The 461,373-nt window shown below is 51.5% G+C and carries 426 protein-coding genes, 4 tRNA genes, 3 rRNA genes, 1 other RNA gene, 7 pseudogenes and 2 riboswitches (1 of these 443 cut by a window edge); of the genes and pseudogenes, 195 read left to right on the forward strand and 246 right to left on the reverse strand.

All coding sequences use genetic code 11. The features are described 5' to 3' along the window. The first annotated feature begins 1 nt into the window (after position 1). Positions 2 to 262 (forward strand): transposase, encoded by a 261-nt coding sequence (locus tag JL719_RS18180; protein WP_033155660.1) that lies wholly within the window; start codon positions 2 to 4, stop codon positions 260 to 262. Between the two features lie 68 nt (positions 263 to 330). On the opposite strand, the gene JL719_RS24420 is transcribed toward JL719_RS18180, so the two are convergent. The 9 genes and pseudogenes from JL719_RS24420 to cysC form a co-directional block, all read right to left on the reverse strand. Further along, positions 331 to 570, reverse strand: a complete 240-nt coding sequence (locus JL719_RS24420) for an integrase core domain-containing protein (protein ID WP_225892890.1) — start codon at positions 568 to 570, stop codon at positions 331 to 333. Next, complete coding sequence (locus tag JL719_RS24425; RefSeq protein WP_084153221.1) at positions 567 to 797, reverse strand: DDE-type integrase/transposase/recombinase; 231 nt, start codon at positions 795 to 797, stop codon at positions 567 to 569. The genes JL719_RS24420 and JL719_RS24425 overlap by 4 nt, the downstream gene beginning before the upstream one ends. Positions 798 to 800: 3 nt before the next feature. Further along, positions 801 to 1,250, reverse strand: a complete 450-nt coding sequence (locus JL719_RS18195) for an IS3 family transposase (protein ID WP_165385983.1) — start codon at positions 1,248 to 1,250, stop codon at positions 801 to 803. Between the two features lie 93 nt (positions 1,251 to 1,343). Then, the gene (locus JL719_RS18200) at positions 1,344 to 1,544 is read right to left on the reverse strand and encodes a transposase (RefSeq protein WP_051669700.1); all 201 of its coding nucleotides are present in this window, start codon (positions 1,542 to 1,544) and stop codon (positions 1,344 to 1,346) included. A gap of 62 nt (positions 1,545 to 1,606) precedes the next feature. Continuing rightward, positions 1,607 to 1,831 (reverse strand): annotated as a pseudogene (locus tag JL719_RS18205) (transposase); the annotation flags it as partial. 97 nt (positions 1,832 to 1,928) lie between these two features. Further along, positions 1,929 to 2,771, reverse strand: coding sequence for a hypothetical protein (locus tag JL719_RS18210; protein ID WP_133120722.1), 843 nt, complete (start codon positions 2,769 to 2,771; stop codon positions 1,929 to 1,931). A gap of 133 nt (positions 2,772 to 2,904) precedes the next feature. After that, positions 2,905 to 5,286 (reverse strand): VanZ family protein, encoded by a 2,382-nt coding sequence (locus JL719_RS18215; RefSeq protein ID WP_084153222.1) that lies wholly within the window; start codon positions 5,284 to 5,286, stop codon positions 2,905 to 2,907. 12 nt (positions 5,287 to 5,298) lie between these two features. Beyond that, complete coding sequence (locus tag JL719_RS18220; RefSeq protein ID WP_033155663.1) at positions 5,299 to 6,252, reverse strand: single-stranded-DNA-specific exonuclease RecJ family protein; 954 nt, start codon at positions 6,250 to 6,252, stop codon at positions 5,299 to 5,301. 1 nt (position 6,253) lies between these two features. After that, positions 6,254 to 6,877 carry an adenylyl-sulfate kinase gene (gene cysC / locus JL719_RS18225; RefSeq protein ID WP_033155664.1) on the reverse strand — a complete coding sequence of 208 codons (624 nt, stop codon included), beginning with the start codon at positions 6,875 to 6,877 and terminating at the stop codon, positions 6,254 to 6,256. Between the two features lie 282 nt (positions 6,878 to 7,159). Here cysC and dusB point away from each other — a divergent pair, with 282 nt between their 5' ends. The 4 genes from dusB to purD are packed head-to-tail and all read left to right on the forward strand — an operon-like array spanning position 7,160 to position 11,322. After that, the gene (gene dusB, locus JL719_RS18230) at positions 7,160 to 8,137 is read left to right on the forward strand and encodes a tRNA dihydrouridine synthase DusB (RefSeq protein WP_084153223.1); all 978 of its coding nucleotides are present in this window, start codon (positions 7,160 to 7,162) and stop codon (positions 8,135 to 8,137) included. Beyond that, positions 8,138 to 8,401, forward strand: a complete 264-nt coding sequence (locus JL719_RS18235; RefSeq protein WP_020485063.1) for a helix-turn-helix domain-containing protein — start codon at positions 8,138 to 8,140, stop codon at positions 8,399 to 8,401. 37 nt (positions 8,402 to 8,438) lie between these two features. Continuing rightward, complete coding sequence (gene purH, locus JL719_RS18240) at positions 8,439 to 10,019, forward strand: bifunctional phosphoribosylaminoimidazolecarboxamide formyltransferase/IMP cyclohydrolase (protein WP_033155666.1); 1,581 nt, start codon at positions 8,439 to 8,441, stop codon at positions 10,017 to 10,019. 16 nt (positions 10,020 to 10,035) lie between these two features. Next, entirely contained in the window at positions 10,036 to 11,322 is a 1,287-nt protein-coding gene (purD, locus tag JL719_RS18245) for a phosphoribosylamine--glycine ligase (protein ID WP_033155667.1), read from the forward strand. A gap of 80 nt (positions 11,323 to 11,402) precedes the next feature. On the opposite strand, the gene JL719_RS18250 is transcribed toward purD, so the two are convergent. Both JL719_RS18250 and JL719_RS18255 read right to left on the reverse strand, forming a co-directional pair. Next, positions 11,403 to 11,807, reverse strand: coding sequence for a septal ring lytic transglycosylase RlpA family protein (locus JL719_RS18250; RefSeq protein WP_033155668.1), 405 nt, complete (start codon positions 11,805 to 11,807; stop codon positions 11,403 to 11,405). 187 nt (positions 11,808 to 11,994) lie between these two features. Next, on the reverse strand, positions 11,995 to 12,357 hold the full coding sequence (locus tag JL719_RS18255; protein WP_033155669.1) for a SirB2 family protein: 363 nt from the start codon (positions 12,355 to 12,357) through the stop codon (positions 11,995 to 11,997). A gap of 521 nt (positions 12,358 to 12,878) precedes the next feature. Here JL719_RS18255 and JL719_RS18260 point away from each other — a divergent pair. The 3 genes from JL719_RS18260 (at position 12,879) to JL719_RS18270 (ending at position 15,989) form a co-directional block, all read left to right on the forward strand. Continuing rightward, positions 12,879 to 13,076 carry a hypothetical protein gene (locus JL719_RS18260; protein ID WP_033155670.1) on the forward strand — a complete coding sequence of 66 codons (198 nt, stop codon included), beginning with the start codon at positions 12,879 to 12,881 and terminating at the stop codon, positions 13,074 to 13,076. A gap of 152 nt (positions 13,077 to 13,228) precedes the next feature. After that, entirely contained in the window at positions 13,229 to 15,505 is a 2,277-nt protein-coding gene (locus JL719_RS18265) for a Tex family protein (RefSeq protein ID WP_033155671.1), read from the forward strand. A 103-nt stretch (positions 15,506 to 15,608) separates the two neighbouring features. Beyond that, positions 15,609 to 15,989, forward strand: a complete 381-nt coding sequence (locus JL719_RS18270) for an exosortase system-associated protein, TIGR04073 family (protein WP_033155672.1) — start codon at positions 15,609 to 15,611, stop codon at positions 15,987 to 15,989. A 44-nt stretch (positions 15,990 to 16,033) separates the two neighbouring features. Here JL719_RS18270 and JL719_RS18275 read toward each other — a convergent pair whose 3' ends face one another. The 24 genes from JL719_RS18275 to JL719_RS18390 form a co-directional block, all read right to left on the reverse strand. Then, positions 16,034 to 19,480 carry an SbcC/MukB-like Walker B domain-containing protein gene (locus JL719_RS18275; RefSeq protein WP_033155673.1) on the reverse strand — a complete coding sequence of 1,149 codons (3,447 nt, stop codon included), beginning with the start codon at positions 19,478 to 19,480 and terminating at the stop codon, positions 16,034 to 16,036. Between the two features lie 111 nt (positions 19,481 to 19,591). Then, entirely contained in the window at positions 19,592 to 21,640 is a 2,049-nt protein-coding gene (locus JL719_RS18280) for a hypothetical protein (RefSeq protein ID WP_051669742.1), read from the reverse strand. Positions 21,641 to 21,728: 88 nt separating this feature from the next. Beyond that, on the reverse strand, positions 21,729 to 22,202 hold the full coding sequence (locus JL719_RS18285) for a pilin (RefSeq protein ID WP_051669704.1): 474 nt from the start codon (positions 22,200 to 22,202) through the stop codon (positions 21,729 to 21,731). Positions 22,203 to 22,461: 259 nt separating this feature from the next. Next, on the reverse strand, positions 22,462 to 24,105 hold the full coding sequence (locus JL719_RS18290; RefSeq protein ID WP_225892891.1) for an asparagine synthetase B family protein: 1,644 nt from the start codon (positions 24,103 to 24,105) through the stop codon (positions 22,462 to 22,464). Positions 24,106 to 24,260: 155 nt separating this feature from the next. Continuing rightward, positions 24,261 to 25,610: a phenylacetate--CoA ligase family protein gene (locus tag JL719_RS18295; RefSeq protein WP_033155675.1), complete on the reverse strand. Its 1,350-nt coding sequence runs from the start codon at positions 25,608 to 25,610 to the stop codon at positions 24,261 to 24,263. Beyond that, complete coding sequence (locus JL719_RS18300) at positions 25,607 to 26,815, reverse strand: glycosyltransferase (RefSeq protein ID WP_225892892.1); 1,209 nt, start codon at positions 26,813 to 26,815, stop codon at positions 25,607 to 25,609. The genes JL719_RS18295 and JL719_RS18300 overlap by 4 nt, the downstream gene beginning before the upstream one ends. Next, on the reverse strand, positions 26,802 to 28,019 hold the full coding sequence (locus JL719_RS18305; RefSeq protein ID WP_033155677.1) for a TIGR04063 family PEP-CTERM/XrtA system glycosyltransferase: 1,218 nt from the start codon (positions 28,017 to 28,019) through the stop codon (positions 26,802 to 26,804). Before JL719_RS18305 ends, JL719_RS18300 begins: the two co-directional genes overlap by 14 nt. 64 nt (positions 28,020 to 28,083) lie before the next feature. Continuing rightward, positions 28,084 to 29,163 (reverse strand): nucleotidyltransferase domain-containing protein, encoded by a 1,080-nt coding sequence (locus JL719_RS18310; protein ID WP_033155678.1) that lies wholly within the window; start codon positions 29,161 to 29,163, stop codon positions 28,084 to 28,086. A gap of 8 nt (positions 29,164 to 29,171) precedes the next feature. Further along, entirely contained in the window at positions 29,172 to 30,077 is a 906-nt protein-coding gene (locus tag JL719_RS18315) for an HprK-related kinase A (RefSeq protein ID WP_225892893.1), read from the reverse strand. A 283-nt stretch (positions 30,078 to 30,360) separates the two neighbouring features. Beyond that, positions 30,361 to 31,125 carry a hypothetical protein gene (locus tag JL719_RS18320; protein ID WP_129871430.1) on the reverse strand — a complete coding sequence of 255 codons (765 nt, stop codon included), beginning with the start codon at positions 31,123 to 31,125 and terminating at the stop codon, positions 30,361 to 30,363. 106 nt (positions 31,126 to 31,231) lie between these two features. Beyond that, positions 31,232 to 33,115 (reverse strand): XrtA/PEP-CTERM system amidotransferase, encoded by a 1,884-nt coding sequence (locus JL719_RS18325; RefSeq protein ID WP_033155681.1) that lies wholly within the window; start codon positions 33,113 to 33,115, stop codon positions 31,232 to 31,234. Positions 33,116 to 33,135: 20 nt separating this feature from the next. Then, positions 33,136 to 34,272 (reverse strand): TIGR03088 family PEP-CTERM/XrtA system glycosyltransferase, encoded by a 1,137-nt coding sequence (locus JL719_RS18330; RefSeq protein WP_033155682.1) that lies wholly within the window; start codon positions 34,270 to 34,272, stop codon positions 33,136 to 33,138. Beyond that, positions 34,273 to 35,478 (reverse strand): TIGR03087 family PEP-CTERM/XrtA system glycosyltransferase, encoded by a 1,206-nt coding sequence (locus JL719_RS18335; RefSeq protein WP_033155683.1) that lies wholly within the window; start codon positions 35,476 to 35,478, stop codon positions 34,273 to 34,275. Continuing rightward, positions 35,478 to 36,497, reverse strand: coding sequence for a FemAB family XrtA/PEP-CTERM system-associated protein (locus tag JL719_RS18340; RefSeq protein WP_033155684.1), 1,020 nt, complete (start codon positions 36,495 to 36,497; stop codon positions 35,478 to 35,480). The genes JL719_RS18335 and JL719_RS18340 overlap by 1 nt, the downstream gene beginning before the upstream one ends. Before the next feature lie 6 nt (positions 36,498 to 36,503). Continuing rightward, positions 36,504 to 37,367 carry an XrtA system polysaccharide deacetylase gene (locus JL719_RS18345; protein ID WP_033155685.1) on the reverse strand — a complete coding sequence of 288 codons (864 nt, stop codon included), beginning with the start codon at positions 37,365 to 37,367 and terminating at the stop codon, positions 36,504 to 36,506. Positions 37,368 to 37,373: 6 nt separating this feature from the next. Then, a complete protein-coding gene (gene wecB / locus JL719_RS18350) occupies positions 37,374 to 38,501 on the reverse strand; it encodes a non-hydrolyzing UDP-N-acetylglucosamine 2-epimerase (RefSeq protein WP_033155686.1) in 1,128 nt (375 codons plus the stop codon). A gap of 3 nt (positions 38,502 to 38,504) precedes the next feature. Continuing rightward, entirely contained in the window at positions 38,505 to 39,539 is a 1,035-nt protein-coding gene (locus tag JL719_RS18355; protein WP_033155687.1) for an XrtA/PEP-CTERM system-associated ATPase, read from the reverse strand. An 11-nt stretch (positions 39,540 to 39,550) separates the two neighbouring features. Further along, a complete protein-coding gene (locus tag JL719_RS18360) occupies positions 39,551 to 41,230 on the reverse strand; it encodes a TIGR03016 family PEP-CTERM system-associated outer membrane protein (RefSeq protein ID WP_225892895.1) in 1,680 nt (559 codons plus the stop codon). Continuing rightward, the gene (locus JL719_RS18365) at positions 41,208 to 42,107 is read right to left on the reverse strand and encodes an XrtA-associated tyrosine autokinase (RefSeq protein WP_033155689.1); all 900 of its coding nucleotides are present in this window, start codon (positions 42,105 to 42,107) and stop codon (positions 41,208 to 41,210) included. Before JL719_RS18365 ends, JL719_RS18360 begins: the two co-directional genes overlap by 23 nt. A 23-nt stretch (positions 42,108 to 42,130) precedes the next feature. Beyond that, entirely contained in the window at positions 42,131 to 43,678 is a 1,548-nt protein-coding gene (locus JL719_RS18370) for an XrtA system polysaccharide chain length determinant (RefSeq protein ID WP_033155690.1), read from the reverse strand. Between the two features lie 76 nt (positions 43,679 to 43,754). Continuing rightward, positions 43,755 to 44,426, reverse strand: coding sequence for a polysaccharide biosynthesis/export family protein (locus JL719_RS18375; RefSeq protein ID WP_225892897.1), 672 nt, complete (start codon positions 44,424 to 44,426; stop codon positions 43,755 to 43,757). Positions 44,427 to 44,459: 33 nt separating this feature from the next. Further along, complete coding sequence (locus JL719_RS18380) at positions 44,460 to 46,859, reverse strand: tetratricopeptide repeat protein (RefSeq protein WP_033155692.1); 2,400 nt, start codon at positions 46,857 to 46,859, stop codon at positions 44,460 to 44,462. 80 nt (positions 46,860 to 46,939) lie between these two features. Further along, the gene (locus JL719_RS18385; RefSeq protein WP_033155693.1) at positions 46,940 to 47,677 is read right to left on the reverse strand and encodes a PEP-CTERM/exosortase system-associated acyltransferase; all 738 of its coding nucleotides are present in this window, start codon (positions 47,675 to 47,677) and stop codon (positions 46,940 to 46,942) included. A 32-nt stretch (positions 47,678 to 47,709) separates the two neighbouring features. Continuing rightward, positions 47,710 to 48,183 carry a Crp/Fnr family transcriptional regulator gene (locus JL719_RS18390; protein ID WP_033155694.1) on the reverse strand — a complete coding sequence of 158 codons (474 nt, stop codon included), beginning with the start codon at positions 48,181 to 48,183 and terminating at the stop codon, positions 47,710 to 47,712. Between the two features lie 96 nt (positions 48,184 to 48,279). Here JL719_RS18390 and prsK point away from each other — a divergent pair, with 96 nt between their 5' ends. Beyond that, a complete protein-coding gene (prsK, locus tag JL719_RS18395) occupies positions 48,280 to 50,379 on the forward strand; it encodes an XrtA/PEP-CTERM system histidine kinase PrsK (protein ID WP_033155695.1) in 2,100 nt (699 codons plus the stop codon). After that, on the forward strand, positions 50,366 to 51,742 hold the full coding sequence (gene prsR, locus JL719_RS18400; protein ID WP_033155696.1) for a PEP-CTERM-box response regulator transcription factor: 1,377 nt from the start codon (positions 50,366 to 50,368) through the stop codon (positions 51,740 to 51,742). The genes prsK and prsR overlap by 14 nt, the downstream gene beginning before the upstream one ends. Before the next feature lie 74 nt (positions 51,743 to 51,816). On the opposite strand, the gene JL719_RS18405 is transcribed toward prsR, so the two are convergent. From JL719_RS18405 to JL719_RS18425, 5 genes are all read right to left on the reverse strand, one after another. Further along, positions 51,817 to 52,587 carry a PEP-CTERM/exosortase system-associated acyltransferase gene (locus tag JL719_RS18405; RefSeq protein ID WP_033155697.1) on the reverse strand — a complete coding sequence of 257 codons (771 nt, stop codon included), beginning with the start codon at positions 52,585 to 52,587 and terminating at the stop codon, positions 51,817 to 51,819. 166 nt (positions 52,588 to 52,753) lie between these two features. Then, positions 52,754 to 56,065, reverse strand: a complete 3,312-nt coding sequence (locus tag JL719_RS18410) for a transglutaminase family protein (RefSeq protein WP_033155698.1) — start codon at positions 56,063 to 56,065, stop codon at positions 52,754 to 52,756. Further along, positions 56,062 to 57,315 (reverse strand): hypothetical protein, encoded by a 1,254-nt coding sequence (locus JL719_RS18415; protein WP_033155699.1) that lies wholly within the window; start codon positions 57,313 to 57,315, stop codon positions 56,062 to 56,064. The genes JL719_RS18410 and JL719_RS18415 overlap by 4 nt, the downstream gene beginning before the upstream one ends. A 92-nt stretch (positions 57,316 to 57,407) precedes the next feature. Beyond that, positions 57,408 to 58,352, reverse strand: coding sequence for an alpha-E domain-containing protein (locus JL719_RS18420; protein WP_033155700.1), 945 nt, complete (start codon positions 58,350 to 58,352; stop codon positions 57,408 to 57,410). After that, on the reverse strand, positions 58,346 to 59,779 hold the full coding sequence (locus JL719_RS18425; protein WP_033155701.1) for a circularly permuted type 2 ATP-grasp protein: 1,434 nt from the start codon (positions 59,777 to 59,779) through the stop codon (positions 58,346 to 58,348). Before JL719_RS18425 ends, JL719_RS18420 begins: the two co-directional genes overlap by 7 nt. Before the next feature lie 215 nt (positions 59,780 to 59,994). Here JL719_RS18425 and JL719_RS18430 point away from each other — a divergent pair, with 215 nt between their 5' ends. Continuing rightward, positions 59,995 to 60,876, forward strand: a complete 882-nt coding sequence (locus JL719_RS18430) for a PfkB family carbohydrate kinase (RefSeq protein WP_033155702.1) — start codon at positions 59,995 to 59,997, stop codon at positions 60,874 to 60,876. Positions 60,877 to 60,911: 35 nt separating this feature from the next. Here the strand turns inward: JL719_RS18430 and JL719_RS18435 are convergent, their stop codons facing one another. The 5 genes from JL719_RS18435 to JL719_RS18455 all read right to left on the reverse strand — a co-directional run bounded on the left by JL719_RS18435 (position 60,912) and on the right by JL719_RS18455 (position 66,890). Continuing rightward, complete coding sequence (locus JL719_RS18435; RefSeq protein ID WP_033155703.1) at positions 60,912 to 61,646, reverse strand: DUF5765 domain-containing protein; 735 nt, start codon at positions 61,644 to 61,646, stop codon at positions 60,912 to 60,914. A 167-nt stretch (positions 61,647 to 61,813) separates the two neighbouring features. Next, complete coding sequence (locus tag JL719_RS18440) at positions 61,814 to 62,974, reverse strand: HlyD family secretion protein (protein ID WP_225892902.1); 1,161 nt, start codon at positions 62,972 to 62,974, stop codon at positions 61,814 to 61,816. A gap of 8 nt (positions 62,975 to 62,982) precedes the next feature. Then, a complete protein-coding gene (locus JL719_RS18445; RefSeq protein WP_033155705.1) occupies positions 62,983 to 64,428 on the reverse strand; it encodes an efflux transporter outer membrane subunit in 1,446 nt (481 codons plus the stop codon). Beyond that, positions 64,428 to 66,008: a DHA2 family efflux MFS transporter permease subunit gene (locus JL719_RS18450; RefSeq protein ID WP_033155706.1), complete on the reverse strand. Its 1,581-nt coding sequence runs from the start codon at positions 66,006 to 66,008 to the stop codon at positions 64,428 to 64,430. The genes JL719_RS18445 and JL719_RS18450 overlap by 1 nt, the downstream gene beginning before the upstream one ends. A 24-nt stretch (positions 66,009 to 66,032) precedes the next feature. Continuing rightward, complete coding sequence (locus tag JL719_RS18455) at positions 66,033 to 66,890, reverse strand: hypothetical protein (RefSeq protein WP_033155707.1); 858 nt, start codon at positions 66,888 to 66,890, stop codon at positions 66,033 to 66,035. A gap of 127 nt (positions 66,891 to 67,017) precedes the next feature. Here JL719_RS18455 and JL719_RS18460 point away from each other — a divergent pair, with 127 nt between their 5' ends. Further along, the gene (locus JL719_RS18460; RefSeq protein ID WP_051669746.1) at positions 67,018 to 67,914 is read left to right on the forward strand and encodes a LysR family transcriptional regulator; all 897 of its coding nucleotides are present in this window, start codon (positions 67,018 to 67,020) and stop codon (positions 67,912 to 67,914) included. On the opposite strand, the gene JL719_RS18465 is transcribed toward JL719_RS18460, so the two are convergent. Then, a complete protein-coding gene (locus JL719_RS18465) occupies positions 67,887 to 68,873 on the reverse strand; it encodes a 2Fe-2S iron-sulfur cluster-binding protein (RefSeq protein WP_033155708.1) in 987 nt (328 codons plus the stop codon). The genes JL719_RS18460 and JL719_RS18465 overlap by 28 nt on opposite strands. Positions 68,874 to 68,888: 15 nt before the next feature. Beyond that, on the reverse strand, positions 68,889 to 69,269 hold the full coding sequence (locus JL719_RS18470) for a group I truncated hemoglobin (protein WP_033155819.1): 381 nt from the start codon (positions 69,267 to 69,269) through the stop codon (positions 68,889 to 68,891). Between the two features lie 159 nt (positions 69,270 to 69,428). Between JL719_RS18470 and JL719_RS18475 the strand changes: the two genes are divergently transcribed. The 12 genes from JL719_RS18475 to JL719_RS18530 all read left to right on the forward strand — a co-directional run bounded on the left by JL719_RS18475 (position 69,429) and on the right by JL719_RS18530 (position 82,717). Further along, the gene (locus JL719_RS18475) at positions 69,429 to 70,097 is read left to right on the forward strand and encodes a helix-turn-helix transcriptional regulator (protein ID WP_308441609.1); all 669 of its coding nucleotides are present in this window, start codon (positions 69,429 to 69,431) and stop codon (positions 70,095 to 70,097) included. Positions 70,098 to 70,240: 143 nt separating this feature from the next. Next, complete coding sequence (locus JL719_RS18480; RefSeq protein ID WP_033155709.1) at positions 70,241 to 71,404, forward strand: D-alanyl-D-alanine carboxypeptidase family protein; 1,164 nt, start codon at positions 70,241 to 70,243, stop codon at positions 71,402 to 71,404. Next, positions 71,401 to 72,240 (forward strand): D-amino acid aminotransferase, encoded by an 840-nt coding sequence (locus JL719_RS18485; protein WP_033155710.1) that lies wholly within the window; start codon positions 71,401 to 71,403, stop codon positions 72,238 to 72,240. The genes JL719_RS18480 and JL719_RS18485 overlap by 4 nt, the downstream gene beginning before the upstream one ends. Continuing rightward, the gene (locus JL719_RS18490) at positions 72,237 to 72,503 is read left to right on the forward strand and encodes a YbeD family protein (RefSeq protein WP_020485010.1); all 267 of its coding nucleotides are present in this window, start codon (positions 72,237 to 72,239) and stop codon (positions 72,501 to 72,503) included. Before JL719_RS18485 ends, JL719_RS18490 begins: the two co-directional genes overlap by 4 nt. Positions 72,504 to 72,512: 9 nt before the next feature. After that, entirely contained in the window at positions 72,513 to 73,133 is a 621-nt protein-coding gene (gene lipB / locus JL719_RS18495) for a lipoyl(octanoyl) transferase LipB (protein WP_033155711.1), read from the forward strand. Positions 73,134 to 73,212: 79 nt separating this feature from the next. Next, positions 73,213 to 74,172 (forward strand): lipoyl synthase, encoded by a 960-nt coding sequence (gene lipA / locus JL719_RS18500; RefSeq protein WP_033155712.1) that lies wholly within the window; start codon positions 73,213 to 73,215, stop codon positions 74,170 to 74,172. 441 nt (positions 74,173 to 74,613) lie between these two features. Continuing rightward, entirely contained in the window at positions 74,614 to 77,763 is a 3,150-nt protein-coding gene (locus JL719_RS18505; RefSeq protein WP_033155714.1) for an AfsR/SARP family transcriptional regulator, read from the forward strand. A 161-nt stretch (positions 77,764 to 77,924) separates the two neighbouring features. Continuing rightward, complete coding sequence (locus JL719_RS18510; protein WP_033155715.1) at positions 77,925 to 78,857, forward strand: hypothetical protein; 933 nt, start codon at positions 77,925 to 77,927, stop codon at positions 78,855 to 78,857. Continuing rightward, entirely contained in the window at positions 78,854 to 79,072 is a 219-nt protein-coding gene (locus JL719_RS18515; protein ID WP_033155716.1) for a hypothetical protein, read from the forward strand. Before JL719_RS18510 ends, JL719_RS18515 begins: the two co-directional genes overlap by 4 nt. A 125-nt stretch (positions 79,073 to 79,197) precedes the next feature. Continuing rightward, the gene (locus tag JL719_RS18520; protein ID WP_033155717.1) at positions 79,198 to 80,031 is read left to right on the forward strand and encodes a hypothetical protein; all 834 of its coding nucleotides are present in this window, start codon (positions 79,198 to 79,200) and stop codon (positions 80,029 to 80,031) included. A 275-nt stretch (positions 80,032 to 80,306) separates the two neighbouring features. Beyond that, on the forward strand, positions 80,307 to 80,771 hold the full coding sequence (locus tag JL719_RS18525; protein WP_051669707.1) for a putative lipoprotein: 465 nt from the start codon (positions 80,307 to 80,309) through the stop codon (positions 80,769 to 80,771). A gap of 26 nt (positions 80,772 to 80,797) precedes the next feature. Next, the gene (locus tag JL719_RS18530; protein WP_033155718.1) at positions 80,798 to 82,717 is read left to right on the forward strand and encodes a hypothetical protein; all 1,920 of its coding nucleotides are present in this window, start codon (positions 80,798 to 80,800) and stop codon (positions 82,715 to 82,717) included. A 581-nt stretch (positions 82,718 to 83,298) separates the two neighbouring features. Here JL719_RS18530 and JL719_RS18535 read toward each other — a convergent pair. The 6 genes from JL719_RS18535 to JL719_RS18560 all read right to left on the reverse strand — a co-directional run bounded on the left by JL719_RS18535 (position 83,299) and on the right by JL719_RS18560 (position 91,919). After that, the gene (locus tag JL719_RS18535; RefSeq protein ID WP_051669709.1) at positions 83,299 to 84,186 is read right to left on the reverse strand and encodes an efflux RND transporter periplasmic adaptor subunit; all 888 of its coding nucleotides are present in this window, start codon (positions 84,184 to 84,186) and stop codon (positions 83,299 to 83,301) included. 77 nt (positions 84,187 to 84,263) lie between these two features. Next, positions 84,264 to 86,261, reverse strand: coding sequence for a preprotein translocase subunit SecA (locus tag JL719_RS18540; protein WP_051669711.1), 1,998 nt, complete (start codon positions 86,259 to 86,261; stop codon positions 84,264 to 84,266). Beyond that, positions 86,254 to 88,398, reverse strand: coding sequence for a biotin/lipoyl-binding protein (locus tag JL719_RS18545; protein ID WP_033155720.1), 2,145 nt, complete (start codon positions 88,396 to 88,398; stop codon positions 86,254 to 86,256). Before JL719_RS18545 ends, JL719_RS18540 begins: the two co-directional genes overlap by 8 nt. 21 nt (positions 88,399 to 88,419) lie before the next feature. Beyond that, complete coding sequence (locus tag JL719_RS18550; protein WP_051669713.1) at positions 88,420 to 90,168, reverse strand: GAF domain-containing protein; 1,749 nt, start codon at positions 90,166 to 90,168, stop codon at positions 88,420 to 88,422. Then, the gene (locus tag JL719_RS18555) at positions 90,165 to 91,046 is read right to left on the reverse strand and encodes an HDOD domain-containing protein (protein ID WP_033155721.1); all 882 of its coding nucleotides are present in this window, start codon (positions 91,044 to 91,046) and stop codon (positions 90,165 to 90,167) included. Before JL719_RS18555 ends, JL719_RS18550 begins: the two co-directional genes overlap by 4 nt. A 6-nt stretch (positions 91,047 to 91,052) precedes the next feature. Beyond that, on the reverse strand, positions 91,053 to 91,919 hold the full coding sequence (locus JL719_RS18560; protein ID WP_051669714.1) for an HDOD domain-containing protein: 867 nt from the start codon (positions 91,917 to 91,919) through the stop codon (positions 91,053 to 91,055). Positions 91,920 to 92,289: 370 nt separating this feature from the next. On the opposite strand from JL719_RS18560, the gene JL719_RS18565 reads away from it, so the two are divergent. Further along, entirely contained in the window at positions 92,290 to 102,261 is a 9,972-nt protein-coding gene (locus JL719_RS18565) for a cadherin-like domain-containing protein (protein WP_033155722.1), read from the forward strand. 61 nt (positions 102,262 to 102,322) lie between these two features. Continuing rightward, entirely contained in the window at positions 102,323 to 104,017 is a 1,695-nt protein-coding gene (locus JL719_RS24245; RefSeq protein WP_051669716.1) for a sensor domain-containing diguanylate cyclase, read from the forward strand. 41 nt (positions 104,018 to 104,058) lie between these two features. On the opposite strand, the pseudogene JL719_RS24145 reads toward JL719_RS24245, so the two are convergent. Both JL719_RS24145 and JL719_RS18580 read right to left on the reverse strand, forming a co-directional pair. Then, positions 104,059 to 104,685, reverse strand: a pseudogene (locus tag JL719_RS24145) (HipA N-terminal domain-containing protein); the annotation flags it as partial. After that, positions 104,682 to 104,921: a helix-turn-helix transcriptional regulator gene (locus JL719_RS18580; protein ID WP_033155724.1), complete on the reverse strand. Its 240-nt coding sequence runs from the start codon at positions 104,919 to 104,921 to the stop codon at positions 104,682 to 104,684. The gene JL719_RS18580 and the pseudogene JL719_RS24145, both read right to left, overlap by 4 nt. A 93-nt stretch (positions 104,922 to 105,014) precedes the next feature. On the opposite strand from JL719_RS18580, the gene JL719_RS18585 reads away from it, so the two are divergent. Further along, complete coding sequence (locus tag JL719_RS18585; RefSeq protein ID WP_033155725.1) at positions 105,015 to 107,456, forward strand: TOTE conflict system archaeo-eukaryotic primase domain-containing protein; 2,442 nt, start codon at positions 105,015 to 105,017, stop codon at positions 107,454 to 107,456. A gap of 83 nt (positions 107,457 to 107,539) precedes the next feature. Here the strand turns inward: JL719_RS18585 and JL719_RS18590 are convergent, their stop codons facing one another. Then, a complete protein-coding gene (locus JL719_RS18590; protein WP_033155726.1) occupies positions 107,540 to 108,736 on the reverse strand; it encodes a Fic family protein in 1,197 nt (398 codons plus the stop codon). A gap of 204 nt (positions 108,737 to 108,940) precedes the next feature. Beyond that, positions 108,941 to 109,162 (reverse strand): UPF0175 family protein, encoded by a 222-nt coding sequence (locus JL719_RS18595; protein ID WP_033155727.1) that lies wholly within the window; start codon positions 109,160 to 109,162, stop codon positions 108,941 to 108,943. Here JL719_RS18595 and JL719_RS24150 point away from each other — a divergent pair. Continuing rightward, positions 109,162 to 109,414 (forward strand): annotated as a pseudogene (locus JL719_RS24150) (IS701 family transposase); the annotation flags it as partial. The gene JL719_RS18595 and the pseudogene JL719_RS24150 overlap by 1 nt on opposite strands. 9 nt (positions 109,415 to 109,423) lie before the next feature. Here JL719_RS24150 and JL719_RS18600 read toward each other — a convergent pair. From JL719_RS18600 to JL719_RS18650, 11 genes and pseudogenes are all read right to left on the reverse strand, one after another. Beyond that, positions 109,424 to 109,648 (reverse strand): annotated as a pseudogene (locus tag JL719_RS18600) (transposase); the annotation flags it as partial. 247 nt (positions 109,649 to 109,895) lie between these two features. Next, positions 109,896 to 111,047, reverse strand: a complete 1,152-nt coding sequence (ltrA, locus tag JL719_RS18605; RefSeq protein WP_084153227.1) for a group II intron reverse transcriptase/maturase — start codon at positions 111,045 to 111,047, stop codon at positions 109,896 to 109,898. Further along, positions 111,023 to 111,202, reverse strand: a complete 180-nt coding sequence (locus tag JL719_RS18610; protein WP_051669720.1) for a hypothetical protein — start codon at positions 111,200 to 111,202, stop codon at positions 111,023 to 111,025. Before JL719_RS18610 ends, ltrA begins: the two co-directional genes overlap by 25 nt. A gap of 543 nt (positions 111,203 to 111,745) precedes the next feature. Beyond that, positions 111,746 to 112,843, reverse strand: a complete 1,098-nt coding sequence (locus tag JL719_RS18615) for an IS5 family transposase (protein ID WP_101054688.1) — start codon at positions 112,841 to 112,843, stop codon at positions 111,746 to 111,748. A 346-nt stretch (positions 112,844 to 113,189) separates the two neighbouring features. Then, positions 113,190 to 114,197, reverse strand: coding sequence for an STAS-like domain-containing protein (locus tag JL719_RS18620; protein ID WP_033159536.1), 1,008 nt, complete (start codon positions 114,195 to 114,197; stop codon positions 113,190 to 113,192). Positions 114,198 to 114,335: 138 nt separating this feature from the next. Beyond that, positions 114,336 to 115,103 (reverse strand): tyrosine-type recombinase/integrase, encoded by a 768-nt coding sequence (locus tag JL719_RS18625; protein ID WP_051670556.1) that lies wholly within the window; start codon positions 115,101 to 115,103, stop codon positions 114,336 to 114,338. A 66-nt stretch (positions 115,104 to 115,169) separates the two neighbouring features. After that, positions 115,170 to 116,830 (reverse strand): annotated as a pseudogene (gene tnpC / locus JL719_RS18630) (IS66 family transposase). A gap of 85 nt (positions 116,831 to 116,915) precedes the next feature. After that, positions 116,916 to 117,266: an IS66 family insertion sequence element accessory protein TnpB gene (gene tnpB, locus JL719_RS18635; RefSeq protein ID WP_033159537.1), complete on the reverse strand. Its 351-nt coding sequence runs from the start codon at positions 117,264 to 117,266 to the stop codon at positions 116,916 to 116,918. Next, positions 117,254 to 117,565 (reverse strand): IS66 family insertion sequence element accessory protein TnpA, encoded by a 312-nt coding sequence (gene tnpA, locus JL719_RS18640; RefSeq protein ID WP_033159538.1) that lies wholly within the window; start codon positions 117,563 to 117,565, stop codon positions 117,254 to 117,256. Before tnpA ends, tnpB begins: the two co-directional genes overlap by 13 nt. Positions 117,566 to 117,613: 48 nt before the next feature. Beyond that, the gene (locus JL719_RS18645) at positions 117,614 to 118,114 is read right to left on the reverse strand and encodes a hypothetical protein (protein ID WP_033159539.1); all 501 of its coding nucleotides are present in this window, start codon (positions 118,112 to 118,114) and stop codon (positions 117,614 to 117,616) included. After that, positions 118,114 to 118,386: a hypothetical protein gene (locus JL719_RS18650; RefSeq protein ID WP_033159540.1), complete on the reverse strand. Its 273-nt coding sequence runs from the start codon at positions 118,384 to 118,386 to the stop codon at positions 118,114 to 118,116. The genes JL719_RS18645 and JL719_RS18650 overlap by 1 nt, the downstream gene beginning before the upstream one ends. 510 nt (positions 118,387 to 118,896) lie before the next feature. On the opposite strand from JL719_RS18650, the gene JL719_RS18655 reads away from it, so the two are divergent. From JL719_RS18655 to JL719_RS18665, 3 genes are all read left to right on the forward strand, one after another. Beyond that, a complete protein-coding gene (locus JL719_RS18655; RefSeq protein ID WP_033159541.1) occupies positions 118,897 to 119,157 on the forward strand; it encodes a hypothetical protein in 261 nt (86 codons plus the stop codon). Then, positions 119,147 to 119,533: a type II toxin-antitoxin system VapC family toxin gene (locus tag JL719_RS18660; RefSeq protein ID WP_033159542.1), complete on the forward strand. Its 387-nt coding sequence runs from the start codon at positions 119,147 to 119,149 to the stop codon at positions 119,531 to 119,533. Before JL719_RS18655 ends, JL719_RS18660 begins: the two co-directional genes overlap by 11 nt. Before the next feature lie 382 nt (positions 119,534 to 119,915). Continuing rightward, positions 119,916 to 120,386, forward strand: a complete 471-nt coding sequence (locus JL719_RS18665; RefSeq protein WP_051670558.1) for a hypothetical protein — start codon at positions 119,916 to 119,918, stop codon at positions 120,384 to 120,386. A 216-nt stretch (positions 120,387 to 120,602) separates the two neighbouring features. Here JL719_RS18665 and JL719_RS18670 read toward each other — a convergent pair whose 3' ends face one another. Continuing rightward, positions 120,603 to 121,133, reverse strand: a complete 531-nt coding sequence (locus JL719_RS18670; protein WP_225892904.1) for a DUF1993 domain-containing protein — start codon at positions 121,131 to 121,133, stop codon at positions 120,603 to 120,605. 170 nt (positions 121,134 to 121,303) lie between these two features. On the opposite strand from JL719_RS18670, the gene JL719_RS18675 reads away from it, so the two are divergent. Next, a complete protein-coding gene (locus JL719_RS18675; RefSeq protein WP_033159544.1) occupies positions 121,304 to 121,555 on the forward strand; it encodes a type II toxin-antitoxin system ParD family antitoxin in 252 nt (83 codons plus the stop codon). Continuing rightward, entirely contained in the window at positions 121,545 to 121,832 is a 288-nt protein-coding gene (locus tag JL719_RS18680; RefSeq protein ID WP_033159545.1) for a type II toxin-antitoxin system RelE/ParE family toxin, read from the forward strand. The genes JL719_RS18675 and JL719_RS18680 overlap by 11 nt, the downstream gene beginning before the upstream one ends. Positions 121,833 to 122,206: 374 nt before the next feature. Here the strand turns inward: JL719_RS18680 and JL719_RS18685 are convergent, their stop codons facing one another. The 10 genes from JL719_RS18685 to JL719_RS18730 all read right to left on the reverse strand — a co-directional run bounded on the left by JL719_RS18685 (position 122,207) and on the right by JL719_RS18730 (position 136,250). Further along, positions 122,207 to 123,481, reverse strand: a complete 1,275-nt coding sequence (locus JL719_RS18685; RefSeq protein ID WP_033159546.1) for a three-Cys-motif partner protein TcmP — start codon at positions 123,479 to 123,481, stop codon at positions 122,207 to 122,209. A 26-nt stretch (positions 123,482 to 123,507) separates the two neighbouring features. Then, the gene (locus JL719_RS18690) at positions 123,508 to 124,257 is read right to left on the reverse strand and encodes an IS5 family transposase (protein ID WP_033159547.1); all 750 of its coding nucleotides are present in this window, start codon (positions 124,255 to 124,257) and stop codon (positions 123,508 to 123,510) included. 86 nt (positions 124,258 to 124,343) lie between these two features. Further along, complete coding sequence (locus JL719_RS18695) at positions 124,344 to 125,081, reverse strand: DUF5131 family protein (protein WP_033159559.1); 738 nt, start codon at positions 125,079 to 125,081, stop codon at positions 124,344 to 124,346. 317 nt (positions 125,082 to 125,398) lie between these two features. Next, positions 125,399 to 128,134 carry a DEAD/DEAH box helicase gene (locus JL719_RS18700; protein ID WP_033159548.1) on the reverse strand — a complete coding sequence of 912 codons (2,736 nt, stop codon included), beginning with the start codon at positions 128,132 to 128,134 and terminating at the stop codon, positions 125,399 to 125,401. Beyond that, entirely contained in the window at positions 128,131 to 128,484 is a 354-nt protein-coding gene (locus JL719_RS18705) for a HepT-like ribonuclease domain-containing protein (protein ID WP_033159549.1), read from the reverse strand. The genes JL719_RS18700 and JL719_RS18705 overlap by 4 nt, the downstream gene beginning before the upstream one ends. Continuing rightward, positions 128,477 to 128,767 (reverse strand): nucleotidyltransferase family protein, encoded by a 291-nt coding sequence (locus tag JL719_RS18710; RefSeq protein WP_033159550.1) that lies wholly within the window; start codon positions 128,765 to 128,767, stop codon positions 128,477 to 128,479. The genes JL719_RS18705 and JL719_RS18710 overlap by 8 nt, the downstream gene beginning before the upstream one ends. Before the next feature lie 136 nt (positions 128,768 to 128,903). Beyond that, the gene (locus JL719_RS18715; RefSeq protein ID WP_033159551.1) at positions 128,904 to 130,610 is read right to left on the reverse strand and encodes a site-specific DNA-methyltransferase; all 1,707 of its coding nucleotides are present in this window, start codon (positions 130,608 to 130,610) and stop codon (positions 128,904 to 128,906) included. Between the two features lie 4 nt (positions 130,611 to 130,614). Continuing rightward, positions 130,615 to 132,936: an AAA family ATPase gene (locus JL719_RS18720; protein WP_033159552.1), complete on the reverse strand. Its 2,322-nt coding sequence runs from the start codon at positions 132,934 to 132,936 to the stop codon at positions 130,615 to 130,617. Then, positions 132,933 to 133,133 carry a hypothetical protein gene (locus JL719_RS18725; protein ID WP_129871432.1) on the reverse strand — a complete coding sequence of 67 codons (201 nt, stop codon included), beginning with the start codon at positions 133,131 to 133,133 and terminating at the stop codon, positions 132,933 to 132,935. The genes JL719_RS18720 and JL719_RS18725 overlap by 4 nt, the downstream gene beginning before the upstream one ends. A 210-nt stretch (positions 133,134 to 133,343) precedes the next feature. Further along, positions 133,344 to 136,250 (reverse strand): SNF2-related protein, encoded by a 2,907-nt coding sequence (locus tag JL719_RS18730; RefSeq protein WP_084153570.1) that lies wholly within the window; start codon positions 136,248 to 136,250, stop codon positions 133,344 to 133,346. Positions 136,251 to 136,441: 191 nt separating this feature from the next. Between JL719_RS18730 and JL719_RS18735 the strand changes: the two genes are divergently transcribed. Further along, entirely contained in the window at positions 136,442 to 136,744 is a 303-nt protein-coding gene (locus JL719_RS18735) for a hypothetical protein (protein ID WP_033159555.1), read from the forward strand. A 218-nt stretch (positions 136,745 to 136,962) separates the two neighbouring features. Here JL719_RS18735 and JL719_RS18740 read toward each other — a convergent pair whose 3' ends face one another. After that, positions 136,963 to 138,189 carry an IS256 family transposase gene (locus JL719_RS18740; RefSeq protein WP_033158460.1) on the reverse strand — a complete coding sequence of 409 codons (1,227 nt, stop codon included), beginning with the start codon at positions 138,187 to 138,189 and terminating at the stop codon, positions 136,963 to 136,965. A 298-nt stretch (positions 138,190 to 138,487) separates the two neighbouring features. Between JL719_RS18740 and JL719_RS24310 the strand changes: the two genes are divergently transcribed. The 4 genes from JL719_RS24310 to JL719_RS18755 all read left to right on the forward strand — a co-directional run bounded on the left by JL719_RS24310 (position 138,488) and on the right by JL719_RS18755 (position 140,347). Beyond that, positions 138,488 to 138,619, forward strand: coding sequence for a hypothetical protein (locus JL719_RS24310; RefSeq protein ID WP_256438903.1), 132 nt, complete (start codon positions 138,488 to 138,490; stop codon positions 138,617 to 138,619). Positions 138,620 to 138,714: 95 nt separating this feature from the next. Further along, entirely contained in the window at positions 138,715 to 139,065 is a 351-nt protein-coding gene (locus JL719_RS18745) for a hypothetical protein (protein ID WP_051670323.1), read from the forward strand. A gap of 78 nt (positions 139,066 to 139,143) precedes the next feature. Beyond that, positions 139,144 to 139,716, forward strand: a complete 573-nt coding sequence (locus tag JL719_RS18750) for a hypothetical protein (RefSeq protein ID WP_033158459.1) — start codon at positions 139,144 to 139,146, stop codon at positions 139,714 to 139,716. 136 nt (positions 139,717 to 139,852) lie between these two features. Further along, complete coding sequence (locus tag JL719_RS18755; protein WP_033158458.1) at positions 139,853 to 140,347, forward strand: JAB domain-containing protein; 495 nt, start codon at positions 139,853 to 139,855, stop codon at positions 140,345 to 140,347. Positions 140,348 to 140,574: 227 nt separating this feature from the next. Here the strand turns inward: JL719_RS18755 and JL719_RS18760 are convergent, their stop codons facing one another. Continuing rightward, the gene (locus tag JL719_RS18760) at positions 140,575 to 140,823 is read right to left on the reverse strand and encodes a hypothetical protein (RefSeq protein ID WP_129871433.1); all 249 of its coding nucleotides are present in this window, start codon (positions 140,821 to 140,823) and stop codon (positions 140,575 to 140,577) included. Positions 140,824 to 140,855: 32 nt separating this feature from the next. On the opposite strand from JL719_RS18760, the gene JL719_RS18765 reads away from it, so the two are divergent. The 7 genes and pseudogenes from JL719_RS18765 (at position 140,856) to JL719_RS18785 (ending at position 145,522) form a co-directional block, all read left to right on the forward strand. Further along, positions 140,856 to 141,842, forward strand: coding sequence for a tyrosine-type recombinase/integrase (locus JL719_RS18765; RefSeq protein WP_033158456.1), 987 nt, complete (start codon positions 140,856 to 140,858; stop codon positions 141,840 to 141,842). A gap of 153 nt (positions 141,843 to 141,995) precedes the next feature. Beyond that, a complete protein-coding gene (locus tag JL719_RS18770) occupies positions 141,996 to 142,412 on the forward strand; it encodes a hypothetical protein (RefSeq protein WP_033158455.1) in 417 nt (138 codons plus the stop codon). Positions 142,413 to 142,684: 272 nt separating this feature from the next. Beyond that, the gene (locus JL719_RS24155; protein ID WP_051670320.1) at positions 142,685 to 143,050 is read left to right on the forward strand and encodes a hypothetical protein; all 366 of its coding nucleotides are present in this window, start codon (positions 142,685 to 142,687) and stop codon (positions 143,048 to 143,050) included. A gap of 128 nt (positions 143,051 to 143,178) precedes the next feature. Beyond that, a complete protein-coding gene (locus JL719_RS18775) occupies positions 143,179 to 143,937 on the forward strand; it encodes a tyrosine-type recombinase/integrase (protein WP_225893121.1) in 759 nt (252 codons plus the stop codon). Positions 143,938 to 144,082: 145 nt separating this feature from the next. Continuing rightward, on the forward strand, positions 144,083 to 144,205 hold the full coding sequence (locus JL719_RS24315; RefSeq protein ID WP_256438904.1) for a Sir2 family NAD-dependent protein deacetylase: 123 nt from the start codon (positions 144,083 to 144,085) through the stop codon (positions 144,203 to 144,205). A 15-nt stretch (positions 144,206 to 144,220) separates the two neighbouring features. Continuing rightward, a pseudogene (locus tag JL719_RS18780) lies at positions 144,221 to 144,838 on the forward strand (Sir2 family NAD-dependent protein deacetylase); the annotation flags it as partial. Positions 144,839 to 144,883: 45 nt separating this feature from the next. Next, positions 144,884 to 145,522: a hypothetical protein gene (locus tag JL719_RS18785; RefSeq protein WP_033158453.1), complete on the forward strand. Its 639-nt coding sequence runs from the start codon at positions 144,884 to 144,886 to the stop codon at positions 145,520 to 145,522. A gap of 1,893 nt (positions 145,523 to 147,415) precedes the next feature. On the opposite strand, the gene JL719_RS18790 is transcribed toward JL719_RS18785, so the two are convergent. Then, positions 147,416 to 147,601: a hypothetical protein gene (locus tag JL719_RS18790; RefSeq protein WP_033158452.1), complete on the reverse strand. Its 186-nt coding sequence runs from the start codon at positions 147,599 to 147,601 to the stop codon at positions 147,416 to 147,418. Beyond that, positions 147,598 to 147,855: a helix-turn-helix transcriptional regulator gene (locus JL719_RS18795; protein WP_225892906.1), complete on the reverse strand. Its 258-nt coding sequence runs from the start codon at positions 147,853 to 147,855 to the stop codon at positions 147,598 to 147,600. The genes JL719_RS18790 and JL719_RS18795 overlap by 4 nt, the downstream gene beginning before the upstream one ends. A gap of 172 nt (positions 147,856 to 148,027) precedes the next feature. Here JL719_RS18795 and JL719_RS18800 point away from each other — a divergent pair, with 172 nt between their 5' ends. Together JL719_RS18800 and JL719_RS18805 are read left to right on the forward strand one after the other, a co-directional pair. Beyond that, positions 148,028 to 148,426, forward strand: coding sequence for a lysozyme inhibitor LprI family protein (locus tag JL719_RS18800; RefSeq protein WP_051670315.1), 399 nt, complete (start codon positions 148,028 to 148,030; stop codon positions 148,424 to 148,426). Then, positions 148,423 to 149,217, forward strand: a complete 795-nt coding sequence (locus JL719_RS18805; protein WP_033158450.1) for a hypothetical protein — start codon at positions 148,423 to 148,425, stop codon at positions 149,215 to 149,217. Before JL719_RS18800 ends, JL719_RS18805 begins: the two co-directional genes overlap by 4 nt. Positions 149,218 to 149,363: 146 nt before the next feature. On the opposite strand, the gene JL719_RS18810 is transcribed toward JL719_RS18805, so the two are convergent. The 7 genes from JL719_RS18810 to JL719_RS18840 form a co-directional block, all read right to left on the reverse strand. Next, on the reverse strand, positions 149,364 to 149,693 hold the full coding sequence (locus tag JL719_RS18810; RefSeq protein ID WP_129871434.1) for a hypothetical protein: 330 nt from the start codon (positions 149,691 to 149,693) through the stop codon (positions 149,364 to 149,366). 511 nt (positions 149,694 to 150,204) lie between these two features. After that, positions 150,205 to 150,360 (reverse strand): hypothetical protein, encoded by a 156-nt coding sequence (locus tag JL719_RS18815; protein WP_165385984.1) that lies wholly within the window; start codon positions 150,358 to 150,360, stop codon positions 150,205 to 150,207. A 6-nt stretch (positions 150,361 to 150,366) separates the two neighbouring features. Further along, positions 150,367 to 151,932 carry a hypothetical protein gene (locus JL719_RS18820; RefSeq protein WP_033158448.1) on the reverse strand — a complete coding sequence of 522 codons (1,566 nt, stop codon included), beginning with the start codon at positions 151,930 to 151,932 and terminating at the stop codon, positions 150,367 to 150,369. A gap of 8 nt (positions 151,933 to 151,940) precedes the next feature. Next, complete coding sequence (locus JL719_RS18825) at positions 151,941 to 152,465, reverse strand: hypothetical protein (protein WP_033158447.1); 525 nt, start codon at positions 152,463 to 152,465, stop codon at positions 151,941 to 151,943. Positions 152,466 to 152,493: 28 nt separating this feature from the next. Next, the gene (locus tag JL719_RS18830; RefSeq protein ID WP_033158446.1) at positions 152,494 to 153,063 is read right to left on the reverse strand and encodes a hypothetical protein; all 570 of its coding nucleotides are present in this window, start codon (positions 153,061 to 153,063) and stop codon (positions 152,494 to 152,496) included. Between the two features lie 87 nt (positions 153,064 to 153,150). Beyond that, a complete protein-coding gene (locus tag JL719_RS18835; RefSeq protein ID WP_033158445.1) occupies positions 153,151 to 154,446 on the reverse strand; it encodes a Y-family DNA polymerase in 1,296 nt (431 codons plus the stop codon). A 2-nt stretch (positions 154,447 to 154,448) separates the two neighbouring features. After that, the gene (locus JL719_RS18840) at positions 154,449 to 154,919 is read right to left on the reverse strand and encodes a LexA family protein (RefSeq protein ID WP_225892907.1); all 471 of its coding nucleotides are present in this window, start codon (positions 154,917 to 154,919) and stop codon (positions 154,449 to 154,451) included. Positions 154,920 to 155,071: 152 nt separating this feature from the next. Here JL719_RS18840 and JL719_RS18845 point away from each other — a divergent pair, with 152 nt between their 5' ends. Together JL719_RS18845 and JL719_RS18850 are read left to right on the forward strand one after the other, a co-directional pair. After that, positions 155,072 to 155,728, forward strand: a complete 657-nt coding sequence (locus JL719_RS18845; protein ID WP_033158444.1) for an SOS response-associated peptidase — start codon at positions 155,072 to 155,074, stop codon at positions 155,726 to 155,728. Between the two features lie 73 nt (positions 155,729 to 155,801). Beyond that, positions 155,802 to 156,221 (forward strand): hypothetical protein, encoded by a 420-nt coding sequence (locus tag JL719_RS18850; RefSeq protein ID WP_033158443.1) that lies wholly within the window; start codon positions 155,802 to 155,804, stop codon positions 156,219 to 156,221. A gap of 25 nt (positions 156,222 to 156,246) precedes the next feature. Here the strand turns inward: JL719_RS18850 and JL719_RS18855 are convergent, their stop codons facing one another. The 21 genes from JL719_RS18855 to JL719_RS18955 form a co-directional block, all read right to left on the reverse strand. Then, positions 156,247 to 157,011: a hypothetical protein gene (locus JL719_RS18855; protein ID WP_084153398.1), complete on the reverse strand. Its 765-nt coding sequence runs from the start codon at positions 157,009 to 157,011 to the stop codon at positions 156,247 to 156,249. 18 nt (positions 157,012 to 157,029) lie between these two features. Continuing rightward, positions 157,030 to 157,794 (reverse strand): helix-turn-helix domain-containing protein, encoded by a 765-nt coding sequence (locus JL719_RS18860; protein WP_033158442.1) that lies wholly within the window; start codon positions 157,792 to 157,794, stop codon positions 157,030 to 157,032. Between the two features lie 26 nt (positions 157,795 to 157,820). Then, positions 157,821 to 159,836: a hypothetical protein gene (locus tag JL719_RS18865; protein ID WP_203531400.1), complete on the reverse strand. Its 2,016-nt coding sequence runs from the start codon at positions 159,834 to 159,836 to the stop codon at positions 157,821 to 157,823. A gap of 15 nt (positions 159,837 to 159,851) precedes the next feature. Beyond that, the gene (locus JL719_RS18870; RefSeq protein WP_033158440.1) at positions 159,852 to 160,376 is read right to left on the reverse strand and encodes a hypothetical protein; all 525 of its coding nucleotides are present in this window, start codon (positions 160,374 to 160,376) and stop codon (positions 159,852 to 159,854) included. 27 nt (positions 160,377 to 160,403) lie between these two features. Further along, complete coding sequence (locus JL719_RS18875; RefSeq protein ID WP_033158439.1) at positions 160,404 to 160,925, reverse strand: hypothetical protein; 522 nt, start codon at positions 160,923 to 160,925, stop codon at positions 160,404 to 160,406. Further along, positions 160,926 to 161,477: a hypothetical protein gene (locus tag JL719_RS18880; RefSeq protein ID WP_033158438.1), complete on the reverse strand. Its 552-nt coding sequence runs from the start codon at positions 161,475 to 161,477 to the stop codon at positions 160,926 to 160,928. Between the two features lie 130 nt (positions 161,478 to 161,607). Continuing rightward, positions 161,608 to 162,126 (reverse strand): hypothetical protein, encoded by a 519-nt coding sequence (locus tag JL719_RS18885; protein ID WP_033158437.1) that lies wholly within the window; start codon positions 162,124 to 162,126, stop codon positions 161,608 to 161,610. A gap of 44 nt (positions 162,127 to 162,170) precedes the next feature. Then, the gene (locus tag JL719_RS18890; RefSeq protein WP_033158436.1) at positions 162,171 to 162,467 is read right to left on the reverse strand and encodes a hypothetical protein; all 297 of its coding nucleotides are present in this window, start codon (positions 162,465 to 162,467) and stop codon (positions 162,171 to 162,173) included. Next, complete coding sequence (locus JL719_RS18895) at positions 162,467 to 164,311, reverse strand: toprim domain-containing protein (RefSeq protein WP_033158435.1); 1,845 nt, start codon at positions 164,309 to 164,311, stop codon at positions 162,467 to 162,469. The genes JL719_RS18890 and JL719_RS18895 overlap by 1 nt, the downstream gene beginning before the upstream one ends. Beyond that, positions 164,308 to 165,108, reverse strand: coding sequence for a helix-turn-helix domain-containing protein (locus tag JL719_RS18900; protein ID WP_051670310.1), 801 nt, complete (start codon positions 165,106 to 165,108; stop codon positions 164,308 to 164,310). The genes JL719_RS18895 and JL719_RS18900 overlap by 4 nt, the downstream gene beginning before the upstream one ends. A 9-nt stretch (positions 165,109 to 165,117) precedes the next feature. Next, positions 165,118 to 165,300 carry a hypothetical protein gene (locus tag JL719_RS18905; RefSeq protein ID WP_033158434.1) on the reverse strand — a complete coding sequence of 61 codons (183 nt, stop codon included), beginning with the start codon at positions 165,298 to 165,300 and terminating at the stop codon, positions 165,118 to 165,120. Between the two features lie 192 nt (positions 165,301 to 165,492). Continuing rightward, positions 165,493 to 165,711, reverse strand: a complete 219-nt coding sequence (locus tag JL719_RS18910) for a hypothetical protein (protein ID WP_033158433.1) — start codon at positions 165,709 to 165,711, stop codon at positions 165,493 to 165,495. A gap of 102 nt (positions 165,712 to 165,813) precedes the next feature. Further along, positions 165,814 to 166,986, reverse strand: a complete 1,173-nt coding sequence (locus JL719_RS18915) for a hypothetical protein (RefSeq protein WP_033158432.1) — start codon at positions 166,984 to 166,986, stop codon at positions 165,814 to 165,816. Between the two features lie 108 nt (positions 166,987 to 167,094). After that, complete coding sequence (locus JL719_RS18920; RefSeq protein ID WP_033158431.1) at positions 167,095 to 167,391, reverse strand: HigA family addiction module antitoxin; 297 nt, start codon at positions 167,389 to 167,391, stop codon at positions 167,095 to 167,097. 13 nt (positions 167,392 to 167,404) lie between these two features. Beyond that, entirely contained in the window at positions 167,405 to 167,683 is a 279-nt protein-coding gene (locus tag JL719_RS18925; protein ID WP_033158430.1) for a type II toxin-antitoxin system RelE/ParE family toxin, read from the reverse strand. A 121-nt stretch (positions 167,684 to 167,804) separates the two neighbouring features. Beyond that, positions 167,805 to 169,058 carry a tyrosine-type recombinase/integrase gene (locus JL719_RS18930; protein ID WP_033158429.1) on the reverse strand — a complete coding sequence of 418 codons (1,254 nt, stop codon included), beginning with the start codon at positions 169,056 to 169,058 and terminating at the stop codon, positions 167,805 to 167,807. Next, complete coding sequence (locus JL719_RS18935) at positions 169,058 to 169,450, reverse strand: hypothetical protein (protein WP_129871435.1); 393 nt, start codon at positions 169,448 to 169,450, stop codon at positions 169,058 to 169,060. Before JL719_RS18935 ends, JL719_RS18930 begins: the two co-directional genes overlap by 1 nt. A gap of 122 nt (positions 169,451 to 169,572) precedes the next feature. Continuing rightward, positions 169,573 to 169,648: transfer RNA gene (locus JL719_RS18940), tRNA-Lys, on the reverse strand. A 101-nt stretch (positions 169,649 to 169,749) separates the two neighbouring features. Then, a complete protein-coding gene (locus tag JL719_RS18945; RefSeq protein WP_026603562.1) occupies positions 169,750 to 170,298 on the reverse strand; it encodes a response regulator transcription factor in 549 nt (182 codons plus the stop codon). After that, positions 170,276 to 171,649, reverse strand: coding sequence for an ATP-binding protein (locus tag JL719_RS18950; RefSeq protein ID WP_033158427.1), 1,374 nt, complete (start codon positions 171,647 to 171,649; stop codon positions 170,276 to 170,278). Before JL719_RS18950 ends, JL719_RS18945 begins: the two co-directional genes overlap by 23 nt. Before the next feature lie 269 nt (positions 171,650 to 171,918). Further along, positions 171,919 to 172,194 carry a hypothetical protein gene (locus JL719_RS18955; RefSeq protein ID WP_020483075.1) on the reverse strand — a complete coding sequence of 92 codons (276 nt, stop codon included), beginning with the start codon at positions 172,192 to 172,194 and terminating at the stop codon, positions 171,919 to 171,921. A 377-nt stretch (positions 172,195 to 172,571) separates the two neighbouring features. Beyond that, positions 172,572 to 172,656: riboswitch (cyclic di-GMP riboswitch) on the forward strand. A gap of 100 nt (positions 172,657 to 172,756) precedes the next feature. Here JL719_RS18955 and JL719_RS24160 point away from each other — a divergent pair. Both JL719_RS24160 and JL719_RS18965 read left to right on the forward strand, forming a co-directional pair. Then, positions 172,757 to 173,869, forward strand: a complete 1,113-nt coding sequence (locus JL719_RS24160; protein ID WP_033158424.1) for a hypothetical protein — start codon at positions 172,757 to 172,759, stop codon at positions 173,867 to 173,869. A 99-nt stretch (positions 173,870 to 173,968) separates the two neighbouring features. Next, positions 173,969 to 174,736 carry a hypothetical protein gene (locus tag JL719_RS18965; protein WP_033158423.1) on the forward strand — a complete coding sequence of 256 codons (768 nt, stop codon included), beginning with the start codon at positions 173,969 to 173,971 and terminating at the stop codon, positions 174,734 to 174,736. Between the two features lie 195 nt (positions 174,737 to 174,931). Here the strand turns inward: JL719_RS18965 and JL719_RS24165 are convergent, their stop codons facing one another. The 5 genes from JL719_RS24165 to JL719_RS18990 form a co-directional block, all read right to left on the reverse strand. Continuing rightward, positions 174,932 to 176,584, reverse strand: a complete 1,653-nt coding sequence (locus JL719_RS24165; protein ID WP_051670308.1) for a tetratricopeptide repeat-containing sulfotransferase family protein — start codon at positions 176,582 to 176,584, stop codon at positions 174,932 to 174,934. 41 nt (positions 176,585 to 176,625) lie between these two features. Then, positions 176,626 to 177,993: a DNA repair protein RadA gene (gene radA, locus JL719_RS18975; protein ID WP_033158422.1), complete on the reverse strand. Its 1,368-nt coding sequence runs from the start codon at positions 177,991 to 177,993 to the stop codon at positions 176,626 to 176,628. Between the two features lie 12 nt (positions 177,994 to 178,005). Then, positions 178,006 to 178,362, reverse strand: a complete 357-nt coding sequence (locus tag JL719_RS18980; protein WP_033158421.1) for a type II toxin-antitoxin system RelE/ParE family toxin — start codon at positions 178,360 to 178,362, stop codon at positions 178,006 to 178,008. A gap of 3 nt (positions 178,363 to 178,365) precedes the next feature. Continuing rightward, on the reverse strand, positions 178,366 to 178,668 hold the full coding sequence (locus JL719_RS18985; protein WP_033158420.1) for a type II toxin-antitoxin system Phd/YefM family antitoxin: 303 nt from the start codon (positions 178,666 to 178,668) through the stop codon (positions 178,366 to 178,368). Between the two features lie 208 nt (positions 178,669 to 178,876). Further along, positions 178,877 to 179,071, reverse strand: coding sequence for a hypothetical protein (locus tag JL719_RS18990; RefSeq protein WP_033158419.1), 195 nt, complete (start codon positions 179,069 to 179,071; stop codon positions 178,877 to 178,879). Positions 179,072 to 179,201: 130 nt separating this feature from the next. Here JL719_RS18990 and JL719_RS18995 point away from each other — a divergent pair, with 130 nt between their 5' ends. Then, positions 179,202 to 180,155: a hypothetical protein gene (locus JL719_RS18995; RefSeq protein WP_129871436.1), complete on the forward strand. Its 954-nt coding sequence runs from the start codon at positions 179,202 to 179,204 to the stop codon at positions 180,153 to 180,155. Positions 180,156 to 180,321: 166 nt separating this feature from the next. Here the strand turns inward: JL719_RS18995 and JL719_RS19000 are convergent, their stop codons facing one another. The 4 genes from JL719_RS19000 to JL719_RS19015 form a co-directional block, all read right to left on the reverse strand. Then, on the reverse strand, positions 180,322 to 181,914 hold the full coding sequence (locus JL719_RS19000; RefSeq protein ID WP_033158417.1) for a phospholipase D-like domain-containing protein: 1,593 nt from the start codon (positions 181,912 to 181,914) through the stop codon (positions 180,322 to 180,324). A gap of 194 nt (positions 181,915 to 182,108) precedes the next feature. Further along, the gene (locus JL719_RS19005; protein ID WP_033158416.1) at positions 182,109 to 183,605 is read right to left on the reverse strand and encodes an endonuclease/exonuclease/phosphatase family protein; all 1,497 of its coding nucleotides are present in this window, start codon (positions 183,603 to 183,605) and stop codon (positions 182,109 to 182,111) included. 48 nt (positions 183,606 to 183,653) lie between these two features. After that, positions 183,654 to 185,243, reverse strand: a complete 1,590-nt coding sequence (locus JL719_RS19010) for a glycoside hydrolase family 57 protein (RefSeq protein ID WP_033158415.1) — start codon at positions 185,241 to 185,243, stop codon at positions 183,654 to 183,656. Between the two features lie 7 nt (positions 185,244 to 185,250). Continuing rightward, a complete protein-coding gene (locus JL719_RS19015) occupies positions 185,251 to 185,937 on the reverse strand; it encodes a DUF4912 domain-containing protein (protein WP_084153397.1) in 687 nt (228 codons plus the stop codon). A gap of 184 nt (positions 185,938 to 186,121) precedes the next feature. On the opposite strand from JL719_RS19015, the gene glgX reads away from it, so the two are divergent. Further along, a complete protein-coding gene (gene glgX / locus JL719_RS19020) occupies positions 186,122 to 188,320 on the forward strand; it encodes a glycogen debranching protein GlgX (protein WP_033158413.1) in 2,199 nt (732 codons plus the stop codon). Between the two features lie 60 nt (positions 188,321 to 188,380). Here the strand turns inward: glgX and JL719_RS19025 are convergent, their stop codons facing one another. The 3 genes from JL719_RS19025 to JL719_RS19035 are packed head-to-tail and all read right to left on the reverse strand — an operon-like array spanning position 188,381 to position 191,330. After that, positions 188,381 to 188,893 (reverse strand): hypothetical protein, encoded by a 513-nt coding sequence (locus JL719_RS19025; protein WP_033158412.1) that lies wholly within the window; start codon positions 188,891 to 188,893, stop codon positions 188,381 to 188,383. Beyond that, positions 188,890 to 189,525, reverse strand: a complete 636-nt coding sequence (locus JL719_RS19030) for a hypothetical protein (RefSeq protein ID WP_033158411.1) — start codon at positions 189,523 to 189,525, stop codon at positions 188,890 to 188,892. The genes JL719_RS19025 and JL719_RS19030 overlap by 4 nt, the downstream gene beginning before the upstream one ends. Continuing rightward, positions 189,522 to 191,330: a VWA domain-containing protein gene (locus JL719_RS19035; RefSeq protein ID WP_033158410.1), complete on the reverse strand. Its 1,809-nt coding sequence runs from the start codon at positions 191,328 to 191,330 to the stop codon at positions 189,522 to 189,524. Before JL719_RS19035 ends, JL719_RS19030 begins: the two co-directional genes overlap by 4 nt. A gap of 136 nt (positions 191,331 to 191,466) precedes the next feature. Here JL719_RS19035 and JL719_RS19040 point away from each other — a divergent pair, with 136 nt between their 5' ends. The 3 genes from JL719_RS19040 to JL719_RS19050 all read left to right on the forward strand — a co-directional run bounded on the left by JL719_RS19040 (position 191,467) and on the right by JL719_RS19050 (position 194,212). After that, complete coding sequence (locus JL719_RS19040) at positions 191,467 to 192,639, forward strand: phosphoglycerate kinase (RefSeq protein ID WP_033158409.1); 1,173 nt, start codon at positions 191,467 to 191,469, stop codon at positions 192,637 to 192,639. A gap of 75 nt (positions 192,640 to 192,714) precedes the next feature. Next, positions 192,715 to 193,479, forward strand: coding sequence for a hypothetical protein (locus JL719_RS19045; RefSeq protein ID WP_033158408.1), 765 nt, complete (start codon positions 192,715 to 192,717; stop codon positions 193,477 to 193,479). 205 nt (positions 193,480 to 193,684) lie between these two features. Next, positions 193,685 to 194,212 (forward strand): REP-associated tyrosine transposase, encoded by a 528-nt coding sequence (locus JL719_RS19050; protein WP_033158474.1) that lies wholly within the window; start codon positions 193,685 to 193,687, stop codon positions 194,210 to 194,212. Positions 194,213 to 194,373: 161 nt separating this feature from the next. On the opposite strand, the gene JL719_RS19055 is transcribed toward JL719_RS19050, so the two are convergent. From JL719_RS19055 to JL719_RS19070, 4 genes are read right to left on the reverse strand one after another with little or no spacing between them, the layout of a single operon-like run. Continuing rightward, complete coding sequence (locus tag JL719_RS19055; RefSeq protein ID WP_033158407.1) at positions 194,374 to 197,475, reverse strand: efflux RND transporter permease subunit; 3,102 nt, start codon at positions 197,473 to 197,475, stop codon at positions 194,374 to 194,376. Next, entirely contained in the window at positions 197,472 to 198,584 is a 1,113-nt protein-coding gene (locus JL719_RS19060) for an efflux RND transporter periplasmic adaptor subunit (RefSeq protein ID WP_033158406.1), read from the reverse strand. The genes JL719_RS19055 and JL719_RS19060 overlap by 4 nt, the downstream gene beginning before the upstream one ends. Continuing rightward, a complete protein-coding gene (locus JL719_RS19065; protein ID WP_033158405.1) occupies positions 198,581 to 200,143 on the reverse strand; it encodes an efflux transporter outer membrane subunit in 1,563 nt (520 codons plus the stop codon). The genes JL719_RS19060 and JL719_RS19065 overlap by 4 nt, the downstream gene beginning before the upstream one ends. After that, on the reverse strand, positions 200,133 to 200,801 hold the full coding sequence (locus tag JL719_RS19070) for a CerR family C-terminal domain-containing protein (RefSeq protein ID WP_033158404.1): 669 nt from the start codon (positions 200,799 to 200,801) through the stop codon (positions 200,133 to 200,135). Before JL719_RS19070 ends, JL719_RS19065 begins: the two co-directional genes overlap by 11 nt. A gap of 344 nt (positions 200,802 to 201,145) precedes the next feature. On the opposite strand from JL719_RS19070, the gene JL719_RS19075 reads away from it, so the two are divergent. From JL719_RS19075 to JL719_RS19100, 6 genes are all read left to right on the forward strand, one after another. Beyond that, a complete protein-coding gene (locus JL719_RS19075; RefSeq protein WP_033158403.1) occupies positions 201,146 to 201,661 on the forward strand; it encodes an RNA polymerase sigma factor in 516 nt (171 codons plus the stop codon). A gap of 12 nt (positions 201,662 to 201,673) precedes the next feature. Further along, complete coding sequence (locus JL719_RS19080; RefSeq protein ID WP_033158402.1) at positions 201,674 to 202,630, forward strand: FecR family protein; 957 nt, start codon at positions 201,674 to 201,676, stop codon at positions 202,628 to 202,630. 126 nt (positions 202,631 to 202,756) lie between these two features. Continuing rightward, positions 202,757 to 205,102, forward strand: coding sequence for a TonB-dependent receptor (locus JL719_RS19085; protein ID WP_033158401.1), 2,346 nt, complete (start codon positions 202,757 to 202,759; stop codon positions 205,100 to 205,102). Positions 205,103 to 205,114: 12 nt separating this feature from the next. Next, positions 205,115 to 206,311, forward strand: coding sequence for a PepSY-associated TM helix domain-containing protein (locus JL719_RS19090; RefSeq protein ID WP_033158400.1), 1,197 nt, complete (start codon positions 205,115 to 205,117; stop codon positions 206,309 to 206,311). 171 nt (positions 206,312 to 206,482) lie between these two features. Continuing rightward, positions 206,483 to 207,385, forward strand: coding sequence for a cation diffusion facilitator family transporter (locus tag JL719_RS19095; protein WP_033158399.1), 903 nt, complete (start codon positions 206,483 to 206,485; stop codon positions 207,383 to 207,385). Positions 207,386 to 207,433: 48 nt separating this feature from the next. Beyond that, complete coding sequence (locus tag JL719_RS19100) at positions 207,434 to 208,762, forward strand: D-alanyl-D-alanine carboxypeptidase family protein (protein WP_225892908.1); 1,329 nt, start codon at positions 207,434 to 207,436, stop codon at positions 208,760 to 208,762. Between the two features lie 8 nt (positions 208,763 to 208,770). On the opposite strand, the gene JL719_RS19105 is transcribed toward JL719_RS19100, so the two are convergent. Further along, on the reverse strand, positions 208,771 to 208,977 hold the full coding sequence (locus JL719_RS19105; protein WP_033158397.1) for a SlyX family protein: 207 nt from the start codon (positions 208,975 to 208,977) through the stop codon (positions 208,771 to 208,773). Between the two features lie 129 nt (positions 208,978 to 209,106). Here JL719_RS19105 and JL719_RS19110 point away from each other — a divergent pair, with 129 nt between their 5' ends. From JL719_RS19110 to JL719_RS19125, 4 genes are read left to right on the forward strand one after another with little or no spacing between them, the layout of a single operon-like run. After that, positions 209,107 to 209,409: a DUF6763 family protein gene (locus JL719_RS19110; RefSeq protein ID WP_033158396.1), complete on the forward strand. Its 303-nt coding sequence runs from the start codon at positions 209,107 to 209,109 to the stop codon at positions 209,407 to 209,409. 8 nt (positions 209,410 to 209,417) lie between these two features. Continuing rightward, positions 209,418 to 210,266: an ATPase gene (locus JL719_RS19115; RefSeq protein ID WP_033158395.1), complete on the forward strand. Its 849-nt coding sequence runs from the start codon at positions 209,418 to 209,420 to the stop codon at positions 210,264 to 210,266. A 13-nt stretch (positions 210,267 to 210,279) separates the two neighbouring features. Beyond that, on the forward strand, positions 210,280 to 211,344 hold the full coding sequence (metA, locus tag JL719_RS19120; RefSeq protein ID WP_033158394.1) for a homoserine O-succinyltransferase MetA: 1,065 nt from the start codon (positions 210,280 to 210,282) through the stop codon (positions 211,342 to 211,344). Further along, positions 211,344 to 211,808: a nucleoside deaminase gene (locus tag JL719_RS19125; protein ID WP_033158393.1), complete on the forward strand. Its 465-nt coding sequence runs from the start codon at positions 211,344 to 211,346 to the stop codon at positions 211,806 to 211,808. Before metA ends, JL719_RS19125 begins: the two co-directional genes overlap by 1 nt. Here JL719_RS19125 and JL719_RS19130 read toward each other — a convergent pair. Next, positions 211,802 to 212,248: a hypothetical protein gene (locus JL719_RS19130; protein WP_129871437.1), complete on the reverse strand. Its 447-nt coding sequence runs from the start codon at positions 212,246 to 212,248 to the stop codon at positions 211,802 to 211,804. The two genes, JL719_RS19125 and JL719_RS19130, sit on opposite strands and share 7 nt — an antisense overlap. A 210-nt stretch (positions 212,249 to 212,458) precedes the next feature. Here JL719_RS19130 and hslV point away from each other — a divergent pair, with 210 nt between their 5' ends. The 11 genes from hslV (at position 212,459) to JL719_RS19185 (ending at position 223,517) form a co-directional block, all read left to right on the forward strand. After that, a complete protein-coding gene (hslV, locus tag JL719_RS19135; protein ID WP_020483114.1) occupies positions 212,459 to 213,019 on the forward strand; it encodes an ATP-dependent protease subunit HslV in 561 nt (186 codons plus the stop codon). Between the two features lie 4 nt (positions 213,020 to 213,023). Continuing rightward, positions 213,024 to 214,343 (forward strand): ATP-dependent protease ATPase subunit HslU, encoded by a 1,320-nt coding sequence (gene hslU / locus JL719_RS19140; protein ID WP_033158391.1) that lies wholly within the window; start codon positions 213,024 to 213,026, stop codon positions 214,341 to 214,343. Between the two features lie 2 nt (positions 214,344 to 214,345). Continuing rightward, positions 214,346 to 214,735, forward strand: a complete 390-nt coding sequence (locus JL719_RS19145; RefSeq protein ID WP_171694362.1) for a gamma-butyrobetaine hydroxylase family protein — start codon at positions 214,346 to 214,348, stop codon at positions 214,733 to 214,735. An 8-nt stretch (positions 214,736 to 214,743) separates the two neighbouring features. Then, positions 214,744 to 215,493 (forward strand): bifunctional demethylmenaquinone methyltransferase/2-methoxy-6-polyprenyl-1,4-benzoquinol methylase UbiE, encoded by a 750-nt coding sequence (ubiE, locus tag JL719_RS19150; protein ID WP_033158390.1) that lies wholly within the window; start codon positions 214,744 to 214,746, stop codon positions 215,491 to 215,493. Between the two features lie 37 nt (positions 215,494 to 215,530). Continuing rightward, positions 215,531 to 216,139 (forward strand): Uma2 family endonuclease, encoded by a 609-nt coding sequence (locus JL719_RS19155; protein ID WP_033158389.1) that lies wholly within the window; start codon positions 215,531 to 215,533, stop codon positions 216,137 to 216,139. Continuing rightward, the gene (locus tag JL719_RS19160) at positions 216,123 to 216,758 is read left to right on the forward strand and encodes a ubiquinone biosynthesis accessory factor UbiJ (protein ID WP_033158388.1); all 636 of its coding nucleotides are present in this window, start codon (positions 216,123 to 216,125) and stop codon (positions 216,756 to 216,758) included. Before JL719_RS19155 ends, JL719_RS19160 begins: the two co-directional genes overlap by 17 nt. Positions 216,759 to 216,772: 14 nt before the next feature. Next, positions 216,773 to 218,341: a ubiquinone biosynthesis regulatory protein kinase UbiB gene (gene ubiB / locus JL719_RS19165; protein WP_033158387.1), complete on the forward strand. Its 1,569-nt coding sequence runs from the start codon at positions 216,773 to 216,775 to the stop codon at positions 218,339 to 218,341. 164 nt (positions 218,342 to 218,505) lie between these two features. Continuing rightward, entirely contained in the window at positions 218,506 to 219,255 is a 750-nt protein-coding gene (locus JL719_RS19170; RefSeq protein WP_033158386.1) for a hypothetical protein, read from the forward strand. A gap of 1,018 nt (positions 219,256 to 220,273) precedes the next feature. Continuing rightward, positions 220,274 to 220,621 carry a TrmO family methyltransferase domain-containing protein gene (locus JL719_RS24430; protein ID WP_201799002.1) on the forward strand — a complete coding sequence of 116 codons (348 nt, stop codon included), beginning with the start codon at positions 220,274 to 220,276 and terminating at the stop codon, positions 220,619 to 220,621. 555 nt (positions 220,622 to 221,176) lie between these two features. Continuing rightward, positions 221,177 to 222,694 carry an ExeA family protein gene (locus JL719_RS19180; RefSeq protein ID WP_308441612.1) on the forward strand — a complete coding sequence of 506 codons (1,518 nt, stop codon included), beginning with the start codon at positions 221,177 to 221,179 and terminating at the stop codon, positions 222,692 to 222,694. Positions 222,695 to 222,704: 10 nt separating this feature from the next. Next, the gene (locus JL719_RS19185) at positions 222,705 to 223,517 is read left to right on the forward strand and encodes a general secretion pathway protein GspB (protein ID WP_033158383.1); all 813 of its coding nucleotides are present in this window, start codon (positions 222,705 to 222,707) and stop codon (positions 223,515 to 223,517) included. Positions 223,518 to 223,579: 62 nt separating this feature from the next. Here JL719_RS19185 and JL719_RS19190 read toward each other — a convergent pair whose 3' ends face one another. Together JL719_RS19190 and JL719_RS19195 are read right to left on the reverse strand one after the other, a co-directional pair. After that, positions 223,580 to 225,070: a DcaP family trimeric outer membrane transporter gene (locus JL719_RS19190; RefSeq protein ID WP_033158382.1), complete on the reverse strand. Its 1,491-nt coding sequence runs from the start codon at positions 225,068 to 225,070 to the stop codon at positions 223,580 to 223,582. 3 nt (positions 225,071 to 225,073) lie between these two features. Beyond that, positions 225,074 to 225,652: a cytochrome c gene (locus tag JL719_RS19195; protein WP_033158381.1), complete on the reverse strand. Its 579-nt coding sequence runs from the start codon at positions 225,650 to 225,652 to the stop codon at positions 225,074 to 225,076. A gap of 62 nt (positions 225,653 to 225,714) precedes the next feature. On the opposite strand from JL719_RS19195, the gene glnE reads away from it, so the two are divergent. The 9 genes from glnE to JL719_RS19240 all read left to right on the forward strand — a co-directional run bounded on the left by glnE (position 225,715) and on the right by JL719_RS19240 (position 239,217). Continuing rightward, complete coding sequence (glnE, locus tag JL719_RS19200) at positions 225,715 to 228,588, forward strand: bifunctional [glutamate--ammonia ligase]-adenylyl-L-tyrosine phosphorylase/[glutamate--ammonia-ligase] adenylyltransferase (RefSeq protein WP_033158380.1); 2,874 nt, start codon at positions 225,715 to 225,717, stop codon at positions 228,586 to 228,588. Between the two features lie 63 nt (positions 228,589 to 228,651). After that, positions 228,652 to 229,284 carry a ribonuclease T2 family protein gene (locus JL719_RS19205; protein ID WP_051670306.1) on the forward strand — a complete coding sequence of 211 codons (633 nt, stop codon included), beginning with the start codon at positions 228,652 to 228,654 and terminating at the stop codon, positions 229,282 to 229,284. 100 nt (positions 229,285 to 229,384) lie between these two features. Next, positions 229,385 to 231,031, forward strand: coding sequence for a phospholipase D-like domain-containing protein (locus JL719_RS19210; protein ID WP_033158378.1), 1,647 nt, complete (start codon positions 229,385 to 229,387; stop codon positions 231,029 to 231,031). Between the two features lie 177 nt (positions 231,032 to 231,208). Beyond that, positions 231,209 to 232,000, forward strand: a complete 792-nt coding sequence (locus JL719_RS19215; RefSeq protein WP_033158377.1) for a hypothetical protein — start codon at positions 231,209 to 231,211, stop codon at positions 231,998 to 232,000. Next, on the forward strand, positions 231,993 to 233,225 hold the full coding sequence (locus JL719_RS19220) for a DNA adenine methylase (protein ID WP_033158376.1): 1,233 nt from the start codon (positions 231,993 to 231,995) through the stop codon (positions 233,223 to 233,225). The genes JL719_RS19215 and JL719_RS19220 overlap by 8 nt, the downstream gene beginning before the upstream one ends. Before the next feature lie 583 nt (positions 233,226 to 233,808). Further along, positions 233,809 to 235,017: an efflux RND transporter periplasmic adaptor subunit gene (locus tag JL719_RS19225; protein WP_033158375.1), complete on the forward strand. Its 1,209-nt coding sequence runs from the start codon at positions 233,809 to 233,811 to the stop codon at positions 235,015 to 235,017. After that, a complete protein-coding gene (locus JL719_RS19230; RefSeq protein ID WP_033158374.1) occupies positions 235,014 to 236,951 on the forward strand; it encodes a MacB family efflux pump subunit in 1,938 nt (645 codons plus the stop codon). The genes JL719_RS19225 and JL719_RS19230 overlap by 4 nt, the downstream gene beginning before the upstream one ends. Further along, the gene (locus JL719_RS19235) at positions 236,948 to 238,456 is read left to right on the forward strand and encodes an efflux transporter outer membrane subunit (RefSeq protein ID WP_084153395.1); all 1,509 of its coding nucleotides are present in this window, start codon (positions 236,948 to 236,950) and stop codon (positions 238,454 to 238,456) included. The genes JL719_RS19230 and JL719_RS19235 overlap by 4 nt, the downstream gene beginning before the upstream one ends. Before the next feature lie 383 nt (positions 238,457 to 238,839). Beyond that, positions 238,840 to 239,217 (forward strand): hypothetical protein, encoded by a 378-nt coding sequence (locus JL719_RS19240; RefSeq protein WP_033158373.1) that lies wholly within the window; start codon positions 238,840 to 238,842, stop codon positions 239,215 to 239,217. 229 nt (positions 239,218 to 239,446) lie between these two features. On the opposite strand, the gene JL719_RS19245 is transcribed toward JL719_RS19240, so the two are convergent. The 3 genes from JL719_RS19245 to JL719_RS19255 form a co-directional block, all read right to left on the reverse strand. Next, the gene (locus tag JL719_RS19245) at positions 239,447 to 239,971 is read right to left on the reverse strand and encodes an REP-associated tyrosine transposase (RefSeq protein ID WP_033158471.1); all 525 of its coding nucleotides are present in this window, start codon (positions 239,969 to 239,971) and stop codon (positions 239,447 to 239,449) included. 60 nt (positions 239,972 to 240,031) lie between these two features. Next, a complete protein-coding gene (locus JL719_RS19250) occupies positions 240,032 to 240,649 on the reverse strand; it encodes a uracil-DNA glycosylase family protein (RefSeq protein WP_174843461.1) in 618 nt (205 codons plus the stop codon). A gap of 98 nt (positions 240,650 to 240,747) precedes the next feature. After that, on the reverse strand, positions 240,748 to 241,512 hold the full coding sequence (locus JL719_RS19255; protein ID WP_033158372.1) for an exodeoxyribonuclease III: 765 nt from the start codon (positions 241,510 to 241,512) through the stop codon (positions 240,748 to 240,750). Between the two features lie 72 nt (positions 241,513 to 241,584). Here JL719_RS19255 and JL719_RS19260 point away from each other — a divergent pair, with 72 nt between their 5' ends. After that, a complete protein-coding gene (locus tag JL719_RS19260) occupies positions 241,585 to 242,988 on the forward strand; it encodes an amino acid permease (protein WP_033158371.1) in 1,404 nt (467 codons plus the stop codon). Positions 242,989 to 243,007: 19 nt separating this feature from the next. Here the strand turns inward: JL719_RS19260 and JL719_RS19265 are convergent, their stop codons facing one another. After that, positions 243,008 to 243,496, reverse strand: coding sequence for a TlpA family protein disulfide reductase (locus JL719_RS19265; protein WP_033158370.1), 489 nt, complete (start codon positions 243,494 to 243,496; stop codon positions 243,008 to 243,010). 596 nt (positions 243,497 to 244,092) lie between these two features. Here JL719_RS19265 and JL719_RS19270 point away from each other — a divergent pair. The 4 genes from JL719_RS19270 to JL719_RS19285 all read left to right on the forward strand — a co-directional run bounded on the left by JL719_RS19270 (position 244,093) and on the right by JL719_RS19285 (position 248,820). After that, on the forward strand, positions 244,093 to 246,615 hold the full coding sequence (locus tag JL719_RS19270) for a TonB-dependent receptor (RefSeq protein WP_225892909.1): 2,523 nt from the start codon (positions 244,093 to 244,095) through the stop codon (positions 246,613 to 246,615). 253 nt (positions 246,616 to 246,868) lie between these two features. Beyond that, on the forward strand, positions 246,869 to 248,110 hold the full coding sequence (locus tag JL719_RS19275) for an amidohydrolase family protein (protein WP_051670304.1): 1,242 nt from the start codon (positions 246,869 to 246,871) through the stop codon (positions 248,108 to 248,110). A gap of 67 nt (positions 248,111 to 248,177) precedes the next feature. Beyond that, the gene (locus JL719_RS19280) at positions 248,178 to 248,414 is read left to right on the forward strand and encodes a FitA-like ribbon-helix-helix domain-containing protein (RefSeq protein WP_033158369.1); all 237 of its coding nucleotides are present in this window, start codon (positions 248,178 to 248,180) and stop codon (positions 248,412 to 248,414) included. After that, entirely contained in the window at positions 248,401 to 248,820 is a 420-nt protein-coding gene (locus JL719_RS19285) for a type II toxin-antitoxin system VapC family toxin (RefSeq protein WP_033158368.1), read from the forward strand. The genes JL719_RS19280 and JL719_RS19285 overlap by 14 nt, the downstream gene beginning before the upstream one ends. Here JL719_RS19285 and JL719_RS19290 read toward each other — a convergent pair. Genes JL719_RS19290 through JL719_RS19305 form a run of 4 tightly spaced genes read right to left on the reverse strand, consistent with a single transcriptional unit; the run spans position 248,817 to position 252,175 of the window. Next, a complete protein-coding gene (locus tag JL719_RS19290; RefSeq protein ID WP_225892910.1) occupies positions 248,817 to 249,818 on the reverse strand; it encodes a class I SAM-dependent methyltransferase in 1,002 nt (333 codons plus the stop codon). The two genes, JL719_RS19285 and JL719_RS19290, sit on opposite strands and share 4 nt — an antisense overlap. A 37-nt stretch (positions 249,819 to 249,855) precedes the next feature. Beyond that, positions 249,856 to 250,644 (reverse strand): 4,5-DOPA-extradiol-dioxygenase, encoded by a 789-nt coding sequence (ygiD, locus tag JL719_RS19295; RefSeq protein WP_051670302.1) that lies wholly within the window; start codon positions 250,642 to 250,644, stop codon positions 249,856 to 249,858. A 26-nt stretch (positions 250,645 to 250,670) separates the two neighbouring features. Then, a complete protein-coding gene (locus JL719_RS19300; RefSeq protein ID WP_033158366.1) occupies positions 250,671 to 251,549 on the reverse strand; it encodes a pirin family protein in 879 nt (292 codons plus the stop codon). A gap of 26 nt (positions 251,550 to 251,575) precedes the next feature. Next, the gene (locus JL719_RS19305; protein ID WP_033158365.1) at positions 251,576 to 252,175 is read right to left on the reverse strand and encodes an FMN-dependent NADH-azoreductase; all 600 of its coding nucleotides are present in this window, start codon (positions 252,173 to 252,175) and stop codon (positions 251,576 to 251,578) included. A gap of 102 nt (positions 252,176 to 252,277) precedes the next feature. Between JL719_RS19305 and JL719_RS19310 the strand changes: the two genes are divergently transcribed. Further along, entirely contained in the window at positions 252,278 to 253,177 is a 900-nt protein-coding gene (locus JL719_RS19310) for a LysR family transcriptional regulator (RefSeq protein ID WP_033158364.1), read from the forward strand. A 144-nt stretch (positions 253,178 to 253,321) separates the two neighbouring features. Continuing rightward, positions 253,322 to 253,996 carry a hypothetical protein gene (locus tag JL719_RS19315; protein ID WP_033158363.1) on the forward strand — a complete coding sequence of 225 codons (675 nt, stop codon included), beginning with the start codon at positions 253,322 to 253,324 and terminating at the stop codon, positions 253,994 to 253,996. Positions 253,997 to 254,091: 95 nt separating this feature from the next. Here the strand turns inward: JL719_RS19315 and JL719_RS19320 are convergent, their stop codons facing one another. The 3 genes from JL719_RS19320 to JL719_RS19330 form a co-directional block, all read right to left on the reverse strand. After that, on the reverse strand, positions 254,092 to 255,684 hold the full coding sequence (locus tag JL719_RS19320) for a SulP family inorganic anion transporter (protein WP_033158362.1): 1,593 nt from the start codon (positions 255,682 to 255,684) through the stop codon (positions 254,092 to 254,094). Positions 255,685 to 255,714: 30 nt separating this feature from the next. Continuing rightward, entirely contained in the window at positions 255,715 to 256,347 is a 633-nt protein-coding gene (locus tag JL719_RS19325) for a carbonic anhydrase (protein WP_033158361.1), read from the reverse strand. 263 nt (positions 256,348 to 256,610) lie between these two features. After that, positions 256,611 to 257,306 (reverse strand): SDR family oxidoreductase, encoded by a 696-nt coding sequence (locus JL719_RS19330; protein WP_033158360.1) that lies wholly within the window; start codon positions 257,304 to 257,306, stop codon positions 256,611 to 256,613. Between the two features lie 141 nt (positions 257,307 to 257,447). Between JL719_RS19330 and JL719_RS19335 the strand changes: the two genes are divergently transcribed. After that, the gene (locus tag JL719_RS19335; protein ID WP_033158359.1) at positions 257,448 to 257,648 is read left to right on the forward strand and encodes a KTSC domain-containing protein; all 201 of its coding nucleotides are present in this window, start codon (positions 257,448 to 257,450) and stop codon (positions 257,646 to 257,648) included. A gap of 97 nt (positions 257,649 to 257,745) precedes the next feature. Here the strand turns inward: JL719_RS19335 and JL719_RS19340 are convergent, their stop codons facing one another. Continuing rightward, positions 257,746 to 258,630, reverse strand: a complete 885-nt coding sequence (locus JL719_RS19340; protein WP_033158358.1) for a 3'(2'),5'-bisphosphate nucleotidase CysQ family protein — start codon at positions 258,628 to 258,630, stop codon at positions 257,746 to 257,748. Positions 258,631 to 258,647: 17 nt separating this feature from the next. Beyond that, positions 258,648 to 259,619: an oxidoreductase family protein gene (locus tag JL719_RS19345; protein WP_033158357.1), complete on the reverse strand. Its 972-nt coding sequence runs from the start codon at positions 259,617 to 259,619 to the stop codon at positions 258,648 to 258,650. Between the two features lie 144 nt (positions 259,620 to 259,763). Here JL719_RS19345 and JL719_RS19350 point away from each other — a divergent pair, with 144 nt between their 5' ends. The 4 genes from JL719_RS19350 to JL719_RS19365 all read left to right on the forward strand — a co-directional run bounded on the left by JL719_RS19350 (position 259,764) and on the right by JL719_RS19365 (position 263,318). After that, positions 259,764 to 260,813 (forward strand): threonine aldolase family protein, encoded by a 1,050-nt coding sequence (locus JL719_RS19350; protein WP_033158356.1) that lies wholly within the window; start codon positions 259,764 to 259,766, stop codon positions 260,811 to 260,813. Positions 260,814 to 260,905: 92 nt separating this feature from the next. Further along, on the forward strand, positions 260,906 to 262,771 hold the full coding sequence (locus JL719_RS19355; protein WP_165385985.1) for an intermembrane phospholipid transport protein YdbH family protein: 1,866 nt from the start codon (positions 260,906 to 260,908) through the stop codon (positions 262,769 to 262,771). Then, positions 262,768 to 262,965 (forward strand): YnbE family lipoprotein, encoded by a 198-nt coding sequence (locus tag JL719_RS19360; RefSeq protein WP_033158354.1) that lies wholly within the window; start codon positions 262,768 to 262,770, stop codon positions 262,963 to 262,965. The genes JL719_RS19355 and JL719_RS19360 overlap by 4 nt, the downstream gene beginning before the upstream one ends. 11 nt (positions 262,966 to 262,976) lie before the next feature. Continuing rightward, a complete protein-coding gene (locus JL719_RS19365) occupies positions 262,977 to 263,318 on the forward strand; it encodes a YdbL family probable chaperone protein (protein WP_051670300.1) in 342 nt (113 codons plus the stop codon). A gap of 576 nt (positions 263,319 to 263,894) precedes the next feature. Here JL719_RS19365 and JL719_RS19370 read toward each other — a convergent pair. After that, entirely contained in the window at positions 263,895 to 264,668 is a 774-nt protein-coding gene (locus JL719_RS19370; protein ID WP_033158353.1) for a hypothetical protein, read from the reverse strand. 7 nt (positions 264,669 to 264,675) lie between these two features. Then, the gene (gene hslO, locus JL719_RS19375; RefSeq protein WP_033158352.1) at positions 264,676 to 265,557 is read right to left on the reverse strand and encodes an Hsp33 family molecular chaperone HslO; all 882 of its coding nucleotides are present in this window, start codon (positions 265,555 to 265,557) and stop codon (positions 264,676 to 264,678) included. 75 nt (positions 265,558 to 265,632) lie between these two features. On the opposite strand from hslO, the gene msrA reads away from it, so the two are divergent. From msrA to JL719_RS19390, 3 genes are all read left to right on the forward strand, one after another. After that, complete coding sequence (gene msrA / locus JL719_RS19380; protein ID WP_033158351.1) at positions 265,633 to 266,265, forward strand: peptide-methionine (S)-S-oxide reductase MsrA; 633 nt, start codon at positions 265,633 to 265,635, stop codon at positions 266,263 to 266,265. Positions 266,266 to 266,521: 256 nt separating this feature from the next. Beyond that, complete coding sequence (locus tag JL719_RS19385; RefSeq protein WP_033158350.1) at positions 266,522 to 268,375, forward strand: methanol/ethanol family PQQ-dependent dehydrogenase; 1,854 nt, start codon at positions 266,522 to 266,524, stop codon at positions 268,373 to 268,375. A 93-nt stretch (positions 268,376 to 268,468) separates the two neighbouring features. Beyond that, entirely contained in the window at positions 268,469 to 269,326 is an 858-nt protein-coding gene (locus tag JL719_RS19390) for a quinoprotein dehydrogenase-associated putative ABC transporter substrate-binding protein (RefSeq protein ID WP_033158349.1), read from the forward strand. A gap of 15 nt (positions 269,327 to 269,341) precedes the next feature. On the opposite strand, the gene malQ is transcribed toward JL719_RS19390, so the two are convergent. The 3 genes from malQ to glgC are packed head-to-tail and all read right to left on the reverse strand — an operon-like array spanning position 269,342 to position 273,794. Beyond that, on the reverse strand, positions 269,342 to 270,814 hold the full coding sequence (gene malQ, locus JL719_RS19395; RefSeq protein ID WP_033158348.1) for a 4-alpha-glucanotransferase: 1,473 nt from the start codon (positions 270,812 to 270,814) through the stop codon (positions 269,342 to 269,344). Positions 270,815 to 270,832: 18 nt separating this feature from the next. Continuing rightward, complete coding sequence (locus tag JL719_RS19400) at positions 270,833 to 272,524, reverse strand: glycoside hydrolase family 57 protein (protein WP_033158347.1); 1,692 nt, start codon at positions 272,522 to 272,524, stop codon at positions 270,833 to 270,835. Next, positions 272,514 to 273,794: a glucose-1-phosphate adenylyltransferase gene (glgC, locus tag JL719_RS19405; RefSeq protein ID WP_033158346.1), complete on the reverse strand. Its 1,281-nt coding sequence runs from the start codon at positions 273,792 to 273,794 to the stop codon at positions 272,514 to 272,516. Before glgC ends, JL719_RS19400 begins: the two co-directional genes overlap by 11 nt. Positions 273,795 to 274,009: 215 nt before the next feature. Between glgC and glgB the strand changes: the two genes are divergently transcribed. From glgB to JL719_RS19430, 5 genes are read left to right on the forward strand one after another with little or no spacing between them, the layout of a single operon-like run. Next, entirely contained in the window at positions 274,010 to 276,190 is a 2,181-nt protein-coding gene (gene glgB / locus JL719_RS19410; protein WP_033158345.1) for a 1,4-alpha-glucan branching protein GlgB, read from the forward strand. Positions 276,191 to 276,200: 10 nt separating this feature from the next. Then, the gene (gene glgA, locus JL719_RS19415; RefSeq protein WP_033158344.1) at positions 276,201 to 277,634 is read left to right on the forward strand and encodes a glycogen synthase GlgA; all 1,434 of its coding nucleotides are present in this window, start codon (positions 276,201 to 276,203) and stop codon (positions 277,632 to 277,634) included. Beyond that, positions 277,624 to 278,415 (forward strand): secretin GspD/PilQ domain-containing protein, encoded by a 792-nt coding sequence (locus tag JL719_RS19420; RefSeq protein WP_033158343.1) that lies wholly within the window; start codon positions 277,624 to 277,626, stop codon positions 278,413 to 278,415. The genes glgA and JL719_RS19420 overlap by 11 nt, the downstream gene beginning before the upstream one ends. Before the next feature lie 40 nt (positions 278,416 to 278,455). Continuing rightward, a complete protein-coding gene (locus JL719_RS19425; RefSeq protein ID WP_225892911.1) occupies positions 278,456 to 279,613 on the forward strand; it encodes an extracellular solute-binding protein in 1,158 nt (385 codons plus the stop codon). Further along, a complete protein-coding gene (locus JL719_RS19430; RefSeq protein WP_051670298.1) occupies positions 279,614 to 283,375 on the forward strand; it encodes an EAL domain-containing protein in 3,762 nt (1,253 codons plus the stop codon). Here the strand turns inward: JL719_RS19430 and JL719_RS19435 are convergent. The 21 genes from JL719_RS19435 to serA all read right to left on the reverse strand — a co-directional run bounded on the left by JL719_RS19435 (position 283,368) and on the right by serA (position 301,018). Continuing rightward, the gene (locus JL719_RS19435; RefSeq protein WP_033158342.1) at positions 283,368 to 284,204 is read right to left on the reverse strand and encodes a CorC family transporter; all 837 of its coding nucleotides are present in this window, start codon (positions 284,202 to 284,204) and stop codon (positions 283,368 to 283,370) included. The two genes, JL719_RS19430 and JL719_RS19435, sit on opposite strands and share 8 nt — an antisense overlap. Further along, positions 284,201 to 284,665, reverse strand: coding sequence for an rRNA maturation RNase YbeY (gene ybeY, locus JL719_RS19440; RefSeq protein ID WP_033158341.1), 465 nt, complete (start codon positions 284,663 to 284,665; stop codon positions 284,201 to 284,203). Before ybeY ends, JL719_RS19435 begins: the two co-directional genes overlap by 4 nt. 3 nt (positions 284,666 to 284,668) lie before the next feature. Beyond that, positions 284,669 to 285,658, reverse strand: a complete 990-nt coding sequence (locus tag JL719_RS19445; protein ID WP_033158340.1) for a PhoH family protein — start codon at positions 285,656 to 285,658, stop codon at positions 284,669 to 284,671. Beyond that, positions 285,658 to 287,013, reverse strand: coding sequence for a tRNA (N6-isopentenyl adenosine(37)-C2)-methylthiotransferase MiaB (gene miaB / locus JL719_RS19450; protein ID WP_051670296.1), 1,356 nt, complete (start codon positions 287,011 to 287,013; stop codon positions 285,658 to 285,660). The genes JL719_RS19445 and miaB overlap by 1 nt, the downstream gene beginning before the upstream one ends. A gap of 105 nt (positions 287,014 to 287,118) precedes the next feature. After that, entirely contained in the window at positions 287,119 to 287,847 is a 729-nt protein-coding gene (locus JL719_RS19455) for an oxygen-binding di-iron domain-containing protein (RefSeq protein ID WP_033158339.1), read from the reverse strand. 41 nt (positions 287,848 to 287,888) lie between these two features. Beyond that, positions 287,889 to 288,503, reverse strand: a complete 615-nt coding sequence (locus tag JL719_RS19460) for a hypothetical protein (protein WP_033158338.1) — start codon at positions 288,501 to 288,503, stop codon at positions 287,889 to 287,891. Between the two features lie 100 nt (positions 288,504 to 288,603). Further along, positions 288,604 to 289,296, reverse strand: coding sequence for a 7-cyano-7-deazaguanine synthase QueC (gene queC / locus JL719_RS19465; RefSeq protein WP_033158337.1), 693 nt, complete (start codon positions 289,294 to 289,296; stop codon positions 288,604 to 288,606). Continuing rightward, a complete protein-coding gene (gene queE, locus JL719_RS19470) occupies positions 289,286 to 289,930 on the reverse strand; it encodes a 7-carboxy-7-deazaguanine synthase QueE (RefSeq protein ID WP_033158336.1) in 645 nt (214 codons plus the stop codon). Before queE ends, queC begins: the two co-directional genes overlap by 11 nt. A gap of 12 nt (positions 289,931 to 289,942) precedes the next feature. Continuing rightward, positions 289,943 to 290,803 (reverse strand): tol-pal system protein YbgF, encoded by an 861-nt coding sequence (ybgF, locus tag JL719_RS19475; protein WP_033158335.1) that lies wholly within the window; start codon positions 290,801 to 290,803, stop codon positions 289,943 to 289,945. After that, positions 290,800 to 291,366 (reverse strand): peptidoglycan-associated lipoprotein Pal, encoded by a 567-nt coding sequence (gene pal / locus JL719_RS19480; RefSeq protein WP_033158334.1) that lies wholly within the window; start codon positions 291,364 to 291,366, stop codon positions 290,800 to 290,802. Before pal ends, ybgF begins: the two co-directional genes overlap by 4 nt. A 64-nt stretch (positions 291,367 to 291,430) precedes the next feature. Further along, positions 291,431 to 292,696, reverse strand: coding sequence for a Tol-Pal system beta propeller repeat protein TolB (gene tolB, locus JL719_RS19485; RefSeq protein WP_225893123.1), 1,266 nt, complete (start codon positions 292,694 to 292,696; stop codon positions 291,431 to 291,433). 40 nt (positions 292,697 to 292,736) lie between these two features. Beyond that, the gene (tolA, locus tag JL719_RS19490) at positions 292,737 to 294,257 is read right to left on the reverse strand and encodes a cell envelope integrity protein TolA (protein ID WP_033158333.1); all 1,521 of its coding nucleotides are present in this window, start codon (positions 294,255 to 294,257) and stop codon (positions 292,737 to 292,739) included. Positions 294,258 to 294,265: 8 nt separating this feature from the next. After that, positions 294,266 to 294,676: a protein TolR gene (gene tolR, locus JL719_RS19495; protein ID WP_225587463.1), complete on the reverse strand. Its 411-nt coding sequence runs from the start codon at positions 294,674 to 294,676 to the stop codon at positions 294,266 to 294,268. A 44-nt stretch (positions 294,677 to 294,720) separates the two neighbouring features. Then, a complete protein-coding gene (tolQ, locus tag JL719_RS19500) occupies positions 294,721 to 295,398 on the reverse strand; it encodes a protein TolQ (RefSeq protein WP_020483188.1) in 678 nt (225 codons plus the stop codon). Further along, the gene (gene ybgC / locus JL719_RS19505; RefSeq protein ID WP_033158331.1) at positions 295,398 to 295,793 is read right to left on the reverse strand and encodes a tol-pal system-associated acyl-CoA thioesterase; all 396 of its coding nucleotides are present in this window, start codon (positions 295,791 to 295,793) and stop codon (positions 295,398 to 295,400) included. Before ybgC ends, tolQ begins: the two co-directional genes overlap by 1 nt. An 18-nt stretch (positions 295,794 to 295,811) precedes the next feature. After that, positions 295,812 to 296,846: a Holliday junction branch migration DNA helicase RuvB gene (ruvB, locus tag JL719_RS19510; protein ID WP_201799056.1), complete on the reverse strand. Its 1,035-nt coding sequence runs from the start codon at positions 296,844 to 296,846 to the stop codon at positions 295,812 to 295,814. Beyond that, positions 296,846 to 297,448 carry a Holliday junction branch migration protein RuvA gene (gene ruvA / locus JL719_RS19515; RefSeq protein ID WP_033158329.1) on the reverse strand — a complete coding sequence of 201 codons (603 nt, stop codon included), beginning with the start codon at positions 297,446 to 297,448 and terminating at the stop codon, positions 296,846 to 296,848. The genes ruvB and ruvA overlap by 1 nt, the downstream gene beginning before the upstream one ends. After that, positions 297,445 to 297,942, reverse strand: coding sequence for a crossover junction endodeoxyribonuclease RuvC (gene ruvC, locus JL719_RS19520; RefSeq protein ID WP_033158328.1), 498 nt, complete (start codon positions 297,940 to 297,942; stop codon positions 297,445 to 297,447). Before ruvC ends, ruvA begins: the two co-directional genes overlap by 4 nt. 33 nt (positions 297,943 to 297,975) lie before the next feature. Further along, positions 297,976 to 298,728, reverse strand: coding sequence for a YebC/PmpR family DNA-binding transcriptional regulator (locus tag JL719_RS19525; RefSeq protein ID WP_033158327.1), 753 nt, complete (start codon positions 298,726 to 298,728; stop codon positions 297,976 to 297,978). 68 nt (positions 298,729 to 298,796) lie between these two features. Further along, positions 298,797 to 299,438: an HAD-IB family phosphatase gene (locus JL719_RS19530; protein WP_033158326.1), complete on the reverse strand. Its 642-nt coding sequence runs from the start codon at positions 299,436 to 299,438 to the stop codon at positions 298,797 to 298,799. Then, entirely contained in the window at positions 299,435 to 301,018 is a 1,584-nt protein-coding gene (gene serA / locus JL719_RS19535; protein WP_033158461.1) for a phosphoglycerate dehydrogenase, read from the reverse strand. Before serA ends, JL719_RS19530 begins: the two co-directional genes overlap by 4 nt. Before the next feature lie 97 nt (positions 301,019 to 301,115). On the opposite strand from serA, the gene JL719_RS19540 reads away from it, so the two are divergent. After that, positions 301,116 to 301,592 (forward strand): TlpA family protein disulfide reductase, encoded by a 477-nt coding sequence (locus JL719_RS19540; RefSeq protein ID WP_033158325.1) that lies wholly within the window; start codon positions 301,116 to 301,118, stop codon positions 301,590 to 301,592. Between the two features lie 134 nt (positions 301,593 to 301,726). On the opposite strand, the gene rrf is transcribed toward JL719_RS19540, so the two are convergent. From rrf to tyrS, 6 genes are all read right to left on the reverse strand, one after another. Next, positions 301,727 to 301,842: ribosomal RNA gene (rrf, locus tag JL719_RS19545) — 5S ribosomal RNA — on the reverse strand. A gap of 201 nt (positions 301,843 to 302,043) precedes the next feature. Continuing rightward, positions 302,044 to 304,938: ribosomal RNA gene (locus JL719_RS19550) — 23S ribosomal RNA — on the reverse strand. Positions 304,939 to 305,261: 323 nt separating this feature from the next. Continuing rightward, positions 305,262 to 305,337: transfer RNA gene (locus JL719_RS19555), tRNA-Ala, on the reverse strand. A 116-nt stretch (positions 305,338 to 305,453) separates the two neighbouring features. Then, positions 305,454 to 305,530 (reverse strand) — tRNA-Ile (locus JL719_RS19560). A gap of 60 nt (positions 305,531 to 305,590) precedes the next feature. Further along, a 16S ribosomal RNA gene (locus tag JL719_RS19565) occupies positions 305,591 to 307,124 on the reverse strand. The 16S, 23S and 5S rRNA genes sit together here with 2 tRNA genes alongside, the layout of an rRNA operon. 374 nt (positions 307,125 to 307,498) lie before the next feature. Further along, complete coding sequence (gene tyrS / locus JL719_RS19570; protein WP_033159311.1) at positions 307,499 to 308,692, reverse strand: tyrosine--tRNA ligase; 1,194 nt, start codon at positions 308,690 to 308,692, stop codon at positions 307,499 to 307,501. A 147-nt stretch (positions 308,693 to 308,839) separates the two neighbouring features. Here tyrS and JL719_RS19575 point away from each other — a divergent pair, with 147 nt between their 5' ends. Together JL719_RS19575 and JL719_RS19580 are read left to right on the forward strand one after the other, a co-directional pair. Further along, positions 308,840 to 310,132: a peptidoglycan DD-metalloendopeptidase family protein gene (locus JL719_RS19575; RefSeq protein WP_033159310.1), complete on the forward strand. Its 1,293-nt coding sequence runs from the start codon at positions 308,840 to 308,842 to the stop codon at positions 310,130 to 310,132. 4 nt (positions 310,133 to 310,136) lie between these two features. Continuing rightward, the gene (locus tag JL719_RS19580; RefSeq protein WP_033159304.1) at positions 310,137 to 311,252 is read left to right on the forward strand and encodes an anhydro-N-acetylmuramic acid kinase; all 1,116 of its coding nucleotides are present in this window, start codon (positions 310,137 to 310,139) and stop codon (positions 311,250 to 311,252) included. Here the strand turns inward: JL719_RS19580 and erpA are convergent. Further along, positions 311,244 to 311,576 carry an iron-sulfur cluster insertion protein ErpA gene (erpA, locus tag JL719_RS19585; RefSeq protein ID WP_033159303.1) on the reverse strand — a complete coding sequence of 111 codons (333 nt, stop codon included), beginning with the start codon at positions 311,574 to 311,576 and terminating at the stop codon, positions 311,244 to 311,246. The genes JL719_RS19580 and erpA overlap by 9 nt on opposite strands. A 237-nt stretch (positions 311,577 to 311,813) precedes the next feature. Here erpA and JL719_RS19590 point away from each other — a divergent pair, with 237 nt between their 5' ends. Beyond that, the gene (locus JL719_RS19590; RefSeq protein WP_033159302.1) at positions 311,814 to 312,311 is read left to right on the forward strand and encodes a SixA phosphatase family protein; all 498 of its coding nucleotides are present in this window, start codon (positions 311,814 to 311,816) and stop codon (positions 312,309 to 312,311) included. A 16-nt stretch (positions 312,312 to 312,327) separates the two neighbouring features. Here JL719_RS19590 and nirJ read toward each other — a convergent pair whose 3' ends face one another. The 10 genes from nirJ to JL719_RS19640 all read right to left on the reverse strand — a co-directional run bounded on the left by nirJ (position 312,328) and on the right by JL719_RS19640 (position 319,321). Beyond that, the gene (nirJ, locus tag JL719_RS19595) at positions 312,328 to 313,467 is read right to left on the reverse strand and encodes a heme d1 biosynthesis radical SAM protein NirJ (RefSeq protein ID WP_033159301.1); all 1,140 of its coding nucleotides are present in this window, start codon (positions 313,465 to 313,467) and stop codon (positions 312,328 to 312,330) included. A 3-nt stretch (positions 313,468 to 313,470) separates the two neighbouring features. After that, on the reverse strand, positions 313,471 to 313,950 hold the full coding sequence (gene ahbB / locus JL719_RS19600) for a siroheme decarboxylase subunit beta (protein WP_033159300.1): 480 nt from the start codon (positions 313,948 to 313,950) through the stop codon (positions 313,471 to 313,473). After that, positions 313,950 to 314,393: an Lrp/AsnC family transcriptional regulator gene (locus JL719_RS19605; protein WP_033159299.1), complete on the reverse strand. Its 444-nt coding sequence runs from the start codon at positions 314,391 to 314,393 to the stop codon at positions 313,950 to 313,952. Before JL719_RS19605 ends, ahbB (JL719_RS19600) begins: the two co-directional genes overlap by 1 nt. 2 nt (positions 314,394 to 314,395) lie before the next feature. Next, positions 314,396 to 314,962 (reverse strand): siroheme decarboxylase subunit beta, encoded by a 567-nt coding sequence (ahbB, locus tag JL719_RS19610; protein ID WP_033159298.1) that lies wholly within the window; start codon positions 314,960 to 314,962, stop codon positions 314,396 to 314,398. Continuing rightward, positions 314,955 to 315,410, reverse strand: a complete 456-nt coding sequence (locus tag JL719_RS19615; RefSeq protein ID WP_033159297.1) for an Lrp/AsnC family transcriptional regulator — start codon at positions 315,408 to 315,410, stop codon at positions 314,955 to 314,957. The genes ahbB (JL719_RS19610) and JL719_RS19615 overlap by 8 nt, the downstream gene beginning before the upstream one ends. A 1-nt stretch (position 315,411) precedes the next feature. Then, entirely contained in the window at positions 315,412 to 316,590 is a 1,179-nt protein-coding gene (locus tag JL719_RS19620) for a cytochrome D1 domain-containing protein (RefSeq protein WP_033159296.1), read from the reverse strand. 84 nt (positions 316,591 to 316,674) lie between these two features. After that, complete coding sequence (locus tag JL719_RS19625) at positions 316,675 to 316,953, reverse strand: c-type cytochrome (protein ID WP_225892912.1); 279 nt, start codon at positions 316,951 to 316,953, stop codon at positions 316,675 to 316,677. Positions 316,954 to 317,039: 86 nt separating this feature from the next. Next, on the reverse strand, positions 317,040 to 317,417 hold the full coding sequence (locus tag JL719_RS19630) for a lysozyme inhibitor LprI family protein (RefSeq protein WP_033159294.1): 378 nt from the start codon (positions 317,415 to 317,417) through the stop codon (positions 317,040 to 317,042). 15 nt (positions 317,418 to 317,432) lie between these two features. Further along, positions 317,433 to 317,744 carry a c-type cytochrome gene (locus JL719_RS19635; protein WP_033159293.1) on the reverse strand — a complete coding sequence of 104 codons (312 nt, stop codon included), beginning with the start codon at positions 317,742 to 317,744 and terminating at the stop codon, positions 317,433 to 317,435. Next, positions 317,741 to 319,321, reverse strand: a complete 1,581-nt coding sequence (locus JL719_RS19640; RefSeq protein ID WP_084153546.1) for a nitrite reductase — start codon at positions 319,319 to 319,321, stop codon at positions 317,741 to 317,743. The genes JL719_RS19635 and JL719_RS19640 overlap by 4 nt, the downstream gene beginning before the upstream one ends. Positions 319,322 to 319,526: 205 nt before the next feature. On the opposite strand from JL719_RS19640, the gene JL719_RS19645 reads away from it, so the two are divergent. The 10 genes from JL719_RS19645 to JL719_RS19690 all read left to right on the forward strand — a co-directional run bounded on the left by JL719_RS19645 (position 319,527) and on the right by JL719_RS19690 (position 331,948). Next, positions 319,527 to 320,099 (forward strand): MarR family winged helix-turn-helix transcriptional regulator, encoded by a 573-nt coding sequence (locus JL719_RS19645; protein ID WP_084153544.1) that lies wholly within the window; start codon positions 319,527 to 319,529, stop codon positions 320,097 to 320,099. Between the two features lie 86 nt (positions 320,100 to 320,185). After that, positions 320,186 to 321,166, forward strand: a complete 981-nt coding sequence (gene pdxA, locus JL719_RS19650; protein WP_033159292.1) for a 4-hydroxythreonine-4-phosphate dehydrogenase PdxA — start codon at positions 320,186 to 320,188, stop codon at positions 321,164 to 321,166. An 8-nt stretch (positions 321,167 to 321,174) separates the two neighbouring features. After that, positions 321,175 to 321,966, forward strand: a complete 792-nt coding sequence (gene rsmA / locus JL719_RS19655) for a 16S rRNA (adenine(1518)-N(6)/adenine(1519)-N(6))-dimethyltransferase RsmA (RefSeq protein ID WP_033159291.1) — start codon at positions 321,175 to 321,177, stop codon at positions 321,964 to 321,966. Between the two features lie 163 nt (positions 321,967 to 322,129). Beyond that, positions 322,130 to 322,768, forward strand: coding sequence for an adenylate kinase (gene adk / locus JL719_RS19660; RefSeq protein WP_033159290.1), 639 nt, complete (start codon positions 322,130 to 322,132; stop codon positions 322,766 to 322,768). A gap of 96 nt (positions 322,769 to 322,864) precedes the next feature. Continuing rightward, positions 322,865 to 324,271, forward strand: a complete 1,407-nt coding sequence (gene leuC, locus JL719_RS19665) for a 3-isopropylmalate dehydratase large subunit (protein WP_033159289.1) — start codon at positions 322,865 to 322,867, stop codon at positions 324,269 to 324,271. Between the two features lie 3 nt (positions 324,272 to 324,274). Next, on the forward strand, positions 324,275 to 324,913 hold the full coding sequence (gene leuD / locus JL719_RS19670) for a 3-isopropylmalate dehydratase small subunit (RefSeq protein WP_033159288.1): 639 nt from the start codon (positions 324,275 to 324,277) through the stop codon (positions 324,911 to 324,913). 21 nt (positions 324,914 to 324,934) lie between these two features. Beyond that, on the forward strand, positions 324,935 to 326,014 hold the full coding sequence (gene leuB / locus JL719_RS19675; RefSeq protein WP_033159287.1) for a 3-isopropylmalate dehydrogenase: 1,080 nt from the start codon (positions 324,935 to 324,937) through the stop codon (positions 326,012 to 326,014). A 5-nt stretch (positions 326,015 to 326,019) separates the two neighbouring features. After that, positions 326,020 to 327,042: an aspartate-semialdehyde dehydrogenase gene (locus tag JL719_RS19680; RefSeq protein ID WP_033159286.1), complete on the forward strand. Its 1,023-nt coding sequence runs from the start codon at positions 326,020 to 326,022 to the stop codon at positions 327,040 to 327,042. 69 nt (positions 327,043 to 327,111) lie between these two features. Then, on the forward strand, positions 327,112 to 330,126 hold the full coding sequence (locus tag JL719_RS24335) for a FimV/HubP family polar landmark protein (protein ID WP_051670505.1): 3,015 nt from the start codon (positions 327,112 to 327,114) through the stop codon (positions 330,124 to 330,126). A gap of 319 nt (positions 330,127 to 330,445) precedes the next feature. Beyond that, complete coding sequence (locus JL719_RS19690; RefSeq protein ID WP_033159284.1) at positions 330,446 to 331,948, forward strand: B12-binding domain-containing radical SAM protein; 1,503 nt, start codon at positions 330,446 to 330,448, stop codon at positions 331,946 to 331,948. Positions 331,949 to 331,994: 46 nt separating this feature from the next. Here the strand turns inward: JL719_RS19690 and JL719_RS19695 are convergent, their stop codons facing one another. Together JL719_RS19695 and JL719_RS19700 are read right to left on the reverse strand one after the other, a co-directional pair. Beyond that, positions 331,995 to 332,852, reverse strand: coding sequence for an SDR family oxidoreductase (locus tag JL719_RS19695; RefSeq protein ID WP_033159283.1), 858 nt, complete (start codon positions 332,850 to 332,852; stop codon positions 331,995 to 331,997). A 241-nt stretch (positions 332,853 to 333,093) separates the two neighbouring features. Then, a complete protein-coding gene (locus tag JL719_RS19700) occupies positions 333,094 to 333,600 on the reverse strand; it encodes a hypothetical protein (RefSeq protein ID WP_033159282.1) in 507 nt (168 codons plus the stop codon). Between the two features lie 1,217 nt (positions 333,601 to 334,817). On the opposite strand from JL719_RS19700, the gene JL719_RS19705 reads away from it, so the two are divergent. The 12 genes from JL719_RS19705 to JL719_RS19755 all read left to right on the forward strand — a co-directional run bounded on the left by JL719_RS19705 (position 334,818) and on the right by JL719_RS19755 (position 341,753). After that, positions 334,818 to 335,936 carry a tyrosine-type recombinase/integrase gene (locus JL719_RS19705; RefSeq protein ID WP_033159281.1) on the forward strand — a complete coding sequence of 373 codons (1,119 nt, stop codon included), beginning with the start codon at positions 334,818 to 334,820 and terminating at the stop codon, positions 335,934 to 335,936. Between the two features lie 15 nt (positions 335,937 to 335,951). Further along, on the forward strand, positions 335,952 to 336,314 hold the full coding sequence (locus JL719_RS19710; protein WP_020483227.1) for a CCDC90 family protein: 363 nt from the start codon (positions 335,952 to 335,954) through the stop codon (positions 336,312 to 336,314). Positions 336,315 to 336,332: 18 nt separating this feature from the next. Continuing rightward, a complete protein-coding gene (locus JL719_RS19715; protein WP_033159280.1) occupies positions 336,333 to 336,557 on the forward strand; it encodes a DUF6290 family protein in 225 nt (74 codons plus the stop codon). Further along, positions 336,541 to 336,807, forward strand: a complete 267-nt coding sequence (locus JL719_RS19720; protein ID WP_033159279.1) for a type II toxin-antitoxin system RelE family toxin — start codon at positions 336,541 to 336,543, stop codon at positions 336,805 to 336,807. Before JL719_RS19715 ends, JL719_RS19720 begins: the two co-directional genes overlap by 17 nt. Before the next feature lie 25 nt (positions 336,808 to 336,832). Next, positions 336,833 to 337,438 (forward strand): hypothetical protein, encoded by a 606-nt coding sequence (locus tag JL719_RS19725; RefSeq protein WP_033159278.1) that lies wholly within the window; start codon positions 336,833 to 336,835, stop codon positions 337,436 to 337,438. A 132-nt stretch (positions 337,439 to 337,570) separates the two neighbouring features. After that, positions 337,571 to 337,792 (forward strand): hypothetical protein, encoded by a 222-nt coding sequence (locus JL719_RS19730; protein ID WP_084153541.1) that lies wholly within the window; start codon positions 337,571 to 337,573, stop codon positions 337,790 to 337,792. Next, positions 337,789 to 338,034 carry a hypothetical protein gene (locus JL719_RS19735; RefSeq protein ID WP_051670503.1) on the forward strand — a complete coding sequence of 82 codons (246 nt, stop codon included), beginning with the start codon at positions 337,789 to 337,791 and terminating at the stop codon, positions 338,032 to 338,034. Before JL719_RS19730 ends, JL719_RS19735 begins: the two co-directional genes overlap by 4 nt. Positions 338,035 to 338,362: 328 nt before the next feature. Further along, positions 338,363 to 340,294, forward strand: coding sequence for a phage/plasmid primase, P4 family (locus tag JL719_RS19740; protein ID WP_165385986.1), 1,932 nt, complete (start codon positions 338,363 to 338,365; stop codon positions 340,292 to 340,294). A 147-nt stretch (positions 340,295 to 340,441) separates the two neighbouring features. Further along, positions 340,442 to 340,567: a DUF5681 domain-containing protein gene (locus JL719_RS24185; protein ID WP_225892913.1), complete on the forward strand. Its 126-nt coding sequence runs from the start codon at positions 340,442 to 340,444 to the stop codon at positions 340,565 to 340,567. A 186-nt stretch (positions 340,568 to 340,753) separates the two neighbouring features. After that, positions 340,754 to 341,155 carry a DUF5681 domain-containing protein gene (locus JL719_RS19745; protein ID WP_033159276.1) on the forward strand — a complete coding sequence of 134 codons (402 nt, stop codon included), beginning with the start codon at positions 340,754 to 340,756 and terminating at the stop codon, positions 341,153 to 341,155. Further along, a complete protein-coding gene (locus JL719_RS19750) occupies positions 341,152 to 341,346 on the forward strand; it encodes a hypothetical protein (protein ID WP_033159275.1) in 195 nt (64 codons plus the stop codon). Before JL719_RS19745 ends, JL719_RS19750 begins: the two co-directional genes overlap by 4 nt. Then, positions 341,343 to 341,753 (forward strand): hypothetical protein, encoded by a 411-nt coding sequence (locus tag JL719_RS19755; protein ID WP_033159274.1) that lies wholly within the window; start codon positions 341,343 to 341,345, stop codon positions 341,751 to 341,753. Before JL719_RS19750 ends, JL719_RS19755 begins: the two co-directional genes overlap by 4 nt. Before the next feature lie 113 nt (positions 341,754 to 341,866). Here the strand turns inward: JL719_RS19755 and JL719_RS19760 are convergent, their stop codons facing one another. After that, positions 341,867 to 342,277 carry a hypothetical protein gene (locus JL719_RS19760; protein WP_201799003.1) on the reverse strand — a complete coding sequence of 137 codons (411 nt, stop codon included), beginning with the start codon at positions 342,275 to 342,277 and terminating at the stop codon, positions 341,867 to 341,869. Between the two features lie 89 nt (positions 342,278 to 342,366). Beyond that, a complete protein-coding gene (locus JL719_RS19765; protein ID WP_033159273.1) occupies positions 342,367 to 343,116 on the reverse strand; it encodes an Lcl domain-containing protein in 750 nt (249 codons plus the stop codon). Between the two features lie 108 nt (positions 343,117 to 343,224). On the opposite strand from JL719_RS19765, the gene JL719_RS19770 reads away from it, so the two are divergent. After that, positions 343,225 to 344,001, forward strand: a complete 777-nt coding sequence (locus tag JL719_RS19770; RefSeq protein WP_033159272.1) for an SIR2 family NAD-dependent protein deacylase — start codon at positions 343,225 to 343,227, stop codon at positions 343,999 to 344,001. Positions 344,002 to 344,118: 117 nt separating this feature from the next. On the opposite strand, the gene JL719_RS19775 is transcribed toward JL719_RS19770, so the two are convergent. The 5 genes from JL719_RS19775 to flgA all read right to left on the reverse strand — a co-directional run bounded on the left by JL719_RS19775 (position 344,119) and on the right by flgA (position 346,604). Beyond that, positions 344,119 to 344,195, reverse strand: a tRNA-Arg gene (locus JL719_RS19775). Between the two features lie 32 nt (positions 344,196 to 344,227). Further along, positions 344,228 to 345,007 carry a flagellar brake protein gene (locus tag JL719_RS19780; protein ID WP_033159271.1) on the reverse strand — a complete coding sequence of 260 codons (780 nt, stop codon included), beginning with the start codon at positions 345,005 to 345,007 and terminating at the stop codon, positions 344,228 to 344,230. A 33-nt stretch (positions 345,008 to 345,040) separates the two neighbouring features. Beyond that, positions 345,041 to 345,535, reverse strand: coding sequence for a flagellar protein FlgN (locus tag JL719_RS19785; RefSeq protein WP_033159270.1), 495 nt, complete (start codon positions 345,533 to 345,535; stop codon positions 345,041 to 345,043). 4 nt (positions 345,536 to 345,539) lie between these two features. Beyond that, entirely contained in the window at positions 345,540 to 345,845 is a 306-nt protein-coding gene (flgM, locus tag JL719_RS19790; RefSeq protein WP_033159269.1) for a flagellar biosynthesis anti-sigma factor FlgM, read from the reverse strand. Positions 345,846 to 345,914: 69 nt separating this feature from the next. After that, on the reverse strand, positions 345,915 to 346,604 hold the full coding sequence (flgA, locus tag JL719_RS19795; RefSeq protein WP_033159268.1) for a flagellar basal body P-ring formation chaperone FlgA: 690 nt from the start codon (positions 346,602 to 346,604) through the stop codon (positions 345,915 to 345,917). Positions 346,605 to 346,721: 117 nt separating this feature from the next. Between flgA and JL719_RS19800 the strand changes: the two genes are divergently transcribed. From JL719_RS19800 to JL719_RS19865, 14 genes are all read left to right on the forward strand, one after another. Then, positions 346,722 to 347,654, forward strand: a complete 933-nt coding sequence (locus JL719_RS19800) for a chemotaxis protein CheV (RefSeq protein ID WP_020483236.1) — start codon at positions 346,722 to 346,724, stop codon at positions 347,652 to 347,654. 38 nt (positions 347,655 to 347,692) lie between these two features. Then, a complete protein-coding gene (locus tag JL719_RS19805) occupies positions 347,693 to 348,559 on the forward strand; it encodes a CheR family methyltransferase (RefSeq protein WP_051670501.1) in 867 nt (288 codons plus the stop codon). A gap of 178 nt (positions 348,560 to 348,737) precedes the next feature. Next, positions 348,738 to 349,133, forward strand: coding sequence for a flagellar basal body rod protein FlgB (gene flgB / locus JL719_RS19810; protein WP_033159267.1), 396 nt, complete (start codon positions 348,738 to 348,740; stop codon positions 349,131 to 349,133). 2 nt (positions 349,134 to 349,135) lie between these two features. Continuing rightward, the gene (gene flgC / locus JL719_RS19815; RefSeq protein WP_033159266.1) at positions 349,136 to 349,552 is read left to right on the forward strand and encodes a flagellar basal body rod protein FlgC; all 417 of its coding nucleotides are present in this window, start codon (positions 349,136 to 349,138) and stop codon (positions 349,550 to 349,552) included. 7 nt (positions 349,553 to 349,559) lie between these two features. Beyond that, positions 349,560 to 350,240 (forward strand): flagellar hook assembly protein FlgD, encoded by a 681-nt coding sequence (locus tag JL719_RS19820; RefSeq protein ID WP_033159265.1) that lies wholly within the window; start codon positions 349,560 to 349,562, stop codon positions 350,238 to 350,240. Positions 350,241 to 350,253: 13 nt separating this feature from the next. Then, positions 350,254 to 351,585 (forward strand): flagellar hook protein FlgE, encoded by a 1,332-nt coding sequence (gene flgE / locus JL719_RS19825; protein ID WP_033159264.1) that lies wholly within the window; start codon positions 350,254 to 350,256, stop codon positions 351,583 to 351,585. Between the two features lie 16 nt (positions 351,586 to 351,601). Continuing rightward, complete coding sequence (flgF, locus tag JL719_RS19830; RefSeq protein WP_033159263.1) at positions 351,602 to 352,345, forward strand: flagellar basal-body rod protein FlgF; 744 nt, start codon at positions 351,602 to 351,604, stop codon at positions 352,343 to 352,345. A 51-nt stretch (positions 352,346 to 352,396) separates the two neighbouring features. Further along, entirely contained in the window at positions 352,397 to 353,185 is a 789-nt protein-coding gene (gene flgG, locus JL719_RS19835; RefSeq protein ID WP_033159262.1) for a flagellar basal-body rod protein FlgG, read from the forward strand. 15 nt (positions 353,186 to 353,200) lie between these two features. Further along, positions 353,201 to 353,905, forward strand: a complete 705-nt coding sequence (gene flgH / locus JL719_RS19840; RefSeq protein ID WP_051670499.1) for a flagellar basal body L-ring protein FlgH — start codon at positions 353,201 to 353,203, stop codon at positions 353,903 to 353,905. 22 nt (positions 353,906 to 353,927) lie between these two features. After that, complete coding sequence (locus JL719_RS19845) at positions 353,928 to 355,016, forward strand: flagellar basal body P-ring protein FlgI (RefSeq protein ID WP_033159261.1); 1,089 nt, start codon at positions 353,928 to 353,930, stop codon at positions 355,014 to 355,016. 45 nt (positions 355,017 to 355,061) lie between these two features. Then, positions 355,062 to 356,108 (forward strand): flagellar assembly peptidoglycan hydrolase FlgJ, encoded by a 1,047-nt coding sequence (flgJ, locus tag JL719_RS19850; RefSeq protein ID WP_033159260.1) that lies wholly within the window; start codon positions 355,062 to 355,064, stop codon positions 356,106 to 356,108. Between the two features lie 9 nt (positions 356,109 to 356,117). Continuing rightward, positions 356,118 to 357,785 carry a flagellar hook-associated protein FlgK gene (flgK, locus tag JL719_RS19855; protein ID WP_033159259.1) on the forward strand — a complete coding sequence of 556 codons (1,668 nt, stop codon included), beginning with the start codon at positions 356,118 to 356,120 and terminating at the stop codon, positions 357,783 to 357,785. A gap of 9 nt (positions 357,786 to 357,794) precedes the next feature. Next, positions 357,795 to 358,703, forward strand: coding sequence for a flagellar hook-associated protein FlgL (gene flgL, locus JL719_RS19860; protein ID WP_051670497.1), 909 nt, complete (start codon positions 357,795 to 357,797; stop codon positions 358,701 to 358,703). A gap of 157 nt (positions 358,704 to 358,860) precedes the next feature. Further along, the gene (locus JL719_RS19865; protein WP_033159257.1) at positions 358,861 to 359,169 is read left to right on the forward strand and encodes a hypothetical protein; all 309 of its coding nucleotides are present in this window, start codon (positions 358,861 to 358,863) and stop codon (positions 359,167 to 359,169) included. A 400-nt stretch (positions 359,170 to 359,569) separates the two neighbouring features. Here JL719_RS19865 and JL719_RS19870 read toward each other — a convergent pair whose 3' ends face one another. The 4 genes from JL719_RS19870 to JL719_RS19885 are packed head-to-tail and all read right to left on the reverse strand — an operon-like array spanning position 359,570 to position 362,697. Next, a complete protein-coding gene (locus tag JL719_RS19870) occupies positions 359,570 to 360,541 on the reverse strand; it encodes an AIR synthase-related protein (protein WP_084153539.1) in 972 nt (323 codons plus the stop codon). A gap of 22 nt (positions 360,542 to 360,563) precedes the next feature. Then, entirely contained in the window at positions 360,564 to 361,133 is a 570-nt protein-coding gene (locus JL719_RS19875; protein ID WP_033159256.1) for an adenylyltransferase/cytidyltransferase family protein, read from the reverse strand. Further along, positions 361,106 to 362,038, reverse strand: coding sequence for a hypothetical protein (locus tag JL719_RS19880; protein WP_033159255.1), 933 nt, complete (start codon positions 362,036 to 362,038; stop codon positions 361,106 to 361,108). The genes JL719_RS19875 and JL719_RS19880 overlap by 28 nt, the downstream gene beginning before the upstream one ends. Then, positions 362,035 to 362,697 (reverse strand): hypothetical protein, encoded by a 663-nt coding sequence (locus JL719_RS19885; RefSeq protein WP_129871439.1) that lies wholly within the window; start codon positions 362,695 to 362,697, stop codon positions 362,035 to 362,037. The genes JL719_RS19880 and JL719_RS19885 overlap by 4 nt, the downstream gene beginning before the upstream one ends. Positions 362,698 to 363,210: 513 nt before the next feature. Here JL719_RS19885 and JL719_RS19890 point away from each other — a divergent pair. The 15 genes and pseudogenes from JL719_RS19890 (at position 363,211) to JL719_RS19960 (ending at position 377,133) form a co-directional block, all read left to right on the forward strand. Further along, entirely contained in the window at positions 363,211 to 363,528 is a 318-nt protein-coding gene (locus JL719_RS19890; protein WP_033159253.1) for a hypothetical protein, read from the forward strand. A gap of 178 nt (positions 363,529 to 363,706) precedes the next feature. Next, positions 363,707 to 364,183, forward strand: a complete 477-nt coding sequence (locus JL719_RS19895; RefSeq protein WP_033159252.1) for a NifB/NifX family molybdenum-iron cluster-binding protein — start codon at positions 363,707 to 363,709, stop codon at positions 364,181 to 364,183. A 327-nt stretch (positions 364,184 to 364,510) separates the two neighbouring features. Beyond that, on the forward strand, positions 364,511 to 365,962 hold the full coding sequence (locus JL719_RS19900; protein WP_033159251.1) for a sensor histidine kinase: 1,452 nt from the start codon (positions 364,511 to 364,513) through the stop codon (positions 365,960 to 365,962). A gap of 5 nt (positions 365,963 to 365,967) precedes the next feature. Beyond that, positions 365,968 to 366,543 (forward strand): hypothetical protein, encoded by a 576-nt coding sequence (locus JL719_RS19905; RefSeq protein ID WP_033159250.1) that lies wholly within the window; start codon positions 365,968 to 365,970, stop codon positions 366,541 to 366,543. 5 nt (positions 366,544 to 366,548) lie between these two features. Continuing rightward, a complete protein-coding gene (locus tag JL719_RS19910; RefSeq protein WP_033159249.1) occupies positions 366,549 to 368,135 on the forward strand; it encodes a sensor histidine kinase in 1,587 nt (528 codons plus the stop codon). Between the two features lie 13 nt (positions 368,136 to 368,148). Further along, positions 368,149 to 368,877 carry a response regulator transcription factor gene (locus JL719_RS19915; protein ID WP_225892914.1) on the forward strand — a complete coding sequence of 243 codons (729 nt, stop codon included), beginning with the start codon at positions 368,149 to 368,151 and terminating at the stop codon, positions 368,875 to 368,877. A gap of 121 nt (positions 368,878 to 368,998) precedes the next feature. Beyond that, positions 368,999 to 369,691, forward strand: coding sequence for a leucyl/phenylalanyl-tRNA--protein transferase (aat, locus tag JL719_RS19920; RefSeq protein WP_033159247.1), 693 nt, complete (start codon positions 368,999 to 369,001; stop codon positions 369,689 to 369,691). Further along, the gene (locus tag JL719_RS19925) at positions 369,688 to 370,410 is read left to right on the forward strand and encodes an arginyltransferase (protein ID WP_033159246.1); all 723 of its coding nucleotides are present in this window, start codon (positions 369,688 to 369,690) and stop codon (positions 370,408 to 370,410) included. The genes aat and JL719_RS19925 overlap by 4 nt, the downstream gene beginning before the upstream one ends. Before the next feature lie 3 nt (positions 370,411 to 370,413). Beyond that, complete coding sequence (gene efpL / locus JL719_RS19930) at positions 370,414 to 370,980, forward strand: elongation factor P-like protein EfpL (RefSeq protein ID WP_033159245.1); 567 nt, start codon at positions 370,414 to 370,416, stop codon at positions 370,978 to 370,980. A gap of 560 nt (positions 370,981 to 371,540) precedes the next feature. Continuing rightward, a complete protein-coding gene (locus JL719_RS19935) occupies positions 371,541 to 371,684 on the forward strand; it encodes a hypothetical protein (protein ID WP_165385987.1) in 144 nt (47 codons plus the stop codon). A 251-nt stretch (positions 371,685 to 371,935) separates the two neighbouring features. Then, positions 371,936 to 373,041: pseudogene (locus tag JL719_RS19940) on the forward strand (IS5 family transposase). Between the two features lie 170 nt (positions 373,042 to 373,211). Continuing rightward, positions 373,212 to 373,535 (forward strand): IS3 family transposase, encoded by a 324-nt coding sequence (locus JL719_RS19945; RefSeq protein ID WP_051670446.1) that lies wholly within the window; start codon positions 373,212 to 373,214, stop codon positions 373,533 to 373,535. A gap of 369 nt (positions 373,536 to 373,904) precedes the next feature. After that, complete coding sequence (locus JL719_RS19950) at positions 373,905 to 375,479, forward strand: hypothetical protein (RefSeq protein WP_033159043.1); 1,575 nt, start codon at positions 373,905 to 373,907, stop codon at positions 375,477 to 375,479. After that, entirely contained in the window at positions 375,479 to 376,162 is a 684-nt protein-coding gene (locus JL719_RS19955) for a hypothetical protein (protein ID WP_033159044.1), read from the forward strand. The genes JL719_RS19950 and JL719_RS19955 overlap by 1 nt, the downstream gene beginning before the upstream one ends. Positions 376,163 to 376,164: 2 nt before the next feature. Further along, positions 376,165 to 377,133: a peptidoglycan-binding domain-containing protein gene (locus JL719_RS19960; RefSeq protein ID WP_051670449.1), complete on the forward strand. Its 969-nt coding sequence runs from the start codon at positions 376,165 to 376,167 to the stop codon at positions 377,131 to 377,133. 78 nt (positions 377,134 to 377,211) lie between these two features. On the opposite strand, the gene JL719_RS19965 is transcribed toward JL719_RS19960, so the two are convergent. Further along, positions 377,212 to 377,904, reverse strand: a complete 693-nt coding sequence (locus tag JL719_RS19965) for a hypothetical protein (RefSeq protein ID WP_033159045.1) — start codon at positions 377,902 to 377,904, stop codon at positions 377,212 to 377,214. Between the two features lie 443 nt (positions 377,905 to 378,347). Here JL719_RS19965 and JL719_RS19970 point away from each other — a divergent pair, with 443 nt between their 5' ends. Genes JL719_RS19970 through JL719_RS19980 form a run of 3 tightly spaced genes read left to right on the forward strand, consistent with a single transcriptional unit; the run spans position 378,348 to position 381,864 of the window. Continuing rightward, complete coding sequence (locus tag JL719_RS19970) at positions 378,348 to 379,073, forward strand: ABC transporter ATP-binding protein (RefSeq protein WP_033159098.1); 726 nt, start codon at positions 378,348 to 378,350, stop codon at positions 379,071 to 379,073. Continuing rightward, positions 379,070 to 380,482, forward strand: coding sequence for a DUF3526 domain-containing protein (locus tag JL719_RS19975; protein ID WP_033159047.1), 1,413 nt, complete (start codon positions 379,070 to 379,072; stop codon positions 380,480 to 380,482). Before JL719_RS19970 ends, JL719_RS19975 begins: the two co-directional genes overlap by 4 nt. After that, entirely contained in the window at positions 380,479 to 381,864 is a 1,386-nt protein-coding gene (locus JL719_RS19980; RefSeq protein ID WP_033159048.1) for a DUF3526 domain-containing protein, read from the forward strand. Before JL719_RS19975 ends, JL719_RS19980 begins: the two co-directional genes overlap by 4 nt. Before the next feature lie 62 nt (positions 381,865 to 381,926). Here the strand turns inward: JL719_RS19980 and JL719_RS19985 are convergent, their stop codons facing one another. Beyond that, positions 381,927 to 382,136: a hypothetical protein gene (locus JL719_RS19985; RefSeq protein WP_033159049.1), complete on the reverse strand. Its 210-nt coding sequence runs from the start codon at positions 382,134 to 382,136 to the stop codon at positions 381,927 to 381,929. A 360-nt stretch (positions 382,137 to 382,496) separates the two neighbouring features. On the opposite strand from JL719_RS19985, the gene JL719_RS19990 reads away from it, so the two are divergent. The 3 genes from JL719_RS19990 to waaC are packed head-to-tail and all read left to right on the forward strand — an operon-like array spanning position 382,497 to position 385,517. Then, positions 382,497 to 383,423 carry a branched-chain amino acid transaminase gene (locus JL719_RS19990; protein ID WP_033159050.1) on the forward strand — a complete coding sequence of 309 codons (927 nt, stop codon included), beginning with the start codon at positions 382,497 to 382,499 and terminating at the stop codon, positions 383,421 to 383,423. 54 nt (positions 383,424 to 383,477) lie between these two features. Next, on the forward strand, positions 383,478 to 384,503 hold the full coding sequence (gene waaF, locus JL719_RS19995) for a lipopolysaccharide heptosyltransferase II (RefSeq protein WP_033159099.1): 1,026 nt from the start codon (positions 383,478 to 383,480) through the stop codon (positions 384,501 to 384,503). Between the two features lie 3 nt (positions 384,504 to 384,506). Beyond that, positions 384,507 to 385,517 carry a lipopolysaccharide heptosyltransferase I gene (gene waaC / locus JL719_RS20000; RefSeq protein WP_033159051.1) on the forward strand — a complete coding sequence of 337 codons (1,011 nt, stop codon included), beginning with the start codon at positions 384,507 to 384,509 and terminating at the stop codon, positions 385,515 to 385,517. 12 nt (positions 385,518 to 385,529) lie between these two features. On the opposite strand, the gene JL719_RS20005 is transcribed toward waaC, so the two are convergent. Together JL719_RS20005 and JL719_RS20010 are read right to left on the reverse strand one after the other, a co-directional pair. After that, the gene (locus JL719_RS20005; protein ID WP_033159052.1) at positions 385,530 to 386,048 is read right to left on the reverse strand and encodes a DUF3391 domain-containing protein; all 519 of its coding nucleotides are present in this window, start codon (positions 386,046 to 386,048) and stop codon (positions 385,530 to 385,532) included. A 45-nt stretch (positions 386,049 to 386,093) separates the two neighbouring features. Beyond that, a complete protein-coding gene (locus JL719_RS20010; protein WP_033159100.1) occupies positions 386,094 to 387,317 on the reverse strand; it encodes an HD-GYP domain-containing protein in 1,224 nt (407 codons plus the stop codon). A 690-nt stretch (positions 387,318 to 388,007) separates the two neighbouring features. On the opposite strand from JL719_RS20010, the gene JL719_RS20015 reads away from it, so the two are divergent. The 5 genes from JL719_RS20015 to JL719_RS20035 all read left to right on the forward strand — a co-directional run bounded on the left by JL719_RS20015 (position 388,008) and on the right by JL719_RS20035 (position 397,331). After that, positions 388,008 to 389,474, forward strand: a complete 1,467-nt coding sequence (locus JL719_RS20015; RefSeq protein ID WP_129871440.1) for a GumC family protein — start codon at positions 388,008 to 388,010, stop codon at positions 389,472 to 389,474. Positions 389,475 to 389,536: 62 nt separating this feature from the next. Next, positions 389,537 to 389,812 carry a cupin domain-containing protein gene (locus JL719_RS20020; protein WP_033159054.1) on the forward strand — a complete coding sequence of 92 codons (276 nt, stop codon included), beginning with the start codon at positions 389,537 to 389,539 and terminating at the stop codon, positions 389,810 to 389,812. A 114-nt stretch (positions 389,813 to 389,926) separates the two neighbouring features. After that, positions 389,927 to 391,135, forward strand: a complete 1,209-nt coding sequence (locus JL719_RS20025; RefSeq protein ID WP_373276515.1) for an MdtA/MuxA family multidrug efflux RND transporter periplasmic adaptor subunit — start codon at positions 389,927 to 389,929, stop codon at positions 391,133 to 391,135. Between the two features lie 2 nt (positions 391,136 to 391,137). Continuing rightward, the gene (locus JL719_RS20030) at positions 391,138 to 394,260 is read left to right on the forward strand and encodes an MdtB/MuxB family multidrug efflux RND transporter permease subunit (protein WP_033159056.1); all 3,123 of its coding nucleotides are present in this window, start codon (positions 391,138 to 391,140) and stop codon (positions 394,258 to 394,260) included. Continuing rightward, positions 394,257 to 397,331, forward strand: a complete 3,075-nt coding sequence (locus JL719_RS20035) for a multidrug efflux RND transporter permease subunit (protein ID WP_033159057.1) — start codon at positions 394,257 to 394,259, stop codon at positions 397,329 to 397,331. Before JL719_RS20030 ends, JL719_RS20035 begins: the two co-directional genes overlap by 4 nt. Here JL719_RS20035 and JL719_RS20040 read toward each other — a convergent pair. From JL719_RS20040 to JL719_RS20050, 3 genes are all read right to left on the reverse strand, one after another. Beyond that, positions 397,318 to 400,197, reverse strand: coding sequence for an EAL domain-containing protein (locus JL719_RS20040; RefSeq protein ID WP_051670452.1), 2,880 nt, complete (start codon positions 400,195 to 400,197; stop codon positions 397,318 to 397,320). The genes JL719_RS20035 and JL719_RS20040 overlap by 14 nt on opposite strands. A 15-nt stretch (positions 400,198 to 400,212) precedes the next feature. After that, on the reverse strand, positions 400,213 to 400,689 hold the full coding sequence (locus JL719_RS20045; protein ID WP_033159058.1) for a type IV pilin protein: 477 nt from the start codon (positions 400,687 to 400,689) through the stop codon (positions 400,213 to 400,215). A 156-nt stretch (positions 400,690 to 400,845) separates the two neighbouring features. After that, positions 400,846 to 402,171: a cyclic di-GMP phosphodiesterase gene (locus tag JL719_RS20050; RefSeq protein ID WP_033159059.1), complete on the reverse strand. Its 1,326-nt coding sequence runs from the start codon at positions 402,169 to 402,171 to the stop codon at positions 400,846 to 400,848. Between the two features lie 477 nt (positions 402,172 to 402,648). On the opposite strand from JL719_RS20050, the gene nifH reads away from it, so the two are divergent. The 9 genes from nifH to JL719_RS20095 all read left to right on the forward strand — a co-directional run bounded on the left by nifH (position 402,649) and on the right by JL719_RS20095 (position 410,066). After that, entirely contained in the window at positions 402,649 to 403,527 is an 879-nt protein-coding gene (gene nifH, locus JL719_RS20055) for a nitrogenase iron protein (protein WP_033159060.1), read from the forward strand. A 103-nt stretch (positions 403,528 to 403,630) separates the two neighbouring features. Further along, on the forward strand, positions 403,631 to 405,112 hold the full coding sequence (nifD, locus tag JL719_RS20060) for a nitrogenase molybdenum-iron protein alpha chain (RefSeq protein WP_033159061.1): 1,482 nt from the start codon (positions 403,631 to 403,633) through the stop codon (positions 405,110 to 405,112). A 149-nt stretch (positions 405,113 to 405,261) separates the two neighbouring features. Then, positions 405,262 to 406,845 carry a nitrogenase molybdenum-iron protein subunit beta gene (gene nifK, locus JL719_RS20065; protein ID WP_033159062.1) on the forward strand — a complete coding sequence of 528 codons (1,584 nt, stop codon included), beginning with the start codon at positions 405,262 to 405,264 and terminating at the stop codon, positions 406,843 to 406,845. Positions 406,846 to 406,944: 99 nt separating this feature from the next. Continuing rightward, the gene (gene nifT, locus JL719_RS20070) at positions 406,945 to 407,166 is read left to right on the forward strand and encodes a putative nitrogen fixation protein NifT (protein ID WP_033159063.1); all 222 of its coding nucleotides are present in this window, start codon (positions 406,945 to 406,947) and stop codon (positions 407,164 to 407,166) included. Between the two features lie 4 nt (positions 407,167 to 407,170). Then, entirely contained in the window at positions 407,171 to 407,371 is a 201-nt protein-coding gene (locus JL719_RS20075; protein ID WP_020483289.1) for a 4Fe-4S binding protein, read from the forward strand. 4 nt (positions 407,372 to 407,375) lie between these two features. Further along, entirely contained in the window at positions 407,376 to 408,068 is a 693-nt protein-coding gene (gene nifX / locus JL719_RS20080) for a nitrogen fixation protein NifX (RefSeq protein ID WP_033159064.1), read from the forward strand. Between the two features lie 2 nt (positions 408,069 to 408,070). Beyond that, positions 408,071 to 408,337 carry a DUF6129 family protein gene (locus JL719_RS20085; RefSeq protein ID WP_026603355.1) on the forward strand — a complete coding sequence of 89 codons (267 nt, stop codon included), beginning with the start codon at positions 408,071 to 408,073 and terminating at the stop codon, positions 408,335 to 408,337. 9 nt (positions 408,338 to 408,346) lie between these two features. Beyond that, positions 408,347 to 409,111, forward strand: coding sequence for a 4Fe4S-binding leucine-rich repeat protein (locus JL719_RS20090; RefSeq protein ID WP_033159065.1), 765 nt, complete (start codon positions 408,347 to 408,349; stop codon positions 409,109 to 409,111). Next, positions 409,104 to 410,066, forward strand: coding sequence for a hypothetical protein (locus JL719_RS20095; RefSeq protein ID WP_033159066.1), 963 nt, complete (start codon positions 409,104 to 409,106; stop codon positions 410,064 to 410,066). Before JL719_RS20090 ends, JL719_RS20095 begins: the two co-directional genes overlap by 8 nt. Positions 410,067 to 410,452: 386 nt before the next feature. Here JL719_RS20095 and JL719_RS20100 read toward each other — a convergent pair whose 3' ends face one another. The 7 genes from JL719_RS20100 to JL719_RS20130 all read right to left on the reverse strand — a co-directional run bounded on the left by JL719_RS20100 (position 410,453) and on the right by JL719_RS20130 (position 417,257). Further along, positions 410,453 to 411,394: a DUF1152 domain-containing protein gene (locus JL719_RS20100; RefSeq protein ID WP_033159067.1), complete on the reverse strand. Its 942-nt coding sequence runs from the start codon at positions 411,392 to 411,394 to the stop codon at positions 410,453 to 410,455. 460 nt (positions 411,395 to 411,854) lie between these two features. Further along, positions 411,855 to 413,384, reverse strand: coding sequence for a hypothetical protein (locus JL719_RS20105; RefSeq protein ID WP_033159068.1), 1,530 nt, complete (start codon positions 413,382 to 413,384; stop codon positions 411,855 to 411,857). Between the two features lie 162 nt (positions 413,385 to 413,546). Then, a complete protein-coding gene (locus tag JL719_RS20110) occupies positions 413,547 to 414,383 on the reverse strand; it encodes an HDOD domain-containing protein (RefSeq protein ID WP_033159069.1) in 837 nt (278 codons plus the stop codon). 22 nt (positions 414,384 to 414,405) lie between these two features. Then, entirely contained in the window at positions 414,406 to 416,304 is a 1,899-nt protein-coding gene (locus tag JL719_RS20115; protein WP_033159070.1) for a GspE/PulE family protein, read from the reverse strand. Positions 416,305 to 416,530: 226 nt separating this feature from the next. Next, positions 416,531 to 416,710, reverse strand: a non-coding RNA gene (gene ssrS / locus JL719_RS20120) — 6S RNA. Between the two features lie 23 nt (positions 416,711 to 416,733). Further along, the gene (locus tag JL719_RS20125; RefSeq protein ID WP_033159071.1) at positions 416,734 to 417,033 is read right to left on the reverse strand and encodes a cell division protein ZapA; all 300 of its coding nucleotides are present in this window, start codon (positions 417,031 to 417,033) and stop codon (positions 416,734 to 416,736) included. Continuing rightward, positions 417,030 to 417,257 (reverse strand): TIGR02449 family protein, encoded by a 228-nt coding sequence (locus tag JL719_RS20130; RefSeq protein WP_033159102.1) that lies wholly within the window; start codon positions 417,255 to 417,257, stop codon positions 417,030 to 417,032. Before JL719_RS20130 ends, JL719_RS20125 begins: the two co-directional genes overlap by 4 nt. Before the next feature lie 103 nt (positions 417,258 to 417,360). Between JL719_RS20130 and JL719_RS20135 the strand changes: the two genes are divergently transcribed. From JL719_RS20135 to ubiH, 3 genes are read left to right on the forward strand one after another with little or no spacing between them, the layout of a single operon-like run. Beyond that, a complete protein-coding gene (locus JL719_RS20135) occupies positions 417,361 to 417,888 on the forward strand; it encodes a UPF0149 family protein (RefSeq protein ID WP_033159072.1) in 528 nt (175 codons plus the stop codon). Between the two features lie 16 nt (positions 417,889 to 417,904). Further along, complete coding sequence (gene pepP, locus JL719_RS20140; protein ID WP_033159073.1) at positions 417,905 to 419,212, forward strand: Xaa-Pro aminopeptidase; 1,308 nt, start codon at positions 417,905 to 417,907, stop codon at positions 419,210 to 419,212. Positions 419,213 to 419,215: 3 nt separating this feature from the next. Then, positions 419,216 to 420,430, forward strand: a complete 1,215-nt coding sequence (gene ubiH / locus JL719_RS20145; RefSeq protein ID WP_033159074.1) for a 2-octaprenyl-6-methoxyphenyl hydroxylase — start codon at positions 419,216 to 419,218, stop codon at positions 420,428 to 420,430. Between the two features lie 469 nt (positions 420,431 to 420,899). On the opposite strand, the gene JL719_RS20150 is transcribed toward ubiH, so the two are convergent. The 10 genes from JL719_RS20150 to JL719_RS20195 form a co-directional block, all read right to left on the reverse strand. Further along, on the reverse strand, positions 420,900 to 421,835 hold the full coding sequence (locus tag JL719_RS20150) for a hypothetical protein (protein WP_033159075.1): 936 nt from the start codon (positions 421,833 to 421,835) through the stop codon (positions 420,900 to 420,902). 54 nt (positions 421,836 to 421,889) lie between these two features. After that, positions 421,890 to 422,426, reverse strand: coding sequence for a GNAT family N-acetyltransferase (locus JL719_RS20155; protein ID WP_033159076.1), 537 nt, complete (start codon positions 422,424 to 422,426; stop codon positions 421,890 to 421,892). Positions 422,427 to 422,567: 141 nt separating this feature from the next. Further along, the gene (locus JL719_RS20160) at positions 422,568 to 423,149 is read right to left on the reverse strand and encodes a cohesin domain-containing protein (RefSeq protein ID WP_165385988.1); all 582 of its coding nucleotides are present in this window, start codon (positions 423,147 to 423,149) and stop codon (positions 422,568 to 422,570) included. A 118-nt stretch (positions 423,150 to 423,267) separates the two neighbouring features. Beyond that, entirely contained in the window at positions 423,268 to 425,058 is a 1,791-nt protein-coding gene (locus tag JL719_RS20165; protein ID WP_033159078.1) for a hypothetical protein, read from the reverse strand. After that, a complete protein-coding gene (locus tag JL719_RS20170) occupies positions 425,058 to 425,918 on the reverse strand; it encodes a PEP-CTERM domain protein (protein ID WP_033159079.1) in 861 nt (286 codons plus the stop codon). Before JL719_RS20170 ends, JL719_RS20165 begins: the two co-directional genes overlap by 1 nt. Further along, positions 425,915 to 426,748 (reverse strand): hypothetical protein, encoded by an 834-nt coding sequence (locus JL719_RS20175; protein ID WP_033159080.1) that lies wholly within the window; start codon positions 426,746 to 426,748, stop codon positions 425,915 to 425,917. Before JL719_RS20175 ends, JL719_RS20170 begins: the two co-directional genes overlap by 4 nt. Positions 426,749 to 426,903: 155 nt before the next feature. Next, positions 426,904 to 427,692, reverse strand: coding sequence for a PEP-CTERM sorting domain-containing protein (locus JL719_RS20180; RefSeq protein WP_033159081.1), 789 nt, complete (start codon positions 427,690 to 427,692; stop codon positions 426,904 to 426,906). 72 nt (positions 427,693 to 427,764) lie between these two features. Continuing rightward, positions 427,765 to 427,843: riboswitch (cyclic di-GMP riboswitch) on the reverse strand. 78 nt (positions 427,844 to 427,921) lie between these two features. Further along, positions 427,922 to 430,456, reverse strand: a complete 2,535-nt coding sequence (locus JL719_RS20185) for a TonB-dependent siderophore receptor (RefSeq protein WP_225892916.1) — start codon at positions 430,454 to 430,456, stop codon at positions 427,922 to 427,924. A gap of 301 nt (positions 430,457 to 430,757) precedes the next feature. Beyond that, a complete protein-coding gene (locus tag JL719_RS20190; protein ID WP_051670456.1) occupies positions 430,758 to 431,909 on the reverse strand; it encodes a FecR family protein in 1,152 nt (383 codons plus the stop codon). A gap of 137 nt (positions 431,910 to 432,046) precedes the next feature. Beyond that, on the reverse strand, positions 432,047 to 432,565 hold the full coding sequence (locus JL719_RS20195) for a sigma-70 family RNA polymerase sigma factor (protein WP_033159083.1): 519 nt from the start codon (positions 432,563 to 432,565) through the stop codon (positions 432,047 to 432,049). A 332-nt stretch (positions 432,566 to 432,897) separates the two neighbouring features. On the opposite strand from JL719_RS20195, the gene JL719_RS20200 reads away from it, so the two are divergent. The 4 genes from JL719_RS20200 to JL719_RS20215 all read left to right on the forward strand — a co-directional run bounded on the left by JL719_RS20200 (position 432,898) and on the right by JL719_RS20215 (position 438,053). Then, on the forward strand, positions 432,898 to 434,598 hold the full coding sequence (locus JL719_RS20200; RefSeq protein ID WP_033159085.1) for a glycoside hydrolase family 17 protein: 1,701 nt from the start codon (positions 432,898 to 432,900) through the stop codon (positions 434,596 to 434,598). A 99-nt stretch (positions 434,599 to 434,697) separates the two neighbouring features. Next, positions 434,698 to 435,495: a transglutaminase domain-containing protein gene (locus tag JL719_RS20205; RefSeq protein WP_033159086.1), complete on the forward strand. Its 798-nt coding sequence runs from the start codon at positions 434,698 to 434,700 to the stop codon at positions 435,493 to 435,495. A gap of 89 nt (positions 435,496 to 435,584) precedes the next feature. Then, on the forward strand, positions 435,585 to 436,895 hold the full coding sequence (locus tag JL719_RS20210; RefSeq protein ID WP_033159087.1) for a hemolysin family protein: 1,311 nt from the start codon (positions 435,585 to 435,587) through the stop codon (positions 436,893 to 436,895). 228 nt (positions 436,896 to 437,123) lie between these two features. Further along, positions 437,124 to 438,053: a 2OG-Fe(II) oxygenase gene (locus tag JL719_RS20215; RefSeq protein ID WP_225892917.1), complete on the forward strand. Its 930-nt coding sequence runs from the start codon at positions 437,124 to 437,126 to the stop codon at positions 438,051 to 438,053. A 57-nt stretch (positions 438,054 to 438,110) separates the two neighbouring features. Here JL719_RS20215 and JL719_RS20220 read toward each other — a convergent pair whose 3' ends face one another. The 12 genes from JL719_RS20220 to nifV form a co-directional block, all read right to left on the reverse strand. After that, the gene (locus JL719_RS20220; RefSeq protein ID WP_033159088.1) at positions 438,111 to 438,551 is read right to left on the reverse strand and encodes a SoxR reducing system RseC family protein; all 441 of its coding nucleotides are present in this window, start codon (positions 438,549 to 438,551) and stop codon (positions 438,111 to 438,113) included. A gap of 10 nt (positions 438,552 to 438,561) precedes the next feature. Continuing rightward, positions 438,562 to 439,092, reverse strand: coding sequence for a flavodoxin (locus tag JL719_RS20225; RefSeq protein WP_020483339.1), 531 nt, complete (start codon positions 439,090 to 439,092; stop codon positions 438,562 to 438,564). A gap of 24 nt (positions 439,093 to 439,116) precedes the next feature. Then, a complete protein-coding gene (gene grxD / locus JL719_RS20230) occupies positions 439,117 to 439,734 on the reverse strand; it encodes a Grx4 family monothiol glutaredoxin (RefSeq protein ID WP_033159089.1) in 618 nt (205 codons plus the stop codon). Between the two features lie 74 nt (positions 439,735 to 439,808). Further along, positions 439,809 to 441,110, reverse strand: a complete 1,302-nt coding sequence (gene clpX, locus JL719_RS20235) for an ATP-dependent Clp protease ATP-binding subunit ClpX (RefSeq protein WP_051670457.1) — start codon at positions 441,108 to 441,110, stop codon at positions 439,809 to 439,811. Position 441,111: 1 nt separating this feature from the next. Further along, positions 441,112 to 441,963, reverse strand: a complete 852-nt coding sequence (nifM, locus tag JL719_RS20240; protein ID WP_308441614.1) for a nitrogen fixation protein NifM — start codon at positions 441,961 to 441,963, stop codon at positions 441,112 to 441,114. 2 nt (positions 441,964 to 441,965) lie between these two features. Beyond that, positions 441,966 to 442,442 (reverse strand): nitrogen fixation protein NifZ, encoded by a 477-nt coding sequence (locus JL719_RS20245; protein ID WP_033159092.1) that lies wholly within the window; start codon positions 442,440 to 442,442, stop codon positions 441,966 to 441,968. Further along, positions 442,439 to 442,753 (reverse strand): nitrogenase-stabilizing/protective protein NifW, encoded by a 315-nt coding sequence (locus JL719_RS20250; protein ID WP_033159105.1) that lies wholly within the window; start codon positions 442,751 to 442,753, stop codon positions 442,439 to 442,441. The genes JL719_RS20245 and JL719_RS20250 overlap by 4 nt, the downstream gene beginning before the upstream one ends. A gap of 5 nt (positions 442,754 to 442,758) precedes the next feature. Beyond that, positions 442,759 to 442,881, reverse strand: a complete 123-nt coding sequence (locus JL719_RS24325) for a hypothetical protein (RefSeq protein WP_256438917.1) — start codon at positions 442,879 to 442,881, stop codon at positions 442,759 to 442,761. 74 nt (positions 442,882 to 442,955) lie between these two features. Then, positions 442,956 to 443,495 carry a hypothetical protein gene (locus JL719_RS20255; RefSeq protein ID WP_084153507.1) on the reverse strand — a complete coding sequence of 180 codons (540 nt, stop codon included), beginning with the start codon at positions 443,493 to 443,495 and terminating at the stop codon, positions 442,956 to 442,958. Beyond that, positions 443,495 to 444,268 (reverse strand): serine O-acetyltransferase, encoded by a 774-nt coding sequence (gene cysE, locus JL719_RS20260; RefSeq protein ID WP_505187732.1) that lies wholly within the window; start codon positions 444,266 to 444,268, stop codon positions 443,495 to 443,497. The genes JL719_RS20255 and cysE overlap by 1 nt, the downstream gene beginning before the upstream one ends. After that, positions 444,268 to 444,435 (reverse strand): hypothetical protein, encoded by a 168-nt coding sequence (locus JL719_RS20265; protein WP_165385990.1) that lies wholly within the window; start codon positions 444,433 to 444,435, stop codon positions 444,268 to 444,270. The genes cysE and JL719_RS20265 overlap by 1 nt, the downstream gene beginning before the upstream one ends. Positions 444,436 to 444,446: 11 nt before the next feature. Then, complete coding sequence (nifV, locus tag JL719_RS20270; protein ID WP_033159094.1) at positions 444,447 to 445,568, reverse strand: homocitrate synthase; 1,122 nt, start codon at positions 445,566 to 445,568, stop codon at positions 444,447 to 444,449. A gap of 463 nt (positions 445,569 to 446,031) precedes the next feature. On the opposite strand from nifV, the gene JL719_RS20275 reads away from it, so the two are divergent. The 3 genes from JL719_RS20275 (at position 446,032) to JL719_RS20285 (ending at position 448,488) form a co-directional block, all read left to right on the forward strand. Continuing rightward, the gene (locus JL719_RS20275; RefSeq protein ID WP_051670459.1) at positions 446,032 to 447,009 is read left to right on the forward strand and encodes an SGNH/GDSL hydrolase family protein; all 978 of its coding nucleotides are present in this window, start codon (positions 446,032 to 446,034) and stop codon (positions 447,007 to 447,009) included. A 24-nt stretch (positions 447,010 to 447,033) separates the two neighbouring features. Further along, positions 447,034 to 447,330 (forward strand): hypothetical protein, encoded by a 297-nt coding sequence (locus JL719_RS20280; protein ID WP_033159095.1) that lies wholly within the window; start codon positions 447,034 to 447,036, stop codon positions 447,328 to 447,330. Positions 447,331 to 447,861: 531 nt separating this feature from the next. Then, entirely contained in the window at positions 447,862 to 448,488 is a 627-nt protein-coding gene (locus JL719_RS20285; protein ID WP_033159172.1) for a hypothetical protein, read from the forward strand. Between the two features lie 184 nt (positions 448,489 to 448,672). On the opposite strand, the gene JL719_RS20290 is transcribed toward JL719_RS20285, so the two are convergent. The 4 genes from JL719_RS20290 to JL719_RS20305 form a co-directional block, all read right to left on the reverse strand. Further along, the gene (locus tag JL719_RS20290; RefSeq protein WP_033159171.1) at positions 448,673 to 448,933 is read right to left on the reverse strand and encodes a hypothetical protein; all 261 of its coding nucleotides are present in this window, start codon (positions 448,931 to 448,933) and stop codon (positions 448,673 to 448,675) included. A 126-nt stretch (positions 448,934 to 449,059) separates the two neighbouring features. Continuing rightward, a complete protein-coding gene (gene nifS / locus JL719_RS20295; RefSeq protein ID WP_033159170.1) occupies positions 449,060 to 450,274 on the reverse strand; it encodes a cysteine desulfurase NifS in 1,215 nt (404 codons plus the stop codon). After that, complete coding sequence (nifU, locus tag JL719_RS20300; RefSeq protein WP_020483356.1) at positions 450,267 to 451,178, reverse strand: Fe-S cluster assembly protein NifU; 912 nt, start codon at positions 451,176 to 451,178, stop codon at positions 450,267 to 450,269. The genes nifS and nifU overlap by 8 nt, the downstream gene beginning before the upstream one ends. 18 nt (positions 451,179 to 451,196) lie before the next feature. Next, positions 451,197 to 451,553, reverse strand: a complete 357-nt coding sequence (locus tag JL719_RS20305) for a HesB/IscA family protein (protein ID WP_033159169.1) — start codon at positions 451,551 to 451,553, stop codon at positions 451,197 to 451,199. A 195-nt stretch (positions 451,554 to 451,748) separates the two neighbouring features. Here JL719_RS20305 and JL719_RS20310 point away from each other — a divergent pair, with 195 nt between their 5' ends. Next, positions 451,749 to 452,018: a nitrogen fixation protein NifZ gene (locus JL719_RS20310; RefSeq protein ID WP_033159168.1), complete on the forward strand. Its 270-nt coding sequence runs from the start codon at positions 451,749 to 451,751 to the stop codon at positions 452,016 to 452,018. A gap of 53 nt (positions 452,019 to 452,071) precedes the next feature. On the opposite strand, the gene JL719_RS20315 is transcribed toward JL719_RS20310, so the two are convergent. Both JL719_RS20315 and JL719_RS20320 read right to left on the reverse strand, forming a co-directional pair. Beyond that, entirely contained in the window at positions 452,072 to 454,153 is a 2,082-nt protein-coding gene (locus JL719_RS20315; RefSeq protein ID WP_033159167.1) for a TonB-dependent receptor, read from the reverse strand. A 115-nt stretch (positions 454,154 to 454,268) separates the two neighbouring features. Continuing rightward, the gene (locus tag JL719_RS20320; protein ID WP_033159166.1) at positions 454,269 to 455,507 is read right to left on the reverse strand and encodes a PepSY-associated TM helix domain-containing protein; all 1,239 of its coding nucleotides are present in this window, start codon (positions 455,505 to 455,507) and stop codon (positions 454,269 to 454,271) included. 313 nt (positions 455,508 to 455,820) lie between these two features. On the opposite strand from JL719_RS20320, the gene JL719_RS20325 reads away from it, so the two are divergent. Further along, positions 455,821 to 457,428 carry a SagB/ThcOx family dehydrogenase gene (locus JL719_RS20325; protein WP_033159165.1) on the forward strand — a complete coding sequence of 536 codons (1,608 nt, stop codon included), beginning with the start codon at positions 455,821 to 455,823 and terminating at the stop codon, positions 457,426 to 457,428. Positions 457,429 to 457,538: 110 nt separating this feature from the next. Beyond that, complete coding sequence (locus tag JL719_RS20330; protein WP_033159164.1) at positions 457,539 to 457,934, forward strand: hypothetical protein; 396 nt, start codon at positions 457,539 to 457,541, stop codon at positions 457,932 to 457,934. 18 nt (positions 457,935 to 457,952) lie between these two features. Here the strand turns inward: JL719_RS20330 and mnmE are convergent, their stop codons facing one another. The 4 genes in view from mnmE to rnpA are tightly spaced (at most 2 nt apart) and all read right to left on the reverse strand, a layout consistent with a single transcriptional unit that may run on beyond the window. Then, positions 457,953 to 459,293, reverse strand: a complete 1,341-nt coding sequence (gene mnmE / locus JL719_RS20335; RefSeq protein WP_033159163.1) for a tRNA uridine-5-carboxymethylaminomethyl(34) synthesis GTPase MnmE — start codon at positions 459,291 to 459,293, stop codon at positions 457,953 to 457,955. Next, a complete protein-coding gene (gene yidC / locus JL719_RS20340; RefSeq protein WP_033159162.1) occupies positions 459,293 to 461,023 on the reverse strand; it encodes a membrane protein insertase YidC in 1,731 nt (576 codons plus the stop codon). Before yidC ends, mnmE begins: the two co-directional genes overlap by 1 nt. A 2-nt stretch (positions 461,024 to 461,025) precedes the next feature. Beyond that, positions 461,026 to 461,250 (reverse strand): membrane protein insertion efficiency factor YidD, encoded by a 225-nt coding sequence (gene yidD / locus JL719_RS20345; protein WP_082769240.1) that lies wholly within the window; start codon positions 461,248 to 461,250, stop codon positions 461,026 to 461,028. After that, on the reverse strand, positions 461,232 to 461,373 hold the 3' portion of the coding sequence (gene rnpA, locus JL719_RS20350) for a ribonuclease P protein component (protein ID WP_033159161.1). Its footprint extends 227 nt past the window's final position; the window shows 142 of its 369 coding nt (coding positions 228-369); its start codon lies beyond the right edge, outside the window; its stop codon occupies positions 461,232 to 461,234. The genes yidD and rnpA overlap by 19 nt, the downstream gene beginning before the upstream one ends.

Below are 461,373 nucleotides of genomic sequence, written 5' to 3' on the forward strand. Positions count from 1 at the left end.
TATGAAAACCAACGAACAGCCATCAGTCGTTGCCGGAAAACCGAAACGCACCCAATATTCACCGCAGTTTAAGAAGCGAGCCAAGCAAGACGGTGTTCCAAAGGTCGCCAAGCATTTGGGCATTGCTCAGGCCATGCTGTACAACTGGCAAGCCAAAAGCCGTCAAACCGGCCAACCGTTTGAAGAGCAAAAACTCCAGCAAGCCGAAATCGCGCGGCTGAAACGGGAAAATGCTCGTCTGGAAGAAGAAGTGGAGAAATAGTCAAATCTGGTGTACAGACGAACTGAATCAGGCGGCGATGTAATGGTCAACAAAACCCGGACACCAAATCAGGCAGATTTTTTATAGAATTCCCGCTCAAATTCGATTGGGGATTGGTAACCCAATGTTGAGTGCGATCGCCGGCCATTGTAAAAAGCCAAATAATCGATCACGCTCAGTTTCGCCGCTTCTTGGGTTTTGAATTTTTCGTAGTTGAGCTGTTCGTGCTTTAAACTGCGAAAAAAGCGTTCGGTTGGGGAATTATCCCAGCAATTGCCTTTTCGGCTCATACTCTGCTCCATCTTCATGACGGCCAAATGGTGACGATATTCTCGGCTCGCATCTTGGCTACCTTGATCGGAATGATGCAATAAGCCGGGCGGAGGCTTACGCCGCCACTTGTGCCCTGTGGGTAGAAGGCCATTTGCAAGGCATTGGAGCAAAGCGATGTGCGCATGTGATCGTCAATCGCCCAGCCAACGACTTGGCGGGAAAAGAGATCAATGATCACCGCAACGTAAAGCCAGCCCTGCAGCGTCTACACATAGGTGATATCGGTCGTCCACACCTGATTAGGCTTGGCTACTTGAAATTGCCGATCCAATCGATTGGGTGAAATAGCCTCATTGTGGTTGCTGTCGGTCGTCGCTTTAAATCGCTTGGGATAACGTACCTGCAATCTCAAGTCTCGCATGAGTCGCCGGGTTTTAAAACGACCCGCAGCAAATCCCTGTTTTTGCAAGCGATCGGCTAGGCGACGCGAACCAAAGCACTGCTTATTGTCGACAAAAATCTGCCTGGCTGTTTCGGCCATTTTTCGATCTTGTTGCTCTTTTTCAACGTCTTTCGGGGCTTTTAACCAATCGTAATAGGCGCTGGTACTCACCTGCATCACTCGACACAGTACGGTCACTGGATACGTCTTCTCTTGCTCTCGAATAAACCCGTACTTTACTTGTGCCCTGTGGGTATTCGGCTTCTTTCGCAAAGAAGACGGCCGCCTTTTTTAATATTTCGCGCTCCATCCGTAACTGTTCATTTTCCTTGCGCAAGCGAATCAATTCGTCATGCTCTCCCAAGTTTACGCTGTTTTTTTCATCGTCGCGTCAGTCGCCGAGGGCTTGCGTTCCGCCCGAACCCAGCGTCCCATCGCACTTAACGATACGCCCAAATGATCGGCTGCTTGTTGCTGACTATAGCCTTTCTCCAAAACTAGCTTGGCGGCATCTTGCCTGAATTCCAAACTATATTTGGGTCGGTTGTGTTGTTTTTCGTTTGTCATGCTTACCTCTAATAACAGTATAAAGTCTGCTTTTAGAAGTGTCCGGCTTCATTAAACCATTTCAGTGTCCCGCTAGTCAGCGACGTTTGATGATGACAGGTCGTACATTGATAGAGATGACGGGTCTTGACCGCGCTATAACGACCGCCACCACAACGTAGACATTGAAAACCCGAGGGCCATCGCGCCTGAAATAGGGCTTCGGCGCATTGGCTTTCGGTACCGTAGCGCTTCAGGAAATCCATCAAACTGAAGCCCTTTTGAAATTGGACCGGGTTCTTTTTCATGGCACGATCTCCAGTCAGGTTGGGGCTTTCATTGGACTTGCAGGAGGCCTCAAAGTTGCTGAGGTTTATGGGTAATCAGGATGTTTTTTAGGAGCAGTTATCTTAAATCTTGTTTAACAAAAAACCTAAACATCCGCCAAACCGAACCAAACCCCATTAATGCCAATAAGCTGTATACAAAATTCTTTATCGTCAAGTATTTTAAAATATATTGAAGTCGCCCAGTATCAACCTCTTCTTTTCTGGCGAAATTACGTTGAGAGAAGTCAAGTATAACCTTAGAATTTCTGCCAGAATCTTGATTTATCCTATCACCAGCACCCTCAGGTTTAGGAGTTATTCCAATACTGCTCTTGAAAACTATCATAGCATTCAAATTCTCATCCACCCCGATAAACTGTTGTAACTTTCCCAACAAATTACTGCCACTTAAATCATACCCCACCATGCTCGCATATATTCTGCTGTCAAGGTCTTTAAGATCGTAATAGGTCCAAACTAATTTGCTATATATTCCTTCCCCAAGACTATCCCGTAGTTCGTCCAGGAGTTTTTTAGAGGAAAATACATCATCGGAGTAATTATAGCCACCCCTCCCCCTAACCAAATCGGCATCAGAAAAATCTGGAACAAAGAAGGAAAACTGCGCAGGTTTATTAATGTTTTCCTGCTGTCGAAATATAGGTCGTGAGATCGAAGAATCATCAACAGCCAATTCGTCTGGAGAAACCTTGGCTCTGATATTTTGCACAGCTATTTCATGACTATGAATTTTAGCAATATCTTTTTTAAGATCAACCGAACTTAGAATGTCTTTAACGCCATCTGGAGCTGTTTGAGTCTTCTCTTTGTCGTCTTTCACGTTAACGCCATCTACGACAAGCTCAGCCTGAATACCCATCGCAACTACATTCGTAAAGAATATGCTCAATAATGCCATCAGAATAAGTGCGAATGGAAAACTTCTAAATATCATGCAAGACTACCCAAGCACATAAATACGTATCAATTTAAAAAAAATAATAAAAACTAAAATAGCCATCTGAAAAACTAAAACACCACTAAGCACTTCGTTACATGGGCTTCGCTGAATATTTCGACGTAACCACATTACGAAAAATCATACACAGCGGGGCTTGAGCCGTAAAAACCAATAAAACCAGTCCAAAGTGCGCCACAAAAAAACGCGCCATTAATATATCGCCTGAAACTAAATGACTTCTATCAGCACTTAACAAAAATTGCATAGCCGAAAAAACAGCATCATACTTTAGAATAAACTGCTCCGTTCCCCAACTTAACAACTGATAGCCTAATGGAAAAGAAATTATAAATAAAAATCCGATAACAATAATGTGCCGATTATTATTAAAAACTGTTAAAAATAAAATTGACGAACCTAGCCAGCCGACCAGAAAAAAATAAATACCAATACAGATGACCGCGAAAGAATAGCCACTATTGATCATTAACTCTGTTAGATTGTCCGTCGCAGCTTCAATAACCACGACCCAATACCCAAACGGCAGTAACGATAATATCCAAAAGAAGCCTAAAACGAAAAGCCGCACCAACTGCCGAGTTGAAACCACCCAAAAAAGCGCCGCATGAGTGGCTGTCAATGCGATTAATGAATATACACCAAACAAACCTAAAAACCGAAACGCTAGCTCTAGCTCTGCGGGGATACTCAAAATTGGAGAGCCCAACACATCATGTATACTTTCAAGGGGAACAATAACCCTTACCAACATCCACGCTATCAGAGTATGTACCGCTAAAAAACGAGCATAAAAAAAAACTTCTCCCCTACCGTTTTTCAAAATATTCATCAAAGAGAATAGCGGATATGCAAAGCACCAATAAATCAATACAGCTATGCCTAAAGCACTGATGATTCGGTATTCTTTCGAAAATAACTCCCTCACATTGTAAGGCATAGCCTCAGAGCCACTGACAAATATCAGCACACCCAAAGTCACAAATACAGACCCCACTGCCAGCAAAAATAGGGGTATCCCACTTGTATAGCTCGTAATATTTCTTGGACGACTCACGGAAGCCGAGCCTTCAGCAAAATTAGCCTGCCCCCTTGAAATCGCAAACAAAACCTCATTTCCCAGCTTGTTTTTAGGCTCCGGCAAAGCAGGTCTATTAAGTTGCAGCAGCTTGACCACCGAATAACCGAGATACCCTCCAAAAGATTCTAAAATAACATCTGTTATATCAACATTTTTATTTGGCAAAAACAATTGTGCAAATTCAATACTCAGAGCCGTCATCACTATTACAGCCAAAATAATGATACTTGCTTGATTACGGCTATTAAAATACTGAAAAGAATACCCTATCAAACCAAAAGGCATAAAAAATAAAATTTTATGAAAAACCTCTGTAATAGCCCTATATTCGGTACCATAATAATATGCATAAAAAGGCACTCTAAGAAACTTATCACTCCAAGTTGAAAGTCTTATATAACCCCACTCAAAATCATAAGGGTACAAAAATACAAATCCTACAACCAATACCCATAAAAAATACGCTAAACACACATACAAAACAGTGAACCTATGATAACTTTTCAACTCACTAGCACTTCCGACCAAAGCAAGCCTATTTGAACCTAACTTTATTAATTGCACGCCAATAAAACCGCCCACCAACGCAAGCAAAATATCCGTAACATCGGTAACCCTGCTATATACAAACAGCTGAAAAAACTCAATTATAGTTGCCGAGAAAAAAACTCTTTTTAATAGATCAACTTTACTCAAAGGTTTCAGCTTATACCATAGCCAAGGAATTGGTATCCATAATATGACGTCAGACAAGCAGTCATATATATCTCGAAAAGCTTCTCCCTTTAACCCATAAAATGGCAGTAGAATAACGCGCCCTTCATGCCATTTATGATAAAACTCAACAGGACTTAGGGTTAAATCCAGCGGGATGACACTGTAAAAAAACATACACCCCAAATAGATTTGCAAATAGGGAACTGAATTGTTTTTATTTATTTGCCAATTTTCAAACCAATTGGCAAATCTTCCACCAAAAACCCACCACGCAAAAACACCAATGGCGGCTCCCAAAGTTTCGGCTATTATGTCGTTTAACGACACCGTTCTGGGAGGAAAAAATAACTGAGTAAATTCGATAGTCGAACAAAGCAAAAAACTGACTATCAATACAAAAACTGACGATACACACCTACCAACAAATTGTTGCTTTAGGGAAAGCGTGCCCAGCCAAAGAAAGGCAAGCGGTATAAATAGCAGAATATTGGCAACCCAATCTGCTCTTGACGCAATACCTAGGGTCAAATATTCAATATTCTGAAAACGAAACCAAGCATCGCTTAACGAAATACTATTAAATTGCCATGGCACCAAACTGCCGTAAACGACAAAAATCGTATAAACAACACAAGCAATTAATAAGCTATTTTTCACAAAAAACTTGGCTCATTGATATTGGCTTTGAAAAGCCGCTACAAAATTGGTCAACTGCTGGTATGGAATATGATTAATACCTGCCGCAGCCTTACGGCCGCCACCCGAAAATAAGGCACATAACACATCGGCACCAACTTTATTATTTATCGGGGCTCTAACGCTAATTTGATAGCCTCCTCTTTGATTGTTGCTAACGATTGCATGAGCCCTATTCGGATATTGATTAGCCAGTTGATTTCCCCATACACCAGATACCCGCCTTGCCCACTTTTCATCAGGCAAAATAACTACCGAGATACTGTCGGTCTGATATTCAGCATCAACTTGCGCCGCTAGACTCATATCCTCGTTATAACCATTAAATAATTGCTGACAAATTTCCGCCTTATCCCGGATAAAGTCAAACGGCGATATAAAACCTTCCAGCTGCCTATAGAGCTCATCCGGAGCAAAATATAGATCATCGATACTCGCACCGTAAGCGTTGTAATTGATAGCGATTCCCAGTTGCTGTAGCTTAAGCAATTCTTGGGCCGTTAAATTAAGTAACTTAGCGGCTTCTCTTGCCGAAGCATCCAAATTATCGCCAAAAGCCCCTGTCACAGCCCATTCGGCAAAGCGTTGCTTCAAATAAATATTCATCAATAAACTTGTGCAAACGTTGGCATCAGTGCTTATTAAAGAGGCCAGACCTTGGTGAACGGGAATTTCACCTGAATAATGGTGATCCATGTAAAAAACACTGACACCTTTATTAAGAAACTCGCATAGATGTAAGCGATTCTTGTCAAGAGAGATGTCGAGCACAACTATCTGATCCCCTGCCTCGGCGGAAACTCGACTTAATAAACCAATGTCGCGCTTGACCCCGGTAATAAGTTTAGACGCCATGGGAAAAGCCAATCGCAACTGTAGCAGTGCACAAATACCATCCGCATCGCCATTAAATACGTCGATATTCACTTTACATTTCTCCTTTAACAGGAGAGATAACGCCGCGCAACTCGAGCATGCTCATCACTTGGTCGACACAGGTTTCCAATTCATACAGCCCGGTATCTACTATCATGTCGGGGTTTTCCGGCACTTCATAAGGCGAAGATATACCGGTGAATTGTTTGATATCGCCTTGTCGCGCTTTTTTATAAAGACCTTTTACATCCCGCTGTTCGCACACAGACAACTCGCAGTTGCAGTAAATTTCAATAAAATCGCCGTGCGGTACCAAATTTCGCGCATATTGCCGTTCGGCCCGGAAGGGCGAAATAAAGGCAGTTAAGGTTATGTTACCGGCTTCCAGCATCAATTTGGCAACTTCGGCAATTCTACGAATATTCTCCTGCCGGTCTTGATGACTAAACCCTAGGTCACCACATAAGCCCTGGCGCACATTATCGCCATCCAATACAAATGTCCGACATTTTAATTGATGCAAACGCTCTTCCACGGCGTGGGCCAATGTTGACTTACCCGCTCCGGACAAACCGGTAAACCATAGAATGGCAGATTTGTGCCCGTTTAAAATCTCTCGGCGGCTACGCGTTACCGTGGCGTGATGCCAAACAGTATTTGAGCTTTGTTTATCCATTTAATCTGACTCCAAAATTGTTCAACCAAGACTACTTCATCGCGGACAAAGGATGCAATCCTCTTCCACAAATCCTTAAATCTCGAGGATTGCGCAAGCTTATTCTTCATCCCCCGATTTCGCGGCAAGGATATTCACAGAAGATCTAAAAGCCAAATTAATACTCAGGACTTGCTCCCAAATCAACGCCATCAACAATTTTCAAGAACTTTCTTGCAGCCATCGTTAATCAGCGCTTTTTCAGGTATCATTTGCCGCCTTTTTCGACTAGCTTGGCTTTTCATGCGAATTGGCCCTTACGAACTTCCCAACCCAGTATTACTAGCGCCTATGGCGGGCATTACAGACGCGCCGTTTCGGCAAATCTGCAGCGAATTTGGAGCGGGCCTCACGGTGTCGGAAATGGTGATTTCAAATCGCAGCTTGCAGCACCACCCGCGCACCCTGAAAAAGCTCGATTACAACGGCGACATTAGCCTGCGCTCGGTGCAAATTTTGGGTACCGACCCTCGGCAAATGGCTGAAGCGGCCAAATTGAATCAGGACCGAGGCGCCCAGATTATCGACATTAACATGGGCTGCCCGGCAAAAAAAGTGTGCTCGGTGGCGGCGGGTTCAGCGCTAATGAAAAATGAGTCATTAGTGGCTAAAATTTTAGACGCGGTAATCAATGCCGTGGAAATCCCGGTAACCCTCAAGATTCGTACGGGCTGGGACTTAGCTAATAGAAACGCGCCAAGCATCGCCAAAATTGCTGAGAACTGCGGCATTCAAGCGCTCACCATCCACGGGCGCAGCCGAGCCTGTAAATTTTCCGGACATGCTGAGTACGACACCATCAAACAGGTCAAACAAAGTATCAGTATTCCGATTATCGCAAACGGCGATATCGATAGCCCCGCTAAAGCCAGTGAGGTATTGGCATATACGGGAGCCGACGCGGTGATGATAGGGCGAGCGGCGCAAGGCAAACCCTGGATATTTAATGACCTAGTCGCCCATCTAAGCAACACGACATATTCACCACTTAGCTTGACCGACATCAAAGCCGTTATCAACCGGCACCTGGAAAATTTATACAGTTTTTATGGCAACGACAGTGGTGTTAGAATCGCCCGCAAGCACATCGGCTGGTATTTCGATCATCTCGGCACTCTGCCTGCCGACCAAAAGACTGCAATTAACCAAGCCCAACACGCTGCGCGGCAACTCGCGCTCGTCAACGCCTCTTTCAATTTGCTGACACCACGAGCCGCCTAGATGGGAAAACATCTTACTCATAAAGTCACCGGCAGCGAGCAAACGCTGTCTGACCATGTCCGTCATTGCGTCGAAGACTATTTCGCCCACCTAAACGGGCACGATTCCAGCGGTTTATACCATTTGGTTTTAGCAGAAGTGGAAAGACCCCTACTGGAAACCACGCTGAAACACTGCGATTACAATCAAAGCAAAGCCGCGATTATCCTCGGCCTCAGCCGCAGCACCTTACGCAAAAAGCTTGAACATTACGGCATAGGTTAATTTCCAACCCTTCTTTTTACCCTTTCTTGAGGTTTGCATGAATCCCACTTTGGGCATAAATAAAAAAGTGACCCGCGCCTTGGTCAGCGTTTCCGACAAAACCGGTATTCTGGAGTTTTGCCGAGAACTCAGCCACCTGGGCGTCGAACTACTATCCACCGGCGGCACGGCTAAACTGCTGGCCGACAATGATATTGCCGTTACCGAAGTCTCCGACTACACCGGCTTCCCGGAAATGATGGACGGCCGCGTTAAAACCCTACATCCCAAAGTTCACGGAGGCATTCTGGGTCGACGCGGCATTGATGACACCGTGATGGCCGAGAACGGCATCAAAGCTATCGATATGGTGGTGGTCAACCTGTATCCGTTCGAACAAACCGTGGCGAAACCCGATTGCGATCTGGAAACCGCGATAGAAAATATCGATATTGGCGGCCCAAGCATGATCCGGGGCGCAGCCAAGAACCATAATGACGTGGCTATCGTTGTCGATCCGGTCGATTACCCGAAAATTTTGGCCGAGTTACAAGCTAATGCCGGCGCCCTAAGCCACGACACCCGTTTTAAATTGGCACTAAAGAGCTTCGAGCATACTGCGCGTTACGACACGATGATTGCCGCTTATCTCAGTAAAGTCGTCGATAGCGGCGATTTTCCAGAAACCCTAAATCTACAATTCCACCGCCTGCAGAGCATGCGTTACGGTGAAAATCCCCATCAAAACGCGGCTTTTTATGGTGAAAAAAATCCACCCGCCGGCAGCATAGCCGCTGCCAAACAGTTACAAGGCAAGGAATTGTCTTACAACAATATTGCCGACGCCGATGCGGCATTGGAATGTGTCAAAGCGTTTAACGACCAACCGGCCTGCGTGATCGTCAAACACGCCAATCCTTGCGGCGTTGCGGTAAGCGGTGACATTTTCGACGCATACAATCTGGCGTACGCGACCGACCCGACTTCCGCTTTTGGCGGCATCATCGCTTTCAACCGCGAACTGGACGAAAAGACTGCGGCGGAAATCGCAGGACGCCAGTTCGTCGAAGTGATCATCGCACCGGCCGTATCAGCGGGTGCGCAAGCGGCGTTGGCAAAAAAGCAGAACGTCCGGGTGCTGGAAACCGGCTATTGGACAAATACCCATGAATCAGCCTTAGATTTTAAACGCATCACAGGCGGCTTATTAGTTCAGGACAAGGATACCGGGAAGATCAGCGCTGCCGATTTGAAAGTAGTCAGCAAACGCGCACCGACCGAACAAGAATTGGCGGACTTACTGTTTGTCTGGAAAGTTGCCAAATTCGTCAAATCCAATGCGATTGTCTACGGCAAAGATGGCCAAACCATCGGCATTGGTGCCGGACAAATGAGTCGAGTCTATTCGGCAAAAATCGCCAGCATCAAGGCAGCCGACGAAGGCTTAACCGTGCCCGGCTCGGTCATGGCCTCCGACGCCTTTTTTCCGTTCCGCGACGGCATCGACGCAGCAGCGGCGGCCGGCATAACCGCAGTTATTCATCCCGGCGGCTCGATGCGCGATGCAGAAGTGATTGCCGCCGCCGACGAACACAATATCGCAATGGTATTGACCGGCATGCGGCATTTCAGACATTAATACGGGACAACCTTATATGAACATTTTGATCGTAGGTAGTGGCGGCCGAGAACACGCCTTGGCCTGGAAAGTCAGGCAATCCGCAAAAGCCGGCAACGTCTACGTTGCGCCTGGTAACGCTGGCACTGCCCTGGAAAACGGCATAAACAATGTAGATATTCAGGCCGACGATATCGAAGGTTTATTGAGTTTCGCTCAAGCCCGAGACATAGAGCTCACCATTATTGGACCGGAGGTACCCTTAGTCAAAGGCATAGTCGACCGATTTTCCGCCGCAGGTTTAAAGTGCTTCGGACCGACAGCTCAAGCCGCGCAGTTGGAAGGCTCCAAATCCTTCTGTAAGGATTTTATGATCCGCCACGGCATCCCCACAGCCGCGTACAACAGTTTTACAGAAGTTGAACCGGCAACCGCGTATATCCGAGAAAATGGCGCACCCATCGTTGTTAAAGCCGATGGTTTGGCAGCCGGTAAAGGTGTAGTCGTCGCCCAATCCGAACAAGAGGCAATTGCCGCGGTTCAAGACATGTTAGCCGGCAATACGTTTGGCACAGCCGGACACCGGGTGGTAATTGAAGAATTTTTGGATGGCGAAGAAGCCAGTTTTATCGTTATCGCCGACGGCTTGCATGCCTTGGCCATGGCTACCTCTCAAGATCACAAGGCCCGCGACAACGGCGATCAAGGCCCCAACACCGGCGGCATGGGGGCCTATTCTCCCGCACCTGTGGTGACGCCGGAGATTCACCAACGTGTCATGAATGAGGTAATTTTGCCCACTCTGCAAGGTATGCGTGAAGACGGTAACGAATATACCGGCTTTCTCTACGCCGGCCTAATGATAGGCAAGAACGGTAGTATCAAAGTGTTGGAATACAACTGCCGCTTTGGCGATCCGGAAACCCAACCGATCATGATGCGTTTAAAAAGCGATTTGGTTGAACTTTGTCTGGCGGCCATAGATAAACAACTTGATCATACGACTACGGAGTGGGACGAACGCCCTTCATTGGGTGTCGTACTCGCAGCCGGCGGCTATCCCGACGACTATGCCAAAGGCCATCCAATCAGCGGATTACCGGGCAGCAATATTGGTGAAGATTTTAAGGTGTTTCACGCCGGCACCAAACAAGTTGCAGGCCAAGTAGTCACAGCTGGAGGCCGAGTATTATGCGCGTGCGCATTGGGCGACAGCATCGCCCAAGCCCAAGAAAAAGCCTACGAGCTATGCCGACAAATCAACTGGCAGGACGTGTATTTCCGAACAGACATCGGCTTTAAAGCGATTAAAGAAACCGCTTAACAAGTAAGTTTGAGAGATTTCAGAATAAGCGAGGACGATGTAATCCGGCCCGTAGACCGAATTACATCACTACAGGCAACTTAGGCGTCGCCTACACGCAGAACTTCAAGTTTGACTTTCGCCAAGCCTGCTTGGATAAAACCAAGCTCGCTGGCAGCCCTTTTGGACACATCAAGCAGCCGCTTATTGGCTTTATGAGCGCGGCTATTTATCCGCAACTCGACACTACGATTATTACTAAGATTAACGACACGCACCAAAGAACCAAACGGCAAGCTCGCGTGAGCCGCAGTTAATGCGTTTTTATCATAAAATTCACCGTTTGCTGTCCGCTGACCATGCAATTTGTCGCTGTAATACGATGCGACGCCGCTTTGTTCAAGGGAAAGAAAACCGTTCCTTTCTGTTTTCGCTAAACCTACAGAGCTAAAAGACGCTAGACTCGCTGAAAGCAATAATATTGCCGTCAATTTCGTTTTTCGCATCCTACCCTCCTTACGTTGAGTATTGACAGGAGGTTTGAGGTTATCCGAATAAAAACGCTTTGACAAGCTTTTTTCGTTAGTATACAAATTTCACCATCTGTCAATAACTATTTTTCGCAAGCCAAATTTATCTACTCTCTAAGAAACACAAGGCCTCGCGGGCAAACTCCAACGCATAGAACAACACTTAAAAAAAGAAAAAAACCTGCTTAGTCACAGCAACCTTGGAGATGTAATACAAACAAATCAATGCGCCACCAAAAGCCAACCATCGCGAACGTCCCGATTGGCGAATCGCCACAATCCCCAAGCCAATGTAAACTAACAACATCAATAGCTTGGCTACGATCCAAGCAAATTCTGCTGATAACCAACCTCCTTGAAAAACCAAGACAAATCCGGTCAACAAGACCAAACTCGCAATAACATGCGGACCAATTTTTAGCCATTTCTGCTCCAACAGGGCTGGCTTTAGCTCGGCAAGCACCACTCGCCCAATAAAGCTGACCACCAAAACTACCACGAAAAGAAGATGTATGTGTTTAAGCATGAGTACCCCAAATTTAGCTAAAGATTATTTTCGAGCCGCCTCCATTCGAACAACACAACGCCGTAAGAACAAACAGACTGCCAGATTCAAATTCCAATCCTATCATGCAACCTGCACGATGACCGAGGTTAACCATACCTCCTTTCCCTTCATCGCCCCTTAGAACACTCGACAAACGATAGGAATTTCCCGCAATATTTCTCGACTTGCCGCCGTAATGCAGGCTTCGGGCTACGGCATAAATGCATAGCAAACCACGCCGAAACAGATACGCAGCAACAGCATCGCATCAAAACCGGGTACTTTTCAGCCCAAAGAAAAGCCCATAATAAGTTGATTTTATTAGAAAAATAAAATACCTATCAGTCAAAACGAATAATCGCAAAAATATTGTTTTGACACAAAACAGTTTTGAGTGTAAAAAATGCACCGTCGACCAACAATAATACTAATTTCGACATACAACTCGAGTTGCCCCGTTTAGGGCTAATTATTACAACAACAAGATGAGGATTATAAAAATGGCTGAACAAGAAAAAGACAATACCTTTACTGTAGTTGCTGTTGTTACTGCAATTGCTATTGCTGGCGTCGTTTTGCTGAAAGCGGATGAAACCAAACATCTCAAATACAGCGGCGAAACTTCTGCCCAAGCTGAAGCCCAAGTTTTGGCAAAGCATAAAGATTTTAATAACGACGTTTTAAGCCAAGCAAAATAATTTTTGCTTAGCAATTTAGGCGCCAGCTGAAAATTCAGCTGGCGCCTTTTTTGTGCCCGCAAGTTTCTCACTCCATTTCTGATAGTTCGCTTTTTCAAGAACCCACGCTAATGTAGAATTGGGCCTTTATACCAATTTCATTTTAGCTACAGATGGACGTTATCCAACGCATTGCCGAAGAACTTTCAGTTAAGCCGCAACAAGTCGCCGCCGCAGCCGCCCTATTGGACGATGGCGCCACGGTGCCCTTCATAGCCCGCTATCGCAAAGAAGTAACCGGTGGCCTGGACGATACGCAACTGCGAAATCTTGAGGAAAGATTGATTTATTTGCGGGAACTTAACAGCCGCCGCGACTCAATTCTCGACACCATTCGCTCGCAAGGAAAGCTCACCCCGGAACTGGAACTAGCAATACTCGACGCCGACACCAAAACGCTTCTGGAAGACCTATACCTACCCTACAAGCCTAAACGCCGCACCAAAGCGCAAATTGCTCGAGAAGCCGGTCTTGAACCATTAGCCGACGCCATCCTGGATAATCACGACCTAATCCCCGAACAAATCGCAGCTAGCTATATCGACGCTGAAAAAGATATCGCGGATGTCGCGGCAGCCCTGGAGGGCGCCCGTCAGATCATCATGGAGCGTATTTCCGAAGATGCCGAACTACTTGCTGAATTGCGCGAACGTGTTTGGAACAAGGGCATCCTGCACGCCAGCGTCGTGACCGGCAAGGAAGCAGAGGCAGCAAAATTCAAGGATTATTTCGACTACAGTGAAGCGATCAATAAGATTCCGTCGCACCGTGCCTTGGCCTTGTTCCGCGGTCGTAACGAGGATTTACTATCCTTAACCCTAAAACCGGCGGAACTGGATCAAGAAGAACATCAGCTATGTTCACAATTCGTTAGTCAACGCCTGCAAGTTAAAGACACAGAAAAACCCGCCGATGCCTGGTTGGCCGAAACCGCCCGCTTTGCCTGGAAAATCAAACTATTTACCCGTATCGATATGGATCTAAAGCTAAGACTGCGCGAGGCCGCCGAGCAAGAAGCCATTAGAGTGTTTGCCAGCAATTTGCGCGACTTGATGCTGGCGGCGCCAGCCGGTCCCAAAGCGACCATGGGCCTGGACCCCGGCATTCGCACAGGCGTCAAAGTTGCTGTGGTTGACGCAACCGGCAAGCTGTTGACCACAGAAACCATTTACCCGCATCAACCTAAGAACCAATGGGATCAATCGATAGCAGTTCTGGCTAAATTGATCAAGCAGCACCAAGTACAACTGGTGAGTATCGGTAACGGCACCGCTTCTCGGGAAACTGATCAATTGGTTGCAGACTTGATGAAGCAACATAAAGACCTTAATTTTCAAAAAATCACAGTTTCCGAAGCCGGCGCGTCGGTATATTCGGCATCGGAACTGGCTGCCAAGGAGTTTCCAGACCTCGACGTCTCATTACGCGGCGCAGTATCGATAGCCCGCCGACTACAAGACCCACTGGCGGAACTAGTGAAAATCGATCCAAAATCGATAGGCGTTGGTCAATATCAACATGACGTCAACCAAGTGCAATTGGCTCGTATGCTCGATACCGTGGTAGAGGATTGCGTGAACGCGGTCGGCGTAGACGTAAACACAGCTTCGGTAGCTTTGCTGAAACAGGTATCCGGACTAAGCAGCAGCATCAGCGAAAACATCGTTGCGTTTCGCGATGCGAATGGCCCCTTTGCAAACCGCAATCAGCTGAAAAAAGTGCCGCGCCTAGGCGATAAAGCGTTCGAACAAGCAGCCGGCTTTCTCAGGGTCATGAACGGCGACAACCCGCTAGACGCATCTGCCGTACATCCAGAAGCCTACCCCGTGGTCAATGCAATCCTAGATGATACGGGCAAATCAATCCGCGACTTGATCGGCCAAAGCCAGTTTTTACGAGGCCTGAATCCGGCAAACTATGCCAACGCCAATTTTGGCGTTCCCACCGTTTCGGATATTTTGCAGGAACTGGAAAAACCAGGCCGCGACCCGCGTCCGGAGTTTAAAAGCGTACAATTCAAGGATGGCGTGGAGAAAATTACCGATCTTGAACCCGGTATGACTTTAGACGGCGTCGTGACCAACGTCGCCAATTTCGGTGCTTTTGTTGATATTGGCGTACATCAAGACGGTTTGGTGCATATTTCACACCTGGCGGACGACTTTGTTAAAGATCCACGTAGCATCGTAAAAACCGGTGATATGGTAAAAGTGCGCATACTGGAAGTGGATGTGGCACGCCAACGTATCTCTCTAAGCATGAGAAAAAACGTGGATGCCGGTGAGATTATTCCAAAAGAAAAACCGCAAAGAACCGCTCACAAACCTAAACAGCAGCCCGCGCTACAGAACAGCATGAGCAGCGCATTTGCCAAGGCGTTGAAAAAGTAAACAGTTCACGGCTCTGCTATACTTTCGAGCGATTGTCGGTCGAAGCGGTAAATCCGACTCGACCAACAGATACTCAAATCCGTTTTAATATACAGGATCAGTTATGAATCGAAATACTCGCGCCCTGACCACTGTTTTATTCGCAGCTTTTCTAATGACCAGCTTGCCCAGCCTAGCGGAAGAGGCCGAAACCTATGGCGAAACCTTCGGGCGAAAACTGACTACCGGCCTCGCCAACATCACCACATCTTCCCTGGAAATACCGAAAAACATTATTTTAATCAATAATCAAAGCAATGTTATTTACGGCTTTATCGGCGGTACTTTTAAAGGGTTATTGAATATGGGAGGAAGAATCGGCGTCGGCGTGCTGGATTTGGTTTCCTCGCCAATCCCTACGCAGCCCATCGTCTATCCTTTATATGTTTGGGACAATTTCAACGCGGAAACCACCTACGGCAAAGCCTTCCGCCCCAGCAATTAATTACTTAATTTTGTGGTGGAGCGTTCACCTACTCCACCGTCAGATCAAGCAACCATCTTCAACTCGCTCATACCGTTGGCTTTTTTTACCAATTCAATCTGCGTTTTGATGCGCTTTTTTACCCCTTCGACGTGGGAAATTACACCGACCGTTTTCCCTTGAGTCTTCAAGCCTTCTAAGGCACTCATTGCCAAATACAGGGCTTCCGCATCTAAATTACCAAAGCCCTCATCCAGAAACAGTGAATCGATCGCCTTACCGTTGTTGGCAATCTCGGCTAGCGCCAAAGCCAAGGCCAAACTCACCACAAAGCTCTCGCCACCAGACAAGGTTTTCGGCAATCGCCGTAGATTTTTTTGTTTGGTATCTTCAACCTCTAGCGCCAAGCCATTATCACTGGCCAAACTGCGGATATAGTAACGTCCGCTTAGTTTTTCCAAAATCCGGTTGGCTTGCGACAACAAATTATCCACCAACAACTGTTGAATACGCCGCCGGAAACCACCCTGCTCGTCGTTAATCAACTTCATTTCCGCTTCGGCTTGTGCATGTATCACCCTTTGCTCAGCCAAAAGCGCCTGAAGGCTCTGATATTTTTCTTGATAAGCTGACTGTTTATCCAGCTTAGTTTCCAACGTAGCCACTTCTTGTTCGGCAATATCGATTTTCTGGGATAGCTGGCGTTGGATTGCCAAAAGGTCGGCTTCGTTTAAATCGGACGGCATAACCGCCAATTCCTTTTGTAAATCGGCTGACAGTTTAGCCAGTTCTTCGTCGATTGCTGCCAATTGCGTATTTTGCTGTTCCAGCTTTTGCTCAATTTCAGCCCGCCTATCGATCAGCTCTAAAGCCGACCGCAAACTATCGACATCAGTAAAAACGCCACCCGCAATTTTATAAGCTAATACTCGCCGCATTGCATCTAGTTCAAGTTGCTGGGTGGCTATTTGCCGCTCCAATTCGACGATGAGTTTTTGCTTCTCCAGGATAACTAGATGCAAACCCAGCGATTCTTCCGTTTGCAAGCTAGTCAAAGCGTCTGCCATCTGCTCCTGATAACTGGCTATTTTTGCCTGACTAGCGTACAGTCTATCTTGCAAGCTAGCAACTTCCTCCAGCAAGCCCTTCTGACGTAACTCGCGGATTTGGTAATCCTGGCGTCGAGTATTGAGCTTATCGAAGACTATATTTTCTTTGCCTTTTCCTGGTAACTTCTCACCCAATAAAGCCAACTGCTTTTCCAGTTTATCAACAAGCGCCTTTTGCTCCGCCGTACGACTAGCGAAAAGCTGTTCGGATTCGATGTATTCCTGAGGCCGATTACGCCAAGTGGCATCAAGTTGCTCCACCGACGCCGTTAATTTTTCTACCAAAGCCTGCTTGGCTTCTAGCTCGGCCGTCCACTTAGCCACATTACGCTGTAACTGCGCGTGATCATTGACCAGGTTTTTGATTTTCTCCAACTCCTGGGCTTCTGTGTCCCACAAGCGTTTTTGCAAAGACAAATTATTGATGTCCAGCTCCGCACTGACGACATTTAAACGGTTGCTCAAAACCAACCATTGCGAGCGCATTTGCTGCAATCTTTGCTGCCGAGCAGACAATTGAGTACCTTGCTTTTTTGCCACTGCCAACTGCCCGGAGACACTATCGATAGCTGCTTTTAAGGCCTGCATCTTGCCGCGCTGATCGATTAAGGCTTTTTTAGAGTTGGTTTGGATTGGCGGTTTAGAAACATAGGGATGATCTAAGGAGCCACATAAAAAACACGGTTTACCATCAACCAACTTGCCGCGATCACCGCTAAATTTTTTCAGCAATGCCTCATTCAGCACAGCTTGCTCCAAGGCTTTGCCGATATTTTCTTCACGGTCCATCTCGTCTCGCAGGGCATCCAGCCTGGCTTGCAAGCGGGTCTCATCGGGCAGTTCCGGCGCTTTATTACGAGAGAACCAACTAAAAAAACTTTTTTTGGTAAATTTGGCATTAACCGCAGCCAGCGAGTGCAGCTCCTGAAAATCATTGACCCGTGTTTGCTGCTCTACCAGTAACTCCTTCAACTCCTCGAAACTTTTACCTTGCGCCAACTCCAGTAGGGTTTTACGTGCAGCTTCAATACGCTCATTCAAATCGGCAACCGCCGTTTTAGTATCGCGCAAAGCAGTTTGGTTTTTTTTCAGCGCCGCAGTCGTGTTTTTAGTCCAATTGGCTTGTGTCTTCTGCTTACCGGCCAACTCCGCCAATTCTGTCCGGAGATTACGTAACTGCACGACATCGGGAAAGTCAGACTGCAAACTAGCATCCACCTGATGATCTTGTAACCAGCCGTCTATTTCCGCAAGACTTGCCTTTCTTTCCTCCAATTGCTGTTGCAGCGTCTGCACCAGTTCGGCTTCACGCGGCAACTCCAGCTTCAGATCACCCACTTTCAATTTCAGCGCATCAATAGCCTGTTTTTGCTCCTCTACGCTTTTACCATTCAGGCTTGGGACGATTGCGTTACTGACATCTTCACCAAGTTGGCGCTGTAGCGCATTCAGCTCCTGACGATAAGCATCCAAGGTCGCCTGACTTTGGACAATCTGTCCCTGCTTACCGTCCAATAAAATTACTTCTTCGCGAAACTGTGTCGCTTGCTGACAATCGGCAATTTTCTGTAAATCGTCTTGTAAAAGCTTAATTTGCGCTTCAACTTTCTCTGACTGTTCGAGAAGTTGTCTTTGGCGTCCTTCTAATGAATGAATGTTTTTTATTGTCAGTAGTTGCTGTTGCAACTGTTTTTGTTGGTTTTTTAACTCCGCAACTTGGTCCTTGAAATCCTGTAAGTCTTGCTCACCGGCTTGCAAGGCTTCCGGACTGAGTAAAGGAATCAGATCAATATCCTGTTGTAGTTGCGTTAAACGACTGAGCGATGTATGAAAGTTACCTTCAGTCCGCTGCCGATACTCAACATAGATCTGGGTACCGCTGATTTTTTCCAGAATGTCCATGCGCTCGCTATCCAGCGCATTTAGAAAAGCCGCAAAGTCGCCCTGCGGCAAAACCATGGATTTGCTGAATTTATGAAAGTCCATGCCCGTCAACTCGGCAATTTTGGTCCGTACTGTATTTGGTGTCCTGGCGAGTAACTCCGAATCATCGTTTAACTTAGTCAAGCTCATTTCCGGCTGTAAAACCTGATCTTGATTTGCGTCAGCAGGCCGTTTTACCTGCCATGAGGAACGAAACCTCTCGCCATCTAAAGCAAATTCAACCTGTGCGAAGCTATCGTTTGCCTGCTTGGTGATTACATGCTCGGCAGGCTTGTCGAAACGAAAAGTCTCACCGTATAGGCCTAGCGTGATGACATCAAGGATACTGGTCTTGCCGGAACCGTTGGGACCAGTGATAGCAAACACACCGCTGTCGGCGATAGGTCCTTGCTCGAAATCGACTCGGCCTTCGCCTTCCAGTGAATTGATATTTTTGAAGACTATATTGAGTATCCGCATAATCCCAGGCTTTGAGGGCTGTTGGTGGCAATTTGCTCAAACTCGAATAGCATTAAGCTAATGCAAGCAAATCAGATTGAAAATCTATGCGTGTATTTTAGTGAATTTGACCTAGGGATGCTGAATAATATCGGAGGGCGAAATTATGGCTTTTGGAGTCTGAGCGATAGCTTTTTTATAAACAATCGCATCTCTGAGTTTTTGAAATTCCTTCGCATCAAAACCATTTGCCACACCCAGCAATTCAGCTTCACGGATTACATCCTCCGCCTTGTCGTATTCCTTTAACTCGATAAACAAGTAGGCTTTTTCGGCACGGAAATACATTCTATTTGGATCCAGCGCAATAGCTCTATCCATTTCCTCAAATGTGCTTTCTGTTTGCCCCTGAGTGAAATAGACCTTTGCTTTGATAAGATGCATCATCGGTTTATCGGTGAAGTTTGGCTGCATCAACGCAGCGTCTGACCATTCCAAAACATTTGCTGCAATCGTTTTGCATTCATAATCCCCATTGATCAAACAAGTAGCAGCAGTCCGTATCGAATCCATGGTACGCAACGGATGAGACTTATCCGATATTCTATGCAGGACTTCCTTGTGCACCAAATCTCTCAACGTTTCCATATACTTAACATCAAGAACCAAGGGTTCATCGTATCGCACAGGTAACGCAGCGTATTTTTGATCTTTAGCTACACCTTGAAAATTTATCAATCTGTTGAGTTCCATAAACATCTCAATCAAGGTTGACACTTCAAAAATGTTTAGTTTGGAGGCTGTCAGATAATACTGATAGGTTTCTGCGTTGGGACCGCGTTTGAGTTCGAGATTGTTGGCATAAGCGCTATTGGCCCGCACGGAGCCGGGATGATTACGCACCTCAAAGTAACTAAAACTGTCGAGATTTGACCAGATTGCGGCACGGGTATGCGTAGCCAAAGCCAGACTGCCAATGATACAGACATACAATCCATTGAGTAGCCTACTGCTGATTTGCTTCGTTAGTAGCTCGTACAACAAAGCCACTAGCGCTAAAACAATCCCGATACTGGGCAGATAATTGCGATGCTCGTATATCAATTCCAAAGGAAATATAGTGGACTCCATAGCGTGTCCGACAAAAAACCAAAGAACCGCAAAATTCAAAAAACGAGTTTTGTTTTGACAAGTGCTATAGATTGCTACCACTATCAACACTACAATACCGGCAATCGACAGCACTGTACCAAAAGGCTGAAACGGGCCCTTGCTCAAAACAAAATCATCGTGCGCCAAACTGAGCTGGGTATTATCCGGATAGAACAGCAATCCCAGATAGTAAAACAGTATTCTGGCTTCGGACATTAAACGCTCTGCCAGCGTAAATTCGCGCGTCAAATAACCGCCCAGCACATATTCCGGATGAGTCAGCAAGTACGCCAAGCCAAACAATACCGGCAATATGACGGTGACAAGGTAATAGCTGTACACTTTAAAGCGGGACGCTATTGGGATCGGCGGTAACAAGGTTACTTCACTGACAAAAATCAATAGCGGCAAAAGCAACGCATTTTCCTTGGATAAAACCCCTAAGCCTGTACCAAGCACACAGCCCAGCACCATAAACAGCAGGCCAGCAGGCTTTTCTAGCTGTAACCTACCTTTTAAAAACACTAAAAATCCGCTCAACATAAACATGCAGGCCATGCTGTTCATACGCTGGACGACATACAGCACAGAAGTCAGTTGTAACGGGTGTACCGCCCAAATTAGCGCGGAAAGAAAAGCTAGTTTTCGAACAGGAGAATTAGGTGAGGCAATCTGAAACAGTTGGCAACTTAGCAAGAAAACTAAAAAGCTATTGATGACGTGGATCCCAATATTGGCCAACTTGAATGGGACTGGGTCAAATTGCTGTCCCGCGTAAAAATAATTTAGCGCAAAACTTAGACTGGCAAGAGGTCGCTTGGCTGGACCGCTTGTATTGGCACTCCAAGCCGCCGCCAGCTCCTGGACAGAGAGTGTGTTAAGCGAAACACCAGCGTTGTCAACGATGTTAGGGTAATCGTCAGCTAAGAAAGGCCCGTGGCTCCCAGGGAAATAAACAATAAATATTGCTATCGCTAGAAGTCCTATAGAAAGGTACAAATGCCAAGATGTTTCCTTCGGGCTTCTCATCAAAATCATAGGAGTAGTTAAGACACATAAAGACGCTTAAAAACAAAAGGGGCCTAAGCCCCTTTTGCAATCCATTTGAATAAAGTTTCTACTGTTTAGGCAGATATTTTTGGGGTAATGAGCTTCCTGCGCCACTAGCCAATACAGCCCACTTCATACCCACACCAACGGTGCAGGTACCCTGAAACGTCATGGTTTGATCAGCATTAACCGATGTACCAATGGTTTTATAGGCAATGGTCACCCTGGCAGTTGAGGGACTAGCTGAGGTAATCTCAACGGACTTAACATAGTTACCGACGATTTGAGCTTTTGGGAGGATGCCAAAATACCCATTCGTTAGTGTTGCCCCACTGACCCACAAACTCTGCTCACTGCAAGATACGCCACCAGCGGTCATAGCAGGAGAGGCCAAACTTGGACCTTCCGATACTTTGGATTTAACGGTGTAATCTTGATATGCCGGAATCGCGATGGCAGCCAAGATACCGATAATGGCTACCACAATCATTAACTCGATCAAGGTAAAACCTTGTTGTACTTTTTGCATTTGCTTATTCATAACCACCTTCTTTTTTATGATGAACGGAACTTAAAACTCTCAGGCTTATTAGCAATTAGAATGCCAATTATCTTTCGAACAAAATAAAACGATAAAATTAAGCTTGTTCCACATACATTTCAAAGCCTTACACAACGCTCTTACAAATAAAATTAGGCAATATTCCTGTAGCCACAACCTTATCAAAAAAGTAGTTTTTGTTCATAACTGACGTTTTTTGTCACCCCTATAAATCGCTAAATAATTCAGGGATGGTTGACTACAAACTCTTACCGACAAACCAAAGCTCCAGCATCATCAACATCCACACTAAATCACCGTAATAGGCGGCATGCACACTTTGATGCATCTCGATAGCATGATCCAAAAAATCCGGTTTAAAAAACTCGCGCCGCTTCAAATCATTTATTGCTCCATAAGCCAGTTGCTTAAGCGGCTGATGGTCCTTCAGCCAAACGCCGAAAGGCAACCCAAAGCCATGCTTGGGCTTGTTGATAATCCGCTCCGGAAGGAAATCCGTCATAGCCTGCTTGTAAAACCAGCGCAGCTTTTGCCCTCGCAACTTGTCATTCGAAGGAATTCGGCAAGACAAGTCGAGAATGCGTCTATCCAACAAGGGGTAGCTGACTTCAACGCCTGCCATTTCGCACATTCTATTGACTTTGACCAAATCGTTATCGTGGAGCGTATTTTTCCAATCCAGATACAACATACGGTTCAAGGTACTAGCAGACTCCGGCCGCCAATAGTCTTCCCTAAACTGGCGTAAGGGCGCAGAAGCATCAATTTCCACTAAAAAATCAGCTTGAAAAATGTCTGCCGCAGCATGCCTATGCAAAAAATTGTAATCCTGGAGGCGGTCTGGCATCGCTGCGTTCGCTTGATCGATATAGCGTTTTGCCTTAAACGGTAGTTTCTGTTTGGCTATTACATCCGGCAAGTTATTTAATGTTGCTTCGAGGCCAGCGCTTAGGAATTTTGGCAGGCGATGATAACTCTCGAATAACATTTGCTTGGCATAGCGCTCGTTACCCGCAAAAATCTCGTCCCCCCCATCTCCCGCGAGCAAACGGTCAACACCATGATCCTTAGCCAACTTGGCGCAATAATACGCTGCCAAGGCCGACGCATTCCCAAACGGCTCATCGTAGTAAGCCGCTATTGCCGGCACGGCATTAACAGTATCCTCGGGAGTGACGTAATACTGGTGTTGCCGCGTATTGAAACGTTGCACTGCAATATTGGCGTACTCGATTTCATCATAGCCGTCAGCGTCAAAACCCATCGAAAAGGTTTTCGCCTTACCTGGAAATACCCTAGCTAAGGCTCCCGCCACACTGGAACTATCCAGCCCACCGCTCAGAAACGCGCCGGTATTATCTTCGGTATCGGCCATACTTCTGACCGCTTCGATCAACTGTTGCTGCAATTCCAAGCCGGCTTGCTGCAGATCGCAGGATTGCTCACGAAATACCGGTAGCCAATAGCGTTTTAAGCTGATTCGTCCGTTGTGATAAACCAAGCACTGCCCACCTTCCAGCTTTTTAACTTGCCGATAAATCGTTGTAGGGCTGGGACAATGGTTGAGATAGATGTAATCAAATACCGCTTGCGGCGCAATGCCGTTACTGACCTGAGGATGGCGCACTATAAAATCGGCACTTGAACCGAATATTAGGCCACCGGCAACTTCTGCGTAATAGATGTTACTGAGACCAATCGGATCGGTAGCCAACATCAGCAGCTGCTGATTGGTATCGATAAGCAGCAAGGTATCAGCTTCCGGCAAACCGACTAAAAAATCGACACCGCGACTTAAATAGGCATCCCACAAACTCTGTGAGCGACCTGATCGCGAACCGGACTGCGGGACGAGCAACAACACCCCATTACTGTCCGTCATATCGGTCGCAGCGGTTGAAAAAGCGAAGTTCTGACCATGCCGAACATTAAATATTGAATCTGCCGCCGTCATTTGCCCCAGCAAAGCGATAGATTCATCTTTCTGGAGACCGCTCCCCATCCATCCTGCAAATTTTGTCATAGTGATCGATATAGTTATGCCTTGACGTGACTGATCACATAACGGAACTTTCCTGAACGCTCCTTGGGAATGTAATCGGTGTATTCGATATTGATAGTAACGGCTTGTCCTAAACGTTTTTTAAATTCGTCGACGATTTTTTGTTCGTAAGCCGCTTGATATTTTAGGGTTTTAACAATTTGCACAGTGGTTTTATCCAAACTGTCTTGGGTAATTTTAAAGGAATCAACGCCTTCTAAATCTCGCAAGACATAAATCAATGCCAAGCCATGCAATACTGTTCCATCCTGAGCAACTACAAAATCGGTGGTTCGACCTTGAATCTCCTCCAGCACGGGTAATCCTCGCCCGCAGGCACAGACTTTATCCGACAATATTCCCATATCGCCGGTACGATACCGAATAAACGGAAAATCTCTGGTTGCCATATGCGTAACCACAATTTCACCGAGCTCTCCGTTAGGTAAAGGCTGGCCTTGTTTGTCTACAATCTCGACGACAATGTCCTCAGCGGTAATATGCATACTGCCTTCGGGACACTGATGCGCGATAAAACCGGCATCACGCCCGCCGTAACCATTCGCAACCGGACAAGCAAACACGTTTTCTATTTTTGTCCGCTGGTGATCGTAAAGCCGTTCCGATGTCACGAAAGCCACTTTAATCCCCAAATTATGCAATGCTACGCCCCGCTTCTCAGCATGACTGGCAATGTGGGCCAACGCAGAAGGATAACCAAATAACATTTTCGGGCGAATCTGCTGGATTTGTCGAACAAAGCCATCCAACTTTTCCGACGACATTTCGAACGCCGGAATCAAATGTGTACGCAACAATTTATCGCGCAACAGCCGAATTTTATCCTGCGCCCCTAGTTCGATTGGAGACCCCCAGATTACTGCTTCTGGATCGCCTATATCCACACCCCACCAACGGGTAGCCCGCCACTTTGCCGCGACATCATGGCTAACTCGGCGGCTACCGATGTAAAAAATCAATGGTTCTCCACTGGAACCGCCAGTGTTGAAACGTGCGAGTCTTTTAGCATCGTCCGCTTTCATTTCATCAAGATGCTGCCTGATTTCCGGCTTACTTAACAACGGTAGCTCGGCTAATTTTTTCACACTATCAAGGTCCGCCGGCTCAAATCCCAAAGTAGCGAACAACTGCCTGTAGTAAGGCACATGAATTTGTACGTCTTGCAGAAACGCGCGTAAATGTTGCAATTGCAACTGCCTAATCTCGTCGGGTTTTAGCCACTGACTGCGCTCCATGCCGCGTCTAACTTTGACGGTACTATGCTTTTTTAAGGCTTCGTGAAGCGGAAAGATTACCGTTGAACAAAAAGACGTATAAAAGCTCATGACTCCACCAGTTTTTTAAATTCCGCCAACAAAATATCCACCCGCTTATCCCAAGAGTTATCAGCTGCATAATTTACAAGCGCTTGCCGGTCCCACTGCCGTTGCAAAGCATGATCAAGCGCCATTAACAATGCGTCAGCATCCCCAAACGGCACGATAGTACCCAATGTTTCATCAGCAACCACCTCGCGATTGCCGCCAACATCGGTGCTAATCACCGGCAAGCCGCAAGCCATAGCCTCCAAAAACACGTTAGCCCAGCCCTCGTTGGCAGTAGCCAGCACAAACAAATCGGCTGCCGATAATGGGCCGTGCAATTGTTCTGCAGGCAAAGCCCCAAGAAAACGCACATGTTGGCCAATATTCAGCGTTTCAACTTGTTGCTCCAAGCGACTGCGAATATTGCCTTCCGGACTAGCGCCTCCGACGATCAAGTATAGCAATCGCGGGTATTTTTCGATTAATGCCGGCAAAACTTCGATCACCCGGTGAAAGCCTTTTCTATCGACCAATCCGCCGACCGAAATCAGTACTTGGGCGTCTTCAGGAATTTGCCGATGTTGCCTTGCCTGTTTTTTATCAATAGGAAAAAATTTCGCGGTATCGATGCCGTTGCCCACCACCTGGATTTTCTGAGGGTCGGCGCCTAAATCCACTACGTGCCGCCTTAAAGAATCCGATACCGAAAATACTCGGGAGGCATCATTAAGAGCCTTTAATAATCGTTGGCGGCGACTGGGAGTTTTAGACAACGGCACTTCTGTGCCGCGTAAAGTGATGGTGACCGGCACCTTAAACCATTTCCCGAGTAACGTGGCCGCATAACCGTCAGGGTATGCGAAGTGCGCATCGATCACATTAAAAACGAAGCTCTTTTTTAATTGACGACAAATCAAAAAACTACAGATTGCCATAAAAAAGCCGTCCCAAGAACGTCCGATTCCGGGTATCGATAAAAAGCGCGGGAAATAGACAGAAATACCGTCTTGATTTTCGTATTTATCCGGTTGCGGCCGGTAATTCGGTTTAAACCATTGAATTAGGCTTTGCAGTGGGAACCAAGGCACCGGGGAAATGACAACTAAAGAACAATGACCGGCCACTTTGGACATACGCTCGCGAATAAAAACGCCAGCGTTAGGTCTGACACGACTGGGATACAAAGAACTGAAAACAATCAGCCTTGGCGAGTTATCGGCCATCATTACCCGCCATTATCCTGCCGTAAACAGCCTGATAATGACTGACACTGCGCTGCCAATTACGCTCTTCTTCGACATAGCGCCTACCGGCTCGCCGCACTTGCTCCCATTGATCTTGCTGATCGAGGACCGCCAACACCGTTTGCGCCAACGCTGTCTTATCCCCAGCTTTGAAGATATAGCCAGTTTCCCTGTCTCGAATTAACTCATGATGCCCACCGACATCCGAAGCCACCAACAAGCGGCCTTGCGCCATGGCTTCCAGCGGTTTTAAAGGTGTCACCAAATCGGTTAAGCGCATCGCCAAGCGCGGATAAACAAAGATATCGACCAGATTGTAATAGCGCTGCACTTGATCGTGAGCGACACGTCCGGGCAGAATGACGCAATCCTGTAAGCTCAGCGCCTCAATTTTCTGCAGGATTTGTTGCTGTTGCGGCCCACCGCCCACTAACAACAAACGCACATCAGGCTGCTGCTGGATAATCGCCGGCAATGCATCCAGCAATAGCAATAACCCCTCATAAGCATAAAAAGACCCGATAAAACCGAGCACAATTTTGCCGCTCAATCCCAGCTCTGCTTGCAAGTTTGGCTCGGCGGCCTCGCCGTAGGTAAATTTATCGATATCGACGGCGTTGGGAATCACGGTAATTTTTTCCGCCGCGACTCCGCGGCCTATGATATCCCGGCGCAGACCTTCGCAAATAGTCGTCACCGCATCGGCACGCTTAAAAACATGTGTTTCCAATGCCTTAGTCAATCGGTAACGTAAACTACCTTCATGGGTGGTGCCGTGATCGACGGCCGCATCTTCCCAAAATGCCCGGCATTCGTAGACCAACGGCAATCCGTATTTTTTTGCTACTTTTAAGGCCGCAAGCCCGTTCAACGCGGGCGAATGGGCGTGCAGAATGTCCGGTTTGATCTGCGGAATAATTTCATCCAGCCGTTCCGCCAACGACTGTACGATGGCCCATTGATTTAAAACCGGCAATTTCGCCGCCAAACCTCGCGGAATAACAGATCGATAAAAGGTCAGCCCGTCAACGGTTTCAATGGGAGCTTCCGCGACTTGATGTTTGGCGGATGTGACATGAAACGTCTCCCAACCCAGTTTGCGTTGTTGCTCGAGAATCGCACGAGTACGAAAGGTGTATCCGCTGTGCAACGGAATGGAGTGATCCAATATGTGTAATATCTTCATGTCAAGAACGGGTTAAGGAATATTCCTATTGGCAACTTGCCGGGTTCGACATGATTGCCATGATTTATGTGGTTTTAGTATTGTCAGTCAGCCGAAACCAGGCCTTTCTGATTAAATGCGGCACTAGTATATGCAAGGGCATTTTTAACCAATGCGAGCGAAGAAACAACAGCCAACGAGCAAAGCCGGTCAGGCTATCCATGCAGCTAGAATGGTGTGGTTTTAGGGCTTGCGAGAAAAGATAGTCCATAACTCGGTTTTTTCCGCCTCCCGCGTAGACGGTAGAAGCCTCAATGACACTATCAGGAACCGGTGTTGCCAATATTTTGGTGGTATAACGGAGAGCGTAAAACAAGGGCTTACCCAATCCCAACATTTCCGCTCGATGATGCAGGTTTTCCCAAAAACTTGGATCGTTACCACTAAATTCGCGTAGGAGCAAATCGATGTCGCTCAAATCGCGCAAACCATTTTCAAACTCTCCACCCCAGAACAAATGGCTGGCACTATGGAGAACCATATCCTCGGGGGCCAAAACCCAATAATCGGTATCTGTTATCTTGACAGCGGCTTTTAGCAACAACTCGGCATCAGGGTATAAATTGCAGGTTTGCGGAAGTATATTGTGGTGAATATCCAGCGAAGTCCCACGCTTGATATGCCTAAGCGGCGGCAATTCATGCATCCACTGCTCATAATAGCGCTGATCGTAATTATCCATCGGTTCAGGAAGCCATCCATGCCATTTCAACGCATCTTTGACCTGCTTCAACTGAGTCTTCGGCACCAGTATATCAATATCGCTGAATACGCGCCCCAAACCAGCATTCAATCCGGATGCCGAATAAGCGGTGCCTTTCAACAAAATCAACCGAATATTCAAAAGCTCAAAGACCTGCAACAGGTTATGCAGCTCCCACTTGACGATGCGCTTTTGAGACAACCAATAAGTCTCGGCTGAATCGAGGTGATATGCAAAATGCTGTGGCGGGTTGAATAGTAGAAATTTTTTCTGGAAAAATGTCAGTCTGGCCAATACTCCGGCGCTCCTTGCTTGCCTTAACAACAGCTCCCAATCGGAATTCGAGTCAATACTATCTTTCGCCTTGAGCATCAAGTATTCATTCAACAAATCAGGCATCATGCGACTCTCTAGCGTACATCATCCAATAATTGCACAAATAAATCAGACGCATGGTTAAAATCGCCATCGTAAATGAAATCATACGCCTGACAGCTGTTTACCAGACCCAACATGGTCTCAAAACCCTGCGCACCTAGTACACTGTAATTGAATGAAAGGTCCGCCAGCCGCATGAACGCCTCAGCCTTTGGCACCGCAGATAAACTCAAGGATGATTCCGCTCGATACTTCGGAAATACAACCAAGCATGGCAGGGCGGTTTGGTCAGCTTTTGACACCGATTCGGAGGGCGGCTTCATCAGACAAACCGATCCTTTCAAAGTATCGTGAACAACTGGACTGAATTGGCAAAATGGAAAAGTATCCGCGATCACCGATATTGATTCGTTTTTCAAACTAACTGGACGCGGTACCGGAACAACATGCCCAGTTGCTCGATCCATCAAAGTTAATTCATCAGATAATAGTCGCCAACCGTTGTTGATTAATGCTGCGCACAATGTGCTCTTACCTGACCCCGGCGCACCAGGTAAAATTAACGCTTTACCGTTTCGTTCCACCACGGCGGCGTGAATAATTAGAAACCGGTGTGAGTAGCCGGATATACACCAGTTCAACCCCCACTCAAAGAATGGAAATGCCTGCACATAAGGCAAAGGCTTGAAAGGAATAAATTGATCAAAGGCAAATAGCACCTGTTTGCGAAAGAAACGTCTTACGCCCGCAGGCTGAATTAAGCGGACATAAAAGTCGCAAAAAGTATCTGGGGGTAATATCGGATAGGCAGAGTAAAGCTCAATGATACCCTGCTGAACTGACGGTATAGCAGAATGAATTCTAATTGAAAAAGGGCCAATCCTGATAACAAACTGCCCAGACGCTATCAAAGATGAAGTGGAATTAGGTCCGCGCAAAATAACTATATACTTTCAATAATCTTAAGCTTGCACAACTGGTCAAGTACGCTATTCAACGATTGCTTATCCAAATTACCCTCAGAATCGATAAAAATACTCAGTAATTCCGGCTCACTAATTGCGAATTCGGAACCGCTGATTATCGATAAAACCAAACTTGTATCTTTATCCAAATAATGAGTTTCACCGCTACCATGATGAAAAGCAACAGATTCATAACCAAAAGATACGAACTGAATAGGGAAGCTTCGATAAATTTTCCACTTCACAACATTAATGGCTATTGATGAAGATTAGCTAATAATTCAGCAGCACCGACTTCATTCGTTACCGCTAAGCTACCGTCATAGAAGGGCTCATGAAAAGCGCATAACCGATAAAGCTTTATCACCTCTGCGGGACTAACATCCTGAATGGACCCAGCACTGGCATTCAAATAGGCTACGCATGCATCCCGCTTGACTCCAGTTCCGGATAGGGCATCCCAAAAGGTAGTCGTATCTGATAGGCTAGTTGGATCAAATATCGACGCAAAAGTAGTTGCATTCTTGTAAGTATAGCTGCCGGAGATTCCACATTGGCTACCCGTGCTTGATGTCCCACCTGAAAAACTACTTTCAGCTAAAATGGCAGTACACATCGAAGCGGCCGGACTAGGTGGGACGGGATTTATGGGCGTATTTGTACCTTTTTTATAATATAGCGCCCCGTTGGATTTTCTCTCCACCCTGAAAGGACAGACGCGCGCCGCAATCCACTTCAAGTAATTTGGGTCCGTAGCAGTATCTACATTGCTTAGCCAGACGCTAGGAGACGTTCCTGCCCTACAAACCGACATATCCTCGGAATGACTCGACACATTGCCTGATTGCACTCCTGAGATGGTACATTGATAAACACTGCCTAAAGCGGTCTTACTGGTGAGTGTCATTAAAACCGGCGCGATCACACCTGCTTTCGCAAAAGACCTTCTGGATTTATCAAGTGACCTACCAACGTTCTGGGATTCTTCTGCAGTACGTTTCTGTTCATCTATTCTGTTCATCTGGAACCCTCTTAAATTAAACTTTGAATTGGTTCGCACTCTAGCAAAATACCTTGTATCTGTCTATTGCACACAGGTACAGATCCAGAATTTGAAAGTCGATCATTTAACTATTTCGAAGAAACGCTTCAAACATCAGCAATGACCAAATCGACGCGCTGTAATCGCGCAACCCGGACTGGTGTTGACTAACCAAATGATGCAAATAAGCGTCATCGAACCACCCAGTGCTTTTCAGAGTTTCCCCCAGTAAGGCCTGCTGAACACGCAGCTTTAACGGCCCTCTAAACCAACTACTCAATGGCACTGCAAACCCCATTTTGGGCCTGTAAAGAATATCACTGGGCAAATAAGGTTCCAACGCTTTCTTAAAAAGATATTTACCTTCTCGCCCATGTAGCTTTAAATCGGGCGGCAAGGTCGCCATCCATTCGACTAGTTTATGATCCAACAGAGGTACTCGCACTTCCAGGGCATGAGCCATACTTGCCCGATCAACTTTAGTCAGAATATCGCCAGCCAGATAAGTTTTTAAATCCAAATATTGCACCATTGACAATGGATGATCAGGGGCTTGCTGACTATACCGACGGAATACTTCAATAGCTTGATAACCCTGCAACTCGCTCTTTAGACTATCGCTAAATAATTGGCTGCGCATGCCGTTGGAGAGTACCGACACACTATGAAAATAACCCGCCATCGAGTCTCTACCGATAGACTCGAGCGTGGTCTTCGCCCTCAATACCTTTGGCGCCCAATCCAGCTTCGGATATACCTTGCCTAAGGTAGAGAACAAAGGCATCCGCAACGCATCAGGCAATAATGCCCTCATCCTCTCTTCATAGGTATGCCAGCGATAGCGCCGGTAGCCAGCCAGATTTTCGTCGCCGCCATCGCCGGACAACACCACCGTCACCTGTTTCTTGGCCAATTCGCAAACCCGGTAAGTAGGTAACGCAGAACTGTCGGCATATGGCTCGTCATACAAACCGGACAATTGATCAATCAAACTAAAGTCTTCGGGATCGACTTGTTCGACTCGGTGTGCGGTGTGGTAACGGTCCGCAATCTGAGCAGCAAATTGCGCTTCGTTAAATTTAGGATCACCGAAGGAAATAGAACACGTATTGACCGGATCTTTGGATAGTCCCGCCATCAATGCCACTACGCCACTGGAGTCAACGCCGCCAGACAGAAAGGCCCCCAACGGCACGTCAGCGACCATTCGAATTTTCACGGCTTCTCGCAAGCGCTCGATTAACTCTTCACCGGCTTCGGCTACGTTGCCCGCAGAAGCTGTCTGAAATTTAACGTCCCAATATTGTTTAGGTCGAAAGCCTTTCTGCCCTCGTTTAATCGTTAGACAATATCCGGGCTCAAGCTTATAAACACCTTTATATATGGTTTTTGGATCGGGAATATACCCAAAGCCGAAATAGTCTTCTACCGCAGTAGGGTCAACATTTTTAGGCAGTAAAGGGTGTTGTTTCAATGCTTTCAGTTCGGAACCGAAAATGAACTGACCGTTACTTAATTCGGCATAAAACAGCGGTTTTACACCGAGACGATCTCTGGCCAAAAATAATGTTTGCCGCGGCCTATCCCAAATCCCAAATGCAAACATGCCGCGCAAGCGTTCCACGCAAGACTCACCCCAAGCTTGCCAAGCATAGAGAATGACTTCTGTATCGCAATGAGTCCTGAAGCTAAAGCCCAATGCCTCCAATTCTTCTCGCAATTCCGGAAAATTATAGACTTCGCCGTTATAGGTCAGCACCACATTGCCATCCTGACTATGCATGGGTTGCTGACCGCTGGACAAGTCAATAATGGACAGTCTGCGATGCCCAAACCCCAAACCAGGCTCAGTATGCAAACCGCCTTCGTCTGGCCCCCGGTGAAACTGGGATTCGTTCATCCGCGACAACAAATTGCGGTCTATTTCACTAGCACCTGTAATATCGAAAATACCGACTATGCCGCACATATGAGTTCTCTCTGAATCATTTACTGCTTGTCATAAACTTGCCGATAGCGGTTCACCATGCTATCGATTGAAAATTCCGCCTGAATCCGCTGAAGCGAAGCTTCGCCTAAATGTCGCCGTTTGCCGTCATCCAGCACCAACTCGCGCATTGCAGATGACATGCCCTTTACATCCTCTTTTTCTACCAGACACCCGGTTTTTCCGTCCAGCACCAGCTCGGGGTTGCCGCCGACTCGAGTGGCGATAACCGGCAAACCGCTAGCCATCGCCTCCAATATAGTATTGGAAATACCTTCCGCCTTTGAAGGCAATACGAAAATATCAAGGCTGCGCAAAATTTGGGGAATGTCGTCACGCTCGCCGGGTAACCAGGCTTTATCGATCAGGCTGGCGGCACTCAATAGGTCAAGCGCTTCGGCTCGCAAAGGCCCGTCACCAATCAAAAGCAATCGGGCAATTTGGGCAAATTCCGGGGATTGTTGACAAGCATCGATAAACGCCCTAACCAGCGTCAATTGATCTTTCACGCCGTGCATGCGCCCGACCGTACCGATCACCAGCTTTTCATGCAAATTCAGTGAGCAACCGTCCGGTATTGGTCTACTTCCGGCACGAGGATAAAACGTTTTGGTATCGACACCGTTACAGATTCGCGTGATTTTATCTGAAGAAATGCCCACTCGATTCAGCAGATAATTCTGTAAATGCTGCGACAAAGGAATGAAGCGATGGATGATTAAACCTAAACCCCGCCTTAGCCATTGATATTTGACATTACTGCCATCCGGATCGAAGACATCCCAACCATGCTCGCCATGCACCCGATAAGGCACGCCGGCTAACAATGCGCAAATCTGATATTCGATAGCCGCTAAATTACGGGTATGCACGATAGCCGGCTGCCATTGTTTCAACAAGCGATAGACTGCATAAAACGAAGCCCAGTCCTGACCTGGCCGTTTATGCAACTGGTGAACGATCACATCTTGCCGTTTGATACGTTGGCTGAATTCGGTACTATCCGCCAAACAGATAATGGCATGCCGGTAACTGTCTTCCGGTAGATTGTTGATGATATTGACCAGGCCGTTCTCCAGACCGCCAATTCCTAACCGATAAATGATGTGCACGATTAACGGCGGTAACGGCTTGGACATTTATGCAGACTCGCCCGCTATCAATCGGCACAAGCGTTGGCCGTTCTGCTCCCAACTGAAATCGCTTTCCACATAGCGGCGATTGATGTTAGCCGATTCGACCGGCTGACTCAAAAACCGTAAAACTTGGCAGGCAAAGTCTTCGGGAGCGTCGGTTATCGCCACCTGCAGATCCGCCCCACCAGATATACCTTCCATAGCCGCCGTAGTAGCCACTATCGGCTTCGCCATCGCCATCGCTTCCAACACCTTGTTTTGAATCCCTCTGGCAATTCGCAAGGGTGCGACGACAACGTCAGCAAAAGCTACATAGGGCCTGACATCGTCAACCCGACCGGTCACAATGACGCCTGAGTCTTTATCCGCCAGTTGCAACACCTCTTTGGCAGGCTTGGAACCCACTATATAAAAATGTACTTTAGGCAGGCGGCTTTTAATAACTGGCAATACCTGCTCGGCAAACCATTTGACCGCATCAACATTGGCCCAATAATCCATCGCTCCCGTGAAAACTATAGCGTGCTGCTTGGCCGGAAAGGGCGTTTGCCAAGACAAATCCGGATCGAAACTATCCGTATCCACACCGTTGTTCACAAAACCAATTTTGCTTGCCCATTCAGGCGCCAAAGCTTTGAACAAACCTGCTTCTTGTTCGGATACGAATATTGTCGCATCAGCCCATGCTGCGATACGTCGCTCATAGGCCAAAAGCTTTTCGGCTTCACGCCGGTAAACCCAATTGGCTGGCCAGCGCTTGCTGAAGGCATATTGCTGCCATTTGTCGGAATCGACATCGACAAAATCGGCTACACAATACAAGTTGGTATATTTCTCCACGTATTGCGCCATCGGCGATGAAAAAATCATCGCCCGCTCAATACCCTGTTCGTTAATAGTCTTATCCACCCACTCTTGCAACCCACGGTTTCGGTAATAAGGCAAACTCAAGGCTTCGCCACTCAACAAGCCTGCCAAACTTTTGATTTTGCCGATCTTGGGATTTAATTCGATACAGCAAGTATCCGCACAGAAAGACTTTAAGGCGTCGAGATGCCGCTTGTCATCAGGATCATCAATAAAGGTACCGAGGAATATCCGGTATTCGGCGGCTAACGCCTGCAAAAAATGAAATGAACGAATCTTATCGCCCTTGTTGGGCGGATAAGGAATACGATGGACCAAGTAAAGTAATTTAGGCTTTTCCATTAGCCTAAGTCCTTGGCAAGCCAAGGGCCAATTAGCTGACTAAGCGGCAAAGGCAAACGCTTCCAAGCCGCAATAAACAAGCGGTATTTAGGATTTAGCGGATTGATTTCGGGTATTTGTTTGGCTTTAACCAGATCAACCTCGTAATAGAGCGGTTCCGGTTCAAAACCCCAGTGCTTTTTAAAGCGATAAGAGCCCGTGCCAACTTTACTGCGACCATAATCGAAAATCTTGCAGCCCTTTTCCACCGCACGCCGCATCACTTCCCAATACATGAAATCGTTGCCTTTCAAATCACGGGCTGCGTCGGTGCCGCCGCCGTAATACGGCAAAACCTCGTCCTTGAAATAAAAACTCATTACGCTGGCCACTAATTGACCTTCGTGCTCTATCGTGAGCACCTCGCAACTCTCACCAAATACATCCTGCAAAATTTGAAAATATCTTTTCGGAAATACCGGGGTGCCTAAATTCCGGACACTTTCGGAATAGGCGCGATACAAACGTTCGACATTATCGTCTATGACACTGGTAAGACCGGCTTTAATGCCGGCCCGCACCATTGCCCGCTGTTTACGCGGAATCGCATTCAGATTTTTTTCGACATCTGGATCGAGTTCTTTTCTAAACGTGACATAGAGTTCTTTGTGCGGCCAATCCGGGTGATGCTGTTGTCGACTTCTCATCTCCAGACTATCCACGCCCAATTCCCTAGCAAGTTGTTGTGCTTTGCTTTGTAAGCCTGCGAAGGCTTCATCATTGCTTGCGACAATTCCCCCATAAACACAAAATGCGTTTGAAACCAAAGAATTACCAAACAACAAGCTATTGACATGAGTCAAGGGCAAAATACCGGTAATTTCGCCATCTTGCTCTGTGTAGTAATAATAGGTGTTATGTCCGAAAGCCTGCTTTATCACTTGCTGCCAAGCCGATAAATGAAAAAAGCTGCCATCGGCCGAAGCCATGACATAGTGATCCCAACGCTCTCTTTGGGAAGGCTCAAGTAATTTGATCATGACTGACTATGATGATGTGTCTGTTTGTTTGCTTAGAAACACGCTCTGCATGGTATCCCAAGCAAAATCAGCAAGTAAGCTGTTAAGGCGATTTTCCATTCGACCCAGATTCAGATAATGTCTAAAGCGGGTTTTAAATGACAGGTCATGCTGCCGCGGTTGCTCTGGATCTATTTCCCAAGGGTGAAAATAAAAAATACCTGACTGGTTTTCGCATTTGTTGAGGTGGCGATAAGCCCATTTCGAAAATTGGTACGGATACAATCTAAAAAATCCGCCGCCGCCACAGGGAACATTACGATTCAGAATTTTCAATGTAGTAATCGGAATTTCCAACAGTTTCGGCGCGTTGCCCGGCCGATAGGCGAAGCGAGGAGCTCCCGGCATACCGTATAAATCATGCTTGACCGGGTAAATACTGGAACTGTACTGAAAGCCTTCATCCTCAAGGACTTCTAAGGCCCAAAGATTTTTGGCGCCAATTGAATAACTAGCCGCCCGATAACCCACAATTGGCTGATCACCAATATCTTCAAGAATCTGCCGGCTAATTCTAATGTCTTCCCGGAACTGATCCGGTGTTTGTTCGGTTACGCGGGTGTGTTGATAACCATGCGACGCGAGTTCATGCCCTTCATCGACAATCCGCTTAACCAACTGCGGGTAACGCTCAGCCACCCAGCCCAAGGTAAAAAACGTTGCTTTTACTTGATGTTGAGCAAACAAATCCAAAATCTTCTGGGTGTTCCGCTCTACCCGGTGAGGTAAAGCATCCCACTGATTACGCTGAATATTCGTCTCAAAAGCCGAGACCTGAAAATAATCCTCGACATCGACCGTCATGGCATTAACCCGCACAGGCAAATTCATACAGTTTTACCTTGCCAACTCATAACGACGCACAATTTCATCGACGATGCGATCAGCCGCTTTACCGTCCCAATATTCCGGGACTCGACCACTCTTACCGCCAGTGTGCAAAATATCATCAACACATTGCATGATTTTGGCCGGATCGGTTCCCACAATAGTATTCGTTCCCTCGGTGATCGTGATCGGCCTTTCGGTATTTTCCCGCAAAGTCACACAAGGTACACCCAATGCGGTGGTTTCTTCCTGTAAACCACCGGAATCAGTCAAAACCAATTGGGCTGATTGCATCAAACCGAGCATTTCCAAATATGCCACCGGCGGCAACATAATCACTCGCTGTTGCGGCAATAATTGCAGCAAACCCGCTTCCGCAATTTTTTGCTGAGTGCGAGGGTGAACCGGGAATATCACAGGGAGTTTTTCACTAATATCACCCACTACCCGAACCAAGCGCTCCAGTGTTTCGGGGTCGTCAACATTAGAAGGTCGGTGTAATGTTAATAAGGCGTAAGCTTTTTCCGAAACAACCTGCTTAGAACCGTATCGCTGCAATGTTTCCGCCAAAGAAGAGGCTTGCTGGCAGTTAGCCAAAAGCGTGTCGATCATCACGTTCCCAGTAAAGTATATCCGCTGTTCTGCAATCCCCTCCCTTGTCAAATTATCCGCCGCCGCACGTTCCGTAGTGAATAGCAAGTCAGATAGCTGGTCGGTCAAAATCCGGTTAATCTCTTCCGGCATTTGCCGATCATAACTTCTTAAACCGGCTTCAACATGAATCAGTGGAATGTTCTTTTTCACTGCGACCAACCCGCAGGCGATGGTGGAATTGACGTCGCCGACAACCAATACCGCAAAAGGCTTAACATCATCCAAAACCGGCTCAAAGCGCAACATGACATTTGCAGTCTGCACGGCGTGACTGCCAGATCCGACCCCCAAATCTTTGTCCGGCTCCGGAATACCGAGCTGTTGGAAAAAAGTATCTTTCATGGCCTGGTCGTAATGCTGCCCGGTATGCACCAAATAAGGAGTGATCAAATGGCTAACAGCTTGCAACTGTCTAATAATGGGCGCCATTTTCATGAAATTAGGTCGCGCGCCAACCACGCAAACCAAGACTTTAGGGAACATTTTTTAATCCAGGGAGGTTGTTGTATCGCTATATACGGCATCCATATCCAATTGCAGCAGAATAGCTTTTCTAAGTAACGCTTTTTCTTTATTCAGACTGTTTCGAAGATTGGTGACAACTTCTTCTAGTCTGGCAATCCGATGCTCAAGAGATTCTGAGTCAACACCACTGAAACGATGTAAAGGCGGCATGGAATTCTCATACTCCTCGTCAGCGGCTTCGAGTAACATTTCTTCCTTAACCTCGACAATCACTTTGGTGACCGCCTGCTCATCCAGCAGCTTCAACTCCTCCAAATAACCGAACAATAGCAGACGATCACACAAGGAATTAATGCGCCTAGGAATACCGCCGCTAAACTCATGAATCACCTCGAAAACACTGGGCGTAAACTCGGGAGTTCCCGTCCAGCCGGCAGTTTGCAACCTAAAAAGTATATATTCTTTAGTCTCTTCCAAATCCAATGGATCAAGTTGAAATGTGGATACAATCCGTTGTTTCAGCTGCTCCATATCCGCGGAGTATATAGTACGTTTCAATTCGGTTTGCCCAACCAGAAACACCTGAAAAACGGGATTGCCGTTAACATCCAAATTGGTAAGCATGCGCAACTCTTCCAAGGACTGTTTAGGCAAATTTTGTGCTTCATCTACGATTAACAATAATCGCCTTCCCTCTCTGGCTTTTTCAGCGATAAATTTTTCGAATCCCGATAATAAACTAGCTTTATCCGTTAGGGAAAATGAAAAACCAAATGTCGATGCAGCCATCCGCAAGGTGTCTTCGGGACCCACTTGAGAAGTCATCATCACACCAATTAACAATTTCTCCTTATTCAAATTTTTTATCAAACTCTTTACCAGCATAGTTTTACCTGTGCCAGGTGAGCCGATAACGAGCACAAAGCCTTCACCTTGCGTCAAGCCGTAATGCATATAAGCTAAAGCACGCTTATGCACGGAGCTCTGGAAAAAGAAATCTGGGTCTGCGCTTAACTGAAAAGGCTTTTGGGTGAGATTATAAAATCCGTCGTACATGTAGTTTCTATTTAGAATCGTACGTTAAAATTGGCTGTCGCCCTGTTTTCAACATAACCGTTAAATTGAGACGAATCAGATATTTGATTGATATGTCGAAACTCGAGCCGAGTATCCATTAATAAGGGCCTCCCAAGATTAATCGGAATCCCCCTACTAACCCCCAAAGCAACATCATATCGAGAATTGCTGGTCAACTCTCCGTCGGTGTGCTGCCAAGACGGCCGCAAATAAAGATCCATTCTAGAAGCAAATTGCCATTGCCAACTACCCGTAACACCATATGACATGTCTTCTCCAGAACGAACCTCATATGTTCTACGTTCGTTAAATACCGAAGCGGTATAACTGCTCTTGCCCGTTTGGTACGAGAAAGAAAGATTTCCACGTTTTCTAATAATCACGTCGTTGACCAAATCAAACGGATTGAAAACTAATTGAGTATTGTTAAAATTGGGGCCTCGAATTAAAGATGATCTTCCAGTCACGGGATCAGTAGGGCCCGGCGTGAGAAATCCCTGAGCAATTAAATCTTGAGTATTAACCACCTGAGTCAAACTACCCGATGCATCCCGAAGAAAAAAACCCTGCTCGGCAAACAATTGCTGCTGTGTAGTTGTCTCCTGGGAATAATTGAATGCAATAGTGGCCTGCTTAGCTCGATAATTAAAGTTTGCATCCCAGGAATCGCCAGTATTTAACCCAACATCTTTATTACGATACGTAATAGTCGAACTGAGATTTTCCGATGGATTAAATTGCAACGTAGCATGCTTGTTATTACCAATACCGACCTCAAGCGAATACCACTTGCTTGGCGTCCATTGACCACCTACAGTATAAAAAAAACCATTACTTATGCTGTTGGCCGAGGTCTGAAAATCGTTATTTTCAAACCCTGCTTGCCCGAAAAGGTTAAATTTGTTATTGATATAATACCGAGCATTACCTTGATATTGTTCAAATCGAACATCTTGACCGACAACCCTACTCTGTTCTTGCGACGAATAATTTAATCCCCAATTAATTCTATTAAAATAACTGCCGCTGGACAATCTAGCCTGGCGCGTAATAGTATCTGAATCAGACACTAAACTTGACAACTGCGGAGTGACCGCAGATCCATTTAAATTCTCAAAGGAAGACTTACTATAACCGACTTTAGCTAAACCCGTTGCAAACTGGCCAAAACGAGGCGTCCAATAGGGTGAAATACTAAATGTCTTTACTTCAGTCCGCCCTCCGTTCCCAGAAATATTATCAGTCGTAACAAACGAATTACTAATATTTTGCTGACTAATTGAGCTTGCAGTTTCCAGAAAAAGGGTGTTACGAACAGCTTGATACAAAGAATTCATATTAAGCTGATGATTTATATCTATAGCATCTCTACCACCCGCATTATAGAGACCTTGCATACGATAATTTAAATTGAAATTACTCCACGGAGAATTCCCATACAACGAAACTCCAGGACTAATCTCGGTTACAAAACCGCTCTTTTTGTTATTTTCAGAAAGCGCCAAATTATCAGAAAATATTTCACTCGCCGATAAACTCGGACTAAATCTCCAATCTAGCGCCATTGCGACGCTAGAATGTAAAACCATGCCAACACTTAAACCAGAAAGCAAGGTAGCTAGAGATAAACCGGAAAGACGATTACTGTCACAAATGTCCATATTTCCCATAACTATAATTGTGACCGTATATATCTATCTCTTTTCTTGTTTTGTTCAGAAGAGTCATAACAACATCGCAATTACTAAGCTTCGCAACCGACTCATTAACCACGCTCTGAGGGGTTACTTCCGCCGCAATCACCAGCACTACTTGCCCTACAAGTTCCGCAAGTATTTGGGCTTGAGTAGCAACTAACAACGGAGGTGAATCAAAAATCACAATTCGATCTTTGTATCGCCGACTCACTTCTTCCGCGAACAAATACATCCGTTGACTTGATAACAACTCTGTTGAGTATTTATGTCTTTTACCCGCTGTAATTAAACTAAGATTTGGAAGATCTGTTTTTAACAAAATATCTGAAAAAGTTACTTTATCATCTTCTAAATACTCTATTAAGCCTCGAGGGCTATTAATCCCTAATTGTTTTGATATACTTGGCTTTTCCACATCAGCATCTATAAGCAAAACTTTTTTATCTCTTTCGTTAGCAATACTCAAAGCCAAATTAATTGAAACAAATGTCTTACCTTCCCCAGGCAAACTACTGCAAATAAGAATTAAATTAGAACGATTAATTCCATTATTTTCTGCGCCCTGTATATTGTTTACCAAAGGCCTCTTAATAACTCTAAATTCTTCAGCTAGCTGAGATTTTGCGTTATTATTATCTATAAAACCGTTTTCCGCCAAACTAGCCCAATCAACAACAACCTGTTGTTCGGGCGAAAATGCCCCGGAAGATTCCCGCAACCCAGTCGATTCTAAATTGGCTTCACTGAAACCCCTATCAGGTTTAGCTGTGGTAGCCGACTCTTGACTATTATTTTCCACAACTAACCCTTGGCTCCCTGCCTTTTTCAGCGCATTCTCTATAATGCTCATATGTTTACCTGTTTAATACGACTTTACTTGAGTATCTCAAATATCATGATACCGATATAACCACTTAGCAATATTGCAAAAGTCGAAATAAGTAACCAGTCAATATTATTAGTCTGACTTATGCCTTGTGAGGTAAGAGACACACTACCTAAGGATGGTAGGCCGGTCACAATCCTTACTTGTCTCGTTGACATGAACACTGGACGTATAAAATAAACCAAAAACGCGACACCAAATCCCAAAATAACCCCAACCAAAAGCGCGAAAGAATAAAATAATTTTCTATTAGGTGAGCTAGGCTTGTTGGGCTTACTAGGGGGATCAGCAATTTTAAATTTCAAACGAGATGTCTGGTCATCAACGCGTTCGGTAATATGAGCCTGTTCACGCCGATCCAGCAACTCGGCGTACTTGCCGCTTATCGTTTCATAGTCCCGGTTAAGATTTTTCATTTCCGTTTCTATGGTCAATCTTTCATTCAAACCTTCTTCAAGCTTTGCTATCCTGTTTCGAATTGACTCAACCAAAGTTTGACTAGAAGCAACTTCAGCCTGAGCATTGTCAAACCCCATTTTTAACGCCTGAACATAGGGATTTGCCATTTTCTCTGCACCAATACTTTCGGAAAGCCCTGCCTGTATATCTCCATTGACTTGCGACTGACTCGTCTTAGCTTGGTTCTCTTGAGTTTTCAGCGTGTCAATCAACTTATCGATTTCAATTATTTCCGGATGGCGTTCGGTATATTTAAGCAACAATTCAGTGCGCTTATCTTTCAGAGATTCTATCCTTGCATTATCCGCAGATACTTCCTGAGTGGATGTCGGTAGACCCCAGTCTTCCTCAGACTCTTGGATTTCAGCAACCTGCTCCGCTAAAACATTTCGTCGAGAAATAGCTTGCTCTAGAGCCGTGTTGGCATCTAGATACTGCTCCTTCATTTTCTGCAAACTCTGAAATTGATCTGAGCCGTTAAGTAAATCAATGTTTGCGCGTTTAAATTCTTCTTTCGCTTTTTCAGCATCTTGCAGCCTAATCTCGTATTCTCGTATCTGCTGTTCGATGAAACGTTGCGCATCACTCGCGTCAGCCAATGCTTTGCCCTCTGTTTGTTCAGAAAACACTGTAAGAACAGCCTGGACCACACTCTTCGCAACTTCAGGATCTTGTGAGGTATAAGCAATATCGAATATATCTCCTCTGCCTCCTGCAATTGTTATGTCCTTCTTAAGTTTCTCAATCAATTCCGTAGCAGATCCTGAGCTATCCTGCGATCTACTTAGCTGAGATAGCGAAATAATTTTTTCAAGATTAGGTCTCGTAAACATTAGCTGCTGGATTATTCTGATCAGCGCAGATATATCAGGCTCTATAACCATACCTCTCATGAGAGGCCTAATCACTGTAGCTGAATCAATATGAACTTTGGCTTTCGATTCAAATTTATCAGGCATCATAAAAATGTACGCCCAAGCAGCTGAACAAACAACCAAAGCGAAAACGATGGCAAGGCGCTTGTACTTTAAAGTACCTTTCAAATAAAAATAAACTTCGGAAAGATCTTGCTGCATATTAACTAGCCGTTGTTTTCAATCTAGAATTAATGGACATACTACCTACAGAAAAAGTCTACCTTCTTACAAACACTTAAAAATACGCATCGGGAATAATCAAAATGTCCCCAGGCATCATCAAGACATTAGCTGACAAATCTGTATCATCAATAAGGTCGTCAATCCTTACGCCAAACGGCTTCAATTCTCCATTCACATCCCTGATAACACTGGCTCTATTACCATCAGCATATTGGTTCAGACCAATTTGAATAATAACATCCAATAGCGTCATTCCCCTCTCGTATGGAATGGATTTACCCTGGTAACGTCCTACGCCACCACCACCAGTTCCACCACTGACTCCACCACCGCCACCGCCACCGCCAATTCTCCCAATGACCCTGATTTGCTGAGTGCTAATCCCTTTGAATCCGCTAACCATAACAACTACCTGTGGACTTTTTATATAAGTCGAAAGCACCTTCTCAATGTCCCGAGCAAGTTCAAATGGCGTTTTACCACTGGCCAACAATTCTTCTACTAAAGGAACAGTTATCTTTCCATCCGGACGCACTGGCGCTGATGTAGATAACTCTGGGTTGCCCCAAACAAAAATATTGACACTATCGCCAGGCCCTATCTGATAAGTATAGTCAGCAGTCTGTTGCATATCCTCAAGTAAAGGCTGGGAACACCCAACAATACTAGAAATAAGGGCAAATGCTATCAAACAATACAACAACTTTTTTTTAAATATCCGCATAATCATAATCTAAGTAGTTACCCAATTACCTGCTCAATTCTCTATTTCTTCAAGGATCTTTTTTGCGTTATCTTTACCGGAAAAATTTCGCTTCTGTTTTTCAGACAAACTAATAGATTGTTTAAGCTCACTTATCGCAGTCGCTTTATTACCAGCATTCATGTGCGCAACTCCTAAGTGATATCTAAACTCAGGCAGTTTAGGCTCTTTTAGAATCAAGGACTGTAATAACTTCAGCCCCTCCTCATTACTACCAGCTTTAATTAATGCCCAAGCGTATGTGTCTTGAAAATACGAATTCTCGGAATCTTTAAATACTTTTGCTAACTCCATTCCTTGACTAATCTCATCGTGACTGTTTGACTCTATCAATAACGAGGCCAAATTGTTAATAGCTAAGTTATTATCGGGATTCTTATCGAGTACTGCTTTATACACCCTGATTGCATTTTCCTTTTCGTTTAATTGTTCATACAAAGCAGCTAGAGCCATAGCTAACTGAGGATCATTTGGATTGACTTCCAATCCTCGCAAATACACATCTTTGGCTGAAGAAATATTTTTATTCATCATTGCCTCAACCCTTGCTAGAGCGAGATAAATCGATGCTGCTTTTGGAGTATGTTTAACCTGATCCGTCAGCAGCTTTTTGGTTTTTACATAATCATTATTTGCAATGTATATATCACTCAGCACGCCAACAGTATTTAATTGATCAGGATACTTTACATGGTGCTTTTCCAAATACGCAACAGCATTCTCTCTTTGCCCAAGAGCCTCGTAAGATCTGACTAAATTAATCAAAGAATTTAAATGATTAGGATACTGTTGTATCAACTTGTCATACAAGCTAATTGCCTCAGCATACTTACCTTTACCCTGTAAAACATTGGCTTGAAGATATATAGGCATCGCCTTATCTTTAGAAAAAAGTGCTAGCCGTTGAATAGACTCTTGGGCGCCATCCCACTTTTTCTCTAAAATATCCAACTCAGCCTTACTAGTAAGTAATAAAATGTCGTTTTGTTTTAGCGATAACGCCTTTTCAAGATATTGCCTAGCATTTTCATTTTGCCCGGCCTGTACGTAGTTACTATATACACGAGAAAAGGCAGCCAAATTTGCTGGATTAACTTCTAACGCCTGTTTAAAACTTTTCTCAGCCTGTTTCCGATCCTGTTTTATTAAATAAGCATCACCTAGCAAAGAATAAACGTCGTCTGCATTAGTTTTGTTCCATACAAGTTTATTAAGGAACTCAATAGCTTCATCCGTTTTATTTTGAGCCAGCAAAAAACGACCTTTAAGCAAATTTGCCTGAATCAATTCCGAATTAATACTAAAAATATCTTTTAAAGAGCTTTCTACAGCACTAAACTGCTTTTCCGTTAGCGCAATTTCCGCAAGAATGACTTGGGCTGACAAGCCTGCTTCGTTATTCTTTTCTAGCTGAACAACTTGTTCTAACCCTTCCTTACCAGTTTCAGCATATCCTGACGCAACCATCCATTTCGAGAGCTCTAACAACACCTTAGGTTGCCCTTGATGGCGGTTAAGCATAGCCTTGTACTCCGAAATCACTCGATCTTTAGCACGAGCATTTAAAAATTCGATCAAAACTATTTCAGGCTCGACTTTATCATTTGATTTTTCGACCATTTCCCTCAATAGTCTCTCCGCCTCCTCAAGCTTATCAGTCATCGAGTAAATGGAAGCCAAGCTCAGCTTAAAGTTACCGGCATCTGGGTATAACTGAATAAGCTCCTGATAACCCTTTATTACGCTATCTATGTTATTCAGCCCTGCATCCAGTTTTATCTTAAATAAGCGCAAAGGAAGGTTTGCGGGCTGTACTCCCAATGCCTTATTTACTGCCCCCAAAGCTTGATCTATTTCATTTTTTTCAGCAAATAAAGCAGCTTGCAATGACAAAGCCTCAACATTATCCGGGCTATCTTTTAAAACAAAATCAACTATTTCTGCTGCTTGATCTTTTTTCAACTGCTTAATATAAACCGATGCCTTGATCATTTTTGCATCAATATTGCTTGAGTCACTTGTCAAAACTGACTCCGCTTGCTCCAATGCTTTCTCCAGATCTCCAAAAACAATATCGAGCTTGCCTAGTTTTATTTTTGCGGAAGTCAAACTTGGCTCTAATTCTAAGGCCCTAATCAGGTTTTGCCGCATCGACTTGAAATTATTATTTTTTTCGTCCAATAGGGCCATATAGAAATAGGTCTCACCAAACTTATCGCTGCTTTGACTGGCTGTCTTCAACTCAAGCAATGCCTTATCAAATTCCCCTTTTTCAAAAAGCTCCTTACCTTTTTGCAAATGACTCCGAGCAGATTCCTCCGGCGAGGAACATGCCGCTGTTTGCAATAAAAACGTACATGCGAGAACTACGGAACTGATTATTTTTCTTTTCATCCTATTACCAAAACCCCAATATTTTATTTGACTACTTACTAATCGCCTAGAAATATATAATTACATTCGATCCCGCCATATTAATTAACAATATTTTCTTTTATCCAGGAATATAACTCTAGCAAATCGGGATGCATATTTTCTAAAACAGCCTGAGTAGTAATGAAATAAGGTGCTCGTATACCATGATAGTCAATATCCTTACCAACTCGTTGAAAATCTATACCTGACCGATGCATCAGCCGCGGCAAGAACGGCTCCATCATCGCAAACACATTTGTACGTCCATCAACCTCTGTTAGGACTGTGGCGGCAAAAAAACAAGCAACTGCTATTGACGAAAAAGTCCTCTGCTCTTGAGGCGAAAACTGTAAGCCGTTAATTTCACCGAAGCGGGTTAGAGTCTCGCCGGTACGTCTACGAAACGCCCCATCCACAGCTAATCTTGATATTTCGCATACTGTATTTCTTTGTAGCTTTAAATCATCTATAAGCTTGCTGTCTAAACTAGCTCCACAGTATTTTTCTAACGGCAATGGCTTATTCTGTCGTTCCCCGATAGCAGGAACCATTCTCACACAACCAGCAGGGATACCAGTTTGCAAATGCGTAATCAAACAGTGGCGTGAATATTGATCGTATTCGTCTACTTCAAGGCGATTAGCAAAATGTTCAACAGGTTCATATTTAAACTCTTCACAATAAACACGGTACCTTACTTGAAAAACAAATTCCTTCTGAGCGTCACTTTCAGCGAGCCCCACCTTGAAGTAACGGCTAAAACTTTCTGCCAGTGATAACTTAGGCCCCACATCCATCTTGCCCTCTCATTTTCACAAGCATCATCCAGCTACAAATATTTATCGATGTCATGCGCTTTAATTCCCCACGCCAGTAAATGCTCTATTCGATCATTTGCCAATCCCAAACGATTAGACATAGCTTGAAACAAGCCCTTCAAAAATAAATAACCCTGCACCGGATGATCGTCCAAATAAACACTCAACATATCACTACGAACTTCAAGTAGACACACATCAGTCAATGAAACAACAGAGGCCGTTCTCTCCCTGGGTTCGTACAAACAGACATCCCCAAATACCGCCCCAGCATCTAAATCACAGAGACCTGGACTTATTCTACGATTCCCATCCAGCTCTGCACCGCCCAACACTCTAACAACACCTTCTTCTATGAGAAATAATGTATTTCCTTGCTGGCCTTTTTTTACGATGGTCTCACCCGCATTTAGGCGATATCGTTTCCAGCCGGAACCGTCCGAGAATTGCGCATTAGCTAGTACGTCACTAAATAATTCTTTCATGTCAGCCTGAATCTGCAAAGTAATGATCCTGCCTACTGCTTATAAGGTCGTATAATGATTATACGTATTGAAAAAACACTTAAACATCGACGCTAAATGCAAAGCTACATTTATTACAGCTACTTGAGCGCAGCCATCGCTTATGGTTTTTTACTTTTATACGCTTGCTTTAGGAAAAACTGGCATCTGCCTTTCATAATAGCAGTTTTGTGCTCGTTAGCATGGTGCACAAGCGTGATAATCGCCACAAAAAATAGCCATTTCTTCTTCGCTGACACGCTACCGTACGAAACTCTCCGGAATGCATCTTGGTTTCTTCAACTTGGAACACTGCTGTCCAAACAGATATACAACGATCACAAGCAAATATTTAAGTCGAATGTTAGCGTGGCCGCTACCCTAACTATCGCGCTAGTTTTAGGTATTGAGATCTTTCCCGCCTACCTAACCCTAATCCGAGAACATCTAAACGTCGATCCTCGTTTCGCATCGCACGTTGTATCCGCTGTATTTGGCCTCATCCTGGTTGAGCAGCTTTATCGCAGCACCCCCCTGAAGCAAAGGTGGAATCTCAAATTTCTGTGTATAAGCCTTGGCTCGCTATTCGCATTCGATTTGCTCGTTTACAGCAAATCACTGCTATTCAGCAGCCTGGACTTCGAGCTCTGGCAGTCACGCGGCGTAATTAACGCACTCATGACACCACTTTTAGCAGTCACATTGACCCGACTAAAGCTTAACAGCCAAAGTACGGAACTGACAACACCTCGCAAAACTATTTTTTACTCAACGATTCTCCTCGGTTGCGGCATCTATTTAATCCTTATGTCGTTTGCCGGTTTTTATATCAAACGCGCAAATACCGAATGGGGTGAGGCTGCACAAACTCTGTTTATTTTCCTCGCCATTCTCCTGCTGATTATCCCGTTTACATCTGGAAAAATACGAGCGATCTCCAAGGTGTATTTTAGTAAGCACTTTTTCCACTACAGCTACGATTACCGCGAAGAGTGGCTCAAAATCAGCAAATCATTGGCAAAACTTGAGTCGCTTGAGGAACTGAAAGGATTCATCATAACTACTTTAACGGACCTAGTAGAAAGCGCAGGAGGCGGTTTGTGGTTAAAAAACGATCAAGGCCAATTTTTTCTAGCTGCAGAACAAAACCTCAAACTCACTCCACAAGAAATTGAATATCTCCACAACATCGGCGACCTGCCTCAATATTTAGCGAACAAGCAATGGGTCATCGATTTTTTCGAACTAGCTCATGCTCCGGAAGTATACGACGACATAGATCTATCGCCGTGGTGCTACGAAGATAGCCAAGTGTGGCTGATAGTGCCGCTATTTCACCTAAACAAACTTGAAGCTTTTGTGGTGTTAACGCAGGCGCGCGCACCACGAAAACTTGACTGGGAAGACCACGATCTTTTAAAAACAGTGGGAATGCAACTTGCCAACGCCCTCGCTTTGAACCGGACAAGTGAAGAACTCGCCAATAATCGTCAATTTGAAACTTATCACCGCCTTTCAGCATATTTGGTACATGACCTCAAAAATCTGGTAGCCCAGATCTCCTTGATAGTAAAAAACGCGGAAAAGCACAAACATAACCCGGACTTCTTCGACGATACCATAGACACGCTAAATAATGTGGTCAAAAAAATGCACCATATTGTCGAACAGTTAAAACAAGGTGAGACCAACACAACTACAGCCAATACCTTCATCAATCTGGTGGAATTGGTTAAAAACATCGAGCAACAACATCTCGGCACTCCGCCGTTGCAGATGGACACAACACTCAGCGAGTGCTTCGTGACGGCCGACAAAATCAAACTGACCAATATCTTGACGAATTTAGTGCAAAACGCCCAAGACGCCATAGCGACAAGCGATGGATGGGTTAAGCTTGAATTAACAAAAAACCAAGACTATGCTGTCATCAGAATTATCGATAACGGTATAGGTATGGACCAACAGTTCATTGCGGAACGCCTATTCAAGCCGTTCGATACGACAAAAGGCAATGCCGGAATGGGCATCGGCGCCTACGAAGCCCGCGATTACATTCTAAAGCAGTCTGGAAATATCCGGGTCGATAGCAATCCAGGCCGCGGCACTGCTTTCACCATCCAATTACCATTAGCTCAGCGAGTTTCCGCAAATCAAGGAAATAATGATCACTTCTAAAGTACTGTTAGTTATCGAGGACGACCTAGGCTTACAAAAACAACTGAAATGGGCCTTCGAGCAATACGAAGTAGTAATAGCAAGTAATAGAGACGAAGCAATAGCTGCACTTAGACGATATACGCCAAGCGTCGTTACCTTGGATCTTGGTTTACCGCCCGACCCCACCAACGCCACTGAAGGACTCGCCACTCTCAAGGAAATTCTCGCATTAGCACCTGCCACCAAGATAATCGTGGTAACCGGCAATGATGATCGCGCAAATGCGATTCATGCAGTAGCCTTAGGTGCTTATGACTTTTATCAAAAGCCGGTAGACCCGGACGTCTTGGGCCTGATTATAGAAAGAGCGTTTCAACTTGACGCATTGGAGCGCGACTACCAAATATTGCAGCAACAAAAGCCCCTGACCGGCGTGATCGCCACCAGTCCGCAAATGCAGGCGGTCATGCGGATGATTGAAAAAATTGCACCGACTCAAGCAACCGTTTTACTAATCGGCGAAAGCGGCACCGGTAAAGAGCTATTGGCAAAAGCCTTACATCGCCTGAGCACACGCGCCTCACAACCGTTTGTAGCGGTAAACTGCGCGGCCATACCAGAAACATTGTTAGAGAGTGAATTATTTGGCTACGAGAAAGGTGCATTCACCGGCGCAGTCGCGCAAACCAAAGGCAAAATCGAATATGCGCAGGGCGGCACATTCTTTTTAGACGAAATCGGCGACCTCCCTTTTGCCTTGCAAGCAAAATTGCTGCGATTTATCCAGGAACGGGTCATAGAACGGTTAGGGGGTAGAAAGGAAATTGCCGTGGATGTGCGCATTATATGTGCAACACATCGCCATTTACCCGACCTCATTGCGCAAGGTAATTTCCGGGGCGACTTATATTACAGGCTCAGTGAGATTGTCGTTGACATTCCCCCACTACGCGAACGCGAAGGCGATATTATTACGATAGCTAATGCTTTGCTACAGCGCTATTGCCGCGAAAACAACTCCAAAGAAAAACATTTTTCCCACGACGCCGCTCGTGCTCTTGAAGCTTATAACTGGCCTGGCAACATTCGGGAGATGGAGAACAAAATCAAACGTGCGGTCATTTTATCCGACAACAATTTCGTCACCGCCGAAGAGCTGGAAATTGGTACCGATAGCGACAAGTCCATGCCGCTGAATCTCAAGTCGGTACGAGAAGCGGCAGAAACCATCGCCATCAAACGCGCACTGACCTACGCAGACAATAACATATCAGAAGCAGCTAAATTATTGGGTGTTACCAGGCCAACCTTGTACGGTTTATTTGAAAAATACGGACTGCAAGCTTTGCTGCGTAATCATACTGATGAACACCAGAATTGACATAGAAGGCCTACCAGCGAGAACGGTTGATAATTGCAGGCTAGGGTTTTACGCGGCGGATTTAAACAGATAAATCAGATTCTCGACACATAAGAAATAACGCCGATTTGCTTTACCTGGCGCCCCCTCATATCGACAGGAACGTCAGTTGCAATATCCGAATATAAGCGAAAATCGTGTCGGTAACCCTCAAACCATAAAGAGTTTTCCAGCACTTGCTTTGTATTCAAATAATACAGCAGACGTGCACTTTGACGACTAGCATCGCCCAGTTGCTGTATATCTAAGCCTTGTTTCTTAATACTGTACGCCAGTGCCGGATCGGCTAACATATACCAATGTTTAATGCCCTGCTGGACGGAATAAACCGCCGCGGCTCGATACAGCCCCCACATTATGTCTCTATTGATATTGCGGTAATCGTGCAGAAAACTAATTTTGCGATTTTCTTCAGCTACCTCTACAGCCGAGTTTCTAAAAGCAAAGCGCCTTGCTTCCTTAATAACGCATAGCCTGGAAATTTCAACGGAATTTTTGTATCTGCCGTTTGGTAGCCGTTGATGTGAACTACTGCTTTCTTGAAACGGAAAAACGTGACCTTTGGGCATGACCATCCTCAGCCCGCCCAACCACTGCTGAGTATATTTATGCCTGACTAAAAAATGAACTGCGCTTTTATCCCATTCATCGATTTCTTGCTGCGCCGGAAACTGCTCCGTATCGTCAAAGCCCATTTCATCGCAATAAACCCGGTATCTGAGTTGATAATGAATTTTTTTACTTTCCGGCGTATCAGCTAAAAATACCTCGAAACAATGATCGAAAGACTGCTTCTGTCGATTCAAGATACACCCCACCCTATAAACAAATATTCATAACAAGTTCAAATAGCTATAGCCACTTTGTCTCGTTCCGCAGGTAAGGATGGTATAGCAAATCGAGTCAATTTCAAGCTAAATTGTAAAAAAAACCGACACTCGCTGATTAGGTTTTTTAATTTCCTCGTTCTATCTAGCTCGCATTCCAACGTAAATCCAGCGTAAACGGATAATCTTTATTGAACTCCTCACTCGGTAATTCCAACACGGTTTCGGTCGGCGTATGCCCGTGCTGCCAAAAACGACTAACCCTGCGTCCTTCAGCCTCGTAAGCATTAACTGGCAGCGTGTCGTAGTTGCGGCCGCCGGGGTGAGAAACATGATACGTACAACCGCCGATAGACCGACCGTTCCAGGTATCAACCAAATCGAATACCAGCGGCGCCTGGACACCGATAGAGGGATGCAAAGCCGACGGCGGGTTCCAAGCCCGATAACGGATACCCGCCACCAGCTCTCCTTGCTTGCCGGTGGCCTTTAACGGCACCCTGCGACCATTACAGGTTAAGGCATAGCGTTCACCCATCGCTCCAGTCAGCGACACCTGCAAGCGCTCCACCGAGGAGTCGACATAACGGGCGGTGCCGCTGCTGGTGATTTCTTCGCCTAACACGTGCCACGGCTCAATAGCCTGATACAGATCCAATTGCAGATCGTTAACCCGCAGACTACCGATTCTAGGAAACCGGAATTCCAAAAACGGCGCGAACCATTCCGTCTTGAATTCATAACCCGCAGCTTGCAGATCGCGCGCCACATCGTAAATATCGCTGGCAATGAAATGCGGCAACATAAACCGGTCATGCAATTGCGTCCCCCAGCGCACCAAAGGCTTCTTGTAGGGCTCGCGCCAAAACCAAGCTACCAGGGTTCGCAGCAACAGCATTTGCATCAAACTCATTCGTGCGTGCGGCGGCATTTCGAACGCACGCAACTCCAGGAGCCCAAGCCGTCCAGCATCGGTACCCGGCGCATACAGTTTGTCGATACAAAACTCGCTACGATGCGTATTGCCGGTCATATCCACCAACAAATTGCGGAACAGCCTATCGACCAGCCACGGCGCGGCCACTTCGCCCTCCGGCATCTGTTGAAAGGCAATTTCCAGCTCGTACAGGCTGTCATTGCGCGCTTCATCGACGCGCGGCGCCTGGCTGGTTGGACCAATAAACAAGCCGGAAAACAAATAGGACAAGGCTGGGTGATGCTGCCAATACGTGACCAAGCTGCGCAACAAATCCGGTCGCCGCAAAATCGGACTATCGGCGGGCGTAATGCCGCCCAAGGTCACATGATTACCGCCACCGGTCCCGGTATGCCGGCCATCCAGCATGAATTTCTCGGTGCCGAGCCGGGTCAACCGGGCCAGCTCGTACAAAGTGGTGGTGTTGTGCACCAGCTCTTTCCAACTGGCGGCAGGATGAATATTCACCTCTATCACGCCAGGATCGGGCGTCACCGGCAAACGGGTCAGACGCAAATCGTGGGGCGGCTGATACCCCTCTATTACCACCGGCATTTTCAAAGCCGCTGCCGTAGCTTCCACCGACGCGATAATGTCCAGGTAGTGTTCCAACTCGGTCGTGGGCGGCACAAATACAAATAAACGACCTTCACGGGCCTGAACCGACAAAGCGGTATGCGGCACCCATTCCGGATCGTGCGGCCTCTCATCATCGGCTGCGTCCATTTCGGTCGGATGTAGTCCCTGCTTGGCCATTTGACTGTAACGACGGCTAACTTCCGAATCAATATCGCCCAGAGGCTCCACCGGTTCATACAGGCTACGTTCATGGGGGTGATCGCGCTTTTCGAACGGCACCCAAGGCAAACAGTTCAGAGGTAAACGCAAACCCATCGCCGAATCGCCCGGCACCAGGAACATCGCCCCGCGGCGGAATTCCCAAGCACTGCTGTTCCAAGAACCGGCCTGATAGCTCCAATGCAGCGGCAACACATAGCCGACCGGCGCGCCGAGATCCGCGCTGAGCAATTTGGCCAAGCGCTGACGCTCTAAGTCGTCTTTCAAATCGACTTGCAAAGGATCCAGGTTTTTCGGTACCAATCCCTCCTGTAACAGGTAGTAAAGAGGATCCTCGAAACCAGGCAGAATGAACTCGCCAGCCACGCCCAGCCGTTTCACCAAATCACGGATAAATGCATCCGCATGCTTGAGATCGAATCCATAATCACGGGTCTCATCCGCCAATAGGGCCGGATTTTTCCAAATCGGTTTGCCGTCCTTGCGCCAGAAACACGCCAACTGCCAGCGCGGCAACGGCTCGCCCGGATACCATTTGCCCTGCCCGAAATACAACAGCCCGCCCGGCGCAAAGCTGTCGCGCAAACGTCTGACCAATTTTCCGGCCAACTTGCGCTTTTCCTCGCCGTCAGCATCGGTGTTCCATTCCGGCGCATCCATGTTATCGATGGACACAAAAGTGGGCTCGCCGCCCATGGTTAAGCGCACATCCCCGGCTTTCAGCTCGGCATCGACCTTTTCGCCCAGACGCTCAATGTCGGTCCATTGCTTATCGGTGTATGGTTTGGTAACCCGTGGGTCTTCATGGATACGGCTGACACGATTGGAAAAATCGAAGGTAGTCTCGGCCTTACCGATAAAGCCGCCGCTGACCGGCGCCGCACTGACATAATCCGCGGTACAGGCTAAGGGAATATGGCCCTCTCCGGCAAACAGTCCGGACGTCGGATCCATACCTATCCAGCCAGCGCCGGGAATATACACCTCGGCCCAGGCGTGCAGATCGGTGAAATCGTGGTCGGTGCCCGACGGGCCGTCCAGCGATTTCACATCCGCCACCAACTGCACCAAATACCCCGATACAAAGCGCGCGGCCAAACCCATGTGCCGCAATACCTGCACCAGTAACCAACCGGAATCTCGACAGGAACCCAACTTTTTTTCCAGGGTTTCCTCGCAACTTTGCACGCCCGGTTCCATCCGGATCGCATAGTTGACGACCTGATTCACGGCTTGATTGATACTCACCAGAAAATCGACGATGCCTTGCTTATCCCGCTTCAAGCCGGCCAGAAAACCTTTGAGCAAAGGCCCCTGCTCGCGAATTTCCAGGTAAGGCGCCAGCTCCTTGGCCAATTGCTCCGGATAGGAAAACGGATAATGTTCGGCGTACTCTTCCAGAAAAAAATCGAAGGGGTTGATCACCGTCATATCGGCAATCAGATCCACTTCTATCGAAAATTCGGTGGTTTTTTCCGGAAACACCAAGCGCGCCAGATAATTGCCAAACGGGTCCTGCTGCCAGTTAATGAAGTGCTTATCCGGCTTAATGGTCAATGAATAGGCACTGACCGCCGTCCGCGAGTGCGAAGCCGGCCTTAGCCGCAATACGTGCGGACCCAATTGGACCGGATGATCGTAGTGGTAACTGGTTTTGTGATTAATCGCTACTCTGATACTCATGCTGACACCGGACTGGCTGCTTCACTCTCTGCCTGTAACAAACGTAGATTTTCCTCTACCCCAGCGGCATGCGTTAATTCAGCAACATTCTGCTTTGTAAAGAAACCATCAAAATTACCAAAACGCTGCACGTACTCCACAATCAACGACGAATGCTCGGAAGCGCTGGAAAATATTTGCTTCAAGCCTTCTTCGCGTGAACCGATGACATCCAGCAGAAAGTCCTTACCTCTGGCCCGGATAGCCTGCACTACATAATCGATATTGGCCTGGCCGTTGATCTCACCGTCCGCTACTTCCAAAGCCACATGATGCAAGCGCGGTCCATAGTTGCGCACGAAACTCTCGGTCGGTGACGGCAAGCCCACCAGATGATTGACAAAATACGGATGATTGGCAGCGGTAAACACTTTGGCCGGACTAATGCGTTCCTCGGGATAATGAATGCTTTTGGTGACGTTGGTCGAAGAATTCTGATTGGCAATATCGTAGGACCCCCAATAGTAATAACTGGAGAGCGTCAAATATTCCAAAATCGCCACTTCCCGATTCTGGCTGTAAACCCGGGTAGCTAAATGATCGATGGGGCGGATCAGTTTATCCAGCCCTAATTCTTCCTGAATCTCCTTGGCTTGCAGGTAGCCGCGATTCACTTCGTCAAGGATAATGCTATTTCCCAAGGCATATACTCTGATGTCCTCCGGCGGCCTTTCCCAGTAAGCCACGATGTTGTGAGTATACGGCGACGGTTTGACGATGGCCATATTGCCGGGCAATTCCAGTTTGCGAATTTGATCCTGGTTAAAAAAGCGGATTTCCCTGGCTTTTTGCTGCTCGACCACTTCGTGCAAATTGCTGACCCGGAAAATTTCGCCCATATAGCGCGAGTTAGGCTTGTGGGCACCAATCGGATACACCTCGTTCAGACTGCGGAAAATGTCAGCCCGACCGGGTGCACGCACTTCCCGCACCAACAAGTCCGGCGAATTCATATCAATCCGCAGCACGTGAGTCCAATGGCTCTCGGACTGTAAAGTGACCAGATAGTGGTAAGGCGTCATCAAGGCCAATTCGCTGACATAGGCCGCCGAACAGCCTGGCTCCACCGTCAACATTAACGCATCGATTTCGCGGATCATTTCGGTCAGGCCGGTTCGATCCCGGTTTTCCAGCAACTTGACCAGAAACTCGTCAAACCAGGGCGAATTGGCCTTGTCGCCCTGCTTGGGGTGGATCAGTGAATTTATCATCCGTTTTCCTCTAACTCTATTTGTCCGCTAGGCTGAATCGCCAAAATTTTGCTTAAACAGTCGGTGCAGCAATACACTGTTTACACAAGGACTTATTCCGGTCCATTAAGAAAGGCCCGCTGAATTTCAACGCCGAGCGCGTTGTTACGCAAAATGAAATCCTGCAAAAACTGATGCAAGCCCGTCTTAAAAATGTCGGCCATCCGCCCGTAATGCAGCCGCGCATGATTTTCGCCGGCCAAGCGCAGACACTCCCGGCCCCGCTGCCGACACAGTTGCTCCAGGATAGGCGCTAGTTCGTCGTAGCAGGCATGCAAAGAGCGCGGCATGTCGTCGCGTAACACCAATAGCTCGGCCACTTTCCAGGGCTCGATGGTATCTCGAAATACTTTTTGATAGGCCTCGAATGCCGATACCGAACGCAGCAAGGAACTCCATTCGTAATAATCGACCTGACCCTCGGGAGCTTCCACGGCCGGCAACAGCAATTGATACTTGGCATCCAGCAGCCGGGCGGTATTGTCGGCCCGTTCGACAAAGCTGCCCAAACGCACAAACTTGTAACTGTCATCGCGCAACATGGTGCCGAAGGTAACACCGCGAAACAGGTGCGAACGCGATTTCACCCAATCGCAAAATTCGCTGATCTCTGCTTCTCGTAAACCTTGTCGAATCCGTTGCCTAAGTTCCAACCATAAGGCATTGACGGTCTCCCACATTTCCGAAGACATCGCCACTCGGACGGCACGCGCGTTTTCGCGCGCCGAGTTAAGAGCACTGACGATGCTGGAAGGGTTACGCTCATCCAAAGCCATGAACTGAATCACATTGACAGCAGTGTAGCCGGAGTAGTTTTTCTCGAAAGCCTCGATATCGTCGGCAATCTGCACCGGGGGTTTCCAGCGTGCGGCTTCGTCGTAGGCGCTATTGGCGACCAGTGACATCCGATAAGTCACGTCCAGCACCCGCGCCATATTCTCGGCGCGCTCGATATAACGGGCCATCCAGTAAAGATGGTCGGCGGTGCGGCTTAGCATGTTGAGTCTCCGTGCAATACCCAAGTGTCCTTAGTGCCGCCGCCCTGCGAGGAGTTCACCACCAGTGAACCTTCCCGCATCGCTACTCGGCATAAGCCTCCCGGCACCAGCGTGGTGGTTTTGCCGGACAACACAAACGGTCGCAAGTCCACATGGCGCGGCGCCACCCCTTGTTCAACCAAAGTCGGACAAGTCGACAAAGCCAGAGTCGGTTGGGCGATGTAATTGTCAGGTTCGGCCAAAATCCGCGCCCGAAAATCCTCGATCTGCTGTTTGGAGGACGTTGGTCCCACCAACATGCCATAACCGCCGGAACCCTGCACTTCCTTGACCACCAGTTCCTCCAGATGCGCCAACACATATTTCAAATCGTCGGGATTTTCCAGTTTATACGTGGGCACATTGGACAAAATAGGCTCCTCGCCCAGATAAAAACGCACCATCTCCGGTACATAGGTGTAGGTAGCTTTGTCGTCTGCCACTCCCGTGCCAATCGCGTTAGCCAGCGTGACGCCCCCATTGCGATACACCGAGACCAAGCCCGGCACACCGAGCATCGAATCTTCGCGAAACGCCAGCGGATCGAGAAAATCGTCGTCGATGCGCCGATAAATCACGTCAATGCGCTTTGGGCCTTCCGTGGTGCGCATGAACACTCCATTGTCCTTGCAAAACAAGTCCTGGCCCTCTACCAGCTCTATACCCATTTGCTGCGCCAGAAACGCATGTTCGAAATACGCACTGTTATAGGCGCCAGGAGTCAACAACACCACAGTCGGATCGTAAACACCGGGCTGCGCCACCGCCCGCAAATTGTTCAATAGCACCTGCGGATAATGCTCGACCGGCGCTACCGCATAACGGCGAAACAGTTCCGGGAACAGACGCATCATCATCTTGCGGTCTTCCAGCATGTAGGAAACCCCGGACGGTGTGCGCAGATTGTCTTCCAGCACATAAAATTCGTTCTCGGCGGTACGTACGATGTCGACGCCGGCGATATGTGCATAAATCCCACCGGGCACGTCCACGCCCTGCATTTCCGGCCGATACATCTCGTTTTCCAGAATGCTGGCGGGGACGATACCGGCTTTGATGATTTCCTGATCGTGATACAGATCGTTCAAAAACGCATTCAGCGCCGTGACTCGCTGAATCACGCCCGCCGACAACACCCGCCATTCCGTCGCGGCCAGAATCCGCGGCACCACATCAAATGGAATTAAGCGCTCAGCGCCGGCCTCGTCGCCGTAGACATTAAAAGTAATACCCACCCGCCGAAACAGCATTTCCGCTTCGCGGGACTTTTGCATCAACTGGGCATGATCGGTACTGCTCAACCACTCCGCGAAGGGTTGATACAGCCGCCGGACGCTACCGGTTGAGGTACGCATTTCATCGAAAAAAGTATTTATATTCATGATCATCTTTCAGCAATCCACATGCCAATCTTATTAATGTCTATTTATCAAAAAGTTAAATCGCCGCCACATCACCCAAACCGCTTTACGCACCACATCAGTGCAGCACACATCGGTAAGCGCCCTGAAAACGACCATAGCCGTTCACACGCCATTGTCATTTCCGCAGGCGTTGATTATTGTGATCGCTCTAAACCAGCAATTGCGGCGAGGCGAGACAGATGCAGACAGCTTTTTTCACGATATTCGGTGAAGTACTATTCGACAATTTTCCGGACGGCAGCCGAATCCTCGGTGGCGCGCCATTTAATGTCGCCTGGCATCTGCAAGCTTTGGGCCGGCCAGCCCTGTTTATCAGCCGTGTGGGGGAAGATGACGCCGGCCGCGAGATCCTCGCGGCCATGCAAAGTACCGGTATGACGCGATCTGCCATGCAGATAGACGCTGCTCACCCAACAGGCAGCGTAGCGGTCAGCATAACAGACGGGCAACCCAGCTACCGGATTCTGGACCGGCAAGCTTACGACTACATTGATGCCGAGGCGTTCCATCATTCCCCCAAACAGGGCTTGCTCTATCATGGCAGTCTGGCTTTACGAAACCCGGTTTCCAGACAAACATTGCTTAATATGCAACAGAACTGGAGTGGCCCGGTGTTTCTGGATGTCAATCTGCGCGCGCCCTGGTGGCAAGCGAATGAGGTCTTGGAATGGATAGCCGGCGCGGATTGGTTAAAACTGAACGATGAAGAATTGGAATTATTGCTGCCTGACCAGCAGAGCATAGACACCAAGATGCGCCTATTGCAGCAGACGTATCATTTACAAGGCGTGGTGCTTACGCGCGGCAGCCAAGGTGCTCTGGCGCTGAATTCATCGGGGAAGTTGTTCGGTATCGCCCCCGAAAGCCATATTGAAATAGTCGATACGGTCGGTGCCGGCGATGCGTTTGCAGCAGTTTTGTTATTGGGGATTGCCGAACACTGGCCTATGCCCGTGATGCTAAAACGGGCGCAGGAGTTTGCGTCGGCGTTGGTAGGTCAGCGCGGCGCTACCGTCGCCGACCCAGCGTTTTATCAAGGGTTTATTGAAGCCTGGCAATAGCAGAGGCGTAATGTCTTGTGCCTCTGCCACACTGATCAAGATTGTTGTCTGGCGGGCACGCCGTCTGACCAATCGTCAGACTGGGCGGAGAAAAACTTTTTAAATGTCGGCATGAAGCTGGCGGTGATCGGGATCGAATAAAAACAATACATCGCCGCCGCCTCGCCGGTACTGACGCCAAACAGCCATTGCGGCATGAACAAGGTCATCAACGCGCCGAAGCAATGGTAGATGCCGATTCGCCAATTGTTTTTCCAGACAAACGCGCTGAAGGCCAGGGCAAACAAAGAGCCATGGGTCACCAGCAAACCAAAGGCGCTGGAGATCGCATAACCGATGTGGTAGATGCCCATGAACAGACAGGAGTTCATCCGGCCGATGAAATTAGGGTCAATATCAAACAGCTGCCAGTCGTTCGGCAAGCGGGTCAAAATCAAAAACAAACCGCTCAAAGAGCTGCCGACAATAAAAGCTTTCTTCAAGGCCTTAGGGTCCGACGAATACGTCGCCAAAGCCGGCATGATCGCAAAGGCTTGCAGGCTGATATGCACCGACGACAATTCGCTTAGAAAAAGATTGCTGCCGTAGCCGCACTGATCGGCTACCGGATACGCAAAATACTGAATAAATTCCATCAACGAGAAGTGAAAAATGGCGTAAGCCCTCGCCAGTTTCACCCAAAAGGTTTCGTCCTTATCCAGGAAGGTTACCGTGGAGGCAACGAGCCCCGCCACTCCCAGGCCCAAAGACATATTGGCACTAAAACACATGGTTAATCCGTCATTTAAATTTTTAGAAGCGGCGCGTACCTTGTCGCAGTCGCCGGTTTGATTTATGAGTGCCGGCCATTTTTGCCGGAAGGCAAAGATACACGTAGCGGCGTTTTATTGCAGCAATTTTGTGGGAATTAATCGCTAGCCGCCTGAATACGGCCGAACTAGTGCGGCCGATTGGCCAACTCAATCTGTTCTATCAACTGTTCGGCACCCTCCAACTCTCGATCATAAACATCGGTGCGATAAGCCTCGCCATTCAGCGTAACCGCGGATGCCGATACCAAACCGTCGGCTTTTTCTATGTTGATACGGGTTAATGTAGACAAGCCTGGCTGCAAGGGATTGGCCTTGAGTTCCGCGGCATCCAGCGCGATACGCACCTGCAAACGCTCGGCGATATGAATGAAATTACCGGTAGCATTATCGGTCGGCAACACTGCAAAGATGCTGCCGGTACCTGGATTGATGCCTTGCACCCGGCCGTGATACATCCGTTCGTCGCCATACGCCGCCACGCGCACTTCGGCCGCTTGCCCCGGCCTGACCCCGGCGATCTGACTTTCCAGAAAGTTGGCTTCTATCCATAGATCGTCGAGCGGCACGATAGCCAGTAAGGGCGCACCAGCCTTCAGCGTATCGCCGACTTGCACCTTGCGTTTGGCCACGCAACCGGACACCGGCGCCACCAGATTTCGGCGCTGAAAATCCAGAAACGCTTGGCGCAAGCGGCTCTTAGCTTTTTCCACCGCAGGATGATTATCGATACCCGAATCCAGCAATTGCGCCTCAATACTGCTTTGTTCGGCGCGAATTTCTTTAATCGCCGCCTGCAGTTCGTGGCTTTTATCTTGGGCATTTTGTAGCTGTTGATCGGAAACCGCCCCATCCTTAGCCGCTGCGTTAAAGCGCGCCAAGTCATGATCAACCTGTGCCAGCAAAGCTTGTTTCACCAAGGCCCGCTGCTTCAGCGTCTCGGCTTTGGCCTGCAAACTGACGATATTCCGCACCGCTTCCGCCAATTCGGCTTGCGTCTGCTGCAAGGCAATGCCGGCATGCACACCATCCAGCCGAACCAAGACCTGGCCTTTTTCCACGCACTGGGTGTTTTCCGCCAATACTTCGATCACGGTACCGTCAGTCTGGGTTTTCAACGTAATTAAATGCCCGGCCACGAAGGCGTCGTCGGTGGCGATCCAGTCGCGATGCTCCAGCCACCAATAAGCCAGATAAGCCAAACCGGCCAGCAGCAAAGCCAAGGTGACGCCTTGCAAGCGGCGCCGGCGTTGGCGCAGAATTTCTCGAGGACGAATTTTTTTTGGCATGTTTGCGGTCATGGCTTTGCGGGTTTAGTGTCGCTGTAGCCGCCGCCCAGCGCTTTGATGATATTAATCTCGGCTTTGTGTCGCTCGCCCACCAGAGCCGCCAAGCGAAACTGTTGTTGATAGACCTCCAATTTAGCCAAACTCGGCGCGGCGCGATCAGACAAGCCATGAATGCGTAAACTGTCGGCCAGCTTGTCAGCGGCTAATGCGTCGGCCAAGCTTTGCCTCTGTGCCGCCAGGCGCTCATCCAGCTCGCGCCAACGGCTCAGCGCATCGGCCACTTCCTGCACCGCATGCACCAAGCTGCGGTTATAGCGCTCGACAGCGGCTTCGTAAGCAGACTCTTGATACGCCAAATTGGCGCGCAGGCGGCCGCCTTCGAAGATCGGAAACTCGATGGACGGCCCGACCGCGTAAGCCAGACTGGAACCTTGCAACAACACGTCGCTCAAGCTGACGCTGTGCAAGCCGGTGAAGGCCACCAGATTGACGTCCGGATAAAACGCCGTCTCGGCCACCTTGATTTCCTCGGCCGCCGCCTCGGCATGCAGCCGCGCCGCGCTAATATCGGGACGATGCGCCAGTAAATGCAGCGGCAAATCCACCGGCAGGGTTAACGCTTGCTCAAACTGATCGGATTCGATAACGATGCCAGCCCCCCAATCAGGCCCCTTCCCAGCCAGCGCCGCTAACAAATTTTTACTTAACGCCACGTCGGCGCGCGCCGCAGCCAAACCTTGTTCGGCGTTAGCAAGGGCTATTCTGGCCTGCAATAGCGGTGCGTCGGGGGCCAAACCGGTCGCCAAACGTGTCTGTTCAAATTGCAACAAGGCCCGCCGCTCGGCGACGATGTTCTCGGCGATGCCTTGCTTTTCGCTGACAGCCAGCAGCTCGAAATATGCCTTGGCCACGGCAGACGCCAGTAACAGCCGCGCATCGGCCAACTCCGCCGCGGCCGCCAGCGAGCGGCCAACCGCGCCTTGCAGGGCCGCCGCGTCGCGTCCCCAAAAGTCCAGGTGATAACGCAAGATCAAGGGGTTAATCAGCATCTGCCGAAAGTTCTCGCCGGCCAGTTTGGCTTGCACGCTGTTCGCCGAGAAGCGCTGCGCCGAGAAGCTAACATTGGCATCTACCGTCGGATAAAGCTCGGCCGCCTGCGCATCGACCATCGCCTGTGACTGCCGCAACCGGGCCGCTGTGGCCTTCAAATCCGGATTATCGGCCAGCACCGCGCTTATCAAGCGCTGCAATTCCGGGCTGGCGAAACCAGTCCACCAATCCGGCGCCGGCCAGGCATCGCTGCTTGCGAAACTGCCGCGCGCATCAGCAACGGTGTTGGTCATGTCAGGCATGGGTAACAGACTGGCGCGCGTAGTTTCTTCTCCACCGAACCGGGCGCAACTTGACGAAATACCCAACATTAACGCCAGTGCAATGAATCGGCGTACAGACATTAGGCCTCCTCCGCGAGTAATTCCTGAGTTTCCCGGCGCAGTTCCTGCTCGACACTGACTTTCACCGGGGTGCGAGTCGGGTGCGCAAACCAGACCAACGCCGCCATGCCGACAAACACGCAACCGGCCATCCAGAACGCATCGTTCATGGCGTGTAACACCGCATCACGTCCGGCCAGCTTGGCATATTTGGTCAACGCCGCCGGCTCTGCAAATCCCAAGGCATTTAGCGTTGCCAAGGCAGGATGATCTGACAATTCAAACGCGCCGTGATTTTCGGCAAAGCGGGTCAGATGCTGCGGCGCCCGCCGGTACAGCACGATGCCTTGCACGGCAATGCCGATTGCCCCGGCCGCTATCCGCAACAGATTAGCCAATTCCAGCGCCCGCCATTGCCGTTCGGCTGGCAAGCCGTGCAGCAGCAAAGCGGTCATCGGCACGAAAAAGCTGCCCAGGCAGGCGCCCTCCAGCAACTTCGGCCAGAACAATTGGGCAAACGAGTCCGGATCGTCGAAGCGACTCAGCCAAAAATAGGTGGCGGCGAATCCGAGCAAATTCGCACTCGCCAACAGCCGGGCATCACAGCGTTTGACGATCTCGTGCAAGACGCTGGCCATCGGCTTGGCGCAGATAGCCATCGGCAGAAATACCAAACCGGCTTCCCACGACGAATAGCCGAACGCCAGTTGTAACTGTACGATGAGCAAGGACAGCAAGCCTTGAAAATACAGAAAGCCGGTGAATAAAATGAATACGCCAATGCTGAAATTGCGGTGGGCAAACAGGCGAATATCCAAAAATGGCCGGCGCACGTGCAATTCCCACACCACCCAATACATCAGCAAAGCGCCTATCAACGCGATTAAGCCTTTGATGTAAGCCGAATTGGTCCAGTCCCAATCGTTGCCCTGGTTCAACAAAGTCTGCAAAGCAAACACCAGCATTACCGATAAGATAAAACCCACGCTATCGAAGCGCTGCCAGGATCGCCGGTGACCGCGCCGATACAACAGCGCGCCGACGATACCGGCAATCGCCAATGCCGCCGGGATGTTGAGCCAAAACAGCCAGCGCCAACCCAAGTTATCGGCTATCCAACCACCCAAAGGCGGGCCAAAAGTGAACGGCGTCAACGTGAATAGGCTCCAGATACCGATACCTAGCGATTTGCGTCTATCGGGATATTCCTTCAACAACAAGGCCTGACCCAAGGGCAGCGTCAAGCCGCCGGCAAATCCCAGCACAATGCGGCCAGCCAGATAGCCGTAAAAGGCAGTGCAATAGGCGCAGAGGAAAGAGGCCAAGGCAAACGCCAGGAAAGCCGCAACGAAGGGCCGGTATTCACCGAAGCGCCGCGCCAACCAGCCGCCCACCGGAAACGCCATCGCCAGCGCTATCATGTAATCAGTCTGGGTCCAGGTCGCAAAACTGGGCGGCACACCCAAGCCGCCGGCCACTCTGGGCAGCATGGCGATGTACGCGCCGGCATTGAAGATCACCAGCGCATGCCCAAAACCCAGGCACAGATTAAACAGCTTAAAACGCCAGCCGCGCAGACGCTTTTGATAGACGAGGCTCATCCGCTTATCGGCCCGGTCAACACGCTAAGATTCGTCGGCTTGAGGGGGTAGGCGCAGACCAATGTCACCCAAACTTTGCCGCAACAGTGGCACCGCCATATCGCTGATCAATCGTTTAAACGCGCCACCGCCATTATCCAGAGAGGCGAACGCCTGATCGTCAACCCTGAAACTTTCCGATAGTGTCCGAGCGATGACGTGGCGCGAGACGGGATCAATGAGCTTGATCATTAGCTGCAAAGACGTTTGCCCTTCAAAAATCCGATACCTGCCGATCCCAACCTCTATCACCGCGTCGTAGCGGCCCATCGCCGCATAATCGACCGGCGTGGTGTTCTGGCCGTACCAGGCTTGAATGGCCTGATGCCAATGTTGCAAACTGGCATCACCCGCCGCCGGTAATTGATAATACTCGCGGCTCAATTCCCCTTTGCGATTTTCCGCAGCTAGTAGACCAGGCAGCTTCTGCGCCGCCGCCTTGGCGGGCGTCCAACCCAAATCGGTATTTACAGGACTACCGGCAGCGCTTGGCGCTGCCTTGGTCATCGCTTCCACATCAGCCGTTCGGCTGTCACTAACCATGCCCGCAATTTCGATACCGCCAGGGATTTGATAAAGCTCAGTAGGCAGCGCATAACCCAAGGCCATGTTTTCGAAATGTCGATAAGCCGGATCGCGCCGCTCGATCAAATCCGGTATCACTTCCAGCGGCGGCGCTTGCACCGGCACAATCAAAAAACTGTGCAATCGGTCGATCTGCGACGCGGAGGGCTTAATGCTCTGCGCCGTGCATGCCGCCAGCAAACACGGCAAAGCCAATCCCAGCAGCATGTTTTTGTGGTTACCCCAAAGCCTGGTAAATAAACATATTGAAGTTTTCATGATTTCCTCCGCACCCAACAATGCCATCGAATCGATACATTACTCAGGAGGTACTATAAAAACCACGTTGATATAAGACAAGCGATATTTATTGGACTTTAATATCGATAAATGCAATATTAAACTGATGGACATCGACCAAATCAGAACCTTTTTAAGCGTCGCGGCCAACGGCAGTTTCCTGGAAGCGGCCAATCGTTTGTATGTAACGCAATCGACCGTTAGCACCCGTATCCAGCGCCTGGAAGCTTATTTGGGCGTGACGCTGTTTGTCCGCAATCGCTCCGGCGCCAGCCTGACTTTGCCGGGCCGGCGTTTTTTACCGCACGCCAAATCCTTGCTATTAACCCTGGAACAAGCCCGGCACGATATTGGTTTGCCCAGCCGGTTTCGCGGCAGCATCAGCATTGGCGCGCGGATTGCCTTGTGCGAAACCTTGTTGCCGGAATGGATCAGTGAGATACGGCAGGCTATGCCCGATATTTCCATCCGTAGCGACATCGGCTTTGAGGAAGACTTGATGCGCAGCTTGGTGGCGGGCGCACTGGATATAGGCTTGATGTACACCCCCCAACACAGCCCCAGCCTGCAAATAGAACCTTTGTTCGATGAAACCCTGGTGCTGCTGACCACCGACCCCAGCCAGCCCTGGCCGAACGACGATTACATTTATGTCGATTGGGCGCCCGGATTTTATGCTCAGCACAGTAATAGCTACCCCAACCTGGAACGGCCGGCGCAGGTGGTCAATATCGGCTGGATGGCGGTACAACTGATTCTGGCGCAAGGCCGCGGCTCCAGCTTCCTGCCGGTACGCCTGGCCGAACCATTGCTACAAGCCGGCAAACTATTTCCGGTCGCCGACAGCCCGCAATTCAAATTACCGGCCTACATGGTGTCGCAGCGCGATAACGATTCGGCGGTTTTACAGCAGGTGCTGGCGCAGATCCGCATCTTGGCGGCGCTGGAGCGGCAAAAGGTTTATGTGCTGCCCGATCAATCCAAGGTGGCCGACGCGACATGAAATGCATCGGCATGGATGTCCTGCAAGGCCGCGCCATGCAAAAACGCTTGGCGTTTGGTCTGATGCACCATGTCCGGATGGCCGCATAAATACAGCCGCCAACCTTTCAGACTAGGCAAACTCGCCATCGCCACGTCGTTGGCCCGGCCCCTGGCCACGCCATCAGGCGCATCGCCGCGCGAGATACAGGCGGTGTAATGGAAATTTGAGTATTGGTCGGCAAGCGCCTGCATTTCCTCGATCCAATACAAACCATCCATCTCGCGGCTGCCATGGAATAGATGAATATCGCCACTGTGGCCGTGGTGCAAAGCCTCACTGACTATGCCCGCCAACGGCGCCAAACCACTGCCGGTGCCAATCAGCAACAGATTTTTTTCCGGGGTAGTCGGCAGGTAATAACACAGCCCCTGCGGATCGGATACCTCGAGTTTGTCGCCTACCTGAAGTTCCCGGTGCGCCCATTCGCTGAAGCGGCCGCCGGCCAAGCGGCGGATATGAAAACTTAATTTGTTGGCATGCAAGCGATTGTTGGCAATCGAATAACTACGGGTCAATCCGTCGGCGCGTTTCAGATTCACGAACTGGCCGGCGTAATAATCCATGGTTTCCCGGCACCGCAAAGTGAGTTGCAGCGTCTCCGCATTCAACAAACTTTTTTCAATTACCGTCGCTTCGGTGAAAAAATCGGCGGGCGGATTAATGCTGATAGACATATCCTGCTGCGGATAACACAGGCAGGCCAGGAAATGATTTTGATGCCGCAACACTTCTTTTAAACCGTCTTGCGCCGCCGGCGGCGGCGGGCCCTGCAAGCTGCGCACCATACAGCTTTGACAAGCGCCCTGCCGACAACCGTAGGGGATGTCGATGTTTTCGCGCAGACAGGCGTCCAGCACGGTTTCGCCAGACTCGCAAACAATTTCGCGGTCGTTCACGCTGAGTTTATGCAAGCTCATCCCCTACTCCGGCGCCTAGCGGTCCAACACGTCGTTACGGGTGCTTTCAGCAATCGCCGCGACTTGATTGATCAGCTCTTGCGGCACGTTCAGCTCTTGCAAGGTAGCCGCCAGATTCTCGACCACCGCATCAAAATGTGAATCATCCAAACCCAGTTTTTTAACCAGATGCGCATGCGCTTGACGCATATCGGCGCCGGAATAGTTGTTCGGACCGCCGAAGGCCATGGTCAAAAAGGATTTTTGTTTGGCTGCCTGTTTGTCCATATCGGTGTTATCGAAAAAGCGGTTGATGCGGTGATCGCTCAAGACTTTGCGATAAAAAATATCGACAGCCGCGTTAACGGCCGCTTCGCCACCCAATTGTTCGTAAAGAGTTGCCTTGGTTTCGCTCATGTTGGTCTGCCTTTCGTTGCAAATAAAAAAATGCGGCTGTTTAAAGCCAGGCACAGAGTAAGCGAATAAAATTACTTTTGCAATATTTTTATTATAAAAGTAATTTATATGTCAAAAATAGACTTACAGCGCTTTGCGTGATAGCTGATCCGGCGTAGAATGCCGCATCACTTATTTCCGACCACCCCACACGCCATGGTCAAACTTACCGGCTCGCGCCAAGAGCAAATCTTAAAATTGCTGCTATCCACCACGTCCGGCATGAGCATCGACGAGCTGGCCGCACAGCTGGAGATTTCCAGAAACGCCGTCAAGCAACACCTCACCGGCCTGGAAAAAGATCAGCTGGTTCAGGAAGCGGCACTGAACAGCACCGGCGGCCGGCCTTCGCGCAATTACACGCTGACCGAACAAGGCCGCAACCGCCTGCCCAAGCAATATCCCTGGTTTTGTAATTTGTTGCTGGGCGAGCTAAAAACCGAACTGGGCGAAACGGCCTTAAGGCAAATGCTGTGGCGCATGGGCGTTAACCTGGCACAGTCGCTGGCCCCGCAGTTTAGCGGTAAGGACCCGGCACAAAAGCAAAGCGCGCTGCTGGAATTGATGCAATCGCTGGGTTATCACGCCGAAATGGACGCCGAACAAACACAGCCGACCATTAAAGCCGTTAACTGTGTTTATCACGATTTAGCTCAGCAACACCCGGAATTGTGCGAATTTGACCGCGCGCTGATTACCACCTTATTGGATAGGCCCGTCGAACAAACCGCGTGCATGGCCTTACAGGATTGCGCCTGCAAATTCAAAATCTGCAATACCAGCGCTTAGGCCAACTTTCCAACTATTCCAAACAGTTGCCAAAATTTCCAGCTTTGGGCTTAAGCGCCTTAGCACAATACGCGGGTTTTTCTACGCGGCGGCTCTCGGTGTTACAATGGCCCTTTCCAGAATGACTATTTTGAATTGCGATCATGAGCCAACCTTACCGTAGGACACTCAGCCTGTTTAGCGGGCTGCTGTTATTGTTAACCGCCTTCTCGCTGCAAGCCGCCAGCCCGATTTTCACCCCCGCCGCTCCCAGCGTCGCGGCCTCCAGTTACTTTTTGATGGACTTCGACAGCGGCCGGGTATTGGCCGAAAAAGACGCCGACAAGCGCGTATCTCCCGCCAGCTTGACCAAAATCATGACCGCCTACGTGGTGTTCCGCGAGCTGAAAGCTGGGCATTTGACGCTGGACGAGAAAGTCACGATCAGCCAGAACGCCTGGGAAACCGGCGGCTCAAAAATGTTCGTTGAGGTAAACAAACAAGTGGCAGTCGAAGACTTGTTGCAAGGCATGATCATTCAATCGGGCAACGATGCCAGCGTCGCCTTGGCTGAACACGTCGCCGGTAGCGAACAAACCTTCGCGACGATGATGAACGAACAAGCCAGCCGCTTGGGCATGGCCAACAGCAATTTCGAAAACGCCACCGGCCTGCCCAGCCCCAACCATTACAGCTCGGCACATGACCTGGCGACCTTAGCCCGCGCGGTGATCAAAGAGTTCCCGGAATACTATCGCTGGGACAAGCAAAAAGAATTTACCTACAACGGCATCACCCAACAAAACCGCAACCTGTTGCTGTGGCGCGATCCTTCCGTTGACGGTTTGAAAACCGGTTTTACCGACGATGCCGGCTATTGCATGGTGGCTTCCGCCAAACGCGAAGATATGCGTTTGATTTCGGTGGTCATGGGTACAGCCAGCGCCGGCGCGCGTTCCAACGAGAGCCAATCGCTGCTGAATTACGGTTTCCGCTTCTTCGAAACCCATCGTCTGTACGAAGGCAATAAACCCTTGGGCGACGCGCGGGTTAGAAAAGGCGTAACCTCCAAAGTCGCGGTTGGTTTGCCGGAAGACCTGTACGTCACCGCCCCACGTAAACACTTTAACGAGTTAAAAGCCGAAACGCAGATCGACAAAGGCGTATTCGCGCCGCTGAACAAGGGCGACACGGTCGGCAACCTGAACATTTCGTTGGCCGGCGAATCCATCCTCAGCAAACCGCTGGTGGCTTTGGATGCTGTCGCCGAGGGCGGCATTTTCCGCCGTCTCTACGACGCAGCCATTGGCTTACTGGAAAAAGAATGACCGAGCAAGTCTATCTGAACGGCGCTTATCTGCCATTAGCCGACGCCAAAGTGTCGGTGCTGGATCGCGGTTTTTTATTCGGCGATGGCGTCTACGAAGTGATTCCGGCTTATAACGGCCGGCTGTTCAGACTGGAAGACCATATCGCCCGGCTCAACAACAGCCTGAACGGCATCCGTTTACCGTTGCCTCACAGCGTCGCGGACTGGGAAGCGATTTTCCGGCCGCTGCTGGCAGATGACCGCGATCAATACATTTACCTGCAAGTCACCCGCGGCTATGCGCCGAAACGCGATCACGGTTTCCCCGAACAAATCGTACCGACCATATTTGCAATGTCTGCGGACATCAAGCCGTTCGCCGGCCGAGTCGACGGCATCAAGGCGATTACGCTGGACGACATCCGTTGGCAGCTCTGCAACATCAAAGCCATTACATTGCTGGGCAACATTCTGCTTAGGCAGGAGGCGCTGGATCAAGGCTGCGCGGAAGCGATACTGGTACGCAATGGTTACGTCGTGGAAGGCGCGGCCAGCAATCTGTTTGCGGTGCTGGACGGCGAATTGATCACGCCGCCGAAAAGCCATGAAATCCTGCCCGGCATTACCCGCGACGTGATTCTTGAATTGGCGGCCGCGCACAACATCCCTTATCAAGAAGACATCATTGCACTGGAAGCGCTAAACAACGCCAGCGAAATCTGGGTCGCCAGTTCCACCCGCGAGATCGTGCCGGTGATCGAACTGGACGGCCAGCAAGTCGGTGACGGCAAGCCCGGCCCCATCTGGAAACACATGGACGACTTATTGCAAGCCTACAAAAAATCACTGTCATGAGCGAAACCGAAAGCTTACTGGAATTTCCCTGCCAATTCCCTATCAAGGTGATGGGCAAGCATCGCGACGATTTTGACGCCATCGTCGTGGAAATCGTCCGCCGCCATGTCCCGGACATCCTGGAAGGCGCGGTCACCACCCGGCCCAGCAAAGGCGGCAATTATCTGGCGGTAACGGTCATGATCGAAGCCCATAGCCGCGAACAGCTGGACGCCATCTACCTGGGCTTGACGGCCTGCCCAGATGTATTGATGGCGCTGTAAGCCGGACTGATGCCCAGTAAGGCGACCACCGTCCTCCGCGATCTGGGGACGCAAGACTATCTCGGCGTCTGGCAGGCCATGCAGCAATTCACTACCGAACGCGATGACAACACTGCTAATCAAATCTGGATCGTCGAGCATCCGCCGGTTTATACGCTGGGTTTAAACGGCAAGCGCGAACATTTTCTTAAAGCCAACAACATCGAAATTGTCGAAAGCGACCGCGGCGGCCAAGTGACCTATCACGGCCCCGGCCAATTAGTGATTTATCTGTTGGCCGATTTACGCCGCCTGAACAAAGGCCCGCGGCAGATGGTGACCATCCTGGAAAACGCGGTGATAAACACCTTGCGGCAATACGGCATCGCCGCCCAAGCCGAGCCCAAGGCACCGGGCGTCTACGTCAATCAGCAAAAAATTGCTTCGCTGGGTCTGCGTATCAAGCGCGGTTGCTGTTACCATGGCCTGAGCATCAATAACGATATGGATTTGGCGCCGTTTGCAGACATCAATCCCTGCGGCTATGCCGGCTTGCAAGTCACGCAACTGGCCGATTTGGGGGTTAAGATCACTAATCAGGAACTCGCGGTGCCGGTTGTGCATCAGTTACTGCAAGCAATAGAAATCTGAAATAAGCAAACTCGACGAGCTTCGCTAAAAAGCAAAGCTTGCAGAGACTCAAAAATCAACCCAAGTGCCCGGTGGCAATATGACCCTCAACGCCCCTTCCCGCTCCACGCCAGAAACGCATCAACGTAATGCCGACAAGCTGTCGCGGATTCCAGTAAAAGTGGAAAAGCCCGAACAAATCTTGCGTAAGCCTGACTGGATCCGCATCAAATTGCCCAGCGGCGACCAAGTCAATCGCATCAAGCAATCATTACGCGAACACCGCCTGCACACCGTCTGCGAAGAAGCCGCCTGCCCCAACTTGAGCGAATGCTTCAGCCACGGCACCGCCACATTCATGATCATGGGAGACTTATGCACCCGCCGCTGCCCGTTCTGCGACGTCGCCCACGGCAAACCGCAGCCTTTGGATGCCGAAGAACCGGCCAATCTGGCCGCGACCATCGCCGCAATGGCCTTGAAATACGTGGTGATCACATCCGTGAACCGCGACGACTTACGAGACGGCGGCGCCAGCCATTTTGCCGCTTGTATCGCGGCAGTGCGCAGCGAGTCGCCGAATACCACCATCGAAGTGCTGGTGCCAGATTTTCGCGGCCGTATGGACACCGCACTGGATATTCTGCAACAGCAGCCTTGCGATGTGTTCAATCACAATCTGGAAACCGTGCCGCGCCTGTATCTGCAAGCCCGCCCCGGCGCCGATTATCACGTCTCGCTAAAACTGCTGCAACAACACGGCCAGCTTCTGCCTGAAGTACCGACCAAATCCGGCTTGATGCTAGGCATAGGCGAGACAGAAGCGGAAGTGATAGACGTGATGAAAGACTTGCTGGCCCACGGCGTCAGCATGCTAACTTTGGGCCAGTATTTGCAACCCAGCAAGGACCATTTGGCGGTACAGGAATACATTCATCCCGACCAATTTCAGCGCTATGCCGAGGTCGCTCGGGAATTGGGCTTTCACCAGGTCGCCAGCGCGCCCTTGGTACGGTCTTCCTATCACGCCGATTTGCAGGCAGCGGGTGTTGGCAAATAGCAACACATCCCAAGCTATACAAACATCCCGATAGCGTTTGAGCTTTGTCGCATCATAGCCGTCAATCGCGCATGGATAAAGAATACGCAAGCAAGCAAATCCGGCCCGTAACTGATTCGCGGAGTGGTATCAATTGCCAACCCGCAAGGGGCGACGTCGAACATTATATTTACTTCGGTACTCAGTGAAATCGGCTGAGCCGGTTCTTGATTTCCTCTAGCGCGTAAGCCGGCTGATTTAAGGTCATCGGTTTGTGGCTGAATAGCCGGCATCGAGCACATGGATATTAAGAGCCTAACTGCTTTTGCGTGAATAGAATACTATTTATAGGACTCTTCCCAGCCGATTACTAAAGACCGGATTAATAACAGTTGCTGCCGGACGCTGGTTTGTGCTGAACTACCGACGCGATTCGTGTGGATAAATTGCTTGGGGGGGTGGATGATCGACAAACCGGTGCGCGCGCAACTTCCCGCTAAATTGGTCGCGCCGACCTTACCCGCTGTGGTTTGCCGCCGACGCCTGTTCGAACAAATAGACCGCAGCTATTCCGACTACGGTTCGGCAGTCTGGCTGTTCGGGCCGGCCGGTTACGGTAAAACCACGTTAGCGGCTGATTATGCCGCCGCAAACACTCAACCCGTACTTTGGTACCGTTTCGACAGCGATGACCTGGACCCGGCCGTTTTTTTGGGGCATTTCCGCACTGCGGCAACCCGTTTGGGCCTGGTCTCCGCGACACCGGCGTTCGGCCCGGAATATTTGCCCGGCCTTGAAGCCTATGTCGGCGAGTTATTGCGCACGCTGTTGCCGCCCGAAGCCGCGCCAATGCTGCTGGTATTCGACGATTGCCACCAGGTGGTCGCTTCGCCGTTACTGGTGCGGATATTGGCCGCATTGGGCCGCATCGTCGGCGTGCAGCACCGAATACTGTGTCTGAGCCGCCACGAACCACCACCCGGACTGGCTATTGCATTGCAGCCGCTCGGCATGCTCACGCCGGCGCAATTGGCGTTTGACCGCGACGAAGCCGGCCGACTGGCCGATCTGGCCGGATTCGACGGCGGCAGCGACAGGCTCGACAAGTTGTTCGGCCAAAGCCGCGGCTGGCCAGCCGCTTTAGCCGTGGAATTACGGCAACGGCCACCCGAACATCCGACTCCGGCCAACGAGCAAGCAGATTTAGCGCAACGGGTGCAGGACGGTTTGGATGCCACCGTCTTGCAACAGTTGCTGGCCGTTGCCTGCGCAGAAACCGCAACCGAGCCGCTGGCGCACGATTTAGCAGACGACCCGGCCGTGTTGGCGACGTTGGCCCGACTGGCGGCCAACCATTATTTGGTCAACCGCATCGACACTGCCATCCCCAGTTACCAACTTCACCCTTTGCTGCGGGAATTTCTGCTGGCCCGCCACCGGGCCAACCTCGGACAGGACGGTTACGCGGCATTTTTAAAACGCAGTGCCGGAGTGCTGGAACGCCACGGCGAGATTGGCCAGGCCTTCGAACTGTACCGCCAAGCCGACGCCGGACTGGACCTGCAACGCCTGATTCTGGTCCATGCCAAAACCGAGTTGGGCGCCGGCAGAAGCCTGCAACTGCAGTCTTGGTTGCAGAGTTTACCGGACGACTTACCGGCTAACCCGTGGCTGGAGTTCTGGCGGGCCGCGGCCCAGTTGGCGTTAAATCCGCCGTTGGCCCAAACCTTGTTCGAACGGGCTCACGCCAGTTTCGGCGACGACCCCTTGGGCAAAGCGCTGAGCGCCGCCGGGGTACTGAGCGCGATGTTTTTCGTGATGGACGACTTTCGCGACGCGGCACGCTGGCTGAACGAACTGGCTGTGCTGGATTCAGTAATCGAAGCAGCCGACGATCCGGAGTTGGACGCCTGGATCCTGGGCTGCGGCAATATTCTGGTCCACTTCCCCGATTACCTAGAATTGGCCCGACGCTGGGCGCAGCGAGCATTAGCGCGCCTGCCGCACTGTCCACCGGGGCGCCAGGTGTTTTTGACCTCCTTCCTGTTGCAATACCACGTCTGGCGCGGCGATACGGAAGGTTCGCGCGCCTTTTTTGCCTTACTGGATCAGCAGATAGCCAACGACGAACCGCTGTACCGGATCAATCTATTGAATTGGCAAGCAGTGAACGCTTACCTATGCGCCGAGCACGGCGCCGCTTACGCAGCCACCGAGGCTGCTGCGCAATTGGCTACCGCTTACGGCTTGGCTTTTTATTTGCCGAACATTTACGGACAAGAAGCCTACACCGCGCTGTCGGCCCGTGATTGGGAGCGCTTTCGCTCGGCGTTGGCGCGCATGGAAGCGTGTTTGCCGGCGAATCGGCGGGTAGACCAATCGTTCATCTTGCATTTGCGCTCCGGCCTGTCGCTGGCGGAACAGCGTTTTAGTCAAGCGCGCCAGGAAGCGGAACTGGCGTTGTCGATTTGCCGCGAAATCAACTTACCGTCGGTGGCGGCCCTGGTTCAGCATGGGCTGGCGCAAGTGTTAGCGGCGTCCGGTGACCGGGCCGAAGCCGCCCGGCATTTACTGCAATTGCAAAGCTATGCCGTTCGCGCGGACAAGCCCTTCATTCTATTCATGGCCTTGCTGACCGAAGCCCAAGTCCTATTGGCCGGCGGCGACGAAGCCGGCGGCCTGGCCTCGCTGGCCCGGGCGTTGGCATTGGGCAAGCGCCAGCGCTATCTGAACGTGCACCCGTTCTGGCAGCCAGCGGTGATCGGCAGATTATGTACCGTGGCGCTGGAGCGCGGTATCGAAGCCGACTATGTGCGTTGGTGGATAGTGCAACGCCAACTGCAACCGGACGGTAACGCCTGCGAAGAATGGCCGTGGCCGGTGAAAATCCGAACGCTGGGCCAGTTCAGGATCGACAGCCTCGAACCGGCGGCCCGTCGCAGGCAAAAAGACAACAAGCCATTGCAGTTGCTGCAGTGGTTGCTGGCGACGAATCCGGACGGCGTGCCTCAACAAACCCTGGCCGATGCGCTGTGGCCGGACTCGGACGCCGATGCCGCCCAGCATGCGCTGGAAGTAGCCTTGCAGCGCCTGCGCAAACTGCTGGGACGGAATGAGGCGGTGTTGTTGCAGGGCGGCACCCTGTCTTTGAATCGGGAATTGTGCTGGCTGGACATTTGGGTTGTCGACGAAGTCGCCAGACGATTTGCCGCCGACCCGAATCAAGCCGCAACCTTGGCGGAGCGCCTGTTAAAAGTCTGGCGCGGCCCGTTTCTGCCCGGCCTGGAAGCGCCATTAGCGGCATCGAAACGGGAAAATCTCGCTGCCAAATTCATCCAAACTTTGGAAAAGCTTGGTTCCGAGCTGGAAGCCGCAGGCCGGAGAGCCGTGGCCATCGCCTGCTATACGCAAGCCGTCTCAATTGAACCGTTGGCGGAAAATCTGCAATACCGGCTGATCGATTGCCTGCTCGCCGAAGATAGGCGCGCCGAGGCCTTGCTAGCTTACCGCCGCTGTCGGCGCCACTATGCCGGCCACTATGGCATCGAACCCTCTCCCCGCTTAAAGTCCCTGGCCGCACGGATCACGGCACCAAACGTCGGTAAAGGCTAAACACTGTTCATAGCCTTAATGGACGGCATCGAGCTAATACTAAATAACTTCCGGTCACGCATTCGCCGATCATCCGCAAACAAATTCGGTCGATGTTGTGAGTTTTTTGTGAGGCCTGTTGCTTTAGGGTATCGACACGACCGTCGATAGGAGACCTAAACATGAACTTTCCCGCTAAGCCGATCACCTTGTTTTTATGCGTCAATCCGTTTTCGACGTTTGCCGCAGTAGTTTCGCCACCGCCTGTGCTGTCGTTGATCGCTTCCGACGTTTATGTCCAGTACGGCGGCCCCGGGGTCGCGAATACCTTGCAGCATCATCCCAGCGTATTGTCGATTGCAGTCGGCGGCTCTATGGCTTCCGCCGATTTCGGCAGCGGCGTCTTTAAGGCCAGTTCTGCAGCTGCGGATACAGGCTCACAAACCACTTATGCCTACACCGGCATGACTGCAACATTCAAAAATACCGGCGCCGTCAATATCAGTTTTGCTACCGGAGCGATTGATGCCGACATCGACGCGGTGTTCAGCCGCACAATCGGCAGCGAAGCGAGCGGCCAAGCCGCCACGGTACTGAGTTCCGCGTTGGCAGGAACTTACCCGGGCAATAATGTTCCCGGCGTTAGCGTGCTGTATCAATATGGTGCTTCCAATAGCCCGTCATCGCCGTTTTTCGACTTTCATTTCAACCCCAATGCCGGTTTCACCGGCAGCGGTACGGCAGATGCGGACAAGTTGTCGGCCAATCTGGCCTTCCCGGCTTTCACGCTGAAACCGAACGACATTCTAACCGTGAATTATTCGCTGAATACCTGGGTCGTGGCCGGCGTCGGCTTGGGCACTCCCGGCAGTGGCTGGAGCGCTACCAGCGATGCAACGCACACCGCGTCGATCAGCCTGCAATTGCCGGCGGGAACTTTACTGAACTCGCCGATTGCGCTCGATTGGGTGAAAACAGCGCCTGTCCCGCTCCCGCCAGCCATCGGCTTGATGCTTACCGGATTGGCGGGCATATTCGGCTTCACCCGCCAACGTTCGCACCAAGCCATGATTTTCCCGCTGGTCGAATCCATTAACCCAGGAATCCAATCATGAATCTAAACAAAGGTTATGCGCTATTCGGCATCGCGTTATTCGGCCTTACCACCGCTGTTCGCGCGGACCAGGCCATTTTGCAATATGGCGGCAACGATTACGGCAATCAGCGTCTTTTCGATCCCAATCCAGCTGCTTTCGACGACGCCAACATTTATGATGGCGTCATGTCGCCACGGCGGAATTCAGGGTTTCCGGTTATTCCGATTCGGTAACCAACTCGAACAACCGTTTCAGCCAAGGCTCCTTGCAATATCACTATCTAAGTTACTTAAGACCATTCAGATTAAACACCAGTCAGAGATACTTTAAAGCACGTCATAACATTTGGAGGATTATTATGTTGAAATTAGCACGATATATTGGCATATGCGCGCTTGCGACCAGCCAACTTTCAACAGCGGCGACAGTGTTCGTTCAATACCCTGACCCCAGCGGTTCTGGGATCACGTCTGATCCTGCATTTGCCACGCAGACCGGCGCCGGCTTCTTTGCAGAGGCGGATCTGCTGAGTGCCGTATTCAAGGCAAGATCGGAATCCCCGGACGCTTCCTTTGCTTATGCTGGACTACAAGGTTTGACCTTTACCAATCCGCTGGGCAACGCGCCAATACTGCTGCCGGCCGGAGCGCTTGGTGTCAACATTACCGGCCAGTATACACTTGGCCCGCTGGTACCAAACTCTGGCGCCAGCGCGGGCATAACCGGTGTCCTTAGCATCAATGACGGCAGCTTGCCAAGAGTAGCCAGAGGCGATCATTTCGTCAATGTTGGTCAGGCTAGTAATGGTTTCTCCTACCCTCCCACCAATACAACAACCCCAATTACGCAAAACGGGGGGACCGTCTTGTTTAATACGGCAACCTTGACCAACCTTGACATGACATTATTAATGCCAGCCATGACAATAGACCCTGGCGAAACCCTGGAAATCACGTTTTTGCTGCAAACGATACAAGGGGCCAATGGTGCCGGCGTCAAATCACTAGCCGATGCGTCGAACAGCGCAAAGTTGTTTTTCAATTTACCGGTTGGCGTCAGTTTGGTCGACAATGCTGGTGGTACTTTGACCTGGGTTAAGCCTGTGCCGTTACCGGGAGCTTTTTCGCTGTTCGGCATTGCACTGGCATCTGCGGCAGTACGTCTGCGGCGTGCCGCCCCCCATTCGCACTAGCAGATTTTTCGCTCGTTCCCACGCTAGCGCGTGGGACGGCACTTGTGTATAACGCTAAGCACCCGAGCTTGGAACTACCCATTAAAAACGTATAAACACGGGATGTAAGCCTCTTCATCCCTGACCTTCTTCTCCCTTTTTATCATGCGGCTTCGGAGGCCGCGAGCGTTGACAATTCGCCATCCTACCTCCCCCAAAACACTGTAGAGGCGTAAAACCTTGCGTCTTCACGCATAAGCAGTAACACTACTTGTTTTTTAAAGCCATCCAAGCATATGAACCGATTCAGAACCTTTACTTTGGCAACTACTATCGCGTTGGGAACTACACTGATAAGCGGCTGCTCGTTTTCCACCAGCTCCGAGAGCTCGTCCGACAGCATCGGCAGCTTATCTGACAGCTCCGGCGGCATCTTCAAAAGCGCCTCCAGTCCGTTTACTTCCAGCTCTGATTCGTCGCGTAACAAGCGCGATAAATACGAAACTGATGTGGCCGACTATACCGCTACCTTCGTGGTGTCCAGCAGCGGCACGCTGGATAGTTTTCGCGGACATCTCAGCGAATTGGCCGAAAGTCATGAGATCACCAATTGGGAAACCGACCGCAACACTTACGTCGGCATCGGCCGTGGACTTGCTAAAGCCAAGCTCGGTAAACCGCAAATCTCGGCATTTACTGAAAGTTTGAGCGATAACGAGCCCTGGAAGAAACAGGCCATTGAAGAAGGTTTGAAAAAATAATCCCGCAGGCAGTCGCCCACTTGGTCATGCCAGTTGCTGGCTTGAAATTCGCAAAGTGGGCGCTGACGCTGGGCTGTTTACTTTGGGTAGCCGTTGCCGAAGCAGACCAAAGTCATCATTTCGAATTCCTGTACATAGAAGCCAACGAAGGCAGCGCCAGCGGCGGCCATGCCGCCATTAAATTCGACCGGCAAGTCTTTCATTTTCAGCACATCGAACCTGGCCTGCTGCGCCTGTATCGCAACGATGCGGCCGCCTTTGAGTTTGCCTACGGCTTTCAGGAGAACCGTAACATATACGGTCACCGCATCGAAGTGTCTGAGGATTTTTTTCAAGCACTACGGGATACCTTTAGTCGCCGCCTGTTCATTCAACACCAGCAATTGTCGCTGTTACAAGCCCTGCACGACGACCAGACGCTGGTTTCAGGCTTGCAAAATCCTGGCTCTGCGCCGCCTTTAGCCATAAAGGGATTGGGTTATTTTTTGAGGCAATACCGAGCGACGGAAGCGTTCCCTGTCGAGGCAGACAAACCCAGCAACAACAGCCAAGCACTACAACAATTGCACGAAGCCATCGTTAACGAGTATGGCGAAGATTTTTTGCCGGCCAAGCGCCAGCAAGCTTGGCAAACCTTGCAAACTCTGAAACCTGAGTTAGCAGTTAACCCCGCTGAACCCACGGATACACGGTTTACCGCCACGAACAGCTCATTTGCCGAACGCTACCGCAATCAGTTGCTGAATCTGGCCGCGCTGGATGTGCTGCACGCCAGGCTATCCCCGCTTAGCGAAAGTTTGTTACAAATTCCCGAGGCGACATACAAACTCAACACGGCCCAACGTACCAAGCTGCAAGATTTTCGGCAGCGTTTGTTTGCCGATTTAATGACCCTGATGCGCAGCCAGCGCAGCGACTGGGGTTATCCGCTGTTGGTGGGAATGGCCCGTTTGCATGTGCTGGACCATGCCGTCGCCTCGGGCTATCTGAGCGTGCTGGACCGCAGTCGCCCCGACAGTGCGGATCCACAAGCCACTATTATCGACAATGACAACTTGCCGGCAGCGCTGCAATACAGTCAAGAGCTATTTGCCGCGGCGTCCAAACAACTCGACAGCCCCATAGCGCTGGATGAGCTTGCTTACTCGGAACTGGAGCTAAGCGCGACGGCGCTAATGCAGTTGCATAAGCCGCGCCATGATAAGCAGTCTTTGCAGCTGTTGCCGTTGACAGCCACTCCATCGCGACCGGCAGCGGCAGAATTGATTGGGTTACCGCTGCCTACCAGCGAACTGGCAGATTTCCAAAACAGCGTCACACAGCAACTCGAAACATATCAAAGCCAATTGCAATCCTTATATGGCTATAACTTGCTTAGCCGCAATTGCGCCACCGAAATCTTTCGGCTCCTTAACCAGACGGTTGCGGAAATCTCGTCTACAGCCGAGGAAAGCACAAGCCAGGCTTCCCAGCGACTGCTGGGCGGTTACGTTGACGAAGACGGCTTGAACATGATTCCGTTTATCGCGTATGAACAGATAGGAAGCACATATCGACTAAGCACCAGCTTCCAGCGCCAGCCCTACAGAGAACGACAGCGTCAACGGCATTACCGGCAGATGCCGCAATGGCTGGTGGATTTACAGGAATCCAATACCCTGAGTTCGAGGATTTATCAATGGAACGAGGATGACGCGGCGTTTTTATTCTTTACTCAAGATCAGCTATGGCCTCGGCCATTGCAGGGCGGCCTCAATCTGGCGGTAGCCGGCGGCCAGGGCCTTTATGGTTTGTTCAGTTGGCCTTGGGATGACGGCGACAATCTACGCAAAGGCTTGAAAGGTTTTGTGGTCAGCCTGCCTGAACTGTTGTTTTTTAACATCCGTAAAGGCTCGTTTCCAGGATTGCTGCCGGAAGCAGGTCTATATTGGCCTGAGGCTTTTTAACTAGGCTAGCTTGCGGGTATAGCGACGGTGAGAGGGGGAGAGGAATAATTCGTTGGCGCTTTACCGGACTGCCCTCAGACCCTAGGCAATTTGCGGTGAAATACTCGGGCATCAGGCTCGAACATCAATAAATCTGCCTTTACCACCTTCGTTATTTTGATCGGAGGCGTCTTTAGCAACCGGTTGGACTTGCTGAAACGCTTGTATGGGGCTGTTTGGCTGCGCCTTTTTGACTGTCGGAACATTGGCCCCGGCAGCACTATAAATTTGCGACGCGCCTGAATTAATTGACATGTATGACATTGGCTACCTCTTGTTCACGGATTTAATGGCTATAACTCTACTTGAGAGCAGCCAATTTTATTCCAAGCCCTTTGTATGAGTTGCCTGTTGCCTCGCAGTTTTCGAGATAATTGCTATACCAGCTTCGAAGCATATACCTGAATTGCGCTAATTTGCCCGATATGCCGCATCAAACCGTTCTCGCGAGGCTTCAGACAGGAAAAACACCGGTAGGCGTTCGCTTGTCAATCCACCCTATTTGTTAGTATCAATGCAGCGGGTAAGCGCTGTTGCTTGGCTCAACGCTTGATGACCGGACTCACCGGCGCCGCGTTCTGCGGTACAAAAGGCGGGGGAGTCGGCGTCGTGGTTGGGGCTGGCGTGGCAAAATCGAAGGTAGCGATACAGTTGACGCCGCCGATCAGTTCGTCGCTGGGATTAGGCAAGGTCATGCGCACCGTAAAGCTGCCACTGGCCGGATCGATCAATTGGTCCACTTTGGTGACAGTAGCTCTCACGACTTTTTTGGCCGGCAGTTCAGGGCGTACTTCCACTTCCATACCAGGCTGAATCAGACCAAAATATTCAGTCGGCGCGATCAGCTCAACGCGCAACGGATTGACTTGCGCCAGCTTCATAATCGCGCGATCACTAACGGACTCGCCGGGCATCGCATAGCGGTCTATCACAATACCGTCTATCGGACTTTTGATGGTTTTAACCTCCAGTTGCGCCTTGGCCATTTCCAATGCCAACATCGCCGACTTTTTGCGTTCCTCTGCCTTTCTCAACTCGATTCCAGCCAACACCACTTCGGTCTCGACTTTGTCTTTCTCTATTTGTGAAATAACACTGGTCGTGGCTAAGCTGCGATAGCGGGTGCGGTTGCGCGTGGCGTATTCCAGTTTCACTTTCTGATTGCATACCTCGCTATTGGTCTCGGCATCGGCCTTGGCCTGGTTAAACTTGGCCAATTCCACCGACGCTTCCAATTGGGCAAGCGGTTGGCCTTTGGCAACGTGATCACCCTTATCGACCAATAGCGCTGCGACAGTCCCCGCCACCGGGCTACTCAACTCGACGTACATTTCCGGCTTGACCATGCAATCCAGATTGGCGGCAAACACGGTGCCACTGAACAGGCCAGGACCGATTAATGCGCAAAAAAAATGGTGGCGTATGGGCATGTAAAAATCACTAATCGATTAGTTTGATTTGAAACGGTCTGATTTTTAACAAAATAGTAAATTTAAGGCCACAGCGTTTATTCAAACTTGCCGGAAAACGCCAAAATACGCGACAAATGCTTATCCTGTTTGCTGAGTTGCCTTCTGACGTTGCGCTGTTGCCGCTCGTTATAAATTTGCGGCAGACGTAATATCAGGTTTCCCAAAAAACCCGGCAAAGCTTGCTGATCTTTAGCCAGGCCGGCCATAGTCTTGAGAATAGCAGACGAATAAAACTCCCGTAGCGCCGTATCCTCCAGCGACAGTATCGCTTCGCAGCTACCCGGATCGCCTTGCCGGGCAGAGCGCCCGTATAGTTGCCGGTCAATACGGCGGGATTCGTTGCAGTTCAAAGCAATCACGTGCAAACCGCCCAACTCCGCCACGCCCAATCCCAGGGCTATATCGGTGCCACGGCCGGCCATATTGGTCGCTACCGTAATAGCGTGCAACTGCCCGGCTTGCGCGATGATCTCAGCCTCGTGTTGATCTTGTTCCGCATTCAACACCCGGTGAACCAAACCCGCCGCTTCCAGCCAGACACTGACCTCCAACGATTCGGCTACCGAACCGGTGCCTACCAAAATTGGCCGGCCTTGCGCATGTATTTCCGCGACCCGTTGTAAAAATGCCCGTTGCTTGGCGGCTTGCGTGGCATAAACCCGCTCGCTGAGCATTTTTCGTTTCGAAACTCTATGGGTAGGCACTTTTACACTATGCAAACCATAAACACGCTGCATTTCCATCGCCACTTCCCGTACCGTGCCCGAAGTACCGGCCAGTTTGAGATAGCGGCTGAAAAAGCGCTGGTAACTGATCCGGGCCAGCGGCTCGCGTTGTTCGGAAATCAAGCAACCTTCCTTAGCTTCTATCATTTGTTGCAAGCCCTGCTCCCAAGACCGATCCTCCATCACCCGGCCGGTAAACTCGTCGATGATTTGCACCTTGTTATCTTTCAGGATGTATTGCTTGTTGCGCTTGAAGCAATACTCGGCGATTAGCGCCTGTTTGACCATGGCTTCCCGCCAGCGCTTGTTTTTCCAACTCGGTCCCAAGCCGATAATCATATCCGCAATGGTATTTTCGCCTTGCGGGGTCAGTTCCACGTCGCGAGTTTTGGGATCCATGACAAAGTCGTCGTTGATGAACAATGACGAGGCCAGATACAAGGCGTCACCGTAGGTTTCCGGAGACGCCTCGCTCGGCCGGGCCTGGGTGATGATCAGCGGCGTTTTGGCTTCGTCGATCAATACACTATCGGCTTCATCGATGATGGCAAAGCATAAGCCACGCATGATCAGAGGGTTGCTTTGCGGCTGTTTGATTTGCTGTTGAATCTGCTTGAATTGAAATTTTAACAAGCCCACATCCTCGCCCATCTCGATGCGGTCACGCAGATAATCAAAGGCAATTTGTTTATTCGTCGTATGGACGATGGGTTGTTGATACAGTTTTCGGCGCAGTTCAAGGTCCATACCGTCAACCACCGCGCCGGACTTCAAGCCCAGACGCAGATAAAGCGGTTTCAGTATCTCCGCATCGCGAGCCGCCAAGTAATCGTTGGCAGTAATCACATGCACCGGGATGCCTGCCAAGGCGGCGGTGCAGGCCGGTAAGGTCGCTGTCAGCGTTTTGCCTTCGCCGGTTTCCATTTCCGCCAGCATGCCGTTAATCATTAACCAGCCGCCAAACAATTGCACGTCAAAATGCCGTTTATGCAGCGTCCGACCGGCGGTTTCGCGAATCAGCGCGAAGGCTCTGATCATCAGCTCTTCGGTCAGACCATACCGATATAGATTTTCCCGCAGTTCCAGAATGGCAATGGTCAACTGTTGCTCGTTGTAGTGGCTTAACGGGGCGGCAACTTTTTCAACTCGACTGACGATATAAGCCTGGCTGAAACGCTGGCGGTTCAGGCGTTTGTGGAGTTTGTCGAAAAATGCCGCGGCGCCTTGCTCGAAATCGCTTAGTCGACTTTCCGGCTTTTGCGGGTAGCTGCCGAAATGTACCCCTGGACGCAACACCAACTCAGACATTGAACTGCCTCAAAAATACCTGACGTACCCGGCGGTACAGCTGAGTCATAATCGATTCGCCGCCATGGTTGATCCTCACATAAGCGCGCATACCTATCGGCAGATTTTTCGGCGGCGAGAAGTCCAGATCAACCAAAAAGATTTTTTGCAGGGTTTGCATGTCTTGTTCGTTTTCCGTATTCACCCGGATTTTGCCACCGCCGGTGGTCGCCAGGGCCGGGCTGGGCAGCGTATTGGTCGCTTCCGGCGCCAGGCGGATGATGTTGGCCGGGTATTCGCGATACGGGTCGCTAACCAGACGTACGCTGATTTCCGGACTGCCTTGCCGCAGCAGGCCAATATTGTCTTGCGTTACCACCATGCGGATGGTCGGTGGCTGTTCATCCAGAATGTAACCAATCAACTCACCCTGGCGCAAATAGCTACCGGTTAGATCGTCGGCATCCGGCAACAGGATATAACCGGATTTGGCGGCGCTTATGATCATCGCGCTGGATTTATGATTCAAATGATCCAGTTCGGATTCCGCAACGCGCAGCGATTCTTTCAAAATTTCCGCCTTCACTAAATCAGACTCTTTCTCCGCCCGATATTGGCTTTGCAACTCGGCCACTTTGGCGCGGGCGATTTTGGCTTTGGCTTCCAATGCGTCGTCATGCATGGTCAGCAACACATCACCCTGATTCACGAATTGGTTCGATTTCACCAGCAATTCGCCGATGAAACCCTCTTGCTCCACCTTGATCAACGCCTCATCGGGCAGCCACACCACGCCTTCTGCCAGCGTGTAATTGGGAATCGGCAAAGCACCAAAAACCAGAACCACAAACAAGGTTACGCCTGCCGTGGTCAGCAGCGCCTTATCTCTTTTCCGACTCAGACTGGGGCTGGTAAACACAAAACGTATGGCTTTATACAGCGGAAACACGACCTGTAATGACACCATCAACAACGCAACGACGATGCCCAGTGAGAAAAATTTTTCGGTCAGATAAATACAGACAAACCACAACATCATCAGGCGGTAAGTCAGCGACGCCAAACTATAAATGACAAACCAAGCCGTTTCGCCCGGCGCAGAGGCCGGGGACACCGCCTGTTTCAAATCAAACAAATATCGCTGGGCCAAATAAGCCCAGATTTGGCTTGAACGCTGATACAAATTGGGAATGCTCAAGGCATCGGCCAGAATGTAATAGCCGTCGTACTTCAATAGCGGGTTGCCGTTAAAAAACAGCGACGAGACACCGCCGGTCAGCAGGATGTCGAAACCAATATCCTGAACAATCCCGGTTTCTGTGCTCAAAAACAGGAACAAGCCCAGGGCGGCCAGAAATCCCTCCACCAAAATGCCGGCGGCGCTGATCAACATCCGGTCGTACTTGTTACGCAGATGGTTGGCGGCGGAGACATTGACGTAAGGCACCGGCATGAACAATAAAAAATTGACGCCCATTTCATGCACTTCGCCGCCTTTCAACTTCATGGCAAAGCCATGCCCCAATTCATGCAGAATTTTGATCAAGGGGTACAACAAGAACACGATCAAAAAATTGTAGGGAGCCAAAGCGTTCAATTCGAAATGATGGCTGATTTCCGGCCAATTAGCCCCTGCTTGCAGCAAAGCAATTGCAATGACTAGCAGCCAGACCACGCCGAACTTGACGCTGAACAGACCCGCCACTTTAGGCGCATGTTTGCTGAGAAACTCATCCGGATCCCACAACGGCAATTTCAGCGAGAGCGGGTTCAACAATCGCTGATTGCTTTTCGCGCTGCTTAGCCGCGCCTGACGCTCGAACAATTCTTCGGTGTTGACCAAGGCTTCGGTTTGAATCAAATCGGCCTGATGTAATTGCCCCAGTAGTTGAATAAGGTCTTGTTGGCTGGGGGCATAGTCGCCCAACTGCCGATTCAGGATGTCGGCAATCTCTTGTACACTCAACTTGCCGTCCAACAGCCCGATGAACTGATAGGCCAGACTGTTAAAGCGCTGATGGCGGGCGGTATTGGGGTCTTCGAGGATGTACCAGATCAGGCCGCGGTACTCGTGGCGATGAATCTCGATATGGCTATGCAACTTGGGTTTGAGCTTGGCGACTCGGTACCAGTGCGGACTGAACAGTTCGTTAGCCATGAGCAAACCTCAGCATCCGATTCACCAGGACCAAATCCACAAACGCAGCCAAGCCAGCATGTCGTGGCTCCATATCCACAATAAACTGGCGCGCCCGGCCGCGATTTTGCCAACACCCTCCATGCCCGGCCGTAATAGTTCAGGCGCATTTTCCAGACTGGCTTCGACGCGGAAGATATTCTTGCCGCTATCGGTTTTGGCCACTGCGGTAATTTTTTGCACCTGTAGCGGAAAGGTCCGGCTGGGCATACTGGCCAACACCAAAGAGCCTTTTTGACCTGCCTGCACATAGGAAATCAGGCTTTCATCCACCTTCAGGATGATGCGGTAACCTTCCAAAGGGGCAATTTTGAACAGGATTTCACCGCGTTCGACCGGTGAACCGAGCTTCTGACTCAAATCGCCTTCAATCACCACTCCATCGAATGGCGCCGCCAGATTGATTTTCTGTAACTGCTGGCGGGTCAGCTCCATCTCCGCATCGGCCTGGTCGATTTGCGCGCTAATGACCCTGACTTTCACGAGATCACCACCAGACAGGGCTTCGCGGTATTCGCGACGGAATTTTTGCAACTGCCCGTCCAGCTTGCTTAATTCCAGTTGTAATTCCGCATCGTCCAGACTAGCCATCAGTTCGCCTTGCCGCACCGTATCACCGGCCCTTACCGCCGCGGATTGCAAAAATCCGGAAATGGGCGCAGCGACCACCCGCTGAATTTTGCCTTCCAACACCGCGTTGGCGGTCACCCGAAAATCACTGCGCCACACAGAGCTGATCAACAAGAACAACACCAAGCCCAGGGCGGTCAATTTCACTTTGAAGTGTTTGACGCCCATCAGTTCGGCCAGCCGCTGTTTAAGCTTGATGCCGATTTTTACCGACAACGCTTGTTCGTCGAGTTTTTTTAAAGTCAGATACGGGGAGATCAGTGCCAGGGCTTGTTGGCAAAGTAGTACGGTTTCCTTGGCAAAGGATTGTTCTTCGCTGCGTAACAGGGTAACCGCGCCGATAAACTTACCGGCATGCAGCATAGGTACGGTCAGCAATGAACCATAACCATACTTGCGGACGATTTCCTGATGGGCGCGCTGGATGCTGACCGATTTGACATCCGGAACCACCACCACACTATCCTGCTCGATGGCTTCGTCCATCGCATCGGCGATTTTTTGCAACAGATTGGCTTGCTGGTCGAATTGCGCGTTGTTGGAAATCGCCACTACCGTGCTGTAGTTGTCTTTGAATTCGCCGATGGCAACCCGATCGCAACTCAGCATGCGCGTCAATTCCGTACCCAGGCTAATCAAAACCTCGCGGTAACTATTTTGCTCGAAACAAGCCGCCAGCAAACCGACTACGGAGCTGTAAAAATCGTCGTTCTGCTGCAAACGGTCTTGCGCCAAACGCCACCACTCCACGCTCTGCTCCAGCGTGGCAAAAACAGCCGCGCGCCGATCAGCAACAGCATGCTCCAGTTTGAGCGCAATCACACCTAATAGTACCGAACCGTCAAATACCGGCAGACCGAAGAAGTCATATTGCCGTTGATCCAGCTTTGCCACATTAGGCATGTAACTGGGTTGATTTTTATCCAGTGCAAGTTTGCAAATAGCCGATAACTCGGCAGCATCGGCGAGGTTCTCCGGCCATTTCGCCAACAGCCGCAGCGTTTTGCCATCCGCATCGCTCACCATCAATGCCGCAGCCTCAGTTTGCGGCACAATGCGGCAGACTATCTCCAGCCATTGTTGGGCAAATCTAACGCTCATAGCGGAAAACCTCCCGGACAGGCATTACTCTGAACCACACTCTGCGGGCACAACATCAGAAATATGTCATCGAGATGGTTGGCTATTTCCTGACTGACCAGGTCTTTCAAATTACTGGGGATGGCGGCAAATTGTTGCTGGCTATCCTTTAAGCCACTGAGCGCCTGGTTAAATTGTTCCGGCTCCGCAAACACTTGCTGCGCCAGATAAACCAGATAGGTTTCGTTGCGATAATGCGGATCGGTAAGTTCAGGATGCAGTTGGTGACCAATGATGTGCGAATATACCTCGGGTAAATGCCATAAACGCATCAGTTCAGAGCCCAACTGACAATAATCAAAGCCAAACAACAGCCGTTCCTGCTCGTCAATCGGCAAGCCCTGCTCCCGGCTTGCCAGCAATGCGTCCAGCGCCTGTTCCGGGGCTTTGACAAACATCGCCGCGTGGCCGATTTCCAATAACAACCCCAGTGCAAAAAAACGATGTCCAGCGGGTAGTCCGGCCATTTTAGCCAGCGTGCGGCAGGCGATGCCGCATTCGATGCCATGCAACCAGAACTCTTTCAAGTCCATCACCGCGTCGGGAATATTGCAAAACGTCCGCATGCACAAACTGCTCAACAGCAAATCATGCAACTGAATGGTACCAATCAAGCTGATTGCATCGTAAAGGTCATACGCTTTGCGGTTAAAACCAAAGAAGCGGCTGTTGGCCATGCGGATTATGCGGACGGTCAACATAGAATCGGTTTGCAGCACCGCGACATAGTCGCGGATTCTGGCATCCGGCTTTTCTAATAACAGCCTGATTTTCAGATACACCTCAGGCATCGAAATTTTTTCGGCCAAATCGCAAAGGAATTGTTGTTCAGCTCTCATAGCGGCTTAATTGAACATGAGCTTTTCCATCTCAGTCGCGGCTTTTAAAGCTTGTTCGACAGCCTCTGCCAACTGTTCGGCATTGAGTTGCAAAATATCCCAAATGTCCGCGGATACGCTCTCCTCGATTGCGCGCATATGCCCGGATATGTATTTTTCGGCACAGGCCCGCACCAGATGCAGTAGTGCGGTTTCCCTGCGCTGATCCGGGGCAAGGTCAGGGGTGGGCTGATAATGCACAATGTCTTGAAAATGCGCCGGCAAACACCATTGCGCCATCAGTTTGGCACCGATCTCGCCATAATGCATACCCAACAGTTTTTGTTCAGCGATGTGCAGTAATTCCTGGTTATTCCGGGACAGTTCCATCGCGCGTTTCGCCAACTCAGGGTGCTTTGCGTAAAGCACCAGATGCCCTATTTCATACAACAAACCAATCACAAACAGGCGTTCGCTCTTGGGGAATTTTAGCTGGCTTGCCAACAACCGGGTCAACACCGCCGAGAACAAGCTGAACCGCCAAAAGGTTTTCAGCGGCATGATGTCATTGGGCAATTTTAACGAGGCAATCGCCGAGGTAGCCAGCACCAAGTCATGTAACTGCCCGATGCCCAGCATATTGACGGCGCGACTCAAGCTGTCGATCTTTCCCGGAAAACCAAAGAAAGCGCTGTTGGCAACTCTTAACACGGCGACGCTTAAGTTGGGATCGCTGGCCACAACTTCGACAAAGTGCTCGATATCCGAACGGGGATCGTCGATCAAATTTCTAACTTTCTGATATACCTCGGGCAAGGAAACCAAACCTTTGATTTCTTGCAAGGTATGTTCGATCAAATCAGCTTGCGAATTGATCTCGACAGGATCAAGCAAGGGCGTCCCTCCAAATTAGACAGTGTTTAAATCAAGCGGAAGTATAGAACGGAAACCGGAGCTGTAGTAGGGAAACTACCGGTATTCCGTTCGGGCTGAGGTCGTCGAAACTCAAGCTGGTTTGCTCTTTGAGGGGTGATCGGTATTTAAGAGTGGGGTTAATAAAAGCCACAAGCGCTCCATTTTTTCCATATACCCTCCGACACTTAACCACTGCACATTTTGAGCAGGCTTATCTGTGTTCTATTACGGATTATTTGCTGCAATCACAGAATAATTAAAACGAAGTCGCTAAACTCTAGCAGCATCTCTGGCATCCGATGCCAACGGCGTTCCATGCTCATCGGTCAAACTGCAACTTTCAACGCCCATGAATTCAAAGTCACATCTCAAGCACTACCACTCAAAACCGATTCTGGAAGAGTTGGAATCTCGACAGCTGTTCTCCGGCGGCATCGAGGGGCTTTTGACCGAACAGCTCATGGATCCCAACGCAACCTACACCAATGCCACGCCGCCCGCCGACACCCAACAGCCCCCCGCGCAAACCAGCACCAGCGAGACCAGCCGCAATGAAATCGTGTTTGTCGATACCCGCGTCCAGGGCTACGAATCGCTAATAAACGATATCAAAAGCAGCGACGTTTCCAACCGTAATCTGGAAATCATTACGCTGGACAGCAGCAACGACGGCATTCAACAAATCACGCAGATTCTGGCCGAGCGCGACAATCTGGACGCGGTGCATATCATCTCGCACGGCAGCGACGGCAGCCTGGATTTAGGCAACAGTCAACTCAATTTCGATACCTTGATTCAAAACCAGACCGACATCAGCGCCTGGGGAGATGCCTTCAATGCCAACGGCGATATTCTGATTTACGGCTGCAATGTCGCGGAAACGCAATTTGGGCAGAGTTTTGTCGAGTATCTGTCCGGGATCACCAATATCGACGTCGCGGCGTCGGAAGATACCACCGGCAGTGCGGATTTGGGAGGGGACTGGCTACTTGAATACCAAACCGGCGACGTCGAAACCGAAGTTGTAGTCAACGCGGCGGGTCAAAGCGAATGGACTGGCTTGATGGCGGTGACTGCCAATGGCACAGTGACATCCACCAGCAGCACCAGCACCAACCAACTGACGTGGTCGCATACGGTCAGTGCCGGCTTCGACCGGGTACTATTTGTCGAGATTGCCATTGATGACGGCAGCGCTGGGGTCAACAGCGTTAAATACGGTACCGCCGATCTCACCCGCGTAGGGCGCACAGCAGCCAATCACGCCGTCGAAATTTGGGCGTTGGTCAACCCCACAGCGGGAACCGATAACGTCGTTATATCATTTACCGGAAATACGGAAGCTGCTGCGGGTGCATCGACCTTTAACGGTGTTAACCAATCGATGCCCTACGGTACTTATGCTGGCAACACCGGCACCACCGGTTTGTTGGGGGGATCAGGCACGGTGAATGTCGCCAGTGCGACTGGCGATTTAGTTATCGACGTGCAGTATTGGAAAGCTATTTCAGCTGATACTTCGGGTACCGGGCAAACTTCGCAATGGAGCAGTTCTCCCCTATTGTCTACGGCAAAGGCAGGCTCTTCCGTGGCGGAAGGCGCGAGCTCAGTAACGATGAGCGGTTCAGCGTTACTTGCTGCCGATTGGTCGATAGGTGCGGTATCTATCAAAGCAAGTATAAACACCGCGCCTGTGAATACAGTACCCGCAGCACAAACAACGAATGAGGACACGGCCAAAGTGTTCTCATCGGCCAATGGCAATGCGATTACGATAACCGACGCTGATGCCGGCGGCGCAAACAACGAAATCACTCTGACGGTCACCAACGGCACGCTGACCTTGGGCGGCACCACCGGCTTGACCTTTGTAGCCGGCGACGGCACCGCCGACAACACGATGAGGTTTCGTGGCACGGCCAGCGCCATCAACACGGCGCTGAATGGCTTGAGTTTCATGCCCACTGCCGAATACAGCGGCAGCGCGACGCTGACGTTAGCCACCAAAGACTCGGTACTCCTGAGTTTGGATATCGATACCGGCCTCTTGGGCCGTTACGCTTTCGATAACACTAGCGCACTGGAGACCGATAGCAGTCCGGCGGCCGGTTCCACGGCCTCGGTCGTCAACGGCACGTCCGTCAATGACACTACCCGCGGCAATGTGCTGAGCTTGGCTGGCGACGGTTATGTGCAAACTACTGGGGTTTATGGCCAGCCATCCAGTGTCACCCTGGCGGCCTGGGTAAACTTGGCGTCCGCCGACACGGGGGGTGCAGAAGTCATTTCGCTGGGCGACAACGTGATATTACGCCTGGATGCCGGCGGCAAAATCAAAGGTAGTTATGTCGATAGCGGCACGTTCAGATTTACCGAAACGGCTACGACATTGGCCGGTACCGGCTGGCACCACGTTGCATACACCATCGACAGCGTAGCCCATACCCAAGCGGTTTATATAGACGGCGTTGCCGTGGTCTCTACCGCTTACACCACATCCATCGCTTACAGTCAGGGAACCAATAGTTTTATCGGCAAGCACGGAAACGGTGGTACTACCTACGATTTCAATGGCAAGATCGACGAAGCACGGATTTATAACCGCGCTTTAACTGGGGCGGAAATTGCCGCACTCGCCGGAGACCTGACCTTAACAGACACCGATACGGTGGCTATCACAGTAACGGCAAACAACGATGCGCCGCTCATTTCCGCCATCGAAGCCACGACCCTGGCTTACACCGAGAACGGCGCTGCGACAGCGATTACCTCAGGCCTGGTACTTACTGACGTCGATAACGCTAATCTGAGCAGCGCCACGGTGCAGATCACCGGCAACTACGCCAGCGGGCAGGACGTACTGGCGTTTACCGATCAAAACGGCATCACCGGCAGTTGGAATGCGAGCACCGGCACACTGACCTTAACCGGCACGGCCAGCGTCGCCCAGTATCAAACTGCGCTGCGTTCTGTTACCTATCAAAACACCAGCGATGCGCCGTCCACCGCCAGCCGCACCGTGAGTTTCAGCGTGACCGACGGCACGACGGCAAGTAACATTGGAACGCGCAGCATCTCGGTCGCGGCGGTCAATGACGCGCCGGTCAACAGTCTACCCGCCAACAGTTACACCGCCGTCAATACCAGCAAAACCTTCTCCAGCGCGAATGGCAATGCCCTACAAATTGCCGACGCCGATGCAGCCTCCAGCAGTGTGCAAGTGACGCTAAGCATCAGCCACGGTAGCTTGACGCTGGCCAATACTGCGGGTCTGAACTTGGTCAGCGGCAGCAACGGCAGCAGTAGCATGACTTATTCCGGCACAGTGTCGGCAATCAACACCGCACTGAATAATGGCCTGACCTTTACGCCCGATAGCAATTACCGTGGCTTGGCGCAACTGACCATTACCACCAGCGATCAAGGCAATACCGGTTCCGGTGGCACTTTAACCGATACCGACATTCTGGATGTGCACGTCGGCGCCATCGTTGTCACCAACACCTCGGATACCATCAGCGCTTCGGCTGATACCAGTTCGATCAGCGCATTGATCGCCAGCGATGGCGGCGATGGCATCTCGCTGCGGGAGGCGATTGCCGCCGCCAACAATACCGCCGGCACGGATTACATTTACTTCGGCATCAGCGGTTCGTCGGTGCATACTATCAATCTGACGGCACCCTTGACGATTACGAGTCAAGTCGTGCTGGATGCGACCAGCGACGACAGCTTCAGCGCCAACAAACCCGCAATTGTTTTGAACGGCGCCGGTAGTATTCAAGATGGCATACAGCTCCACGGCGGCAGCGATGGCAGTATCATCCGCGGCCTGGTGATTCAAAACTTTACCGGCAGCGGTATCAATATCGCCGGCAGTAACGGCAACACCATTGCCGGTAACTGGATAGGCCTTAACGCTACAGGCACCGGCGCTGCCGGCAACGCAGTGGGTATCAGCATCTGGAATTCCGCCAATAACATCATCGGCGGCAGCTCGGCAGCGGATCGCAACGTAATCTCCGGCAATACCAGTCTTGGTATCGGCTTGAATACCGACAACGGCTCGACCACAGGCAACGTAATCAAGGGTAACTACATCGGCACCGATGCCTCCGGTGCGAATGCAGTCGGCAATGCCAATCAGGGTGTTTGGGTTAGTGCCGCCGGTAACAGCATCGGCGGAACGGTCGCCGGCGAAGGCAACGTCATCAGTGGCACCACGGCCTGGGTGGGCATTCAGTTGGAAGCACCTGCCAGCAACACCCTTGTCGCTGGCAACCTGATCGGTCTCAACGCCACCGGCAACGCCGCGCTGGCCAATGCCGGCGGCGGTATTTATGTGCAGTCGGCTAACAACACCATCGGCGGCACAACAGTCGCAGCACGTAACGTCATTTCCGGTAATAGCAGTTCGGGTATTACCTTGACCGGCGGCTCGGCAACCGGCAACGTCATTTCCGGTAACTATATTGGTACCGATATTTCCGGCATGATCGACTTGGGCAATGCCAATTCCGGTATTACTATCGAATCGTCCGGAAACACCATTGGCGGCACGGCAACCGGCGCCGGCAACCTGATCTCGGGCAACAATTACTCCGGCGTTTTTATCAATGGCGAAAGCGCCGACAACAATATTGTCCAAGGCAACACCATCGGTACCGACGTATCCGGCAATGCCAGTTTGGCAAACAGCTGGGACGGTGTTTCAGTAATCGACGGTGCAGACAATACCCTAATCGGCGGTACCACGGCAGCGACCCGCAACATCATCGCCGGAAATACCGAGGCGGGCGTCTATATCAGCGATAGCGGCACCACCGGCACTGTCGTCCAAGGCAACTACATTGGGGTTGGCACGGATGGCGTCACGGCGTTGGGCAACGGTATGCAAGGGGTTGCTATTGAAAATTCCGCCACCAGCAGTTTGATCGGCAGCACAACGGCCGGCGCCGGCAATATCATCGCCAACAACGACGTGGGCATAACGGCTGTGGGCACTGGCTCCAGCAACGTGTTTTTAGAGAACAGCATTTACGGCAACACCCGCCTAGGAATTGATTTGGGCGACAACGGCGCGACCGCCAACGACGCCGGCGATGTCGATAGCGGTCCCAATAGTCTGTTAAACACGATGGTGTTGACCCGGGCGGTCGTGAATGGTACGAATCTGACGTTTAGCGGCACCTACAACGGCGCGACTAACAGTTATTACCGCATCGAAGTTTTTTCGGATGCCACGGCCAGCGGCGAGGGACGAACCTTTCTGAATGCGTTGAACATGGCGGTCGGCAGTTCAGGCAGCGTCAACATGTCATTTAATTTTTCCGACGTCCGCTTGGCAACTGGTCAGTACATCACCGTCACTGCGACCCGCACCGATTCCAGTTACTCGACCTTTTACGAAACCTCGGAATTTTCCAATACTATTGTCACGGCAACGCCGGATAGCGCGCCGGTGGGCCAAGACCACACCATCATGGTTACCGAGGATACGGCTTACACCTTTAGCACCGCCGATTTTCCGTTCACCGACGCCGATGGCAACAATCTCAGCCAAGTCTGGATCGAATCGCTGCCCGGCGCTGGCACCCTGTATTTAAACGGTGTTGCCGCGCAGGAGTTGGACGCCATCAGCGCCGCGGACATTCAATCCGGAAAATTGACCTACACACCGGCCGCCAATGGCACGGACGCAACCAGCTTTTTATTCAGTATCGTCGATAGCGGCAGTAACTATGGCGGCGGCCAAACCCTGGATAGTACGGCCAATACACTGACCATCAATATCAGCGCCGTTAATGATGCGCCGGTCCTGTCGGCCACTGAAGGCACGACGCTGGCTTACACCGAAAATGGCAGCGCCACGGCGATAACCGCGACGCTGGCATTGAGTGATGCCGACAACACCAACCTAAGCGGGGCAACAGTACAAATCACCGGCAACTACGCCAGCGGGCAGGACGTATTGGCGTTCACCAACCAAAACGGTATCACCGGCAGTTGGAATAGTAGCACCGGCACACTGACCTTAACCGGCACAGCCACCGTTTCTCAATACCAAACCGCGCTGCGTTCCGTTACCTATCAAAACACCAGCGATGCACCGTCCACCGCCAGCCGCGCTGTGAGTTTTAGTGTTACCGACGGCACGACGGCAAGTAACATTGGAACGCGCAGCATCTCGGTCGCGGCGGTCAATGATGCGCCGGTGTTGAGTTTTGCCACCGGCAGCGTCAGTTATCCGGAAAATGCCGGCGCCGTGATATTGGCACCCACTGCGACCGTGACCGATGCTGACTCGACAGATTTTAACGGCGGCCAGTTGGTAGTTTCGTTTAGCGCCAACGGCCAAGCAGAAGATCGTCTGGCGATCCGTAATCAAGGCACGGCCAGTGGACAAATCGGCGTGTCGGGTAGCAATGTCAGCTACGGTGGGGTCGTAATGGGTACTTTCACCGGCGGTACCAACGGCACGACACCTTTGGTCATCAGTTTTAACAGCAACGCCAGCGTGGCCGCTGCGCAGGCCTTGGGGCGTAACATTACTTATCAGAATGTCTCGGACGCCCCGTCAAATTTGGTGCGTACCTTACAAGGGTATCTGACTGATGGCGATGGCGGCACCAGCAATGTGGTGTCCGGCACACTCAGTATTATTGCCAGCAACGACGCGCCGGTTGTGACCAGTGCCAGTCTGACCTTGACCGAGGGCCAAACCGTCACCCTTTCGGCGGCGAACTTCGGCGTAACCGATCCGGATAACAACAGTTTCACCTACACGGTCAGCAATGTGTCCGGCGGTATTTTCCAGCTTACGACCAACCCCGGCTTCAACATCAACAGTTTTACCAGCACGCAACTGTCTAACAATCAAGTGCAATTTGTTGACGATGGCAATGAAGTCGCGCCTAGCTTTAGCGTTACCGTAAGTGATGGCTCGGCGAATTCGAATACTCTGGCAGCAACAATCAACTATACCGCCGCCAACGAAGCGCCAACGGACATTGCCGCGACCCGCTATCTGTCTGAGCAGAGCTATTTGACAAAATCGATGTATGACTTAACCCTCGATACCGGACATAGTGGCTACGGCATTGTCCTGGACGGGGTCAGCTACACCCGTGGCTTGGGAACTCATCCCGCCGCTAGCGGCAATGGCTACGGTTATGTCGACTATGCGGTCAATGGCGCCACATCGTTCAAGGCCACAATCGGCATCAACGATTACCAAACCGGCTCGTATGGCAAGGTGCAGTTTTATGTATATGTCGATGGTGTACAGACTTATAGCAGCCCTATTTTAAACTCCACCAGCACACCTATCGACCTGAACATCGACGTGACCGGAGCCAGTACGTTAAGGCTTGCTATCGACAACGCCAATAACGGCAACGCTTTTGATCATGGTGTTTGGGCCAATGCGCGCCTGGAAGGCGGCACTGTTGCCTTGGCAAGTATCGCCGAGAATACCGCCATTGGCACGGTCGTAGGCTCGGTTGTGGGGGTTGATAACGATCTGCGGGAAAATTGGAGTTATGCGCTGATCAATGATGCAGACGGACGTTTTGCGATAAACGCCAACACCGGCCAAATCACGGTCGCTAACGACAGTCTACTTAATTATGAAGCCGCGACCAGCCAAGACATCATCATTCGTGCGACCGACACTGGCGGGCTCAGCGTCGATAAAACATTTACCATCTCGCTGGCTGATGTTAACGAGGCGCCGGTCATCAGCAGTGCGTCGCTGACCTTGAATGAAGGTGATACCGTTACTTTGTCATCGGCCAACTTCGGCGTCAGCGATCCCGACAATACCAGCTTCACCTACACGGTCAGCAGCGTCAGCGGCGGTTACTTCCAATTGAGCAGCGCGGCGGGTAACTCGATCACGCAATTCACCAGTGCCGATTTGAGTGGCGGTCTGGTGCAGTTCGTCGATGACGGCAACGAAGTGGCGCCGAGTTTCAGTATGACTGTTAATGACGGTGCGTTGAATTCCAACACGTTGGCCGCGACGATCCATTATACGGCCGTCAACGACAACACCCCGGTGATCAGCTCCGGTAGCAGCGCCAGCGTCAATGAGAACAGTCCGATTAACACCGTGGTCTACACCGCCACCGGCAGCGATGCCGACGGCAACCCGCTGACCTGGAGTCTGAGCGGCGCCGATGCCGCCTTATTGAACATCGACGCCAACAGCGGTGCCGTCACCCTCAACGCCTTCGCCGATTACGAAAGCAAAGCCAGCTACAGTTTCAATGTCGTCGCCAGCGACGGCACGCTTAGCAGCAGCCAAGCCGTGACCTTGGCGGTCGTCAATCTCAACGACAATCCGGTCTCGGCGGTCAGTGACAACAATGCCACCGCCAACAGTGTCGCTGAGAATGCCGCCAACGGCAGCGTGGTGGGCATCACGGCGCTGGCGACCGACGCGGACACCGGCGCGACGATCAGCTACAGCCTGACGGACAACGCCAACGGCCGCTTCGCTATCGACAGCAGCACCGGTGTGGTCACCGTCGCCGACGGCAGCCTGCTCGATTACGAGGCCGCCACCAGCCACAGCATCACCGTGTTGGCGACCAGTTCGGACGGCTCGACTAACAGCCAAAGCTTTACAATCAATATAACCAACCTCAACGACAATGCCCCTGTGCTCAGTGCAACCAATTTGACCCAGAGCGAAGGCCAGACGGTGACTCTGAGCGCCACAGATTTTGTCGTCAGCGATGCGGACAGTAGTGATTTCACTTTTACCATCAGCGCGCTGACCGGGGGTTACTTTCAACTAACAACGACCCCCGGCATTGCTATTACCAGCTTCACCGGCGCACAACTCGTCGCCAATCAAGTGCAATTTGTCGACGACGCCAACGAGGCTCCGCCAAACTTCAACGCTACAGCCAGCGATGGCACACTTAATTCCAATACGCTGGCCGCGACCATCAACTACAGCTCGCTCAACGATGTGCCAGTCCTGACCAGTGCCAGCCTAACGTTGAATGAAGGCGAGACCGTCACCCTTTCGGCCGCCAACTTCGGCGTCACGGACCCCGACAACGCCAGCGTCACCTATGCGCTCAGCAGCGTGAGTGGCGGGTATTTCCAACTCACCACCAATCCCGGTGTCAGCGTCACCAGTTTCAACAGCACCCAGCTGGCCGCCGGCCAGGTGCAGTTTGTCGATGACAGCAATGAAGTGGCGCCGCGTTTTGATGTCACGGTCAGCGACGGTAGCCTCAGTTCCAATACCTTATCCGCGACGATCTACTACACCGGTATCAATGATGCACCGATCATCAATAATCTGGGCTTGACGGTAAGCGAGGGGGAAACGGTCACGCTTAGCGCGGCCCATTTTGGGATAACCGATCCGGATAGTGACAGTTTTACTTACACGGTCGGCGATGTAACGGGGGGGTATTTCCAATTGGCATCCCGTGCAGGATTACCGATCACCGGCTTTACCAGCGCCCAGCTGACCGCCAACCAAGTGCAATTCATCGACGACGGCAACAATGAATCGGCGCCGAGTTTTAGCCTCTCCGTCAACGACGGATTAGCGGGCTCCACCGCAATGGCCGCCAAGATTAACTATATTGCATCTAACGATACGACGAATACTTTGCACGACATCATTAGGTATAATCCAAAAAATGGTTTGAATGATAAAAATCAGGGAGACGACGCTCAAACACATATTTCAGCAAGTCAGCACGTATCCACCGATCAATTTGCGGTCATTGTTGATTTAACCCCCCATGCCGATCAATTAACGCATGAATCACCACCAGATAAGCAGGCAACTGACAATCGATTTATCTTAGAATCCAACGCATGGATTGATAATGGAAATAGCCCACGCTTATCCGGACTGATGGACACTAATAAGAACGAAGAACCACGCAGGAACGAAACTAGCCGAAAATACCACTTTGAATCCAGAATTCCATCTGTCGATGAATACAGAATTGATAGCCAGACGACTTTAAGCGAGCAAGAAGAAGTGGAGTTTTGGAACAGATTGGAAAACATTCACAAGCAAATGAGCGACCCTACGGTCGTAGAGGACGCCAATCCGGTAAACATTAAAATCATTCTGGGGACCAGCACCGGTCTGACGGCCGGATTTGTCAGCTGGATCTTGCGGGCTGGGTCGTTAATGGCCAGCTTTATGTCCACGGTACCCTTACTGAAACGCTTTGATCCATTGCCTATAATGCGATCAGTCAAAAAATCAAGGCTGGCAAAAGACCATGAAGCCAAAGAGCTTGACTCAGTATCCTCCTGCTCTGAAGACACCCCGTGATGATCAGAAACTGTTTGCTTGAGTTTCGGTTTAATATTCCGGCATCGCATCATTTAAGATCATGGACGCCCTAAAAAAAGCGGTTGGAGTTTTATTGCCGGCAATGCGCATCAGCCTGGCTTTAGTAATGCTGAGTATCTGCTTACTGTTTGCAGCGGAAATGTTGGGTTTCATGCCGGATAAATCCAGTTTTATGCTGGAGTCGCGCAAACAAATCAGCGAAGCGCTAGCCATTCAATTTTCCACCATCGCCTCCGATCAAGACCCACACCGCATTGAGCGAATGCTCAATGCCTTAATCAAGAGAAACCCGGACATTCTCTCCGCCGGCATCCGCTTGCAAAACAATCAATTAATTTTTCAAGTCAACGATCACGTTAAAGAATGGGCCGATTACGATAGCCAAAAATCCACGTCCACGCATTTGGTGGTGCCTATTTTTCGCGACTCGGAAAAATGGGGGGATATTGAATTTAAATTCGCGCCGATAGCCGGAGAATCGGCCTCAGATTTTCTTGAACACCCCAGTTTTAAAATGGCGATATTCTTTTTGGTTGTCGGCTTTTTTATTTACTTGGCGTTCATGCTCAGAACCTTGAAAGTACTCGACCCCAGCGCCGTGATTCCCGAACGGGTCAACGCGGCTTTCGATACGCTGGCCGAGGGTGTCATCATCATTGATGAGTACGAGCAAATTGTCTTGGCCAATAATGCCTTTCTGAAAAAGATCACCAGCCCTATGGCCGCTTTACTAGGGAAAAAGGCCTCGCAACTAAAATGGAAAAGCGCGGACGATTCAACCACCGACGTCTACCTGCCCTGGCAAACTGTTTTAAAAACCGGCAAAAGTTCGATTGGCGCGCATCTTAAACTGACTAGTCCTGACAATGACACATTTAAATTTGTGATCAACGCATCGCCCATTCTTGCTGGCAACGACGCCCCTCAAGGAGTGTTGATCACGCTGGATGACATCACCGAAATAGAAGAACGCAATACCAAGTTGCAAACCATGGTCAGCATGTTGGAGGAAAGTCAGGCGCAAGTTAAAGAACAAAACAAGGAATTGCACTTTCTGGCCACCAGGGACTCTCTGACCGGCTGTTTGAATCGGCGAGCATTTAACGAACTGTTTGAAAAGGCGTTTGCCGATGCCCTGCAAAACAATTTGGAGCTGTGCTGCATTATGGTCGACATCGACCATTTCAAACGGGTTAACGATAATTACGGTCATGCCACCGGTGACGTCATCATCAAATTGCTCGCCGAAATCTTAACCACCAACACTCGTAAAATTGATTTGGTTGGCCGCTACGGCGGCGAAGAATTTTGCCTCGTGCTACCGGGTTTAAGCGTAGACGAAGCCATTACAGTGGCGGAGCGTATTCGGTTACGCATCAAATCCGAATCAGTCGCCCGTTACGAAACCGGACCCTGGGTGACCGCGAGTTTGGGTGTCGCCAGCATCCTAGACAAACCGGAAGACCCGAGCGAATTGAACAAATTTGCCGATGAAGCGTTATATGTTGCCAAGGAATCGGGCCGAAACCGCGTCGTGCGCTGGCAACTGCAAAACGAATTTGCGGAAAAAGTTAAAACCGCTCCGGAGCCCGCCGAAAAAAATCTACCTGCACCTCAACCAGAGGCGGCTAAGGAAGACAGTAAAGTCTCAAAATTGCAGATGAGAGTTGATGAACTTGAACAAATAGCCTCGCAAATCTCTACAGAGCTGGAATCGCCGATGGTTCGATCATAACGGGCAATCATCGCCGCTTCTAATTCTGGTGCGTAGCGAACCTTGGCGACCTGCATGCCAATACGTTCGGCCAAGGTCATCACCAAGGCTTCGTTGATCGCGGTATGAGGAATATCCTGCCGATGTTGGATGGATGGCTTGATGATGTGGCTGGACGGCGCGGCACCCAGTGGAATCGACAGATTGCCTTGATCATCGATAAACACCGTCATTTTGTCCTGAGCGCCGGACAGCGACATGCGCGCCTGTTCGCCGGAAATATCCAGTGGAATACCTCTGGAACGCTCGAACCAAGCTTTGATGGCTTCCGGCGTAACGGGCAAATAATGTGGCTCACCCGTGGGCGCCATGCCTTCCGGCAAAATCGAAAAAGCGCCTGCCGTATCGCCACCAAATCGTTCCAGTAAGCCAAAGATATTACCCTGAGAAATCTGCGCAGCTCGGCTGATGAAATTCAGCACATCGCCTTCCGGTAACAGGTTTTCGAAAAAAGCGGTTACAGCATCGTCACTGAACGTTTGTTCGGTGAGTTGTAGACTGGGAGAAAGAGCGAAAGCATCGGATTTAGCTATCCAATCAGGTGTGTAGCTGAATTCCAATTCGTACTGTTTGCATTCCTGTAAAGAACCAACTAATTGGTCGCCTGCGAATACGGCCAAGCGTTTCATGATTGCCGATCCATGATCACAACATCCAAGCCCAGCAAATTCAGAATATGCATGACTTTATCGAACTGCAACGTGCCTTTGCCGTTTTCCAGATCACTAATGAAGCGTGTGCCGGTCTGAGCTAATCCGGCTAAATCCGATTGCCTTAATCCTTGAGCTTTACGTTGGCTGGCAACGATTTTCCCTAATTCCATGGCATTCTGAATATTACCGAGCGGTGGTTTTGGGTTTGTCATGGCATCGTGTTGTCGTTATATTACCGATCAGGAATTTTAGATTATGTGCCATCTCTTTGCCAAGCAAACGTTACCGAACGGTATTTTTCACGCATGAATAGCCTCGAACAAGAGATATCAGAGTTAGAGCAAAAGCTCCATGCCTTGGATGCCGAGCGCGTGACGGTAGCTCAAACTTTGGCAACACTTAGGCAACGGCGGCAGGAACAAATTGAAAGCTTTTCGCAACGTGTCGCCAATGCAACGGTTACACATCAGTCCTCTCGCCAAGACAAGATCAAACTGTTTCGCGACTTGTTCAAAGGTCGCGAGGATGTTTATCCCAAACGTTTCGAAAGCAGTAAAACCGGAAAAACGGGTTATTCGCCGGTATGTTTGAATGAATGGCATCCGACTCTCTGTCATAAACCGCGCATCAAATGCGGCGACTGCCAGTATCGCGCGTATCAGTCCTTAACCGATGCTGTGATTACCAATCATTTGATGGGTGCAGGCAATCCAGCTAAACCCCATGAAGATTATGTGATTGGCGTTTATCCCTTGTTGCAAGATGAACGCTGTTGGTTTTTGGCAGTGGATTTCGATAAAGCATCCTGGCAGCAGGATGTTTCGGCATTCAGCGCGGTTTGTAAGGTGGAAAAAGTTCACTTCAGTATCGAGCGTTCGCGCTCCGGCAAAGGTGCGCATGTTTGGGTATTTTTCAGCACGCCGGTTCCGGCCATCGAAGCCAGAAAATTAGGCTCCTATTTGTTAACACTAGCCATGGATCAATATCCTGAGTTGGGATTCGAGTCCTACGATCGGTTATTCCCCAACCAAGATACGATGCCCAAAGGCGGTCTTGGCAATCTAATTGCCTTACCGTTGCAGAAAAAGGCGCGTGAGCGTGGCAATAGCGAATTTATCGATGAACACTTTGTGACTTATCCCGATCAGTGGGCATATCTCTCCACTATCAAGCGCATTTCACTCTTCGAATTACGCTTCTGGCTCGACAAAGCCGAGCAGCAGAACAAAATTCTTGGCGTGAAACTACCGATGGAAGAGGACGATAGTCAACCCTGGAATTTGACTCCTTCGCGAAAATTAAAAGAGGTCGCTATCGATGCCAGTTTGCTCCCCAAACAACTGGAAATCGTATTGGGCAATCAGTTGTTCATCGATAAGCTAACGCTGCCTGCCGCCTTGCAAACGCGGCTACTACGATTGGCTGCGTTCCAGAATCCTGAGTTTTACAAAGCGCAGGCCATGCGTTTATCGACCCATGATAAGCCAAGAATCATTTCCTGCGCCGAACTGTTTTCCCAGCATATTGCCTTGCCGCGCGGCTGTCTGGAAGATTTGTTATCGCTGATGAAAGAACTGAATATCCAAGCGGTTCTGCGGGATGATCGTTATTCAGGGGAGCTATTACCGGATGTTCAATTCCAAGGCGCATTGACCGAAGAACAGATTCCTGCCACCATTCAGTTGCTCCAATACGATATCGGCACCTTGTCGGCGACGACGGCCTTTGGCAAAACCGTGGTGGCTTTGTACGTTTTGGCGCAACGCCAAGTTAATACGCTGATTATCGTCCACCGTCGGCAATTGCTGGACCAGTGGCTGGAGCGCATTGCGATGTTTCTGAATGTGCCGAAAAAACAGGTTGGCAAAATCGGCGGCGGTCGAAACAAACCCACCGGCGTGATTGATGTTGCCATCATGCAAAGCTTAACCAAAAATCATGAAGTCGATGATTTGGTGGCCAACTATGGACTGGTGATTTTTGACGAATGTCACCACTTATCCGCCAAAAGTTTTGAAAAGGTAGCGAATGCCTGCAAAGCCAAATGTGTGCTGGGTTTGTCGGCGACATTGACCCGAAAAGACGGTCACCATCCGATTGTGTTTATGCAATGCGGACCGATTCGCTACCAAGTCAGCGCCAAGCAACAAGCTTTGGCAAGACCGTTTGATCATGTCGTAATCCAGCGCTTTACGGAATTTACAGTGTCTAAAATACCAGAAAGCCAAGGTCAAATCGCCATCCACGCGATCTATCAGGCGCTGATGGAAGACGAGGCGCGCAATCAGTTAATTCTTGCCGATATTCAACAGGCGCTGTCCGGTGGCCGTTCGCCGATCGTATTAACCGAACGGAAAGAGCATGTGTCGTTATTGGTTGAGCGTATCAGAGCTTTTACACCCAACGTGTTTGAAATGCAGGGTGGCATGGGCGCCAAACTGCGGAAACAACTGTTGTCCGAAATAGATGCTGTACCCGATAACCAACCGCGTGTCATTGTGGCAACCGGTCGTTATCTCGGTGAAGGTTTCGATGATGCTCGACTGGACACCTTGTTTTTAGCGATACCGATTTCTTGGAAAGGCACATTAGCCCAATACGTTGGCAGGCTCCACCGGCTACATCACGCCAAAACGGAAGTCAGAATTTACGATTATGTCGATGCCCAAGTGCCGATGTTAAGCAAAATGAGTGAGCGACGAAAAGTGGGTTACCGCAGTTTGGGTTATAAAATGATCGATAGTTGATTGAAAAATCATCAACGGTGCGTGAGCTCAAGCTTCAGAATTAATTGAGAACCAAGTGAACTCAATCTATTGGACAGACTGCATCAGCTTTCGGCAAATAACTTGGGAAAGAGCAGGTCGATGGATTGACTGGTAAATCGTAGCGATATGGGGCCTTTGGGGGTCTGAGAATTGACGATGCCATCCTTGACCAAATCGGCTAACACCATGCGGGCGCTGCGTTCTTTCAGGCCGGTCACTCGCTCCGCTTCGCCGCGTGGCATTTCCCCTTGCAATAGAATCCGATGCAAAATGAAAAAGGCTTCGGGTCGCAGACCCTGCTTTTCGGTGTAGATTTTCAATCGGTTGGCAAACTGATCGAACTCAAACAATGAGGTCATGAATTTCGCCTGATCGATACACGCCGACAGGAACCATCTGACAAATTCGGTTAATGCTTTTTGCGACAGATTACCGCGACCATCCAGATCGCCTTGTCTTGGGCTGTCGGCGTAATCCATCATCTGCTTGTATTCTTGCCTGCTATTCAGCCCGCGCGCTAATCCCCTGGAAATAGACCATAACCCGAATGCGCCGATTCCGGCCTTAAGACCCATGGCGTGACTCATTAATCGGCTGACGCGGCCATTGCCATCGGGGAACGGATGAATATAGGCCAAACGGTGATGCGCGGCGGCCATCGCTAAAATACGGCTGCCTTTGCCCACGGATTCAAGCCGGTAACGTTGTTCGAAGTGCCGCATGAAATCCGTCACCGTTTCACTGCTGGGTGGCAGATGGCGGCCGACAGCCACATCATGAACGGCTAACGATCTAAATTCGCCTGGCACCATTTTGAAGTCTTGTTGACCTTGCTTGATAACCAGCATTTCATCACTGGCATCCCGATAAAATTCGGTATGTAGCCACTGTAAAAAATCGGAAGACGCCGGTTCCGGTAAAGCATGCTGGGTATGCATCTCGTCGATCAGCTTTTGTACGCGAATATGCGCTCTGGCTTCGATCTGCAAATTGCGTCTGGATTGATCATTATCGAGTTCGTTGGCTAATGCGCGTTCAATATCGCGGGGGATGGTGTTATGGCCTTCAATCAAATTCGAGTAATAGCAATTCATGATCCGCACCGTGTCGGCCAAGCTCGCGGCGGCATCGGGATGTAACCGGGCGCCTAACTGTTCGGTCAGCGAAGTTAATTCCGCTACCAAATCGACCACATCCAGCGGCGGATTTTCCAGCAAACATGGCTCGATGCGATAAGGCGTTTCGGTTGATATTGGCATGCCGATCTTTAATTAATCTAATAATCTGTTTTTATTAGACTAATTATACAGATAACAAAAATTGTTGCCGATTTTGTTGCCGATGCAATAAAAGCCGATAGTTGACTGATTTTATTGATATTTAATGATCTGTCGAAGGGCGCGAATGCCGATTTTGTAAGAGAACGAGGTTATTGGATGAATTGCGTGTCATTAGGCGTACAATCATAGTAATGCAGTTTCACGCATAAGATCGTCGGCTGTATCTTCCAATAGGATAGCGCCTGCCTCAAACGCCAATCTTAGAAATGCCAATCGCCGAATACCCAGCCATGCGGCAGCCATACCTGAAGACAATTTGCCCTCTTGAAAAAGGTTGATGGTCGCCTGTTTTTTTAAATAGTCTGCAAAGCTTTCGGCATTCATACCAAGACCAAGCAATATCATTTACAAACAAGGACGGTAGTACAGGCTGTTTGAATCTGGTGTGCAGTGATTTGACCTGCGATGGCGACACTGTCACGACAATCTACCAAAAACGGTGGCAAGTCGAAGTGTTTCATTTATGCCCTATGGGTACAAATCCTTGAAATCCAACGCCGCTTTGGCCAAATCGCGACTCGGGGCGTGACGACGCAAAACAACCATGTGTTTATGTCGATCTACGCCGTCTTCAAGTTGGAATGCCTGAAGCTAAAACACACCTGATTACCCATAAGCCTCAGCCAATTTGAGCAAACGCGCAGGCATGGGCGGAGTATTGGCCGCGACGAGAAACCTGGGCATCATGGCTTGCAGATCGAACTGGCGATTAAAGCGATAACAAAACTCGGCTAGATAACGTGGCAAGTGTTTGGGATTGATGGCATGGTACGTACCGTTAATCGAGCGCTTCACATTACCGATCATGGTGTTGACCCACGCGAACTCTTCTTTAGCGGGCTGGTGAAAAACCCGCCGATATTTCCCCTTACCCACGATGTTCGTGATTTTTTCGAGTTGAAATCGGTCATGACATCGAGTTTCAAGCGTTTTGCCCCGGTTTCAAGGGCTTTTTATTCGCCTGAAGCCGTCTGTGGACGGTTTTCAGGATCGACTCGGGGTGACGGGATTGCGCCCGCCACCTCTGCCACACCACCGGACGTGCGGTTTTCCGCATCCGGCGGTTGAATCCAACAGCCTAAGCTGTTGAGAGTTCTGACGGCACAACTAAACCATAACGCCGCAACGTGCCATTGCCCAGGACTTTGTGTAGGACTATGCTTTTCGCAATACCCCACGCTCCACCTGTACGATTTGCGAACCCTTGCTGCTTAACCGTCGCGCCTAATCGGCGCATGGCATTCAGTCGCCCCTTCTTGTTATGCCAGCGTAACCAGAAACATTTACGCATATGGCGGCGGGTCCACCCCTCCCATGTCAGAAGGTTCCGACGATCACCGGCTAGCTTAAAATAACTCCACCAGCCTATGATGTATCGCCGCCATTGCTCAACCAATTCCTGACTGGTTTTACTTTGCCGGGCATCCCAGAGTTCGCGCACTTTCGCTTTATAACGGTCGACACTTTTGGGGCTAATCGCGATTTCCTGTGCTTCGGTGATTCTAAAACCCAGAAACTGACTGTCCCACGGCCTCCCTGTGCCACTTTTGGCCTGATTGACGACCAGATTTAGATGCTTTTCTATCCATAACGTTAGACTATCCAAGACTCGTCGCGCACTGCGTTCGCTACTCACATAGATGGCAATATCGTCTGCGTAGCGGCAAAAACTCAGTTCTCGCTTTTCCAGCTCTTTGTCCAATTGATCCAGGTAAATATTTGAAAGCAAAGGGCCCAACGGGCTTCCCTGCGGCACCCCTTGATGCCGTCGCTCTACTTTTCCGTCTTTCACGACTCCCGCTTTCAGGTACGTTCTTATCAACCCCAACACTTGGCGGTCTGATATTTTCCGGCTGATTTGATGCAGTAATCTGTCGTGATTGACTTCGTCGAAGAACGCCTTAATGTCGATGTCCACTACCCAACTTTTACCCTGCCGGACAAAGTTTTGAGCTTGTTTCACGGCATCCTGCGCACTGCGATAAGGGCGATAAGGGCGATAGCCATAGCTAAACTGACTAAACCCGCTATCAAACTTTATCGTCAAGATTTGTTGCATCGCTTGCTGTATCACGCGGTCTTGCACCGTCGGTATCCCCAGCACACGTTCGCCTCCGTTCGGTTTCGGAATAGTCACCGCTTTCACGGGACTTGGGACATAACTTCCCGCTCTTAACTTGGCTTCAATGGTTTCCCAGTGCTGCTTTAAATGCTGCTCAGTCTCGGTAATTGCTCCTGCATTACCCTACCTCCTGCATCCATGCAGTCGTCTACAATGCTTTGTCCGTCTATTCCCGCCGCGCCTTTGTTGCGCTTTACCGCATCAAGCGCTTCTTGCAGGTTTAGCCAGTTGAACATGGCATCCATCAGTAACTCTTCCGTCATTTTCCTTTCGCCTTTTACCGCTAATCTTAGCTTGCATCTCCCGAGATTTCGTTCACAAAGCATCCACTTTGCTCTTTGATTTCCCGCCAAGGGGGTGGTGGCCGCAGTTGCCGCGCCCGCTTGTTTCGAAATACTCTGCGCGTCCGATTAACCTCGTTTGGTTTAATGAACTTGATTCTTCGGCCCTTTGCTCCATGCCCATTACAGGCACTTCTTCGCTACTACGGCCTCTGCTGACTTCTCCCGCATTCTCATGCCGGAGATCTCCCCAGGTAAGGTGCCAAAACTTTCCGCCCGTGCCGCCAAGCTCTACTTGATGTGTCTTTCGGTAACGGTTGGATTTTGTGTTACACGGCACACTCATCGCCCACATCCAGCCTCACTGCTTGTTCGTGTTCCTGCGGTCGTGCGTTTGCTACGCGCTTCTTTCAGGCTGGCCTCGCGGATTCCCCCTTGCGTTTCGCTACAGTTGTCGTTACTTCTTCCGATTACCTCTTTCCAGGTAATAAGTTTTGGCCCATGCTGGGCACACCGCACTTCACCCTAGGCGGGTGCACTCCACGCCGGTTTCGGCGTGAACACCAATAGGTTGAGCATGCGCGTCAGGTTGTATGCGGCAAAGCAAAACAAGGCCTGACCCGCGACTTTGGCTAAGCCGATGTGACGGGTTTTGCGCAGGCCGCCGACCGTTTTGACCCAGCCAAAGGCTTCTTCGACGATTTTGCGGCGCTTGAGGCTTTGGGCATAGCCTTTGCCGCGCGCGGTCCGGCCATCGACGGCACTGCCGGTCTTTTTGCGGGCCACATGGGCTTTGATGTCACGGGACTCGAGTCCGTTGACGAACGCCGCTTGGTCATAGCCTTTGTCGGCACCGACGCTGCCGCCTTTGGGCACGCGGCGTTTGATCATTTTTTGCGCGGCTTCGATTTCGGCGGTGCCGGTGGCTTGAGTGGTTTCGACATCGACAATCAGGCCGTTGCGATTCTCGGACAAGGCATGGGTGATGTAACGCAGTTTGGCCTCGGTGTATTCGCCTTTCTTGTAAAGCCGGGCTTCGGGATCGGTCGTACTGTGGTGGGTGGCGTTGCTGCGCTTTTCGCCGCTGAAGTCGACCTCGGGATTGCGGCCGGCGGGTTTGTCCGGGCCGCTGCCGTCTTTCTTGACGAAGCTTTTGTGCGAGGCCCAGGCTTCGATCAGGCTGCCATCGACACTGAAGTGTTCGTCGGACACCAGGTTTTGCCATTCGGCTATGGCCAGTACCCGCTCAAAAAATTCGCGACTCAGGGCTTCGGACAGCAGGCGTTCGCGGTTGGCGCTGAACACCGTGCGTTCCCATACGGCATCGTCGACGCCCAAACCGACAAACCAGCGAAACAGCAGGTTGTAGTCCAGTTGTTCCATCAAATGACGCTCACTGCGAACGGTGTACAGCACTTGCAACAGCAAGGCGCGCAGCAGTTTTTCGGGAGCAATCGACGGACGGCCAGTGTGCGAGTAACGCTCAGCAAAGACGGCATCCATAGAGCCCAATACGCTATCGGTGAGTAGCCGTAAACGACGCAACGGATGCTGTTTGGGAATTCGGTCTTCCAGGTTGATGTAGCTGAACCAGTTGTTTTGGATGGCATCGTGTCCGCGCATTGAAAGGCTCCAAATTTAGGTAGCCTATTTTAACAGTTGGCGGCTCATCTATGCCTTAGCTTACTTGGCTTTTCGAGTTTTTCACCAGCCTGATAACCCTCTTGACTTCTTCAGTTTCAACATACTCATATTCCTTACGAGACGAGATATTTAGCGGTGGATCATCAATAAGTGATTTAATTAAATTTCTGTAAATCTGCTTTGTTTTTTCTTCTAGTACCTTTTAAATAAGTGTTCATTTACACACTCCATTCAAGTGCAATTCATTAAAAATGGATAACCAGCCCGGCGGTTAATGACGCCGCTTTTCTCCCCGTCGGGATAGGCTGGTTAGTTCGGATATTCGTTATTTAGCCGACAATGCCCGCTTAACCATATTCTCGACGGCAGGGGTTAAGTTGATCGGCAATAATTGGGTATTGGGGTGGGCGTTGCCGAACACCCGGAAGACTTCGTCGGCAAACGCCTGGCCGATTTCCTCAACGCCGGCAAAATCCAATACAACCGACTGGAATCGCTCAAAGCGCATGGTCAAACGCTTGGCTTGCGACCGGGAAACCAGTTTTTCGCCTTCATGCTGTGCCAGTCGCACCGGGACAATGGTCTTGGCAAAGGTATATTCCCCTGGCGCTGCAAACTGATCGAACACGTCTTGCAAAATGCGCGGGCTATCGTTGGCCAGGCGCATCAATACCAAGGTGCCCGGCGCATTGGCGGGGCGCTCAAGCAGAATATCGGCGCCCCATTCGTCGTGCATGAAGTGCAATAGGCCGGATCGGATGTCGAAGGCGTCCATCACCTTGGACGAAAAGAAAATGCCTTCGCCGGTATGGTTGGCGGGATCGGTGGTCAGCTTGCCCTTGGCCAACTCCAGGATCGCTTCGCGCGGATCATACAAATTCATGGCCCGCTGAATTTTCAGAAATATTCCTTCCCCTTCGTCAGCAATGTAAACGGTGGTATTGAGTGCGTCTCGCACCAACTCCACGGCGACGTTTTCGGATCCGGAATGGTCGATGGCATTGTTTACCATCTCGGTGACGGCGTAATGCCAGATGTCGCGGACATTGCCGGGTAAATCGCTTAACAACGGCGACATGGTTTCAGCCCAGACAATATCCTCGCGCAAGCCTGCACGGGGATAAACCCGCTGTACCTGTGCCATTGTTGCCAATTGATAACGCACACCCCGGCCTATACCGGATGATGTGATGGCACCTTCTTTTTTCAGTTTGGTTAGCCAAGCGCTGGTGGCCTGTCGGGATACGCCATGTTGATTCGCGAGGCGGGCGGCAACATTGCTGCCGTCTTCGGCGATGGCGACTAGGATGGAATGACGTAGATCAATACTCATAGTGAATAAACGTAAAGTGATTTTAAAATAATTGTAAAGTCAAAATATGCTAAACGTAAAGTACCGATTTACTCGGCTATTCGATTCATGAACAGAAAAGCCAGCCAACCCAATCAAGGATTGGCCGGCGAATAGCCGCTACAGGTTAAAGGCCTGAGCCAGTTCGTTGACGATCTGCCGCTTTTGGTCGCGTCCCTGATGGATATAGCGCATGGTGGTTTGAATGCTCTTGTGGCCGGCCAGTTTGGCTATATGATTAATCTCCTTGCCTTGGTCGGACAGCGCCGAGCAGAAGCCATGCCGTAGGCAATGGAAGGTAAATTTCTCCAGTTTGACACTGCCATCCGGGTTCAGGATGTCCCGGTCGGCAATATTGGCCGCTTTCAATACGTTTCGCCAGGCTTTACGAAAGTCCATCGGTTGCCCGGGAAGTTCGACCGACGGGAAGATCAATCCGGTACCGACTTCCTGATGGCGTTTCAGCTCGGTCATGACGACCGGCGCTAAATACAGCTCCCGACTGGTACCGTTCTTGGTGTCACCCAGAAAGGTGCTGTTGTCCTTGAAGTTAACATCACTCCAGCGCAGGTTCATCAGCTCGCCTTTCCGGGCACCGGTTGTCATTGCCATCACAACCAACAAATACAACTTATCCCAATGCGATTCCCGGCAGGCTTTCAGTAGTCGTTTGCGTTCGGCCTCGCTTAATACCCGGTCCCGCCGCTTGGTGTCGTCGTCGACCACCACGCTCCGAACTAGGTTTTCATCGACATAGCCAAGGCTCAAGGCAAATTTGTAGACGCTGGACAAGACCGCCTTCTTGCGATTAATAGTCGTGGCGCGCAGGCCCTCGTCGATCAAGTCATCAACGTGTTCGCGCAAGTCGAAGATGTCGATGTCGGTCATGATCCGGTCCCCGAAGTATTGTAAGCAACTAGCCCTACCACATCGTCAGCCTGTTGCCGCTTTGATCTAATCCCTGTGACTAAACGGTAGTAACTCGTCGATGCGGCTGTTGGGCCAGGTGGGGAGTTTTCCCAGGGTGTCTTTTAGCCAGGCAGCCGGATCGAGACCATTGAGTTTGGCGGTGCCTAGCAGAGTCTGAATGACGGCGGCTCGTTGGCCTGCCCGCTCCGATCCGGCAAACAACCAGTTCTTCTTGCCCAAGGCAATGGGGCGAATGCTGTTTTCGACCGGATTATTGTCGATAGGCAGATCGCCGGTTTCGGCGTAACGGCTGAGCGCCGTCCAGCGTTTCAAGCTGTAGTCGATGGCTTTGGCGGTTGCCGTGCCGGGTGCGGTGCGCAAACGGGTTTGCTGTAGCCAGTCGTGTAGCTCGACCAGGAGCGGCAGACTGGTTTCGGCGCGCCACTGTTTGCGCTCAGCAATGCTTAAATCACGGGCTGCGGCTTCGACCGCATACAGCTTGGCGATACGATTCAGTGCGTCTTGCGCGATAAGGCTTTGACTGGCCTGGAACAGGTCGAAGAATTTGCGCCGCGCATGCGCTAGGCAGGCCAGTTCGATACACGGCTCTAGCGGGTGTTGCGATGCGGGATGGGCACGGGTCGTAGCAAACAGGGCCTTATACCCCGCATAGTCATCCACCACTAAATGGCCGTGCCAATCGCCCAGAAATTGTTGCACATGCCGGCCGCCGCGACCGGCTTGATAATCGAAGACGATAAGCTTCGGTCCCGGTTGCAGATCATTGCTGCGATAGGCCCACAGATAGGCTTTCTTGGTTTTACCACTGCCGGGATCCAGTTGCGGTACCGGCGTCTCGTCGGCATGTAAGCTATCCCTTTGCAACAAATGCCAAGCCATGCGGTCGGCTAAGGGCGCTAAAGCGACACCGAGTCGTCCGACCCAGTCCGCCAGCGTGGAGCGGGACAGGATCACCCCGTCACGGGCGGCGATTTGTTCCAACCGGTACAGCGGCAAATGATCGAGGTACTTGCCGATCAGCACCCAGGTGAGCAAACCGACGGCAGCCATACCGCCATCGATCACCGCCGGTGGAATCGGTGCTGCGGTGATGGTTTCGCAGGCCCGACAGGCGTATTGCGGACGAATGTGTCGATGCACAAAGAACTTGGCCGGTTCGACGTCCAGTTGCTCGCTGATGTCTTCGGCAACTGCTCCTGCGTTGCTCTATCTCCTGCATCCCTGCAGTCGTCGCCGACTTTGACCAGGTCTTTACCGCAGTGGCCACAAGCGCAGGATTCCGGTTCATGGCGATGCTCAATGCGCGGCAGATGCTCAGGCAACGGTTGGCGACCAGCACGTGGGCGTTTGGGACGGGCCACGGTATCGCAGGGCTGATCATCCCGGAGTTGTTCGACTTCCTCATCAATCGCCGAGATATCGGAATTCCAGGTTTCCTCGAACACATCCCGCTGCAACGGGGCCAGACTTTCGTTCTTGCGACTGAAGCGGATGCGTTTGTAATACGCCAGCTCATGGGTCAGCGCGCCGATTTTGAGGTCTTTGGCGTGAATCGTGGCGTCTTTGGTTTGGATGACTTGGGCATCCTGGGCTGCCTGATCCATCAGTGCCTGAAGCAGGGCCGCCACCTCGGTTTTGGCAGTCGGCTCCAGGTTCAATTGGTCGAGTTTGGCCAGCGGATTCATGGGTGAATTATACCGCAATGTCCCATCCAATGCCTTGATATTAGGACATTTTAGGACTTTTTTACCGCCGCGTTTTACCTCTGATTCACACCTGCCAGTCTGCTTGGGGCTGGGCGGATAAGCGTTGCCAATCGACTCCAGCAATTAACCAGTGCCATTGCGCCTGCGTCAGCGCAAACACCGCATCGCCCACCCTGGGCCAGACAAAACTGCCTTGGTGCAAACGGCGCTGACACAGCCAAACCCCATTGCCATCCCACACCAACAACCGTAGCCGGTTGCCCGCACGATTACGAAAGATAAACGCCGATCCGGCACACGGGGCATGCCCCAGACTCTGTTGAACAATCGCTGACAAGCCATCCAAACCACGCCGCATGTCCACCGGCGCCACCGCCAACCAAATCTGCGCGGGATAATCGATCAAGCCAGACATCGTAACAACTCGGCTACCCAGCCCGCCGATACTGAAGACGAAATCTCCAGCCTATAACCGTGGGCATCGGTCAAGACCATAGCCGCAGCTGCGGGTGTCACCACAGAAGCAGGCTCAGGCTGTTCAATCTGCACCGGCACCAAAGCGACCGACTCTACCGCAGGCCGTTTGCGATAGTCGCACAGTCTGGCAGTAAATGTCCGTACATTGATGCCTTCCTGCACGCAATACTCAACCTGCGACAAACCACTGCCTTGCCATTCTTCAATATGCTGACGCCATTTCGATGCAACGGTCATCGCTACTCCTGATCAAAAAGTCACAGGATGACAAAGACAACAGGATTATTAAATGTGGGCGGAATGGAGGCTTACGAAGTATTGGCACCAATAATCGATCCGTTGCATCTGGCCTTTGTAATCCTTCTTGTTCCAGCGAGACAGATATTCATCGCAGACGTCTCGAAAGGTTTTGTAGCGGATGCGTTTGCCGGCCTTGATGAATAGCTCAGCGCCACCCATGCGCTCGATTTCTTGCACGGTAAGCTGTAACAGTTCTTTTTTGGATAGGGCGTTAATCGCTTCCAGTTTGGCCTGATGGCGGATTGCAAACAGATCGATACCCAACTGCTTGAAAAGATCCTCGCCACCCAAGGCGCAAATTTCATCCTCTGAAAGCGCCATTAATTGCGCCTGATCCAGGTTCAAAATAGTCTTGATGCCTTTCTCGATGTTATCGGCCCAAGCTAGTGCGAGACTTTCCGTTGGGAAGGTTTTGTTTTTAACGATGCCTTTTAAGCGGACATCGGCGCGGAAGTTGCCGTTGGCTAGAGGTCGGATATATGCCATTACACGCCCTCGCCGTTTTGATTGAGTTGGATAGCGACGTCAGGCGCATTCCGTCGCCTTAGCAGCTCAAGCAGCTGGTCATATTCCGGGCCGGCACCCATGATTTCAGACAATAATTCTTGTCGGCCAGCATCTTGTTCAGATCGGAAATAGGATTTTCGGTGTTCGCCGTGGGCGTTCGGAAAGGTTTGGCAGATATGTAGTAAGACAACATCGTTTTGCGCCTTGGTGGCAAATAACGGGCTGTGATACTTGCTCTCGGGATCGAACACGCAAAAATATTCGACGTGATAATTCGCGGAAGTTTCTTTGGACTTTTGAGATTCTTGAAAATGTTGCTAGGACAAAACATCGTTTTGTGAGCTTTGAAGGGATAGATTTTGCTGGTTCATTACGCCACCTCATTGGAGCAAATAATGCAGAGTGCGCCTAAATTTGCGCCTTACTGCGGTTATGTTGCTTCAACTCGACGGCAATCCAGTTGATAAGCTATTGATTAGCTTAAATTATTCAGTGGTGGGTCGTGTGCGATTCGAACGCACGACCATCGCATTAAAAGTGCAATTACGGAATCATAACCAATTGATTTTATTGTAATTTCAATTATCAAATGTCGCGTAATATCCGTACAGCTCACAACGAGTCAGAACTAAGTCGCGTAAATCTCGCGTAAGATTTTTGCATATTCCTCTATCAAAATTGCAGCAGCACAGCCTGTAGTGCTCGTTCTCATCATGAAAATCGTGATATAATATCAATTTTAAAATATATATTTTGTCGACATGCAACTAACAGCCTCACAACTTCAGTCGAAGCATAAAGTGCTCATTGATGCGCTCAAACGTGGAGAAACCGTTGAGATCACTTACCACGGCCAAACCCTGGGTATCGTTCATCCCGCTACTCTTACTGTCAATTCACAAGAGCAAGAAGCGGCAATGAATGAGTTTTTTGGTATGCACCAAGGTTTAGGTATTGCCGATGTGGAAGATGAATTACGCCTTATTCGCAAAGGTCGGCGGAGCCTTTTGAGTGATCTTTGATACCAACATTTTGATTTATGCGGACCGAGGCGTGGCATCAGCCAAAGAGCTGATTATGAGCACACAGCATCGATCAATTTCAGCCGTCACCTACATGGAATATGTGCCGTTTTGCCGAAACAAAAAGGAATTGGCAACGTTTGAAAAAATGCTTCAGGCTCTACAGTTCACCATCCGTGAAATTGATCATGGAATTTCTTACCATGCTCGGCAATTGGTTCGACAATTTGCACTAAGCCATAGCATGGAGATGGGCGATGCTTTAATTGCCGCAACTGCTATGGCGCACAATGAATTGTTATGCACCGGCAACATTAAGCACTTCTCGCAAATCACTGGCTTGTTGCTTGACCACTTTCAACCAAACGAGCCCTAAATCGCTCATTTTCAGCTGTTTCTCTGCCTTTCCGATAGCTCCTTTGTTTTCCACGCATCAGCTATTGCTCATCATGCCGCAGGTCTAACCAGACGCGACGGCCAATTCCAAACAGGCATCCGGAGACTGGCCGATAAATCCTGCAGCACGTTAACAGCCAAAGATTCCTAATCCACTATCACCGGCCCAATAAGGTCATTAGTGTCAAGGACGTAAAATCAGGGGCTCTCATTGAGCCTGAAACTGATTGAGCCACCTAGAATCAGCAAAATTGCATCAAATTATGAGTAACTGCAAAAAAAGCATTCAGTCTTTTAATCGATCAGCCGATAACAACGGCTATATCGCTTTCATTACTTCATAGCCCATCAGAGAGAAACCAATGACCTTTGTACACGCTTTACATACCCTGCTGACGTTGACCTTGATTGGCTGTAGTTCCACCCACATGCTCCAGCCGAGCGCACCAATTGATTATCGCGCTGATGCCAGCGTGACAGCTGACCTTGATGTCGGAAGCAAAATTCAAGGTGAGGCGCAATCAACGCAAATTCTCTGGTTCATTACCTTGGGGCCCAATAAATTCGCAGATGGGGTCAATTTCACCGCTAATGGCACTGACCCAATCAGTCAGGTGTTCCGATTCGATCCATTTTTCGCCGTCAAATCTGCCGCAGCCTACGATGCTGTCTCACAAGCCAATGCCGATGTGATTGTGGGTCCACGCTATATTATTGAAATCGAGGATTACTTCATCTTCAGCAAGACCAAAGCCACGGTAAATGGATACAAAGGTACGATCAAAAAATTTAACAACTCATTTCATTTTGATCCATCTAAGCTCGTACGCTGAACGCTTTGAAAACAATTACGCAAGGCCTCTACCGGCTTCTTGGATACAGCGTTTCACAAAAGCCGACGTATCAAAAAAACACGCATGAACTTACCCGGTTATGCGTTTGACTCGCGCTCTTGCAGGATCAATTGGCTGACCACCACTCCATCCTGCACTAAAGGTTGAGCCTTTCGTCGTTTCCATGAAGGCACATCCACCATCACCGGAACGATGTCAGCGATGGGTTTGCCATTGCGAATAAGCCAGACCTTTAAATTCCACCGTTTTATCGTGCATCAGCAGAACAATGATCTTCCCTTCAGTCTCGTCAATTTGCTCGGCTTTAAAGGATTTAAGGAGGGCAATTGTCTTATCGATTCGGGCCAACAACTCAGCAAAGGTTGATTCATTATCGTCGTACTTGGGCGGTTCTAAACCGGCCAGACGCGACACCGCCCCCTTGGCTACATCGGTGGGTATTTGCACCTGCCGTGATAGTGGAAACATATCCGAGTAAAGCCTGGCATGGACCAACACGGACGGATCAATTTTCTTGGCTTCTGCATGGCTCGCCGCTTTTTCGAGGATGACTCGTAAATTGGTCAAGCTGTGAATAATGGGCGGAACAGTCACTGCATACATTGAGTTGGACATGATCATTTCTCCTGAAAGCATTGTTCCAACCAGAGTAACCGAAGAGACGACAGGCGATCTGGATTTGGCATTTTGCGAAGCGTTCAGCTGTTTTTTCAACAACCAATACATAGTGAATTACCGGAATGCAACAGAGCATGACGAAGCACCACCAAAACGCGTTAATTTCACGCAAGAACTCCAGGTCATACTGCCAAAAATGCCTGGTCAAATTCATGGCGTTGACAATAATTGGCAAATATTGTCATGATGTCCTGTCAGATTTTTATTGAGACCGCGTCATGGCAACTATGAATATTTCACTACCCGACCCTATGCGTGATTGGGTTCAAACTCAGATTCAAGACGGCAAATACTCTAGCAGCAGTGATTATGTGCGAGACCTGATACGCCGAGACCAAGAGACACGCCAACAACAACAAGTCCTACAAGCCGCCATCACCGAAGGCTTAAAAAGCGGTATCAGCAACCGCTCAATGGATGATGTATTGAGAGAGGCCCAAGCGAGACTGGCTGCTCTGAATGCAAATTAAAAAAACTGTTCTTGCCGATGAAGACCTCATCGACATCTACTTGTATGGCAGTCAAAACTTTGGACAATCTCAAGCAGAAAGTTACTTTGCTGAACTCAATCAAGCATTTTCATTCTTAGCTGACAATCCCTGGGTAGCAAACGAGCGTCCGGAATTCGTACCACCTGTTCGCATTCATCCTCATGGCAAACATCTAATTGTTTACACTGTCGAAGACGACTTTCTATTGATTGTTCGCGTTTTACACCAACGTATGGATATTAAACAGCACATCTAGCTGACTAGACTTGGTTAGCTCCCTCAGTTAATCTGGATTTCAGCCGAAATAACTGCTTCTTGATTACAGCGAATCGCACCGACATTGGCACCAACCCTGGATCGTTATATTGTCGTTATAGATTTCGCCCATAATCCATACGCTCGTGGAGCATGCGGGAAACGAGGATGGCATTTACAGCAATTCGGTAAATAATGATGTGCCGTCCAGCCGGAAATATTCGATGCTCTTGCGAAAGCTCAACCATGCTATGCCCATCTGCGGATTTTGTTGGAGGTCGGCAAGGCTTCATCGATTACAGCCCTATACGCGTACAGCATTTTCTCGATGAGTATCATTGATGATGAGTCGAAGGAAAAATAGCTCAGCCAATTTTATTTGAAAATGGAGGTTTGCTTTGATGGCTCAATTATATCCGAAAGCTTATAAACTTTATTTGTTCGCTTTTTAACACCGTCTTTGGACTGGATAATGACATCTTTTGAAGAATGTAACTGCCGTACAGCCTCCATTAAATGGTATTCTGCAGCTGTAGAATTTGTAACGCAGCTTTGAAACAACTCAGCTAACTGTATTGGCTTGTCTTGTTGAAATACAATTTGACCAAAATGCTCACTTACACCTTCAATGCAGGCTTCTTTTGATCCTGCCCCTGAAAATTCAAAAGTCTGTTGCCCAGTATAATTACTATCATTGTTCGCGTCATAACCTAGGACAAATACTCCAGGCTCTAATTCATGTCCGAATTCTGTAGCGTGTGCCCAGTGCAAGGATTTCATAACTGCATGAGCTCGATATGTATTTGAAAGATGGATTAGCCAATAACCCCAAGTATTTTCTCCAAACGGCTTTACGAAAAATAGCGTCATAAATTTCGCGCCAGTCTCGTGTTTGATTCCGTTAGCAAGATACTTCTGAAGAATCCTCCGCCATTCGCGACGATGAGTGGCTTTAAGCGATTTCAAATCTTCCCAAGGAATATATTTATCAAGACCAATATTCATCAGTGCTTTACGGTTGGATGAATGGTCTGACAAATACGTGGTCAAGTTATCGACATTAAAAGTCATGACAACTTCAGCCCCTTTAACACTAGTTAGGATGTTAGATACATCAGTTAAAGGAACGTCCTTATAACTATATTGATCTAGTATAAAGAGCGCCCGCTCTCCTCTTTTTTGTTCCTTAATATTTTGAACAATAGATGGAAGCGATTTTAGGAATTCATTTGTGATAATTTTAGTTTTTTGATAATCTTCCGAATCAATTTTATTTTCTTCGCACTTTGCCTTCAGCCAATGCTGCAAATGATTGGTTGTATCAGGCAAAATATCAACGAAGTAATAATTAACATTGACATGACGTGGATTCCGTCTTCCTAGATTAAGTTGCATACGAGCTTCACGAACTGCTCGCATCACCAATACTGGCGAACCATCTGCCAACATTTCGCCTTCAGTCCGGTAACATCCTCCACCACAAAAGCCATCAATAATGGATAGCCTCAATTCGGGTATATTTGCCTGAGCCATGAGTGTCAAAATATATTGTTTGACATACTCTTCGACAATTAAATGTTTTGTTTGGCTATGCCTATCAAGCAATGGTGGTGGAGAGCCAATTTGCCAAAAATATTTTTCGTCTGTCATTACACTGACTAGGGGCTGTTGCCGTTTTACATGGGTAACCAAATAAAAGCGCAGGCCAAAGCGACAACGCCTTCAAAATTGCGTTTCAATTTGTCATATCGCGTCGCGATGGCTCTGAAATGTTTCAATCGCGCAAAGACATTTTCAACGAGGTGGCGATATTGGTAGAGGCACCAATCCATTCCGTCATTCCCGACGATTGAATTTTGTTTTCTAGGAATGATAGGGACACTCCCTTTCTCTCGAATTTGAATCCGTAGAGGTTCACTGTCATAGCCTTTGTCAGCGACCGTGTAGTCAGCCAAAGGCAGTTTAGCCACTAATTCCGGCGCTTCTTTGCAGTCATGGACTTCACCACCGGTGATCGAGAAATGAATAGGCAGCCCACAGGCATCAACGGCCATATGGATTTTCGTGGTGTTACCCGCAACGGATTTCCCAATCGCGGCATCCTGTTCATGAGCCGCACCACTACTATGCTGATGCGCTTTCACGATACTGCCGTCAATAAAGGTCCATTCCAAATCCGGTGCCACAACCAGGCCTCGAAAGATGCCCATCAGTTTTTCTTGCAGTGACCACGCATTAAACCGTTTGTAGACTGCATTCCACTTACCAAACGTGGCAGGCAGGTCTCGCCAGGGGCAGCCGACTCGCATGCGATAAAAAATCCCTTCTACCGTTTGCCTGAGCGAAGGCTTGTCATAAATCCCCAGGCTTAACAGGATGGCTTTGAATTTATTCCAGTATGCGTCCGTAAACATTTGTCGCGGCATAGCTCACTTGTCTTCTGATTGAAAAATCAATCAATGAGGCAGAGCCGTTCGATTTCAAGGCTATCGTTTCAAAATGGCAACAGCCCCTATTGGATTACTGGCATAGCATCCCATGTGCGGCCATTTAGCTCTCGGCCATTCTCTTTTTTGGCTCTTTTTTTTCCATCGACGCCCCATCCACCCCATTGTTTAAAAAAGAAGGCAACATTTTCCGCTTCACATTTCACTCTGATTTCATCAACCCATTCTTTTTTCATAGGGCGAGCTTTCGGCCCGGATTCACCACCTACAATTACCCAATGAATCCCTCTAAGGTCAATATCACTTACACTTTCAAGTAATGGTTCGACGGATAAAAAACGTATATTAGCATCCACTTGGCGCAAACTATCAATTCTAGGGAGGCCAAAAGAGCGATCTTCAACGGAAACACCTAGCCATACATTTTCAGGACATAACCTGTCAGAAAAATATCTTGGTAGCCTGTCTGCTCTTTTGGTCAAGATTTGAAAAGTATGTTGAGGTGATTTACGTATGACCGAAAATACTTCATCGAGAAAATCATCTGAAATATCCTCGTGAAAAAGATCGCTCATAGAATTAACAAAGTAGACAGTTGGTTTTTTTCTTTTTAGTGGCTGCGATAATCTATAAGGGTGAGTTGTAAGCTGAAAGCCGTTCGCATACCCCTGAGCTCCCATTGCTTTTAATCTACCGGCCATAAGTTCTGCATAACAGTGCTTGCAACCGGGCGATATTTTTGTGCACCCGGAAGTTGGGTTCCAAGTTTGTTCTGTCCATTCTATGCGTGATTTAGCACTCATTCTCTTTGTCAAAAACCAATCAATGCGATAAAGTATAACAGCGTCAGGTACTGAGTTTAGCAATTGCCTTCTGCCAAGTCGAAATCGAACCAACGTTAACACCTAGTTTTCGGCTTTCAAAAAGCCAATACAACACATAACAGCTATCGACAGTCCACCAGATCGCCACCAGCATCAACGGGAACTATTTCCACCTACGTTCGACCATGAAATGCATCAACCAACTGGCGGTTAAATAAGCAAACAGCGCGATAATCAGGCTGATTGCAATCAGCCTAATCACTCTCTAACTGCTAAGGTATCCGTTGTTTTTCGTCTTATTGATTCAAGTTAACTTTTGTCGATTGAAATCTTTGAAAATCTACCAATCTTTTGGATTCCACAACTTCATCGTGTGGCAAAAGCAAGTAAGTCCAGGGCTTGGTACCGGTTTCAATTGCGTGTTCTGATGCGTTTTGACACCAACGCGCCGCTGCCGCTGCTTTTGCTTGCACTTCCTGAGAATCGATATCGCCGCGAGCTTTGGTCTCAACCATGTAAATTTGCCTATCGGTTTCCGCGACGAAATCCGGCACGTATTCGGGTTGCTCAGCACCTAGTTTGTAGTAAATCTGGAATTGGCCTTTAGCGGGTTTAAACCACTTTAGCGCATCTCTTTCCAAGATGATGGCAAAACGACGTTCGGTGTCGGAATCGAACTTTTGCAACGGATATAAACAGCGCGCAAACCCGCCAAACAACATTTGTTTGATTCGGCTGGTTTCGGTTACCGTTTCGCGATAATGTTGTGAAGTTTGACCAGCTGTCGCCGTATAGTTACACGGTTTCAATTCGGTAAAGCCACGACTGACCTTAACTTCATATTCTGTGGCTTCCTCCCAGAAATGTGCCATCATCTGGGCATGGATTTCGCGGGCAATCAGCCGTCGGTCACGATCCAATACACTCAGCACTTCCGCTTCCGATAAATAGCTGGAAAAGTGTCGCACCATCTGACCAGCAAGGTCATACAGTAACTCGGCGTGAGTAAAGTAATCGATGTCGTCAAAGTCCACCAACGCATGCACAATGTAATCCTCTAAACGCTGTTCAGTCAGTCCTATTTCCGCCGCCAGCGTGAACTGTTCGTTGGTGCGTAACATCTGTCCAACTATTTCACGTTCACCGGGTTGAAGGTGTAATTGATCGACATCAAGTTTGAAAGGATGAAAACCGGTAGTGACCTCGCCATTCGGCACCACAGTAATACGAGGTATGTCGATGGTTTGCTGGACAACTACTTCAGTTGTCTTTGCTACCACGTCGGCCAAGTTAAAGCTTTCGTCGGCAAATAATTCCGATTGCATAGGCTTCAGCCGCTCGGCCACTTCCCGCAAGATTTCTTGTTGCACGTCTGGCTTAAGCAACGCAGCAATATTCGGAACCAAATCGCGATTGACCTCATATTTCCCAATGACTTCCATCACCATGCGTGCAGCTTGCAGTTCGGGTTCACGGGTAAACAAAGGTGCTGGATTGGTAGTTTCAACATTACCACTGTTAGAACTTCCCCCAAGGCCAATTTGAGTTCTGATTGTCGACGTCGGACCCAAGCCCAGTCGAGACATTGCCCCCGAGAGCACTTGCACGCTGACCATTTTATCGTCGCTATTGGGCGCTTCCAGAATTAACTGCTTCAGCCTGATCGGCGAATCACCGCGATTGGCTTCATCGATTATCTCCTGAAACTTGTCGTGTGCGACGATGTTCAGGCGGTCCACCGCCGCCACGCCGGTACGTTTACCATACGGCAAGCGCAAACCACGCCCAATCGATTGTTCAATCAACGTTCTCGCATTGGCGGCGCGAAGCGGCACGATCGTATATAGGTTGGTTACGTCCCAGCCTTCTTTAAGCATATTGACGTGAATCACGATTTCCGTCGGCTCCTCCACGCTCTCGACCGCCAATAACCGAGTGATCATCGCTTCCTCTTCGGCGCCGGAACGGCTGGAATCGACCTGAATCACCTTGCCGTGATAACGCCCTTCGAAAAGCACTTCCTCAAGCATTGTCTTAAGGGATGCTGCATGTGTGGTATCCCTCGCAATCACCAACATAAACGGCTTAACTACTTTCACACCGTTCTCGCGGGCATAGGTCAATAGTTCCACTTTGGTCGATTCGTGTAAACGGACACCGTCTTCCAGCTTAATCTTTTCCAGCTCTTCGGGCGTGTGCGCTTTGGGGTCGAAATTGCGTTGTGTGACGACAGCAGGCTCCTTCACAAAGCCATCTTCCATCGCCCGTGCCAAAGGATAATCCATCACCACGTTCTTAAATGCCACTGGCCCGCGTGTCGATTCCACAAACGGCGTTGCAGTCAGTTCCAAGCCAAACAAGGGTTTTAACTCATTGATCGAACGTACCCCTGCACTGGCTCGGTAACGGTGCGACTCGTCCATCAACAACACCAAGTCGGGCAGATCAGCCAGATAGTTGAAATAACTGTCACCCAACACTTCACGCATACGCTTGATGCGCGGTTCCTTGCCGCCACGCACTTCAGAATTGATTTTCGAGATATTGAAAATGTTGATCCGAATTTCCGTGAATACGTCACTGGTCACATCAAACCCGGTCTGATCGTAGTTATCGCCGGTAATAATGCGTGGCGCATTGATAGCAAAATCGCCAATACCTTTAAACACATACTTCGATGTATTCGGTGTAAAGTCCGCGATCAGCTTGTTATAAATCGTTAGATTCGGTGCCAGTACAAAGAAATTATTGATGCCATGCGCTAAATGCAGATAGGCGATAAACGCCCCCATCAAACGGGTTTTACCTACGCCCGTTGCCAAGGCGAAACACAGGGAAGGGAAGTCGCGCTCGAAATCTTCCAGCGTCGGAAACAACGACTTCAAGCTGGACAATATCGCAGACACATCTTTTTCATGTTGCAGCATCTCAGGCGTAATTTCCAAAGCTCGTACTAAGCGCGCCAGTGATTCGGCTTGTGGTGGACGCAACGACAAACGTCCAGTGACGGCATTCAATACCCTTTGACTCATGAACAATGATCCTTCAATACAGTAAGCTGCTGAATTAAGCCCGGCACGTCATCATGGATAATGCTCCACAAGGTATCGTTATCAATACCCAGATAACCATGAATGAGCCGATTGCGGGTGGCGATCACTTGTCGCCAGGGAATGTGGGCATGCGCTTGCCTTACGGCCTCTGGAATATGCGTTGCTGCCTCGCCAATCAGCTCCAGATTACGCACCGTCGCATCATAATTAAGCCCGCTATCGATAAACGCCTGCTGGTCCAGACCGTCGGAATACACCATGACCTTTTCGGCAAAAACAATCATATCGTCCAGATAAAACCGCCATTCGCGTTGACCGGTTTCAGACATAGTAGGCCTCCTGCTCGATAAACGGCCGCAACTCAGCTCGAAGCGCCTTTTCGGTCACCAAATCAACCGAACAACCCAGCACATCCTCCAAATAAAACTGCACGCCAAAATAACGTGCCGAGGTAGCCGGGCCGTCGAACTCAACCAAAATATCGACATCGCTATCGTCTCTTGCCGCGTCACGTACCGTAGAGCCAAATAACGCCAAGCGGGTCACGCCGAAACGCTCCACCAGTGCCGATTTATTGCCAGCCAGTAATCGTAAAGCTTGATCGCGCTTCATACTGCTACCTCTCTTGCCTGAGCTGTTCCAACGCTTAATGAATTATTTGTTAATCGCGCAACACGACAGTAGTAGTTCCTATTTGAATTGCCTACGGACATACCAAGGCAACGACCAATACCAAAAGCTATGATGATCATGCTTCTTCATCCTCAGCAAACAAGCTTTGCTGAGCGGGATTGGACGCGCGGCTTTTGGCTCGGACAGGTTTAGTGTTGTCTGGTACCGGCTCGACCTCTGCCATCGGCAGATTCGCCACGTTTAAACTGTAATCGTCATGCCCCCATTCGCAACGTGCCAACACCATTTTGGGTATTTTCTTCAGCGTTAGATTCGGCCAGCGTTCGTTAGCTTGCGCCGCCGTAATGCCGTGGAATGCCGAACAGCACAGCAGCAGACTGAATTCAACACCTACTTCATTAGCCAACGCCTGCAACTGTTCAGAGGACAGGTTTTGCGTGGTGACGTAGATAAAATCGCGTTCGCTGGAGTGGCCGTGCTGCCACCAGCGACTTTCCGACGGTGCATAGACAAAGCCTTCCAGCTTGCACAAGGCTTCCGCCAGCATCGCTGCATTGTATTCGGGGTTGACCACCGGATTGCCCCAGCGGTCGTTGATGATCAAGCTGGGAGCCAGTTTGTAATAACGAAAACCGCCGCCGCCCTGCCAGTTGACGGCTTTGCTGATACCGCCCTGATCTTCACCTTCGATCACTTTTTGCAGGCGCGGGATAACGTGGGTCTGGCAGTGCTCGCCCAGCTCGATCATGATCCAGCGGCGGCCCAATTTATGAGCAACCGCGCCGGTGGTGCCAGAACCAGCGAAGGAATCGAGGACGAGGTCGTTGGGGTGGGTGGCGATTTCAATAACTCGTTGTATTAGACTTTCTGGTTTTGGCGTTGCAAAAGGATCGTTATTATTAAAAGCAATAACTTCTCTTTTGGCTGCTTGGTTGTTTCCAACATCTTCATGTCCCCAAACTGTTGTGGGAACGGTACCTTCTCTAACTTTATCAGCAAATTTTTTTAGTCTTGGAACTGGATTTTTTCCACTCTTTCCCCACCAGATTAGATTATTTGAAACATTTCTCTCATGCGATTGTTTATCAAAAGCCCAAACACGAATAGGATTTGGCCATACTTCTTCACCGGTATTAGGGTTTAATATCGGGTAATATAGATTAGGTCTTTCATCTTTAGATTTCGCGCATGTGTAATCTGCTGATGACCAAGGCCCACGAGGATCGTCATCAGGATTTTTAAAGTTCTTCTCTTGTTTCTGACTTCTGGCTAATAAATTTGGTCGCCATATATCCTTATTTCTCGCAAATACCAAAATATGGTCATGGTTTTGGCTGAGCCACTTTGCGTCATTTTGGGGAGAAAACTTTTTTTCCCACATAACATTTGCAACAAAATTTCCTCTGCCAAACACCTCATCACATAACACCTTCAAATAATGGCATTCGTTGTCGTCGATGGTGATCCACAACGAACCATCTTCCGCCAACAAGCGACGGATGATTTCCAGCCGGTCACGCATCAAACTCAGCCAAATCGAATGCTCCAGCCCGTCGTCATAATGGGTAAACGCGCTGCCGGTGTTGTACGGCGGATCGATAAACACGCATTTAACCTTGCCGCTAAACTCCTGCTCTAGCGCCTTCAATGCCAACAGGTTGTCGCCGAAAATCAGCCGATTATCAAAAATATCGCTGTCCGTCACCCGTTGCTTGGCGTGATACGACTTTTCCTCATCCTCCAACAAAATCCGCGGCTCCAACCGAGGCCGCTTGTCTTTACCAATCCAGGTTAGTTCTAGTTTTTGTTTATTTACCGGCATATCTTCAACTTGGCTTTTTCAACGGATGAAGACGACGAGTGTCTCCGCCATTCTTCCAATAACTGCCTGTATCCTTCGTAGGCCAGCCGTGATCAGGACACACCAGTGTGTCGGACAGCTGCTCGATAAGTCGGGCAAATCTAATACCATCGTTAGGATAGAGATCGAAAGCCAACGCATTGAAATGCGCACCCAAAACATTTCTAGCTTGGGCTATATCCTTGATGTCATCAATAATTTGTTTTATCACTATTGTCGTGACAGTCTCTAGTCCTGACGTATCTCTTTTTACCAACTCGACTTTCAAAGCATTTAATAACGATCCATTTACGGCGCTAAGCAAATCATTCAATACATACGTATTACTTGGCCGACGCGGCACTGCACAACCATATTTCAGGGTCAAAAAGTCTAGGAGAGCCTCCAAAATGACACCAGCTTTACCAGTGATTGCTTGCACATCAGGATCAGACTCCGCCAACAGTTTTTTTAATCGAACAATTTCCGGCGTAGACCCCGTCAAAGCCATGCCATCACTAAGTGACCATTGTTTCAATTCAACGAACTGACAAACCTGATCCGGTTTCAAGATTCCCCAGCGGAACTTCTCTCGCCATGGGCGGTAGTGTGTGGTAACGATGGCATGTTGGAAATTCTGGCTAATGTCATAAATCAACCCAATCACTCTCTCGACATGAGGCTCATCTACGCTGCCGAGTACGTCATCAAGCACAAGAATTTTTTGTTCTGGCGACTCTCGCTCCGCAAGAGCCAGGAATACACACAAGCCCAGTGTATCCAGATGTGAATCGCTGAAGTATGCCTGTGGAGGTGTGTCCTGCCTTCCTGCAAATTCGGTAGCAATTTCCAATGATCCACGTTTTGCGGCATCCAGTGCTAAGACAATCTTGTTTAAGCCTTCACCAGGGTGAATGGCTTCATAAAACTCCCCAATACGAGTAGAAATATCGCAAAGAATCGAATCCGTGTACTTTTTCCGCTCGCCTTCTACTACATGCAAGACCTTATCAAGTTTAGGGAGAACCGCCTCCAAGTCTTTCGCAGCAGCATCGCTATCTTCGTAATCACTCAATGAGTGACGCAGGGTTTCTACAAAGTTCTTGCTGTCAACACAAGCATCGGCTGCCTTTTTCCAGCCATCTCGCTTATCTTTGGTTTCCTCAATCCAATTGGCCCAATGCTCTGGCTCAATAGATATAGGAAACTCCGGAAGTTCTAACCCGATAAGCTCTTCGCAGTTATCGCAGTATGCTTTCAACGCTGAAAAATCATTTTTAGCTCTCGTTAGAAAATCATCCACTCGCTGATTTTCTCTCTGAACATTAGCTTCTTGGTTTGCGACAGAATTTTTAGCCGCGTCCAATTTTGCGTGAAGCCCATGGGCTTGAATACGCCGATTGACTTCCGCAACCAACCCTTCTGTCTTCTCGCTACTTTCACAAAGCGGGCAGAATGTTGGATGTGGATGCTTAATGAAATGCTGCTGCGCGGCCCTAAGAATTTCCAAGACTTCCAAATAGTCATCGGCAGCATCTTTGGTTATGGTTTCCAAATGTGTAGTGGCCCTTTCCAAGGCGTCTTCGGCTACCTTTAGTTCACTTACATGTTCATTCCACTTTTTGGGGTGCGGAACAATTTTGTCCCAATACGAAATCAGCTCGTCAATTATTGCTTTCCTTTGATCAAAGGCTTGCTGGTCCTTTTGGGTTTCTGCCTTTGCCCAAGAAAATGCATCCGATCCAGGACTTCCGGCTTGTTTCCAGAAATGTTCGATCGTGGTTCTGTTTGTACCGAGGCGAGTTACTGCTGTTTCGTATTCTCTTTTCTTGTCACTGATTAACCTCCGCAGGGCCGCCTCAGAAGTTTCGACACCAGAGACGTCAACGAATTTGCTGATCTCCTTATAGCGTTCTGCTGGTTGAGCCGCAATCATGTTTAATATCTGGCTGCGGCGCAAGATGGCGACCTGAGGTTTTAAATGCTCAAAATCAACCACTACATTTGTCTTATTCAACGACAAAGTGCATGTGCCTGCCGAGGTTTTAAGTGCGACGTTGACATCACCGTGTACTTTCCCGACAGACGGCCAAAAAGATCTAGTGACTCCACCAACTCCACGTTTTTCCAGAGAACCAACGTTGCCATTACCTAGAAGATCAAACGCATCTGAAATTGTAGACTTCCCGGTTCCATTTTCGCCGTAAACAATTGTTAGCTTTCGCCCCTTCTCGAATACCAGGTTAAATGGTGTCACTGCTCCCCTAAGATTCTCGATTTGCAAGCTCGTGAGTGGGGGTGCTGTCATTGACTTTCTCCTTTACCAAATGCTTTATCAGCTAAAACAGACCAATCTTCAGCCTTCATCGTGCCAGCAGCAATCTTGGCTTTGGACTTTTCTACATCCTCTGGTAACAGCAAACCATCCTTTACCAGCATGGGAGCAATCAATTCGACTAATTCTTCAGAAGGCGTTTTCATAAATGTTTCACCATTTCTTTGCATATCTATCCTTCACCTCTAAAGAAATGTAAGAGTTCAGACCGTATCCTTGAACCGCAAGAGATTTCATTCTCTCAACGACAGCAATACCGGGACGTACAGAGTTGTAGAGATAATTTCGATACTTCCCAGACTTAAAGATGACTTGAATCGAATCTTCATTAGCCTCATAAGCAACGACATTGGAATTGCCTCCTAGATTACGATACGGTGTCATTTCAGTTTCCACTCAATAACAAACAAAATACGATCTTGAACATGCTGTTGAAGCTGTTGTTCCAATTGCTCAATCAAGTCATTCCGTTCCAATTCGATTTCATCCTGCCGATCAAACAATTCTCGCCGCAGCTTATTGCGCTTGGTTTCCAGTTCGCGCTGGCGTTTTTGCCATTGCAGTTTTTCTTCCAGTGTTGCTGAGGTTGCGGCAGTCCGGCGAATCTCCTTAACTTCTCGGTCGATTTCTTTGATTTCCTGTTCCAGTCCAAGTTTTAGATCGTCTGCCCAGGCATCGAGCTTTTCGACTTCTTGTTGGAAGTAGCCGAGGTTGCGTTGGTTGATTTCGCGGAGTAGAGCCTGCTTGCGGCTTTCCAGGTCTTCGCTCAGTACTGTAGGCAAATGGCCTTGAGTTTCGGAGGTCTCTGGAGCGACGAGCGCAGGAAAACGCAATAACTTTTCAGGATCGTCTTCGATCAAAACTTGGCTATCCGCTGTGCTGGCCGCAACAATCAGATACTGCTCCAGACTACCCAAAGCCTCAACACTGAGCAGCTTGACCACCAAAAAGCCGCTCTGTCCTCGATAGGCTTTGAGTGTACTAACTTGGGTACCGTAGGCGTCGTAATCGAAGCTCAAGCGGGCAGTTGGCAATACCCGGCTTTTTGCCAGCGTGGTCACCCATTCGGCTAATGGATGGCCGACTCGATACAGATGAGCATCACCGCTGCGCCTGGGTAATTCGTAGCGCCCTAGTGAAATATGCCCATCTCCCCCGGCCCCTCTCCCTGATGGCGAGAGGAGTAGATCGGCGGGGATGCGTAGTAATTTAAAGCCGCCGTCATCGAATTCGGCGTAGTCGCTCAGTTCAGCCCGGCTAATATCGAGCAACATTTTTTCGTAGCGATTACGTGTTGCGACGCTGTCTTCAGCGCGAACTCGCAGCTTTTCCTGAACTTCTTCGTCAAAGTTTTCCAACAGCAGTTGTCGAGTCTTGACCATTGCTTCGTTGATCTCATTGGAGAGATCGTTTTGTAATTGCTGGAAACTGGCCTGAATGGTTTCCGTTTCACGGCAGTTTTGGTAAATGTCGGCAATACGGCGTTCAAAGTCTACACCGGAACCAATGGCGCCAAGCACTTCGTCGCTAGCGCCAAAGACACCTTCAAAGAGTTGAAATTTCTGCGCCAATAGTTCGTAAACGCGGGCGTCTGCTTCATTACTGCGATCCACAAAGTTAACCACCACGACATCGAATTTTTGACCGTAACGATGGCAGCGGCCAATGCGCTGTTCGATGCGTTGCGGGTTCCACGGCAGATCGTAGTTGATCACTAACGAACAGAACTGTAAATTGATACCTTCGGCCCCAGCTTCGGTAGCAATCATGATGGTGCCGTGCTCTTTGAACTGTTCAACCAAGGCAGCACGAGTATCGGCGGTTTTGGAGCCGGTAATTCGGTCGGTACCTTGGTGGCGGCTGAGCCATTCTTTATAAGTGGTTTGCGCGCGCGCATCTCTGTTGGTACCGTTAAATAACACGATGCCATGGCCGTAGTCAGTTTCGGTCAATAGCGAGAGTAGATAATCCTGGGTGCGTTTGGATTCGGTAAAAATGATGGCTTTTTTCGGCGCGCCTAGTCTGTCCAATTCAGCGAAAGCGCGTTCCAATGCGGTTAGCAAAGCCTTGCCTTTGGCGTTGTCACGAATGTTGGTTGCCAGCTTTTTGAAGTGGCGGAGCTCTTCGATTTCTCTAGCAATCGCAGTCTGCTCGTCAGTATGTGAATGCTCATTTACCGCTCCTGATTCGTCCCATTCGTCGGCGGTTTCTTCCAGCGACTCGTAATCGGCATCCAATTCGTCAGCCAGCTCAGTTAACTCTTGAGCGGGTTCTAGTAAGCGTTGAAGACGATTGGCCATGGTATCCAGCGCCCCGGCAATCGCATGTGTAGATGACGCAAGCAGTTTCCACAGAACTAGGGAAATCAACTGGCGTTGGCCGTCTGGCAGCGCTTTTAAATTGGGGCGGCGCAAATAATCTGCCACCAGTGCCGATAATTCGCGCTCTTCGGTTGAGGGGGTGAATTCCTGAACGATGGCCCGTCGAGCGGTGTACGAAACATAAGGCTGTACTTGCCGTCGCAGGGTGCGTTTGCAGATAGGAGCCAATCGAGCGCGTAAGCCAGCAAACGCGGTGTCACGGGCCTGGCTACTGAATTGCGCTCTAAAGCTATCCAGATCACCGAACACGCGGTCATCAATGATGCTGACCAAACCGTACAATTCCAGTAATGAATTCTGCAACGGCGTTGCGGTTAGTAATACCTTCGAGTGTACCCGCTCGAACGCTTCTTTCAGCGCCTTGCCGATTACGTTGCTGGGTTTGTAGACATTGCGTAAACGGTGCGCTTCGTCGAGCACCACCAAATCCCAATTGACCCGCCGCACATCATCTACCTTGGCTTTGGCAAATTGGTAAGAACAAAGTACTGGCCCTTGGTCGTATTCAAATGGATTGCGGGTGCCTTGTTTGCGTAATGCGTTGTAATTATTGGCCTCCAAGATAATTCCTTGTAAACCGAATTTGTCTTGTAACTCTTGATGCCATTGCTTACGCAGGTTTGCGGGAACGGTAATTAGAATGCGCCGGCGGCGTTCGGCCCAGTGCTGGGAAATCACCAAACCGGCTTCGATGGTTTTCCCCAAGCCAACTTCATCGGCCAGAATCACGCCACGAGAAAGTGGGTTCTTGCAAGCAAACAACGCAGCCTCGACCTGATGCGGATTGAGGTCTACTTGTGCATCTACCAATGTAGACGCTAACGACTCCACGCTGTCGCCCGCTGAGCGACGAGTCAGCAGCCATGCGTAGTATTGAGATTGATAGACAGTGAGGCCTTGGAACACAGCCGGTATTTCCTTATTTTTTAATGTGTACAGCTACTAATTATTGGCGTTGAGTCCGGTTAATTCACTGCGCCGCTGGTGATGAAGGCCGATTGTAACAGCAACGTTGAAATTAGTTTGCTATCGGAAAGGTTGTCAGCATTAGAGCTCCCGATCTGAAAATCCGATCAACATGGACACCGGAGTTATTCATGGTTGTTGGAGAAGTTTTATTTACGACCCTATTGCTGTTTGCAACAACAGGCCTTGCAGCCATAGGGGATGGTGACAAATTTGATTTTCTTCCGGTCCCAGGCGAATTCTGCAATTCAACGAGTGACCAAAAGCAGCGTGACCTTTTTAAACACTACCCCGATGACGAGGGTATCATCAACCTTTACGCGCATTATTTAGGCTTATGCCAATTGGTACATAACGGCAGCATTGCCGAACAGGCGGCAAGCGTTTTATGGTTAGAGCAACGTAACAGCCTGATTGAAAAGCGCAAGAAATAAGTGGTTACAAATCGTTAGCATCGATTAGGCGAAGCCCGATAGCAGACACCTACAGGCTAAATGCTTCACCTCGTCTGGCAGAGCAACTACGGCCAATAAGAGACGATCAGATAATTGACGTATATGGAAAGTGAAAGCCTCAGAGCAGACGATCACAGACAAGTTTAAACAATGAGAGAGCGGAGGGTGTCCTGAATTTTGTGTAAACGGGTTTTGGTTTAGTGGCTTGGCATCCTTTCTTGGAATTGAATGCTAAACCGATTTAAAGCGGCTTTCCAGTCATGCAAGGGCATGGTCCATTTTTTACTAATATTAATCAGTGCCAGATAAAACAGTTTCGATAGTGCCTCGTCATTGGGGAAAGAGCCGCGATTCTTGGTGATTTTCCTCAGGCTCATATTGACCGACTCGATGGCGTTGGTGGTGTAGATGATACGGCGTATTTCGGGCGGATAGTCGAAAAATGGGATGATGCGGCTCCAATTACGCCGCCATATTTGGGCAATCGAGGGATAATCGCCGTTCCATTGCGCCTCGAACGCAGCCAATTGTTGCTCAGCCTCCGCCACGGTAGCCGCTTGATAAATCCGCTTGAGGTCAGCGGCGATCTGTTTGCGCATTTTCCAACCGACATAGTTCAGACTGTTACGCACCAGGTGGACGATGCATAACTGAACGGTGGCTTGCGGAAACACGGCTTCGATGGCTTCCGGAAAGCCTTTCAGCCCATCGACACAGGCGATGAAAATATCCTGCACGCCGCGATTTTTCAGTTCGGTGACCACCTGTAGCCAAAACTTGGCCCCTTCGGTTTGGGCGATCCACAGCCCCAGGACTTCCTTTTCGCCATTCAGATTGATGCCAATCGCCAAATAGACGGCCTTGACCCGCACGGCGCCAGTGTCGCGCACTTTGACGTGTATACAATCGAGATAGACAATGGGATAAATCGGTTCCAGCGGCCGTGATTGCCAAGCTTTGACTTCATCGGCTACCGCATCGGTGACCGAGGAAATCAACGAAGGCGACACCTCGGCGCCATACATCTCTTCCAGATGGCTCTGGATTTCCCGTACCGTCATACCACGGGCATACAGCGAAATGATCTTGTCGTCGAAACCTGTCCACCGCGTTTGATGTTTTGCGACGATTTGCGGCTCGAAACTGCCGTGCCGGTCTCGCGGAATCTCAAGCTGCAATTCGCCGAAGTCACCTTTGAGATTTTTTCGGCTCTTGCCATTACGTGCATTGCCGCTGGGATTAGTGACGGCTTCATGCTTGGCGTGGCCCAGATGTTCAGTCATTTCTGCCTCTAAAGCACGCTCAACCAAAGCCTTGGTCAATTGCTTCAGCAGGCCATTTTCGCCAATCAGGTCTTCGGGTTTCTGATAACCGGACAACAAGGAATCGAGCAACTCGGTAGGGATGGATTTTGATACGGTCATTTTTTCTCCTCTAAGGAACGGCAGTTTCCTGCCTAATGGCCGTTTACACAAAAATTCTTACACCCTCGTGTTCGTGCGCCTGTCGTTTTGTGTGGGTTAGTCTGAGGTCCGGCGGGATTTGCTTGTTTATTGTTGTTTACTTCATAACAGGAGACATCTGATGTCAATTACCACCCTTGATAACGCCAGTCCGTCGCTACAGGTGTTAGCCGATGGTTTAAAAGCCGCTTGCCGCGATTACACGCAGACGGTGTAACAGCCCGCGTCTTATGCTCTCACCCTGGAACTGGGTCATACCGTGCGCTATTTAGCCCGCTGTGTCACGTTGGTGTTATACGCGGCACTGGGTGAGCACGATCCCGATTTAGACGAGTTGGACAATCTGAGTCTGACTGACCTCAGCGGTGAAGACGATGACGAACAGGAATAAGCGCAATCGCTTAGGTCTCGTTATTCTCTTGGCTTTAAGGCGGATTACTTTAAGAGCTAGTCCGTTTTTTCGCGTCGCCGAGGGAGGACACAACTATGTCCAGTGAGGCTGAGCGCGAAGGCACTGGCGTTCAATTGTGTCTGCCGCAGCCGCGATTCGAGTCTGGGGAGTTGGTCGCGACGCCGGGCGCTTTGGATGTACTGGAACGCTTAGGCCTAAGCCCGTTCGATTTACTGCACCGTCATATCCGCGGGGATTGGGGCGATGTCTGTGCCGAGGATGCCAAGGCCAATGAAGACGCCTTACGCAGTGGCTCACGACTCCTGTCAGCCTATTACATTCCCACCCCAGCAGCGGATAGCTCCGCAACAGGGTCAGTCAAGCTCTGGTTGATAACCGAGGCAGACCGTAGCGTGACCACCATTCTGTTGCCTGAGGACTATTGAACAGCATCTGCCTGTTCGTTATCTCGTGCCATTTTTTTTAACACTGATTGATTTCGTAAATACTTTGGAGAACTTCTCATGACACAAAAAACTACCCAACCCGCATTAGAGTCTAATACTCCCGCTAAAGCCGCTGCAGAGACTGGCACAACCGATAGTGCAACTACCGGCACGGCCACTGCTAAAGGCGCGACAACCACTGCTGGTAAAACCGTGTCGGTCAAACCTGCGAAAAATCAACCGCTGGCAGAGCAAGTCAAGGCATCGGCTATGACTTCCGATGACCTCACTAGCCAAGATAACGGCGCTGGCGGTGGTACTGGCACGGATGCTAATGGTGACGGTGATGGTGATACTGATCAGGCTGGAGTGGACGGTGTGGGTGTTAGTGCCCATGCAACGCTTACTACAGATGCTGATGCAGAAACCAACATTGGGCGCACACGTACACCGGGAGGCAAAAACACCGGCAAAGCCTCTGACACCAAAGGTGAACTCTCGCCGGAAATCGTGGAACTGGTGACGGAGTTGCGCGATACGGTCAAGCAACTTGCCCCCAACCGGCATACGCCTAAGACCTTGAAACGAGCGTTGTCTAATGTCGCCGCGATTCTGCAGGACATCGACAGCCTCTATCAACAAGCCGAATAATCGCTATTCGCCGTGACAAGCGCTTGTCAGTTTTACTAGTTCTGAACTGACACCTTTTTTTTAGATCCCGACGTGACTTTTCCGAATGGGCTTCACCGCTCAGGCTAAGTCACGTCTATTGATCGGAGAACACATCATGAATAACCCTTTTCAAGTACACGAACTGCCTGGCCATTTCCTGATAGTACGTCCCGTTACTGAAGCGGAAATAGTGGCGATGGCCAAGCATTTAATCGCGCAGCAGTTCATCCGTGGTCAGGCGTTAACCTCACCTGACGATGCGCGTGAGTTTCTGATGCTGGAATTAGCCCACTTAGAGCATGAGGTGTTCTATTGCATTTTCCTCGATAACCAATACCGCATTATTGAGGCTGAGGCCTGTTTCCAGGGCACGATAGATAGCGCCAATGTCTATCCGCGTGAACTGGTGAAACGAACCTTGCAATTGAATGCCCGCGCGGTGATTTTGGCGCATAACCATCCCTCGGGATTGGCGGAACCCAGCGAAGCAGACCGTGCGATTACGCGTAAATTAATCGACGCCCTCAATCTGGTCGAAGTAAGAGTGTTGGATCATTTCATTATTGCCGGCATCGAGCAATTTTCCTTCGCGGAACGGGGCTTGTTATGAGCGGGAATGCACTATTGGCCGACAGAAAGTTTCGCGTTGTGGTGTTGACCTGTTTGACGTTTATCCGCTTGCCATGGATCGGCGTGAACACCCGTGTTGGTAACAGCCGTGCCGGCAACCCTGAACCAGTCGCCAATTGGCGACAAACCTCACCCGTGTATCCACGATGGGGCTTACGGCGTCTATTGCCATCATACCTTCGGAACGCTGCACATCGTTTAGGCATGTTAATGCACATTAACATGCCTATGCGGGCATTTATGATCAGCGATGTAGCAATGAATGCGGACATTAGCGACGTGAGCGACATGGCTGTCGCGGACCGGATCGACTTCACTAGCATCGGTGTCCTTGATGTCCTTATCAACGTCTTTTGTGACGTCGATGTACTTGCTACCGTTGCGGCCTTTTTTGCCCCTGATGTCCTCAATGATGTTGATGTGATTGATGTCGTTAATGACATCAATGCGATTCATCGAGGCGCGGTAGATCACGAGGAGGCTGCGGTATGACCAACGACTCGTCATTACCCATGACACATGATCATGCAGTCCGCAGTCGTGTCGCGCTGATGGTGTATCTCGATAATCTGGCACCCAGCGGTCGCCGTTCGATGCGGTCCTTGTTACAACGCGCGGGTCGGTTGTTGGCTTGGTCAGGGACAGTGGAGGACATGCCCTGGCTGTCGTTACGTTATCAGCAGCTGATGCAGTTGCGGGCGGCGTTACGCCAAGCGGATTTGTCGATCAATACCGTGAATACCTGTCTCGCGGCGATACGCGGAGTGTTGAAAGCCGGCTTTTTGCTGGGTGACTATCCCGCAGAGGACTGGCAACGGATTCAGGCGCTAAACAGTGTGCGCGATAAAGTGCTGCCAGCCGGTCGCCAGTTGGCGACACGGGAAATCCACCGGCTGTTGGCGGTGTGCGAACAAGACCAAGCCGCCCTGATCGGCCAACGCGATGCTGCCATTCTAGCCTTGTTGGTGTTTGCCGGCCTGCGGCGCAGTGAAGTCGCTAGTCTCCGTGTCAACGATTATGCGCCCCGCAACGGCTTGCTGCTAATTTGTGAAGGTAAAGGGCAGAAGCCGCGTGAGTTGCAGTTGCCGGCCCAGGCCAGGCAGGCATTAAAGCGCTGGCTGCATCAACGCGGCTGTGTGCCGGGGCCGTTGTTTTGCCAATTGGCGAAAACCCAGCGCTGTTCTGATCAAGAGCATGTCGAGCGAAACCGAAGCAGTCAGGGTTGTTTACCGACCGAATCGATCAACGCCCACCAGGTGTATGCGCTGCTCAGGCGGCGTTGCCGACAGGCGAAGCTCAAGCCCTGTACACCGCACGATTTACGTCGCACGTTTATCAGCAAGCTGTTGGAACAAGGTGTGGACTTTAACACCACCCGGCAATTGGCCGGCCATGAGCACTTGCAAACCACGACCTTGTATGACCGCCGTACAGTGAAAACGCAACGACAAGCTATGGCGAATTTTCGCTTGTAACAAGCTAACAGCACGCTGCTGGTTGGCACAGCCCAACCGCGTTATTCACAAAACTGTCAATCAACGATGCCGGTATGCCGCTCCCAATTTGGGCGGGATGCTGTGCGTTTAAATCACCCCACCGAATTATCTCTGTTATCTGGAGGATTTTTTATGCCTGCACTAATTGAACACATCGATACCATTGCTCGCCAAAAACAACGGGCGGTGTTGTATCTGGAATTTCATCCGCAATCGGCCTCCGCAGACTCGTCCGCTTACGACTATGAAGCCGATAACAAACGCCAAGCATTTTTAGACTGGCTGCAACAACACGGCATCGCCTGGCAGCCTAGCGCGCCGATAGCCTCAGGCAGTGGTTTCGGCGCCTATCTCGGCCAGATCTATATCGATTTGCGGATGGACGATGACGATCCACTGTATTGCCGTTTACGTGATCACTTGGAATATCCCGATGGCTCGATGCGCGATCCTAACCAACGTTTTTTCTATCTGCCGTTGGAGATTGCTATGCGTAATGCTCATCACGACGAGCCGGGATTTTGGGAGAAATGGGCCGAGGATTTTTAGTCACGTTGCAAGTCATGCCTTCGCGATTTTTTCGGGAAGGTTCATGCACAAAACTATTTTGCAAAGATAACAAAGTCGGCAATACCGATGCCGTTTTTTCAAATTATTTTTTAACCAAAAAGGACACCCAAAACTAACGAATATCACGCAGTGAAAAATGCGCGAATTTTTGCGAAAAAAACACACTGCAAAAAACACCGCAAAAACGCGGGAAAAACCGCGATTTTCAAAACTGTAAATGAGTTGCACCTCAACAAACCGTGGTGCCAATCATGTCCGAAAAAAACCATTCACAACTGCCATTTGTACCGAGATTTATCCGCATTCGCGATGCGCCGTTTTATCTCGGTATGGACAAAAACCGCTTTAACGCAGAGGTCAGACCGGCGCTCACCGAAATCAAAATCGGTACGCAAGGTATTGCCTTTGATCGCAACGAACTTGATGCCTGGGCCGACGATTACGTGCGTCGTGTCGGTACGCCGGGTAACCAAAAACTGGAGAAAGAAACATGGCAAAAAAATCAACAGGGCTTACCAAAAGGAACGGTGTCTGGCACATCAATAAAGTTATCAAAGGAAAAAGACTTTATGAAAGCACTGGCACAAGTGACCTCGAAGAAGCGGAGCGCTACTTAACGCAACGCATCACTGAATATCGGGGACAACTGATCTATGGCGAAAGAAAGTCCTATACCTTTATTGAGGCGGCAACGAAATACCTGAAAGAAGTCGAGAAGAAAAGTCTGGATCGGGATGCCGTCACGTTGAAGGCGGCGATACCTTTTATCGGTGATACGCCATTGGAAAAACTCCACATGGGCACGCTGGATAAGTTTATCGCCGCGAGGAAAAAGTCCGGCCTGAAAAATGCCACCATAAATCGTGATTTGGCGATTATTCGCCGGATCTTAACCTTGGCGGCACGACTATGGCGGGATGAGTTCGGTAATTCATGGCTCAGTGAACCGCCGCTTCTTCAGCCTTTAAAATCCGATTTACGCAAACCGTATCCTATCGATAGCGAAGAAGAGCAGCGCTTATTGACTGAATTACCGGAACATCTACAAGCGATGGTGACATTCGCCTTACATACCGGGCTACGCGAACAAGAACTGACTCAACTGCAATGGTCTGAAGAAAATCGCAAACTGGGGGTGTTTGTGTTGCCTGGCGACAGGACTAAAAATAATGAGGATCGAATTGTGCCGTTAAATAGCAAGGCGCTGGCAATTATCAATGCACAACGCGGTAAGCATGATGACTATGTCTTTACCTTTAAAGGCGAGCCCGTGCAACGCATCAACGGTCACGCCTGGCGTAAAGCCAGAAAACGAGCAGGCCTGGAGCAATGCCGCGTACACGATCTGCGCCATACGTTTGGTCGACGGCTACGTGCAGCTGGCGTCAGCTTTGAAAATAGGCAAGATTTGTTGGGTCACAAGTCCAATCGAATTACGGATCACTATTGTAAGGCGGAACTGGAAGAGCTGCAGGCTGCCGTTGAACGATTATGTAGCCTTTAGACCGTTACGCCCATGAAGGATTGTCTGCATTCATGGGCACTACTCTCCCCATTCAATACAGAGCCAACCAGCCGCAGGCTCAAAGCTGTGAAATCGAATGACCCCATTTCAATCCCAAAACAAAACCATAGAGAGGAATACCCTAATGTTCAATGACCGCTTAATCCAAACCCTACGCGATGCCCGGCATCTGGTTATTTTGACCGGCGCCGGGGTGTCCGCTGAATCGGGCATTCCGACGTTTCGCGATGCCATGACCGGACTGTGAGCGCGATACGATCCCCAGCAATTAGCCAGTGAGGCCGGTTTTCGTGCTGATCCAGCCTTAGTCTGGGGTTGGTATGAATGGCGTCACGCCAAGGTCATGCACTCGTCACCGAATCCGGCACATCGGGCAATTGCACAGCTTCAGCAAATGGTCCCGAAGCTAACGCTGATTACCCAAAATGTCGATGACTTGCATGAACGCGCCGGTAGTAAGTTCGTCATCCATCTGCACGGCAGTTTACATACCGCGCAGTGTATTGCCTGTGCCACGCCGTTTGAGCTAATCGCAGTCCCAACAAGCTTATCTGAATCAAAGCGGGTTGAACCGCCTCGCTGTCCGGCTTGCGGTGATTACATTCGTCCCGGCGTGGTGTGGTTCGGTGAATCGTTGCCCTTAGACAGCTGGCATGCTGCCGAAGATGCCGCTCAGCATTGCGACGTATTGATGAGCATCGGCACATCGGCGTTGGTTTATCCCGCGGCCAGTTTGCCGCTCGTTGCCCTCAATGCAGGTGCCAAGGTGATTCAACTCAATCCAGATAAAACCAACCTGGATGCCAAAGCCCACTTTAATCTACACGGTAAGGCGGGTGATCTATTGCCCGCACTGCTGCAAGCCGCGTATACCCAGTAAAGCGATGGGTGCCGACAAAAACCCAGAGAACGGACAGGCGGAACGATGAACCTAAAACAACGCGAACAGCTTGCCAGTCTGCAACATTCAATTGACGAGTTGGAACAGCATCTGAATCAAATACAACGCAAGATGCGTCGACTGGCGAGATTGGCGTCTCCCTCCGATGTAAAAAACGACGCCGAGTATAGCGAAGCCGAAATCGAGGGCTTATTGCGCTTTAACCAGCGGTTGATGACTGTTGAAGACCATTTAAGGACTTTTGCGGAAACCCAAAACCAGTGGATGAGCGCACAAGTCGCCGATAGCCGCACGGTGTTGGACGATTACGAAATTGACGTTAAGCTGTGTTTTGTGCTGTGCTCGGACGATCCTGAATTTGACGAGGACTCGGATAATTTCTTAGCCACCCGCGAGATCAGTCTCAAGGGGCTGGATGTCGATAATCGGCATGCCGACGGCCAAGACCACCGTAATCCCCTGCGATCCTTTCCCGAGCCACTACGCCAAGTTATTCTGTGCCGGTTATTTTATGACTTGATCAGTTATAACTACAGTTTTGCACAACCCGAGCTGAGCCTGCGGGACTGCTTACGCATAGACAACATCTGGGTCAATGTGGCCGTAAGGCATCAGGCGACTTTGGATATTGAAACCGGTGAGTGGGAAAAGCCGACTGCTTGAGAGATTCATGAAGTGACGAGTTGAAGGGCAAAAACGGGGCTTGGGGGTTTGCCTCTGGATAACACAAAATCCAGTGGGCTTGCTCGCAGGCAAGTATCGACCGCGCCTGTGATACAAGTTGGATTTTTGGCTGGCAGCTAGTCCGCAGAAGATCGAACGTGCTCTATCAGAATTGAAGGGGCGACAATCCGTCACTACGAAGCTGGACGAAGCATAACGCCAAGTCGCGTAAATCTCGCGTACTCAAATTTCAGGCATAAAAAAAGCAGGTATCGAATTAACGATAACAGCTTGATTTTTATAGTCATTCGATGGTGGGTCGTGTGCGATTCGAACGCACGACCATCGCATTAAAAGTGCATCACCAACGAATTGAAACAACGTGAAACTGTAGTGTATTCCTTATATAGCGGTAGTTTCAAGTTGTTTCAATCTGAGTCGATTTTGTATCAGTTTGTTTGACCAGTGCGCCTAAATTTACGCCTTGCAGTGCAAGTGCGCTCGATAAAATCATATAGCCAAATTATTATCATGATTTTGCCTAACTTCTGAAAGCCACTCTGCAAAAATGGTAAACACAAAATTAAGACCTACGATCAAAACTGACGTGACGAAAAAAATTAAAGCAACCAGATCCGCGACATATTTCATAGGAGTTCCCCATTAATTTAATTTCCTTGAGTTCGATTATCCAGTTATCAGAGAATCATGCCGTGCAGGGCTTCGCAGTTTTGACCGCACCGACGCCGGTTAATTGCGGATATGTAGCGCAATTCACACTTCCTAAATTGCTAACAATAAACACCGAAAACCTGCCGGGTTATTAACGGAATTGCGTCCATCCATCGTATAAATTTGGTCGGCAAAATACATTACATGGAGAGGGAATATGCACGATCACCGGCCAAGCAAAACAAACATTAAACCCGCGATTGATCGCTGTGGTCACGATTCATTTTTGACAGAATTTAAGCATGGCGAGCCGACCGGCAATTATATTTGTGCGGGATGTGGGCGTCATCTTTCGGAGATTTTGCAAACGTCAGATTCACAAATGTCATATCCCCCCGTTCATTCGTTGAAATAAACCAGCGGTCGCGGAACACCTAAATACCAATCGGTAACAGTTACCGACTGCTCGTGATCGGTTGCACTTGAAAAGATAGACGAATCGCTAAGAACGAACTTCGGAAACCGCAACACTAATGCCATTTTCCCCTCGATATACTTACCTTGCGTTCAATGGCGATTGATCGCAGCCGGCCCGAGTTACCCAAATGCCCGGGTCGGCATCTTGTCAGTTCATGAGATTGCAAGGATGCATCAGCCGGCAAGCCTTATACGGGGGCTTTGCCGGCTTTTTTATGGGTGATGAATTTTTGATGGTACAATTTTTTCAAGTTGGCAACTGGCTAAACCGGAAGGATTAGTTCCCCGGTCGTTGGAAGTAGTTGCAAGAAAAGGCTGCGATTCGTCGTGGCCTTTTCTTTTTGTGGCCGATTGTATCGATTGGGCTTTTGGGCTATATTCAAACCGTCGGCAACCCCAGCTTTGGCTGCTGGGATCGATGTCGGCGCAAGCAAAGGATGCGATTATTATTCGTGTCCTTTGTTTTTTGCGCGACATTTCATTATCGACGCGGCCTAGATTCAATCTATGGTTATTTCCACCGATGCCGAGAAATTCCTAAGGCCTTGCAAAATAAAGGTAACGCAAAATTTGCGTTACTGATGTGGTGCAGCTTTTGCACCCCATCGGCAGTGATACTTTATCCGCTTAAAACGGTTTGCTTGCTCCCCGATATTGGGGAGCGATCACAATTCCGACTAATTATCGGAATTCATTGGCGCTGAACCATCTTTCAAGACCGATAGCGGATTTACGCTATCGCGTTCAGATGTGAAAGGATCGGATTTCAAATCCGACCCTTCCGACGTCTTCCAGGTCGGATTTGAATTTTCTAGCAAGCTTGATTGTACTCTCGTGTTTTACTTTGCACTGTTCAGCAATAATCAAGGTGGTAGTTGTCAATTTCTGTCCATGAACTTCGACCAGCTTCAATTTTGCATCGGTGCTCATGCTGCCTCCACGTCGATAGCTAAGTCGAAACTTTCAAGCAGAGCCAGAATGTCCGATTTTCGCCAGGCAGTTGTCCGCTTACCAAGCTTGATCGGTTGCGGGTATTCGCCCGATGCTACGCGGGCCAGGAACGTTGATCGACCAATCGGCAGCAATGGATCAATGCCGCGCTTTTCGTCGCCTGTGATATGCCAGACGCGCAAATAGCCTAACGCTACTGCCGCCATTCTGTGTGGGCTTGGTTTGCTTGCCATCGTGACCTCCTAAATAGGTCTAGTGAACGATGGTGATATGTTGATGGATGATTTCGGGCCTATTTGCGCCGTTTTCCGAATTTGAAATAGGGCCACACGAACCACTGCGCATTGACCGTCGCAGTGCTATCGGCTACTTTTGGGCTGACTTTTACTGTTGGAGGAAATGGGTATGTGTAAGGGAATGATGTTTTTGGTTTTCGTTTTGGCGGCTTTTCCGGTTGTTGTATTAGCGGATGATGTTAATTTATCTGATCAGTACAAAAAATGCGTGGCTGATTCTGGTGGCGTCACCAACGAATTACTCGGTTGCATTTCAACGGAAACCGAAATTCAAGATGCACGACTGAATAAAGCCTACAAGTCAGCAATGACCGGAATCGAAAAGCAGAGAGTTAAAGCGCTACAAGAAGCCCAAAGAGCATGGTTGAAATATCGGGACGCAAATTGCGGATTTTATGCAGATCCAGACGGCGGCACATCGGCGGCTATCAATTCTAACGAATGTATTGTTTCTGAAACAGGGAATAGAGCAAAAGAGCTTGAAATTATTGCGGGAAGCAGACCATGATCAGAAAAATTATATTTTACCCGATTCTATTTTTATCAACATGCGCAACTATTGATGATTCTGTTTATTCACCATTCTATTTTGGGCCAGACAATATTTCAATCGGAGACGCCAGATTAAAGGTAAGGCAATTCGTAAGAGAAAATCCAAATAATTTTTCAGTATCAAGAATGGCTTGCGATTCTTTGGGTATTTATGCTCAGAATTCTAAGCCTATCAATTATCCTTTGAGTACGTGTGAAAAAGAGGCTCAAGAATATTACGCCGAAATTAGGTCTGAAATTAAAGCAAAGTCCTATTCGGCAAACAAAGATAATTTAGCGCGTCAGCAAGAAAGAATTGATGAGGAAATACGCCAAATAGCGGCAAAAAAAACAGCGGAAGAAGAGGATAAAAAGCGAAAGAAAGATGAGTTAAAAATATTACTAAAAACAGGAAAAAAGCAACCAGAATCAGTCGAGGAAGCATCAATTTTTTATGATGCAAAGCAAGGAGAAGCATTAGCAAACTCGCCAAAAATAAAACCTGATAACCAATTTTATTCAATGGTTGGAATGATTAATCGTATGGATGGCGACAATATTTTTGTTGCGCAGCTACTAACTAGCAGAAGTTATTTTAAGGTTCGCATACCTGAAAAATTAAAAGATGAATTCGAGAAAACAGCAAAAGTAAATGGATGGTTTGGCATTGTTGGGAAATACACCGAAAACAGCGAAGTGCTATTGGTGCTACTTCAATCGGTGCCTGTTCCTATTTTTGATGCAGTTTATTTTCAATCTTTAAATTGAAATTGGAGAAAAAAGGGCAATACAAAACTAAGTCGTTCGCCTATCGTTTTCCGGTGGGTTAATAGGTCATTAACCGCTAATAACGTCCAATAAATAGCAAAAAGCCGCGACGGTGTGCGGCCTTCAAAAATGTCACCAGCAATGACTTAACGCCACTCGCCCGTTACCGGGTCTTGGATGAATAAATTAAGGACAAATGGCTCGTCTCGCTCAAAGCGACCGGATTCAACGTAATCGAAGGCCATATCAACGGTATAGTCGCCTTCCCAGCTTTCAATCCATTGGCATTCCAGGTCGGCTGAGCCTTCGGGTGGTAGTACCAAAAAACGATCTGTCGCATTCGCATGCCAAGCCAGCCAGTAACCGTTGCTGGTTTTAGCGTAAGTAGCGGTACCAAGCCACCTTGATAGCTCCTTGTCACCGTTTGCCATCTGCATCGCGATACGTGGGCGGTAGCCCTTGAATAACATTGCCATGACGTCAAACACCGCGTAATGATTGAGTTGATAAAAGGCCAGGATTGTTAGCGAGTGGTCAAGAGCCGCTCGAACCTGCTTAACCAGATTGAGAAACCAGCTAACCCGCTACCGTGGTCAAGAGCCACGGACGAATTAGCCGGTAAACTTCTTTTTTGGGATGCTGCGCTATCACATCTCGCTGATACTGGCATACAGCCTGCCTTGCAATCCGATCACCATAAAGCCAGTGATGAAAGAACGAGCGCCGATCAGAACTTCAATTTACCATAATCCAGAGACATATCAACACAAAGGGAGCCCTGGATTGGTCGATTGCTGGTTTCTTCTTTATGCATTCCGGCTGTAAAAAGCGGCTCAGTCAACAATCTCCTGGCTATCGCCCTGTTACAGCCTTAATGCGTCGTGGGTGCGACGGTGGTGTGAGCTGTATCTTGACTGTTGTATTCATTGGGGCCTATTCTTACGATGCCTTGATGCCAAGAATGGTTGTCTTGGGAACGTCAAGGCGTTAATAAGGCTCATCCTCGCCGAGCAGTCCACGCTCAACCAGGACTTTCCGCTGTCTCTCCCTCGCCATAGCCATTCGATCAACGAAATCGGTTTTTAGTCGCTCAATCAATTCTTTGTCCATTTTGCCGATCACCCTACCGACATCTCCATTCAAAAATCCTCACTCCACATCCGAAAACATATCCTCAGCCTCGGCTATCGCTTTAGCCACCGCTGAATTAACGCCGCTGCCGGCGTTATCCGACACCATATAAATCGCATCTTCCAGCCACGCGAACGACTTGGCATCAAATATGTCGGGCGACTTGATGCCGTTCTTACGCATGACCTCTTTCTTTTCCATCACGTACCGCAGTCCGCCCGCCTCGGCGAAGTGGTAAGGCAACCGCGCCCCCTGTAGCAGTATCTTTTCCTTCATCTTGCGGTCGATGTTCATTCGAAACGACACCCGGCCCGACTTGATGCCGTCACGCATCCGCACCATAGCGCATGCCCGCTGGTTGTAGAATCGGTCCTGGTATTCTTTCTTGAAACATGGCTTGCCCCAATTCACCTTGACGACCGGAACCCCCATGGCCTCGATCAGTTTGTTCACCGTCGCGCCAACGCCGCCGTTATCGACCATCAGCGTGGCGTTTGATAGCTTGCCAACCAGATTAGCCAGATCCCCGGCGAAAATGATTTCGTTTTTTCTATTGGTGCAGTACGGGATTTCGATGTACTCGACTCGCCGCGCATCCGGGCCAAAGTCACCATAGCCAATCACTTTGGCAATAATGGCGACCGATTCGTCGCGGTATTCGCCCAAGCCAACGTCCGACAGCACCAACAAACCATACGGTTCGTCATCGCGGATAATTTGCCCGCGCTCGAACGCTCTTTCCAGTTCGACCCGGGTAAGCAGGTTGCTGCCGGAATCCTCAGCGAACAGACCGAGAACCCGGATTCGGTACTCAATCGATTCTCGCCCGCCCGTTTCGTCGTCACGATCCTTGAGCCATTGCATCGTGACAAATGGCGACCGCTCCGAGCTGAAGCGTAACGAGATCCACGATCCACCACCGTTACGGGATAAATTGTGGTGCGACTCGTAAAACCTGCCGGCGTTGCGCACCCCCTGGGATGCCATCAACGTGCGGTTTCCAGGCTGGGTTTGGGTGCCGTCAATTACATCGAAATGCTCATCCGAGACACCAGCCGCTTCGTCAATGATGATCAGCTGCCAATACCTGTGTTTGCCGGCCACACCGATGGCTTGTCCTTGTTGCATGGCAACCTGGGTGATAAACCACTGGTCTTCAAAGCCCTTGACCGCTACTCGGGTTTTGGTAATCTCGTAGTAGTCATTGATCCAGCCATACGGCCCGTTGGCGATGGCAAGATAAACGTCGTTCATCTCTTTCCAAACACCGTCGGCTACCTGATTTATCCTTGGGGCTCCGATGTAGGTGTTCGAGCCGATTTCGACCTTGCCCTCATACACCGCGACCGGATGACAAAGCAGGTGCCACAAGGCTATCCGTCCGAATGCCGCCGTCTTGCCGGTTGACGTGCCGGACACCACCGACACCTTGGCATTGGGCGGGGAAATAGCGAAAAGCAGGTCTTCCTGGTCGAACGATGGCGACATGCCGCACACGCTGACCGCAAAACGTAGCGGGTCAGCGTGGAAGCGTTCAACGAATTCGAGGTACCTGGGATCTTGGAAGATCGAAGCCTTCGCCATAAGCCTTATTACTCCGCTTCGGGCCTTGCCTCACGTTCAGCCAACACCGCTTTTTGGCGTTCATGTGCGGCTGCCATTTTGGTGACAAACTGGGTTTCGATCATATCCAGTGTTTCTTTGTCCAGTTTCAACGATCCATTGACCTCGATCTTATCGCGCCATTTATCAGGCTGACGGTTTTTCATCCAGAATATCGCCGCAGTCGTTTCGGGCGGGTAGTGCTTGGTTACATCGGTCAAAATGACCTGACCATCTGCAATGTTTACTTTGGTTTCAGGGCAGCTGTAACCGGTCGCGCGCTGGAACAATGAATTGGCAACTTTAGCGTCGGCAAGCGTTTTGCCGCGCTTGAGGGAATCGGCAAACTCCGGGGCCTGCTTTTTCCATGTGTTGATCGTCTTCTCGCTCACACCGAAAAATCCGGCCAGCTGCGCATCGGTGGCGCCAAGCAGGCAATAGTTGTAAGCCTGGTCAATGAACTCCGGCTTTAACGCGGTGGGCCGACCACCAGCGTGTTTTTTGGTATTTGGCATAGGGTTTACCCTTTAGGGGCTGAAGAAACTACGTTTTGGATTGGGTTGATGCATGATACCCCGCCAATTTTCGCCCAATTGCCGCGACTTCCGAACTCGCTTCATCGACCACTCTGAGCAGTTTTGCCCCCAGTTTCAGCTCATCGAATTCCGGATTGATTTCGCGGAAGCGGTTGACGATCTTCTTGATTTCGCCGAATCGGTTGAAGGCGACCTCTGCCGCCTGTTCGACCACCGACAGCTGATCAAACAGATTCCGGATAGCGTTGTTCTCTTCGGCGCTGACTTGTTCGAGAGCCCTTTGAATTTGGCATTGTTGGGAAATTAGTGGGTCGCGCTGCCAGTCGTCCGACAAGGCAAAAAGAAAATCAAGGCTGACCTGATACACAATAGACGCTTTGTATGGTAGAAAAGCAGGAATTGCCAGCGGATCGCTGGCATGCTCTATCTTGCTCAACTTGGAGGAATTGGCGTATCCCAGCCGCTCAGCCGCTTCCAGACCGCTCAGTCCGCACATTTCGCGCGCAATTATCATGCGCTGACCGAATGTTTTAACGATTTTTTGCTTTTCTTCTGTGTCGATGATTACCGGCTGCATGTTTTCCCCGCGTCTTGGAAGTTGGGAAATTTAAGCACGTTGAAAAGTTGATTTTGATTGAGGTTTCCGAGTTGATATACGCTAGGTTTATTTGCAGCTGACGCAGACCAGCTCGCGCCAGTCGGTGGTGTAGCGCTGAGACATTTTCTCTGCTTTAGGTTTCCAGGTTTGATCGATACGAGCCGTGGCGATGGCAATGCCCTTAGGGAAACGTTGGTTGATGTGATCTACCGTTTTCATCAAGGCGCGGTTTTCTGCCGGTAAACCCGAGTTGTTAAAGTCGAATAGCTCAGTTTGTCCCGGTGCGGTTTCCGACTGAATATGACTGAGTTGTACGCCGCATTTGTAATACCCGTAGCCAGTTTGGTAAATGGCACGGAGTAAGCGATCCACAACAGCCAGAATCACCCGAGTATCTTGGCTGTGTTGATCCAGCTTAGCACTGGCACTGCGCTGGTATTGCGGTTCGCGTTCGGCAAAGCCATTGGTCCGAATGAAGATTGTCACGCTGCCGGCTACCGACTGTTGTTGCCTGAGTTTCTCGGTGGCTCGACTGGTGAACTCGGCCAGCGCAGCAGATAACTCGTGGTAGTGGGTTAAGCGTCGGCTGAAACTGCGGGAACAGACAATTTGCTGTTTATTCGGGGCAATTTCTTCCAGGTCCAAGCAGGCAATACCGTTCAATTCCATCACCGTCCGAGCTACCACGATACTGAATTGCTGCTGGATTTTCTCCGGCGGTTGGCAGGCCAACTCCCAGATGGTCTTAATCCCAAGTTGATCCAGTTTGCGCGAGATTTGCGGGCCAATACCCCAAACCTCGTTGACAGGGACGAGACGCATCAGCTTTTCCCGGCGTAGCGGGTCCGACAGATCCAATACGCCGTTGGTTTGTTTCCACTTCTTCGCGGCAAAGTTTGCCAGTTTAGCCAAGGTCTTGGTGGGCCCCATACCGACACAGACCGGAATACCCGTCGCGCGGAACACGGCATGCTTGATTTGCTGTCCGTAAGCAATCGGGTCGGATTGACACGGATAGACGCCGGTCAAATCAAGAAACGCCTCGTCAATCGAATACACCTCCATGCATGGGGAAAAGGCTTCCAAAGTCGCCATGACCCTGGCTGACATTTCGGCATAATGCGAATAATTGGATGAAAAAACGTGAATGTTGTGCTGCTCAACAAGGTGCCGAACCTGAAACAGTGGGACGCCCATTTTGATGCCAAACGCTTTCACTTCGGCACTTCTGGCCACCACACAGCCATCGTTGTTACTCAAGACAATCACCGGTTTGCCGTTCAGATCGGGTCTGAATACCCGCTCACAACTAACGTAAAAATTGTTGGCGTCCACCAAGGCGATGCGAGCCTGTTCCTGCATAATTAAACAGCATGAATAACATTGGTCACGACGCCCCACACCACCAGATCCAAATCATCAGTGAGAACAATGTCAGGATAATCCGGGTTTTCTGCTTTTAGTGTCCACTGTTCGTTTTCACACGTAAGGCGCTTAACCGTCAGTTCGCCGTTGAGTGCACAAATCACTACCTTACCCGCGACCGGCTCCAGGGATCTATCGACGACTAAGATGTCGTTGGGGTGAATGCCGGCCCCAAGCATCGATTCACCTTGTGCCCTAACAAAGTACGTCGCGGCAGGTTTTTGGATCAGCAATTCATTTAAGTCCAGGTTTTTTTCGATGTGGTCGGCTGCTGGCGAAGGGAAACCCGCAGAGACTTTGCCAGCGAACAACGGTAGGCGAAGTCGTTGTAGCCATTGAGACGGCTTGGACACGGCGAGTCGATCTGCCAAAATCACTACATCTTCGACGACATTACGTTTAAAAGGCATTACAGGCATGGCATGACAATTAGTCTGATGAACGGGTGGCATAGCCTACCATCGAAAAGGCCATTGTTCTATATTTGTTCTTAGTGACGGTATTGTGCAACTCCTGGACATTCGGGTTTAATGCATCCCAGTAATCAGCGTGAGGCAAGGGTATGTGTGGCCGCTACAGTTTGACGACAAAGCCGGACATCATCATTGAGCATTTTCAGTTACTTCGCCAGGTAAAGTTTCAACCGAGCTACAACATCACACCCGGCAGAAAAATACTGAACATCGTTGAACTCGATGACGGATCACTAAAGCCGGTAAATCTGTATTGGGGCTTGGTGCCATCCTGGGCCAAAGACACCAAAAACAGCGGGCACCTGATCAACGCCAGAGCAGAAACGGTGAAGGAAAAGCCGTCGTTCCGGTCTGCATTCAAACACCGCCGCTGCCTGATCCCGGCCACCGGTTTTTATGAGTGGGAGCGGAAAAACGGCAAACAGCCTTTTCACATTCACCGTCCGGACAACAGCCTGTTCGCCTTCGCCGGCCTTTGGGAACAATGGCAACATGAAACAGAAACTCTGTATTCCTGCACGATTATTACCACATCTGCATCTGAGCTAATGCAACCCATCCACGACCGAATGCCGGTCATCATAACGCCGGGCTACTACCGGCAATGGCTGAATAAAGCCGCTGGCGCCGACGAGGCCCTTGAATTACTGGATAACCACGCCTATGCCGAAATGACCGCTACACCAGTAGGCGATTGGGTGAACAATCCAAAGCACGATGATGAGCGTTGTGTTGCCCCTGTTTAAATAAATTGCAGTCGATTAAGGAACGTCGGAGGATAATCGTCTGCAACAGAGAAATCCAACAACAGGAGGATTTATGCGCGGACCAGTAACGATTTTGGTACTTAGCCTGTTTCTATCGGGTACGGCTTTCGGCGATCAGGATGATTGGGTCTACATGCCTCGTCAACAGCAACAGAAACAAAGGCAATACGAACAGCAGCAGCGTGCCCAACAACAGCAATTCCAGCGCCGGGATGATTACCGGGATGACTATAACCAGAGCGAGGGTAACCAAGGCTATCAAGGTTACCAGGGCTATCAAGGTTACCAGGGCTATCAGGGCTATCAGGGCTATCAAGGCGGCTATAGGGGATATAATCAGCAGCCTCCGACCGGTTATCAGGCCCCGGCCGATTATTACGGGTTGCCACCGGTTAGAGGCTTTGTTTATCCTCAGCAGCAGCAACCGCAACAAATGCCAAGGATCGAGCAACGTCACCGGGGGCGCTGGTAAGCATCAACAATACCGTGCCCGCGTATTACCGTCTTTGGCCTGAATTTACACCGATATTGTTATCCAGGTACCGACTCCAGTCTGCTCGGTCAATCGCAGCAAGCGTGGTCAATTTCATGGGAACTGTCAGCTCGACAAATTTGCCATGTTTATCAACCGGGGAATTTGTATCCTTGCTGATCGATTCGATGACCAGTGGCCAGTAGGTGGCATCCTTGTACTTCACTGCCAGAAGAACCGGAGCGATTGACGGGAAAGTTGTGGCGTACTTAAATCCGTCTTGTAATAGCCTGGCCGCGAGGCTACCTTCTTCGGATAGCTCGACTGGCAGCACCCACTTCATTAGCTGATCGAAGGGTTTATGCACCTCTTCGACCGGATTTTTCCAGGCGCGGAATAGTGCCGTGACATTAAACGTGGCCGGCGCAGCACCGACAAATACTTGGGTGCTATTGAGCTTTGTTATTGCGGTTCGGCCTTCAAGGCCGTGAGCGAGGCGCTGTAGGTCGCTTCCGAACACGCTGTCGGCTTTGCCAACTAAACCTTCAATGCTGCCGCTTTGTACCATTTGCTGGAGAGTGGGCGTGATGTTTTGCGCGCCCTGGTTTTCGAACGGGCTTGACCAGTTTAATGACATTTCCAGATTGGATTCCGTAATAGCCGCTTTAACCGTAATATCCTCAATGCGCTTGCCTTTGCGATCCACCGGCCAGAAAGATGCTATTAGGTGGGGGGACAAGTTGCCCCAGTCTGAGCTTAATACAACGGGTTTATCTGGTGCTGTTGCCATTTTTATTCCTGTTTTGGGCTATGATGCGAGTGCAGCCGGGGTTAATGAGGCGTGATTGCGTTGGCTGGTGGCGCGCGGATTACTTTCGGCTATCGGTAAGACTGGTTGCGGCAACTGCGCTGGTGCAGGTCTCTTCCAGACTTTCATCGTTGGCTTTGGCTGCGGTAACGCGGCTAGCGCGTGAATCGGCAAGATTTTTGCTCGAACAAGGCTTAACGTTGCGGCGCGCGCTGCGGCTTGTCCTTGGTCGATTCGGCCAAGGACGGATGAACCACCAGCCATGTCTGTGAACTCTTCGTTTTTTGCCCAGAACGCCATAAATGAATCATCAATCGCCTGGACAGCCTGTGAAAGCAAGGTGACAGCTTCCGACAGGGCGGCAAGCTTGTTGTCCTGTTCGACCTGCTTGGCGACTTGCTGGGCCCGGCTTTCAAGGTGCAATTTCTCCAAGGCGACGAGAAAGTCACGCTCTCGCCTTGTTTCTATATCCAGTTCCCAGTCATCAGCGACCAAACCTAGAATCCAACAGGCACTAATAGCAAAGGCTTCTGCCGCCTTTTTGATCAGGCTGAGAGGCACAAGCGAAAGCCCTTCCTCCATAGCCCGGAGTTGATCAGGATGTATGCCGAGCAATTCAGCAGCTTGTTGCTGCGACAATTTACAGAACTCTTTTCGGGCCTCAGCCAACCGCAACCCAACTTGCTTTGATAGCAAAACCTCGTCCTTATCGATCATTCTATGGCCCTCTTTGTCAAAAATTAGTTGCGGAATGGGGTTCAGCATAAGGCGGAACCCACTCGACTACTTACCTACCATTGCCTCCACCCAATGCCGCCCGTAGCCAGGTGCGACGACGCCCTGTCTGATAGGTTTTGGCCGACGTCGCTGTTATCTTCAATTCGAACCACTTGCACCTTGTCGTTCTGCGCATTTAGCGGCTCGATTACCGTTGGTGCGTCCGCTACCTTAGGCGTGGATGGCATAGGTGGTGTTTTTAATGATGGTGCGTTAACCGACACCGCCCGGACAGCCGCAGCGCCTTGTTTGGCATATGTTGACATGAAGGTATTGCCGTCCGATTTGTCGATGCCGCGCAAAAAATAATCACTGGCACCAGTGGCGCCGCCAAGGTGTGCGGCTTTCAAGTAGGCGGCGACTTGCTCTGGGCTTGCGGCCATGCTGATTGCCCCGGACTTCACACCTTGAGTGAAGTTGAGTTTTTGCATGTCGGAAAAGGATTTGTCTTGCAACGCTGAATCACTGAGATAGGCATCTTTGCCGCCGGCGATAGTCCAGTTTGCGGGATCGGCAAGGAACGATTTTTGATCGTATCGACCGGATTTCTGGGCTGATTTAAGTTTGGCGAGATTGACTAGACCTGTATCGGCCAGCGTTTCCGCGCCCATTTGGTACTTGCCGATGAATCCTTTCGGATTTTCGGCGCGCGGGTCTCCACCGGAGGATTCGGTCCGCATGACCTCCGCAGCATACGCAGCGGCCTGAGCATCAGACAGGCCCGGTATTGATCCACCGAACGAGCCGAACGCTTTTTTACCGGCCTTGCCGAAGGTGGTGTTATCGAGTAACCACGATGGTGTACCCTTAATCGTGTCCCATGCGCCAGAAAGGTTGTTTTGGGTACGATCAAGCCACAGACCGCCTAATTCTTTCAGGTTAACGCCGGTATTCTTGTCGACGAATGTGTTGAAATCGTTGAGCTGCTCACCAACAACATTGCCGGCTTGGGTGAAATTGTTTTTTGTGCGCTCAAGCCACAGCTCGAAACCTTTTTGGAAATCAAAGCCGCCGGTCCAGCTTTCAAACGCGCTTACGAGCTTGCCGGGCACATCGGCTTGTCTGAGATCGGCCACCCAGGTTCCGAACTTCTCCCCAATAATTTGCCCAGCCTGGTCGCCAACCACGCCGCCAACCACGCCGCCTACGATAGTGCCGACCGGGCCAGCCGCCGAACCTGCCAATGCGCCGGCACCGATACCGGCTAGACTGCCAGTCCATCCACCGATTGACTTTCCCGCCGCCGCATCTTTCTGCGCGCGGGACAGATTAGGATCTGACTCACTGCCAAACACATCAACAGCAGCGCCACCAGCGGCAAACAGTGTGCCCAGAATAGGGATGCGTCTCAGGAGGCCTTTAGCACCTCGGCCCACCTTAGAAAGCAATCCGCCGAGCATTCCGCCGCCCAACATCCCACGTAGCAAGCCACCAATACCACCGCCACCGGCGGCGATCGTAGTGTTGCTACCGCCATTAGTGCCGTTTGGCTTTTCCTCAATAGCCTTGAGACTTTTCTTTGCGGCCTTGTTGTAAACGCTTTCTTCGCGGTGGAAAACATCAAGTTTCCTGAAAATCTTGCGAAGTAATCCTTCCTGCTTGCTATCAGCGCGATTGAACAGGCTTAAACCTCGCCGCATGGGCTCAGCCACTTCCTGGAATGCTTTTGCAGCCGGATCGACATCGCCGGCAGCACTAAGACCACCTCGAGAGGCATTGGCAAGGCGCGCCGCTAAGGCTGCAATTTCCGCCGACGCCGCTTTGGTTTTGGGTGGCTCGGCAGCTTTGCCATTAAATGACGACGGCAAAAATTGTCCATTGGAACCGCGTAACGGGCTTGCCACCTGCCGGCGGTTGGCCACTGGCGCCAACTGAGCAGGCTTAGCTGCTTGCCGGGTACTGTTCGGTCCGGCGCCGATAGCTGCTTTCCTGATCGCTGCCACATCGTTTTTAATGTCGCGCAAATATCCCGGCATGCGGCCAAGGTCAATGGGGTCGCCGATTAGGAACCCCTGGCTATCACTTTGCAAAGCCATGGTTGCCGCCTATGGATAGCTGATGGCGGTATTTACCAGCCAGTCGACATCGTACATTCTCGGATAATCGGGGTATGGCCCTGATTTGAGAAAGCTGCGCAACTTATCGGCTTCTGTCTGAGCGGTGGCAATGGCAGCGGTTTCTATGTCGAAATTTGGCTCAGGGTACAGTGTGGAAAACTCCGCCTCAGTTAACGATCTTTCAGGCTTTGCGGCATTACGGAAATAGTTGTCAAGTTCCAGAAAATCGGCTGCAATTTCCGGGCTTTCGTTTGCTGGCGAAAGTTGGTCGGCACCGGTTTTTACTGCGTTATACAGCGTCAAATTTGTTCCTGAAACTGGCGGATTTGGAAATAATTCGACAAATTCTGCCGGCGTCATTCGATTTTTCATTGCCGCATTAAACCGATTTGCGAGCTGCATGCGCTCGTAACCTATTTTGTCATCTTGGTTGAACCGAACAATCTCTTGAAGCGCCTGGATTCTGGCTTTTACTTCGCCTAATTTTTCGCCGGTTACTATCTGCATATTCATGATTATTTATTCCCTATCTGTTTGAGTTTAATGTGAAACTGGCTCGGCTTGCTCGAACTCTGTGCCGACGAGCAGTCGCACGTCATAGCCGGGTGACGCCAAAAACGCCTCCAACTTTCCGCGCTCAGCAGCTAGGTCGGCGATATTTGCGGAAAAGGCGTCTACATTGGCTTGCGGAAATGGCATCAGGCTTACAGCCTCATCGCTGGTGTAACCTTGCCGGATAAGCTCGGTAACTTTTTCTGTGTGGGTGCTGATAAACAACTGACCGAGGCGTTGCTCGCGTTCGATCTCAGCACCGAGCGAGAAAGCCCGTAAGGCAACCCTCCCGACCAAGCCTTGATCCATCATGGCGATTTCGGCGGCGTTGACCGGCTTGGTAACACCGTTGACTTCATCCAGAATTGCTTCGGCCCAACACAACGATTGTGCAAAGTGCTCCACAGCGTCCCTATCGTATTCCAGGGCCTGGGCGGATAACCCGCGCAAGGCGGCGATTGTGGCTTCCAACTGCTGCCGTGCTTGCGGCTTATTGAACGGGGGCAACATTTAAGCGGCCTCGACTTGATTCAAGCCGCCGTCGAATTGGGTGCCAGCAAGGTGGTGCATCTCATAAACCGGCGCGCTTTCAAGGAATTGATTTAGTTTGCTCTGCTCGATTTTCAGTGCTTCGACGGCTTCTGCATGGCCGGCCAATTCTTCTGCGGGATATGGCTCGATAGTGGCTATCTGTTTCTCGCTAAAGCCGGAATGTTTCAGCTCGCCAACTCGGTAATCATGCGCTTGGCGCAAAAGCTCTGCCGTGCGCTGACGCAGGGTGATTTCGCCTGGAATTGCCAACGTGCGACCGGCCACTCGTTTAAGCAGTTCATTTCCCCCGGCCGCCTCAAAATCATCAGCAGCTTTTTTAAAAACTCGGTCAGCATCTTTGATGTGGGCCTCTAAACAACTAACGGCTCTACCAATTACCTTGGCGGTGTAGCTGTTGTTGGAGATCTCACGGTTTCCTATTCTCTTTAGCTCGCGTATGGCCGGCAGAATGGTTTGCTTGGCGTGAGCCGCCTCCAAGAAATCAGTTTTCGTGATGGTTTTGGTTTTCATGAAATTTTTCCTGTTTTGATGCAATGGCGATTTGGTGTAATAAGAGTAACGCCGCCCAGACAGGCGGAGCGGCGAACTTTCCGAATCCGGATTTTCTACTCGGCGGACTCAGGTACAGGGACGAAACGGGCTAATTTGGTGCCGGATGGCACGCCGAGATCATTTGAGTCGCGGCGATAAACCTCTCGATTTTTTCAAGCTCGGGCTTTAACACCCTTAACGCATCGAAATGGGGCGTGTACTGAATACCCTCGTCCGGCAAAATCCCTTCGATTTCGAATAAGGAGAATCCCTTGTGCATCAGCAGTTCAACGTTTGTGCCATGTATTTTCGCTAAATTTTCCAACGCCCAATCGTGTAAAAATATTTCGTTTTTCAGCTTTTCAATCTTAGCGACAGCGGCGGAAATGGCGTCGGGTTGATAGGTGTGTGGACGAGACACGCTGTCTAGAATGGATTGATGTCTTTCAACTTCAGACTCAAGCCATTTTTGGAACTCGTTAATTTTCAGCGTTGAGTCATCGTCGTCGAAGTCGAGCTCCAATTCTTCCGTAATGCCTTTCAAGGCAGAAATGACAGGACCAATGTGGCAAACAAAGCGTTGCGCCACATTCAAGTCATCACGATCTAGCGTTTTTTCTTCTTTCATGGTTTTTCCCCTTTTGGGTTTTAAAAAAATGGTTTTGAACTCGTTTATTCCGGAGCCGGGTTCCAACGCCCTAAGTTGGTGGCATGCTCCGCCGAGTTAGCCTTGACAAAAAAACTTTTGCCGAGCGGCGTCCAGACTTCAATTGATTGAGGATATTCATCGACTAACTGTCGAGGTGAATTTCCGGCGATGCAGGCCAATATCTCCGGCTTGTGTTGCCGGATGTAGTCACGCTCATCGCCGGAAAGCTGGGACGCGGGATTGATCACAAGCGAATCGCCTTGGGCGGCGAAAGTGAATCCCGATGACTGAAGGCTGGTAACGAAGTGCAAGACGCTCACTAGAACACCTCCGCGTCAATGCCAGCTAAGTCGGTGTTGGGTTGTTCAGCGGTCGAGTAGTGAACGTACTTGCGCGGTGCAATACCGGGGGCGCCGAGGAACTGGTGAGAGGGTTTGTGGAACCAGAGCGCAATTCGAGGCTCGTCTTCGCCGTTGCGTTGCTTTTCGCACAGGCAAAGTGCGTCTGGCTCTTTCTGGATTTGGGCGACTTCAATATCGTCAAGGTTTGGCTGTTTCAGTTTTTCCTCTTTCTTTCGGTTTCGCCACCAAATGAGCACAGTATCGGCCAGATTGGTAGTAGAGCCGCCGCCTAACACATCGAACTTGCCGCCGGGCTTTTCATCGTTGTCGCCTTTGCGCAAGTGCGCGACCAGGATAATGTGAACATCATGGTCCTTAGCAAAGTCAGTCAATTTGTCAACAAAATCCCGCTGCCTGTTGAAATCGTCAGGATTGATGTCGAGCTTTGACATATTATCGATGACGAATAAATTGATACCGTAGCGCTGGCGGGCGTAGCCGAACACCTCCAGCATCCGCTCTCCCTTGGCTGTTTTGGATATATCAAAAACCCACAGGCTATTGCCTAGCCACTCCATGATTTTACCGATGTACTGGTCGGCGGGTTGCTCAACACAGGAGGCTTGCCTGACCAATCGTTGCAGCCACCGCTGAGGTTTGAACTCCATGGATGCGACACAGGCGCGTCGGCCCTGAGCGATGGCGTCGAGGGTAATGTGTCCAACCCCTTCGCTTTTACCATGGCCGTTCACGCCCGCCACAATCGTGAGTTCGCCCGGACGGAACTGGAGGGTTTTGCACTTACCCCAAGGAGTGCTGAACCCGATTTCGGTCTGAGTGGGGTTGAATGCCGCGATAACGCCATCTACATATTCGGCGGCGTTGCGCAGTTCTGACGGGTCGAGGGTTTTAGCTTTGCTCAACAACTCTTGCATCTGGGCCAGCGACAAACCGGCCCGCAGGCAGTCATTGGCATCCTTGTGCGGCAACTCGACAACTCGACACCGGTGCCGCCCCAGTCTGTCGATAATCTCGGCTGCGGCTTGTCGGCCCACATCATCGTTATCCATCGCGATGTAGATGACATCGCACCGTTCCAGGTTGTCGAATTCGTGCTCGATCCAATCGTGCTTTGCGCCGGTGCCGCCGCCGAACGGTACCGACAAGGCCGGTATTTGATATTCGAACAGCGACATGGCGTCGATTTCACCCTCGGTGATGGCGACGAATCGCGCTTCCGGCGGGATCGCCTGCCAACCGAACAAGGCCGGACGCATGTCGGCTTCGGTCACACCGAATTTTTTGCCGGCGACATGGCGCCATTTAGTCATGACCAGTTCGCCAGTTGGGTTATAACAGGGAAACAATACCGATTTTGGCGTTTGGCCCACGCGGTACGCCTTGAGTGTGGCTTCGGAAAGCTTTCGCTCTTGCGTCAAGTATTGCCATACCGGCGAACCGGCAACAGCCTCAGCAGGCTTGATTGACGGTTTTTTGAAAGCCTTCTGCTGGCGAACGAATGTCGGTTTCTTGGCGCCAGGATTTAAGCCCAACCAAGTTGCGGCTTGGGCCATAGCTTCCGGCATGGAGATATTGCGCACCTCGCGCCATAAGTCCAGCAAGTCACCGGTTTGACCCGTTGCAAAATCAGACCAGATGCCGGCTTTATCCCCGTGGAGGCGAACACCAAGGCTTTTACCGGCTTCTCCCGAGATTGAACCGCAGCGCCACTCCCGACTATCCAACTTGCCATTGGGCAGCAGGTGTTTAGCAACTTCCCCGGCGCTACGGGATAACAAGTCCGCTATCTCGTTTGGCCTCATATCATCCCCGCGATGCCAAGGAAGCAGTTTGTGGTTGGTCCGCTGGCATCAGTTGCCGATGGCGACGAATTGATTTCGTCTTCCCAACAACGACCATTTAGCCAAGTTGCTGGATAGGGGATGTACTGGCCGTCATCTTTCAACCAATCCCGCGATTTTTTCGCTAGATCCAGGCCGGACATAATTTCCGCCAACAGCATTTCGTCTGGGTTGATCTTCTTCCAGGCAGATTCAGCCTTCTGGCGACTCTTCTTTCTCGGATATGCCGAATAAAACTCTGAAAACGCATTTGGCGCTGATGAAGATTTTTTGTCTTTGCGCTTAATGGTTTTATTTACTGGTTCTATTTCCTGGTTAGTGTCGGTGTTTACCGACTGGTTGGGGTCGGTAATTGTCGACTGGTTTGGGTCGGCGTTTACCGACTGGTCGATATTTGTCGACTGGTTTTCAGGGCTCAAGTGGTCGGCATCTGCCGACTGCTTCCTGTCGGTATCTATCGACTGGTCTGCATTATCCGACTGGTTTTTATAGTTAAATCCAATAAACTTGTACGATGACCCGGCGCCGCACTTTCGGGTAACAGAAATAATATTGCTCGCTTCAAGCTGCTTTATTGCCTCCATTACAGTTTCCCTGTGCATGCCGGTATCGTTACTGAGACAGGCGATACCTGGATTGCACCGTTTATAGTCATCGTTATAGCGGTCAGTTAGCGTCAGCAATACGAGCCTTGCTCGAAACGGCAAACTGCCGGCTCGAATTTGAGCCCATGCCCATTTGGTGGCATCAAAACTCATCTTGCTGCCTTATTCCTTCGGCCAACGCAAAATTGCTATGCGGTTGCCATTCTTATCTTTACAAACAGCAGTGCCATGTTTACGATTCGGGATTATTCGACCGATTATCGAGGCGGCAATATAATCACCGCTAATCGTTTGAAATAAACCATTTTCAAGTAAAATATCTTTGATTTTCTTTGGATCGCTCACAGTAACCTCCCAACAATACCGCCCAAAAAGACGGAATAAATCCACATCGCACGTTGGGCGCATTTCCGGTGTTTCTTCTATTGATTTGCCGTCGAGTTGAAGACTTTGATACCGGGAATTTGCGCCTTTTTCTGCGCCTAATTAAATGCAAGCCTCAAAACACAAGGCATTGCACCGCATTTAATATGCGGTTCAGGTTTCGACTTGTTCGTTAATGCACTCGGCCAAAACAGGGATAATCACAAAAAGTTTTTTGTTAACTTTGCGAAATGCTTTAGCCAGGCCGTTATGCTGGCGTTGCTTTACCGCCCAGTTCCAGCTTTTTTTGGAATATAAATGGGGGAATTTATCAGGGACGTCCTGATAAGGGATGATGTCGTCTAGTGACGTTGTTGATTGTTGTGTTTGCATTGCCTCACCTTTTTTCAGGTTGTTTGGAGTGGTGAGGCCACAATACAAGATGATGATGACTTATTTTGCCAATTGACAAATTGAATTGCCAATCGGCAAAAACTATTCAGATTCAGTTATGAGCTTGATTCCTTTGCTAATACTTTCTCTAATATTTGTTTTACCTAGCCCATATTTGTTTGCATTTGGAAGCAAATCAATTATTTCAATAACTGATTCAGCAACGGCGTTTGCACTCACTGAATCACCTTTTTTATAACGACTATTTTTTTCCGCTAATACTAAGGCTATTCCTGCGACTTGTTTTAGCAGGTTGTTACGTTCAGTTTCTGAGATAACGTTGTTATTTTTTGTTATGTCTTCATTAAGAATATTTTCAAATTCGAGCAAGGCTTGAGTACGAACAAGTAACTCGCTATCCTTTGGTAAGGTGCTAGCCAGTTTATATACTGGCAATATAGGCATTGACTCAAGCCTTTCTGATATTTCATTTCTTTTTAAAATTCCATCAATCATATGTTTTGCATTCCCAAGCACATAAACATGATCCTTAAAAAGTTTTTCAATGTCCATCAGGTCATTTCTTGATGGATTATCACCAAGCATTTCTGCGTTTTCTTTAACTTTACGATTACTTTCACTAATACTTTTTTGGATATTTATTATGTAATCATCTGGATAGGGAGTAAGGCTAGTTTTATCAACAATATCAACAAGCTTAAATAGAAATCCTTCATCATCTTTGACAAAAACGCCATCACAAGGCGGTAGAGTTACGTCAATTCCGTTTTCAAGCTTTTGATACCTGCGATCTATATCTACCCTTTCCCCATCGATCATTGGTAAATCATATATGCCTGGTAGCATTACAACCTTGTCATCAAATTCATAATAAGTGTCATTTTGAGTAAGAAGAGTATCATGACGAAAAGGAGGGTTTTTAGATTCATCAAGTAGATCTTTTATTCTTTCTAATGTTTCACTTTTTTCAGATTCTGAAGAATCCGGCAGCGGACATATCTCCATATCAAGCTTTTGTATTTCCCTCGCAAGAAAACCGTAAATCCTATCTCGATCATCCCCAAAATGTCCCTGCACAGCAGTGGCTACATTCACAAAGTTAACGGATAAAATCAAATGACCATCTAATGCAAATTTCAGAATATCTGTTTCTTTAACCTCTTCACCTAAACTAACGCTAAGGCGTTGAGCGGCTTCTGGCAAGGTCAGAAATTTTTTTAGTTTAAATAATTTTGATGACTTTAATTTTTCCACTACAACCACCCCATTAAGTGCAAATCATTAAAAATGGATAACCAGCCAGGCGGTTAATGACGCCGCTTTTCTCCCCGTCGGGATAGGCTGGTTAATTCGGATAATCGTTTATGCCGCGCGTGGCCGACCAATCGGTGTGACGTTGGGCTTGGGTTTCTGCCGGGCCTGCCATAAGTCGTATTCGGCTTGCATACGCACCCAGGTATCGGCGGTCGGGCCGTTCAGCCAGGCTTCGAGGCGAATTGCCATATCGGCGCTGATCGCCGCCCGGCCATTGACGACGCGCGATAATGCGACACGGGAGACGCCAAGCTGAGCAGCGGCTTCGGTGACGCCGATACCCAGCTCGGGTAACACGTCCTCTTTCAAAATGCTGCCGGGGTGTGGGGGATTGAACATAGTCATGGGTATTTACCTGTCAGTGATAATCTTGATAATCGACCAATACGACGTCTTCACCTTCGAACATGAAGGTAAGGCGCCAGTTTCCGCTGACTTTGACGGTCCAATGCTCAACCAAGTCGCCTTTTAGCGGATGGAGCTTCCAGCCGGCGACATCCATTTCTTGCGGCGTTTTGGCGGCGTTGAGCAATAGTAATTGCCTGGACAACTTCAGGGCATGTTCGGCATTGATGCCCGATTTGGATCCGGCTTCAAAAAATTGCTGAATACCTTTATGGCGGAAACTTTTGATCATGATTAAGTGTATCTCGACGCTTTACGCTTTACAATAAAAGACCCAAAAATATAGGAAGTAAGCCAACCCAGCAGCCAATAGCGCCGCCTGTCCCCGACCGGGTAAGGTTGGCTCAACGGATCTACAAGTTAAAGGCCTGAGCCAGTTCGTTGACGATCTGCCGCTTTTGGTCGCGTCCCTGATGTATATAGCGCATGGTGGTTTGAATACTCTTGTGGCCGGCCAGTTTGGCGATTTGATTGATCTCCTTGCCGGAGTCGGACAGCGCCGAGCAGAAGCCATGCCGTAGGCAATGGAAGGTAAATTTCTCCAGTTTGACACTGCCATCCGGGTTCAGGATGTCCCGGTCAGCGATATTGGCGGCTTTCAATACGTTTCGCCACGCCTTGCGAAAATCCATCGGTTGTTCGGGAAGTTCAACCGATGGGAAGATCAAACCGGTGCCGACTTCCTGATGGCGTTTCAGCTCGGTCATGACGACCGGCGCTAAATACAGCTCCCGACTGGTACCGTTCTTGGTGTCACCCAGAAAGGCACTGCTGTCCTTGAAGTTAACATCACTCCAGCGCAAGTTCATCAGCTCACCTTTACGGGCACCGGTAGTCATTGCCATCACAACCAACAAATACAGCTTATCCCAATGCGATTCCCGGCAGGCTTTCAGTAGTCGTTTGCGTTCGGCCTCGCTTAATACCCGGTCCCGGCGCTTAGTGTCATCATCGACCACCACGCTCCGAACTAGGTTTTCATCGACATAGCCGCGACTCAGGGCAAATTTGTAGACGCTGGACAAGACCGCCTTCTTGCGATTGATGGTCGTGGCGCGTTGACCCTCGTCGATCAAGTCGTCGATGTGTTCGCGAATGTCGAAAATATCGATGTCGGTCATGATGCGGTCACCGAAAAACTGGCACCAGTAATCAACCCGCTGCATCTGGCCTTGATAGTCCTTCTTACCCCAGCGAGACAGGTATTCGTCGCAGACGTCGCGAAAAGTTTTGTAGCGGATGCGTTTGCCTGCTTTGATGAATAGTTCGGCGCCACCCATGCGCTCGATTTCTTGCACGGAAAGCTGTAACAGTTCTTTTTTGGATAGGGCGTTAATCGCTTCCAGTTTGGCCTGATGGTGGATTGCAAACAGATCGATACCCAACTGCTTGAAAAGATCCTCGCCCCCCAAGGCGCAAATTTCATCCTCTGAAAGGGCTATCAATTGCGCCTGATCCAGGTTCAAAATAGTCTTGATGCCGTTCTCGATGTTATCGGCCCAAGCTTGTGCGAGGCTTTCCGTTGGGAAGGTTTTGTTTTTGACAATGCCTTTCAGGCGGACATCGGCGCGGAAGTTGCCGTTGGCTAAAGGTCGGATGTATGCCATTACACGCCCTCGCCGATTTGATTAGTTTGGATAGCGACATCAGGCGCAAACCGTTGCCTTAGCAGCTCAAGCAGCTGGTCATATTCCGGGCCGGCACCCATGATTTCAGACAATAATTCTTGTCGGCCAGCATCTTGTTCAGATCGGAAATAGGATTTTCGGTGTTCGCCGTGGGCGTTCGGAAAGGTTTGGCGGATATGTAGTAAGACAACATCGTTTTGCGCCTTGGTGGCAAATAACGGGCTGTGATACTTGCTCTCGGGATCGGACACGCAAAAATATTCGACGTGAAAATCTGTGAGCGTTTCTTGCGAGTTTTGAGGTTCTTGAAAAGATTGCTCGGACAAAACATCGTTTTGTGAGCTTTTAAGGGATAGATTTTGCTGGTTCATTACGCCACCTCATTGGAGCAAATAATGCAGAGTGCGCCTAAATTTGCGCCTTACTGCGGTTATGTTGCTTCAACTCGACGGCAATCCAGTTGATAAGCTATTGATTAGCTTAAAGTATTCAGTGGTGGGTCGTGTGCGATTCGAACGCACGACCATCGCATTAAAAGTGCGGTGCTCTACCGGCTGAGCTAACGACCCCCTGAATGAGCCGCCCATTATACTCAGAAATATTAGTTTTGCAACGATTAGTTGTAATAAATACGAAATAATATCTTCACTTCCTAAATAGTGCTGGTCGCCTACTCTTTTACCGGCCGTTTTTCCAGCTTTCTTTGCAAGGTCCTTCTGTGCATATTCAATGCTCTGGCGGCGGCTGAGATGTTACCGTCGTGCTGCATCAGCACCTTTTGCAAGTGCTCCCACTCCAAGCGCTTTACCGATAGCGGATTGTCACTGATGGCTACCGAGGCATCGCCTTCGTTCTTGTACAAAGCACTGACAATCTCATCAGCGTTGGCCGGCTTGGTCAGATAATGAATCGCGCCCAATTTGATAGCCTCCACAGCGGTGGCGATACTGGCGAAACCGGTCAGCATGACGATTTGGGTATTGTCATCTAAAGAAATCAATTTCTTGACCATTTCCAAACCGGAGTCAAAACCGATCCGCAAGTCGATTACCGCGTATTCAGGCTCGGTTTGTTCCGCCAGTTTCATCGCCGTATCAACATCATTGGCGACAGTCACTTGAAAATTGCGCTTTTCCAACGCCGGCTTCAACACCGAACAAAAGGTGACGTCATCATCGACCAGCAATAAATTGGGCTTATCCATAGGTAATTGGTTCATGCATACTCTCCTTAGCTAAAAGCGGCAAACTGATTTCAACGCAAGCACCGCCCGACTCTAAATTACTGAACTGTATTTTACCGCCGAGTCGCTTGATAGTGGTATAAGTCAAAAACAAGCCAACTCCCATACCTTGCTTATTGCTCTTGACCGGTTGGTGCCCGGCAAACTCGATAAATTCAGCCGGCAAGCCTGGACCGAAATCCCGGATTTTCAAGTTTAGCGTTGCTTCATCCCATTCCACATGAAACTCAATGCCCGCATCGACCGGCGATGCCTCGGCAGCGTTATTTAGGATATTAATGATGGAGTGAGTCACCGTACGTTCCGCAATCACACGCGCTTCCATATCCACATTCGGCGAAATAAATAGCTTGAGCCGGGTAGCGGCTTTATGCGTGCGCCACTGGCCTAATACTTCATCGATATATTCGCTCACCAGCATCACCTTGCCGGATTCCGCCCGCATCTCGCCGGCGGAGGCCGACATCACCGACAAAGCTTGTTTGCAGCGATCAATCTGCTGCTGCACAATCATCAGTTTCTGATGCAGATCCGGATAGCGATGCGCCGACAGCTCTTCCGCCATCTCATGCGTCAAAATGGCGATCGTGCCCAGCGGCGTACCCATATCATGCGCGGCGCTGGCCGCCAAGGTGCCTAGGGACACCACGCGCTCGTCGCGTAGCGCACTCTCGCGGGCATCCGCCAAATTGCGCTCCCGCTCTTTCAAGGTCTTGGACAGTTCGACCACAAAAAAAGCGACTAAGCCGGCGCTAAACACAAAACCAAACCACATACCGAATACATGCAGATTGAAATAACGCCGGTCGTTCATCAAATGCATTTGCAGGCTCATTTCCGGCGTCATCTCCGTCATCGCCGGATGGGCCATGTGCGGCTCGACAGCCGGCAAGGGTACGTTGTAGGCAATCAGCACTGTATAAACACAGGATGTAATAATCACCATATTCCAGGCATAAGCCTGCGGCAGCATGATGGCAGTTACAATCAAAGGCAGCAGAAACACCCAAATGATCGGGTTTGACGCGCCGCCGGTCAAATAAAGTAAATAGGCCAACGCCAGTACATCCATGCATATTTGCGAAAAAATCTCGTGCTCGGTAACTTCTTCCGGCGTCCTCAGCCGTAGCCAGGTGTAAAGATTAAGTATGGAAATCGCAAAAATCGCCAGCCACAGCTGGTTTTGCGGCAAATTAATACCCAGGCCGTTTACCGCAATAAACACCGCCACCGTAACGGCAAACAGCATCAAATTTCTAAGAATGTATAACCAACGCAGGTTTTCGCGAATGGATATTTCGGCTTTAGGCAGAATGTGTGAAAGCATAGAAACAACACTAAATTGAAGAAAGCATCGCCGCTAGATACTACCGCCGCTTGCTTAAGAAGGTGGAAAGCCGACCAAACCTGGAAGGCGGCCACCCAAGTATTTAATCGACTTTTGATAGCAACCTTCACTCCAACCACTAGGTGCCAGAGCAAATACGGAATCAAGCTCGCCGCTTACAAGATCGAAAGATAATCTACGAGCTGATCTTTTAGGAACAAGCGTCACGATCTGACAAATCATGCCCTCCCAAAAAATAGTGCGGCATATCACGCACCAGCCAAACGCCAGCCGCCGTTTTTATCCACCCATCTCATGCTCAGCCAGTACCAAAACGTCATAGGCAGCATCATCGCAAACCATTCCCAATCGTCGATCAAAAATAATTTGGCAACCCAGCCATTGCCATCGAAATAGAGCGGCCAAGGCACACAGTAAAGAGTAAAAACAATACTACTCCAGATCAACAGTAACGCGCCTTTGCGGGTTTCTATACTGGACAGGGCCAGGAACACCCACAGCGGGGTTTTATCGGTTTTTTGCATACATCTCTCCACTGAAAAATCTCGTGCCAACCCAATGAGCGGCGCAACAACCTAACAATAAACGACTAGAAAAGAAAGAAATTCCTGATCAAATCCACCAAAACAAACTTCACCACCAAGCGGGGATTATTTCCCAGCAATTGAACTGTGTTATTTAAAATAAGCGTATGAGCTATTTCGCTGAATTTCGCCCGCAGCTCACTCATGCCATCCCAGGAAAAATAAGCAGCAATACAATGATATTTATATATTTTATTAAGTTGGCCCACTATTCGCTGTAACTAGTGTACTTGCTTCGTGGTTTGCTTTCCGAAAGGCGGTTAGTAGGTCTCTATCCCTGCCATGTCTGCCGCCGGCGGAATGAGTAAATCTCTGAAAGCAAGCATTGCCACACCCGTCGTGAGGCGGGGCCGGAAAATCACGGTTCTTAAAAAACGATTTAAAGAAGGCCGGATTGCCCCCATGCGCGCCATGGGCGAGGGCAAAGTTTGGCTCGCTGCTGTTGGTCAAGTTTTGTCAGTTTCGCTGTTACCTTTAATTCCAATAACAAAAGAGGACGATCATGATCTTTCATAAAACGGCTATAGCAGCTATTTTGACAACTGGCCTGGCGGCTGTTTCCAGCCAAGCGTTCGCGCACTCTTACTACAACCTGACCGGCGCGGGCACAGTAGCCTCCGGTAACTCCGCTATCGGCTTCGGCATAGCCAACAGCATCAACGGCACAGACGGTGTATCTGCAAACTCCAACGGCACCAATAGAGTCGCTAACGGTACCAACGTTTATACGGTCGGCGACTTAAACGCTAACACCTTAATTCCGGGCACAGGTACCGCGGCTGAGACAGCCACAGAAGTAGCAGGCAACCTGCCCTATATGTGGTATTCAGGTCAGCATACAACAGCTACAGGTTTCACCAAACGCGAATTACATACGGGCTCCAGCGCTACAGACAACGATGGCGCACTGACAGCAAATCTTATTAACTCAAACCCTAGTTTCGGCACCAATACTATCGGTAGCTTGTGGAAAGCTTACTCGGACAAAAACGGCGGCACCAACGCCGCCACCTGGGGCACCATCATGGCCGATCTGCCAGCTGATGGCGACCATCCTTACTTAGCGGTAGCAGGCAATTCGGCATCAACCGGCCTGGGACTGGACTACGGCTTGATTCATATTAGCTGCGGCGCAAACACAGCAAGCGCTAACTGCGCCAGCGCGGGCAATATCAAAACCACCATTACCGTGAAAAACGACGCCGATTACAGCCAATTTAACGGCTTATTGGACGTGGCCCTGTATCGCAATGTGGACAGCAGTTCCACATCTGACCGTAACGCAGCTGCCACAATCGGCGAAACGGGCCTGCAAGGCTCAAGCTTGGGCGAAGCTATCTGGACAGCCAGCATGAGCAGCACTTCCGACACCTTGTTCTACTCGTTTGTGTTCGACCAAGCCGAGTGGAATGCCACAGGCACACCCGGGCTGCACACCAATGGCTTTTATACCTTGGTGGTCGGCGCGCACGGTGGCGGCGCGCTCGATGGCGTAACCTACGACGTACTGGTTACCACTTCGGCAGTGCCTGTTCCAGGCGCAGTCTGGCTGTTCGGCAGCGCGATGGCCGGCTTGATCGGTTTCGGCCGCCGCAAACAAGCACTAGCGGCTTAATTACCCAGCGGGGTTGCCGCCAAACAACGGCAATCCCCTCACCAAGCGCTGTTTAACAACAGGCTTTAGCTCATATATTTAATTCGATAGAGATCCAAAATGACTGCAAACTTAACCTTTAAGAAACTAGCATTAGCCGGCGCCATGGGCGCGTTAATGTCAATCAGCGGCATGGCTAGCGCTCACGTAACCTACAATTTAGCTTCCGGAGATCCCTTACCAGACGGTTCTGCCGCAGGCCCATGGTCGGCCGGCGATCCAGGCTATATTGGCAATTTGCCCGCCACCTGGGTAGCGATGATCCACAATGACGGCGGCGTTGCCAACTCGCAAACCGCCAGCGGCCACGGCATAGGCATGGGCGCCAAAGCTTATAAAGACGGCGCGACAAACTGGGGGCATACCGCCGATTACGGTTTGTTTGAACTGCATGCCGACGCAGAAGTGACTATCACCGTATCGTCGGACGGCTCCAATCTGCGCCCGGCTTTTGGTTTGTGGAGCGGCTGGGATACCGCGGGTAGCAGCAGTCGTCATCAAGAATACCTGAACAACGGTGCTCTGAATCCCATGGCTGCCAGCCCACTTGGCACAACGCTGGCTTTGGTTGACGCAAACGCCTGGGCCTTCGCAGCCACTCAAGGCACCACCGCCAGCGCGACGCTGACCCGTTTCCTGACTGCCGGTACTTACACACTGATTTTGGGTGGTTACGACGGCACGGTAGGCGGCGCCAATCTGGCCTATACCGCTACCATCTCCGCCGCCGCATCACCAGTACCCGTGCCGGGTGCGGTTTGGCTGTTCGGTAGCGCGATGGCGGGCTTAGTCGGTTTCGGCAAACGCAAAACCACAGAAAACGTCTGAGACGTATCTATGTCACTTAAAGCTGATTTTTAACCCGGCGCCCTTAATTACCAGTGTGATCAAGGGCCGGGTTAATCAGCAAGAAATTGGATCGGTTTCGGTCAAGGATGACCGGGGGCACGGAAGCTCCATTTTTACATCCGTTTGATCGTAGTCTACTTGATCAAAAAGCTTGAACAACCCTGCCCATTCGCTTCATTCGTAACCGAACGCATCGATATACGACGCTAAAATCGGTAATACGGGTTCGTAAAACTTTTCATAGTGCTGCCAACGCGCCACCGAGCGCGAATAAATCGGCTGAGCGACAGCGGCAAAACTCGGCGTGGCAATGTAACGGCCCTTAGCCTTCTCATGAAACGCGCTAACTTCGGCCACCCATTCCAAATCCAATAAGGTAAACACCCGGCGAAAACTGGTTTCGAAATCGTTGACCGTGTCCTCGTAACGCAATTCCATATAACGCGGCTGCATCATCGGTTTAATGTAAAGCCACAGATCCATTACGGCCGCATATTGCTTGGCCACACCTTCCCAGCTCAGTAGATTGACTGTCACGCTAGACGGCTTAAACGCCTGCTGGAAGCAACTCAAACACACATCGCGCGGATCGCGTAGCGCAAAGATAATCCTGGCCTCCGGAAATAGGCTGCTAATCAGGCCAATATCGATACTGTTCAGCGCTACTTTATCGATAAAACATTTATTCAAGGCACCCGCGCCATATTCTTCGCTAACCCGCCGCCAATAGTAAGCGCGCAACTTTCGGACATCATCCAGACCAAGCTGGCGGAGGGCGGCCGGGATGTCTTCTCGCACACCGCTCAACCTTTGCAGCTCTTGGATCAAACCATGAATCAGATCATTTTCATCGGAGGTAAACACCTCGGGATGCGCCGCCAGCACTTGCTCGGTCAACGTCGTGCCGGACCTCAAAAAGCCCAGCAGAAACGTCGGGGCCGGCAAGTTATCGGCAAAGTCGCTGAGAGCCCATCGATGCAGTAACGCCTGATCAAAGCCCTGCTTGTTACGTTGAATCGCACGAAATACCTGTCCGGCGTCAAGTGAGCTGAGTTCAGGTAATTGCTTATACAAAGCCTTAGCTTGCTGGCAAGCCGCAAACGATGCATCGTATTCTTCCAATTTATCCAGCACGCCAACCAACTCCTGCCAGGCGCGTGCGGTCTGCTGCATATTGCGATTGGCGGCTATCACAGCCTGAAAGCGCTGCTTGGCTGCCGGCAAACGGTTTAAATGCGCTTCCAGCACCGCCAGCATATTATTGCAGGCCGGATCATCCGGACGTAACTCGCAAACCTTGCTGGCAAAAGGCAAAGCCTCTTCGAATCGATTAACCCTTGTCAAATACAGGGCGCGATTATTCAGCGCGGCAGGGTTCTCAGGTTCCAGTTTGACCGCCAATTCGGTTAATTTCAGCGCGGTATCCAGATCGCCCCAGTGATGCAATTGCTCGGCCAGTTCCAGCATAAAACGGATATTGCAGGTTTGCTGAGCGTCGATTTCCAGTTGAAGAGCGGCCTGCTGTAGATAGGCTAAGCCTTCCCGGCGCTGCTGCTGCCAACACAAAGCCTGTCCCAATCCGGCCAGTGCTTCTGCATGATTGGGTTGGATCGCTAACACTTGCCGAAACCCATGCAACGTACCCGCCATATCGCGCCGCGCCACGGCTTGCCAGGCTTGTTTTAAGGCGTCGTCCACACTGGGTTGAACCGGCCTCGCCGCCGCCTCGGCTTGCTTTAAACAACAGGCTTTGTATTTCTTGCCGCTGCCGCATGGGCACGGATCGTTACGGCCAAATTTACCGTTGACGGCTGCTGTATTTTTCATATCGTTCCCTGACGAAGTTTGGCATTGATTATGGGCAGCAATTATAAATCCGCCAGCACGGCCAGCGCTTCTTGAATGTTACTGACTGCATGGATTTGCAAGTTTTTCACCGGATCCTTGGGTTTGTTGCTCTTAGGAATAATCGCCTTTTTGAAACCATGCTTGGCCGCCTCGTTGAGCCGAGCATGGCCGTTGGCGACCGGGCGTATCTCGCCGTTCAAGCCCACCTCGCCGAAAAACACCGTGTCGTAGGGAATGATCCGATCTCGTAAGCTGGACACCACCCCGACCAGAATCGCCAAATCGGTGCTGGTTTCGCTGACCTTGATGCCGCCGACCACGTTGGCGTAAATCTCGTCGTTGCCGGTGAAGATGCCGCCGTGGCGCGACAGCACCGCCAACAGCATTGCCAGCCGGTTTTGATCCAAACCCACCGCCAAGCGGCGCGGATTGCCGTACTGGCTTTCGGTGACCAAGGCCTGAATTTCCACCAGCAACGGCCGGGTGCCTTCCCACAGCACCGTCACCACGCTGCCCGGCGACGGCTTTTCGGCGCGCGACAAAAACATTGCCGACGGATTTTTCACTTCCTTCAAGCCGCTGCTTTCCATCGCGAAAAATCCCAGTTCGCCGACGCTGCCGAAGCGGTTTTTATCCGCGCGCAATACTCTAAAGCGCGAATCGTCGGTGGACGACAACACCACCTGAGCATCGACGATATGGCTCAAGGTCATCGGCCCGGCCAGAGACTGGTCCTTGGTCACGTGGCCGACCATGAAAAACGACACACCGCTGCGCTTGGCGTATTGGGTCAGATAGCTGGCGGATTCGCGCACCTGCGATACTGAGCCCGGCGCCGAATCGGAGTCGGCGGTGTACATGACTTGAATCGAATCGATGATGACCACCTTGGGCTGTTCCTCGTCCAAGACCTGGCAAATCTGCTGCACCGAGGTCTCCGCCAGCATCTTGATGCCGGCCGTGTTCAATTGCAGACGGTGGGCGCGCTCGGCGATCTGCTGCAACGATTCCTCGCCGGACACGTACAACACCGGTAAATGCCGGGCGATATGGGCGATGGCCTGCAGCAAAATCGTGCTCTTGCCGGCCCCCGGCGCACCGCCGATCAACACCACGCTACCGGTGACGATACCGCCGCCCAGCACCCGGTCGAACTCGGCCAGGCCGCTGGAAATCCGCTCGGCCTGCGCCAAATTGACCTCGGACAACAAACGCACCTCGCTACGCGCCCCGGCATAGCCGGATTTGTCGCGAGCGGTCTTGCCGCCACCCAACTGCACCTCCTTGATGCTGTTCCACGCCCCGCACTGATTGCACTGCCCGGACCAGCCGGGATAATCGGCGCCGCACTCGGTGCAGACGTAGGCGGATTTGGTTTTTTTAGCCATAGCGATAAAGGTTTAACGATTTAGCCACAAGCCAGCCAAATCATAGCTGAGTTGTTGGTAGTGTTTGATGGCGAGCAGATATACGGCGTCAGTCGGTAAGTACAACAGCAAATAGTCCTCTAAAACATATTCACGGACCGCCGGATAATGGTCGGCAATTCGCCCGGTCGCGCTCAGCGCTTCCACCGAGTCTGGGTTATGGCGAGCAAATAACCGACCCATTTCCGGATAACGCTCGAGATTAGGGATAACGGAGTCCTCCAAACTATCAAGCAGCCGATCATAAGCCTGCGGAAAATTGTTTACTTGCCAATAGCCTTCTATGTCTTGCAAATTGGCGAGAAAGTTATCGGTAAAACGTACCTGCATGGGTCAGGTGGATACGGATTTAGCCCGGTCTTGCTTGATTTGCTTTAACGCTTCGCGGGCATCCTGGTGACGCCCTGCATCGAGATCAGCCAATCCGCGTTCGATTTCATGCAATAACAGTAAGTGGATATGCGCACGCTCCAGGCGATGGTAGTGATCTAAGCGTTCCGCGCCGATCAACGCGGCTACGCCTTCACCGTTTTTGGTAATGATTTTTTCCTTACCGGTTTGCACCTCGCTCACCAAAGCGGATAACTGGGTCCTGGCCTCGGAAAACGGCACTATATCGGCCACGGCAATACTCATAACAACTCCTGAATAGTTTGCTCAAAATTTCGCTCAATATTATGAGCTTTTTGCTGATTTGCATAGCGATACCTCCCGGTTTATCTCATCTTCGGCTGCCTATCTTTGACGCGCCAGCTTGACCACACATTTGGCGCTGTAGTGATTGGTTATGTGCCGGAGCTTACGAGTGGTTAATTCTGCCTTGTCAGATTCTCGGTAGTGCTCGTCATTTCGGCAGGGATAGCCGAAATCCAGACACCACGGACGGATCGAAGCTTGCCATCCAGGCGGGCATGACGGCGTTGCTTAAATCTGACAAAGTAGAATTAATGGCCGGGCTTTTTGAATCTGTTTCTATCGAGCCGTTGCGGACTATGGCTCGATCTGATTCAATGGCAACAGTCTGGCCGTTACCGGTCATTATTTCTCCGCCGGATGATATACAGAAAGGAAGATCATATGCAGATCAATAAATTATCGTGCCAAAGATCATTTTTCGGTAGATATGCCGAGCCTCAGAACCACCTCCCAGACGCTCTACTGCACTCCTGATGACCTCAATACACATGCTATTTCTGGCCGCATTCACGGCGGCCGCATCCATTGGATTTGTCTACTACCAGTCCCCTCGCTGGAACTACGTTGACCTTGTGTACTACCCTCTAGCTGCGATCGGTGTGATCTTGCTATTCTCGTCAAACGAAGTTCAGCGCAAGCTCTTTGCCCTAAATTCAGTGGCAGAGAACAGTCGAACGGCGCTTGAGACAATGCAGCGTGAGCGGCCGAACATTGAGATAGGAGAAACGGAAGCCGCATTCGACTCAAGTTTGCAGAGCATAAAGGTCATTCGTGACTCTGCCTCCGTCTGCGCGCAGCCACCTTCGAGCGCAACCGGTCAGTGCCTAGCAGCCGTCAGATTCGCCGAGCCTACTGCTGCATTTCTGTCGACCGCGCAAGCGGCGTACCCAAACTTTGAGGACAGACTGCTGGCCTCCTGCGCAGCAGCCGACAAGTTGATTGAGAGCCTCACTAAGGGCGACAGGATGTCGTCACTTGTTGCGGGTCCTATGGCTTCCCTTTACCTGTCCGCTGTCTCTTCACGCACTTCGCTAGTATCCGACGCACTTTCGTTCAAGGAGAATATGCAGGTCGAGATCGACAAGTTGCATCAGCAAGCGTTCAAACCAACCCATCCCGGCAGCGCTCTACTTCACGAGATTCAATACGAAGAGGCGTCCCTGGCTCAATTGATTCTTTTCGGCATCTCCAAGTGCACGACTGCCCCCAGACAGCAACTAGAGCACCTCGGAAAATGGAAGGTTTCGACACGAACCAAACAGCAAGAACTTGTGGAGATTGAGAATCAGCGGTTGGCCTTGCGAGAGCAAACGGTCAGCGCCTCGACGTTTTCTTGGATCCAGTTGAACCTCTGGCCCTACGTGCTCATAGCAGCCCTGTCGCTGAAGTTTGGTAAGGGGGTAGCAGCAGTTCGCAAAGCAAGCTGAGGCCTAACATGTTGGTCAAACGGTCCCGCCACGGCCAGGGCGCCTCGCCTCCGCGGGTCAGTTACCTCTACGCTAATCGTTCATTCAAAAATCCACCACGATAGACAGCGTTAGGTCGAAAACGTTATTCAGGAAGATCTGAGTCGTCGTATACCTGAAATGTTTGTCAGTAAAACACCCTAAACAAACGCTGAATCTGCCCAAACTCGTAGAGATAGGGCTGGGCCACGTCGCGGTTGGCGGCGACGACGATCAAGTCGTGGGAGAACACCGAGGTGTTGTACCAGTTGAAACTACCATCAATGACGATGTAATCGTCAATCACGCAATATTTGCTATGGATGGGCGAATACGGCACCGGCAAGTCGTCTTGGCCATAGACCAATCCCACTCGAATCCCAGCATCGCGCAGACGTTGCACGGCCGGTAACAGTGGTCGTGCCAATTCGTCGGCCATACTGCGCTCGACGCCGATTTTGCCTTGACGGGCCAAGTGGCCGTTGAACAGCAGCTGCACATCAACACCACGGTCGCGGGCCTGGATCAAGGCGTTGACGACGCTATCGTGGTGATCGCCCAGCAAATCGCCGATCAAAAACAAACACAACTTCAAGGAGCGGCGCGCTCTATGAATTTCCGCCAATATCGCGTGATGCGGCCGGTAAACCCTGCCATTGGCCATGGTGTGGCGGCCAAAGGTGTATAGCAGATTGAACGGACTGAGCGGATCGACGCCATACTTTTGAATCACGCCGCCGCGCTGGCTCTGGAAGATGTTATCCAGCAAGCGGCACACACCCTTGGAATGAAAACTCATCCCGGATTCCCAATTGGCCCACCAACGATCAAAGGTGATGTTAAACGAGCCGATAATGCAATCCTCGTCGTTGAAGATCACGAACTTGGTGTGCATGTCCGGCTCGACTTCGATCAAGTGGTGTTTGGGCGTGCAAAACACCCCCACTAGTTCAATACCGGAGCGCTTCAAGCGCGCGTAATTCTGGCTATTGGTCAGCGTCATCTTCCGCCAATCGACAATGCATTGCACCCAAACACCCTGCTGGCTGGCATGAATCAAGTGATTAATAAAATCGCCGTCGTCTATGCAATCCACGCTGACTTTGATGGTGCATAAGCGGTCTGGCTGACTGTGTTTGGCCGCGATGACTTTATCGATATGATCGTGAATAAAACGCTTGGGGTGATACGGGTGAAATTGCTGGCCCTTGGTAAATTTGGGGGTCAGTTGCAGGGAATCGAAATGATGGTTGTACCAATCCACATCACTCTGCAATTGACCTGGGTCCAGCTCATAACTGCGGAAATGGTTGGGCGTGGCCCAATGCTCGTTGATATGGCGCTGCTGCGGGTGGTTATCCCTTAACTGGTCGCCGTCCATGAAAATATACTCATGGCGCGAGGCGATGGAATGCTCACCCAAATGCACGATAAACGAGAACTTGATGCAGCTGATCTTGCCGAACTGCCCGGAATACGGCATCACGTAAAAATCCCGCGTCGAGCGTTTGTGCTTGTCCCATTCCACGTCATAAGCATCGGTGTCGACGATATAGGTCTCGCAAATCGACTCCCGATACACCTTCAGCACCACCTTCAAGTTAGCGGCTATGCCGTGCGACAGATGAAAGTCTATCTTGCCCCAGCGAACGTCGAAGGTTTCCCTGAAATCGTTACCTCGTTGGAAACAACCGCCCAATTTGCCAAATACCGGTTTGGCGTAATGTTCTGCTACTTGCATATGGTGCTGCCTAATTAAACAAGCTTTATCTTAATTGTAAAATCGCCTACGGGGACCTCAAAACATTAAAAACCTCCTTCTCCCTCAGGGAGAAGCTTGGGATGAGGGGATTAAAATCCATTGTTTACATCCCTCACCCCAGCCCTCTCCCTGAGGGAAGGGGATTTTTAGAGGTTGCCCCTTTGCAATTCAGTTTATAGCGGCTCAAAGGTTAACAGATAGCCGCAATGATCCGATACCGGCCCGTAATCCTGCTCGGTGAACACGGTTCGCGCCGAGCTGGCCCGCAAGCCGCTATTCCTGTCCATGAAAATGTAATCGATTCGATAATCGTCGGCCAGATAATCCCGCCAATGCGCATCGTTAACCCGAAAAATTTGTTCGAACAACGCCGGGGCGTTGGCGGCGAGATATTGATCTTCGTATTGATGGCCGTCGACCACCAGTTGATAGCCCGTCGAACCGGCGGCGATATTGAAATCACCGCATAGCAAGGTGGCATCCACCTCGGCGCTGCGTTTATCGTTCGCCCACGCGGATAGTCGTTGAAATTGTTGCTGGAAACCGTCTTCCCACCAACTTAAATGCGCGGAAAACACATCGACGGTACCGACATACGGCACCTTGATCCGCGCCGATACCACTTTGCGGGAATGAATGCTATAGGCATCGTGGCTATCGGATACGTAGCGGGCTTCTTGCTCTATAAAGGGATAGCGGCTAAGAATGGCCACGCCCTCGCGGAATTTGTCGAACCCCAGGTGCGACCAATCCGTGTACAGATGAAACGGTTGCGGCAAGCGCTGGTTGATGATATTAGCAGAATTGGACGGCCAATCGCCGCGCCCGTCATTCCAATACTCGGCCACTTCCTGCAGGCAAACCACATCCGCGCCCAACTCGTCGATAGCGTTAGCAATTTGCCAAAATTTCCGGTCTTGGTCTTCCTCTTGGTAACAGTGCAGATTCAAAATCAACAGCCGTAGCGGCGTGCGGCTTAGCGCGTAATTTTGCCCGGCATTGTTATCCCACAGCCGTTGCTGCTTGTTTTCACAGCAGATGCTGTATTGCAAACGAAAAGCGTCCCCTACCCTGATCCGCCCGTTCCACACTTGCGCAAGATGCAAGCCGGCATAGAGGGCTTTATGGGCAGACTTCCTTTGCGCCTGGCGGCGGCAGCTGGTGGTGTGACTGTGTTGCCAATCGTCGATAGTCCAATGGATCGTGACATGGTCTATTTCCAGCGCAGCGTCCACCGCCAGTTTGACCGGCACGGAATGTTGCCCGTCCTGAAGTTGTTCGGCGTGGCTCAATTGCAGCATGGCCGCGGCACTGGTCAATCTAGCCCCACTACCCGCGCCGCTAAAATAGTCGCCACCTTCGTTGTTGTCCCAATATTCGCTGCCGGCTGCTTGCAGACGCAAAGCAAAACGAATATCGCCGGGTATGTCGGCATGCGGCTGCGGCGGAAATAGGATGTCGGCCTGCCAATACTCCTGCCTGTCTTCCGCCTTACGGTTGAATAAGGCCGGCAAAACATGCCAGACGCCATCTTCGCCGGCCCAGAGCACGTCAACTTGCTTGTGATAATCCAGGTCGGCCACCCGCATCAAAAACTGCAAGGATTGCTGACAGGCGGCGGCTTTGCCGGTGACGTTATTGGCTACATACAACAATTGGATGTTATCCATAGCTCCCCCTGGAGGTTGGGTTAAGCAGTGCCCAAAACGGGCCTTTGTCTAGGCGGCATAATGGCGAAAATCGATGTCAGGAAAAATATCGTCCATGATTTCCAGCGCGGTCAGGTAGCGTTCATCGATACGGTTTTTGCGAATCGCATCGTGCAGATAATTAAAACGAGCCAAATGGTCGGTGATGCGTTTGCGCGCATAATCGATAGTGGTACCGGCCTTCATGATAAACGGCCAATCCGAAGACTGCGCCAGCAACAATGACCGGGCAGCCTGATTTAACGCCCGTTGTTGTAAATCACTCACAGTAAAACCGCGTAAATCGTTGGCCAGCTTTTCCATTTCGGCGGCGGCCTTGTGTAACAGGGGATAAATCCAGTCATTGCTTTCGTTCAGCCAATAACTGGAATAACCGTGTTCGCCCCAACTGGAAGCGGCCGGCGTAGCCTGCACATGCTGCAACGGCAATTGCAAATAATCGCCGCAACTGACGGTCTGGATACCGTTTTCGCTGCTCGCCGCCAAGCGTAACACTTGTTCAAGCCATAAAGGCCCTTCGAACCACCAATGTCCGAATAGTTCAGCATCGTAAGGCGCGACGATAAGCGGCGCTTGCGGCATTTCCGCAGTCAGCGCGTCAATTTGCTGCTGACGGCGCACGATAAAATCCTCGGCATGTTGGCGCGCCTTCTGCTTGGCCCGCTCCGGTTGGTACACCTGCTTGGTTTGCTTGGCGCCGGTAATCCGGTAGTACTTGATGCCGGTGTTGATCCGGGTTTCGCCGTCCAGAATATAAGGCGCGATATATTCCAAGGGCAAGTCAAAGCCGATGTCGCGATAATACTCGCGATAATCCCCATCCCCCGGATAGCCTTCCTCGGCGCTCCACACCTGCCGCGACGAAGCCGGATCGCGGCCGAACGCCGCCACGCCATTGCCGCAATCCAACGGCGCATACACACCATGGCGCGGCGGTTGGTCGGCATCCATGACTGCATGGCTATCGACGAAAAAATAAGTGATGCCTTCGGCTTTTAGCGCCTGTTCCAGGCCCGGATAGTAACCGCATTCCGGCAACCAAAATCCGCTGGGTGCAAAGCCGAATTGGCTCTTAAAACTGGCGATACCCACGCCGATTTGATTACGCACCGACACCGGACTGACATTTAACAAGGGTAAAAAGCCATGGGTGGCTGCGGTGGTAATCAACTCCAGGCAGCCCGCGCTGTGATGCCGTTGAAACTCCGTCAGCAAATCGCATTCATAGCGGTGCTGGTAGCGATGCAAGGCGTCCTGAAACCACTGCATATACATCTGCGCCAGCGGCTCGAACTGCGGTAGCCCGCGCGTGCGCTCCAACTCCCGCTCCGCCAGTTCCAGCCGGCCTTGCAGATAATGCAGATAACGGTTTTGCAGCAAGGGATCGCGCAACATCGTCATCAACGTCGGCGACAAGGACAAGGTCAGCCGGTACGGCACTTGATCGACATGCAAACGTTCCAGCATCGCCAACAAGGGCAAATAGCATTCGGTAATGGCTTCGAACAACCAGTTTTCTTCAAAAAAACTGTCGTGTTCGGGATGATGCACATAGGGCAAATGGGCATGCAAAACGATGCTGAGATAGCCTTTGTTCATCGCGGAATTAGTTTTGTTGGCCGGACGCGGTTACGGCAAGCGCCGAAGACGCCTGGGAAGGCAGCATTATAAACTGCGCCATCGCCGGCGACAGCCTTTCCGTCATCGGCGACACTTGCGGCGCGACTGCGGCAGCCTGCGAATACGCCAAGGGATTGAATTCCTGCTGAGCATTGAGCCGACCAATCGCCACCTGATAAATCCCGGCGATGCAGGTGTCGCCGCTGGGCAGCGTAATCTGCTGTTGGCTGCGTTCGGCGGCAACCGGCACATCGAACCAGGTTTTGGCCGATTCAGCCGGCAACGGGACCGCTTCGGGCGGCGCAGGATGACTGTATACGCGCAAGGTCAAAGGCTGGACATCTGCCGGTGGCTCGGTAAGCGGCACAGACGCCTGAGCGGCTTCATCCAGCTGCCAATAGACATGAATATGTTCCGGATCGACCGGCAACGCCACCAGCTTGGCGCTTTCAGCTTGGGCGGCAGCGCGTTGCTGGGGTGGGGCAAATTCGCGATTAATCTGCTGACTAATGCTTAACAACTCTTGCGGCGAGAAGCCAGTACTCGTTAACCGCGCCGCGCCGGCTCTAAACCGGCGCGGGGCAAAACCCCGGCTAATCTCCAGACTGATAGCCCGCATTTCCTCCGCAGAAAGCGGCATGCGGACTTGAGACGGTGAGGAGGAAAAGGCCATCGGCAATGTTAACGGGTCGGGTGACTAGGTTTTATCCTGTGGGTAGCGGACACTCCGCGACGTATCGCCGCAGCGACCAGGCTTTATAGACTCTAACCGTTGTCGATTATTTACGCAAGGCGTAGGCCCGCAGCCCTTATATGCAGTAAAATCAGGACTAATTCACAGTTTCTCGGTAAAGGGCATGCACAAACCATACAGTTTAAAGTCAGGGAGTCCCTATCCTCACGGCGCCCGGGTCAGCGAGGGCGGCGTCAACTTCTCCATCTCCAGCCGCCACGCGACGGACGTGGAACTGCTGTTATTTGCCGAATCCGACAGCATAAAACCTTTACAAGTCATACCCTTACAAAAAGAGAAAAACCATACGTTTTTCTCCTGGCACGTGTTTGTCGAAGAACTGCCGGTCGGCACCTGGTATGCGTGGCGCATCGACGGCCCCGCCAACACGCGCGAATCGGGCTTGCGGTTTGATCGCGAAAAATTATTGCTGGACCCTTGGGCGCGCGCAATCAGCGACAAATTATGGAACCGCGCCGCCGCCTGCAAGCCCGGTGATAATAGCCAACATGCCATGCGCGCGGTGGTGGTAGATGACCGTTACGACTGGGAAGGCGACACACCGCTGGCTATTCGCAGCGAAAAAGCCATTATTTACGAATTGCATGTCGGCGGCTTTACCCGTCACACCTCCGCCAAGGTTAAACACCCCGGCACCTTTATCGGCCTGATCGAAAAAATCCCTTACCTGAAAAAGCTGGGCATTACCCATGTCGAACTGCTGCCTATCATGGCCTTCGACGAGCAAGACGTGCCGCCGCATACCGCCGATCTGGGCTTGAAAAACTATTGGGGCTACAGCACGCACAGCTTCTTTAGCCCGCATCCCGGATACTGCGTCACGCCGGAACAAGGCACGCATATCCGCGAATTCCGCGATCTGGTGAAAGCCTTGCACAAGGCCGGCATCGGCGTGATCATGGACGTGGTGTTCAATCACACCTCCGAAGCCGGCGCCGACGGTCCGGTGATCAATTTCAAAGGCATTACCGGCAACAGCTTTTATTTGACCGACAAGCACGACAAACGCATCTTTCACGACTATACCGGCTGCGGCAACACCGTGAACGCCAACCACCCGCTGGTCACCAACTTCATCATCAGCTGCCTGGAATACTGGGTGCGGGAAATGCATGTGGATGGCTTTAGATTCGACCTGGCCAGCGCGTTGGCGCGCGGCGAAGACGGCAGCGTACTGCAGGATCCGCCGCTGGTCTGGGGCATAGAACTATCCGAACAACTGGCCAAAACCAAGCTAATTGCGGAGGCCTGGGATGCCTCGGGACTATACCAAGTCGGCAACTTTCCCGGCTACCGCTGGGGCGAATGGAACGGCCGCTACCGCGACGTAATTCGCCGCTTCCTGCGCGGCGACACCGGCATCATCGCCGAAGTGGCCACCCGAATTTGCGGCAGTAGCGATCTCTATCAACATCAGCACCGCTTGCCGATCAGCGGCATTAACTTTGTCACCTGCCACGACGGTTTTACGTTAAAAGACTTGTTCAGCTACAACGAAAAACACAATACCGCCAACGGCGAAAACAATCGAGACGGTTGCAGTAATAATCTCAGCAGCAACTGCGGCGTGGAAGGCCCAACCCCCGACCCGGCCATAGTCAAACTGCGGCGGCAACAGGTGAAAAACGCCTTTACGGTTTTGCTGCTTAGCCATGGCGTACCGATGTTGCTGGCTGGCGACGAATTTCTGCACACCCAGCAAGGCAATAACAACTGTTATTGTCAGGATAACGAATTGAGCTGGCTGAATTGGGATAAAGCCAAGGACAATGCCGACGTGCTGCACTTTGTGCAGCAGATGATCCGTTTGCGCAAACGCCATCCGGCCTTGATGCGCCGAAACTTCCTCACCGGCCGAAAAATGGAAGATAAGGATATGGCCGACATCAGCTGGCATGGCCTGGAAGTAGATCAACCGCCGCGTTGGGACGACCCGAACACGCGGATTCTGGCCTTTACGCTGGCGGCATTAGGCAAAGATGAACCCGACCTGCACGCAATAATGAACATGTCCGACAGCAAACACAACCTGCAGCTACCGGAGGTTGAGGGCAAGAGCTGGTGTCTGGCCGTGGATACCGCGCAAACATCGCCCAAAGACATTATCGAGCCGGCCGAGCAAAAAGCACTGAGCAGACCCTGGTATACCGTGGAGCCGCACTCCATTGTGGTGTTTGAAAACACCCATCAAACCGGTATCGATGGAGGCGATAGCGTGGCCAAACGGTCCGCCAGTTTTTTCAGCAAATTGACCGGCATCAAGTTGCTCGACCAGCCGGCGACGGAAATACCGACAAGTTAATGAAACAGCCTGTTGTCAGGGTACGCTATGGTGCGCCCTGACAACAAGCTGCCAAAATCATCAATCAAACACATCCCCCCAATCCGGTGGTGGTGGAGCCTCTTCGGGAGGGGGTTCATCAGAGCTCTGCGACTTTGGCTGCTCGGAATCGGTGTCGGCAAATTGTTCTTCGGTCTCCGCAGGCGGCTCGTCGGCAACCGGTTTTTCAGCCACTTTGGGTAAGCCGTCCAGATAACTATCCAGCAAAAGGCACAGGTTTTCGTAAAAACCGGCCACGGTCTGCTGCTGCATTTGCTGCTCAACAAACCCATACAAAAACTGCTTTTCCGCCGCAATCAGGGTGTCGCTGACTGCTTGCGCGGCTTGTTCGTCTAAGTGATGCTTACCGGCCAAGGCCAAGGCCAACCTGTCGCCGCGCCGCTCCTGCCGGTCCTTAATGTCTTCCAGCAACTCTTCGATGCCGGCCAGCCGCCGACGTTTATGCCGCCGATTAACGACTAACACCGCGATCAAGCCGGTCAACAACACCAGCGATAGCTCTCCTAAGCCGATAAGCAGCAGAGATTGCATCATTTCCCCAGCTCCGTAATGCTTTCACGCACACCGCGTTCGGCATCATGAAAAATTTGCAGCATCTTTTTACTGCTGTTTTCCAACTCTAAGGCGGTCTGATTGCCGCTAAACACTCGGGTATATTCGGCGGACATTTCGTCTATGGTTTTCATCGCGTTATCCAGTTGCCGCACCAGTTGTTGGTTAATCCGCTCCAAGCCGGCCAATTGGTTCGCTTGGGGCGAATCCTGCGCCGCAGCAACCGGCGCAAGCGTGCCCCGATTCGCCAGCAAATTCTGATATGGCTCGGTTAGCCGACCGATACGTTGCTCAATCTCACTCAACAACACCAATTCGCGTTTTAAAAACAAGCGAATAACCCCTTCAAACACAGCGCGTTCTGATGCATTGACTTCTTGCAACAATGGCTCAATCTCCGCTGTAGCCAACCCGCAGTTTTCTTCCAGAAATTGCTCCAACCAGCGAGTCTTCACGATGGACTGCTCTTCAAGCTCGGTAATGAAATGTTCAATTTCGGCCATCTCCTTCCCTCGCCGGTTTCTCGAGATAAAAAACAGCACGATAACCAACAGCGTCAAAACCCCCAACGCCTCCGCCGCTAATATCACTACCACGGAATCGAATGGATTCATGACAATCTCTCCAGTAACTGCTGATGTTTATCTGCTTGGCTTTTTTTCAGGTATCGATAGGTAAAAAATCCACCCACACCCAATATCAGATTGATGGCCAACATGATGCCGCCAACCAACAACCAATTGGTTTCCGGGGCGTCCGGCGGCGGATGTAGCTCATGCTCAGCCTGCTCATGCTGCCCGGCATCGGCTTCGTGATCGGTTTTTTCAGGATCAGCTGATTCGTGATGCGCATCCGTATATGCCGCCGGTGCGGCAGCCTCGACTTTCTCGGCAGGAACGAACCAACTGTCATCGATACTCAGCGGTTTGATCGCCGGCGCCAACGGCTTGCCGGCATGATCTTTAGCCATCACATTAAAATTGACATGCGTGGTGGTCTGCGCCGGCAAACCGGCCAAATCCAGCAGCCAAACCCCGTCTTTATTTGTCAATGCGCGGGTTTCCGGCTCATGCCCGGTTTGGTTAATCACTGCATTGACCACCAAACCGGCGGGATCGATCAGTTTGGTATCCGGTAACAGTTTTAGGGTGACTTGGCGTTGTGCTGCATCGACGTGCTTCTCGACCGTAATCGGCGTGGCAACCACTTCGATCTCATGAATAATTTCCCGCTTGAAGGTCTTGCCGTCGGCAACGATTTTCAGCAAATGCTTGCCCAAACTTAAATGCTCAGTCTTGTGCTGGTAAAAACCGGGTTCTGCAACCACGACCAGCATTTTTGCCGGTGCTTGCTGATCCTGGATCACTTCCAGGGTCAGCATGCCCAGGAAATCGGCGCGGGTTATCAGCTTATCCTTGTCGGTGAAATGCGCCTTAATCGGCAAGGCTTCATTCTCGCCCAGAAAATTAGGTATCTCACTGAGTTGCAATTTCAGGTCGGTGACGATCATGACTTGGTTATCGGGATCGACTTCCGCCACCAAACGCCATTCGCCGATCAAGGGTTGCTTGACGGTGATCAGGTCGTAAGCCTGGCTTTCCAGCCAGGACACGTTGGCGACCATGCTTTGTTTACTGATACTTTTGCCGTCCGGCGCAACCAATTGGGTTGGCGCGGCATGCGGTTTTTTGAACACCAACACCGAAAACTCGTGGATGCCGCTATCGACCTGGAATTTATTATCGGTCAGCGGCAAAGTCTCTTTCGGCGCGGCTTTTTGGGCCATTTTCAAAAACACCCGTTGCAATTGCTCCGCCGATTGCGCGGTTTCCGCCCAGCCGCCGGTCTCGAAAGCCAGTTTTTCCAACAATTCTTTATCGGCTTGCTCGGACAATGCCACGGTTTGTACGTTGATGTTTTGCTGCTGGAGTTTGGGGATCCACTCGCTGAGGATGCGCTCGCGGGAATCCGCGCTTTGCATGATGTCCTTGGAAATGTCCACAAAACCGTCGGTCAATAAAATCAGATGTTTCTTGCCGCCGCCCTTAAAGCCCTGGCTCAGCACCGTCTGAATCGCGTCCTCGATGTGGGTATACAAACCGCGAGAATGAATATTGCCGATGGTTTTGCCGGCTTGCTGTTTCCAGGTTGCATTGACAGCATCGGTAGCGGACAGCGGCGCGGTTTTTTCGGCGAATAACCAAAACGCGGCCTTGGCACCGTCCGGCAACAAATTGACTAACAAACGGCTGGCCTCGACGCGCAGATTGTCCGGATCGTTCTGTTTCATGCTGCCGGATACGTCTATCAACACTTGAATTTCGTCGGCGCCGGCAGCGGCAGGCAAGGGTTGGCAGCGCGCAGAATCAACAGTAACCACCAACACACAGAACACCGTAAAAATAAACGCCTTGAACATAAGTCCGCCGGTAAAAGTTTAGGCAACGGATAGCAAATATAGTCCAAGCGCCTGACTATTCTGTTATTTTTTAATTCAGGCTGCGGCCGGCGTTACACTTTATAATGTTTTCACTATTTCAACCAAAGGAGAACTTATGTCTATCAAACGAATGGTCGATCTGGATTTGGCCGGCAAGCGCGTACTAATCCGCCAAGATTTGAATGTGCCGGTTAAAGACGGCAAAGTCACCAGCGACTTGCGTATCCAGGCCAGCGTCCCGACCGTGGAAGCCGCATTGGCCGGCGGCGCGGCAGTGATTTTGATGTCGCACTTGGGCCGTCCCACCGAAGGCGAGTACGACGAAGCATCAAGCCTTAAACCCGTCGCCGAGCGTTTTTCAAAATTGCTGGGTCAACCGGTACGTTTGGTGAAAGATTGGCTGGAAGGCGTGGAAGTTAGACGCGGCGAAGTAGTGCTTTGCGAGAACGTGCGTTTCAATAAGGGCGAAAAGAAAAACAGCGCCGAACTGGGCCAAAAAATGGCCGCGCTGTGCGACATATTCGTGATGGACGCCTTTGGTACCGCGCACCGCGCCGAAGCCTCGACTCATGCGGTAGCCGAACACGCCGCCGTCGCATGCGCCGGCCCACTATTGGCTGCCGAACTGGACGCGCTGGGCAAAGCCCTGGAAACCCCGGCCCGGCCGTTAGTTGCCATCGTTGGCGGCTCCAAAGTGTCTACCAAACTGACCGTGCTGGAGTCCTTGTCGTCAAAAGTCGATCAATTGATTGTCGGCGGCGGCATCGCCAACACCTTTATCGCGGCTGCCGGTTACTCTGTTGGTAAATCCTTATACGAAGCGGATTTAATTCCGGAAGCCAAACGCTTGATCGCGTCGGCAAAAGAACGCGGCGCGGATATTCCGGTACCTGTGGATGTGGTCTGCGCAAAAGAGTTTTCCGAAAGCGCTGCGGCTACCGTGAAAAACGTCGCCGACGTGGAAGCCGACGACCTGATCCTGGACATTGGACCGGAAACCAGCAAGCAATATGCCAAGATTCTGAAAACCGCCGGCACCATCGTCTGGAACGGCCCAGTCGGCGTATTCGAAATCGACCAATTCGGCGAAGGCACCAAATCTCTGTCGTTAGCGATTGCCGAAAGCCCTGCCTTCTCCATCGCGGGCGGCGGCGACACATTAGCGGCGATAGACAAATACGGCATCGCCGATAAAGTGTCTTACACCTCGACTGGCGGCGGCGCGTTCCTGGAGTTCCTGGAAGGTAAGGAATTGCCGGCGGTAGCGATATTGCAAACTCGCGGCTAAGCGCGCTGGTCTTGACGGGGCTTAAAGTCTCGTAATCTCTAAAATGTCGTACTAGTCGATCTACATGGAGAATTGTTGATCGACTGGTTGCGCCCCCTCAGCAACAACGGCCCTTTTATGTTCGGTTTCACCATGAATATTACGCTGCTAATGGCTCTGTCATTGTTGCCCAAACCTTTAGTTGCGAATTCCGAGAATCCTACCCTCCCAAAGACGGATATCGCCACACCTTCTTTAGGTGAAAATGATTCCTGCGTGTCAGGTCCCTTTGAGACAGATATCGAAAGACTGAAGAATGCAGCCCCCTTGCAAGACATTACGATTGCTGAGCGGAAGGCTGCAAACCTTAGAATCCCAATTGAGATTGAAAAAATTCGTGAGGGTGGCTACTCACTATTTGTTGGCAGTTATATCAACAATGGCCTCATAACGTGGTATGGGTTTGACGTAGAGCGTCGTCTCTTTATCGCTGTCCTTGGGCATATTGGACCGTTGCTAGATAAGGTGCCAAGCGAAGAAAAATTAAGTGACGCGCAATTGCTTCGCTACACAGACGCTGCTGGATATCGTCGAAGTGAATTTGTAACTGTGTCGGATGCGACTCCGGAGCAAGTAAGAGAGTTTTCGTGCTTGGCTAACGAATTATCAGCGACTCACAGGGATCCACAACCTACGTTTCGTAGGATGACGGATACTCTAAAGAAGGAGTTCGTGCTTATCCATAATGGGAATCGGCTGCCTAGCGGTGGAGGCGATGCAAGGCGGAAATCTGAAGGCATGCTTGAAAAATTTGTGGCCAAGCCACTCCGAGAACCAATTATGCAAACATACCGAAAATGACGCGAAACCTCGCGTTGAATGGTTGCCTTTGGGCACTTTCACCTCTCATTAGCAAGCAAGTAGCCTCGATGTAATCGAGGTTTCGAAGACCAACCCCCTTCAATTGCCGATGTGGGTTTGGTGGTCTGTAAGCCGACGCCCTCGATTCCGCTATCGCTGCATCGAGGCTACAATGGCCTGACTTCAATCGACGTAAGGAATGGCGATGGTCGCGTATCGGCGTAATTTCGTGGCGGGTGGCACTTATTTTTTTACGGTGACGTTGCGTGATCGTCGGGCGCGTTTCCTGGTCGAACATGTCGGCGATTTACGCCGAGCATTTGCGCAAACCCGCGCCCGAAAACCCTTCGTGATTGAGGCTATGGTGGTATTGCCCGATCATTTGCATGCCATCTGGCGTTTGCCGGAACACGATACCGATTATCCCGGACGCTGGAAGTCAATCAAGTCGCTGTTCACTCAAGCGCTGAACAGCCATGGTATCGATGTCGGCAAACGGCATGACGGCAGCGCATCCATCTGGCAACGCCGTTATTGGGAACACACCATTCGCGACGAACAGGATGGGTTGCATCACATCGATTACATTCACTTCAACCCGGTGAAGCACGGTTGGGCGCACCGCGTGCAAGATTGGCCGTTTTCATCGTTTCACCGTTATGTCCATCGCGGTTGGCTCCCTCTGAACTGGGCTGGCGAGAATGTTGCCGATCAGAGTTTCGGCGAACCGTAGCCTCGATGAAATCAATGCTCCGAACGCCAACACCCTTCAATTGCCGGTATAAGCTTGATGGCCGGCAGGATAGTTCGAACATCGCCTGACGCCCTACCCTAGCCCGACCGCTTCTGTTTCATCTTTCCGAATGCGCTATGGATGATGCCGTGTTTCGAAAATCACGATTCGACAGCAACAGCTTTGGGCCCCGTAAAGCGTTTCCAAACTGCCAAACCCAGATTTTTGAAATCGTCCAGATAGGTATAAGCCACCGGAATCACCAATAAACTCAGCAAGGTGGACGTCACCAAACCGCCGATTACGGCGACGGCCATCGGGCTGCGGAAGGAGGAATCGGCGTTGCCCATGCCTATCGCAATCGGCAACATACCGGCACCCATTGCAATCGTGGTCATCACAATCGGCCTGGCCCGTTTGTGGCACGCATCCAATAGTGCATCCACGCGGCTCAAGCCCTGTTCGCGGCGAGCAATGATGGCGTAATCAACCAACAATATCGAGTTTTTGGTGGCTATCCCCATCAGCATCACCAAACCAATCAAAGACGGCATCGAAAAGGCCTTGCCAGTCAACAGCAGCGCGACGAAGCCGCCGCCGAAGGACAAAGGTAGCGCCGCCAAAATGGTGATGGGTTGCAGGAAGTCTTTAAACAACAACACCAGCACGATGAAGATGCACAACACGCCGGTCAGCATGGCCAAACCAAAACTGGCGAACAGCTCCCCCATCATTTCCGCATCGCCAATGTTGATGCGTTTGACGCCGGCCGGCAGGTTTTTAATGCTGTCCAGATTTTCCACCGCAGCGGCAACGTCACCCAGCGGCTGGCCGGATAATTCGATTTCGAAATTGATATTCCGCGACCTGTCGTATCTATCGATCACGGCCGGTCCGCTGGACAGTTCCAGTTTCGCCACCTGGCCGACCATCACCGCGCCGATGCCCGGTTTGGCGGACGGCACGGCCAAGCGTTCCAATACGCTCAAATCTTGCCGGCCTTCATCGGCCAGTTTGACGACCATCGGCACCTGGCGTTGCGCCAGATTGAGCTTGGATAAAGACCAATCGTAATCGCCCAAAGTGGCGATGCGCAGGGTTTCCGCTAGTGCCGTGGTGGTCACGCCCAGATCGGCGGCGCGGGCGAAGTCCGGCCTTACCGCTATTTCCGGCCGCACCAGCGCGGCGCTGGAGGCGATGCTGCCCAGGCCGGGAATGGTTCTGAGGTCGCGTTCCAGATTGCGGGCGGCGGCGCTCAAGGCTTGCGGATCGTCGCCGCTCAATACCAACACGTATTTTTCGCCGGAAGCGCCCAATCCCACCTTGGTGCGCACGCCGGGTAGTTTTTGCAGGGCCAGGCGGATATTTTGTTCAATGGCCTGTTTACGCACCGGGCGATCCTGGCGATTGGCCAAGGTAATCGTCAGCGTGGCCTTGCGTACCTCGCCGGCGCCCTGGTTGCCGGCCATCGGATCGCTACCCGCCGAACCGCTGCCGATGGTGGTATAAATCGTTTTTACGTAGTCGATCCTGGCAATCAATTGTCTAGCCGCTTCGGCGGAAGCGCGGGTTTGTGCCAGACTGGAACCGGGCGGCAGTTCCACGAATACCTGGGTTTGCGGATTATCGTCCGCCGGGATAAAGCCGGTCGGCAACAGCGGAATCAAAAACAGCGAGCCGATAAAAAACGCTGCCGCGCCGCCCATCGTAGCCAGACGATGATGCAGACACCAGCCCGCCAACTTCATATACGTGCGCATCACCGCACCTTCCTTGGGCTCAGAATGGTCGAGATTTTTCAGCATATACGCCGCCATCATCGGCGTCAGCATCCTGGCGACCACCAAAGACGCCATTATCGCCAGCGCCGCCGTCCAGCCGAATTGCTTGAAAAACCGCCCAGCCACACCGCTCATAAACGCAGTCGGCAGAAATACCGCGACCAGCGCAAACGTGGTCGCCACCACGGCCAAGCCGATTTCATCGGCAGCCTGCATCGCGGCTTGGTAAGGCGTTTTGCCCATCCGCAGGTGGCGGACGATGTTTTCTACTTCGACGATGGCGTCGTCCACCAGAATGCCGATTACTAACGATAAGGCCAACAAGGTAATCACGTTGAGCGAAAAGCCCAAATAATCCATACCCAGGAAGGCCGGAATCACCGACAGCGGTAATGCGACAGCCGAAATAAAAGTGGCCCGCCAATCGCGCAAGAACAGCCAGACCACCAAAACCGCCAACAACGCACCTTCGTAAAGCATGGTCATTGAGCCTTGAAATTCTTCCTCGACCGGCGTGACAAAGTTAAACGCTTCGGTGAATTCGATATCCGGGTTGGCGACACGCAATTCGGCCAAGGCTTTTTGTACGCCGGCGCCGACCTCCACTTCACTGGCACCCCGGCTACGGGTCACTTCAAAGCCCACTACCGGTTTACCGTTCAGCAGCGCCAACGCGCGCGGTTCCGCTACCGAGTCGTCCACCTTGGCGACTTGATCGAGCCGAATATGGCGGCCATCGGCCAGTGAAAGCTGCAAGGGCCGTATTTCCTCGACCGAGGCCACGTTGGCCAAGGTCCGCACCGGTTGCTCGCCGCTACCCAAATCGATCCGGCCGCCGGCGCTCTCACGCTGGATTTGCCGCAATTGCCGGGAAATGTCCGACGCCGTGGCACCCAAGGCTTGCAGCTTGACCGGGTCCAGCGCAATAGTCACTTCGCGGCTGACGCCGCCCACCCGATTGACCGCACCGACGCCGCGTACCGCCAGCAGGCGTTTGGCGACCGTGTCTTCCACAAACCAGGACAGCGCTTCTTCGTCGCGCTGCGCGGAGCTGACGGTTAAGGCCAAAATCGGCGAACCGGCCAAATCCAGTTTGGTGACAACCGGATCGCGCAGGTCGCCCGGCAAATCGGCGCGGACTTTGGACACCGCTGAACGCACATCGTCCAAGGCTTCCTGCACCGGTTTTTCCAGACGAAATTCGGCGGTAATCGTGGCGCTGCCGTCCTGGACCTTGGAGGTGATGTGTTTCAAACCCTGCAAGGTGGCGATGGCGTTTTCGATTTTCCGTGCCACCTCAGTTTCCAGTTGCGACGGCGAAGCGCCGGGCAGCGAGGTCGAGACCGTGATGGTGGGCAAATCCAGATCGGGGAAGTTCTGGATTTTCATCGATTTAAAGCTGAGCAAACCGGCGAAGCTGAGCAGCACGAACAACATCATGGCCGGAATGGGGTTGCGGATACACCAGGCTGAAACGTTCATTGTGTCACCACCCGCACGCTGTCACCGTCGGCCAAAAACGAGGCACCGCCAGCCACCAACCGATCTTCGGCGGCCACGCCGGCTAAAATTTCCACCTGGTCGCCGTTTCTGCGGCCCAACTGCACTTTGACCTGCTTGACGCGGGCCCGGTCTTCGGTTTGTTCGGTCAACAAAAATACATAACTAAAGCCATCCCGCAGCGACAGCGCCTCTTGCGGCACCGTTAGCGCCGCGGAACTGCCCAATTCAAATTCGCCGCGGGCGAACATACCGGCACGCAAACCGGTCTGCGCGGCACGAGGTAAGTCAACATAAACCAGGCCATTGCGGTTTTGCACATCCAGGGTAGGCGCCAGGAAACGCACTTCACCGTCGATACTGCCAACATTCGGGACCTCTACCCTCACCTTATTGCCTGGTTTCAGTTGCGTCATTTCCGCGGCGGTAAGCTCGCCGCGCCACTCCAAGCGGTTTTGCCGAATCAAACGAAACAATTCCTGGCCTTTGGTGGCGACGGCGCCCAAAGTGGCGCTACGCGCGGAAATCACGCCGTCGTCGCTGGCCAATACTTTGGTGTATTTCAGGCGTAACAATTGCGCATCCAACTGCGCTTTGGCGGATTGCAGTTTGGCCTCTGCGGTTTTCGCGCCGGTCAGGTACTGGTCCACTTGTTGCGCGCTCAATGCGCCGGATACCGAGACCTTGCGCGCCCGCTCGGCGTTAAGCCGGGCTTCGGCCAGATTGGCTTCGGCTTCGGCCACTACACCTCGGGCTTGCGCGACATCGGCCAATACGCTTTCGTCGGAAAAGGTGGCCAACACCTGGCCTTTTTTAACGGCTTCGCCGATTTGCACGTTAACCGCGCTCAGACGCAGATCGCCGATTTCGGCGCCGATCACGGCTTCCTGCCAAGCCGCAATCGAACCGTTAGCCGTGAGACTGAGCGGAATATCATGCGTCTGCGGACGGATCGCGGACACGCTGAGCGCCGGATTGGCAGCCGGTGCTTCGCTAGATGGCGCGGGCTGGCTGACGCGGCCGATCGCTACGCCAATGCCGATTAATAACAGTAAGGCGGCGAATAGCACGCCTATTTTTCCCTTGGTCATGAGTTTCCTCCGTTGAGCATGTCGTTTTGATTCGGATATAAATGCGTGTTGCCGATGGCTCTGAGTTTGGCTGGGCCTGCCGCCGCCGTGTCCGGATTCGGCGACTCGCCAGCATCGGTCCAGCCTCCGCCCGCCGCGCGATACAGCGCGATCCAAGCCCCGACCTGTTCCTGCTCCAGCTCTTCGAGCGCCAGTTCAGAGGCCAGCACGTTGCGGCGGGCAGTTTCCACATCCAGCAAATTACCCAGTCCGCTTTGGTAGAGCGTTTGCAGCGCCTGAAAGTTTGCCCGGTAACCGCTGACCGCCTCGCGGCCTTGCGGCAAGCGTTGGCGGGTGCTATCCAAACGTACCAGGGCATCTTCGACTTCCTTGACCGCCGTGCGCACCTTGGCGCGGAAGCGGCTTTCCGCCGCTTGGTATTGCACCTTGGCGACTTCCACGTCGGCTGCGCGCTTGCCGGCGTCGAACAGCGGCAAGCTCAGCGTCGGCCCTATCGCCCAAGTCTGCGCCAGCATCAGCGCCGCGCCGTTGATGTTTTGCAGGGTCGGGGTGATGTTGCCCGACAGGCTCAATTTCGGAAATTGTTTGGCCCGTTGCACGCCGATATTGGCGCTGGCCTCGGCGAGGTCGCGTTCGGCGGCCGCCACATCGGGCCGTTGCAATAACACCTTGGCCGGTAAGGACGCGATTTCGAACGCTGGCGGAGTGGGCAGTTTCGCCGTCTGATCGGCCGAACCGTTCAGTAACGACCGCAAGTCGGCTTCCGCGAGGCCGGTCATCGCCACCAGGCTTTTGATGGAACGTTCGCACTGGGCTTGTTGTTGCAGCAAGGTTCTGTTGCCTTCGGCGGCGCTGGCGGTAGCCAAGGCTACATCGCCCGGTGAGCGGAACCCGCTCTGGCCGGCAACCGCCGCTACCCGCGCCGACTCGCGGCGCGAATCGCTGTCGGTACGCAATAGTTGCACTTGCGCTTCGCAATAGCGGTAAGACAGGTAGGCATCGGCCACTTCCACCGCTACCGCGACCCTGGCGTCGTGCCAGGAGGCGTTGCGCGATTCCAGTTGGCTTTGGGCCGCTTCCTGCTGCCGGGCCAAACCGCCGAACAAGTCTATTTCCCAGCTGGATTGCAGTCCGGCCGAGAATTGGTTCCAGATGAACGGCGTGCCGCCAAACGAAGACGAGGAGCGTTTGGAGGCGAACTCTGAATCCAGTTTCGGCAGGATGGCCGCATCGGCGCCCACGAGATTTGCTCTAGCTTCTTCGATGCGCGCTCTGGCGTCGGCGACCGAGGCGCTCACCTGTTCGGCGGCGCTTAACAGGCGAGTCAGAGCCGGGTCTTGAAAACGCTCCCACCAGCGCATCAGCTCGGCGGGGTCGCCTTGATGCGCCTGTTGGCGCTTGGCCGCATCGGCTTGCGGCGCTTGCCAGCTCGCAGGCGCCGGCAATGGTTCTGTTTGATAATCAGGGCCGACGGTCGTCAATAAACCGCCGGACCCGCAAGCCGAAAGCAGCAAGGGGATCAGACTCAAACCCAGCGGCCGCGAGATATTATTGTTCATGGTCGCCATCCCGAGCCCGGCGCGCGGCTTCGCCTTCGATCATGGCCAGTGCGTAGCCGGCCAGACGTTCCGCTAGTACGTCGATGTTTTGTGGAGAATTTAAAATTTGCGGGGAAATCATCGAGATGACGTCTTGTCCCACATAGAAATGCACCGCCATGCCTATCATCGCGAAAACCAGCCGATGCAAGTCGTCGTCGATGCCGCTCAATCCCAAATGTTCCTTGAGCAGCAACACCAGGGATTCATGCTGCGGTTTGATTTCCGCATCGATTTCCTGCTGCCAGGCGCCCGTCGGCTCGATCATCTCCCGGAAGTGCAGCTTCATCACAAGCCCAAAGTCCTCGCCTTCTTTCAGCGGCTCCAGGAATTCGCTGAAAAACCGGGTCAATACTTCGGGCAACGGTAAGTCGGCATAGGCCGCGACATCGGAACCGCAACGTGCGTCGCCCATCGGTTCGAAGAATGCGGCGCGATATAGACCGGCCTTATCGCCGAAGTAGTAGCGAATGGCCGAAATATTGGCGCCAGCCGCCTCGCAGATTTCCCGCGTGGAGGCCGCCTTGTAGCCTTTTTCGGCAAACAGCCGCAACGCTGCCATGACCAGCCGGCTGCGTGCGTCGTGAGTTTCGGTTTCGGAGTTTTCAGGTGCGACCATGCTGCCTCTGCGGAAGTGCTTGTTAGAAAAAATCAATCGATCGATTTAAACAATATCAATCAATCGATTGATTGTCAATTTTTGGATTGTGTTTAAAGGACAACTTTTCCTCGATTCCTACCGAAGAATGACTTCCATTGCAGCTGATTTGCACAGAAAAATCAGGTCATATGCCACAGGTAATTGCGTTAAATGACATAGTTTTAAACGTAAGTCTCCCCCTACACCTCCCCTCAACAACCTTACAGCCGAGCACTATTGGAATTGGACGGCTTTATGCGTTTATTGGCACACAGCTTGCGGCAGTTTCCGTCTTTCGTTCACAAAAATCCGGAGCTAGTCGCTTGTCCGTCATCGCCATTAAGCACGATCAGATAGCCGAATTATTTCTGACTCATAAAGAAGCCATCGTCGATTTTTTGCTGCGCAAGGTAAAGTGCCCCGATGCGGCACAAGATCTGAGTCAGGAAACTTATTTGCGTTTGCTGGGCAAGGACAGTCTGACACACACCGACAATCTACCCGGTTATCTGTTTCGTACCGCCGAACGCCTGTCGATAGACTTTATTCGCCACCATCAGCGCAGCGGTGCAAAAACCCAAGAATTGAACGACGAGCTGACTTGCCCGCTGATGCAACCGGAAGACTTTGCCATTCTTAGCCAACAATGCGAACGCCTGTTGCAGGCTATCGCCAGCCTGCCGCGGCAATGCCGGCATATTTTACTGCTGCGCAAGATCGACGAACTCACTTATGCCCAAATCGCCGGAAAACTGGGTATTTCCGAGAAAACGGTGCAACGCCAGTTGGTCAAGGCCATGTTGCACTGCCATCACATGCTAATCGGCACGCAGCACTAAACCGGCCAATCGATGACGGCGCCCAAGCTTTCGCAATCGCCAAAAATTCTTCAGCAAGCTGCGACGTGGTTCGTGGAGTTACAGTCTGAATCCTGTGATGAGCAGCGGCGTCAAGCATTCGCGCAATGGCTTCTGCAAAATCCAGCGCATCAGACCGCTTACGACGACATCGCCAGCCTTTGGGGCAATCTGGACGAGCTAAAAACCGCTGAGGTCGCCGGCTTGAATACCGCGCGCTCCGCAAGGCCCCGCGTCTGGCGAAACGGCAAAATGTTAACCGTTAGCCTGCTGCTTGCCACCGTGTTGACCGGCGCATGGCTGGACTTCAAGGCGCCTAGTAGAGTTTACCAAACAGGCATAGGCGAACGGCAAACCGTGCAACTGGCCGACGGTTCCCAACTGCAATTGAATACCGATACACAACTGCGCGTACGTCTGTCCTGGTGGCGCCGCGAGATCGAGTTGCAGCAAGGCGAAGCCATGTTCAACGTCGCCCATCAGGCCTGGCACCCGTTTACCGTTCATACCGGCAATCTACAAATTAAAGACATCGGCACCGTGTTTAACGTGCGGCATGATAATCACGGCACCGCCGTATCGGTCTTGGAAGGCGAAGTTGCCCTACATGCCGGCCGCAGCTGGTTTGGCGAAAATTTACCCGCCGGCTTCAGCCGCAAAATAGATGCGGGCGGCCACTGGCAAAAACCCGAAAAAACCAATACCAAGCAAGTGGCGGCATGGCTCAACGGCCAACTGTTGTTCGACCACACGCCGCTGACCGAAGTCGTCGCGGAATTGGAGCGTTATCACGCCGTGCGTTTTGCGTTTGCCGATCCTGCCTTGGCCAAGCAAACCCTGAGCGGCAGTTTCAATAGCGCCGATCTCAAGCCGTTTCTGCAGGCCCTGGAAAAAATCCTGCCTATCCGCGTGCAGCGCCAAAAACAAACCGTCGTGCTTTACAGCCGCTAACAAACAGGTGTTCGTGTTTGGGTTAAAAAAATATTCCCCAAACCTGTCCAGTTTGACCAGTCTGCTTCGTTAATGGGGTATGGCGAGTCAAAAAATATTGCCACCCACGACTAACAGGAGACGATCATGGATTGCAAACTTAACACCACACCCGCGAAAAAACCGCGCCGACAGGCGCCCCTGCTGGCGTTGGCCCTAGCCGCTTCAATCGACGCAAGCGCGGCAGGCAGCACCAGCGCAAGCATAGACCTTCCCGCGCAACCGCTGGCAGCGACGCTGGAAAACTTGGCAAAGTCCACCAATACCAAATTGATCTATGCCGACTCGATGGTGCAAGGCTTGCAAGCCCAGCCGTTGAAGGGCCAATACACCGTACAACAGGCGCTAGAAAAAGTGTTAAGTCAGAATGGCTTACAGTACGAGCAAGTAGGCGAAGGCGTCATTGCGGTTAAAAAAGTCCCCGCGCCAAAACCACCAGCCGTTAAGGACGATTCGACTTTCGAACTGGGTGCGGTCACAGTGAGTGATCAAACCGAGAGCATGAAATTAACCAGCAAGGACATTGCCACTTCGGTGGACATCATGTACGCCGATAAAATTGCCGACCAAAACGTATTAACGGCCTACGATTTGTTCCACCGCATGCCCGGCGTTCAAGTGACCCAATTCGGCCAAGGCATCACCACCGGCAAAATGTCGTTTCGCGGTTTCAATGGCGAAGGCCGGGTCAACGCGGTGAAATTGCTGATCGACGGCGTGCCTAGCAACACCAACAGCGGCGACACCTATTTTATCGACTCGCTGTTTCCGCTCGACATCGAGTCCATCGAAGTGGTGCGGGGTACCAACGACGCCCGCTACGGCCTGCACTCCTTCGCCGGCAACATCAGCATGAACACCACCACCGGCGGCAACTACGCTAAGGCCCGGGCCAGTTTTGGCAGTTTCAATACCCACGACATCCAATCCGGTCTGGGCTATGAAAAAGACGGTTTCTCGCAGAACTATCAAATTTCCTACCGCGCCAGCGACGGCTACCGCGACCATAGCGACACCGACAAAAACAGCTTTTCCGGCAAGTGGTTTTACACCCCGGACAACCAAAAATACAAAATAGGTTTGATCGCCCGCTGGAGCGAAGCCGGCGCCCAAGAACCCGGCTATATGACATACCAGGAACAGTTACTCAATCAAACCCAAACCTTCACCCGAAATGCCACTGACGGCGGCAAACGCACGGTTGGTCAGGTCAGCACCCACTTGGACGTCAACCTCAGCCCGACCTTATTCTGGTCGTCCAAGGTCTACGGCACTTTATTCGACGACCAGCGTTATGTCACCTATGGCCCTGGCGCAGCACAGCAAGAACGCGACCGCGACGAAATTCAGTACGGCGCGATGACCTCGCTGACCTACCATCCGGTGGTCAGTTGGCTGGACGACTTTTCGCTGGAAACCGGCTTCGACTTCCAGCAACAGGAAAACAAATATCTGCGTTATCTAACCGATAGCAGGGTTCGCCGAAGCAGCGGTTTGCGTAACGACGAGAAGTGGGACTTCCTGAACTACGGCGGCTACATCCAGGCGATCATCAAGCCTTTCAAATGGTTGAAACTGACACCGGGTTACCGCGCCGACATCGTCGACGGCAGCTTCTTCAGCTATCGCCCCGGCTCAGCGTTCGGCTCCTACCCCCTTAACGACTACGGCACGATTTCGCAACCCAAAATAGGCGCGGTGATTACGCCGATCGAAGGCTACAGCCTTTATGGCAACTGGGGCCGCACCTTCCAGGTCGGCCTGGGCCAAGCCACCTTCATCGGCCGCAACCAAGCGAATATCGGCCCCTCGTTGAACGATGGCTGGGAAGTGGGTGTCAAGCTGAAACCGGTCAATTGGGCCGAGGGCCGGGTCGCCTATTGGTCGCAAAAAGCCAGCAACGAAATTAGCCGCGACCTGGCCAGCGTGGAGTCGAGCCAAATAGGCCCCACACTGCGTCAAGGCGTGGACATTGAAGTCAAAGTTTATCCAACCGATAAAGTCGGGGTTTGGGCGGCGTACTCGTTGCAGGAAGCTAAAGTCACCAATCCGCCGGCGGTTTCGGCTGGCACTATGGAATACGTCTCGGGTAATCAGGTCGTCAATACCCCGAATTATTTGTTCTCGGCCGGCATCGACTACCAAATCCTGCCGCAATTGCGTTCTTCACTGTGGACCAGCGGCCAAGGCGACTACTTTGTCGATCAAGCCAATCAGCGCGGCCAATACGGCGAATACGCCCTGCTCAACCTGGATTTAGGCTACCAGGTGACCAAGGAAGTGGAATTGCAATTTCAAGCTAAAAACCTGACCGACGTTCGCCGGGAATACGTTTGGTACTCCGAATCATTCGGCGCCACCGCCCAACCTTTCTTCTCGCCGGGCGACGGCGTTGCCTTCTACGGCGCCGTCAACGTCAAGTTCGACTACTAAGCTCGTATCACCATGAAATCGACGGCCAACAAGAAGCAGGCTAGACGCCAATTCTGGCTGGCCGTACATTTATACCTCGGGCTGTCGTTGGGCTTGATCATCGCCCTGGTCGGCCTGACCGGCAGCCTTTTGGTGTTTTATATCGATCTGGACGAGTGGCTGAATCCACAGTTGATCATTTCCGAATCCAGCGCCCAGCGGCAAAGCTACGAGGATATTTTTCAAGCCCTACGTCGCGCGGAGCCTACGCGGCAACGCGGCTGGCGGCTGGAAATTCCCGACGATCCGCGGCGCGCCATCACCGCCCGCTACTATAAGCCGCAAGAAACCGAGCATCACGGCTTTGCCCCGCTGATGCTGTCGGTCGATCCTTATACCGGCACGGTCCTCGCCAATCGTTTCTGGGGCGAATTTGCGATGACCTGGCTTTACGATTTGCATTACAAGCTGCTACTGGATAATCCCGGCAAAATTTTGATGGCCATCGTCGGCGGCTTGTTGTTGATGTCCGTGATCAGCGGCGTCTATCTGTGGTGGCCTCCACTACACAAATTAAAGAGCGCTTTGAGCCTAAAGCGCCATGCCAGCCGCGAACGCCTAAATTACGATTTACATAAACTGGCGGGCGTCTACAGCCTGATTGTGATGCTGGTATTGGCAGTCACCGGAGTAGCCTTGGAGATTCCGCAATACGTCAATCCGATACTGGGCTATTTCTCGCCCTTGCAGGCATCGCCCGCGCCAAAATCCGCCATCACCGAAAACAAGCCGGCGCGCATCAGCCTGGATCAAGCCGTCGCGGTCGGCCAAGCCCGGTTTCCGCAGGCGCGCCTGTGTTGGATAGAGACACCGCACGATGCTAATGGCAGCTACCGCATCAATCTGCGCCAGGCTGGCGAGCCTAGTCAGCGCTTTCCCAAAACCAATGTCTGGGTCGATCAATATTCCGGCCAGGTGTTGGCGGTCAGCAGTCCCGACGAACTGGGCGGCTCGGACACCGTCATCAACTGGCTGCATCCGCTGCATACCGGAGAGGCGTTTGGCTTGACCGGGCAATTGCTGGTGTTGGTTGCCGGCTTGCTCTGCCCGCTGCTGTTCCTCACCGGCGTGATACGCTGGCTGCAAAAACGCCGCGGCCGGCAACTGCATCCTCGGCACCAGCAATCGGCAAAAAACCCACCTCTACCGCCCGCCTTACAGAATCGATAAGCTCTCTATTGCCTAGTTGACAGTCAATGACTCAAGTTGTCTGTCAACACCTAAGTATTTGCAGCAAATCCGCTCGACTCATCTAAAATCTGCATAATTACTTGATTTGTTTCGGTGCTGTCTGCTGCAAACAATCGCCGCCTAATTCTTAATTTTTTTGGCCCATAGCTCATGTCTCATAGCAATTCCGCCTCAGCCATCATTTATGCGTTCGCCGCTAATCTGGGTATCGCTTTGATCAAAACCGGCGCAGCAGTCTGGACCGGTTCCGGCTCGCTGCTGGCGGAAGCCATTCATTCCTTTGCCGATTGCGGCAATCAGGTCTTGCTGTTTATCGGCATGAAACGCTCCGCGCGGGCGGCAACCCAACACCACCCGATGGGCTATGGCCGGGAAGCGTATATCTGGTCGATGATGGTAGCGATTACGCTATTCTCGGTTGGCGGCTTGTTCTCTATCCACGAAGGCTGGTTGCGTTTTCAAGAATCGCACACCGTGGAAAACGCCAGCATGGCTCTGGCGATACTGGCTATCGCCGTGGTTTTGGAAGGCTTTTCATTGCGCGCGGCCTTGGGGGCCATGGCAAGCGAACGCGGCGAACGAGGCATGTGGCAATGGTTTAAAGAAACGCAATCCAGCGAATTGATGGTGGTCATCGGCGAGGACTTGGCGGCGCTGATTGGTCTGGTGATAGCCGCGGCGATGCTGGGCTTGACTATGCTTACCGGTAATTCAATGTACGACGCGGTGGGCTCGATGTTGATTGGCGCCTTATTGGTCGTCGTAGCGGTGTTAGTCGGCCGGGAAGTGCATTCTTTGCTGCTCGGTGAAGCCGATACTGAGATTCGCGATGCCGTTCGCGGCTATCTGGAAAAGCAAGGCTGCGTCAATCGCGTACTGAATATTTGGGCTATTAGCCACGGCAGCCAAGTGATGCTGGCCATTAAAGCCGAACTGCTGGCGGATTTAAGCGTGGGGGAAGCTGTTGAATTAATTAACGGAATGGAAAAACAGATCAAAACCGACCATCCCCGCATTAATTGGGTCTTTTTCGAAATCGATAATTCTGATTAAATAATATAGTCAAATGTTTAGGCCACATATCTGGAGCAAAGTAATAACTTGAGCACCCTACCCAAAACCCGTTTAGCGTTACTTTCTCTAGCTTGCCTAATGCTGCAAAGCGCTCCTGCGTCCGCCAGATATGCGGCGATTGTGATCGACGCCGACACCGGCCGCGTGGTTCACGAAACCGAATCCACTCAACGCTGGTATCCCGCGTCATTGACCAAAGTCATGACTATCTACTTAACGCTGTCGGCATTGGAAAATGGTCGCCTGCGACTGACCGACACCGTGTTCGCATCAAAACACGCCGCCTCGCAACCGCCTTCCAAACTAGGTTTGCGCACTGGCCAAAGTTTGACGGTGGAACAAGCCATCATGGCGGTCACCACCCGGTCCGCGAACGACGCGGCGGTCGTGCTGGCGGAAAAGCTGGGCGGTACGGAAAGCAATTTTGCGGCGATGATGACCCAGCAAGCGCGCACGCTGGGGATGTACAACAGCTCGTTCGAAAACGCCAGCGGCTTGCCGGACGACGGGCAAATCAGTAGCGCCCGCGACCTGGCCTTGTTATCTGCTGCTTTGATTCGCGATTTTCCGCAACATTATCATTATTTTTCGGCAACGGAATTTAACTACAAAGGCCGGGTAATGCCCAATACCAACCGCATCCTGAAAAGCTATCCGGATGCCGACGGGCTGAAAACCGGTTTTACCTGCGGCTCCGGCTACAACCTGATCGCCTCGGCCAAACGCAACGGCCACCGCTTGATTGGGGTGTTATTGGGCGCGCACAGTAGCGGCGAGCGTTTCGAGCAAATGGGCAACCTGTTGGACATGGGCTTTGCCAATAGCGAAAAAGGCCTGTTCGGCGAGCATATCTCGCAATTGAAGGATTACAGCGCCCTGCCGCCACCGTTTCAATTGTCGTCCAACCGTTGTGCCGGCAGTGCGGAACAAATGGGTGCCGACTCCGGCAGTAGCCGTTATGAGCCGATTCGCATTAATGCGCCATACAACAGCCGCCGCGAAAAGCTCACGCAATTAGCCCAAGCCAAACCGCAAAGCCGCGGCAATGTTTGGACCGTCAGCATGGGAAGTTTCCCCAGAAAAATCGACGCCGATGTGAATCTGCAGCGTGCGCGTAATGCTCTCGGCCCGTTAGCTAAAACCGGGCGGGCCGGCATTGTCAAAACCAAAGTCAAAAACGCCACATCTTGGCGGGCGCAATGGACCGGCTTACAGCAAGACGACAGTCAGGATTTTTGTCGGCGCTTGCGCGCCAAACATATGGATTGCAGCGCCTCGCCGCAACCTCGAACCAGCTTGGCAACAGCATCCAACCCGACGAAGCAGCTTCGCCGCGTTAGCCATCGCAAATCGTAATTGATAAGTCAGTAATGGGGCGGACGCTCATCGACCGCCCCCGCTTGGCGCTCATCCAGCGCCAGGCTTTTGATCTTGTCGTGCAGCAACTTACAGGTTTCTTCCAGTTTGCCGATTTGCTTTTGCTGGTCTGCCACCACTTGGTTCAACGCCTGAATCAAATCTTCCTGATACGCTTGTTTAATCTCCAATTCGATGAATCTTTCTTCGCTCATGGCTCCCGCCGCTGACTGTGTAAATTTGCCATTCTAATCGAAAATCCCGACAGTTTTGCCGCATGCACTCGCACAGCTTCTATAAACTCGCTATCATTGATAAGTCATCAACATAGCGAGGATGCAACTATGGCAACTATTACAGATCCGGTCATTGGCCGCTGGTATAAAGACCTGGAAAGTAATCTTACCTTCAAGGTCGTAGCGATTGAGGGTAACGACGAATCGGTGGAAGTTCAGTTCGCCAATGGCGATTTGGGCGAATACGACAACGAATCCTGGTACGGCTCCACTATCGATTACATCGAAGATCCGGAAGACTGGAGCGCGCCGTTCGACGAGTTGGAAGCCGACGATCTGGGCTACACAGACCCCGATAGACACGCCCGCCCGGATGCGGAAGATTTGGACATTAGCGATTTGTTGGATTGAGATAATTTATGAGAATGACCCCGCAACAATTTCTGGACTGGGAATCCAAGAGTATCACCCTGCTGGCCATGTCCGGCGCCGGCAAAACCACCCTCTCCGCCAAGTTACCCAGGGATAAATGGTTTCATTATTCCGGCGACTACCGCATCGGTACCAAATACCTGGAAGAGCCGATTCTGGATAACATCAAGCAGCAAGCGATGGGCGTGCCGTTTTTGCGCGATCTGCTCAAATCCGACTCGATCTATATTTGCAGCAATATCACTGTGGAAAACCTGGCCCCCGTATCCAGCTTTCTGGGCAAAATCGGCGACCCGGCCAAAGGTGGCCTGTCGCAAGCCGAATTCAAACGCAGGCAAGCGCTGCATCATCAAGCCGAAATCGCGGCGATGAACGACGTGCCGGACTTTATCCATAAGGCCGAAGACATCTACGGCTACAAGCATTTCATCAACGACGCCGGCGGTAGCGTTTGCGAACTGGATTGTCCGGAAGTCCTGGAAAATCTGGCTAAACACACGCTGATCGTCTACATCAAAATTCCGCCGGCTTTGGAACAGACCATCATCGACCGCGCCAAAAAAGATCCCAAACCCCTGTATTACCGCCCTGAATTCGTCGATGAAAAATTGGACCAATTCATGAGTGAGCGCGGTTACAGTTCGACCGACCAAATTCCACCGGACGAATTCGTCAGCTGGGTATTTCCGGAGCTGTTCAAAGCCAGGGTACCGCGCTACGAAGCGATTGCCGCCCAGTACGGCTACACCATCAGTGCCGACGAAACCGCTAAAGTCAATAACGAAGACGACTTTATCCGTCTGATTGCCGAGGCGATTGCCCGGCAACAATCTTGAGACCGTTCTTGTAATGCCGCTAGTTGCCCATACTGCTTTACCCACTTTTCAGCGTCTGCACGAAGAAGGCGAAGAAATTCTCAGCCCGGACCGCGCCAGCCATCAATCGATTAGAGAGTTGCACATCGGCTTGTTGAATATCATGCCGGACGCGGCGCTGGAAGCCACGGAACGCCAGTTTTTCCGCTTGGTCGGCGCTTGCAATCAGATTGCCCAGTTTCATGTGCATCCGTTTACGATTGCGGGCCTGGAAAGAAGCCCGCAAGCCCTGGCGCATATCCAGCAATATTACGAATCCTTCGAACAAATCAAGCAAGACGGGCTGGATGCCTTGATTATCAGCGGTGCCAATGTCACCCACGACCATTTGCAGGAGGAAGATTTTTGGCGGCCGTTAACCGAAGTGTTCGAATGGGCCACGCAAAACGTCACCTCGGTACTGTGTTCGTGCCTGGCCACCCATGCCTTTATTCAGCATTGTTACGGTGTGGAGCGCACGCGCCTGCCGGCCAAGCGTTGGGGCGTGTTTTCCCATAAAGTGGTCGATAGGCAGCATCCCCTGGTGGCGGAAATCAACACCCGCTTCGATGTGCCGCATTCGCGTTTTAACGAAGTGTTTCGGCGCGACATGGAAACACACGGACTGAAAGTCCTGGTGGCCAGCGAATCCGCCGGTGTGCATCTGGCCGTTAGTCCGGACGGATTTCGCGTCGTCTTCTTCCAGGGTCATCCGGAGTACGACGATATTAGCCTGCTCAAAGAATACAAGCGCGAAGTACTGCGTTATTACAACGGCGAGCGCGACGACTACCCACCCTACCCCGAGCATTATTTCGATAACGAAGTGCAACAGCTACTGGCCGAGTACACAGAACACGTGAAAGAAGCCAAGCTTGGTAACTGCCCACTGCAAGCCATGCCTGAGCAACAAATCATCGAGCACTTGGACATCACCTGGCGGGATTCCGCTAAAGCCGTGTTTAATAACTGGCTGGGGAAGGTTTATCAGATCACCAACGAAGACCGCCGATTGCCGTTCATGGACGGTATTAATCCTGATAATCCGCTGGATTTGTAATGCACGAAGGCTTTCTAAACCAAGCCATCGCACTAGCCTGCGATAACATCGACCAAGGTGGCGGGCCGTTCGGCGCGATTGTCGTTAGAGACGGCGAAATTATTGCCGCCAGCGGGAATCGGGTGACGCCGGATCTGGACCCGACTGCTCACGCCGAAATCGTCGCCATTCGGCTGGCTTGTCAAAAACTAGGCGATTTTCAATTAACCGATTGCACCCTCTACACGAGTTGCGAGCCTTGCCCGATGTGCTTGGGTGCCATCTATTGGGCAAGACTGCAAGCCGTTTACTTTGCTTGCGACCGTTTCGACGCCGCTAAAGCCGGGTTCGACGACGGTTTTATTTACACCGAAATCGACAAACCCGCCCTGCAACGCCGGATCGTCATGCAGCAACTCTCGCTCGACTCGGCCAATCGCCCCTTCCAAATGTGGCGGATCAAAACAGATAAAATTCGCTACTGAGCCGCCGCCGGCTGTTCCGCCGGTTTAGCGGTTGCCTCACCTTTAATTTTAAGCAACCAGCCATCCTGACCCAAACAGCCGCTCTCCAATTTGCTTTCTGCGGATTTAGCGGTGACATGCACACGGGCAAATCCCGGCGTCAATGGCGGCAATTTCGCGGTCACAAAGTAAAAGTTCTTTTTATCCACCACATTGACTTTCATTTTTTCGCCACGCGCTTCGGCGGTCACGGTCAATGGATCGGCATTGTGGGAGATATGAAAAGAGATTTCCGTGCCCGCATCGACCTCGGCTTTTTGCTCGGGCACAAAATCCCGGAATTTAGGCCTTTTACACTCTTTCAAGCGCTCTTCTTCTTCCGGCGATAAAGCCAGGGCTGCCGTTGAAAACACCATAGCACCCAGCAAGCACGCACCTCTCCAGCGATTTGACAATTTCATGACTAGCTACCCTCTTGTTGTTATTGTAATGTTGGAAACGCCGGTCAATGCGGCGCATCCTTAAAATACCAGCACTTTGAACTTTAATCAGTTTTCTTGCTTTGTTCAATCTTTGCGCCTTTTACCCACCGGGCTTACGGTTTTAAACTTCTACCCTATCGCCGTCGAGAACATGTAAAATCGCCGCCTTTCCCTTTCTCATTCACAGACATGACGAACTTCAGAGGCACCACCATTCTTTCCGTCAGACGCGGCGATAAAGTCGTGATCGGCGGCGATGGCCAAGTCACCCTGGGCAACACCGTGATGAAGGGCAATGCCCGTAAAGTCAGACGCCTGTACCACGACAAAGTGATTGCCGGTTTCGCCGGCGCGACGGCCGATGCGTTTACCTTATTCGAACATTTCGAAGGCAAGCTGGAAAAACATCGCGGCAATCTGACCCGTGCCGCCGTGGAAATGGCCAAAGACTGGCGCACCGACCGCGCCCTGCGCAAACTGGAAGCGTTATTGATCATTGCCGACAGTAAAACCTCGCTGGTCATTTCCGGCACCGGCGACGTCATCGAACCGGAATACGACTTTATCGCCATCGGCTCCGGCGGCGCGTTTGCGCAAAGTGCTGCGCGCGCCTTACTGGAAAACACCGAACTCAGCGCCCGCGAAATCGTCGAGAAATCGCTAGGCATTGCCGCCGATATTTGCATTTACACCAACCACAATCTGCGCATCGAAGAATTAGACGCCGAACCCCAACCGGCACAAGAGTAAAACCATGAGTCAAATGACCCCGAGAGAAATCGTCAGCGAACTGGACAAACACATCGTCGGCCAAGCCGCCGCCAAACGCTCCGTCGCAATAGCCCTGCGTAACCGCTGGCGCCGCAGCCAGGTTACCGCCGAGCTGCGCGATGAAATCACCCCGAAAAACATTCTAATGATAGGCCCCACCGGCGTCGGTAAAACCGAAATCGCCCGCCGTCTGGCTCGCTTAGCTAACGCGCCTTTCATCAAAATCGAAGCCACCAAATTTACCGAAGTGGGTTATGTCGGCCGCGACGTGGAATCGATTATTCGCGACTTGATCGATAGCGCCGTGAAAACCACCCGCATTTCGGCGATGGAACGTGTGCAAAACCGCGCCGCCGATGCCGCCGAAGAAAAAGTGCTGGATATATTACTGCCACGCGCCGAAGGCGGCATGCTCTCGGAATCCGAGGAATCCACCCGGCAGAAAATGCGCAAAAAACTGCGCGAAGGCGATTTGAACGATAAGGAAATTCAAGTAGACGTTGCCGCACCGGCAGTGGGTGTGGAAATCATGGCCCCACCGGGCATGGAAGAAATGACCAGCCAGTTGCAAGGCATGTTCCAAAATCTGGGCAGTGGCCGCACCAAAACCCGCAAACTAAAAATTAAAGATGCCTTGAAACAGTTGCAGGAAGAAGAAGCCGGCAAACTGGTCAACGAAGAAGAAATCAAGCAAGCCGCGCTGGAAGCGGTTGAGCAACATGGCATCGTGTTTCTGGACGAGATCGACAAGATCTGCAAACGCGCGGAAATGGGCGGCGGCGAAGTGTCCCGCGAAGGCGTGCAGCGCGATTTATTGCCGTTAGTGGAAGGCAGCACCGTCACCACCAAATACGGCATGATCAAGACCGATCATATTCTGTTTATCGCCTCCGGTGCGTTTCATTTGACCAAGCCGTCGGATTTGATTCCGGAATTGCAAGGCCGCTTTCCAATCAGGGTCGAGCTGAACGCCTTGAGCGCGGACGATTTCGTGCGGATTTTGACCGAGCCGGACGCCTCGCTGACCGAGCAATATCAGGCACTCTTGAAAACCGAAGGCGTAGACGTACAATTTACCGCCGACGGTATTCAGCGCATTGCCGAACTGGGCTGGCAAGTCAACGAAAAAACCGAAAACATTGGCGCGCGCAGATTACATACGATTCTGGAAAAATTGCTGGAAGACATTTCCTTCAACGCGCCGGACATGGCCGAAAAATCCATTACCATCGATGCCGCTTACGTGGATTCACATTTGATGGAACTGGCCGATGATGAAGACCTTAGCCGCTACATTTTGTAATTATGCGCGTCAAAATCACCCCCACTCAGCGTGTGCCGACCGAAATCAAGCTGCATAAGGTTTCGGCGATCCTGGAAATCCATTTCGACGACGAGAGCATTTACGAGCTGCCCAGCGAATATCTGCGCGTGTTCACCCAATCGGCAGAAGCGGTTGGCCACGGCCCCGGCCAGGAAACCCTGCAAATCGGCAAGGAAGACGTGACGATTACCGACATCCAGCCGGTGGGCAATTACGCCATCAAACTGGTGTTCAGCGACGGCCACGACACCGGCATTTACAGCTGGGATTTACTGTATAAATTGGGTTCGGAATTTCCGCTGCTTTGGTCGCAGTATCTTGAAACCCTGAAAGCCGCCGGCCTCAGCCGCCGCTCGCCCATCCATAATTAAACGACATCATGACAAACGACAATACCACCCATTTTGGTTTCAAACAGGTTCCTAAACAGGAAAAAGTGGCGCTGGTGCGCGGCGTGTTCGACTCGGTCGCCAGCCAGTACGACGTCATGAACGATCTCATGTCGATGGGTATCCACCGCATCTGGAAACGAGTGGCCGTGCAACTGGCGAATGTTCGTGAAGGCGACAGCGTGCTGGACCTGGCGGGCGGCACCGGCGATTTGACCAAACTCTACGAAAAGCGCGTCGGCAAATCCGGCCAGGTGATACTGGCGGACATCAACGCCGCCATGCTGCGCACCGGCCGCGACCGGCTGATCGACCACGGTTTGAGCGGCAATATCCGCTACGCCCAAGTCAACGCCGAATGCCTGCCTTTTGCCGACAACACTTTTGATTGCGTGACCATCGGCTTTGGCTTGCGCAACGTCACCGACAAGGACGCCGCCTTACGCTCCATGTACCGCGTGTTAAAACCCGGTGGCCGCGTCATCGTCCTGGAATTTTCCCACCCTATCGACCCGATCACCGAAAAAGTCTACGACTTTTATTCCTTCAAACTACTGCCCAAAATCGGCGCCGTAGTAGCGAAGGACGAAGACAGCTACCGTTATCTGGCCGAATCGATCCGCATGCATCCCAAGCAGGACGAACTCAAGCAAATGATGGAAAACGCCGGCCTGGAGCGTTGCGAGTATTTCAACATGACGCAAGGTATCGTTGCCGTACACCGGGGCTATAAATTTTAAGCTCCCGTTCGCCGGTCGTGAAAGCGGAGAATTGCCAATGGCACTAAAACCAGCTCAGCATTACATCAGTGAAGCCGAATACTTGGCCGGCGAAATGATCAGCGACACCAAGCATGAATTGATCGACGGCGAAGTTTACGCAATGGCGGGCGCCAGCCGTAACCATCAAAGATTAGCCGGGAATGTTTTCACGACTTTCGCCCAACATCTGCGAGGCACGCCGTGCGAGACGTTCATGGCTGACATAAAAGTCAAAGCCGAAAACAACTTTTTCTATCCCGATGTGATGGTAGTCTGCGCCGACGAAAACGGCGACGAGTACTACACCGAAAAGCCAACCATTATCGTCGAAGTGCTATCCAAAGCCACCCGACGCATGGACAAATCCACCAAACTGGCGGCCTATAAGGCCTTGCCGAGCTTGCAAGAATATGTACTGATCGAACAGGATTTTGTCGACGTCGAAATCTTACGCCGCTCGACCCACTGGCTATCGGAACATTACTTCCTTGGCGACAGCCTCACCCTGGAATCAATAGACTTAACCGTGACAGTCAGCGATTTATACCAACGAGTCAATAACGAAGACATGCAAGAGTTTCTGCAACAACAGCAAGCACAGGCGAGTGATGTCGAGCAGCGTTAAGTCCCTATTAATCTCCGCGCTGGAAACCGCACTGAATCGTTATTTAGCGCTGGACGATCACATCGAACAGTATTTAACGCCCATGACCGGCAAAGTCATCGCCCTGCATGTGACGTCTTTCGACAGCAGCCTGTATCTTTGCCCTACCGCGCAAAGCATACAAATTCTGGAGAGCTATCCGGGCAGCGTGGACGCCACGCTCAGCGGTTCATTGTCGGCTTTGGGCTTGATGGGTTTAAGCGCTACACCGATGCGCTCATTGTTCAAAGGCGAAGTCCGCATCGACGGCGACACCCAAGTCGCGCGCCGCCTGCAACGTCTGTTTGAAAAACTGGACATCAACCTGGAAAGCAAAATCGCCCGTTATACCGGCGACGCCTTTGCTCAACGCTTGGGCCAGTTGTTCCGCGGCAGCCGCGACTGGACGCAGCACACTCTGACCACCTTTCGCTTAAACCTAGAAGAATTCCTGCAAGAAGAAACTCGCGAGCTGCCGGCCAAATCGGAAGCCGAGTTATTTTTCCGCGACATCGACGCTTGCCGCAGCGACTGCGACCGCCTTGATGCCCGCCTCGCCCGCCTGGAAGCCGCAATCCAAACTACATCCGCGCCTCAATAACAAGGACCTGCCCCGTGATTCGCCCGAAAATTCTGATGCGCCTCATCCATATCAACTGGGTGATGATGTTCCATGGCTTGGATGAAATTGTTTTAAAAACCCATTTATTTCGCCCCATCCGTTATATCGCGTTTTTATCGCCCAACTATTGGACCAGCAACTCCCGCGAACCGCGCGGCGCCCGCATCCGTAAAACCCTGGAAGACCTGGGGCCGATTTACGTCAAATTCGGCCAAACCCTGTCCACCCGCAAGGATTTACTGCCGGAAGACATCGCCGAAGAACTGGTCAAACTGCAAGATAAGGTGCCGCCGTTTTCCGCTGACACGGCCCGCAAAATCATCGAACAACAACTGGGGCAATCGATAGAAGAGGCCTTCGCAGAGTTCGATCCGCAACCGCTAGCCTCGGCGTCGGTTGCGCAAGTACACACCGCCACGCTGCACACCGGCGAAAAAGTCATCGTTAAAGTCTTGCGGCCGGACATCGAAGACAAAATTCATTCCGACGTCGGCTTGCTCTACGAACTGGCGCGCCTAGCGGAACGCTTCTGGAGCGATGCCCGCCGCCTGCGGGCGATGGAAATCGTTGCCGAGTTCGAAAAAACCATTCTCGACGAACTGGATCTGGTGCGGGAAGCCTCCAACGCCAGCGCCATCCGCGCCAATTTCAAGAATTCCGAGATGCTCTACATCCCGGAAATTCACTGGCCGCTGACCCGCCGCAAAGTCTTGGTAATGGAACGCATCTACGGCATTCCGGTCGGCGACATCGACGCCCTGCGCAAAGGCAATGCCGATTTCAAAAAGCTGGCCGAGCGCGGCGTGGAAATCTTTTTCACCCAAGTCTTTCGGGATAATTTCTTCCACGCCGACATGCATCCGGGCAATATTTTCGTGCAATTGCCGGACAAATACCTGGCGGTAGACTTTGGCATCGTCGGTAGCCTTTCCAGCTCGGATCAACGCTATCTTGCCGAAAACTTCCTGGCCTTCTTCAATCACGACTACCGGAAAGTGGCGCAAATGCACATAGAATCCGGCTGGGTGCCCGCCACAACGCGGATCGAAGAGTTCGAAGCGGCAATCCGTAGCGTCTGCGAACCGATTTTTGAAAAACCGCTGAAAGACATTTCCTTCGGCTTGTTACTGCTAAGACTGTTCCAAACCGCCCGCCGCTTCGATATGGTGGTGCAACCGCAATTGGTCTTGCTGCAAAAAACCCTACTCAACATCGAAGGCCTGGGCCGTCAGCTTTACCCGGACCTGGACTTGTGGCAAACCGCCAAACCCTTCCTGGAAAACTGGTTCAAGGAACGAGTTGGTCCGGGTAAAAAGATCAAGGAGCTGTTCGCCAAATTCCCGGAAATCACCGAACAGATCCCGGAAGTCCCCGGCCTGGTATTCCAAGCCCTGCAAAGCGCCGCGCACATGCAGCAGCAACTTCAGCAGCAGCAAAAAGACATGCTGGAGCTACGTAAGCAACTTAAACGCAACAATACCCGGACTTTGCGGGCTATTCTCAGTGCGGCGGTGTTGATTGCGGCGGCGATAGTGTTGCGGTCGCCGTTGTTGGGGGGGTGAGTTGCCGCTTATCCCTGCGGAAGCATCTGATGGGTAATTTGCAAGACAGGGACGATAGACAAAAGGAAATATGCATTAATAAACATATATTTATCGGGAGAATATATGATATGTGGTAGATATACAGTTAACCATCAAATTACTTGTTAGAGGCTAAACATCTCGTGTCGCATATCCCTCTCCCTTTTCTGAGCTTCGCTGCTGATATCTTGGCCGATACCAGCCGAGGCTTGAGTGGAAACGAAGTTGTGAAATCCTTTAACGCTTACGCTGTCGAGTACAACATCAATATTCCTCATGCGGCGTATCCGTTTGAGGCCCCAAACAAGCGAACGGCGCTGCTAGAAAATCTGAAGTGTTTCCCTCCCCCTCTTCAGTTCAAAATTATTAGAGAGTTGTGTGATCACCGAATCTTCTCCAACAAGCAATACGACGAGCTGAAATCACTAAAGGTAAAGCTAGTCTCCCAATTCGCGCACCTCGCACCAAAAGACGAATTTTCTAAGCTTAACGAGACACTCACCGAAGAAACGCGCCACTGGCTCGACAGCTTCCCTAATGCACTAGAGTTGTACTTGCAGGCAATTCAAAAATACAAACACGGAATCTTTAGCAGAAACTTGCTTGATGATCTCCGACTCAGTTTGGAACTATTGCTGAAATGTGTTTTTAAAAACGATAAGTCTCTCGAAAATCAGCTCGGCAATGTCGGTAGTTTCGTCAATGAGGCCGGAGGTTCGAAAGAATTCTCGAATATGTTCTCGAAGCTGATCGACTACTACGCGAAATACCAAAACACATACATCAAACACGATGACGCTGTGGTGGAGGAAGAAATCGAGTTCGTGTTTGAAATTTCATCATCTTTTATGCGCCACATAATTCGGCTTCATGCAAAGTCACCAAGCCTATAACATAGCGATCAACCTCCCTCCATTCGGTCGCTGGACGCTAAGAGGTAAAGGCGCGCAGCCCTTAGGGCGCATTAGCGACAGCGCAATGCGCCGAATGAACATCACATGGCGCAATAACCGTTGGTTTTTATGCCCACCCGTTTAATAGGCTTTCGTGTTTGGTGTCGCTAACGCGACGGCTGATTTTAATGTCGGGTCTCGGCCCGACAACCGAGATACTTTTCTTTGCTTGTCCAAAGAAAAGTATCCAAAAGAAAAGACACCCGGATGCCGCTTAGCTCACTCGGCACATCCCTGTGCCTCGCCCTTCGGGTGCGATGCATGCAAATCGGCTATCCTGCCGATTTGTCCTGCGCTCCTCGCTTTTGAACGGGGTTGCCGAAAGGGGCTTCCTGCCCCTTCGGCAACGCGCCGCATCCCTGCGGCGCCCCTAACGGGCTGAACCGTTCAAAAGCTCCGGTGCTCGGCGCGGCATACGGGAGAAAACCATCCCGGTTTTCGGTGGGCTTTCGAGAGACCGTAGGGCGCATTAGCTTTAGCGTAATGCGCCGAATGAATCGACACACAGCGCAATGCCCGTTGGTTATTGCGCCCTACGAGCTGTTCGAACACATGTTGGCAATCCCTTAATCACTCTAGACGTGTGCTACCTCGCAAATGGTCCAAACGATGTTTCGCATACCCCTCGTTCCTCCGAATACGCTTCGCTATTCGCAGCTACGCCACTGATTTTTCACCGCGAGGAGAAACCCGGCTAGCCATTTTCGATGGCTTGGAAGACAGTCATAAGGAAATACATTCTATAAAGCATAGGCTTATTGCAGCCAGATCGGATTCGTGCTAGATGTGCAGTTAACTATCTAATTCTTTGTTGGGCATCAAAATGGAAAATGTTTCAATGCACTCACAAGTCACAGCAATCGGATTTGTCGAAGCCGTTCGGCCTCATGCGGAAGATGATTTTTGGGGAGGATAGGAAGCGTGTATTGCGCTGACGTCGGAATTTACTTTTGAGGCATTGCAAGGGATTTCTGATTTTTCCCATGTCGAAGTACTGTTTCTTTTCCATGAAGTCGAGCCATCAAAAATTGTCAAGGGCGCGCGCCACCCTCGGAACAATAGCGCGTGGCCAGCCGTAGGCATCTTCGCGCAACGTGGTAAGAATCGGCCAAACCGCATCGGCAGCACGATCTGCCGTGTGATTCGTGTGGAAGGGGCGAAGCTTTTCGTCGCTGAATTGGATGCCATCAATGGCACGCCAGTGCTCGACATCAAACCCGTCATGGTTGAGTTCCTGCCACGCCAGGAAGTTCATCAGCCCGTCTGGTCACATGAACTCATGCGTGACTATTGGCTGCACAAGTAGCCCGTAGGGCGCATTAGTTTCTGCGCAATGCGCCGAATGAATCGACACACGGCGCAATGCCCGTTGGTTATTGCGCCCTACGAGCTACGAGCAAAATCCAAAAGAAACGTCAAAGCCCTGAGCTCGCGACGGGGTTTCCCCGTATGCCGCGCCGAGCACCGGAGCTTTTGGTGGGAATAGCCCGAAGGGGTACGGCAGGGATGCCGCACGTTGGCGAAGGGGCAGGAAGCCCCTTTCGCCAACCCCCGCCAAAAGCTCTGGAGCGCAGGAAACAAGCGGCATCCGGGTGGCTTTTCTTTTGGTGACTTTTCTTTGGCCAAACAAAGAAAAGTTACTCGGCTGTCGGGCCGAGACCCGACATTAAAACAACCGTCGCGTTAGCGACACCAAAAGCCCTCCCAGACTTGCCTCGATACAGACTTTTAAGTGCAATTTCCCCCGGTTTGAATTAGCATCGTCCGACCATTTTCTTGAAGCCCCAGAACCTTGTATCAGCAATACTTCAATTTCAGCGAATTGCCATTTTCGATCTCGCCTGACCCGCATTTCATGTTCATGAGCGAGCGACATCAGGAAGGTTTGGCGCATTTGCTGTATGGCATTAATCAAGGAGGTGGGTTTGTCGCTTTGACGGGCGAGGTGGGCACCGGCAAGACCACGCTGTGCCATTGCTTGCTGCAACAATTGCCCGAAAATGTGGATATTGCCTTGATTTTGAACCCTAAATTAACGACACAGGAATTACTGGCGACGATCTGCGACGAGTTGGGCATCAGCCATGCCGGTTTCGCGGCCAAACAGCTGATCGACGCCATCAATCAATACCTGCTGGCCGCTTATTCGCAAGGCCGGCGCACGGTATTGTTGATCGACGAAGCGCAGAACCTTAGCTTGGACGTATTGGAGCAAATTCGCTTGCTGACCAATCTGGAAACCAGCAAAGCCAAGCTGTTACAGATCATCTTGGTCGGACAGCCGGAACTTAATGCGTTGCTGGCCCGCCAAGATTTGCGCCAGCTCAATCAGCGCATCACCGCCCGCTATCATTTGCTGCCTTTGTCATTGGACGAGACCCGAGCTTATATTCGCCATCGCTTGCGGGTCTGCAAGGGCAACCATCGGCTGTTCAATCCAGCGGCCATCCGCAAGATTTACCAGTATTCGCAAGGCGTGCCGCGCCTGATCAACATTCTGTGCGACCGGGCCTTGTTGGGCGCTTACGCCACCAATGCGCGGGAAATCAACCCCGCAATCATTCGCCGGGCGGCACAGGAAGTGTTGGGGTCGGTAAAAACCAAACGGCGCTGGTATAGCGCAACCGCCGCGATTTTGGTGATCGGCGCTTGGGCCGGGCTGCAGTTTTGGTCTCAGCCGATGCCCGTTGTTGAACCGGCCAAACCGGCTATTGCCCAACAACCCGTAGTCCCGGCAGCGCCCATCCCCGCCGCCAAGCCGGTCAGCTTTGCCGATCAGCTGGATCAGGCCGGCCTCAGCTTTGCCGAAGCCGTGACCGAGTCGTTGAATACTTGGCATCTATCCGCCCCTCCTGGCCGCACTGCGGATTGCGCTACGGTAGCGACGCTGGGTTTGCAGTGCTTATTCGGCAAGGGCAATTGGCAAGAGTTACTGACCTTAAACCGGCCGGCGATTCTGGCTTTTTCCGACCCGACCGGCGCCAAGCGCTATGTATTGTTGACCGGCGTTGAGCATGATTCGGCGATCATCCGTTTGAAGGACACCGTCAACATCCCGCTCGCGGAGTTGGTAACCCTCTGGGACGGCAATTATTTGTTGCTGTGGCGACCGCCGCATCCAGGGGTCACGGAAATCGCTCCCACGCAGCAATCCGCAGCAGTGCTCTGGCTGCGCGAACGGTTAAGTAAAATCACCGGCAAACCTGCTGGCGACATGGCTTCCCGAATTTTCGATGAAACGCTGAAAGCCGAGTTGTCTAGTTTCCAACGCCGGCACCATCTGACGCCCGACGGCATAGCCGGCGCCCGCACCCTGATCCATCTGGATAACCAAAGCGGCGCCTCTGCTGCGCCCCATTTGGCAATCACCACTCGCTAGGCTTGTTGATATGTCTTACATCTTGAATGCATTGCGCAAATCCGAACGAGAACGCCAAGCCATGCAGCCCGACTCGGTGACCAGCCGCATCGCTATCGAGCAAATGCCGGAACGACATGGCATGACTAAGATCATCGTTGCGCTGGTCCTGTTGAACTTGGCGATTTTGATTTATTTTCTGGGCATCGCGCCACAGACACCCGCAGAAAAACCACAGCCCCTCGTCAATATCGAAGAAGCGGCGCCGTTGATCGCGAAAGCAAATCCACAATTGCCGGCCGATAGTCCACCGAAACCGGCAAAGCTTGCCCCCACGCCCAAAACTGAGCCGCCTCGCAATCCGACGTCGGCAGCCGAAAAACTCGCCGCTAACACAAAACAAGCAGTTGAGCCGGTCGAGCGGGTTAAACCGGCCGTTGCGCCAGCGCAGCCGGTTAAGCCCTTACCGACGGTAACCACCGCAGCAGCGCCGGCTAGCAAGCCGACAGCCGAGATAGAACGACAATCTAAACTTGTTCCGCAACGCATCGAAGAACCCAGTGAACAAGCCGTAGCGAAAAAACCGGAGCCAGTCGCGCTAGCAAGTCCACAAAACGACTTGCCCACTTTACAAGACTTACCGCCGGAAGTGCGCCAGTCGTTGCCAAATCTACCGATTAATGTATTTAGCTATTCACCCACACCGGCGGAGCGTTTCGTGATGATAGACATGGTAAAATACGTACCCGGCCAGACGATCAAAGACCAGTTGGAACTGAAGGAAATAGTGGAGGACGGGATTGTCGTCCGCTATCAGGGCCGAGTGTTCAAGATCAAACGCTAATAGCGGCTGGCGGAATGCCTATCGCCTTCAGCCCAGCCCATTGGAATTTGTTGCAGCCAAATTCAAAAACTATATTTGGCTGAAAACTGCACCCGCTGTAACACGCCATCCCGCCCATCGATCAACTCGCGCGTCGCATAAGTATATTCCACGCCGAACATGGCCTGACTGACCGGGCTCCATAGCAAATTGGCATGCACGGATTGTACTTGGCGGCTCAGCACCGTATTTGCGTAACTGGGGTAATCCGCCTGCGCAAAACCATAGGTAACATTAGACCGCCATTGCTTATCCCACCAATGCTGATAAGACAACATGCCGCCGTAGGCATTGACCATCTCGATAGCGCCGTGTTGATCCAGCGCCGCATCGGCGAAGGTGTTATTGGTAGACACGTAGCGCCCGTCGCCTTTGCCGTAATGCGCCATAAAGCGCATATTATCCAGGCCAAACGTATTAATCCGTCCGGCCACGTTAACCCCGCCGCCCCACTCCGCTTGTCGATAACCGGTCGTGCCATGGGTATAGCGCAACTGCCTGCCGACCGCCGCCAAAGACACATTGCCCCAATCCGGATTCAGATTGAGCCTAGCGATTACATCCGGATAACGATCAGCGTTAGGCGTAGTGTAATACCCCGCATCCAAATTGGGATTGGTACTTTTACTGGAAGAAGTCTCCAGCGCACTATCGACCCACAAACGGCTGCGCGGCGCCTCCAACGCCACTTGCCACTCCATCGGCGTATCCAGCCAATTAAACGGCTCGCTCCAGCGCACCAAAGGATCGCGCAGGCTGGCGACAGCGCCAGCAGAGCCACCCACATCCAACGTATCCGGCAATGCGGCTACGTTAAGAAAGGTAGTCCAGGTTTGTCCAGCCAGAAAATGACCGATGGAGCCGTAGGCGTGGCGCAAACGCGGCGTGTATGTGTACGTTGCCGGATCGCCGTAAAAGTCAAACTCGATATAGGTGTTGATGTCGCCCCAGTCAGTCGTCGGGGTAAACGATTTGAACCACAAACGGCTTTCTTTGCCGTGAAACGTAATTTGCCCACGTTCACCGGCCGCACCCACCGGAATTTGCGCCATCGCCAGTTGCTGATCGCCCAGCCTGTCACGCCCGGCGCTGACGCTGTTAAACAAGGTGTCCATTTTCACGAACCCGCCCAAACCCACCGAAGTGTCGGTGCCGGGAATTTTAAACGTGCCTTTCACATCGCCAACCGTCACCGCCGGCTTCTCTTTGGCCTTATCGCTCACCAAAGCGGAAGCGGTGCCACCCGTCGCTACCGTTGTCGGAGACGCCACCGCAGCTTGCACCGTATTGCTGACCGGTGCCTTGCCGGCAGCAACTTGCTCGGCGCGGACATGCTGCAACTCCTGCTCCAGCTGTTCGATCCTGGCATTGGAACGCTCAACCTGACTCTGTAATTGAGTGACTTGCTGACTTAAGGCCTTCAGCAAAGCCTTGATGTCTTCGTCGGCCGCTTGCGCGGGATTAACCATCCAACAGCACAGCCACATGAGACATAGTTGTAAAAATTTGCTCATCCTCTAGCTCCCCAGTTTTCTGAATAAGGCATGACAAGAGGTACAGGTGGTGTTGATTTCATGCAAGCTATCCGGAATGGCGTCTATATGATTTTGCTCGGCAAGCAGCTGCAATTGGCGCATCTCTTCGCGCAGCTTGCCGGCCAAGGCCAGAAACGTGGTTTGTTCGGCTGCGTTTAACTGCAAACCGGGCATACGGGCAATCATGATCTCGACAGTAGCCGCCAAATCCCGCGCTGCTTCGCCGATTTGCCGTGAATATTTGCGGCGCTCCACGTCTAATTGCTGCTCGGTCATAAACCGCTCCTGCATCAGGCTATTCATCCGGTCCATCAATTCATGCAAGCGCTTGTCCCGCACCGCATGCAAGGCCGGCTGGCCGGTTTGGCTGCGCCCACCCTCCAAGTTCGCATACTGATTATTTTGGCTACAAGCGCCCAACATCAATAGTAGTGCGGCTAGATACAGGGTTTTCATGCGTTGCGCTCCGATTTGATCAATCTGCAAGATGCGGCGTTCAGCCGCATCCTGGCCTGGTTTAAGTTTACCCGATTCCTGTGTGGATATTTTTTCAGCCGCCATCTAGGGTAGCGTCTGCAGTTTAGGTATCATGCTGCTTCCGTTCTTCCGACAGGATCCCGCCTATGTCACTTTTCGATTCGCTGTCCCAGCACACGGTACTGTTGCCGGATGAACTGCGGACTTTGGCCTCCGACTTTTGCACCAAGCTCGACGAAAAGCTTAGCCAAGAGCAACGCCAGATTTTCGACAACGCCGTATTTTGCGCTTCGGTACTAAAAGTCTGTGTTTGCAGCCAATTTATCAGCGAAAGCTGGCTGCGCCATCCCGATCTGATTCCGGAGCTGGTGACATCCACCGATCTATTCGCCCCGCTGCGCCGCGCCGATTACGCCGCCGCACTGCAACAAAACGGCAATGCCGACGGTGAACCTGCCCTAGCCAGGCAATTACGCATATTCCGCCGCCGGGAGATGATCAGAATCGCCTGGCGCGATCTGGCCGGCTGGTCCGATCTGGACGAAACGCTGTCGGATTTAACCGCCTTGGCCGAGGTCTGCATTCAAACCGCGCTGGATTTTTTATACCGGCAGGCTTGCGCGCGCTGGGGCACACCCACGCTGGCCGACGGCACGCCGTTTAACATCGTGGTGCTGGGGATGGGCAAACTCGGGGCCTGGGAATTGAATTATTCCTCCGACATCGACCTGATTTTTGCTTACGCCGAAGACGGCGTCCTTACCGAGAAAAAGGAAATCAGCTACGGCGAATTCTTCACCCGTATCTGCCGCTCACTGGTGAAAATGCTGGATGAAATTACCGTGGACGGTTTTGTATTCCGTACCGATGTGCGCTTGCGCCCGTTTGGCGACAGCGGCCCGTTAATCATGAATTTCGACGGCATGGAGCAATACTACCTAACCCAAGCCCGGGAATGGGAACGCTATGCGATGATCAAGGCCCGACAAGTGGCTGGCGATTTGAATACCGGCAAGCAACTGGCGGGGCTGATCAAACCGTTTGTCTATCGCCGCTATCTGGATTACGGCGCTTTCGAGGAACTGCGCTCGTTAAAATTCCAAATCGCCCAGGAGCTAAAACGCCGCGACCGCGCCGACAACGTCAAACTCGGCCCCGGCGGCATCCGCGAGGTAGAGTTCATCGGCCAAGCCTTTCAATTGATCCGCGGCGGCCAGGACGTCGCCTTGCAGCAACGTGAAATCCAAACCATCCTCAGCGTACTGGAAGAGTTGGGGTTGATGATGGTCGAGGATGTGGCCACCTTAAAATTTGCCTACCGGTTTTTACGGCGCGTGGAAAACCACATCCAGCAATACCAGGACAGACAAACCCACGACCTCCCCGCTAACCCGCTGGTACAACAAATTCTGGCGTATTCGCTGGATTTTGAGGATTGGAGCGCGTTCAAAGCCGAACTGGACCAGGTGCGCGAATCGGTGCAGGACATTTTCGAGCAGGTGTTTTCACTCAGCGAACAGGACAATAAACAGCAAAGCGCGCGCTTGATCTGGGCCAGCCCCGCCGACAACGAACTGGCGCTGGAAGCACTGGCCGACTATGGCTTTGCCGATCCGATGAACATCCAAAAAGCCCTCGTCGATTTTAAAGAATCGCACGCGATTAAACGCATGACCAGCAAGGGGGCCGGGGTGTTGGACCGGTTAATGCCACAACTGATAGAACAAGTGGCAAACAGCGAAAAAAGCGATGCGAGCTTGCTGCGCATTCTGGATTTATTCGAAGCCGTAGCCGGCCGCAACGTCTATCTAGCCTTGCTGGCCGAAAATCCGGACGCGCTGAATCAGCTGATCAAACTGGCGGCTGCCAGTCCGTGGATTTGCGAATATCTGTCGCTGTATCCGATTCTGTTCGACGAACTGCTGGATACCCGTTCGCTCTACGACCCACTGCAAAAGCAGGCCTTGCGCGAGGACTTGCAGCGCGAACTGGCGCGCGTCGATACCCAGGACAGCGAACAACTGATGATTGCGCTGCGCCAATTTAAGCATCTGAACGTGTTGCGGGTGGCCGCCGCCGACATCATGGGCGTGATACCGGTCATGATCGTCAGCGATTACCTGACCTGGACCGCCGAAGCCATTCTGGAGCAGGTGTTGCAATGCGCCTGGCAAATGCTGGTCAGCAAGCACGGCCACCCGCCCGGCACCGGCCCCGATCCGCAAAACTTTGCGATCATTGCCTTCGGCAAATTCGGCGGCATCGAACTGGGCTACGGCTCGGATCTGGATTTGGTATTTTTATATGCCTGCGCCGACGGCGACGCGCAAACCAACGGCGAAAAACCGATTAACGCCGGCCAGTTTTATTTGCGCCTGGGCCAAAAAATCCGCCACATTCTGGATACCAAAATGCTGTCCGGCATCCTCTACGAAGCGGACTTACGCTTGCGGCCCAACGGCGATTCCGGCTTGCTGGTCACGCATATCGACCATTACGAAACGTATTTAAAAAACGAAGCCTGGACCTGGGAACATCAAGCCTTGGTGCGCGGCCGTTTCGTGGCCGGCGACGAAAGTTTGAAACACAGCTACAAAGCCATCCGCGGCCGGATTTTAGCCTTACCGCGGGATCGCGAAGAACTGAAAACCCAGGTGCGGGAGATGCGTGAAAAAATGCGCGACAACCTGGCCCCCAAAGACCCGTCGATATTCGATCTAAAGCAAAGCCAGGGCGGCATCGCCGACATCGAGTTTATCGTCCAGTTCGGCGTCCTCGCAGAAACCGCGCAGCAGCCGAGTCTAGCGACTTACACGGACAACGTCCGCCTATTGGAAGGTTTACAGCAGCACGGTTTTATCTCGCCAGCCGATGCCGCCTTGCTAAAACAAGCTTATTGCGCCTACCGCGATTACGGCCATCATCAGGTATTGCAAGGCCTCAGCGCCACCGCGCACGGCGACGAATTTCAAGAACTGCGCAAGGAAGTGGAGCGGATTTGGCAGCAGTTTATGCTCTGATACTGAGCTAAAAAATATAGACGGCGAATTCCTCGCCCTAAACTCTAAGACTTGGAGAAATTTATGAAAGCTTGGTTACTGCTGTGTTTGGCAGCGTTCTCGACCGCCCTGGCCGCCAACGGCAAGCCCGGCAAGTTTGATGGGTATGTGCTGGCCTTATCCTGGTCACCCACCTATTGCGAGGAACAGCCCAAAGACCGCGAACAATGCGGCAAAAAACTGGGTTTGGTACTGCATGGCCTTTGGCCGCAATACAACGTTGGTTATCCAAGCTTTTGCACCAAGGAAGCCTACGCACCTAGTCAAGCTCAAGCGTTTCCAGAGCTTTATCCGTCCGAATTTCTGTTCGAACACGAATGGGAAAAGCACGGCACCTGCTCCGGATTAACCCAAGCCGGTTATTTTCAATTATCGCAAGCACTGAAAAGCAAAGTCGCCATCCCGGAGGCCTACCAGCGGCCGCAAAAACCTTTCCGAACCACAGCCGAAGTTTTGAAAAACGCCTTTGCCGACGTCAACCCCTGGCTGAAAGAGCAAGCCATCGCCCCATTCTGCAGCGGCGGCGGACGGTTTTTCAAGGAAATGTTCGTGTGTTTGGATAAGAGCGGCGCGACAGCTAGTTGCAGCGCCGACGTGGTGAAAAGTGCGGCGAAATCTTGCGGGCAAAAGGATTTTTTGGTGCGGAATATTAAATAGCTGCGGGGGCTTTACAGCGATTTCTTGACGCTTGCCAGCCTCGCAACCGAGGGTTAACAGACCTAAACTTGTCATCCACTCTATCTAAACGGAGACGGCCATGCGTAGCGAAATTAATATCAGCCCCAAGGGCTTGCAAGTCAGAGCGATCGCCGGCACCTACGTGGTGCTGCTGGCATTTACCTGCCCGAAAGCCTATTGCAGCGGCTTGCTCGGCTTCGGCATCCAACGCACAGACCATGAAAACGGCGAAATCACTTGGCTGCGCGGCTTAAAGCGCTTCGAGCTACCCGGCGACGACGGCTCCAGCGTTAGCAGCCGTCATCACCCGATCCAGAAATTTCATTGGGGTGACTACACTACCAAGCCTGGGCGCAGTTATACCTACACCGTCCATGCGCTGACCGGCAAACCAGGCGCGTTAAAGACTTTCGATTCGGTAGCCGTGCAAGTCAATTGCGAACAACCCGCCGCCATCGGCAGCCAAGGTCATGCGGTGCATTTCAACCGCAGTGCGGCTGCCAGCCAAGCTTTTGCATCGCGCTTTCCACATTTGCCGGCCGGCGAGATTGTCGATGAAAATGCGCGCCGCTGGCTGTCGCGCGGCCTGGAGGAGGCCTTGATCGCCTATATAGACGCGGCCAAAGCCAAACAGGGCTTACATTTATTTTTATACGAATTTGCCAAGGACGCATTTTTCGAGGCACTTAAACGCGCGAAGCAACGCAAGGTCAGGCTGGAGATTTTGTACGACGGCTTGCTGGACGCCAAAGGCGACGGCCCTTCACTCGACGCGCTGCCGCAGATCAAAAAATACGGTTTGAAAAGCGTCTGCAAAGCCCGCACCGGTGCCGGTTTGAATATCTCGCATAACAAATTTATGGTGTTGAGCAACGGCAAAGGCAAACCGCTGTCGGTGTGGACCGGCTCGACCAATTTCACCGATAGCGCGATTTACGGGCAATCCAACGTCGGCCACGTCATCAGTGATGCCACAGCCGCCAAACAATATTTCGAGTGGCATCAAACCGTCTGGAAAAACCCCAGCTTGCCCGGCGCCGACTCGCGGAAAGTCGCGATGGGTTTAACCCAACCGCCGACCACGACCGCGACGGGTTCGCATCTGGTACTAAGCCCACGCAAATCCACCGAAGCCATCAACGAATGCGCGGAATGGGTAACGGCAAGCAAACGCCTGATTTGCTTTACCGCGCCGTTTGCCATGCACGACGACCTGGAAGCGGCCCTGGCCGCAGCGCCTGCTCACGTCTTGGGCTTGTTGAACACCCGCAGCGTAGTCGGTCAAGCCTTGCACGACGCGCCCAACACCCAATTGGCGGCCAGTGCCGCTATAGATGAAAAATCCATTTTGGAGCAATGGCAAGGCCGGCTGCTGGCCGAATCCAAACATCATTCCGGTGTGCATGTGCATACCAAAATCCTGCTGGTAGATCCGCTTTCCGACAAGCCCTTGGTCGTCACCGGCTCGGCCAACTTCAGCACCAATTCCTGCCGTTACAACGACGAGAACCAGCTATTCATCATCGGCGACACAGCGGTCGCCGACGTGTATTTGGGCGAGTTCATGCGTATGTTCGATCATTACTATTTTCGCGACTATGTCAGCTGGACCGCCAAACAAAAGAAAACCGATCCCAAAGCCGGCTTTCTGGACCCTACCGACCAATGGGCTTTGCGATTTTTCGACGGCGGCGAGCGCGAGGCGGCAAGGTTGGCGTTTTTTTAGTTGAGTTAGGCAAGTCTTTAGCGAACCAATTGTTTGGATTAAGTGGCATTCAATGGGCCTCTTTATCCTGAATACAGACGGGCGGTCAATTCCAGGGATTCGGCCTTTCTGATTGTGGGATAATGGAAACGCCGCCTTTGAGGCGGCTTTTAGACCAAGAATGAAGAGGAATCGCCGGTGGCGACAGAGAAAGAGTTGTTGAAGAAGTTTTTAGACCCGCTGAAGGTATGCAAGCGGTACAAACCAAAGTTTGGACAGGGAAATAAAGAAGAAGGCGTATCCCTTCCGCAGTTTCTTGACTTGTACGGGGCCGACCCGTTCTATGCGTGGTGCGGCCTGAATTCTGAACTGATGTATGCAGCCCACAAAGCCGCAGGCGGTATGACCTCGGTGTACCGGCAAATCGGCAAGGGGTGCGAGAACCTTTTTCGTGAAATCATCATCGATGCCACGGGCTACACGGACAGGAACAGCGCCACATGGTCCTACAAGACTAAGACGAGCGCAGGGAAAGACAAAACACTCTCGCTTGATGGTCGCCTCCAATTCGATGACATTACGAACGCTGCGGTGAAGGCACGGGTGAACGAGTGGGTTGCCGAATACTGCCGAATTCTTGGTGCGAAGATCCCCGACCACGGCGCGGTGTTCGAGGTTCGTCAGGGGTACAAGAGCAAGGATAGTAAACGGCAGAACGGCGATATCGACAACATCGCCGTAGCTTGGGCACAAGGCTACATGCCCGTGTTTGCCATCTTCTCCGGTCAGATTGACGGTGATTTGGTCCTTCGCTATCAAAACAGCCGAGGTGGAGTTTTGGTCGGTCGTGCAGACGACGCATCGACCGCATCCCTGTTCGCCTTCTGCAAGGAGGTCTTGGGCTTTGATCTTGCCGACTTTTTCAAGCGCAACTCCCCCGCAATCCAGAAGGAAGTCCAAGAAGCGCTGGAAGCCTTGTTGAATGCTTGAAGTCACGCGCCATTCCGTTAAGCAACGCTCGGACCTCACGTTTAAGCATAACAAGTCGCTCGGTCGCCACGGCTGGCTCCGGCTTACTCCGGCCTACTCTGTAAAGCTGGTGAAGGAGATAATCGCCAGATTCCCCCCCAATATTGCGATTCTTGATCCGTTCTCCGGGACTGCGACCACGACACTTACGGCGGCGGAGCATGGCAACTCTGCGCTTTCATTCGACATCAATCCGTTCTTGATCTGGCTTGGCAATGTGAAGTGTCGGTCATACTCGTCTGATCACTTGGCCTTAGTGCAAGACGGTGCGCAACAGGCTATCGCTCGGGTTCCCGCCTTGATGAAGAAGGACAATTGGACCCCCCGCCTGTTCAACATCGAGCGCTGGTGGTCAGCCGATACACTCCAAGCTCTAGCGGCACTTCGGACAGGGCTTGTCGAAGTGTTCGGAGAGCCGGCGAAAGATCGAGCGACCGGGCTGGCGTGGGTGGCCTTCTGTCGGTTGGTGATAGAGACTTCTGCAGCCGCCTTCAATCACGTGTCCATGTCATTCTCGTCGGAGACGATAGACCACGAAGTCGAGCATGTGACAGACCTGTATCTAGTCATTCTCGATGCCGTGCTTGCCTCTAGCGGTACCCAGCTACGCGGCCAGGGGGCGGTTGTTGCGGTGGATGCCCGCGCTATTCCAGAAATGGGGCGGCGCTTCAACCTTGTCGTCACCTCCCCCCCTTATCCGAATCGCATCAGCTATATTAGAGAACTTCGCCCATACATGTATTGGATGAAGTTTCTTGAAGAAGCCCGAGAAGCGGGTGAGATGGATTGGAAGGCGATAGGCGGCACTTGGGGGATCGCTACAAGTCGCCTAAATGAATGGGGACCAAATGGCAAAGTGCTCCCGGAGGTTCTAACTGATGCGGTTGGACGCATCGCAAAGAGCGACGGCAAGAATGCTCAGCTCATGGCGACCTATGTGCTCAAGTACTTCTATGACATGCACCTGCATTTATCGTCGCTACCAAACGTACTGGAGCCGGGTGCAGAGCTTCATTACATTGTCGGCAATTCCAGCTTCTTCGGAAACATGGTTGATACCCCAGCGATTCTGACTGCCTCCCTGCTGATGCTTGGGTACGAAAACACTGATTCGATGGTCATACGGAAGCGGAACTGCAACAAGGCGCTTTTCGAGTATGACGTTACTGCTCGTTGGCCGGGGTAATTACATTTAGGATCAATTTGGGAGTATTCCTCCAACTCAAATTGCCTATTCAATGACAGCAAGCTGCGAGATGCCGGCCACAATCACTCGATTGTATGACCGCGACCGGCGGCAAAGGCCGTGTAATTAGCTTACAGGCTCAGCACTATACGACTGGAAAGGTCACAAACCTACCCCAGGGCCGTAGGGTGGATAAGCGAAGCGTCATCCACCTATTTGCGTTCCCATGGTGGATGGCGCTTCGCTTATCCACCCTACAATTTTTATTATTTGAATGGCCGATTTAAATTTTAAACCGACATTCAAGATAAATACACGAACTTCCGCGTTGGGTCGACTGCGACTACTTCCCTGCTTGATTGACGCTAACCAAAATCCGATACCTCATCTTTACCAAGCTTTACCTTCCCAGTATTGCCAAGCCCGATACCAAAGCATAAACTCCCTGCAGACTTGGCGGGCGGCTTGAGCTAGCGTTCCTGCATCCCGCCAAGCCATATCCTGCTATCCGCTGTCGAAGCCATCGCCACTACTGCCGGTCGGGAAACTATCCGTCATCCTCAAGTAGACATACATTATTGCCATGCAGCAATCGCTCGTTTCCTCCCCAAACCGCCGGCGTCTGCGCTGGCTTGCTCTGTTTTTATTGGCTATCGCGGTCGCAGTTGGCGGCTGGTATTTTGCCAAGCAACCCAAACACGCAAACCAGGACAAAGCCGATAGCGTGGAAGTAACGCTGGGCGATCTGGAAGAAAACGTCACCGCCCAAGGCAAGCTGGAACCCAAGGAATACGTGGATGTCGGTGCGCAGGTGACCGGCCAGTTGCAAAAAATCTACGTTAAAATCGGCGACAACGTCCAGGCCGGCCAATTGCTGGCGCAGATTGACCCACGGATCTACGCCGCTCGCGTTGCGGCCGACGAAGCCAATATCAAAAATTTGCAGGCGCAACTGGCCGGCCAGCAGGCGCAAGTGGTGTTTGCCCAACAACAATACGACCGCAACCGCGAACTGCTGAAAAGCCAGGGCGTCAGCGTCCAGGACTTTCAGAACAGCGAATTCACCTTGAAAAACGCCAAAGCTACCGCCGAATCGCTGCAAGCCCAAATCGAACAGGTGCAATCGACTTTAAACGGCGACAAAACCAATCTGGGTTTCACCAAAATCTTTGCCTCGATGGACGGCACCATGGTCGATCAGAAAGCCCGCGAAGGTCAAACCCTGAACGCCAACCAAACCACTCCCACCATCCTGCAACTGGCCAAACTGGATACGATGACAGTGCGCGCTCAAGTGGCCGAGGCCGACGTGATGCGCCTGCGTTCGGACATGCCGGTGTATTTCACCACGCTGGGTTCCGGCGAACGCCGCTGGCAAGGCGCGGTGCGGCAGATTTTGCCGACACCGGAAGTGATCAATAACGTGGTGCTTTACAACGTGCTGGTGGATGTCGATAACCGCGACCGGCAACTGATGACCGGCATGAGCACCCAGATGTTTTTTGTGCTGGGCAAGGCCGAACAAGTGCCGCTGATTCCTGTGAACGCACTGGGCCCACGCCAACGCAAGGAAGATAAAGCCAGCGGTCATGCTTACCAAATCAAAGTCCTTACCGAACAAGGCGTGCAAGACAAAATCGTCCAAATCGGCTTGAGAACCCGGCGCTTTGCACAAGTGCTGGATGGCCTGACCGTCGGCGACAAACTACAAATCAACGCCGGCATGGACGACAAGGCTAAAAACCGCAAAAACAATCAAGGCTATCCCGGCGCCGGAGTGCCCAGACTATGAGCACCCTGCCCCTGCTGCAACTTGAGCATATTCAACGCTTTTACCCCAACGGCGATGCCATCGTCCGCGCGCTGGACGATGTCTCGCTAAGCATCTGGCCCGGCGAATTTGTGGCGATCATCGGCCAGTCCGGCTCGGGCAAATCCACATTAATGAACCTGATCGGCTGTCTGGATAAAGCCGATGTCGGCAGCTACCAAGTGCTGGGGCAAAATGTCGCGGATTTAGACCCTGACCAACTGGCAGAGCTGCGCCGGGAAAGCTTTGGCTTTGTCTTCCAACGCTACAACCTGTTGAACACAGCAACCGCCACCGAAAATGTGGAAATTCCGGCCTTGTACGCCGGTCTACCTAAAGCCGAACGCCAGCAACGCGCCTTGCAATTGCTCGGCAAACTCGGTTTGGCAGAACGCAGCGGTCACAAACCCATGCAACTGTCCGGCGGCCAACAGCAACGGGTTGCTATCGCCCGCGCCTTGATGAACGATCCGCCGGTCATCCTGGCCGACGAACCTACCGGCGCGCTGGACAGCCAAAGCGGTACGGAAGTGATGGCCTTGTTGAAAGCCTTGCATCAGGAAGGCCGCACCATTTTATTGATCACCCACGACGACAAAGTCGCCGCCCACGCCCAGCGTGTCATTCATATCGCCGACGGCAAAATCGTCAGCGACGGCACCGCCAATCAAAGCGGACAGCGATTGCCCCCTCCCCAGCACCGCGGCATCGGCGCGGCTGGTTTGCTGGCCGAACTGGGCGAAGCCGCCAAAACGGCATTGCGCTCCTTACGCGCCAATTTATTTCGTACCGCCCTCACCTTGCTGGGCATTGTGATCGGCGTCGCCGCGGTCGTCACGATGCTGGCCGTCGGCCAGGGCAGCCAGGAAAAAGTGTTGGAACAGATGCGGACGATGGGCACCAATATCCTGTCTATCCGTCCCGGCCTGACCGGCTTTCGCGGTGGCGGCGACGTGGCAACGCTAACGCTGGCCGATGCCGAGGCGGTTGCTGAACTGGACAATGTCGAATCGGCCTCACCGGAACGCAACAGTCGTTTGACGGTGCGTTATGGTTCGATTGATTATTCAACCAGTGTGCAAGGCGTTGCGCCGAGTATGCCCTCGGTGCGCGACTGGCCGGTCGGCAGCGGCGACTTCTTCGACGAACGCGACCAACGCCGCTATGCACCGGTGATGGTACTGGGCGAAACCGTGCGCAAACTGCTTTTTGTGGAAGGCGAAGACCCTATCGGCCGCTTTGTGATGATAGGCAATATTCCGTTTGAAGTGATCGGCGTGATGTCGCCCAAAGGCGCCGATGCGATGGGCAGCGACCGCGACGATGGTGTGTTTGTGCCGATCAGCACCGGTTTGATTCGGCTGTTTGGGCAGAAATATCTGGGTGGCATCACCGTCAAGGTCGGCGATTTAAGCCAAATCGACGCTACCCAACAAGCCATCAGCGACTTGTTGATCGCCCGCCACCAGACCGAGGATTTTCGGATACGCAACATGGCCTCCATCATCGAATCGGCCACCGAAACCCAGAACACCTTTACCCTGATGCTGGGCATCGTCGCGGCGATTTCCCTGCTGGTGGGCGGCATTGGCGTGATGAACATCATGCTGGTCAGCGTTACCGAACGCACCCGGGAGATTGGCATCCGCATCGCCACCGGCGCCCGCCGCCGCGACATCTTATTGCAGTTCAATACCGAAGCGGCAGTGGTCTGCACCCTGGGCGGGCTGATGGGCGTGTTGCTGGGCTTTGCCGCCGGTTATGTGCTGAAGTATTTTGACATGGCGGTATTGTTCTCGCCGTTGCCGGCGATATTGGCCTTCTCCTGCGCCTTCGGCACCGGCTTGCTGTTTGGTTATTTACCTGCCCGCAAAGCCGCCCATCTGGACCCGGTCGTGGCCTTGGCGGCGGAATGAATAGGTACTATCTCAAGAAAGGCCGAAATTCGTCCTTCGACAAGCTCAGGACGAACGGTAAACAGTTGAAGCCGTTCGTGGTGAGCTTGTCGAACCATGAGCGGAATCAAATTGTTCCAAATTTCCTAACCGTCGCCGCGTTAGCTGGTCTATTGACGTTGACGACCGGCTGCAATTTATTGACCGAATACCAGCGCCCCGTCGTGGAAACGCCTACGCAATGGCGGGAGGCCGAACAAGCCAACAGCGCCAACATCAATCCGCAATGGTGGCAGGCGTTTGCCAGCGAACAGTTAAACCGGTTGATGGCCGACGCACTGGCCTATAACAACGATTTGAACGCCGCCCGCCAGCGGATCGAACAAGCCCGCGCCCAGGCACGCATCGCCGGTGCCGGGCTATGGCCGGCCGCCAGCGTAAACGGCGATTTTACCGACACCCGCAACAACGCCAGCGACACGCAAAAAACCAGCGGCCAGCTGGACATTGCTTACGAAGTGGATTTGTGGGGCGCCAACCGGGCCCGGCGCGATGCCGGCAGCGCGCGCTTGCTCAGCCAGGTGTTTGCCCGCGATGCCTTGCAATTGGTAGTGATGGCCGATGTCGGCCAGGCCTACTTCAATTTGCTGGCTATCCAGGAGCGCCGGCAAATCGCCAGCGACTTTTTGGACACGGTCAGTGCGATTTTGACCATCATCGAAGCCCGGCAGCGGGCCGGTGCCGCTTACGAACTGGAAGTGGCGCAGCAGCGCACCGCCCAAGCCAACGCCCGCGCCAATCTGGATTTACTGACTCAACAGCAAACCCTGGCGGAAAACACGCTGGCCATTTTGCTGGGCCATCCGCCGCAACATCTGGTGCTGGAACCGGCCCAATTCGCCGCACTGAGCGTGCCGGCAATCGCCGCCGAGCAGCCGGCCACGCTGTTGCAACGTCGGCCCGACATCGGCCAGTTGGAAATGGAATTGATCGCCGCCAATGCCGACATCGCCGTGGCCCGCGCGGCGTTTTATCCCAAACTGCAGCTCAGCCTGAGCAGCGTATTATCCAACCCGCAACCGGCCGGCGTGGCGGCCAGTCTGGCGGCCGGCTTGACCCAGCCTTTGTTTCAGGGCGGCCGCCTGGAAGGCGCCCTGGGCAACGCCCTGGCAACGAATGCCGAATTGGTGGAAAACTACCGAAAAACCGTATTGACCGCCTTCAAGGAAGTCGAAGACGCGGCCACCACCTACGCCAACTCCAGCCGCCGCCTGCAAGCCCTGCAACACGCCGCCGCCCAAGCCAAACTGGCCTACGACATCTCGCAAAACCGCTACCGGCTCGGCGCGGTCGATTACCAAGCCCTGCTGAACGCGCAAAGCAGCTACCTGACCACCGAAAACAGCCGGGTGCAGGCCAGATTGGATGTGTTGGTCTCCCAGGTGCAGATGTATAAGGCGCTGGGTGGCGGTTGGGCGTTGAATGAGCAGAATACGGATTTGTCGGCTGTGGGGCCAGGGCCTTAGCGGCAGATGGATTGGGGAAGATGTTACAGCCTTGCTTAATATCGGAAAGGCAACTATTCTCCTGATCAAGAACAAGAAATTGAAAACGGCTTTTCTTGGGTACTTGGGTTGTGCAGATTCTTGGATAGCACCGGTGTCGTACTTGTTTTCACGGCATGTCCTTTTTCTCGAAGTTAATTACTTAATAAACAATAACTTGTCTAAATTGCAATCGAGTTATACGACATAATGTATTGGATTATTAGACAGACAATGTCTTATATACTACGTTAGGCATCACCGGAACATCTATCGCTCGCTCTGTACTTCGGATTGAGGACGGCGCGGACAATCAGCTGAGAGTTGAGAGCCAAGGTTCACACCTAAACAGGAGGAGATGAAAAATGGGACATCTTGGGATGCTTGCGCTCGGCGTATTTATCGGCAGTCTCATCTGCATTGCGGTACGCAAAACGACAAACTGGTCAGACGCAGCGAAAGTAGTTGTTGCACTCATAGGAGCAGCACTGTCCGGAACCGTCTTTACCTTCATCGAGAAAATTCTCGGCACTTCGCTAGGCGCGGCGATGTTTATGTACCCAGTTGGCCTAGCTTGGAGTCTAGTCTGGCTTTACGCCGACCAATCAATTGAACACATTAAGTCCACGGACTCCAACCAGAGAACCGCCGGTTGGCTGCATATCGCTGGAATCATTTTGGGGACCATCTTTGTTCTGTTACTTCTGCTTTCGGAGAGCTTCCGCGCACTACTCCCAAAGTGATGCCTAACCCCTCAATCAAGCCGAGCCCCAACAGCCGTGCACTTGGCCGTCGCGGCCGTGCGGTGCATCATCAGCTCGTAGGGCGCATTAGCGATAGCGTAATGCGCCGCATGCTTGAAGGCCAACATATGCCGCAATACGGCTGCGCCTATTGACGCCCTACAATTGGACTTGTAACACGAAAACCGTAAGGCACCATAGCCAAAGGGCATTGTGCCGTATTTTAAAGTTACTCAAAGTCATATAAATCTCCGTCAATTCCTGCCCAATCTAACGGATAGACGCCCTTTTCAACCCATCGGTGAAAAGTCGAGTATGGCCAGTGTTTTACTTGTGTTACCCAGCCATGTTTCACCGGGTTGTAATGTATATAATCCAAGTGGGCTTGAAAATCAGCTTCATCCCGTATCAGGTGCTCCCAATAACGCCGTTGCCATATTCCGCGTTCTCCGCGTCTAACTCTCACGTTCGATCTGCTTTCGGTTTTGGGTATTGCCTTGGAAAATCCAATTTTTATCAGCCGTATTCGCGTAGCGTAGTCGATGTCGTTTTCCGGTAACTCGATTAAACAATGCATGTGTTCGGGTAATACCACCCAACCGTGAATTTTGAACGGGTGATGTGTTTTTACCGTTTTGATCGCATCTTTTAACGGTTGAATATGTCGAATCAACAGATCGTTACCATTCCTTTGTAACAAATTGATGGTAAAAAAATAGGTACCGCCAGGGTGCCAAATTCTTCGGTAATCCATTTTTTTATTTTCAATAGCAAGTTGATTCAATGCGGCGCAATGCCCGTTGGTTATTGCGCCCTACGTTGGACGCCCCAACACTTGCAGCCAGGCCGCATGCGCCTGAATAGTTGCCAACGCCGCTTGCAGCAAACCGGCACCCGGCTCGGTGCGATGCCAGGTGGAGGCGCCGGAGGGGTGCGGCAGTGGGATGACGTCGGTGTCGTGGCCGTGAAAATTCAAGTGGTGCAAACCGCCGATGACATCGCTGAGTTTATCGACCGGTAGCATTTGTTGAATTGCCAGCTTGCCGACCGGGATGATTAACTTGGGCTGCAACAGCTCGACTTCCGCTTGCAGCCAGGACGCGCATTGCTGGATTTCCTGCGGATTGGGTACGCGGTCGCCGCCTTTGGGATTTTTACCGGGAAAGCAGCGGCAGACCGCCGCCATATAGACCCGCTCCCGAAAACTGGCTTCGTCCAGGCCGATCTGGGCAAACCATTTGAACATCGTCTTACCCGCCGTCCAGGCAAACGGCCTGCCCAACACCCCTTCTTTATCGCCGGGTGCCTGACCGATTAGCAACACCGGCGACAGCACCGGCTTGCCGCTGACCACCGGGCGGATCATGGCCGGGCAGCGAGTACAGGCCAGCAGCGCTTGACGGTGTTGTAGCAAATGCTGTTGGTCGCTCATGATTGTCGGAATAAAAAAATTAAAAACATCCCTCACCCTAACCCTCTCCTTTATGCCCTGCGGGTACGGAGGGAGAGGGGACTTTTCGATCATTTCGCTCAAAGCGCCAGCTCGATGCCGACCGGGCAATGATCTGAGCCGAATACGTCCGGCAGAATGAACGCATCGCTGATTTGCCCGAGCAGCGCCTGGCTGGTCAGCACGTAATCGATCCGCCAACCGATGTTCTTTTCACGGGCATTGGCGCGGTAGCTCCACCAGCTGTAAGCCACGGTATCCGGATGCAGGTGCCGAAAACTGTCGATCAAACCGGCCTCCACAAAATTGCTGAAACCATCGATCTCGACTTGGGTATAGCCGGCCGATTTGTTGTAATTGGCTTTGGGGCGGGCAATATCGATGGCTTGATGGGCGACGTTGAAATCGCCGCAGGCAATCAGCGGTTTTTGGCTTTGCAGCTTTTGCATGTAGGCTAAAAACTCTTTATCCCAAGTCTGCCGATAATCCAGTCTCGCCAAACCGTCGCCAGAGTTAGGCACGTAGACATTCAACAAATAAAATTTCTCGAATTCGGCGACGATGATCCGGCCTTCCTGGTCGTGTTCAGCGATGCCCATATCGTGCATCACTTGCAGCGGCTCCTGCCTACTTAATATCGCCACGCCGGAATAACCCTTGCGTTCCGCGGAGTTGGAGTACAGGTGATAGCCGTGTATATTTTCCAAAGCCTTGCTGACTTGCTCGTCTTGAGCCTTGGTTTCTTGCAGCAACACGCAGTCGGCATCGAGTTGGCTGAGCGTATCGGCAAAACCTTTATCTTGCACGGCGCGAATGCCGTTGACGTTCCAGGAGATGATTTTCATGTGGGGTTCCATTGGGATAGACCGAATTGACTGGGTATTTTACCGGCTTGCGCGCCGCAACGGGGACGCGATATGAACAATTGGCGCCAGCGTAAACCCTGGCCGGCTGCTGACAATGTGCCGACAGAACATAGATTAACCGCCACGTTAAGGTGGCCGCACCTGATGGCGCTGGGCGTGGGGGCGATTGTCGGCACTGGCATCTTAACCTTGATCGGGGTTGGCGCGGCCAAGGCCGGGCCGGGGGTGATATTGGCGTTTGTGATTGCCGGAGCGATTTGCGCCTGCGCGGCCTTGGCTTATGCGGAAATGGCCACGCTGATGCCGGCCGCCGGCGGCGCTTACACCTATGCCTATATCGTGATCGGCGAATGGGCCGCCTGGTTTGTGGGCTGGAGTTTGATTTTGGAATATTCGCTGGTGGTCAGTGCGGTGGCGGTGGGTTGGTCCGGTTATGCAGCGCCGCTGTTGCACGAAGGCTTGGGCGTACCGATGCAATGGATGCAAGGCCCGGAACTGGGTGGCTTGATTAACCTGCCGGCGATTTTCATCATCCTGGTAGTCACCGGCCTATTGCTGATCGGCACTAAAGAGAGCGCCAGCGTCAATGCCTTGTTAGTGGTGGTCAAGCTGACCGCATTGCTGGTATTTATCGCGGTGGTGTTGCCGCTGTTCCAAGCCGAACATTTCCAACCTTTTATGCCGTTTGGTTTCATTAAAACCTTCGGCGCGGACGGCGTCGAGCGTGGCGTAATGGCTGCGGCGGCGATCATCTTTTTTGCCTTCTACGGCTTCGATGCGATTGCCACCGCGGCTGAGGAAACCCGTAACCCCGACCGCGATTTGGCGCTAGGCATCGTCGGCTCGATGCTAATCTGCGTGGCCATTTACGTCGTGGTGGCAGTGGCGGCACTGGGCGCTTTGGATTATCGGCGCTTCGCCGACAGCCCCGAGCCCCTGGCGCTGATTTTGCGCGAGTTGGGCAAACCTAACGCGGCGCGCTGGCTGGCGGCATCGGCCGTCATCGCCCTGCCGACGGTAGTGCTGGCGTTTTTTTACGGACAGAGCCGGATTTTCTTTGCGATGGCCCGCGACGGCTTGCTGCCGCGCGGCTTGGCCAAGGTGTCGCCACGCGGTACGCCGGTTCGCACCAGTGTGTTTACCGCCGTGATCGTCAGTATCATCGCCGGCGTGTTTCCGCTGGCGGACATCGCTGCGCTGGCCAATGCCGGCACGCTGCTGGCATTCTGTGTCGTGGCGGTTTGCATGTTGTTGCTCAGGCATCAACAGCCGGAAATGCCGCGGAAATTCTCGGCACCGTTTGTCTGGATCACCGGACCGGTGGCGATACTGGGCTGCCTGTATCTGTTTATCAGCCTGCCGAGCACTACGCAGCTGTATTTTCTGATCTGGAACCTGATCGGCTTTGCGGTTTATGGCCTGTACCGTTTGCGGCAGCCCGCGCCCCACGGCTGACGGGCCGGATTTGGCTGCATTACATTTTCAGCTTACCGAGTTGCGCCTCAAATTCTTCCAACGACATCGCCCCGCTCTTACCCACCCGCTGATGGCCAGCGTCGAAGAAATAGGTTCTGGGTAATTCGCCATACCAGGCCGGGTCGATCTCGTAACGCAGTTTTTCCGGATTATCGGAGGCGAAAGCCCAATTCTCCAGCCCGCCGAGTTTATGGCTGTCGATGATACGTTTGATCTCCGGCAAGGCTTCCGCGTCGTCGGTGGCTAGCATGACGATTTTCAAAGCCGGATGTTTCTCGTGCAGCTTACCCAGTATGTCCATGTCCTTCAGGCAGGATGGGCAATCCACCGACCAGATTGCCAGCATTAGCGGCTTGTTGGCATTTACCGCCAAAATCTGTTGGTAGCTGCCGGGAGTGAAGGGTTTTATTTCGGGCTGTTCCGCCAAAACCACGCTACAGCCAATGAGATTTAAAGCTAGACCAACCAGAATGGTTCTTGTGTTCATAGTATCCTTATTAAATTAGCTGCCAGGGCCGAATTTGCCATCAAAAAGAGGAACACCTTAGCGCCAGTCCAGACGACATTCAAGCCCAAACGGAAGAGATGACAATAAAGTTGCTGTGGTCCATGTTCAACTCAGGCGATGTAGTCATTTAACATAGTTTATTACTTTGCTTTTACCTACCGGCTGCTTTAACGAATGGTTTAATCTTTTTAAGCCACGCAATCTTGTGCAAACCAATACGCCTATCAAATTATTGAACTATCCGACATTTTTTTAAAAATCTCGCTTGTTTAAAAGTTTATGTCTCAGACATAGCACCTTGGAATAGCAAGGCGTATCGCCCAAAAAAACCTAAAAAATCAGTTAAATAACACAGTTTATTAAAAATAAAACACGACTATTAATTATTTATCAATAAAATCAAAGACATTTAATCTTGGCCCCAATCTTGCCGGAGATTCGGAATATTTTTTATCCGGAAAACCTGTTAGCTATCAGCATGATCCAGCTCGGAAAATCGCTCAAATTGAGTAGATCAAAAGGCTAAAACAAACTTCGCAATAATCCAGAAATAATAATTACAACCGAGATCAAACGTGAAAAATCAATCCGAAACACTTGATAAATCAGCGTCTTATAGATTGCCGATGCGTTCTTTATTGTCTACTGCTGTTCTGCTGGCTATTACCAGCAATGTCGCCATCGCTGAAACACAGAAGAAAAGTACTGGCGACGCCACGAAACATACGGCAAAAAATGCAGAAGCTTCCAAGCCAACAGATCAGCCCACTGCTAACAATAGTCAAACAGCATCAAAACAAGTGCCCTCGGAAACGCCGGCTGTGGGCGGCAGCAACAAAGACGAAGTGATGGAAGAAATGGTGATCACCGGTGAAGTGGCGAAAGACTCGCATTTCACCTCGCCATCAACCCGCCTATCACGCGCCGAAATTGAACGGCAAAATGCCCAAACCACGGAAGAAGCCGTCAAGTATCAACCGAGCTTGCAGATACGCCAGCGTTATATCGGCGACCCGAACGGCGTGTTAGGCATCCGCGGGGCCGATATGTTCTCGACGGCCAGAAACATGGTGTATGCCGATGGCTTACCGCTGCACAATCAATTGCAGGCTTCTTTTAACGGTGCGCCGCGCTGGTCGATGGTGGGCCCAAACGAAATCGACGCGGTTGACGTAGTTTACGGTCCTTTCTCCGCGGAATACAGCGGCAACTCCATCGGCGGGGTAGTGAACCTTAAAACCCACATGCCAATGAAAGAAGAGTACTACGCGGAAACCAGCTACTTTGTGCAGCCTTGGGAGAATATTGGCGCGGATGGCGGCACCTTTGACGGCAACCGGCAATATTTTTCGTACGGCAATCGTTTGGATAAGTGGTCTGCGCTGCTTTCCTACAACCGCTTGGAAGCGGAAAGCCAGCCTATGAGTTACTTCATCGATAATACAGGTTTGCGCAATCCTACCGGCGTAACGACCGCAGTCAATGGCGCGGTGCCGATTCTGGACACCCGCGGCACGCCCAGTTATATCTACGGCGACACTGGCCCCGAATTAATCAATACCGATCTGGTTAAACTCAAAGTGGGATACGACATCACGCCGGATTTGCAGGCCATCTTTACCGGCGCGTTCGAGGAACGTACCCGCAAATCCGAAAAACCGCGCAATTATCTGACCTCTGCAAACGGCAATGCCTATTACGGCGATAACAATACCAATTCTCGCGATGCCGTTTACGCGGGAAGAGCATTCAACGTTTTGAACAGCGGCTTCGGGCCGTCCGATGACGAACGACAAACCATGCAAATCGGCATGCAGGTAAAAGGGGCGATTACCGACACCTGGGATATAGACACCACGTTCAGCTACTTGGATGTAATCAAAGACGAGCGCAGAACCGCTTTTTTTAATCCTGACGATCCGCGCAACCAAAACACCGGCCAACTGCAAGTGTTTGACGATTTCAATTGGAAAAACTACGACTTGAAACTGAGCACCCGAGAGTTTTTAGGCTGGAAACCCTTGGAGTTTTTAGGCGGTTACCACTTCGACAACTACAACATGAACTTCAAACAGTTCTCCTATAACAGCTATTCGGCCGATCAGATAGGCTCAGAAACCATAGGACGGCGTAACCAAGGTGAAGTCACTACCAATGCGATGTTCGGTCAGTTCGCCTATCACTTTGCGCCCGATTGGGATTTGACCTTGGGCGCACGTTACGAATGGTGGCTGGCGTCCAGTGGCGTGGGCTCTAACCGTGCATTGTCAGATCGTAGCGACGATGCCATCTCCCCGAAAGCATCGTTGGGATTTGAGCCGTCCAATTGGAAATTCCGTTATTCGTTTGGTCGCGCCTACCGCTTCCCGGTCATCGCAGAGCTGTATCAAAACCTCCAGTCGCCGACGAGCATAACCACGGCAAACGAGAATTTAAAGGCCGAGGACGGCTGGCATCATAACTTTATGATCGAATACGGACTGGACAACGGTTACGTGCGGGTCAATGTGTTCCGCGACGACATCCGCAACACTATCCAGCAAGTTAGGCGCGCCACCGGCATCTTGACTGAAAATGCCTTCCAAAACATTCCCGCTACCAGCACTACCGGCGTGGAACTGGTGTATGACCAAGCTCGCGTCCTCGACTCTGACCTTGATCTGAATTTCAACGCCACCTGGATGAACGCTATTGTGGAAGACGGCGGGCCGGACATTAACTTTCAAGAAGCGAACGGATCACTTACCCGCTTTAACCTGACCGGCAAAGAACGTATCCGTTTGCCGGAATGGCGTTTTAATGCGCTGGCGACCTATCATGTGAACGAAGCGCTGGATGTCTCGATGGCGGGCCGGTATACCAGCGACTCTTACAACGATATTGATAACAAAGACCACGTCAACAATGTGTTCGGCTCGCAGGACGGTTTTTTCTTCCTGGACTTTAAAACCAGCTACCGCTTTAAGTACGATTTGCTGGGTAAACCTGCAAAAAGCCGCATCTCATTCGGTATCAACAACCTGACGGACAAAACGGCTTATGTGTTCCATCCTTATCCGCAAAGAACGTTCTTCCTTGAGGGCGCAATAAGTTTCTAAGTTCTAAGAATTTTTTAACCCGGCCTCTACACATCGTTGCTCCCGCAAAAGCGGGAGCGCAGCAGCTGCACGAAACTCCTGAGCCGTCTAACGGCTTCCACCTTCCAGGAAATTTAAGAGCCGGGTTAATAATCACCCAATCTGCAAGGCCATGGCGCTAGCACCAAGCCAAGCAAAATCCGCCCCAACCTCTTTACAACCCATTTGATTTTGCGGATCCTATCCCCACAGTATCCGACCTAGAAAACACCCCATGACATCAAACCATCGCGTGCCCGCTACCAGTCGCGCCCGCCGCCGCTTTTTAAAACTGGCGGCTACCGGCTTGGCCACCGCCAGCATGCCGGCGTCTGCACTGTTTCGCTTAACTAATCCCTGTCTCGATCCGGCTGGGACGCCTGCTTCGGCCTTGGAAACCGCCGCTTGGCAAGGCATCGATCCGGCAGACTGGTGGGATTGTCACACGCACATCATCGGCTCCGGCGACGGCGGTAGCGGCATTACGCAAACGCCGGATATGCATGCCCCGCTCAAGCACCCGGTGCAAACCCTGCAACATTGGGCTTACGCCAACGCGGCTTGCATCCCTGACACCAACCAAGACACCGCCTTTGTCAAACGCTTACAAGCCTTGCTGGACAACATGCCCAAGGGCGCTAAGGCCATGTTGTATGCGTTTGACCGTGCGCATGGGGCCAGCGGCGACCCGGATCATGCGAATACCGCATTTTTTGTCCCCAACGAGTACGCTCAGCGTTTGGCGCAAGGCTATCCGCAGCGCTTCGAATGGGTAGCCAGCATTCATCCCTATCGCCCCGATTGCGCATCTGTACTGGAACAGGCCGCCGCCAACGGTGCCCGCGCCGTGAAATGGCTGCCGCCGGCAATGGGCATAGACCCGGCTTCGCCGCAATGCGACCGGTTTTATAAAGCGGCTGCAAAATTGAACATCCCGATCATCACCCACGGTGGCGAAGAGAACGCCTTACACGGTGCCGACCAGCCTTTGTTCGGCAATCCGCTACGTTTGCGGCGGGCGCTCGATGCCGGCGTTCGGGTGGTGATTGCCCATTGCGCGACATTGGGCCAGGATGTGGATGAAGACGGCCGGGAAGTGCGAAGTTTTGATTTGTTTGCCAAGTTGATGGCAGATAAACAGTGGCAGGACCGGCTATACGGTGACATTTCGGCGATTGTGTTACGCAACCGCGATATGGGCGTAATCAAAACCCTGCTGACGGAAACCAGCTGGCATAGCCGCTTGCTGTACGGCTCGGATTACCCGTTGACCGGCATTTTGCCGTTGATCTCGCCGTCGGCTTTCGCCGAAGCCGGCCTGCTGGCGGACGATGCCGTCGAACCGTTGCTGGCTCTGCAGGAATACCACCCGTTTCGCTTCGATTTTGTGTTGAAACGCAGTTTGTCGTGGCAAGGTAAGCGTTTTGCCGACGGTGTATTTGCGACTCGGCCGTTTTTTACGGGCCAACAACGTTAGAGTTAAAAGACTACCGCTACGCCAAAGCGCATGCTAGCATTGATAGCACCACCCCTTGGAGTTAGCTATGCCCAGCCTTGTTGTTAGAAATCTTGATGAATCGCTGGTTAAGGCTTTGAAAGCCAGAGCTGCCGCCCACCATCGTTCCACAGAAGCAGAACATCGCGCCATCCTGGCGGAGGTTTTGACCGGGCCGCAACGGAAATCTTTTACGGAAGTGCTGGCCGCCATGCCCAATGTCGGTTCGGATACTGACTTTCTGCGTGTGGATACCGAGAGCGATTTGGCTGATGTATTTGATTGACACGAATGTGATTAGCGAAATCCGCAAAGGCAGCAAGACAAATCCGGGCGTTAACCAGTTCTTTGCCGGCGTCGCCCAAAATGATCACAAGCTGTATATTTCTGTCGTCACCGTCGGTGAATTGCGGCGCGGCGTGGATCTGATTTATCACCGCGGCGATTTTAGCCAAGGCAAGTTACTCGAGAACTGGCTAAACCAGCTTATGCAGGAATATCGCCATCATGTCTTGCCTATCGACAACGAGATTGCGCTGGTTTGGGGGAAAATGCGCGTACCAAATCCTCAACACCCCTTGGATAAATTGATCGCTGCTACGGCGTTAATTTACGATCTTACCGTTGTCACGCGGAATGTTGGTGACTTTGCCGGCACAGGAATTCGGGTCCTCAATCCATTCGCGGATTAAGCCATGGCCCGCAGCAAATTTCCATAAAACAAAGCTTTGCCGGTTTGGCTCTGCATCCACAGTTGTTTGATTTCGAGTTGGCGTTTAGCAAAACAAGGGGCGGCGGCGCGGGCTAAATCCTGCAAGTCCACTTTGGGAGAATAGGTGTTCAGGACTAAAAACGCCCCCGGATTCATCAAGCCGCGCGCCGTTTCGATCAAGTCGGCCAGCTGATTTTCCAGTTTCCATTTTTCGCCCTTGGCGCCCAAACCCCAGGCCGGCGGGTCCATGATGATACCGTCGTAATGATTGCCGCGCTTGAGTTCGCGCTTGGCAAATTTCAAGGCATCTTCCAGTACCCATTGGATGTCGGTCAACCCGCTACGCACCATGTTATCGTGGGTCCAATCCAACATTTGCTTGACTGAATCCACATGCACCACTTGCGCGCCATTCGCCCTGGCCACCAGCGAGGCCGCGCCGGTGTAGGCGAACAAGTTTAGTATTTTGTCGCCCGGTTTGACCCGCTCGGCGATGAACCGCCAGTTGGCTTGTTGTTCCGGAAACAAGCCCAGGTGTTTGAATTTGGTCAGCTTCAAACCGAACTGCAATTGTTGATAAGCGATTTGCCAGTGTTCGCTAGCCTGCGGCTTCAATTTTTTCCAGGTGCCTTGCGTGGATGACAGCTCTACAAACTCCCAATCCGCCCTGGCCTGCCAATCCGCCCACGACCAACCCGGCTGGAAATGTGCTTGAATCTCCGGGCGTATCGTCGCCACGTCACCCCAGCGTTCCAGTTTCTTACCGTCACCGGCATCCAGCAATTCATAATCCGCCCAGCCAACGGCGTATTCGCGCTGCGTATTTCCAGGAACGGCAACACTATTGCTGGCTTTGTGTTCAGGTGACTTGCGGCGAATTTGATTGTTGGGCATATTGCTGGCGGCGCACAGAATGGTTAATCGGCGGATTTTATGCCCGAATGCGGAAACAGACCACCACAAACGGCGAATATTCAATGATCGGCGGGAAGTAAGCCAAACTACATGACGGCCGTTAACCTATTTGCACAGACAACATGGCAATGGCACCCAGCGTGGTTTTGTCAGTGAAAAAACCGACCTGTTCGCAGTCATCTTGCAAGCCCAGGATGTACAGGAGGGGCAGAAAATGTTCGTCTGTCGGGATGGCCAATGCCGCATCGCTTAATTCGCGGTATTTGACGACGGCGCTGTGATCGCCTGCGGCAATCAAGCGTTTAACCCGCTCGGCAAACGCGACGGCCCAGTCATGGGCAGTATCCCGCCAAATCGCTACTTGCAAGTTGTGCACGATATTGCCGCTGCCGACGATCAACACCCCCTCGTCTCGCAAGCAGCGTAAAGCTTTACCCAGTTGGTAATGCTGCTCAGGCGACTTTTTTATATCCAGACTGAGTTGTAAAACCGGGATGTGTGCATCGGGAAACAGATGGCACAAAATCGACCAACTGCCATGATCCAAACCCCAGTCCTGATCCAGCTCAATCCCAGGCATTGGCGCCTTGATCCTCGCCGCCAATGCTGGGCTACCCGGCGCAGGATAGACAAAATCGAATAAGGCTTGTGGAAAGCCGTAAAAATCGTGGATGGTCAGTGGCTGCGGCATCGCAGTAAGCCGTGTGCCATCGGTTTGCCAATGCGCCGAGATGCATAAAATCGCCTTGGGCCTGGGCAGATTTTCCCCCAGTTCCGCCCAGGCCCGACTGTATACGTTATCTTCAAGCGCATTCAACGGACTGCCGTGACCGATGAATAAGGCCGGCAGCCTCGGCAAGTTTTGGTTGTCGGGCTTGGCCGTATTCATCGTCTCTACTCCCATATGTTTTACTTCTAAGCCGCGACGTTAAAACGACCGGCTTGGTAATCGTCTATCGCTTGCTCGATCTGCTCGCGAGTGTTCATCACAAACGGCCCGTGCTGAGCGATTGGTTCATGCAAAGGCTTGCCGGCCACCAGGATTAAATGACTGTCTTGCTTGGCCTGCAAAATCACCCCATCCGACTCACCGCTGCTTAACACCGCCATGCGTTGTGCAGCTACCGACCGTTCTGCCACCGCCACCTCGCCGCGATACACATAAAAAAACGCATTGTGACCGACGGCTAAAGACTGACTGAAACTGGCGCCAGCGGGCAGATGCACATCCAGAAACAGCGGCTCGGTATCCGGCCGCTGAACAGCGCCCGCGACGCCATGGCTGCTACCGGCAATCACCCGCACCTTGACGCCATTCGTCTTAAGCAATTCCGGAATCTGCTCGCTTTGCACATCTTGATAACCGGCCGGCTGCATTTTCTCGGCAGCGGGCAGATTGATCCACAATTGAAAGCCTTCCAGCATGCCGTCTTTTTGCTCGGGCATTTCCGAATGAATAATCCCGCGCCCCGCGGTCATCCATTGAATGCCGCCGGTTTCCAGCAAGCCTTGGTGGCCGGCGTTATCACTATGCCGCATCCGCCCGGTAATCAAATAAGTCAGGGTTTCGAAGCCGCGGTGCGGATGATTGGGAAAGCCGGCGATGTAATCGTTGGGCTTATCGCTGCCGAAGGCATCCAGCATCAAAAATGGATCGAGGCGTAGCTGCAAGGATTGGCCCAGCACGCGGGTCAATTTCACGCCGGCGCCATCCGACGTAGCATGACCAACCACCAATTGCTCGATAGCGCGGGACCGCATTACTTCATCGTTTTTAACTGTGTCTGTGTTCATCGCGAATCTCCTATATTAAGGTTAGGTCAGGCCGCCAAGGCGGCGATTTGCGTAGCGGCAGCTTGCAAGGCCAGTTGTTCGGCATCGTTGCCCATCGCCAAGCCTTCCGCGTAGATAAAGGTGACATCGGCCATACCCAAAAATCCCAAGACGGTACGCAAATACGTGCTTTGGCTATCGGCCTCTGTACCGCTATGTTTACCGCCGGCAGTTTGGATCACATACACCTGTTTGTTTTTCAGCAAGCCTTCCACGCCGTTTTCGGTGTATTGAAACGTCACCCTGGCCCGAGCGATGGCATCTATCCAGGCTTTCAGTTGTGCCGGAATCCCAAAGTTATACATCGGCGCGGTTAACACTAGGATGTCGGCGTGCTGAATCTCGGCGATCAAGGCATCGTCCAGCGCCACCCGTTGCGCTTGCTCGGGGTTGCGCTCTTCCGCGGGCGTACTCAGCGCAATCAAAGCCGCTTCATCCAGCAAAGGATGCGGGGTTTTCGCCAAGTCGCGTACCGTTAATTCAGCGGTCGGCGTTTGCTGGCGTAAACCGGCCACCAAATTATCGGCCAGACGGCTGGAATAGGCATTTTCGGCACGGATGCTGGAATTGATTTGCAGAATGTTCATGTCAGTCTCCCAAAGGTGTTGAAGTTGGGTTGACTATACGCCGGGATAATATTGGGCAGAAGACCGGAAAATGGATAACATTGTTCCATTGGAGGAACAATCATGCAGATAGAACCTAACGACTTATGGCTATTCGCCAAAATCGCCGATGCCGGCAGTTTTTCCAAAGCCGGCGAATTGCTCGGGTTGCCTAAGTCAACCTTGTCGCGGCGCATCAGCAATCTGGAAAAACAACTGGGCGAGCGCTTGCTGCAACGCACCACCCGGCAACTGAATTTGACCGAATTTGGACTGCGCTTGTTACAACACGGCCGACAGGTCAGCGAGGAAATCGAAGCGGCGATGGCATTGGCACAACATCGGCAAATCCAGCCCAGCGGTGTACTGCGCATCTCGATGCCCAACGACTTCGCCAATCTGTTTTTGGCGCCACTGCTGGCAGAATTCAGCAACAGCTACCCGGCCATAACCCTGGAAATCGATCTATCTGCACGTCGGGTGGATTTGCTCAGCGAGAGTTTCGATCTGGCGATTCGGATGGGCGATTTGCCCGATGACGCGACGTTGACGGCCAAGCGCTTGAATCTGCAAACCTGGGGCTTGTATGCGTCTCAAGCTTATTTGCAAAAACGCGGCACACCGGCGCACCCCGAAGAATTGTTGGAACACGATGCCCTCAGCCTGTTGGCCGGCAATCGGGAAGCGCCGGCCTGGCTACTGACTAAGGGCGAACAACAATGGCTGGGCATGCCGCCGATACGCATCAAAGCCAACTCGCCGGAATTATTGGTCAAACTGGCAATGCAGGACCAAGGCATCGTCGCCGCGCCGGATTCTTACGCCAGCACTTACATGCCCAATCAAGAGCTGGTGCGCGTGCTGCCGGAATGGTGCTTGCCGCAAACCACGGCCTGGCTGGTATTCCCCGGCCGGCGTTTGATGCCGACCAAGACCCGGGTGTTTATCGATTTCTTGGAAACGCATTTAAAAGACTTTGCATGAGACGTAATCGGCAACTGGGGAAACGGCAAAAACACCTGGCCGCATAGCTTATTTGTTTGACTGAAATTACCTGTTGCCTATAGAATCGGCGCCGCCTAACGCATGGTTAGGAAGCCTGTCATTTCAACAATTTAAGGAAAATTCATGTTTAGATCTTTGGCTATTTCACGCGGTATCGTTCTGTTAGGCGGCGTGCTGGCGATCAGTTCCGCGCAAGCAACCGTGGTTGCCGGCTCGGATTTCATCAAGACTGCAACGACTCATTACGTTATTAACTCAGCGGAAAGCTTTGCTACCTACATCCCCTCTTTTATCGTAATCGGCGCAGACGGTTCGGAGCCAAGTGAGAATTTAGGACCGTTCAGTATTTCCGGGTCATTTGACGTCGAGCGCTATCAAAGCACGGCAAGTGCTTCTACAATGTCGGCAAGCGGTGAAATTACCGACAAGCTATTGTTTACCAACGCCAACGTCACACTGAACGGCGCAATCCATAGCTTCAATTTCCCAAGTTTGTTTAGTCTTATGACCAGCGACACGGCGTTTCAGTCGGAGTCGGCATCTCTCGGTTGTACTATCCCACAGGGCCTTATTCCTTCCTGTGTGACAATGCCCAACCCAAACCCATCGTCTTGGTTCGGAACCCTAAGCAATGAATCCATCAGTATGGACGGCTTCGCAGCAGTCGATAACATAAAAGCGGGTTACAGTTATCACATACAGGCGTCCGTGGTCCCGTTGCCAGCAAGTGTCTGGCTGTTTGCTTCAGCCCTGGGACTGGCCGGCATCACGCAAAGAAAACAGCGTGTCATAAAATAGTTCGTAAGGCATCGGATCCGCCGAGCGCAAGGCTTTGCATCTTGCTGGATTGATGCAAAGCCCGCGTGTCGCAGAGCCTATGAACGTGTTTCCCGCTAATGCCCAGCCGCAGCCAAGCGGGGTATGAAGACGGCTTCCTGCTCAAGCAATCGAGACTCCAAGGCCAAACCTTGTAATTCCACTTGGATATTGCGATCCGGCGCCGCTTGCAGGAAATCGCTCAGCGTTTCCAGAATATCGTGATCGATAAACAGGGCTTTGCCGCCGTCGATGATCAATTCGCTATCGTCAGCGATACTGGCAAGATAATTACGAAGCAAGGCTTTATTTAAAAAAGACACGTCCTTGTGCAGCCTCAGCAAGTAGTTGGGCCCATGCTGGGTTAAGGTGATAGCCGCATGGAAGTTGGCCCGCAAGACGAAAAAAATACCGCACACCATGCCGATCGCGATACCTTCCAACAAGTCGGTAAATAAAATTGCGAACACGGTAATCGCAAACGGCACAAATTGATTCAGACCTTTTTGGTAAAACTCCACAAACATGGCCGGCTTCGCCAGCTTGTAACCGGTTTGCAACAAGATTGCCGCCAGACAGGCTAATGGGATCATGTTCAGAAAATGCGCGAAAAACAATACGCTGATCAATAACAACACCCCATGGAAAAAGCTGGATACCCGGGTTTGACCGCCGGCATTGATGTTAGCCGAGCTGCGCACAATCACGGCCGTGATCGGCAAACCACCTATCAATCCGCTGAGCAGGTTACCCAGGCCTTGGGCTTTCAATTCGCGATTGGTCGGCGAAACGCGCTTATGCGGATCGAGCTTGTCTACCGCTTCGACGCTTAGCAGGGTCTCCAGGCTGGCGATGATGGCCAGGGTGAGCGCGATGCTGTATATCTTGGGATTGCCGAGATAGCTGAAATCCGGCAAGCGCAACTGGTTAACAAAATTGCTGGTGGAGCCAAGTTCCGGCAAGGACACCAGATACTTGACGCCGATGGACCATTCAGGTGCCGCAGCCAAGGCCCAGGCATTGAAAGACACGCCCCAAATCACCGCCAACAACGGCCCGGGAATCATCCGCAAGGCATTAAATTGTTTAATGAAAGCGCTTTCCCAAAAAATCAGGATCAATAAGGCCACGCCAGCCACTAGGGTCGCGCCGGGCGAAATGCCGTGCAGTGAGTGGGTAAACTCGATAAAGCTGGAACCGGCGGTATCCGGCATATAACTCTCGTCCGCCGCGTAGCCCTCATCGTAACCGGTGGCGTGCGGGGTTTGCTTGATGATCAGGATCATACCGATAGCCGCCAACATACCTTTGATCACCGCGGTAGGGAAAAACGCGGCAATCGCCCCGGCCCGAAGGAAACCGAACAGCATTTGGAAAATCCCGGCAAACATCAGGCTCAACAAAAAAGCCTTGTAATTGCCCAAGGTTTCGATGGCGTTGAAGACGATGACCGTCAGGCCAGCCGCGGGGCCGGAGACACTGAGCTGCGAACCGCTGCACAAGGACACAACGATACCGCCGATCATGCCGGCGATAACCCCGGCGAATAAGGGTGCGCCGGACGCCAACGCCACCCCCAAACACAAGGGTAAGGCCACCAGAAATACCACAATGCTGGCCGAAAAATCCTGACGAAAATATTTCAGGTAATCATTAAACTGCATTTTCATAGACGGTCTCCGTGGGGATAACTGGGAGCCTTAATGGGCGTATTGGTAGATGTTGTGAATCGGCGACGTGGCGTCGATGTGTATCAATTCATTCAACAAGCCGTCTTGCAAACCGTATACCCAGCCGCGCAAACTGACTTTTTGGCCGGACTTCCAGGCCGATTGCACGATAGAGGTGTGGGCCAGACGTTGCACTTGTTCGATGACATTCCACTCGATCAATTTGTTGAGTTTGCGTTCGGGCTGCAAATTGTCCAGTTCGTCTTGGTGCAAGCGATATACTTCCTTAATGTGCGTCAACCACTTGTTGGCAATGGCCAAATCGCCGCGTTGCTGGCGCAAGGCTGCTTCAACACCACCGCAGCCATAATGGCCGCAGACGATCACATGCTTGACCTTTAAGGCGTTAATCGCGTACTGCAGCACGCTTAAACCGTTAAAATCGGTGGTGATGACTTGGTTGGCGATATTGCGGTGGACAAATATTTCGCCGGGCTGGGCATGAACTATGGTATCCACCGGCACGCGGCTGTCGGAACAGCCTATCCATAAAAACTCCGGATGTTGCTCCTTGGCCATATTGATGAAGTAATCGGGCTGTTTACCGGTCATGGCTTCTGACCAGGCTTTGTTTTCCAGCAGCAATTTGTTGGGAGTCTGCATAAACCCCTCCTCTTGTGTCGTTGCAATGTAAACGATGCGATTCTTAGGCGTCGCACTTAAGCAACCGATGTATTGGAAGATCGTATCGGCGCCGAACAAATAATATCGAATCGAAATATTTATGCAAGCAATAACGTTTCGATTCGATATTTTTATCGCTAATGAGCATTAGCTTGAGGGGGTACACGCACCGCTTATGCAGACCTAAGCAGTGGTTCTGATACTGAATTATTTAAGACGCGAAAACTTAGAAGCCAAAAAGCTTACCAAGGCAATGCCGAGCCATCGTACTTAACAAAGCTGCCGCTATCGGCCAAGCTGAAATTGGCTATCACCTTACGCATGCCAGATACGCTTTCTTCAACGTCAATCAGGCCGTTCGGTCCGCCCATATCGGTTCTGACCCAACCCGGATGCAGAATCAATACGCCGATGGACGAAGGCCGCAAATCGATGGACAGGCTCTTCAATGCCGCATTCAAAGCGGCCTTGCTGGAGCGGTACAGGATGCTGCCGCCGCTGGTATTGTCGGTCATGCTCCCCATCAAGCTGCTCAAGGCCACGATCAAGCGTTTGTCGCCACGCTGCACCTGCGGCAGGAAGGCTTCGGCCAATTTAAGTGGCGCCATCACGTTGACCGCCAGCACGTTTTCCCAGGTTTGATAATCCAGTTGCCCCAAACCGCGACCGGCTTGATCGCCATAAACACCGGCATTATTCAGCAGCACGTCGATTTTGCAGTCGGCTAGTTTGCTTGCCAATGCATCGATTTGATTGAAATCCGCTACATCCAGTGTCTCGATTTGAATGTGCGAGTATTGTTTGGCAAGCGCCGCCAAATGTTCGGCCTGGTCCGGCTTGCGGCAGGCCGCGATGACCTGGTAATCGGCTGCGGCATATTGCCGGCAAAACTCCAGACCCAAGCCGCGATTGGCGCCGGTGATTAAAACAGTTTGCATCGTTATGTCTCCAAACGAGTGATTGAAAAATTAGGGAAGCTATAGTTTTACGCAGTCTTGATAAGTAATTGCCGATTGAACTATTCGTATTTAGCCATGCCTCACCGACACAGTTTTAGCATGAAATTCCCGGAGGCTACTATGCAAATGCAATCAGTTAAATCCAGCACCATCGACGTGATCGGCTACGACGAACAAACCCATAAACTGCGGGTGTCGTTCAAAGACCGGCAAGCTCAGGATTTTTGCCACGTGCCCGAACACCTGTTTGCCGCATTTTTGAAAGCCCGCTCCAAAAACCGATTTTATAAGCGCCACTTCCAGGATTTGTTTCCCTGCTGAAAAAGACCGAACCCACCATCAATACCCGATAGATTCAAAACCTTGCGTCTATCGGGCCTCATTCACTAGCAAGCCATAATACGGGCAACTTGTTCGCTTATCCCTGCCGTAACTGCTGGTAAAGCCCAATTATGCGTTCGACGACAGCCTGATCGGAACCATACAACACGCCGCAATGATTCATAAACGTCGAGCCGTTCGGATTTAATACCAGCACATTACCGCGTATATCGCTGACCGGCGCGCCGGCTTCCTGGAACAAACAGGCGGTGGCCGCGTAATCCCACACGCTACCGCCGCCGTTATCCGGCTTAGGAAATTTGAAATAACACGCCGGCGCCTCAGTCAGCGCTTGGCAGGCATTTAAGGCCGCGCCGCCTTGCAAACGCAGCTTGGCCCCGGCATAGCCCAACTCAACAGCTATGTGCTGCAATGCGGCCTGCGTAGCGTGATACAGCGGATCTTGGGCAAAGCTTTTATCGGTAATGAATGTCACGACTTGCGCAGGCGGTGCCGGCTTAAAAGCGTGTTGGTTTTGCCAAGCGCCTTGGCCTTTGATCGCCCGATAGAGCGTATGAGTTAAGGGATCGTAAACGACGCCAATCAGCGCCTCTCCGGCGCGCGATACCAAGGCGATGGACACCGAATAACCCGGCACGCCTTCGATAAACGGCAAGGTGCCGTCTAAAGGATCGATACACCAGAAATAGTCGTGTTGCAGACGCGCGCCGTCATCTGGACTTTCTTCCGACAATAAGGCCAAATCGTATCTGGCGCAGATCGGCCGCAAGGTTTGCAGAATAATCTCCTGACTCAAATGATCGATTTCCGTCACTACCCGAGCAGCCAGACTGGCGCCGCCGTCTTTGCTGTTTACAACAACCGCAGTATGCGCAGACTTGGCAATCAATTGTCCGGCCTGCATCGCCGCGGAGATGGCACACTGGCCGAGTAAATACAGATCGTCCGTTGACAAGCGCATCGGTTCTCCTGGTAATTTTATAATTGGGCGATGACTTGCCGCGCCAGCCGTTCACTATAGCTGTTGGGGGACCAATAGCCGGGACTCCAGCCTTTTAAAAAGCGGTGAAAATCGGTCCAAGCTACTGGATAAAGTGCCCGCCAATCACGTTCGACCGCATCGGCATCGACGGGTTTTTGTTGACGCCGCAACGCCTGTTGCAAAGCCTGAAAATAAATATCCAGCAATTCGCTCTCTCGGCGTTGACATTCTTCCTGGCCCAAACAGCTATCGATAAAATACGCGACATCCTTGATTCCGCAACCGCCGCCGACATATTGAAAATCCACTGCCGCGACCCGACTGCCGTCCGCCGAAAAACAAAAATTGGCCAATTTGGCATCGCCGTGCACAAAGGTTTGATAAGGCGTATCGCGCAGTTTTTGATCAATCATCGGCGCGGCATTTTTCAAGACAATATCCTGCAAGGCCTCCCATTCGTTGGGCCGGGTTTGCAGATGCCAATAAGTGCCGGTGGGCCACAAACCACTGGGTTTTTCACCGATAAACGTGGCATGGAAATTGGCCAGCCAATTTAAACATGTGCGTATCTCCCGTTCCCCGGCCCGCGAGCGGCGTTGCGGAAACCCCACCGGATGCAGATCTTCCAAGACCATGACTATATCCTCACCGAACATTTCGAAAGCTAAACACGCCGGGACTCGGCAATCCGCATCGCAACGTTTGGCCCAGCTTTGGTACCAGGCCGCCTCTATCTGATAAGAGCGGACTTTGCGCCGATGCGACAGGTCTTCATTGGAACCGGGCGTTTGCAGACTTTGTGCCGACAGTTTTACGTGTTTGACGATCACGCTAGCGCTGTCGCAGCCGCTTAAGCCATAGCGCAAGATATAGCCGTAGCCGCTCCACAGACTTTGAATGGTTTCAAGTTGAAATGCATCATCGGCACCGGTCGCCTGAAGCACGAGATCGCGAATGGTATTTTGCATGGGTGGAGAGTGCCTTAAAAGATTGCTATTTTCCGGGAATACGCCGAACGAAAGCCAGGCTCGCGTGTCGGATTGCGGTATCGTTGGTATAGTTCATACCGTCGTATAGCCCATACATTAAACATCACCGCCATGATAGCAACCATGAATTTTGCATCCGATAACTGGGCCGGCGCTCATCCGGCCATTTCCCAACGCTTGTTGGCAGCCTCCGCGGGCTTTTCGGCCCCCTATGGCGCCAGCGCGCTGGATCGCAAAATCGAGCAACAGTTTAACGAGCTATTCGAACGGGAAGTCGCAGTCTATTTCGTCAGCACCGGCACAGCCGCCAATTCGCTGGCGCTGGCGGCCGTCAACCGTCCGGGCGGCGTCTCGTTTTGCCATCGAGAAGCACACATGCTGGAAGACGAATGCGGCGCACCGGAGTTTTTCACGCATGGCGCACGATTAGCACCGGTGGACGGCGACAACGGCAAAATCGATCCGGAAAATCTGAAAGCGGAAATCGAGCGTTTCCCGCCTAATTTTGTGCATGCCGGCCAACCCATGGCCATTTCCATCACTCAGGCCACCGAGATCGGCACGCTTTATCAACCGGAGGAGATTGCCGCGATTGCCGACATTGCCCAAACTTACGGCTTACCCTTGCACATGGACGGCGCGCGCTTTGCCAATGCGCTAGTCTCGCTGGGGTTAACGCCTGCGGAAATGAGCTGGAAACTAGGGATAGATATTGTGTCTTTCGGCGCCACCAAAAACGGCTGCTGGTGCGCGGAAGCCTTGGTGTTTATGAATCCGGCACAGGCCAAAGATTTACCGTTTATCCGCAAGCGCGCCGCGCAGTTGGTATCTAAAAGCCGATTTATCGCCTGTCAGTTTGAAGCGTATTTAGACGACGGACTTTGGCTGAATCTCGCCTGCCACGCCAACGCGATGGCGGCGCGTTTGCAAAACGGCATTGCCCACTCAAAAAACGCCCGCCTGGCCTGGCATGCAGAAGCCAATGAGGTGTTTGCCGTGCTAAACCAAACGCACGCGGACCGCTTGCAACAACAAGGGGCGGTGTTTTACCCCTGGAATCCGCCGCGCGCAAACCCTGGCCTGGTGGCCGACCAGGAAGTATTGGTGCGTTTGGTCACCAGTTTTGCGACGCAGGCTGAGCAAGTCGATGCCTTTATCGAGCGTTTGGGCTGAGGGCAGCCGATTTTGCGCGTCTATCGCCCCAAACTCCCAGCTGCCATGTACTGGTTAGTCACGCAACAGACCGGCTACGGCAGGCTATGAACTTGCCTGCCACCACAAATAATTTGCAGCAGCGCGGCTCATGGCGGCGCAAGATGGCTATTACGCTGCTGATGCTTGGGTTATTTTGCCTGGCCCTATGGTGGCAGCGTTCAGTTATGCTGGAGTTACTACTGCAACAGGCGCTGAAACAAACCTCGCTAAGCTCACCCTCGCTGTCGGGGCTGTCGTTTGATTCCAAGCAAGCCAAGCTGGCTGAAATCAGCTTCGGCCTAGCCACACCGACTGGCAACTTATCGGTTGCGATGCAGAATGTTTCTACCGATTACGATCTGGAAAAACGAACTATCAGCAACGTCAGCATCGGTCACGCCGCGCTAAAATTCAACTACCACCCTACCGACCAAGCTGCGACGCAGACATCGGAAAACAATTCCATCAGCTTACCGCTGGACCGATTGAGCATCGCGAAACTGGAAGTTGATGTAGATACGCCTTGGGGCTTGAGCAGCTTTGCTGGTCAAGCGGACGTCACACGAGGTGCGGCCGATGCCATCGATGCAAGGTTTCAGGATGCCCAACAATCCATTCACCTAGATATCGAACCCGGTTTTAGCGCCGCCAAACTCAAGGTCCAACGGCTGCCAGCTGGCAATATATTCGAACTAAATGCCAGCCAACTGGATGGTCCGGCCAAGCAAATTAAGCTGGATGCCGGCGCGCTGTCGCTGATCGAGTGGCTTAACAACAGCCTATTGATACCACAAGCTTTGCGGGCAAAAACCCAGTCATACGACTTAGCCAAATTAAACCCGCTACTAAGCGCAACGCAGCTCAGTGCAAACGCCACTACGCCGGACAACTTTGCCACTCTGCAAGCTGAAGCCTTTCTGACAAAAGATAAACAGTCTCTGCTGGCTATGGATTTGTCGATGACGAACAAGCAAACAATCGATATGAACGGCCGCCTGGACATGGCCGCCAGCGAGGCATTCGATTTAATCAAGCCCTGGTTACCGGCCATGGCGGCTAGTTGGACGGTTGCCGACGGTGAAGTGCGGGGAAATCTGCAACTGCATAGGCCAAGCAATCAAAATGTTTCCGGAACGGCACAATTGATTATCGCCGATTTGGCCTTGACGGCCGGCGCGGCGAAAATCGAGAACGGCAAGGTGGAACTGAACATTCCGGAGCTGGCTGCTCGCGCCGTGGACTTGTCTGCCGAGATACCTACGCTGGGATTAGGTAAAGACTTAATAGCGCAAAATCTTAGTATCAAGGCCCGCTATCTCGATCAGGCACTGACACTAAGCCAAGCCAATCTGGCAATATTCGGCGGCATCATGGAATTGAAACCGGACAAAATACGACTGGAAGAAACGCCGATACTGCTGACTTTACGACTGCATGACATCGATCTGTCGCAACTTTTAATAAGCCTGCATTATCCGAATATTTCCGGAACCGGCTCAATAGACGGCGAACTACCGTTGCAGTTGTCCGCCGGGGCCATAGATGTGCAAGACGGCAGCCTCAGCGGCACACAGCCGGGTGTGTTACGCTATGTGGGACCGGCCGATAGTCAGAATATCGCCTTTAAGGCTCTCAAAAACCTGGTTTACCGGAATCTGCAAGCCAAGGTAAATTATCGCCCAAACGGCGACTATCACCTGGGCTTACGCCTGGAAGGCAATAACCCGGAAGTATTGTCCGGCCATCCGCTGGCGTTTAACCTAAATATCAGCGGCCAGCTACCCGAGTTGCTACAAAAAGGTATTTTAGCCGGAGATTTGGAACGGACCATTCTGGAACAGGCTATCGCCAAACCGGCCGATGCTGGAGCATCGCCCAAGCCCCCAAGCGGGGATCAATCACCCAAACCGCCGCCGGCGGACCGGAGGAATCAATGAACTGGAAAGCTGCAAATAGCGCGGCCATCTTGTGCGGCAGCATCTACCTGACGGGGTGTTCGCCCTCCGTCAGGTTGGAAGCGCCGGACAAACCGATTGAGATCAATATGAACGTCAAAATCGAACACGAAATCCGTCTGAAAGTGGAAAAAGACGTAGACGAATTGCTTTCCAGCCAAAAAGGCTTGTTTTAAAGGAGCGAGTGATGAAAAACAAAAATTTGCTATCAATTTTGGCGCCTTTGTTTCTGGGCTTATGTCTGACCGCCCTACCGGTCAACGCCACCGATCTAGCCCAGGCAAAATCGGCTGGGTTGGTGGGTGAACAAATGAACGGTTTCCTGGGCCTAGTCAAGCCCGATGCATCGGCCGAGATAAAAGCCCTGGTTGAAAGCATTAACGCCCAACGCCTGGCGGAATATCAACGCATAGCGGCTAAAAACGGCGTTGCTGTGGAGGAAGTAGGTCGACTGACCGCTCAGAAAGTGATAGGCCAAGCGGCACCGGGACAATTTGTAGAAACGGCTTCCGGCTGGACGCAGCGCTGACAGGCAAGAGCCTATAAGACAATACTGCACGGTATTCAAACGGCTCGAGATTTAGCCGGCAGCAAAGTAGAAATACCGTCATTTGTTCGCAGTGGCACTAATAAGTCAAATTTAGCTATCTCCCGACCTAAACCTGAACATCACCAGCACCACTCGGGAGAAGTTACCTTGCGATCCCACTTAGTCAAGGCGAGCACAACTCGTTAAAACCGCTGGCTGGACAAGCAATTAGCTCTCTAAAGCGTCAATAATCAGACGATTCGGTCATTCGCTCACGCCGAGGAGAAACCAGGCACAATGCCCACAAAATCAATGTGCGACAAATTGTCACACTTTTTTATGGACAGCTACATTTTAATCCAATAGAATGCGCCCACTTTCAGCGAAACGCAGATGATTCGAAAGGATCATGACCGTTAAATGAGGGGGGGGATAGGCGACCGTTAATCCGGTATAAGAACAACAATAAACGCAAGAAATTAACCTGCCGTACAACGGTAGGCGTCCAATCAATATAAAAAATAACACCGGACGAAGCCCACTTTATGTGGGCTTTTTTATGCCTGCCGTTCTAGCTCACATACCCGCCACTTTTTTATCGTCTTCTTCCTGAAAATTCCTGTAATTGATCGATATTTTTAAGCCGGCAAAGCGGCCGGACATCTTGATCAATTCGGAGGTGGTTTTATCGAACATCAACCTGACTTCGCTCAAAGCTCTGTCCTCGTAACCTTCTTCGATATCCTTGGCATCCAGCCGAAAATGGTAAAGATACACTTCCTGTTTTTCTTCATCGGTGATTTCCAGCGGCTCGCCCAGTTGTTTAATTACCGTGGCTTTTTTTGGCAGCAGCGCGGCGATTTTCTCCATTTGATCAGCCTTCGCTCTTAACTGTTTTTTCTCTTCGTTGATTTCCGCACCGCCCAGCGAACGAAATGAAGCCTCCAAAAACTCCGGCGGAGCGATTTGTAAGAATAGGTTGGAGAAAGTCCAGTCAGTGATTTTATCTTCCTTGTTAAAGGCCAGATCCAGATAAAAACTGATTTCCGGCGCAATCAGCTTGCTGTCTTTGTCGATCTTACGAAACCAATAGCGCCAGCGTTTGCCGTCCCCGGTATGCTCTTCGCTACTGGCATGCAACTTAGCCAGCGACACAAAATCTTCGCTGAGCAGTTTGGGTTGCTTAAAATGCACGGTGAAATCTTCTTTAGATGTCACCGCAAAATAACGATCAAACTCGTCCATTTGCAAATAAGTCTGGTAGGCGTGCAACCAGTGCAAACAACCTGTCATGCTGCTGAGTAATACAAAAGCCAGAGACAGGCGAAAAAAGCGGTTAATTTTAGTCATAGCCCCCTCAGTGCCGGGTAGGCGAGTGATTATCAGTTTCGGCTGCCGGATTGGTCAGCAGGTTCTCCACATCAACCTTGTCAAAGCGGTATTGCGCTCCGCAAAATTGGCAATCGACTTCGATGTCGTCGCGTTCCTGCAAAATTGCTTCCAACTCTGACCGCCCCAATGCCGCTAAAGTGCCGCCGATTTTTTGCCGTGAGCAATTGCATTTAAATTCCACCGGCTCCGGATCGTAAATCCTGACCTTTTCTTGATGAAATAAACGGTGCAATAAGTCCTCGCAATCCAGACTCAACAGTTCGTCGGCGGTAACGGTATTCGCCAATATTTCGATGCGTTCCCAGTCGGCTTTGTTCTGATTGCTACTCGGTAACTCCTGGATGAACAGGCCGGCCGCATGGGTTTGATTGGCAAACAGCCACAACCGGGTATCGAGTTGCTCGGACTGAGTGAAATAGGTCCTCAACACATCCGCCAGCGTTTCCGCCTCCACACCGACGATACCTTGATAAGGTTCGGCATTCTCCGATTCCACGGTCAATACCAATCGGCCGCCCTCACCTACCATGTCCAGCAAATTTGCGCCGGCGACAGTGGCCTCACTGCGCACCAAGCCCCTGATTTGCCGTTCGTTGCTGGATTGCGCTACCAGGGCTTTCAAATCGCCGCCGCCCTGAATCTGCATGATCATCGCGCCTTTAAACTTGATGGTTGCCGACAACAACACCACCGCCGCCAAGGCTTGTCCCATTTGCGCATCGACGGCATCATTGACTAAATGTTGATATTGTTTAGCTTGCTTCCAACTTTGTTCCAGCCGCACCCATTCGCCACGAACTCCGTGTTCCTCGAAAATAAAGCGGCGTAAGCAATCTTGTTGTTTCATGATTTAGTGGAATCCTCTTAAATAAGCGGAGATTATAATCCGCACACCCTCATCATTCGACCTCGGGATGCACTCATGTCTTTTCTATTCAAAAAAACCGCCATGCCCAGCGCCGACCAAGCCTTACCGGGACGTCAGCAAGCCATAGACAGCGGCCTATTTCACGCCGTCAACGGCCATCCTATCCATCCGCCGTTTCCGGCGCATCTGCGACAAGCCGTGTTCGGCATGGGCTGTTTCTGGGGTGCCGAGCGTAAATTCTGGCAACAAGCCGACGTATTCAGCACCGCAGTGGGCTATGCCGGCGGCTTTACACCCAACCCAACTTATCAGGAAATTTGCACCGGCATGACCGGCCACGCCGAAGTGGTGTTGGTGGTGTTCGACCCGAGCGTAGTGTCTTACCAGGGTTTATTGGCAATATTTTGGGAATCTCACAATCCCACCCAAGGCATGCGACAAGGCAACGATGTCGGCACCCAATACCGATCAGTCATCTATTGCCAGGACGACCAATATGAAACAGCCGTGGCAAGCCAACAACAATACCAAGCGAAATTAACAGCCGCCGGCTTTCCAGCAATAACCACCGAAATCCGCAATGCTCCGACTTTTTATTACGCCGAGGAAGATCATCAACAGTATCTGGCTAAAAACCCGTCCGGTTACTGCGGCTTGGGCGGCCTGGGTGTCTGTTTTTCCAGATAGCCGAATCGCCGAGAAATGCTAAGGCATTATAAGACTTGAGATTATTGTTTCCCCGCCATCCCGGGAGAGTTTTTCCGGTTGACTTTTAGGAAAAAATCCTTCAATTTACGCGCTTGGTGTGGCTCTCCCTCTGCGCTCGGTTATAGCCGAACAAGCCCTAAAGGGCAGTCATCCAAATAGAGCTTTAAAACTAATATTAGTCTTAACAACACAAAACCGTACTCTGTCTCATCAACAGATTACCAGGAGGAAACATATGAAGAAGCCTGTAAAAAACTGGCTGCTTGCTTCGACTGTAGCGACTTTACTTGCTGCACCAACTGTCTCTACCGCTAACAGCGATGTTGAAAAACTGACACAAGACCCAGCCAACTGGGCTACATGGGGCGGAGATTACGCCGGCACACGTTACAGCAAGCTGTCGCAAATCAACGCTCAAAACGTTAAAAACCTGCAACCAGCCTGGTCTTTTTCTACAGGTGTTTTGCGTGGTCATGAAGGCGGCCCTTTGGTTGTTAACGGCGTCATGTTCATCCACACTCCGTTCCCAAACACCGTTTACGCGATCGACCAAAAAACTAAAGCAGTCATCTGGGAATTTACCCCAACCATGGACGCTGACGTCACCATCCCAGTAATGTGCTGCGATACCGTTAACCGCGGTTTGGCTTACGGCGACGGCAAAATCTTCCTGCAACAATCAGACACCGTACTGACTGCGCTGGATGCCAAAACCGGTAAGCGCGTATGGAGTGTTCAAAACGGCGACCCAAAATTGGGTATGACCAACACCAACGCACCATTGGTTGTTAAAGATAAAGTCATTACCGGTATTTCCGGCGGCGAATTCGGCGTACGCGGCTTCTTGGCTGCTTACAACATCCGCACCGGCCAGCTGGAATGGAAAGGCTACAGTATGGGTCCGGATAAAGACACCCTGTTGAAACCAGGCAAATCCACCACTTGGCAAGACGGCAAAGTCACCCCTGTTGGCGCTGACTCTGGCACCAGCACCTGGAAAGGCGACCAATGGAAAATCGGCGGCGGCACTACCTGGGGCTGGTATTCTTACGATCCTAAACTGAACTTGGTTTACTACGGTTCAGGCAACCCATCTACCTGGAACCCTGTACAACGTCCAGGCGACAACAAATGGTCCATGTCTTTGTGGGCGCGTGACGCCGACACCGGTGAAGTTAAATGGGTTTACCAAATGACTCCACATGACGAATGGGACTATGACGGTATCAACGAAACCGTTCTGGTTGACCAAGAAGTAAAAGGCAAAATGCACAAAACTATCGTGCATTTCGACCGTAACGGCTTCGGTTATACCCTGGACCGCGAAACCGGCGAATTGTTGGTTGCTGAGAAATTCGACAAATCCGTCAACTGGGCGTCTCACGTCGATCTGAAATCAGGCCGTCCTGAAGTAGTGCCAGAGTTTTCTACCGAGCACAACGGTGAAGACGTCAACACTGTAGGTACTTGCCCTGCGGCGTTGGGTTCTAAAAACCAACAACCTGTTTCTTACTCTCCACAAACCGGCCTGTTCTACATTTCGGGCAACCATTTGTGCATGGAGTACGAACCGTTTGAAGTTTCATACACTGCTGGCCAACCTTATGTAGGTGCTACGCTGTCCATGATGCCTGCCGGCGCTGACGTGCTGACCGGTAAAAAAGACGGCACCACCAACTTGGGTCAGTTCACCGCTTATGACGCTAAAACCGGCAAAATCGCTTGGTCCAACAAAGAGCAATTCTCTGTATGGTCAGGTTCGGTTGCTACCGCTGGCGGCGTCGTATTCTACGGCACCCTGGAAGGCTACCTGAAAGCAGTTGATGCTAAAACCGGTAAAGAATTGTACAAATTCAAAACCCCATCAGGCATCATCGGCAACGTCAATACTTGGGAATTTGAAGGCAAACAATACGTTGGCGTTCTGTCAGGTATCGGCGGTTGGGCTGGTATCGGTATCGCTGCCGGTATCGACGACGGTACTTCTGCATCCAGCTCAGAAGGTTTGGGCGCGGTGGGTGCATACAGAAGCTTGAGCTCTTACACCAAATTGGGTGGTACACTGACTGTGTTCGCTCTGCCTAACTAAGATCTAAGTCATTAGATTTCAGTAAAGCAAGCCTTGGCCGAGTAATCGGCCAAGGCTTTTTTACGTATAGACCCCAGCTAAAAGGAAACTGCGATGAAAATGTTCTCAACCGCCTCAAGACTGTTCATGACGGCGACCTTGGCGTTAGCCACTATTTCCGTGAACGCCCAAGATAAATTCCGGGTTTGCGCCGACCCGTTAAACCCGCCCTATTCGACCAAAGAACAAACCGGCTACGAAAACAAAATTGCCGCCCTATTTGCCGAACAGTTAGGGCAGGAACTGGAATATACCTGGCTACCGGAACGAATCGGCTTCATCCGCAACACACTGAAAGCCGAGAACGATAACGGCGAAGGCTTTAAATGCGATGTAGTGATGGGCGTGCCAGCCGGCTACGATCTTACCGATACCAGCAAACCCTACTTCCACTCGACTTATGTGCTGCTGATTGCCAAAGGCCGCGGCTGGGACGATATTAAAGACAGTGCACAACTAGCCAATCTCCCATTGGACAGACAGGAAAAACTGAAAATAGCGATGTTCGACCGCGGCCCAGGTACCGACTGGCTGCAAAAAAGCGGCTTGCTGGAGCAAGGGATTCCCTACCAAAGCATGACCGGAGACAGCGAACACAACACCGCCATGCAAATCGAAAAAGACTTACGTGCCAAGAAAATAGACATGGTGATACTTTGGGGACCAATGGCGGGTTATGTGCAATCACAAGCCCCCAAAGGCAGTTATATTGCTATACCTATGCAATCTTCACCGGGCTTAAAGTTTGATTTTTCAATAGCCATGGGCCTGCGCCAAGGCGACAACAAACGTAAGCAACAACTGGATGATTTGATCGACAAAAACCTGGATAAAATCCAGGCCATCATCGCAAGTTACGACATCGCTGTATTGCCGATCCCCGCAGAAACCGGCAAAAAAGACGACGATTGAAATGCCCTTTAAGAGCTAACGTCCAAACAATCTAACCAGATGCGCAAAATGTCCGGCTTTATCATCGGTTAATTGCGACCAATCGAACCGCCAGCGCCAATTTCCTTCGGTTGTGCCTGGCGTGTTCATTCTATCGGGTGATCCCAACTTCAGAATATCCTGCATCGGTATCACCGCCAGATTGGCAACCGAGCCTAACGCGGCATGAATCAAGGCACTGGGCATGGGCAGGCTAGACCAGCCAAGATAATCGTATATACGCTGTTTCTCGCCGTCATTAAGCCCTTCGAACCAGCCCAGCGTGGTATCGTTATCGTGGGTACCGGTGTAAACCACGCTATTTTTCTGATAATTGCAGGGCAAATAAGGATTGCGACTATCGTCGCCGAAAGCAAACTGCAAAATTTTCATGCCCGGCAAATCGAAATCGTCGCGCAAAGCTTCTACGTCTTCGGTAATAATCCCAAGATCTTCTGCCACCAAGGATAGCGAGGCAAATTGCTCCTGAATAGCCGCCAGCAATTCCGCACCCGGCGCTTTAACCCAACGCCCGTTGATAGCGGTATGCTCGCTGGCCGGAATCTCCCATGCCGCCTCTAAGCCGCGAAAATGATCGATTCGCAAAATATCGAACATTTCGTACTGGGATTTGATTCTATCTAACCACCATTTAAAATCGGTTTTCTGCAAATATTTCCAGTCATAGTGCGGGTTCCCCCAACGCTGACCGTTCTCAGAGAAATAATCGGGCGGCACGCCGGCCACGACATCCATTTCGCCCAAATCGTTAAGTTTGAAGACCGCCCGGTTCGCCCAAACATCGGCACTGTCGTACGATACAAAGATCGGAATATCGCCAAACATCAGTACGCCATGTTTGGCGGCGTAATCTTTCAACTCGTGCCATTGCCGGAAAAACACATACTGCTCGAATTTGATCGTTTCGATCACAGCCTTCAGTAACTGCTTTGATTCATTCAGTGCGCCCGGCTCGCGTTGCTTCAGTGCGTCCGGCCATTGATTCCAGCTTTTATGTCCAAACACATTACGTAAGGCGATAAACAAGGCAAAGTCGTCCAGCCAATCGGCTTTTTCCACGCAGAACTGCTTAAAATCGTGCTGCTGCTCGGCATCAGCCAAGCTTTGAAAACCATAGAACGCTTTCGTTACCAAACAACTTTTGGTGTATTCGGCGTTGGTATGGCAATCGCCGCAACGGTCGGTAGTTTGCAGCCAACCCTTATCGGCTAGCCATTGAATGTTAATCAGGGCAGGATTGCCGGCATGTGCCGACAAGCACTGGTAAGGTGAACCGTCGCCATGCGTCATGCCCAGCGGCAAGGTCTGCCAGACGGTAGCACCTATATCGTGCAGAAAATTAACAAAATTGAAGGCTTCCTTACCCAAATCACCACACTCTCCACGGCCCGGGAGCGATGTTATATGTAACAAAACACCTGCGCGGCGTTTATCCAAGAGAGCACCCATGTTGTTTGTTCCATTTTATTATATTTGAATACCGCGCCGCATTGCGCCGCCCATCGCTGGACTGCCGCAGCCTTGTGTAAACGACAAGGCCAGATAGGGCGGCGGCTCTTCGCCCAGTAAACGATATAGATTGCTCAAATTAAGCCGATACTGTTTTTCAAAATCGCTGACCGCTTCGCCGGGATTATAATCACCGAACCACCAAAACCAATCCGACCCCTCGCAGACGCCCAATTGCACCTGTGCGGCAGCCAATTGTTGCTCGGAGAGTTTGCCGTTGGCGACCGCTTTGTCGAAAGCGTTTTTGACATCAGCCAACATCTCCCAGCCGCAGTTCTTATCGGCATCGCCGATCCAAGTCGAAAACGTACCATACACCCAACTACCGGCCACCAATTTCGGCAAGGACCCAGACTGGGGAGCGGCACTATCCAGATAGTCAGAAAAAGTGGTTAATTCGATACGCGGATGTTCGCTAAGCCGCTTATACAGCGCACTAAGAAAATGATACCCGTTATCCGGAAAATATTCCCAGGCATTTTCGCCATCCATGATTATCGAAACCAGGGGCGTCTGTGGCTCATAATCGGCGATATTTTCCAAGTGCTGAATCAGATCAGCCACCGCATCATCAGCATGCCATTTTGAATATTCAAATCCGATTAAATCCGACAAGCCGTCGTCCCGAAAAAAACAGGCGATCTCCGCAGAACCCAGCTTAAAGGGGCGATGCACAGTAACTGCTTCGCCAAGCGCGCTGGCGCGTATGCTGTTATGCAAGACATTACCGCCACTGGCGGCCCATTTGAAACCAAAATCAGCTAACACTTCCAGGGTCCGCTGACTGATACTGCCTTCAGACGGCCAGCACCCTTGCGGTTCGAAACCGAAAAAATGCCGAAAGGTCGCTAAGCCTTTTTGCAAATGCCAACGCACGCGCTCTTCACCACCGGGGTAATGACTAATACCCGGCAAGGTTACGCCAGGCATTGCCTCGCGGGCACTGTCTATCTCGAGCATCAACGGCATGATGGGGTGCGCATAAGGCGTCACCGACAGTTCGATGCGGCCTTTTCTAGCCAAAGCCTTATAGCGGTAGATAACTTTCGACAACAGATCGCGAATAATTTCAACAATCTCGATCCTGTCATGCAGACTAAAGCCGCTGCCTTTTTCGATTAAGCGTTTGACGCGGTTATCTTTGAGTTTGACCGTCTCGCCCATCCAGACCAAGTGATACCAGACCAAAATGTCGGAAATAAATTGCGCATTCAGGTAATTGACCGAGTCCTGGTGAGCTTCAATCCAGTCTGCCATATTGGTTAGCTTACGAAAAGCCGGATAGCGTTCGATCTGCCGCTCCCGGTTGGCTTTTCGGCAATCGCGTAACAACTTTAAGCGCTTTTCCGGATCGGCGGAAACCGAAGGTTCGACCAAAGCAGCCAACAGAGGGTCCTTGATGGCAATTCTATCGTGCAAATAGCCGTTGACTTGGTTGGAATAATCTTCGATCTGCTCCAATAGGATAGGAGCAAAATTCACCACCGCTTTAGCCCCCGGCACGGCTTCCAGATGCGCGACCATATCCACATAATCCTTGATCACATGCAGATAGGTCCACGGCAACTTGAATTCGCCGCTCTGCATGTCTCGGTACTCAGGCTGGTGCATGTGCCAGCAGAGCACCAGCTTAAGCTTTTTATCGGACATAATTCCGTCTTTGTCCCAGCATATCGGATGTCACCAACACCACGCCGCCCTCGCTGACATGAAAACGTTTTTCGTCTTCCGCCCGGTCCTCGCCGATCACGGTACCTTCCGGTATTTGACAACCCTTTTCGATGATGGCTTTGGTAATCCGGCAATGTCTACCGACATTCACTTCGGGCAAAATCACTGAATCCTGCACCGAGCTGTAGGAGTTAACACGCACCATAGAGAACAGTAAGGAATGGCGCACCGTGGCGCCGGAAATCACGCAACCGCCGGAGACCATAGAGTCGATCGCCTGGCCGCGTCTATCGTCATCGTCAAACACAAATTTAGCCGGTGGCGTTTGCGCTTGATAGGTCCAGATCGGCCAAGTATTGTCGTACAAATTCATATCGGGTTTGACACCGACCAATTCCATATTGGCCGCCCAATAGGCATCGATGGTTCCCACATCGCGCCAATAGCTTTGCTGGCCGCTTTGTAAATCGAGGAACGGATAGGCGTTGACCCGATATTTTTCGATCACCGACGGAATGATGTCCTTACCAAAATCACGGCTGGAGCCTTTGGTATCGGCATCTTTGATCAGTTGTTCGAACAAGAAACCGGCATTGAAAATATAAATACCCATGGAAGCCAACGCCGTGTTTTCCCGGCCGGGCATCACCGGCGGATTTTCGGGCTTTTCCACAAACGCCTTCACCCGGCGATTTTCATCGACGTGCATTACACCAAACGCCTTAGCGTCTTCCAGTGAGACTTCTATACAACCGATCGTCAGATCGGCCTTATTGGCAACGTGATCGGCCAGCATCACCGAATAGTCCATCTTGTAAATATGATCACCAGCCAATACCAATACAAACTCAGGATTACGGGCCCGCAAGATGTCGATGTTCTGATATATCGCATCGGCGGTGCCTTGGTACCAGGAATGTTCGTCATGCCGTTGTTGCGCCGGCATCAAGTCGACATATTCACCAAACTCGCCGCGCAAAAAACCCCAACCCTGCTGGATGTGGCGAATTAGCGAATCAGCTTTATACTGGGTAAGGATACCGATCTTGCGAATGTCGGAGTTAATACAGTTGGATAGAGGAAAGTCGATGATACGGAATTTACCGCCAAACGGCACCGCCGGCTTGGCCCGCCAGTCGGTCATATCCTTCAGCCGCGATCCGCGTCCGCCAGCCAGAATTAACGCAATGGTGTTGCGGGTTAAATCATTGACCCGTCTCTCCGTTTGATGTGTATCGACGACTGACATGTGTATCCTCTTTCAATTAAATAAGCTTTACCGCCCAAAACCGACTGCAACCGACATTTCACAGATTTCTCTACCTGCCACTTGCCGCGTAGAGCCATTATCGTTACTCTTCACGGAAAAGTAAAAACTCAAGCGATTTGATGCTGAAAAGTCGGTCATTACCAAAATTGCTATTCCTGCCAACCGATAACTAACTATAACTGAGGCATTGCAAAATGAACAAGCCAAGCAAAACCAACACGCTTGATTCAGAACTAATCAAACTCACCGAAGCAAAGCATCACGATCCTTTCGCCCTGCTAGGCCGTCATGGTCAAGGCCGCGATAACGTCATCAGAGTGTATTTGCCCTACGCGGAAACCGTAAGAATCAACAGTCCCAAAGGCCCAGAATTCTCTCGTATTCCCGACACCGATTTTTTCGAATACCATCCGGGCAACGAAGCCATCCCCGAGCATTACCCATTATTTTGGACGGACAAGGACGGCTACGACCATCAACACTACGACCCATACTGCTTCGGCCCGGTGCTGCCGGAATTCGACCAACATTTGTTTGCCGAGGGTCGGCATTGGCATATTTACAAAAAGCTTGGCTCGCATCTGCACAGCGTTGCCGATATTCCCGGCGTACATTTTGCGGTTTGGGCGCCGAACGCACAGCGGGTCAGCGTGATCGGCGACTTCAATCGCTGGGACGGCCGCTGCCATCCGATGCGCAGCTTGGGCAGTAGCGGTATCTGGGAAATTTTCATTCCCGGCCTGTCTGCCGGCTGCTTGTACAAGTTTGAAATTCTGAATCGCCATACCGGCCAACTGCTAGTCAAAACCGACCCTTACGGCCAGCAATTCGAATTCCGTCCGCAAACCGCCGCGATTGTCACAGTAGAAGACAGCTATACCTGGCAAGACGGCAGCTGGATGGACCACCGTCCGCAGCACGACTGGCTGCATCAGCCGATGTCGATTTACGAGGTACACTTGGGCTCCTGGCGGCGCGACCATCGCGGCAATTTCCTGAATTATCGCGAGCTTGCCGAGCAGTTGGTGGATTACGTCAAGGAACTGGGGTTTACTCATATCGAGTTATTGCCGGTCACCGAACACCCTCTGGACATTTCCTGGGGTTATCAAACCACCGGTTATTTTGCGCCGACCAGCCGCCACGGCACGCCGGACGATTTCCGTTATTTTGTCGACCACTGCCATCAAAACGGCATCGGCGTAATTTTGGATTGGGTGCCCGCCCACTTTCCAAAAGACAACTTCGCTCTGGGCCGCTTCGACGGCACGCCGCTTTACGAACACGAAGACCCACGTAAAGGCGAGCACCGCGACTGGGGCACCTTGATTTACAACTACAGCCGCAACGAAGTGAAAAACTTCCTGCTGTCCAGCGCCTTCTTCTGGCTGGAGGAATTCCACCTCGACGGCCTGCGGGTCGATGCGGTGGCGTCGATGCTGTATCTGGACTACTCGCGCGACGCCAACGACTGGATTCCGAACATGTACGGCGGTAACGAAAACCTGGAAGCCATCGACTTCCTGCGTCAAATGAATACCGTCACCCACGAGCAGCATCCCGGCACGGTGATCATGGCCGAGGAATCGACCTCGTGGCCGCAAGTGACTCGGCCCACCTGGACCGGTGGCTTGGGCTTCTCGATGAAGTGGAACATGGGCTGGATGCACGACATTCTGCATTACATGCAGGAACAACCGATCCACCGCTCATACCATCATGATTCGCTGACTTTCGGCCTGCTTTACGCATTCACAGAAAACTTTGTGCTGCCGTTCTCGCACGACGAAGTGGTGCACGGCAAAGGCTCGATGTTGAATAAGATGCCGGGCGATGAATGGCAACGCTTTGCCAATTTGCGTCTACTGTACACGATGATGTTTACTTATCCGGGCAAAAAATTGTTGTTCATGGGTTGCGAATTCGGCCAAGGCACCGAGTGGAGTTGCAACCGTACGCTTGATTGGTACGTATTGGACTATCCGCATCACAAAGGCCTGCAAACCCTGGTTAAAGACTTGAATAAACTCTATTCCAGCCATACCGCCCTGCACCGTTACGACTTCGACCATCACGGATTTGAATGGATCGATTGCCACGACTATCAACAATCTATCATTAGTTATCGCCGCAAATCGGCGCATGAAGATTTGATCGTGATCCTGAACTTCACCCCGGTCCCGCGCGAAAGTTACCGGATCGGCGTACCTAATCCCGGCACCTATTACGAGATTTTCAATTCCGATTCTCAATATTACGACGGCAGCAACCTTGGCAATGGCTCGGTGTTGTCAGAACCGCAACCCTGGATGAACCAAGACCACTCCATTTCCGTCACCTTGCCGCCCCTGGCCGGTATTATTTTGAAAATGTAGTTTTAGCGCCATGAAAAAAATTCTGTTCGCGAGCAGCGAAACCCACCCCTTGATCAAGACCGGCGGCCTGGCGGATGTCGCCGGCAGCCTGCCTCTGGCCCTGGCCGCGTTGGGCCAGGACGTGCGCATCATCATGCCCAATTACCAGGGCATCAAGAACTGCGAACCCGGCCGTTACCTATGCACGGTGCGAGTCAACAATTGCGACGTTAACCTACTGGAAACCCGCTTGCCGGACAGTGATGTCATCGTCTGGCTGGTGGATTATCCGCCGTTCTTTAATTTTCCGGGTAACCCATACCTTGATGAAGCCGGACGCCCCTGGCCGAACATTGGTGAGCGCTTTGCGCTGTTTTGCCGCATCATCGTCGAAGTGGCCACCAACCGGGCTTATTTAGACTGGCACGCCGACATTGTGCATTGCAACGATTGGCAAACCGGATTGGTACCGGCACTGCTGTCATTGGAACCCAACCCGCCGGCGACGATTTTTACCATTCACAATATGGCCTACCAAGGACTGTTTCCCGGCAGCACCTACGCCCAGTTAAATCTGCCAGGACAATTACTCCACCCGGACGGTCTGGAATTCCACGGCATGCTGTCCTTTATCAAGGGCGGGTTGAGCTATTCCGACCGTATTACCACGGTGAGCCCCACTTATGCCCAGGAAATCCAGACCCCTGAATTCGGTTACGGCTTGGAAGGCTTGTTGGCGCATAAACAAAGCCAGTTACGCGGCATTCTGAACGGCATTGATGTGTCGGTCTGGAATCCGGCGAACGACGCCTATATCGCAAAGCCTTTCAGCGTCGATACCCTAAAAGACAAGCAAATCAATAAAGCGGCACTCCAACAACAACTGGGCTTGCCGGTGGAATCGGAAACGCCCTTGTTTGGTTTGATTGGCCGCTTGGTCGAACAAAAAGGTATCGATCTGGTACTAAGCTGTTTACAAGAGATGACCACCCTACCCTTGCAATTTGCCTTACTGGGCAGCGGCGATAAAAGCATCGAATACCGCCTGCAGGAATTTGCCCGCTTATATCCGGAAAAAGTATCCATCACCATTGGCTACGACGAACGCTTGGCGCATCAAATCGAAGCCGGCGCCGACATCTTCCTGATGCCTTCGCGCTTCGAACCTTGCGGCTTAAACCAAATGTATAGCCAATGCTATGGCACGATACCTATCGTCAGAAAGACCGGCGGCTTGGCAGACACGGTAGTCGACGCACTTCCGGAAAGTATTGCCAACGGCACCGCCAGCGGCATCTCGTTCAACGATGCGTCGGCGGCCGCGCTGATAGAAGCCATCAAACGCAGCCTGGTGTTATTCCACAATCGACCAGTCTGGAAGAAAATTCAACGTAACGCGATGCTCAAGGATTTCTCCTGGCAAAACAGTGCGAATCAATATCTCGCGCTTTACAATGAAATTTAAACCCTGCTTGGCCGGCTTGATGTTGATAGCCGGCCAAGCACTTGCCGACGAATCGGTGATAGAAGTGATCCCCCTGATGAACCGTCCGGCCTCCGACGTACGCGCTTTACTGGCACCGCTGCTGGATGCCGATGATCGCGTCATCGAGAACGGTGCCAGTCTGATCGTTAAAACCAATCCCGCCAAACTCGGCGAAATCCGGGCCGTCATTCAAAAACTCGACGCCCGGCTCAGCAATTTAGTCATCAGCGTCTTGCAAACCAGTAGCAAAACCGCAGCCGAATTGAACGCAGAAGCGGCCATTGCCGCCACGCCGAATAGGATTCAGATGCACGGCATGATGGGCAACAGCGAAGACTTGCGAAACCGGCAACAACACCAACAATTACGCACCCTGGAAGGCCAGGCGGCCCATATCAAAACCGGACAGGTCCGGCCGGTGCAAAATTACAGCGTATACGACCCGGGCTATGGTTACGGCTCCGCGGTGAGCAGCAATACCCAGATGATTGAAGCCAGTACCGGCTTCGCTGTTACGCCGCGCTTGGCCGGCAACCAGGTCACTCTCGATATAGAACCGTGGTCGGATAGCTTTCAGCGCAACGGCCACATCGAAACCCAATCCGCTCACACCACTTTACGCGCCAATCTCGGCGAATGGGTGGAAATTGCCGGCAACACCGACACTGAACAATCCGACAATCACGGCTTCAACAGTTTCAACCACAGCACCCGGCAAAATGCTTTACGCATTCTGATCAAAGTCGATCAAGCCGATTAATCCGGACCCGCCCTAAACGACAATCCGACCAGATAGCCTCATGGCATTATTTTCGGAATCTGTGCGCGGCAACATAATATCAATATCGACATTGGCGGAAAGCGCATACTTATTGGTTATGATGGCCCGACAAATTCATGCCGATAGCCTTATGAGCATTACTGCCAAATGTTCCGCCACCGTTCTGACATATTTTCTTACGATTATATGTCTGGCAACATCCGGATGGGTATCCGCCCAGGAAACACTGCGGGTGCTCAGTTGGGACGGTTACGCCGATAGTGAAGTGGTTTCGGCATTCCAGCAGCGGTTCGACGTGGCGATAGAGTTAACCCTGGTAACGTCCGACGACGACCTTTGGCAGAAAATCAATGGTGGCAACTATGACGTATTTGCTGTCAATACTGCGGAATTGCAGCGTTATATCGATCAAGGCCTGAGCAGGCCGATCAGCATGACAAATATTCCCAACCATGCCCGGCAGTTGCCGCGTTTCCAAAACTTGCAAGCCATCCCCGGCCTGGTTCGCGGGAACGACACGTATGCTGTCCCTTACACCTACTCGGAAATGGGGCTGATCTATAACCGCAAACTCATTAACACTCCCCCCCAATCCATGTCGGCTATGTGGGACCCAGCCTATCGGGACCGAGTATTGGCTTTTAACGCCAGTAATCACAATTTCTCCATAGTCGGCTTATTAAGGGGCGTATCCAATCCGTTCCGGATGACAGATCCCGAGCTAAAACAGGCCGCTCGCGAATTGGCCAAGTTACGCCGTAATGTGCTGACCTTTTACGCGACCGCGGAGGAAGCGACCAGGCTTTTTGTCAAATATGACATAGCCTTGATTTTCGGTAATTACGGCACCCAGCAACTGAAAGCTCTGCGCGAAGCAGGTGCAGACATTGGTTATGTGATTCCCCGCGAAGGTGCGTTGGCCTGGCTGGATTGCTGGGCCATCACCCAAAATAGCCGGAACCCCGAGTTGGCAGAAAAATGGATTAATTACACCTTGGAAAAATCGGTCAGCGAACGACTCACCCAGCAACACGGCTTGGCAAACACCATTACAGCGCCGGAGAACGACAACACCCAAAACCAACCCATTATTTGGCTGGAACCGATACTCGATCCGCTGGCGCGCAAAACGCTATGGGATAGAATCATTTCCGGTGAAGCACCCGAGGCATTTTAAGTGCGCTCCAGCATAGGCATAAAACTGGGTTTCTGGCTGGCATTGCTGGGCACGCTATCGACAGGCCTGACCGGTTATTATGTCTACGACCGCAGCCGGGCCATGCTGGTGGGAATCGCCAAGGATAAACTGCTCAACGACACCCAAGCCGTGGGAAACCGATTTGCCGATGCGTTGGCAGCTACCGCCAGCAGCGTCAAGTTTCTAAGCAATTTGCCGGTCAGCGCCGACATTGTCTCGGCAACACCTGACGCAAAGTTGGGCATACGTAAAAATCAATTGGCAGAGATTTTTGTCAGCTTGCTGAATGCCCATCCCGAATACAGTCAAATCCGTTTGATCGACACGCAGCATTACGGCAAGGAATTAGTCAGAGTCGATAGAGATCAAGACAGCCTCAAAGTGATTGCCGACGCGCAGTTACAAGAGAAAAACCATTTTCCTTACGTATTCGAAACCGTGCCGCTGGCTGCGGAGCAATATTACGTTTCGGAAATCAATTTAAATCAGGAATTAGGCACTCACCTGGGATTTGGTAAACCCACACTGCGGATAGCGATGCCGATCAAGTCGGCCACTACTACCATCGCAGTAATCGTCATCAATGTCGATTTACAAGGGCTATTCGAGCAAGTACGCGGCAATATTCCCGACGATATTGAATTGCTGCTCAGCAACGACAGAGGAGACTATTTAATTCACCCCGACGCGGCAAAAACCTTTGGCTTTGAAAGCGGCCGCAGTTTCCTGATTCAGAATGACATCCCGAACGTAAAAGCGATTCTGGCTGGCAAACTAGCGCATTCGGTATTCGCGACCAGCGATACGCAAAGCTTGGCCACTTCTTCACTCGCCGCTTTCGTAAAACTGCCGTTGGGCTCGGAAAGCAGCGGACGCTTCGCCATGCTGGGTTTATATACGCCGCTGAAAAACGTTTTGCAGGAAAGTAAAGCTCTGGGAGTGAGCGTTATCGAAATAACCTTGTTGTTCAGCCTGCTGGCAAGTGCAATTTCGCTAATGTTGGCGCGCGTCCTGGCAAAACCGCTCAATTCAATGACCACCGCGATCGGTCAATTCAAGCTGGGCACGCCGCTGACCGGGTTACCGACGCACCGTAACGACGAAATCGGCTATCTGGCGAATAGTTTCATGTCGATGACCGAACAATTAAACTCGCAAATAGCCGAGTTACATGCCTCCGAAGCTAAGTTGCATGCCATTCTCGACAACGCCCCCGTCGGCATTTGGTTGGCCGACCTTGATACGCGCTTTTTATTTGTAAACCATACTTTTTGCGATGCCCTTGGCCTGCCGGAAACCCGTTTAATTGCCAACGAACCATTGGCCGAGTTGTTCGGCGCGGAGATCGCAGCCCGTTTTTTAAGTGCCGATCAAGCGTGTTTAGCGCAAGCAAATCAAGCACATCAATCCCTCGAGCAAATAAAATTTGCCGATGGCAAACGGCACACCATACAAATAACCCGCACGCCATTGCAAGACATCAACAAAGAGACGGTCGGCATCATCGGCATAGCCATGGATATTACTGACCGCCAACAAGCGGCCAATCGTGAGCGCGCCCATAACCATGTTCTGGAATTAGTATCCAAAGGCGCGGCACTGCCGGAGATCCTGCAAGCGGTGGTATTGGGTGTAGAGGCCCAAAATCCTGACTTAATTTGTTCGATATTGCTATTAAATAACGAAGGTAATCGCTTGTTCATAGGCTCTGCACCGCATCTACCCGACTTCTACAATTCTGCTGTAGACGGCCTTTACGTAGGCCCCGGTGTCGGCTCATGCGGTACGGCTGCGTATTTCGGCCAGCGAGTCATTGTCGAAGATATTCAAAACCATACTTATTGGGCGCCGTTTACCGAGCTTGCGGCTAGGGCCGGTTTAGGGTCGTGCTGGTCTGAGCCGATACGTGGCGCGTCCGGCCAATTGTTGGGTACTTTTGGTATTTACCAGCGCCATCCTGCGGAGCCAGGGGCAGACGACATTCAGATGATTGAACAGGCCTCGCATTTGGCCGGCATTGCAATCGACCGCAGCCGCAGCAATGAAGAACTGCAATTGGCGTCCTTAGTCTATCAAAACAGCAGCGAAGCGATGGCCGTGACCGACGCACAAGGCATGATTATCAATGTCAATCCGGCTTTCACCGCTTTGACCGGCTACACATTGGACGAAGTCATCGGTAAAAACCATAACATTCTGAACTCGGCGCGGCAGGGCGAACAGTTTTATCAAGCCATGTGGCAAGCCATCAACAGTAGTGGTCACTGGAAAGGCGAAATTTGGAATCGTCGGAAGAACGGCGAGATATTTGCTGAGCAACTGACCATCAATACCATATTTAGCGCGGATGGCCTGCCGCAGCGGCGAGTTGCGCTATTTTCCGACATCACCCAAAAGAAGCAGTCCGAAGAACTGATCTGGACCCAAGCCAATTTCGATCCGCTCACCGGCCTGCCCAACCGCCGCATGTTTCATGACAGGCTGGATCAAGAAATCAAAAAGGCACATCGCAGCGGCTTGCAGGTCGCTTTGATATTGCTTGATCTGGACCGTTTCAAGGAAGTTAACGATACGCTGGGTCACGATATGGGCGATTTATTGTTAAAAGATGCCTCGCAACGGCTGCTGCATTGCGTACGCGATTCCGATACTGTCGCCCGATTGGGCGGCGACGAATTCACAGTCATCCTCGGCGAACTTGATGATGCTGAGGATGCCGAACGGGTGGTCAAAAACATCCTGCAAAGACTCGCCGAACCTTTTCAGCTGAAAAGCAAAGTGGCCTACATCTCGGCCAGTATCGGCATCACCCTGTACCCGAAGGACGCGGAGAGAATCGATACCTTAATAAAAAACGCCGATCAGGCAATGTACGCAGCGAAACACCAGGGCCGTAATCGCTATTGTTATTTCACTCCATCAATGCAGGAAGCCGCTCTAGCGCGCATGCTGATTGCCGACGATTTGCGCCATGCTTTGGAGGCCAACCAATTTGAAGTATATTACCAGCCGGTCGTGGAACTGGGATCCAGCGCCATCCATAAAGCCGAAGCGCTGATCCGCTGGCAACACCCGACACGGGGCATGGTCAGCCCCAGCGAATTTGTGCATATTGCCGAAGATATAGGCCTGATTGCCGAAATCGGTACTTGGGTATTTAAACAAGCGGCAGGACAGGTCAAACAATGGCGTGCAAGATACCATCCGGACTTTCAGATCAGCGTCAACAAATCGCCGATGCAGTTTTACGACGACCAGTCCCACGGCACTTGGCTGGAATACTTACAAACACTTGAGCTGCCGGGACAAAGCATCGTCGCGGAAATTACCGAGGGCTTGCTGCTGGACGCCAGTAATGTGGTGAAAGATCAATTACTGGCTTTTCGAGACGCAGGGATACAAGTATCGCTGGACGATTTCGGCACCGGCTATTCGTCGCTGGCTTATCTGAAGAAATTCGATATCGACTATCTGAAAATCGATCAGTCTTTCGTCGGCAATTTGTCGCCGAATTCCAGCGACAAAATTCTCTGCGAAGCGATTATCGTCATGGCGCACAAGCTGGGGATGAAAGTCATCGCGGAAGGCATAGAAACCGAACAACAACGCCAGCTACTGCTGGAAGCGGAGTGCGACTATGGGCAGGGCTATTTATTCTCCAAAGCCCTGCCGGCCGATGCGTTCGAGGAACTACTAATGCTTAATGCCTCAGGCACCAGCGCGCAGAACACAGTTATTTGATCTTCAATTTCAGTAAATGCACTCGCCGATTGTCGGCCCGCAATACCTCGAAACAGAAATCGTCCAGCTCCACCTTCTCGCCTTTCTTCGGAAAATGTTCTAGACGCTGCACGATTAAACCGCCTAGCGTGTCGTATTCGTCGTCTTCCAATGCGGCGGAAAAATAATCGTTGAATTCTTCGATGGGTGTCAGCGCGCTGACGATAAATTCTTTCTCGCTACGCTGAGAAATAAATTCTTGTACTTCGTCGTCATCGTGTTCGTCTTCAATCTTGCCGACGATTTGCTCCAGGACGTCTTCAATCGTCACCAAGCCGGCGGCATTGCCGTATTCGTCGACGACGATGGCCATGTGGTTGCGCTCGGTGCGAAATTCTTTTAGTAACACGTTTAAGCGTTTGCTTTCGGGCACCACGTTGACCGGGCGCATCACATCCTCGACTTTCAGGGTTTTATCCTTTAAAGCATGAGCCAGTAAATCCTTGGCCAGCAAAACACCAACCACCTTGCTGCGGTCTTCTTCGATGACGGGAAAACGGGAATGAGCAAATTCGACCACTAACGGAAAGATGGTTTCCAGTTCCGCTTCCCTAGGAACGACGACCATTTGTGAACGCGGAATCATGATGTCTCTGACCCGCATCTCCGCCACATGCATCACGCCTTCCATCATGGCCAGTGCGTCGGAGTCTAACAGATGTTTTTCTTGCGATTCTCTCAATATTTCCAGCAAGTCTTCCTGATCTTGCGGCTCCCCACTCAGAAAATGACCGATGCGCTCGATCAAACTCTTATGGGGTTGACTACTCGGGGGGTTACCATCGCTCATTGCTTTCCATCCTCCATATAAGGGTTTGCTATACCTAATTTGCTCAAAATCTCAATCTCTAATGCTTCCATTTGTTCGGCATCCTGATCCTCTATGTGGTCATACCCTAGCAAATGCAATACGCCGTGTATAGTGATATGCGCCCAATGGTGCTCGGGCAATTTATTTTGCTGCGCAGCTTCCAGCCCTATCAGCGGTGCACAAATCACCAAATCGCCCAGCAAGTCCATGTCCATGCCCGCCGGGGCTTCAAAGGGAAAGCTCAGGATGTTAGTCGGTCCGTTTTTATGCCGATACTGCTGATTCAGCTCTGCGCTTTCCACATCGTCGACCAAACGAATCACCAACTCGCAGTCCGCATCATCCTCAAAGCTTGCTAGCCCGGCGTCCACCCATTGCTGAAACTGCTCGAGTTCGGGATGAGGTGCCGAAGTAGCAATTTGCATGTCGATATAATTCATAGACTACGCCGACGGCATGTGCTCTTTTTCGTAATGCTCGTAGGCGGCGACGATGCGCTGCACCAACGGATGCCGAACCACGTCGCGCACGCCGAAAAAGGTAAAACTGATACCGTCCACATCCTTCAACACTTTCAACACATGTTTCAGACCGGACATTTTTTCGTTGGGCAAATCGATTTGCGTAACATCGCCGGTAATGACGGCAGTGGAACCGAAACCGATCCGGGTCAAAAACATCTTGATTTGTTCCACCGTCGTGTTTTGCGCCTCATCCAGAATAATAAACGAGTCGTTCAAGGTTCTACCGCGCATGAAGGCTAAGGGCGCCACTTCGATGACATTTTTTTCCAGCAATTTTTCGACGCGCTCGAAACCCAACATGTCGTATAGCGCATCGTACAAGGGCCGCAAATAGGGGTCGACTTTCTGCGCCATATCGCCTGGGAGGAAACCTAACTTCTCGCCCGCTTCCACCGCCGGCCGTACCAAAATAATCCGCCGCACGGTCTCGTTTTGCAACGCATCAACCGCACACGCGACCGCCAGATAGGTTTTACCGGTACCCGCGGGACCGACACCGAAATTAATGTCATGCGAAATGATCTTGCGCAAATAGTCCTGCTGATTAAAACCGCGACCCTTGATTACACCGCGCTTGGTTTTAATCGCCACCGGCTCCGATTTCACGCTCGGCGCAGCCTGTAGTAACTGGTCGATACTGGCATCCTGCAAACTCAAATGCACTTGCTCCGGAGTGATTTCTTCCCGCTCGGTCAATTCGAACAATTTCTGAATCACCGCGCAAGCCGCTTTGACCGCAGCATCGACACCCGTGACCTTGAAATGATTGCTGCGATTGGCGATCTCCACCTGTAAGCGTTGCTCGATTTGGCGGATATGCGCATCCAACTGTCCGCAAAAATTGGACAGGCGTTGCGCATCGGCGGGTAACAGGGTAATTTCTTGCGAAAAAAGGCTGGCGTTCAACACTAGGCGGTCTGCTGGATTTTTTCGATGGACGATTCCACCAGGCGACCCCGTAACGAATTGGGCAAGGCTTCGGCAATATACACGTCGACGAACTGCCCGATCAAGCGCGGATGCCCGGCAAAATTGACGGCGCGGTTATTTTCGGTCCGCCCGGTTAGATGCAACGGGTTTTTCTTGGAGATGCCCTCCACCAACACACTTTGCACGCTACCGATCATCGACTCCGAAATAGCCATGAACATTTCGTTCAGGCGGTCTTTCAAGCGTTTCAAGCGTTGCTCCTTAACAGCCATGCTGACATCGTCGGCAAAGTTGGCCGCCGGCGTGCCCGGTCTGGCACTGAAGATAAAACTGTAAGACAGGTCGTAACCGACTTCCTCGATCAAGGCCATGGTATCTTCAAAATCTTCTTCGGTTTCACCGGGAAAGCCGACGATAAAATCCGACGACAAACTGATGCCTGGCCGCACCGCTTTCATCTTGCGCATGATTTCCAGATAATCTTCGCGCCTATGACCACGCTTCATTTCCGCCAAAATGCGGTTGCTGCCGCTCTGCACGGGCAAATGCAAGTGATTGACCAGCTGCGGAATCTCGGCAAACGCTTCGATAATATCGTCAGTGAATTCTAAAGGATGCGATGTAGTGAAACGAATACGGTCTATACCATCGACAGCGGCAACGCAATGCAACAACAGCGCAAAACTAGCCACATCGCCGTCTTCCATCGCGCCGCGATAAGCATTAACGTTTTGGCCGAGCAGATTGATCTCGCGCACACCTTGTCTAGCCAGCGTTTCGATTTCAGCAATCACATCGTTCAGCGGCCGGCTGACTTCTTCACCGCGAGTGTACGGCACGACACAATAGGTACAGTACTTACTGCAACCTTCCATCACCGATACATAGGCCTTGGGGCCTTCCGCACGCGGTTCCGGTAAATTATCGAATTTTTCGATTTCGGGAAAAGAAATGTCGACTACATGCTTACCGCCACTACGTGCTTGGTTTAACAACTCAGGCAAGCGGTGCAGGGTTTGCGGACCAAACACAATGTCTACATACGGCGCGCGCTTTTGCAGGGCCGCACCTTCCTGGCTGGCTACGCAGCCACCAACACCAATAATCACACCGGGACGTTTATCTTTGATTTTTTTCCAGCGCCCCACGGCGGAAAATACCTTTTCCTGAGCTTTTTCGCGGATCGAACAAGTGTTTAGTAACAACACATCGGCTTGTTCCGGAATGTCGGTCAATTCCATGCCGTGCGATGCGATCAATACGTCCCGCATCTTATCGGAATCGTATTCGTTCATTTGACAGCCGTTAGTCTGTATATAAAGTTTTTGCGCCATGCTTGATGAGATACCTCAACTACTCTCACTAACAAAAAACCCCCGTCTCGCGACGGGGGCTCGTAATGGCCGGATTATAAACCCAATTTTCGGCAAATGCTTGTTTTATACGGCAATCCCCACTTGTAGGGCCTCGAACCAATCCAGAAAACGCTTCACATCATCGCCTTTGAACATCCGACCATGTTGCGGAGCCAGTATGTCGATATCCAACTTCCTGACTCGGTCAATCCAGGCTCGTTTAGCTTGATTAGAGGGCATCCAACGCTGATGGAAAAAACGCATTTTATCGACGTGCATATCGAAGTTGTCCACAAATACTGGCGTTCCAGGCGGCTCCAAGGCTGCACCGACATCGCCGGACATCAGGATTTTGGCGTGTGGATCATAAATATGGAAATTAGCGGAGGCATGCAGATAGTGAGCTGGAACAATCTGCAATTCGGTAGTACCGAGATTGATGACTCCGCCATGGTCGGGAATCGGTACATATTCGATAGTTTCGCAGCCGAAGTGCCTTAAAAAACCTTCCCATAATGCTGAGGCATGCAGCTTGGCATTGGGCAGCGCTTGATCCCATAAACCCAAAGATGAAATGATGTCTGGATCTTGATGCGAGGCGAACAAATCAGTAATTTCCTCGACCGGCGCATGGTGTAATACCGCCGCCAGCATTGGCGCAAACAGCTCTATGCCGCCGGGATCGATCAAAAGGCAGCGATTGGCCGTCCTTACCATATATTGGTTGGTATCAATGATTTTCTCGGGCTTATGCGCATCGCGGCCAAACATTATCCATTGATAGGCGCCCTCATAAATTTTGGTCATTCTCATGCTAACTGTACCTCTTGGCCATACTGGGTTTGATGGGTGCGCTATTCGGCGACGTTTATAATCGTCAATGCACTCCGGCATTTATGTACTTTGTCGTTGATTATTTGCGCGGCGTTATCGACGCTTTCAGCGACCGCTTGCAGACTTTGCAGATACTCTCCCGCTTGCGAAGCTTCTATCCGGGAGTTGGCAGCAATCACCCGAGCCGCCCTAGCCGGATGCATCACATCCGCCAACTTAATCAGTAATTCCGAAACCTGGATAATAAACTCTCGATGACAAATCTGCGTTCTTAACCTGACTTCCTGCAATGGGGTGGCTAAGGAATCGGCATATCTAGCGCCGACAGCCAACTGCCCCACTTTCTCGAAGCGTCTGCATGCTTCGGTCATGCGCTGTTCATTGACTGTCAGACGATAAAGATGGAATGCGTATTCGTTGATGTTATTGACCAATTCGATCGTATCCTTAGCCAATTCGTTTATGAAGTCCGTGATGGGTTGGAAGCCCTTGGCCTTTTCACCGGCGCGGAAAGCAATCGCTTTGGCATTGGCTGCCGCGAGAGAAATTTCCTTGGCCACTTCCATCACCGCGCTCAATTCGGCGGCTATGGAAGCCACGGCGACAAATTGGGACTTGGTTTGATTGACTTGCATACTGAAAGACCCTCAGATCGACGATAAATTTATTTATAGCTTAGCCGACAAATAAATCCCCGTGCTATTTGAGTTTCCAATAAATGCGCGTCAACCCCGGTTATTTAGGTCGATAATGAGTTGGATCGGTCACACCCAGATTTTGGAAACCGGCCGCCCGCAATCTGCAGGCATCGCACACACCGCAGGCTCTGCCTTTGATATCCGCTGAATAACAGGAAACGGTATCGGCATAATCGACGCCAAGCGCCAGACCTTGTCGAATAATTTCGGCTTTACTCAGTGCTATCAGCGGCGTGTGAATTTGAATTTTATGGCCCTCCACCCCGGCTTTGGTGCCCAGGTTGGCCATATCTTGAAAAGCTTTGATAAATTCCGGCCGACAATCGGGGTAACCGGAATAATCGACGGCATTCACGCCGATGAATACGTCGTGAGCGTTCACCACTTCCGCCCAACCCAGGGCAAATGCCAGGAATATAGTATTTCTGGCAGGCACATACGTTACTGGAATACCGGCTTGCGGTGAAGTCGGCACATCGATCCGAGCGTCTGTCAACGCGGAACCGCCTATTGCGCTCAAGCCGAGATTGATAATCTTATGGTCGGCGACCTGGTAATGCTTGGCAATCCTCCTCGACGCTTCCAATTCAGCATTGTGGCGCTGGCCGTAATCGAAACTCAGGGCGTAGCAAGTAAACCCTTGTTGCTTGGCAAGTGCCAAGACCGTTATAGAATCCAGACCGCCGGACAATAAAATGATGGCCGGCCTGGAACTGCTGCTATTTTCCACGCGCGTCGTTCCAAAGAAATTTATGTAATTGAATTTGAAACCGAACCTGCAGTTGGTCGGCCAAAATACGCTCTGCCAGCTCGGTCGGCGACATCACATCCATCACCGGTGAAAATAGTACTTGGCAATGTTCAACTAAGCGATACAACTCAAGTTGCTGCTTGGCCCATTGGTAATCGGCAGCATCGGCAATCAGGAATTTGACTTGATCGTGGGACGTTAAATACTGGATATTGTCATATCGATTGCGCTCAAGCTCTCCGGAACTCGGCGTCTTCAGATCCATGACTTTACTGACCCGACTATCAACCATCGATACATCTAAGGCACCGCTGGTTTCCAGCGAAACCTGGTAACCAGTATCGAGCAGTCTAACCATTAAAGGGTTGCAGCCCGGTTGCGCTAGAGGTTCGCCGCCGGTCACCGTCACATAGCGGGTGTTGTAACGGCTAACTTGCAGGAGAATGTCGTCGATGCTGAGTTTTTCGCCGCCAGTAAACGCATATGCGGTATCGCAATAGGAACAGCGCAAGGGACAGCCGGTCAAGCGAATAAATACGGTGGGTAACCCCACCGTATTCGCTTCACCCTGTAGTGAATAGAATATTTCGGTAATACGTAGCGTTTGCTCCATCCCAACGCCAATTTATTGCGGCATTTGCGCCAGCTTTTTTTCCGCCAAATGAGCGGCAGTGGTGCCTGGATAGCTGGTCGTCACCCGCGTCAGATAATCGCGAGCTTTTGCGGCGTTTTGCAGATCGAATTCGATATAACCCAATTTCAGCAAGGCATCCGGCACTTTAGAACTATTGGGATATTGGCTGACCACCTTATTGAACGCGCCTCGCGCCGCATCGAATTCCCGATTGATCTTATACGCCTCCGCCAACCAATACTGAGAATTGTCGGCAAACTCGCCGGCCGGAAAATCTTTCAGCAAATCCTGAAACATTTTGATGGCTTGGGCATTGTGGCCGTTACGCAAAGTGTCGTAAGCCGATTGATACCTTTCCTTTTCGTTGCCTTGTGCCGCCGTCGCGGTCGGCTTATTGTCCACTACCGACGCAACCGGAGCTGGTGTCGCAGCTGCAACTGGCGCCGGAGCTGGTGCGACCGGGGCCGCTGGCGTAGCGGGTTGAGCCGCTGTAACCGGCGATTGTCCAGCCGCAGCAGTATCTGCAGGAATTGGCGCAGGCGTTTGACTCGGCGGCGTTTGCCCGCCCGCGGTAAGCGCCTGCATCCGATCATCCAGATCGGAGTACATATTGCTTTGTTTTCTTTGCAAATCGGCGATGGTCTGGGATTGCTCCTCGACCATGCCGCGCAATTGCTGCACTTCCGACTGTAACTGCTCCAATCTACCCAACACTTCAAAAATAGCATTGTCAGTGGCGGCCGGCTGTGCATAAGCATTCCCAGCCGGGTAACCCGCACCGTTAGGCGCAGCATCAGCTCCGGCAGTTAAGCCAAAACCGAGACTCAGTATCAGAAGCGCACGCTTACTCATTGATAGCCAACTTCCACGCGGCGATTTTGTTGCCACGCCGACTCGTCATGACCGGAAACAGCGGGCTTTTCTTCACCGTAGCTCACCACTTCCAATTGGCCGGCAGTAACGCCTTGCGAGCGCATCATTCTTTCCACCGATTTGGCCCGTTGCTCGCCCAGTGCGATGTTGTATTCACTGGAACCACGCTCGTCGGCATGACCGGATAGAATCACGTGCTGGTTTGGGTGTGAAGCCAAATAACGGGCATGCGCCGCAACAACAGGTACGTAGTCTTGTTTGACTTGGCTGCTATCCAATTCAAAATAAATCACCTGTTTGGACAATGGATTGTTAGGGTCGCTAAATTCAGGACCCAGGTTCGCGCCGGAACCGGAGCCAAAGCTGCTGCCATTGCCTGAACCGAATTGGCTGCCGGACATGGAACCGTCATTGTAACCGCTGGTAGACGCATCGGTACCTTGGGTAGAATCGGCCAAACCTTCTTCTTCGGTTGAGCTACAGCCTGTTGTTACCAAAATCGCAGTCATGGCCAAAGCCAAATAGGTTTTGTTAAATCTCATCAATTTTCTCCAAATATTAAGTAAAACTCAGGTAGCGATAGTGTGAGGGCTATCGCGCTTGCAATCAAGGTGCCCAGGCCGGTTCACGGACCTCGCCACTCTCGAAGGCCAATTTCTGTTGCATCGCGCCATCGGTAGACACCACCGATAAGGCCGAGCGCCCGCCGCGATTCGCGGCAAACAAGACCATGCTGCCATTAGGCGCAAAACTGGGCGATTCGTCAAGATTACCCTCGGTTAGCACGTTCACAGTGCGCGAGGCCATGTCCATAACCGCAATCTTATAGCCACCGCCACTACCCGTTACCATCGCCAGGCTTCTGCCATCGGCGGAAAAACGGCCTCTGGCGTTATAGTCGCCTTGGAATGTAACCCGGCTAGCTTTACCCCCCGAAGCTGGCATCAAATAAAGCTGCGGTTTGCCGCCTTGATCAGACGTAAACAAGATAGAGCTGCCATCCGGCGACCAGGTCGGCTCGGTATCGATAGATAAACTGTTGGTCAAGCGCGTCAAAGAGCGGCTACCCAAGTTCAAAACGTAAATATCGGGACTGCCGTCCTTTGAAAGCGTAACCGCCAGACGACTACCGTCCGGTGAAAAAGCCGGCGCACCGTTGATGCCCGGATAAGAGGAAACGCTTTCACGTTGTCCCGTCGCCAAAGTCTGCACCCAGATTTCCGAACGTTTGGTGTGGAAGGATACATAAGCGATTTTGCTGCCGTCAGGAGACCAAGCCGGTGCCATGATTGGTTCCGGGGATTCGGCGATAGTCCGAGGGTTATAACCATCGGCATCGGCCACTTGTAGCATGAACTGCTTGCCGTTACCGCGGCGCACGCTGGTGACATAAGCAATCCGGGTATTGAATGCGCCTTTGCGGCCGGTCAGTTTTTCGTAAATCAGATCACTGATGTGATGCGCGGCACGACGCAATTCGTTAGCGCCGGCCGTCAAACGGTAACCCATCAATAACTGGCCGTTATGCACATTAAACAAATGAAACTGGATGTTGTAGCTGCCACCATTACCGACCACTTGGCCTATCGCCATATAGTCTTGGCCCAGTACTTGCCAATCCTTGAAATTAACCCGCTCGGGTTCGCTGGGCTTGGTCAGCATATCGTCCTCGGACAAGGTTTTGAAAAACCCGCTGCCACCCAAATCAGAACTGATCACATCGGACAATTTAACATTGCCGATAGAACCTTGTTGAGCAAACGGCACGATGGCGATAGGCACCGCAGTTTGCGAACCTTTGGTAATTTCTATGGTTAAACCGGCAGCCTGCGCCACTGTAAACATCCCAGCCAAAATGCCGCCGACTAACATTCTTGTGATTAACATCATTCTCTCGTTTCCGTTTTACTGATTATTCCGGTTTAAACACGAAGGTAAAAACTCTAAATTCCTGATTAAATAAATTTCTATCTTGCGGTACCGGCAAAGGCGAGGCTTTTCTCACTGCATTCTCCGCCGAACGGTCAAAAATCGGATCGCCGCTGCTACCAATTACCACAGCGTCCATCACATCACCACTAGCCAACAATTTTACCTGAATTGTGCATCTCAAGCCTTGCGTTGCGTTGATCGGCCGCGTCCAGGCGCCTTCGACTTTGCGCGCAATCATCTGTTTGGCAGAATCAACAGCCTGTTTATCCGATGCCGCTTTTGCCGCAGCCGCCGCGGCTGCTTCCGCAGCCTGCCGTTCTTTTTCCGCTTTTTCAGCCGCCGCTATCGCAGCTTGGCGCTCTTGTTCTGCTTTGGCTTTTGCCGCCGCTTCTGCAGCAAGTCTTTCTTTCTCAGCCTTCTCTGCCTTTTCCGCAGCCAGTTTGGCCTGACGTTCTTTTTCAGCCTTGGCTTTGGCTTCCGCTTCGGCAGCCATGCGTTCTTTTTCGGCTTTTTCCGCCGCTATTTTGGCTTGGCGTTCTTTCTCCGCTTTCTCGGCAGCGAGTTGTTTATCTTTTTCCGCTTTGGCCCTGGCCTCAGCCTCGGCGGCTTGCTTGGCTTTTTCCGCATTAAGCGCAGCCTGTTTTTCTTTTTCGGCTTTAGCTTTTTCGTCAGCTAACTGCTTTTCCTTTTCCGCTTTGGCCTTGGCTTCCGCTTGTTTTGCTTGTTCTTGGCGCTTGGCCTCCTCGATCTTTTGCTCCTGCAGCTTTTTTTGCTGCTCCAGAGCTTTTTGTTCCTGCAACTTCTTTTCCTGCTCCAGCTTTTTGATTTCGGCTTCCTGCTGTTTCTCGCGCGCTTCCTCCGCCAGTTTTTGTTCCTTCAACTTGGCTTCGCGTTCCATTTCCTGTTGTTTTTGCTTTTCCAGCAATTTCTGTTTCTCTACTTCCCTTTGTTTTTCCGCCAACTCCTTCTGTTTTTCCAGTTCGGCTTGCTTCTGCTTTTCCGCTGCTTCCTTTTGTTTGTCCAGTTCGGCCTGTTTCTGCTTTTCCGCGGCTTCCTTGGCTTTTTTCTGTTCGAGAGCTTGCCGTTCCTTGGCCTCCTCTAACTTTTTTTCCTCTTCCTTACGCTTCGCAGCGAGCTGTTCCTGCATCTTCTTTTCTTCTAATGCTTCCTGCTTGCGCTTTTCGGCGGCTTCCTGAATTTTTTGCTCTTCAAGCACACGTTGCTTTTTAGCTTGCTGCAACAACCGCTCTTCGGCTTTTCTGGCGTTTTCCAGTTGCTCTTGATGCTGTTTCTCGGCTTGCTGCTTGTTTGTTTCGTTCTGCTTTAAGCGCTCGGCTTCCGCATCGATTTCCGCGCCGTCCAGTACAGTCGCTTCAATAATGTCCGCGGGCGGCGACATTTGCGCGTCGTCAGTCTCGGTGAGAAAACTGAAACTGAACAACAACACAATCAGAATATGTAGCGCTATCGCCTGCGCGAGCGAAGGTTTAAAACTTTTCATGGTGGTGATTATTTGCTGTCAGGCGGCGGCGCGGTCATCAAGCCCACTTTGGGGGCGCCGGTTTTCTTCAGTTCCACCATCACTTTGACGATGCTACCGTAATCCACTTCATGGTCGCCACGCACGTAGAGCTGGGCTTTGGGATTATTTCTGAAAACCGCCGCGACTCTGGTTTTAACCGTATCGACATCGACAGGCGTATCGGCTTCTTCATCGCCGTTGCCAATATCGACGTATAAACTGCCGTCCTTTTTGATGGAAACGATCACCGGCACCTGATCTTGTAAATCCACAGACTCAGCCTCGGCTTGCGGCAACTCGACATCGACACCGGTTTGCACCAGCGGCGCGGTAATCATGAATATCATCAACAGCACGAAGGTAACGTCGATATAGGGTACGACGTTGATTTCGGCCATTACCCCGCGTTTTTTTCGCGATCTGCGATTGCTGCCGCCCACATTCATTTGCTGTGCGCCTGTCTTTGTAGTAATACCACGAACTCGTCGACGAATAACTCGTAACGGCCGGCCAAGCGATCCAAACGGGTAGAGAAGCGGTTATAGGCAATTACCGCTGGAATCGCCGCGAACAAACCAATCGCGGTGGCAATTAACGCTTCTGAAATACCTGGAGCGACATTCGCCAAGGTAGCATTTTTAATTTCGCCCAAAGCGCGGAACGAGTTCATGATGCCCCAGACAGTGCCAAACAAACCGATATACGGACTGGTCGAACCGACTGTCGCCAAAAACGGCAAAGTCTCGTCCAACCTATCCAACTCGCGGGACAATTCGATACGCATGGCCCGTTGCGCACTTTCGACCTGGACAGAGGGTTCGACATCGCCTTTCTGGCGCATCCGTGCGAACTCGCGGTAGCCGGCTAGAAAGATTTTTTCGATACCTTCCGGCTCGAACCGGTCGCTGGACATCTTTTTATACAACTCGGCCAAACCGACGCCAGACCAAAACTCCTCTTCGAAATCGTCGGTAATGGCTATGGCCTGTTTCAATTCTTTCCGTTTGGAGAAGATGAAGGTCCAGGACGCAACCGATGCCGATAACAGAATGAACATAACAAACTGCACGACGATACTGGCTTCTTTGACCAGCGTCAGGATGGATAAATCGGTATTCATTAGTTTAAATGTTCCAAAATAGCAGAGGGAATAAGTTTGGGCTTCATGCTTTGCGCATCAAGACAGGCAATCCGGATTTCACCCGTGCATAAAGTATCTTGTTGCCGAGTGATCGCTTGTTCAAAGGTAAAATTAGTTTTTTTGTACTCTATAACTTTTGCACTAACGTCCAACAGTTCGTTGAAGCGGGCAGGTTTTAAATAGTCTACTTTCACGGAACGGACTACAAAAATCAGATTTTGTTCAGCTAGAAGATTATCCTGCTCAAAACCTACACTACGCAGCATTTCGGTTCTGGCCCGTTCAAAAAACTTCAAATAATTCGCGTAAAACACTACACCGCCCGCATCGGTATCTTCGTAATATACTCGTACCGGCCAGTTAAATTCTTTCATTCGTCTCTTAACGAATTATTAAATATCAAAGATGTCATCGCTACCGATTTGCTGCCTGGGTGCGGGCAAGCCAAAATGACTGTATGCCTTATGAGTGACCACTCGCCCCCTGGGGGTACGCATAATAAAACCCTGCTGCAGTAAATAAGGTTCCAACACGTCTTCGACCGTGCCACGTTCCTCGCTGATTACCGCAGCCAGCGTATCCAGGCCAACCGGACCGCCTTGAAAATGCTCTATCATGGCCGTCAACAGTTTACGGTCCAGCATATCGAAACCTTGCTGATCGATTTTCAGCATCTCCAATGCCCGCCTAGCAATATCGCGAGTCACGGTGCCGTTGCCTTTGACTTCGGCAAAGTCGCGAACCCTGCGCAACAACCGGTTGGCAATCCTCGGCGTACCGCGCGAGCGACAAGCAATCTCGTCCGCCCCGCCGCTATCCATGCCTATATTCAACAGTGTCGCCGACCGACTGACGATACTGGCCAGTTCCTCAACGGTGTAAAACTCAAGGCGTTGGACGATACCGAAACGGTCGCGTAAAGGCGATGTCAACAAACCGGCTCGGGTCGTCGCGCCTATCAGCGTAAATGGCGGCAAATCCAGCTTAATCGAGCGGGCTGCCGGGCCTTCGCCTATTATAATATCAATTTGGTAGTCTTCCATAGCCGGATACAGCACCTCTTCCACTGCCGGGCTGAGCCTATGGATTTCGTCGATGAATAACACATCATGGGCTTGTAGATTGGTCAGCAAAGCCGCCAAATCGCCGGCTTTATCCAGCACCGGACCCGAGGTTTGACGAATGTTGACATTCATCTCCGCAGCCACGATGTTGGCCAGCGTGGTTTTCCCCAAACCCGGCGGGCCGAAAATCAACACATGATCCAACGCTTCAGAGCGCGTTACCGCCGCCTGGATAAAGATTTCCATCTGCTCGCGCAGTTCTTTTTGCCCGACATAGTCTTTCAAGCGCTTGGGGCGAATAGCTCGGTCCACTCGCTCTTCGTCATGATTACCGTGCGCGGTAACCAATCTGTCGCTTTCGATCATTTAACCGCACCGCGCAGCGCCAGACGAATAATGTCCTCGCAGCTTTTATCGTCTGTAGCAACCGCTTGCACCATCCGCGCCGCGTCCGGTGGCTTATAACCCAGGGCACACAGCGCGCTAATCGCCTCCTGCTTAGGACTTGCTGCCAAACCGGGAAGCGAACTTGGGCTATCACTAGCTGCCGATAGTTTGTTTAGTTCCGGTAAACGACCACGCATTTCGATAATCAAGCGTTCGGCGGTTTTTTGGCCGACGCCCGGCAAGCGCACCAAACCTTTTACATCGTTATCATGGACGCAACGATAGAATTCTTCGGTACTTTGCCCGGACAGAACAGTCAACGCCAGCTTGGGGCCGACACCATTGACTTTGATCAGGGTTCTGAACAGCATGCGTTCGCTTTCTGTGGCAAAACCGAACAGGATATGCGCGTCCTCGCGAACCACGAGATGCGTATGTAGCTTAACTACTTCACCCAATGCCGGCAGGTCGTAAAAGGTATTCATCGGCGCTTCGATTTCGTAACCGACACCGTGTACGTCCAACAACAGTTGCGGAGGAGCTTTGTAAATCAATTTACCGCATAAAAAACCGATCATGAAATCGCCTTCTGCAAACGCATCGCGGTCTCCTGATAGTGGCTATGACACAGGCCAATCGCCAATGCATCGCTAGCATCGATCTGCATGTCACCTTGAATGCTCAACAAAATTTTCACCATATGCTGCACTTGCTGCTTATCGGCATTGCCCTTGCCTACCAAGGCCTGTTTAACTTGCCTAGCCGCATATTCGAAAACCGGCAGATCTCGATTTAAGGTGGCGCAAATCGCAGCGCCGCGCGCTTGCCCTAGCTTCAGGGCAGAATCGGCATTCTTGTGCATAAACACTTGCTCTATGGCCATTTGCTCAGGACGGTACAACTCAATCACCTGGCTAACACCATCAAAAATCTGCTTCAAGCGCTCGGGAAATTCGTCGGATTTGATACGAATGCAGCCGCTCGCTACGTAGCGAATACCGCGCGATGTCGACTCCACCACACCGTATCCGGTGATGCGCGAGCCGGGATCTATACCTAAAATTCTGGTCAACAGTGTATTGGTGCGAGTAATTTTGCGGTGTGATTAGGCATCGAGCGCAGCCATGATGTCATCGCTGATGTCGGCATTCGAGTAAACGTCCTGCACATCGTCCAGATCTTCCAAACGGTCGATCAACTTCAGCATTTTTTCGGCGGATTCGCTATCCAATTCAGTCTTAACGTCGGCATGCATCGTCACTTCGGCGTTTTCCGGCTCGAAGCCCGCAGCAAGCATAGCTTCCTTGACGGTCATATAGTCTTCAGGGGTGGTAAACACGTCGATAGAACCATCGTCGTTGGTGACCACGTCCTCGGCGCCGGCCTCCATCGCGGCTTCCATCACTGCGTCTTCATCGACGCCGTTGGCGTAGCTGATAATGCCGACCTTGCGAAACATATAAGCCACCGAACCGTCCGTGCCCAAGTTGCCGCCAGCCTTGGAGAATGCGTGCCTTACATCTGCAACGGTACGATTGCGATTATCGGTTAAGCAATTCACCATCACCGCCGTGCCGCCAGGACCGTAACCTTCGTATCGCACCTCTTCGTAAACCACGCCATCAACCGCGCCGATGGCCTTTTTGATGGTGTTGTCGATGGTATCGCGCTTCATGTTAGCGCCAAGCGCTTTATCGATAGCGGTACGCAAACTCGGGTTATTGGCAGGATCACCACCACCCGATCCTTTTGCGGCCACGGTAATCTCGCGAATCAGTTTGGTAAAAATCTTGCCGCGTTTTGCGTCCTGCGCGCCTTTACGATGCTTGATGTTAGCCCACTTACTATGCCCAGCCATTCTATCTCTCTGAATCTGCTAAAAATTTGGAAATTTTACCATCGTCCCGCCGGCTTATCGACCCTTGCTTACAATACTAGCGGCAATATAGCTGCTAACGAAGCATCCGAGACGTAGCTATCCGCTTGCTCTTCCACCAAGGGTCTGCGGACGACACCGCCGAAACCTATCATATAAGCACCGGCCAATTTAGCTTCCAGATCGGTCTTGCCGTCGCCTATCATAACCAAGGACGAATGATGCATCCTCAGTCGGCGACAAATCCTGGCTTTGCCGCCACTGACGGCCAACGGCGAGTGTCGGGCAAAATCCTGGTAATTACCGTCTTCGTCAAACAGCACATCAACCGCATGCACATGCGCTTCCGGTATGCCCAGTTGCTCCGCCAAAGGTAGTATCGCCTGCCGCAAGCCGCCGCTTATGATGTGGATCAGCTTATTATTGGCTTGCAGGGTTTTAATTGTGTCGCTGACACCGTCAACCATTTCGGCAATATACAACTCGGCCAACCAGTTTATCGCGGCTTGGTCGGGTTTGATCAAATCCAACCGGTTCGCGTAGACATCCTCAAGGGCCAATTCGCCGTTCATAGCTGCATCGGTTAACGCCGCAACCTGTTCGAATAAACCGTTACGCCTAGCCAATTCATCGATACCTTCGACCCGGCTCAGCGTACTGTCGCAATCGAAACAAACAACTTCAAAACTCATAACGCGATCTGCCTTGCTGTGTGCACCGCAGGCACCTCGCAAACCGATTTCAATACTTGCTCATTTAAGGGATCAGAGATGCTGATGACCATCATCGCCAATTGATGTTCGTCGGCGATACTGACTTGCATGCGGGTAATATTGATATTGGCAACGCCCAAGATCGAGCTAATCGCCGCAATCACGCCCGGCTTATCATCGTGGCGAGTGATCAGTAACGCGCCTTCCGGCACCACTTCAATTTCGAAATGATTGATACTGACCAAGCGTGGATGTTGATTTCCTAACAACGTTCCCGCCAGAGATACCGACTTATCGGTGCAGTGCCCGGTAATTTTGATTAGAGACTGATAGCCTTCCGATTCCTCGGTCTGGGACTCAATTAGCGTTATACCTTGGCGTTTGGCAATGTTCTCAACATTGACGCGGTTAACCGGCGTGGAAAGCTGCCCCCCCAACAAACCGACCATCGCCTCTGCGGAAATCGGCCGAATTTTTACCTCAGCAGCCTTTCCATAAACCGCAACTTCCAATTTTTGAATCGGTTGATCGATCAACCCTACTAAAACCTTACCGAGAATATTAGCAAGGTTCATAAATGGTTGAGCCTTGGATAGCTCTTCTGCCGACAACTTAGGGAGATTCAAAGCATTAACAGCTTCGCCGGTTTGCAAATATTTAACCGCCTGGCGGGCAATTTCGACACTCACCGCCACTTGCGCTTCTTTGGTCGAAGCGCCCAAATGCGGCGTAAATACCACATTATCCAGTGTAAGCAATGGCGAATCCTTGGGGGGCTCTTGCTCATAAACGTCCAGCGCGGCACCAGCGATCCGGCCGTCTTTCAAAGCATCATATAATGCCGATTCGTCAACCAAGCCGCCGCGCGCGCAATTGATCAACCGTGCAGATTTTTTCATCATCGCCAATTGTTCCCGGCCGATAATGTTTTTGGTTTTTTCCAGCAAAGGGCAATGCAGAGTCAAATAGTCGGCTTGTTTAACCAAAGCCTCCAAATCAACCATTTCCGCGCCATGTATGGCAAAAACATCCGGCGCTACAAACGGATCATAAGCGATCACGCGCATGCCCAAACCGTTGCCGCGTTGCGCGACTATCCGGCCGATAGTACCAAAACCCAGCACTGCCAGAGTTTTATGAGCAATTTCGGCGCCCATCAACTTAGAGCGCTCCCATTTGCCGTCTCTGACCGATTGATTGGCAAACGGTAGATTGCGACTCAAGGAAAACATATGCGCGATAGCGAGTTCCGCGGTCGTGGTGGCATTGGCATCAGGCGTATTCATTACGATAACGCCTTGTTCAGTAGCGGCATTTAAGTCAACATTATCGACCCCTATGCCGGCACGCCCAACCACCTTCAGGCGAGTCGCAGCTTTTAAAACTTTAGCTGTCACCTGAGTATCGCTGCGAATCAATAAGGCGTCGAACTCCGGAATAATCTCACACAACTCGTCTTCATTTAAGCCGGTTTGGATATGTATCTGTATACCGTCCTGGACATTCAAGAAATTAATGCCGTCTTCCGCAAGCTTGTCTGAAATCAGTATCTTTTTCATCGCCATGACTGGATTATTGGATAAAACCGGCATTTTAGCAGCTTTGCTATAATCGCCGTAATGCGCGTTCCCGACAAACAACCAAAGTCTATTACTTATGAGAATAAAATCGGCGCTTGGCGTCCTATCGGTGATCTGTTTACTTGGCGCAATCGCCTGGTGGCTGACTTACACTAAAAGTTTCGCCCCCAACGCCGTTTTTACAACATTGACAGGCGAACGACTGGCAATTGCCGAGCTGAAAGGCAAGCCCGTATTGATAACATTTTGGGCAACCGACTGCCCTAGCTGTCTTGAGGAAATTCCGGATTTGATTGCATTGCATCAGCAAGGCCTGAAAATCATTGCTGTGGCAATGCCATACGACCCGCCTAGCCGCGTGCAAACATTAGCCAAAGAACGTCAGCTTCCTTATCAAGTTGCTCTTGATATAGATGGTAGTCTTGTACATGCTTTTGGTGATGTGCAATTGACCCCAACGATGTTTTTAATAGACAAACAGGGCGTGATCATCATGCACAAAATCGGCGCTTTCGATTTAGCATCTTTAAAAACACTTCTGACGCAATTATAGAAAACTACTTTGTAATTTAGCTATAGAGGTGTTGTCTGGTAACAGTAAATCCGCAAAAGAGAAGAGAGCAGCAGCGGGGTGATTTTTAGTCAAAAAAAAGCCCCGCTATAGCTAGCGGGGCTTTTGGTTTAAGAGCTTGGCGATGACCTACTTTCACATGGCAACCTGCCACACTATCATCGGCGCTAAGCGGTTTCACTTCCGAGTTCGGGATGGGATCGGGTGGTTCACGCTTGCTATGTTCACCAAGCAAACTGGTTTGGCTGCTTTTAGTCAGCCTTCATAAACAGGTTATAAGCTTTTGCTTTTAGGAAAAACCTTTGGGTGATGCGTTCGCATTTAACTTAGGTTGTTCCCGGTCCTGTTTTTCATGGAAATCTGTATTGAGCTTATCGTTCTCAGTTGGTTATCAGCTTGTCATCTGACCTGACCCAAACGCATTGGGTGTTATATGGTCAAGCCTCACGGGCAATTAGTACACGTTAGCTACGCCCATTACTGGACTTCCACACCGTGCCTATCAACGTCGTAGTCTCCGACGGCCCTTCAGGGGACTTAAAGTCCCAGTGAGATCTCATCTTGGGAGGGGCTTCCCGCTTAGATGCTTTCAGCGGTTATCCTGTCCGAACGTGGCTACCCGGCAATGCCATTGGCATGACAACCGGAACACCAGAGGTTCGTCCACTTCGGTCCTCTCGTACTAGAAGCAGCTTCCCTCAAATCTCAAACGCCCACGGCAGATAGGGACCGAACTGTCTCACGACGTTCTGAACCCAGCTCGCGTACCACTTTAAATGGCGAACAGCCATACCCTTGGGACCTGCTTCAGCCCCAGGATGTGATGAGCCGACATCGAGGTGCCAAACACCGCCGTCGATATGAACTCTTGGGCGGTATCAGCCTGTTATCCCCGGCGTACCTTTTATCCGTTGAGCGATGGCCCTTCCATACAGAACCACCGGATCACTAAGACCTACTTTCGTACCTGCTCGACTTGTCCGTCTCGCAGTCAAGCACCCTTATGCCTTTGCACTCATTGCCTGATTTCCGACCAGGCTGAGGGTACCTTCGTGCTCCTCCGTTACTCTTTAGGAGGAGACCGCCCCAGTCAAACTACCCACCAGACACTGTCCCTAATCCAGATAATGGATCGAGGTTAGAACTCCAAACATACCAGGGTGGTATTTCAAGGTTGGCTCCACGAGAACTGGCGTTCCCGCTTCAAAGCCTCCCACCTATCCTACACAAGTAGGTTCAAAGTCCAGTGTCAAGCTATAGTAAAGGTGCACGGGGTCTTTCCGTCTAGCCGCGGGTACACTGCATCTTCACAGCGATTTCAATTTCACTGAGTCCCAGGTGGAGACAGTGTGGCCATCGTTACGCCATTCGTGCAGGTCGGAACTTACCCGACAAGGAATTTCGCTACCTTAGGACCGTTATAGTTACGGCCGCCGTTTACTGGGGCTTCGATCAAGAGCTTCTCCGAAGATAACCCCATCAATTAACCTTCCAGCACCGGGCAGGCGTCACACCCTATACGTCCACTTTCGTGTTTGCAGAGTGCTATGTTTTTGCTAAACAGTCGCAGCCACCGATTTTTTGCAACCCCCTTCCGCTCCAGTCGCGAGGACCTTCACGTAATGAGGGCATACCTTCTCCCGAAGTTACGGTATCATTTTGCCTAGTTCCTTCACCTGGGTTCTCTCAAGCGCCTTAGAATTTTCATCCCACCCACCTGTGTCGGTTTAGGGTACGGCCACTAGTAACCTGAAGCTTAGAGGTTTTTCCTGGAAGCAGGGCATCTATCACTTCGCTGTTCTTTCGAACCGCTCGTCATCACGTCTCGGCATAGAGCACCCCGGATTTGCCTAAGATGCATGCCTACCTGCTTAAACGGCCACTTCCAACCGACCGCTGATATAGCCTTCTCCGTCACCCCATCGCAGTTACTACTGGTACAGGAATATTAACCTGTTTTCCATCGACTACGCTTTTCAGCCTCGCCTTAGGTGCCGACTAACCCTGCGTCGATTAACGTTGCGCAGGAAACCTTGGGTTTTCGGCGAGGGGGTTTTTCACCCCCTTTATCGTTACTTATGTCAGCATTCGCACTTCCGATACCTCCAGCCGACTTCTCAATCGACCTTCGCAGGCGTACGGAACGCTCCTCTACCACTCACACTTACGTGTAAATCCGTAGCTTCGGTACTATGCTTAGCCCCGGTAAATCTTCCGCGCAGACCGACTCGACCAGTGAGCTATTACGCTTTCTTTAAAGGATGGCTGCTTCTAAGCCAACCTCCTGGCTGTCTGTGCCTTTCCACATCGTTTCCCACTGAGCATAGATTTGGGGACCTTAGCTGACGGTCTGGGCTGTTTCCCTTTTCACGACGGACCTTATCACCCGCCGTGTGTCTCCCGTGCTGGCACTTGCTGGTATTCGGAGTTTGCATCGGGTTGGTAAGTCGGGATGACCCCCTAGCCGAAACAGTGCTCTACCCCCAGCAGTGATACACGAGGCGCTACCTAAATAGCTTTCGAGGAGAACCAGCTATCTCCGAGCTTGATTAGCCTTTCACTCCGATCCACAGCTCATCCCCGTCTTTTTCAACAGACGTGGGTTCGGCCCTCCAGTTAGTATTACCCAACCTTCAGCCTGGCCATGGATAGATCGCCCGGTTTCGGGTCTACACCTTGCGACTAAACGCCCTATTAAGACTCGCTTTCGCTACGCCTCCCCTATTCGGTTAAGCTTGCCACAAAATGTAAGTCGCTGACCCATTATACAAAAGGTACGCAGTCACCCCACGAAGGGGCTCCCACTGCTTGTACGCATACGGTTTCAGGTTCTATTTCACTCCGCTCTCCGCGGTTCTTTTCGCCTTTCCCTCACGGTACTAGTTCACTATCGGTCAGTAAGGAGTATTTAGCCTTGGAGGATGGTCCCCCCATATTCAGTCAAAGTTTCACGTGCTCCGACCTACTCGATTTCACTAGAAAAAGGTTTTCGTGTACGGGGCTATCACCCTGTATCGCCGGACTTTCCAGACCGTTCCACTAACCTTATCCTAGCTTAAGGGCTAGTCCCCGTTCGCTCGCCACTACTTAGGGAATCTCGGTTGATTTCTTTTCCTCCGGGTACTTAGATGTTTCAGTTCTCCGGGTTCGCTTCAGTGAGCTATGTATTCACTCAAAGATGACGCGCTTATGCGCGCCGGGTTTCCCCATTCGGACATCTCTGGATCACAGCCGGTTTGCAGGCTCCCCAAAGCTTTTCGCATGCTACAACGTCCTTCATCGCCTCTTACTGCCTAGGCATTCACCGTATGCGCTTATTCACTTGACCATATAACCCGAATACGTCTGTACTTTGGTTATACTGTCAGCTGACATTTTCGCTGATTTTTTCTGCTTGAGAACGACATGCCGTTTGCTTTCAGCCTTTCTCTTTCGAGACTGACGTTATTCAAACCGCAACTCGTTTTAGTGTTGATCATTGCTGATCATTACTATAGTTACAGATTTCCATATTGTTAAAGAGCTATCGGTACGAATACCAATGCTATAAAGTCTTTATCTGTTGCCGCCGATAAAACCCTATAGCGTTGATGTTCATCCACTATTTTTCTTACGTTTGACGAACTGGTTGACCCTCAGCGTTCAGCATGATGGTGGAGCCAGGGAGGATCGAACTCCCGACCTCCTGCGTGCAAGGCAGGCGCTCTCCCAGCTGAGCTATGGCCCCTAAAGCAGACTAAAGCCAAGACTCAAGCCGAAACGTGACTAAGCACAGCGCCAGTTATTCTAACCAGGCGTGTGGTCTGATTGTGTTTCGCCTTATTGCTTTCGCCTTTTATGCGTTGGTGGGTCTGGGAGGAGTTGAACCTCCGACCTCACCCTTATCAGGGGTGCGCTCTAACCAACTGAGCTACAGACCCAGGTGCGTCTTTCAATCGAAATAATTTGTTGTGAGTACGTGTAACGGTGTGCCGTCTTTGTAAGGAGGTGATCCAGCCCCAGGTTCCCCTAGGGCTACCTTGTTACGACTTCACCCCAGTCATGAATCACAAAGTGGTAAGCGCCCTCCCGAAGGTTAAACTACCTACTTCTTTTGCAACCCACTCCCATGGTGTGACGGGCGGTGTGTACAAGGCCCGGGAACGTATTCACCGCGGCATTCTGATCCGCGATTACTAGCGATTCCGACTTCACGCAGTCGAGTTGCAGACTGCGATCCGGACTGGGACCGGCTTTTTGGGATTCGCTTACTCTCGCGAGTTCGCAGCCCTCTGTACCGGCCATTGTAGCACGTGTGTAGCCCTACCCATAAGGGCCATGATGACTTGACGTCGTCCCCACCTTCCTCCGGTTTATCACCGGCAGTCTCCCTAGAGTTCCCGGCATGACCCGCTGGCAACTAAGGATAAGGGTTGCGCTCGTTACGGGACTTAACCCAACATTTCACAACACGAGCTGACGACAGCCATGCAGCACCTGTCTCAGAGTTCCCGAAGGCACTCCGCTATCTCTAACAGATTCTCTGGATGTCAAGGGTAGGTAAGGTTCTTCGCGTTGCATCGAATTAAACCACATGCTCCACCGCTTGTGCGGGCCCCCGTCAATTCATTTGAGTTTTAGCCTTGCGGCCGTACTCCCCAGGCGGTCAACTTAATACGTTAGCTCCACTACTAAGTTCTTTAAGAACCCAACAGTTAGTTGACATCGTTTACGGCGTGGACTACCAGGGTATCTAATCCTGTTTGCTACCCACGCTTTCGTACCTCAGCGTCAGTTTTAGTCCAGGGAGCCGCCTTCGCCACTGGTGTTCCTTCAGATCTCTACGCATTTCACCGCTACACCTGAAATTCCACTCCCCTCTACTAAACTCTAGTTGCCCAGTATCAAATGCAGTTCCCAGGTTAAGCCCAGGGCTTTCACATCTGACTTAAACAACCGCCTACGCACGCTTTACGCCCAGTAATTCCGATTAACGCTTGCACCCTCCGTATTACCGCGGCTGCTGGCACGGAGTTAGCCGGTGCTTCTTGTATAGGTAATGTCAGTCTACCGGGTATTAACCGATAGGTATTCCTTCCTATTGAAAGTGCTTTACAACCCTCAGGCCTTCTTCACACACGCGGTATTGCTGGATCAGGCTTTCGCCCATTGTCCAATATTCCCCACTGCTGCCTCCCGTAGGAGTCTGGGCCGTGTCTCAGTCCCAGTGTGGCTGATCATCCTCTCAGACCAGCTACGGATCGTCGCCTTGGTAGGCCTTTACCCCACCAACTAGCTAATCCGACATAGGCTCATCTATTAGCGCCAGGCCCGAAGGTCCCCAGCTTTCCCCCGTAGGGCGTATGCGGTATTAGCGTGAGTTTCCCCACGTTGTCCCCCACTAATAGGCAGATTCCTATGCATTACTCACCCGTCCGCCACTCGTCAGCGCCCGAAGGCCTGCTACCGTTCGACTTGCATGTGTTAAGCATACCGCCAGCGTTCAATCTGAGCCATGATCAAACTCTTCAGTTTAATTTTAACTTGCCACTAAATAAGATTAGTGACCAATCTTGGCTCGACTACAGAACATCTTTTCTTGCGAATTGACGTGGTTTCTGTGTCGACTATTTCTAACGGCACATAGTCGCTACACATACCCACACAAATTATTTCGATTTCGTTTGTTAAAGAGCCAGAGCATTTCGCCCTGTTGAGCCGACATATTCTACAGCGTTTTCAGTGTTTGTCAAATTTATTTTTAAGTCATTTCAAAAACCGAAACCAAAAAAACAAACCCGCCAATCAACAACCTCAAACCCGCCGAACCAAGTCGACCGCTTCACCGCTAAAACTTAAAAGCCAGAGCAGTGAAGAGCCGCTCATTCTAATCACCCAACATCCTCGCGTCAAGAAATTATTTCTATTCGCGCAAACTTTCTTTTCCCTACTTGATAAACATGCCTCGCAGGCGCCGAAATTAAAGCTTTGGGATCCTCCAGTTTTTCACCATCAATCTTTACTGCACCTTGTTTGATCAAACGTAGCGCTTCAGAAGTACTTTCCACTAACCCAGCATTTTTCAACACATTAGCAATCGGCATTCCCTGTTCATCGACTTTAATTTGAACCTCCTCGATAACATCCGGTAGCGCCCCGCGCTGAAATCGGGCCTCAAAACTTTCCAGAGCCGTTTTTGCAGCCTGCAACCCATGAAATCTACCAACAATCTCCTGCGCAAGCGCAACTTTGTAATTTCTTGGGTTCTCACCACTCTCGCACGCAGCCCGCCAACTTTCTATTTCAGTCATTGGCTTAAAGCTCAGTAACTTAAAGTAACGCCACATGAGCTCATCTGAGATCGACATGATCTTGCCAAACATATCATCAGGAACGTCGGCTATACCTATATAGTTGTTAAGCGATTTGGACATTTTCTGGACACCATCAAGTCCTTCCAATATCGGCATAGTTAGAACGACTTGCGGCTTTTGCCCATAACCTTCCTGCAATTGCCTACCCATCAACAAGTTAAATTTCTGATCCGTACCACCCAACTCAACATCCGCTTTCATGACCACCGAGTCATAGCCTTGTATTAAGGGGTACAAGAATTCGTGAATTGCAATCGGTTGACCACCCTTATATCGCTTACTGAAATCATCACGCTCCAGCATTCTCGCCACGGTGTTTCTTGCCGCCAACTGGATTAGCTCAGCACTGGTCATCACCCCCATCCACGCCGAATTAAACTTCACCTCGGTTCTTTCGGGATCAAGAATCTTGAACACCTGTGCCTGATAGGTTTTCGCGTTTTCCGCCACTTCTTCACGACTCAACGGCTTACGGGTGACGTTTTTGCCAGTCGGATCACCTATCATCGCGGTAAAATCGCCGATCAAAAATTGCACGTTATGCCCGGCATCCTGAAATTGCTTCAGCTTATTAATCAGCACCGTGTGCCCCAGATGCAAATCAGGCGCGGTCGGGTCAAATCCGGCCTTGATTGTTAGCGGCCGATTTTCCTCCAATTTTTTGACCAAATCAGATTCCAGCAAAATTTCTTCAGCGCCGTAACGCAACTGAGCCAAGGTTTCTTGCAACAATTTATTCTCCAATTAGCCTTAAGTTTTGGCCGCGCATTATAAGTGATGGAATTGTAGGGAAGGATAAAAAATGGCCTTTTGTTGGCCTTATGCACCAAAATTCCCTACAATGAAACGCTCGACAAACAATGAAGTGTGATTACTGTGAAGAACAGAATACTCAAGTCGGTGCTTTTAGGCACCTGCACCGTTGTTGCCGCCAGCGCAAGTTACGGATTGATACCGCATAAAGGTTTTGAAGACGCAAAAACCTTGGAGCAAGACAGACTGATCTCGTCCAAGATCAACCAATACACCAAATACGTAGAACCTCCCGAAGCGCAACACCTCAACATCACCGAGGAACTTGAACACACCGTTAAATCCGGCGAGAACCTCTCCAGCATTTTTTCCGCACTCAATTTAAGCCGGGAAGATTTGCATAAAATCATCCACGCCAACCCTACCGGCAAACAATTCGCCGACGTCGAACCAGGTCAAGACGTCGTCGCTACGTTGAACGCTTCAGGCGAACTGGAACAGTTGACTTACAGCAAAAATCCGTTCGAAACATTGATAGCCACGCGGCATGACGACAATTTCGACGTGGAACTACTCAGTAAAAAAGTCGATTACCAAATTGCCAGCGCTAAAGGCTCTATCGATTCCTCACTGTTCGAAGACGGCAAGGAAGCTGGCCTGCCGGAAAAACTAATCCTGAAACTGGCTGACATCTTTGCCTGGGACATCGACTTCGCACTTAATTTAAGAGACGGCGACCAATTTACGGTCGTCTATGAAAAGCTATTTGTAGACGGCAAAGAATTCGACACCGGCGAGATCCTGTCGGTTGAATTCGTCAACCAGGGCAAGACCTATACCGCCGTGCGCTTCGAAGACAACCAAGGCAACACCGGTTATTACACCCCGGACGGCAATGGCCTGCGCAAAGCCTTTCTGCAAACGCCGATGGATTTTGCCAAAATCAGCTCGCACTTTGATTTGCACCGCAAGCATCCCATCCTGAATACCATACGCGCTCACAAAGGCGTCGATTATTCCGCAGCCATCGGCACACCAGTTAAAACCACCGGCGACGGCAAAATCGTCTTCCGCGGCGTGAAAAACGGCTACGGCAATGTAGTGGAAATCGAACACGGCCAAAAATACTCAACTTTGTACGCCCACCTGTCCGGTTTCAAATCCGGTCAAAAACTCGGCAGCGCCATTAAACAAGGCGACGTGATCGGTTATGTCGGCAAAACCGGCTTAGCTACCGGCCCGCATTTGCATTATGAATTCCGTATCGGTGGCATGCATGTCAACCCGGTTACCGCCAAAATACCTCACTCCATGCCTATGGACAAAGCCTTATTGGCCAAATTCAAAGCACAAACCCAGCCATTTTTGGCGCAACTGAAACAAGCCAAAGGCGACGCACTGGTTGCTCAAAACTAATACAGTGTCCGAGCTTTATATAGGCTTAATGTCAGGGACCAGCGTCGATGGTATCGATGCTGGTCTTGTGGATTTTAGCAACGGCAAAATACAACTTGTCGCATTCCATTACCAACCATTCCCCCCCGAACTCCGGCAAAAAATTCACAAGCTTAGTCAAGCGAATCAACCTGTTTTATTAACAGATTACGGCTCGCTGGATAGCCAGATCGGTCGTTTATTCGGCGAAACCGCGCTGACTTTATTAAGTAACGCTCAGATCCCAGCGAGCGCAATCAAAGCTGTCGGTAGCCACGGCCAAACCGTTTATCACGCCCCGGAGACTGCCAATGGCTTTTCTCTGCAAATCGGCGATCCGAATCGCATCGCCGAAATCACCGGCATCACCACGGTCGCCGATTTCCGCCGCCGCGACATTGCCGTCGGTGGCCAAGGCGCGCCGCTGGTTCCAGCCTTTCATCAAGCGGTTTTTAGCGACGCAGCACAAGCCAGAGTCATCGTCAATATTGGCGGCATCGCCAACATAACGGCGTTAAACGATAAACCGGTCATCGGCTTCGATACCGGCCCCGGCAATGGCTTAATGGACTGGTGGTGTCAGCAACATTACAACCTACCTTATGACCGTAACGGCAACTGGGCAGCCAAGGGCAAAGCCCACCTTGCCCTGCTCGCAGCTTTAAGTGACGACGATTACTTCCGGCTAGCGCCACCGAAAAGCACTGGAAAGGAATATTTTTCGCCTGCATGGTTACAGCAAAAGCTCAGCTTATTTCCAGACCTTGAGCCCGAAGATATTCAAGCCACACTCTGTCAATTCAGCGCCGACACTATCGCCGATGCCATTCGCCAATATGCACCAAATACCTTGCAAACCTTGATTTGCGGCGGCGGAGCACATAACGGCCAATTGATGAAGCTGTTACGGAAAAATCTGGATATGTCTGTAACGTCGACAGCGGAACGGGGAATCGACCCGGACCATGTCGAAGCGATTGCTTTTGCCTGGCTGGCACGGCAAACCCTGAACAATCTGCCGGGAAATCTATGCAGCGTCACGGGCGCAGCTACGCCCGTGGTATTAGGTGGGATTTATCCGGGTAAAAACGGCTTAAGCTGAGAAAGACGAGCCGCAACCGCAGGTAGTGGTCGCATTTGGATTGCGAATCACGAATTGCGCGCCGGATAAGTCCTCCTTGTAATCGATTTCGGCACCGCTAAGATACTGAATACTCATCGAATCAATCAGCACTGTCACACCGTCTTTGAGGATTTGCGTATCGTCGTCATTCACCTCTTCGTCAAAGGTAAAACCATACTGAAATCCGGAACAACCGCCGCCGCTAATATAGACTCTGAGCTTAAGATTATCGTTACCCTCTTCCTGAATTAAACCCGCTACTTTTTGCGCGGCGCTGTCGGTAAACACAATAGGATCGGACATATAAAACTCTATAAGCAATTGAAAGATTGAGCGATTATGACTATACCCAGTAATTCAGTCAAGAATTATCCACTATATTTCCCAGGCTAGCGGTTAAAGCCCTAAAGGCGTAACAACCAGGCAACTATTTGCGCTAAATTTAGCTGGAACTTAAACACACTCCGCTGCTTCGCCGAAAGCCCAAACGTGTCGATAGCTGAAGATTCCAGTTAAAACTGTCCGACAAGGAGACCAACCATGCTTATCACCTTCCTCAGACACGCTACCGCAGAAGTTGGCTGCTTATCGCTGCCCGACTCGGACAGAGCCTTAATCGATAAAGGCGAAAAGCAGGTAAAACGCATCGCTGCATTTTGTTTGGCCAACGGCTTAATTCCGGAATCAATTTATTGCAGCCCGCTGTTACGCGCCCAACAGACCGCAAGGATCCTCAACCAAAGCCTGCCTGGCAGCCCAGCCCCGCAAACCGTTAGTTGGTTGGCAATCGAAACAGCTACACCCACTATACTCACCGAACTTAGCAAACTCGCCCAGCGCGGCATAAGCGACGCATGGCTAGTCGGGCACGAACCGGACTTTTCGACTACCATTTCCCGGCTTCTGGGCACGACTCCCGACAACATTGTTATCAAAAAAGCCTCTCTGACTCGATTGGATACCAATTTTTCGGCTCAAGCTTCGGCTAAATTGCTGTGGAGCATCCCATGTGCATTGATGCACCAAGGTCAAACCTAATCAAACTCAAGCCCATCTAAGCAAAAATTTCTTCGTCCAACAGGTAACAGCCTGGATCCTCGGCCCAAAAATCGCCCGTCATTTGCTGCGCGCGAACCCGCGTATTACCGTTGCAGATGCTTTGATAATGGCATTCACCACAGCGTCCCTTCAGCGGCCGCGGCGACGCTTTCAATCCGGCCATCAACGGATCATTGACGTCCATCCAAATTTCGGAGAAAGGTCGTTTACGCACATTGCCCAAGCCGTAATGCCACCAAAACGTATCCGGATGGACATTACCGAGATTGTCAATATTGGCGACGTTGACGCCGGAGGCGTTACCGCCCCATTGCTGTAGTTTGGTTCGGATGTGCTCCGCGCGCTCAGGAAACCGCCGCTTGACCCAATGTAGAAAATACACGGCGTCAGCGTCGTTGTTACCGGTCACTACCTCGCGGTGCAAACCTTGCTGCTCCCAACTTAAAGACTTTTCGAACAAGCTGTCCATGACTTTGCGGGTCAACTGAAACTCGGCGTCGTCCTTGCGGTTTTTGTTACCGCGGCCGCCGTAATTCAAATGCGACAGGTAGAATTTATCTATGTCTTCGTCGTCCATCAATTGCAACAGACCTTCGAAATCGTGGGCGTTGTCTTGAGTTAGCGTAAACCTGACGCCGGCTTTAATCTCGTATTCACGGCATAAACGGATACCGGCCAGCGATGCCTCGAACGAGCCTTGCTTCTGGCGGAACGTGTCATGGGTCTGACCAATACCATCCAGGCTAACGCCGATATATTGGTAGTCAATGGCGGCAATTTGCTTGATGTTAGATGGATTGATCAAAGTGCCGTTACTCGACAAAGCCACATAAAAGCCCATGTCGCGGGCACGTTGCGAAATCGCAAAAATATCCGGATGCAGCAGCGGCTCACCGCCGGACAGAATCAGCACAGGGACTTTAAACGCCTTCAGGTCGTCCATCACCGTGTAAATTTCCGGCGTGCTCAATTCGCCGGGGAAATTGATGTCGGCGGAGGTGGTGTAGCAATGCTTGCAGGTTAAATTGCAACGGCGGATCAAATTCCAAATCACCACCGGCCCGGCGGGTTTGCGCGGCGCCGTCAGCGGGGTTGGATGCAGCAGTTCTCGCATGTATTGGCTCAGTCTGAACATGCTTTATCCTCCGATTCTTAAACCGGTTTTTTTTAGAATTTTAGTGCTGTACAACACCTCGTGGTTGCGTGCTTGCGCACCCAATAGTTCGGCAATGATAGCCACTTGCTCGCCGGCATCCTGTTCGGTCTTACCGTGCACCATGGCAAACAGGTTATAGGGCCACTCAGGCAAATGCCGGGGGCGCTGATAGCAATGACTGACAAACGGTAGCATGGCCACTTTTTGCCCCAGTTCGTCGACGTACCCATCTTCGACATCCCACACTGTCATACCGTTAAAACGATAACCCAGTTTGTAGTGATTGGGCACTGCAGCAATGCGGCGAACCACCCCAGTCTGTTGCATTTCGGCCAGGTGTAACATCACGGTTTGGGCGGACAAGCCCAATTGCTCGGAAACGGCTTGGTAGGGCTCGCTGACCAAGGGCAAACCGGCCTGGGTGGCTTGGATAATTTTCCGGTCTATCTCATCGATGGGCATCAGGCTTCCAATTGCAAACCAACATAGTATTCGCTGATCTTTGGCATGTTGAAGACTGGCAGACCGGTTCGCCGCTCGATTTCCGCGATCACCATCGCCACTTGCTCGGGTTGTTCGGTAGCCAGCACAAACCACATATTCAATAAATGATTGCGGGCATAGTTATGCGCCACTTCCGGGAAGCTATTGACGATTTCGGTTACTTCATCGAAGCGCGCCTCCGGTACTTTCAGGGCCGCCAAGGTCAAGGCGCCGCCCATTTGTTCGGCATGATACATAGGCCCAAAGCGTGACAAGACGCCTTCGGCCAGCATGTTTTGCAATCTTGAGAGTAACTCTGCTTCCACAAGCCCCAATTCCTCAGCAACTCGTTGATAGGGTGCTGCGCAAATCGGGAAGCCTTGTTGCAGGCGGTTGATAATGGCTTTGTCTATGGCGTCCATGTTTAGGCGAAGTGCATACCAAAAGACTGCTTGTTTTTAATCTCCTCAGTCCTGCTCTCTCCGGCAATAGAGGGAACGGCCCCATTGCCATTGGGGTGAGCATACAGAGCGCCACGCTGTTTAAAACAACGCCGGCTAAACAATACTTCGAATGGATATTCGCATAGATTACAGGCATGCCGCAGTTCGGCCCATTGTTCCAACACCACGTCCCGGGTCTTGCCATGAATCATGCAATACAGGCTATACGGCCAGATTTCGCCTTGGCGCGGGCGTTGGTAACACAGATTCACGCAAGCCTGCTGGCTGATCAACGCGCCCACCCGAGCCACCCGGTCGTCTGGCACATCCATCACAATCATCGCATTGGCCCGGTAGCCGAGTTGACGATGCTTGACGACTACGCCCCAACGCTTGATTAATCCCTGGGTCTTCAAGCGGGCCAAACGCTCAATCACGTCTTGCTCGGCTATCGCCAATTGCTCCGCTATTGCCGCATACGGCCTCGCCGCAATCGGTAATCCTGCTTGCACGGCGGCAATCAATTGATAGTCAATAGCGTCAATCATGCAGATTAAGCTCAAATCCCAGGTTGATGAAATAGTCGGCCAACATCGGCAACAGCATCGCCGGATAGCCGGTTTGAGTTTCGATATCCGCGATCACGCCTTTAAGGTGAGCCTCACTGTCCGCAATCAATACAAACCACAGATTGAAGCGATTTTCGCGCTCATAGTTGTGATTGACTTCCGGATAAGCGCTGACCAATTCGGCGACCCTTGGCAAATCAAATTCCGGCACCGCCATCGCCACCAGTGCGCTATTACCGATGCTATTGGGCGCGATAACCGGACCGATGCGGCTGATCATCTGCTGTTCGGATAAAGTTTGAAACGCATTTAACACCTCATCCTCGCTGACGCCAAGCTGTTCGGCAATGTCGCGGTAGGGGGTCGGGCTCAACGGAAAATCCTGTTGATAGTCGTTGAGCAAGCGTTTGTGCAAGGGTGCCAGCATGTTACCAACCTATGCGATTGGCGCGATCAGTGAAGAAAATCCCACTGGGTTTTTGCGCCGGCAGGCGGGCGGTTTCGGCAAAGGTCTCAGTGTCATAAACCATCACCCGGTCCTCGTCGCGCACCGCCAGCCATACCGATTCGCCGCGCGGACTGAATTCCATGTGCAGCACGGCCTTGCCGGGTTGCAGTGTTTTAAGCACATTAAAATCTTTCAAATCGATCACTTGCACGGTTTGATTGTCCGGAAAGGCGAAATTCACCCATACTTGCCGCCCGTCCGGCCGCGAGGTAACAAACACCGGCTGCCCAGCAACCGGAATACGCTTGACCAACTCCCATTCGCGGGTGTCGATCACCAACACCTCATGCAATCCCACTGCCGGCACCAGCAACCAGTCGCCGGCCACGGTCCAACCTTCCAGGTGCGGCATTTTATAGACCGGCATTTGTTCATCATCTTTGCCGTAATCTTCCAGAATATGTTCGACACCTTTTTCCGGCTGCCACAAATCCAGCAAAGCCAAACCTTTTTCACCAAACAATCCAGCGCCGTAGTAATGGCCATCCGGCGTCAATAAGGCGTCGTAAGGCTGTTTGCCGATGTCTTTAAATTTTTTCACAACGGGCTGACGCGGATTTTTAGCATCAATCAGCCAAATTTCGTTGCCTTCGAACAGACTGCAAACGAAGCGTTGACCCGGCGCGTCAACCAAGCCGACCACTTTGGATAATTTATTGTCTTCGCCGTAAATAGCGGGGATTTCGGCCAGTTGTTCCAGCGTCACCGCGTCGAACAGCTTAACGCCGCCGGGTGTGTAATTAGAAACCGCAATCACTTTGCCGTCCTGAGAAATCGCCCCGCCGATGCTGTTCCCGGCCTGGATGATGCGTTTATCGATTTTATCCTGGAGCAAATCAATCTTGGTCAAACCGCCATCGCGTCCAAATACATAGGCATAGCGCTGATCGCGGGAGAACACTATCGAAGCGTGAGACAAATCGCCCAAGCCTTCGATGCGACTCAGCGACACCGGTTTCGTGGTGTTAACAATCTGGATGCTGCCGGTTTCTCGTTCAATCACTACGCCGAGATCGCCGGTGGCTCTGAGCTCCGCATGACCGGGTAGCGCAGACGACAACAGGAAAATCAGGAGACTTCGGGAATAAGAAAGTTTCATAGGGCGCGTGTTATTTAGCGTCGATCATTCAAGAAGTAAATCTGCCCATTAGGCGATTAGGCCTAGCTACTGCGAAAACAGCCTTCAGTGCGTTCTTAGTTGTTGAATCAGCCAAGCAGTTTCATCGACAGTCAAAAAACTCTTCCACGGCGGCATAGCCGTGCCTGCTCGACCGTTTTGAATCGCATCCGCCAACAGAGCGTCGCTTTTGCCAGCCAGCGCTTCCGGCATCAACGATGGCCCCAAGCCGCCTTTCGGCGGCAGGCCGTGACAGGAGCCGCAATCATGCTTGAGCATATTCAACAGCTCCTGCTGCCGCACCGAGGTCAGTTCATTGGCGGAAATTTCAGTGCTAATGGTCATAACGAACACTAGCAATAAATTCCTCATGTCATAAACTCTAAACAAAATACATTTGAATGACACAAAATTACCAAATTAACTTAGATTTAAATTTTGTCCCCATAAATTTGAATAAATTCGTTTAGCCGGTTTTCAGTAATTCTTGCCTTGCATCTCATCAACGAAATTGAATATGCCCCACCAATTGCTTGGTCTTCAAAATCGCACACTTTATCCCGGTAACGAATCCAAGCGCGCTGCGCCTCTACTAGCAATTCATTTTCTTTTGGAAACCTATCTTTCGGATGAGAATCGAGAATTCTCCGGTATTCGACATTAAGTTCCGCATCTAATTCGCTAATTGTCTTGTAAAGGACACAAGCTTGATACAGAGTACTACCTATATCACCTTCACAATCCGTCTCAGCTTCTGCATGAGCAACTACCGTGAGCGCCACCAACAGAGTAATTAATACGACTCTCATCCGGCAACCATCAGGCTAAGGTTTAACGCTGCCGTAATACGCGGCGATGTCGTTGATTTCCGCGTCGGTCAGCGAACCGGCGATCGCATTCATAATGTCGGATTTCCGAGTTTTGTCGCGATATTGTTTGATCGCGGTTTTCAAATACTCGGGATCGCGGCCGCCCAACGGTGGAAACGGCGCATCGGCACTGGGCATTCGGATGCCGTGACATTGCGCACACACCGCGCCCGCTTTAGCTTGACCGACATACAAACTGGTAGCCTGTGCGCTACCGGCGGCAAGCAACCCCGCCAGCAACGACACGATAAAATGAGTCATCTTCATTTTGATTGCTCCATTTCGTCGGGCGACAAGCCGCGGGTCATGTATTTAACCCGGCCGCGCGAGAAGATACCTGCGGGGCTTTCCATCGGTACGCTGGCGACTTTTTGCAAGGTGTTGGAATCGTAAACCACCACTTCGTCGCCGTTGTAACCGGCACTGATATACAGGAATTTGCCATCGGCGCTATATTCCGGGAAGTAGGCGTGGCCGCCGACATCCAGGGTTCTAGCCACTTCCAGGGTTTTCTTGTCGATCAACTGTACAGTGCGGGCGCGTCTATCCTTGCTGATGATGTCAACCGCCACATAAGGGGCGTTGGCATGCGCAGCGGGCGATTCGGTGCCGCCGGAAACCGGTACTTGTTTGACGACTTCCATTTTGTCCAGATCCCAAACGCTGACCACGGTTTTGTCGCAATCGCCGAAGTTGGTGCCAAAGCCCAAAGTACGGCCATCCACTTTCACCGCCGAACCGCCGCCAACATGCGGCACGCACCCGGCTTCCAATTTTTTGATGATTTCGCGTTTTTCCAGATCGATGGCGGCGACGATGCTGTCGTCGTAAGACGCGATCATCAGTTTTTTGCCGCCGTGAGTCAGGAAGGCGTCATGCAAATGTCGGCCTACGTTCTCGATCCGGGTGACAGGGAAGCCTTCTTTGTTTAAATCGATGACCCAAACCTGGCCGGCATTTTCCAATGCAATCGCAAAAATGTCCGCGTATGGAGTACCGATGATCATGCCTGAGTCGGACGAAACGTGTTTACCATCCGGATCGGTGCCTTCCAGTTCGAAGGTTTTCAATGGTTCCAGGGTATCGGCATTCAGAATCACGGCGTTATGCGGTACGAAAGAACCGGCCATAATATATTTACCGTCGCGCGATACCCCCATGCCCGGGCCGTTCCAGCCGGTTTTGATGCTGCGTACCGCTTGCATGGAATACAAATCGACTTTAAAAATCTCGGCGGTATCGGTTTTTACATAAGCCCAGCGCGGATTGGCCGGGTTGAAATCGATGATATGCGCGGCGGTGCCGGTAGGTACTTCGCCGACTTTTTGATGGGTGGAGCTATTAATAAAGATGGCTTTGGAGCCTTCGCCACGACCGTATTTGCCGCGCGCCGCGACACCTATCAAGTTTTCAAATTTATCGTCGATTTGAAAAGTCGGCTTGGCCGGTAATGTACTTTCGTCTTTGACATAGACTTTCAACGACTTTTTCATATCGTCGATGGTCCAGGCCGGGTTGGGCTGTTTTGGCGTTTCTTGCAGATGTTTGATCACGCCGCGAATTTCGTCGTCGCTCAGTTTGCCGTAGAACGGAGGCATCAAGGTGTCGAAGCTGCCGGCCATGACGATGGTGCGCAAGGAGGTGGGACTGCGGCCTTTCAACGTCGCCGAGTTCAGCGCCGGCGCCAGATAACCGCCGTGATCGGAACCGTGGCAGCTGGCACAATTGTCTTGGTAGAGCTTATGAAAGTCGTCGGATTTTGCCACCGCCACTCCGGATGACAACAGCATGGCGATAGAACTCGCCAGTAGGGATTTATTCAGCATTTTTATAGTATTTTTCATTTAAAATTCCTGCCACCCGCAAGTTAAAAAAAAGAGCCAACTTGGTGCATTAAACCATAAAAGATCAGGACGAACAGACACCCGATTTAGCATGGTAAAATAACAGCTTGTTGACTCCAGGCCGATGTTATAAAGTAAAGTTTCGATTCGCTATCAATTTACCCCCTAAACTATCGCCTTGTCAACCTAGTGGGTCACGATGAGAATGCAATTTATGCAACAAACTGATATTTACGAACTTATTGAGTGCATGACTACGTTGATCCGCTCCGAAGAGCGGAAAAAATGTACGGAACTCGGCTTGCAGCCGGTACACTTCCAAGTGCTCAATTACCTCTCGCGCTGCAATAAATATAGCAACACCCCAGCAGCTGTCGCCAATTATCTGGGCATGACTCGCGGCACCGTATCACAATCGCTGATTATTCTGGAAAAGAAGGGCTATATCGGTAAAACGCCGGATGCCAACGACAAGCGCGTGGTGCATTTGCAGTTGCTGGCGGACGGCGCAGCCATACTCAAACAAGCGCGACCGTCTGATTTATTCCACGGCGCCACGGCCATCCTGCAAAGCAGCGATTCACCGCCTTCAGACGCTAATGTGTTTCAGCAAGCCCTTACCGCGCTGCAAAAAGCAAATCAGTCGCAATCGTTCGGCGTTTGCAAAACCTGCCGCAATTTCAGCGAAAAAGACGACGGCTTTTTCTGCCAGCTAACCCAGGAAAAGCTCAGCACAGCCGATAGCGAGCAAATTTGCCAGGAACACAACCCTGTTTAACTGTCCGGCCAGTGCACAGATAGACAATAAACAAGTCTTGGCTCGGTTTACGCTGCATCATTCACCGGTTCGATTTGGGAGTTAATATGTCTATACCTCGCATCGCTTTGACGCCAGGCGAACCGGCCGGCGTCGGCCCGGACTTATGCATACAACTGGCGCAGCAGGAACAGGTTTGTCAACTCGTTGCCATTGCCGATCCGGAACTATTGCAGCAAAGGGCGGAGCAGCTTGGTCTGCCACTGGCCATTCAACTTTTCGACATCGATCAAGCTGTTAACAAACAGCAAGCCGGCACCCTAACCGTGCTACCCATCAGCCTAAGCGAACCAGCCGTTTGCGGACGCCTGAATCCAAACAATAGCCCTTATGTTCTGGAAACCATCCGCCAAGCCACCTTGGGCTGCATGAGCGGTGCATTTGCCGCAATGGTGACCGGCCCGGTCCACAAAGGCGTGATCAACGACGCAAACATTCCCTTCAGCGGCCACACCGAATTTATCGCCGAACTGACCGGCGGCACCCCAGTCATGATGCTGGCGACACCCGACCTGCGCGTCGCTTTGGCGACCACGCATCTGCCGCTGTCAGAAGTAAGCGCCGCCATCACCTCGGATGCATTGGCGACCGTTATCCGGTTGCTGGACCTCGACCTGCGCCAACGCTTCAACATTACCGACCCGAAAATCTTGGTCTGCGGCCTTAACCCGCACGCGGGCGAAAGCGGCCATCTCGGCCGGGAAGAAATCGAGATTATCGAGCCGACGTTGGAGCGCCTGCGTTGCGAAGGCATTCACCTATACGGCCCGCTACCCGCCGACACCCTGTTTACACCCAAATACCTGGAAACCGCCGACGCCGTGTTAGCGATGTATCACGACCAAGGTCTACCGGTATTGAAATACAAAGGCTTCGGACAGGCCGTCAACATTACCCTCGGCCTGCCGATTATCCGCACTTCGGTCGACCACGGCACCGCGCTGGAACTGGCCGGCATCGGCAAAGCCAATCTCGGCAGTTTGCGATTTGCACTGCAGACTGCACTGGATATGATTCCCCACCTATAAAACTAAAAATGACCCACACCGCCCGCAAACGTTTCGGCCAGAATTTTCTGCACGATCACAGTATCATTTACAACATTCTAGCCAGTGCCCATCCGCAGGCTGGCCAACATTGGGTGGAAATCGGTCCCGGCCTGGGCGCACTAACGCTGCCTTTGCTGGAATCGGGCGCTAAACTCGATGTGGTCGAGCTGGACCGGGATTTAGTGAGCCGCCTGCAAAAACAGTTTGCCGACCACAGCAATTTGACCGTGCATAGTGCGGATGCCTTGAATTTCGATTTTGCCGCGCTGGCAAAAGCCGGCGAGAAACTGCGCATCATCGGCAACCTGCCCTACAACATCTCCACACCGCTGATGTTTCATCTGCTGGAATCCACCGATTGCGTGGAAGATATGCTGTTCATGCTGCAAAAAGAAGTGGTGGACCGCATTTGCGCCGAGCCCGGCAGCAAGACATACGGCCGGTTGAGCGTGATGATGCAGTATTACTGTGAAACCGAATTGCTGTTCGACGTGCCACCGGAAAGTTTCGATCCGATTCCGCAAGTGATGTCGGCCATCGTCCGCCTGACCCCACACAGCCAACCGCCGGTCGACATTCCAGACCTAAAAAGCTTTAGCCAATTGGTGACCCAGGCTTTTTCGCAGCGCCGAAAAACCATCCGCAATTCGCTGAAAAACTTCATCTCCGAGCAGCAGATTATCGAGCTTGGCATCGACGCCAATTTACGTGCGGAGTCGATTAGCCTGGCCGAGTTCGCCCTGCTCAGCACTCACAGCCAAGCAAGCACCGCCAGTTAAGCTCGCAACTCCTCGCGCCGCCAGTTCAACAAGATTTGACGGCATTTACAGGACAAGTGCGATAAAATGCAGGATTTTTCCGCCAGGCTCACGAACTGATGCGCTTGAGCCGGCTCTCTTTATATAAGGCAACCAACCTGATTCATACACTGGAGTGATTGATATGCGCATTATCCTGTTAGGCAGCCCCGGCTCGGGCAAAGGCACCCAAGCCCAGTTCATCACGGAGAAGTTCGCGATTCCGCAAATTTCCACCGGCGACATGCTGCGCGCCGCCGTCCGCGAAGGCACCCCGCTGGGTATTGAAGCCAAAAAAATCATGGATGCAGGCGGCCTGGTTTCCGATGACATCATCTTGGGTTTGATTAAAGACCGCATCACTCAGGACGATTGCAAAAATGGCTTTTTGCTCGATGGATTTCCGCGCACGATTGCACAAGCGGAAGGTCTGGCAAAAATGGGCGTAGAACTGGATTACGTCGTGGAAATTGCCGTCGATGACGAAGAGATCATCAAACGCATGAGCGGCAGGCGCGTGCATATGGCCTCGGGCCGTACCTATCACGTGGTGTTCAATCCACCGAAACAGGAGGGCTTGGACGATGTTACAAACGAGCCTTTGATCCAACGCGACGACGATAAAGAAGAAACCGTTCGCAAGCGCTTAAGCGTGTATCACGAGCAAACCAAACCGCTGGTCGGCTTTTATTCCGCCCCCGATCAAAGCGCCAAATTCGCGTCGATTGCTGGTGTCGGTTCGGTGAGCGAAATCACCGACAAAGTGTTAGCGGTGTTGGCATAAAAACTTCGTAGGGTACGCAACACGTACCTTTTAGCTTTCGGTACGCGATACCCCAAAGGGCATCAATGCGTACACCACCTAAAAAGAGAAATCCAAATGGCAGGTAAAACCTTATACGACAAACTCTGGGACGACCACGTCGTCCATACCGAAGACGACGGCTCGTGCCTGATCTATATCGACCGGCAGTTGCTGCACGAAGTGACTTCACCGCAAGCTTTCGACGGCATGCGCATGTCCGGCCGCCAACCGTGGCGGGTCGCCCGCAATCTGGCCGTCGCCGACCATAACGTGCCGACCTCCGGCCGCGCGCAAGGCATCGCCGACCCGGTTTCCCGTCTGCAAGTACAAACCCTGGAAAACAACTGCGCCGAGTTCGGCATCACCGAATTCGATATGGCCGACATCCGCCAAGGCATCGTCCACGTGGTCGGCCCGGAACAAGGCGCCACCCTGCCCGGCATGACCGTGGTCTGCGGCGACTCGCACACGTCAACCCACGGTGCCTCTGCCGCACTGGCCTTCGGTATCGGCACCTCGGAAGTGGAACACGCCCTGGCCACCCAAACGCTGGTGCAGAAAAAAGCTAAAAACATGCTGATTAAAGTCAACGGCAAAACCGGTCCGGGCGTCACCGCCAAAGACATCGTGTTGGCGATCATCGGCCAGATCGGTACTGCCGGCGGCACCGGTTACACCATCGAATTCGGTGGTGACGCGATTCGCGCGCTGAGCATGGAAGGCCGCATGACGGTCTGCAATATGGCTATCGAAGCCGGTGCCCGTGCCGGTTTGATTGGTTGCGACGAGAAAACCATCGAGTTTTACCAAGGCCGGCCTTATTCGCCCAAAGGCGAGGACTGGAATATGGCGGTCCGTTACTGGGAAAAACTGCATTCCGACGCCGACGCCAAATTCGACAAAGTCATCGAATTCGACGCGGCCGCGATCAAACCGCAAGTCAGCTGGGGCACGTCGCCGGAAATGGTATTACCGGTGGATGCATCCATCCCCGATCCTGTTCAGGAAGCCGATCCGGTCAAGAAGCAAAGCATCGAACGCGCCCTGCAATACATGGGCTTAACAGCCGGCCAAAAAATCACCGACATCAAGCTGGATAAGGTGTTTATCGGTTCCTGCACCAACTCGCGCATCGAAGATTTGCGCGCCGCGGCTGCGGCGATCAAAGGCCGCAAAAAAGCTGCGTCGGTCAAACAAGTGTTGGTAGTGCCCGGCTCGGGTTTGATCAAACAACAAGCCGAAGCGGAAGGCCTGGACAAAATCTTCACCGCCGCCGACTTTGAGTGGCGCGAACCGGGTTGCTCGATGTGCCTGGCGATGAACGCCGACCGTCTGGATGCCGGCGAACATTGCGCTTCGACCTCGAATCGTAACTTTGAAGGCCGTCAGGGCTACGGCGGCCGTACTCACTTGGTGAGTCCCGCCATGGCTGCCGCTGCTGCGATTGCCGGCCACTTTGTCAACGTCGCCGAGGAGGCTTAAATCATGCAGGCTTTTACCACTTTAACCGCCCTGGTGGTGCCGATGGACCGCGCCAATATCGACACCGACGCGATCATCCCCAAACAGTTTTTGAAATCGATCCGCCGCGCCGGCTTCGGTCCATATTTGTTCGACGAATGGCGTTATTTGGATCATGGCGAACCGGAAATGGATTGCACCAACCGTCCGTTGAACAAGGATTTTGTTTTGAACCAACCGCAATACAAAGGGGCGCAGATTCTGCTGACCCGGGAAAACTTCGGTTGCGGTTCATCGCGCGAACACGCACCGTGGGCACTGGAAGACTATGGGTTCCGGGTGATCATCGCCCCAAGCTTTGCCGACATTTTCTTCAACAACTGTTTTAAAAACGGCATTCTGCCGATTGTGTTGCCGGCGGAAACCGTGGACCTGTTGTTCAAGGAAGTTGTCGACGGTTACCAATTGACGGTCGATCTGCAAAGCCAAACCATTACCACGCCGAGCGGACAAAACATTGCCTTTACTGTCGATGAAAACCGCCGCTACCGCTTGCTGAACGGCCTGGACGACATCGCACTTACCCTGCAACATGCCGACAAAATCAAGAGTTACGAAGCCGAGCGCGCCAATCGCGCACCGTGGTTGTTCAAAGACGCATAAGCGCCACTGAAAGGTAAAAAAATGCCCAAAAAAATAGCAGTCCTGGCCGGCGACGGCATCGGACCGGAAATTGTCGCCGAAGCGATCAAGGTCTTGAGCTTTCTAAATACCGACATGAATCTGGGGTTGGTTTTCGAGAACGCCTTGATTGGTGGCGCGGCGTATGACGCTTTCGGCACTCCCCTGCCGCAAACCACGCTGAATCTGTGCAAAAACGCTGATGCGGTGCTGCTGGGTGCGGTCGGCGGCCCTAAGTGGGAGCCGCTGGCCCATGCGGTACGTCCGGAACGCGGCTTATTGGGCATTCGCTCCGAGTTGAATCTGTTCTCTAACCTGCGTCCGGCGATTTTGTATCCGCAATTGGTCGACGCATCGACCTTGAAACCGGAAGTGGTGTCGGGCCTGGACCTCATGATCGTCCGCGAATTGACCGGCGGCATTTATTTCGGCCAGCCGCGCGGTGTGCATGTGGCCGAAAACGGCGAGAAAGTCGGCATCAATACCAAGATTTACAGCGAATCGGAAATCCGCCGCATCGCCCATTCCGCATTCAAGATTGCGCAAAAACGTCACAAAAAACTGTGCTCGGTCGATAAAGCCAATGTGCTGGAAGTGACCGAACTATGGCGCAGCGTGATGACCGAAGTGGGTAAGGACTATCCGGACGTACAACTGAGTCATATGTATGTCGATAATGCTGCGATGCAACTGGTACGGGCGCCGAAACAATTTGATGTGATCGTCACCAGTAATATGTTCGGCGACATTCTGTCCGACATCGCCGCTATGCTGACCGGCTCCATCGGCATGCTGCCGTCGGCTTCCCTGGATGCCAATGCCAAGGGCATGTATGAACCGATTCACGGTTCCGCGCCTGACATTGCCGGCCAAGGTATCGCCAATCCGCTGGCGACCATTTTGTCGGTGGCGATGATGCTGCGTTATACATTTAACCAGCCGGAAGCCGCCGAGCGTATCGAACGCGCGGTGAACAGCGCATTGGATAGTAAAGTCAGAACCGCGGACATTTATTCGGAAGGCATGACCAAAGTCAGCACTTCCGGCATGGGCGATGCTGTTCTTAACGCCTTAAAAGGATAAGCAATATGTCTAAAACTTATGATGTAGCAGTCGTCGGCGCCACTGGCGCGGTCGGCGAAACCATGATTTCCATTTTGGAAGAACGCAATTTTCCGGTGGGCAAAGTCTATGCATTAGCCAGCGAGCGCTCGGCCGGCAAACGTATCCCGTTTAAAGACGGGTCGCTGGTGGTGGAAGATTTGGCGACCTTCGATTTCTCGAAAGTGCAGATCGGCTTATTTTCTCCCGGCGCGTCAGTGTCTGCGGAGTATGCGCCCAAAGCCGCCGCGGCCGGCTGTGTGGTGATCGACAACACCTCGCAATTTCGCTACGACGACGACATTCCGTTGGTGGTGCCGGAAGTCAATCCGGAAAAAGTTGCCGACTACAAAAATCGCGGCATTATCGCCAACCCCAATTGCTCGACCATCCAGATGTTGGTGGCCTTGAAACCGATCTACGATGCGGCAGGTATCAGCCGCATCAACGTTGCCACCTATCAAGCAGTGTCCGGCACGGGCAAGGAAGCGATTGAGGAATTAGCCACGCAAACCGCGAATTTGTTGAATGCCAAGCCGGTCGAGCCTAGCGTGTATCCAAAGCAAATTGCTTTCAACGTGTTGCCGCAAATCGATGTCTTCATGGATAACGGCTACACCAAGGAAGAGATGAAAATGGTCTGGGAAACTCGAAAAATCCTCGGTGATGCCGATATTCTGGTCAACCCCACAGCGGTGCGGGTGCCTGTGTTTTTTGGACATTCGGAAGCTGTGCATATCGAGACTAAAACCAAGATTTCCGCTGAGCAGGTTCGCGAGCTGTTGGCGTCTGCCCCCGGGGTAACGTTGTTGGACGAACGTGAGAACGGCGGTTATCCAACGGCGGTGACGGAATCATCCGGCAACGACGATGTATTTGTCGGCAGAATCCGCGAGGATATTTCCCATCCGACCGGCATAGATCTATGGGTAGTGAGTGATAACGTCAGAAAAGGTGCTGCGCTTAACAGTGTGCAAATAGCCGAAGTGCTGGTAAAAAGCTACATCTAGTCTACGCTTAGCTCTGTGTTTTATAGTGGGTCAGTAAGTACCGAGGTATTACAAGTGAAGGAAAGCAATGTGAGCAATTTAACTAAAGCCTTAGCGGTTGTATCGTTACTGGCACCAGTCAGTGCCCAACCCTTAGGTATCGGCGAAATTGAATTACATTCTGCCCTAAACCAAAAACTCAATGCCGAAATCAGACTCAGCGTCGCACCGGGCGAAAATCCGGCCGATGTCTCGGTAAAATTGGCCCCGCCGGAAAAATTTGACCAAGCCGGCGTAGTTTGGAATTATTTTCTGTCCAAGATCAAGTTGGAGCCGGTTGTGCAAGCAAACGGCTCCATCATCGTAAAAGTCTCCTCAAGGGAAGCGTTGACAGAGCCGTTTCTGGATTTCCTGTTGGAAGTCACTTGGCCGCAAGGCAGCATGATGCGCGAGTTCACATTGCTCATCGACCCACCGGCCGCTTATAACCAACCGGTCACGCCTGTCGTGGAAACCAGCGGTTACAGTGCCGAACCCATTGAGCCACTAGAGCGCCCGATCAAGAGAACTCGAACTGCACCAAAGCGAGCAGTGCGAGCCGCCCCTGCCGACAACATTACGCCAGAAACACCCACTAGCGGCGAATTCGGCCCTATCCAAAAATCGGATACTTTATGGAGTATCGCCACCCAAGTGGGCCAGGAAAAGAACATTCCGACCCAGAAAATGTTGACCGCTTTGTACAGAGCCAATCCGGACGCATTTAACAACGGCAATATCAATTCGCTGAAAGAAGGCGCCACCTTAAAGATTCCTGAGCCGGACGCAATTATGAATCCGGCACAAAGACAAGCGCAAAATGAGCGAAAAGCCGCCAATAAGCAGGTCAAGCCGGAAACCGCACAAGCAGAAACCACCAAGAAAGCGCTCGAATTGGTAGCACCTACCGAAGCGAAGGCCGCCGGCACGGGTTCAACAAAAACCGAACAAAATTCGGCTGCGACAGCCAATCCTGCTTTAAATAGCGCTGCTGATCAAGCCAGCGAAGGGAAAGACCTGGAATTACAAGCTCGCATCGAAAAGCTCGAGCAACAACTAGGCATGATGCAGCAATTGCTGGCCTTAAAAGATCAGCAACTAGCCACTTTACAAAACAATAAACCAGCAACGGCCGAGCCTAGCCCTCAGCCCGCGCAACCGGCACCTCAGCCACCCGTTGCCAGCCCCGAGGCCCCAGCTCCGGCAGTAATGCCGACTCCGACTCCGCAACCATCGGTTTCCGAACCTGCAGTGGTGACACCACCGGCGCCCAAGCCTATTGTTCCACCCGCACCCAAAGTTACTCCGCCGCCACCTCCATCGGTTGTTGCAGAAGACGAAGGCTTATTTAGCTCGGATGCTTACTACTGGGTTGCCGGCACCTTAGGTACTGGTATTTTGGGCTTGCTGGGCTGGTTGTTATGGCGCAAACGTAAAATCGACGAACGCACCAACACCGAAAGCATGTTCGCATCGGCCAGTCAAATTCGGCTGCCCGATTCTGAGAGCAGCCTTTCCGTACCGATTATGGACATTAGCAGTACCGATGAATACGACGTCGGTACTGTAGGCGAAAGTTCGTTTATCAGCGACTTTACTCCTAGCGATTTCGATGCCTTCGACACCGATCAAAATGAAGTTGATCCGATCTCGGAAGCCGACGTATACTTGGCGTATGGCCGCTATCAACAAGCGGAAGAACTGATCCGCCATGCAATAAGCGAACAGCCTAACCGCGACGAATGCAAACTGAAATTACTGGAAATCTATTACGCCAGTGAAAACAAAGACGGCTTTGCCGGTTATGCGCAAGAACTGGCCGATGCCGGCAAACAAGCCGATAAGCCATTCTGGAAAAAAGTCACGGATATGGCTAAAGAAATCGTCCCAGATTTAGCCTTGTTTGGCGGCAGTTTTGCCGCTACCACAGCGCCCATCAGCAAAGGCGATACTAGTGTTAGCGCAGCGAGTTCCACCGTGGCCGACACGGAAATTATCGATTTGGATAAGGGCTTTGCGCAGCTCGACGACGATTTGTCGGATCTGAATATCGATAAAGATTTGGCACTCGAAGACAACGGACTGGATTTTGATTTGGGAAGTTTCGGCGGCAGCGCCAGGTCACCGCTTGAAAACAAGCAAGCCGATGCAAATATCGAAAGTATTGATTTCGATCAGCCACCTGCTTCTAAATCTGCGGCGAAGACTATCGAAACCACGGAAAGTGCCGCAGTTTCCAGCAACGATGACATAGAATCGTTCGACTTCGACTTTGCGCTAGATTCTGACTCGGAAAAAACTGAAGCGGATTCGGCTGCTTTGGCGCTTGAATCTTTGGATTTTGCCAGTTTTGCCGAAATTGCTGCGGATACTGAATCCGAAACGACTGACAACAAAGAGGAGATGGAAACAAAATCTCCTAACTCGATCGATGCTTTGGAGAGTTTCGATTTTAACTTCGATGTCGACAATGCAACTCCGGAAGCAACTGCGGATAAATCTAACGAGGATGCCGCAAAAGCCGAGATATCAACAGATATAGAATCATTCGACTTTAGTGATTTCGATGGCATAAAAAAGACCGCTTCAGACCTTACGGACGGCAGCAAAGAAGCGTTAGCGGACGCAGACAGTTTCGATTTCGACTTCGACAGCATCACCTCCAAAGCGCAAACTGACGACAGCCTAAGCATCGAACCTGAACTGAATTTAGAATCGCAGTTGAAACTGGAAACATTCGATTTTTCCGATTTTGACAATATCACCCCGAAATCAGCCCAATCTTCAGATCAGGTTTTGGAAACATCTGCGCAACCGAGCGGCGAGTTCGATTTTAACTTCGACTTTGACACGCCAATCATCAGCACTACAGACACCGACGAGTTTGAGTTGGGGGTTTCCGATTTGACCGATATGGACGAATTCGAAACCAAAATCGATTTGGCGAAAGCCTATATCGATATGGGCGACACCGAGGCGGCAAAATTGATAGCCGAGGATGTCTTGTCCAAAGGCTCAAAACAACAACAACAAGCCGCACAGGCTTTACTTGACGAACTTAAATAAGCATCGATTGCAGCAGCCGATTCGTCTAAATTGTTAGATCCCGCTTTTTGGAAAAATCGGTAGCGGCTCAGTTATTTCATAGGCCGTTTAGCACAAGCGTTTTATTCCCAAACTATCGCCAGCCTAATCAGAACTCGGCAACATCACTCACCCAACCAAGCTGCTACAGCCGGGCATTTTCAGCACAATGCCAGTTTCCACAATAGTTTGCACTAGCGCGTAGCCTGCATTTGCAGACCAGCCGAGAGCAGCTTCCAACACCAAATTGATGCTATGCTGGCGCATTACCGCAATTTAGAAGCCATCCGCCACATCAGACATGCCCCGTATCGTTATATCTACCCTCAACGCCCGATACATTCACACTGCTTTTGGCTTACGCTATCTCTACGCCAACATGGGCACGTTGCAAACGGACACGGTCTTATTAGAATTCGGCATCCAGCAGCGCCCAATCGAAATTGTCGAAAAACTACTGCAACAACAAGCGCGGATTATCGGCCTTGGCGTTTATATCTGGAATGTGGCGGAAATCAGCGCCGTGATAGCCATCCTGAAACAAGTCGCACCGGAAATTATCATCGTACTTGGCGGGCCGGAAGTCAGTCATCCGCCCGATTTACCAAGCATTGCCGAATCGGCGGACTATGTCGTCACCGGTAACGGCGAATTAAGTTTTCCGCAATTATGCCGGCAGTTGCTGTCAGGATTTAAACCAACCGAAAAAATCGTGGCTGGCGAGATGGCCGCATTGGACACCCTGGCGTCGCCATATCCACACTATACGGAAACCGACATCCGTCAACGGATTATCTACGTGGAAGCATCGCGCGGCTGTCCGTTCAAATGCGAATTTTGCCTGTCGTCGCTGGACACTACCGCCAAACCGTTCAACTTAAACGGCTTTTTGCGCGAAATGGAAATTCTATACCGGCGCGGTGCACGACACTTTAAGTTCATCGACCGCACCTTCAATCTAAAAGTAGACAACAGCGTTGCTATCCTTGAGTTTTTTTTGGCTCGCTTGAGCGAAGATCTATATTTGCACTTTGAAGTGATTCCGGACAATTTGCCTGAACGTCTGAAGCAGGCCATCAGCCAATTTCCGCCCGGTGTACTGCAATTTGAAGTGGGTGTGCAAACCTTTGATCCTGCCATCCAACATCTGATCAGCCGCAAACAGGATAACCAGAAGACCGAAGCCAATTTAAGCTGGCTCCGGCAACATTCCAACGCCCATATTCATGCCGATTTAATTGCCGGCCTGCCTGGCGACACTCTTGCCGGCTTCGGTGCCAGTTTCGACAAACTGTTTGCACTCAACCCCCAAGAAATTCAGGTCGGGATTTTAAAACGCCTGCGCGGCGCACCAATCAACCGACACAATGAAGCGTACCAGCTACGTTATGACCCGCTGCCACCCTACGCCATTCTCAGCACGCGAGATATAAGTTTTACTGACTTGCAACGTATTACGCGATTCGCCCGCTTTTGGGATTTAATCGGCAACTCAGGCCGGTTTGCCGCGAGTTTGCCGCTCATTGTCGCCGAACAACCGTTTACCCGCTTTTTACAATTCAGCGATGCGCTATACGCCTTAACGGACAGTACCTGGCAAATTGCTTTGAAACGCTTATTCGAATTAACCTACTCGGTCATGACTGACACACTATTTGTACCACCAGCCGAAGCGATGGCAGCGTTAGACGAGGACTATCGAAGGAGCGGCGAAAAAAGTCAGCCGGCGTTCTTACAACAAGCCGCAACAGTGTTCGCGACGAAGCGCGGTGTGGCGAATAAACGGCAAACTCAACACCTATAAACTTGCTTGAGCTTGAATAACATGAAGAGGCTTAAAGGTATTGAGTTCACCCATCCGCGCCCGGCAACGGTCGCACGGTTGCATAACCATCCCGATAGCTAGGGTACAAAAAGCGGTAACCCAAGGCCTTGAGCCTGGTGTTGCGACAGCGTTTGTTTTGTGGGGCATCTGGAGCTAATAACAACGGTGGAGGCTGAGGACAAGCAAATTGTTCGGCCAACCAACTCATCACTTCCCAAAGCGGGGCCGGCTCATCGTCGGTCGCCAGATAGCAAGGCTCCAAGGCTACACCCGCGAGTTGTTTTTCCAGTAAAAATAACAACACCGCCACACAATCCTCCGAGTGAATGCGGTTGGTATAACTGGGCGGTTGCTGTTGGATGCCCTCCCCTCGCTCCACTCGGCGTAATAACCAATCACGACCCGGCCCATAAATTCCGGAAAAACGCACGACGCAACTGCGGTCACTCGCAATCCACAAGCGTTTCTCCGCCGCAGCCAGCCGGCGGCTCGTGGCGCTAGCCGGTTCAGTGACACTGGTTTCATCAACCCATTCGCCACGATTCTGTTCGTAAACACTGGTTGACGACACCATCAACCAAAAAGGTGATGTTTCAGCTGCCGCAAAATGCGCTAACAAATTGCGCAAACCAACATCATACAGCGCTTGATATTCCTCAGCCTGTCGGCTATCGGGAGCTACGATAAATATCACCGCATCAAAGCTGCTTGGTAAAGTAACCAATGACGAGGCCAATCTTATATCGGCAATAAAAATGGGAAACGGGGTCGAGGCAGCCGGCGCGCTGCGCTTCAACCCGGTTACCTGATGCCCCTGCTGGTGCAAGCGCAAAGCCACCGGATAGCCAATATCTCCACAACCGATCACTAGTATTTTCGCCATAGTATTTACCCAAGATAATCTGCACACCGCCTATTATGGCCTGCCGCAACAAGATAAACGCTATAAAAACCGTGTCTCGAACGCATTCGAAAATGAGTGCGCTGATTTTAGTGCGTTGCCGGATTTGCTCACAACTTTGTGTAAGCACTTATGAACAAACCGGCCTCTGTTCAATAGGCATAAAAAAACCGGGTGGAGTACTGGACTCCAACCGGCCTAAAAGCCCAATGATAGCTTGGGATTAAACGACCTGTTTACGACGACCTATATACAGAAAGCCCATCAACGCACTTGTCATAAACCATACAGAAGCGGGGAGAGGCACGCTAGTGACAGGATTTTGATTAGCGGCTGCTTTCAGATCAAATCCAAACAGAAAGCTTAAGTTGTTGGTAATCACGCCAGGTTTTACAAAGGACAACAAGAAGGTATTAGGAGCGCTCAGCTCGTAATTACCGGCTTCGCTAACCCAACCGCTTGCTGTCAACAGGCCCAATTTAAAAGGGCTAGCAGAGGCAAAGCTACCTACACCGTTAAAAGTGTACACAGGTGCATCAGCAGCCAGATCAGCGGTAGCAGCAAAGATACCGAAGGTGTCACTTGAAGTAAATGGGAATGCACTAGAACCGAAGGAGATAAAATTACTATCGCCGTCAGTAGCTTCCCAAATGATGCCTGCTGAGCTTGCAGTCGAAACTGCAAACAGGCAAACAGCAAGCCAAAGTTTTAAAGATAAAAGCATTTTCATGGATTGTTCCCCATTTTCACTTACGTTAACAAACGGCTATCCTTTAGCCACCTTATACTCCGAAGCCGATATTGCATAACAACATCAGCTTTAGCAGAGTTCTGTCTGCTTACTACGAGTCTTCAACTCTCGTAAGCCGCTACTGCCGAACATTCGTTGATCGCAAGGCAATAGCTCAAAATGGTTAATCCCTGAAACAGAGATCAAGTTCAATAGATGAATTGATATATTCAAACGACTTTACTTAAACGGCGCTTTTTACAAAGGCATGGCACCCACTTGAATAACCTGGCTACATTAGGGTGCATACCCCTTCGGCTTTCTCCCTAGACTTATCCCTATACAACGGCATAAACCACTGAATGCAAGCCCCGCTACCCACCACCAATCGCTCCCAACTCTACCGTGCAATATAATGCGCCACAATCCATTGCTAAGACAGAAACGCCTTCCATCTTTATGAATAGTCGTGCATCTGTCGGACAAATCGGTTGTTCAAAACTAAAAACCGCAATTAGAAATTGGGTATGCCGAGATTCTACAGCCGGCAACTTAATCCTTTATTAACAAAATATTAAGTTTTGATTAAAGCCTTTAACGAACGATGCTTTGCTGGCTGGGCTACCACCCTGTAAGACCAACTATTGAAGTTTATCAGCGAGCCAAACTGGCATGAATCATGGCCGCTACAAGACTCATAATGAAGATAGCGGATGCGCAGAAAAATAAGCTCGCACGGGAAAACTATTTCAAAACGCCATCAGCGTTGAGCGCACATGGGAGTTGGATTTGCAAAAAACTATGCCTCATACCCAGACTTTAAACTGGCGTTTGATGCAACGATTGCGAGAGCTTTGGTCAACCAAAAGCAGTCCGTAACGGCTGTTATGGCGTCCCGGAGACGATTCGAACGCCCGACCTGTCCCTTAGGAGTGCGCTTCAAATCAAAAGCCACCACAAAGCACAACAAAACATAACAATAAAAATCAGATACTTACTTGCAACCATCTTTGCCTAGCTTTTGTTATTTGTTATGGATTTTTGTGGCTTAGTGTGACGTGAGTGTGACGCCGTAGTATACTTAAACCCGCAAACAAAACGGGCCTGATGACGCTACCAACATCACCAAGCCCTGACCGACTCACTTAACGAACAGGGTTAAGCAATGGCTGAGGGCATCATACCAAAACGCCGATTGCTGTCCCATAGGCGGCAACATGGCAAACATACGCAAGCGCACCACCAAAACCGGCGAGACCTACTATACGGTGCAAATTAGGCTGAAAGGCTGCCCGCCACAAAACGAAAGTTTTAACCGCCTGACCGATGCACGCAAGTGGGCGCAATTAACGGAAGCGGCAATCAAGGAGGGCCGGCACTTCAAAACAGCCGAAGCTAAAAAGCACACGGTAGTGGAGATGATAGACCGATATGCAACCGATGTAGCCCCCAACAAATTCAAACCTAACGAACTACGCATACGCGGCCCGATTCTCGAATGGTGGAAATCTGAAATAGGCTACCTTCGACTGTCCGATTTGAGCATCACAGATTTTGTGACCTGTCGGGATAAGTTAGTAAACCATGGCGGCAACAAAGGTAAGCCGCTAGCCGCTGCGACCGTCAAACGCCACTTTGTCGCAATCGGCCACGTTTTGAAAATATGCCACTTAGAATGGCGATGGATTGAGAAAAACCCGCTCAAGGATGGCATCATTGAAATGCCAGAGTTGCCGCGCGGTATCGTTCGTTTTTTGGATGACGGCGAATTATCCAGACTAACGGCGGCATGCAAGGATTCGCCAAACGAATTGCTTTACCCCGCCTTTGTGTTGGCTATATCCACAGGCATGCGGCAATCGGAAACCATGAACCTGTATTGGCGGGAACCGGAAAGCCCGCCGACCGAAACCGCTTGGGGCGTGGTCAATCTGTCCGAGTCCTGCATCATTCTGCACGCAACCAAAAACGGCGACAGGCGGCGCGTACCGTTAGCCAATCAAGCGTTGGCCGAGCTGCAAAAACTGAGCAAGGTTAGACGATTAGACACGGCTTTAGTCTTTCCCTCTCCCACTCACCCACACAAGCCCATCGAGCTAAAAAAGGCGTGGTTGAATGCCTTACAATGCGCCGAAGTTAATAATTTTCGCTGGCACGACCTTAGACATTGCACGGCATCTTATTTAGCAATGGGCGGCGCGTCCATGGTCGATATTGCCGCCGTCCTTGGTCACCGCACCCTGGACATGGTGAAGCGTTACGCGCACTTGTCAGACGGCCATATTGCCGGCGTAGTAGAACGCATGAACAGCCGGATATTCGGCGCTAACCCTTAGCCCATAGGAACAACCATGAACGCCATCCCATTTGACACCCTGCAATTTGCCAACCGTCTAAAAGCTGCGGGCTTTAGTGACGACCAAGCGCAAGTATTAACCGAGCTACAGCGCAGCGCCACTGACAGCACCCTTGAACAGGCGCGCCATGATTACCATTTAGACGACGTGGCCACCAAGCGCGATTTGAAAGAGATTGAAACCGCGTTGCGCCATGATATTGAAATGCTCAGAGCTGAAACAGGACGGCAAATTGCCGAAACCGGCAGACAAATAGCGGAAACCAAGGCGGATTTAACACGCTGGATTATCGGCGCTGGGTTTCTGCAAACCAGTTTGATTATTGGCGTATTGCTAAAAATCGCCCACCTGATTTAGTCGCGCGAGAGCCCAACCATGATGACTTTAGAACTCGACGACGAAACCGCTGGCGTACTGGCCGAGCTGGCCGAGCAACAGCAACTAAGCCCTGCCCAGCTGGTTAAAACCGCACTACTCGACTACCTGGAAGATAGCCAAGACGCCAAGCGTGCAGAAGCCGCTTACCAGCGTTATCTGGACAGCGGAAAAATCTCCCATAGCCTAGATGATGTGGTGAAAGCCTTTGGCCTGGACAATTGAGCTATCGGACGACGCCAAGCGGGACTTGCAGAAATTGGACAAGCCTGTACAAAAGCGCATCGTTACCTTTCTGCAAGAGCGCATCCAATCCACAGACAACCCGCGCACCAGTGGCAAAGCCTTGCAAGGCAATTTGTCCGACCTCTGGAGGTATCGCGTCGGCGATTATCGATTGCTGTGCCAAATCCAAGATGATGAATTGGTGGTACTGATAATCGAGATAGGTCACCGTCGGGAGATTTATCGATGAATGCCACGATTTTCAGGGGAGAGTGATGTTTAACACAGACGATTTTTTTAAAGAAAACCCGATAGAGCCGGAAACAGTCTTTGAGCACAAAAAGCCTATCAACGCCGATAAGTTTTCGGTCGATGCTTTGCTTGAAAATAGCGTCAGTATGCTCTTTGTAAAAGCAAGAATCGAAAATGACTATTTCTCACAAGGTCTTTACAAGGTTGAATGGACAAAACAGCTAGAGAAGGAGCGCGACCGCTTGTCGAATCTGCCCGGTCGCTCTGAGTTCGATAATTCGAGACTAGAGCGAATCAATAAAAAAATTAGTGTCTTTCGGAAGTGGGCCAATTCAGTCGATAGTAAACCTACAGAAAAAGAATCTCACCCTTCGCACGACTGGCAAGACAACACAACTCTTACCAAACTAGAAAAGCAGCACAAAGCGATATTAGAGGTTATCAAGCAAAAAAGACTTTCACCAATGGCAATCCCAGACGGAGATAAAGGGATAATTCAGCAGCTTTGCGAGCATGATTACCCATCGCTGTTCGACAAGGAAAGTAGTTTTGAAACAGCATGGAAAAAAGGCCGCAAGCTGTTCATGATGGCAAACCACGCCAGTTTTGCAAGACGTAGTAAAAAATAGTCCCACGAATTACCACCTTTTACTACATCGTTTTACTACCCACCTAACCGGAAAAATTACCCCAAGCCGCAAACAACAACACCAAGCGGCGAAACATCAATCTTTATCAAAATTGAATGTAAGGGGTAATTCATGACCACTACAGCAACACAACCCGCCAACCGCTTAATTCCTGTTCCTGAATGGAACAAGCACCACTCGTGGCCACCACAAGGCGGATTACGTCACTTAATATTTAACGAGAAAACTAACGGTTTTGCGACTGCGTTTAAGCGTGTTGGCCGTCGAGTTTTAATTGATGAAGCCGAGTTTTTCGCTTGCGTCGAACGTCAAAATCAAAGGGGTAAAAAATGAAACTATCCCCGCGCGAAAAAAGAGTAGCAATCGCTCTATTAAATAATCCGATTATGCGCGAGAACCTGGACAACATCGCCGGATGCTCAAACGGTCCTGAGTTGGTGGCAGGGTTGCGTAGAAAGGGCTTGTCGGTTCCGTGTGACCGTGTAGAGCGTTTCGACAAGGACGGCAACTCATGCTATCCAGGCCAATACAGCTTTACTGCCGAAGATAAGCAGATTGTACGCAACTGGCTTTGAGGTGGAATTGATGTTGCAATCATTGCGCGACTCTATGCAAGCGGCGGGTTTCGACCCGCCCGATAACATCCAGCCCAGTAAAACAACGCGATTTTCCACCAATGGCAAACGCTCGGACTTGTCCGGCTGGGTTCATTTATTCGCAGACGGCCAAGGCGCGGCGTTTGGGTTCTGGCGCTCTGGTAATCAACACGTATGGCAAGCAAAGCGGGATAAACCCTTAAATTCAGCCGAGCAAGCCGCCTTTAACCGCAGCATTAAGGCGGCTACGAAAGCAGCCCAGGACGAACGGGAAGCCGGATATAAACAGGCCGCAGCAAAAGCCCTGATGGAATGGGAAGCGGCAACCCCAGCGGATGAAACGCACCCGTATTTAATGAGGAAAGTTATTAAGCCGCACATGGCGCGCGTGGATAGTAACGGCTCTTTGGTGCTGCCGGTTTATGGTTCTATTGGCGAATTGCAAAGCCTGCAACGTATCGCGCCAGACGGCCAAAAACGCTTTTATAGCGGCGGTCGTATGTGTCGTGGGCATGTGTGGCTAGGCACACCGGAAAACGGCGCTACGCTGTTATTATGCGAGGGTTTCGCCACTGCTGACACTCTGCATAGGGCAACAGGATATGCGGTCTGTGTGTGCTTTTCTGCCGGGAATTTACGCAGTGTGGCCGAAGATTTGCGGAATCGTTACCAATCCGCGCGCCTCTTAATTTGCGGCAATGATGACATACAAACCGAGGGCAACCCAGGACGCAGCAAGGCAACCGATGCGGCTCAAGCTGTAGCCGCTGCCGTGGTATTTCCACCCTATGGCGGGGACTTTAATGACTTGGCACAATCTGCCGGACTAGATGCGGTACGGCGGGAAATTGAGCAGGTATTTGAAGCGCTGCCCACCACAAAAACATGTTTTGCAGTTCCGGCGTTATCAGGTACGGATGTTCGCGACGGCACGGCAAGCACTAGACCACTATCTGAGCTTGGCAACGCCTCCCGATTGCTAGATGCTCACGGAGGAAATCTGCATTATGTCCACGATGCCAAAGCCTGGCTACATTGGCGTGATGGTGCTTGGATGTGGGACGTTGACGGCGCAACAGTAAGAGGCTTAGCCGCAAGATTACCTCAGCAGATTTACACCGAGGGCGGCTTACACTTGGCCGACGCCCAGCATTTTGCTAAATGGGCGCGCACATCGCAGAAAGAACGCACCATTGAAGCATCTGTGTCGTTATTGATGGACTTCGACACGGTACGCTTGCCGCTGGCGCTTATCGATGCTGACCCGTTCCGTTTAGCCTTAGATTGTGGTCGTGTATCACTAGACCTGAGAACCGGAACCACTAGGCCCGCACAACAAAACGACTTTATAACCAAGTCGCTGAACGTCAAGCAGTTGGGCAAATCTAAAGAGGCACGGCGCTGGCTGGCGTTTCTATCGCAAATCTTTGTTTTCTGCTTTGGCTTGGGTGCAAACGGTAAAAGCGTTTTGGCTGATACCATCCGATTTATCCTTGGTGATTATGCGCGCGCCATCGCTGCCGAAACATTAACCGAATCGAAACGGCAAGCCGGCGGGGCTACACCAGACCTAGCCGAGTTGATAGGTGCTAGGCTGGCTATGAGTTCCGAAACCGAAGATGGTGCAGCATTGGCCGAGTCATTTATAAAAAGCCTTGTGGCAGGCGACACCATGACCGCACGGAAGCTTTACGCCGCACCCTTCCAATTTACGCCACAATTTAAACTGATGATGCTAGGCAACCATAAGCCCATCATCAAAGGCAATGATTACGGCATATGGCGTCGAGTTAGGTTAGTCCCATTCAAAAGGACGTTTACACCGGAACAACGCGACCCTGCGCTATTAGACAAACTAAGAGCCGAATCCCCGCACATCTTAGCGTGGATGGTAGAAGGCTGTATTGAGTGGCAGCGGCGCGGTTTGGTTGATGTGCCTGCCACCATCAGGCAAGCAACAGGCGACTATCAGGACGAACAGGACTTGGTCGGGCGTTGGCTGGCTGAGTGCTGCCGACAGTCACCAAGTTTTGAAACATCATCGACCGATATTTACAGCAATTATAAGCAATGGTGCTTCGATAACGGTTTAAAGCCAGCCAGTAACATTTCACTTGGTCGGCGGCTTGGTGAACGGGGATTTAATAGCCGTAGGTCCAGTGGATTAACGCTTTGGGCAGGCCTTGCCGTTAAGGAAGCCAACTATTCCGGCAACTATAAAACCGCCCGCGGTTGGTAAACGAGTGCAGATAGTGCAGATAAATCCCATTTTCCCAAAGTTTTCTTATATTTTATTTCCGTGAGGACTTTACTAAAAAAGGCTTTTATCTGCTCTATCTGCACTTTCAGATTATTAAAAACTGTGAAACAAGCAGGATTTGAACAGATGGCAAATACCAAATTCAAACCCGGCCAAAGCGGAAGCCCGGCAGGCCGACCCAAGGACAAAACCCCGGAGACATTGATTAGAAAAACGATTTCTGACGATATGCCGGACGTTGTAGAAAACTAGTCGAATTCCAGGGAAGGCGATGTACAGGCCACAAATAGGTGAAAACATGCGAACGGCCTAATTTCCAAGCAAATCATCCATTTCGTTGAAGGCTTTGGTTTGCAACGGAAGAGTTATGTTGATAAATTAAACGCAGTTCAATTATGAATTATCAGAACTCTAACAGAGCGATAACAGAAGTTTGCGATGCCAACGCCTAAATTCAAACCCGGACAGTCGGGAAACCCTAACGGCAGGCCCAAAGGCAAATCAGCGGGCGGCATGGTGCGTAAAGCGATTGAGGAACGCCGCGAAGATATATTGAAAGTGGTGATGGATGCCGCGCTCAACGGCGACCTGCAAGCCTGTAAGACGCTGTTAGACCGCATTGCTCCAACGCTGAGACCGGTGGCGGCGAGCGTGGCAATTACCCTGAACAAGTCCGCAGGATTGGCCGAGCAAGGCGCGGAAGTTGTCAATGCGGCGTTATCCGGTAATGTCCCGCCTGACGTTGCCAATCAGCTAATTTCCGTTCTGACTCATCAAGGCAAGCTGATTGAAACCACCGAGCTAATTGCCAGAGTTGAAGCACTAGAGAGTAGACAATGAGTTTGCAAGCCCGACTCAGTCATTTGGAAAATCTGCATTCAATCAATCCACCGAAAATGCCGGAAGGATTAAGCCCGATGGAGCAGTATCTTTGGATGGTGCGCCAACCCGCAACCGCATCTGAAAAACCGGTTAACAAAACTAGTGGATTGTCACCGGAAGAAGCCTATACCTGGATGTTGGCAGCATGAACTTAGATAAGCGAATCTGTCAGATGGAACAGCGGCAGAATGCCCAACAATCCTGTATTCGAATTTCTCGATTTATCGTTGACCCTGGCGCTGAAATCTTTGGCTACGAATGCGAAGGGGAAACGATTCGACGCGAGCAAAACGAATCGGTAGTGGCCTTCTCGGGCCAGCGATGCCATTTTCTGGCCGACCTACACAACTATCAAAATCTTTTATCCCCTTGCGAGGTAAATTCAATGGCGTTGCAAAATAGACTGCACAAGCTTGAGCGAAAGAATTGCCAATCCGGCCCGGTCTTTATCATTCTTGAGCAGGGTAAAACTGAGCAGCAAGCCTTGCAGTGTCGTTACCCTGGAAAAAAGTCGAAGCACGTTTTCTATCTCGATGAATTCGATGTTCGAGCTTAGGGCTTGGTAAATCGGGTGATTGAGGCCGAAATTAAAATATTATGCGATTTGGCGCTCCTTCTTATTGTTAAATTGTCTGGGCCAGGAAAGATTACAATGACAGTTGCTAACGATTAATTAGGCAAACTACTCAGACGGGACGACATAAATGGGGGCATTCGAATGTGGATTACCTGCTCCGTATGGATTATTAATACTGTCTGGCGAATATTTACTTCCATATCTACCGTAGGGGTTCGAAGTGGAATCAGAATCGTAGGGATTATGCTCAGGCGTCCTCGGTAATTTCCTTCGCTATCGTAAAGTTTTGGTGCGTCTGTGGCATAAGGATTTGTGTGCGATTTATTGCTGTAGGGGCTACCGTATTCACTGTAGGGATTTTTTAACCCATCGGACTTGTACGGGCTACCAGCACCATATGGATTGTCTAAGCAGTTCGGGTCATATGGACATTCTGCCGATACCATTATTGGGAACCCTACAGCGGCAAAAACGGTGCTAATGAATATTTTCTTGATGTTCATAACGAACTCCTTTGTTTGTCCAACGTAAAAGTAAGGGTTTTAATCGTAGCCCCTCTAGTCAAAGGGCTTTAATATTTTGCAATACAGAATCACCTTCTAAATTTAAGCAAACGTATTGAAAAAACCCCAGTTAACAGGAACCAAAGGGCGCTAGGCAACGGAACTTCAGATAATTGTCCTGGTGCAACTACCCAACTGTACAAGTGATTCGTTTTATTATCGTTGGTTTGAGCGCCGTCATAGGTGTAGAACATGCTCGAATTAATTGGGTTTGGCAAATACTCAGAACCGTACCAATACGCAAATTTCACGCTGTGAAAATAATCATTTTCTGGGATAGCTTGGCTTGCAATACCTCCCAGTTCTTTATAAAAAAGCTGTCCTATTTCACCGTCTAATTGACTGTATCCTTGATTTGCATAATCGCTAATAGTTGGCAATCGCCATTGGTTAGCACCTGCATAGTTTGTTGTATTTAAGTAATTAACAAATGCTATGGCTCCGTACCAAGTCATTAATCCACCCGCAAGGAAATCGTAGCCCGTCACTTTGTACCTTCCAGAAGGATTAAGGTTTCCTTCGGGAAAAGAATATTCTCCATCAAAGTAATTTGGCGTATCGTAGATATAAGGTGTATCGGAAATTATTGAATTAATGAAAGATGGTGCAATCTGTCTGGTCTCCATTGTGTCAAATAAATTTGCATCAGCAAGCCAAGTCACATCACTAACGCTGCTATAAACCAAAGCCACGCCGTTGGAGGTGTACGGGATTAAAGTCGCATTGGCCCCTGTCGATGCTAAGCCGACCAAAACGCCTAGTATTTTCTTGATTTCCATAACGATTCCCTTGGCTTGTGGTTAATCATAGGGCAATCATGCCGTAACCCCACAACAAACGGCAAAACAAAGCAACTTGGTTCTAACGCCAATTTTTTCCTATCGAAGATGACAGAAAACAAAATCTTGAATGAAATTCGCAAGGCAAAACGCGTCGCTGTTTTGTCAGGAGCTGGCATGTCGGCAGAAAGCGGCATCGCCACCTTTCGAGACGCGCAGACCGGGCTTTGGGAACGCTACGACCCGCAACGTTTGGCAAGTCCTCGCGGTTACGAGGAAGATAAAGCTTTGGTCTGGGGTTGGTACGAATGGCGCAGAATGCACGCACTCAAGGCCCAGCCGCACGCCGGGCACTTGTCATTGGCGGAATTGGCAAGGCGGTTCGAGCAATTCTCTCTGATTACGCAAAACGTGGATGACTTACACGAACGCGCCGGCAGCAATGACGTTATCCACCTGCACGGCAGTTTGCATAAGCCACGATGCAGCTATTGCGGGAATCCCTATCAACACCCGGAGGGCATACCGAATGAACCCGAGGGCGGCAGGCGCGTTGAGCCACCAGTGTGCATAATTTGCGGCAATACCATTCGCCCTGGAGTAGTTTGGTTTGGCGAATCTTTACCGGAAAAAGCCTTAAAGCAAGCTGCGCAAGCAGTATCCAAATGTGAGGTGTTTATTTCCGTCGGAACATCTGCGCTTGTTTGGCCGGCAGCCGGTTTGTCCGATATAGCCAAGCAGCACGGCGCAAAGGTAATTCAAATCAACCCCGACGAAACCCCGCTGGACAGCAAAGCCGATTTCAATATGAAAGCGAAAGCCGGGGACGTTCTGCCCAAGTTATTGAACGGCCTAAAAGCCAAACCATCTAACCGAATTGGTTAGCGTTTATTAAGTAGAGAAATCAGGTAGGTTTTTGAGGCTTTTTATTTCTTAGCGTGACGTGAGTGTGACGCAGAGCGTTTTAAGTTTTTATTAATCAGCACAAGACATTGATTTATATGGCGTCCCGGAGACGATTCGAACGTCCGACCTGTCCCTTAGGAGGGGACCGCTCTATCCTGCTGAGCTACCGGGACCTTAGCGCGTGATTTTACCACAGGCCAAAAGACTAGGCTTTCTGTTTTCTAATCTCCACGCGCTCAAGTGAAGTGATGAAATAGGACAGCTTGGATTGGCTTTTTGCAGACAGATTTTCGAATAATCCGCCGATTTGCACTTTGGCTGATGCCGCCGATACCGGCTTTACAAAGCGTACGGACAGATCAAAATCCATAACATAATCTTCAAAGGTGATTTGGCAGTTTTTGACGGTATCGCCGCGCTGAACCCGCGCCCTATTAACGGGAACGGTAATCCCCGCTCCGCCTCTGGATAAATCGAACAGACTACCTCCAACCGAAATACCCGTGCGCTGCACAACGCCGGAAAACGGAATATCGATACTGCTAATTTCCAGACGCGGAGTGCGCCGCCGCTGGGGATAAAACACGCGATCAGGGAACGGGGCTTTGTAGTAATTGATTCCCCTTGAATGACCGACTTCGATTCCCGCCAGATTAAACGATAAATGGATACCCTTATGAAAGGTAGAGAGTTTCAGCGAGCGATTAAGCAACAGAAAATCGTTACCGTGTTTGGGCATCAGCTCGTCGAGGATAATGACCTTTTTATCCAGTTTGACTGCCAATATTGAAGAACTAAAGTCCTCGCCCTCAACCTGAACGGTACATAGCGGCGAACTATTTTCAATTTCCCCCAGTAATTTGGCAATCTTGTCAGATTCGGTAATAAAGTTGGGGTTCTCAAAACTCAATAGCTCGTCATCGTCATCGTGAGCGGGCTCCGTCGGCAACGGTTTTGAAAATAAATGCTTGAGTTTTCGCAGCATATGAGCGACCTATCTGGTTATTCGTCGCTCAGTCTACACCGAAATTAATGTATGCGAAAACAGCTCGTTGCGGGTGACGCCATCAGGCCCATAGGTAGCAGCTAACGGCGACTTGCCTCTTAAGATTTGCAGTGATCTTTGCGTATGTCGACTCAATAACGCAATGCTGGCACCGTTTTGTTCGTTAATTGTGCGACAGGTTTGAGAGAGCCTAACGATGTGATTCCAATAATTCCAGGATTCGGAAATATTGATACCGGCGGATTTAGCTTTGACCAGATAGGCTTTCATGCCATCGTTACTCACCACCAGTTGCTCGGTGGCGAGTACCTGCCCAAGTTGCTTGGTGAATTGCTCAAGCTGGGCAACCAGATCTTTTTTGTGGGTAGCGATTGCCGATATGGCATCCGCATCGGTTTTTTGTTTCAGGTTTGCGGCTTCGGCGTTCAGCAGCTCGTGCAAACTTTGCGTTGCTTTTAAACCGTTATTTAGTAGTTTTTCGGTGATTTGATAAGTTTTCTCTATCATGACGTCATGTGCTATTGGTTAGTTGACCTTCAAATTGCAACATTTTCTCGGCAACGCGCTCGGCGTTGACTTGATAGCTGCCGTCCTGCAAAGCGGCTTTTATGGCCGCCACACGGTCTTCGTTCACCACGGGGGCGGTAGCGCTTGCAGCAGTTGCCGATTTAATGTCCAGAGCGGTCGCTGTGATGTTGACTGTGTCCGTGGAGGCGCCGCTGACGGGCTTCTCTTTAAGTTCGGCCGAGTCCTTAACCGCTGGTTTTGCCGGTAGCGGTGTGCTAACAGATTTGCTGGTGATAGGGTCGATAGCCATGACGGTATTCCTAAATTAGTTTTATCTGTAGCATTTAGCGGCATCATCATAAATTCCTTTAACGCTTTATCAAAAATAAACCGATACCTGACCGGAATCCACCACGGTGGCCTGGATTACCCGTTGCGAAGACAAGTTTTTTACATTGATTTTCTGACCTTTTGCGCCATCCGCCATCGCCGTGCCGACCGCGCTAATCAGCACTCCGGCCTTGCCCGATTGAATATTCACCCGCTCGCCCCGCTTGACCAACGTCAACTCGGTAACGTGCAGCTTACTCAACACACTGCCGGCGGGAATATTACGTACCGCCTGCTTATCAACGACATCATCCAACTCAGTCAGATAACCCTGTTGCAACAAGCCAATATCGCGAGTTTCCGTAGTCAAATACTCGGCACGAATCACATCATTGCGCTGTAATGAACGATTCAGGACCAGTACGTCTTTAAACGACCTTACCGATACCATGCTGTAAATCGTCCAGCCTCTTTCGCCTTGGCATCGCACCCCCACCGTATTCCTGCCAGGCTTTATTTCGCCGGATTGGGTAAATACTTGTAATGGTTGTTCGCACTGCGGCAATTGCAAACGCGGATCAATTTGCGCTCCGCCTATTTCGTACTTGCCGCCTGGAGCAAGATTGGTGCTGATGTATTGGTTAACCGCATCCTGGATTAACGGCACCGACTGCATCGGCCCCGCTAACGCTGTTTCGCAGACCAACAGCCAAATCACTCTCAAATTTTTGATCTTCATTGCAGTCGCCATTTTTTTGACTTTTGCAAGAATACAGCACGAAACATACCAGTAATTTTATAAAGTAAAAAAAAGCAAAGTGTCTATAATTGCAAGCAATATATTTCAGGGGGTTTTATGGCCGGAGTCTTAGACGGAGTCGATCAGCGCACCAAACTAGCGGGGCACAACAGATTCGAACTCTTGTTGTTTAAACTTGTTAGTAAACAACGCTTTGGGATTAATGTTTTCAAAGTTCAGGAAGTGATTCAATGCCCGCCCTTAACGCAAATTCCCAATTCACATTCGGTGATTTGCGGCGTGGCCCACCTGCGCGGTAAAACCATTCCCGTACTCGATTTGTCGATGGCTATCGGCATGAGACCCTTGGTCCGCGACGCCGGCTGCTACGTCATCGTCACCGAATACAACCGTTCCATTCAAGGCTTTCTGGTCGGCTCGGTAGACCGGATCATTAATATCGGTTGGGAACAAGTAAAAGCCCCACCTACCGGCACCGGCAAAGAAAGCTATCTAACTGCAGTGACTGAAATCGACGGTGAGCTGATAGAGGTGATTGACGTCGAAAAAGTGATGAAAGAAGTCATCGGCGGCCGCGAAGAAGCTTCTGCAGAAATCATCGACATGGAAGTAACCAGCAAAAACGATCATATCTTGGTAGTGGACGATTCATCGGTGGCCAGGAACCAGGTTAAACGGGTCTGCCAGCAAATCGGCATCGAATGTACGCTGCTAAAAGACGGCCAAGAAGCCTGGGATCATTTAAACGCGCTGGTGGCCGACGGCATCGATATTCAGGACAAATACTCGATGATCATCTCCGATGTAGAAATGCCGCGCATGGACGGCTATACCCTAGCTACCAAAATCAAGGCCGACCCCAACATGAAAAAAATCTATTTGATTTTGCATACTTCATTAAGCGGCGTGTTTAACACATCAATGGTCCAAAAAGTCGGCGCTAACGAATTTCTGGCCAAATTTGACCCAGACTCGTTGATGAATTCCATTCAGCATCAGCTCAAACTTTATCATGCAGCCCATTCCTGACCGATACTCGAGACGCCGTCCAGCCGCAAAGCTTAGACATGTTGAACCAGGCTGAACCGGGTAGTCCGGCGGGTAAAATTATCGACATTTCCGCCGCGGAGTACCAAACCATACAACAATTCCTCAGCCAGAGCTGCGGCATCGAGTTGGGTGACAGCAAACAATACCTGGTAAAAAGCCGATTATTGCCCTTGATGGGCAAATTTGAATTCACAAGTTTCGCTGAACTAGCCAACAGCCTGCAATCCGCGTCATTTTCCGCGCAAAAAATCAAAAGCGCCGTCATCGACGCGATGACCACCAATGAAACGTTCTGGTTTCGCGACGAACGGCAATTCGTCGAACTCAAAGACAAGGTCTTACCCGGCTTGTTAAACAGCAAAAACGGCAACGTAAGAGTTTGGTCCGCCGCCTGCTCATCCGGCCAAGAACCCTACTCGATAGGCATCTGCGCCCTGGAAGCCATCAGAGCCTCCAGCAAATCCCGCTCCGTGCAAATTATCGGCACGGACATCTCGGAAGCTATCCTCGAAGAAGCCAAGCGAGCGGTTTATTCGGAAGCCGCACTATCTCGCGGCCTGGATAGCGCGGCAAAAGCCCGGTATTTCCACAAAAATTACGACGGCTACTTACTTAGCCCGGAAGTCAGCCAACTCGTGCGTTTTCAACAATTCAACCTGCTCAAATCGTTCACTGCCTTGGGCCGTTTTGACCTGATCTTCTGTCGCAACGTCCTGATCTATTTCTCCGATCAAGTTAAACGCGACATCCTCTCCCGCATGGCTGACAGCCTGGAACCCGGCGGCTATCTGTTCCTCAGCAGTACCGAAGCGATGCCGACAGGCTTAAACAGCTTTGAATTGGTTCGTTCCGGCTTAACCAGCTACTTCAAAAAAATCGGTTAAGTCGCTCGTCAGTTTATTGACGACTTAACACAGCGGCAGCATTTTGCCGCCCCGCCCGAAGCACTGTTTTTTGACACTCTCGCCATCCCTAAAATCCGCTACACAAATGAAATAACAGCACATTTATTTTATGGCACATATACTGCTTTAAAGTTTAAAAAACCCAAAGGTGGCAATTATGGCTATTAATTTCGACAGTGCCTTAGGCATTCATCCGCAAGCATTAGCGTTGCGCGAAAAGCGCAGCGAAATTCTGGCATCAAACCTGGCCAACGCCGACACGCCCGATTACAAAGCCCGCGATCTGGACTTCAAGTCGGTGTTTCAACAAACCCTGGCCGGGGCAGGATCAGAGCTGAAACGCAGCCAGCAAGGCCATCTGTCTAGCCAGAATAATGTACTCGGCGCAGACCTGCTGTACCGCAATCCGCAACAAGCCTCGCTGGACGGCAATACCGTCGAATCGCACATCGAACAAGCCAAATACGCAGAAAACGCCGTGCAGTACGAAGCCAGCTTACGGTTTATCAACAACAAGTTTTCCGGCCTGATGTCGGCCATTAAAGGAGAATAACCATGTCTGCATTTCGCATCTTCGATGTCGCCGGCAGCGGTATGAACGCGCAAAACCTGAGACTCAATCTGGTCGCCAGCAATATTTCCAACGCCAACAGCGTCAGCAGCAGCATCGACCAGGTCTACAAATCCCGTCAACCGGTGTTTGCCGCCGAACTGAAAAATGCAATGGACAAGAACAGCACCGCCAGCGGCGTCAACGTGCTGGGCGTCGTCGAAAACCAAGCGCCGCCGGTGATGGAATATGCCCCCAATCATCCGTTGGCGGACGCGACCGGCTACATCTATAAATCCAACGTCAACACCGTGGAAGAAATGGCCAATATGATGTCCGCTTCCCGCTCCTACGAAAACAATGTAGAGGTGTTGAATACGGCTAAAAACCTGATTTTGCAAACCCTGAAAATGGGACAGTGAGGCATTTATGACCAGCGCAATAGACACCTTTAAAAGTCTCGGCTTGGCCACTACCAGCTCCGACACATCAAGCGGCGTAAAAAAACAAAGCTTGGGGCAAGACCAGTTTCTGAAACTGCTGACCACGCAAATGACGCATCAAGACCCGATGAAGCCCATGGACAACGGCGAATTTCTTGGCCAGATGGCGCAATTCAGCACCGTATCGGGTATTCAAGATCTACAGGCTTCGTTCAAAGAGTTTGCCAGCTCGCTCAGCTCAGACCAAGCCCTGCAAGCAGCCGGCTTGGTTGGCCGCCATGTTTCGGCACCCTCCAAGGAAGCTTTGCTGGGTGCCGGCGGCAGCGTCTCGGGCGATTTCGAAATGCCCAGCAGTTCGCCGAATGTCAGCGTGAAAATCATAGACCCGCAAACCGGCGCCATCATCAGAGAAATCGATATGGGCGCACAGTCGGCGGGCACTACCACCTTCGAATGGGACGGCAAAGACAGCAATAAACAATTTGCCGACCCCGGCGTCTACAAAATTCAAGCGGAAGCCAAAATTGACGGCGTCAATACGGTATTAGCCACCAATATTAAATCGCTAGTGAAAAGCGTGACGATGGGCAGCGGCAGCAACGGCCTGCAAGTCAATCTGGACGGCGTCGGCACCGTAAAATTCAGTCAAATTAAACAAATCTTGTGAAGGAGAAGGCATCATGGCTTTTACAACAGCATTAAGCGGCTTAAACGCCGCATCCAACAATCTGGCGGTGACCGGCAACAACATTGCCAACGCCAACACCGTAGGCTTTAAAAAGTCGCGGTCGGAATTTGCCGACGTTTACGCCTCCAGTCTGGGGGGAGTCAGCAACACCACGGCCGGCGCCGGCGTCAGAGTTGCCAACGTCGCCCAACAATTCAACCAAGGCAGCTTGTCGTTCACCGACAACAACCTGGATTTGGCGATCAGCGGCGAAGGCTTCTTTACCATGGCCAAAAGCCCAACAGAAACCAATGACATCACTTATACCCGGTCCGGCGAATTCAAACTGGACAAGGACGGCTATCTAGTTAACAACCAAGGCAAATCACTGATGGTTTATAAACCCAACGGCACTGCAGTCTCCGACGGCTTCAGCACCGGGGTGACGCAACCGGTGCAGATCAATACCCTCACCGGCTTACCCAGCGCCACCGACACTGTCTCTCTGGCGGTAAATCTCAACGCCAACGAAACAGTTCCCAGCGTAACTCCGTTCGACCCAACCAACAATAACTCCTACAACTCGCAAACCTCGGTGACTGTTTACGATTCGCTGGGTTCGCCGCATATTCTCTCCACCTATTATGTAAAAGGCGCCTCGACAGCCTCCACTACGAATTGGAGTGTGTATCATTTTATGGCCGAGCCAGCCACCCCAAACGCCCGAACCTCCATCAATGCCGGCACCTATGGCACGGCGGTCGCCGCCCCGGCCACGACCACCACTTTGCCGACGCCGGCCGTGATGACTTTTGATTCCTCCGGCAAATTACAATCCCCGGTGTCCGGACGCTTCGCCTTGAGTGATTACACCATACTGCCGGCGACCGGCGCGGCCCCTGTGAAGGTAGGCACCATGGACTTCTTCGGTTCCACCCAGGTTCAGGAAAAGTTCAGCGTGAATACGATGACGCAAAACGGCTTACCGGCCGGACGCTTGACGGGCATTGATATTGACGATGAAGGGGTGATATTTGCCCGCTTCAGTAACGGCGGCTCACAGACCATGGGTAAAGTGGCATTGACCCGCTTCGCCAATACCAACGGCTTGGCCAAAATCGGCGACACCGCTTGGGGACAAAGCGCCAACTCCGGGGAACCGATTCCCGGTGAGGCCGGCGCGAATAACTTCGGCTTGATTCAGGCCGGCGCGTTGGAAAGCTCGAATGTCGAGCTATCCGCGCAACTGGTCAACCTGATCGTAGCCCAACAGCATTACCAGGCCAATGCGCAAACCATCACCACTGAAAACAGCATTATGCAAACCATACTGCAGATTCGGTAATTAATGGGGAATAACCATGGACCGTAGCCTATACATTGCGATGAACGGCGCCAAGCAGACCTTGCTGGCGCAAGGCGCCAACGCCAATAATCTGGCCAACGCCCAAACCACCGGCTTCAAGGCCGATTTCGAGCAATTTCGCGCGATGCCGGCTTTCGGTCCCGGTTATCCATCAAGGGTCTATTCGATGACCGAACGCCCGGGCACCAACATGGCCAGCGGCAGTATCCACACCACCGGCCGCGACCTGGATGTCGCCATCAACGGCCAAGGCTGGATCGCGGTGCGTAATGCCGAGGGCCAGGAGGCCTATACCCGCGCCGGTGATCTGCGCCTCACCCCGGAAGGCTTACTGCAAAACGGCGCAGGACTCTCGGTGCTTGGCGAAGGCGGCGAAGCGATCACGGTTCCGCCCGCCCAAAAACTGGAAATCGGTACCGACGGCACCATCTCCATCGTCCCGCAAGGCGTCAATGCCACCAATAGCGTGATTGTTGAACGGATCAAGCTGGTGAATCCCGATCCGGCCAATCTGGAAAAACGCGAAGATGGCTTGATGCACGCCAAGCAAGCCGGCGCCATACCGGCCGACGCCACTGTCACGCTGATTCAAGGCTCTCTGGAATCCAGTAACGTCAATGCTTTGGCGGCGATGGTGGAAATGATAGAGCTGTCTCGAAACTTCGAATTGCAATCCAAGGTCATGAAAAACATCGATGACACATCAGGCGCCAGCGCCAAGCTGATGCAAGTGGCATAGTTTCTGCTTTACTCCTGATAAGACAAAAAATTGTCAGATTAGGAGATTGTCATGACAGAACGAGCATTATGGGTCGCAAAATCCGGTTTGGATGCCCAACAAACCCGCATGGCGGTTATTTCCAATAACCTGGCCAACGTCAACACCACCGGCTTCAAGAAAGCCAGACCGATTTTCGCCGACTTGATGTATCAAAACGTCCGTCAAGCCGGCGCACAGTCCACCCAGAACACCCAATTACCCACCGGCTTACAGCTAGGCACCGGGGTGCGCACGGTAGCGACCGAAAAACTGCACACCCAAGGCAATATTCTACAAACCGGCAACTCGCTGGATATAGCGGTCAGCGGACGCGGGTTTATGCAGATTTTAATGCCCAACGGCGACATCAACTACACCCGTGACGGCTCGTTCAAAATGGATTCCACCGGCCAAGTGGTCACCTCCAACGGCATGCCGCTGGAACCGGCCATCACCATTCCTCAAGACGCGCTGAGCGTCACCATCGGCCAGGACGGCACGGTATCGGTAACCCAACCCGGCGCGGCGGCAGCCAATCAGGTGGGACAGATTCAGATCGCCGACTTCATCAACACCGCCGGCTTGGAGCCGATTGGCGACAACCTGTTCCGGGAAACTGTCGCCAGCGGTGCGCCGATTATCGGAGCGCCCGGCGAAAACGAACTTGGCACCATGATTCAAGGTTCCTTGGAAACCTCAAACGTCAACGTCGTGGAAGAGCTGGTCAACATGATAGAAACCCAGCGTGCTTATGAGATGAACTCCAAAGCCATTTCCACCACCGACCAGATGTTGTCCTTTGTCACGCAACAACTTTAATTCAGGACAAAGCTCATGAATACATTCATCACACGGCAAGCAGGCGGCAAAATTTTGCTGGTAGCGGCAATCGCCTTGCTGGCAGGCTGCGATACCTTGCCAAAACGCGACCCCGACTTCGCCCCGGTACAACCCGCCGATTTGCGGCCGCCCCAACAAAGCAACGGCGCGATTTACCAGGCCGGCTACGACATGCGCTTATTCGAAGATCATGCCGCGCGCCGGGTCGGCGATATTTTGACGGTAACCTTCGACGAAAACACCAACGCCACCAAGCAAGCCAATTCCAAGGCCAGTAAAAACTCTGACATCAATATCAAAGGCTCCGCCCCAACTCTATTCGGCGTCGCCAGCGAGGCTTTGCTTGGACATGACCTGGCCTCATCGCTCGAATACAGTACCGACCGCAGCAGCGAAGGCAAAGGCGACTCCCGGCAAAGTAACCGGTTGACCGGCAGCATGAGCGTGACCGTGGTCGACGTGTTGCCCAACGGCAATCTGCGCGTGCGCGGCGAAAAACGTGTGACGCTGAACGACGGCAGCGAATATATCCGCCTGTCCGGCATCGTAAGGCCTATCGACATCAACGTCGCCAACACCCTGGCCTCCAGCAAAGTGGCCGACGCCACAATTATGTACACCGGCGACGGCGCCTTGGCCGACAGCAGCAAGCCCGGCTGGATCTCGCGAATTCTTTCCAGCCCCTTGTTTCCTTTCTAGCCGAGGCTGACGGAGAAATCTGATGAACAAAATACTCTTTTCATTCGCCTTACTGCTCTTGGCAAATACCGCGCAAGCGGAACGTATCAAAGACATCGCCGCCATCGCCGGCGTGCGCACCAACCAATTGGTGGGCTATGGCCTGGTGACGGGGCTGGATAAAACCGGCGACAAAACCAAATTTACCGGCCAAAGCCTGCGCAGCATGATGGGCAAACTGGGCCTGACCTTGCCGCCCGATACCGATCCCAAAGCCAAAAACGTCGCATTGGTCAGTATTCACGCCGACCTGCCCGCTTTCGCCAAACCCGGTCAAAAAATTGACGTCACGGTGTCCTCGATAGGCGATGCCAAAAGTTTGCGCGGCGGCTCGCTGTTGATGAGTCCTTTACGCGGTGCCGACGGCAATGTGTATGCGGTGGCACAAGGGAATTTAGTGGTAGGCGGCCTTAGTGCCGGCGGCCAGGACGGCTCAAAAATTACCGTCAACAATCCACTGGTCGGCCGGGTACCCAACGGCGCCACGGTGGAACGCATCGTGCCCAGTTCATTCGATCAAAGCGCGGACCTGGTGTTTAACTTGAATTCCGCGGATTTCACCACCGCGCAGCGCATGGCGGACTCGATCAACAAGGCTTTAGGCGCCGACACCGCGCAAGCCGTCGACGCCACTTCGGTCAGCGTCAGAGCGCCGGTTAATCCCAATCAACGGGTCGGTTTTGCCTCAGTTATCGAAAACCTGGAATTGGCTCCCGACGACGCACCGGCCAAAGTGATCGTCAACTCGCGCACCGGCACCGTGATTATCAACAGCAAGGTCAGAGTACAACCGGCCGCGGTGTCTCATGGCAGCCTGACGGTGACGATCAGCGAAAACCAACAAGTCAGCCAGCCCAACCCCTTATCCGGCGGCAGTACCGTAGTCACACCGCAATCCAATGTCTCGGTTAAAGAAGATAAAAACCACATGTTTGTCTTCAACCCCGGCGTATCGCTGGACGAGATCGTCCAAGCGGTAAATGGCGTCGGCGCCGGCCCCAGCGACTTGGTGGCGATTTTGGAAGCATTGAAATCCGCCGGCGCGCTCAGAGCCGAGTTGATTGTGATTTAAACAACGTTACACAGCCGCCAATTGCATGATTCTTTGGAGATTCCCATGTTAAACGTAGACAGCGCTTCGGTTTATACCGACTTCAACGGCCTGGCGAAACTTAAACAAGGCGCCCGCGAGCAATCGCCCGAGGCGATCAAGGAAGTCGCCAAACAATTCGAGTCGGTGTTTTTAGGCATGATCATGAAAAACATGCGTCAGGCTAAATTGTCCGAAGGCATTTTGGATAGCCAACAAACCCAGTTTTATCAAGACATGTACGACCAGCAAATGTCCGTGCACCTGGCCGGCAAACCCGGCATCGGTTTTGCGGATTTGATTGCCCAACAACTGTCGCCCAAACAAAACAAAGACGAAGAACAAGACAAACAACTGTCCACTGGCGATTTCTTGAATCGCGCGGCCGGCACCGGCGCCAGCAATAAGCCCGACCATCATCAGTCGTTGCGAGCCGGCGAGGAAAGCGAAGAATCCCTGCCGCTGGATGCCTCCGGCTTAAGCAGCCTGGAACGCAGTTTGGCCCGTTTGGAACGTAGTCAAAATGCGCTAGCCGACCAATGGCAAACCCTGGACGACAAAGTCAGCAGCGAAAATGATCGGCCGCTAACCTCCAGAGACGAGTTCGTTAACCAATTGCGTCCGCATGCCGAACAAGCCGCGCGCAGCCTGGGAGTAGATCCCAATGTCTTGCTGGCTCAAGCGGCATTAGAAACCGGCTGGGGCCAAGGCATGGTGAAAAATCCCCAGGGCGATAACAGCTTTAACTTGTTCAATATCAAGGCCGACAGGTCCTGGCAAGGCAAACAAGCCAAAACCATGACGCTGGAATATGCCGGGGGTGTCGCCAAAAAAGAAATGGCCGGCTTCCGGGCTTACGATTCCTATAAAGAGAGCTTCGACGATTACGTGAACTTTATCAAAACCAATCCGCGTTACAGCGAAGCTTTGAAAAAAGCCGGCAACGCCGGACACTATTTACACGAGCTGCAACAAGCCGGTTATGCCACCGATCCGCGGTATGCCGAAAAAGTCATGACGATCTACCACAGCCAAACCGCGGCCCAGGTAGCAGCTCTAAAAAGCGCGGGATAGGAGGCGACCATGGCCATTGGCATTCTCGGAAACGCATTGTCGGGGCTGACGGCGTTCCAGCGCTCGCTGGAAACCACCAGCAACAACATCAGCAACGCCAACACCGAAGGCTACAGCCGGCAGCGCGTCGAACTGGCCACCCGCCCCGAGCAATTCACCGGCAACGGCTATATGGGCAACGGCGTCGAGGTTGCTAATATCACCCGCAGCTACGACCAGTTCATCAGCAATCAGGTCCGCTCCAGCACCGCGACGTTTCACGATATAGACAGTTTTTACACCTTGTCCTCGCAAATCGACAATATCACCGCCGACGAAACCACTGGTCTGGCACCGGCCATGAAAAGCTTTTTCGATGCGATCGACAGCGTTGCCAACGATCCCAGCTCGGTGGCCGCCCGCCAGGTGATGTTGACCGAAGCCGAATCGCTGACCCAGCAATTCAACACCATGAGCGCCCGCTTCGGCGATTTGCGTAAGCGCGTCAACGATAACATCACCAGCTCGGTGCAAGAGCTAAACGGCTTTGCCAAAACCCTGGCCGAATTGAATGTGAAAATCGTGTCGGACATCGGCCGCTCGTCCGGCAAGCAAATGCCCAACGAGTTGATGGATCAGCGCGATCTATTGCTGACTAAAATTGCCGAAAAAGCCGATGTTTCCTATGTCGCCCAAGCCGACGGCTCTTACAACGTGTTTATCGGCAAGGGCCAACCACTGGTGTTGGGCAGTGCGGCTTCGACGCTGTCCGTGGTCGGCGACAGTAACGACGTCAATCAAAAGCTGATCATGCTGAATGGCCAGGATATTTCAAAACAGTTATCCGGCGGCGAAATCTCCGGCAATTTGCGCTTTAGAGATCAAGTACTGGACCCTGCGCAACAACAGCTGGGTTTGCTGGCAACCGGTTTGGCTACGGAATTTAACAATATTCATAAAGCCGGCTACGACATCAACGGCAACACCAATGTGGCGTTTTTTGATTTGAATTCGCCTACTCCACAAGTGAAAGCCACCGTCAGCGACAGCACCTTGGTGGTTTCTAGCGCATTTGTTGCCCCAACATCAGCATCCGGCTTGGGCGCCGCTTACCGGCTTGATGTGACCGCAACGGTGCCGGCGGCCACTTTCAGCCTGACCAATTTAAGCGACAATACCACTACCACAGGCTTAAGCGCCGCTACTCTGGCGACCACCGCCGCCACTAACGGTTTTAGTATTAGTTTTAGCGGCGGCTCGTTGACCAGCGGCGATTCCTTCCAGATCAGCCCCAACTTTAATGCCGCCGCCAAAATCAAAGTGAACGCGGCCATCACCAATCCCAGACAAATTGCTGCCGCCAGCGCCACCGGCCTGCCCGGCGACAACAGCAATGCGCTGAAATTGGCTAACCTGGAAACCCAAGCAAAAATGTTCGGCGGTAAAGCCAGCTTTACCCAAGTGTATGGGCAAATGATCTCGGATGTGGGTTCGCAAACGCATGCCGCCTCGGTGGGTCGCACCGCGCAGGAAACCCTGCTAAAGCAAGCCACCAGCGCCAAGGAAAACGTATCCGGCGTCAACTTGGATGAAGAAGCGGCCAATCTCATCAATTTTCAAAATTCGTATCAGGCAGCAGCCAAAGCCGTGTCGGTGGCTAACTCACTGTTCGACACGCTGATCGGGGCATTTCGCTAGGAGATTATTATGCGCATTTCAACTTCATGGAATCATCAGCTCGGCCTTAACGCGATGTTGGATCAACAATCCAAACTCAGCGAGACTCAGCTAAAACTATCGTCCGGCAAGAAATACCTCAGCCCCGCGGAAAATGCGGTCGCCGCCACCAGTATGATCGACCTGAATCACAACATTAAGGAAAATGAGCAATACCAAGTCAACATCGGCGCGGCGCGGCAAAGGCTCGACCTGGAAGAATCCGGCCTGGATAATGCCGGCAGCGTGTTGCATAGAATCAGGGAATTGACCGTACAAGGTTTGAACGACAGTAACACCGCCACCAACCGCAAACAAATCGCGATGGAAATCGATGAGTTGAACAAGCAATTACTAAGCATCGCCAACACCAAAAATGCCAACGGCGAGTATATTTATTCCGGATACAAAACCGATCAGGCCGCATTTACCGACACCCCGGCTTACGCCTATCAGGGTGACGCCAACCAACGTAGTATCGCGATAGGCCCCACCCGGCAAGTGACCGACGGCGACCCCGGCGAGTCGGTGTTCGGCAGTATTCAAGTCGCGCCGCTGACAGCAGGCAGCATCAGCAACGTGTTTCAAGCAGTCGCGCAAATATCCGCCGATTTAAAAGCCAACACGCCCAATAAGAACTCGCTGAACGACATCGATACCGCTCTGGTGCGCTTCGATACGATACGCGCCTCGGCCGGCGCCCGTTTAAACGCCTTGGACGATCAGGAAAATTTAAACGCCGACTACATTCTGGACAACAAATCCACCGCCTCGGACATCGGCGACCTGGATTACGCCGAAGCTTTGAGCAAATTCAATCTGCAACAAATATCACTGCAAGCCGCGCAGCAAGCCTTTACCAAGGTACAAAATCTGTCGTTGTTTAATTACATTTCGTAATTTTTCTAGCACCGGGATTATCCATCCCGGTGGGCACCTGTATGGTCTGCATTGCCTTCCGATGTTAAGATTCTTGGGGCTGAGCAAAATCAAGCAGCAAGACGATTTAGGTCAATTAAGTTGATTTAGTGACGGAAGGCATGAAATGGCAAAAACCATGAGTTGGCACCGCATCACCCTCTCCCGCCAGGAATACGAATCCGGTGAAATCTACGTGCTGTTAGGCGCTTTCCGAGCCGCCTACGTGGCGCGAAACGGCCCCGAGGGCATGGCGATGTTCGGCGGCTGGTCCGACGACGAAACGGCCTTCCTGGTTTACACCACGCCCAGATCGGTACGCCACATCACCCCAATCCTGGACGCCTACTCGGCCAAACAAAGCAAAATACCCGATCCGTCCGGCCTGTCGTTGATATACGGCGACGAGTCCGGCTTCTCTTCCTTCGAGATGGGTTTTGAAGCCTGATGTAGCTTCGGATATTTGTGAATTGTCTTTAAACCTATCGCAAACCCGATTTTCCGGTAGGTGTTCTGGAGTGGGTTGATGGGCAAATTTCGGCCAAAAGCCGCCTAACAAAACAATAAAACCAATGACAAATGTCCAGCCAAAAGCAGACGTGGCATGATGAGTTTACGAACTGCATCAATCGCGAACGATGCGATTCACGTTGTTCAGTTCAGTATCCTACAACCCTGTCTATCGCTATCATCAAACGAATAGCAGGTAAGCATAGAAAAGCTGCCACTAACGGCAACTATAGCTCAACCATAAAAGCGGGAGAATTTTGTCTCAGCAAGATTTGTGGCAGTTTTATGAGTCAAGTTGATATACTAGTTAGCACATTTAGTACTACTCATAGTATAAATTAATGTAATTCTATTTTTGATTGCGCACCTCTACGAGCTGAACCTATCAAATGAGATCTTGCATGCCTATTTAACTCCTCCAATAGCCTATCTGTATAATCTTTCTCACAAAAAACTAAAAGAGGTCCGTTTGTTTCACCAGAATATAAAATTTCCTCCATTAAACTGCTAAGCTTTAGGCGTGTAACAACGTTACATGAAAAGTCACGGATATTGCATTTTTTAGATGTTAAAAAGCTATCTAAATATCTAGTATCTATGGGCAAAGAGATAGTTTCAATCATAGCAGTATTAATTTTACACTCTAAACTATATTTTTTAGCTAATGTTGATAAGTGGCCAATAAATCCAAAACCTGAAACATCCGTTATTAAAGGGCATTTAGTTGTAAGCAACGGAATTAAGTTAAATGGATCAGTTGTCAAGTAGCTCGTGGCCAACTCTTGTAAAGTAGTATCATTATTTATCAGTGAGTGAACCAAGTAATACGAACCACCAAGTGGCTTGGTTAATATAATATCTAGATCATCGCTTATATCTCTAACTCCACCATAATTTGACTCCCCAATGAATGTAAAAGTAAGGCTAGTCTTATCAGATAGATATGTGTGTTGATTTACAAGTTTTACACCTAAAGACAATGAAAGACTTGTAATCTCACTAAATATTGTTACCTGCTCTTCCTGAGTAATATCATTTCCTAATCCAGTGCTCAGTAAGCAGTCCGTTGGTGTAATCTTGGCGGCTATTAGGTCATTAGCACAATGGTAAAAAGCTGCTTTAGCATAGGTTTTAGCACATGGAGAGCAAGGAAAAACGGTATCAATAGTTGCGCTTATTTTATTATTAGCCTGTAAGGGCTGAGAGTCATCAGCAAAATCAGAGATACATCTAGAACCAGTAAGATTCAACAATTGATGTGCAGGAAGTTTAGCATTGCAGCCGAATCTAAAATAATCGCAATCAACCATGGAAAACCGCTCAATTATTGAACTATTGTTTGTTTATCATTGATATAAGCCTGTCCCGTATTTTCCACTCTTCTATTAACTCCGCAGCTATTTCAGGCATATAAGTTTTCCATATAGGATCATCATTTATAATATACTCCCTTATGGTTGATCCATCAAATGGTGATTTAACGCATTGTTCTAAAACGTGTGGCTTATATCCGTATTTTTCTAAACGGCGAATCTTTTCTTCATTCCATTGATAGAGTCTCGTTGTTGCACATACAATAGTTTTTGGAAGTATATATTCCAATTTTTCCGGCTCATCAATAGGGAATGGTATAAATTCCACATTATTGCTATTTACTCCTATTTCAGATAACGAACTTCTTATCAAAATCATTCTTTCTGTATAAGTAAGGGGATTGGCAAAGTCTGTCGCTCTATGTTCGACTCCTGCAATAGGATTTTTGACAGGCGTAGGGGCTGCAAGCCCTATTATCAATTTTGGCCAAATTTTTACGGCTTCTAAAAAATAATTTACATGGCCATAATGAAAGGGCTGAAAGCGGCCATGAATACAGCCTAACTTAGATATTTCTCGAAATCCCATACATCTCTCTTTGCTTGCTTCCATAATTGGTTAAAATATTCCTCCGTAGCACCGTAGAATTCTCGGTCAGGGGGAATATCCAACGGTTTTCTTACAATTAGTGTGGTGTGACTTTTATTTTCAAACTCGTTTTCTTGAGTGTTTACGACTGATTCACTATAATAACCAAACCAGCATTCATTATTATTTATCAAGAGAATTCTAAATAGTGGCTTTGATCTATAAAAGCGAACCTCAATTGGAGTCTGATATTCTTCTTTCAATTGCTTTATTTTTCTTAGTGAACGTATTAACAACTCCTTAAAATGGCTTTTTCCTAGACCCCTTCTTGTTGCACCTTCATGCACCCAGTCTACATCGGGAGCAACCAGTAAAAATCTTGCTGGATTATTATTGTTAGAGCAACGATTCATTGCTGATTTAAATACTTCAAAATCTCTAGTTAATTTTTCAGCACCTACTCCAAGCAACGAAAATCCATGAATAGTACCTTTTAGTAAGTTCGAATAGTCTTCTATGGTTGGGTCTATAACAGCGTCATGAACACCTGCGGCGTGTAAGCGAGCTAATAACTCAGCTGACCCTCTTAGATTTTTTTCAACCCGAAAAATATAACTAGACAACATAAAGAAAGGTATAAGTGAGCTAACAGCAATAAAAAGCACATGTATGCCAGTTATATTTGTAGAATATGCTGAAATAATTAGCAAAACAATAAATGGCACAGCAGTAACAGCAATATACAGCAGTGATCCAAAGTCATTTCTACCCGCTTTAATTCTTGATTTCCTAACCCAAGTTAGGATTGTCGCCCCAATCACCTGAATGATAAGGACAACCGATGAAGCAATCATTCCTTGCCATATTGGATCGCTCCAGGAATCAGGGGCAAAGGGAAATTTCATATATCGTTACCTAGTTTATTTTTATTATTATTTAAGTAATTAATTACCATCCGAGACCATGTTGTATAATTATCAATAGTACTATTAATATCAACCATACTCTCAAATCTTGCCTGAGTTAATAAACCTGGCTCCATTATTGTGAATGATCCGTCGCAAGGCACTATATACATTAGCCCTAAATGTTGTTTTCCCAAAGCGTCTGAAGGCTCCCAAATATAACCCACAAAACTAATTGGAAAATCGGGGTTTAGCTTTACCTTCACTTCTTCAGCTAGCTCTCTATTTATATATGGTGTTATTAACGATGGTTCAAACATATCGAAATTATATAGCTTGTCAGCATCAGACTCCATAATATGCCCACTGAAACCAACTGATTTTATATTTACAAGTCTTTTTTCAGGTTGCCGTTTGCTTCTCTTGTGAGTCAGTAACTTATTGTTATTTAGAACCACAAAATAGGAAACTAATTGAACAACATCAGTGTTTTCCTCGGCAATTCCCCTTTTCATGGGGAATGCATTAGAAATTTCTGCCCATAGCTCATTGCAAGACGGAATTACCCCGACTCCGTGGATTAAAAGTTCTAATTTTGCTCTTGAACATACAAGAACTGACTCTTCAGCATATTTTTTAGGCAAGTCAGCTTCTTTCAAAACAATACCCTGATGTTTTTATAAAATTGGTCTGTCAATCTAACAATCAAACTATTAGTACGTCAATCTCATTCTGAAAGCTTTGTAGCTCTAAACGGGATAACACGCATTCTTGACGTGATAGCCAAGTCTGGATAACTTCAACATGTTGCACGCTATTCGCGACAAGTGCTTGATTGTCACCTATTCCTGAACTTGCTGCCATTCGGAATATTTATCGACAGTCTGCTTAGGGTCGGTTTTACCCGGTCAATCCTTACTGAGAAAGCTCCGCCAATTTACACCTGCTATAGCGCTAACATTTCAAGTCGGATTGCGGTAGTTGATTAAGCGCAACTGCTGCCATTCAAACATCTGCGGTTCAACAGGGTCTTGTTTGTTACAAACGCAACAGATACTCACAGGATTTTCTACTTATTAATCAATAACTTATAAATTGGCGCGAAATATGAATTAAGCAAGCCGTGCACAAATCAATGCTATGTCCGGTTGTTCATCATTATCACGGCGCTTATGTCTGAGATCATCCCGTTTCCCGTTCCCAACCAACAACAAAAATCGGATCTTGATGCGGTTATCGATGCAGCGCTAAAGGCTATCCCGAGGCAAGACAGGGAAAAACTCAGGTTTGAGTTGATCAAAACGATAGACAGCTACGATGCCTTTTTTTCTGAATGGTCTTTGAGTCTGCCCGAGGATAGTAACGAAACTCTCAGAAAACAAATTTACGATATTGCACACCAGGAACATGACCGAAAAATACAAATGTTAAAAGACATTATGCGACTGAAGATTAAAGAGCTGGTTGCGGAATACCGACAACGAAAGTAGCGCGGTTTGTACCGAGCTCGTAAAAACCCACGGCTGGTGTGCCCTTCGACAGGCTCTGGTCGAACGGTATTTAAGCGCCGGATTTAAGTAAGGCACGGATTAACAACACCCAAGACCATCAGTTTTAAAACCTAGCCTTAGTCGTCCTTTGGCCCAAATATTCATTACGGAGTGTCATATGAATCAACTTGCCGATGTAAACAGTGTCGCGGAGCTTGAAGTCGATGCGAATAAGCTGATCGTGGCTTTTGCCAGTTCCGATGGGGAAATGATCAATCAGCATTTCGGTTCATCCTTGGGATTTCATGTCTACGCTATAGACGGCAGTTCCGCGACGCCTTTGGCGGCTAAGTCGTTTGGTAAGGAACAGCGTGACGGGAATGAAGAGAAATTAAAGCCTAAGCTGGCCTGGTTAACCGGCTGCGATATGGTTTATTGCGGCTCGGTTGGTGGCACAGCCACCAATGAATTAATCAAATTGGGCGCTCATCCGGTCATTGTTAAAGGCGGTTCCGACATTGAAGAAATCATTGCCGAGTTACAGCAAGACCTTACCGGTGCCATGTCACCGTTGCTGGAACGTATTTTTAAACAAAAATCCGGTAAAGATCAGAGCCGTTTTGCAGAGATGGCTGACGAAGAATGGGCTGAATAATCTGCCGGGCAATTTTGCCTTAATACCCTCCAACTCTACTACCCCTGTCCTTACATTTCCGGGTAGCGTCATCCCCGCAGCAGCGATGGTATGTGAAGGCCGGGCGAAAATAATCGCACGCTTGGGCCGGCGACCGACATTTGCGCCACCATCGCCAACGCTAAACCACCTTTTTCTAAACTCAGGGCATCCGGCCTGCGCCTCACGGTATTTGCCGCCGCCAGCCTTATGGCCGCTGGGCAATGCCGTTTGTGAAGGATTTAGGGCCAATTTTTAGGATACCGTTTCAACTATACTATGGAGTGATTTATTGCTTCTCGCACAAGGATGAAATTTAAAAATTTTTTATCGTTAAAGTCCCTGATCATTCTGGGCTTTGTCATTGCGGTGATTCCGCTGTTTCTGGCCGTGATGTACGCTGCTTTTGGCATGCGCGAGACCTCGGCGCTGGGCCGCACCGTCAACACGCATGTTTTCGAACAAACCAAAACCATCCGCCTGGTTTTACAAAAAGCCTCCGATATAGAGCGCAAGGCCAAACTGTTTGTGTTGCTGTCCGACCCGACGCTGCGCCAACCCTACGAACGGCAATCCTACGAAACCGTGCGGGCCTCGTTTAAACAGGCTTTGGGTGATTTACTAAAACTGCACGTCGATAACAAAATCGCACTGCTGGTCAATGAATTATCCGAAAAAGAAAACCTGATTTACCAGCAAATCATCGGCTCGGATGACGAGAATAATCTGGAATTACCGATAGACGAGGCTTTCCAGGGCTTGCGCGAATCTGCCGCCACCCTGTCGCGCGAGTTTGAAAACCACGTCGATCACGAATTCAACGAACTGCACCAATTGTCGGAATCGCTGGAGCATGGCCTGTTGGTCAAAGGCGCAGTATTACTGGCGATTTCGTTCGGTGTGATTGCCGTTCTGTTGATCGTATTATCGCGTTCGATGCGGCAACTTGATCTATCAATACGCCGTTTGGGCGCGGGCGAGCTGGCCGAACCGATTCTGGTGAACGGCCCGTCGGATTTACGTTACCTGGGCAACCGTTTGGAGTGGCTGCGCACTCGCTTACTGGAACTGGAAGTGTCCAAGCAACAATTTATGCAAAACGTCGCCCGCGAGATAGAACTGCCCTTGGCAAGCCTGCGTCAGGATGCCGAATTGCTGGCCGGCGAAACCGACTACGACCCCAACAGCAAGCGGCAAGCCACTGTTTTGCATTTATGCGCCAATATCGAAAAGTTAAGCGCCGTATCCGAGGAATTACTGCGCTACAGTCGGATCAATTCCCTGCCCGACATCAATCGCAAGGAAAGCGTAAACGTCAAAGATTTGCTGGAAACCGTCGTTGACGATTTTCAACCGGTTTTAAGCAGTAAAGCCATCGCTATCCGCATGCTGGCGCGGCCGGTGGAAATTGCCGGCATTCCCGAACAATTGCGGGCAATCATCGAACAATTGCTGACCAATGCCGTGAAATTTTCGCCGGAAGGTGGCGAAATTCGCGTCATATTACGCGACGCCGGCACGTTAATGGAGCTAGAAGTGGAAGACGAAGGCCCCGGTATCGCCATCGACGAACGCGATCATATCTTCGAGCCGTTTTATCGCGGCAAGACCGGCGATACCGGCGACGGCCCCGGCCTGGGCTTGGCCATCGTCAAGGAATACGTCGCCAATCATCAAGGCAAAGTGGAAGTCATCGATGCCCGTCAAGACCAACAAGGAGCCCGCATCAGGGTTCAAATTCCGTTAACCGGGGAGAATTAAGCAACATGCAGGCACTATTCATGCGCGTATTGGCACTGATCGCATCATTGTTGGCCATCAGCGGCTGCGCCGAGATGGATTCCAGCGTCAAGGAACATTTTCCAACCGTTTACAGCGCGCCGGTGGTGCATTCGGACATAGACGAGTTGCTGGATTTTGGCAACAATCTGGCCAACATGACCACGGCGAGCCGCACCGAGACATGCCGGTCTTTAATGAAACGCCAAAAAGACGAACCCGAGATTGGCGTGTTATTGCATTTGATGGTAGGCCGCCTATTGTCAGATGCCTGTGGTGACATTCCCAAAATTCTCGATGAAATTGCCGGCATTCCGCCCGCAGGCCTGAGCGACGAACGGATGCGCCATCTGGTTGCCATTCACACCGAAGCATTAAAACGCATCAACAGCGCATCAAGAAAACTCGGCTCATTGGAACGCAAACACAAAACCGTGCAAAACGTGCTGGAAACGAAAGACGCCGCCGGTTCCAAGAAAGAAGAATCAAGACTGCTACGCGAGAAACTGGAAGCCATCCGGTCGATGGAAAAGCAACTGGACGAGACTAGCGAAGGCAAATAAGGCCAATGTTTCGGTTTCGCTTGGCGATAGTCATTGTTGTTTCGTTCTGCTTTGTATTGAGTTTGGGTATTGCCTTGTATTGGGGCGCCGACGAAGTAGCGCGCTATTTTCAACACAGCCAAACCGCCTACGAAACCTTCGACGATTACGAACAGCTGTCGCAGGAAGCTTATCGCCATTTCAAGCAACGCATGGACCGGCTGATCACCGCCAACCCCAATTCGGAAACCGGCGTGGAATCTTCCAAACGCCGTCTTTACGAGGCCATGCAAACGCTGCGCGACACCGCCGTCAAAGCGCCGGACACAGACAGCGCCAGCGAAGAATGGACCAATAAGCCCGCGGAGTTGGAGAAAGTCGCCCATCTCACCGCTTTCCTGGAAGCCAGCGAATATCGTTTCGAAGAAGTGGAGCGGCTGCGCTTGCAAGGTAAGCTGACTACCGCGGTGCAGGCTTTAGCCAAGTTCACTGAAGAGGAAATCGACGGTAAATTCCAACCCCTAATCGACGCCGCTATCAACGCCGAACGGGAAAAAGCCCAAAAAGCCAAGCGCGAGTTGGAAATGTTGGTGGAAAAGTCGCGCTGGACGGCGATTTTAGCTTCGTTAACCGCGGCGCTATTCAGCTTGGTAGCCGGCATCATGTTGCTGCGCGCGTTTAAAAAACCTATCGAAGCGCTAATGAAAGGCACGGACGAAATCGCCTCCGGCAACCTGGATTACCGAATCGCTTTGGACAGCCGCGACGAATTTGCTTATTTGGCCAGCCACTTCAATCAAATGGCCAAGGAACTGGAAGTCCAACAAGATAAACTACGCGAAGGCCGCGCCGTATTGGAAGAGCGAGTGACCGAGCGGACCTTTGAGCTTAATCTATTGAACGAGGAATTAAAGCGCATGGATAATGCCCGCCGTGAGTTTTTGGCGGACATCAGCCACGAACTGCGCACGCCGATCACGGTGATTCGCGGCGAAGCGGAAGTGACGTTGCGCGGCCAGGACCGCGATGCCGAAGAATACAAAGACGCATTGCAACGCATCGTCGAGCTGTCGATGCAGTTGGGTAAATACGTGAACGATTTACTGTTTCTGGCCCGCGCCGACACGGCCAATCTGCAATTCGAATGGAATAAAGTGGATTTGGCGGATTTGGTAGCCAGCAGCGTCGAGGATTTTCAAGTGATGGCGCAAGAGTATTCGATTTCCGTCAGCCTGGACGCGCCTTCCGGGCCATTACTGGTGCGCGGCGACAAGCAACGGCTACGGCAAGTGCTGTTCATTCTGGGCGAGAATGCCTGCCGCTATTCCAAACCGCTCGGGCATATCGCTGTGGCGTTATGGCGCGACGGGAAACAGGCCTGTTTCAGCCTGACCGATCAGGGCATAGGCATACCCTCCGAGGATCTGGATCGAATTTTCGAACGCCACTTCCGCAGCAGCAATGCCCAGCATTCCCGAGACGACGGCTCCGGCCTGGGTTTGCCGATGGCCAAATCCATCCTGCAAGCCCACGGCGGGCAAATCGCGGTACGTAGCGTCGAAAACGCCGGATCGACATTTACGGTTACACTACCCCTGCTTACGGTAGCATAGGACGGATTTTCATATGAATGATAAATACATGACAACCAATACTCTGACGGGAATAGGCTATATGCGGGTACTGATGGTTGAAGACGACGAGCGTATCATCGATTTCGTGCAACGCGGCTTAAAAGCCGAGGGCTATGCCGTGGAGGTGGCCCGTAGCGGGCAAGAGGCCATTGCCTTGGGTACCGAAGGCAGCTTTCAGGTGATCATTCTGGACTTGGGCCTGCCGGACATGAACGGCCGGCAGATTTGCGAACGCTTGCGCAGCAACGGCATCGACACCCCGATTTTGATGCTGACCGCGCGCGATACCGTGCAAGACAAGGTAGCCGGCCTGCGCTCCGGTGCCGACGACTATATGACCAAGCCGTTCGCCTTTGAAGAATTGCTGGCCCGTATCGAAGTTTTACTCAGGCGGCGCGGCGGCGAAGTGAAGCAGGACGACAAAGAATTGCGTATCGAAGACCTGGTACTTAATGGCGAAACTCACGAAGTAAGACGCGGCGATAACGTCATCGAGTTAACCCCCAAGGAGTTTGCCTTGCTGGAATGCTTTATGCGCATGCCGGGTAAAGTATTGAGCCGCACACGCATTCTGGAACAAGTCTGGGGCTATAGCGCCGATCCGCTGACCAATGTGGTGGATGTTTATATTCGCCAGCTGCGGCGGAAGATCGACGACGATTACGAGCTGAAATTGCTGAAAACCGTGCGCGGCTTTGGATACAAAATGGATGCGTCTTGAGTTGGACGTGCGAAATTTTGTGTCTACGCACCGTTATCAACAGTCTGGTCGGCAGCCTACAAACCTTGGTAAGCTAGCTTACTGAACAAACCAGCGCCAACCCGGACATCACGCGCCTCCTATGCAACTCACCCTGCTCGACCCGGATCATCCGCACCAAGCCTTTCCGCCACTGCATAAGGCCTTGAAACAACCGAATGGCTTACTGGCCTTTGGCGGTTGCCTATCGCCGCAGCGCATCGTCAACGCCTACCGGCACGGCGTATTTCCTTGGTTCAATCCGGGTGAGCCTATTCTGTGGTGGTCGCCCGACCCGCGTTTGGTATTGTTTCCGGAACAGCTGAATATTTCTCGCAGCCTGGCGAAAACCCTGCGCAAACAATTGTTTGAGATTCGTTACGACAGCGCCTTTCGTCAAGTAATCGATGCGTGTGCGGCGCCGCGTCGCGACGAAGGTGGCACCTGGATTACCGACGACATCCGCCAAGCCTATACCACACTACACCACCTGGGTATCGCACACAGCTGCGAAGCTTGGCAGGACGGCCAGTTGGTAGGCGGCCTGTACGGCATTGCCATCGGCCAGGTCTTTTTCGGCGAATCGATGTTTCATCGTAAAACCGATGCCTCCAAAGTGGTGTTTGTGCATCTGGTGCAGCAGCTCAGCGCTTGGGGTTATCAAGTCATCGACTGTCAGGTCAGCAGCGAACACTTACTCAGCCTTGGCGCGGCGGAAATCCCTCGCAGCCGCTTTGTAGAACTGCTGGATAGGCTCTGCGATCAAACACCGACGCCCGACGCTTGGCAAGCATGAGCTCCATCCCGATTTGGCTGGACAGCGGCCACGCCTGCGGCTATCTGGACGACCGTCTGGCACGTTCCGGCTTCGTGCATCCGTCGGTGAATATCGACACCACGCTCTACTCGCAACTGATTGCTCAGGGCTTTCGGCGCAGCGGCGATCATGTTTATAAACCCTATTGCGAAGCCTGCCAGGCTTGCGTGCCGACGCGGCTGCCGGTGGCATTATTCCAACCCGACCGTAAACAAAAACGCTGCATCAAGCGCAATGCCCAAACCCAGGTAGTCGTCAAAAACGCCGAGTTCGACCCGCGTCATTTCCAACTGTATCAACGCTATCTAAGCACCCGCCACGACAAGCCCGGCGAAGATGCCGAAATCACGCCGGATGACTACATCAAATTCCTCGGCAGCAGCTGGTGCGACACGCTGTTTGTGGAGTTTTTAATCGGCGGCCAATTGGCGGCGGTCGCGGTGGTCGATGTGGTAGCCGACGGGCTATCGGCGGTGTATACCTTTTTCGACCCGTATTTTGCCGACCATAGCCCAGGCGTTTACGCGGTATTGTGGCAAATCGAAACGGCCAAGCAAATGGGACTGGAATATGTTTATCTGGGCTACTGGATCAAAGACTGTCGTAAAATGCGCTACAAAATCGATTATCAACCGCTGTCCGGCCTAATAAACGGCCAGTGGCAATTTATTTCAAATCAAACATTTAACGAGGATTAAGCCGTGCCGAAAGCCAACGAACTAAAACAGGGAACCGCCATCGAAATCAACGGCGAGCCGTATGTGGTCAAACACATCGACGTGCGCAACCCTACCTCGCGCGGCGCGACCACGCTTTACAAAGTCCGCTTTACACACATGAAAACCCGGCAGAAGCTGGACGAAACCTTCAAAAGCGACGACATGCTGAAAGCCGCCGATTGTTCACGGTGCAACGTGCAGTTTTCCTACCAGGACGGCGACACCTACTATTTCATGAACAGCGAAACTTACGATCAATACGCGCTGGCGGCTGACGACCTGGAAGGCCAAACCCTATATCTGACCGACGGCCTGGAAGGCATCATCATGCTGTTGATGGACGACGCCGCGCTAGGTATCCAGTTACCAACCACCATTACGCTGCAAATCGTCGAAACCCCGCCATCCATGAAAGGCTCCAGCGCCACCAAACGCACCAAAACCGCCAAACTCAGTACCGGCCTGGAAGTACAAGTCCCCGAATATATAGAATCCGGCGAGATGATCAAGGTCAACACCGAAACCGGCGAATTCTCGTCGCGGGCTTAACGCCGCCCTCTCCGCCAGCCGCCGACCGAATCAGCCATCGGCGGCAACGGCTTCACTACCCCGCCCTTTACCCAGTCAGCCCCCAAATCTCGATTGGAAGTATGTCCGAGTTCGTGTCTGAGCCGCAATGAATGACTCATGCTCGATTGATATTGAAGCGATTTTTGATTCTTTGTGGCACACACCGCAATCCCTTTGGCAGCATTGCTGAAAAAATTCTGAGTGCAACAGCTTTATTGGAATATTTCGCAGGCATTCAGTGCTGACTGAGCAAATTCGGCCAATTGCCGACTGTTGAGTATTTCGAGTCAATGGCAGGTTTACCCCCAAAATAGCTATTCAACATGAAACTCGGCAACAACAATTAGCACGACGTGATATCTCGGACGATCCAATGGAATTTTGAGTCAGGCAAATTCGCTCGTGTCATTGGCAATAATCCTCCGAAATATGATGGTTATTACAAACAAACTTAAATACGTTTTAGATTCAACAGATATGATAACGGGTTTCTTCGTACTTTTTTAGTTTCAGAAGCAGCATCTAAAAGGTCTGGAACAATGGAACCTAAACTTGCGGCCGCCCCTGTAAGAAGAGCGGAAAGAGTAAAACCTGCAAAGGCAGAAACTACTAGCGCAGGAGAACCGGCAGCAAATGCTTTCTTTGATATTTTTCCAAAAAGATTACACCAAATATCTCTGTAAGCATCCTCCGCTTTCCGGGCTTCAGGTATTATCTTTCCAAGTACTAACTTACGAATTTCACTTTCATACTTTTCATCCCAAGGTTGAGATCCAATCTGAGAGGTTAGATCAAGTATATATTCTCTAACAGGCTGTTGATTTTATCGCTCCCGCAAGCCGCATTGATTGGTTGAACCAGATGCGAGAGTAATTCATAAGACATTGTTCTGCATGATAAAATAGTACCATCTCCAATATACTGCATTGATCCCATGCGCGGCGCCGACATCACCCAAGAAGACCTGTTCAGCTACCGAACCCTGGAAGCGCGGATTCCGAAAAAACATCCGCTCCGCAATCTACGCAAAGTAGTCGATCTGTTGCTCGCCACACTGAACGACGAGTTCGACGCGCTCTACGCCCGTCGCGGCCGGGATTCGATTCCGCCGGAGCGCCTGCTGCGCGCCAGTCTGCTGCAAGTGCTGTTCTCCATTCGCTCGGAGCGGCAGTTGGTGGAGCATATCGATTTCAACCTGCTGTACCGCTGGTTCGTTGGCTTGACCATGGACGACGCCGTATGGGATCACTCCACCTTCAGCGCCAACCGCGACCGCTTGCTGAACGAGCGCACTTGTGCCCTTTGGGTATCAGCCGTTTGTTTTTCGAACGGGTACTGGCCTTGGCGGAGTGGAAAAAGCTACTCTCCGACGAACATTTCTCCGTGGACGGTACGTTGATCCAGGCCTGGGCTTCGCACAAGAGTTTCGTCAAAAAGGACGGTTCGACCCCGCCGCCGGAAGACGGTGGACGCAATCCCACCGTCAACTTCAAGGGCGAGAAACGCAGCAACGATACCCACGCCTCGACCACCGATCCCGATGCTCGGCTGTACAAAAAGAGCGAAGGTGACAAATCTCAGCTGGCTTTCCTCGGCCATGCCTTGATGGAGAACCGCAATGGCTTAGTCGTCGACGTTGAAGTCACCCAGGCCACCGGCACCGCGGAACGCGAGGCGGCCGAAACCATGGTCAAACGCACGATCAGTAAACCTGGCGCAACCTTGGGCGCCGACAAAAACTACGATACAGCGGATTTCGTGGGCAAGCTACGCGGACGCAAAGTCACCCCGCATGTCGCCAGAAAAGAAAAAGGCTCGGCCATTGATGGCCGTACCACGAGGCACGACGGTTACCGCAAAAGCCTCAAAACCCGCAAGCGGATCGAAGAAGTCTTCGGCTGGGCCAAGACCGTCGGTCCGCTACGGCAAACCAAGTTCCGGGGCTTGAAGAAAGTCGCCGCACAAACGTTTTTTACCTTTGCCGCCTATAACCTGACGCGAATGGGCGCCATTTTCGGTTGGCGTTACAGCACCGCCTAGGTGGTCGTGCGCCTAAAATCCGCCAAAAGGCGGAATTTAACCCCCTTAGGGGCGAATATAACCGGCCAAAACCGGTTTTTAAGGCCTAATCAGGCTTCCAGACCACCCGGCGCTTCGAGAAATGGCGCCGAAACCGAAGGTATATCGGTAAATTTCAACAGCCTGTTAAAGTGACCACGGACAGTAACCACAATGAGGCCATATCACCCAATAGGCTGGACCGCCAATTCAAAGTCGCTCAGCCGAATCAAGTGTGGACGACGGATATTACCTATGTCTGGACGCTACAGGGCTGGCTTTATGTCGCGGTCGTGATTGATCTGTTCTCCCGGCAAGTCGTGGGCTGGGCGATTGATGAGCACATGCAAACTTCGCTCTACGTCAAGGCCTTACAAATGGCCTTCTGGCGTCGTAAACCGCTACTTGGTCTGCTGCATCACTCGGATCGTGGTAGTCAGTTGCAAGTCGGGAATATCGCCAACATCTGGCCGTGATGCGCATGGAGCAAAGCATGAGCCGAAACGGAACGCTTTTTCCGTAGCTTGAAGCATGAACAGCTCAACTACGAAAAATTCAAAACCCAAGAGGCGGCAAAACTGAGCGTGATCGACTATTTGGCTTTTTCGATCGCAATCGACATTGGACTATCAATCTCCGATCGAATTCGAGCAGGAATTTTATTGAAACGCTGCCTGAACAGGTGTCCGGTTGTTGTTGACCATTACAAAGTAAAATGGATTTATGATGACGCAAAGGTCAGACTTGGCAAACAATTTACGAAACTTAGTTAGTCTGCTAGAGTTTCCCTCGAATTTGATTAGTTGTATTTGTTCTTTCTTCGATAAAAAGTGGCTGCCGTATCAATGTCTAACAGAAATCTAAATTATCAACTAGCTCTGTGGTCAGTAGTGAAGCTACCGCTTCAGATACTTTTCCTCGGCGGATCCATTTTGTTATTGGTTCTCCTGACCACTAAAATATTTTCTGGTTTAGGTTTAAGTGGCGCCCTAAACGGTTTGGCGGACAAATCGAGTCTACTCACGCTGATACTTGGACTAATTGCTTTGCTGGTTGGAATTTGCTTCGCCGCACTGTTATGGTGGTTGTCAGAACGTTTTTTCACTCTGATTAGCTCTGGCAAACTCACTCCAGAACAAGCGTCTTCGTTGAAAGACTTGCCGATGGGTTTACCCGAGGGATCTGTAAGGGCTATTCTCGCACTAATTGTCGCAGTGTTAGGAATACCCATTTTGATGTTTTCTGGATCCACAAGTCTCAAACCGGAAATTGCCGGGTACCTAAATGGAATCATCACCGGTGTATTTGGCTTCTATTTTGGTACACGTACGGGGGGAGCTCCCAGTCAAGCATTAAACCAGGTGGTAGATGCACAAACGCGTACGAAAGAAGCAGAAAAACAACGTGACGCTGCACAAGCAGATGCCGCAGCCAGTCAAGTAGCCGCAGCCGGTGCCACGCGAAAAGGTCAATTCAGTACCATACTCGAAAAATTGAATCGCCATCTCGCGCTTGCATCCACTGTATTGGATGTCATTGAGCCCCATCTACCGCCAAACTTATTACCAAAAGGATTTCGCGACACAGTCAAGAAAGCGAAAAATGCATTATCAGCCGTTGAAGGAATTTCAGGCGATACCGCGACAGACGATCATGTCAAATTATTGGAAGAAGCTACTAATGCTTTGATAGGCAACAAGCAGGATGACTCTTCCTGGCTGGGTGGATTGCTTCAAAAAGCGACTCCTATGTTATCGGGGTTGGAAATCGCGGGAGTCGGACTTGGTCCGCTCGCTGGCCTGGGTATATTGTTGTCGCTGGGCGTTAAATTGGGCGTTGCTCAGTACCAAAGGTGGCGCGCCAGGGTTCTTTCAGCGCCAATCGCAACCGGTCTAATTGAGTTTGGTACCGTGACTCCAGAGGAAGTGCGATCTGTTCTTATGGAAGCATCAATATTTAATAAGGTTTTAGCAAGTCAAAAAGACCAACCGGGGTTTGATGTTGATTTGGCAGACGCGGTTTTGCGCGACAATGCGTTGGATCGCTTGTGGGATCGATACGGTAACGACACACCCGCCAAGCTTGGCTTATTTGAAAGCCGTCAGCAATTAGTGGACGGCTTGAACCAGTTCCGCCAAATATTATTAGCTAGTCGCTCATTAAACGATGTACCGGAGAACGTACCAAGTCAAATTGCGAATGCTCTCAATCAATCCTCAATCGCAGAATTGCGAATTCCTGGTCCAATTACTCCAACGGTGGTCAACCAGCTAATTTCGACTGCCACGCGGGCTTCTGCTAAAGAATCCCTGCCCGAAGATGAAGATGCACAGGCCGCATTCGACGCTTTAGTTACGTTGGTCCACCACGCTCGCCAAGACGGTATCGACTTACCTGTGGTTCTTTCGGAGTTGAAGTAATGAAACTATTACTATTTGCTGTGATTACAATGGTTATGTCCGGGTGCTGTGGCCCAGTCTGGCAGCTCAGCGATTGGCAAGACCTCGAAAACGCTAAGCAATACGATGAAATAGAAGTCGAGGCTATCGATTCCGAATGCATTGCTCAAGACGGCAAAATGAACGAGGCTTGCCCGAAATTGTTTGCCATCCACGCCCGCGCGTGTTTGATACTAGCTCGGGCAGAAACGTCTGAGACAGCTGCTTGTCCACCATACACGGAATCAGCGCGGAAACGAATGGATTGTGCCGCTGCGGACTACGCCAAGGCACGGTCTGGAAACTTTTCAAATGACCAACTTATCGAGTTTTCCGAACACCAAGCTCGTGCACTTTATTGTGGTGCCAATTTCCGTACACGACCAGAAGGAGTACCATTGGCTCGAAAGGCAGTTGTTGAATTGTCAGGGCTCCCGCCCAATCCTCGCAGGGATCACCTAGCAGCCTCCGCCGAGCTTTTCCTAGCTGGGACTGATCAATTAAGCGCTGCAGACCGTTGTCAGTCAGCAAAGAAGGCGCTGCAGTTTACCAGCCGAGGCCTAGCAGATGGATCCGCATCGGTTGCGGTTACCGACGGCTTACGTGGTGCTCAGGCAGCCGCTAATCGAATTATTGACCAAATCAACAGCTGCCGGAGAGATTAAACATGGAGTTCACTCGCTATTTATCGTATCGCTTTCCGTTAATTCGCGGCGAGGATGTTCGTGCGGTGCAACAAGCATTGATTACGCTGCAAATTAAACCACCTTGTGGCGTTGCTGATGGTATTTTTGGCAGCGCTACAGAAGCGACGGTACTAGGCTTTCAAAAATATTTTAATAGTCAAATCATATCCGATGAGGACAATCTAACTGAAGACGGCATCGTTGGTCCCAAAACCTGGGCCGCACTTTTTCGGAGTACTGGCAATACAAATGTGATTGCGGCAAATATCCTGGCTGCGAGAAAAGCACTACCAGAAATACCTAAAAACTTTAGCTATACAGCAAAGACGCCACCTCCATTGAATCAAAACCAATGCCTTCGTGTGAAAACCTGGCTGATGAATAACTTCGGCCCTGAGATTACCAAAGCAATATCAGGAAAAGCGTATGATGTAGACATCGTATGCGCTATTGCGTGCAAAGAAACAGCAATAGAATGGCTAGCTTGGATCGATAAAATGCCGCCTGAACAAATACTTGCCCGTTGCGTATTTGACGCCAGTGGCGATTATCCCAATACCACCCGTAAAGCATTTCCGATCAACACTGCAGCCTTTTGTGCTCGTTATAACAAAGTTCTTACTGATCAACTAATCTTCGAGGCAAACCTTACACGTAGGCTGAAAAAATTTCAGGATAAAGAATGGGTTTACAAAGGATATGGAATTTTTCAATACGACTTACAGCACATTGTCGATGATTTAGAATTCTTTCGAGATAAGAAATGGTACAACTTTTCTGAATGTTTGAAACGATTGATCACAGAAATGGACAGTAAACTTCATGATGCTAAAGGCAATTTAGCTGAAGCGATTCGTCGTTATAATGGTTCCGGTCAAAAGGCTGAAGAATATGCAGTCCATGTATTGCAAATGACTGAATGGTGTCGTGTTACCTTAGCTGCTGCATAGATTATCTGAAAGCAGCGAAAAAGATTGATCTAGCCTACGCAGGTCGGTTGCCGAATAGACTTATCAATATCACTGTACTTAACCATCAATTCTTTCAATTTGAATATTGTGCAATGCTTTATGGAATGGTTCTGTAAAGCGTTCTCTATATTTCTCGTCTTTTGGCCCATGTAACATATCTGCTAGTTTTGGAAGATTTTTTAAATAGAGATGATCAATATGCCCCTCCTTCCGAGACACTTCTTCGTACTCAGTAATCATAGAGCTTAAAAAATCTCGCATTTTGGAAATCTCTTTACGTATTTCACTCCAAGCTTTAAACAAATCAGGTAGAGCATTGCCTTCTAGAATCAAAACCTCAAGCTCTAGTTGTAAGTCATTAATTACACCCATTTGTTCGATATAGTCTTCCCTTGGCACATAGGCGTCTATGACCGGAGCAGAAAACGCTGCGTTACGGCTCAATCCCGCTCTAAGCTCACGTCTCGCTTTTTTTACTCCTACATATGCTCTAACAAGGCTTTGTTGACATTTTGCGCGTAGTTCGCGCATAGCTTCGTGTTGTCGTTGTTGAGATATATAATTTTGAACTGCAATACCACCGGTTATACCGATAAGCGTAAGTTGGGCAACAAGCTTAGCAATCTCAAAACCCAATTCCTTTGCCTTATCTTCTCCATATGTTATCAACATCGTTGAAAGAAATATGGTGCTAATCAGTATTAGAGCAACCATCCATGTGGCATTCGATTTGATTTTTTTGGTCTTCACTAAAATAGCCTTATTCCGTATTTAAAATACAATCCGTCATTCAACAGGATTTTCATTTGCGGTCCATTAGATAGTTTAGGTATGTCAGCCAAAAAATGATCTGTGGCACGATAATTTTTTGACCTGGGTATGATCTTCTTTTCTGTATATCATTCGGCAGAGAAAATAATGTCCGCTAACAGCCAGGCTGCTGCCATTAAATCAGATCAAACGATAGTCCGCAACGGGTCGATAATGATCATTTACTATCGATTCATAAACAAATCAAATAGCGCACAATTGGCTATCACCAATACCCTGGCTCAGTATATCCAGGAAAATATCCCATTGGCACAACGCACCTATTACGTCAGTCTATCGTTAAAATACTAAACATGCCGGGCGCGGCGGCAGCCAATCCAGCTGACAGTCGCAGATCATTCACCTTAACCCAAATACCTTATATGAACGCAGAGCCCCCCGTATTGGCCGCCCGCAACCTGGTTGTCGAGTACCGACAACACCGTGCGGTCGATAATTTAAATTTACACATCCCCAAGGGCTGCGTTTACGCGCTGCTGGGTGGCAATGGCGCCGGCAAGTCGACAACCATCAGCACGTTTTTGACCTTCAACCAGCCCAGTAGCGGACAGGTGCTGATCGAAGGCGAATCGCCGCACGCCAATCCCGATCTGGTGCGGACGAAACTGGCCTATTTACCGGAAAACGTCGCGCTGTACGAGGTAATGAGCGGCTTGGAAAATCTGACTTATTTCTGCGCGCTGGCGAATATTCGTTTGCATGACGAGCAAGCCCGTCGTTTGTTACTGGACAGCGGCCTGCAAGCGGATGCTCACGGTAAACGGGTGGCGGCGTATTCCAAAGGCATGCGGCAAAAAGTGGGCTTGGCGATTGCCTCGGCGAAACAGGCCAAAGCCATGTTGCTGGACGAGCCGACCTCCGGCCTGGATCCCAGCGCGGCCAACGACTTTGCCCAACGCATCCGCGCCGCCGCCGATCAAGGCATGGCGGTGTTGATGGCCACCCATGATTTGTTCAACGCCAAGCAAGTCGCCGACCGCATCGGCATCATGAAAAGCGGCCGACTGGTGGAAGAATTCGACGCCCACACCGTGCAACACGACGAACTGGAGCAAAAATATCTGGCGCATGCCCGGGGGCTGGCATGATCAAAACCATCATTCGCAAGGAGTTTCTCGCCACACTGCGCGACGGCCGCTTGCTGACTTTGGGCATTGCCCTATTGCTATTGTTTGTCGGCTTTTTCCTGGCGTCAGCCTATGAATTGCAGCAATTGCGCGCGGAAAAACACCGCGTCGGCACCACCGCCAAGGAACAGTGGAATACTCAGAGCGTGAAAAACCCACACTCTGCCGCGCATTACGGCATCTACGTGTTTAAGCCGGACACGCCGGCGGCGGCTCTGGATCCGGGTTTGCGGCCGTATATCGGCCAGTCTTTATGGCTGGAGCCGCATAAGCGCAATCTGACCCGGTTCAGCCCGGCAGCGGACCAAGTGTTGGCCGGCCGCTTCGGCCAAGCCGCCACCAGCTTTGTGTTGACCGCGCTATTGCCGCTATTGATTGTGGCCTTGACTTTTAACTCGGTCAGCCAGGAACGCGAATCCGGCACGTTGCGGATGTTACACAGTTTGGGGGTTAACGCCGGCCAGTTGTTGTTCGGCAAATTGCTGGGCTTGCTGAGCGCGTTTGCCCTGGTCTTGGCACCGGCGCTGTTGGTAGCCGCCGTGATACTGCTGGGCCACTTCGCATTTACGCTGGACGACGTACTGCGCCTGCTGGTTTTGATGCTGCTGTTGAATCTGTACTACGGCGTCTTCGCCGCAGTCGCCATCGCCGCTTCCGCGTCTTTCAACACCAGCCGCACGACTTTGTTTTGCCTGCTGGGCTTTTGGTTGGCCAGCGTGTTTATCGCCCCGCGCCTGGGCGCCGTCACTGCGGAAATGCTGGCGCCCAATCCCAGCGCCAGCGAATTCTGGCGTGAGATCAAGGATGACATCGACCACGGTCTAGACCACGACGGCGACCATGAACAACGCGCCAAAGCCTTCGAAGCACAAGTGTTGGCGCAGTACGGGGTTTCCCGCAAGGAAGATTTGCCGGTCGGTTTCGTGTCCTTAAATCGCCAGCACAACGATGCCTATTCCGTTAAGGTGCACGCGCTGCATTTCGACGCCTTGCGCGACAATTTTATTAAACAACAACACTTGAGCCATCTGGCTTCCTGGCTAGGCCCCAGCCTGGCGCTGCGTTCATTGTCTATGACCTTAGCCGGCATGGATTTAGCACATCAACGGCATTTTGAGGACGCCGCCGAACAATATCGGCACTATTTTATCAACCTGACCGAAGACTGGGATCGCGAGCGTAGCCGCGGCACGGAGCGCAAGGCCACCGGCGCTGAGGCCGATTGGCGTAGCGTGGCGGACTTTAGCTATCAAGCCCCGGACATCGGCTTTGCCTTGCGCACCGCCGAGCTAGATCTACTAGTGCTATTGCTGTGGTTGGGTTTATCGGTGGGCTTATTGAGTCTTTCCGCTCGGAGGCTGGTGCCATGATGCAGTTAATCGCCATCGAATGGCTGCGTTTTAAACGCAACAGCTTAAATCTGTGGGTGACAGGTTTGTTTCTGCTGGTGATGCTGGCTAGCGCCGTTTGGTCGGGTTTGGCTGCGCGCGAATTCCGTCAACACGGCACCGCAGCCCCGCAGACCGTCAACGCGATGTCCAATCAAGCGGAGATGCATGACGCCCCGAAAGCGGCGGACCACACCCCCAAAGCCAATGCATTTGCCGCCAGCGCCGCCGCGCCGCCTTTGCGGCTGCCGGCCCTGAGCGGTTTGGCCTTGAGCGTGCGGCAACTGGATTTTTTAAGTACCGGCATCAAAATCTCCACTCGCAGCCGCCACACCGACGGCCGTAACAGCGATCAGTTGTTCAACCCGATGCTGCATGAGTTGGGCATGCTGGACTTTGCCACCGTGTTCGCGTTACTGACCCCGCTGATGGTGATTGCCTTGAGCTACGGCCTGGTGCAGGAAGACCGGGAGAGCGGCGTCTGGCGTTTGGTCTGCACGCAAATGTCGGCACCCTGGCGCTTGGTGTGTGCGGCGCTGAGCGTGCGGTATAGCGTGGTGGTATTGGCGGTTTTCAGCAGTTCGCTGTTGGCGCTATGGCTCGATCCGGCATTTAGCCTGGAAACGCTGGTTTATTGGCTGGCGTTCGCCGGCCTGTACACACTGGTGTGGTTTGGCATCGCCGGCTTGTTCCTGCTGCTGCCCTTCTCCTCTGGGGCGGCGGCCATCGGCATGCTGGGCGTCTGGTTGGTTTTGACCTTTGCCGGCCCGGCCTTGCTGACCTGGGCAGCCGACCAACATGCGCCGATGCCTTCCCGGCTGGATAGCATCATCGCCATCCGCCAGTTCCAGGAGCAAAACAATCAACAACGCCAAGCGCTGCTGACGCAGTGGTATAGCAATCATCCCGATCTGCAGCTGCCGCAAACCGGCAAAGAGTTACCGCGCGAAATCGCCGGTTTGCCGGCCGGTTTGGTTCTGGATCAACAGATCAGACCGGTGATGTACCGCTTCGACAGCACCCGCCAGGGGCAATTCGAGTTTTTGGAAGCGTGGTCCTGGCTGTCGCCGGCGCTGGCGGCCGTGCAAATGGCGGATAGGCTGGCCGGCATCGACGCGCCGCGCTATGCCGAATATATTCAGGCAGTCAATCACTTTGAAGATCAATGGCGCGACTATTTCGTCCCCAAGATCATGAGCGATAGCGCTTGGAGCGATGAACTGAGCCACGACCAACCGCGCTTTGCCTTTGCGTATCCGGCAAATCCGGCAGCCTGTCTAAGCTTGATTGCCGGACAAGCGGCGCTGGCCTTGCTGTTGTTGGCGGTGCTCTTCTTCTCACGCCGGCGCTTTGCCAAAGCCTAACGACGCTATTTGGCTAAAAGACGTCCTGGACGACGCTAGTCGTCCGGGTCGGCTACGCAACATTAAGCCACTATATTTCTGACGCATTGCCTGGCAAACACATTGATAGGCACGCTGCTGCTTAAATAGCGGTTGAACAATTCGTTAATCGTCAGCGGATTGAGGTATACATAAATGCCGCAACCGGTAATGGCGATAAACTGCCTGCTTAACGTTTCGATAAACACGATACGCAGGGTGCTAATTTCGTTGACTTCATTGCTTGTTTCCATGACGCTCTCCCGAATCTGCCGATTTGACTACTAAATGACCAGCATAAGTGACGCCAACTAACAAAAGCCTTTAAAAATCATAGCTGTAAGATTTTTCCAAATTTAGGCAACTTCTAAAAATTGACGCTGAGTTTAAGTTATCGCAAACAGCGCTTGCCGTCGGTAACCTATGCCACGTGGAATCAGTGAATTAATTCACCGGTGCCCACAATCCATCTTGGGCCTGCCAAACGCAGTCTCACGCCAAAATCAGGACTTCTGCGCAGCCGGTATTGCCGGAGAGCGCTTTATAGTACAATTTCCGTCACTTTTAAGCCGACGCGGCGCAGCAATAATCACTAAACAAAACAGGTTCAGATAATGGCAACGATGGATGATAGAGACGGGTTGATTTGGCTAGACGGAAAATGGGTTGATTGGCGCGATGCAAAAGTCCACGTCTTGACTCATACCCTGCATTACGGCTGTGGCGTCTTCGAGGGCTTACGCGCTTATAAAACCGATGCCGGCACCGCGATTTTCAAACTGGCCGAGCATACCGACCGTCTGTTCCGCTCCGCGCATATCATGAACATGAAAATGCCGTATTCCAAAGACGAGATCAACCAAGCCCACCGCGACGCGGTTGCCAAAAACAATCTGGACTCGGCCTACATTCGCAGCATGGTGTTCTTCGGTTCCGAAGGCATGGGTTTGCGCGCCGACAACCTGAAAGTACACGTCATGGTCGCGGCCTGGACCTGGGGCGCCTATCTGGGCGCGGAAAACATGGAAAAAGGCATCCGCATCCGCACCTCGTCCTACACCCGCAACCACGTCAACAGCACGATGTGCAAGGCCAAGGCCAACGGCAACTACATCAACTCGATCCTGGCCCTGCAAGAAGCCTTGTCCACCGGTTACGACGAAGCCTTGTTGCTGGACCACGAAGGTTTCTGCGCAGAAGGCAGCGGCGAAAACTTGTTCATCGTCCGTAATGGCAAAATTTACACGCCGGAAACTACCTCAGCCTTAGAAGGCATCACCCGCGATACCCTGATCACCATCGCCCGCGAACAAGGCTACGAAGTGATCGAAAAACGTATCACCCGCGACGAAGTCTATGTGGCTGACGAAGCCTTCTTCACCGGTTCCGCCGCCGAAGTCACGCCGATTCGCCAATACGACAACCGCGACATCGGTTCCGGCAGCCGCGGACCTATCACCGAAAAACTGCAAGCCCTGTATTTCGACTACGTGCAAGGTCGCCGCGCGGACCACAAGGAATGGCTGACGCTCGTTTCCTAAGTGGCGGAGCAAGCTTATAAAATCCTGGTCGTCGGCCCGTCCTGGGTCGGCGACATGGTGATGGCGCAAAGCCTGTTCATCACCCTCAAGCAACAACATCCCGACTGCCTGATCGACGTGCTGGCCCCGGCGTGGTCCTTGCCTCTATTGGAGCGCATGCCGGAAGTGCATAAAGGCCTGACGATGCCGTTGGGCCACGGACAGTTTGATTTGCGGGGGCGAATCCGCATAGGCCGGGAATTGCAAAGCCAGCATTACGATCAGGCGATTGTACTGCCCAATTCCTGGAAGTCGGCCGTTATTCCGTTCTTTGCGCATATTCCAAAACGCACCGGTTTTCTCGGCGAACTGCGCCGCGGCCTATTGAACGATGTGCGCACGTTGGATAAGACTGTACTGACCATGACCGTGCAACGTTTCGTGGCGCTGGGTTTACCGAAAGAGGCGCCGCAGCCACCAACTTACCCGGTTCCGAAGCTGGCGATCACAATCGAGCAACAATTAAGCGTCTGCAAAAAATTCGAGATCACCGGCGCGGATTTAATCGAAATCCCCCACCCCAGCGCTCTGCTTGAGGGCTCGGAAGAGTTGCGCCCTATTGTCAGCAAGATCCTGGCTCTGTGTCCCGGCGCGGAATACGGTCCGGCCAAGCGCTGGCCGAGCCAGCATTACGCCGCCATAGCAAGGCAAATGGAAGAACAAGGCTGGCAAGTCTGGTTATTCGGTTCCGACAAAGACAAAGCCGTTGCGGAACAAATTAATGACCTATCGGGCGGCATTTGCCGTAACTTCGCCGGCATTACCTCGCTGGCGGATGCGGTGGACTTGTTGTCCTTGGCTGACGCGGTCGTCAGCAACGATTCCGGCCTGATGCACGTCGCTGCGGCACTGGATAAAAAACTGATCGCAGTTTATGGCTCTTCCGACCCCGGCTTTACCCCGCCGCTACATCCCGAGGCGAAGATTCTGGATTTAAACCTGGATTGTTCGCCGTGCTTTAAGCGAGAGTGTCCGTTGGGCCATACTCGCTGCTTAACGGAAATTCGGCCGGAGCAGGTAATGGCGGCGTTGGAAGCCTGAGCGATGAAAATTGCCATCGTCAAATTGTCGGCTTTGGGCGACATCGTTCATGCGATGGCAGCCTTGCAATTCATCAAAGCCGCCTTACCGCTGGCGCAAATCGACTGGATAGTTGAAGAACGCTTCGTCGGCGTACTGGCCGACAATCCACACCTGGATAATATTTTGGGTGTGAATTTAAAAGCCCTGAAAACCGACAAATGGCGTGTCTTTGCCGAGATAAACAAAATACGTACTTATGCCGAGCAGGGTTACGACTTAGTGCTGGATGCCCAAGGTTTGATTAAGTCCGCAGTAGTCTCGCGCTTGCTGTCGGCCAATTGTGTGGGTTTCGATCAAGCCTCAATCCGGGAAAAATGGGCGGCGTTGTTCTATAGCCGGCATGTCGCCTACCCTTACGACGCCAACACCATCGATCGCAATGTCGCCGTGCTGACCCAGCCGCTGGGTCTGCATGTAACAACTGAGCAAATCCAGGCAAAGCAGCCGTTTTTGTTTTTTCAGCCGCCGCAAACGGCCTTGGATGAATATTTTCTAGCCGATCAACCCAACATCATTCTGGTCATCGGCTCAACTTGGCCCAGCCGTAACTACCCTTTAGAAAAATTTCTACAGGTCATCTTCGGTCTGGAAGCTAATTTTCTGATCAGTTGGGGCAACGAGAAGGAGCACTGGATGGCGCAATGGCTGGCAGAACGCAGCCTGGCGCGGGTATTACCGCAATTAAGCCTCAATGATTTGAAAGCGGCGCTGGCCAAGGCCGATTTAGTGATCGGTAACGATACCGGACCGACGCATATGGCCTGGGGTTTAAACCGGCCGTCGATTACCTTGTTCGGGCCAACGCCGATCAGTCGAATTTATCAAACCGCCATCAATAAAGCCTTGAAGTCGCCTTCACCGGTCAATCCGTTCAAGCTGGATAAAAACGATTTTTCCATTGCCGAAATCGACCCGCGTGCTGTCATTGCCCTGAGTAATGAGCTGTTAAGCAAGACCCAACAACTCGCCTGAGTGATTGGCCGGCTAAGTTTTTTCCAGTTCGACAAACATTTTCAGTAACTCGACAATCGGTTCGTCACTAGCCAACACCCTGATTATCTTGGTCTGATTTTGCCGCTCATCCGCCAGATCAAGCAGGCGCTCATGAAACAGCAGTTGTTTCTGCGGATTGGTGATCACCTTCACTAACGGTTGCAAGGGCGATTGTGAGTTTTCCTGGACCACCACCGCCAATTCATCGGTCTGCAATTCGACGATGCAATTCACTGGGTAAGCAGAATCGCTTTCCTCGGCGCAGCTGCGCATCTCCGCAGCCGCAGGGCTGCCGAAATCGATTATGTCGGTTTCAGCGGGCTTATCCACGTCGATACCTTTGCCGGTATCGATAGAAACGGTTTGGCAATACTCTTTTAAGGTATTAATTTGTTTATCAGATGAAAGCAGAAATTTAGTTCTGAAAAAAGGGGTATCTAGCCACTTCCGATCGGTGCCGCAAACAAACATACCTTTTCTGAGCTGGTTAATATTAATTTTTTTAACCATGTTGAAAAACAATATCCAAGGAAGATAATTTACAGAACTAAACCCTTAGCCAACTACCACATATTCTTTCGTAAACTTGCCGTCTTGATAATACTTGGCTAAATCGACACCACAATCCTGCGGCCTTATCACCTGTTTGACACCATAGCGCTTACCGCTTGCATCGGCAATATTCAAGGACAAATCGAGTATCTTCTCTTCAATAGGATTTTTATTGCCATCTTGAATCAGCAATATTTTTGGCTTAAGCCTATCGGCCTTATTTTGCTCGACTATTAAGCCGACTTCACCGCTGCTCAATTCCACTAAATTACCTTGCGGATAAAATCCGATGCAATTGATAAATTGCGTCACATAATTAGCTTCAAATTGCTGTCCCATCCCTTTTACCAAAATTCCCAACGCCATAAGATGCGGCTTACCACGCTGATACACCCGGTCACTGGTGATGGCATCGTAGGTATCGACCACCGCTACCAGCTTGGTAAATATCGATAGCGTGGTTTTGTTCAAACCTCTCGGATAACCGGTGCCGGCCAAATGCTCGTGATGATCGTAGGCAACGTCAACAGCGCCGGGATAGACATTACGAGCCGACATTAACACGTTGCGTCCGTAGAGCGTGTGCTTACGCATGATGTCCATTTCATAGTCTTCTAAAGAGCCCGGTTTATTAAGGATTTCCAGCGGCACTTTCATTTTACCGACATCGTGCATCAAGCCGCAAAAACCCACTTTATTCAGATCTTCCATCGAGAAATTCAACTCCCGACCCAACAGAATAGACAATATGCAAACATTCATACTATGTTGCGCAGTATATTGATCCTGATCTTTAATTTGGGTCAGCAACAGCATCGTATCGGGGTTTTCCAATACCTTATCGACGCACTCGGAAACAGCTTGTTTAACCTCACTGACACTAAATTGATTCCCAAAACGAATATCGTCCATCACCGTTTTAATTAAATTACCGGTGCGTTGAAAGGTATTGGCGGTTTGGTTAAAAGATCGCGCAAAGCTCAGATGTTTACGCGCTTCGGTATTTCTGGTGGGAATCGCCCCGGAGAAGGATTTTTGGTATTTGACATCGATATAGACATAATCACAAATCGCCTGGATGGCTTGAATATCCGCATGACTTTCAATCACAATTCTATCCAATAAAAAAGGTGAATCCGCCGTTGGCGCTTCCAGACGGCTTACGCACATACCCACTCTCAGCTCATATACATGAATTCTGAGTATTCCATCCTCTTTATCTGCCATACCAATCCAATCGGGGATTTGTAGAAATCCAAAAATTTGAAAAATAGCCGCCAAAACGGCATCAAGGAAAATTGTGTCCGACAGGCCTCGGACGCCAGTTAGCCAGCATACCTAGTTCACCCGATCTTGTCCGAACAAAAAGCCCGCAAACCGGCGGCGGATCACAAATCCAATAGGCTTTTTAGTATAGGCGAAGCAGATTTTATCGTGGCCTAATATCTTGGATTTGAGTGACACGCCTACAACCGATTTGCTAATCGCTTTCGGTTCAAGTCACCGCCTTTGGCGCCTTCGATTATTGACCCGACATAACCTCAAACTGAAGCCCAGCCTTTATAGCCGTTGGCAAATTAAGAATTGCTTGATTTTTGTATTGGTTTAAACTGGCAGCTCGCCGATATTGACTGTTTAGGCACCAGAGCAGACCAGCCAGCGCGGATCTTGAGCTCTAAAGCCTGAAAATGGGCTATCAATTAAGTCTTGAGCAATCAAAATTCCCACTGAAGTTAGCAGTCAGTAGCGACAACAACAAAACCAGACAGTCGTTTAATCGCCCTTGACCGAAGCCGACTTGCACAGACTCGGTCCGGGCGTTAAAAATTTTCTCGACAGGGATCGCTGAGAAAATTTTCCGCAAAGCGGATTACAACAAAAACTATAACCTGCGGACTTAGCGCCAGGGAGAGAATCGTGATGTTTCCTTATCGCCATGATTTCCAGATCGTCGGAGACGACTTTTACCGTTCCCATCCAACGCCTTGGCCACGCCGTTTACGGCGCCGGACCTTATTTTTGCTGGTACTTCTGCCCTTGCTACTGATTACCGAAACCTATGTCTTTCTCCAGCCGGCGGTTTTTGAAAGCCAAGCCTTGGTATTGACGACTGCGGCAACCGATATTGATCAAACGCATGCAGAGGCGGATCTGGAGCATGTCAACATTCAAAAGCAGGTCTTGCTGGGGCAACCGGTATTGGAAAAAACCGCCGAGACGCTAAAACAGCAGGATGGTATCGAGCATCCCAATATCAACCAGCTAAAAGAGCTGTTCCAGGTAAAACCGGTTGCGGACACCAATCTAGTGCAATTGGCAGCTGAAGGCAGTCATCCGCAATTCCTGCAAATGGCCTTAAATACCTGGATCAAAACCTACCAGCAAATTCGCGCGGAGTACATTGCCGAAATCACCGATAAAGCCAGTACCTCGATCAAATCGGAATTGACTCGCCTGGAACAACAAGTGCGCGACAAACGCCAGGACATTGAATCGTTCCGCTTGCAGCATGACATCCTCTCCCTGGAGAGCACCGATAACGAGGCCCACGCCCGCTTACAAGGTTTAAATAATTCCTTGAACGCCGCCTTGGAAGAAGAAGCGAAAGCCAAGGCCAAGCTGGACGCCATTCATGCCGCCGTCGCGGAAGGCAAAGCCGTGGTGCCGGAAGCCGATTCGCAAAGTCTGGCGGCGTTAACCCAGCAAGCCGAACGCCTGCGCGAACGCCTGGAAGCGCAAAGAAGCCAATACACCGACGAATACATCGAATTTCACCCCAGCTTGCGCAATTTAAAAACCCAATTGGCCGAGCTGGATGAAAAAATTGCCAGCAAAGAACAAGCCGGCTCGAACTATGCCACGCAAGAGGCCGAAAACGCCTACGGTGCAGCGCACCGCACCGTATTGACCCTTCAAAAGCAAATGGCCGAGCATAAACAAAAAGCCGCCGAATACACCAATCAATTCGCCAAACACAAAGCCATGCAGGAAGAACTGGTTAAGTTGGAGGAATTATTGCAACAAACCAAACAACGTCTAGTGGAAATCGACGTCAAACAACGGCAAAGCAATCCGCAACTGGACGTCGTGGATTGGGCCTCGCTGCCCGATAAGCCGGTGAAACCCGATTACGGCCGGGACGCCGGCATCGCTGGCGCGACCAGCCTGGCAATCGCGTTACTGGTGGTCTGGCTTAACGATTATTTGAACAAGGAGCCGACGCTGACCACGATAAATTCCGTCACCGAATTTCAAATCTACCAGCAAAGCGAACCCAAGTTGGAGAACAATGCCGACAACCTCACGGTCGGGACGGAACGGCGTAACAGGCTGCGCCGCGCGGACGATCTGAAGCAATTACCGGACGAAACCACCGATTCATAGCTGCGGCTCGGCAACAATGCTAAAATCCGCCGCTCGATCAACTTCATTCAAACAGGAAACCCATGAGCCAAATTACCGTTGAACATAACCCCAGCGAAGAACGTTTAAAAGAGCTGGGCGTATCGAGCTGGCCGATCTGGGAAAAAGAAATTTCCAAATTCACCATCGATTTCGACGAAACCGAAACCGCTTATGTGTTGGAAGGCGAAATCATCGTCACTCCAGTGGGCGGAGAGCCGGTGCGGATTTTACCTGGCGACCTGGTGATGTTTCATGAAGGCCTGGACAGCCATTGGGAAGTGGTCAAGCCTTTGCGCAAACACTACCATTACGATTGATCGTCACGACAGCGGCAGACAATCCGAAAAAGGCATCTTCAAGATGCCTTTTTTAGTTGTGCCGCTAGACTCGACTGGCCGGCATGACGCCGGCTCCCACTTATTGTTATTCGCATGGCTATGAACCAGGATCAGGATTTTTCCGCATTAAAGCCGAGGTCGCGCTGGCGCTGGGCGACTATTCTCCTATTAACGGTCGCGGCGGGCGGCTATTATTTGCACCATGCCGGCCAGCATCCGCGGGAAAACCAGGATGCGCACGCCAATCCCAACGAAAACATTCCCATCAGCGTCGCAGTCGCCTCAAGCTGGCAAGGCGATTTGCCGATTTACCTAAACGGCTTGGGCACCGTCACCCCACTGCACACCGTGACAGTGCGCTCGCGCGTCGATGGCGAACTGATCCGGGTGGCGTTTACCGAGGGCCAAGCGGTTAAACAAGGCGAACTGCTCGCCGAAATCGATCCCCGACCTTATCAAGTGGCCGTGCAACAAGCCGAAGGCCAATTGCTGCGCGACGAAGCGCTGCTAAAAAACGCCGAAATCGACCAAGCCCGCTATCAAACCTTGCTGGAGCAAGACTCCATCGCCGCCCAGCAAACCGCCACCCAAGCCGCGCTGGTCAAGCAATATCGCGGCAGCGTCGAAATCGACCGCGCCCAACTCGACAATGCCAAACTGCAACTGAGTTATTCCCGCATCACCGCGCCGGTATCCGGCCGAATCGGTTTGCGGCTGGTGGATCAAGGCAACATGGTCCGCGCCAGCGACGTCAGTGGCCTGGCGGTCATCACCCAAATTCAGCCGATCTCGGTGGTGTTCACGCTGCCGGAAGATGTAATACCCGAGGTGATGCGGCGCTGGCGTTCCGGCGAGACGCTGGTCATTGACGCCTACGACCGGGCCGGCCGGCAAAAACTGGCCAGCGGCAAGCTGCTGGCGGTGGACAATCAGATCGACGCCAGCACCGGCACACTGAAATTAAAAGCCCAATTCGATAACGAGGACCGCACCCTGTTCGCCAACCAGTTCGTCAATATCAAAATGCGTCTGGACACCTTGCGTGCCGCCACCTTAGTCCCTAGCTCCGCCATTCAGCACGGGGCCAATGGCGCATTCGTGTACGTGGTGAAGGACGACAACACCATCAGCGTAAAGCGGATAAAAGCCGGACCGGCTGACGGCGAAACGGTCGCGATTCCGGAAGGTCTGGGCGTGAACGAAAAACTGGTGATCGATGGCGCCGACAAACTGCGCGAAGGCAGCCAAGTCAAGGTAATCGATAAAACCCAACCAGCCGCCTCCGGCAAGACCGCCAACTAAACATGGCCGCCGCGCAAAACCCGCTTCCCGGTTTCAACCCATCGCGACACTTTATCCTGCGTCCGGTCGCCACCTCCTTGCTGATGCTGGCCCTGCTGCTGGCCGGGGTTTTGACTTACCGCTTATTGCCGATCTCGGCATTGCCGCAAGTCGATTACCCGACGATTCTGGTCACCACGCTCTATCCCGGCGCCAGCCCGGAAGTCACAACCTCGGCGATTACCGCGCCGCTGGAACGCCAGTTCGGGCAGATGCCCGGCCTGCGGCAGATGTCCTCGACCAGTTCCGGCGGCGCGTCCGTGGTGACGCTGCAATTCGATCTGGCATTGGATCTGGACATTGCCGAACAAACCGTGCAAGCCGCCATCAACGCCGCCAACAATTTCCTGCCCAAAGACCTGCCGCTGCCGCCGATTTACAACAAGGTCAACCCGGCTGACACACCGATTTTGACCTTAGCGATCACCTCATCCAGCCTGGCCTTGCCTAAAGTCCAGGATTTGGTCGACACCCGCTTGGCGCAGAAAATCGCCCAATTGCCCGGCGTCGGCTTGGTCAGCATCAGCGGCGGCCAACGGCCGGCAGTCAGAATCCAGGCCAACCACCAAGCGCTGGCCGCCTATGGCCTGAGCCTGGAAGACCTGCGCAACGCCATCGCAGCCGCCAATGTCAACCAACCCAAAGGCATGTTCGACGGCCCGCAGCGCTCGGCCATCATCGACAACAACGACCAACTGCGCTCGGCGGCTGAGTACCGCGACTTGGTGGTGGCCTATCGCAACGGCGCGCCGGTGCGGCTATCCGCGGTCGCCGACGCGGTCGACGCCGCCGAAAACGTCAAACTGGCGGCCTGGGCCAACGACAAAGCCGCCGTCATCGTCAATATCCAACGCCAACCCGGCGCCAATGTCATTGAAGTGGTGGATCGCATCAATAAGTTGCTGCCGCAACTGCGGGCGACCTTGCCGGCCGCGGTCGAAGTGCTGCCCTTGACCGACCGCACCGTCACTATCCGCGCCTCGGTACACGATGTGCAATTCGAGTTGCTGCTGGCCGTGGCACTGGTGGTGATGGTGATTTTTCTGTTTCTGCGCAATCTACCGGCCACCTTGATCCCGGCGGTCGCGGTGCCGCTGTCCTTGGTCGGCACCTTTGGGGTGATGCACCTGGCCGGCTTTAGTATCAATAATCTGACCTTGATGGCGCTGACCATCGCCAGCGGCTTTGTGGTGGACGACGCCATCGTCGTCATCGAAAACATCTCCCGCTACCGCGAACGCGGCGAGTCGCCCTTGCAAGCAGCCTTGAAAGGCTCGGAACAAATCGGCTTTACCATCATCTCCTTGACCATCTCGCTGGTGGCAGTGCTGATTCCGCTGCTGTTCATGGGCGACGTGGTGGGCCGACTGTTTCGCGAATTTGCCATCACCTTGGCGGTGGCGATTCTGATCTCGGCGGTGGTGTCGCTGACCTTGACACCTATGATGTGCGCTAGGCTGCTAAGGGCCAGCACAGCCGGCCATGACTCACACGCCGGCTTGCTCGACAAAGTCATCGCCGCTTACGGCCGCAGCCTGGAATGGGTGCTTAAGCGCCAAGGCCTGACGCTACTGGTGGCTATCGCCACGCTGGCGTTGACCGTGTTGTTATACGCAGCCATGCCCAAAGGCCTGTTCCCAATCCAGGACACCGGCTTGATTCAAGGCATTACCGAGGCACCGCCCAGCATTTCCTTCGCGGCAATGGCCGAACGCCAGCAAGCCATGGCTCAACAGATCCTGGCCGATCCGGCCGTGGCCAGCCTGTCGTCGTTTATAGGCGTGGACGGCAGTAACCCGACCCTGAACAGCGGCCGCTTTTTAATCAACCTGAAACCGCAAGCCCAACGCGACAACGCCAGTAAAGTGATCGAACGCTTACGGCCACGCCTGGCCGAGGTGCCGGGTATCTCGGTCTATCTGCAACCGGTGCAGGACATGACCTTGGAAAACCGGGTCAGCCGCACTCAATTTCAATTTACCTTGCAGACCGTGGATTTAACGGAATTAAACCGCTGGACCCAACGTCTGGTCGAGCGGATGCGCGCCCTGCCCGCTATCGCCGATGCCGCCAGCGACGTGCAGGACCAAGGCCTGCAAGCCTATATCGAAATCGACCGCGCCAGCGCCAGCCGGCTAGGCGTCAGCACCGCCGACATCGATAACGCCTTATACAACGCCTACGGCCAGCGCTTGGTGTCGACCATTTTCACCCAGTCCAATCAGTACCGGGTGGTGTTGGAAGTAGACCCCAAGCAGCAGAGCGGCCCGGAAGGCTTGCAAGAACTGCGGATTCCTTCCAGCAATGGCAGCCAGGTGCCGCTGTCGGCCCTGGCCAGCATTTCCGAACGGCAGACCGCGCTGGCTATCAACCATCTGGATCAGTTTCCCTCCGCGACCATTTCCTTCAACCTGCCCGCCGGCGCCGCCTTGGGCGACGCCATTGAAGCCATCGAGCAGGCCAAGCAGGACATCGGTTTACCTTTAGCGGTGCAAAGCGATTATCAGGGCGCGGCCTTGGCGTTTAACGCCTCGCTCAGCGGCACGCTGTGGTTGATCCTGGCCACCATCGTTACGGTGTATATCGTGCTCGGCGTGCTGTACGAGAGCTATATTCATCCCATCACCATTCTGTCCACGTTGCCCTCGGCCGGGGTCGGCGCGCTGCTGGCCTTGCAGTTGTCCGGCAACGATTTGGGCATCATCGCGGTAATCGGCATCGTGCTGCTGATCGGCATCGTCAAAAAGAACGCGATCATGATGATAGACTTTGCACTGGAAGCCGAGCGCAAGCAAGGCCTGCCGCCGCGCGAAGCGATTTTCCAGGCCTGCCTGCTGCGCTTTAGGCCGATTCTGATGACCACGCTGGCGGCTTTGCTGGGCGCCCTGCCCTTGATGCTGGGCAGCGGCGTTGGCTCGGAATTACGTCATCCCTTGGGCATCAGCATGGTCGGCGGTTTATTGCTCAGCCAATTACTGACCTTGTACACCACACCGGTGATTTACTTGAGCCTGGACCGACTGGCTCGCCGGTTGCGCGGCGCGGCCGAATCGCCTTTAGCCGACAACGGCGACCGCCGGCCATGAACATCTCGGCGCTGTTCATCTACCGCCCGGTTGCGACCACGCTGTTGACGCTGGGCGTGGCACTGGCCGGCATCATCGCCTTCCTGCAACTGCCGGTCGCACCCTTGCCGCAAGTGGATTTCCCGACCATTTCGGTGTCCGCCAACCTACCGGGCGCTAGTCCGGAAACCATGGCCGCCACCGTCGCGACGCCGCTGGAACGGGCGTTGGGCCGTATCGCCGGCATCAGCGAAATGACTTCGGCCAGTTCCCTAGGCTCGACTCGGATTACCTTGCAGTTTGATTTAAATCGCGACATCGACGGCGCGGCCCGCGACGTGCAAGCGGCGATCAATGCCGCCAGCAGTTTACTGCCCAGCAATCTGCCCAATCGGCCCAACTACCGCAAGGTCAACCCGGCCGATTCGCCGATTCTGATTCTGGCGCTCACCTCCACCACCCTTAGCCGCGGCCAAATGTACGACGCGGCCTCGACGATATTGGCGCAAAAAATCAGCCAGTTACCCGGCATAGGCCAGGTCAGTATCGGCGGCAGTTCCCTGCCAGCAGTGCGGGTGGAGTTGAATCCCACGGCATTGGCGCAATACGGCATCGGCCTGGATCAAGTCGCAAAAGCCATCACGGCCAGCAATGCCAATCGTCCCAAAGGCTCCCTTGAACACGGCGAGCGGCATTGGCAAATTCACGCCAACGATCAAGCCGAACACGCCGCTGATTACCTGCCGCTGATCGTCGCTTACCGCAACGGTGCGCCGGTACGCATCGCCGATCTAGGGACGGCAGTGGATTCGGTGGAAGATTTGCGCAGTACCGGCCTGAAAAACGGCCAACCGGCGGTGTTATTGATCGTTAATAAACAACCCGGCGCCAATATCATCGACACGGTCGAACACGTCAAAGCCATGCTGCCGCAATTGCGCGCGCTGACGCCAGCGACCATGGAATTATCGATTGTCTCGGACCGTTCGCAAACCATCCGCGCCTCGGTCGATGAAGTCGAACGCAGTTTGTTGATCGCGGTGGTGTTGGTAATCCTGGTGGTATTACTGTTTCTACGCCGGCTGCGCTCCACGCTGATCCCGGTCGTCGCGGTACCGGTATCGCTGATCGGTGCTTGCGCGGTGATGTATTTATGCGATTACAGCCTGGACAATCTGTCCTTGATGGCTTTGACCATCGCCACCGGCTTTGTCGTGGATGACGCGATCGTGGTCTTGGAAAACACCAGCCGGCATATCGAAAATGGCGTGCCGCCGTTCCAGGCCGCGCTGCGCGGCGCCGGCGAAGTGGGGTTTACCGTGCTGGCGATGAGTTTGTCGCTGATCGCCGTCTTCACGCCGATACTCTTGATGGGCGGCATCGTCGGCCGGCTGTTTCGGGAGTTTGCCGTGACGTTATCGGCGGCGGTACTGGTGTCGTTGGTGGTGTCCTTGACCGTGACGCCGATGCTGTGCGCCCGCTGGCTGGAACCGGAAGCACAACACCAGCCCAACCGGCTGTCGGCCTGGATCGAACGCCAGTTCCAGCGCCTGCATGACGGCTACCGCCGCAGTTTGAGCTGGGCTCTGCACCATCCCAAATTGATGCTGGCGGCGCTGCTGGCTTGCATCGGTTTGAATGTTTACTTGTATATCATCGTGCCGAAAGGTTTTTTCCCGGTGCAGGACAACGGCCGGCTCAGCGGCACCATTCAGGCCGATCAAAGCATCTCCTTCCAGGCCATGCAGAGCAAACTGCACGATTTTGTCGATATTTTGCGGCAAGATTCAGCCGTTTCTGCGGTGGTTGGCTTCGCCGGCGGCATGCAAAACACCAATTCCGGCCTGATGTTTGCTGTGCTGAAACCGCCCGAGCAGCGTGATGCACCAATGGGCGAGATCAGCCGCCGATTGCGGGAAAAGCTGGCCGACGAACCTGGGGCCAGCCTGTTTTTACAGCCGGTGCAGGATTTACGCATCGGCGGCCGCGGCTCGGCGGCAATGTACGAATTTGCCTTGCAAGCCGAGGATTTAAATCTTCTGCGCGAATGGACACCCAAAATCGTCGCGGCGCTGCGCAAGCGGCCGGAACTGACCGACGTCAACACCAATCAGCAAGACAAGGGCCAACAAATATCGCTGGTAGTGGACCGAGATAAGGCGTCCGGTCTAGGCGTCAGCCAGGCGGCCATCGATACCGCGTTGAATAATGCGTTTGGCCAACGCCAGGTCTCGGTGATTTACAAACCGCTAAACCAATACCGGGTGGTGCTGGAACTGGCGCCGGAATACTGGCAAAACCCGCGCACGCTGCAACAGCTTTACGTCAGCAACAACACCGGCACCCAAATTCCGCTGGCCACGCTGGCCAGCTTCCAGACCAGCAATGCGCCGCTGACCGTCAATCATCAAGGCCAGTTTGCCGCCGCCACCATATCCTTTAACTTGCTGCCCGGCACCTCGCTGTCGACAGCCACCCAATTCATCGAACAAACCCTGCACGATCTCGGCACGCCGGTGGCGGTGCGCGGCAGTTTTCAGGGCTCGGCCAGGGCTTTTCAGGAATCGCTACGCAACCAGCCCTGGCTGATCGCGGCGGCGCTGCTGAGTATTTACATCGTGCTCGGCATGCTCTATGAAAGCTATATCCATCCGCTGACGATCTTGTCCACCCTGCCCTCGGCCGGGGTCGGCGCCTTGCTGGCCTTGCTGGCTTGCGATACCGAGTTCAGCATCATCGCCTTGATCGGCGTGATTTTGCTGATCGGCATTGTGAAGAAGAACGCGATCATGATGATCGATTTTGCCTTGGACGCCGAACGCCACAAAGGGTTGAGCGCCGAGGAAGCCATCTTCCAAGCCTGTTTATTGCGCTTTAGGCCGATCATGATGACTACGTTGGCGGCGATGCTGGGTGCGTTGCCGTTGGCTTTGGGTTCGGGTTACGGCGCGGAGTTGCGCCAGCCCTTGGGAATTTCCATTGTCGGCGGTTTGATTTTCAGTCAATTGCTGACCTTGTACACCACGCCGGTGGTGTATCTGTATCTGGATGGTGTCAGTGCCTGGGGCCGCCGCTTGTTTAGCTGGAACTAATCGCCGGCAGTTCTGCGCCACGCTTGGCAGCGTCAGCCTGCAACAAGCTTAAAAATTCGTCGCTAGGCACGGGGCGGCTGAATAAATAGCCTTGAAATAAGCCACAGTGATGTTGTTTCAATAGTTCTAGTTGCGCTGCGGTTTCCACGCCCTCGGCGATAGTTTCCATACCCAAGCCGTCGGCAAGTGCCAGAATCGCGCGGACGATAGCAGCGCTACTGTCGTCGCTTTCCAGCTGCCGGACAAACGATTGATCGATCTTCAGCACATCCAGCGGCAATTCTTTTAGGTAGGACAACGAGGAGAAACCGGTCCCGAAATCGTCCATGGACAGCGTCAGTCCCAGCGCTTTCAAATGATGCATGCGTTCGATGCAAGCCTTGATGTTGCCTATAGCCACCGATTCGGTGAGTTCCAGTTCTATGAAACTTGGGTCGGTGCCGGTTTTGCTCAACACCGCCGCGATTTTCTCGACCAATTCCGGGTGCTTAAAATCGACCGCGGAAAGATTGACAGAAATCCGCAAGGGCCCCAGGCCTTGGGCATGGCAAGCGTTTACCCACAAACAGGTTTGCTCCAAGACCCAATCGCTGATCTCCACGATTAAACTGGTCTGTTCGGCCAACGGAATGAATTTAGCCGGCGAAATCATGCCCAGCTCGGTGTGCCGCCAGCGGATCAAGGCTTCGGCGCCGACGATGCGGCCATCCCAATCGACCTTGGGTTGATAAAACACCAATAGCTCGTCTCTGCTGATCGCACCGCGTAGTTCTTGTTCCAGCTTGATATTTTCCAATGCCGCCGCATTCAGCTCCGGCGAATAAAACCGGAAATTGGCGCGCCCCTCGCTCTTGGCGTGGTACATGGCGGCATCGGCGTTCTTCAGTAAATCCGGCACGTTGTCGGCATCGTCGGGAAACAGTGCAATCCCGATACTGGTCGTCACGGTCATGGGCAATCCGGCCACCGTCACGGGTTGCTTCAGCGCAGCCAGAACTTTCTCGGCAACCGCGCTGACGAAGGCCGCCGGGTTATGCTGAGTATGCAATTCACCGATCACGATGACGAACTCGTCGCCGCCCAGTCTGACAACCAGATCGGTCGCTCTAACGCAATTGAGAAAAATCCGCGCCGCTTGCCGCAGCAATTCGTCGCCGGCCGCGTGTCCCAGGGAGTCGTTGACGTTTTTGAAGCGATCCAAGTCCATAAAAAACACGGCCAGCTGCGCGTCATCGCGCCGGGCCCGCGCAATTTCCTGCCCCAGCCTGTCATGCAGTACCAAGCGATTGGGCAAGCCAGTTAAGGAATCGTAATGCGCATGCTGGTATAGCTTCTCTTCCCAGGCGGCATTGGACAACGCGACGGCGATGCGGTCGCCGAAGTTGATGGCCGCATTGCGCGATTCCGGCGGAATCTGTTTCGGCGCTTGATAACCCAAGCAAATAAGCGAAGCCAGTGCACCGTTGACATGAACGGGAACGACCAAATAGCGCCATGCGCCGGACACGCCGAGCACCTGCAAATACTCGGACATCCGCTCGTCATTGTTAGCAATCTCCAGGGCGCCATTGTGCATGGTGCGCAAATCCGCTACATCCTGTTGGCTCAGAATCACCGGTTCGGCTAATTTTTCGGCATCGTGCCCGCTGCGCCGAACCCGAATCTCGTCGGCGATACCGGTATCGGGATTGACCGCGGCGATGGAAATCAAATCGCAAAACAATATGCTGGGCAAGCGATTCAACGCCGTGTCGATAATGTCTTCGGCATTTAAGGCGGAGAGAATATGACGGTCGATTTCCGCCATGGTGGCGAGAATATCGAACTGGCTGCGCAGGCGGCGCGTCATTTCGTTGAACGAATCCGCCAACTCTTCAAATTCGTCATGGCTATCAATATCTACTCGACATTCCAGATTGCCGTCGGCAACCCGTTGCGTGCCTATTTTTAAGCGTTCGAGCGGCGTTAAATATTTAGCAATCAACCTGCTGCTCAAATACACGACAATCAGCGCGGCCAGCAGAATCACCGGTGGGTAAATCGCGCTAAATTGCCGAATTGCCGCAAACGCCAACGATTCAGGCAGGCTTTGCACGATAATCAGGTCCGGACCGAAAAATAGCGTGGCCACCGGCAGCTTCCAATACGCGCCGAGATAGGCTTCGCCGTCCCTTTGCCACGAGAAGCGGCCGCTATTGGCTTGCGCGACTTGCGCCCTAAGCTCCCGAGACGGATCGAAATCTTGCTCCAGCGCGAACAATATCTGTAGCGAGTCGGCAGCCATCACCCACAACAGATTGTTGGGATCGATAGTTTCGGAATTCCATAACAAGTCGGGTTTCAATTCGGCCATCAGGATACCGGCTTTCGGTGAGTTTTCGACCAGATTGATAGCCATCCACAAGCGATTGTCTTCAAGCCGCTGGCCACTCACCGGTTTAATCAACGTTTTCCCGATCTCAATCTGCGCTTGCTCTTCCGGCGTCAGCGTCGGTATTGCCTTGTTGTTTTGGGATAACGTGGCGGGTTGACCATCGGCACGTAGCAACGCCAACCCGGTGAATTGGCCTTGCAACCATTGTTCGCCGGCCAGCGCCACAGGTTTATCGTCCTTGTTGGACTTATGAATTTTCAAGGCCGCCAGCCGCAGAGAATTTTCGGCAAACAACAAGCGGCTGACCAGTCCGTAGGCGTACTCTTTACAGCCTCTCTGCAATGCCTTGGCAGTCTGTGCTTGCAACTGCTGCTTCACTTGCTGGAATGACAGGACGCCCAATATAGCGATTGGGATCAACGCGGCCAACACAAAAGAAAACAGAATGCGGCGGGCAACCTTGCTATGGCTAAAAGACAGCTTGCGCTCCATTGCTAAGGGGTTCTCTCAGAAATCCGCCGCCAAACCGACGAAACCGCCATCTCGGGCCAGGATAATATCGTCCAGACTGTCCTTCTGGCTGATCTGTTTCTTGGTGACGCCATTCTTACCCAGGCTGTACAAATCGTATTTGGTGTTGATGGGGTTAAGCGCATGATCTTTTCGGACTGAGCCCATGGTCCCTGGCCCCCCCTCTATGATATTGAGATAGACATAGTCTCTACCCCAGGGGTCCTTGCCGTTGTTGGGCAGAGCCGAGGTAATGTCGCTAAGCGCATTCGGGTAATGAAATTCGCGGGTGTAATACCGTTCGATTTCCGTCTGTATGGCTAGCAGATAGCTAATAGCCAGATCGTTCTTACTTTTATCGATATAACCGTTGTAGGCAGGTATCGCAATGGCCGTCAACACCGCCATAATAGCGACCGCCAACAGCATCTCCATCAGCGTAAAGCCTTGCCCTCCCCTGTTTTTTCTGTACATTTGATTCCAAAACGCCTCGAGAAATTTGCAGCCCTGGCTTGGCAAAGCTGAGCAAAAGCATACGGACGATAATCCCACGCACAAACCCTTTCGTGACCATCGCCAGGTTGCTTATTCTAGCAGAGTTGCTCTAAACGTCCGGTTTCGTAGGGTACCCTAGCGTTTTTCGTTCGCAAAGCCCTTTTGCAAAACGCCTTGTTGGTAATATTTTTTGATGTCTATGTTGTAATCCTGGGCTTTGACAATGCCTTTGATAGTCAACACCTTGCCGTGTTCATCCAACAGCATATCCGCTAGATTGACGATTCTTTCCGGAATCCGCTGTTTCTTGGCATCGAGCAACAGGATGACTTTCGGCCGCAGCTTCTGCAATTCATTCACCTCCACCACAATGGCGATGTAACCGTTGGTCATCATGACGATGCTGCCGGGCGGATAAACCCCCAGACATTCTATAAATTTGATCACCAAACGCTCATCCAGCTGAGAGCCGGCCATATTGGCCAAGATATTGGTCGCTTCCAGATGCGTCCGGCCTTTCTGATACACCCGGTCGCTGGTGATGGCATCGTACATATCTACGATGGTGACGATTCTGGTGAAGAGCGAAATCCCTCTTTCGCCGATACGCCGGGGATAACCTTTGCCGTCCAAGGTTTCGTGGTGAGAATAGGCCGTGTCTATCGCCCCTGGATACATTTGATCGCTGGATTTGAGCAGTTCGTAGCCCAGAGCGGCATGCGAGCGCATAATCGCCAGCTCCTCAGGTTCCAACTTACCGGGCTTATTCAGAATATCCAAAGGCACCAACATTTTACCCATGTCGTGCATCATCCCGCACAAGCCGACATTGTTGAGATTGGCTACGGAAAAATTCAGGTATCGGCCCAACACAATAGCCAAGGCGCAAACGTTCAAGCTATGTTGGGCGGTATATTTGTCTTTGTTCTTGAGCTGGTTCAGCCACAAAAAAGCATCCGGCGAATGCAAAATGCTGTTTACGCATTGCGAGACCGCTTCTTTGGCAGCCTTTGTGTCTATGCCTTCGCCATTGGCGATGCGCTCCATAAAGTTGGATACCAACTGACCCACTTCTTTATGAACATGTTCGGCACGTGCAAACTCTTTCTCGAAAACACTTAGCTTTGGCGGTGGCGGCGCACCAAAATCAATATTGCTCTCGCTGAGCAAACTGTCTTGAGTGGTTTTAGCCTGGACCGGGCGTTTTCTTTTGCGGGTGGCGTCGATATAGACGTACTGGCAAACGTCTTTTACCGCGCGAATATCGGCTTCCGTTTCCAGTTCAAATCCTTGAAATAAGAACGGGCTCTCCAACCAAGGCCGGTCCAGTTCGATGACATACATGCCGACGGTCAACTGGCTAACCGGCGTGTAGATGCGCTGATTGACATCGAAGGAATCATCCTTCTTCGCCTGACTTTTCAGCTTGCGGCGGAAAGGCCACCAATTCTTAAAGAACATACAAAGACAATATCATTATTAAATTCGAGAAATACCGCATGAGTAAGTAAAAATTTGGCTGCAAACCGCCACCTACAGGTCCCGTGATAAAACCGGATATACGCCTGCTTATGCCCGCGGCCCAAGATTGGCATCAATTATAGAGTGTGTAGGCGATTATTCACCGAAGTCGTCCGGGCAAAGCAGCAAACTCCCGTTATCGGCAAGCCAAATCAAGACACAGCGTGATCGCTAAAGGACCGGGGCCAAAATCCGCGGCGAATACGCACCTAGCCCCCGCTTCAAATAAAAACCCCGCGATTTATGTTGGTTAGATAACAGGCCTTACAAAGAATGTTGCTAATCCGACCATCGAAAAAGCTAGAAATATTATTTTTAATCCTTTATTTTCAATTACTTAAAACACATCAAAACTTTGGCACGGCCATTGCAATTATCTGGTTGTTATTAACAACACCTACTCAAGAGGAGAAGATCATGGCGAAATTACGTCAATGTGCTATTTACGGTAAAGGTGGTATCGGTAAATCTACCACCACGCAAAACCTGGTTGCCGGCTTGGCTGAGCTGGGCAAAAAAGTAATGATCGTCGGTTGCGACCCTAAAGCCGATTCTACTCGTTTGATCCTGCATGCGAAAGCGCAAAACTCTATCATGCAAATGGCAGCTGATGCCGGTAGCGTAGAAGATTTGGAACTGGAAGACGTATTGAAAGTGGGTTACCGCGACGTTAAATGCGTTGAATCAGGCGGTCCAGAGCCAGGTGTAGGTTGCGCCGGCCGTGGTGTTATCACCGCGATCAACTTCTTGGAAGAAGAAGGTGCTTATACCGACGACCTCGACTTCGTATTCTACGATGTATTGGGTGACGTTGTTTGCGGTGGTTTCGCGATGCCAATTCGTGAAAACAAAGCCCAAGAAATTTACATCGTATGCTCAGGCGAGATGATGGCTATGTATGCTGCCAACAACATCGCTAAAGGTATCGTGAAATATGCTAACTCAGGCGGCGTGCGTTTGGCCGGTTTGATCTGCAACAGCCGTAACACCGCTCGCGAAGACGAACTGATCATGCAATTGGCTGCCAGAATGGGCACACACATGATTCACTTCGTACCACGTGACAACGTTGTCCAACGTGCCGAAATCCGTCGTATGACAGTAATCGAGTACGAACCAACCGCGAAACAAGCACAAGAGTATCGCGACTTGGCGCAAAAAATCATCAACAACACCAACTTGGTGATCCCAACTCCAATCACTATGGACGAGTTGGAAGACTTGTTGATGGAATTCGGCGTCATGGAAGAAGTTGACGAAAGCGTTGTCGGTGTAACCGCAGCAGCCGAAGCTTAATCAGTATGTAGGTTGGGCCGGCTGTTAGCCTGTCCAACCTGCTTTCGCATAGTTCCTAACAAGTCTGTGGGGGATTACCCAGGACTACCAGGAGGATTTCATCATGGCAGCCATGACAAGAGAAGAGACCGAAGCGCTTATTCAAGAAGTGCTGGAAGTCTATCCCGAAAAAGCTAAAGCTGATCGCGCCAAACATTTGGCCATCAACGATCAAAGCTTGGAAAAATCAAACAAATGTATCACTTCCAACCGTAAATCCCTGCCCGGCGTGATGACCATTCGTGGTTGCGCCTACGCGGGTTCCAAAGGGGTAGTTTGGGGTCCTATTAAGGACATGATCCATATTTCACACGGCCCGGTTGGCTGTGGTCAATATTCCCGTGCCGGTCGCCGTAACTACTATGTAGGTACTACAGGCGTCAACACCTTCGGTACCATGAACTTTACTTCGGATTTTACCGAGAAAGACATCGTATTCGGCGGCGATAAAAAACTGGCCAAATGTATCGACGAAATCGAAACCTTGTTCCCGCTCAACAAAGGCATCTCCATTCAATCCGAGTGCCCAATCGGTTTGATCGGCGACGACATCGAAGCGGTTTCTAAAGTTAAAAACAAAGAGTACAACAAAACCATCGTGCCGGTGCGCTGCGAAGGTTTCCGTGGCGTCTCTCAATCTTTGGGTCACCATATCGCTAACGACGCGATTCGCGACTGGGTATTGGAAAACCGCGACGGCGATGAAAGCTTCCCAACTACCCCTTACGACGTAGCCGTGATCGGCGACTACAACATTGGTGGTGATGCTTGGGCTTCACGTACCTTGTTGGAAGAAATGGGTCTGCGCGTTGTGGCTCAATGGTCTGGCGACGGTACCATTGCCGAGATCGAAAAAACCCCAAAAGTGAAGCTGAACCTGATTCACTGCTACCGTTCGATGAACTACATCGCCCGGCACATGGAAGAAAAGTACAACATCCCTTGGATCGAGTACAACTTCTTTGGCCCGACTAAAATCGCCGAGTCTTTGCGCAGAATCGCCGCTCACTTCGATGACACTATCAAAGAAGGTGCTGAGCGCGTCATCGAACGCTACAAAGCCGAATACGATGCCGTCATCGCTAAATACAAACCACGCCTGGAAGGCAAACGGGTGATGTTGTACATCGGCGGTCTGCGTCCGCGCCACGTTATCGGCGCTTATGAAGATTTGGGCATGGAAGTGGTGGGTACCGGTTACGAGTTCGGTCACAACGACGACTACGACCGTACTATCAAAGAAATGGGCAACGCCACCTTGTTGTATGACGACGTCACCGGTTACGAATTCGAAGAGTTCGTGAAAAAAGTCCAACCTGACTTGGTCGGCTCAGGCATCAAGGAAAAATACATTTTCCAAAAAATGGGTGTGCCTTTCCGCCAAATGCACTCCTGGGATTACTCAGGCCCTTATCACGGCTACGACGGTTTCGCCATCTTCGCCCGCGATATGGACATGACCATCAACAACCCTTGCTGGAAAAGCTTCAAAGCGCCTTGGAAAACCGAAGCGACCGAGAGCGAACCTGTCAAAGCGGTTGCGTAATCCGTTGGGTGGGCATTGCCCATCTTAACTCCCGGAAAGGTGGGCAAACTGCCCACCCTACTAGGAGCCAAAATGTCGGTCGGGATTTCATTCCCGGCAAAATCCAATCAACGCCGGACCACAGATTAGTGGCGCGTTAGGAGATTATCATGAGCCAAAATGTCGATAAAATAGAACCCAGTTATCCTTTATTCAGAAATGACGAGTACAAGGAAAGCTTGGCCAACAAACGCGAACAGTACGAAGAACGTCATCCACAAGACACCATTGATGAAGTGTTCCAATGGACGACTACCAAGGAATATCAAGAACTGAACTTCCAACGTGAAGCGATCACGGTTAACCCTGCTAAAGCTTGCCAACCTTTGGGCGCGGTACTTTGCGCACTGGGTTTTGAAAAAACCATGCCTTATGTGCACGGTTCGCAAGGCTGCGTGGCTTATTTCCGTACTTACTTCAACCGTCATTTCAAAGAGCCTATCTCTTGCGTATCTGACTCGATGACAGAAGACGCGGCGGTATTCGGCGGTCAGAAAAACATGTTTGCCGGTTTGGAAAACGCGAAAGCCCTTTACAAACCCACCATGATCGCAGTATCAACCACCTGTATGGCGGAAGTTATCGGCGACGACTTGAACGCATTCATCAACAATGCCAAAAAAGAAGGTCACGTCGATCAAGACTACCCTGTGCCATTTGCGCATACGCCTAGCTTCGTCGGTAGCCATACCACGGGTTGGGACAACATGTTCGAAGGCATTGCCCGCTACTTCACCCTTGAAAAAGGTATGTTGCCTGAAGGTAAATACGAAGTTGGCAGTAACAACAAAATCAACTTAGTCCCCGGCTTTGAAACCTATTTGGGCAACTTCCGCGTCATTCACCGGATGTTGAACGAAATGGGCGTTGACCACACTTTGTTGAGCGATCCTACCGAAGTACTGGATACGCCTGCTGATGGCCACTTCAACATGTATGCCGGCGGCACCACGATCGCCGAAGTTGCAGATGCGCCTAACGCGATCACTACCGTGTTGCTGCAACCTTGGCAGTTGGAAAAAACCAAAAAATTCGTTGAAACTAGCTGGAAACACGACGCGCCGAAATTGAACATCCCGATGGGCTTGGAATGGACCGACCAGTTCCTGATGAAAATCTCTGAACTGACCGGCAAACCGATTCCAAAATCGCTGGAAGTGGAACGAGGCCGTTATGTGGACATGATGACCGACTCGCACGCTTGGTTACACGGCAAAAAATTTGCCCTGTACGGCGACGCAGACTTTGCTTTGGGTATGACCAAATTCCTGCTGGAAATGGGCGCCGAGGTAACAGACGTGTTAGTCAACCACGCCAACAAACGCTACAAAAAAGCGGTTGAAGAAGTGTTGAAAGCCTCGCCTTACGGCCAAGAAGCGACGGTACATATCGGCAAAGATTTGTGGCACTTCCGTTCATTGATGTTCACCAACAAACCGGACTTCATGATCGGTAACTCCTACGGCAAATTTATCCAACGTGACACCTTCTACAAAGGCGAAGAGTTCGAAGTACCGTTGATCCGTATCGGCTTCCCCATCTTTGATCGTCACCACTTGCACCGTATGACCACATTGGGCTACGAAGGCGGCATGTACATGTTGACCACCATCGTTAACGCCTTGTTGGAGCAGTTGGATAAAGAAACCAAAGGTATGGGAACCACCGACTACAACTACGACTTGATTCGTTAAGCGTAGGGTGGGCACCGATTCAGGCGCCCACCAGTCAATCATATCGTGTCGGGTTACAGCGCAGGCTTAACCCGACCTACACTTGTCTGGAGAATCCCAATGCCTAGCGTCATGCTCAGGAAACGCGAAGACGGCAAATTGCTGTTCTACATCGCTAAAAAAGACCTTGAAGAAACCATCGAATCCTTAGAATTTGACAGCGCCGATAAATGGGGCGGTGAAGTCACTCTGGGTGACGGATCCAAATATTACTTTGATCCGCTGTCACCTCCGCCTAAAATCCCTACAACTTTGCAAGCTAAACGGTTATCGGAGGAATAAAGCCATGTCTCTGTATATTGTTGCCGAAGAATGCATTTCCTGCGGCGATTGCCTGCCGGTGTGCCCTACCGACTCCATCAAGGAAGGGGCAATTGTTTTTGAAATCAACAAAAAAACTTGCACGGAATGCAATGGCGATTACGACGAACCGCAATGCGTCAAGGTTTGCCCAATCGACAACTGCATTCTGCCTTTAGTGGCTTGACGCCATGAGCCAGTCTACCTTAACCCGGGAACTGGCACTGCGCATCGGGCTGGCGGCTCGCGCCCTGCCCGATACCCCTCCCAAACTGTTTATCTCCGTGCTCCGTGCCTGTATAGGCACAGCATTAAACGACAAAAACCTGGCCGAACTCGGCAAAGCCCAGTTCCAACAAGCCTTAAACAATTTCGGCATTGTGGCCAACGCCGACAGTATCCGTGAATCGTTGCGCATTCTGCAAAACAGCGAGGAACCCGCGCCGATAGCCGATCCCTGCCAGACAATTGCATCCGCCAGCTCGATCCGAATTGCCATCGGCAGCGACGATCCGCAGTTAATTAGCGGTCATTTTGGCTCGTGCCGGCAGTTTTTGATTTATCAGATTGCCGCGGACGACGCCCGGCTCGTCGATGTGCGCAGCATCGATAGCGACGCGCAACGGCAGCATGACGACAAGAATGTGTATCGCGCAGAACTGATCGCCGATTGCCGAGTGTTGTATATTGCTTCTATCGGCGGCCCGGCGGCGGCAAAACTTATCAAATACGGCATTCATCCGGTTAAAGCCGACCAGGGCGAAGCCATCACTCAAATTATCAAACAACTGCAAATCGTTTTAGCGCATGCCCCGCCGCCGTGGCTGGCTAAATCGATGGGCATCCAGCCCGTGCAGCGCGTTTGTTTCGAACAGGAATCCTAGCGATGATTAGTCCAGAGCAACTGCAAACCATAGCCGAGAAAATTAACGGCCAAGCCTTGAACGAAACCGTCGTCAGTGGACTGCGCGGCGAATACCCCGGCGTCCATTTCACCTATTGCATGGACGACGACCTGCCCAACAATGAACCGTTATTGGAAGGTGCGGGATTCAATCTGTACTTGGTCGATGGCCGCGAACATTGCTTACGCATTACCGATAATTACGAAAATGCCTCGGGCATTGTGATCGCCGAAGTTATTCCCGAATAAGACGATAATATGGCGGAACAAGACAGCCCTGTTACTCTGCCCGTCGCCGATTGCAGCCTCTGCCCGTTCCGGGGGAAAACCCTGCTGATGGGCCGGTGCATGCCCGGCGATACTTGCGTGTTCATCAATAGCGGCCGGCAAATCGACCGTTTCTTTCGGGTCAATCCGGCCTACGCCACGCTTTATTTGCAAGACCCGTTCTGGGAACGCCGGGCCATCGCCGTGCGCTACGCACCGCTAAAAGCCTTGTCGGCGCTGATCACCGACGAAGACGAAGTGGTGCGCCGCGCTGTCGCGTTTCGTCTGCCGGCCCAGCAGCTACAAGCCTTGATCGACGACCCGGACCGCGAAGTACGCATGACGGTCGCGGACCGTATCGATCCGGAACACCTGGAGTTGCTGGCTGACGACCCCGACTATATCGTGCGCTTGATGGTCGCCAAACGCCTACCGCCGGGCCGCTTGTTTCGTTTCATCAAAGACGAAGACTTACAAGTACGCAAGCGCGTTGCCGAACGGCTGCCGGAAGTCAGCCTGGGGCTGATGGCTAACGACCGTTCGCCGGATGTGCGGCGCATCGTCGCGGAACGCATGGCGCCGGAAGACGCAACCATGCTGTTAAACGACGAAGATTGGGTTGTGCGCTACACAGCGGCACTAAAGGTCGATCCCGCGCAACTCGCCGCTCTCGCCGAGGATCCGGAACCGGATGTCCGCGAACTGGTAAGGCAACGCTTACATTCAAACTCCACACCTGAAGCCGATCATGACTGAATCAAGACTCAATCTTGCCGGACAAGACATTACCGATTGCTGTAAAAAAATCATCCCCGGCCAAACCGACGATTTGCTGCTCAGCAAACTACAGGCGCTGATTCCCGACCACCCCATCCGCCTGGCTTTGACCGGTGATGAATGGTACCGGCTGGGCGGCGTGGTGGATATGGACGGCAAACGCATCGCCAACGATTTAATCGAATGGGTGGAACGCACCTATCTGGAATGCGGGCAAAACCTGCAAACCCTGATCGATTACACGCTGGAACAAAAACTGATCGCCACCAAACAGACCGGCAAAACCCTGTATTTTGTGGTACAGACCGGCACCAAAGCCGAAGATTTTACGCTGATCGAAATTGACAAGACTCACGAAGTCTCTGATCGAATGCTTGTCGACGAAAACAATCCACCCGACGATCTGGAAGAATTCATCGACCCGCTGCAACCCTTTTGCATCGAGAGCTTCGGCTTTGGGCATTCTCGGTACACCTACCGGCGCAAGACCGATGTCAAGCTGTTCATGGAAGTGATTAACGAGCGACACCCCGGCGAACATCCGGTACAACGCTTCATGGAAGACTGGAACCGCAGCAGCGCCGGCCAGAAGCACAGCATGTCCGAAGACTGGATCATCCGCCCCTACCGGCACACCGGCCGCTTCGGCGAACAAATCGTCAACGTGGAAATCGTCAACACCCACAAAAACAACCTGCCGCATCTGGAAGACTTTGCCGGCAAGAAAGGCAGTGCGTTAAGTAATGTATTGAATCGCTTTGACCGGCAGGCAGGTTATCCGTTTGCCTGGTTTTTTTACATGGTCAAAGGCAAGCTGGTGTCTACTCACAGCGCTGACGCAGTCTACAAGGATATTTCCGGGGATTTTGCTTATTTGCCGGAGCGGGATGAGGCGGTGTTGAGGGATTGGATTTCTACGCCGTATAACGTTTGAGGTGTTGAATTGGCCGTCGTCCTTGCTGGGCGTAGGGTGGGCACGGCTTTTTGTGCCCACGCGGTGATGGGTTTAATGTGTCGCTAACGCGAAGGTTGTTTTGTATGTCGGGTCTCGGCCCGACAGCCGAGATACTTTCTTTTGTGTGGCCAAAAGAAAGTATCCAAAGAAAAGGCCACCCGAATGCCGCTTATTCCCTGCGCTCCGAAGCTTTTGAACGGGGTTGCCGAAAGGGGCTTCCTGCCCCTTCGGCAACGTGCGGCATCCCTGCCGCACCCCTTCGGGCTATTCCGTCCAAAAGCTCCGGTGCTCGGCGCGGCATACGGGAGTAAAGCCCTCTCGGGATCAGAATATCAATGCATGATTTGCGTGAGAGCCATAAGTTTTTACAATGGAATACGTTTGCGATCCCTTAGCCTACTTCCAATCCGGAAAGAACGGATCAATTTAGCAACTTCGTCCATTTCGGTAGTGCTCTCAATTTTTGCAGCAAACCCCATTCGCCCTACTACAGCAGGCAAGGAAAAAGTCCAATACAAACTCATCAGCGGATTTATAAATAATTCGCTACCGCTGGTTCGAGATGTCACTTGATGATCCCCAAATTCACCTTTTATCGCGCTAGCAACCGAATTTGTAACAATAGAATGCCTAACGCGCATATTTTTATTAAGGTAATCAACCAATTCCAGGTACCCTCTGCCCTCATACATATCCTTGGTTAAAGAAAAAGCGCCCAAATAGCCATCGTCCTTGATTAGTGTCGCAATATTTTCAAGACAGGCGTGGTGATTAACATCGTGGAAATGATCTATTCCAAAACCTACCATCGCCATTAAGCTTTGTTTTACGGCTACGCCGCTGGCAGCAATCATAGAACATGCATCTTCAACAACCGTGCCTATCCCCGGCTCATCCCCAAAAATCAGACTATCGGTGCCACCATCAACCAATACCAGCGTATCGATTTGATGACGCTCGACTATTTCGGCGTAAGCACTTCTCAACGGTAAGACGCCAATTTCATTCGAAAACGCATACATTGCCGACTCTTCTCCCCGAGACGACAACCACTCCAAAATGCACCTCTCTGGAAAATACGGCAAGTCGGCAGATTGTTTATTGACAAGAAAAGCGCCAGGGCAAATTTCTTCGCAATTCGTTAAGCCAAGCTCTGTAAAAGAGAGATTAGCCATCGTGACTTGCTTACCAAGGCGACGCAAATATAGGTAGATGGGGACACCACTGACAATATCAAATCCTCCGCCAACCCCAGCAATTAAAAAGCGTTGTCCATTTGCCAACGCATCGAAAAATGGAATGTTCACGTAAAACCTTTAGCTTAGTGATGTAAGGCCGTAAGTTGCAATGGGTAGGGCGTCAATAGGCGTAGCCGTATTGCGCCGTATGTTGGCTTTAAATCATTCGGCGCATTACGCTGTCGCTAATGCGCCCTACAAAATTTCATACAAAATAATCTGTCGAGTTCCGCGCGGGGTTTCTCCCGTATGCCGCGCCGAGCACCGGAGCTTTTATCGAGAATTGCCCGAAGGGGTGCGGCAGGGAGAGCCTGCCCCGCTTTTTCGGGCATGCCGCACGTCGGCGGAGGGGCTGGGAAGCCCCTTCTGCCGACCCTCGATAAAAGCTTCGGCGCGCAGGATCAAGCGGCATCCGGGTGGCTTTTCTTTGGATACTTTCTTTTGGCCAAGCAAAAGAAAGTATCTCGGCTGTCGGGCCGAGACCCGACATTAAATTAAGCCGTCGCGTTAGCGACACAAAAAACAAACCTCAATCACTAGCCGTCTTAAACCGAGCCGCCGCCCCCAACAAACCAGTAACAAAAAACGCCGTCCCCACCAACGTAAACCGCAAATTCAGCTTCTCAATCGCCAAATCGTCCGTCGCATACAGCATGAAAATCACCGCAATCCCACCCCAAGCCAGAAAACCCAACACCGCGGAAAGGATGGTTTTACTCAGGGCTTCGGCTTCGCTGGCCGGCGCGTCCATCCGGTAGGCGACGAAACCGCAAATCAGCGCCGGCATAATCCCCCAGCGGGCGTGATCGAGGAAACTGTCCAGGAAATTAAAATCATCCCGGCGATAAAAGGTTAACTCCAAGATAAACGTCGAGATGGTGGTACTGACCAGGAAGCAGACGAACATGATCGCCATGTAAAAGCCGTAATTCTGCTCAGCAGGTTCCTGTTGATGGCGGAATGCGATGCTCCGCAAAGCAAAAACCAGTGTAATGGGCACCACGTAAATGGCGATTGAATAGGCTATCCAGCGCAGGGTGGTATAGCTAAAGTGCGGTAACGGTTTGTCCGGAAACAGAAACACGTTGTGCAACGCCACCGACACTTCCCGCCCCAAAATCACGCCAAACGCCGTCGCTGCGGCGAATATCAGCAGGTATTTATAAGTGTGCTTCAAGCGCGCTTCGTGCACATTGCCGCCGAGTTTTCTGACCGTCTCCCACATGTCGTTTTCGCTGGGACTGCCGAATACCACCGCCGCCGCCAGCAATCGGCACAGCAGTCCGGTCAGTCGGTCCAAATCCTTCAGCAAGTTGACCGTCTTGGTGTAATGCGGCTCGGCTTCTTTCCAAATATTCACTTTTTCCGACATTGCATTATAGGAGATGCAAATCTCGCCCCATTTCAGCGAGGGTTCGCTAAACAGGCGACGATACGAAGATTGATCGGCATAGTGTTGGATTTGGTCGAACAGCAGGCTGTTATGCGCCCATTTGTATTCGACCGTGGCGCCGGATTTATCGAAATCGCCGGCGTCGATGCTTTGCACCAACAGACGATCAGCGATTTGGGCTTTTATCTTGTCGTCCGCCGCCGACAGCCGGGATTTGATCAGCGCGTTATACACTTCGACGGCTTTGGTCGGAATCGCAAAGGCGTCGTGAATGCTGTCCCGTAAAATCAACAACGGATTAAATGGGCTTTCCCAAGCGACGAAAAACAGCATGATGCCGGCAGCAATTAGCGGGAACAGTTTGTTACCATCCAGACCGTAGAGCAGATTCACCAGTTCACCGGCGCGTAAATGACTAACGATCAGCGTTACCAACGGCTCCAGCGGCAGCCATTGCCAAGTCAGCAATAAAAACAATCCAGCCATCAACGAGCAGTAAAGGACAATCCCGCTCCAGTATGTACTGCGCCGGATAAAGTACTGCGGCAAGGTCGGTTCCGCTCCGAGCTGGATCCGGCGCTTTTGAAACGAGCGATAAGCCAAAAACCCGGCGGCCAGAGTGCCGAGCAACAGAATCAGAAAATTGATCAAAAATTCGATGGTCATTGTTCCAACGTGATTATGCAAAGTTTGGGAAAGCGGCCATGCCGGCTGACGGCCATTCTAAAGCAAAGCCTCGCGTTTTAGCGAAGGCAATTAGTCGAGCCGGTTGGAATCGGTAGCAACAGGATTACCCTGCATCGCAGGTGTATGAACGGGGTTGGCGTGTCAGGCAGACAAGGCCAGCGAATCTTCCAGCGCGATTTCCAGCTCGGCCAGCATAATCTCCGACAGGCCGAGCCGACCGGCTTCCTCGCTGCTGGAGATCACCAGATCGGGCTGCGGCCGCGGCGCAATACCCAGTTTGTAGGCGACCATGTCGGCTACGCGCACCAACAGTTCCACTGTGCCGGTATGTTCGGTGGCTGGCTGATGATGATTGGCGGCAACCGTACGATAGGTTTCCGGTAAATTCCATTCTTGCAGCAACCATGCGCCTTTGCTCTCGTGCTGGCGGATGATCAGTTCTCGCTGCAAATCGGCAGGTAAATTTAGATTGAGGTCCTTGGCCGCCAGATCTTCCAAGCAGCGCAGCAGCAACAGTTCGCCAATGTCGTGAAACAGGCCGGCCATGAAAGCTTCTTCCGCTATCGTCTGGAACGACAAACGCTTGGCCAGCCATTCGGCGCCCAAGGCCACCGCAACGCTATGCTGCCAAAGTTTGACCATGTATTGCTGAGTGGCGGCATCTTTTGCCGCAAACAAGCCTTTCTGCGTGACCAAAGTGGCAATCTGGACGATGCGCGGCAAACCCAAACGGACCAGAGCATCCTTGACCGTGTTGATTGATCCCAAGCCGGCATAGAATGACGAGTTGGCAACGCGCAAAATTTGGCTGGCTAAACTGGCGTCCATCGCCAATTGTTTGGCAATCGCGTCCAGCGAGCGATTTTCGTCTTGCAAGGCCAAACGCAGCTCGGTTACCGCCCGCGGAAATACCGGTAAGGCACTGGCTCCCGAGGTAATGGCCTCGTCTATCAATTCGGAAAGCGATTTTTCACTCATAAGATTGGATTGTATTATTGGCTCATCGACTGCCCAACAAGCGGCGCAGTTCGTATAAAGGGCGGGGTTTTCCAAAACGCGGCAGATTGCGGATCACTTCCTGTAGCGAGGTAGCACCGGCGGCGGCTTTCACCAAACCATCCTCTAGCAGGGTAACCAAGCCCGCCGTCTCCAGGCTCACCCGCCGGATTTCGTAGGAGGTTTTGCGCTGCAATATCGCATCTTTGACCAATTCGTTCATCGACAAAAGCTCGAACACGCATACCCGGCCGGAGTATCCGGTAAAACGGCACTTTTCGCAGCCCTTGCCCAACAAAAATTGAGCGCCGGCAATGTCATCCGGCGTCACATTCAGCCGACGCAGCAAAGCCGGGTCAGGCTTGAACGGTTCGGCACAATGCCGGCACACTCGGCGCAACAGGCGCTGGGCGACTACCGAAACTACAGTCGAAGAAATCAGAAAAGCCTCGATTTCCATGTTCAGCAGCCGCAGCAAGCCGCCGATGCTGTCCTCGGTGTGAAATGTGGTCAACACCTTGTGGCCGGTCAGGGCCGCCTGAATTGCGGTATCCGCGGAAAACTTGTCGCGGATTTCACCGAGTACGATGATGTCCGGGTCCTGGCGCACGATGTGGCGCAGGGTTTCTTCGTAAGTCAGATTGATCTTCGGATTGATCGAACATTGTGCGACGCCGTCAATCACGTATTCGACCGGGTCTTCGGCGGTAACGATGCTGACTTCCGGAGCGTTCAGGTAATCCACTGCGCTATACAGCGTCGTGGTTTTACCCGAACCGGTCGGTCCGGTGATAATGACAACGCCGGTCGGCACGTCCAGCGAATCTTGAACAAAGCGTTCCAGCATCAAGGGCGCCATGCCCACTTCGTGTATGTCCAGCAATTCTGTCTTGCGGTTCAATAGCCGCAAGACGATTTTTTCGCCGTTGATGGTACTGAAAAACGAAGCGCGCATGTCGATCACGCGATTGCTGCTGGCCTGTTCGAACATGACCCGACCGTCTTGATGTCGGCGCTTTTCGGCAATATCGGCGCCGGCCATCACTTTAATCCTACTAATCAAGGCCTGGGCAATTTCAACCGGAAAGTCCCGGTAGTGCACCATTACGCCGTCGATCCGTTGCCGCACCCGGACCTTATGCTCCAGCGGTTCGATATGTATATCGCTGGCTCCCTGGCGTATCGCGTCTTCAAAGATCCGGTTGGCAACCGCGACGGCCGACTGCTCGCCGACGGCTACTTTTTCGGCGCCGGTATTACGCTCGTAATTGAGCAGAAAACGCATGATCTGCGAATACCGCCCCACCGCCGGAATGATCTCGGCGCCCAAGACGTGCCGGGCCATCTCGATGGCGTTTTGATCCAGCGGGTCGCCGAAAGCCACCAATACGCCGTCCATTTGTTTTTCGATAGGCAAAAAACAATGCTTGTTGGCGGACTTCAACATCGGCTTGGTCATCAGCGTCTGATCGATCACGGCAGTACTTAAATCGATAACCGAAATGCCCATCAGGTCCGCCAAAACCTCGAGCATTTTCATTTCCGATATCAGATTACGTTCCACCAGAATTTCGCCCAGGCGTTTGCGTCCTGCTTTTTGCCGTTGCTCGGCCAGCGCCAAATCCAGGTCGGTGTTGGTGATATACCCGAACTCCACCAGGAACAGGCCTAACTTGACTTTGACCGGGTGGTTACGAAACAACTCGACCAGTTGGTTGTGGGTGACATAACCCAGATCGCAAAGCACCAACAAAATCGGCTTTGGCGACTCCAGTTTGCCTTGCACCCGCAAGGCGTATTTCAGTTTTTCGGCATCGATCAGGCCCTGATCAACCAATAGGCCCAAGAAGTTTTCTGTGAAGCTTTTGCCGGAATCACCAGCGTTGCTGTTGCTTATGTTCATTGCCGCGTAATCGTCGTTGTCCAGCGGAGCGAAAAGAAAGGGGGCATGCTATCAACAGGTGTTGGAGGATGGATCATAGTCTATACAGCGCTAGCTAAACGAATTTTAAGCCGCGACTACAGTCGCCAGGCCTTACGCCACCCTGCGCGCCACCTACCAGCAGACTAACAACAAACACGAGGGGGGCTTCGAACGAAGACGAGAAACCGAGACAAGCAAAATCAAGAGATCTCCCGCCTGCGCCGTCTGATACTTTCGTCCTTGAACCGAAGGTTCAAGTGGAAACCAAATCCAGTCAATCAGGCTTCCTGAATAAACAGGCATGCGCACCATGAATGGCAAAAAGTTTCCGGGGTAAAAACAGGTTCAGGAAACACCCAGTACTGCTCGAACGCCGCAGGAGATTGGACTGATAGTCTACCGGATGATTTACGAATTTTCCAAAACGTTTTCTATTTTGCTGCGCAAATCGGCTAAGCGTTGACCAATATCCAAACTGCCGTTGGCTTCGTTCTTGCTGGATGCCGTCAAGTCGTGAGCCAAGTTCAATGCGGCCAGCACGGCGATGCGGTCGGTGCTGCTGACTTTGCCGGTGTCACGGATTTTGCGCATCTGCCTGTCAAGTTCCCGGGCAGAGTTGATCAACCCCTCTTTTTCATCGGCGGCACAGGCGATTTTATATTCCTTATCCAGGATATTCAGTGAAACGGGCTGGACGGCTTTACTCACGAATCATGCTCCATGGCTTTCAAGCGGGCAATCATCGCTTCCACCCGGGTTTTGGCCAACGTGGTTTTTTCCAGCAGCTTGGCTTTTTCCTTAACCAAGGCATCCTGTTTAACTTTCAAGGACTTATTCTCGCTTTTGACTTGATTGAACTGGGCAATGAGCGTATCCAGTTTCGCTTCCAATGCTTCCAGTTCGGTTGACGGATCTTTTTCTGTTTGAGACATAGCAAGAGTATGGGCCGATATGACGTTATAATCATCGTAGATGGTTAAGAATGTTAGCATAAGCCATGTTATTAAACAGCTTTATATAGGAAACGCAGCCCAGATGACCTACCGTTCGGTTGAAGAAATTTTAGAGCAACATGACGCCGACATCGGCGCTGCCGAGGCGCACGGTATCGCCACCGGCATGCTCTGCGTCGAAATCCGCGCCGATGCGGAAAACTGGCTACGGGAACTCATTGACGACGAGCAACAGTTGATCGACGAAGACAAAGCGCTGCTGCATGGTGTGTTCGAAAGAACCCGAGTATTGCTGGAAAATCAAAACGACGATTTCGCCTTCGATTTGCTGATGCCTGACGACGACGATCCGTTAGACGAACAAGTGGAAGCCCTTCGCTGTTGGTGCCAGGGCTTTTTGTTCGGCGTGGGTTATGCGCAAACCGGCGCCGACTGGCCGGGCGATACCGCTGAAGTGATGCGCGATATGATAGAGCTCACCAAAATCGACACCGACGTCGGCGATGAAGACGACGAAAATGCCTTGGTCGAACTGCGCGAATATGTGCGCGCCGCCGTGTTTACCGTGCGCGATCAATTTGCCGAACTCGGCCCATCGCAACCGCATTAATCTAAGTAGATCGACCATGAAACAAAGCGAATTCAAAAAACGCCGCGCCAGCCTGATGAAGCAAATCGGCAAGGGCAACATCGCCATTATTGCCAGCGCCCCGCAGCGCACCCGCAACCGCGACGTCCACTACCCGTTCCGTCAAGACAGCGACTTTTATTATCTGACCGGCTTTAACGAAGCCGAATCCATGGCCGTATTCATCCCCGGCCGTGAGCAAGGCGAATATATTTTGTTCTGCCGCGAATTCGACGAGAAAAAAGCCCAGTGGGAAGGTGCCCACGCCGGTCTGGAAGGCGCCACCAAACACTATGAAGCCGACGATTCGTTTCCGATTGACGATCTGGACGACATCCTGCCCGGCATGCTGGAAAACAAAAGCAAAGTGTTCTACCCGATGGGTAAGGACAGTGATCTGGACCACAAGCTGCTGGAGTGGATTAATCACATCCGCAAGCAGTCGCGTACCGGCGTCACCGCTCCGGGCGAACTGGTGTCGCTGGAACACATCGTCCACGAAATGCGCTTATTCAAAAGCGCGGAAGAACTAAAACTGATGCGCCGCGCCGGCGAAGTATCCGCCAAAGCCCATATTCGCGCCATGCAAGCCTGCAAACCCGGCTTGTACGAGTATCAAATCGAAGCCGAATTGATCCACGAATTTATTCAGGACGGCCTGCGTGCGGTGGCCTACCCGTCCATAGTCGCCGGCGGCAAAAACGCCTGCACGCTGCATTACGTGGAAAACAAGGACAAACTCAACAAAGGCGATTTGCTGCTGATCGACGCCGGCGTGGAATGCGACCATTACGCCGCAGACATCACCCGCACCTTTCCGGTGTCGGGCAAGTTCAGCGAACCGCAAAGGTTGTTATACCAATTGGTGCTGGATGCCCAAGCCGCGGCGCTGGCCGAAATCAAACCCGGCAATCCTTGGAATAAAGCTCATGACGCCTCGGTAGAAACCCTGACCAAAGGCCTAATCGAACTGGGCTTGTTAAAAGGCAAACCCAAAAAACTGATCAAAGACGAAAAATACAAACAGTTTTACATGCACCGCATCGGCCATTGGCTGGGCATGGACGTGCACGACGTCGGCGATTACAAGATCAAGGACGAATGGCGCTTGCTGGAACCGGGCATGGTGTTAACCGTGGAACCGGGCCTGTATGTGCCGGCCGACTGCGAAACGGTGGATAAACAATGGCGCGGCATCGGCATTCGCATCGAAGACGATGTGTTGGTGACGAAAGACGGCCATGAAATTCTCACCCACGGCGTACCGAAATCGATCGCCGACATCGAAGCGCTGATGGCGGGCTAAGCAATGCAACACGATTTCGACCTGATCATCGTCGGCGCCGGCCTGGCCGGTAACTGTCTGGCCCTGGCGCTGAAAAACAGCGGCTTGAAGATAGCCTTGGTCGAAGCCAATAGCCGCGAACAATTGCGCCACTCGCCGGCCGGCGACCGCGCGCTGGCCTTGGCCGCCGGCACGGTGGAGTTACTCAACGACTTGGGCGCCTGGCGCGGCGTGGCCGATAAAGCCACCGCCATCAAACACATCCACGTCTCGGATCGCGGTCATTTCGGCAAGACCCGCTTGGCAGCGGAAGATCAAGGTGTCGAAGCGTTGGGTTACGTCATCGTCGCCCGCGACATCGAACAGCATATGGCCGATCTGGTCGAGAAAACCGACACGGTTTGCTTATATCAAACTCGGGTAGCCGGCTTAATGTCCGGCCGCGATGCGGTCAACGTCAGTTTGAAACAGCATGACGGCAGCTCGCTAAATGTCAGCGCCCAATTGCTGATCGGTGCCGACGGCGGCAATTCCACGGTGCGCAAGCTGCTGGAAATTCCGCAGCAAGTCACCGAATACGGCCAGACCGCGCTGGTCACCACCGTACAATCGGCGCTGCCGCATCGCAATATTGCCTTCGAACGCTTCACCGAATTCGGCCCTTTGGCCTTGCTGCCGGTGGCCGGCAAACAATCGGCGGTGGTCTGGACGCGCACGCACGAGCAGGCCGAGACCCTGATTAACGTCAGCGACCGCGAATTTCTTGCCGAACTGCAAAACTGCTTCGGTTACCGCTTAGGCGAACTGAAATTAGCCGCGCCGCGCCGCGCCTTTCCGTTAAGCCTGATCCGCGCCGAAAGCATGGTCTCCGGCCGCACCGTCATTATCGGCAACGCCGTACATCAACTGCATCCGGTCGCCGGCCAAGGTTTTAATTTAGGGATACGCGATGTGGCCTTGCTGGCGGAAATGCTGATAGACCAACACGAACGCGATGGCGATTTGGGCGATGCCCGCCTGCTGAAAAACTACAGCCGGCAACGCCAACAAGACCACGGTAAAACCATCGGTTTTACCAATAGCTTGGTGAAACTGTTCTCCAACGACAACCTGCCGCTGGCCGCCGTCCGCAACGCCGGATTGACCATGCTGGACCACCTGCCGTTTGCGAAAAAACTACTGACGCGGCATGCGATGGGCTTGGCGGATAGGCTGCCAAAAATCGGCGAACGCAAATAAACCCAAACCACACCACCTCACGCAAAAAAACTTAGCCAAATCGCCGCCACAAGACTAGCTAAAGTCAAAGCAGCGGAGATAACTCGGGCAACGGGCCTAGGACGTGCAGCCGTCCATAGCAACAGCGTGCAATATGCAGAAGCCGGCAGTATGAAGCTCAGCAAAATCATCATTAACGCCCGCCCCGGCGCACACGCTTCGTTGCAGATTAATGTCCACTGCTTCCACAAGCCGACTCCCAAAGCGACTGCGAGAATGGCACCTGCCAGGTGCAACAACCATCTGAAACCGATTTGAACCTCCCGGAACAAAATGTCGCGCTTGATACCAACATGGAATGCGGCTTTCGCGTTTCGTGCGAATTGTAGCCGTAGGTCATATTGCCGCGGAAGCGGTTATGTGACATTCAATACTCGCTTCGGTGTATGTCAAGGAACGCTAACGCGCACCCTGACCTACGAGGCCCCATTTAACCCGGAGCCGCGTTTTCGCGGTGATCGGCTCGAACGGCTCGTTGGGCCGGTCTACCGACGATAAATTTGGATACTGTTGTGATTAGACTTTGCTGCAAGTCTGACCAACTATCTGGATCCGCAGACATATGGTGAAAATAGTAGGAGAACTCGCCATCTGTGAACAAATGCGTGCATTGAAGCTCGCTTCCCTCAAAGCAATGCACGAGCGTGTTCACTCTTCCGTCCGGGCCTAGACGGTAGTACTGAATTCGCGGCGAGTGCGATGATCGAGACAAGATCCGCTCTTTGATTAACCCCTTGTGTTGTCCGAGGGCTTCGATTTGGTTCACCCTCGAAGCCTTGTCGAGCCAGCCATCCAACTTGCTGTCGAAGCCAATGGTTATACCAACATAGTTGCACGGCGCCTCCCCGCATTGATATGACTTTTGCGGGGCAAACGTTGGCGAAAGCGCCGCGATAGCGATGTGCGTAGGAGATGTGAAACTAACCAGTGGCGCATACTCGCTTGGAATCGAAAACTGATACCCGCGAAATCGAAAATTCGATCCTGGCGCTCCTGGTGCTCCATACAGGCCCACTTTGCTCAAAAAGTGTCTGGCCGGCTCACAGTAAATCGGCGGCTCGCCGAAAACGCCTTCTATAAATTGGTTCTCCATATACGACCAATGATAAAGAACGGGCTGATCTGGGTTGCCGATGACCAGCACGGCGTGGTTTATAGTTCCGTTGCTTCTCATGTAGAGACCGGCCAGTTCGATCAAGCCTCTGATACTTTTGTACTCTGAGCCGCCAGTAGCGATCTGAATGCAGTAAGGAAATGTTGATGCCGTCTCCTCGGCGCTCGATTTCGCCGATTGCATCACATACAGGGAATAAGCGGCTAGTGCAGTAGCTGCCGCGGCAGCGATGATCAAAACGTTTCTGAACATCACTCTAGAATCCAATCTTCGAGCTAAGCCGCCCGCCGGGGCAGGGCTTAGGCATCACCGCAAGTCACCGGGTACGAGCGAATAAACCAAGGCATTGTGCGGCTTGCCTTGAAAGTAGAGACGGTTCCTCGCTTCGCATTCCAGTTTGGCACCAAGCGACTCAGCCACCCGTTGGCTTGCTTTGTTGTGAGTAAGCACGACAATTTCAAGGCGGGTCAGGCCCAGTTGACTGAATCCAAGTAGTGCCGAGTGGTGGGCTGCGAACCTAGCGACTCCCTGACCAGTATGCTGCGAGCTCACCCAGTACCCGATATTGCCAATCCGATAGGCTCGGTTGATGTGGTTGACGCCTGTCCCGCCAATCACTGCGCCTGAGACAGCATCGAAGATGCCCAAAGGATACTCGGCATCTGCTGCCCAGAGTTGCATGGTGGTCTTGATCCAGTTTTCCGCATCCAGCGGTGTATAGTCCTTAGAGCACCATGGCATCCAGTAAACGAGTTCATCAATAGACTCGCGGACGGCTGAATAGAAGGCCCCGGCATCTGAGAGCTCGAGCCTGCGAACGATGTATTTGGGAGCGTCGGACATTGTGATGCTTAACAAGTAATTCAAAGTTCCGTATATCACCCAAATACGTGCTTAGCAATAAGTCAGAATGAAGTGCAACGAAAACTGGATTATTTCCAAAGAGCGCCTGGATTACGCTCCGCTTCATCCAGGCTACTTTGACTAACTCCTACGCCACCTCAACACCACCCAAAACCCACCAACCATCGGCCAAACCATCCCCGGCAACGGCACAGCGGCGACCGTGTTGACAGAAATCGACGCTGTGTTTGCCGACAAGCCATCGCCGCCGGCATCCGCCAGACCGTTAATCAGTAAATCAAGCTGACTGCTACCGCTGCTCAGCACATTGAAACGGATGATCGCCAAAGTAAAGTTATCGGCTTGCAGGGCTTGTAAGTCCGCCGCGTCGTCCAAGGACGACTCGAATAGGTTCAGCACTCCCGGCCCCAGCACATCGACGGCGGTACTGTTTCCACCCAAGTTAAACACATCCAATTCGTCACCCAACACCGGATCACCGAAGGCCACGCCGGCAAAGGCCAAATGTGTTGGGTCAAACTGAATATTAAAATCATACGTTGCTAACGCAGCGTCGCCCAAACCGGAAATGTTCAAACCGATTTCAATGGCCTCGGCAGTTTGGCTACGGGGGGTGAAATGTAAATCTATGGCCGCATCGGCCGCACCGCCGGCGGCGAATAATGCTATACCGACCAGGCCGGCTTTGAATTGTTTCATCATCGTTGTTAGTCCTATATTCAGCATCCCGGATTCCCGCGTACGCGGGAATGACGGCGTAATTTCGGTGCGTGCGTCAGATTGGAGAAATCTGACTACCCGCCGCTTGAATCAAGCTCGTTTAAATCGCACAGCGTGAGCGCGTACACAGCAAAGTCAGCTTGCGCACATCCAACACATTAATCACGCCGTTTTTATCCAGATCGCGGGGATCGGCTATACCGGTAGCCGGTTGGTTGCGTGCCGCAATGACCAGGTTCAAATCCAGTTGATCGACATCGCGGTCGCCGTCCAGATCGCCTCTTACGCTGATGCTTTCGCAGCTGTCGGGTAAATGATTGAAGTTGGTATCGCCGCTGACCCGGTTTTGAATATCCAGCACGTCCGATTTGCCATTGTTATTGCAATCCGGAAACACGTTCAGGTAATACACATCCTGCTCGCCGTGGTAGGTGGCGGTGTAAGCAATGTGCGCGCCGTTGGCGTCGGAGACTAACTGGGTGTAATCGCCCATTTTGTCGCTTTGCCGTTCTTCGCCGTTCACGATGTTATACGGCAGATGCGTATTGAACACCGGCGTGACCGCCTGATTTTTGCTCCAGGTTACGCCACCGTCCCAGGAGTAGGCGTAGTAAAGCTGCGAATAGCGATACGGCGCGCTGCCGCTGCCGTTGCGGGTGTCGTACCACACCGCGTCGAGGCGGGAGTTGGCCGCCACGCCCAGCATCGGGAACCATTGGTAAGCGTTGGCGGCGGGTGGATCGTCATTCACCCGCACCGGCGCCGACCAGGTAGCGCCGCCGTCACTGCTGCGCACGAAATGAATATCCTGCGGATCGTCGCCAGTTTGCCAGGCATATGGGGAGACATGCGCCAGCAAGTAAATATTGCCGCGCAACGGCCCGGCCGATTGATCGGCGGCAATTTGCACATCGCCGTCGCCACCCAGTGGGTTGGGCAGCTGCAAGCTCGGCGACAGGAACATCATGCTGTTGCCGCCCATATCGACCTTTTGCGCGGTAAAGGTGGGTGAAGCGGCGGGATCTTTGGCATCAACCGATTTCAGGAAATAGTGCCCGCTACGCACTATGCCCAAGGCACTGACGGACAAAATCGTTTCATCGACGCCAAATAAATAAACCTCGCCTTCCGGACCGATGGCCAGCCGGCCGAAACCGAAGTTTGCCACCGGCAACGCCGCATCCGGCTCCTGGTAACTCAAACCACCATCCGTGGAACGGCTGAAATATTTGGGGACATAATTTGGATCGGGGTTACTGTCGGCCGGCCGCCGCCAGGTGCTGTACATATACCCGTCGCTGGGACCGCCGGTTTTATCGATGGCCAGCCAGTTCTTGTCGCCTTTAAACTGATACACCGGCTCCGACCAAGTCACCCCGCCGTCGCCGGATTTAAACACCGAAGTGCTATCCGATACCGCCAAAGACTGGTAATAGAAATTGCCCAAGGCATCGACCTCCAACACCGGATCGGTGCGAGTTTGCAGCGGTAAGGCCGGCAGCATGCCGGTAGTCCAACTCGCGCCGCCGTCAAAGCTATAGGCATAGCCGCCGTGTTTGACGGCAGTGGGCGGTGAATCGAACTTACGCCAGCCCACGACAATATTGGCGGGATTTAGCGGATTCAAGGCCAGCGTCGGTTCGTTGCCTTTGTCGCCGGCGATGTTTTGCCCCTCCGCATCGACGTTGACTTGATGGCTACGATACTGTCCAAAACTTATTACCGGGGAAGGCCCTGCCTGCGCGGCTGTCGTCAATGTCAAACCGATGCCTAAGCCTGCCGCGATTTTTACCAGCCTAACGTTACGGAAAAAGGGTGTACGCCATTCGCCAGGCTCGGGGTAAACGGCAGTTAGCGGCCGAGTCAATCCTGCAACTTCATCCCGTTTCATCACACGATCTCTCTTTTAGAACGACCATTCAGAACCAATCCCGCCAAGCCACTGGCAAACAGCCATACCGCCGTCGGCAAAGGCACCGCCGCCGGCGTTTCTCCCGACACCACGGTGGTTTGGAAGCTGAAAGTACCAATGCGCGTATCGCGCAAGCGGGCGTCGCGAGCGCCCAGATGATCGAAGCCCCACCCTAACCCAAGATTGCCGTTGAGGCTTAACGTATTCCCGACTATTGCGGTGGTGACATCAAACAACTCAAAACCGCCCGCATCGAAACCGATGTGATTGGTAATCACCCAACCGGAACGCCCCGGCGTTGCCGCTTCAAGAGCCGGATCGTATTCCAAGGTCATATCGCCCAACAACACTCTATTGGTCGGCGGATCGACGTCCACTCTAAAACGCATGACACCGCCTAACCCGATGCTACCGCTGGCAGTGCCGAACAAATTGCCGGGTTCGAACGCGAAAGTGGTATTTCTGTTCTGCCGCCCGCCCGGATTGACTATCGGACTCAGCCCGTTGACACTGAATTGCAACCCGGTTGCCGGAATTTCATCGGCCACCGTATCGTACAAATCCGGCGTATTGCCGTCCCGCAGCTCAACAAAGGTTTTTGATGCCGCCGAAGCGTCGTAAAACTCTTCCAGATAAATAGAAGGCCGGCAGCAAATCGGAAAGTCCGCGGTGGGCGTGTCCGGATAATCGTTCACATCAAGGCTGGCGATTAGCACATCGCGGTTTAGGTTAAGGACCAGCGCACCGCCGCTGACTGTGGCGGCTTGGGCTTGGCTAATCGACAATACACCGAAAACGGCTAATAGCCAGGTGGATGATCGATGATTATTGATTTTCATAATGTCACACTCCTTGAAAGATATGGCCTACGGCCTATGCCGATAAAGCCCAAAAAGCCGCTAGCGAATAACCAGACCGCAGCGGGTAGCGGCACCGCCGATACCTGTCCGCAACCGGCATAGGCACCCGTGCCCAAACAGAAACTGCCGACATCAACCAGTTGCGCGCCTTGCAACATGCCGGCGTTTTCCGGCGACATCAGTAAATCGCCACTCAACTGCCAGTTTTCGGCGTTGCTAAAGTTCAGGCTTAGATTGCTTAGGTCGTACACCGCCATCGTGAAATAAATGTTATTGGCTAGGTACCAACCGGTGCGGCCCAAAGTTTGCCGGTTGGCATCGTAAAGCAGCGAAAAATCGCCGTTGACCAAGCCGGCTCCAGTCGGCGGCCAGTTCGGCGCATAAAAACCCTGCACGCCGGTCATGCCGACTTGCGCCCCGGCCACACCGGCCAGTGTGCCGGTATCGATGGCAAACTCGGCTGACGTGGCTTTGACGTAACGCTGGCTGGCTTGCGGACTAGGATCGCTACCGATAGCCGTCAACTCGAACACCTGATTGAGCCCGGAAATCTCGGTGCTGTTGAGCTGGCTAAGCAAATGGTCGCCGGTGTTGGCCGGATTATCAGCATTGGACGTTGCCGTACTCCAAAACGTCGACAAGTAATAACCCCCGGCGTAAGGCGCCAGCGCATTGCGGTCCAGGTTCATCGTAAACGTACCGCCGGATGGCGCATTCAATGTCGCGGCGTCGGCGCATGGATATACCGTCCCCATGCCGATAGCCAGTATGGCCAAAACGGGATAGCTGCGGTTTCTATTGATCTTCATAAAGTCCCTATCAGCGGATGGTCAGAATAAGCCCTCTCCCTGCCTAAATACACAAGCGGCCGTAGTCGACGGCATGCGGGCACGAAGAGGGATTTATTGCCGAAAGTCCGGGCCCGAAGCGAATCTTGGCGACCGCCCCAAGCCCACTTTGTGAGTTAAGCTGCGACCAAGGCTTTTCTGCGACGTGCACCCAGCAAGCCCAGCAGCCCGCTGCCGAACATCCAGACCGCCGCCGGTACCGGTACCGCCGATGGCGCCGTGCTGGGCGCCAGGCTAAAAGTACCGACCACGGCATTGGTATTGGCGCCAACCAAACCGGCCCACAAACCGGTCCATTGCAAGTCGCCGCTCAGTAGTAATTCGCCATTGCTGCTTAGCGACTCGGAGACGTTGGTCAGCTTCAAGAAATTTTGGTAGCCAAAACCGGTATCGTAAGTTTTGATATTCCAGGTGCTCCCGGTTTTTACCAGGCTAAAGTCGTAGGGCGTCAAAATGCCGCTGCCGCCTTGGCTGGTCAATAACCAGGCGCCGCTCAGACCGATTTGACCGACCGAGGTATTGCCGGCGTCCATCGTCGTGGCTTGTTCGGTACGGCCATAGGGACCGGCAGCCGGATAGCTGTTGGTCGTGGTGTTGGCGTTAACCGCAAACGACATCGCTGTGTTGGCGGTTGCCGATAGCGTCGTTCCGCCGGTGGTTGCGCCGGTGATACCCAGCAAATTGTCGCTGGCACCCCAATGTTTCGCGACAATCCAGCCATTCGGATAGCCACTGCCGACATTCACCGATGCCGCCGCAAAAGCGGCATTGTTGATGGTAATGGTGGCATCGCCGCTGACTTGTGCAGCGCTGGCTGTAGCAGGCGCCAAAACGGCGGTCAATGCGCTGAAGGCGAGCAGGCCGGCGCTTACCCATTGAGTGCGGTTGTAGTGCAAGATTGTCATTTTTTATTCCTTAATAAATTACGGTTAAAGTTAATCTGCAAATCGCCAACCCGAATTTCGGGTCTTAAACTGGCAGGTAACCCGGCTGTCTTAATCTCCAAGACCCGTGGCTTTCCGGCTCCGTCTCGCGGCGGATGTGGCATGTTTGTCGCGGTCCTTACGACATCACTCTAAATCCCTGAGTGAGGTGCTCCTGAAAAACTCCTGTGGCAAATAGTTAACGACGGCATCAGTACTTGATTGAAAAACTTAGAAACCCGGCGCGGCCGGCTGCCGGCGCTACCCGGCCCTCGAAATAGCCGTAGGGCTGAAAATAATCCTCATCACTGAGATTTTTGACCGTGGCCGCCCATTGGAAACGCCCGGTTTCGTAAGCCAACGCCGCGTCGAAGCTGTGGTAGCCGGCGGTTTTAAAGCGATTGTTATTGGATAAATAAGCGCCGGCGCGGGCGTACACGCCGAAGCCCAAGCTAAAACCTTGCAACTCATCTTGCTGAAAGCGGTAATGCGCCCAGAGCCGCCCGGCATCTTCCGGAACTTGAGCCAAGCGATTGCCGGCAGCCACCCCGGCTTTGTCGTCCATGAAGCGGGCGTCGGTATGCGCATAGTTTGCCAGCACGCTGAAGCCCTCGACCGGTTGCCAGAGCAAATCCATTTCGATACCGCGCGAGCGTTGCTGCCCTGCGGCGACCGAACGCCGCAGGAAATCGCTGCTGTCGGTGACCGCGACCTGGCTGCGCTCGATTTGGTACAACGCCAGTTGGCCGCTGAATTGATTCGCAAAATTGAATTTCAGACCGGTTTCCAGATGATTCGACAATTCCGGGGCCGGCGTATCGACGAAATTGACAAACGGTTGGCCGCGCATGCCCTCGCTATAAGAAATAAACCAGGAAACCTCGTCGTTTAGGTCGATCACGCCGCCGAGGCGCGGCAACCATTTCAGCGTATCCGTGGTGACATTTACCCCGGTTTGCGCGTTATTAAAATCGATACCCACCTTGCCCAGCCTAAGACCGGACAGCCAATGCAAACGCCGGTACAGCGTGCTTTGCCACTGCAGGTAAGCGCCGTAAGTGAGGTTTTCGATGAACTGATTTTCCCGGCCCGGACCGGGTACGGCATAAGGGGAGTCAAATATCGGTGCGCGCAGATCGACCGTACCGACGCCGAATCCTAAGGCGCCGAAATCGCCCTCGATAAAGCCGGCATCTTGCAAACGGCTGTAGTCCGCGCCCAACAACAGATTGTTTTCGCTAGGACCCAACTTGAAATTGCCCTGTAAATTGCCCAATACGCTGCGTTCATGCTGTTGTTGAAACAATTCGGCGTTCACCAGGGCCCAGCGCGATGCCGACAGCAAGGGCCGATCCGCGACCAGGCCATCGCTGCCGAACAGGGTCTGAATTTTCTCGTCGAATTTAGCCTGCGCATAGCGCGCCTTCAGGTTTAAGCGCCAGCTCGCGGTGAGCTGCCGGTCCAGCGTAGCCCATACCGCATCGGCATCTGAATGGCTATCGGGCAGATTGGCCGGCCCCGGGAACAGATCGGGCCGGGTAGCAAAATCGCCAGCGATGCTGCCGGTGGCGGGCAAGCCCTGGTACTCCGGTTGCTGCCAACGCGACAGTTTGGCTTGGATCGTCAAACGGGTTTGGTCGTTATCGGTCAGCGTCAGGGCCGGGTTAAGGTTAAAACGCTGCGTTTCGATTATGTCGATGTTATCTCTGGCGTTGGTATATTCGCCCGTCATGCGCAACAAAATATTGGCGTTTAGCGGTTGATTGACATCGAAAAACGGCTGATAAAAGCTGTGGCTGCCGATTCTAAAACCCGCTTCGCCGAAGACTTTGGCCTGCGGCAATTTGGCAAGCAGATTCACCACCCCACCCACCGGCGAGCCCGAACCGCCGCTGTAAAGCAAAGCGTTGGAACCCTTCAGCACCTCGATTCTTTCGATATTAATAGTGCTTTCCCGGTCACCGGGGTTGTAGTACTGGGTAAAGCCATCCAGCAGTTGTTCGGAACGAAAACCGCGAATTAATGTGCCTTCGATAACCGGACTATAGAGCGTATTGCGCGCCACTATGCCGCTAACATTGACTAAGGATTCGCTGAGGTTGATCGTTTGCTGGTCGTCTAACAAGGGGCGGTTAAGCGCGTGCACCGACTGCGGGATTTGCTTGATTGGCGTGTCGGTTCCGGTAGCGCTGGCAATATGCCTGACGGCATAGGTCCGCGCCTCGTCAAGCATCGGCTCGGTGGCGATTTCCGCACCGGCCTCCGCTGTTTTCGAGCCCACGACAGTCATGGCATCCAAGGTAACAGGGGGCGGCAGGCTAGACACCTCTTTTGCCGCCGGACTGCGTTCCAAAGTCACCGTGTCGGTATCGATAAAACGGTAGGTAAAACCGCTGCCATGCAGCAAGTGTGTCAACGCCTGCTCTGCCGACATGTCCCCGCGCAGCTCCGGACTGGCAAGCTCACGCAACATGTCCGCTGAAAAAATCAATTCCAACTCGGCTTGCGCGGCAAATTGAATCAGCGCGTTGTTTAAGGACTGGCCGCCGATATTGAAGTGGCGAACCACTTCCGCAGCGACCGCCTGGCTGCTGCTCAATTGTCCGCCGGCCGCCACCAGCCCGATCAACACCCAGGTATCGACACCGACGCGGTTGCCTTTCAGCGCATAGCACAGATATACGGCTGGCCGATGCCATACGCCCACTGCCAGCGGGTAGCGAAAATCGTTAATCCGTGCTTTCAAGATCCGTCCTGTCCGAAAAATAATGTTTCTCAACATAGAAGTCGTTTCAGCACAAAAATCGATCACAAAAATTTCCTGATTGGCAAAAATTCGTCGCTATTCCGACAAAACCGCGTTGAAAAAATCGCAGCGCTGCGCGACTGAGGGAGTTTTCGGCGGAAGGACGACTTTTGCTTGAATGCGGGTAATGAGGGACAGCAGTTGAAGGCTTGAGCCGGTGGGCTGGATTTTTCGACCCATATGCGCCAAACCGTTTTGGACATGCGCGCGCTGCCCGGAGTGGCTTACAGCACCCAAAAAATCAGCGATGCAGTAACACCCAGGGACCGATACGGGTTTCTTGCAACGCCAGCGCTTTACGCACCGAGGACAGCGCCTCATCTGGCGCATCCAGAGAAAACACCCCGGTTACCCGCAGATTTTTAAGTGCGGCATCCGCCAGAAATATCCGTCCCAATCGATAGCGCTCCAACTCGCTGATCAAGTCAGCTAAAGGTCTATCGTTGATCACTAGGCGATGCTGCCGCCAAGCGGACTGTTCCGCGCCCACGGCCCGCGGATGCGGCAGCGGCAGTCCGGGTTGATAGACCAAGCCCTGCCCCTGGGCGACGGTAACGTCACTGTCCTGATCCGCCGTACTGACCGCTACGGCATGCTCCTGGACGCTCACCTCGGTAGGCCCGGTCGCGGTTTTATACACCTCAAACACCGTGCCCAAGGCGCGGACCGTCAAATCGTCGGCCACTACGTCGAAAGGCCGCCGGCTATCCTTTGCCACCGTAAATTGCACCTGGCCGTGGTGCAAGACGATACGTCTGGCCGCGGCGGTGAACGCTACCGAAACCGCGCTATTGGTGTTCAGCAGCAAACGGCTGCCGTCGCTGAGTTGAATCTCGCGAATTTCACCGGTTTGCGTGCGGTAGTCGCTAAAATAATCGCTAAATAAGCGCGCTTGTTGCGGCATGATCAGACTAATCGCCAACAGCCACATCGCCGCGACGGCCAGCCCGACCGCAAACCAGGGCCGGCGCGGCCTGGCCAACGGCCGGCGGCTGACTGGTTTATCGGCCTGGCTCTTGAATAACGTTCGCCCTGAGCCTGTCGGAGGGGTCACCAGCCTGGGCTTCGACGAGCTCGGCTGACACGTAATCCTTCTGATAGATAGGGCCGGGTCAATAATCTGGCCAGCGGCACGATTTTGTTCCGCCACCGCATGTCGAGACGCGGGTTGCAGCGATTCGCTCGCACTGGACAAACTGCCTGCCAGCACCATATCGCTGAACAAAGCCTCAGCCTCGGTAAATGCCTCGGCATGCAATGGGTCGCGGCTCAACCAATCGGCGAAGGCTTCTAGTTCCGCATCGCTCAATCTGTCGTCGCGCAGACAAACCAACCAGGCGATGGCCTGATCTTGCAGACTGGTGTGAGCGGATTTGTCGGACGGCGCTGGCATGCAATCTCCCATTATGCAAGGCTGTTATTGATAAAGACGTGCGAGGCGCGAAAGCGATCATACCAAGCAGGGCAAGCGGTGGCAGTCAACGGCATCGGGATGAAGTGGGTTGTGGAAAAATAATGCGGGCTTTTTGCTTAATCGGCCAGTTGCCGGGCGCAATGCGCCATGGCTTGGGCCAGCAGCTTATTGACTTGGGACTTAGAAACCCCTAAACGTTCGGCGATTTGGGTATAGGTCAGGCCATCGACCCCATGCAGTAAAAACACAGTGCGGCAGGCTTGCGGCAACTCGCCCAGCGCATGCTGCAACGCGGCCAGACGTTGTTGACCTATCAACACCTGTTCCGGCGGCGCGGCGTTACCGGGAAGAGTGTCAACCAGCGCATCAATATCTTCGTCGGCACCGTAACGGTCCCTGACCATGGTTTTGCGCTGATGATCGATGGTCAGATTAATCGCAATCCGAAACGCCATGGCCCGCGCATTATCCGGCGGCGTTTTCTCGGCTATTTGCCGCAGTCCCAGGTAGGTGTCATGGGTTAATTCGGCGGCAATGTCCGGGCATTTCAAGCGCCCGGTTAAAAAGCGCAATAACTCATCGGCCAAGGACTCGGTCCAGAACGCGGAAATATCGGTCATTGGCTGTGCACTCATGCGTATCGGAAATATCCAAAGCTTCAATCAAAAACAGCAGCCGGCCGGCACCCCGCCAAAGCCTTACCGCATAGCTGCGTCAGAGCGTGTGCAATTATCGAACCAAAGGCGAATATTGCCGGCAAGCCCCGCCCGGCGTCCTGCCCTGCTTTGCTCCTTAGTGGCGGGCCGCCCGCGAATGCGGCAAATAACCTGCGGCATAACCGGCAGATAACATAGTTTTATCGAGAATCGCCGCCAGACTCAGCGACTTTGATTTTTAGCGCGCGCCAAGACTGTATAATCCCGGCAATCCCACATATTTATTCACTCAGCTTAACCATCCCCCAGTCATGCGCACCACCCATCTGTTTTTCTGCCTCATTTTCATCCTTGCCGTTCACGGCGCTATCGCCTGGAGCCTGAATCGCCCCCAGGACGCCGGTGTCGATGTGCCTTCGGGTAAATTGCGCAGTTTGTCGTTCGCCCCTTATCGCGAGGGATTCAGTCCGATCGAAGAAAAGTTTCCATTGCCCGAACATATCGACGCCGACCTGGGTTTGATTGCCGATAAAACCCATACCATCCGCACTTACTCCATCCTCGGCGGCATGCAGCCGACGCCCGAATTTGCGCGCAAACACGGGGTGGAAATGATCCAAGGCGGCTGGCTGGGCGATGGGCATGCCAGCAATAAAAAGGAAATCGCCGCGCTGATCGAAGCGGTCAACGCCCATCCGGACGTGATCAAACGGGTGCTGGTCGGTAACGAAGTGCTGCTGCGTAAAGACATGGATGTAGACACGCTGATCGGCTATATCCGCCAGGTTAAACAGGCGGTGAAACAGCCGGTGTCGTATGCCGATGTCTGGTCTATCTACTTGAAATATCCGCAACTGATGCAGGAAGTCGACTTTATTACCGTACACATTCTGCCCTATTGGGAAGACGAGCCGGTGGCGATTGAGGAGGCGGCCGGACATGTGGAGAAGATCGTCCAACAAATCGAAGCCAAAGCCCACAGCATGGGCCTGAGCAAGCCGATTCTAATCGGCGAATCCGGCTGGCCGGCCGCTGGCCGCCAGCGCGGCCGAGCGGTGCCCAGCGTGGTCAACGAAACCCGCTTCATACGCAGCCTGATTGACGTAGTAAACCGGCACGGTTTGGATTACAACATCGTCGAAGCCTTCAACCAGCCCTGGAAAAGCCATAACGAAGGCGTGGTCGGCGCCAACTGGGGCTTGCTGACTATCGACCGCGAACCAGTGTTTCCGCTGACCGGCCCGGTTTACGAAAATCCGGACTGGCTAGGGCATTTTGCCTGGGCGACGGGTTTGTGGCTGGTAATGGTTGCGGCCTACTTTAAAAAATTGGCCCATTTGCCTTGGCCGCGCCAGATTGTGTTTTTGACGCTGACCCAAGTATTTAGCGTTTGTCTGGTCACGCTGGCAAGTTTTGCGTGGTTTACCAGCTATAGCCTCTGGCAACAGGCTTACACCCTCTTGATTATCGCCGCCAACGGCGTGTTGAGCGCTTTGCTGCTGCAACGCAGTTATGCGATTTTAGCCGAGCAATCCGTAGCGCCGACCCTGGCCCATCGTTTGAGAAATACCTATCTATTTTTCGGGATTTTAGCGCTGTACAAAACTTACAGCCTGGCGTTCAACGGTCGGTATCTAAGCTTTCCCGTCGAACAATTCGCGATTCCGGCCCTCGGCGTCTGCGGTTTGATCGTGTGCCTATGCCTGGCCCAGCGGCGCTTTTACCGGCAGATGCTGCGCTTTGACAGCCTATCCGGCGGGGATTCGCAAACGCCACGCGACCGCTTGCTGGCCTATTTTTTAAGCGCCGGCACCTTGGCGGTAGTGATCGGCGAGACCCACGAGTTTATGGCGGCCTACGATTTCATCCAAGCGCATCCCGGCTTTAGTGACGGTTTGCCGGTGGCGCTGGGGTATACGTTTTACAATCAGCAGCTCGTCGCGTGGTTGCTGTGTATACTGGTGCTGTCGATCCCGTTCTGGCCTCTCCGCTCAGGCAAAGCCAAGATTTAACCCGCAAGACCAAGTGGCTTAAGCGGTTGGTATCGGCATCTAACGGGCTGCGCTTGCCATCAACGCTGATTTTTCGATAATCAACACCAGGACCCTCATATGTGGCTGCGCACGAGTTGCGAAATAACCTTCGATGTCAGCATCGACACCCCTTTTATTTTGATGCTGCGGCCGCGTAGCGGCGCAAATCAATGGGTGGCGCGGGAGTCGTATACCTTGACACCGACGGTGCCGGTCTTCGAATTTACCGACTACTACGGCAATCTCTGCCAGCGCCTGATTGCCCCACCCGGCGAGTTTGCCGTGCGCACCAGCGCCGATATTCACACCCATGAGCACATCGACGTCTGCCCCGGCGCACCGTTCACCGAAGTGCAACATTTGCCGGATAGTGTGCTGACCTATTTGACACCCACCCGCTATTGCGAATCCGACCGGTTTATCGACCTGGCCCAGGACATCGTCGCCGACGCCATCCCGGGCTATGACCAAGTCGCCACCGTGCACCGCTGGCTGCGCGAGAATATCCGCTTCAATCCGGATTCGCCGCATTTCCAGCTCTCGGCGGTTGAAACCAATCTGGCCGGCGAAGGCGTCTGCCGCGAACTGGCGCATTTGGGCATCGCCCTGTGCCGGGCTTTATGCATTCCGGCGCGAATGGTGGTCGGTTATTTATACGGTTTGCAGCCCATGGATTTTCACGCCTGGTTCGAGGCTTATGTGGATGGGCGCTGGTACACCTTCGATCCCACTCAAGCCGAGCCTTGCGGCGGCCGGATCATCGTCGCTTACGGCCACGATGCTGCGGATGTGGCCATTTTTACCCAATTCGGCCCGGCGCTGTATCCGAGCCATATGGCCGCCAATGTCGAACGCCTGCCCGGTCCTCCCGATTAAGCGCGATCTGAGCTGAGCAGCATCACGTAACAAGCAAAGACCCGGATTACCGGTATAATGCTGTTTCCGCTGTAATCAATGCTTTATCTATGAGTAATCTTGTCCTGGTCGCCTGCGCCTTGCTGCTGGTATGTCTCAACGGCTTCTTTGTCGCAGTCGAGTTCAGTTTGGTTAAATTGCGACAAACCCGGATTAAAGCCATTGAACAAACCGAAGGTTGGCGCGGCAGGATACTCGCCAAAGTACACAGACAACTCGATGCCTACTTATCCGCTTGCCAGCTCGGCATTACCCTCGCCTCCCTGGGTTTGGGCTGGATCGGCGAACCGGCTTTTGCCGACCTGTTAGTTCCGCTGTTTGCCAAAGCCGAAATCACCTCTCCGGAAATTATCCACAACATCTCGTTTGGCTTTGCGTTTTGCACCATCTCCTTTCTGCATATCGTGGTGGGCGAACAAGCGCCCAAATCGCTGGCGATCCGTAATCCGGAAGGCATAGGTTTATGGAGCGCCGGACCGCTGTATGCGATGTATTGGTTGATGTATCCGGCGATTTGGTTGTTGAACGGCAGCGCCAATCTGGTGTTGCGCATAGCTGGCCTGAGCAACAGCCACAACCAAGACAGCCATTATTCCAACGAGGAATTGAAACTGATTTTGCGCTCCAGCCGGGCTGGTGAAAACCTGACCAGCGACGAATGCAATGTACTGGCCAAGGCCCTGGATTTCGGCAAGTTGGAAGTATCCGATTTAATGCGGCCTATCCACGAAATCACCGCGCTGTACCAAGGGCAATCTCAACAACAAATGCTGGATACGGTGTATAAAAGCTGCTTCAGCCGCTACCCGTATTTCGATGGCAACGGCATCGACGTGTTGGGTGTCATCCACTTGAAGGACTTATTCCTGGCGCAACAAAACGGCCAGCAAATCGACGATTTGGAACCCTATTTACGGCCGATTCAACATATCTCCGCGCATATGCCGGCACTGGAGTTATTCCGGCGCTTTACCCAAGGCTCACCGCACTTTGCCGTCATCGGTCAGAAAGGCCACAAGCCGCACGGCTTCATCACCTTGGACAATTTGCTGTCGGCCATGGTCGGCGAAATCCGCGACGAATTCCGAAAAACCGAAAGCGACTGGACCCGTCAAGATGATGGCAGCTTGCTGGGTAAAGGCAGCTTGCCGATTTTCTCGCTGGAACGGATTCTGGGTATTGATGTGGAAAACGAAGAACTGGATCTGGACGATGTCGACTCGGTGGGCGGCATGATTCTGGCGCAATTGCGCGACATCCCCGAAGCCGGCGAGCGCATCGCTTTCAACGATTTTGAAATCGTCGTCAAGGAAATGAACGGCCCACGCATCGAGTGGGTACAGGTGTATCCGAAGCAATAATGTAAAAAGATCACAGTGTAGCTAGCGACTCAGCCACCCCTTGTAGCCGCGATTAGCGAAGCGTAATCGAGGGAATGATCAGTTGTAGTTGTATTGCTACGCCCTTGGATTCTCCCCCTCTAAACTAATCAAAACTGAAAACTTGGTGAAACAATCCTAGACGCCGATTTCCCTAAGATTCAAGCCTGTATGCTACCTCTCAATTTGATTCTAATAGGAGCTTAGCTGTTGCTCTCACAGCCCATCCACCACGATAGCCCGTTCCCGTTTTTTTACGACAATTCCGCATTTTCTAGGGAGCAGTGCGCGGCGCTTGAGCGTTTATTTTTGCTGGATGCTGACTGGCAGCATCGGGATGGGGCATTTTACCGGTGCTCGCTTAGAGACGTAACCGAGCACATTCCAGCGGCATTTCAAACCGAAGTGCTGGCTAGAATGCGCGAGATTACCGGATTGCCGCTGACGCATCGTGTGTTAGTCACGGCGCAACGCATGCTGCCTGGACAAGTGATTGGCATACACAGTGACCGGCCGCTGGTGGGTTATGAGATTGCCCGGCTGGTTGTGCAACTGAATAAGCAATGGCAACCCGAGCATGGCGGGGTGCTGGAACTATTCGCCTCGCAGGAGAGTGACGCGGTTTTTCGTGTCAATCCGGAATACAACAAAGCCTTTGGCTTTTTGCTGCATGCCGATTCATACCATGGCGTCACAGAGGCTATTCAGCCGCGGCAAAGCGTGGTCTTCAATTTCTGGCATGCGGCAAATACCCCCGAGCTTGCCGCGCACGTGCAAACCTTGTTTGCCGACATGCATTTTTCCGAGCTGCCGGCGGCCCTCAATGCGGTGGCCTCGGCGGCGGAATCGCATCTGCCCGAGGAGACGACCTTTCATGCCGGCCTGGCGGCGCTGGCGTTGCATCGCTGGGGCTACGATGCGGTTAGCGTTATCATCGGCTACCAACACAGCGCCGGCCTTACCGCCTGCGACACCTACGATGCCGAGACCTATGCCGCCGTGCGACTAGCGGATTGGGTGGCGTGTTTGTATCGGGACTCATTTGATTTGGCCCGTTGGAAACTGTTGCGCTGCCAACTTGCAGGCATCGAAATGTTTACACGCCTGAAACCGACATGGCAGCTTTGCCTGCCGGCGTAGCGCAAGCAAACGGAAGCGGACTGACTTTACACAACCAGTGCGTCAACCAGCGAAAACTCAATCGCTGCCGAGTTTCTTGACGATTTGCGGCTTAAAACAAAGATGGAGCAGTAGCAGATTTTGACAGCGGTTTATCAACCAAAAGCCGGTCAGCAATGTGCTTAACGCCACTTCGGGCAAGTAACCCGTGTTATACGGTGCGGGTAGCCAAGCTTCGGCCAAACCCACACCGAGCAGCATAAAAATCAACGGCAGCAAGTAAAGTAATAGCGAAGTGAGCAGCAGTTGGCCGTCGTCTATCGCCACCATCACATGGTCGCCGGCTTGCAGGTTTATATCGCAATCGACTGGAAATTCGCGCTTGGGGAGGACTTTCGCCAGTGTCGCCGTGCCGCAGGATTGTTGTTGCAAACAGCCGCTGCAGGCATTGCTTTGCAGACTTTTGATCCAGGTACGGCCATCGCTAACGCGGGTAACGACGGCCGCTTCTTCGATCATAGCTAGCCTATCAAGCCCAGGCGGAGGAAATAGAATCCAGCCAAGCGCTGAGCCGGCCTTCGCTCAGTTCTTTCTGGTTGTCTTCGTCCAAGGCCAAACCGACAAATTGGTCGCCCAGCAAGGCTTTGGATTTTTTAAAAGTGTAACCTTCGCTGCTGGTCATGCCGACGATGGTGGCACCGGCGTCGGCAAAGGCGTCATATAAAAAGCCTAAGGCATCGACGAAATTGCCGGGATAACCTTCCTGGTCGCCCAAACCGTAGATCGCCACGGTTTTGCCGGAGAAATCGGCGCCCGCCAACGTGGGCAGAAATTCTTCCCAGCTCTCGTTATCGTGTCCGGCGCTCATGCCTGGCAGTTCACCTTCGCCGTAAGTTGGCGAACCGACGATCAAGACGTCGTAGGCCAACAAATCGTCCACGGAGGCTTTATTGATATTGACCGGCTTGTCGGCCGCATCGCCCAATTTCGTCGCAATGGTCTTGGCTACTTTGCGTGTGTTGCCGGTATCGGTACCGAAAAAAATGCCTACTTTTGCCATAGTGTTGTCTCCTTGTTAACTAGATCAGATTTGAATTTGCAGTAAGCCCGGATTTGCCGCCGGTTGCTGAGCGGCCCAAGCTTCAGGCGTATGTGTCTTTAGCGTGACGGCATGCAAACGGCCGGAAGCCAGCGGCGCACTCAATGTAGCCATGACGCCCTGATGTTGTTTGATCATGGGTTGATCGGCGAACAATTCGCTGACCACGGTGATGTTCAAATCGCAACCGGCGCCTTCGATGCCGATGGTCGCCCCCGGATAGGCCGCCAGAATCAAGGCTTCCACTTCGGAATGGGTAATGGTTTGACTGGCGTCCGCACTCTCGGCGGGCTGAACGGTCGCTTGCAACAGCGGCAACAAAGTCCCCTCCTTGTACATGGCCTCGACAATGTCGGCGCCACCGATCAGTTCACCTTTGATGAACACTTGCGGGAAAGTGGGCCATTTGGAAATGGACGGCAGCTTTTCGCGGATGAACGGCGATTGCAAGACGTTGACATAAGCGTAAGGGATCTTGGTTTCGTTCAAGATGCCGACAGTCTTCGCGGAAAACCCGCATTCCGGAGCGCTAGGCACGCCTTTCATGTAAATAATCACCGGATTTTCGGCAAGTTGTTGCAAGATTTTTTCTTTAACGCTCATAGTAGGTTTCTCGATTAACTAAAACTTTTCAATGCAACGACCGGGCTTCAGCTTGTGCAGCCCGGCCGCCAAATTCACTCTCCGCCCGACAAGCGTTTCAAACCGTCACCGTCTGTGGGTTTGTCACGCGGCACCACTTCAATTTCCGCTTCGCCGCGTATCACCTCGGCATTCACAATGCAGCGCTCGACGTCAGGCCTGGAAGGTAATTCGAACATGGTGCGGCGCAAAACGTGCTCCATGATACCGCGCAAACCGCGGGCGCCGGTGTTGCGGGCGATGGCTTTTTCGGCGATTTCCACCAAGGCATCCTGGGTGAATTCCAGCTCCACATCATCGAAGGCAAACAGATGTTGGTATTGTTTAACCAAAGCGTTCTTCGGTTCGGTCAAGACTTGGATCAAGGCATCCACATCCAAGGGCTCTAACGGCGCCAACACGGGGAAGCGGCCGATAAATTCCGGGATCAAGCCGAAGCGTTTCAAATCGTCCGGCTGTGTGGCATTCAACATCGCTTCCAGCGTCGGTTTGTCGTCCGGGTTGCTGACTTCGGCATGAAAACCGATAGCGGTTTTCGGCGGCAGCAAGCGTTTTTCCACGTGTTTTTCCAGACCCGGAAATGCGCCGCCGGCTATGAACAGAATATTGCTGGTATCCACCATGACCGAATCATTACCGCTGTGATCCTTGCGCCGGCCCTTGGAAGGAACCTTGACATGCGAGCCCTCGACCAGCCGCAACAAGGCTTGCTGCACGCCTTCGCCGGACACATCGCGGGTACCGAAAGCCTGTTCCGGGCTGCGGGCAATTTTGTCCACTTCGTCGATATACACCATACCCCATTCGGCTTTGCTGATCTGGCCGTCGGCCACATCCAGCAAGCGCACCAGAATATTTTCGACGTCGTCACCAACGTAACCGGCCTGAGTCAACGTGGTGGCATCAGCGACCGCGAACGGCACACCGACGATTTTTGCCAGCGTGCTAGCCAGCAAGGTTTTGCCGGTACCGGAAGGGCCTATCATCAGAATATTGGATTTACCGATTTCCACGCTGTCATCGGACTCGCCCAAACCGCCGACTTTACGGCTGACGTTTTTCAAGCGCTTGTAGTGGTTGTATACCGCGACCGACAGAATTTCCTTGGCCAAATCCTGGCCGATCACATACTGATCGAGCATGGCTTTCATCTCGGCGGGCTTGGGCAAAGGGCCTTGCATATCGGCTAATTCTTTCTTCTTGCCCCAGCTGGATACCACCTGGCTGGCCAACATCACGCAGGCTTCGCAGATGTAGCCTTCCGTGCCGGCAATCATCGGCACGGCCGCCGACGCTTCGATACCGCAAAACGAACAATGTTTGGGTTCTTTTAACATGTTAGGCACTCCTGTTGACTGCGGGCAGACTGGCCAGCCACGTGCGCTGGCAATTTCTGCGGTAACGATCCTGCATGATCTGCTGAATCTTCGGTGTCGCTTTTTTCAGCGACATGGTTTCGGCCGGGATGATTTTCAGGCATTGAATCACATGAAAACCCATCTCGGTTTCCACCACATCGCTAATGGCGTCTTCTTTCAAATTAAACAATACCGCATCCAGTTCCGGAAACAAGGTGCCTTTGGCCACTGTCCCCACTTCGCCGCCCTGCACTGCCGTGGGACATTCCGAATGCTTCAGCGCCAAATCGGCAAATTTATGCGGCTTACGTTTCAAGGTGCCGAGAATCTCGTTAATCCGCCGCCACGCCGCCTCGCGGGTATTGTCGGGGTAATCCGGATTGATACTGATCAAGATATGTCTGGCCTGGCGCGTCTCGGGTTTATGGAATTTTTCGGGGTGCGAGTGATAAAAGATGCCGATTTCCACCTCGTTAACCTTGGGTGCGCGGGCGGCCACTCTATCCATCACCGCATCGACTTTGCACTGCCGATACAAAGCCGCTTTCAGCATATCGACATCCAGGCTGTTGGCGTTCAATGCCGCTAAAAAAGCGTCTTCATCTTCAAAGCGGCCGCGCACTTCCTTGTAAGCGCGGTCCAGCTCTGTATCGGAAATCACCACGCCAGTCGCTTCGGCGGAGTTCAGGACTCGGCCTTCGATTTCGTATTCGTTTTTGGCTTGCACTTCCACCTGGCGCAATTGCAGTTGCTCCAATTCGGCCGGCGCTTTCTGGAACAGGCTCAAGGCGGCCCGCAACAGGGTGTAAGGCTCTATCGACGTCTGGCTCATCATTATGCCTCCGGTTCTTTGAAGGTGGCCGGATCCGCCGGCTCCAATACACTTTCCGGCACCTGCATGGTTTTACCCGGAAAACGCACGTGGTAGAGCAAGGGATCGCTGTCTCGCAACACTTTCAGGATTTCGCCTTGGGTGCCGGCGGGGTAATTACCGTCCTGGGTGGGGATGTCTATCGTACACACGACCTGGTCGCGAAACTCGAAGCGGCTTGGATTCCAGGGTGCATCAGCCGGGATCAATTCTTCGGCGCGGCAGCCAACCATCCGCCCGGCATCCAAAAAATGCACGGTGTAAATCACTTGGTCTTGCAGAAAGGTGCCGACTTCGATGACATTGCCGACACTGCCCCGGCGCAGCAAAAAGTCGCCGACATCCATACCCGGATAGGTGCCATCGTTGCGAACGTTGCGCGTCAGCCTAACCCGTTCGCCGAATTCGAAGCGCTCTTCGTCGTAACGTTCGTCTATCATGTTTTAATATCCGCTAGGGAAACAAACACGGTTTGCGGTTCCATCATCTTAAAGACCTTAAATACTTTTTCGGTCTGTGCGTCGGAGTCCACAAAATCGCTGTAAGCACGCTGCAACAGCTTTTTGTAGACTTCCCGTTGCGCATCTTCGTCTTCCGGCATGTTATCGCCGGCTTGGCTCAGATAATTGTGGAAGCGCTGCAAAATATGCAGCCGGTTGACGTGGACGACGGTGGTATCGTATTCCAGCTCGAAATAGCGCAGAAAGTCTTCCGCAGCTTCCAGCTCTTCCATATCTTCTTCTAAACTCATCGTCATTACCTCATCATCAGGTGATCGAGATTGGCAGGTTGTTCTCCCAATGCGTACACCACTAATAAAACCACCAGCATCACAGCTGTTTGGGCCAAAAATGGATCGGATTTTTGTTTTTTCATCATGGCGATCACCTTTAGGTTAATAGCGCGGAACAACAAACATCACTTATCGTGGGCATCCAATTGTTGGGCGATGCCTACCCGAAAGCTTGCGGCATGCGAAAAATCCCTTCCGCCGCCTCTTGCCGACGCACAACCAGCTCCAAAAGCCCCTGCGCGCCTATCCTGTCTTTGTCATCCAAGGACACCAACTTTTCGAAAATCGCCTTGCTCAGTTCCAGATTTTCCAAGCGCATATTCAAGAAGCCGATGGATTTCAACGTAAACAGATATAGCCTGATCCGAGTCAGCAAGTCCTTTGGCGCCTCGCTGATATGCGTTCTTTCCAGCTGCCGCCAATCTTCCGGAAAATCGATGCCGGGCCGGATCAAGTTCAAGGCCCGCTCGGAGATCAATAAGGCCTCCGGTAAACGATGCTGGTAGTAATAAAACCGATTCAAAGACACCAGCACATTCAAGGATTCCGGTGCCCGCAAATACGCCTGTAATAACGGCAGCTCCGCTTCACCGGTGGCGTACAGTTCGGAAGCGTATTGGATCAAGTCCTCCACTTCCTGGCTGTCGGCTTTCTCGTAGTACAAGTCCTTGGCGTCGAATTGCAACAGATCCATTTCCATCACTTGCCACCTGCTGCTTGCTTCAGTACCACCACGTCTTCGCCGTGGCAGACACCTTCCGCTTCGCAGCTGCCGCAAGTTTCTTCCGCGACTACAAAGCGTTTTTGATTGCTTTCTAACTCGTCCAGACGTTCCACCAAACAACTCAAGGCTTTGCCCACCGGGTCCGGCACTAAATGGTGATCGAGGTCGATACCGCGCGGGTCCTGAATTTTTATCCCTTTTTGCTGGATAATCCGACCGGGGATGCCGATGACGGTGCAGCATGGCGGCACGTCTTTGATCACCACCGAGTTGGCGCCGACCCGGACGTTATCGCCCAGATTGATCGCGCCGAGGATCTTGGCCCCGGCACCAATCAACACATTGTTACCTAGCGTCGGATGGCGTTTTTCCTTGTTCCAGGTGGTTCCACCCAGCGTCACGCCGTGATACATGGTCACGTCGTTGCCGATCTCAGCGGTTTCGCCGATCACCACGCCCGCTCCATGATCGATGAAAAAGCGTTTGCCTATCGTCGCGCCCGGATGAATATCGACGTTGGTCAACCAGCGGGCAAAGGCCGCCAATAACCGCGCCGTCAATTTCCAATCGGCGTGCCACAAGCGATGGGTGACTCGGTGCAGCAACACCGCATGCACGCCGGGGTAAGCCAACAATACTTCCGGTAAGCCGCGTGCTGCCGGATCCCGGGCAAACACGCAAGCCACATCGTCGCGCCAGTCTTGCCAGAGTCCTGATGCAACGCTGGGACGCGACGGCGACAAAAACATCATTTTGCCAAGCTCCAGGTGGTTTTGCCGGGCATCGGCACGCCAGGCACCCGGAAGAACGAACCGGGGTAACGGTCATCAGGCAGTTCGTGCTGCGCCGCAGTTTGCTGCGGTACGTCGACTTTGGCGGTGCTGGGCACGGCTGGTTTTTGACGATTGCTACTCATCTGACACCTCGCTATAGGCTGTGTAAAAATTGATTCAAATCGGTCGATTGCGGTGCGCGTTTGTGCAAACTGACAAACTCGCGAATCAGCGGCAGCAGGCGGCCGGCCTGCCAGCGGTTAATCTGGATGCCCAATTGTTTGTAGGCGTGCATCACGCCTTGACTGCCGGAATGCTTGCCTAGCACCAGTTGGTGGCTGCGACCGACCAAGGCAGGGTCAACGCCTTGATAATTGTTGGGGTCTTTCAGCAAACCGTCGACGTGAATGCCGGCTTCATGGCTGAACACATCGCGGCCTATCAAACTTTTACGGCTGCCTATCGTGTCGCCGGACGCAGTCGCCACCTGATGGGACAGAGCAGGAAAATTGCGCAAATCCACACCGGTTTCAAAACCGTACAGCTGCTTCAAGCCTACAACCACTTCTTCCAAAGCGGCATTGCCGGCCCGTTCGCCCAAACCGTTGACGGTGGTATTGACGTGGGTAGCGCCGGCATATGCGGCGGCCAAGGTATTGGCAGTTGCCAAGCCCAGATCGTCGTGGGCGTGCATCTCAATGTCCATGTCGGTGACGGCGCGCAGTTTGCGAATCGCTTCAAATACGCCGAACGGTTCCATGATGCCGACCGTATCGGCAAAGCGAATTCTTATCGCGCCGGCCCTTTGCGCAGCCTCGGCCATTTGCGCCAGAAACTCGCTGTCGGCGCGAGACGCATCTTCGGCCCCCACGCAAACCCGCATGCCGGCATCGACCGCGGTTTTCACACAGCGCTCGATGGTAGCCAACACCCAAGCCCGGCTTTGTTTGAGTTTGTGTTGGATATGTTGATCGGACGCGGAAATCGATAAATCCACGGTGCCGACGCCCAAGCCCAGGCAGTGTTGCAAATCTTCTTCACGCATCCTGGACCATACCAATAAATTGCTGGGCAATTTCAATTGAGCAATGGCTTTGATTTCGTCGCGTTCCTGTACACCCATGGCCGGGATACCAATCTCCAATTCCGGCACACCCAGCGCGGACAACTGCTTGGCAATCGCCAACTTTTCCTCCAACGAGAACACCACGCCGGCCGACTGCTCGCCATCGCGGAGCGTGGTGTCGTCGATAATGATGTCGGAGTTGCTGTTCATGGCTAAACCTTGAGTCGCAAAGTTAAAGATTTGAAAACCAGAGCGTGAATAACGCCTTCGATAGGACTAATGCAAAAGACTTGCCAACTGAAAAAGCTTGAAGAATCATGGATTGAGCGAAGGTATTGGCAGGATGGCGACAAGACAAGCTCGGGAGTGCAAGACGAATTGTCGCAAACACGACAATTTATCATCGTGACTGCAAACTAGGCTGTGAGCGTCAAAAAAATCGGCACCGCCGGCAAACTGTTAGCAGTTGCCGAGAATGTCCCGCCTGAGTTAGGCTGATAGGGTCTCAACTCGGTTGCGTCGATTGAGACCGCTCCCGATGTCTCGATCCGCACTATTCCGCCGGCATCCGGATCTTGCCGCCGCATGCTGACAATAGGCGCTTCGGCAATACTGTTGTTTATATATGAACGCTTTCATCTCACCGATTGACAGATCACTACTGGAGACAAACATGACAAAAAAGCCTTATTCAATTGCACTATTTTTCGCGTCGCTCCTGGCAAGCAGCCAAGTGGGTGCGACAGCTTTTTCAAATTTATTCGTATTCGGCGACAGCCTCTCCGATAGCGGAGCCAGCACCTCCTCGGTACTAAGCGCCTATAACCTGGGCGGACAATGCGATTCCGACCATCCCTGCCCACCTTACTACCAAGGCCGCATCAGCAACGGCCCGACAGCCGCGGAATATATAGCCAACTCCGTGCTTTCCGGTGGAGCTAATGCCGGCAATTTTTTTAATTTCGCGGTAGCCGGTTCGACGACGGGAATAGGCAATGAAGGCGATGGCGGCAGCCAAACCAGCCAAGGCGCATTACTTGCCCCAGGTATGGCGCAACAATTCGGTTTGTTTTCAGCGCAATTCACTGCGGCGGTAACCCCGGATTCGCTGTTTTTTGTCTGGGGTGGGGCCAACGACTTTTTGACGGGTAACTCCGCGACGTCAGCAGCAACAAATATTGCCAACTATGTCGGCGCGCTAATCGGCTTTGGCGCACAACATATCGTGGTGCCGAACTTGCCAGACTTGAGCATCACCCCATTCGCGCAATCTCTGCCGGCAAACGTGATAGTGGCTGCACAGGATTATTCATTGACATTCAACCAGGAACTAACCAACCGACTCGACGCACTGTCCTTGTTGTCGCCCAATACTCAAATAGTGGAATTCGATGCGTATAACTTTTTTACCGCTGTAGTCCAAAATCCAACGGCTTACGGCTTTACCAATAGCACGGAAGCCTGCGTCAGCTTGCCTGACGTTTGTTCCGACCCGGCCAGCCGGGTATTTTGGGACGATTTCCATCCAACTACGCAAGTGCATGCGCTTTTTGCCGGCGCCGTAGTCAGCCAAGTGCCGCTGCCTGGTTCCTTCGTATTCTTGGTTAGTGGGCTGATGGGATTACTTTTCGCCAAACGCCGTCCGGCTTAAGTCATTGCTCGGTGAAAGCGGCGAGTGCCTCGGCTGTTTTCACCTGCTTTACCGCTGTTGGATTCGGGCCGGTGTCACCCGATTGCTTATGCGGTGTTCGACTTGATTGACAGCGAAGCGCGCTATGTGCGCTTACAAATCAACTCTTATTACGAAGCCTATCTGGTTTCGGAAATTGGCGAGATCGCCTTTGACGTAGCCGCACCGGCGGCCGTACCGATTCCGGCAGGTATTTGGTTGTTTGTTTCCGGATTTGCCGGCTGGGTTGGCAGCAGTAAAAAGGCTGGCCTGGCTGCTGCGGTTGCGCGAAACATCCTCTAACAGACTAAGGTATATCGAATTTGATGTCTGCGCTTGCGCACTACCGATGTCGGCATTTTTTACATCACTCAACGTTTTAAATGGCATTATCCTAATACCGCTCAACACTTACCAACCTAACCTATTGAAATAACATAAAAAACAAAAAACCTATAAAATGGAACGTATTTTGCGTTTAACTTCAAAATCAGGAACAGCACCTACTGTTCTTGAGTTTCTGTCAATTGATAGGCGTATTTACACGCCGTTTGGAGGGTTTGCCTATGTTATCCAAAAGGTATATCGAATTTGATGTCTGCGCTTGCGCACTACCGATGTCGGCATTTTTTACATCACTCAACGTTTTAAATGGCATTATCCTAATACCGCTCAACACTTACCAACCTAACCTATTGAAATAACATAAAAAACAAAAAACCTATAAAATGGAACGTATTTTGCGTTTAACTTCAAAATCAGGAACAGCACCTACTGTTCTTGAGTTTCTGTCAATTGATAGGCGTATTTACACGCCGTTTGGAGGGTTTGCCTATGTTATCCAAAAAGCTTTATCCGTTAATTTTGATTACTGCCGCATTCAACGCGCAAGCCGCGACGATTAACTTCGATGCGCTACAACCCTTTACCAATTACGACCTGGTTCCCGCCGGTTATGGTTCTACCGCGGATGTGGCGGTATCGTATTCCAGCCTGAACCTCGACGGGACGCTGGCGTTTGACGATGTCAAGTTATGGAATACCGGTTACGCCACTTTAAACACGGCGGCTTTTGCTCACGCATCCGGTCTGCTTTTGAGCATTACGCTGACGGCAATCAATCCAAATCAGGGCGTCACCTTGGAAAGCTTCGACGTTGCTGCGTATCCAGGGCCGGGAAATTTCACTCGCAATGCGAGCGACTTGAGAGTGGTTGATGGCGACAATCCAGCCAACATCTTTGTCGATTATGCACCTTATGCAGTACCCGGCGACGCACCTCATACTTTCACCCCTGGCGTTACTGCTCATTCGATCAGAATCATCCTGGGCACCGATTGGAACAACGGTATTAACAATATCAACTTCAATGTCGCCGCTGTGCCTGTACCCGGTGCGGTGTGGCTTTTCGGCAGTGCGTTGGTTGGTTTGGGCCTTAACCGAAAAACCAGAAAGGTTTGAGCGAACTGCTCTGCCAAAATACAAAAAAGGCGGTTGAACAACCGCCTTTTTTGGCTCTGTGATCGGGGCTAAAGCCGGCATTGGATGCCCTTCAATGCAATAAACGGCTCAAAACTATCTCAATTTGCTGGGGGTTAAACAGGTCTTCGCTACCGATTTAATCCAAGTTGCTGGCTTACAGCGTTCAGCCTTCCGCCTCACAAACTGCTTTAAATTCTGCTATGCCGGCAGTCAAACGCGAGCGCAGAAAATTCAGTTGTCTTTGCAGTTCATCCTCGGCGTCGCCGACATTCTTGAAAACCTGGACGACTTTTTGATCGTTCAGCAAACTCGAATAGTGGACATCAACAAACTCAAGCACCTCGGCGTTAAATTCGGTGATGGAACTCAATGCGGCTTCCATCTTGGACAATACCGCGCGTAAATCAGCAAGCGTTTCAGCCATAACAATCCTCTGTGAAAATTTTTGGTGTCAACACCGGTTTATGCAGCGTCGACTCAAAACCAAACTGGTCGGATTGCCCGTGGCCTCAGGGGCACCGTTGCAAACCCGACCAATCAATACACTCAATCAAGCATAAGTGGGTTGGAAAGCCTGTTCCGGATCGGCAACCGGTTCGTTGTTGATGCTGTCCCAATACGGCGATAGTTTCCGCAAAGTAGCGACGATGCTGGGCATCACCTTCAACACTTCGTCCACTTCACTCATAGTGTTGTAGCGCGAGAACGAAAAGCGGATGGTGCCGTGCGCGGCGGTGTACGGAATATCCATGGCCCGCATCACGTGCGAAGGCTCCAATGAACCCGATGTACACGCCGAACCACTGGAAGCCGCGATACCGGCTTTATTCAACAGCATCAAAATCGCTTCGCCCTCGATATACTCGAACGCAATGTCTGTGGTATTGGGCAAGCGGTTGTTTAAATCACCGGTGATAAAGCAGTGCGGCACGGCGGCAACGATGCCTTGCTCCAGGCGATCACGCATCGCTTTGACCTGCACGTTTTCGTATTCCATGTGCTCCATCGCCAGTTCACAGGCTTTACCCAAGCCGACAATCGACGCGGTGTTTTCAGTACCGGCCCGACGCCCGCGCTCTTGATGTCCACCGCGCAGCAACGGACGAAAGCGTGTGCCACGCTTTAAATACAACACCCCAATACCTTTGGGGGCGTGCAATTTGTGACCGGAAATCGACAACATATCGATCTTGGTGTCTTGCAGCATCATCGGAATCTTGCCGACTGCCTGCACGGCATCGGTATGAAACATCACGCCGGCCGCATTGGCCATTTCGGCCATTTCCACCACCGGAAAGATGGTGCCGGTTTCGTTGTTCGCCCACATCACCGAGACAATTGCTACTTCATCGGATAACAGATTTTTGTACGCTTCCAAATTCAAACGGCCGCATTTGTCCACCGGCATACGATGGATGGTGTAGCCTTCTTTCTCCAGGTTCTCGCACAAAGCCAAAATCGCCGGATGTTCCACCGAGGTGGTGATGATTTCCTTACGATTGGGTTGAGCCTTGATCGCCGACAAGATCGCCGTGGAATCGGATTCCGTGCCGCAGGAGGTGAAAATAATCTCGGAGTCGTGCTCGGCACCGATCAACTCTTGCACCTGCGAGCGCGCTTTCTTGATAGCCTTGGCCACGCCGTCGGCGAAACGATGGATGGACGATGGATTACCAAAGTACTCGGTAAAATACGGGATCATCACATCGACCACCGCGCTGTCCACCTTGGTGGTCGCGTTGTTATCCAGATAAATATCAGGCATGACTGGCCTCCTCTATCGTGACCAGTTTCGGCATTTGCGAGGCCGGCACGACTTTAATGAACTCGCCCATCACTTCCATCAACCGTTGCTGAATACCGGCAATGGTCATGGCGGACATTTGGCAGCCGTTACAAGCGCCGGTCATATTGACGTAAGCGGTTTTATCCACCACTTCCACCAATTCCACATCGCCGCCATCGGCCATCAATTGCGGCCGGAAGGACATGATCACTTCTTCGATTTTCTTGATGCGTTGCAGATTGGTCAGCGGGCCTTTGGCAACCACAGGCTCGGGCTTGGCGACCGGCGCCGCATTTGGATCGAAGGTTTCGCCGCGCTCTTTCAAAACTTTTTCCAAGATGGCTTCGATGTCTTCGTGGCAAGCCGCGCAACCGCCACCGGCTTTGGTGTAGTTGGTCACGTCTTCAACGGTGCGCAGCTTGTTAGCCCAGACCATTTCTTCGATCATCACCGCATCAATCGCAAAGCATTTGCAGACCAACGCACCTTCTTCGTGGTCGTCTTTCCATTCTTCGCCGCGATAATTAGCCACTGCCGCTTGCAAGGCTTCCCGGCCCATCACAGAGCAGTGCATTTTTTCCGGCGGCAGGCCGTCCAATTCGGCGGCGATGTCCTGGTTAGTGACTTTCAACGCTTCGTCTAAAGTCAGGCCTTTAATGATTTCGGTCAGCACTGAAGAAGACGCAATCGCCGAGCCGCAACCAAAAGTTTGAAAGCCTGCATCTTCGATCACTTCGGTGTCGTCGTTGACTTTTAAAGTCAGCCGCAAAGCGTCGCCGCAGCTGATGGAACCCACTTCGCCAATCGCGTTGGCACCCGCCACCGCGCCGGCATTTTTAGGGTTAAAGAAGTGATCTTTTACTTTATCTGAATAATCCCACATAGCTATTTCCTCGAATGCTTAAGAACAGGTTTTTGGTGTGCCGCCGCTTTCGCCGGTGGTAAATGATGATCCGCAGGCACAGCTTTTCACCGCGTTGGGATTGGTAAATTTGAAGCCGGAACCTTCCAGGCTGTCGACGAAATCGATGGACATGCCATTCAGGCTGGGCAAGCTTAGCGGGTCCACAAATACTTTGACTGCGCCGCAGTCGATGACGGTATCGTCCGCATTTTCTTTTGCTTCCAGTTTCATGCCATAAGACAAACCGGAACAACCGCCATCGGTCACTTCGATGCGCAGCCCACCGGTCGGCTTGTCGGAACTGCTGATAAAACGACCCACGGCTTGGATGGCGCTTTCGGTTAATGTAATCATCTTTAAGTCTCCTGAACGGTTTGGCATTGATCTTGTAAACAGTTAAAGCAACCTGCATGCCATACGCGAAAATTTCGGCTAAGCCGCTGAAATTCCTAACCGAAAGGCAGCAGGCCAACCTTAATCGGCACGCCGTTTCACAACAAACCGAGAGCTTTTGTCGGCTTTACTACAAAACTCTCACAGGAGCACAGCATGAACGTAGAAGATTTGGATTTGGGCGACGTGGTATATGCCGCGCATACGATTATTGACGATGGCAGTATGCCGGACAGCGAAGAAGGCGAAGTGCTGGCACAAGAAGGCGCCCGCGGTGTGATCGTGATGAAAGGCCATGTCGAGGAGGATCCTGGGCTTACGGTCTTTTTAGTCCGCTTCGAAGACCAGGATCTAAATTTGGGCCGGCCAATTGGATGCTGGACCGAGGACTTGGTCGTTCCGGAAAAAGAGTTGCTTATCCATTAACCGCATTTCGCCCTTATAAAATCGCCCGACAACCTATTCGCGCCGGTTCAATTTTAAAACTTGGCGCTGATACCGCCGGTAATGGTGGCGCCCGGCGCGATATACCCGATACCTTCATACTTATCGTTACCGATATTCATGAAGGTCATCCGGGCGGTAACATCCTTGACTAAGGTCTTGGCCACCCCTAAATCGTAGGTTGCGTAGCTTTTATACACGGCAGAGCCGCCCGGTGCGGTAGGTAAATTGGTCTCGGTAGAGTATCGGTCGCCAACGTAATTAAAAGCACCGAAAACCGAAAAGCCGTAAGGCAGGCTAACATCAGCCCGCAAACTACCTTGATCTTGCGGCACATTGGTAAGTTGCTTGCCGATCAAATTAGGATTCCTATCGTGCTTGGTGACAATCGAATCGTTTTTGGTGTAACTCGCGTACAAAGTCAGGAAATCGCCTAGCTTCCACATCCCTTCGACCTCACCCCCCTCGGCCCGAATGGCGCCGATATTAATTTTGTCGGTGGTGCCGACCGTCGCGCCGCTTCGTTGCACTGTGGCGATAAAATCCTCCGCAGTCGTGTTATAGATCGTGGTTTTGATATATCCCTGCCGGCCAAAGTAGTAATCCAAGCCAATATCGCCGGAAACGGCTTTTTCGGGAGTCAAATACGGGTTACCGTAAGCCACGGTCGTCCCACCCCGCCTGCTATTGCCGTAGAGCTGAGAGACATCCGGGGTATTAAACGACTGACCTATCGAGCCGCGCAGCACTAAATCATCGGTGAGCTTGTACGAAAACCCACCCTTAGGCGAAAACGAGTCTTCCGCATGATTACCCCATTGGCCTTGCCCAGGGAAACTGGTTTTGGTATCTCTGAATTGGCCGTCTGTCTGCCACAGATCCCAACGCCCGGCCAAGCTTACGTTCAACGGTCCATAATTGATTTCGTCTTGCAAAAATATGCCGCTCAGTTGAATACCGCCCTCGACAAGCTGCTCTCTGCCGCGTTCCGCGGGAAACTGGTTAATCATGGTCATTTGACTGTCTGCATGTTGTCCGCCCACCGTCAATTTGTGATGGCTGCCTATGTAATGGCTATATTGCGCGCGAATACCGGCTTCCATATCGTCAAAATCGCCGCGATAGGAAATCAGACTGGCGGCCATCGTGCCGGGGCGGGCCACATCCGGACTGGTTGCATTGGCAGCATTTGCACTATCGGCATCCATTCGGCCAATACGGCTGTACAAGACTAACGTGGCTTCAGAACGCTCCCCCAAATAGCGATAACGTGCCGAACCCAGGTATTGCTCTCTATCTTGGGCTATATAATCAGGAATTCGATATAAGCCTGTTGCAACGTCGCTCAAATAGGAAAAACTCAGATCCAGCAGATTAGAGGCGTCAAATTCGTGCGTAAATTTGGCGCCTACATTGGTTTTACGTGTGCCGGTTTTATCGCGTTGCGATAAGGGAATGGAAGCCACACTCGTATCCGGACGCCACATGTTATAGCCGTCGCTTTCCAAATAACTGGTTGATACCGAACCGCCGCTGTGCTCGCCGCCGTAAGAGACGATACCTGCTTCACGGATAGTTTCCATGCTGCCGTATTCGCTATCCACTTTGCCTTTCACGCCGGGCGTAATCGCTTTAGAAATAACGTTTATTACACCACCCATCGCATGGTTGCCGTAAAGGGCCGAACCGGCGCCTCTGACAATTTCCACTCGATCCACGTCAATAGTGCCCAGTTGCGACCAATCCACCTGACTGTCGTAGGACACATTCATAGGCACATCGTCGATCAATACCAAGGTGCGGCCATTGCCCGGCAGGCCTCGGGTATAGGTCTGGGCAATCCGATTGGGAGACGAGGCATCCATGCGGCTGGCATACACACCCGGCACGCCCTTGAGTAGTTGATCGACGGTTGTCGCGTTGGATTTTTCGATACGCTCCCTATCGATCACTGTCACCGTAGCCGATACATCGCGAATACTGCGTTCGGTTTTGGTTGCGGTAATCACCATTTCATCCAGCTCATCAGGCGCTTTTTCCACAGCGGCCAAATTCAACGGCATGATCAAAGGTAATACCACAGCAATGTTTTTGGTGGTGGCACGAATAGGTAACATTGATAGCCTCAAAGTCCTTTAAAGTTTACGGAAGGGTCGGGATTGAGCACAAAAGCTCCTCAACGGCGCGCAGGCACGCGCCGGAGTTTGTTAGTTGGTCATCGTGGGAAAAACGTTAGATAGCGGCGGCTTTCAAACCGGCTCGACGCGCACGATTAGCTTTACGCTTTTTCAACCAATGGATCAGGCCGGTTACCATCATCACTAACGGCGCAAACCCCGCCACTAGTACCGCGATGCGCCCTGGAGTACCGAGAATCTCGCCGTTATGCAAAGGCAGTTGCAAATTGATAAAAGCGTTACCGGCGTTGAATTTTTTCGGGTCGCGCACCGCCAAAATCGCGCCGTCGTATTGATCGACCCAAAAGCTGGTAGAGCCTTTGCTGCGCAGTTCGTCGGACTGCCGAGCAGAGACCATGTAACTGCCGTTTTCACCGACCGGCAGGAAAATCCGTTGAATCTGAATCCCTGGATACGCGGCTTGAATATTGGCCTTGACTATCTCCGGTTGAATTACCGTGCCGCCATTTGCTGTTGATTTGATACCGCGCGGCATGTCTTCGAGAGGTGAGAAAAAATTAACCGCCGGTTTAAACAACTGCGGCAGATTGAAATACACCCCGGAGAAGGCCACTGCCAACATGACTATAGCCGTATAGATACCGGTGGTTTTGTGTAGATCGAAATTAAAGCGCGTGGAGCTGGCGTTACGTTTAATCAGAAAAGCCTGCTTGATTTTGCCGAGTTTCGGCCACCACAAATAAATGCCGGTAACCGTCAATACCAAGGTCAACAAGGAGGTAATTCCCATGACCAGCTTACCGAAATCACCCGCCAAAAGGCTGAAATGCAGGCGCAAAATAAATGTCATCAAGGCGTCGTTTCTATCTCGGTCGCCAAGCACCTGACCGGTGTACGGATTCACCATAACTTCGTGAAAGTGATGATTGTGGCCCTTGTGGCCCGGCATCGCCGCCGCTTGATAACGCACGATGAGCGCTTCACTCGGGTCCTCAGGCATCTGTAGATGGGAGGGTGGCTCTGAAATGGGCGAGACGCGGTTCGCGATTGCCACTAAATCCGCAATGGGTAACCAGCGTTCGCCAACGGCCACGCTCATCATGTCGGGATTGAGCCACTTATCCAAAGTATGCTCGTAAACCAAGAGGCTGCCGGTAACCCCGGCAATCACCAGTAGCGTACCCAACCACAAGGAAATATACAGATGCAATTTCAACAGACACTTGCGCAGAGTGATTTTCTTGAAAGCGGTTTTGAAATTGTCTAAAAAGGACCCCGAAACTAATTTGTCGGACAATTTTTGTTCCGACACAAAAGGATAACTTGTGGACATTACGACGCTCCCGAACCTTTTAACTACGCTGAATAAAGCAGTGATTTATAAAATTTTCCAGCGACAACAGCCATCCCTTTCTATCGAAACTATGTTAATTAGCCGAGCGTCAGACAGCCATACAGTGGTTATCCACCAACACTTGCTCACCTTGAAGAATGCGAATATTTCTGTTGCGTGACTAAGACTTTAAACCTCCGGAAGGCAGCCTAGTTAATCGCGGGAGATCAGGCACGAAACATGCTGAACCTTGTTAATCTTCAGAAAATACTCCGCTCCATCCACACAGCATTGAATGTATAGAGAGAACCCAATGAACAACCTTGCAGACGCTGTCATTAGCTACCACAACCGCACCAAACACCAATTAAATGCCTACGCCAAAGGCCCGGAGTCTTTGGATTGGGACGATCAGCCCAATCCGTTTCGGCGTTTTAGCGGTTGTGAAGCGGTAAAACTGCCGCCACCTGGTGCCGAGCTAAGTTGTTTGTTCGCGGACTTGGATAAACCGGACCGGATAGCGCCGCAGCCGTTAAACCGGACCAATCTTGGCCTGTTATTGGAATTATCGTTCGGCTTGTCGGCCTGGAAGCAGTTTGGTCCGGACCGCTGGGCTTTGCGCTGCAATCCGTCCAGCGGCAATTTGCATCCCACCGAAGCTTATGTGCTTTGTACCGATGAGGAGTTATTACAAGCCGGTGTCTATCACTACGTCAGTCACGATCATCATCTGGAGCGGCGCAGCCGGTTTACTGCGGAAACGGCGGGTAAAGAAGTCTATATTGGCCTGTCCTCAATTCATTGGCGAGAAGCCTGGAAATACGGCGAACGAGCCTTTCGCTACTGCCAACACGACATCGGTCATGCACTGGCCGCGCTGAGTTATGCCGCCGCCTGCTTGGGTTGGTCGATAGAATTGCTGAGCGAGACTGCCGATGCCGACATCGCCGCCTGGCTGGGGCTGGATCGCAGCGAGGATTTTGTCGCCACCGAGCACGAAGCGCCGGATTTAATCTGCCGGCTGCTTGCCAGCCAAACGGCGGACGTTGAGTTTTCCACCGCACATTTAGCAGCCCTTAGCCAAAGCGCCGAATGGTTCGGGAAGGCCGAGCGCTTGAGCGGCAGGCATTTTTACCGTTGGCCGATTATCGATGAAGTCTCCGCCCAAGCCGTCAAGCCGACGACAGTTGCCGAACGTTTAACCCTGCCGAACCTGGATTTACCTGCGCCCAGCCACAACCTGCCTGCCAGCGTGTTGATTCGCCAACGCCGTAGCGCGCAGCACTTTAACGGCAAATCCCCGGAGCTGCCCTTGGCCGATTTTCACAGAATACTGGCCGCGCTGCTGCCCAACGCCAAACCGCCTTTTACTGCCTGGAATTGGCCGGCGCAAGTCAATATCGTCTTATTTGTGCATCGGGTGGCCGGCCTGGAACCGGGCTTATATGTGCTGCCGCGCACAGCGGATGCGGCGGCGGAATTAAAACCGCTTTGTTCTGCCGATTACGAATGGCAGGCCGTCGAGGCACCGTTCGAATTTTATCGGCTGACGGCCGGCAGCGTCAGGCAAGCAGCGAAAACCCTGTCCTGCCACCAACCCATCGCCAGCGACAGCGCGTTCAGCTTAGGGATGTTGGCGCGTTTTGCCGACAATGTGGACACCGAAGCCTGGCGCTATCGGCGGCTGTTCTGGGAAAGCGGCCTACTGGGGCAGATTTTATACCTGGAAGCGGAAGCCGCCGGCGTGCGCGGCACCGGCATCGGCTGTTTTTTTGACGATGCGGTACACGGTGTGTTGGGTTTAAAAGATAACGACTGGCAAAGCCTATATCACTTTACCATCGGCGAACCGCTGGACGACAGCCGGCTGCAAACCTTTCCGGCCTATGCGCATTTGAGCGAGTCGGCCGCCAGCACCTGATTCGCTTGAGGTTTGGCACCTGAGTGACAATCGTTGAAATATTTACGCAACAATCCCGCCGACAATGTTTAGAATCATGGTTTTACCCAGCCAACCACTAAAGGCCCGCCATGAGTTTTAAATCCAGCTTAATCCGTTTCGTCATCAAATTAACCCCCAACGCGCTGATCATTTGGGGGGCGAACATCATCATGAAAGGCATCGCCGAGTTGACCCAGTTCAACTTCGATCTCGATGCCCGCAAAGTGTATGTGCAGACCCGGCTATATGGCGAGGAACACACCATCGAAGTGACCCTGGAAGATTTTGCGGTATTCAACGACGGCGAGTCCTACCGTTTCATCATTCACCACGCCAGCTCCGACCGGCCTTGGCTGAACAACATCCTGGCCAAATTCACCGGCAAAGCCTGGAAAATTCCGACCCTGCCGCTGTTTGCCGCGCAATTGGAATTGGTTGCCGAAGTCTTTAGCGCCAAGCCGGTGGTATTGGAGCAAATCGATTGATAAGTCCGCGTTAGTCGCTTACTTACCAATGCAAAAACTGGAGAAAATCTCACCTAATAGATCGTCGGAGGTAAATTCGCCGGTGATGGCGGATAAGCTGGTTTGCGCCTGGCGCAATTCTTCCGCGACCAGTTCGTGCGCTTGATGCAGCAATTGCTCGGCGGCGCGGTCCACGGCTTGCGCGGCAAGTTGCAAGGCCTGGATGTGGCGGGTTCTGGCGACAAATACGTTATCCGCACTTTCCGTAAAACCCATGCTTTGTTTCAGGTGTTGGCGCAGCAAATCCAAGCCCAGCCGGTGTTTGATGGAGAGGTGGATTTCCGTGCCTTGCGGGGTTTCCAAGACTTGGGCTTGGCCGCCGACCAAATCGATTTTATTAAACACTCTGGTGACGGCGATATTGGCCGGCAGGCTGGCATCGAGACTGGCGCTGTCCGGGTCGGTGCTGTCTATCAACAATAAAATCCGGTCGGCCTTGGCGATTTCCTGGCGGGCACGGCGGATGCCTTCCTGCTCGACCGGGTTATCGCTGTCGTGCAAGCCTGCGGTGTCGATGACGTGCAAGGGCATGCCATCCAGCTGAATGCGTTCGCGTAATACGTCGCGGGTGGTGCCGGCGATGTCTGTGACAATCGCCGCGTCGTGACCGGCTAAGGCGTTTAGCAAACTGGATTTGCCGGCGTTGGGTTTGCCGGCCAATACCACGGTCATACCGTCGTGTAACAGCCGGCCTTGCTGGGCGGTTTTGCCGATGCCGGCAAGTTTGCTTTGCAAGCGTGCTATGCGCCCCGCCACCACGCCGTCGCCCAGGAAGTCGATTTCTTCATCGACAAAATCGATGGCCGCTTCGATAAATACCCGCAGTTCGATCAACTCGTCGATCAGTTCGTTGATCTGTTCGGAAAACACGCCCTGCATCGACTGCTGGGCGGAACGAACGGCCTGTTCGGTGCCGCTACTGATCAGGTCGGCAATTGCTTCGGCTTGCGCCAGATCGATTTTGTTGTTTAGAAAAGCTCTTTGACTAAATTCACCGGGGTTAGCCAAGCGCGCTCCCAATTCCAGCACCCGCCGCAACAGCATATCCAGCACCACACTGCCGCCATGGCCTTGCAGTTCGATAACCTGTTCACCGGTAAACGAAGCCGGCGCGGCAAAATACAGCAGCAAGCCGCTGTCGATTACCCGGCCATCGGCATCAAGGAAGTGAACAAACTGGGCGTAGCGGGGTTTGGGAAGAGTTTTGCCGGTGAGGCTTTGGGCGATGCCGGACGCGGATGGCCCGGAGATGCGAATGACGCCGACGCCGCCGTTACCGGGCGGCGTGGCAATAGCGGCTATGGTGTCGCCGCCTAGCATTAAGGTACTACGCTATGCTTGTGCGCATCCTCTTCAAGCACGTGTTTAGTGATATACCACTGCTGGATGATCGACAAGCTGTTGTTGCAAATCCAGTACAGTACCAAACCGGACGGAAAGAACAGGAAGAACACGGTGAACACGATAGGGAACATTTTCATCACCTGGGCTTGCAACGGGTCGATAGGCGCCGGATTCAAGCTTTGTTGAATCTTCATGGTGATGCCGTACAAAATCGGCAGCAGATAGAACGGGTCTTGCGCCGACAAGTCCTGAATCCACAAGGCGAAATCGGCCTGACGCACTTCGACGGTCTCAATCAATACCCAGTACAAGGAGATGAATACCGGAATCTGCACCATAATCGGCAAGCAACCGCCCAAAGGGTTGACCTTTTCTTTTTTGTACATCGCCATCATTTCGGTGTTGAATTTCTGGCGGTCTTCACCATAACGCTCTTGCAGTTCTTTCAAGCGCGGCTGAATCTTGCGCATTTTGGCCATCGACTGAAAGCTGGCTTTCGACAGTTTAAAGAACAAGGCCTTGATGACAAAGGTGACGCCCAGAATCGCCACGCCCCAATTTTCGACATAACCGTAGATTTGGTTAAGTAGCCAATAAATACCTTTGGCAATCGGCGTCAACCAGCTGTAATCGACGGTGAGTTCCAGACCTGGCGCCAAAGCTTCCATGATTGGCTGAATTTTCGGACCTGCAAACAACTGACTGCTAAACACGGCTTCGCCATTGGCTGGAACCGTCAAATCGGGGGATAAGGAACCGACCTGGAAACGGGCATCCTTAAGATCGTTGGTGTAAAACTGGGCGTCCTGATCGGCAGGTGGAATCCACGCCGCTGCAAAATAATGTTGGATCATGCCACTCCAACCGCCTTTGCTGTGCACATTTTCCTTGGCTTTGACGTCGTACTTGTCATCCGCCATATCTTCAAATTTGATTTTTTGGAATTTGTCTTTTTCGGTGTAAACCACGCCGCCGGAGAATGTCCGAATAAAGCTGTTGTTGCTTTTGTCGCTGTACTGGGTTCTCACCAGTTGGTTGTACTGCTTGCCTGACCAGTCCTGTGCGGAATGGTTGCTGACCTTTTGCTCCAGACCAACGGCATAATTGCCGCGTTTGAAGGTGTATGTTTTGGTAACCGTCAATCCCTGTGGATTAGTCCAGGTCAGGGGGATTCTCAGCTCGTCCTGCCCATCAAGCAACTGATATTCGGTTTTTTCGGCGGTGAACAGGCTTTTATGATCGGGGGCAGCCAAGGAATTGGCATTGGCAATCAGGCCGCTTTGGGCAAGGTACAGGCTGTCGGGATTGCTGTCGAACAACCGAATCGGATTTAGGTTTTTCTCCGGAGGCGTCATGCCGATCAGTGCATAAGCTTTGTCGACTACGGTGTTGATTTTCTCGTGCGGATATTTCAACAAATCCAGATTGCGTAGTGTGCCGCCCTGAGGATCAATTTCCAGCTCGAAAACATCGGTTTTGACTTTGATAACATTTTCAGCAGCTACTTGGGCGACAGTCGGCACCGCAGCAGCCCGGGCATCTCCCGCCGTTTGTCCGGGGGACACTGTTGCTGCATCACCAGCCAATACGGGTTTATCAGAAACCAGGGCCTGCGGCTTGGGGCCGTAATCGATCTGCCACGATTCCCACAGCATGTAGGAGATCATCAACATCGCCATGACCAGTACAAATCTTATGTTATCCATTGTTATTTACTCAATTTTTCCGGAACAGGATCAATGCCACCCTCATGAAACGGGTGGCATTTTAATAAGCGTCGAAGCGTGAGGTAAGAGCCTTTGAAAGCACCATGAATCTGGATTGCCTCTAAGCCATAACTTGAACAGCTGGGATAAAAACGACATCTGGGTCCCAGCAAAGGACTTATGAAGTATTTGTAAAGCTTGATCAGGGTTATGAGAAGGAATCGCATCGATCTACCAGTTTAAGCCAATGCCTTTCCAATGACTTCCTCAATATCGGCGAGGCCGCATTTGCTGCATCGCCTCGTGCCAAAACAACAATATCAATGCCGACGATATGTTGACGCTGTAAT

It is taken from the genome of Methylomonas sp. LW13, assembly GCF_016865255.1.
In the GTDB taxonomy this organism is placed as follows: Bacteria; Pseudomonadota; Gammaproteobacteria; order Methylococcales; family Methylomonadaceae; genus Methylomonas.

Coding starts and splice junctions, on each gene's coding strand:
- JL719_RS18180 (WP_033155660.1), top strand. CDS start 2: ATGAAAACCAACGAACAGCCATCAGTCGTTGCCGGAAAACCGAAACGC.
- JL719_RS24420 (WP_225892890.1), bottom strand. CDS start 570: ATGAAGATGGAGCAGAGTATGAGCCGAAAAGGCAATTGCTGGGATAAT.
- JL719_RS18200 (WP_051669700.1), bottom strand. CDS start 1,544: ATGACAAACGAAAAACAACACAACCGACCCAAATATAGTTTGGAATTC.
- JL719_RS18210 (WP_133120722.1), bottom strand. CDS start 2,771: ATGGCATTATTGAGCATATTCTTTACGAATGTAGTTGCGATGGGTATT.
- cysC (WP_033155664.1), bottom strand. CDS start 6,877: ATGGATAAACAAAGCTCAAATACTGTTTGGCATCACGCCACGGTAACG.
- dusB (WP_084153223.1), top strand. CDS start 7,160: ATGCGAATTGGCCCTTACGAACTTCCCAACCCAGTATTACTAGCGCCT.
- JL719_RS18235 (WP_020485063.1), top strand. CDS start 8,138: ATGGGAAAACATCTTACTCATAAAGTCACCGGCAGCGAGCAAACGCTG.
- purH (WP_033155666.1), top strand. CDS start 8,439: ATGAATCCCACTTTGGGCATAAATAAAAAAGTGACCCGCGCCTTGGTC.
- purD (WP_033155667.1), top strand. CDS start 10,036: ATGAACATTTTGATCGTAGGTAGTGGCGGCCGAGAACACGCCTTGGCC.
- JL719_RS18250 (WP_033155668.1), bottom strand. CDS start 11,807: ATGCGAAAAACGAAATTGACGGCAATATTATTGCTTTCAGCGAGTCTA.
- JL719_RS18255 (WP_033155669.1), bottom strand. CDS start 12,357: ATGCTTAAACACATACATCTTCTTTTCGTGGTAGTTTTGGTGGTCAGC.
- JL719_RS18260 (WP_033155670.1), top strand. CDS start 12,879: ATGGCTGAACAAGAAAAAGACAATACCTTTACTGTAGTTGCTGTTGTT.
- JL719_RS18265 (WP_033155671.1), top strand. CDS start 13,229: ATGGACGTTATCCAACGCATTGCCGAAGAACTTTCAGTTAAGCCGCAA.
- JL719_RS18270 (WP_033155672.1), top strand. CDS start 15,609: ATGAATCGAAATACTCGCGCCCTGACCACTGTTTTATTCGCAGCTTTT.
- JL719_RS18275 (WP_033155673.1), bottom strand. CDS start 19,480: ATGCGGATACTCAATATAGTCTTCAAAAATATCAATTCACTGGAAGGC.
- JL719_RS18280 (WP_051669742.1), bottom strand. CDS start 21,640: ATGAGAAGCCCGAAGGAAACATCTTGGCATTTGTACCTTTCTATAGGA.
- JL719_RS18285 (WP_051669704.1), bottom strand. CDS start 22,202: ATGAATAAGCAAATGCAAAAAGTACAACAAGGTTTTACCTTGATCGAG.
- JL719_RS18290 (WP_225892891.1), bottom strand. CDS start 24,105: ATGACGGACAGTAATGGGGTGTTGTTGCTCGTCCCGCAGTCCGGTTCG.
- JL719_RS18295 (WP_033155675.1), bottom strand. CDS start 25,610: ATGAGCTTTTATACGTCTTTTTGTTCAACGGTAATCTTTCCGCTTCAC.
- JL719_RS18300 (WP_225892892.1), bottom strand. CDS start 26,815: ATGATGGCCGATAACTCGCCAAGGCTGATTGTTTTCAGTTCTTTGTAT.
- JL719_RS18305 (WP_033155677.1), bottom strand. CDS start 28,019: ATGAAGATATTACACATATTGGATCACTCCATTCCGTTGCACAGCGGA.
- JL719_RS18310 (WP_033155678.1), bottom strand. CDS start 29,163: ATGATGCCTGATTTGTTGAATGAATACTTGATGCTCAAGGCGAAAGAT.
- JL719_RS18320 (WP_129871430.1), bottom strand. CDS start 31,125: ATGAACAGAATAGATGAACAGAAACGTACTGCAGAAGAATCCCAGAAC.
- JL719_RS18325 (WP_033155681.1), bottom strand. CDS start 33,115: ATGTGCGGCATAGTCGGTATTTTCGATATTACAGGTGCTAGTGAAATA.
- JL719_RS18330 (WP_033155682.1), bottom strand. CDS start 34,272: ATGTCCAAGCCGTTACCGCCGTTAATCGTGCACATCATTTATCGGTTA.
- JL719_RS18335 (WP_033155683.1), bottom strand. CDS start 35,478: ATGGAAAAGCCTAAATTACTTTACTTGGTCCATCGTATTCCTTATCCG.
- JL719_RS18340 (WP_033155684.1), bottom strand. CDS start 36,497: ATGATCAAATTACTTGAGCCTTCCCAAAGAGAGCGTTGGGATCACTAT.
- JL719_RS18345 (WP_033155685.1), bottom strand. CDS start 37,367: ATGAATTTGCCTGTGCGGGTTAATGCCATGACGGTCGATGTCGAGGAT.
- wecB (WP_033155686.1), bottom strand. CDS start 38,501: ATGTTCCCTAAAGTCTTGGTTTGCGTGGTTGGCGCGCGACCTAATTTC.
- JL719_RS18355 (WP_033155687.1), bottom strand. CDS start 39,539: ATGTACGACGGATTTTATAATCTCACCCAAAAGCCTTTTCAGTTAAGC.
- JL719_RS18360 (WP_225892895.1), bottom strand. CDS start 41,230: ATGGGAAATATGGACATTTGTGACAGTAATCGTCTTTCCGGTTTATCT.
- JL719_RS18365 (WP_033155689.1), bottom strand. CDS start 42,107: ATGAGCATTATAGAGAATGCGCTGAAAAAGGCAGGGAGCCAAGGGTTA.
- JL719_RS18370 (WP_033155690.1), bottom strand. CDS start 43,678: ATGCAGCAAGATCTTTCCGAAGTTTATTTTTATTTGAAAGGTACTTTA.
- JL719_RS18375 (WP_225892897.1), bottom strand. CDS start 44,426: ATGCGGATATTTAAAAAAAAGTTGTTGTATTGTTTGATAGCATTTGCC.
- JL719_RS18380 (WP_033155692.1), bottom strand. CDS start 46,859: ATGAAAAGAAAAATAATCAGTTCCGTAGTTCTCGCATGTACGTTTTTA.
- JL719_RS18385 (WP_033155693.1), bottom strand. CDS start 47,677: ATGGATGTGGGGCCTAAGTTATCACTGGCAGAAAGTTTTAGCCGTTAC.
- JL719_RS18390 (WP_033155694.1), bottom strand. CDS start 48,183: ATGAAAGAATTATTTAGTGACGTACTAGCTAATGCGCAATTCTCGGAC.
- prsK (WP_033155695.1), top strand. CDS start 48,280: ATGCAAAGCTACATTTATTACAGCTACTTGAGCGCAGCCATCGCTTAT.
- prsR (WP_033155696.1), top strand. CDS start 50,366: ATGATCACTTCTAAAGTACTGTTAGTTATCGAGGACGACCTAGGCTTA.
- JL719_RS18410 (WP_033155698.1), bottom strand. CDS start 56,065: ATGAGTATCAGAGTAGCGATTAATCACAAAACCAGTTACCACTACGAT.
- JL719_RS18415 (WP_033155699.1), bottom strand. CDS start 57,315: ATGATAAATTCACTGATCCACCCCAAGCAGGGCGACAAGGCCAATTCG.
- JL719_RS18420 (WP_033155700.1), bottom strand. CDS start 58,352: ATGCTAAGCCGCACCGCCGACCATCTTTACTGGATGGCCCGTTATATC.
- JL719_RS18425 (WP_033155701.1), bottom strand. CDS start 59,779: ATGATCATGAATATAAATACTTTTTTCGATGAAATGCGTACCTCAACC.
- JL719_RS18430 (WP_033155702.1), top strand. CDS start 59,995: ATGCAGACAGCTTTTTTCACGATATTCGGTGAAGTACTATTCGACAAT.
- JL719_RS18435 (WP_033155703.1), bottom strand. CDS start 61,646: ATGTGTTTTAGTGCCAATATGTCTTTGGGCCTGGGAGTGGCGGGGCTC.
- JL719_RS18440 (WP_225892902.1), bottom strand. CDS start 62,974: ATGCCAAAAAAAATTCGTCCTCGAGAAATTCTGCGCCAACGCCGGCGC.
- JL719_RS18445 (WP_033155705.1), bottom strand. CDS start 64,428: ATGTCTGTACGCCGATTCATTGCACTGGCGTTAATGTTGGGTATTTCG.
- JL719_RS18450 (WP_033155706.1), bottom strand. CDS start 66,008: ATGAGCCTCGTCTATCAAAAGCGTCTGCGCGGCTGGCGTTTTAAGCTG.
- JL719_RS18455 (WP_033155707.1), bottom strand. CDS start 66,890: ATGAAAACTTCAATATGTTTATTTACCAGGCTTTGGGGTAACCACAAA.
- JL719_RS18460 (WP_051669746.1), top strand. CDS start 67,018: ATGGACATCGACCAAATCAGAACCTTTTTAAGCGTCGCGGCCAACGGC.
- JL719_RS18465 (WP_033155708.1), bottom strand. CDS start 68,873: ATGAGCTTGCATAAACTCAGCGTGAACGACCGCGAAATTGTTTGCGAG.
- JL719_RS18470 (WP_033155819.1), bottom strand. CDS start 69,269: ATGAGCGAAACCAAGGCAACTCTTTACGAACAATTGGGTGGCGAAGCG.
- JL719_RS18475 (WP_308441609.1), top strand. CDS start 69,429: ATGCCGCATCACTTATTTCCGACCACCCCACACGCCATGGTCAAACTT.
- JL719_RS18480 (WP_033155709.1), top strand. CDS start 70,241: ATGAGCCAACCTTACCGTAGGACACTCAGCCTGTTTAGCGGGCTGCTG.
- JL719_RS18485 (WP_033155710.1), top strand. CDS start 71,401: ATGACCGAGCAAGTCTATCTGAACGGCGCTTATCTGCCATTAGCCGAC.
- JL719_RS18490 (WP_020485010.1), top strand. CDS start 72,237: ATGAGCGAAACCGAAAGCTTACTGGAATTTCCCTGCCAATTCCCTATC.
- lipB (WP_033155711.1), top strand. CDS start 72,513: ATGCCCAGTAAGGCGACCACCGTCCTCCGCGATCTGGGGACGCAAGAC.
- lipA (WP_033155712.1), top strand. CDS start 73,213: ATGACCCTCAACGCCCCTTCCCGCTCCACGCCAGAAACGCATCAACGT.
- JL719_RS18505 (WP_033155714.1), top strand. CDS start 74,614: ATGATCGACAAACCGGTGCGCGCGCAACTTCCCGCTAAATTGGTCGCG.
- JL719_RS18510 (WP_033155715.1), top strand. CDS start 77,925: ATGAACTTTCCCGCTAAGCCGATCACCTTGTTTTTATGCGTCAATCCG.
- JL719_RS18515 (WP_033155716.1), top strand. CDS start 78,854: ATGAATCTAAACAAAGGTTATGCGCTATTCGGCATCGCGTTATTCGGC.
- JL719_RS18520 (WP_033155717.1), top strand. CDS start 79,198: ATGTTGAAATTAGCACGATATATTGGCATATGCGCGCTTGCGACCAGC.
- JL719_RS18525 (WP_051669707.1), top strand. CDS start 80,307: ATGAACCGATTCAGAACCTTTACTTTGGCAACTACTATCGCGTTGGGA.
- JL719_RS18530 (WP_033155718.1), top strand. CDS start 80,798: ATGCCAGTTGCTGGCTTGAAATTCGCAAAGTGGGCGCTGACGCTGGGC.
- JL719_RS18535 (WP_051669709.1), bottom strand. CDS start 84,186: ATGCCCATACGCCACCATTTTTTTTGCGCATTAATCGGTCCTGGCCTG.
- JL719_RS18540 (WP_051669711.1), bottom strand. CDS start 86,261: ATGTCTGAGTTGGTGTTGCGTCCAGGGGTACATTTCGGCAGCTACCCG.
- JL719_RS18545 (WP_033155720.1), bottom strand. CDS start 88,398: ATGGCTAACGAACTGTTCAGTCCGCACTGGTACCGAGTCGCCAAGCTC.
- JL719_RS18550 (WP_051669713.1), bottom strand. CDS start 90,168: ATGAGCGTTAGATTTGCCCAACAATGGCTGGAGATAGTCTGCCGCATT.
- JL719_RS18555 (WP_033155721.1), bottom strand. CDS start 91,046: ATGAGAGCTGAACAACAATTCCTTTGCGATTTGGCCGAAAAAATTTCG.
- JL719_RS18565 (WP_033155722.1), top strand. CDS start 92,290: ATGAATTCAAAGTCACATCTCAAGCACTACCACTCAAAACCGATTCTG.
- JL719_RS24245 (WP_051669716.1), top strand. CDS start 102,323: ATGGACGCCCTAAAAAAAGCGGTTGGAGTTTTATTGCCGGCAATGCGC.
- JL719_RS18580 (WP_033155724.1), bottom strand. CDS start 104,921: ATGACAAACCCAAAACCACCGCTCGGTAATATTCAGAATGCCATGGAA.
- JL719_RS18585 (WP_033155725.1), top strand. CDS start 105,015: ATGAATAGCCTCGAACAAGAGATATCAGAGTTAGAGCAAAAGCTCCAT.
- JL719_RS18590 (WP_033155726.1), bottom strand. CDS start 108,736: ATGCCAATATCAACCGAAACGCCTTATCGCATCGAGCCATGTTTGCTG.
- JL719_RS18595 (WP_033155727.1), bottom strand. CDS start 109,162: ATGATATTGCTTGGTCTTGGTATGAATGCCGAAAGCTTTGCAGACTAT.
- JL719_RS18610 (WP_051669720.1), bottom strand. CDS start 111,202: ATGACGGAAGAGTTACTGATGGATGCCATGTTCAACTGGCTAAACCTG.
- JL719_RS18615 (WP_101054688.1), bottom strand. CDS start 112,843: ATGCGCGGACACGATGCCATCCAAAACAACTGGTTCAGCTACATCAAC.
- JL719_RS18620 (WP_033159536.1), bottom strand. CDS start 114,197: ATGAGTATTGATCTACGTCATTCCATCCTAGTCGCCATCGCCGAAGAC.
- JL719_RS18625 (WP_051670556.1), bottom strand. CDS start 115,103: ATGACCGACATCGACATCTTCGACTTGCGCGAACACGTTGATGACTTG.
- tnpB (WP_033159537.1), bottom strand. CDS start 117,266: ATGTCTGGCTTGATCGATTATCCCGCGCAGATTTGGTTGGCGGTGGCG.
- tnpA (WP_033159538.1), bottom strand. CDS start 117,565: ATGACCGTTGCATCGAAATGGCGTCAGCATATTGAAGAATGGCAAGGC.
- JL719_RS18645 (WP_033159539.1), bottom strand. CDS start 118,114: ATGGCATATATCCGACCTCTAGCCAACGGCAACTTCCGCGCCGATGTC.
- JL719_RS18655 (WP_033159541.1), top strand. CDS start 118,897: ATGCAACTAACAGCCTCACAACTTCAGTCGAAGCATAAAGTGCTCATT.
- JL719_RS18665 (WP_051670558.1), top strand. CDS start 119,916: ATGACCTTTGTACACGCTTTACATACCCTGCTGACGTTGACCTTGATT.
- JL719_RS18670 (WP_225892904.1), bottom strand. CDS start 121,133: ATGTATTGGTTGTTGAAAAAACAGCTGAACGCTTCGCAAAATGCCAAA.
- JL719_RS18675 (WP_033159544.1), top strand. CDS start 121,304: ATGGCAACTATGAATATTTCACTACCCGACCCTATGCGTGATTGGGTT.
- JL719_RS18680 (WP_033159545.1), top strand. CDS start 121,545: ATGCAAATTAAAAAAACTGTTCTTGCCGATGAAGACCTCATCGACATC.
- JL719_RS18685 (WP_033159546.1), bottom strand. CDS start 123,481: ATGACAGACGAAAAATATTTTTGGCAAATTGGCTCTCCACCACCATTG.
- JL719_RS18690 (WP_033159547.1), bottom strand. CDS start 124,257: ATGCCGCGACAAATGTTTACGGACGCATACTGGAATAAATTCAAAGCC.
- JL719_RS18695 (WP_033159559.1), bottom strand. CDS start 125,081: ATGAGTGCTAAATCACGCATAGAATGGACAGAACAAACTTGGAACCCA.
- JL719_RS18700 (WP_033159548.1), bottom strand. CDS start 128,134: ATGAGTCAAAGGGTATTGAATGCCGTCACTGGACGTTTGTCGTTGCGT.
- JL719_RS18705 (WP_033159549.1), bottom strand. CDS start 128,484: ATGTCTGAAACCGGTCAACGCGAATGGCGGTTTTATCTGGACGATATG.
- JL719_RS18710 (WP_033159550.1), bottom strand. CDS start 128,767: ATGAAGCGCGATCAAGCTTTACGATTACTGGCTGGCAATAAATCGGCA.
- JL719_RS18715 (WP_033159551.1), bottom strand. CDS start 130,610: ATGCCGGTAAATAAACAAAAACTAGAACTAACCTGGATTGGTAAAGAC.
- JL719_RS18720 (WP_033159552.1), bottom strand. CDS start 132,936: ATGACAGCACCCCCACTCACGAGCTTGCAAATCGAGAATCTTAGGGGA.
- JL719_RS18725 (WP_129871432.1), bottom strand. CDS start 133,133: ATGCAAAGAAATGGTGAAACATTTATGAAAACGCCTTCTGAAGAATTA.
- JL719_RS18735 (WP_033159555.1), top strand. CDS start 136,442: ATGGTTGTTGGAGAAGTTTTATTTACGACCCTATTGCTGTTTGCAACA.
- JL719_RS18740 (WP_033158460.1), bottom strand. CDS start 138,189: ATGACCGTATCAAAATCCATCCCTACCGAGTTGCTCGATTCCTTGTTG.
- JL719_RS18745 (WP_051670323.1), top strand. CDS start 138,715: ATGTCCAGTGAGGCTGAGCGCGAAGGCACTGGCGTTCAATTGTGTCTG.
- JL719_RS18750 (WP_033158459.1), top strand. CDS start 139,144: ATGACACAAAAAACTACCCAACCCGCATTAGAGTCTAATACTCCCGCT.
- JL719_RS18755 (WP_033158458.1), top strand. CDS start 139,853: ATGAATAACCCTTTTCAAGTACACGAACTGCCTGGCCATTTCCTGATA.
- JL719_RS18760 (WP_129871433.1), bottom strand. CDS start 140,823: ATGAATCGCATTGATGTCATTAACGACATCAATCACATCAACATCATT.
- JL719_RS18765 (WP_033158456.1), top strand. CDS start 140,856: ATGACCAACGACTCGTCATTACCCATGACACATGATCATGCAGTCCGC.
- JL719_RS18770 (WP_033158455.1), top strand. CDS start 141,996: ATGCCTGCACTAATTGAACACATCGATACCATTGCTCGCCAAAAACAA.
- JL719_RS24155 (WP_051670320.1), top strand. CDS start 142,685: ATGTCCGAAAAAAACCATTCACAACTGCCATTTGTACCGAGATTTATC.
- JL719_RS24315 (WP_256438904.1), top strand. CDS start 144,083: ATGTTCAATGACCGCTTAATCCAAACCCTACGCGATGCCCGGCATCTG.
- JL719_RS18785 (WP_033158453.1), top strand. CDS start 144,884: ATGAACCTAAAACAACGCGAACAGCTTGCCAGTCTGCAACATTCAATT.
- JL719_RS18790 (WP_033158452.1), bottom strand. CDS start 147,601: ATGAGCACCGATGCAAAATTGAAGCTGGTCGAAGTTCATGGACAGAAA.
- JL719_RS18795 (WP_225892906.1), bottom strand. CDS start 147,855: ATGGCAAGCAAACCAAGCCCACACAGAATGGCGGCAGTAGCGTTAGGC.
- JL719_RS18800 (WP_051670315.1), top strand. CDS start 148,028: ATGTGTAAGGGAATGATGTTTTTGGTTTTCGTTTTGGCGGCTTTTCCG.
- JL719_RS18805 (WP_033158450.1), top strand. CDS start 148,423: ATGATCAGAAAAATTATATTTTACCCGATTCTATTTTTATCAACATGC.
- JL719_RS18810 (WP_129871434.1), bottom strand. CDS start 149,693: ATGGCAATGTTATTCAAGGGCTACCGCCCACGTATCGCGATGCAGATG.
- JL719_RS18820 (WP_033158448.1), bottom strand. CDS start 151,932: ATGGCGAAGGCTTCGATCTTCCAAGATCCCAGGTACCTCGAATTCGTT.
- JL719_RS18825 (WP_033158447.1), bottom strand. CDS start 152,465: ATGCCAAATACCAAAAAACACGCTGGTGGTCGGCCCACCGCGTTAAAG.
- JL719_RS18830 (WP_033158446.1), bottom strand. CDS start 153,063: ATGCAGCCGGTAATCATCGACACAGAAGAAAAGCAAAAAATCGTTAAA.
- JL719_RS18835 (WP_033158445.1), bottom strand. CDS start 154,446: ATGCAGGAACAGGCTCGCATCGCCTTGGTGGACGCCAACAATTTTTAC.
- JL719_RS18840 (WP_225892907.1), bottom strand. CDS start 154,919: ATGCCTTTTAAACGTAATGTCGTCGAAGATGTAGTGATTTTGGCAGAT.
- JL719_RS18845 (WP_033158444.1), top strand. CDS start 155,072: ATGTGTGGCCGCTACAGTTTGACGACAAAGCCGGACATCATCATTGAG.
- JL719_RS18850 (WP_033158443.1), top strand. CDS start 155,802: ATGCGCGGACCAGTAACGATTTTGGTACTTAGCCTGTTTCTATCGGGT.
- JL719_RS18855 (WP_084153398.1), bottom strand. CDS start 157,011: ATGGCAACAGCACCAGATAAACCCGTTGTATTAAGCTCAGACTGGGGC.
- JL719_RS18860 (WP_033158442.1), bottom strand. CDS start 157,794: ATGCTGAACCCCATTCCGCAACTAATTTTTGACAAAGAGGGCCATAGA.
- JL719_RS18870 (WP_033158440.1), bottom strand. CDS start 160,376: ATGAATATGCAGATAGTAACCGGCGAAAAATTAGGCGAAGTAAAAGCC.
- JL719_RS18875 (WP_033158439.1), bottom strand. CDS start 160,925: ATGTTGCCCCCGTTCAATAAGCCGCAAGCACGGCAGCAGTTGGAAGCC.
- JL719_RS18880 (WP_033158438.1), bottom strand. CDS start 161,477: ATGAAAACCAAAACCATCACGAAAACTGATTTCTTGGAGGCGGCTCAC.
- JL719_RS18885 (WP_033158437.1), bottom strand. CDS start 162,126: ATGAAAGAAGAAAAAACGCTAGATCGTGATGACTTGAATGTGGCGCAA.
- JL719_RS18895 (WP_033158435.1), bottom strand. CDS start 164,311: ATGAGGCCAAACGAGATAGCGGACTTGTTATCCCGTAGCGCCGGGGAA.
- JL719_RS18900 (WP_051670310.1), bottom strand. CDS start 165,108: ATGAGTTTTGATGCCACCAAATGGGCATGGGCTCAAATTCGAGCCGGC.
- JL719_RS18910 (WP_033158433.1), bottom strand. CDS start 165,711: ATGCAAACACAACAATCAACAACGTCACTAGACGACATCATCCCTTAT.
- JL719_RS18920 (WP_033158431.1), bottom strand. CDS start 167,391: ATGACTATGTTCAATCCCCCACACCCCGGCAGCATTTTGAAAGAGGAC.
- JL719_RS18925 (WP_033158430.1), bottom strand. CDS start 167,683: ATGATCAAAAGTTTCCGCCATAAAGGTATTCAGCAATTTTTTGAAGCC.
- JL719_RS18930 (WP_033158429.1), bottom strand. CDS start 169,058: ATGGCATACATCCGACCTTTAGCCAACGGCAACTTCCGCGCCGATGTC.
- JL719_RS18935 (WP_129871435.1), bottom strand. CDS start 169,450: ATGAACCAGCAAAATCTATCCCTTAAAAGCTCACAAAACGATGTTTTG.
- JL719_RS18945 (WP_026603562.1), bottom strand. CDS start 170,298: ATGAACCAATTACCTATGGATAAGCCCAATTTATTGCTGGTCGATGAT.
- JL719_RS18950 (WP_033158427.1), bottom strand. CDS start 171,649: ATGCTTTCACACATTCTGCCTAAAGCCGAAATATCCATTCGCGAAAAC.
- JL719_RS18955 (WP_020483075.1), bottom strand. CDS start 172,194: ATGCAAAAAACCGATAAAACCCCGCTGTGGGTGTTCCTGGCCCTGTCC.
- JL719_RS24160 (WP_033158424.1), top strand. CDS start 172,757: ATGATCTTTCATAAAACGGCTATAGCAGCTATTTTGACAACTGGCCTG.
- JL719_RS18965 (WP_033158423.1), top strand. CDS start 173,969: ATGACTGCAAACTTAACCTTTAAGAAACTAGCATTAGCCGGCGCCATG.
- JL719_RS24165 (WP_051670308.1), bottom strand. CDS start 176,584: ATGAAAAATACAGCAGCCGTCAACGGTAAATTTGGCCGTAACGATCCG.
- radA (WP_033158422.1), bottom strand. CDS start 177,993: ATGGCTAAAAAAACCAAATCCGCCTACGTCTGCACCGAGTGCGGCGCC.
- JL719_RS18980 (WP_033158421.1), bottom strand. CDS start 178,362: ATGCAGGTACGTTTTACCGATAACTTTCTCGCCAATTTGCAAGACATA.
- JL719_RS18985 (WP_033158420.1), bottom strand. CDS start 178,668: ATGAGTATTGCCGTGGCCGATATAGTGCCGTTTTCCGAGGCCAGGACC.
- JL719_RS18990 (WP_033158419.1), bottom strand. CDS start 179,071: ATGACCGGTAACGGCCAGACTGTTGCCATTGAATCAGATCGAGCCATA.
- JL719_RS18995 (WP_129871436.1), top strand. CDS start 179,202: ATGACCTCAATACACATGCTATTTCTGGCCGCATTCACGGCGGCCGCA.
- JL719_RS19000 (WP_033158417.1), bottom strand. CDS start 181,914: ATGCAAGTAGCAGAACATTACGCCAAACCGGTATTTGGCAAATTGGGC.
- JL719_RS19005 (WP_033158416.1), bottom strand. CDS start 183,605: ATGGATAACATCCAATTGTTGTATGTAGCCAATAACGTCACCGGCAAA.
- JL719_RS19010 (WP_033158415.1), bottom strand. CDS start 185,243: ATGAACAAAGGCTATCTCAGCATCGTTTTGCATGCCCATTTGCCCTAT.
- JL719_RS19015 (WP_084153397.1), bottom strand. CDS start 185,937: ATGGCCTTTTCCTCCTCACCGTCTCAAGTCCGCATGCCGCTTTCTGCG.
- glgX (WP_033158413.1), top strand. CDS start 186,122: ATGCACAAACCATACAGTTTAAAGTCAGGGAGTCCCTATCCTCACGGC.
- JL719_RS19025 (WP_033158412.1), bottom strand. CDS start 188,893: ATGATGCAATCTCTGCTGCTTATCGGCTTAGGAGAGCTATCGCTGGTG.
- JL719_RS19030 (WP_033158411.1), bottom strand. CDS start 189,525: ATGAATCCATTCGATTCCGTGGTAGTGATATTAGCGGCGGAGGCGTTG.
- JL719_RS19035 (WP_033158410.1), bottom strand. CDS start 191,330: ATGTTCAAGGCGTTTATTTTTACGGTGTTCTGTGTGTTGGTGGTTACT.
- JL719_RS19040 (WP_033158409.1), top strand. CDS start 191,467: ATGTCTATCAAACGAATGGTCGATCTGGATTTGGCCGGCAAGCGCGTA.
- JL719_RS19050 (WP_033158474.1), top strand. CDS start 193,685: ATGGTCGCGTATCGGCGTAATTTCGTGGCGGGTGGCACTTATTTTTTT.
- JL719_RS19055 (WP_033158407.1), bottom strand. CDS start 197,475: ATGAACGTTTCAGCCTGGTGTATCCGCAACCCCATTCCGGCCATGATG.
- JL719_RS19060 (WP_033158406.1), bottom strand. CDS start 198,584: ATGACCAAGGGAAAAATAGGCGTGCTATTCGCCGCCTTACTGTTATTA.
- JL719_RS19065 (WP_033158405.1), bottom strand. CDS start 200,143: ATGAACAATAATATCTCGCGGCCGCTGGGTTTGAGTCTGATCCCCTTG.
- JL719_RS19070 (WP_033158404.1), bottom strand. CDS start 200,801: ATGGTCGCACCTGAAAACTCCGAAACCGAAACTCACGACGCACGCAGC.
- JL719_RS19080 (WP_033158402.1), top strand. CDS start 201,674: ATGACGGCGCCCAAGCTTTCGCAATCGCCAAAAATTCTTCAGCAAGCT.
- JL719_RS19085 (WP_033158401.1), top strand. CDS start 202,757: ATGGATTGCAAACTTAACACCACACCCGCGAAAAAACCGCGCCGACAG.
- JL719_RS19090 (WP_033158400.1), top strand. CDS start 205,115: ATGAAATCGACGGCCAACAAGAAGCAGGCTAGACGCCAATTCTGGCTG.
- JL719_RS19095 (WP_033158399.1), top strand. CDS start 206,483: ATGTCTCATAGCAATTCCGCCTCAGCCATCATTTATGCGTTCGCCGCT.
- JL719_RS19105 (WP_033158397.1), bottom strand. CDS start 208,977: ATGAGCGAAGAAAGATTCATCGAATTGGAGATTAAACAAGCGTATCAG.
- JL719_RS19110 (WP_033158396.1), top strand. CDS start 209,107: ATGGCAACTATTACAGATCCGGTCATTGGCCGCTGGTATAAAGACCTG.
- JL719_RS19115 (WP_033158395.1), top strand. CDS start 209,418: ATGAGAATGACCCCGCAACAATTTCTGGACTGGGAATCCAAGAGTATC.
- metA (WP_033158394.1), top strand. CDS start 210,280: ATGCCGCTAGTTGCCCATACTGCTTTACCCACTTTTCAGCGTCTGCAC.
- JL719_RS19125 (WP_033158393.1), top strand. CDS start 211,344: ATGCACGAAGGCTTTCTAAACCAAGCCATCGCACTAGCCTGCGATAAC.
- JL719_RS19130 (WP_129871437.1), bottom strand. CDS start 212,248: ATGAAATTGTCAAATCGCTGGAGAGGTGCGTGCTTGCTGGGTGCTATG.
- hslV (WP_020483114.1), top strand. CDS start 212,459: ATGACGAACTTCAGAGGCACCACCATTCTTTCCGTCAGACGCGGCGAT.
- hslU (WP_033158391.1), top strand. CDS start 213,024: ATGAGTCAAATGACCCCGAGAGAAATCGTCAGCGAACTGGACAAACAC.
- JL719_RS19145 (WP_171694362.1), top strand. CDS start 214,346: ATGCGCGTCAAAATCACCCCCACTCAGCGTGTGCCGACCGAAATCAAG.
- ubiE (WP_033158390.1), top strand. CDS start 214,744: ATGACAAACGACAATACCACCCATTTTGGTTTCAAACAGGTTCCTAAA.
- JL719_RS19155 (WP_033158389.1), top strand. CDS start 215,531: ATGGCACTAAAACCAGCTCAGCATTACATCAGTGAAGCCGAATACTTG.
- JL719_RS19160 (WP_033158388.1), top strand. CDS start 216,123: ATGTCGAGCAGCGTTAAGTCCCTATTAATCTCCGCGCTGGAAACCGCA.
- JL719_RS19180 (WP_308441612.1), top strand. CDS start 221,177: ATGAGCGAGCGACATCAGGAAGGTTTGGCGCATTTGCTGTATGGCATT.
- JL719_RS19185 (WP_033158383.1), top strand. CDS start 222,705: ATGTCTTACATCTTGAATGCATTGCGCAAATCCGAACGAGAACGCCAA.
- JL719_RS19190 (WP_033158382.1), bottom strand. CDS start 225,070: ATGAGCAAATTTTTACAACTATGTCTCATGTGGCTGTGCTGTTGGATG.
- JL719_RS19195 (WP_033158381.1), bottom strand. CDS start 225,652: ATGGCGGCTGAAAAAATATCCACACAGGAATCGGGTAAACTTAAACCA.
- glnE (WP_033158380.1), top strand. CDS start 225,715: ATGTCACTTTTCGATTCGCTGTCCCAGCACACGGTACTGTTGCCGGAT.
- JL719_RS19205 (WP_051670306.1), top strand. CDS start 228,652: ATGAAAGCTTGGTTACTGCTGTGTTTGGCAGCGTTCTCGACCGCCCTG.
- JL719_RS19210 (WP_033158378.1), top strand. CDS start 229,385: ATGCGTAGCGAAATTAATATCAGCCCCAAGGGCTTGCAAGTCAGAGCG.
- JL719_RS19220 (WP_033158376.1), top strand. CDS start 231,993: ATGCTTGAAGTCACGCGCCATTCCGTTAAGCAACGCTCGGACCTCACG.
- JL719_RS19225 (WP_033158375.1), top strand. CDS start 233,809: ATGCAGCAATCGCTCGTTTCCTCCCCAAACCGCCGGCGTCTGCGCTGG.
- JL719_RS19230 (WP_033158374.1), top strand. CDS start 235,014: ATGAGCACCCTGCCCCTGCTGCAACTTGAGCATATTCAACGCTTTTAC.
- JL719_RS19235 (WP_084153395.1), top strand. CDS start 236,948: ATGAATAGGTACTATCTCAAGAAAGGCCGAAATTCGTCCTTCGACAAG.
- JL719_RS19240 (WP_033158373.1), top strand. CDS start 238,840: ATGGGACATCTTGGGATGCTTGCGCTCGGCGTATTTATCGGCAGTCTC.
- JL719_RS19245 (WP_033158471.1), bottom strand. CDS start 239,971: ATGGATTACCGAAGAATTTGGCACCCTGGCGGTACCTATTTTTTTACC.
- JL719_RS19250 (WP_174843461.1), bottom strand. CDS start 240,649: ATGAGCGACCAACAGCATTTGCTACAACACCGTCAAGCGCTGCTGGCC.
- JL719_RS19255 (WP_033158372.1), bottom strand. CDS start 241,512: ATGAAAATCATCTCCTGGAACGTCAACGGCATTCGCGCCGTGCAAGAT.
- JL719_RS19260 (WP_033158371.1), top strand. CDS start 241,585: ATGAACAATTGGCGCCAGCGTAAACCCTGGCCGGCTGCTGACAATGTG.
- JL719_RS19265 (WP_033158370.1), bottom strand. CDS start 243,496: ATGAACACAAGAACCATTCTGGTTGGTCTAGCTTTAAATCTCATTGGC.
- JL719_RS19275 (WP_051670304.1), top strand. CDS start 246,869: ATGACATCAAACCATCGCGTGCCCGCTACCAGTCGCGCCCGCCGCCGC.
- JL719_RS19280 (WP_033158369.1), top strand. CDS start 248,178: ATGCCCAGCCTTGTTGTTAGAAATCTTGATGAATCGCTGGTTAAGGCT.
- JL719_RS19285 (WP_033158368.1), top strand. CDS start 248,401: ATGTATTTGATTGACACGAATGTGATTAGCGAAATCCGCAAAGGCAGC.
- ygiD (WP_051670302.1), bottom strand. CDS start 250,644: ATGAATACGGCCAAGCCCGACAACCAAAACTTGCCGAGGCTGCCGGCC.
- JL719_RS19300 (WP_033158366.1), bottom strand. CDS start 251,549: ATGAACACAGACACAGTTAAAAACGATGAAGTAATGCGGTCCCGCGCT.
- JL719_RS19305 (WP_033158365.1), bottom strand. CDS start 252,175: ATGAACATTCTGCAAATCAATTCCAGCATCCGTGCCGAAAATGCCTAT.
- JL719_RS19310 (WP_033158364.1), top strand. CDS start 252,278: ATGCAGATAGAACCTAACGACTTATGGCTATTCGCCAAAATCGCCGAT.
- JL719_RS19315 (WP_033158363.1), top strand. CDS start 253,322: ATGTTTAGATCTTTGGCTATTTCACGCGGTATCGTTCTGTTAGGCGGC.
- JL719_RS19320 (WP_033158362.1), bottom strand. CDS start 255,684: ATGAAAATGCAGTTTAATGATTACCTGAAATATTTTCGTCAGGATTTT.
- JL719_RS19325 (WP_033158361.1), bottom strand. CDS start 256,347: ATGCAGACTCCCAACAAATTGCTGCTGGAAAACAAAGCCTGGTCAGAA.
- JL719_RS19330 (WP_033158360.1), bottom strand. CDS start 257,306: ATGCAAACTGTTTTAATCACCGGCGCCAATCGCGGCTTGGGTCTGGAG.
- JL719_RS19335 (WP_033158359.1), top strand. CDS start 257,448: ATGCAAATGCAATCAGTTAAATCCAGCACCATCGACGTGATCGGCTAC.
- JL719_RS19340 (WP_033158358.1), bottom strand. CDS start 258,630: ATGCGCTTGTCAACGGACGATCTGTATTTACTCGGCCAGTGTGCCATC.
- JL719_RS19345 (WP_033158357.1), bottom strand. CDS start 259,619: ATGCAAAATACCATTCGCGATCTCGTGCTTCAGGCGACCGGTGCCGAT.
- JL719_RS19350 (WP_033158356.1), top strand. CDS start 259,764: ATGAATTTTGCATCCGATAACTGGGCCGGCGCTCATCCGGCCATTTCC.
- JL719_RS19360 (WP_033158354.1), top strand. CDS start 262,768: ATGAACTGGAAAGCTGCAAATAGCGCGGCCATCTTGTGCGGCAGCATC.
- JL719_RS19365 (WP_051670300.1), top strand. CDS start 262,977: ATGAAAAACAAAAATTTGCTATCAATTTTGGCGCCTTTGTTTCTGGGC.
- JL719_RS19370 (WP_033158353.1), bottom strand. CDS start 264,668: ATGACTAAAATTAACCGCTTTTTTCGCCTGTCTCTGGCTTTTGTATTA.
- hslO (WP_033158352.1), bottom strand. CDS start 265,557: ATGAAACAACAAGATTGCTTACGCCGCTTTATTTTCGAGGAACACGGA.
- msrA (WP_033158351.1), top strand. CDS start 265,633: ATGTCTTTTCTATTCAAAAAAACCGCCATGCCCAGCGCCGACCAAGCC.
- JL719_RS19385 (WP_033158350.1), top strand. CDS start 266,522: ATGAAGAAGCCTGTAAAAAACTGGCTGCTTGCTTCGACTGTAGCGACT.
- JL719_RS19390 (WP_033158349.1), top strand. CDS start 268,469: ATGAAAATGTTCTCAACCGCCTCAAGACTGTTCATGACGGCGACCTTG.
- malQ (WP_033158348.1), bottom strand. CDS start 270,814: ATGGGTGCTCTCTTGGATAAACGCCGCGCAGGTGTTTTGTTACATATA.
- JL719_RS19400 (WP_033158347.1), bottom strand. CDS start 272,524: ATGTCCGATAAAAAGCTTAAGCTGGTGCTCTGCTGGCACATGCACCAG.
- glgC (WP_033158346.1), bottom strand. CDS start 273,794: ATGTCAGTCGTCGATACACATCAAACGGAGAGACGGGTCAATGATTTA.
- glgB (WP_033158345.1), top strand. CDS start 274,010: ATGAACAAGCCAAGCAAAACCAACACGCTTGATTCAGAACTAATCAAA.
- glgA (WP_033158344.1), top strand. CDS start 276,201: ATGAAAAAAATTCTGTTCGCGAGCAGCGAAACCCACCCCTTGATCAAG.
- JL719_RS19420 (WP_033158343.1), top strand. CDS start 277,624: ATGAAATTTAAACCCTGCTTGGCCGGCTTGATGTTGATAGCCGGCCAA.
- JL719_RS19425 (WP_225892911.1), top strand. CDS start 278,456: ATGGCATTATTTTCGGAATCTGTGCGCGGCAACATAATATCAATATCG.
- JL719_RS19435 (WP_033158342.1), bottom strand. CDS start 284,204: ATGAGCGATGGTAACCCCCCGAGTAGTCAACCCCATAAGAGTTTGATC.
- ybeY (WP_033158341.1), bottom strand. CDS start 284,665: ATGAATTATATCGACATGCAAATTGCTACTTCGGCACCTCATCCCGAA.
- miaB (WP_051670296.1), bottom strand. CDS start 287,013: ATGGCGCAAAAACTTTATATACAGACTAACGGCTGTCAAATGAACGAA.
- JL719_RS19455 (WP_033158339.1), bottom strand. CDS start 287,847: ATGAGAATGACCAAAATTTATGAGGGCGCCTATCAATGGATAATGTTT.
- JL719_RS19460 (WP_033158338.1), bottom strand. CDS start 288,503: ATGCAAGTCAATCAAACCAAGTCCCAATTTGTCGCCGTGGCTTCCATA.
- queE (WP_033158336.1), bottom strand. CDS start 289,930: ATGGAGCAAACGCTACGTATTACCGAAATATTCTATTCACTACAGGGT.
- ybgF (WP_033158335.1), bottom strand. CDS start 290,803: ATGAGTAAGCGTGCGCTTCTGATACTGAGTCTCGGTTTTGGCTTAACT.
- pal (WP_033158334.1), bottom strand. CDS start 291,366: ATGAGATTTAACAAAACCTATTTGGCTTTGGCCATGACTGCGATTTTG.
- tolB (WP_225893123.1), bottom strand. CDS start 292,696: ATGTTAGTCGGCGGCATTTTGGCTGGGATGTTTACAGTGGCGCAGGCT.
- tolA (WP_033158333.1), bottom strand. CDS start 294,257: ATGAAAAGTTTTAAACCTTCGCTCGCGCAGGCGATAGCGCTACATATT.
- tolR (WP_225587463.1), bottom strand. CDS start 294,676: ATGGCCGAAATCAACGTCGTACCCTATATCGACGTTACCTTCGTGCTG.
- tolQ (WP_020483188.1), bottom strand. CDS start 295,398: ATGAATACCGATTTATCCATCCTGACGCTGGTCAAAGAAGCCAGTATC.
- ybgC (WP_033158331.1), bottom strand. CDS start 295,793: ATGAAAGAATTTAACTGGCCGGTACGAGTATATTACGAAGATACCGAT.
- ruvA (WP_033158329.1), bottom strand. CDS start 297,448: ATGATCGGTTTTTTATGCGGTAAATTGATTTACAAAGCTCCTCCGCAA.
- JL719_RS19525 (WP_033158327.1), bottom strand. CDS start 298,728: ATGGCTGGGCATAGTAAGTGGGCTAACATCAAGCATCGTAAAGGCGCG.
- JL719_RS19530 (WP_033158326.1), bottom strand. CDS start 299,438: ATGAGTTTTGAAGTTGTTTGTTTCGATTGCGACAGTACGCTGAGCCGG.
- serA (WP_033158461.1), bottom strand. CDS start 301,018: ATGAAAAAGATACTGATTTCAGACAAGCTTGCGGAAGACGGCATTAAT.
- JL719_RS19540 (WP_033158325.1), top strand. CDS start 301,116: ATGAGAATAAAATCGGCGCTTGGCGTCCTATCGGTGATCTGTTTACTT.
- erpA (WP_033159303.1), bottom strand. CDS start 311,576: ATGTCCGATCCTATTGTGTTTACCGACAGCGCCGCGCAAAAAGTAGCG.
- JL719_RS19590 (WP_033159302.1), top strand. CDS start 311,814: ATGCTTATCACCTTCCTCAGACACGCTACCGCAGAAGTTGGCTGCTTA.
- nirJ (WP_033159301.1), bottom strand. CDS start 313,467: ATGTTCAGACTGAGCCAATACATGCGAGAACTGCTGCATCCAACCCCG.
- ahbB (WP_033159300.1), bottom strand. CDS start 313,950: ATGCCCATCGATGAGATAGACCGGAAAATTATCCAAGCCACCCAGGCC.
- JL719_RS19605 (WP_033159299.1), bottom strand. CDS start 314,393: ATGGACGCCATAGACAAAGCCATTATCAACCGCCTGCAACAAGGCTTC.
- ahbB (WP_033159298.1), bottom strand. CDS start 314,962: ATGATTGACGCTATTGACTATCAATTGATTGCCGCCGTGCAAGCAGGA.
- JL719_RS19615 (WP_033159297.1), bottom strand. CDS start 315,410: ATGCTGGCACCCTTGCACAAACGCTTGCTCAACGACTATCAACAGGAT.
- JL719_RS19620 (WP_033159296.1), bottom strand. CDS start 316,590: ATGAAACTTTCTTATTCCCGAAGTCTCCTGATTTTCCTGTTGTCGTCT.
- JL719_RS19625 (WP_225892912.1), bottom strand. CDS start 316,953: ATGACCATTAGCACTGAAATTTCCGCCAATGAACTGACCTCGGTGCGG.
- JL719_RS19630 (WP_033159294.1), bottom strand. CDS start 317,417: ATGAGAGTCGTATTAATTACTCTGTTGGTGGCGCTCACGGTAGTTGCT.
- JL719_RS19635 (WP_033159293.1), bottom strand. CDS start 317,744: ATGAAGATGACTCATTTTATCGTGTCGTTGCTGGCGGGGTTGCTTGCC.
- JL719_RS19640 (WP_084153546.1), bottom strand. CDS start 319,321: ATGAAAAATACTATAAAAATGCTGAATAAATCCCTACTGGCGAGTTCT.
- JL719_RS19645 (WP_084153544.1), top strand. CDS start 319,527: ATGCAATTTATGCAACAAACTGATATTTACGAACTTATTGAGTGCATG.
- pdxA (WP_033159292.1), top strand. CDS start 320,186: ATGTCTATACCTCGCATCGCTTTGACGCCAGGCGAACCGGCCGGCGTC.
- rsmA (WP_033159291.1), top strand. CDS start 321,175: ATGACCCACACCGCCCGCAAACGTTTCGGCCAGAATTTTCTGCACGAT.
- adk (WP_033159290.1), top strand. CDS start 322,130: ATGCGCATTATCCTGTTAGGCAGCCCCGGCTCGGGCAAAGGCACCCAA.
- leuC (WP_033159289.1), top strand. CDS start 322,865: ATGGCAGGTAAAACCTTATACGACAAACTCTGGGACGACCACGTCGTC.
- leuD (WP_033159288.1), top strand. CDS start 324,275: ATGCAGGCTTTTACCACTTTAACCGCCCTGGTGGTGCCGATGGACCGC.
- leuB (WP_033159287.1), top strand. CDS start 324,935: ATGCCCAAAAAAATAGCAGTCCTGGCCGGCGACGGCATCGGACCGGAA.
- JL719_RS19680 (WP_033159286.1), top strand. CDS start 326,020: ATGTCTAAAACTTATGATGTAGCAGTCGTCGGCGCCACTGGCGCGGTC.
- JL719_RS19690 (WP_033159284.1), top strand. CDS start 330,446: ATGCCCCGTATCGTTATATCTACCCTCAACGCCCGATACATTCACACT.
- JL719_RS19695 (WP_033159283.1), bottom strand. CDS start 332,852: ATGGCGAAAATACTAGTGATCGGTTGTGGAGATATTGGCTATCCGGTG.
- JL719_RS19700 (WP_033159282.1), bottom strand. CDS start 333,600: ATGAAAATGCTTTTATCTTTAAAACTTTGGCTTGCTGTTTGCCTGTTT.
- JL719_RS19705 (WP_033159281.1), top strand. CDS start 334,818: ATGGCAAACATACGCAAGCGCACCACCAAAACCGGCGAGACCTACTAT.
- JL719_RS19710 (WP_020483227.1), top strand. CDS start 335,952: ATGAACGCCATCCCATTTGACACCCTGCAATTTGCCAACCGTCTAAAA.
- JL719_RS19715 (WP_033159280.1), top strand. CDS start 336,333: ATGATGACTTTAGAACTCGACGACGAAACCGCTGGCGTACTGGCCGAG.
- JL719_RS19725 (WP_033159278.1), top strand. CDS start 336,833: ATGTTTAACACAGACGATTTTTTTAAAGAAAACCCGATAGAGCCGGAA.
- JL719_RS19730 (WP_084153541.1), top strand. CDS start 337,571: ATGACCACTACAGCAACACAACCCGCCAACCGCTTAATTCCTGTTCCT.
- JL719_RS19735 (WP_051670503.1), top strand. CDS start 337,789: ATGAAACTATCCCCGCGCGAAAAAAGAGTAGCAATCGCTCTATTAAAT.
- JL719_RS19740 (WP_165385986.1), top strand. CDS start 338,363: ATGGAATGGGAAGCGGCAACCCCAGCGGATGAAACGCACCCGTATTTA.
- JL719_RS24185 (WP_225892913.1), top strand. CDS start 340,442: ATGGCAAATACCAAATTCAAACCCGGCCAAAGCGGAAGCCCGGCAGGC.
- JL719_RS19745 (WP_033159276.1), top strand. CDS start 340,754: ATGCCAACGCCTAAATTCAAACCCGGACAGTCGGGAAACCCTAACGGC.
- JL719_RS19750 (WP_033159275.1), top strand. CDS start 341,152: ATGAGTTTGCAAGCCCGACTCAGTCATTTGGAAAATCTGCATTCAATC.
- JL719_RS19755 (WP_033159274.1), top strand. CDS start 341,343: ATGAACTTAGATAAGCGAATCTGTCAGATGGAACAGCGGCAGAATGCC.
- JL719_RS19760 (WP_201799003.1), bottom strand. CDS start 342,277: ATGAACATCAAGAAAATATTCATTAGCACCGTTTTTGCCGCTGTAGGG.
- JL719_RS19765 (WP_033159273.1), bottom strand. CDS start 343,116: ATGGAAATCAAGAAAATACTAGGCGTTTTGGTCGGCTTAGCATCGACA.
- JL719_RS19770 (WP_033159272.1), top strand. CDS start 343,225: ATGACAGAAAACAAAATCTTGAATGAAATTCGCAAGGCAAAACGCGTC.
- JL719_RS19780 (WP_033159271.1), bottom strand. CDS start 345,007: ATGCTGCGAAAACTCAAGCATTTATTTTCAAAACCGTTGCCGACGGAG.
- JL719_RS19785 (WP_033159270.1), bottom strand. CDS start 345,535: ATGATAGAGAAAACTTATCAAATCACCGAAAAACTACTAAATAACGGT.
- flgM (WP_033159269.1), bottom strand. CDS start 345,845: ATGGCTATCGACCCTATCACCAGCAAATCTGTTAGCACACCGCTACCG.
- flgA (WP_033159268.1), bottom strand. CDS start 346,604: ATGAAGATCAAAAATTTGAGAGTGATTTGGCTGTTGGTCTGCGAAACA.
- JL719_RS19800 (WP_020483236.1), top strand. CDS start 346,722: ATGGCCGGAGTCTTAGACGGAGTCGATCAGCGCACCAAACTAGCGGGG.
- JL719_RS19805 (WP_051670501.1), top strand. CDS start 347,693: ATGTTGAACCAGGCTGAACCGGGTAGTCCGGCGGGTAAAATTATCGAC.
- flgB (WP_033159267.1), top strand. CDS start 348,738: ATGGCTATTAATTTCGACAGTGCCTTAGGCATTCATCCGCAAGCATTA.
- flgC (WP_033159266.1), top strand. CDS start 349,136: ATGTCTGCATTTCGCATCTTCGATGTCGCCGGCAGCGGTATGAACGCG.
- JL719_RS19820 (WP_033159265.1), top strand. CDS start 349,560: ATGACCAGCGCAATAGACACCTTTAAAAGTCTCGGCTTGGCCACTACC.
- flgE (WP_033159264.1), top strand. CDS start 350,254: ATGGCTTTTACAACAGCATTAAGCGGCTTAAACGCCGCATCCAACAAT.
- flgF (WP_033159263.1), top strand. CDS start 351,602: ATGGACCGTAGCCTATACATTGCGATGAACGGCGCCAAGCAGACCTTG.
- flgG (WP_033159262.1), top strand. CDS start 352,397: ATGACAGAACGAGCATTATGGGTCGCAAAATCCGGTTTGGATGCCCAA.
- flgH (WP_051670499.1), top strand. CDS start 353,201: ATGAATACATTCATCACACGGCAAGCAGGCGGCAAAATTTTGCTGGTA.
- JL719_RS19845 (WP_033159261.1), top strand. CDS start 353,928: ATGAACAAAATACTCTTTTCATTCGCCTTACTGCTCTTGGCAAATACC.
- flgJ (WP_033159260.1), top strand. CDS start 355,062: ATGTTAAACGTAGACAGCGCTTCGGTTTATACCGACTTCAACGGCCTG.
- flgK (WP_033159259.1), top strand. CDS start 356,118: ATGGCCATTGGCATTCTCGGAAACGCATTGTCGGGGCTGACGGCGTTC.
- flgL (WP_051670497.1), top strand. CDS start 357,795: ATGCGCATTTCAACTTCATGGAATCATCAGCTCGGCCTTAACGCGATG.
- JL719_RS19865 (WP_033159257.1), top strand. CDS start 358,861: ATGAGTTGGCACCGCATCACCCTCTCCCGCCAGGAATACGAATCCGGT.
- JL719_RS19870 (WP_084153539.1), bottom strand. CDS start 360,541: ATGGTTGATTGCGATTATTTTAGATTCGGCTGCAATGCTAAACTTCCT.
- JL719_RS19875 (WP_033159256.1), bottom strand. CDS start 361,133: ATGGGATTTCGAGAAATATCTAAGTTAGGCTGTATTCATGGCCGCTTT.
- JL719_RS19880 (WP_033159255.1), bottom strand. CDS start 362,038: ATGAAATTTCCCTTTGCCCCTGATTCCTGGAGCGATCCAATATGGCAA.
- JL719_RS19890 (WP_033159253.1), top strand. CDS start 363,211: ATGTCTGAGATCATCCCGTTTCCCGTTCCCAACCAACAACAAAAATCG.
- JL719_RS19895 (WP_033159252.1), top strand. CDS start 363,707: ATGAATCAACTTGCCGATGTAAACAGTGTCGCGGAGCTTGAAGTCGAT.
- JL719_RS19900 (WP_033159251.1), top strand. CDS start 364,511: ATGAAATTTAAAAATTTTTTATCGTTAAAGTCCCTGATCATTCTGGGC.
- JL719_RS19905 (WP_033159250.1), top strand. CDS start 365,968: ATGCAGGCACTATTCATGCGCGTATTGGCACTGATCGCATCATTGTTG.
- JL719_RS19910 (WP_033159249.1), top strand. CDS start 366,549: ATGTTTCGGTTTCGCTTGGCGATAGTCATTGTTGTTTCGTTCTGCTTT.
- JL719_RS19915 (WP_225892914.1), top strand. CDS start 368,149: ATGAATGATAAATACATGACAACCAATACTCTGACGGGAATAGGCTAT.
- aat (WP_033159247.1), top strand. CDS start 368,999: ATGCAACTCACCCTGCTCGACCCGGATCATCCGCACCAAGCCTTTCCG.
- JL719_RS19925 (WP_033159246.1), top strand. CDS start 369,688: ATGAGCTCCATCCCGATTTGGCTGGACAGCGGCCACGCCTGCGGCTAT.
- JL719_RS19935 (WP_165385987.1), top strand. CDS start 371,541: ATGGAACCTAAACTTGCGGCCGCCCCTGTAAGAAGAGCGGAAAGAGTA.
- JL719_RS19950 (WP_033159043.1), top strand. CDS start 373,905: ATGTCTAACAGAAATCTAAATTATCAACTAGCTCTGTGGTCAGTAGTG.
- JL719_RS19955 (WP_033159044.1), top strand. CDS start 375,479: ATGAAACTATTACTATTTGCTGTGATTACAATGGTTATGTCCGGGTGC.
- JL719_RS19960 (WP_051670449.1), top strand. CDS start 376,165: ATGGAGTTCACTCGCTATTTATCGTATCGCTTTCCGTTAATTCGCGGC.
- JL719_RS19970 (WP_033159098.1), top strand. CDS start 378,348: ATGAACGCAGAGCCCCCCGTATTGGCCGCCCGCAACCTGGTTGTCGAG.
- JL719_RS19975 (WP_033159047.1), top strand. CDS start 379,070: ATGATCAAAACCATCATTCGCAAGGAGTTTCTCGCCACACTGCGCGAC.
- JL719_RS19980 (WP_033159048.1), top strand. CDS start 380,479: ATGATGCAGTTAATCGCCATCGAATGGCTGCGTTTTAAACGCAACAGC.
- JL719_RS19985 (WP_033159049.1), bottom strand. CDS start 382,136: ATGGAAACAAGCAATGAAGTCAACGAAATTAGCACCCTGCGTATCGTG.
- JL719_RS19990 (WP_033159050.1), top strand. CDS start 382,497: ATGGCAACGATGGATGATAGAGACGGGTTGATTTGGCTAGACGGAAAA.
- waaF (WP_033159099.1), top strand. CDS start 383,478: ATGGTGATGGCGCAAAGCCTGTTCATCACCCTCAAGCAACAACATCCC.
- waaC (WP_033159051.1), top strand. CDS start 384,507: ATGAAAATTGCCATCGTCAAATTGTCGGCTTTGGGCGACATCGTTCAT.
- JL719_RS20005 (WP_033159052.1), bottom strand. CDS start 386,048: ATGGTTAAAAAAATTAATATTAACCAGCTCAGAAAAGGTATGTTTGTT.
- JL719_RS20010 (WP_033159100.1), bottom strand. CDS start 387,317: ATGGCAGATAAAGAGGATGGAATACTCAGAATTCATGTATATGAGCTG.
- JL719_RS20020 (WP_033159054.1), top strand. CDS start 389,537: ATGAGCCAAATTACCGTTGAACATAACCCCAGCGAAGAACGTTTAAAA.
- JL719_RS20025 (WP_373276515.1), top strand. CDS start 389,927: ATGGCTATGAACCAGGATCAGGATTTTTCCGCATTAAAGCCGAGGTCG.
- JL719_RS20030 (WP_033159056.1), top strand. CDS start 391,138: ATGGCCGCCGCGCAAAACCCGCTTCCCGGTTTCAACCCATCGCGACAC.
- JL719_RS20035 (WP_033159057.1), top strand. CDS start 394,257: ATGAACATCTCGGCGCTGTTCATCTACCGCCCGGTTGCGACCACGCTG.
- JL719_RS20040 (WP_051670452.1), bottom strand. CDS start 400,197: ATGGAGCGCAAGCTGTCTTTTAGCCATAGCAAGGTTGCCCGCCGCATT.
- JL719_RS20045 (WP_033159058.1), bottom strand. CDS start 400,689: ATGTACAGAAAAAACAGGGGAGGGCAAGGCTTTACGCTGATGGAGATG.
- JL719_RS20050 (WP_033159059.1), bottom strand. CDS start 402,171: ATGTTCTTTAAGAATTGGTGGCCTTTCCGCCGCAAGCTGAAAAGTCAG.
- nifH (WP_033159060.1), top strand. CDS start 402,649: ATGGCGAAATTACGTCAATGTGCTATTTACGGTAAAGGTGGTATCGGT.
- nifD (WP_033159061.1), top strand. CDS start 403,631: ATGGCAGCCATGACAAGAGAAGAGACCGAAGCGCTTATTCAAGAAGTG.
- nifK (WP_033159062.1), top strand. CDS start 405,262: ATGAGCCAAAATGTCGATAAAATAGAACCCAGTTATCCTTTATTCAGA.
- nifT (WP_033159063.1), top strand. CDS start 406,945: ATGCCTAGCGTCATGCTCAGGAAACGCGAAGACGGCAAATTGCTGTTC.
- JL719_RS20075 (WP_020483289.1), top strand. CDS start 407,171: ATGTCTCTGTATATTGTTGCCGAAGAATGCATTTCCTGCGGCGATTGC.
- nifX (WP_033159064.1), top strand. CDS start 407,376: ATGAGCCAGTCTACCTTAACCCGGGAACTGGCACTGCGCATCGGGCTG.
- JL719_RS20085 (WP_026603355.1), top strand. CDS start 408,071: ATGATTAGTCCAGAGCAACTGCAAACCATAGCCGAGAAAATTAACGGC.
- JL719_RS20090 (WP_033159065.1), top strand. CDS start 408,347: ATGGCGGAACAAGACAGCCCTGTTACTCTGCCCGTCGCCGATTGCAGC.
- JL719_RS20095 (WP_033159066.1), top strand. CDS start 409,104: ATGACTGAATCAAGACTCAATCTTGCCGGACAAGACATTACCGATTGC.
- JL719_RS20105 (WP_033159068.1), bottom strand. CDS start 413,384: ATGACCATCGAATTTTTGATCAATTTTCTGATTCTGTTGCTCGGCACT.
- JL719_RS20110 (WP_033159069.1), bottom strand. CDS start 414,383: ATGAGTGAAAAATCGCTTTCCGAATTGATAGACGAGGCCATTACCTCG.
- JL719_RS20115 (WP_033159070.1), bottom strand. CDS start 416,304: ATGAACATAAGCAACAGCAACGCTGGTGATTCCGGCAAAAGCTTCACA.
- JL719_RS20130 (WP_033159102.1), bottom strand. CDS start 417,257: ATGTCTCAAACAGAAAAAGATCCGTCAACCGAACTGGAAGCATTGGAA.
- JL719_RS20135 (WP_033159072.1), top strand. CDS start 417,361: ATGACCTACCGTTCGGTTGAAGAAATTTTAGAGCAACATGACGCCGAC.
- pepP (WP_033159073.1), top strand. CDS start 417,905: ATGAAACAAAGCGAATTCAAAAAACGCCGCGCCAGCCTGATGAAGCAA.
- ubiH (WP_033159074.1), top strand. CDS start 419,216: ATGCAACACGATTTCGACCTGATCATCGTCGGCGCCGGCCTGGCCGGT.
- JL719_RS20150 (WP_033159075.1), bottom strand. CDS start 421,835: ATGTTCAGAAACGTTTTGATCATCGCTGCCGCGGCAGCTACTGCACTA.
- JL719_RS20155 (WP_033159076.1), bottom strand. CDS start 422,426: ATGTCCGACGCTCCCAAATACATCGTTCGCAGGCTCGAGCTCTCAGAT.
- JL719_RS20160 (WP_165385988.1), bottom strand. CDS start 423,149: ATGATGAAACAATTCAAAGCCGGCCTGGTCGGTATAGCATTATTCGCC.
- JL719_RS20165 (WP_033159078.1), bottom strand. CDS start 425,058: ATGAAACGGGATGAAGTTGCAGGATTGACTCGGCCGCTAACTGCCGTT.
- JL719_RS20170 (WP_033159079.1), bottom strand. CDS start 425,918: ATGAAAATCAATAATCATCGATCATCCACCTGGCTATTAGCCGTTTTC.
- JL719_RS20175 (WP_033159080.1), bottom strand. CDS start 426,748: ATGAAGATCAATAGAAACCGCAGCTATCCCGTTTTGGCCATACTGGCT.
- JL719_RS20180 (WP_033159081.1), bottom strand. CDS start 427,692: ATGACAATCTTGCACTACAACCGCACTCAATGGGTAAGCGCCGGCCTG.
- JL719_RS20190 (WP_051670456.1), bottom strand. CDS start 431,909: ATGCCAGCGCCGTCCGACAAATCCGCTCACACCAGTCTGCAAGATCAG.
- JL719_RS20195 (WP_033159083.1), bottom strand. CDS start 432,565: ATGAGTGCACAGCCAATGACCGATATTTCCGCGTTCTGGACCGAGTCC.
- JL719_RS20200 (WP_033159085.1), top strand. CDS start 432,898: ATGCGCACCACCCATCTGTTTTTCTGCCTCATTTTCATCCTTGCCGTT.
- JL719_RS20205 (WP_033159086.1), top strand. CDS start 434,698: ATGTGGCTGCGCACGAGTTGCGAAATAACCTTCGATGTCAGCATCGAC.
- JL719_RS20210 (WP_033159087.1), top strand. CDS start 435,585: ATGAGTAATCTTGTCCTGGTCGCCTGCGCCTTGCTGCTGGTATGTCTC.
- JL719_RS20220 (WP_033159088.1), bottom strand. CDS start 438,551: ATGATCGAAGAAGCGGCCGTCGTTACCCGCGTTAGCGATGGCCGTACC.
- JL719_RS20225 (WP_020483339.1), bottom strand. CDS start 439,092: ATGGCAAAAGTAGGCATTTTTTTCGGTACCGATACCGGCAACACACGC.
- grxD (WP_033159089.1), bottom strand. CDS start 439,734: ATGAGCGTTAAAGAAAAAATCTTGCAACAACTTGCCGAAAATCCGGTG.
- clpX (WP_051670457.1), bottom strand. CDS start 441,110: ATGTTAAAAGAACCCAAACATTGTTCGTTTTGCGGTATCGAAGCGTCG.
- nifM (WP_308441614.1), bottom strand. CDS start 441,963: ATGAGCCAGACGTCGATAGAGCCTTACACCCTGTTGCGGGCCGCCTTG.
- JL719_RS20245 (WP_033159092.1), bottom strand. CDS start 442,442: ATGATAGACGAACGTTACGACGAAGAGCGCTTCGAATTCGGCGAACGG.
- JL719_RS20250 (WP_033159105.1), bottom strand. CDS start 442,753: ATGAGTTTAGAAGAAGATATGGAAGAGCTGGAAGCTGCGGAAGACTTT.
- JL719_RS24325 (WP_256438917.1), bottom strand. CDS start 442,881: ATGATGAAAAAACAAAAATCCGATCCATTTTTGGCCCAAACAGCTGTG.
- JL719_RS20255 (WP_084153507.1), bottom strand. CDS start 443,495: ATGGAAATGGATCTGTTGCAATTCGACGCCAAGGACTTGTACTACGAG.
- cysE (WP_505187732.1), bottom strand. CDS start 444,268: ATGTTTTTGTCGCCGTCGCGTCCCAGCGTTGCATCAGGACTCTGGCAA.
- JL719_RS20265 (WP_165385990.1), bottom strand. CDS start 444,435: ATGAGTAGCAATCGTCAAAAACCAGCCGTGCCCAGCACCGCCAAAGTC.
- nifV (WP_033159094.1), bottom strand. CDS start 445,568: ATGAACAGCAACTCCGACATCATTATCGACGACACCACGCTCCGCGAT.
- JL719_RS20275 (WP_051670459.1), top strand. CDS start 446,032: ATGACAAAAAAGCCTTATTCAATTGCACTATTTTTCGCGTCGCTCCTG.
- JL719_RS20285 (WP_033159172.1), top strand. CDS start 447,862: ATGTTATCCAAAAAGCTTTATCCGTTAATTTTGATTACTGCCGCATTC.
- JL719_RS20290 (WP_033159171.1), bottom strand. CDS start 448,933: ATGGCTGAAACGCTTGCTGATTTACGCGCGGTATTGTCCAAGATGGAA.
- nifS (WP_033159170.1), bottom strand. CDS start 450,274: ATGCCTGATATTTATCTGGATAACAACGCGACCACCAAGGTGGACAGC.
- nifU (WP_020483356.1), bottom strand. CDS start 451,178: ATGTGGGATTATTCAGATAAAGTAAAAGATCACTTCTTTAACCCTAAA.
- JL719_RS20305 (WP_033159169.1), bottom strand. CDS start 451,553: ATGATTACATTAACCGAAAGCGCCATCCAAGCCGTGGGTCGTTTTATC.
- JL719_RS20310 (WP_033159168.1), top strand. CDS start 451,749: ATGAACGTAGAAGATTTGGATTTGGGCGACGTGGTATATGCCGCGCAT.
- JL719_RS20315 (WP_033159167.1), bottom strand. CDS start 454,153: ATGTTACCTATTCGTGCCACCACCAAAAACATTGCTGTGGTATTACCT.
- JL719_RS20320 (WP_033159166.1), bottom strand. CDS start 455,507: ATGTCCACAAGTTATCCTTTTGTGTCGGAACAAAAATTGTCCGACAAA.
- JL719_RS20325 (WP_033159165.1), top strand. CDS start 455,821: ATGAACAACCTTGCAGACGCTGTCATTAGCTACCACAACCGCACCAAA.
- JL719_RS20330 (WP_033159164.1), top strand. CDS start 457,539: ATGAGTTTTAAATCCAGCTTAATCCGTTTCGTCATCAAATTAACCCCC.
- mnmE (WP_033159163.1), bottom strand. CDS start 459,293: ATGCTAGGCGGCGACACCATAGCCGCTATTGCCACGCCGCCCGGTAAC.
- yidC (WP_033159162.1), bottom strand. CDS start 461,023: ATGGATAACATAAGATTTGTACTGGTCATGGCGATGTTGATGATCTCC.
- yidD (WP_082769240.1), bottom strand. CDS start 461,250: ATGCGATTCCTTCTCATAACCCTGATCAAGCTTTACAAATACTTCATA.